The organism is Pseudoxanthomonas sp. PXM01 (genome assembly GCF_014851815.1).
In the GTDB taxonomy this organism is placed as follows: domain Bacteria; phylum Pseudomonadota; class Gammaproteobacteria; order Xanthomonadales; family Xanthomonadaceae; genus Pseudoxanthomonas_A.
In genome coordinates this window covers 839,991-1,294,782 of sequence record NZ_JACVAJ010000002.1, presented here as the reverse complement: position 1 = coordinate 1,294,782, position 454,792 = coordinate 839,991, and the positions used below count along the sequence as shown (strand labels likewise).

At 66.7% G+C, this 454,792-nt stretch carries 435 protein-coding genes, 1 tRNA gene, 1 other RNA gene and 3 pseudogenes (1 of these 440 running past the window's edge); 254 read left to right on the top strand and 186 right to left on the bottom strand.

The window, feature by feature from the left end:
• Positions 1-19: the start of a 2-dehydro-3-deoxy-6-phosphogalactonate aldolase gene (locus tag IB230_RS15515; RefSeq protein WP_192273686.1), read on the bottom strand. 605 nt of this gene lie to the left of the window's left edge; 19 of the gene's 624 nt are visible here — the first part of the coding sequence; its start codon is at positions 17-19; the stop codon falls past the left edge of the window.
• 4 nt (positions 20-23) lie between these two features.
• Positions 24-764: an SDR family oxidoreductase gene (locus tag IB230_RS15510; RefSeq protein WP_192273685.1), complete on the bottom strand. Its 741-nt coding sequence runs from the start codon at positions 762-764 to the stop codon at positions 24-26.
• A 291-nt stretch (positions 765-1,055) separates the two neighbouring features.
• On the opposite strand from IB230_RS15510, the gene IB230_RS15505 reads away from it, so the two are divergent.
• The 21 genes from IB230_RS15505 (at position 1,056) to IB230_RS15410 (ending at position 35,196) form a co-directional block, all read left to right on the top strand.
• Positions 1,056-2,057, top strand: coding sequence for a LysR substrate-binding domain-containing protein (locus IB230_RS15505; RefSeq protein WP_192273684.1), 1,002 nt, complete (start codon positions 1,056-1,058; stop codon positions 2,055-2,057).
• Between the two features lie 286 nt (positions 2,058-2,343).
• Complete coding sequence (locus IB230_RS15500; protein WP_225589535.1) at positions 2,344-5,301, top strand: TonB-dependent receptor; 2,958 nt, start codon at positions 2,344-2,346, stop codon at positions 5,299-5,301.
• A 100-nt stretch (positions 5,302-5,401) separates the two neighbouring features.
• Positions 5,402-7,600, top strand: a complete 2,199-nt coding sequence (locus IB230_RS19770) for a cellulase (RefSeq protein ID WP_343227334.1) — start codon at positions 5,402-5,404, stop codon at positions 7,598-7,600.
• A gap of 83 nt (positions 7,601-7,683) precedes the next feature.
• Positions 7,684-9,519 (top strand): sialate O-acetylesterase, encoded by a 1,836-nt coding sequence (locus IB230_RS19765; RefSeq protein WP_225589632.1) that lies wholly within the window; start codon positions 7,684-7,686, stop codon positions 9,517-9,519.
• Between the two features lie 16 nt (positions 9,520-9,535).
• The gene (locus IB230_RS15490; protein WP_192273682.1) at positions 9,536-11,212 is read left to right on the top strand and encodes a DUF5597 domain-containing protein; all 1,677 of its coding nucleotides are present in this window, start codon (positions 9,536-9,538) and stop codon (positions 11,210-11,212) included.
• A gap of 68 nt (positions 11,213-11,280) precedes the next feature.
• Positions 11,281-14,127: a TIM-barrel domain-containing protein gene (locus IB230_RS15485; RefSeq protein ID WP_225589534.1), complete on the top strand. Its 2,847-nt coding sequence runs from the start codon at positions 11,281-11,283 to the stop codon at positions 14,125-14,127.
• A gap of 64 nt (positions 14,128-14,191) precedes the next feature.
• On the top strand, positions 14,192-16,597 hold the full coding sequence (locus IB230_RS15480; protein WP_343227333.1) for a glycoside hydrolase family 95 protein: 2,406 nt from the start codon (positions 14,192-14,194) through the stop codon (positions 16,595-16,597).
• A gap of 16 nt (positions 16,598-16,613) precedes the next feature.
• On the top strand, positions 16,614-18,107 hold the full coding sequence (gene xylB / locus IB230_RS15475) for a xylulokinase (RefSeq protein WP_192273680.1): 1,494 nt from the start codon (positions 16,614-16,616) through the stop codon (positions 18,105-18,107).
• Between the two features lie 43 nt (positions 18,108-18,150).
• On the top strand, positions 18,151-19,485 hold the full coding sequence (gene xylA / locus IB230_RS15470) for a xylose isomerase (RefSeq protein WP_192273679.1): 1,335 nt from the start codon (positions 18,151-18,153) through the stop codon (positions 19,483-19,485).
• Between the two features lie 47 nt (positions 19,486-19,532).
• Positions 19,533-20,942, top strand: coding sequence for a sugar porter family MFS transporter (locus IB230_RS15465; protein ID WP_192273678.1), 1,410 nt, complete (start codon positions 19,533-19,535; stop codon positions 20,940-20,942).
• A gap of 5 nt (positions 20,943-20,947) precedes the next feature.
• Positions 20,948-23,503, top strand: coding sequence for an exo 1,3/1,4-beta-D-glucan glucohydrolase (locus tag IB230_RS15460; RefSeq protein ID WP_192273677.1), 2,556 nt, complete (start codon positions 20,948-20,950; stop codon positions 23,501-23,503).
• Positions 23,504-23,577: 74 nt separating this feature from the next.
• Positions 23,578-25,140, top strand: coding sequence for a sodium/sugar symporter (locus tag IB230_RS15455; RefSeq protein ID WP_192273676.1), 1,563 nt, complete (start codon positions 23,578-23,580; stop codon positions 25,138-25,140).
• Positions 25,141-25,293: 153 nt separating this feature from the next.
• Positions 25,294-27,528, top strand: a complete 2,235-nt coding sequence (locus tag IB230_RS15450) for a TonB-dependent siderophore receptor (RefSeq protein WP_343227332.1) — start codon at positions 25,294-25,296, stop codon at positions 27,526-27,528.
• A complete protein-coding gene (locus IB230_RS15445) occupies positions 27,525-28,499 on the top strand; it encodes an alpha/beta hydrolase-fold protein (RefSeq protein ID WP_343227331.1) in 975 nt (324 codons plus the stop codon). Before IB230_RS15450 ends, IB230_RS15445 begins: the two co-directional genes overlap by 4 nt.
• 10 nt (positions 28,500-28,509) lie before the next feature.
• Complete coding sequence (locus IB230_RS15440; RefSeq protein WP_192273675.1) at positions 28,510-28,794, top strand: hypothetical protein; 285 nt, start codon at positions 28,510-28,512, stop codon at positions 28,792-28,794.
• Complete coding sequence (locus IB230_RS15435; RefSeq protein ID WP_192273674.1) at positions 28,791-29,093, top strand: hypothetical protein; 303 nt, start codon at positions 28,791-28,793, stop codon at positions 29,091-29,093. Before IB230_RS15440 ends, IB230_RS15435 begins: the two co-directional genes overlap by 4 nt.
• Positions 29,094-29,096: 3 nt before the next feature.
• On the top strand, positions 29,097-30,665 hold the full coding sequence (locus IB230_RS15430) for a PepSY-associated TM helix domain-containing protein (protein WP_192273673.1): 1,569 nt from the start codon (positions 29,097-29,099) through the stop codon (positions 30,663-30,665).
• 145 nt (positions 30,666-30,810) lie between these two features.
• The gene (locus IB230_RS15425; RefSeq protein WP_343227330.1) at positions 30,811-33,096 is read left to right on the top strand and encodes a TonB-dependent receptor; all 2,286 of its coding nucleotides are present in this window, start codon (positions 30,811-30,813) and stop codon (positions 33,094-33,096) included.
• A gap of 27 nt (positions 33,097-33,123) precedes the next feature.
• Positions 33,124-33,405 carry a hypothetical protein gene (locus tag IB230_RS15420; RefSeq protein WP_192273672.1) on the top strand — a complete coding sequence of 94 codons (282 nt, stop codon included), beginning with the start codon at positions 33,124-33,126 and terminating at the stop codon, positions 33,403-33,405.
• Positions 33,395-33,670, top strand: coding sequence for a hypothetical protein (locus IB230_RS15415; protein ID WP_192273671.1), 276 nt, complete (start codon positions 33,395-33,397; stop codon positions 33,668-33,670). Before IB230_RS15420 ends, IB230_RS15415 begins: the two co-directional genes overlap by 11 nt.
• Entirely contained in the window at positions 33,667-35,196 is a 1,530-nt protein-coding gene (locus IB230_RS15410; RefSeq protein WP_192273670.1) for a PepSY-associated TM helix domain-containing protein, read from the top strand. Before IB230_RS15415 ends, IB230_RS15410 begins: the two co-directional genes overlap by 4 nt.
• 28 nt (positions 35,197-35,224) lie before the next feature.
• On the opposite strand, the gene IB230_RS15405 is transcribed toward IB230_RS15410, so the two are convergent.
• Genes IB230_RS15405 through nirK form a run of 5 tightly spaced genes read right to left on the bottom strand, consistent with a single transcriptional unit; the run spans position 35,225 to position 38,433 of the window.
• Complete coding sequence (locus IB230_RS15405; RefSeq protein ID WP_192273669.1) at positions 35,225-35,464, bottom strand: hypothetical protein; 240 nt, start codon at positions 35,462-35,464, stop codon at positions 35,225-35,227.
• 52 nt (positions 35,465-35,516) lie between these two features.
• Complete coding sequence (gene azu / locus IB230_RS15400; protein ID WP_192273668.1) at positions 35,517-35,972, bottom strand: azurin; 456 nt, start codon at positions 35,970-35,972, stop codon at positions 35,517-35,519.
• A 55-nt stretch (positions 35,973-36,027) separates the two neighbouring features.
• On the bottom strand, positions 36,028-36,594 hold the full coding sequence (locus tag IB230_RS15395) for an SCO family protein (protein ID WP_192273667.1): 567 nt from the start codon (positions 36,592-36,594) through the stop codon (positions 36,028-36,030).
• Positions 36,591-37,373 carry a formylglycine-generating enzyme family protein gene (locus tag IB230_RS15390; protein WP_192273666.1) on the bottom strand — a complete coding sequence of 261 codons (783 nt, stop codon included), beginning with the start codon at positions 37,371-37,373 and terminating at the stop codon, positions 36,591-36,593. The genes IB230_RS15395 and IB230_RS15390 overlap by 4 nt, the downstream gene beginning before the upstream one ends.
• Before the next feature lie 7 nt (positions 37,374-37,380).
• The gene (nirK, locus tag IB230_RS15385; protein WP_192273665.1) at positions 37,381-38,433 is read right to left on the bottom strand and encodes a copper-containing nitrite reductase; all 1,053 of its coding nucleotides are present in this window, start codon (positions 38,431-38,433) and stop codon (positions 37,381-37,383) included.
• 312 nt (positions 38,434-38,745) lie between these two features.
• Here nirK and IB230_RS15380 point away from each other — a divergent pair, with 312 nt between their 5' ends.
• Complete coding sequence (locus IB230_RS15380) at positions 38,746-40,710, top strand: TonB-dependent copper receptor (RefSeq protein ID WP_343227348.1); 1,965 nt, start codon at positions 38,746-38,748, stop codon at positions 40,708-40,710.
• A gap of 24 nt (positions 40,711-40,734) precedes the next feature.
• Here IB230_RS15380 and IB230_RS15375 read toward each other — a convergent pair whose 3' ends face one another.
• Genes IB230_RS15375 through IB230_RS15355 form a run of 5 tightly spaced genes read right to left on the bottom strand, consistent with a single transcriptional unit; the run spans position 40,735 to position 44,039 of the window.
• Positions 40,735-41,973 (bottom strand): hypothetical protein, encoded by a 1,239-nt coding sequence (locus tag IB230_RS15375; protein WP_192273663.1) that lies wholly within the window; start codon positions 41,971-41,973, stop codon positions 40,735-40,737.
• The gene (locus IB230_RS15370) at positions 41,970-42,236 is read right to left on the bottom strand and encodes a DUF2249 domain-containing protein (RefSeq protein WP_192273662.1); all 267 of its coding nucleotides are present in this window, start codon (positions 42,234-42,236) and stop codon (positions 41,970-41,972) included. The genes IB230_RS15375 and IB230_RS15370 overlap by 4 nt, the downstream gene beginning before the upstream one ends.
• Positions 42,221-42,370 (bottom strand): hypothetical protein, encoded by a 150-nt coding sequence (locus IB230_RS15365; protein WP_192273661.1) that lies wholly within the window; start codon positions 42,368-42,370, stop codon positions 42,221-42,223. Before IB230_RS15365 ends, IB230_RS15370 begins: the two co-directional genes overlap by 16 nt.
• A gap of 5 nt (positions 42,371-42,375) precedes the next feature.
• Positions 42,376-42,777, bottom strand: coding sequence for a SirB2 family protein (locus tag IB230_RS15360; protein WP_192273660.1), 402 nt, complete (start codon positions 42,775-42,777; stop codon positions 42,376-42,378).
• Between the two features lie 5 nt (positions 42,778-42,782).
• A complete protein-coding gene (locus IB230_RS15355; RefSeq protein ID WP_192273659.1) occupies positions 42,783-44,039 on the bottom strand; it encodes an NnrS family protein in 1,257 nt (418 codons plus the stop codon).
• Between the two features lie 169 nt (positions 44,040-44,208).
• On the opposite strand from IB230_RS15355, the gene IB230_RS15350 reads away from it, so the two are divergent.
• Positions 44,209-44,454 (top strand): hypothetical protein, encoded by a 246-nt coding sequence (locus IB230_RS15350; protein ID WP_192273658.1) that lies wholly within the window; start codon positions 44,209-44,211, stop codon positions 44,452-44,454.
• Here the strand turns inward: IB230_RS15350 and IB230_RS15345 are convergent, their stop codons facing one another.
• From IB230_RS15345 to hemN, 8 genes are all read right to left on the bottom strand, one after another.
• Positions 44,455-44,892 (bottom strand): hypothetical protein, encoded by a 438-nt coding sequence (locus IB230_RS15345; RefSeq protein ID WP_192273657.1) that lies wholly within the window; start codon positions 44,890-44,892, stop codon positions 44,455-44,457.
• 37 nt (positions 44,893-44,929) lie between these two features.
• Positions 44,930-45,367, bottom strand: coding sequence for a hypothetical protein (locus tag IB230_RS15340; RefSeq protein ID WP_192273656.1), 438 nt, complete (start codon positions 45,365-45,367; stop codon positions 44,930-44,932).
• A 51-nt stretch (positions 45,368-45,418) separates the two neighbouring features.
• Entirely contained in the window at positions 45,419-45,853 is a 435-nt protein-coding gene (locus IB230_RS15335; protein ID WP_192273655.1) for a hypothetical protein, read from the bottom strand.
• A gap of 88 nt (positions 45,854-45,941) precedes the next feature.
• Positions 45,942-46,205: a hypothetical protein gene (locus tag IB230_RS15330; RefSeq protein ID WP_225589533.1), complete on the bottom strand. Its 264-nt coding sequence runs from the start codon at positions 46,203-46,205 to the stop codon at positions 45,942-45,944.
• A 38-nt stretch (positions 46,206-46,243) separates the two neighbouring features.
• Positions 46,244-47,050, bottom strand: coding sequence for an AadA family aminoglycoside 3''-O-nucleotidyltransferase (locus tag IB230_RS15325; RefSeq protein WP_192273958.1), 807 nt, complete (start codon positions 47,048-47,050; stop codon positions 46,244-46,246).
• A gap of 562 nt (positions 47,051-47,612) precedes the next feature.
• Entirely contained in the window at positions 47,613-49,886 is a 2,274-nt protein-coding gene (locus IB230_RS15320; RefSeq protein WP_192273654.1) for a nitric-oxide reductase large subunit, read from the bottom strand.
• A 208-nt stretch (positions 49,887-50,094) separates the two neighbouring features.
• Complete coding sequence (locus tag IB230_RS15315) at positions 50,095-50,850, bottom strand: helix-turn-helix domain-containing protein (RefSeq protein WP_192273653.1); 756 nt, start codon at positions 50,848-50,850, stop codon at positions 50,095-50,097.
• Positions 50,851-50,869: 19 nt separating this feature from the next.
• Complete coding sequence (hemN, locus tag IB230_RS15310) at positions 50,870-52,267, bottom strand: oxygen-independent coproporphyrinogen III oxidase (RefSeq protein WP_192273652.1); 1,398 nt, start codon at positions 52,265-52,267, stop codon at positions 50,870-50,872.
• Between the two features lie 171 nt (positions 52,268-52,438).
• Between hemN and IB230_RS19950 the strand changes: the two genes are divergently transcribed.
• From IB230_RS19950 to IB230_RS15270, 8 genes are all read left to right on the top strand, one after another.
• The gene (locus IB230_RS19950; RefSeq protein WP_192273651.1) at positions 52,439-53,686 is read left to right on the top strand and encodes a molybdopterin molybdotransferase MoeA; all 1,248 of its coding nucleotides are present in this window, start codon (positions 52,439-52,441) and stop codon (positions 53,684-53,686) included.
• On the top strand, positions 53,683-54,231 hold the full coding sequence (locus IB230_RS15300) for a molybdenum cofactor guanylyltransferase (protein WP_192273650.1): 549 nt from the start codon (positions 53,683-53,685) through the stop codon (positions 54,229-54,231). The genes IB230_RS19950 and IB230_RS15300 overlap by 4 nt, the downstream gene beginning before the upstream one ends.
• Before the next feature lie 100 nt (positions 54,232-54,331).
• Entirely contained in the window at positions 54,332-54,502 is a 171-nt protein-coding gene (gene napE, locus IB230_RS15295) for a periplasmic nitrate reductase, NapE protein (protein WP_192273649.1), read from the top strand.
• A 3-nt stretch (positions 54,503-54,505) separates the two neighbouring features.
• Complete coding sequence (gene napF, locus IB230_RS15290) at positions 54,506-55,018, top strand: ferredoxin-type protein NapF (RefSeq protein WP_192273648.1); 513 nt, start codon at positions 54,506-54,508, stop codon at positions 55,016-55,018.
• Positions 55,015-55,344 (top strand): chaperone NapD, encoded by a 330-nt coding sequence (locus IB230_RS15285; protein WP_192273647.1) that lies wholly within the window; start codon positions 55,015-55,017, stop codon positions 55,342-55,344. The genes napF and IB230_RS15285 overlap by 4 nt, the downstream gene beginning before the upstream one ends.
• Entirely contained in the window at positions 55,328-57,820 is a 2,493-nt protein-coding gene (gene napA, locus IB230_RS15280; protein ID WP_225589532.1) for a periplasmic nitrate reductase subunit alpha, read from the top strand. The genes IB230_RS15285 and napA overlap by 17 nt, the downstream gene beginning before the upstream one ends.
• A gap of 10 nt (positions 57,821-57,830) precedes the next feature.
• Positions 57,831-58,388: a nitrate reductase cytochrome c-type subunit gene (locus IB230_RS15275; protein ID WP_192273645.1), complete on the top strand. Its 558-nt coding sequence runs from the start codon at positions 57,831-57,833 to the stop codon at positions 58,386-58,388.
• A 3-nt stretch (positions 58,389-58,391) separates the two neighbouring features.
• On the top strand, positions 58,392-58,991 hold the full coding sequence (locus tag IB230_RS15270) for a NapC/NirT family cytochrome c (RefSeq protein WP_305077869.1): 600 nt from the start codon (positions 58,392-58,394) through the stop codon (positions 58,989-58,991).
• Between the two features lie 7 nt (positions 58,992-58,998).
• Here IB230_RS15270 and IB230_RS15265 read toward each other — a convergent pair whose 3' ends face one another.
• On the bottom strand, positions 58,999-60,534 hold the full coding sequence (locus IB230_RS15265) for a TerC family protein (protein ID WP_192273644.1): 1,536 nt from the start codon (positions 60,532-60,534) through the stop codon (positions 58,999-59,001).
• Between the two features lie 257 nt (positions 60,535-60,791).
• Here IB230_RS15265 and IB230_RS15260 point away from each other — a divergent pair, with 257 nt between their 5' ends.
• Genes IB230_RS15260 through IB230_RS15250 form a run of 3 tightly spaced genes read left to right on the top strand, consistent with a single transcriptional unit; the run spans position 60,792 to position 64,571 of the window.
• Positions 60,792-61,904, top strand: coding sequence for a Fe(3+) ABC transporter substrate-binding protein (locus IB230_RS15260; RefSeq protein ID WP_225589531.1), 1,113 nt, complete (start codon positions 60,792-60,794; stop codon positions 61,902-61,904).
• A gap of 10 nt (positions 61,905-61,914) precedes the next feature.
• Positions 61,915-63,576 (top strand): iron ABC transporter permease, encoded by a 1,662-nt coding sequence (locus IB230_RS15255; RefSeq protein WP_192273643.1) that lies wholly within the window; start codon positions 61,915-61,917, stop codon positions 63,574-63,576.
• Positions 63,573-64,571: an ABC transporter ATP-binding protein gene (locus IB230_RS15250; RefSeq protein WP_192273642.1), complete on the top strand. Its 999-nt coding sequence runs from the start codon at positions 63,573-63,575 to the stop codon at positions 64,569-64,571. Before IB230_RS15255 ends, IB230_RS15250 begins: the two co-directional genes overlap by 4 nt.
• Positions 64,572-64,591: 20 nt before the next feature.
• Here the strand turns inward: IB230_RS15250 and IB230_RS15245 are convergent, their stop codons facing one another.
• Positions 64,592-65,335 (bottom strand): SDR family oxidoreductase, encoded by a 744-nt coding sequence (locus IB230_RS15245; protein WP_192273641.1) that lies wholly within the window; start codon positions 65,333-65,335, stop codon positions 64,592-64,594.
• Positions 65,336-65,439: 104 nt separating this feature from the next.
• Between IB230_RS15245 and IB230_RS15240 the strand changes: the two genes are divergently transcribed.
• Complete coding sequence (locus IB230_RS15240; protein WP_192273640.1) at positions 65,440-66,336, top strand: AraC family transcriptional regulator; 897 nt, start codon at positions 65,440-65,442, stop codon at positions 66,334-66,336.
• Here the strand turns inward: IB230_RS15240 and IB230_RS15235 are convergent.
• The 3 genes from IB230_RS15235 to IB230_RS15225 all read right to left on the bottom strand — a co-directional run bounded on the left by IB230_RS15235 (position 66,318) and on the right by IB230_RS15225 (position 67,624).
• Entirely contained in the window at positions 66,318-66,470 is a 153-nt protein-coding gene (locus IB230_RS15235; RefSeq protein ID WP_192273639.1) for a hypothetical protein, read from the bottom strand. The two genes, IB230_RS15240 and IB230_RS15235, sit on opposite strands and share 19 nt — an antisense overlap.
• Positions 66,471-66,568: 98 nt before the next feature.
• A complete protein-coding gene (wrbA, locus tag IB230_RS15230; RefSeq protein WP_192273638.1) occupies positions 66,569-67,168 on the bottom strand; it encodes an NAD(P)H:quinone oxidoreductase in 600 nt (199 codons plus the stop codon).
• Positions 67,169-67,180: 12 nt separating this feature from the next.
• Positions 67,181-67,624: a helix-turn-helix transcriptional regulator gene (locus IB230_RS15225; RefSeq protein WP_192273637.1), complete on the bottom strand. Its 444-nt coding sequence runs from the start codon at positions 67,622-67,624 to the stop codon at positions 67,181-67,183.
• A 324-nt stretch (positions 67,625-67,948) separates the two neighbouring features.
• Between IB230_RS15225 and IB230_RS15220 the strand changes: the two genes are divergently transcribed.
• Positions 67,949-68,554, top strand: a complete 606-nt coding sequence (locus IB230_RS15220) for a response regulator transcription factor (RefSeq protein WP_343227347.1) — start codon at positions 67,949-67,951, stop codon at positions 68,552-68,554.
• A 247-nt stretch (positions 68,555-68,801) separates the two neighbouring features.
• Positions 68,802-69,626, top strand: a complete 825-nt coding sequence (locus tag IB230_RS15215; RefSeq protein ID WP_192273955.1) for an alpha/beta hydrolase — start codon at positions 68,802-68,804, stop codon at positions 69,624-69,626.
• A gap of 20 nt (positions 69,627-69,646) precedes the next feature.
• Here IB230_RS15215 and IB230_RS15210 read toward each other — a convergent pair whose 3' ends face one another.
• Positions 69,647-69,916, bottom strand: coding sequence for a hypothetical protein (locus IB230_RS15210; protein ID WP_192273635.1), 270 nt, complete (start codon positions 69,914-69,916; stop codon positions 69,647-69,649).
• 79 nt (positions 69,917-69,995) lie between these two features.
• Positions 69,996-70,532 (bottom strand): carboxymuconolactone decarboxylase family protein, encoded by a 537-nt coding sequence (locus tag IB230_RS15205; protein WP_192273634.1) that lies wholly within the window; start codon positions 70,530-70,532, stop codon positions 69,996-69,998.
• Positions 70,533-70,624: 92 nt separating this feature from the next.
• Between IB230_RS15205 and IB230_RS15200 the strand changes: the two genes are divergently transcribed.
• The gene (locus IB230_RS15200; RefSeq protein ID WP_343227346.1) at positions 70,625-71,533 is read left to right on the top strand and encodes an AraC family transcriptional regulator; all 909 of its coding nucleotides are present in this window, start codon (positions 70,625-70,627) and stop codon (positions 71,531-71,533) included.
• Positions 71,534-71,541: 8 nt separating this feature from the next.
• Here IB230_RS15200 and IB230_RS15195 read toward each other — a convergent pair whose 3' ends face one another.
• The 3 genes from IB230_RS15195 to IB230_RS15185 are packed head-to-tail and all read right to left on the bottom strand — an operon-like array spanning position 71,542 to position 72,957.
• On the bottom strand, positions 71,542-72,255 hold the full coding sequence (locus IB230_RS15195; protein WP_192273633.1) for an MOSC domain-containing protein: 714 nt from the start codon (positions 72,253-72,255) through the stop codon (positions 71,542-71,544).
• Between the two features lie 5 nt (positions 72,256-72,260).
• A complete protein-coding gene (locus tag IB230_RS15190) occupies positions 72,261-72,497 on the bottom strand; it encodes a hexameric tyrosine-coordinated heme protein (RefSeq protein ID WP_192273632.1) in 237 nt (78 codons plus the stop codon).
• Positions 72,448-72,957, bottom strand: a complete 510-nt coding sequence (locus IB230_RS15185) for a TlpA disulfide reductase family protein (protein ID WP_192273631.1) — start codon at positions 72,955-72,957, stop codon at positions 72,448-72,450. The genes IB230_RS15190 and IB230_RS15185 overlap by 50 nt, the downstream gene beginning before the upstream one ends.
• A 556-nt stretch (positions 72,958-73,513) precedes the next feature.
• Here IB230_RS15185 and IB230_RS15180 point away from each other — a divergent pair.
• Together IB230_RS15180 and IB230_RS15175 are read left to right on the top strand one after the other, a co-directional pair.
• The gene (locus tag IB230_RS15180; protein WP_192273630.1) at positions 73,514-74,971 is read left to right on the top strand and encodes a catalase; all 1,458 of its coding nucleotides are present in this window, start codon (positions 73,514-73,516) and stop codon (positions 74,969-74,971) included.
• 166 nt (positions 74,972-75,137) lie between these two features.
• Complete coding sequence (locus IB230_RS15175) at positions 75,138-78,131, top strand: sensor histidine kinase (protein WP_192273629.1); 2,994 nt, start codon at positions 75,138-75,140, stop codon at positions 78,129-78,131.
• A gap of 343 nt (positions 78,132-78,474) precedes the next feature.
• Here the strand turns inward: IB230_RS15175 and IB230_RS15170 are convergent, their stop codons facing one another.
• Together IB230_RS15170 and IB230_RS15165 are read right to left on the bottom strand one after the other, a co-directional pair.
• Complete coding sequence (locus tag IB230_RS15170; protein WP_192273628.1) at positions 78,475-79,500, bottom strand: phospholipase D-like domain-containing protein; 1,026 nt, start codon at positions 79,498-79,500, stop codon at positions 78,475-78,477.
• Positions 79,501-79,563: 63 nt separating this feature from the next.
• The gene (locus IB230_RS15165; protein WP_192273627.1) at positions 79,564-80,364 is read right to left on the bottom strand and encodes a DUF3800 domain-containing protein; all 801 of its coding nucleotides are present in this window, start codon (positions 80,362-80,364) and stop codon (positions 79,564-79,566) included.
• 31 nt (positions 80,365-80,395) lie between these two features.
• On the opposite strand from IB230_RS15165, the gene IB230_RS15160 reads away from it, so the two are divergent.
• Positions 80,396-80,671 carry a hypothetical protein gene (locus tag IB230_RS15160; RefSeq protein ID WP_192273626.1) on the top strand — a complete coding sequence of 92 codons (276 nt, stop codon included), beginning with the start codon at positions 80,396-80,398 and terminating at the stop codon, positions 80,669-80,671.
• A 265-nt stretch (positions 80,672-80,936) separates the two neighbouring features.
• On the opposite strand, the gene IB230_RS15155 is transcribed toward IB230_RS15160, so the two are convergent.
• The 5 genes from IB230_RS15155 to IB230_RS15135 form a co-directional block, all read right to left on the bottom strand.
• Entirely contained in the window at positions 80,937-81,818 is an 882-nt protein-coding gene (locus IB230_RS15155) for a DUF4238 domain-containing protein (RefSeq protein WP_192273625.1), read from the bottom strand.
• A gap of 218 nt (positions 81,819-82,036) precedes the next feature.
• The gene (locus IB230_RS15150; RefSeq protein WP_192273624.1) at positions 82,037-83,662 is read right to left on the bottom strand and encodes an NERD domain-containing protein/DEAD/DEAH box helicase; all 1,626 of its coding nucleotides are present in this window, start codon (positions 83,660-83,662) and stop codon (positions 82,037-82,039) included.
• On the bottom strand, positions 83,662-85,491 hold the full coding sequence (locus IB230_RS15145) for a DUF1998 domain-containing protein (RefSeq protein WP_192273623.1): 1,830 nt from the start codon (positions 85,489-85,491) through the stop codon (positions 83,662-83,664). Before IB230_RS15145 ends, IB230_RS15150 begins: the two co-directional genes overlap by 1 nt.
• Positions 85,478-88,561 carry a helicase-related protein gene (locus tag IB230_RS15140; RefSeq protein ID WP_192273622.1) on the bottom strand — a complete coding sequence of 1,028 codons (3,084 nt, stop codon included), beginning with the start codon at positions 88,559-88,561 and terminating at the stop codon, positions 85,478-85,480. The genes IB230_RS15145 and IB230_RS15140 overlap by 14 nt, the downstream gene beginning before the upstream one ends.
• Positions 88,561-90,609 (bottom strand): UvrD-helicase domain-containing protein, encoded by a 2,049-nt coding sequence (locus tag IB230_RS15135; RefSeq protein WP_192273621.1) that lies wholly within the window; start codon positions 90,607-90,609, stop codon positions 88,561-88,563. Before IB230_RS15135 ends, IB230_RS15140 begins: the two co-directional genes overlap by 1 nt.
• A 148-nt stretch (positions 90,610-90,757) precedes the next feature.
• On the opposite strand from IB230_RS15135, the gene dcm reads away from it, so the two are divergent.
• The 7 genes from dcm (at position 90,758) to IB230_RS15105 (ending at position 96,664) form a co-directional block, all read left to right on the top strand.
• The gene (dcm, locus tag IB230_RS15130) at positions 90,758-92,038 is read left to right on the top strand and encodes a DNA (cytosine-5-)-methyltransferase (RefSeq protein WP_192273620.1); all 1,281 of its coding nucleotides are present in this window, start codon (positions 90,758-90,760) and stop codon (positions 92,036-92,038) included.
• Between the two features lie 5 nt (positions 92,039-92,043).
• The gene (locus IB230_RS15125; RefSeq protein ID WP_192273619.1) at positions 92,044-92,490 is read left to right on the top strand and encodes a very short patch repair endonuclease; all 447 of its coding nucleotides are present in this window, start codon (positions 92,044-92,046) and stop codon (positions 92,488-92,490) included.
• Positions 92,487-93,725, top strand: a complete 1,239-nt coding sequence (locus IB230_RS15120) for a type II restriction endonuclease (RefSeq protein WP_192273618.1) — start codon at positions 92,487-92,489, stop codon at positions 93,723-93,725. The genes IB230_RS15125 and IB230_RS15120 overlap by 4 nt, the downstream gene beginning before the upstream one ends.
• A 436-nt stretch (positions 93,726-94,161) precedes the next feature.
• A complete protein-coding gene (locus IB230_RS15115) occupies positions 94,162-94,641 on the top strand; it encodes an integrase core domain-containing protein (protein WP_255430495.1) in 480 nt (159 codons plus the stop codon).
• A gap of 355 nt (positions 94,642-94,996) precedes the next feature.
• Positions 94,997-95,119: a hypothetical protein gene (locus IB230_RS19850; protein WP_255430494.1), complete on the top strand. Its 123-nt coding sequence runs from the start codon at positions 94,997-94,999 to the stop codon at positions 95,117-95,119.
• An 82-nt stretch (positions 95,120-95,201) separates the two neighbouring features.
• On the top strand, positions 95,202-96,155 hold the full coding sequence (locus IB230_RS15110; RefSeq protein ID WP_192273617.1) for a DUF932 domain-containing protein: 954 nt from the start codon (positions 95,202-95,204) through the stop codon (positions 96,153-96,155).
• Between the two features lie 41 nt (positions 96,156-96,196).
• Positions 96,197-96,664 carry a JAB domain-containing protein gene (locus IB230_RS15105; RefSeq protein ID WP_225589621.1) on the top strand — a complete coding sequence of 156 codons (468 nt, stop codon included), beginning with the start codon at positions 96,197-96,199 and terminating at the stop codon, positions 96,662-96,664.
• Positions 96,665-96,754: 90 nt separating this feature from the next.
• On the opposite strand, the gene IB230_RS15100 is transcribed toward IB230_RS15105, so the two are convergent.
• The gene (locus IB230_RS15100; RefSeq protein ID WP_225589529.1) at positions 96,755-96,952 is read right to left on the bottom strand and encodes a helix-turn-helix transcriptional regulator; all 198 of its coding nucleotides are present in this window, start codon (positions 96,950-96,952) and stop codon (positions 96,755-96,757) included.
• A 153-nt stretch (positions 96,953-97,105) separates the two neighbouring features.
• On the opposite strand from IB230_RS15100, the gene IB230_RS15095 reads away from it, so the two are divergent.
• The 3 genes from IB230_RS15095 to IB230_RS15085 are packed head-to-tail and all read left to right on the top strand — an operon-like array spanning position 97,106 to position 98,558.
• Positions 97,106-97,507, top strand: a complete 402-nt coding sequence (locus IB230_RS15095) for a hypothetical protein (protein WP_192273614.1) — start codon at positions 97,106-97,108, stop codon at positions 97,505-97,507.
• A gap of 44 nt (positions 97,508-97,551) precedes the next feature.
• Positions 97,552-97,905 (top strand): hypothetical protein, encoded by a 354-nt coding sequence (locus IB230_RS15090; protein WP_192273613.1) that lies wholly within the window; start codon positions 97,552-97,554, stop codon positions 97,903-97,905.
• The gene (locus IB230_RS15085; RefSeq protein ID WP_192273612.1) at positions 97,902-98,558 is read left to right on the top strand and encodes a hypothetical protein; all 657 of its coding nucleotides are present in this window, start codon (positions 97,902-97,904) and stop codon (positions 98,556-98,558) included. The genes IB230_RS15090 and IB230_RS15085 overlap by 4 nt, the downstream gene beginning before the upstream one ends.
• A 743-nt stretch (positions 98,559-99,301) precedes the next feature.
• Here IB230_RS15085 and IB230_RS19845 read toward each other — a convergent pair.
• The 6 genes from IB230_RS19845 to IB230_RS15055 form a co-directional block, all read right to left on the bottom strand.
• A complete protein-coding gene (locus IB230_RS19845) occupies positions 99,302-99,559 on the bottom strand; it encodes a hypothetical protein (RefSeq protein ID WP_255430493.1) in 258 nt (85 codons plus the stop codon).
• 303 nt (positions 99,560-99,862) lie between these two features.
• Positions 99,863-101,299, bottom strand: coding sequence for a YfjI family protein (locus IB230_RS15075; protein ID WP_192273610.1), 1,437 nt, complete (start codon positions 101,297-101,299; stop codon positions 99,863-99,865).
• Positions 101,296-101,601 (bottom strand): hypothetical protein, encoded by a 306-nt coding sequence (locus IB230_RS15070; RefSeq protein WP_192273609.1) that lies wholly within the window; start codon positions 101,599-101,601, stop codon positions 101,296-101,298. Before IB230_RS15070 ends, IB230_RS15075 begins: the two co-directional genes overlap by 4 nt.
• 10 nt (positions 101,602-101,611) lie before the next feature.
• Positions 101,612-101,878: an AlpA family phage regulatory protein gene (locus tag IB230_RS15065; RefSeq protein WP_192273608.1), complete on the bottom strand. Its 267-nt coding sequence runs from the start codon at positions 101,876-101,878 to the stop codon at positions 101,612-101,614.
• 285 nt (positions 101,879-102,163) lie between these two features.
• Positions 102,164-103,018: a hypothetical protein gene (locus IB230_RS15060; protein WP_192273607.1), complete on the bottom strand. Its 855-nt coding sequence runs from the start codon at positions 103,016-103,018 to the stop codon at positions 102,164-102,166.
• A 345-nt stretch (positions 103,019-103,363) separates the two neighbouring features.
• Positions 103,364-106,099 (bottom strand): winged helix-turn-helix domain-containing protein, encoded by a 2,736-nt coding sequence (locus tag IB230_RS15055; RefSeq protein WP_192273606.1) that lies wholly within the window; start codon positions 106,097-106,099, stop codon positions 103,364-103,366.
• A 195-nt stretch (positions 106,100-106,294) separates the two neighbouring features.
• Here IB230_RS15055 and IB230_RS15050 point away from each other — a divergent pair, with 195 nt between their 5' ends.
• The 7 genes from IB230_RS15050 (at position 106,295) to IB230_RS15020 (ending at position 112,111) form a co-directional block, all read left to right on the top strand.
• Entirely contained in the window at positions 106,295-107,140 is an 846-nt protein-coding gene (locus IB230_RS15050; RefSeq protein ID WP_192273605.1) for an OmpA family protein, read from the top strand.
• Between the two features lie 55 nt (positions 107,141-107,195).
• Positions 107,196-108,149, top strand: a complete 954-nt coding sequence (locus tag IB230_RS15045; RefSeq protein ID WP_192273604.1) for a hypothetical protein — start codon at positions 107,196-107,198, stop codon at positions 108,147-108,149.
• 97 nt (positions 108,150-108,246) lie between these two features.
• Positions 108,247-108,945 (top strand): hypothetical protein, encoded by a 699-nt coding sequence (locus IB230_RS15040; RefSeq protein ID WP_192273603.1) that lies wholly within the window; start codon positions 108,247-108,249, stop codon positions 108,943-108,945.
• A 1-nt stretch (position 108,946) separates the two neighbouring features.
• Entirely contained in the window at positions 108,947-109,252 is a 306-nt protein-coding gene (locus IB230_RS15035; RefSeq protein ID WP_192273602.1) for a hypothetical protein, read from the top strand.
• A 65-nt stretch (positions 109,253-109,317) separates the two neighbouring features.
• Entirely contained in the window at positions 109,318-109,590 is a 273-nt protein-coding gene (locus IB230_RS15030) for a DUF4282 domain-containing protein (protein ID WP_192273601.1), read from the top strand.
• 167 nt (positions 109,591-109,757) lie between these two features.
• A complete protein-coding gene (locus IB230_RS15025; protein ID WP_192273600.1) occupies positions 109,758-110,768 on the top strand; it encodes a hypothetical protein in 1,011 nt (336 codons plus the stop codon).
• Between the two features lie 5 nt (positions 110,769-110,773).
• Positions 110,774-112,111, top strand: a complete 1,338-nt coding sequence (locus IB230_RS15020) for a hypothetical protein (protein ID WP_192273599.1) — start codon at positions 110,774-110,776, stop codon at positions 112,109-112,111.
• Between the two features lie 771 nt (positions 112,112-112,882).
• Here the strand turns inward: IB230_RS15020 and IB230_RS15015 are convergent.
• Positions 112,883-113,038, bottom strand: a complete 156-nt coding sequence (locus IB230_RS15015) for a hypothetical protein (protein ID WP_192273598.1) — start codon at positions 113,036-113,038, stop codon at positions 112,883-112,885.
• Between the two features lie 231 nt (positions 113,039-113,269).
• On the opposite strand from IB230_RS15015, the gene IB230_RS15010 reads away from it, so the two are divergent.
• The 3 genes from IB230_RS15010 to IB230_RS15000 all read left to right on the top strand — a co-directional run bounded on the left by IB230_RS15010 (position 113,270) and on the right by IB230_RS15000 (position 115,953).
• Positions 113,270-113,623, top strand: coding sequence for a hypothetical protein (locus IB230_RS15010; RefSeq protein ID WP_192273597.1), 354 nt, complete (start codon positions 113,270-113,272; stop codon positions 113,621-113,623).
• Between the two features lie 297 nt (positions 113,624-113,920).
• Positions 113,921-114,424, top strand: a complete 504-nt coding sequence (locus tag IB230_RS15005; RefSeq protein WP_192273596.1) for a hemerythrin domain-containing protein — start codon at positions 113,921-113,923, stop codon at positions 114,422-114,424.
• A gap of 278 nt (positions 114,425-114,702) precedes the next feature.
• A complete protein-coding gene (locus IB230_RS15000; RefSeq protein WP_192273595.1) occupies positions 114,703-115,953 on the top strand; it encodes a GAF domain-containing sensor histidine kinase in 1,251 nt (416 codons plus the stop codon).
• A gap of 147 nt (positions 115,954-116,100) precedes the next feature.
• On the opposite strand, the gene IB230_RS14995 is transcribed toward IB230_RS15000, so the two are convergent.
• Positions 116,101-116,883, bottom strand: coding sequence for a MipA/OmpV family protein (locus tag IB230_RS14995; protein WP_192273594.1), 783 nt, complete (start codon positions 116,881-116,883; stop codon positions 116,101-116,103).
• A 444-nt stretch (positions 116,884-117,327) separates the two neighbouring features.
• On the opposite strand from IB230_RS14995, the gene IB230_RS14990 reads away from it, so the two are divergent.
• A complete protein-coding gene (locus IB230_RS14990) occupies positions 117,328-117,951 on the top strand; it encodes a hypothetical protein (protein ID WP_192273593.1) in 624 nt (207 codons plus the stop codon).
• Between the two features lie 328 nt (positions 117,952-118,279).
• On the opposite strand, the gene IB230_RS14985 is transcribed toward IB230_RS14990, so the two are convergent.
• The 5 genes and pseudogenes from IB230_RS14985 to IB230_RS14965 all read right to left on the bottom strand — a co-directional run bounded on the left by IB230_RS14985 (position 118,280) and on the right by IB230_RS14965 (position 120,733).
• Positions 118,280-118,708 carry a hypothetical protein gene (locus tag IB230_RS14985; protein WP_192273592.1) on the bottom strand — a complete coding sequence of 143 codons (429 nt, stop codon included), beginning with the start codon at positions 118,706-118,708 and terminating at the stop codon, positions 118,280-118,282.
• A gap of 7 nt (positions 118,709-118,715) precedes the next feature.
• A complete protein-coding gene (locus IB230_RS14980; RefSeq protein ID WP_192273591.1) occupies positions 118,716-119,075 on the bottom strand; it encodes a hypothetical protein in 360 nt (119 codons plus the stop codon).
• A gap of 88 nt (positions 119,076-119,163) precedes the next feature.
• Complete coding sequence (locus IB230_RS14975) at positions 119,164-119,385, bottom strand: hypothetical protein (RefSeq protein WP_192273590.1); 222 nt, start codon at positions 119,383-119,385, stop codon at positions 119,164-119,166.
• A 434-nt stretch (positions 119,386-119,819) separates the two neighbouring features.
• Positions 119,820-120,419, bottom strand: a pseudogene (locus IB230_RS14970) (DNA-3-methyladenine glycosylase).
• An 8-nt stretch (positions 120,420-120,427) separates the two neighbouring features.
• Positions 120,428-120,733 (bottom strand): hypothetical protein, encoded by a 306-nt coding sequence (locus IB230_RS14965; RefSeq protein WP_192273589.1) that lies wholly within the window; start codon positions 120,731-120,733, stop codon positions 120,428-120,430.
• 244 nt (positions 120,734-120,977) lie between these two features.
• Here IB230_RS14965 and IB230_RS14960 point away from each other — a divergent pair, with 244 nt between their 5' ends.
• From IB230_RS14960 to IB230_RS14940, 4 genes are all read left to right on the top strand, one after another.
• A complete protein-coding gene (locus IB230_RS14960; RefSeq protein ID WP_192273588.1) occupies positions 120,978-121,457 on the top strand; it encodes a S24 family peptidase in 480 nt (159 codons plus the stop codon).
• Positions 121,441-122,688, top strand: a complete 1,248-nt coding sequence (locus tag IB230_RS14955; protein WP_192273587.1) for a Y-family DNA polymerase — start codon at positions 121,441-121,443, stop codon at positions 122,686-122,688. The genes IB230_RS14960 and IB230_RS14955 overlap by 17 nt, the downstream gene beginning before the upstream one ends.
• 6 nt (positions 122,689-122,694) lie before the next feature.
• Complete coding sequence (locus tag IB230_RS14950) at positions 122,695-123,540, top strand: endonuclease (RefSeq protein ID WP_192273586.1); 846 nt, start codon at positions 122,695-122,697, stop codon at positions 123,538-123,540.
• A gap of 502 nt (positions 123,541-124,042) precedes the next feature.
• Positions 124,043-126,232, top strand: coding sequence for a hypothetical protein (locus IB230_RS14940; RefSeq protein WP_192273584.1), 2,190 nt, complete (start codon positions 124,043-124,045; stop codon positions 126,230-126,232).
• Between the two features lie 272 nt (positions 126,233-126,504).
• Here the strand turns inward: IB230_RS14940 and IB230_RS14935 are convergent, their stop codons facing one another.
• Positions 126,505-126,888 (bottom strand): DUF6249 domain-containing protein, encoded by a 384-nt coding sequence (locus IB230_RS14935; protein WP_192273583.1) that lies wholly within the window; start codon positions 126,886-126,888, stop codon positions 126,505-126,507.
• Positions 126,889-127,043: 155 nt separating this feature from the next.
• On the opposite strand from IB230_RS14935, the gene IB230_RS14930 reads away from it, so the two are divergent.
• The 4 genes from IB230_RS14930 to IB230_RS14915 all read left to right on the top strand — a co-directional run bounded on the left by IB230_RS14930 (position 127,044) and on the right by IB230_RS14915 (position 130,337).
• Positions 127,044-127,574 carry a sigma-70 family RNA polymerase sigma factor gene (locus IB230_RS14930; RefSeq protein WP_192273582.1) on the top strand — a complete coding sequence of 177 codons (531 nt, stop codon included), beginning with the start codon at positions 127,044-127,046 and terminating at the stop codon, positions 127,572-127,574.
• Positions 127,571-127,948 (top strand): hypothetical protein, encoded by a 378-nt coding sequence (locus IB230_RS14925; RefSeq protein WP_192273581.1) that lies wholly within the window; start codon positions 127,571-127,573, stop codon positions 127,946-127,948. Before IB230_RS14930 ends, IB230_RS14925 begins: the two co-directional genes overlap by 4 nt.
• Before the next feature lie 164 nt (positions 127,949-128,112).
• Positions 128,113-129,624, top strand: a complete 1,512-nt coding sequence (locus IB230_RS14920) for a hypothetical protein (protein ID WP_192273580.1) — start codon at positions 128,113-128,115, stop codon at positions 129,622-129,624.
• Positions 129,621-130,337, top strand: coding sequence for a hypothetical protein (locus IB230_RS14915; protein WP_192273579.1), 717 nt, complete (start codon positions 129,621-129,623; stop codon positions 130,335-130,337). The genes IB230_RS14920 and IB230_RS14915 overlap by 4 nt, the downstream gene beginning before the upstream one ends.
• Positions 130,338-130,423: 86 nt before the next feature.
• On the opposite strand, the gene IB230_RS14910 is transcribed toward IB230_RS14915, so the two are convergent.
• Together IB230_RS14910 and IB230_RS14900 are read right to left on the bottom strand one after the other, a co-directional pair.
• The gene (locus IB230_RS14910) at positions 130,424-130,900 is read right to left on the bottom strand and encodes a cupin domain-containing protein (protein ID WP_192273578.1); all 477 of its coding nucleotides are present in this window, start codon (positions 130,898-130,900) and stop codon (positions 130,424-130,426) included.
• Positions 130,901-131,382: 482 nt separating this feature from the next.
• Positions 131,383-131,796: a rhodanese-like domain-containing protein gene (locus IB230_RS14900; protein WP_162339353.1), complete on the bottom strand. Its 414-nt coding sequence runs from the start codon at positions 131,794-131,796 to the stop codon at positions 131,383-131,385.
• A gap of 39 nt (positions 131,797-131,835) precedes the next feature.
• On the opposite strand from IB230_RS14900, the gene IB230_RS14895 reads away from it, so the two are divergent.
• The gene (locus tag IB230_RS14895; RefSeq protein WP_192273576.1) at positions 131,836-132,240 is read left to right on the top strand and encodes a nuclear transport factor 2 family protein; all 405 of its coding nucleotides are present in this window, start codon (positions 131,836-131,838) and stop codon (positions 132,238-132,240) included.
• Positions 132,241-132,242: 2 nt separating this feature from the next.
• Here IB230_RS14895 and IB230_RS14890 read toward each other — a convergent pair whose 3' ends face one another.
• The 3 genes from IB230_RS14890 to IB230_RS14880 form a co-directional block, all read right to left on the bottom strand.
• The gene (locus tag IB230_RS14890; RefSeq protein ID WP_225589528.1) at positions 132,243-133,046 is read right to left on the bottom strand and encodes an SDR family oxidoreductase; all 804 of its coding nucleotides are present in this window, start codon (positions 133,044-133,046) and stop codon (positions 132,243-132,245) included.
• Complete coding sequence (locus tag IB230_RS14885; RefSeq protein ID WP_192273575.1) at positions 133,006-133,605, bottom strand: 2-hydroxychromene-2-carboxylate isomerase; 600 nt, start codon at positions 133,603-133,605, stop codon at positions 133,006-133,008. The genes IB230_RS14890 and IB230_RS14885 overlap by 41 nt, the downstream gene beginning before the upstream one ends.
• 153 nt (positions 133,606-133,758) lie before the next feature.
• Positions 133,759-135,027 carry an MFS transporter gene (locus IB230_RS14880; protein WP_225589527.1) on the bottom strand — a complete coding sequence of 423 codons (1,269 nt, stop codon included), beginning with the start codon at positions 135,025-135,027 and terminating at the stop codon, positions 133,759-133,761.
• 98 nt (positions 135,028-135,125) lie between these two features.
• Between IB230_RS14880 and IB230_RS14875 the strand changes: the two genes are divergently transcribed.
• Positions 135,126-136,079: a LysR substrate-binding domain-containing protein gene (locus tag IB230_RS14875; protein ID WP_343227328.1), complete on the top strand. Its 954-nt coding sequence runs from the start codon at positions 135,126-135,128 to the stop codon at positions 136,077-136,079.
• Positions 136,066-136,536: a pyridoxamine 5'-phosphate oxidase family protein gene (locus IB230_RS14870; RefSeq protein ID WP_192273574.1), complete on the top strand. Its 471-nt coding sequence runs from the start codon at positions 136,066-136,068 to the stop codon at positions 136,534-136,536. The genes IB230_RS14875 and IB230_RS14870 overlap by 14 nt, the downstream gene beginning before the upstream one ends.
• 122 nt (positions 136,537-136,658) lie before the next feature.
• On the opposite strand, the gene IB230_RS14865 is transcribed toward IB230_RS14870, so the two are convergent.
• Positions 136,659-137,768 carry a LacI family DNA-binding transcriptional regulator gene (locus IB230_RS14865; protein ID WP_343227327.1) on the bottom strand — a complete coding sequence of 370 codons (1,110 nt, stop codon included), beginning with the start codon at positions 137,766-137,768 and terminating at the stop codon, positions 136,659-136,661.
• A 437-nt stretch (positions 137,769-138,205) separates the two neighbouring features.
• Here IB230_RS14865 and IB230_RS14860 point away from each other — a divergent pair, with 437 nt between their 5' ends.
• The 8 genes from IB230_RS14860 (at position 138,206) to IB230_RS14825 (ending at position 150,167) form a co-directional block, all read left to right on the top strand.
• Positions 138,206-141,352, top strand: a complete 3,147-nt coding sequence (locus tag IB230_RS14860; protein WP_192273572.1) for a TonB-dependent receptor — start codon at positions 138,206-138,208, stop codon at positions 141,350-141,352.
• A 159-nt stretch (positions 141,353-141,511) separates the two neighbouring features.
• Complete coding sequence (locus IB230_RS14855; protein WP_192273571.1) at positions 141,512-142,267, top strand: SapC family protein; 756 nt, start codon at positions 141,512-141,514, stop codon at positions 142,265-142,267.
• Positions 142,268-142,289: 22 nt separating this feature from the next.
• The gene (locus IB230_RS14850; RefSeq protein ID WP_225589526.1) at positions 142,290-143,291 is read left to right on the top strand and encodes a cupin-like domain-containing protein; all 1,002 of its coding nucleotides are present in this window, start codon (positions 142,290-142,292) and stop codon (positions 143,289-143,291) included.
• Positions 143,292-143,347: 56 nt separating this feature from the next.
• The gene (locus IB230_RS14845) at positions 143,348-144,838 is read left to right on the top strand and encodes a tryptophan halogenase family protein (protein WP_192273951.1); all 1,491 of its coding nucleotides are present in this window, start codon (positions 143,348-143,350) and stop codon (positions 144,836-144,838) included.
• A gap of 21 nt (positions 144,839-144,859) precedes the next feature.
• Positions 144,860-145,558, top strand: a complete 699-nt coding sequence (locus tag IB230_RS14840) for a DUF6445 family protein (RefSeq protein WP_192273569.1) — start codon at positions 144,860-144,862, stop codon at positions 145,556-145,558.
• Between the two features lie 228 nt (positions 145,559-145,786).
• Complete coding sequence (xylB, locus tag IB230_RS14835) at positions 145,787-147,280, top strand: xylulokinase (RefSeq protein WP_192273568.1); 1,494 nt, start codon at positions 145,787-145,789, stop codon at positions 147,278-147,280.
• Between the two features lie 44 nt (positions 147,281-147,324).
• Positions 147,325-148,659 (top strand): xylose isomerase, encoded by a 1,335-nt coding sequence (xylA, locus tag IB230_RS14830; RefSeq protein WP_192273567.1) that lies wholly within the window; start codon positions 147,325-147,327, stop codon positions 148,657-148,659.
• Positions 148,660-148,739: 80 nt separating this feature from the next.
• Positions 148,740-150,167, top strand: a complete 1,428-nt coding sequence (locus IB230_RS14825; RefSeq protein ID WP_192273566.1) for a sugar porter family MFS transporter — start codon at positions 148,740-148,742, stop codon at positions 150,165-150,167.
• Between the two features lie 50 nt (positions 150,168-150,217).
• Here IB230_RS14825 and IB230_RS14820 read toward each other — a convergent pair whose 3' ends face one another.
• On the bottom strand, positions 150,218-151,279 hold the full coding sequence (locus IB230_RS14820) for a LacI family DNA-binding transcriptional regulator (RefSeq protein ID WP_192273950.1): 1,062 nt from the start codon (positions 151,277-151,279) through the stop codon (positions 150,218-150,220).
• Between the two features lie 113 nt (positions 151,280-151,392).
• Between IB230_RS14820 and IB230_RS14815 the strand changes: the two genes are divergently transcribed.
• The 9 genes from IB230_RS14815 to IB230_RS14775 all read left to right on the top strand — a co-directional run bounded on the left by IB230_RS14815 (position 151,393) and on the right by IB230_RS14775 (position 165,455).
• Complete coding sequence (locus tag IB230_RS14815) at positions 151,393-153,576, top strand: alpha-glucuronidase family glycosyl hydrolase (protein WP_192273565.1); 2,184 nt, start codon at positions 151,393-151,395, stop codon at positions 153,574-153,576.
• Positions 153,573-155,555: a sialate O-acetylesterase gene (locus IB230_RS14810; protein WP_192273564.1), complete on the top strand. Its 1,983-nt coding sequence runs from the start codon at positions 153,573-153,575 to the stop codon at positions 155,553-155,555. The genes IB230_RS14815 and IB230_RS14810 overlap by 4 nt, the downstream gene beginning before the upstream one ends.
• 62 nt (positions 155,556-155,617) lie before the next feature.
• A complete protein-coding gene (locus tag IB230_RS14805; protein WP_225589616.1) occupies positions 155,618-157,282 on the top strand; it encodes a glycoside hydrolase family 43 protein in 1,665 nt (554 codons plus the stop codon).
• A gap of 56 nt (positions 157,283-157,338) precedes the next feature.
• Complete coding sequence (locus IB230_RS14800) at positions 157,339-159,981, top strand: glycoside hydrolase family 3 protein (protein ID WP_192273949.1); 2,643 nt, start codon at positions 157,339-157,341, stop codon at positions 159,979-159,981.
• Positions 159,982-160,044: 63 nt separating this feature from the next.
• On the top strand, positions 160,045-161,529 hold the full coding sequence (locus IB230_RS14795; protein WP_192273562.1) for a glycoside-pentoside-hexuronide (GPH):cation symporter: 1,485 nt from the start codon (positions 160,045-160,047) through the stop codon (positions 161,527-161,529).
• Positions 161,530-161,545: 16 nt separating this feature from the next.
• The gene (locus IB230_RS14790; protein WP_192273561.1) at positions 161,546-162,583 is read left to right on the top strand and encodes a glycoside hydrolase family 43 protein; all 1,038 of its coding nucleotides are present in this window, start codon (positions 161,546-161,548) and stop codon (positions 162,581-162,583) included.
• On the top strand, positions 162,573-163,448 hold the full coding sequence (locus IB230_RS14785; RefSeq protein WP_192273560.1) for an aldose epimerase: 876 nt from the start codon (positions 162,573-162,575) through the stop codon (positions 163,446-163,448). The genes IB230_RS14790 and IB230_RS14785 overlap by 11 nt, the downstream gene beginning before the upstream one ends.
• 37 nt (positions 163,449-163,485) lie before the next feature.
• Positions 163,486-164,442, top strand: coding sequence for an alpha/beta hydrolase (locus IB230_RS14780; RefSeq protein ID WP_192273559.1), 957 nt, complete (start codon positions 163,486-163,488; stop codon positions 164,440-164,442).
• A complete protein-coding gene (locus IB230_RS14775; protein WP_225589525.1) occupies positions 164,367-165,455 on the top strand; it encodes a glycoside hydrolase family 43 protein in 1,089 nt (362 codons plus the stop codon). The genes IB230_RS14780 and IB230_RS14775 overlap by 76 nt, the downstream gene beginning before the upstream one ends.
• 134 nt (positions 165,456-165,589) lie before the next feature.
• Here the strand turns inward: IB230_RS14775 and IB230_RS14770 are convergent, their stop codons facing one another.
• Positions 165,590-166,372, bottom strand: a complete 783-nt coding sequence (locus IB230_RS14770) for an outer membrane beta-barrel protein (RefSeq protein WP_192273558.1) — start codon at positions 166,370-166,372, stop codon at positions 165,590-165,592.
• Positions 166,373-166,630: 258 nt separating this feature from the next.
• Between IB230_RS14770 and IB230_RS14765 the strand changes: the two genes are divergently transcribed.
• Genes IB230_RS14765 through arsH form a run of 4 tightly spaced genes read left to right on the top strand, consistent with a single transcriptional unit; the run spans position 166,631 to position 168,832 of the window.
• A complete protein-coding gene (locus IB230_RS14765) occupies positions 166,631-166,951 on the top strand; it encodes a metalloregulator ArsR/SmtB family transcription factor (RefSeq protein ID WP_192273557.1) in 321 nt (106 codons plus the stop codon).
• A 21-nt stretch (positions 166,952-166,972) separates the two neighbouring features.
• A complete protein-coding gene (locus IB230_RS14760; RefSeq protein WP_192273556.1) occupies positions 166,973-167,476 on the top strand; it encodes an arsenate reductase ArsC in 504 nt (167 codons plus the stop codon).
• Entirely contained in the window at positions 167,473-168,120 is a 648-nt protein-coding gene (locus IB230_RS14755) for an MIP/aquaporin family protein (protein ID WP_192273555.1), read from the top strand. The genes IB230_RS14760 and IB230_RS14755 overlap by 4 nt, the downstream gene beginning before the upstream one ends.
• Positions 168,113-168,832 carry an arsenical resistance protein ArsH gene (gene arsH / locus IB230_RS14750; protein ID WP_192273554.1) on the top strand — a complete coding sequence of 240 codons (720 nt, stop codon included), beginning with the start codon at positions 168,113-168,115 and terminating at the stop codon, positions 168,830-168,832. The genes IB230_RS14755 and arsH overlap by 8 nt, the downstream gene beginning before the upstream one ends.
• A gap of 348 nt (positions 168,833-169,180) precedes the next feature.
• Here arsH and IB230_RS14745 read toward each other — a convergent pair whose 3' ends face one another.
• A complete protein-coding gene (locus IB230_RS14745) occupies positions 169,181-169,636 on the bottom strand; it encodes a carboxymuconolactone decarboxylase family protein (protein WP_192273548.1) in 456 nt (151 codons plus the stop codon).
• Between the two features lie 614 nt (positions 169,637-170,250).
• On the opposite strand from IB230_RS14745, the gene IB230_RS14740 reads away from it, so the two are divergent.
• On the top strand, positions 170,251-170,763 hold the full coding sequence (locus tag IB230_RS14740; RefSeq protein ID WP_192273546.1) for a nuclear transport factor 2 family protein: 513 nt from the start codon (positions 170,251-170,253) through the stop codon (positions 170,761-170,763).
• 214 nt (positions 170,764-170,977) lie between these two features.
• Here IB230_RS14740 and IB230_RS14735 read toward each other — a convergent pair whose 3' ends face one another.
• Together IB230_RS14735 and IB230_RS14730 are read right to left on the bottom strand one after the other, a co-directional pair.
• Positions 170,978-171,760: an autotransporter outer membrane beta-barrel domain-containing protein gene (locus IB230_RS14735; protein WP_192273544.1), complete on the bottom strand. Its 783-nt coding sequence runs from the start codon at positions 171,758-171,760 to the stop codon at positions 170,978-170,980.
• Positions 171,761-172,059: 299 nt separating this feature from the next.
• On the bottom strand, positions 172,060-172,431 hold the full coding sequence (locus IB230_RS14730; protein ID WP_192273542.1) for a hypothetical protein: 372 nt from the start codon (positions 172,429-172,431) through the stop codon (positions 172,060-172,062).
• Positions 172,432-172,618: 187 nt separating this feature from the next.
• Here IB230_RS14730 and IB230_RS19760 point away from each other — a divergent pair, with 187 nt between their 5' ends.
• The gene (locus IB230_RS19760) at positions 172,619-172,885 is read left to right on the top strand and encodes a hemerythrin domain-containing protein (protein ID WP_225589524.1); all 267 of its coding nucleotides are present in this window, start codon (positions 172,619-172,621) and stop codon (positions 172,883-172,885) included.
• Positions 172,886-173,140, top strand: coding sequence for a hypothetical protein (locus IB230_RS19755; protein WP_225589523.1), 255 nt, complete (start codon positions 172,886-172,888; stop codon positions 173,138-173,140). It begins immediately after the preceding gene.
• 69 nt (positions 173,141-173,209) lie between these two features.
• On the opposite strand, the gene IB230_RS14720 is transcribed toward IB230_RS19755, so the two are convergent.
• The 6 genes from IB230_RS14720 to IB230_RS14695 all read right to left on the bottom strand — a co-directional run bounded on the left by IB230_RS14720 (position 173,210) and on the right by IB230_RS14695 (position 183,916).
• Positions 173,210-173,836: a hypothetical protein gene (locus IB230_RS14720; RefSeq protein WP_192273540.1), complete on the bottom strand. Its 627-nt coding sequence runs from the start codon at positions 173,834-173,836 to the stop codon at positions 173,210-173,212.
• A gap of 122 nt (positions 173,837-173,958) precedes the next feature.
• Positions 173,959-174,180 (bottom strand): hypothetical protein, encoded by a 222-nt coding sequence (locus tag IB230_RS14715; protein WP_343227326.1) that lies wholly within the window; start codon positions 174,178-174,180, stop codon positions 173,959-173,961.
• 8 nt (positions 174,181-174,188) lie between these two features.
• Positions 174,189-182,891: a glycoside hydrolase family 94 protein gene (locus IB230_RS14710; RefSeq protein WP_192273538.1), complete on the bottom strand. Its 8,703-nt coding sequence runs from the start codon at positions 182,889-182,891 to the stop codon at positions 174,189-174,191.
• Between the two features lie 178 nt (positions 182,892-183,069).
• A complete protein-coding gene (locus tag IB230_RS14705) occupies positions 183,070-183,345 on the bottom strand; it encodes a hypothetical protein (protein ID WP_192273536.1) in 276 nt (91 codons plus the stop codon).
• A gap of 38 nt (positions 183,346-183,383) precedes the next feature.
• A complete protein-coding gene (locus IB230_RS14700) occupies positions 183,384-183,626 on the bottom strand; it encodes a hypothetical protein (protein ID WP_192273534.1) in 243 nt (80 codons plus the stop codon).
• Entirely contained in the window at positions 183,623-183,916 is a 294-nt protein-coding gene (locus tag IB230_RS14695) for a hypothetical protein (protein WP_192273530.1), read from the bottom strand. The genes IB230_RS14700 and IB230_RS14695 overlap by 4 nt, the downstream gene beginning before the upstream one ends.
• Before the next feature lie 316 nt (positions 183,917-184,232).
• Here IB230_RS14695 and IB230_RS19750 point away from each other — a divergent pair, with 316 nt between their 5' ends.
• Entirely contained in the window at positions 184,233-184,508 is a 276-nt protein-coding gene (locus tag IB230_RS19750; RefSeq protein WP_192273528.1) for a fasciclin domain-containing protein, read from the top strand.
• Between the two features lie 282 nt (positions 184,509-184,790).
• Here the strand turns inward: IB230_RS19750 and IB230_RS14680 are convergent, their stop codons facing one another.
• Both IB230_RS14680 and IB230_RS14675 read right to left on the bottom strand, forming a co-directional pair.
• Entirely contained in the window at positions 184,791-186,047 is a 1,257-nt protein-coding gene (locus IB230_RS14680; RefSeq protein ID WP_192273524.1) for an integrase arm-type DNA-binding domain-containing protein, read from the bottom strand.
• A gap of 176 nt (positions 186,048-186,223) precedes the next feature.
• Positions 186,224-186,300: transfer RNA gene (locus tag IB230_RS14675), tRNA-Met, on the bottom strand.
• A gap of 116 nt (positions 186,301-186,416) precedes the next feature.
• Between IB230_RS14675 and IB230_RS14670 the strand changes: the two genes are divergently transcribed.
• The 3 genes from IB230_RS14670 (at position 186,417) to bfr (ending at position 187,882) form a co-directional block, all read left to right on the top strand.
• Positions 186,417-187,013, top strand: a complete 597-nt coding sequence (locus IB230_RS14670) for an RNA pyrophosphohydrolase (RefSeq protein ID WP_192273522.1) — start codon at positions 186,417-186,419, stop codon at positions 187,011-187,013.
• 67 nt (positions 187,014-187,080) lie between these two features.
• A complete protein-coding gene (locus IB230_RS14665; RefSeq protein WP_192273520.1) occupies positions 187,081-187,293 on the top strand; it encodes a (2Fe-2S)-binding protein in 213 nt (70 codons plus the stop codon).
• A gap of 118 nt (positions 187,294-187,411) precedes the next feature.
• The gene (gene bfr, locus IB230_RS14660; RefSeq protein WP_192273518.1) at positions 187,412-187,882 is read left to right on the top strand and encodes a bacterioferritin; all 471 of its coding nucleotides are present in this window, start codon (positions 187,412-187,414) and stop codon (positions 187,880-187,882) included.
• On the opposite strand, the gene IB230_RS14655 is transcribed toward bfr, so the two are convergent.
• From IB230_RS14655 to IB230_RS14645, 3 genes are all read right to left on the bottom strand, one after another.
• Complete coding sequence (locus IB230_RS14655; protein WP_225589614.1) at positions 187,855-190,308, bottom strand: hybrid sensor histidine kinase/response regulator; 2,454 nt, start codon at positions 190,306-190,308, stop codon at positions 187,855-187,857. The genes bfr and IB230_RS14655 overlap by 28 nt on opposite strands.
• A 44-nt stretch (positions 190,309-190,352) precedes the next feature.
• Entirely contained in the window at positions 190,353-192,248 is a 1,896-nt protein-coding gene (locus IB230_RS14650; protein ID WP_192273516.1) for an EAL domain-containing protein, read from the bottom strand.
• A gap of 83 nt (positions 192,249-192,331) precedes the next feature.
• Positions 192,332-192,952 carry a DUF4126 domain-containing protein gene (locus IB230_RS14645; RefSeq protein ID WP_192273514.1) on the bottom strand — a complete coding sequence of 207 codons (621 nt, stop codon included), beginning with the start codon at positions 192,950-192,952 and terminating at the stop codon, positions 192,332-192,334.
• Between the two features lie 98 nt (positions 192,953-193,050).
• On the opposite strand from IB230_RS14645, the gene IB230_RS14640 reads away from it, so the two are divergent.
• The 6 genes and pseudogenes from IB230_RS14640 (at position 193,051) to IB230_RS14615 (ending at position 197,310) form a co-directional block, all read left to right on the top strand.
• On the top strand, positions 193,051-193,785 hold the full coding sequence (locus IB230_RS14640; RefSeq protein WP_192273512.1) for a DUF6776 family protein: 735 nt from the start codon (positions 193,051-193,053) through the stop codon (positions 193,783-193,785).
• 1 nt (position 193,786) lies between these two features.
• Positions 193,787-194,143, top strand: a pseudogene (locus tag IB230_RS14635) (polymer-forming cytoskeletal protein); the annotation flags it as partial.
• Between the two features lie 122 nt (positions 194,144-194,265).
• Positions 194,266-194,994, top strand: a complete 729-nt coding sequence (locus IB230_RS14630; protein WP_192273508.1) for a DUF6776 family protein — start codon at positions 194,266-194,268, stop codon at positions 194,992-194,994.
• Between the two features lie 37 nt (positions 194,995-195,031).
• Complete coding sequence (erpA, locus tag IB230_RS14625) at positions 195,032-195,418, top strand: iron-sulfur cluster insertion protein ErpA (RefSeq protein ID WP_055939707.1); 387 nt, start codon at positions 195,032-195,034, stop codon at positions 195,416-195,418.
• 20 nt (positions 195,419-195,438) lie between these two features.
• Entirely contained in the window at positions 195,439-196,386 is a 948-nt protein-coding gene (gene nudC, locus IB230_RS14620) for an NAD(+) diphosphatase (RefSeq protein ID WP_192273506.1), read from the top strand.
• Between the two features lie 39 nt (positions 196,387-196,425).
• Positions 196,426-197,310, top strand: coding sequence for a hypothetical protein (locus IB230_RS14615; RefSeq protein ID WP_192273504.1), 885 nt, complete (start codon positions 196,426-196,428; stop codon positions 197,308-197,310).
• 42 nt (positions 197,311-197,352) lie between these two features.
• Here IB230_RS14615 and IB230_RS14610 read toward each other — a convergent pair whose 3' ends face one another.
• The 3 genes from IB230_RS14610 to IB230_RS14600 form a co-directional block, all read right to left on the bottom strand.
• Positions 197,353-197,763: a DUF2752 domain-containing protein gene (locus tag IB230_RS14610; RefSeq protein ID WP_192273945.1), complete on the bottom strand. Its 411-nt coding sequence runs from the start codon at positions 197,761-197,763 to the stop codon at positions 197,353-197,355.
• The gene (locus tag IB230_RS14605) at positions 197,763-198,101 is read right to left on the bottom strand and encodes a CD225/dispanin family protein (protein ID WP_192273502.1); all 339 of its coding nucleotides are present in this window, start codon (positions 198,099-198,101) and stop codon (positions 197,763-197,765) included. Before IB230_RS14605 ends, IB230_RS14610 begins: the two co-directional genes overlap by 1 nt.
• A 162-nt stretch (positions 198,102-198,263) precedes the next feature.
• A complete protein-coding gene (locus tag IB230_RS14600; protein WP_192273500.1) occupies positions 198,264-200,159 on the bottom strand; it encodes an MFS transporter in 1,896 nt (631 codons plus the stop codon).
• A 146-nt stretch (positions 200,160-200,305) separates the two neighbouring features.
• Here IB230_RS14600 and IB230_RS14595 point away from each other — a divergent pair, with 146 nt between their 5' ends.
• Entirely contained in the window at positions 200,306-201,412 is a 1,107-nt protein-coding gene (locus IB230_RS14595; protein WP_192273498.1) for an NADH:flavin oxidoreductase/NADH oxidase, read from the top strand.
• 4 nt (positions 201,413-201,416) lie between these two features.
• Here the strand turns inward: IB230_RS14595 and purD are convergent, their stop codons facing one another.
• The 6 genes from purD to prmA all read right to left on the bottom strand — a co-directional run bounded on the left by purD (position 201,417) and on the right by prmA (position 207,179).
• Positions 201,417-202,709 (bottom strand): phosphoribosylamine--glycine ligase, encoded by a 1,293-nt coding sequence (purD, locus tag IB230_RS14590; RefSeq protein WP_192273496.1) that lies wholly within the window; start codon positions 202,707-202,709, stop codon positions 201,417-201,419.
• A gap of 10 nt (positions 202,710-202,719) precedes the next feature.
• The gene (locus IB230_RS14585) at positions 202,720-203,154 is read right to left on the bottom strand and encodes a hypothetical protein (protein WP_192273494.1); all 435 of its coding nucleotides are present in this window, start codon (positions 203,152-203,154) and stop codon (positions 202,720-202,722) included.
• Between the two features lie 49 nt (positions 203,155-203,203).
• Positions 203,204-204,790, bottom strand: coding sequence for a bifunctional phosphoribosylaminoimidazolecarboxamide formyltransferase/IMP cyclohydrolase (purH, locus tag IB230_RS14580; RefSeq protein ID WP_192273492.1), 1,587 nt, complete (start codon positions 204,788-204,790; stop codon positions 203,204-203,206).
• A 62-nt stretch (positions 204,791-204,852) separates the two neighbouring features.
• The gene (gene fis / locus IB230_RS14575; RefSeq protein WP_192273490.1) at positions 204,853-205,125 is read right to left on the bottom strand and encodes a DNA-binding transcriptional regulator Fis; all 273 of its coding nucleotides are present in this window, start codon (positions 205,123-205,125) and stop codon (positions 204,853-204,855) included.
• Between the two features lie 121 nt (positions 205,126-205,246).
• Entirely contained in the window at positions 205,247-206,212 is a 966-nt protein-coding gene (locus tag IB230_RS14570; protein WP_192273488.1) for a DUF3426 domain-containing protein, read from the bottom strand.
• Between the two features lie 52 nt (positions 206,213-206,264).
• Positions 206,265-207,179 (bottom strand): 50S ribosomal protein L11 methyltransferase, encoded by a 915-nt coding sequence (gene prmA / locus IB230_RS14565; RefSeq protein WP_192273486.1) that lies wholly within the window; start codon positions 207,177-207,179, stop codon positions 206,265-206,267.
• A gap of 146 nt (positions 207,180-207,325) precedes the next feature.
• On the opposite strand from prmA, the gene IB230_RS14560 reads away from it, so the two are divergent.
• Positions 207,326-208,261, top strand: coding sequence for a hypothetical protein (locus IB230_RS14560; protein WP_343227325.1), 936 nt, complete (start codon positions 207,326-207,328; stop codon positions 208,259-208,261).
• A complete protein-coding gene (locus IB230_RS14555) occupies positions 208,258-208,617 on the top strand; it encodes a hypothetical protein (protein ID WP_192273484.1) in 360 nt (119 codons plus the stop codon). The genes IB230_RS14560 and IB230_RS14555 overlap by 4 nt, the downstream gene beginning before the upstream one ends.
• 90 nt (positions 208,618-208,707) lie before the next feature.
• On the opposite strand, the gene accC is transcribed toward IB230_RS14555, so the two are convergent.
• Genes accC through aroQ form a run of 3 tightly spaced genes read right to left on the bottom strand, consistent with a single transcriptional unit; the run spans position 208,708 to position 211,058 of the window.
• On the bottom strand, positions 208,708-210,075 hold the full coding sequence (gene accC, locus IB230_RS14550) for an acetyl-CoA carboxylase biotin carboxylase subunit (RefSeq protein WP_192273482.1): 1,368 nt from the start codon (positions 210,073-210,075) through the stop codon (positions 208,708-208,710).
• 10 nt (positions 210,076-210,085) lie between these two features.
• Positions 210,086-210,568 carry an acetyl-CoA carboxylase biotin carboxyl carrier protein gene (gene accB / locus IB230_RS14545; protein WP_192273480.1) on the bottom strand — a complete coding sequence of 161 codons (483 nt, stop codon included), beginning with the start codon at positions 210,566-210,568 and terminating at the stop codon, positions 210,086-210,088.
• A 49-nt stretch (positions 210,569-210,617) separates the two neighbouring features.
• The gene (aroQ, locus tag IB230_RS14540) at positions 210,618-211,058 is read right to left on the bottom strand and encodes a type II 3-dehydroquinate dehydratase (protein WP_192273478.1); all 441 of its coding nucleotides are present in this window, start codon (positions 211,056-211,058) and stop codon (positions 210,618-210,620) included.
• 249 nt (positions 211,059-211,307) lie between these two features.
• Here aroQ and IB230_RS14535 point away from each other — a divergent pair, with 249 nt between their 5' ends.
• The 13 genes from IB230_RS14535 to IB230_RS14475 all read left to right on the top strand — a co-directional run bounded on the left by IB230_RS14535 (position 211,308) and on the right by IB230_RS14475 (position 228,344).
• Positions 211,308-211,760 carry a low molecular weight phosphotyrosine protein phosphatase gene (locus IB230_RS14535; RefSeq protein ID WP_192273476.1) on the top strand — a complete coding sequence of 151 codons (453 nt, stop codon included), beginning with the start codon at positions 211,308-211,310 and terminating at the stop codon, positions 211,758-211,760.
• Positions 211,761-211,952: 192 nt separating this feature from the next.
• Positions 211,953-214,310 (top strand): UDP-N-acetylglucosamine 2-epimerase, encoded by a 2,358-nt coding sequence (locus IB230_RS14530; RefSeq protein WP_192273474.1) that lies wholly within the window; start codon positions 211,953-211,955, stop codon positions 214,308-214,310.
• Between the two features lie 67 nt (positions 214,311-214,377).
• The gene (locus IB230_RS14525) at positions 214,378-216,636 is read left to right on the top strand and encodes a polysaccharide biosynthesis tyrosine autokinase (protein ID WP_225589522.1); all 2,259 of its coding nucleotides are present in this window, start codon (positions 214,378-214,380) and stop codon (positions 216,634-216,636) included.
• A gap of 13 nt (positions 216,637-216,649) precedes the next feature.
• A complete protein-coding gene (locus IB230_RS14520; protein WP_192273466.1) occupies positions 216,650-218,083 on the top strand; it encodes an asparagine synthase-related protein in 1,434 nt (477 codons plus the stop codon).
• Positions 218,083-219,132: a right-handed parallel beta-helix repeat-containing protein gene (locus IB230_RS14515; RefSeq protein WP_192273464.1), complete on the top strand. Its 1,050-nt coding sequence runs from the start codon at positions 218,083-218,085 to the stop codon at positions 219,130-219,132. Before IB230_RS14520 ends, IB230_RS14515 begins: the two co-directional genes overlap by 1 nt.
• Positions 219,133-219,431: 299 nt before the next feature.
• Positions 219,432-220,670, top strand: coding sequence for a right-handed parallel beta-helix repeat-containing protein (locus IB230_RS14510; protein WP_192273462.1), 1,239 nt, complete (start codon positions 219,432-219,434; stop codon positions 220,668-220,670).
• A gap of 152 nt (positions 220,671-220,822) precedes the next feature.
• A complete protein-coding gene (locus IB230_RS14505) occupies positions 220,823-221,977 on the top strand; it encodes a glycosyltransferase family 4 protein (protein ID WP_192273459.1) in 1,155 nt (384 codons plus the stop codon).
• On the top strand, positions 221,974-223,278 hold the full coding sequence (locus IB230_RS14500) for an oligosaccharide flippase family protein (protein WP_192273457.1): 1,305 nt from the start codon (positions 221,974-221,976) through the stop codon (positions 223,276-223,278). Before IB230_RS14505 ends, IB230_RS14500 begins: the two co-directional genes overlap by 4 nt.
• Positions 223,275-224,414: a polysaccharide pyruvyl transferase family protein gene (locus IB230_RS14495; protein WP_192273455.1), complete on the top strand. Its 1,140-nt coding sequence runs from the start codon at positions 223,275-223,277 to the stop codon at positions 224,412-224,414. Before IB230_RS14500 ends, IB230_RS14495 begins: the two co-directional genes overlap by 4 nt.
• Positions 224,411-225,250: a glycosyltransferase family 2 protein gene (locus IB230_RS14490; RefSeq protein WP_192273453.1), complete on the top strand. Its 840-nt coding sequence runs from the start codon at positions 224,411-224,413 to the stop codon at positions 225,248-225,250. The genes IB230_RS14495 and IB230_RS14490 overlap by 4 nt, the downstream gene beginning before the upstream one ends.
• A gap of 10 nt (positions 225,251-225,260) precedes the next feature.
• On the top strand, positions 225,261-226,331 hold the full coding sequence (locus IB230_RS14485; protein WP_192273451.1) for an EpsG family protein: 1,071 nt from the start codon (positions 225,261-225,263) through the stop codon (positions 226,329-226,331).
• Between the two features lie 7 nt (positions 226,332-226,338).
• The gene (locus tag IB230_RS14480) at positions 226,339-227,091 is read left to right on the top strand and encodes a YdcF family protein (RefSeq protein ID WP_192273449.1); all 753 of its coding nucleotides are present in this window, start codon (positions 226,339-226,341) and stop codon (positions 227,089-227,091) included.
• Between the two features lie 233 nt (positions 227,092-227,324).
• Positions 227,325-228,344 carry a polysaccharide biosynthesis/export family protein gene (locus tag IB230_RS14475; protein ID WP_225589521.1) on the top strand — a complete coding sequence of 340 codons (1,020 nt, stop codon included), beginning with the start codon at positions 227,325-227,327 and terminating at the stop codon, positions 228,342-228,344.
• 20 nt (positions 228,345-228,364) lie between these two features.
• On the opposite strand, the gene IB230_RS14470 is transcribed toward IB230_RS14475, so the two are convergent.
• Positions 228,365-228,727, bottom strand: a complete 363-nt coding sequence (locus IB230_RS14470) for a hypothetical protein (protein ID WP_192273445.1) — start codon at positions 228,725-228,727, stop codon at positions 228,365-228,367.
• Between the two features lie 360 nt (positions 228,728-229,087).
• On the opposite strand from IB230_RS14470, the gene IB230_RS14465 reads away from it, so the two are divergent.
• Positions 229,088-229,345, top strand: a complete 258-nt coding sequence (locus IB230_RS14465) for a KGG domain-containing protein (protein WP_192273443.1) — start codon at positions 229,088-229,090, stop codon at positions 229,343-229,345.
• Between the two features lie 24 nt (positions 229,346-229,369).
• Here the strand turns inward: IB230_RS14465 and IB230_RS14460 are convergent, their stop codons facing one another.
• From IB230_RS14460 to cutA, 3 genes are read right to left on the bottom strand one after another with little or no spacing between them, the layout of a single operon-like run.
• A complete protein-coding gene (locus IB230_RS14460) occupies positions 229,370-229,963 on the bottom strand; it encodes a TlpA disulfide reductase family protein (protein ID WP_192273441.1) in 594 nt (197 codons plus the stop codon).
• Positions 229,960-232,263, bottom strand: coding sequence for a protein-disulfide reductase DsbD (locus IB230_RS14455; RefSeq protein ID WP_192273439.1), 2,304 nt, complete (start codon positions 232,261-232,263; stop codon positions 229,960-229,962). Before IB230_RS14455 ends, IB230_RS14460 begins: the two co-directional genes overlap by 4 nt.
• A gap of 4 nt (positions 232,264-232,267) precedes the next feature.
• On the bottom strand, positions 232,268-232,591 hold the full coding sequence (cutA, locus tag IB230_RS14450) for a divalent-cation tolerance protein CutA (RefSeq protein ID WP_192273437.1): 324 nt from the start codon (positions 232,589-232,591) through the stop codon (positions 232,268-232,270).
• A 204-nt stretch (positions 232,592-232,795) separates the two neighbouring features.
• On the opposite strand from cutA, the gene IB230_RS14445 reads away from it, so the two are divergent.
• The 12 genes from IB230_RS14445 to rarD all read left to right on the top strand — a co-directional run bounded on the left by IB230_RS14445 (position 232,796) and on the right by rarD (position 247,849).
• The gene (locus IB230_RS14445; RefSeq protein WP_192273435.1) at positions 232,796-233,089 is read left to right on the top strand and encodes a co-chaperone GroES; all 294 of its coding nucleotides are present in this window, start codon (positions 232,796-232,798) and stop codon (positions 233,087-233,089) included.
• A gap of 104 nt (positions 233,090-233,193) precedes the next feature.
• Complete coding sequence (gene groL / locus IB230_RS14440) at positions 233,194-234,834, top strand: chaperonin GroEL (RefSeq protein ID WP_055939743.1); 1,641 nt, start codon at positions 233,194-233,196, stop codon at positions 234,832-234,834.
• A gap of 104 nt (positions 234,835-234,938) precedes the next feature.
• Positions 234,939-235,547, top strand: coding sequence for a DUF6445 family protein (locus IB230_RS14435; RefSeq protein WP_192273433.1), 609 nt, complete (start codon positions 234,939-234,941; stop codon positions 235,545-235,547).
• A gap of 222 nt (positions 235,548-235,769) precedes the next feature.
• Positions 235,770-236,849 (top strand): 3-deoxy-7-phosphoheptulonate synthase, encoded by a 1,080-nt coding sequence (locus IB230_RS14430; RefSeq protein WP_192273431.1) that lies wholly within the window; start codon positions 235,770-235,772, stop codon positions 236,847-236,849.
• Between the two features lie 101 nt (positions 236,850-236,950).
• On the top strand, positions 236,951-237,382 hold the full coding sequence (locus IB230_RS14425) for a DUF2141 domain-containing protein (RefSeq protein WP_192273429.1): 432 nt from the start codon (positions 236,951-236,953) through the stop codon (positions 237,380-237,382).
• Positions 237,383-237,393: 11 nt separating this feature from the next.
• Positions 237,394-238,917 (top strand): carotenoid oxygenase family protein, encoded by a 1,524-nt coding sequence (locus IB230_RS14420; protein WP_192273427.1) that lies wholly within the window; start codon positions 237,394-237,396, stop codon positions 238,915-238,917.
• Positions 238,918-238,984: 67 nt separating this feature from the next.
• Entirely contained in the window at positions 238,985-241,132 is a 2,148-nt protein-coding gene (locus IB230_RS14415) for a hypothetical protein (RefSeq protein WP_192273425.1), read from the top strand.
• A gap of 404 nt (positions 241,133-241,536) precedes the next feature.
• Positions 241,537-242,568, top strand: coding sequence for a lipoyl synthase (gene lipA, locus IB230_RS14410; RefSeq protein WP_192273423.1), 1,032 nt, complete (start codon positions 241,537-241,539; stop codon positions 242,566-242,568).
• A gap of 212 nt (positions 242,569-242,780) precedes the next feature.
• The gene (locus IB230_RS14405) at positions 242,781-244,961 is read left to right on the top strand and encodes a carboxy terminal-processing peptidase (RefSeq protein ID WP_192273420.1); all 2,181 of its coding nucleotides are present in this window, start codon (positions 242,781-242,783) and stop codon (positions 244,959-244,961) included.
• Between the two features lie 83 nt (positions 244,962-245,044).
• A complete protein-coding gene (locus tag IB230_RS14400) occupies positions 245,045-245,890 on the top strand; it encodes a methylated-DNA--[protein]-cysteine S-methyltransferase (RefSeq protein ID WP_192273419.1) in 846 nt (281 codons plus the stop codon).
• A gap of 133 nt (positions 245,891-246,023) precedes the next feature.
• Positions 246,024-246,932 carry a drug/metabolite exporter YedA gene (gene yedA, locus IB230_RS14395; RefSeq protein ID WP_192273417.1) on the top strand — a complete coding sequence of 303 codons (909 nt, stop codon included), beginning with the start codon at positions 246,024-246,026 and terminating at the stop codon, positions 246,930-246,932.
• Positions 246,929-247,849, top strand: coding sequence for an EamA family transporter RarD (gene rarD, locus IB230_RS14390; protein ID WP_192273415.1), 921 nt, complete (start codon positions 246,929-246,931; stop codon positions 247,847-247,849). Before yedA ends, rarD begins: the two co-directional genes overlap by 4 nt.
• Here the strand turns inward: rarD and IB230_RS14385 are convergent, their stop codons facing one another.
• The 3 genes from IB230_RS14385 to IB230_RS14375 all read right to left on the bottom strand — a co-directional run bounded on the left by IB230_RS14385 (position 247,850) and on the right by IB230_RS14375 (position 251,157).
• Positions 247,850-248,437: a hypothetical protein gene (locus tag IB230_RS14385; protein WP_192273413.1), complete on the bottom strand. Its 588-nt coding sequence runs from the start codon at positions 248,435-248,437 to the stop codon at positions 247,850-247,852.
• A gap of 8 nt (positions 248,438-248,445) precedes the next feature.
• Positions 248,446-250,638 carry a xanthine dehydrogenase family protein molybdopterin-binding subunit gene (locus IB230_RS14380; RefSeq protein ID WP_192273411.1) on the bottom strand — a complete coding sequence of 731 codons (2,193 nt, stop codon included), beginning with the start codon at positions 250,636-250,638 and terminating at the stop codon, positions 248,446-248,448.
• Between the two features lie 63 nt (positions 250,639-250,701).
• Entirely contained in the window at positions 250,702-251,157 is a 456-nt protein-coding gene (locus tag IB230_RS14375; RefSeq protein WP_192273409.1) for a (2Fe-2S)-binding protein, read from the bottom strand.
• Positions 251,158-251,328: 171 nt separating this feature from the next.
• Here IB230_RS14375 and IB230_RS14370 point away from each other — a divergent pair, with 171 nt between their 5' ends.
• Positions 251,329-252,285: an XdhC family protein gene (locus tag IB230_RS14370; protein WP_192273407.1), complete on the top strand. Its 957-nt coding sequence runs from the start codon at positions 251,329-251,331 to the stop codon at positions 252,283-252,285.
• Positions 252,282-252,887 carry a nucleotidyltransferase family protein gene (locus tag IB230_RS14365; protein ID WP_192273405.1) on the top strand — a complete coding sequence of 202 codons (606 nt, stop codon included), beginning with the start codon at positions 252,282-252,284 and terminating at the stop codon, positions 252,885-252,887. Before IB230_RS14370 ends, IB230_RS14365 begins: the two co-directional genes overlap by 4 nt.
• Before the next feature lie 39 nt (positions 252,888-252,926).
• On the opposite strand, the gene IB230_RS14360 is transcribed toward IB230_RS14365, so the two are convergent.
• The 4 genes from IB230_RS14360 to IB230_RS14345 all read right to left on the bottom strand — a co-directional run bounded on the left by IB230_RS14360 (position 252,927) and on the right by IB230_RS14345 (position 257,553).
• On the bottom strand, positions 252,927-254,237 hold the full coding sequence (locus IB230_RS14360; RefSeq protein ID WP_192273403.1) for an ABC transporter permease: 1,311 nt from the start codon (positions 254,235-254,237) through the stop codon (positions 252,927-252,929).
• Between the two features lie 13 nt (positions 254,238-254,250).
• Positions 254,251-255,411, bottom strand: a complete 1,161-nt coding sequence (locus tag IB230_RS14355) for an FtsX-like permease family protein (RefSeq protein WP_192273402.1) — start codon at positions 255,409-255,411, stop codon at positions 254,251-254,253.
• A 12-nt stretch (positions 255,412-255,423) separates the two neighbouring features.
• Positions 255,424-256,113: an ABC transporter ATP-binding protein gene (locus IB230_RS14350; RefSeq protein WP_192273399.1), complete on the bottom strand. Its 690-nt coding sequence runs from the start codon at positions 256,111-256,113 to the stop codon at positions 255,424-255,426.
• A gap of 195 nt (positions 256,114-256,308) precedes the next feature.
• Positions 256,309-257,553, bottom strand: a complete 1,245-nt coding sequence (locus IB230_RS14345) for an efflux RND transporter periplasmic adaptor subunit (RefSeq protein ID WP_192273397.1) — start codon at positions 257,551-257,553, stop codon at positions 256,309-256,311.
• A 233-nt stretch (positions 257,554-257,786) separates the two neighbouring features.
• Here IB230_RS14345 and IB230_RS14340 point away from each other — a divergent pair, with 233 nt between their 5' ends.
• The 5 genes from IB230_RS14340 (at position 257,787) to IB230_RS14320 (ending at position 263,310) form a co-directional block, all read left to right on the top strand.
• Positions 257,787-258,707, top strand: a complete 921-nt coding sequence (locus IB230_RS14340) for an ABC transporter ATP-binding protein (RefSeq protein WP_192273395.1) — start codon at positions 257,787-257,789, stop codon at positions 258,705-258,707.
• Positions 258,707-259,465, top strand: coding sequence for an ABC transporter permease (locus IB230_RS14335; protein WP_192273393.1), 759 nt, complete (start codon positions 258,707-258,709; stop codon positions 259,463-259,465). Before IB230_RS14340 ends, IB230_RS14335 begins: the two co-directional genes overlap by 1 nt.
• 24 nt (positions 259,466-259,489) lie before the next feature.
• Positions 259,490-260,695 carry a sensor histidine kinase gene (locus tag IB230_RS14330; protein WP_225589520.1) on the top strand — a complete coding sequence of 402 codons (1,206 nt, stop codon included), beginning with the start codon at positions 259,490-259,492 and terminating at the stop codon, positions 260,693-260,695.
• A gap of 192 nt (positions 260,696-260,887) precedes the next feature.
• Positions 260,888-261,490 carry a response regulator transcription factor gene (locus IB230_RS14325; protein WP_192273391.1) on the top strand — a complete coding sequence of 201 codons (603 nt, stop codon included), beginning with the start codon at positions 260,888-260,890 and terminating at the stop codon, positions 261,488-261,490.
• Between the two features lie 104 nt (positions 261,491-261,594).
• Positions 261,595-263,310, top strand: a complete 1,716-nt coding sequence (locus IB230_RS14320) for a diguanylate cyclase (RefSeq protein WP_192273389.1) — start codon at positions 261,595-261,597, stop codon at positions 263,308-263,310.
• Here the strand turns inward: IB230_RS14320 and IB230_RS14315 are convergent.
• The 7 genes from IB230_RS14315 to IB230_RS14285 form a co-directional block, all read right to left on the bottom strand.
• Positions 263,292-264,668 (bottom strand): leucyl aminopeptidase family protein, encoded by a 1,377-nt coding sequence (locus tag IB230_RS14315; protein WP_192273381.1) that lies wholly within the window; start codon positions 264,666-264,668, stop codon positions 263,292-263,294. The genes IB230_RS14320 and IB230_RS14315 overlap by 19 nt on opposite strands.
• Positions 264,665-265,405 carry an HAD-IA family hydrolase gene (locus IB230_RS14310; RefSeq protein WP_192273379.1) on the bottom strand — a complete coding sequence of 247 codons (741 nt, stop codon included), beginning with the start codon at positions 265,403-265,405 and terminating at the stop codon, positions 264,665-264,667. Before IB230_RS14310 ends, IB230_RS14315 begins: the two co-directional genes overlap by 4 nt.
• 812 nt (positions 265,406-266,217) lie before the next feature.
• On the bottom strand, positions 266,218-267,318 hold the full coding sequence (locus IB230_RS14305; RefSeq protein WP_192273377.1) for an AI-2E family transporter: 1,101 nt from the start codon (positions 267,316-267,318) through the stop codon (positions 266,218-266,220).
• Between the two features lie 191 nt (positions 267,319-267,509).
• The gene (locus tag IB230_RS14300) at positions 267,510-267,941 is read right to left on the bottom strand and encodes a protein sip-5 (protein ID WP_192273375.1); all 432 of its coding nucleotides are present in this window, start codon (positions 267,939-267,941) and stop codon (positions 267,510-267,512) included.
• Positions 267,941-268,414, bottom strand: coding sequence for a phage holin family protein (locus tag IB230_RS14295; RefSeq protein ID WP_192273373.1), 474 nt, complete (start codon positions 268,412-268,414; stop codon positions 267,941-267,943). The genes IB230_RS14300 and IB230_RS14295 overlap by 1 nt, the downstream gene beginning before the upstream one ends.
• A 9-nt stretch (positions 268,415-268,423) precedes the next feature.
• Positions 268,424-268,786: a hypothetical protein gene (locus tag IB230_RS14290; protein ID WP_062358552.1), complete on the bottom strand. Its 363-nt coding sequence runs from the start codon at positions 268,784-268,786 to the stop codon at positions 268,424-268,426.
• 90 nt (positions 268,787-268,876) lie between these two features.
• Positions 268,877-270,346: a Do family serine endopeptidase gene (locus IB230_RS14285; protein ID WP_192273941.1), complete on the bottom strand. Its 1,470-nt coding sequence runs from the start codon at positions 270,344-270,346 to the stop codon at positions 268,877-268,879.
• Between the two features lie 537 nt (positions 270,347-270,883).
• On the opposite strand from IB230_RS14285, the gene IB230_RS14280 reads away from it, so the two are divergent.
• The 11 genes from IB230_RS14280 (at position 270,884) to IB230_RS14230 (ending at position 282,606) form a co-directional block, all read left to right on the top strand.
• A complete protein-coding gene (locus IB230_RS14280; RefSeq protein WP_192273370.1) occupies positions 270,884-273,034 on the top strand; it encodes an adenosylcobalamin-dependent ribonucleoside-diphosphate reductase in 2,151 nt (716 codons plus the stop codon).
• Between the two features lie 424 nt (positions 273,035-273,458).
• Entirely contained in the window at positions 273,459-274,064 is a 606-nt protein-coding gene (locus IB230_RS14275; protein ID WP_192273362.1) for a hypothetical protein, read from the top strand.
• Between the two features lie 121 nt (positions 274,065-274,185).
• Positions 274,186-274,986, top strand: coding sequence for an NrdJb (locus IB230_RS14270; RefSeq protein ID WP_192273360.1), 801 nt, complete (start codon positions 274,186-274,188; stop codon positions 274,984-274,986).
• A 41-nt stretch (positions 274,987-275,027) separates the two neighbouring features.
• On the top strand, positions 275,028-276,740 hold the full coding sequence (locus IB230_RS14265) for a hypothetical protein (RefSeq protein ID WP_225589519.1): 1,713 nt from the start codon (positions 275,028-275,030) through the stop codon (positions 276,738-276,740).
• A gap of 506 nt (positions 276,741-277,246) precedes the next feature.
• Entirely contained in the window at positions 277,247-278,443 is a 1,197-nt protein-coding gene (locus tag IB230_RS14260) for a hypothetical protein (protein WP_192273358.1), read from the top strand.
• A gap of 128 nt (positions 278,444-278,571) precedes the next feature.
• Positions 278,572-279,702, top strand: a complete 1,131-nt coding sequence (locus tag IB230_RS14255) for a hypothetical protein (protein ID WP_192273356.1) — start codon at positions 278,572-278,574, stop codon at positions 279,700-279,702.
• Between the two features lie 106 nt (positions 279,703-279,808).
• Positions 279,809-280,495 (top strand): hypothetical protein, encoded by a 687-nt coding sequence (locus tag IB230_RS14250; protein ID WP_192273354.1) that lies wholly within the window; start codon positions 279,809-279,811, stop codon positions 280,493-280,495.
• 81 nt (positions 280,496-280,576) lie between these two features.
• On the top strand, positions 280,577-280,966 hold the full coding sequence (locus tag IB230_RS14245; protein ID WP_192273352.1) for a hypothetical protein: 390 nt from the start codon (positions 280,577-280,579) through the stop codon (positions 280,964-280,966).
• 102 nt (positions 280,967-281,068) lie between these two features.
• The gene (locus IB230_RS14240) at positions 281,069-281,377 is read left to right on the top strand and encodes a YrhB domain-containing protein (RefSeq protein ID WP_343227324.1); all 309 of its coding nucleotides are present in this window, start codon (positions 281,069-281,071) and stop codon (positions 281,375-281,377) included.
• Between the two features lie 169 nt (positions 281,378-281,546).
• Positions 281,547-282,200 (top strand): hypothetical protein, encoded by a 654-nt coding sequence (locus IB230_RS14235; protein ID WP_192273350.1) that lies wholly within the window; start codon positions 281,547-281,549, stop codon positions 282,198-282,200.
• 52 nt (positions 282,201-282,252) lie between these two features.
• Complete coding sequence (locus IB230_RS14230) at positions 282,253-282,606, top strand: FKBP-type peptidyl-prolyl cis-trans isomerase (RefSeq protein WP_192273348.1); 354 nt, start codon at positions 282,253-282,255, stop codon at positions 282,604-282,606.
• 134 nt (positions 282,607-282,740) lie between these two features.
• Here IB230_RS14230 and IB230_RS14225 read toward each other — a convergent pair whose 3' ends face one another.
• Together IB230_RS14225 and IB230_RS14220 are read right to left on the bottom strand one after the other, a co-directional pair.
• Positions 282,741-283,325: a pyridoxamine 5'-phosphate oxidase family protein gene (locus IB230_RS14225; RefSeq protein WP_192273346.1), complete on the bottom strand. Its 585-nt coding sequence runs from the start codon at positions 283,323-283,325 to the stop codon at positions 282,741-282,743.
• A 96-nt stretch (positions 283,326-283,421) separates the two neighbouring features.
• Complete coding sequence (locus IB230_RS14220; RefSeq protein ID WP_192273344.1) at positions 283,422-284,840, bottom strand: M20/M25/M40 family metallo-hydrolase; 1,419 nt, start codon at positions 284,838-284,840, stop codon at positions 283,422-283,424.
• A 220-nt stretch (positions 284,841-285,060) separates the two neighbouring features.
• Between IB230_RS14220 and IB230_RS14215 the strand changes: the two genes are divergently transcribed.
• The 14 genes from IB230_RS14215 to IB230_RS14150 all read left to right on the top strand — a co-directional run bounded on the left by IB230_RS14215 (position 285,061) and on the right by IB230_RS14150 (position 295,806).
• Complete coding sequence (locus tag IB230_RS14215; protein ID WP_192273342.1) at positions 285,061-285,993, top strand: DUF2059 domain-containing protein; 933 nt, start codon at positions 285,061-285,063, stop codon at positions 285,991-285,993.
• Between the two features lie 108 nt (positions 285,994-286,101).
• Positions 286,102-286,518 carry a barstar family protein gene (locus IB230_RS14210; RefSeq protein WP_192273340.1) on the top strand — a complete coding sequence of 139 codons (417 nt, stop codon included), beginning with the start codon at positions 286,102-286,104 and terminating at the stop codon, positions 286,516-286,518.
• A 44-nt stretch (positions 286,519-286,562) separates the two neighbouring features.
• The gene (locus tag IB230_RS14205) at positions 286,563-286,808 is read left to right on the top strand and encodes a DUF2789 domain-containing protein (RefSeq protein WP_192273338.1); all 246 of its coding nucleotides are present in this window, start codon (positions 286,563-286,565) and stop codon (positions 286,806-286,808) included.
• Between the two features lie 144 nt (positions 286,809-286,952).
• The gene (locus IB230_RS14200; RefSeq protein WP_192273336.1) at positions 286,953-287,663 is read left to right on the top strand and encodes a hypothetical protein; all 711 of its coding nucleotides are present in this window, start codon (positions 286,953-286,955) and stop codon (positions 287,661-287,663) included.
• A gap of 83 nt (positions 287,664-287,746) precedes the next feature.
• Positions 287,747-288,424 carry a hypothetical protein gene (locus tag IB230_RS14195; protein ID WP_192273334.1) on the top strand — a complete coding sequence of 226 codons (678 nt, stop codon included), beginning with the start codon at positions 287,747-287,749 and terminating at the stop codon, positions 288,422-288,424.
• Positions 288,421-288,840 carry a hypothetical protein gene (locus tag IB230_RS14190; RefSeq protein WP_192273332.1) on the top strand — a complete coding sequence of 140 codons (420 nt, stop codon included), beginning with the start codon at positions 288,421-288,423 and terminating at the stop codon, positions 288,838-288,840. Before IB230_RS14195 ends, IB230_RS14190 begins: the two co-directional genes overlap by 4 nt.
• A 205-nt stretch (positions 288,841-289,045) precedes the next feature.
• On the top strand, positions 289,046-289,537 hold the full coding sequence (locus IB230_RS14185) for a hypothetical protein (protein WP_192273330.1): 492 nt from the start codon (positions 289,046-289,048) through the stop codon (positions 289,535-289,537).
• Positions 289,538-289,704: 167 nt separating this feature from the next.
• On the top strand, positions 289,705-290,280 hold the full coding sequence (locus tag IB230_RS14180) for a hypothetical protein (protein ID WP_192273328.1): 576 nt from the start codon (positions 289,705-289,707) through the stop codon (positions 290,278-290,280).
• A 115-nt stretch (positions 290,281-290,395) separates the two neighbouring features.
• Positions 290,396-290,797 (top strand): hypothetical protein, encoded by a 402-nt coding sequence (locus IB230_RS14175; protein WP_192273326.1) that lies wholly within the window; start codon positions 290,396-290,398, stop codon positions 290,795-290,797.
• A 230-nt stretch (positions 290,798-291,027) separates the two neighbouring features.
• Positions 291,028-292,176 carry a M23 family metallopeptidase gene (locus IB230_RS14170; RefSeq protein WP_192273324.1) on the top strand — a complete coding sequence of 383 codons (1,149 nt, stop codon included), beginning with the start codon at positions 291,028-291,030 and terminating at the stop codon, positions 292,174-292,176.
• A gap of 228 nt (positions 292,177-292,404) precedes the next feature.
• On the top strand, positions 292,405-293,043 hold the full coding sequence (locus IB230_RS14165) for a hypothetical protein (RefSeq protein WP_192273322.1): 639 nt from the start codon (positions 292,405-292,407) through the stop codon (positions 293,041-293,043).
• 30 nt (positions 293,044-293,073) lie between these two features.
• Positions 293,074-294,078 (top strand): hypothetical protein, encoded by a 1,005-nt coding sequence (locus IB230_RS14160; protein ID WP_192273320.1) that lies wholly within the window; start codon positions 293,074-293,076, stop codon positions 294,076-294,078.
• 214 nt (positions 294,079-294,292) lie between these two features.
• Positions 294,293-294,646, top strand: a complete 354-nt coding sequence (locus IB230_RS19945) for a helix-turn-helix transcriptional regulator (protein WP_192273318.1) — start codon at positions 294,293-294,295, stop codon at positions 294,644-294,646.
• A 98-nt stretch (positions 294,647-294,744) separates the two neighbouring features.
• A complete protein-coding gene (locus IB230_RS14150; RefSeq protein ID WP_192273316.1) occupies positions 294,745-295,806 on the top strand; it encodes a DNA/RNA non-specific endonuclease in 1,062 nt (353 codons plus the stop codon).
• 86 nt (positions 295,807-295,892) lie between these two features.
• Here the strand turns inward: IB230_RS14150 and IB230_RS14145 are convergent, their stop codons facing one another.
• Positions 295,893-298,799, bottom strand: coding sequence for a LuxR C-terminal-related transcriptional regulator (locus tag IB230_RS14145; protein ID WP_192273314.1), 2,907 nt, complete (start codon positions 298,797-298,799; stop codon positions 295,893-295,895).
• Here IB230_RS14145 and IB230_RS14140 point away from each other — a divergent pair.
• Positions 298,786-300,390: a nucleotide sugar dehydrogenase gene (locus tag IB230_RS14140; protein WP_225589518.1), complete on the top strand. Its 1,605-nt coding sequence runs from the start codon at positions 298,786-298,788 to the stop codon at positions 300,388-300,390. The two genes, IB230_RS14145 and IB230_RS14140, sit on opposite strands and share 14 nt — an antisense overlap.
• On the opposite strand, the gene IB230_RS14135 is transcribed toward IB230_RS14140, so the two are convergent.
• Both IB230_RS14135 and IB230_RS14130 read right to left on the bottom strand, forming a co-directional pair.
• Positions 300,379-301,218 carry a hypothetical protein gene (locus IB230_RS14135; RefSeq protein ID WP_192273312.1) on the bottom strand — a complete coding sequence of 280 codons (840 nt, stop codon included), beginning with the start codon at positions 301,216-301,218 and terminating at the stop codon, positions 300,379-300,381. The two genes, IB230_RS14140 and IB230_RS14135, sit on opposite strands and share 12 nt — an antisense overlap.
• Positions 301,219-301,290: 72 nt before the next feature.
• Positions 301,291-304,164 carry a serine/threonine-protein kinase gene (locus IB230_RS14130; protein ID WP_192273310.1) on the bottom strand — a complete coding sequence of 958 codons (2,874 nt, stop codon included), beginning with the start codon at positions 304,162-304,164 and terminating at the stop codon, positions 301,291-301,293.
• Positions 304,165-304,420: 256 nt separating this feature from the next.
• Here IB230_RS14130 and IB230_RS14125 point away from each other — a divergent pair, with 256 nt between their 5' ends.
• Positions 304,421-304,621 (top strand): hypothetical protein, encoded by a 201-nt coding sequence (locus IB230_RS14125; protein WP_192273308.1) that lies wholly within the window; start codon positions 304,421-304,423, stop codon positions 304,619-304,621.
• A gap of 11 nt (positions 304,622-304,632) precedes the next feature.
• Here the strand turns inward: IB230_RS14125 and IB230_RS14120 are convergent, their stop codons facing one another.
• Positions 304,633-305,019, bottom strand: coding sequence for a DUF6165 family protein (locus tag IB230_RS14120; protein WP_192273307.1), 387 nt, complete (start codon positions 305,017-305,019; stop codon positions 304,633-304,635).
• Positions 305,020-305,100: 81 nt separating this feature from the next.
• On the opposite strand from IB230_RS14120, the gene IB230_RS14115 reads away from it, so the two are divergent.
• The 4 genes from IB230_RS14115 to IB230_RS14100 all read left to right on the top strand — a co-directional run bounded on the left by IB230_RS14115 (position 305,101) and on the right by IB230_RS14100 (position 310,640).
• On the top strand, positions 305,101-306,390 hold the full coding sequence (locus IB230_RS14115; protein WP_192273304.1) for a glycoside hydrolase family 2 TIM barrel-domain containing protein: 1,290 nt from the start codon (positions 305,101-305,103) through the stop codon (positions 306,388-306,390).
• A 99-nt stretch (positions 306,391-306,489) separates the two neighbouring features.
• A complete protein-coding gene (locus IB230_RS14110) occupies positions 306,490-307,005 on the top strand; it encodes a hypothetical protein (RefSeq protein WP_192273301.1) in 516 nt (171 codons plus the stop codon).
• Positions 307,006-307,082: 77 nt separating this feature from the next.
• Positions 307,083-308,324, top strand: a complete 1,242-nt coding sequence (locus IB230_RS14105) for an MFS transporter (protein ID WP_192273299.1) — start codon at positions 307,083-307,085, stop codon at positions 308,322-308,324.
• 189 nt (positions 308,325-308,513) lie between these two features.
• Positions 308,514-310,640 carry a methyl-accepting chemotaxis protein gene (locus IB230_RS14100; RefSeq protein WP_192273297.1) on the top strand — a complete coding sequence of 709 codons (2,127 nt, stop codon included), beginning with the start codon at positions 308,514-308,516 and terminating at the stop codon, positions 310,638-310,640.
• Between the two features lie 24 nt (positions 310,641-310,664).
• On the opposite strand, the gene IB230_RS14095 is transcribed toward IB230_RS14100, so the two are convergent.
• Together IB230_RS14095 and IB230_RS14090 are read right to left on the bottom strand one after the other, a co-directional pair.
• Complete coding sequence (locus tag IB230_RS14095; protein WP_192273295.1) at positions 310,665-311,243, bottom strand: mechanosensitive ion channel family protein; 579 nt, start codon at positions 311,241-311,243, stop codon at positions 310,665-310,667.
• A gap of 99 nt (positions 311,244-311,342) precedes the next feature.
• Positions 311,343-311,789, bottom strand: a complete 447-nt coding sequence (locus IB230_RS14090) for a hypothetical protein (RefSeq protein ID WP_192273293.1) — start codon at positions 311,787-311,789, stop codon at positions 311,343-311,345.
• Between the two features lie 168 nt (positions 311,790-311,957).
• Between IB230_RS14090 and IB230_RS14085 the strand changes: the two genes are divergently transcribed.
• Entirely contained in the window at positions 311,958-312,794 is an 837-nt protein-coding gene (locus tag IB230_RS14085; RefSeq protein ID WP_192273291.1) for a hypothetical protein, read from the top strand.
• A gap of 112 nt (positions 312,795-312,906) precedes the next feature.
• Here IB230_RS14085 and IB230_RS14080 read toward each other — a convergent pair whose 3' ends face one another.
• The 3 genes from IB230_RS14080 to IB230_RS14070 form a co-directional block, all read right to left on the bottom strand.
• Complete coding sequence (locus IB230_RS14080) at positions 312,907-313,329, bottom strand: hypothetical protein (RefSeq protein ID WP_192273289.1); 423 nt, start codon at positions 313,327-313,329, stop codon at positions 312,907-312,909.
• A 321-nt stretch (positions 313,330-313,650) separates the two neighbouring features.
• A complete protein-coding gene (locus IB230_RS14075) occupies positions 313,651-313,866 on the bottom strand; it encodes a hypothetical protein (RefSeq protein ID WP_192273286.1) in 216 nt (71 codons plus the stop codon).
• Between the two features lie 149 nt (positions 313,867-314,015).
• Positions 314,016-314,678 (bottom strand): ECF-type sigma factor, encoded by a 663-nt coding sequence (locus IB230_RS14070; protein WP_192273284.1) that lies wholly within the window; start codon positions 314,676-314,678, stop codon positions 314,016-314,018.
• A 333-nt stretch (positions 314,679-315,011) separates the two neighbouring features.
• Here IB230_RS14070 and IB230_RS14065 point away from each other — a divergent pair, with 333 nt between their 5' ends.
• Both IB230_RS14065 and IB230_RS14060 read left to right on the top strand, forming a co-directional pair.
• Positions 315,012-315,428, top strand: coding sequence for a transposase (locus IB230_RS14065; RefSeq protein WP_192273282.1), 417 nt, complete (start codon positions 315,012-315,014; stop codon positions 315,426-315,428).
• A gap of 344 nt (positions 315,429-315,772) precedes the next feature.
• Complete coding sequence (locus tag IB230_RS14060; protein WP_192273280.1) at positions 315,773-315,982, top strand: hypothetical protein; 210 nt, start codon at positions 315,773-315,775, stop codon at positions 315,980-315,982.
• A 33-nt stretch (positions 315,983-316,015) separates the two neighbouring features.
• Here the strand turns inward: IB230_RS14060 and IB230_RS14055 are convergent, their stop codons facing one another.
• Complete coding sequence (locus IB230_RS14055) at positions 316,016-316,534, bottom strand: adenine phosphoribosyltransferase (protein WP_192273278.1); 519 nt, start codon at positions 316,532-316,534, stop codon at positions 316,016-316,018.
• 165 nt (positions 316,535-316,699) lie between these two features.
• Between IB230_RS14055 and IB230_RS14050 the strand changes: the two genes are divergently transcribed.
• Positions 316,700-317,218, top strand: a complete 519-nt coding sequence (locus IB230_RS14050; protein WP_225589517.1) for a DUF1993 domain-containing protein — start codon at positions 316,700-316,702, stop codon at positions 317,216-317,218.
• A 16-nt stretch (positions 317,219-317,234) separates the two neighbouring features.
• Here the strand turns inward: IB230_RS14050 and IB230_RS14045 are convergent, their stop codons facing one another.
• The 3 genes from IB230_RS14045 to IB230_RS14035 form a co-directional block, all read right to left on the bottom strand.
• Complete coding sequence (locus IB230_RS14045; RefSeq protein ID WP_192273276.1) at positions 317,235-318,500, bottom strand: RNA polymerase sigma factor; 1,266 nt, start codon at positions 318,498-318,500, stop codon at positions 317,235-317,237.
• 91 nt (positions 318,501-318,591) lie between these two features.
• A complete protein-coding gene (locus IB230_RS14040; RefSeq protein ID WP_192273274.1) occupies positions 318,592-319,005 on the bottom strand; it encodes a VOC family protein in 414 nt (137 codons plus the stop codon).
• Positions 319,006-319,135: 130 nt separating this feature from the next.
• Entirely contained in the window at positions 319,136-319,522 is a 387-nt protein-coding gene (locus tag IB230_RS14035) for an MmcQ/YjbR family DNA-binding protein (protein ID WP_192273272.1), read from the bottom strand.
• A gap of 126 nt (positions 319,523-319,648) precedes the next feature.
• On the opposite strand from IB230_RS14035, the gene IB230_RS14030 reads away from it, so the two are divergent.
• From IB230_RS14030 to IB230_RS14020, 3 genes are all read left to right on the top strand, one after another.
• On the top strand, positions 319,649-319,996 hold the full coding sequence (locus IB230_RS14030) for a response regulator (protein ID WP_192273270.1): 348 nt from the start codon (positions 319,649-319,651) through the stop codon (positions 319,994-319,996).
• Positions 319,997-320,086: 90 nt separating this feature from the next.
• Positions 320,087-320,479, top strand: a complete 393-nt coding sequence (locus IB230_RS14025) for a low affinity iron permease family protein (protein WP_192273251.1) — start codon at positions 320,087-320,089, stop codon at positions 320,477-320,479.
• A 38-nt stretch (positions 320,480-320,517) separates the two neighbouring features.
• The gene (locus IB230_RS14020) at positions 320,518-321,420 is read left to right on the top strand and encodes an alpha/beta hydrolase (protein WP_192273249.1); all 903 of its coding nucleotides are present in this window, start codon (positions 320,518-320,520) and stop codon (positions 321,418-321,420) included.
• A 28-nt stretch (positions 321,421-321,448) separates the two neighbouring features.
• On the opposite strand, the gene IB230_RS14015 is transcribed toward IB230_RS14020, so the two are convergent.
• Positions 321,449-321,922, bottom strand: a complete 474-nt coding sequence (locus tag IB230_RS14015; RefSeq protein WP_192273247.1) for a GNAT family N-acetyltransferase — start codon at positions 321,920-321,922, stop codon at positions 321,449-321,451.
• A gap of 70 nt (positions 321,923-321,992) precedes the next feature.
• Positions 321,993-322,883 carry a TIGR01777 family oxidoreductase gene (locus IB230_RS14010; RefSeq protein ID WP_192273245.1) on the bottom strand — a complete coding sequence of 297 codons (891 nt, stop codon included), beginning with the start codon at positions 322,881-322,883 and terminating at the stop codon, positions 321,993-321,995.
• Positions 322,884-323,001: 118 nt separating this feature from the next.
• On the opposite strand from IB230_RS14010, the gene IB230_RS14005 reads away from it, so the two are divergent.
• The 7 genes from IB230_RS14005 to IB230_RS13975 all read left to right on the top strand — a co-directional run bounded on the left by IB230_RS14005 (position 323,002) and on the right by IB230_RS13975 (position 327,879).
• Positions 323,002-323,700: an alpha/beta fold hydrolase gene (locus IB230_RS14005; RefSeq protein ID WP_192273243.1), complete on the top strand. Its 699-nt coding sequence runs from the start codon at positions 323,002-323,004 to the stop codon at positions 323,698-323,700.
• Positions 323,701-323,799: 99 nt separating this feature from the next.
• Entirely contained in the window at positions 323,800-324,708 is a 909-nt protein-coding gene (gnd, locus tag IB230_RS14000; protein WP_192273241.1) for a phosphogluconate dehydrogenase (NAD(+)-dependent, decarboxylating), read from the top strand.
• Positions 324,709-324,766: 58 nt separating this feature from the next.
• Positions 324,767-325,444: a type 1 glutamine amidotransferase domain-containing protein gene (locus IB230_RS13995; protein WP_192273239.1), complete on the top strand. Its 678-nt coding sequence runs from the start codon at positions 324,767-324,769 to the stop codon at positions 325,442-325,444.
• A gap of 64 nt (positions 325,445-325,508) precedes the next feature.
• Entirely contained in the window at positions 325,509-325,796 is a 288-nt protein-coding gene (locus IB230_RS13990) for a DUF3247 family protein (RefSeq protein ID WP_192273237.1), read from the top strand.
• Positions 325,796-325,990 carry a CPXCG motif-containing cysteine-rich protein gene (locus IB230_RS13985; RefSeq protein ID WP_192273235.1) on the top strand — a complete coding sequence of 65 codons (195 nt, stop codon included), beginning with the start codon at positions 325,796-325,798 and terminating at the stop codon, positions 325,988-325,990. The genes IB230_RS13990 and IB230_RS13985 overlap by 1 nt, the downstream gene beginning before the upstream one ends.
• Before the next feature lie 94 nt (positions 325,991-326,084).
• Positions 326,085-327,374, top strand: a complete 1,290-nt coding sequence (locus tag IB230_RS13980; protein WP_343227345.1) for a sorbosone dehydrogenase family protein — start codon at positions 326,085-326,087, stop codon at positions 327,372-327,374.
• Between the two features lie 76 nt (positions 327,375-327,450).
• A complete protein-coding gene (locus IB230_RS13975; RefSeq protein WP_192273231.1) occupies positions 327,451-327,879 on the top strand; it encodes a hypothetical protein in 429 nt (142 codons plus the stop codon).
• Positions 327,880-327,951: 72 nt separating this feature from the next.
• Here the strand turns inward: IB230_RS13975 and IB230_RS13970 are convergent, their stop codons facing one another.
• Positions 327,952-329,799 carry an ABC transporter ATP-binding protein gene (locus IB230_RS13970; protein ID WP_192273229.1) on the bottom strand — a complete coding sequence of 616 codons (1,848 nt, stop codon included), beginning with the start codon at positions 329,797-329,799 and terminating at the stop codon, positions 327,952-327,954.
• Between the two features lie 50 nt (positions 329,800-329,849).
• Complete coding sequence (locus IB230_RS13965; protein WP_192273227.1) at positions 329,850-330,422, bottom strand: NAD(P)H-dependent oxidoreductase; 573 nt, start codon at positions 330,420-330,422, stop codon at positions 329,850-329,852.
• 67 nt (positions 330,423-330,489) lie between these two features.
• Here IB230_RS13965 and soxR point away from each other — a divergent pair, with 67 nt between their 5' ends.
• The 3 genes from soxR to IB230_RS13950 all read left to right on the top strand — a co-directional run bounded on the left by soxR (position 330,490) and on the right by IB230_RS13950 (position 332,217).
• Entirely contained in the window at positions 330,490-330,954 is a 465-nt protein-coding gene (gene soxR / locus IB230_RS13960; RefSeq protein ID WP_192273225.1) for a redox-sensitive transcriptional activator SoxR, read from the top strand.
• Between the two features lie 66 nt (positions 330,955-331,020).
• Positions 331,021-331,614, top strand: a complete 594-nt coding sequence (locus IB230_RS13955) for a DUF2059 domain-containing protein (protein ID WP_192273223.1) — start codon at positions 331,021-331,023, stop codon at positions 331,612-331,614.
• A gap of 12 nt (positions 331,615-331,626) precedes the next feature.
• Complete coding sequence (locus IB230_RS13950; RefSeq protein ID WP_192273221.1) at positions 331,627-332,217, top strand: HAD-IB family hydrolase; 591 nt, start codon at positions 331,627-331,629, stop codon at positions 332,215-332,217.
• A 154-nt stretch (positions 332,218-332,371) separates the two neighbouring features.
• On the opposite strand, the gene IB230_RS13945 is transcribed toward IB230_RS13950, so the two are convergent.
• Positions 332,372-333,412: an oxidoreductase gene (locus tag IB230_RS13945; protein WP_192273219.1), complete on the bottom strand. Its 1,041-nt coding sequence runs from the start codon at positions 333,410-333,412 to the stop codon at positions 332,372-332,374.
• 170 nt (positions 333,413-333,582) lie between these two features.
• Here IB230_RS13945 and IB230_RS13940 point away from each other — a divergent pair, with 170 nt between their 5' ends.
• Entirely contained in the window at positions 333,583-333,936 is a 354-nt protein-coding gene (locus IB230_RS13940) for a BON domain-containing protein (RefSeq protein WP_192273217.1), read from the top strand.
• A 112-nt stretch (positions 333,937-334,048) separates the two neighbouring features.
• A complete protein-coding gene (locus tag IB230_RS13935) occupies positions 334,049-334,597 on the top strand; it encodes a lipocalin family protein (protein ID WP_192273215.1) in 549 nt (182 codons plus the stop codon).
• A gap of 125 nt (positions 334,598-334,722) precedes the next feature.
• Here IB230_RS13935 and IB230_RS13930 read toward each other — a convergent pair whose 3' ends face one another.
• The 8 genes from IB230_RS13930 to IB230_RS13895 form a co-directional block, all read right to left on the bottom strand.
• Positions 334,723-335,304, bottom strand: a complete 582-nt coding sequence (locus IB230_RS13930; protein ID WP_192273213.1) for an acyloxyacyl hydrolase — start codon at positions 335,302-335,304, stop codon at positions 334,723-334,725.
• Positions 335,305-335,387: 83 nt separating this feature from the next.
• Positions 335,388-336,803, bottom strand: coding sequence for an efflux transporter outer membrane subunit (locus IB230_RS13925; RefSeq protein ID WP_192273211.1), 1,416 nt, complete (start codon positions 336,801-336,803; stop codon positions 335,388-335,390).
• Positions 336,797-337,546, bottom strand: a complete 750-nt coding sequence (locus IB230_RS13920; protein ID WP_192273209.1) for an SDR family oxidoreductase — start codon at positions 337,544-337,546, stop codon at positions 336,797-336,799. The genes IB230_RS13925 and IB230_RS13920 overlap by 7 nt, the downstream gene beginning before the upstream one ends.
• Before the next feature lie 31 nt (positions 337,547-337,577).
• A complete protein-coding gene (locus IB230_RS13915) occupies positions 337,578-340,748 on the bottom strand; it encodes a multidrug efflux RND transporter permease subunit (protein ID WP_192273206.1) in 3,171 nt (1,056 codons plus the stop codon).
• Positions 340,749-340,838: 90 nt separating this feature from the next.
• On the bottom strand, positions 340,839-342,047 hold the full coding sequence (locus tag IB230_RS13910; protein WP_192273204.1) for an efflux RND transporter periplasmic adaptor subunit: 1,209 nt from the start codon (positions 342,045-342,047) through the stop codon (positions 340,839-340,841).
• A gap of 128 nt (positions 342,048-342,175) precedes the next feature.
• The gene (locus IB230_RS13905; protein WP_192273202.1) at positions 342,176-342,982 is read right to left on the bottom strand and encodes an SDR family NAD(P)-dependent oxidoreductase; all 807 of its coding nucleotides are present in this window, start codon (positions 342,980-342,982) and stop codon (positions 342,176-342,178) included.
• Positions 342,979-343,446 carry a hypothetical protein gene (locus tag IB230_RS13900; protein ID WP_192273200.1) on the bottom strand — a complete coding sequence of 156 codons (468 nt, stop codon included), beginning with the start codon at positions 343,444-343,446 and terminating at the stop codon, positions 342,979-342,981. Before IB230_RS13900 ends, IB230_RS13905 begins: the two co-directional genes overlap by 4 nt.
• Complete coding sequence (locus IB230_RS13895; protein ID WP_192273198.1) at positions 343,443-343,670, bottom strand: hypothetical protein; 228 nt, start codon at positions 343,668-343,670, stop codon at positions 343,443-343,445. Before IB230_RS13895 ends, IB230_RS13900 begins: the two co-directional genes overlap by 4 nt.
• Before the next feature lie 130 nt (positions 343,671-343,800).
• Between IB230_RS13895 and IB230_RS13890 the strand changes: the two genes are divergently transcribed.
• Positions 343,801-344,829: a LysR family transcriptional regulator gene (locus IB230_RS13890; RefSeq protein ID WP_192273196.1), complete on the top strand. Its 1,029-nt coding sequence runs from the start codon at positions 343,801-343,803 to the stop codon at positions 344,827-344,829.
• 136 nt (positions 344,830-344,965) lie between these two features.
• Positions 344,966-345,511, top strand: a complete 546-nt coding sequence (locus IB230_RS13885; RefSeq protein WP_192273194.1) for a hypothetical protein — start codon at positions 344,966-344,968, stop codon at positions 345,509-345,511.
• A 70-nt stretch (positions 345,512-345,581) separates the two neighbouring features.
• Here IB230_RS13885 and IB230_RS19740 read toward each other — a convergent pair whose 3' ends face one another.
• On the bottom strand, positions 345,582-345,917 hold the full coding sequence (locus IB230_RS19740; RefSeq protein WP_225589603.1) for an OmpA family protein: 336 nt from the start codon (positions 345,915-345,917) through the stop codon (positions 345,582-345,584).
• Between the two features lie 60 nt (positions 345,918-345,977).
• A pseudogene (locus IB230_RS13880) lies at positions 345,978-348,005 on the bottom strand (sodium-translocating pyrophosphatase); the annotation flags it as partial.
• Between the two features lie 302 nt (positions 348,006-348,307).
• Between IB230_RS13880 and IB230_RS13875 the strand changes: the two are divergent.
• Positions 348,308-348,787 (top strand): hypothetical protein, encoded by a 480-nt coding sequence (locus IB230_RS13875; protein WP_225589602.1) that lies wholly within the window; start codon positions 348,308-348,310, stop codon positions 348,785-348,787.
• Between the two features lie 3 nt (positions 348,788-348,790).
• On the opposite strand, the gene IB230_RS13870 is transcribed toward IB230_RS13875, so the two are convergent.
• The 4 genes from IB230_RS13870 to IB230_RS13860 form a co-directional block, all read right to left on the bottom strand.
• The gene (locus IB230_RS13870; protein ID WP_192273188.1) at positions 348,791-349,159 is read right to left on the bottom strand and encodes a DUF4440 domain-containing protein; all 369 of its coding nucleotides are present in this window, start codon (positions 349,157-349,159) and stop codon (positions 348,791-348,793) included.
• Between the two features lie 32 nt (positions 349,160-349,191).
• Positions 349,192-349,326 (bottom strand): hypothetical protein, encoded by a 135-nt coding sequence (locus IB230_RS19840; protein ID WP_255430490.1) that lies wholly within the window; start codon positions 349,324-349,326, stop codon positions 349,192-349,194.
• Between the two features lie 69 nt (positions 349,327-349,395).
• Entirely contained in the window at positions 349,396-349,788 is a 393-nt protein-coding gene (locus IB230_RS13865) for a DUF488 family protein (protein WP_192273186.1), read from the bottom strand.
• 7 nt (positions 349,789-349,795) lie between these two features.
• Positions 349,796-351,052 (bottom strand): 6-phosphofructokinase, encoded by a 1,257-nt coding sequence (locus IB230_RS13860; protein WP_192273184.1) that lies wholly within the window; start codon positions 351,050-351,052, stop codon positions 349,796-349,798.
• 121 nt (positions 351,053-351,173) lie between these two features.
• Here IB230_RS13860 and IB230_RS13855 point away from each other — a divergent pair, with 121 nt between their 5' ends.
• The 3 genes from IB230_RS13855 to IB230_RS13845 all read left to right on the top strand — a co-directional run bounded on the left by IB230_RS13855 (position 351,174) and on the right by IB230_RS13845 (position 353,873).
• On the top strand, positions 351,174-351,752 hold the full coding sequence (locus tag IB230_RS13855) for an adenylate kinase (protein ID WP_192273182.1): 579 nt from the start codon (positions 351,174-351,176) through the stop codon (positions 351,750-351,752).
• A gap of 167 nt (positions 351,753-351,919) precedes the next feature.
• Entirely contained in the window at positions 351,920-353,287 is a 1,368-nt protein-coding gene (gene mpl / locus IB230_RS13850) for a UDP-N-acetylmuramate:L-alanyl-gamma-D-glutamyl-meso-diaminopimelate ligase (protein ID WP_343227344.1), read from the top strand.
• A gap of 10 nt (positions 353,288-353,297) precedes the next feature.
• Positions 353,298-353,873: an LON peptidase substrate-binding domain-containing protein gene (locus tag IB230_RS13845; RefSeq protein WP_192273180.1), complete on the top strand. Its 576-nt coding sequence runs from the start codon at positions 353,298-353,300 to the stop codon at positions 353,871-353,873.
• 106 nt (positions 353,874-353,979) lie between these two features.
• Here the strand turns inward: IB230_RS13845 and IB230_RS13840 are convergent, their stop codons facing one another.
• On the bottom strand, positions 353,980-355,989 hold the full coding sequence (locus tag IB230_RS13840; protein WP_192273170.1) for a bifunctional DedA family/phosphatase PAP2 family protein: 2,010 nt from the start codon (positions 355,987-355,989) through the stop codon (positions 353,980-353,982).
• A 129-nt stretch (positions 355,990-356,118) separates the two neighbouring features.
• Here IB230_RS13840 and IB230_RS13835 point away from each other — a divergent pair, with 129 nt between their 5' ends.
• The 7 genes from IB230_RS13835 (at position 356,119) to IB230_RS13805 (ending at position 360,857) form a co-directional block, all read left to right on the top strand.
• A complete protein-coding gene (locus IB230_RS13835; protein ID WP_255430503.1) occupies positions 356,119-356,715 on the top strand; it encodes a phosphotransferase in 597 nt (198 codons plus the stop codon).
• A 2-nt stretch (positions 356,716-356,717) separates the two neighbouring features.
• On the top strand, positions 356,718-357,266 hold the full coding sequence (locus IB230_RS13830) for a DUF2867 domain-containing protein (protein WP_343227323.1): 549 nt from the start codon (positions 356,718-356,720) through the stop codon (positions 357,264-357,266).
• Positions 357,263-358,084 carry an NAD(P)-dependent oxidoreductase gene (locus tag IB230_RS13825; protein ID WP_192273164.1) on the top strand — a complete coding sequence of 274 codons (822 nt, stop codon included), beginning with the start codon at positions 357,263-357,265 and terminating at the stop codon, positions 358,082-358,084. The genes IB230_RS13830 and IB230_RS13825 overlap by 4 nt, the downstream gene beginning before the upstream one ends.
• Positions 358,081-358,560, top strand: coding sequence for an HIT family protein (locus IB230_RS13820; RefSeq protein ID WP_192273162.1), 480 nt, complete (start codon positions 358,081-358,083; stop codon positions 358,558-358,560). Before IB230_RS13825 ends, IB230_RS13820 begins: the two co-directional genes overlap by 4 nt.
• The gene (locus IB230_RS13815) at positions 358,557-358,994 is read left to right on the top strand and encodes a VOC family protein (RefSeq protein ID WP_192273160.1); all 438 of its coding nucleotides are present in this window, start codon (positions 358,557-358,559) and stop codon (positions 358,992-358,994) included. The genes IB230_RS13820 and IB230_RS13815 overlap by 4 nt, the downstream gene beginning before the upstream one ends.
• Positions 358,995-359,019: 25 nt before the next feature.
• Entirely contained in the window at positions 359,020-359,550 is a 531-nt protein-coding gene (locus IB230_RS13810; protein ID WP_192273158.1) for a cysteine hydrolase family protein, read from the top strand.
• An 83-nt stretch (positions 359,551-359,633) separates the two neighbouring features.
• Positions 359,634-360,857 carry an acetylornithine transaminase gene (locus IB230_RS13805; protein WP_192273156.1) on the top strand — a complete coding sequence of 408 codons (1,224 nt, stop codon included), beginning with the start codon at positions 359,634-359,636 and terminating at the stop codon, positions 360,855-360,857.
• A gap of 12 nt (positions 360,858-360,869) precedes the next feature.
• Here IB230_RS13805 and IB230_RS13800 read toward each other — a convergent pair whose 3' ends face one another.
• The 6 genes from IB230_RS13800 to thiE form a co-directional block, all read right to left on the bottom strand.
• Positions 360,870-362,153: a HAMP domain-containing sensor histidine kinase gene (locus tag IB230_RS13800; protein ID WP_192273154.1), complete on the bottom strand. Its 1,284-nt coding sequence runs from the start codon at positions 362,151-362,153 to the stop codon at positions 360,870-360,872.
• The gene (locus IB230_RS13795; RefSeq protein ID WP_192273152.1) at positions 362,150-362,839 is read right to left on the bottom strand and encodes a response regulator transcription factor; all 690 of its coding nucleotides are present in this window, start codon (positions 362,837-362,839) and stop codon (positions 362,150-362,152) included. Before IB230_RS13795 ends, IB230_RS13800 begins: the two co-directional genes overlap by 4 nt.
• Positions 362,840-362,842: 3 nt before the next feature.
• Positions 362,843-363,958, bottom strand: coding sequence for a type 1 glutamine amidotransferase domain-containing protein (locus tag IB230_RS13790; protein ID WP_192273150.1), 1,116 nt, complete (start codon positions 363,956-363,958; stop codon positions 362,843-362,845).
• A 70-nt stretch (positions 363,959-364,028) separates the two neighbouring features.
• Positions 364,029-364,658, bottom strand: coding sequence for an HAD-IA family hydrolase (locus IB230_RS13785; protein ID WP_192273148.1), 630 nt, complete (start codon positions 364,656-364,658; stop codon positions 364,029-364,031).
• Positions 364,655-365,947 (bottom strand): glutamate-1-semialdehyde 2,1-aminomutase, encoded by a 1,293-nt coding sequence (gene hemL / locus IB230_RS13780; RefSeq protein WP_192273146.1) that lies wholly within the window; start codon positions 365,945-365,947, stop codon positions 364,655-364,657. The genes IB230_RS13785 and hemL overlap by 4 nt, the downstream gene beginning before the upstream one ends.
• 106 nt (positions 365,948-366,053) lie before the next feature.
• Positions 366,054-366,692 (bottom strand): thiamine phosphate synthase, encoded by a 639-nt coding sequence (gene thiE / locus IB230_RS13775; protein WP_192273144.1) that lies wholly within the window; start codon positions 366,690-366,692, stop codon positions 366,054-366,056.
• Between the two features lie 35 nt (positions 366,693-366,727).
• On the opposite strand from thiE, the gene IB230_RS13770 reads away from it, so the two are divergent.
• On the top strand, positions 366,728-366,949 hold the full coding sequence (locus IB230_RS13770) for a rubredoxin (RefSeq protein WP_192273142.1): 222 nt from the start codon (positions 366,728-366,730) through the stop codon (positions 366,947-366,949).
• 5 nt (positions 366,950-366,954) lie between these two features.
• Here IB230_RS13770 and IB230_RS13765 read toward each other — a convergent pair whose 3' ends face one another.
• From IB230_RS13765 to IB230_RS13750, 4 genes are all read right to left on the bottom strand, one after another.
• Entirely contained in the window at positions 366,955-367,617 is a 663-nt protein-coding gene (locus tag IB230_RS13765; RefSeq protein ID WP_192273140.1) for a hypothetical protein, read from the bottom strand.
• Positions 367,617-368,465 (bottom strand): SirB1 family protein, encoded by an 849-nt coding sequence (locus IB230_RS13760; protein ID WP_192273138.1) that lies wholly within the window; start codon positions 368,463-368,465, stop codon positions 367,617-367,619. Before IB230_RS13760 ends, IB230_RS13765 begins: the two co-directional genes overlap by 1 nt.
• A 38-nt stretch (positions 368,466-368,503) precedes the next feature.
• Positions 368,504-368,953, bottom strand: a complete 450-nt coding sequence (locus tag IB230_RS13755; RefSeq protein ID WP_192273136.1) for a DUF192 domain-containing protein — start codon at positions 368,951-368,953, stop codon at positions 368,504-368,506.
• 92 nt (positions 368,954-369,045) lie between these two features.
• Positions 369,046-369,837 (bottom strand): hypothetical protein, encoded by a 792-nt coding sequence (locus IB230_RS13750; protein ID WP_192273134.1) that lies wholly within the window; start codon positions 369,835-369,837, stop codon positions 369,046-369,048.
• Positions 369,838-369,984: 147 nt separating this feature from the next.
• Between IB230_RS13750 and IB230_RS13745 the strand changes: the two genes are divergently transcribed.
• Together IB230_RS13745 and IB230_RS13740 are read left to right on the top strand one after the other, a co-directional pair.
• Complete coding sequence (locus IB230_RS13745) at positions 369,985-370,263, top strand: YlcI/YnfO family protein (RefSeq protein WP_192273132.1); 279 nt, start codon at positions 369,985-369,987, stop codon at positions 370,261-370,263.
• Positions 370,260-370,565: a type II toxin-antitoxin system RelE/ParE family toxin gene (locus IB230_RS13740; RefSeq protein ID WP_192273935.1), complete on the top strand. Its 306-nt coding sequence runs from the start codon at positions 370,260-370,262 to the stop codon at positions 370,563-370,565. The genes IB230_RS13745 and IB230_RS13740 overlap by 4 nt, the downstream gene beginning before the upstream one ends.
• Here the strand turns inward: IB230_RS13740 and IB230_RS13735 are convergent.
• On the bottom strand, positions 370,556-370,999 hold the full coding sequence (locus IB230_RS13735) for a hypothetical protein (protein WP_192273130.1): 444 nt from the start codon (positions 370,997-370,999) through the stop codon (positions 370,556-370,558). The two genes, IB230_RS13740 and IB230_RS13735, sit on opposite strands and share 10 nt — an antisense overlap.
• 160 nt (positions 371,000-371,159) lie before the next feature.
• On the opposite strand from IB230_RS13735, the gene IB230_RS13730 reads away from it, so the two are divergent.
• Positions 371,160-371,549: a transcriptional regulator gene (locus IB230_RS13730; protein WP_192273128.1), complete on the top strand. Its 390-nt coding sequence runs from the start codon at positions 371,160-371,162 to the stop codon at positions 371,547-371,549.
• 25 nt (positions 371,550-371,574) lie between these two features.
• On the opposite strand, the gene IB230_RS13725 is transcribed toward IB230_RS13730, so the two are convergent.
• From IB230_RS13725 to IB230_RS13690, 8 genes are all read right to left on the bottom strand, one after another.
• Positions 371,575-372,162, bottom strand: coding sequence for an SH3 domain-containing protein (locus IB230_RS13725; RefSeq protein WP_192273126.1), 588 nt, complete (start codon positions 372,160-372,162; stop codon positions 371,575-371,577).
• Positions 372,163-372,247: 85 nt separating this feature from the next.
• A complete protein-coding gene (rpiA, locus tag IB230_RS13720) occupies positions 372,248-372,898 on the bottom strand; it encodes a ribose-5-phosphate isomerase RpiA (RefSeq protein WP_192273125.1) in 651 nt (216 codons plus the stop codon).
• Between the two features lie 33 nt (positions 372,899-372,931).
• A complete protein-coding gene (locus IB230_RS13715) occupies positions 372,932-373,399 on the bottom strand; it encodes an EVE domain-containing protein (RefSeq protein WP_192273123.1) in 468 nt (155 codons plus the stop codon).
• On the bottom strand, positions 373,396-373,998 hold the full coding sequence (locus IB230_RS13710) for a 5-formyltetrahydrofolate cyclo-ligase (RefSeq protein WP_192273115.1): 603 nt from the start codon (positions 373,996-373,998) through the stop codon (positions 373,396-373,398). Before IB230_RS13710 ends, IB230_RS13715 begins: the two co-directional genes overlap by 4 nt.
• 206 nt (positions 373,999-374,204) lie before the next feature.
• Positions 374,205-374,390: non-coding RNA, 6S RNA (gene ssrS, locus IB230_RS13705), on the bottom strand.
• A gap of 84 nt (positions 374,391-374,474) precedes the next feature.
• Positions 374,475-374,771, bottom strand: coding sequence for a cell division protein ZapA (locus IB230_RS13700; protein ID WP_192273113.1), 297 nt, complete (start codon positions 374,769-374,771; stop codon positions 374,475-374,477).
• Positions 374,768-374,989: a TIGR02449 family protein gene (locus IB230_RS13695; RefSeq protein ID WP_192273111.1), complete on the bottom strand. Its 222-nt coding sequence runs from the start codon at positions 374,987-374,989 to the stop codon at positions 374,768-374,770. The genes IB230_RS13700 and IB230_RS13695 overlap by 4 nt, the downstream gene beginning before the upstream one ends.
• Before the next feature lie 53 nt (positions 374,990-375,042).
• On the bottom strand, positions 375,043-377,238 hold the full coding sequence (locus IB230_RS13690; protein ID WP_192273109.1) for an EAL domain-containing protein: 2,196 nt from the start codon (positions 377,236-377,238) through the stop codon (positions 375,043-375,045).
• Positions 377,239-377,438: 200 nt separating this feature from the next.
• Here IB230_RS13690 and IB230_RS13685 point away from each other — a divergent pair, with 200 nt between their 5' ends.
• Both IB230_RS13685 and IB230_RS13680 read left to right on the top strand, forming a co-directional pair.
• Complete coding sequence (locus tag IB230_RS13685; protein ID WP_192273107.1) at positions 377,439-377,981, top strand: UPF0149 family protein; 543 nt, start codon at positions 377,439-377,441, stop codon at positions 377,979-377,981.
• Positions 377,981-379,303, top strand: coding sequence for an aminopeptidase P N-terminal domain-containing protein (locus IB230_RS13680; RefSeq protein WP_192273105.1), 1,323 nt, complete (start codon positions 377,981-377,983; stop codon positions 379,301-379,303). Before IB230_RS13685 ends, IB230_RS13680 begins: the two co-directional genes overlap by 1 nt.
• A 431-nt stretch (positions 379,304-379,734) precedes the next feature.
• Here the strand turns inward: IB230_RS13680 and IB230_RS13675 are convergent, their stop codons facing one another.
• The 13 genes from IB230_RS13675 to rph form a co-directional block, all read right to left on the bottom strand.
• A complete protein-coding gene (locus IB230_RS13675) occupies positions 379,735-380,172 on the bottom strand; it encodes a GFA family protein (protein WP_192273103.1) in 438 nt (145 codons plus the stop codon).
• Positions 380,173-380,179: 7 nt separating this feature from the next.
• A complete protein-coding gene (locus tag IB230_RS13670; RefSeq protein ID WP_192273101.1) occupies positions 380,180-380,575 on the bottom strand; it encodes a YciI family protein in 396 nt (131 codons plus the stop codon).
• A 55-nt stretch (positions 380,576-380,630) separates the two neighbouring features.
• Positions 380,631-380,993 carry a hypothetical protein gene (locus IB230_RS13665; RefSeq protein WP_192273099.1) on the bottom strand — a complete coding sequence of 121 codons (363 nt, stop codon included), beginning with the start codon at positions 380,991-380,993 and terminating at the stop codon, positions 380,631-380,633.
• On the bottom strand, positions 380,987-381,418 hold the full coding sequence (locus IB230_RS13660) for an MAPEG family protein (RefSeq protein WP_192273097.1): 432 nt from the start codon (positions 381,416-381,418) through the stop codon (positions 380,987-380,989). The genes IB230_RS13665 and IB230_RS13660 overlap by 7 nt, the downstream gene beginning before the upstream one ends.
• Positions 381,415-381,747 (bottom strand): hypothetical protein, encoded by a 333-nt coding sequence (locus IB230_RS13655; protein ID WP_343227322.1) that lies wholly within the window; start codon positions 381,745-381,747, stop codon positions 381,415-381,417. The genes IB230_RS13660 and IB230_RS13655 overlap by 4 nt, the downstream gene beginning before the upstream one ends.
• Positions 381,748-381,799: 52 nt before the next feature.
• Positions 381,800-383,968 (bottom strand): M48 family metallopeptidase, encoded by a 2,169-nt coding sequence (locus tag IB230_RS13650; protein WP_192273095.1) that lies wholly within the window; start codon positions 383,966-383,968, stop codon positions 381,800-381,802.
• Positions 383,969-384,155: 187 nt separating this feature from the next.
• Positions 384,156-385,496, bottom strand: a complete 1,341-nt coding sequence (gene pepQ / locus IB230_RS13645; protein WP_192273093.1) for a Xaa-Pro dipeptidase — start codon at positions 385,494-385,496, stop codon at positions 384,156-384,158.
• Positions 385,497-385,575: 79 nt separating this feature from the next.
• Positions 385,576-385,923, bottom strand: a complete 348-nt coding sequence (locus IB230_RS13640) for a PilZ domain-containing protein (RefSeq protein ID WP_192273091.1) — start codon at positions 385,921-385,923, stop codon at positions 385,576-385,578.
• On the bottom strand, positions 385,920-388,382 hold the full coding sequence (locus IB230_RS13635; RefSeq protein ID WP_192273089.1) for a DUF1631 domain-containing protein: 2,463 nt from the start codon (positions 388,380-388,382) through the stop codon (positions 385,920-385,922). The genes IB230_RS13640 and IB230_RS13635 overlap by 4 nt, the downstream gene beginning before the upstream one ends.
• Before the next feature lie 90 nt (positions 388,383-388,472).
• Positions 388,473-389,627, bottom strand: a complete 1,155-nt coding sequence (hemW, locus tag IB230_RS13630) for a radical SAM family heme chaperone HemW (RefSeq protein WP_192273087.1) — start codon at positions 389,625-389,627, stop codon at positions 388,473-388,475.
• A 3-nt stretch (positions 389,628-389,630) separates the two neighbouring features.
• Positions 389,631-390,224 carry an RdgB/HAM1 family non-canonical purine NTP pyrophosphatase gene (gene rdgB, locus IB230_RS13625; protein WP_192273085.1) on the bottom strand — a complete coding sequence of 198 codons (594 nt, stop codon included), beginning with the start codon at positions 390,222-390,224 and terminating at the stop codon, positions 389,631-389,633.
• Between the two features lie 6 nt (positions 390,225-390,230).
• A complete protein-coding gene (locus IB230_RS13620; RefSeq protein WP_343227343.1) occupies positions 390,231-390,623 on the bottom strand; it encodes a VOC family protein in 393 nt (130 codons plus the stop codon).
• Positions 390,623-391,348 carry a ribonuclease PH gene (gene rph, locus IB230_RS13615; RefSeq protein ID WP_192273082.1) on the bottom strand — a complete coding sequence of 242 codons (726 nt, stop codon included), beginning with the start codon at positions 391,346-391,348 and terminating at the stop codon, positions 390,623-390,625. The genes IB230_RS13620 and rph overlap by 1 nt, the downstream gene beginning before the upstream one ends.
• A gap of 110 nt (positions 391,349-391,458) precedes the next feature.
• On the opposite strand from rph, the gene IB230_RS13610 reads away from it, so the two are divergent.
• The 5 genes from IB230_RS13610 to IB230_RS13590 all read left to right on the top strand — a co-directional run bounded on the left by IB230_RS13610 (position 391,459) and on the right by IB230_RS13590 (position 396,224).
• The gene (locus IB230_RS13610) at positions 391,459-392,319 is read left to right on the top strand and encodes a YicC/YloC family endoribonuclease (protein ID WP_192273080.1); all 861 of its coding nucleotides are present in this window, start codon (positions 391,459-391,461) and stop codon (positions 392,317-392,319) included.
• Entirely contained in the window at positions 392,316-392,933 is a 618-nt protein-coding gene (gene gmk / locus IB230_RS13605; RefSeq protein WP_192273078.1) for a guanylate kinase, read from the top strand. The genes IB230_RS13610 and gmk overlap by 4 nt, the downstream gene beginning before the upstream one ends.
• Positions 392,934-393,087: 154 nt before the next feature.
• On the top strand, positions 393,088-393,387 hold the full coding sequence (gene rpoZ / locus IB230_RS13600) for a DNA-directed RNA polymerase subunit omega (RefSeq protein WP_056881700.1): 300 nt from the start codon (positions 393,088-393,090) through the stop codon (positions 393,385-393,387).
• 125 nt (positions 393,388-393,512) lie between these two features.
• On the top strand, positions 393,513-395,684 hold the full coding sequence (locus IB230_RS13595; RefSeq protein ID WP_192273076.1) for a bifunctional (p)ppGpp synthetase/guanosine-3',5'-bis(diphosphate) 3'-pyrophosphohydrolase: 2,172 nt from the start codon (positions 393,513-393,515) through the stop codon (positions 395,682-395,684).
• Between the two features lie 156 nt (positions 395,685-395,840).
• Positions 395,841-396,224 (top strand): RidA family protein, encoded by a 384-nt coding sequence (locus IB230_RS13590; protein WP_192273074.1) that lies wholly within the window; start codon positions 395,841-395,843, stop codon positions 396,222-396,224.
• A 92-nt stretch (positions 396,225-396,316) separates the two neighbouring features.
• Here IB230_RS13590 and IB230_RS13585 read toward each other — a convergent pair whose 3' ends face one another.
• Positions 396,317-397,354 (bottom strand): AraC family transcriptional regulator, encoded by a 1,038-nt coding sequence (locus IB230_RS13585; RefSeq protein WP_225589515.1) that lies wholly within the window; start codon positions 397,352-397,354, stop codon positions 396,317-396,319.
• 118 nt (positions 397,355-397,472) lie between these two features.
• Here IB230_RS13585 and IB230_RS13580 point away from each other — a divergent pair, with 118 nt between their 5' ends.
• The 7 genes from IB230_RS13580 (at position 397,473) to IB230_RS13550 (ending at position 407,491) form a co-directional block, all read left to right on the top strand.
• Entirely contained in the window at positions 397,473-398,708 is a 1,236-nt protein-coding gene (locus IB230_RS13580) for a parallel beta-helix domain-containing protein (RefSeq protein WP_192273072.1), read from the top strand.
• An 11-nt stretch (positions 398,709-398,719) separates the two neighbouring features.
• Complete coding sequence (locus tag IB230_RS13575; protein WP_192273070.1) at positions 398,720-399,892, top strand: SO2930 family diheme c-type cytochrome; 1,173 nt, start codon at positions 398,720-398,722, stop codon at positions 399,890-399,892.
• Positions 399,893-399,936: 44 nt separating this feature from the next.
• Entirely contained in the window at positions 399,937-402,408 is a 2,472-nt protein-coding gene (locus tag IB230_RS13570) for a TonB-dependent receptor (protein ID WP_192273068.1), read from the top strand.
• 86 nt (positions 402,409-402,494) lie between these two features.
• Positions 402,495-404,600 (top strand): ATP-dependent DNA helicase RecG, encoded by a 2,106-nt coding sequence (recG, locus tag IB230_RS13565; RefSeq protein ID WP_192273066.1) that lies wholly within the window; start codon positions 402,495-402,497, stop codon positions 404,598-404,600.
• A gap of 84 nt (positions 404,601-404,684) precedes the next feature.
• Complete coding sequence (locus IB230_RS13560) at positions 404,685-405,623, top strand: nucleoside hydrolase (RefSeq protein ID WP_192273064.1); 939 nt, start codon at positions 404,685-404,687, stop codon at positions 405,621-405,623.
• Positions 405,624-405,698: 75 nt separating this feature from the next.
• Positions 405,699-405,941, top strand: a complete 243-nt coding sequence (locus IB230_RS13555; protein WP_162336762.1) for a type B 50S ribosomal protein L31 — start codon at positions 405,699-405,701, stop codon at positions 405,939-405,941.
• 260 nt (positions 405,942-406,201) lie between these two features.
• Positions 406,202-407,491, top strand: coding sequence for a citrate synthase (locus IB230_RS13550; RefSeq protein ID WP_192273062.1), 1,290 nt, complete (start codon positions 406,202-406,204; stop codon positions 407,489-407,491).
• Between the two features lie 54 nt (positions 407,492-407,545).
• Here IB230_RS13550 and IB230_RS13545 read toward each other — a convergent pair whose 3' ends face one another.
• Positions 407,546-408,046, bottom strand: coding sequence for a cysteine hydrolase family protein (locus tag IB230_RS13545; protein ID WP_192273053.1), 501 nt, complete (start codon positions 408,044-408,046; stop codon positions 407,546-407,548).
• Positions 408,047-408,151: 105 nt separating this feature from the next.
• Between IB230_RS13545 and IB230_RS13540 the strand changes: the two genes are divergently transcribed.
• Positions 408,152-408,556, top strand: a complete 405-nt coding sequence (locus IB230_RS13540; protein ID WP_192273051.1) for an Lrp/AsnC family transcriptional regulator — start codon at positions 408,152-408,154, stop codon at positions 408,554-408,556.
• 9 nt (positions 408,557-408,565) lie between these two features.
• Here the strand turns inward: IB230_RS13540 and IB230_RS13535 are convergent, their stop codons facing one another.
• Both IB230_RS13535 and IB230_RS13530 read right to left on the bottom strand, forming a co-directional pair.
• The gene (locus IB230_RS13535) at positions 408,566-409,222 is read right to left on the bottom strand and encodes a hypothetical protein (RefSeq protein ID WP_192273049.1); all 657 of its coding nucleotides are present in this window, start codon (positions 409,220-409,222) and stop codon (positions 408,566-408,568) included.
• A gap of 104 nt (positions 409,223-409,326) precedes the next feature.
• Positions 409,327-411,750 carry a penicillin-binding protein 1A gene (locus IB230_RS13530; protein WP_192273047.1) on the bottom strand — a complete coding sequence of 808 codons (2,424 nt, stop codon included), beginning with the start codon at positions 411,748-411,750 and terminating at the stop codon, positions 409,327-409,329.
• Between the two features lie 216 nt (positions 411,751-411,966).
• On the opposite strand from IB230_RS13530, the gene IB230_RS13525 reads away from it, so the two are divergent.
• From IB230_RS13525 to IB230_RS13460, 14 genes are all read left to right on the top strand, one after another.
• Entirely contained in the window at positions 411,967-413,025 is a 1,059-nt protein-coding gene (locus IB230_RS13525) for a pilus assembly protein PilM (protein WP_162336766.1), read from the top strand.
• Positions 413,025-413,759, top strand: a complete 735-nt coding sequence (locus tag IB230_RS13520; RefSeq protein ID WP_192273045.1) for a PilN domain-containing protein — start codon at positions 413,025-413,027, stop codon at positions 413,757-413,759. Before IB230_RS13525 ends, IB230_RS13520 begins: the two co-directional genes overlap by 1 nt.
• Complete coding sequence (gene pilO / locus IB230_RS13515) at positions 413,756-414,445, top strand: type 4a pilus biogenesis protein PilO (protein WP_192273043.1); 690 nt, start codon at positions 413,756-413,758, stop codon at positions 414,443-414,445. Before IB230_RS13520 ends, pilO begins: the two co-directional genes overlap by 4 nt.
• The gene (locus tag IB230_RS13510; protein ID WP_192273041.1) at positions 414,445-414,969 is read left to right on the top strand and encodes a pilus assembly protein PilP; all 525 of its coding nucleotides are present in this window, start codon (positions 414,445-414,447) and stop codon (positions 414,967-414,969) included. Before pilO ends, IB230_RS13510 begins: the two co-directional genes overlap by 1 nt.
• 14 nt (positions 414,970-414,983) lie before the next feature.
• Positions 414,984-416,909, top strand: coding sequence for a type IV pilus secretin PilQ family protein (locus tag IB230_RS13505; RefSeq protein ID WP_192273039.1), 1,926 nt, complete (start codon positions 414,984-414,986; stop codon positions 416,907-416,909).
• Between the two features lie 168 nt (positions 416,910-417,077).
• Positions 417,078-418,067: a MoxR family ATPase gene (locus IB230_RS13500; RefSeq protein WP_192273036.1), complete on the top strand. Its 990-nt coding sequence runs from the start codon at positions 417,078-417,080 to the stop codon at positions 418,065-418,067.
• A gap of 18 nt (positions 418,068-418,085) precedes the next feature.
• The gene (locus IB230_RS13495) at positions 418,086-418,982 is read left to right on the top strand and encodes a DUF58 domain-containing protein (protein ID WP_192273034.1); all 897 of its coding nucleotides are present in this window, start codon (positions 418,086-418,088) and stop codon (positions 418,980-418,982) included.
• Position 418,983: 1 nt separating this feature from the next.
• Positions 418,984-419,436: a DUF4381 domain-containing protein gene (locus IB230_RS13490; protein WP_192273032.1), complete on the top strand. Its 453-nt coding sequence runs from the start codon at positions 418,984-418,986 to the stop codon at positions 419,434-419,436.
• Positions 419,437-419,438: 2 nt separating this feature from the next.
• Complete coding sequence (locus tag IB230_RS13485) at positions 419,439-420,455, top strand: VWA domain-containing protein (RefSeq protein ID WP_343227342.1); 1,017 nt, start codon at positions 419,439-419,441, stop codon at positions 420,453-420,455.
• Entirely contained in the window at positions 420,452-422,197 is a 1,746-nt protein-coding gene (locus IB230_RS13480) for a VWA domain-containing protein (protein WP_192273028.1), read from the top strand. The genes IB230_RS13485 and IB230_RS13480 overlap by 4 nt, the downstream gene beginning before the upstream one ends.
• A complete protein-coding gene (locus IB230_RS13475; RefSeq protein ID WP_192273026.1) occupies positions 422,194-423,867 on the top strand; it encodes a BatD family protein in 1,674 nt (557 codons plus the stop codon). Before IB230_RS13480 ends, IB230_RS13475 begins: the two co-directional genes overlap by 4 nt.
• Before the next feature lie 138 nt (positions 423,868-424,005).
• Positions 424,006-425,319 (top strand): dicarboxylate/amino acid:cation symporter, encoded by a 1,314-nt coding sequence (locus IB230_RS13470; RefSeq protein ID WP_192273024.1) that lies wholly within the window; start codon positions 424,006-424,008, stop codon positions 425,317-425,319.
• A 100-nt stretch (positions 425,320-425,419) separates the two neighbouring features.
• Entirely contained in the window at positions 425,420-427,417 is a 1,998-nt protein-coding gene (gene tkt / locus IB230_RS13465; RefSeq protein ID WP_192273022.1) for a transketolase, read from the top strand.
• Positions 427,418-427,530: 113 nt separating this feature from the next.
• A complete protein-coding gene (locus tag IB230_RS13460) occupies positions 427,531-428,004 on the top strand; it encodes a transposase (RefSeq protein WP_225589512.1) in 474 nt (157 codons plus the stop codon).
• A 77-nt stretch (positions 428,005-428,081) separates the two neighbouring features.
• On the opposite strand, the gene IB230_RS13455 is transcribed toward IB230_RS13460, so the two are convergent.
• The gene (locus IB230_RS13455) at positions 428,082-430,022 is read right to left on the bottom strand and encodes an acetyl-CoA hydrolase/transferase C-terminal domain-containing protein (RefSeq protein ID WP_192273020.1); all 1,941 of its coding nucleotides are present in this window, start codon (positions 430,020-430,022) and stop codon (positions 428,082-428,084) included.
• 109 nt (positions 430,023-430,131) lie between these two features.
• Between IB230_RS13455 and IB230_RS13450 the strand changes: the two genes are divergently transcribed.
• The 3 genes from IB230_RS13450 to IB230_RS13440 are packed head-to-tail and all read left to right on the top strand — an operon-like array spanning position 430,132 to position 432,675.
• The gene (locus IB230_RS13450) at positions 430,132-430,500 is read left to right on the top strand and encodes a BlaI/MecI/CopY family transcriptional regulator (protein WP_192273018.1); all 369 of its coding nucleotides are present in this window, start codon (positions 430,132-430,134) and stop codon (positions 430,498-430,500) included.
• Positions 430,490-432,154: a TonB family protein gene (locus tag IB230_RS13445; RefSeq protein WP_192273016.1), complete on the top strand. Its 1,665-nt coding sequence runs from the start codon at positions 430,490-430,492 to the stop codon at positions 432,152-432,154. The genes IB230_RS13450 and IB230_RS13445 overlap by 11 nt, the downstream gene beginning before the upstream one ends.
• An 11-nt stretch (positions 432,155-432,165) precedes the next feature.
• The gene (locus IB230_RS13440) at positions 432,166-432,675 is read left to right on the top strand and encodes a hypothetical protein (protein WP_192273014.1); all 510 of its coding nucleotides are present in this window, start codon (positions 432,166-432,168) and stop codon (positions 432,673-432,675) included.
• A gap of 13 nt (positions 432,676-432,688) precedes the next feature.
• Here IB230_RS13440 and IB230_RS13435 read toward each other — a convergent pair whose 3' ends face one another.
• The 7 genes from IB230_RS13435 to IB230_RS13405 form a co-directional block, all read right to left on the bottom strand.
• Positions 432,689-433,246, bottom strand: coding sequence for a flavin reductase family protein (locus tag IB230_RS13435; protein WP_192273012.1), 558 nt, complete (start codon positions 433,244-433,246; stop codon positions 432,689-432,691).
• A 38-nt stretch (positions 433,247-433,284) separates the two neighbouring features.
• Complete coding sequence (locus IB230_RS13430) at positions 433,285-433,902, bottom strand: ATP-binding cassette domain-containing protein (RefSeq protein ID WP_192273010.1); 618 nt, start codon at positions 433,900-433,902, stop codon at positions 433,285-433,287.
• Positions 433,902-434,603 carry a molybdate ABC transporter permease subunit gene (gene modB / locus IB230_RS13425; RefSeq protein WP_192273001.1) on the bottom strand — a complete coding sequence of 234 codons (702 nt, stop codon included), beginning with the start codon at positions 434,601-434,603 and terminating at the stop codon, positions 433,902-433,904. Before modB ends, IB230_RS13430 begins: the two co-directional genes overlap by 1 nt.
• A 7-nt stretch (positions 434,604-434,610) precedes the next feature.
• Entirely contained in the window at positions 434,611-435,399 is a 789-nt protein-coding gene (gene modA, locus IB230_RS13420) for a molybdate ABC transporter substrate-binding protein (protein WP_192272999.1), read from the bottom strand.
• 28 nt (positions 435,400-435,427) lie between these two features.
• A complete protein-coding gene (locus tag IB230_RS13415) occupies positions 435,428-435,922 on the bottom strand; it encodes a hypothetical protein (protein WP_192272997.1) in 495 nt (164 codons plus the stop codon).
• Positions 435,923-435,950: 28 nt separating this feature from the next.
• Positions 435,951-436,766: a S1/P1 nuclease gene (locus IB230_RS13410; protein ID WP_192272995.1), complete on the bottom strand. Its 816-nt coding sequence runs from the start codon at positions 436,764-436,766 to the stop codon at positions 435,951-435,953.
• Between the two features lie 64 nt (positions 436,767-436,830).
• Complete coding sequence (locus IB230_RS13405) at positions 436,831-437,451, bottom strand: OmpW family outer membrane protein (protein WP_192272993.1); 621 nt, start codon at positions 437,449-437,451, stop codon at positions 436,831-436,833.
• Positions 437,452-437,614: 163 nt separating this feature from the next.
• On the opposite strand from IB230_RS13405, the gene gap reads away from it, so the two are divergent.
• From gap to IB230_RS13380, 5 genes are all read left to right on the top strand, one after another.
• A complete protein-coding gene (gap, locus tag IB230_RS13400; protein WP_192272991.1) occupies positions 437,615-438,619 on the top strand; it encodes a type I glyceraldehyde-3-phosphate dehydrogenase in 1,005 nt (334 codons plus the stop codon).
• A 224-nt stretch (positions 438,620-438,843) separates the two neighbouring features.
• A complete protein-coding gene (locus IB230_RS13395; protein WP_192273930.1) occupies positions 438,844-441,573 on the top strand; it encodes a DUF2339 domain-containing protein in 2,730 nt (909 codons plus the stop codon).
• On the top strand, positions 441,570-442,928 hold the full coding sequence (locus IB230_RS13390) for a DUF3999 family protein (protein ID WP_192272984.1): 1,359 nt from the start codon (positions 441,570-441,572) through the stop codon (positions 442,926-442,928). Before IB230_RS13395 ends, IB230_RS13390 begins: the two co-directional genes overlap by 4 nt.
• Positions 442,929-442,999: 71 nt before the next feature.
• Entirely contained in the window at positions 443,000-444,175 is a 1,176-nt protein-coding gene (locus IB230_RS13385) for a phosphoglycerate kinase (protein WP_192272982.1), read from the top strand.
• On the top strand, positions 444,172-444,813 hold the full coding sequence (locus IB230_RS13380) for an HAD hydrolase-like protein (protein WP_192272980.1): 642 nt from the start codon (positions 444,172-444,174) through the stop codon (positions 444,811-444,813). The genes IB230_RS13385 and IB230_RS13380 overlap by 4 nt, the downstream gene beginning before the upstream one ends.
• 17 nt (positions 444,814-444,830) lie before the next feature.
• On the opposite strand, the gene IB230_RS13375 is transcribed toward IB230_RS13380, so the two are convergent.
• Positions 444,831-445,076: a hypothetical protein gene (locus tag IB230_RS13375; RefSeq protein WP_192272978.1), complete on the bottom strand. Its 246-nt coding sequence runs from the start codon at positions 445,074-445,076 to the stop codon at positions 444,831-444,833.
• A 14-nt stretch (positions 445,077-445,090) separates the two neighbouring features.
• Between IB230_RS13375 and pyk the strand changes: the two genes are divergently transcribed.
• The 7 genes from pyk to IB230_RS13340 all read left to right on the top strand — a co-directional run bounded on the left by pyk (position 445,091) and on the right by IB230_RS13340 (position 452,281).
• The gene (pyk, locus tag IB230_RS13370; RefSeq protein WP_192272976.1) at positions 445,091-446,560 is read left to right on the top strand and encodes a pyruvate kinase; all 1,470 of its coding nucleotides are present in this window, start codon (positions 445,091-445,093) and stop codon (positions 446,558-446,560) included.
• Positions 446,561-446,697: 137 nt separating this feature from the next.
• Entirely contained in the window at positions 446,698-447,702 is a 1,005-nt protein-coding gene (locus IB230_RS13365; protein WP_192272974.1) for a class I fructose-bisphosphate aldolase, read from the top strand.
• A gap of 225 nt (positions 447,703-447,927) precedes the next feature.
• The gene (locus tag IB230_RS13360; RefSeq protein ID WP_192272972.1) at positions 447,928-448,401 is read left to right on the top strand and encodes a MarR family transcriptional regulator; all 474 of its coding nucleotides are present in this window, start codon (positions 447,928-447,930) and stop codon (positions 448,399-448,401) included.
• Between the two features lie 8 nt (positions 448,402-448,409).
• Positions 448,410-449,501 (top strand): HlyD family secretion protein, encoded by a 1,092-nt coding sequence (locus IB230_RS13355; protein WP_192272970.1) that lies wholly within the window; start codon positions 448,410-448,412, stop codon positions 449,499-449,501.
• A gap of 140 nt (positions 449,502-449,641) precedes the next feature.
• On the top strand, positions 449,642-451,198 hold the full coding sequence (locus IB230_RS13350) for an MDR family MFS transporter (RefSeq protein ID WP_192272968.1): 1,557 nt from the start codon (positions 449,642-449,644) through the stop codon (positions 451,196-451,198).
• A gap of 1 nt (position 451,199) precedes the next feature.
• Entirely contained in the window at positions 451,200-451,586 is a 387-nt protein-coding gene (locus IB230_RS13345) for a VOC family protein (protein WP_192272966.1), read from the top strand.
• Between the two features lie 224 nt (positions 451,587-451,810).
• On the top strand, positions 451,811-452,281 hold the full coding sequence (locus IB230_RS13340; RefSeq protein WP_192272964.1) for a DUF6265 family protein: 471 nt from the start codon (positions 451,811-451,813) through the stop codon (positions 452,279-452,281).
• A gap of 4 nt (positions 452,282-452,285) precedes the next feature.
• On the opposite strand, the gene cysK is transcribed toward IB230_RS13340, so the two are convergent.
• Complete coding sequence (cysK, locus tag IB230_RS13335; protein WP_192272962.1) at positions 452,286-453,260, bottom strand: cysteine synthase A; 975 nt, start codon at positions 453,258-453,260, stop codon at positions 452,286-452,288.
• A gap of 23 nt (positions 453,261-453,283) precedes the next feature.
• Positions 453,284-454,738, bottom strand: coding sequence for a siroheme synthase CysG (gene cysG, locus IB230_RS13330; RefSeq protein WP_343227320.1), 1,455 nt, complete (start codon positions 454,736-454,738; stop codon positions 453,284-453,286).
• Between the last annotated feature and the right edge of the window lie 54 nt (positions 454,739-454,792).

The window sequence follows — 454,792 nt, the reverse complement described above, 5'->3', positions numbered from 1 at the left end:
GGAGGGCGGGCGTGTCCATGCGCTCAGTCGTGGTAGACCTGCGAGCGGCCGCCATCGATGGTGATGTCGGTGGCGTTGATGAAGCGCGCTTCGTCGCTGGCGAGGAACAGCGCCGTGTAGGCCACTTCCTCGGGGGTGCCGATGCGTTGCGGCGGCAGCAGCGCCGTCTGCTTTTCGCGGGTGCCGGGTTCGCGCTCGAACCACGCTTCGATGCGCGGCACCAGGATCAGGCCGGGCGAAATCGAATTCACCCGGATGCCGCGTGCAGCGTATTCGATGCCGAGCGAGCGGGTCAGCCCGATCAACCCGTGCTTGGCGACCGGATACGGAAAGCAGCCGGCGATGATCTTGTGCGCGTGCACCGACGCGATGTTGACGATCGAGCCGCCGCCCTGCGCCAGCATCGCCGGCAGCACCGCGCGGCACAGGTGCCACGCGCCCTTGAGATTCAGCGCCAGGCAGCGCTCCCACTCGTCGTCCGACAGCGACAGCGGATCGGAGAACACGTCGGCGCCGGCATTGTTGACCAGCACATCGATGCGTCCATGGCGCTCGCGTGCGGCATGGACGGCCGCGTCGACGGCGGCGGCATCGGTGATGTCGGCGAGATGGTGGCTCACGCCGTCATCGGCGGCGGGCGCGGGCTGGCGGTCGAGGCCGATGACCGTGGCACCTTCGCGTGCGAACAGGCGCGCGGTGGCGGCACCGATGCCGCTGGCGGCGCCGGTGACCAGCGCGACCTTGCCGGACAGGCGACGGGTCATGGGCGCCGGCTTCCGTGGGATGTGGACGCGGCGATGGCGGCGGCACGCGGGGTGCCGTCGGACTGCGGTGTCGCCATGGGACCCTCCTCCCGGCGGTGATCGGATGCGGGGACCTCCCGTGGCGGACCTGTGCCGGCCGTCCCCGGGCATCCCCTGCGCGGTCGGCCGGGCAGGGCCGACGGACCGCGTTCGAAGCGTGGCATAGCCTCGCGTGGGCATCTATGTACGACAAATGAAATTTTTGTCATAGGCTATTCCGCAGGCGAATACGTCATTCGCGCGGAGGCTTCCATGGTCCATCCCACCACCGGCTGGTTCGGCGCCACCCGCCTGAAGACCCGCCATCTGTCGCTGCTGTTGCACCTGTACGAACAGCGCTCGGTGCTGCGCGCCGCCGAGGCCGCCAACATGACCCAGCCGGCCGCCTCCAAGCTGCTGGCGGAAATGGAAAGCCTGCTCGGCGTGCCGCTGTTCGAGCGCCACGCGCGTGGCGTGGAGCCCACGTGGTACGGGCAGGTGCTGATCCGGCGCGCACGCTCGGCGCTGTCCGAGATCGGCCGCGCCCACGACGAGATCGCCGCGCTGCGCAGCGGCCGGATGGGGCAGGCCGCCATCGGCACGGTGGTGAACCCGGGCACAACGCTCGTACCGCAGGCGATCGCGGCGGTGAAGCGCGATTTCCCGGACATCCTGATCAAGGTCGAAATGGACTACAGCCGGCCGCTGGTGGCCAAGCTGCTGGATGGCCAGCTCGACATCGTGGTCGGCCGCATCATGGGCCCGGAAGGCGCGGGCGAACTGGATTTCGAGCCGCTGGCCGACGAGCCCCACGCCGTGATCGTGCGCGCCGGCCACCCGCTGACGCGGCGCCCGCGCATCACCCATGCCGACCTGGCCGACTACGGCTGGATCATGCCGCCGTCCGCCAGCGTGCTGCGCTCGCGGCTGGACGCCGTATTCCTGGAGCACGGCCAGCCGCCGCCGCAGAACATCGTGGAAACCGCGTCGCTGCCGGTGATCATCCACCTGTTGCGGCACAGCGACCTGCTGACCGCGCTGCCGGCGGAGTCGGTCGGTCCCTACCTGCAGACCGGGCAGATGTGCGTGCTGCCGATCGAGCTGGGCGTGCGCATGGAGTTCTTCGGCATCGTGCGCCGCCGCGACCAGTTGCTGTCGCCGGGGGCCGAGCGCGTGCTGGAGGCGTTGCGGGCCACCGCACGCCGGCTGTACGCCGAGCCCGATCCCTCCCGGGCCGGCGATGCGCCGCTGGTGGGCGAAGGGGCGGGCGACTGACGCGTGGCATGTATGCGTGTTCGATATAGCTGGCGATCAATATTTCATTGGTCCGGCATGTCAGCGCCGCCTATGCTCCCGCCGCAGTCTCACCACGGTGGTCCCACGGCCACCGGTTGATCGCCCGGAGCCGGCGCGACACCCGCCACGGAGGCGACCGCATCACCGACGACGACGGCCGGGGGCCGCCATCGCCGGGCGCTTCATCCGGTCACGCGATGCGCAGACATCCGCGGGCCGGGACCACAACTCAATCGCTTGTCATGTGTCCTGGGAGGGAACATCCATGTCAACGCTCCAGCGTCGCCCTGCGGCGGCCGTTCGTGCAGGCCGTTCCGACGGCCGCAAGCTGCAACCCACCGTGCTGGCGCTCGGCATCGCCCTGATGCTGGCGGCACCCGCCTATGCCCAGGACGCCGCCGCGCCGAAGCAGGAAGGCGAAAAAGCCACCGAACTCGACGCGGTCGTCGTCACCGGCATCCGCGGCTCCGTGTACAAGGCGCAGGACATCAAGCGCGACGCCGACACCTTCGTCGACTCGGTGACCGCGCTGGACATCGGTGCGCTGCCGGACCGCAGCGTGACGGAAACGCTGTCGCGCATCCCCGGCGTCACCATCGATCGCTTCCTGACCGTCGGCGATCCGGAGCACTTCTCGGCCGAGGGCGGTGGCGTGCAGGTGCGCGGCCTGACCCAGGTGCGATCGGAGCTCAACGGCCGCGACAGCTTCTCCGCCTCGGGCGGTCGTGCGCTCAGCTTCCAGGACGTGCCCGCCGAGCTGATGGCCGGCGTGGATGTCTACAAGAACCAGAAGGCCGACATGATCGAAGGCGGCCTGGGCGGCAGCGTCGACCTGCGCACCTTCATGCCGTTCGACATCGAGGGCAGCCGGTTCGGCATGTCGTTCAGCGCCAACCGTGGCGACTTCGCCGAGAAGGTGAAGCCCGCGGGCTCGGTGCTCTTCAGCAACCGCTGGGACACCGACGCGGGCGAGTTCGGCATCCTGGTCAACCTGGCCCACTCCGAACTGGCCACGCGTACCGACGGCATGTTCGTGCGGCCGTTCTTCAATACGGCCAATTCCGACCTCAACAACGACGGCACCAACGAGAACCTGTGGCTGCCGCGTGGCGCCGACTGGCGCACCCTCGAGTACGAACGCGAGCGGCAGGGCGCGTACGTCGCGCTGCAGTGGCGGCCGAACGACAACCTGGAGCTGTTCGCCACCGCGTTCCAGAGCCGCTACGACGAACTCTGGTACGAAGACGCGATCTTCGTGTCCAACGATCCGCTGCAGGTGCGCGTCGACGCCAGCCAGCCTTACGAACTGGACGGCAACGTCTTCGTTTCCGGCCGCCTGCGTTCGAACGGCGACATTCCCATGGGCACGGACATCCGCGCCTCGCACCGCAAGTCCGACACCACCGATTACTCGTTCGGTCTGAAGTGGCTGTTCAGCGACCGCACCGAGTTCTCGACCGATCTGCAGTACATCAAGGCGAACACCGAGGCGCTGGATTCCACCGTGTCGCTGGGCCTGAACGTGCCCTACATCGATATCGACCTGGGTCACGGCGTGCCGCGCATCGGCGTCGACAACCAGTTCACCGCGAACCCCGCGAACTACTACTGGGGGTTCACCATGGACCACCAGGACGACAACACCGCCGATGAGGTCGCGTGGCGTGCGGACCTGAAGCACAGCTTCGACAGCACCTTCTTCGAATCCTTCAAGGTCGGTGTCCGCGTGACCGACCGCGATGCGCACAGCATCGACACCGGTTACGACTGGCAGCCCGTGTTCCAGCCATGGATGCAGTGGTGGGCCGTCCCGGGCGGCGTGCCGCTGCCGGGCCTGGACCTCAACGGCACCGTCAATTCCAGCCTCACCAACCTGGTCACGTTCGACAACTTCTACCGCGGTGGCGCGTCCACGCCCGGCTCGTTCTACTCGCCCGTGCTGGCGACCGCGCTCGGCTTCCCGAACAGCTACCTCGACATCCACGGTGCGGCCATCCCGTACTACCTGCCCGGCGCACCATACGGCCAGATCACCCCGCGCAACCTCGCCGATCCGCAGTGGGGCAACGTGCAGAACGAAAAGACCTACGCCGCCTACGCGATGCTGAACTTCGCGATGGACGACGTGCGCATCGACGGCAACGTCGGCGTCCGCGTGGTGCGCACCGAGAACAGCGCCGAAGGCTACCTGGTCTATCCGAACAACGCGTTCGCGCCCTACCTGGGTACGGGCCAGTCCGAGCCGATTTCGGCGGAGAACTCGTACACCGACGTGCTGCCCAGCGCCAACGTGAAGTGGGAGCCGGCGGAGAACTGGATCGTGCGCTTCGCCGCGTCCAAGGCGGTCGCCCGTCCGGCCTTCAGCGACATGCAGGCCTATCAGGTGCTGAGCGTGGCCGTGCGCGACGGCGTCAATCCGCAACCGGGCGACGAGCTGGGTCCGGAAGACCTGGAGCTCACCGGCAACTCCACCGACAACCCGTACCTGACGCCGATGAAGGCCAACCAGTTCGACCTGTCGCTGGAGTGGTACTTCGCCCCCGACAGCGGCGGCATGGCCTGGGTGAACTTCTTCTACAAGGACATCAAGGACTACTTCCGCCAGCAGACCGAACTGCTCGCCTATCCGGGTGTCGACGGCAACGAGTACGACTACCGCGTGTCGCGGCTGGTCAACATCGGCAAGGCGAAGATCCAGGGCGCCGAGATCGGCTGGAACCAGTTCTTCGATTTCCTGCCGGCGCCGTTCGATGGCTTCGGCATGTCGGCCAACTACACCTACATCGACAGCACCACGAAGATCCCCGCGGCCTCGAACGCGGTGCCGGTCGATACGGACGGTTCGCTGTTCGACGACCTGCCGGCCGACGGCCTGTCGAAGAACTCCTACAACGTGGCGGCGTTCTACGAGAAGGGGCCGTGGCAGATCCGCCTGGCCTACAACTGGCGCAGCGAGTACCTGCTGTCGATCGGTCCGAACGGCTACAACGGCGGCGATGGCGGCATCCCGTGGAAGCTGCCGGTCTACAGCGACAGCTTCGGCCAGCTGGACGGGTCGATCTTCTACCGCTTCTCCGACAACGTGCAGCTCGGCCTCGAGATGAACAACCTCAACAACGCCGAGCAGCGCACGCTGATGGACCAGAACGGCGCGGGCAAGCGCACCACGTCGTGGTACGTCAACGACCGCCGCTACGCCGCGACGCTCCGCTTCACGTTCTGACGCTGCATCGAGCGGAACGGCCGGTGTTTCTCCGGCCGTTCCGTCGCAAGGGGGTGCGCATCCTGCCGGCGCACCGGCTGTTCCTCCGACAGGAGACATCGTGCTCACGCTTCGCCTGATCCTCGCGCTTTCCGTTTTCCTGCTGGTGCCCGGCGCGGCGGCGAAGGATGACGTTACCGGCTATCGCTGGCGCAGCGTCGCCGTCGGCGGTGGCGGTTTCGTCAGCGGCCTGGTGTTCCATCCGCACGAGAAAGGCCTGCTGTACGCGCGCACCGACATCGGCGGCGCCTACCGCTGGCTGCCGGGCGAGCATCGCTGGCAGCCGCTGATGGACTGGATGGGGCACGAGGACAGCGGACGTTTCGGCGTGGAGAGCCTGGCGCTGGATCCGTCCGATCCCGATCGTCTCTACCTTGCCGTCGGTACCTACCTGCATGAGCGCGGGGCGGATGGCGCGATCCTGCGCTCCGGCGACCGCGGTGCGACGTTCCAGCGGACCGCCTTGCCGTTCAAGTTCGGCGGCAACGAACAGGGACGCGGCAACGGTGAGCGTCTTGCCGTCGATCCCAACGATGGCCGCGTGGTGATGTTCGGCACGCGCGCCGACGGCCTGTGGCGCAGCGACGACGCCGGTGCGCAGTGGCGCGAGGTGAAGGGCTTCCCTGCCGTGGCGAAAGCGCGCTCGGCGTGGGCCGCCGGCTGGCGCGACCTGCGTCCGGTCGGCATCGCGTTCGTGGTGTTCGATCCCGCCAGTGGTGCACGCGGCACGCCGTCGAAGACGCTGTATGCCGGGGTGTCCACGAAGGAGACCAGCCTGTTCCGCTCCCACGATGGTGGCGCGAACTGGGAGGCGGTGCCGGGCCAACCGGTCGGCCTGCGCCCCAGCCACATGGTGCGTGATGCGCGCGGACGCTGGCTGCTGAGCTATGGCGACGAGCCGGGCCCGAACAACATGGCCGATGGCGCGGTATGGCGCTTCGATCCCGCCGGTGACCGCTGGGAGGACATCACGCCGGTGCGGCGCGCGAAGACCGACGCCGGCTTCGGCTGGGGGGCGGTCGCGGTGCAGGCCGACAACCCGGACGTGCTCATCGCCAGCACGTTCCGTCGCTACCAGCCGCACGACGACCTCTATCGCAGCCTCGATGGCGGGCGCACGTGGGCGGCACTGTTCCCGCGTTCGAGCTTCGACCATGCGTCCGCGCCGTGGACGGCGGACGCCAAGCCGCACTGGATGGCGGACATCGAGATCGATCCGTTCGACCCGGACCGCCTGCTGTTCGTCACCGGCTACGGCGTCTGGGCCTCGACCAATGCGCGCGCGTTCGATGGCGGCGCGACGATGCAATGGCGCTTCGAACAGGCCGGCTTCGAGGAGACGGTGCCGCTGGCGCTGGTCAGCCCGCCGCAAGGCGCGCACCTGGTCAGCGGGCTGGGCGATGTCGACGGCTTCGTGCACGACACGCTGGACGTCTCGCAGCAGCGCTTCGCCGGTGTCCGCTTCTCCAACACCGAAAGCCTGGCGTTCGCCGGGCGTGTGCCGCAGGTGATGGTGCGCACGGGCTACTTCCACAACCGGCCGGAGGGCGCGGTGCGAGGCGCCTGGTCCAACGACGGCGGCCGTACCTGGACCGCGTTCGCAAGCGAACCGCCCGACGGCGAGGGCGCCGGCCACATCACGCTCGCGGCCGACGGCAAGCGCGCGATCTGGCGCCCGCGCAACGGCGAGCACCACTGGATCACCGCCGACATGGGCGGGCGCTGGCAGCAGGTGAAAGGCTTGCCGAAGACGGCGGTGGTCGAGGCCGACCGCGTCGACGAGGGGATCTACTACGGCTTCGATGCCATCAGCGGCCGGCTTTACGTCAGCGGCAACGGCGGGGTCGCCTTCGAGGAAGTGCGCGCCCCGGTCGGCGAGATCGGCGACTGGTACCGCGCCGAGATCCGGCCGCATCCGGACAGATCGGGCGAAGCCTGGATCGCCGCCTCGTGGCGTGGGCTGCTACATCTGGCACCCGGCAAGCTGCAGCGCGTGCCTGGCGTGGACAACGTCATGTCGGTGGGCCTGGGCAGGCCGGCGAAGGACGGCGATGTGCCGGTGCTGTTCGTGTTCGGCGAAGTGCGGGGCCAGCGCGGCCTCTACCGGTCCGACGACGCGGGACGCCGCTGGCACCGGATCGACACCGATGCGCTGCGGTTTGGCGGCATCATCCGCCATGTGACAGGCGATCCCCGCCTGCACGGCCGCGTCTACTTCGGTACCGAAGGACGCGGCATCTGGCATGGAGATCCGCAGTGAATAGATTCACCACCGTCCTACTCGCTCTACTCGCCGTCCCCGCCGCGCAGGCGGTCGAACTACCGCGTCTGTTTTCCGACGGCATGGTCGTGCAGCGCGACCAGCCCGTACAGGTCTGGGGCCGCGCCGCGCCCGGCGCGCGCATCGCCGCGAGCTTCGCCGAGGGCGAAGCGATCATCGTCCAGGCCGACGAAGAGGGGCGCTGGTCGCTGGAACTGCCGGCGCAGACCGCCGGTGGTCCGTACGTGATGCGCATCGACGACGGCACGCAGCCGCGCGTGCTGCGCGACGTGCTGGTCGGTGACGTGTGGCTGGCCAGTGGCCAGTCGAACATGGAATGGCCGATCGCGCAGTCGGCGGATCCCGAGACGGAGGCCGCGCGCGCGACCGATCCGCAGATCCGCCATTTCAAGATTCCCAAGTCCTGGGCGGGCGAACCGCAGGCCGACCTCGCCGGCGGCGAGTGGGTGGCCTCGTCGCCGCAGGCCGCCGCCAGGTTCTCCGCGGTCGCGCACTTCTTCGCGCGCGAACTGCGCAAGGTGACCGGCGTGCCGATCGGCATCATCGACAGTACCTGGGGCGGCAGCCGCATCGAGGCGTGGATGGATGCGTCATCGCAGCGGCTGGACGAACAGGCGCTGGCGACGCAGGCGGAAAAGCTTCGCGCCGACGACGAGCGCGCGCTGGCGCAGACGCGACAGAACCTCGCGCGCTGGCCCGCGCTGCCCGTCGATGACGCCGGCTGGCAGGCGCCGAAACTGAAGCTGTCCGCGTGGACGCCGATCCGGGTGCCGTCGCTGTGGGAGGCCACCGGCTGGACGGGCATGGACGGCGTGGCCTGGTATCGCACCACGTTCACGCTGACGGCCGACGAAGCCGCGGCCGGCGTCACCCTCGGCGTCGGCCGCATCGACGACTCCGACATCACCTGGGTCAACGGCACGCAGGTCGGCGAGACGCGCATGCAGTACAACCAGCCGCGCCGCTACGTCGTACCGGCGTCCGCGCTGCGCAAGGGCGTCAACCATGTCGCCGTGCGGGTGTCGGACACCGGCGGGGGTGGTGGCATCCATGGCGAGGTCGCCGAGGTCTTCGTCCAGCCGCAGGGCGGCGCGCCGCGCGCGCTGGCGGACTGGTCGTTCCGGCCGAGCAACGTCACCGTCGCCCTGATCGACGACAAGAACCAGCACCCGACCCTGCTGTACAACGCGATGATCCATCCGTTGCAGCCCTATGCGCTGCGCGGCGTGATCTGGTACCAGGGCGAGTCGAACGCGAACACGGTCGCTGAGGCGCTGCGCTACCGCCGGCAGTTTCCCGCGCTGATCGACCAGTGGCGGACGCAATGGCGCACGCAGTGGGATGCGCCGAGCCTGCCGTTCCTGTGGGTCCAGCTGGCCAACTTCTCCTCCGGCGCAGACAAGGGCGACGAAAGCCCATGGGCGACGCTGCGCGAGGCGCAGTCGATGACGCTGTGGATGCCCGGTACCGCCCAGGTGGTGACGATCGACATCGGCAATCCGTCCGACATCCATCCGCTCAACAAGCAGGACGTCGGCAAGCGGCTCGCACTGGCGGCGCGCCACGTGGCGTACGGCGAAACGGTCGCGTTCCACGGACCGGTGCCGCAGTACACCCGCTTCGAGGGCAGCGCGGCGCACGTCGAGTTCGGCACCTCCGGCGGCACGCTGGCCGTGCGCGGCGGCGGCACGCGGGTGCATGGCTTCGCGCTGGCCGGCACCGACCAGGTGTTCCACCCGGCGGAGGCGGTGCTGCAGGACGGACGCGTGGTGGTGCGCAGTGCGGCGGTGCCGCGACCCGCAGCCGTGCGCTACGGCTGGTCCGACAACCCGGTCGATGCCGATCTGATCAACACCGACCAGCTGCCGGCCTCGCCGTTCCGCAGCGACAACTGGTGAACCTGGAGTCTTCCTGATGATGCCTCGCCTGTTCCGCTCGTTCGTGTCCTCCGGCCTCCTGGCCGCCTCGCTGCTGCTGGTCGCCTGCCAACCCGGCGGCGATGCGGCCAGCACGGGCGAAGCCGGCAGGGCGGCCGACGCGCGCGACGGCGGCGAGGCGCCGATCCCGCAGATCGTCAGCAAGGACGGCCGCCACGCCCTGATGGTCGATGGCGCGCCGTTCCTGATCCTCGGCGCGCAGGTCAACAACTCCAGCAACTGGCCGCAGGCACTGGACGACGTCTGGCCGGCGATCGACGTGGTCAAGCCGAACACGGTGATGGTGCCGGTGGCCTGGGAACAGGTCGAGGCGAAGGAAGGCACGTTCGACTTCTCCTTCGTCGACGTGCTGCTGAAGCAGGCGCGCGAGAAGGACGTGCGGCTGATCCTGCTGTGGTTCGCGACCTGGAAGAACAACGGCCCGAACTACGCGCCGGCCTGGGTGAAGCTCGACAACGCGCGCTTCCCGCGCGTCGTCACCGCCGACGGCCGCACGCTGAACTCGTTGTCGCCGCACGCGCAGGCCACGCTGGACGCCGACCGAAAGGCCTTCGTCGCGCTGATGACGCACCTCAAGGCGGCGGATCCGCAGCGCACCGTCATCATGGTGCAGCCGCAGAACGAGCCCGGCACCTACGGCAGCGTGCGCGACTTCTCGCCGCTGGCGCAGCAGGTGTTCGACGGGCCGGTGCCCTCGGCCCTGCTGAAGAAGCTGGGCAAGTCGCCGGGCACCTGGCATGCGGTGTTCGGCGCCGACGCGGACGAGTTCTTCCACGCCTGGCATATCGCGCACTACATCGACCAGGTCGCGGAAGCGGGCAAGGCCGTCTACCCGCTGCCGATGCTGGTCAACGCCGCATTGCGCGGACCGTTCAACCCGGGCCAGCCCGGCCAGTACGCCAGTGGCGGACCGACCGACAACGTGCTCGACGTCTACAAGGCCGCGGCGCCGCACATCGACCTGCTGGCGCCCGACATCTACATGCCGGAGTACACGCACTACACCACGGTGCTGGACCGTTACTCGCGCCCCGACAACCCGCTGTTCGTCGCCGAGACCGGCAACCGCGAGGAGTACCCGCGCTATTTCTTCTCCGCGCTGGGCGAGCAGGCGATCGGATGGTCGCCGTTCGGGATCGACTACTCGCGCTATTCCAACTGGCCGCTCGGCGCCAAGCACCTGGACGAGAAAGCGCTGGAGTCGTTCGCACTGAACTACGCCATCGTGCGGCCGGCGGCGCGCGTCATCGCGCAGGCCAGTTTCGAGGGCAAGGTGCGCGGCACTGCCGAGCAGCCCGGCCAGGCGGTGCAGACGGTGAAGATCGACGACCGCTGGAACATGGTGGTGACCTACGGCGTGCCGCAGTTCTGGTTCCAGGGCGAACCGCCGGGCAATCCCGAACCCATCGGCCGCGCGCTGGTGGTGCAGCTCGGGGCGGACGAATTCCTCGTCGCCGGCGCGCATGCGCGCATCAACATCGATGCGGCGGATCCGGCCGTCGCCGCGCGACAGATCTACGAGTACGTCGACGAGGGCACCTACGTCGACGGCAAATGGGTGTTCCGTCGCCGCTGGAACGGCGACCAGACCGATTACGGCCTCAATTTCTCCAGCGTCCCGCAACTGCTGCGGGTGAAGCTGGCGACGTATTGATCGATCCGCGGACCGGCCTCGCCGGTCCCAGAACCCGGGTGCCCACGCACCCGAACGAGGAGCAAGCGATGGGTTATCTGAAGACGTTGACGGTGCCGCTGCTGGCCCTGGCCGCGGCGGGCGCCAACGCGGCGGACAACGGCGTGGTCGAGAAGATCGCGCACGGCGTGATCGTGCGTCCGACCGACGCCACGGCCGCCGATGTGAAGGTGGAGGCTGTCGCCCCCGGGATCCTGCGCGTGATGGCCGATCCCGATGGGGACTTCGCGCGCACGCCCAGCCTGATGCGGGCGAAGACGGGCGCGCCGCCGGCCGTGAAGGTCGGCGAGGCGGGCGGGCAGGTGTCGGTATCCACCCAGGGCATCTCGGCGACGGTCGATGCGCGCACGGGCCGGGTCAGCTTCTTCGATGCCGCCGGCAAGCCGCTGCTCGCCGAGCATGCGCGCACGTTCACCCCGACGCAGGTCGAGGGCAAGGATTACTACAGCATCCGCCAGCGCTTCGAATCGCCGGCCGACGAGGCCTTCTACGGCACCGGCCTGCACCAGCAGGGCTGGATGAACCTGAAGGGCCGCGATGTCGAACTGCTCCAGCACAACATCGACAAGGCGATTCCCTATCTGGTCTCCACGCGCCACTACGGCATCCTGTGGGACAGCAACGCGATCACCCGTTACGGCGATCCGCGTGGCCTGCAGCCGCTGGGGGCGTCGCTCGACCTGTTCGACGCGCAGGGCAAGCCGGGCGCGCTGACCGCGCGCTACAGCGTCAACGGCAAGCAGGTGGTCGCGCGTCGCGAGAGCGAAGTGAACTACCAGTACATCAAGGACCTGGCGAACTTCCCGGAGAAGGGAAAGAACCTGGCCACCGGCGGCCGCAGCGAGGTGGTCTGGGAAGGCGAAATCGCCGCGCGCAGCGACGGCCGCCACACGTTCTCGCTGTACAACAGCGAGTACGCCAAGCTCTACATCGACGGCAAGCTGGTGCTCGACCGCTGGCGCCAGAACTGGAATCCGTGGCACCACGAGTTCGCGCTGGACATGAAGGCCGGCCAGCGGCACACGGTGAAGCTGGAGTGGGACCGCATTGAACCGGCTTACGTCGCGCTGCTGCATCGCGATCCGCTGCCGGCCGATGAGGCGAGGGACCTGTCGATCTGGTCCGAGGCCGCGCACGCCATCGACTACTACGTGGTCGCCGGCGACGACGCTGACCAGGTGCTGGCCGGCTACCGCACGCTGACCGGCAAGGCCGTGCTGCTGCCGAAGTGGTCGTACGGTTTCTGGCAGAGCCGCGAGCGCTACAAGACGCAGGCCGAGCTGACCGGCGCGCTGGACGAGTACCGCAAGCGCAAGCTGCCGATCGACGCCATCGTGCTCGACTGGTCGTACTGGCCGGAGGACGCCTGGGGCTCGCATGATTTCGACGCGAAGAACTTCCCGGATCCGGACGGCATGGTCGATCACGTCCACGACCAGCACGCGCAGATCATGATCTCGGTGTGGCCGAAGTTCTATCCGACCACCGCGAACTACAAGGAACTCGACGCCGCCGGCCACATGTACCACCGCAACGTCGAGGTGGGCGAGCTGGACTGGATCGGCAAGGGCTACCTCAACTCCTTCTACGATCCGTACTCGAAGGAAGCGCAGGACATCTTCTGGCGCCAGGTCGACGGCAAGCTCAACCGCAAGGGCTTCGATGCCTGGTGGCTGGATGCCAGCGAGCCCGACCTGCACAGCAACATCGACATCGGCGAGCGCAAGGCGCGCACCACGCCGACCGCGCTGGGCCCGTCGGTGGAGTTCTTCAACTCGTATCCGCTGGTGCACTCCGAAGGCGTCTACCGCGGCTCGCGCGAGCAGGATCCGGACAAGCGCGTCTTCATCCTGTCGCGCGCGTTCTTCGCCGGACAGCAGCGTGCCGGTGCGGCGTTCTGGAGCGGCGACATCGTGCCGCGCTGGGACGACCTGCGCGAGCAGATCTCCGGCCTGGTCAATGCCTCGATGGCCGGCGCGCCCAACGTCAGCTTCGACATCGGCGGCTTCTCGCCGGAGCGTCGCTACGAGACCAAGGATCCCGCGCACCTGGCCGAATGGCGCGAGCTGAGCCTGCGCTGGTTCCAGCACGGCGCCTTCGTGCCGATCTTCCGCCTGCACGGCCAGTTCCCGTACCGCGAGATCTGGGAGATCGCGCCGGAAGGCACGCCGCACTACGACAGCTTCGTGCACTACCTGAAGTTGCGCTACACGTTGCTGCCATACATCTACACGCTGGCAGGCGATACCTGGCAGAAGGACGGCACGATCCTGCGCACGCTGGCGATGGATTTTCCCGCCGATCCGCAGGTGCGCGACATCGCCGACCAGTACCTGTTCGGGCCCGCGTTCCTGGTTGCGCCGGTGACATCGTTCAAGGCGACCACGCGTCAGGTCTATCTGCCGGCCGGCACGAGCTGGATCGACTTCGAGACCGGCAAGCGCTACGCCGGTGGCCAGACCATCGACGCCGCCGCACCGCTGCAGCGCATGCCGCTGTTCGTCCGCGCCGGCGCCATCGTGCCGCGCACGGTCGTGCAGCAGTACGTGGACGAAAAGCCCGATGCGCCGCTGACGATCGAGGTCTACACCGGCGCCGACGGCACGTTCTCGCTGTACGAGGACAACGGCCGCAGCTACGGCTACGAGCGCGGCGAGTCCAGCCGCATCCCGCTGGCGTGGAACGACAAGGCGGGCGAGCTGCGCATCGGTGCACGCGAGGGGCGCTACCCGGGCATGGCGGCTTCGCGCGAGGTGCGGGTGCGCTTCATCGACGGTCCGCGCGCCGATGCCGGCACGCTGGAGCCGCAGGGCGACGTCACCGTGCGCTACGACGGCAAGGCGCAGGTCGTGCGGTTTCCCCGCACTGCACGATGACAGGCGCGTGGTCGGGCGGCACCATGGTAACCGGTAGACAAAAGCTGTCCGGGAGGGCCGGATGATGCAGTTCCCGCGCCCGGGCATGCCGCCGGACGCCATCGATGCCGCCGCACCGCGCGATCCTGCGCGCCGGTCGCTGTTCAAGGGCGTGGCGGCCGCCGCGGTGGTCGCGGGCCTGCCCTCGGGCGCAGGCGCGGCGCCGGCGGGCGCGATGTCCGCGCGGGACCTGCGGCTCTGGTATCGCCAGCCGGCGCGGGTCTGGGTGGAGGCGTTGCCGGTCGGCAACGGCCGCCTGGGTGCGATGGTCTTCGGCGGCGTGGCGCACGAGCGCCTGCAGCTCAACGAAGACACGCTGTACGCGGGCGGGCCGTACTTCGCGATCAATCCACGCGCGCGGGAGAACCTGCCGCGCGTGCGCGAAGCCGTGTTCGCCGGCCGCTACGCCGACGCCGAGGCGCTGGCCAATGCCACCCTGATGGCGGAGCCGCTGAAGCAGATGCCGTTCCAGCCGCTGGGCAACCTGTGGCTGCAGTTCGATCGTCTGGACGGGGTGTCCGACTACGTACGCGAGCTGGACCTCGACGCCGCCGTCGCGCGCACGTCGTTCCGCGTCGGTGCGGGCGTGCACCGGCGCGAGGTATTCGTGTCGCCGGTCGACCAGTGCCTGGTGATGCGCTGCGCCGTCGAGGGGGGCGACGCCATGATCGGTCGCATCCGGACCGCCAACGAACATGCCACGACGACCCGCATCGCCGACGGCGGTTGGCTGGTCGCGGGTCGCAACGTCGACAAGTTCGGCATCGAAGGACGGCTGCGGTTCGCATTCCGTGTGGACGTCCGCCACCAGGGAGGCTGGGTCCGCGTCGAGCAGGACCAGATCGTGTTCGACGGCGTGCGCGAGCTGGAGTTGCGACTGGTCGCCGCGACCAGCTACCTCCGCTACGACGATGTCGGCGGAGATCCGGAAGCGATCACGGCAAGGCAGTTGGAAAGCGTACGGGCGAAAGGGTTCGCCGCCTTGCAGGCCGACCACCTCGTCGAGCATCGCCGCCTGTTCCATCGCGTGCGGCTGGACCTCGGTCGTACCGCGGCCGCGGAACTGCCGACGGACGAGCGCATCGCGGGGTTCACGCATGGCGACGATCCCGCGCTGGTCTCGCTGTACCACGCCTATGGACGTTACCTGCTGATCTGCAGTTCGCGCCCGGGTACCCAGCCGGCCAACCTTCAGGGCATCTGGAACGACCTGATGGATCCGCCGTGGGAGAGCAAGTACACCATCAACGTCAACACCGAGATGAACTACTGGCCGGCGGAGGCCAATGCGCTGGCCGAGTGCGTCGAGCCGCTGGCGCGCATGATCGGCGACCTGGCCGAGACCGGCGCGCGCATGGCGCGCGAGATGTACGACGCGCCGGGTTGGGTGGCGCACCACAACACCGACCTGTGGCGCCAGACCGGACCGATCGACGGCGCGCAGTGGGGCCTGTGGCCGATGGGCGGCGCGTGGTTGCTGCAGCAGCTGTGGGATCGCTGGGACTACGGCCGCGATCCCGCCGACCTGCGCCGCCTGTGGCCCTGGCTGCGTGGCGCGGCCTCATTCTTCGCGGCGACGCTGCAACGCGATCCCGCCACCGGCGCGATGGTCACGGTGCCGTCGATCTCGCCGGAGAACGTGCATCCTTTCGGTGCCACCGTCTGCGCCGGTCCGACGATGGACGCGCAAATCCTGCGCGATCTGTTCGGCCAGTGCATCGAGGCCGCGCGCGTACTGGGCGTGGATGCCGATTTCGCCACGCAGCTCACGGCGCTGCGCGAGCAGTTGCCGCCGAACCGCATCGGCAAGGCGGGCCAGTTGCAGGAATGGCAGCAGGACTGGGATACGCAGGCGCCGGAGATCCACCACCGCCACATCTCGCACCTGTACGGCCTGCATCCCAGCGCGCAGATCAACCTGCGCGACACGCCGGAGCTCGCGCGCGCTGCACGCCGCACCCTGGAAATCCGCGGCGACGACGCCACCGGCTGGGGCATCGCATGGCGGCTGAACTTCTGGGCGCGCCTGTGGGATGGCGAGCGCAGCCTGAAGATCCTGCGCATGCTGCTGTCGCCGCAGCGCAGCTACCCGAACCTGTTCGATGCGCATCCGCCGTTCCAGATCGACGGCAACTTCGGCGGCACCGCCGGCATCGTCGAGATGCTGGTGCAGAGCTGGGGTGGCTCGATCTTCCTGCTGCCCGCACTGCCGGGCGTGTGGCGCGACGGCGAGCTGCAAGGCGTGCGCGTGCGCAACGCCGCGCACCTGGACCTGTCCTGGAAAGGCGGTCGCTTCGCGCAGGCGACGCTGCACTCGGACAAGGGCGGGCGCTACCAGTTGGTCCATGCGGACAGCACGCTCGATCTCGAACTCGCCGCCGGCGCTTCGGCGACGGTGAAGCTGCGCCAGGGCGCATTGGTGAAGGCATGACAGTGAAGGAATCCCGATGAGTCTGGTCGCCGGCATCGACGCGGGCACGCAGAGCCTGAAGGTGGTGGTCTACGATCCCGCCACGCGCGCCCTCGTCGCCAGCGCCAGCGTGCCGCTCGACCTGACGAGCGGTGACGATGGCAGTCGCGAGCAGCAGCCCGCCGATTGGGTGGCGGCGATGCACGGCTGCTTCGCCCGCATCGATCCTGACGTGCGCTCACGCATCGTGGCGCTGGCGGTGTCCGGACAACAGCACGGTTTCGTGCCCGTGGATGCTGACGGCAACGTACTGGCGCCCGCCAAGCTGTGGTGCGACACCAGCACGACCGCCGAGTGCGGGCAGATCATGAACGCGGTCGGCGGCGCGGCGGGCACCATCGAACTGGCCGGCAACCCGATTCTCGCCGGTTACACCGCGTCGAAGCTGCCGTGGACGAAGACGCACCGGTCCGACGCCTATGCGCGGCTGGCGACCATCCTGCTGCCGCACGACTACCTCAACTTCGTGCTGACCGGGCAGCGGTTCTGCGAATACGGCGATGCCTCCGGTACCGGATGGCTCGACGTGCGCACGCGTACCTGGTCGGCCGACCTGCTGCGCGCGACGGATCCGGAACGCGATCTCGCCGCCTGCCTGCCGCCGATCGCGGCGCCCGAGACGCTGTTCGACATCGACGCGGCGACCGCTGCGCGCCTGGGCCTGCCGCCGACGGTGAAGGTCGCCGTCGGTGGCGGCGACAACATGATGGCGGCCATCGGCACCGGCTGCGTGGAAGAGGGACGCCTGGCGATGAGCCTGGGTACCTCCGGGACGCTGTTCGCGTACTCGGACACGCCGGTGGTCGATCCGGCCGGCGCGTGGGCGGCGTTCTGTTCGTCCACCGGTGGCTGGCTGCCACTGATCTGCACGATGAACTGCACGGTGGCGACCGAGCAGGTCGCGAAGGCCTTCGGTTTCAGCACCCGTGACGGCGATGTCCACCTGCGCACGACGCCGCCCGGCGCGGACGGGCTGGTGATGTTGCCCTTCCTCAACGGCGAGCGCACGCCCGACCTGCCGTTGGGCAAGGGCGTATTGGCCGGACTGGATACGACGAACTTCTCGCCGGCGCATCTCTACCGCGCCGCGATGGAAGGCGCGACCTACAGCCTGAAGTACGGCTTCGATGCCTTCGTCCGTGCCGGCATGCGCTTCGAGCGCATCGTGCTGACCGGTGGCGGCAGCAACAGCGCCGCATGGCGGCAGTTGGTCGCCGATGTGTTCGACCTGCCGGTCGATGTGCCGGTGCAAGCCGAAGGCGCGGCTTTCGGTGCGGCGCTGCAAGCGCTCTGGGCGTGGGACAAGGCGCAGGGCAGCGAAAGGTCCATCGCCGAGGTCACGCGCACGCACGTGGCCGTCGATCCCGCCCTGTCCGCCACCCCCGACGCGTCCCGTGCCCCCGCCTATGCGGCGGCCTATCACCGCTTCCTCCAGTACCTCGACGCCGTCACCCCGCTGCAACGCGGCTGACGTTCCCCCGCGATATTCCGCACAACCACAGGATCACCGCACCATGAGCACGCAGCCCTTCATCGGCGCCAAGGAATACTTCCCCGGCATCGGCCGCATCCCGTTCGAGGGTCGCGGATCGGACAACCCGCTGGCCTTCAAGGTCTACGACGCGCAGAAGAAGATCGGCGGCAAGACCATGCAGGAGCACTTGCGCTATGCGGTCTGCTACTGGCATACGTTCTGCAATGCCGGCCACGATCCGTTCGGTCCCGGTACGCGCCACTTCCCGTGGGAGGCCGGATCGCCGATGGCCACGGCGGAAGCGAAAGTCGATGCGGCCTTCGAGTTCTTCACCAAGCTCGGTGTGCCGTACTGGTGCTTCCACGACATCGACCTGGCGCCGGACGCCGACGACATCGGCCAGTACCAGAAGAACCTCAAGCACATGGTTGCCCTGGCCAAGGCGCGCCAGGACGCCACCGGCATGAAGCTGCTGTGGGGCACGGCCAATCTGTTCTCGCACCCGCGCTACATGAACGGTGCGTCGACCAATCCCGACTTCGCCGTCGTCGCGCGCGCGGCGGTGCAGGTGAAGGCGGCACTGGACGCCACCGTCGAACTCGGCGGCGAGCATTACGTGTTCTGGGGTGGTCGCGAAGGCTACGCGTCGCTGGTCAATACGGACATGAAGCGCGAGCTCGCGCATTTCGCGCGCTTCCTGACGATGGCGCGCGATTACGGCCGCAGCATCGGGCTGAAGGGCAACTTCCTGATCGAGCCCAAGCCGATGGAGCCGATGAAGCACCAGTACGACTTCGACAGCGCGACCGTCGCCGGTTTCCTGAAGGAACACGGGCTGGAGAAGGACTTCAAGCTCAACATCGAAGCCAACCACGCCACGCTGTCCGGCCACACCTTCGAGCACGACCTGCAGGTCGCCTCCGACCACGGCCTGCTCGGCAGCATCGACGCCAACCGCGGCAACGCGCAGAACGGTTGGGATACCGACCAGTTCCCGACCGATCTCTACGACACCGTCGGCGCGATGCTGGTGGTGCTGCGCCAGGGCGGGCTGGAGGGCGGCCTGAACTTCGACGCCAAGGTGCGCCGAGAGTCGACCGACCTGGAAGACCTGTTCATCGCGCACATCGGCGGCATGGATGCGTTCGCGCGCGGCCTCGAAGTCGCGCACGCGCTGCTGACCGACTCGCCCTGGGAGCAATGGCGCCGCGATCGCTACGCCAGCTTCGACAGCGGCCAGGGCAAGGATTTCGAGAACGGCACGCTGGACCTGGCTGGCCTGGCTTCGCTCGCGGCGCAGCTGGGCGAGCCGAAGCAGACCAGCGGCAAGCAGGAGCGCTACGAGAACCTGCTCAACCAGTACCTGCTGCGCTGAGTGCGGCGGACGGCAACGACATCATCGGATCGAGGAAGGGGACGGCAATGAACCAGGCAATGACCGGGGGCGAGAACACCCGGCTGATCGTGCTGATCAGTGTGGTGGCGACGATCGGCGGATTCCTGTTCGGCTTCGACAGCGGCGTCATCAACGGCACGGTCGACGGCCTGCAGCAGGCGTTCGGTTCCACCAAGGCGGGGCTCGGCTTCGAGGTGGCGTCGATGCTGCTGGGTTGCGCGGTCGGTGCGTTCAGCGCCGGTCGGCTGGCCGACAGCCTCGGCCGCCGCAATGTGCTGATCATCTCGGCGGTGCTGTTCCTGCTGTCGGCGATCGGCGCCGGCGCGGCGACGTCGTCGGTGGTGTTCATCGCGGCGCGCGTGATCGGCGGTTTCGCCGTCGGTGCGGCCAGCGTGATTTCGCCGGCCTATATCGCCGAGGTCGCGCCGGCACGCTATCGCGGCCGGCTGGCGACGGTGCAGCAGATCGCCATCATCAGCGGCCTGACCGCAGCCTTCCTGTCCAACTACCTGCTGGCCGCCAAGGCCGGCGCCTCCACCGAAGCATTGTGGGGCGGGCATGCCGCGTGGCGCTGGATGTTCTGGATGCAGGCGGTGCCGTCGCTGGTCTTCCTCGCGCTGCTGCTGGTCATTCCCGAAAGCCCGCGCTACCTGGTGGTGAAGCGTCGCAAGGATGAAGCGCTGCGCGTGCTCACGCGCTTGTTCGGTGGCGCCGAAGCGCAGGCGAAGCTGGCGGAAATCGATGCCTCGCTGTCGCAGGACCATCACCGTCCGCGGCTGTCGGACCTGAAGAGCAGGACGACGGGCAGGTTGCGTCCCATCGTCTGGGTCGGCATCGGCCTGGCCACGTTCCAGCAGCTGGTCGGCATCAACGTGGTGTTCTATTACGGTGCGGTGCTGTGGCAGGCGGTCGGTTTCTCCGAGAACGACGCGCTGGCGATCAACGTGCTGTCCGGCGCGCTCAGCATCGGGGCCTGCATCGTCACCGTGCTGCTGATCGACCGCATCGGCCGCAAGCCGCTGCTGTGGATCGGCTCGGCCGGTATGGCGGTGTCGCTGGCGCTGGTGGTGGTGGCGTTCGCGAGCGGCTCGCTGGTCGACGGCCACCTGCAGCTGCCGGAGGGCATGGGCACGCTGGCGCTGGTGGCGGCCAACCTCTACGTGGTGTTCTTCAATATCTCGTGGGGTCCGGTGATGTGGGTCATGCTGGGGGAGATGTTCCCCAACCAGATCCGCGGCTCGGCCCTGGCGGTGGCCGGTGCGGCGCAATGGACGTCCAATTTCGCCATTACGGTGAGCTTCCCGATCCTGCTGGCGGCCATCGGGCTGGCGGCGACCTACAGCATCTATCTGGTTTCGGCGATCATCTCGGTCTTCTTCGTGTTGAAGTACGTGCACGAGACCAAGGGCAAGGAACTGGAGCAGATGGAAGGATGAAGACGATGACGAACCGGAACCCCATGCGCGTCCGCAGCGGCGTCCTGATCGCAGCACTCGTGGTGGCGCTCGGTGCCTGCAAGGGCGACGACAAGGCCGCCGCGCCCGCGGCGGCGGCCGACGCCAACCCGTGGCCGCAGGTCGCCTGGCCGCTGGCCGAGGATGCCGCGCTGGAAAAGCGCATCACCGATCTGATGGCCACGATGACGGTGGAGGAGAAGGTCGGCCAGCTGGTGCAGGGCGACATCGCCAGCATCACGCCGGACGACGTGCGCAAGTACCGGCTGGGCTCGATCCTGGCCGGCGGCAATTCGGATCCCGGCGGCCGCTACGACGCGTCGCCGGCCGAATGGCTGGCGCTGGCCGATGCGTTCTACGAGGCGTCGATGGATACCTCGCAGGGAGGCAAGGCCATCCCGATCATCTTCGGCATCGATGCCGTGCACGGGCAGAGCAACATCGTCGGCGCCACGCTGTTCCCGCACAACATCGGCCTGGGCGCGGCGCGCAATCCGGAGCTCGTGCGCCGGATCGGCGAGATCACCGCGCTGGAGACGCGCGCCACCGGCATGGAGTGGACGTTCGCGCCCACCGTGGCGGTGCCGCAGGACGACCGCTGGGGGCGCACCTACGAGGGCTATTCCGAATCGCCCGAGGTCGTGGCGAGCTACTCGGTGGCCGTGGTCGAAGGCCTGCAGGGCAAGGTCGGGTCGCCGGACTTCCTTGATGGTCGCCACGTGATCGCGTCGGTCAAGCATTTCCTCGGCGATGGCGGCACCACCAACGGCAAGGACCAGGGCGATACGAAGATCAGCGAGGCCGACCTGGTGCGCATCCACGCCGCGGGCTATCCGCCGGCGATCGCGGCCGGTGCGCAGACGGCGATGGCGTCGTTCAACAGCGTCAACGGCGAAAAGATGCACGGCCACAAGCCGTACCTGACCGATGCGCTGAAGGGACGCATGGCCTTCGGCGGCTTCGTCGTCGGCGACTGGAACGGCCATGGCCAGGTGAAGGGCTGCACGAATACCGACTGTCCGGCGACGATCAATGCCGGCCTCGACATGGCGATGGCCTCGGACAGCTGGAAGGGCTTCTACGAGACCACGCTGGCGGCGGTGAAGGCGGGCACGATCAGCCAGGAACGGCTGGACGACGCGGTGCGCCGGATCCTGCGGGTGAAGATCCGCCTGGGCCTGTTCGAAGCGGGCAAGCCGTCCTCGCGTGCGGTGGGCGGGCAGTTCGCCCTGCTCGGTTCGCCGGAGCATCGCGCCGTCGCGCGCCAGGCCGTGCGCGAATCGCTGGTGCTGCTGAAGAACCAGGGCGGCGTGCTGCCGTTGTCGCCGAAGCAGCGCATCCTGGTGGCCGGCGATGGCGCCAACGACGTCGGCAAGCAGGCCGGCGGCTGGACGCTCAACTGGCAGGGCACCGGCACCACGCGCAAGGACTTCCCCAACGCCGATTCGATCTACGAAGGCATCGCGCAGCAGGCGAAGGCGGCCGGCGGCGAAGCGGTCCTGTCCGTCGACGGCAAGTACACGCAGAAGCCGGACGTCGCGGTGGTCGTGTTCGGCGAGAACCCGTATGCCGAGTTCCAGGGCGACCTGCAGACGCTGCAGTACAAGCCGGGCGACGAGGCCGACCTGGAACTGCTCAAGCGCCTGAAGGCCGACGGCATTCCGGTGGTCGCGGTGTTCCTGAGCGGTCGTCCGCTGTGGATGAACCGCGAGATCAACGCGGCCGACGCGTTCGTGGCGGCGTGGTTGCCGGGTTCGGAGGGCGCGGGCATCGCCGATGTCCTGCTGCGCAAGGCCGATGGCAGCGTGCAGCACGACTTCACCGGCAAGCTCAGTTTCAGCTGGCCGCGCACCGCCGTGCAGTACGCCAACAACGTGGGCCAGGAAGGCTACGACCCGCTGTTCGCGTTCGGCTTCGGCCTGACCTATGCGGACAAGGGCGATCTGGCCGCGTTGCCGGAAGACTCCGGCGTGACCGGCGACGAAGGCGCGAGCGGGGTGTTCTTCGCGCGCGGCGATGCCGGTTCCGGCATTGCGCTGCGGCTTGAAACCGCCGACGGCCAGGGCGTGACGGTCACCAAGGTGCCCGAGGCACTGGAGGGAGATCTGCTGCGCGTCACCGGTGTGGACCACCAGGCGCAGGAAGACGGGCGTCGCCTGGCGTGGTCGGGCAAGGGCGAGGCGACCGTGGCACTGCAGTCGCATACCGGGCTTGACCTGCAGCGCGAGAGCAACGGCGACGTGATGCTGCTGACCACGCTGCGCGTGGATGCGGCCCCGGCCGGCGAGGCGTGGCTGTCGGTCGGTTGCGGCACGGGCTGCACCGCGCGCGTCGCGCTGTCGCCGACACTGGCCAAGCTGCCGGTGGGCCAGTGGACACGCGTCGGCGTGCCGCTGAAGTGCCTGGCCAAGGCGGGTGCGGACGTGGGCAAGCTCGACCGTCCGTGGTCGATCGGCACGGCGGGCGCGATGACGGTGTCGGTGTCGCGCGTCGCACTGGGCGCGTTGGACCAGGCGGAAGTCGCAGTCGACTGCGCGCGCTGAGCGCGGCGGATTCCCGGGCGCGCAGGCGCCCGGGAACGGCGACGACGCCGGTGGCATGGGGATAGGGGAACGGGATGACACTGTCGGGACTGGATATCGGCATCGTGGTGGCCTACCTGGCCGCCATCTTCGTGCTGGCGCAATGGGTGTCGCGCGAGAAGGCGGGCCACACCAAGGATGCGAAGGACTACTTTCTCGCCAGCAAGTCGCTGCCGTGGTGGGCGATCGGTGCGTCGCTGATCGCGGCCAACATCTCGGCCGAGCAGATCATCGGCATGTCCGGCTCCGGATACGCCATCGGCCTGGCGATCGCTTCCTACGAATGGATGGCGGCGGCCACGCTGCTGATCGTCGGCAAGTGGTTCCTGCCGGTGTTCCTGCGCAACGGCATCTACACGATGCCGCAGTTCCTCGAGCAGCGGTACGGCACGCGCATCCGCACGCTGATGGCGGTGTTCTGGCTGGGCCTGTACGTGTTCGTCAACGTCACCTCCATCCTGTGGTTGGGCGCCATCGCGGTGTCGCAGGTCACCGGCATGGAGCAGATGCTGGCGGTGGTGCTGATCGGCGTGTTCGCGCTGCTGTACCAGTTGTACGGCGGATTGAAGGCGGTCGCGCTGACCGACATCGTGCAGGTCTCGCTGCTGGTGCTGGGCGGCCTGCTGGTCGCAGGGTTGACGCTCAACCAGCTGGGTGAGGGCGCGGGCGTGGTCGCCGGCTTCCACCGGCTGTGGGAAGCGCAGCCGGGCCACTTCGAGATGATCCTCGACAAGGACAACCCGTTCTACAAGGACCTGCCGGGCATCAGCGTGCTGATCGGCGGCATGTGGATCATGAACATCAGCTACTGGGGCTTCAACCAGTACATCATCCAGCGCGCACTGGCGGCGAAGGACATCGGCGAAGCGCAGAAGGGTGTGCTGTTCGCCGCTTTCCTCAAGCTGCTGATGCCGGTGATCGTGGTGCTGCCGGGCATCGCGGCGGTGATGCTGGCGCCGGGCCTGGACAAGCCCGACCAGGCCTATCCCACGATGATGCGGCTGCTGCCCACCGGCATCCTCGGCCTGGTGTTCGCCGCGCTGGTGGCGGCGATCGTCGCGTCGCTCGCCTCGAAGATCAATTCGGTGGCGACCATCTTCACCCTCGATTTCTATGCGAAGGGCAAGCGCAAGCACAGCGAGGCGCAGCTCGTGCGCGTGGGCCGCATCGCCGCGGTGGTCACCGTGGTGCTTGGCATCCTGGCGGCGAAGCCGCTACTCGGCAGCTTCGACCAGGCCTTCCAGTACATCCAGGAGTACACCGGCTTCTTCACGCCGGGCATCGTGGTGATCTTCGTGCTGGGCCTGTTCTGGAAGCGCGCCAACGAGGCCGGCGCGCTGGCGGCGGCGATCGGTTCGTTCGCGCTGTCGATCGTGCTGAAGCTAGCCTGGCCGGCGCTGCCCTTCATCGATCGGGTGGGCCTGGTGTTCCTGCTGGCGCTGGCGCTGGCGGTCGTGGTGTCGCTGGTCACGCCGCATGCGCCGGAAAAGGACATCATCCAGACCCGCGACGTCGACTACCGCACCGGCATCCCGTTCAACATCGGCGCCATCGCGGTGCTGGCGATCCTGGCCGCGCTGTACACGCTGTTCTGGTGAGCGGGGCGAGGGGCGGCTGCAGGCGCATGCCGGGTCGCCCCGGCGCGCCTTGATCTGGATCAATTGCGAATTATTCGCATTTGGTAAACTACGCCGCAATAGCCGCTGCGCGCCTGCAGTCAGCCAACCTTCCGCACCCCACAGGTTGGCTCCGTGTCCCCCATCCGCATGCCGCGCGCCTTCGCGCGCACCCCGCTGTCCCTCTTCCTGTCCCTGCTGCTCACCCTGCCGCTGACCGCCGCCGCGCAGGACGCGACATCCGTACCCGACGGCGCGAAGGACGCCGACGTCACCACGCTCGACGCCGTGCGGGTCAACGCCTACCGCACCACGACGCACACCTCCGGCGCCACCAAGACCGACACCTCCATCGCCGAGACCGCGCAGTCGATCTCGGTGATCGCACGCGAAGAGCTCGATGCGCGCGGCGTGCAGACCCTCAATGAGGCGATGCGTTACGTGGCGGGCGTGGCGCTGGAAAGCAGCGGCATCGACAACCGCGTCGACGACTTCCGCATCCGCGGCTTCGATGCCGGCAGCTGGAGCAACAACGTCACCGTCGATGGCATGCGCGCGCCGCAAGGCAGCCAGTGGAACCGCACCATGGTCGACAGCTGGAACCTGGAGCGCGTCGAAGTGCTGAAGGGCCCGGCCGCGGTGATGTACGGCCAGGTCGCTCCCGGCGGCATGGTCAACCAGGTCAGCAAGACGCCGCAGCCGGACCAGGAGCAGATCCTGCGCGTCGGCATCGACGGACACGGACAGGCCAGCACGGCGTTCGACACGGGAACCGGCACGCAGGACAACCGCCACCTGTTCCGTCTCGTCGGTCTGTATCGCGATGGCGACACCCAGATCGACCACACCGAGCAACAGCACTGGTTCCTGGCGCCCAGCTACACGTTCCAGATCGCCGACAGGACGCGGCTGACGCTGCTCGGTCTGTACCAGCGCGACGACGGCGGCTCGACCTACCAGTTCCTGCCGATGGCGGGCACGCTGGTGGCCACGCCCTACGGTCGCATGGACAACACCACGTTCATCGGCGAGCCGGGCTGGAACACCTACGACCGCACCATCTGGACGGCGGGCTATCTGTTCGAGCACGGCTTCAACAAGCACTGGACGCTCAGCCAGAGCGCACGCCGCACCGATGTGGAATCGCTGTTCCGTACGGTGGTGACCAATGGCGGGCTGAATGCCGATGGCCGAACGCAGAACCGCCGCGCCACGTGGGGCGAGGGCGACTCCAAGGGCGAGACCGTCGACACCCGCCTGATCGGCAAGTTCGCCACCGGCGCGCTCCAGCACACGCTGCTGTTCGGCGTGGACTGGCAGAAGGCCGACTGGGAAGGCGCCCGCGGTGCGATGGCGAATCCGGTGCCGATCGACATCTTCAATCCGGTCTACTCGAACTATGTGCCGGTGACCACGAGCATCAGCTATTCCGGCGGCATCAACCGCCAGACCGGTCTCTACCTGCAGGACCAGGTCGCGCTGGACAAGTGGCGCTTCACGCTGGGTGGCCGCTATGACTGGACCAAGGACGACACCTGGACGCAGTCGTACAACGCGGTCAGCGGTGTCTACGGCGCGCGCGTGCCGACGCGGATCGGGAACGAGGCGTTCACCGCCAACGCCGGCGTGCTGTTCGTCGCCGACAATGGATTCACGCCCTACCTGAGCTACGCGGAGTCGTTCCAGCCATCGGGCAGCAATACCAACCTCAGCTTCGCGCGCACGCCGTTCGACCCGGTCACCGGCAAGCAGTGGGAAGCCGGCGTGAAGTACCAGCCGGCCAGCTTCGACGGCCTGCTGACATTGTCCGCATACGACCTGCGCCAGCAGAACATCCTGACCAACGATCCGGATCCCACCCACATGACCTGCGGTACCACCGGCACCAGCCAATGCCAGGTACAGGATGGCGAAGGCCGCGTGCGCGGTGTCGAACTGGAAGGTCGGGTGACACCATTGGAAGGCTTCAGCGTGATCGGTGCGGCGGCGTGGATGGAATCGGAAATCACCCGCAGCAACAACGGCTACCTGGGCAAGGAACTGGCGATGGTGCCCGACTGGACCGCCGCGCTGTGGGCCGACTACACGTTCCAGACAGGTGCACTCGAAGGCCTGAGCCTGGCCACCGGCGTGCGCTACAACGGCGAGAGCTATGGCGACAGCGCGAACCTCTACCTGATTCCGTCCTACTCGCTGTGGGATGCGGCGATCCGGTACGACGTCGGCCGCATCGGCGCGGTAGGCACGCAGTTCGCACTGAACGTCAGCAACCTGTCCGACAAGCAGTACGTGTCCACCTGCGGTGGCGTGTCGTCGTGCTACTACGGCACCGGCCGCACCGTCACCCTGACGGCGAGGTTCAGCTGGTGATCCGCGTACTGTGCGGCCTGCTGTTCGCGGCGGCGGCCACGTTCTGCGTCCCTGCGATGGCGCAACCCGACACCACGCGCAGGATCGGCGCGACGGTGGCCGATACGCAGGTGCCCGGCTATCGCTTCCATGCGCTCGTGGTGCAGGCGCCGGACACCGACCGTCGCTATCGCCTGCGTGTGGCGGTTCCCGAGCGCGCTGCGCCTGCGGCAGGCTATCCGGCGGTGTGGTTGCTGGACGGCCATGCCGCGCTGATGGACATCGACGCCGCGACGCTGCAGCGCGTGGCGCAGGCCGCGTCGCCGCCGGTGATCGTGTTCGTCGCGCACGACAACGACCTGCGCATCGACGGCGATGCCCGCGCCTACGACTACACGCCGCGCCGGCCGGGGGGCGAAGACGCGCAGCGCGATCCCCTGGGCACGCGTCGCAACGGAGGCGCGGATGCGTTCCTCGACCTGCTCACCGGCGAGGCGCGCAGGCAGGTCGCGGCCATCGCGCCCCTCGACGATGCCAGGCAGGCGCTCTGGGGGCATTCCTATGGCGGCGTGTTCGTACTGCACGCGCTGTTCGCCCGGCCGGATGCGTTCGCCCACTATGGCGCGGCCGATCCGTCGCTGTGGTGGGGCGAAGGCCGCATGCTGAAGGAAGAAGCGGATGCCATCCGCTGGAAAGGGGCGCCGCCGCATCTGTACCTGTGGACGGGCCAGTCCGCCAGTCCGCGTGGCGCCGCACCTGCCGTTGCATCGGCGCCGGTCGCGGCAGCCGCGCCACGCGATCCCGCCGCCGTCGATGCCATGCGCAGGGCACGCGCGAGCGTGCCGCCCGATGCGGCGGAGAAGATGGCGGAGCGACAGCGCGCACGCGGGTTGCACGTCGCATGGGAGCCGTTGCCCGGCCTGTCGCACGGCCAGACGCTGGGGGCTTCGTTGCCGCGTTTCCTGGATGCCATCGCCGGCACCGAACCGTGAGGTCACGCCGATGAATGCCTGGCTCGTGGTAGCGGCGGCACTGGCCGGCGTGACCGGCACGTGGCTGCTCTATCTCGCCTCGCCGCAGCAGCAGTGGCGTGCGCCCGGTCCATCGCCACGACAGCACCGTGCCTGGCCCGGCGCGCTGTGCCTGCTGCTGTCGCTGGTGCTGGCGTGGCCGACGATGGGGCCGGTCGAAGCCGTGTCGGCGTGGCTGGTGCTGGTGATGCTGGTCGCATCGCTGGCCCCATTCGTGGGCGCGTGGCGTGCGCGCCGGCGTGGAGACACGCGATGAGTGATGCGCCGGTTCGCCTGCAGAGCCGCCACTGGTTCGGCAAGGCCTGTGCGGGCGTCGTGCTCGGGTTCGGTCTGGCGTTGGCGACGTCGGGCCTGTTCGCCTGGCTGGGGCCCGATGGCATCGACGGAGGCGGCGGCAAGATCCAGTTCGTCATGTGGTGGATCGCGCCGGTCTGGTGCGCGGTGCTGGCGTTCGTCTTCCTATTCCGCAACAGCCTGCACGCATGGTTGTGGCTGGGCGCGGCCAACGCGGTCGCGTTCGGGCTGTTGGCGATCGTGCGCGAGGTCATGGGGTAAGGCATGCCGAAGATCCGCAGCGACATCGTCAAGGTCTACAAGGACGTGCACATCTGGGTGGGCATCGTCTCGGGGCTCATGCTGTTCATCGCGTTCTATGCCGGCGCGATCACCATGTTCGAGAAGCCGCTCGAACGCTGGGCCACGCCGCCCTCCGCACTGGCGCCGCCGCCGCCGGTGTCGCGCGCGCCCGAACTGGTGCGCGCGGTGCTGACGGAGCACCCCCGCGCAGCGAAGAACTATTCCGTCGTGATCGCGACCACGCCCGACGCGCCCGCACGCGTGATCTGGCGCGAGCGCGGCGAACGGCCACGGCAGTTCACCGAATTCGGCGCGAGCTTCGCACCGGACGGCACGCTGCAGGTCGAGCAGTTGCGCAAGGCCCCGGTCGCACAGCTGGTCGACACGCTGCACCAGATGGTCGGCCTGCCGTTCCCGGATGCGGTGGCGCGACCCATCATGGGCATCGTCGCGCTGCTGTACGCCGTGGCGCTGGTGTCCGGCGTGATCATCCTGCTGCCCACGCTGGCGAAGGACTTCTTCGCGTTGCGCATCGGAAAGAACATCAAGCGCCTGTGGCTGGACGTGCACAATGCGCTCGGTTTCGTCAGCCTGCCGTTCCATCTGGTGATGGCGCTGACCTGCGTGGTGTTCGCCTTCCACGATCCGTTCTACGATCTGCAGGGCAAGGTCGTGTATCCGGACGGCATCCAGTGGGGCGAGGAAGAGCACGCGCCGCCTCCGCGGCCGGGCACGCCGCTGTTGCCCGCCGACGAACTGCTGCGCCGCGTGCAAACGCAATTGCCCGGCTTCGAGATACAGAGCTTCACCTTCCAGCAGGGCGAGGACCGCGTGGAAGGTCGCGTAACCGGCCTGGACGTGCGCCACGGCACGCGTGCGCGCACCTATGCCAGCACGCACCTCGATCCGTACACCGGCGAGGTGGACCCGCACGATCTGCCGGGGCACATGGAGCGCTGGGATGGGGCGGTCAATGCGTTCTTCATGCTGCACTTCGGCAGCTACGGCGGAAACCCGGTGCGCTGGCTCTACCTGCTGCTGGGACTGGGCGGTGCACTGGTCTTCTACACCGGCAATCTGCTGTGGATCGAATCGCGGCGAAGGAAGCAACGCGATGCCGGCCTGCCCGAGCAGAAGCGCTCGACGCGCATCCTGGGTGCACTGACCGTGGGCGTGTCGTTGGGCAGCGTGGCGGGCATCTCCGCCACGCTGGCGGCGACCAAGTGGCTGCCTGCGCAGGTGGACAACGTCGCGGCCTGGCATGAAGGCATCTACTACGCGGTCTTCGTGCTGGCGGTGGCCTGGGCGTTCGCGCGGGGGAGCGCACGCGGCGCGTACGAACTGCTGTGGCTGGCGGCGCTTGCGACCGCGCTGGTGCCGCTGGGCAGCCTGGCCGGGCTGTGGGGCGTGGCGGGAACCTGGAACCACGGCGGCAGCGGCATCGCCGTCGATCTCACCGCAGTGGCGGTCGTGCCGGTCCTGCTGTGGGCGGCAGCGCGCACGCGCAGGCGCGCTCTCGGAGGGCATCGGGACAGCGTCTGGTCGACCTGACGCGGGACAGTCCGGGACAGGCGCGCGAGGACAATGCGCCCGATTGCCAACCGATTCGGCGGCCACTTATCATTTCCATGTCGGACGTCAGCCTGCCGCCGCGTCCCTGGTGACCTGCCCAAGGTCTCGTTCTGGGGAACTTCCCGTGTTGCACCCCCTGTCCCACGTTGCCGGTCAGCGCGTGTCCGTGCTGGCTGCGTGTCTGTTTGCCGCTGTCCACGCCCACGCCCAGACGCCGCCTTCCCCTGGTCCCGAACCCACCACGCTCGACGAGATCGTCGTGCGCGGCGAGAAGACCGAACGCTCGCTGCAGGACACCACCGCCAGCGTCGCGGTATCGACGTCGGTGAGGATGGAGCAGGAAACCCTGCTCAGCCTGTTCGACATCCTCAACCGCACGGCCAACGTGTCGCAGATGTACGGCGACCGCGGCTTCACCATCCGCGGCATCGCCAACGAGGCCGGCGCGCCCAATCCGCTGGCGACGATCTACGTCGACGGCGCACCGCTGCCCAGCCAGGTCAGCGATGCCGGCCCGACCGACCTGTGGGACATCGCGCAGGTGGAAGTGCTGCGCGGCCCGCAGTCGACCATCCAGGGCGAGAACGCGCTGGCCGGCGCCATCGTGCTGCGCACCGAAGACCCCACGATGGACTGGTCCGGACGCGCCCGCGTGCTGCTGTCCGACCCGTCCGACCGTCGCATCGGCTTCGCCGGCGGCGGTCCGCTGGTGGCCGACGAGCTGGCGTTCCGGGTGGCGGTGGAAGACCGCTCGTTCGACGGCTTCGTCTACAACCCGACGCGCGGCGTCGGCGAAGACGAGCGCGAGTCGACGATGGCGCGCGCCAAGCTGCTGTGGACGCCGAAGGGCATCGACGGGCTGACCGCGCGCCTGACCTACACGCGCGACGATCGCCAGGGGCCGTACATGTACGCCTACTCGCGCAACGACGTGCCCAACCACTACGACGACCGCATCAACCTGTCGGACTACCCGGGCGCCACCGACACGCTGGCCCAGATCGCCACGCTGGAAGTCGACTACCTCCTGTCCGACCGCTGGTCGCTGTCGGCGGTGACGGCCTGGTCGGACACCGACATGCAGCGCCAGTTCGACACGGACCTGACCGAACGCGCCGAGGCCTACGGCGATACCGACGAACAGTACGGCACGTTCTCGCAGGAGTTCCGCGTGCACTACCGCGGCGAGCGCCTGCGGGGCCTGGTCGGTCTGTACGCTTCGCAGCGCGAGACGGACAACGTCAGCATCAACCGGACCAACGTCGACACGCCGGTCTCCACCATCGCCGCCGTGCTGCAGGGCGCCGGGCTGGATGCGTTGACCGCGAACTACGTGGCTGGCCTGTACGCGCAGGCGGTGCCGGTGATCCCGGTGGACTACGCCAGCGATGGCCAGTCGCGTTCGCGCAACGTCGCGCTGTTCACGGATTTCGAAGTCGACCTGACGGCACGCCTCGCCCTGCTGGGCGGCTTCCGCTACGACCGCGAGGAATACCGCTTCGGCGCCGTCGCGACGGCGGACTTTGCCGGCACGCTGCCCGACCCCGCCGCGTTCGGCCCGCAACTGGCGCCTGCCATCGCCGGCATCAACCAGGCCGTGCTCGGCATGGTGCAGCAGGCCAACAGCCAGACGCCCGAATCCACCCGCGACTTCGACGCCTTCCTGCCCAAGCTGGGCGTGCGTTACGCATGGACGGACGATGTGTCCACCGCGTTCGTCGTGCAGCGCGGCTACCGCTCCGGTGGTTCGGCGTTCAACATCGCGCGCGGGCAGCACTACGCGTACGACCCGGAGTTCACCTGGAACGCCGAGCTGTCGCTGCGCTCGCAGTGGCTGGACGACCGGCTGACGCTCAACGCCAACCTGTACTACATCGACTGGGAAGACAAGCAGGTCACCGCGCTGTTCGGCATCAACGACTACGACTACCACACGGTCAACGCCGGCAAGGCGCACCTGTACGGATTCGAGGTCGAGGCCAGCCACCGCGTCGGCGCCGGCTTCGACTGGTACGCGTCGCTGGGTTATTCGCGCACGCGGTACGACGAGTTCAAGACCATCCTCGACGCGCAGATCAACGACTACACCGGCTCCGAGTTCGCCTACGCGCCGCGTTGGACGTTCGCGGTCGGCGCCAACCTGCGCTTCGGCGACCATTGGCTGGCCAACGTCAACGCCAACTACCGCAGCGACGTGACGCCGGATATCGGCAGCGATGCGCGCCGGCTGTCGTCGCGCACGCTGGTCAACGGCCGTTTCGGGTACGAGAACCCGGACTGGAGCGCCTACGTGTTCGCCAGCAACCTGTTCGACCGCGGCTATACGCAATACGCGTGGTCGGATGACAGCCCGAACATCATCGCCGGTGCGCCCCGCGTGGTCGGCATCGGGTTCGACTACCGCTGGTAAGCCTCGGCATCCGCCGCACGGAGTTCCATGAAGAGCGTCCTCTACCTGCTGCCCGCACTGGCTGCCTCGCTGGCGTTCTACCTGGCCTGCGCACACCAGCGCTTCGCGCCGGGGGCGATCGCGAAGAAGCGCCCGCTGCGCGTCTTCGCCTGGTCGTGCACGCTGCTGGCGGTCGTGCTGGCGGTGGTGCAACTTGGCGTGTGGGCCGGCGTGTTCGCCGCGCTCACTGCCGTGATGACCGCCCTGGTGGCGCTGCCGTACGCCGATGCGTGGTGGCATGCGCGACAGGAGAAACGCCATGTGGGGTAAGTCGCTGGCGGCGGCGCTGCTGGGCCTGCCGTTGACGGTGGGCATCGTCGGTCTGGTGGCGCTGCACTGGCCGGGCGAGCTCACGCGGGTGACATTGCCCTGGCTGCTGATGTCGTTCCCGATCTGGGTGGCGGTGATGTCGGGCGCGTTCCTGTTCAAGTCCGGCCTGCGCGCCTGGCTGTGGATGGGCGGCGCCACGCTGCTGTGCTTCGGCCTGATCCACCTGTCGAAGATCCTGGGCTGGGCCACGGAGTTGCCGGCATGAAGGCCGCCACGCTGCGTACCTATCTGTCGGTGCACACCTGGGTCGGGCTGGTGGCGGGCATGGGCCTGTTCATCGCGTTCTATGCCGGCTCCATCATCGTGTTCGTGCACGAGTTGCAGGGCTGGGAACGTCCTGCCGAAACGGCGCCCGCACGGGACGTCGGCTTCGCGCAGGCGCAGGCACTGGTGGAGCGGGTGCTGGCGAAGCATCCGGAAGCCGATCACGCCTTCTTCCTCACGCTGCCTGGCGAACACGGTCCGCGGCCGCAGCTGTACTGGTACGACGAGAAGACCGCCGAGCAGCACAAGTTCACCCTGGAGGGCGAGGGCCTGCAGCAGGCGCCGGCGCGCGCCGGCTTCGTCGAGTTCATCTACGACCTGCACTTCACCGCCGGGCTGCCGCGCACGGCTGGCATGTACCTGTTCGGCGTGTTCTGCATCCTCTACGGCCTGGCGCTGGTCAGTGGCGTGGTGATCTACGCCCCCGGCTTCCTGAAGGACCTGTTCGCGCTGCGGTTGGGCCGCAATATCAAGCGCATGTGGCAGGACGCGCACAACGTCATCGGCATGCTGTCGTTGCCGTTCCACGTGATCTTCGCGTGGAGTGGTGCGGTGCTGACGATCGGCTTCATCATGCTGGCGCCGTTCCAGTTCCTGGTCTACGAAAACAAGCTGCTCGGCATCCTGGAGAGCGATTTCGACGTGGCGCCGCATGTGGAGCCTGCCGGTGTCGTGAAACCGATGCTGCCGGTCGCCGAGCTGGTGCGCCGCGCGGAGCTGGCCTTGCCGGGACTCGCCGTGGAAAGCCTCAACTACCACGAGGCCGGCGATGCCAATGCGCAGGTCACGCTTTACGGCGAACTCCCGCAGCGCCAGTTGAACTCGATGGGCGGCGTCGCGCTGAACGCCGCCAGTGGCGAGCTGATCAAGGCGTTGCCGCCGAAGGACTATCCGCCCGGCATGGCCTTCCTGCGCGGCCTGCAGCACCTGCATTACGGCAACTTCGGCGACATGGCGGTGAAGTGGCTGTACTTCGTGTTGGGCATGGCGGGCGCCTTCCTGTTCTACAGCGGCAACCTGCTGTGGATCGAAGCGCGCCGCAAGCGCCGCGAAGTGGCGCAGCCGCGCCGCACGCGGGTGATGGCGGGGCTGACGCTCGGCGTCTGCCTGGGCTGCGTGGCCGGCGTGTCGGCGGTGTTCGTGGCGGCGGCGCTGCAGCCCTCGTGGGCGGCCTCGTCGGTGTACTACGCGGTGTTCTTCGCCAGCCTGGCGTGGGCGCTGCTGCGGCGTCCCGCGCATGCGGCCAACGAGCTGCTGTGGGCCTGCGTCGCGCTCACCGCCGCCATTCCGGTAGCCGGCGCGGTGGCCTCGGGCGAGCACCTGTTCGCCGCGTTCGCGCACGGCCAATGGCACCGCTTCTTCATCGATGCGACCGCGCTGCTGATGGCGGTGGCGTTCTGGCGCATGGCGGCCGCGGTGCGTCGGCGCGCCCATAGTGGCGATCCGCACAGCGTGTGGGCGATCTGAGATCCCGCAGCCGCGACGCGGACGTGCGTCAGCCGCTGCAACCGCCGCAGCAGACCGACGGCAGGCGTTCGATCGCGTCGGGCGCCACGCGGTAGCCGGCGTCGGCGAAGGCGTGCAGCAGTTCCACCGCCAGCGCGCTGGTCGAACAGCGCAGGACGCCTGTCGCGGCGTCGCGGTCGAGGATGACGGCCGGATCGAGGTCGAGCAGGTGCTGCTCGATGTCGGCCAGGTCGGCCGTCACATCGTCCAGGCGGATGACGTATTCCATGACCGGGCTCCGGAAAGCGCAGCGCCGCCCGGAGGCGGCGCTGCGTGGGTGCTTACTTGGTGACGACCAGCTTGCCCTTCATCAGGGTGGAGTGGCCGGGGAAGCTGCAGAAGAAGCTGTAGTCGCCGCCGGCGGTGAGCTTCTTGCCGGGGAAGGTGATCTTGGTCTTCTGGCCGCCGCCGACCAGCGAGGTGTGCGCGACCACGCGCGCGTCGCCGGCCTGCACGTAGGCACCGGCCGCACCGGCCTTCATGCCGTCGCGGGCGACGCCGGCCAGGTCGGCGGTCTTGGAGACGACGACGTTGTGGCCCATCGCGGTGACCGGCAGCTTGCCGCTGTGGGTCAGTTCGATGGTGATGGTCGGGCAGCTGGCGGAGACGGTGGCCTCCTTCAGGTCGAACTTCATGGCGTCGTCGCCCTTGAGGCTGACGGTGCAGTTGCCGGCCGCCTGCGCCATGCCGGCGGCGCTGAGCAGGGCGATGGTGGCGAAGGTGCGGGAGAGCTTCATGGTGGAACTCCTTGGGGAAATCGTCGGATGAGGGAGGGGTGTGGGTGCCATGTCATCACGGCCCGGCGAGCAGCGCCTTGATCTGGATCAGGAAGGCCGGATCGGCGGCCGCGCCGTTCACTTCGCTGCGGGCACGGATGCGGCCCTCGGCGTCCAGCAGCACCAGCACGCTGGTGTGGTTGATGCTGCCGTCGTCGCGGAAGCGGTAGCGCACGTCCAGCACGCTGGCGATGGCGCGCACGTCGTTGTCGGCGGGGGTCAGGAACCGCCAGCCGTCCGGCACGCGGTGGCGCTGCGCGACCTCGCGCATCGCGGCGGGGGTGTCGCGGGCCGGGTCCAGGCTGACCATGACCACGCCCAGGCGCCGGCGTTCGTCCGGCGTCAGCTGCTTCTGCACGCTCTTGGCGTTCTCCAGGATCAGCGGGCACATCAGGTGGCAGTGCGTGTAGAACATCGACACCACGCGTGCCTGGCCGCGCAGCGCCGACCAGGCGACGGGGTGGCCGTCGGCATCCTGCGTCGCCGCCGGCAGGTGGTAGACCGAATCGCCCGGCAGCGATTGCGCGTGCAGCGGCGCCGCCACGGCGAGCAGGGCGGAGAGGAACAGGGAAGGCATCTTCATGGTGTGCTCCTGGCACAGCGGAAACCGAGGTTGCCCAGCGTGGCCGCCGGCTGGAGCGCCGACAGCAAAACAAAGCGTTTGACCACGCCGTAGTCGCCGGGATCGTTGAAGCTCATGGCGGTGGCGCCGCAGTAGCGCAACGCCTCGCCGTCCTGCTGGCCACGGCGATCGCCGTCGCCGAGCAGCGAGGCCACGTCCTCGCTCCATTCCCAGTGCGCGCCATGCAGGCCGCGGATGCCGTAGGCGTTCGCCGGTGCGCCAGGTGCGGCATCGAGCGCATGCGGCGTGCCGTCGTTGACCTGGCGCATCCGCCACGCCGTATCGCTGCGCGCATCGCGTCGCGTCGCGTCCGCCGCGGCGGCGTACTCCCATTCGACGAAGCGCGGCAGGCGTGCCTGTTGGGCCCGGCAATAGGCGTCGGCGGCGTACCAGTTCACGTGTACGACCGGGGCGTCGGGATCGACGGTGTCGCCGGGCGTGTCGGCGCTGGCCCAATGGCCCAGATAGCCCGGGCTGGCGAACACCGTGGGAATGCGGTCGCGGCGCCATTGCGGCTGGCGGGCGAGGAAAGCGGAAAAATCGCGGTTGCTGACGGGTTTCTCCATCAGCCAGAACGGGGCCACCCGCACCACGCGGGTGGTCTCTTCGAAACGCACGGAAGAACGGAAGTCGCCGCCCTCGACCGGCCGATACCCGCTGCCGGCATCGCCGGCGGCCGCGAAGGCGGATGCCAGTGCGAGCGGAAGGAGCAGGGCGGTCGGGGGCAGCGTCCGTTTCATCCGTTCCTCACTTCCCGGCGGCCGGCTTGGCTTCCGGATACTCGATGTCGTGCTGCTGGCCCGTGTAGATGTCCGGGTTCTTCGCGCCCTCGACCTTGAGGATGCCCAGCGAGCCCTTGTGGAACGTGCGGAAGATGCTGTGGTCGACCAGCACGAAATTGCCGGGCACGTCCGCCTTGAACTCGACCATGGCCGAACCGCCGGCCGGGATCAGCGTGGTCTGCACGTTCTCCTGGTACTTGCTGCCGCCCTCGGTATAGACCTTGTCGAAGATCTCGCCGATCACGTGGAAGCTGGAGACCAGGTTCGGGCCGCCATTGCCAACGAACATGCGGATCGTCTCGCCCGCCTTGGCGGTCAGCGCCTTGTCGCCCTGCAGCGCATCGACCGAGCCGTTGAACACCACGTAGGTCGGATGCTCATCGATGGCCTTTTCCAGGCTGAAGGGCTGCAGGCCCGGCTCGCCGTACGCGCCTTCGGTGTAGAAGTCGCCCTGTACCACGTAGAACTCCTTGTCGACCGGCGGCAGGCCTTCTTCCGGTTCCACCAGGATCAGGCCGTACATGCCGTTGGCGATATGCATGCCGACCGGCGCCATCGCGCAGTGGTAGATGTACAGGCCGGGATTCAGCGCCTTGAACGAGAACTGCGTTTCCTTGCCCGGCAGGGTGAACGTGGCTTCCGCGCCGCCGCCCTGGCCGGTGACGGCATGCAGGTCGATGTTGTGCGACATGTGCGAGTCGTGGCGATTCTTCAATTTGAACTCCACCGTGTCGCCCTTGCGCACGCGGATGAAGCTGCCCGGCACGGTGCCGCCGAACGTCCAGAAGTTGTAGGTCACGCCATCTGCCATGCGCATGTCCTTCTCGATCATCTCCAGGTCGACGACGACGTGGGCGGGCGTCTTGCGCGTGATCGGCGGCGGCACCATCGGCGGCGCCGTCAGCACGGCGTGGATCGTCTCGCCGGCAGGCGTGATCTTGCCGCCCTCGGCGAAGGCGGGGCCGGCGAACAGCGCGGCGAGGGCGCAGGCGAGCAGGGACGGGTAGAGGCGTTTCATGGCGTTTCCTTCGATGGCTCTCGGTGGGTGTGTAGCCATGGTGGAAACGCGACGGAAGCACGACGTTGATCTCGATCAATCTGATGGGGTCATACGCCGGGATTCGCGCGCGGGCTTGACCAAAGTCAAGCGCCGCCCTGCCTGCGACAACACGTCGCATCTGCACTCCAGGGTGCGTCGCGAGAATGGCCGCATCACACGAGGAGAGGCGTCATGAACCGTCATCTGTTGACCGTCGCCCTGCTGGGCGCACTCGCGAACATGCCGCTGGCGCACGCGGAGGACGCGCACGCCGCCATGCATGCAGAAGCGATGACGACGACCACGCTGGACGGCATCGTCGTGGTCGGCGTTGCGCCCGCGATGGCCACCACCTTCATCACCGACCCCAAGCTGCCGCGCCAGCCGGTGCCGGCCAGCGACGGCGCGGACTACCTGAAGACCATCCCCGGTTTCGCCACGCTGCGTAGCGGAGGCACCAACGGTGATCCGGTGCTGCGCGGCATGTTCGGCTCGCGCATCAACCTGATGACCAACGACGGTGCGATGAGCGGTGCCTGCCCGTCGCGGATGGACAATGCGCTGTCCTACATCGCGCCGGAAACCTACGACCGGCTGGTCGTCATCAAGGGGCCGCAGACGGTGCTGTGGGGCGGCGGTGCGTCCGCCGGTACCGTGCGTTTCGAGCGCGAGATCCCGTACTTCGCCGAGCCCGGCGTACAGGCCTCCGGCAGTGCGCTGGTGGGCAGCGGCAACCGCAACGACCAGGTGCTCGACATCAGCGCCGGTACCCCGCGCGGGTATGCGCGCGTGTCGGCCAATCGTTCCGAGGCCGACGACTACGAGGACGGCAACGGCGACGTGGTGCCGTCGGCGTGGAAGAAGTGGAACGCCGACGCCGCACTCGGCTGGACGCCGGACGAGGACACGGTGCTGGAACTCAGCGCCGGCATCGGCGACGCGCAGGCGCGCTATGCCGGCCGCGGCATGGACGGCGCGCAGTTCAGGCGCGACAGCCTGGGCCTGCGCTTCGAGAAGAAGCACATCGGCGGCGTGCTCGATGCCGTGGTCGCCAACGTCTACCAGAATGACGTGGACCACGTGATGGACAACTACACGCTGCGCGATCCGGATTCGACCGGCAGCATGCCCATGCCGATGGCCAGCAACGTGGCGCACCGCACGCGCGGAGGCCGGGTGGCGGCCACGTGGCAGGTGGATCGCTGGGAATTGACGGCCGGCGCGGACCTGCGTGCGAGCCGGCACAGCCAGCGCAGCGCATCCGGACGCGGCGCCTACCGCGCGGTGCCGTGGACGGTCGATGCGAAGTTCCAGACCTGGGGCGTGTTCGCCGAGTCGCACTGGCACATCACCGACACGCATCACCTGATGAGCGGTCTGCGCTTCGATCGTGCAGAAGTGGAGGACCTGCGTGTCCGCACCGGCGGGATGATGCCGATGCCCAATCCCACCGCCGGCATGACGCACGAGGAAACGCTGCCCAGCGCGTTCGTGCGCTACGAGTACGACATGGGCGGCCGCTGGGGCGCGTATACCGGCCTCGGCCACACGCAGCGGATGCCGGACTACTGGGAGCTGTTCTCGCCGACGCGTGGCCCGGCCGGCGCGCCGAATGCCTTCGCCGGCGTGCAGCCCGAGCGCACCACGCAGCTCGATGTCGGCGTGCAGTACAAGGGCGCGAAAGTCGATGCCTGGGCGTCGCTGTACGCGGGACGCGTGCAGGACTTCATCCTGTTCGACTACGCCGCCGGCATGATGGGCAGCACGACGCGCGCGCACAACGTGGATGCCAACATCCGTGGCGGCGAAGCCGGCATCGACTGGCGGCCCGCCGACGGCTGGAAGCTGTCCGGCGCGCTGTCCTACGCCTGGGGCGAGGTGCGCGACACGGGCACCGCGCTGCCGCAGATGCCGCCGCTGGAGGCGCGCCTGTCCGCGAGCCGCGAGCAGGGCGCGTGGACGTGGGGTGCGTTGTGGCGCGTGGTCGCGGCGCAGGATCGCGTCAGCACGAGCCAGGGCAACATCGTCGGACGCGACCTCGGGCCGAGCGCCGGCTTCGCGGTGTTCTCGCTCAATGGCGGCTACCGGTTCAGCGATGCGGTGCAGCTCACGGCCGGCATCGACAACCTGTTCGACCGCGCCTACAGCGAGCATCTCAACCTGGGCGGCAACAGCGCCTTCGGCTATCCGGCCGATCCGGTGCGCATCGGCGAGCCCGGCCGCACCGCGTGGGTGAAGCTCAACCTGCGCTACTGACGCGCCGGTCTGCGGTTCCGGCCATCAGCCGGGACCGTCGGCCTGCCATGTCCACGCCTGCCGCCAGCACCGCCATTGCGCGTGCAAGCTCATCGCGTACGCCAGGGCCAGGGCAACGCCTGCGAGCCGCGAGAACGCGGGCGCGAGCGTCGCGACCACCACGAGTGCGCTGGCGATCGCATGCAGGAGGAAAGCACGCCGCTTGTCCGCGTCGTCGAACAGGCTGCCCACCCCCGGCACGCGGATGCCGCGCGGCACACGCTGGCGCAACGCGATCCAGGTGAGGAAGGCGGTGATTTCCAGCGCCATGCCGACCACCAGCAGCGGCACGCCGGCACCGAGGACCAGGGCGCCGACCCGCATCGGCGCTGGATCGGGCCATGCGATGACCACGCTCGCCGCGAGCAGGCAGGTGCAGCCCGCCTGCCAGAAGCGGCGCAGCACAGGATTGCGGCGATGCGGGGCACGCGCCTGCAGCAGGAACACGGCCAGGGCGAACATCGCCAGCGGCCACGCGCTCACGCGCACGACGGCATACGGCACCGCGCCCGCCTGCCACGCGACCATCAGCCCCAGCGTCGCCAGCAACGCCACTTGCCATGTACGCACGCCGGCGGGTGATGGCGCGCGTGTCCCGTGCAGCATCGGCAAGGTCACGCTGCCGACGGCGGCGAGCAGTCCGAGCATCCAACCGATGCCACCGATCACGGCATGCAGGTCGACCAGGCCGGGTGGCGCGGGCGTACGCCATCCGGTGCGCGCGGCGAGCAGCACCAGACCCAGGATCGTCGTGGCCGCCAGCGCGGTCAGCGCCAGGCCAATGCCGTCGCGGGCGACGCGCTCGCCGTTGCCGCGCGCCACGGCGATCAGCGCGAGCACGGCGAACACCGCCAGCGACCCGCCGAGCAGTCCGCCCGCAGGCCATGCCAGCGAGCGCACCTGCCACGCCAGCGTGGCCAGCAATGCCGCCAGCCCGCTGTTGAACGCACCATGCAGCCACGGTACGCATCGCGCGCACGGCCATGGACTTCCCGCGGCGACCGGCAGGAACTGCACCAGGCTGCCCAGCATCGCGTTGCCGAGCAGGCCCAACGCGAGCATGTGCACCAGCACCAGCGTGGCCGGGGTCCAGCGCGACAGCACGACGGCGTCGCCATGCCACGCCAGCCACAGGCCCGCCACGATGCCCCAGGCCAATGCCGTGCACAGGAAGCGTATCGGCAGCGCCGGCGACGGCGCCTGCGCGAAGGCGAGGCCGCTCATGCCGCGCGCGGCGGATGCAGGGCGTCCCGGTCCTCGGCGTGGCAGATCGCGATACAGGCGGTCCCGGTGGCCGCGGCATACACGTGGTAGGCGAAGCCGCCCTCATCGAGGATGGGCAGCAACGGCACCGGCGGACGGGGTGTCAGCGCCACCAGCCGTTCGCCGCGCCGCAGGGTACAGAGGCTGTCGAGGATGCGCTCCATCGGTTCCGGTGCAGGCAGGTCGCGCAGATCGAGGCGCAGCAGGGTCAGCGCGTGTGCCATGCGTCCATCTCCATCTCATCCGCCACCGGTCTGCAGTCGAGCGACACTCCGGCCGCATCCAGCGACTCGCGCACGCAGCACGCACACGCGCCGAACGCCTCGGGCAGCATCGCGGTATCGAATGCGTTGTCCATGTCCGTCAGCCGACCAGCCACAGCAACCAGCCCCAGGGATCGTGCGCCCGCGCGATGCCGTACACCTGCAGGAAACACAGCAGGGCGGCAGCCACCAGGCCCGCGCGTGCACCGACGCTCCACGAGGGACGGAACGCTGCGATACCGAGGCCGACGTAGGCGACCACGAACACGATCTTCGCCACCAGCCAGCCGTTGGCGAACAGCCCTGCCGGCAGGATCGTCAGCAGCATCATCGCGCCGGTCAGCAGCACGGTGTCGATGGCGTAGCTGGTGTAGCGCACCAGCGCCGCGCGTGGCCAGCGCATGCCGGCGAGCAGGCCGAGCGCGCGCAGCGCGAACAGCGTGCCGCTGGTCATCGCCGCCGCCACATGCACCAGCTTGATGTCGGGATAGAAGGTCATCATGGCGCTCATCCCGGCCGCCCGTCCGCACGCGGACTCAGGTAGATGCCGCCGATACGGCCCACCCATGGCGCCAGCGCCAGCAGCCAGCCGATCGCGGCGGCGGCCTGCCAGGCCATCGCATCCGGTGCGAGGTCGGCCACGATGCGCATCACCGCGACTACCTGGATCGCGACGAACGCAAACCACGCCACCTTCGTCATCACCAGCGGTCGCCCCGAGTGCCCCTGCGTCACCCGCGTGACCATCGCCACCAGCAGGCTGCCGAAGAAGCCGATGAACATCGCATGCATCGGCGCACGTCCGAGGATGAAGTCGTCCGTCGCCAGGAACGTCACGCTCTGCACGACGTACAGCAGGAAGGTGATCGGCAGCCAGGCCGTGCCGATGAACAGCACCGCCAGCAGGCCCGGCATGCGCCCGCGCGGCCACCAGCGATGCACCGCCCACGCGGTCAGCACCAGCAGCGGCACGTCGGCCAGCCACAGCCACGCGTAGGCATGAACCAGTTCCAGGCCCAGGTGCACCATGAGTAGCGCCCACACCGCGCCCAGCCACGACAGCGAGCGCCACGGCACGTAGCCCGGCACCACATTGCCGGCGAAGAACGGGAACATGCGGTGCGCCACCGTCACGTACACCGGCAGCAGCAGGCCGAAGCCGCCCAGCTTGATGCTGGCGAACGCCCACGTCGGCGATGCGCCCAGTGCGAAGGCGATGAACATCGCCAGTCCCAGCCAACCCAGCAGCAGACCGGTGAAGCACGAGCGCGCATGCCAGGTCTTCGCGGTGTCGTCGGCCAGCAGGCGGCCCAGCGTGAACAGCGCGGCGGTCCAGCCGGCCAGCGCCATCCACAGGCCGACGGTGAGCCCTGCCTGCCAGCCGGCGACGCCCAGCAGGATCGCCAGCTGCCCGCCCATCAGGCCGAGCCCCACCGGCACGTAGTGCCAGCGTTTCAGGTCGGCCATGCCCATCCAGCGCGGGAACACCGTCAGCAGGAAGCCGAAGAAGAAGCTCGGCAGCACCAGGTACTGCATCAGGAACGCATGCAGCCAGCCGGCGTAGATGGGCGTTTCCGGCATCGTCCACAGGCCCCAGCGCGTGGCGGCCAGCCACAGGGTCCACCACAGCATCGCCAGCAGCACGTTGCCGGCACCGATGAAGAACATCAGCCGGTGCGGCGCGTGCGCCAGCCACGCGGGCGAGGGGCCGGGCAGCGGTGGCGCGGCGCGTGAGCGGGGTGGGGCGACGATGTCGATCTTCATGCGGCCAGCTTGCGCGCGGGCGCGCGTCGTCGCCTTGACGTGGATCAGGCGGGCGGCGATTCGTTGCCTGCGGTGGCCTTGATCCGGGTCAAGGCTGGCCCGGCAGGGAGCGCCTACAGTCCCGTCACCCGCGCGACTGCGCCCACTTCATGAAGAGCCCGGAACACCCATGACCGATCACGCCCGCGCCTCGCCCGAGCAACGCCAACAGGCCATGACCGAGGCGCTGCGCGCCTGGGATCCGGAAGCCGAAGTCACCCTCGAAGCCGGCACCGGCCGCCTGATGGTGATGACCACGCTGCCCACCGAGCGCGTGATCGCCCTGTTGAAGGACCTGGGGGAACACGCCGAAGCCGGCGATGCCGAAGCGCGCGGCCACAAGGCCGGGCAGTGCTGCGGCGGATGTTCGCACTGATCAGCGCAGGATCGTGAAGCCTTCCGGCGCCGTATCCGGTGCTGGTGTGTGGCAGTGGTACAGGTCGAGGTACAGCGTGTGGTTCGTCTTTCCGCACTGCACGCCGTAGGCGTCGATCATGTGATGGTCGGTCGCGCCCTCGGCGAGAGGCGCGAAGCGATCGCCCAGCAGCCGCTGCATCATCTGCTCCTGCGGAAGATCCTTCGGCAGGTCGTTGCGCGGCCCCACGCTGCCCTGTCGCTCGAACTTCGGGTGCGACTGGTCCGGGCACACCAGGCGCGCCAGATACGCGCGTTGCCCATCGGGCTTGCAGACCTCGATGGCCTGCTGGCGTGTCTTGCCATAGCCGGCGTCGGTCGTTGTTTCCTGCGCCGCCAGTGCGGCACAGGCCGCCACCAGCGGCAGGGCGAGCAGGAGCTTCGGCAATGCAGTCTTCATGGCGCGTCCTGGGGTGTCGGGGAATTCGTCCGAGGGATCAGCGTCGCTTGAGCGTATAGAACTCGCGCACGCTACGCCATGCATCCCCGCCCTTGATGAAGGCAAGTTGGATAGCCTCCAGTTCGGGGATCGTCTCGGGAACCTCCCTGGCCATCATGATGGCGTCGGTCGTCCTGTCTTCGTGGACGACGGAGAGCCCATGCGCGGGTAGCAGGCTGCCACTGGTCTCCATCGAGACGCCGCGCTCCCGGACCACGATGACCTGGTGGAATCCATGTTCCCAGTCGAGGCCGCGGATCGCCTGCCGAACCGCATCGTCCGTCAGCTCGGCAACGTATACCGTTTCCTCCTCGCCGAAATAGGGAAAGACGTGGATACCGATTCGTTGATGGATGGCCGAGTCGGAGTTGTCGCTCACGAGCGGACGCGTCTCGTCGGGGAATGCCAAGCGGATCAGCGCTTCGAAGATGCCCATCGTGTCTCTCCCTTGCGGCATCGACTGCCTGGTAGGAATGGTCCCGGGTGATCAGGGCTCACAGCCCCGTTGTCCGAGGTCGAACAGCCCTGCGTAGGGAAAAACAAGCATGTTGAGGAATGCTGCCAGGAAGACGGCAAAAAGGAGCGAAATCATCGCGTAGGCGATGGCGTTCGTGCGCGCCCACCATCCCGTATGCACGCGCGTGCGGAAGAGTACCGGCGTGCCGGGCGCGGGGTACTGTCCGGACCGCCATATCCTGAAGGCGCTCCGACCGGACAGATAGGCGAAAGTCGCCAGCACCGTCGTAACCATCACGACGACGGTCCACATCCAGGGGAGCTGTTCGTGGAACGGCAAGTCGGCCGCGTGTCGATCGTAAAGACGCGCCGTCAGGAAGGTGGCGGCGCCGCCGAGCGGCGGAAGGAGCGCCTTGCCTAGTGCGAGCCGTCGCTCGCGTGGCGTCGGGGTGATGTAGATCTTCATGGCGTGGACGTCTGCCTTCGTGGCTCGGGAGCGCAAGGGGATATTCCAGACGGGCCAGGAGGGCGCCGCGCGCGGACGTGCACCCATCCTAAGCCCTGCGCACGGCCTTCGCGGCACGGCCCAGCAACCAGCCGAGCCGATACAGCAGACCGAGCGTCGGGACACCGACGAACAGGTAGCCTGCCGGCCATGACATGCCGGCCAGCACGGGGCCCAGTCCGAGCCCATCGAGCGCAGCGAGCTGCGGCGAAAGGGGAAGTTGCAGAAAGACGAACGCACCTTTCTGGTCGCCTGCTGCACCCGCATCCACGGATGCCCAGACGCACAGGCCGACGAGCGCAAGGTACGCCAAGCCTAACGCCAGTCCGGTACGGCTGAGCCGGGGACGCATCATCGCCGGGCCGCCAGGCAGGACATCGCTTCCTGTTTCACGAACTGCACGAACGCCTCCATCTGATCAGCCTGTGTCGTGAGGCGATCCTCCCTTTCACCGAGGTAGGCATCTCGGGCTTCGGATAGGAGGGGCCTGTGCTGCACGGGCAGGCGCTCGATCGCCCAGTCGGCCGCGCGTTCCTTCGACGCGATGCTGCCCGTCGACGCGGTGTACCAGATGCGGGCCAGGGCAAGCACCACGTTCCGTTCGTCGCCCTCCCAGTCGGCTGGCATGTTCCATTGCGCCAGCGTGTCGGTCAGCGCCCTGGACAGGTCGCTCTCCGGAACCGGATCGAAGCAAGCATCGGCGGATGGGCCGCGCAGGGCGATGCTGTGCAACCTGGCCTTGGTCAACAGGATAGCGAGATCGTGATCGTTCATCGCAGGCTCGAATACGCCTGCAAGGATGTCCGCGCGTTGCCATTCGCCGAACTGCAACTCGCGCCTGGCCGGATAGCGCCACGGGACGATGTCGTCGTGCACGACGACGGTGGCCTCCAGTGCGCGGAGCGTTTCGCTCTGGCCGGGAGGCGCAGATACCCGCAGAAGATCGGATAGCAGTGCCCGTCGTGTGGCGTCATCGATGCGTGCCAACGTCGTGACCAGCAGATCGATATCGCTGAGCGGCTTCAGGCCGCCGTCGAGCGCGGAGCCGTACAGATGGACTGACTGCAACGTCGACCCGAGATGGCGCTGGATGACCCTGAGCGCGTCCGTCAGTTGGGACGAAATTTCAGCGGGTCCTGTGGGGCAGGGAGAAAGCATGCGCCCTTCGCATCCGACTTCGCAGGCATCGACGGATGCCAGATGAACCTGTACCTCTGCGAGCGTGGCGAAGTATGGATTGGCTTCCAGATAAGAGATGTACGGCAGCGAGTGGATCAATGCGGGAAGGTCGGGGGCGGGCCTCAAGCCGTACGTGCCACTGCCGACGAAAATCCCTGTGCGATGGTTGGCAACGACGACCTGGGCCGAAAGGGCTGCGCCGTTGCCATCCCAGAACCGCCACATACCATCTTCGACATCGACGCCTTCGCAGTAAGCGATGGCCTCTCGCTCACTGCTGAAGATCATCAAGCCCTTCTCGTCGGTCGCAGCGGCAAAGATCATGTGTTTACCCTGTGCGGCGCTGTCGCCGCGAGGGAACGATGTTACTTGCTGGGCAGCCGGGAGCGCCGGTCAGGATGCTCGCCTAAGGAAGATCCCCACGCCCCGGCGACGCGGCCTCACAGCGACAACAAAAAAAAGAGAGCCGCTGTCGCGGCTCTCTTGCTGCAACCCGCAGCAGGTGGCCCGGCCTCCCCATCCGGAGAGGCCGGTTCCAGGGTCAGGCTTCGTTCGGTTGCGCGACGGGCAAGGGCTCGCGGCGCGGGGCCAGCCACAGGCTGACCACGAACCACACCAGCGCCAGCGCACCCACGCTGAAGAGCGTGTCGGCCGGGACGCGCATCCATACCAGCATGTCGACGATCGGCTGCTGCATGAACTCGGCCGAGCGCGCATACCAGTAGCCGTGCTCCAGCGCCGCGTTGAGCTGCAGGATGCCCAGCGGCAACAGCGTCAGCAGCGACATGCCGGCCAGGCCGATGTTGAGCGACCAGAACGATGTCTTCAGCAGCTTCTCGTTCCACACCACGTCCGGCTTCAGGCCGCGCAGGCAGAACAGCATCAGGCCGATGCCGAGCATGCCGTACACGCCGAACAGCGCCGTGTGGCCGTGGTTCGGGGTCAGGTTCAGGCCCTGCATGTAGTACAGCGGCAGCGGCGGGTTGATCAGGAAACCGAACAGGCCCGCGCCCACCAGGTTCCAGAACGCCACCGCGATGAAGAACATGATCGGCCACCGGTACCTCTGCATCCACGGCGTGGCCTTGCCCATCTTCCAGCTGTGGTATGCCTCGAAGCCCACGTAGGCCAGCGGCACCACTTCCAGTGCGGAGAAACTCGCGCCGATGGCGATCACCGCCGTCGGCGTGCCGGTGAAGTACAGGTGGTGCAGCGTGCCCAGCACGCCACCGGCCATGAACACGATGGTGGCGAACAGCACGGCGACGGTCGCGGTCTTCGTCTGCAGCAGGCCCAGGCGGGTGAACAGGAAGGCGATCACCGCCACCGCGAAGACTTCGAAGAAGCCTTCCACCCACAGGTGCACGACCCACCAGCGCCAGTATTCGACCATCGACAGGTGCGTGTGCTCGCCCCACATCAGGCCGGCGGCGTAGAACAGGCCGATGGCCACGGTGGACAGGAACAGCAGGCTGACGATGCTGCGCGACTCGCCGCCATGACGGATCGCCGGCCACAACGCACGGCCCACCAGCACCAGCCACACGGTCAGTCCGATGAACAGGAACCACTGCCAGAAGCGGCCGAGGTCGACGTACTCCCAGCCCTGGTGGCCGAACCAGAAGTTGTGCTCCAGCCCGAGCTTCTGCATCACCGCGAACCACTGGCCGGTGAATGCGCCGACCACGATGATCAGCAGGCACGTCCACAGGAAATTGACGCCCAGTCGCTGGAACTTCGGCTCATGTCCGGAGATCGCCGGGCCGATGTACAGGCCCATGCCCAGCCACGCGGTCGCGATCCACAGCACCGCCAGTTGCGTATGCCAGGTGCGCGTCAGCGAGTACGGCAGGATGTCGGCCAGGGCGAAGCCGTAGGCCTCCTGGCCTTCGACCTGGTAGTGCGCGGTGATCGCGCCCAGCAGGATCTGCACGACGAACAGCGCGATGACCACCCAGAAGTACTTGGCGGTGGCGCGCATCGACGGGGTGATCTTGATCTTCGCCAGCGGATCGGTCTTCGGCAGCACCGGCGCCATCTCGTCGCCGTGGTTGACCGCGTAGTGCCAGCCGAGCAGGGCGACGCCCAGGATCAGGAACAGCACGCTGAAGACCGTCCACAGGAACGCGCTCGGCGGCGGCGTGTTGCCGACCAGCTCGTCCGCCGGCCAGTTGGCCGTATAGCTGATCTCCGCGCCCGGACGCTCGGTCACCGACGACCACGCCGCCCACCAGTAGAACGCGGTCAGCTGGCGGCGGTGTTCGGCATCGGGCACCGTGTTGTTGCGCATGGCATAGGCTTCGCGCAGCTCGGCGGTGCCGGGTTCATCGCTGAACAGTGCGGTGTAGTGCGACGCCACCTGCGCGATCGCAAGGGCACGATCGTTGCTGACGTGCACGGTGCGGGTCGCTTCATCGTAGGTGTTGGGGCGCAGCAGCTCCTGTACCCGCTTGGCGTAGGCGGCCTGGGTGGCTTCGTCCAGCTGCTTGTAGCTGTCGACGCCGCCCTCGCGCTTGGCCCACAGGTCCAGCACGGCCTCGGCTTCGCGATGCAGCCAGTCGGCACCCCAGTCGGGCGCGACGTAGCCGCCGTGTCCCCAGATGGAGCCCAGCTGCTGGCCACCGATGGACTGCCAGACCTGGCGACCGGTTTCGATGTCCTTGCGGGTATAGACCACCGTGCCGTCGTCGGCGACGACCTGCTCCGGCATGGGTGGCGCCTGGCGGTGGACTTCGCTGCCGACCCAGAGCAGGACGGCGAACGACGCAATGAGCAGGGCCGCCAACCCCACCCACAACTTGCGTGTCGAATTCATGATGCGGCTCTCCTGGAGGAACGGCCGCATCATCGGCGCGCCGGCCGGGGGCCTCCATGACGCAGGTCAAGCCGGGGTGGAATCGCTGGAGTCGCTTTCCGTAGGAGCGACGTAAGTCGCGACCGGAGCCTTTCCGGTATTCGTGGGGCAGGTCGGCAGTCGGGCCGTGCGGTCGCGACTTACGTCGCTCCTACAGGGGGCATCACGCTCAATCCCGCAGCACGGTCAGCGCGAGGGCTTCCAGGCGGGGCAGGTCGAGGATCTCGACGTCGCGCTGCTTGATGTGCAGCAGGCCGTCCTTTTCGAAGCGGCGCAGCACGCGGCTGACGGTCTCCGGTGCCTGGCGCAGGTAGTTGGCGATGTCGGTGCGCGCCATGGTCAGCTGGAAGCGGCGCGGCGAGAAGCCGCGCGCGGCCAGCCGCCGCGACAGGCCGATCAGGAACGCCGCCATGCGTTCGTCGGCGGTGTTGTCGCGCGCGAACAGCGAGGCCACGCCGATGTCGTGGCTCATCAGCTTGAACAGGTGCTGCTGCAGGTTGGGCAGGCGCGTGGCGAGCATCGCGATCTTGGGGAACGAGAACCGGCACAGCATCACCGTATCCAGCGCGATGGCGTTGCACGGATAGCGGTCGCCGTGGATCGCGTTGAGGCCGATCACTTCGCCGGGCAGGTGGAAACCGAGTACCTGCTCGTGCCCGTTGCGATCGATCTGGTAGGTCTTCACCGTGCCGGCGCGTACCGCGGCGATGGCGCCGAACGGATCGCCCTCGCGGAACACGTGTTCGCCCGCCCGCAGCGGGCCGACGTGTTCGACCAGTACGTGCAGGTCCATCAGCGCGCGCTTGTCCATGCCCTCGGAGAGGCAGGCCTGCGAGAACGCGCAGGTGGAACAGAACGTCAGCGAATCGCCGTCGTCGGCGACGATGCTCGCGTCGGTGCGCGGAAAGACCAGCGGCGAGGTCATGCGGACACTCCCGGGAGGATCAGACCGTGCGCGAGAAGCGAGGCGTCGAGGCTGCGGTGATGGGCAGGTAGCGGTCGAAGCACATCGCGATGATACGCAACAGCAGTCGTCCCCGCGAGGTCGCCCGCAGGCCGTCGGCGGCCAGCTGCACCAGGCCGTCGTCCTGCAGCGGGCGCAGGCGTTGCAGCGCCTCGGCGAAGTACTTCGTGAAATCGATCACGTGGCGGCGGCCGAGATCGCGGTAATCCAGCGTGCCGTGGCACATCAGTTGCTGGATGACGTCGGCGCGGATCACGTCGTCTTCTTCCAGCCGCATGCCGCGCCAGACAGGCAGGCGGCCCTGGTCGATCGCCTGTTCCCAGCTGCCGAGGTCGCGCGGGTTCTGGCTGAAGCTGGGGCCGATGTGGCTGATCGCGCTGACGCCCAGGCCGACCAGATCGCTTTCGGCATGCGTCGTGTAGCCCATGAAGTTGCGATGCAGGCCGCCGCGCTGCTGCGCGATGGCCAGACTGTCGCCGGGCAGGGCGAAGTGGTCCATGCCGATGTAGACGTAGCCGGCCTCGCCCAGCTTGTCGATCGCGCACTGCAGCAGGCCCAGCTTGTCTTCCGGCGCCGGCAGATCGTCGGCGTTGATGCGCTGCTGCGGACGGAACATCGTCGGCATGTGCGCGTAGCTGTAGATCGCCAGCCGGTCCGGACGTGCCTGCAGCGTGATATCGAGCGTGCGCGAGAAACCGGCCAGGGTCTGCTTCGGCAGGCCGTAGATCAGGTCGACGTTGACCGACTGCAGGCCGTGCGTACGGCAGGCGTCGATGATCGCCAGCGTCTGCTCGACGCTCTGGATGCGGTTCACCGCGCGCTGCACCTCGGGATCGAAATCCTGCACGCCAAGACTGGCGCGATTGAAGCCGGCGGCGGCGAGTTCGCCGATGTCGTCCGGGGTGACGAAGCGCGGATCCAGTTCGATCGAGCAGTCCAGCCGTGACGCCGGCGCGAACGAGTAGTGCCGGCGCAACACGTCCATCGCCTCGGCGATCTGTGCCGGCGACAGGAAGTTCGGCGTGCCGCCGCCGAAATGCACCTGTTCCACGTCGCGATCGCGGTCGAACAGCGCCGAGCTCATCGCCACTTCGCGGTACAGACGGGTGAGGTAGGACGCGCCGCGTGCGGTGTCGCGGGTGATGATGCGGTTGCAGCCGCAGTAGAAGCACGGGCTGGTGCAGAACGGGATGTGCAGGTACAGCGACAGCGGTCGCGGGATCGGGTCGCCGTTGCTGACTACCGCCATCTCGCGCAGGTCGGCTTCCTGGAAACCGGGCGAGAACTGCGGTGCGGTGGGATACGAGGTGTAGCGCGGCCCCGGCGTGTCGTAGCGCCGCAGCAGGTCGGGGTCGAAGAGGGAGGACAGGCTGGCCATGGGAGCAGCCTAGGCAGGTCGCGCCGCGCTGTCCTTGACATGGGTCAATCTGGTGCGGCACGCCGCCGCAGGCTTCAGCGTCGTGAAGCGGCGCGGACGGCCAGGATTGGCAAGCGCCGGGCCCCGCACTAGGCTGGTCGTCGCCACGGAGCACGGGGACAGGGAGACGCAGTGATCGGTTACCACGAGGCGGTGGCGAGACTGACGGACGGCGCGGGTCGCCTGGCCGTGCAGCAGGTCGCGCTGGCCGATGCGGTCGGTCGCGTGCTCGCCGGCGATGCCGTGGCGACGCTCGCGCTGCCGCCGTTCGACAACGCGGCGATGGATGGCGTGGCACTGGCCTCGACGGGCCGGGCCGTGCGGGCCGGCAGCGAGTGGGAGATCGCCGCGCGCATCGGCGCCGGCGAGCCGCCACCGCAGGATGACGCATCCGCGTGGGACATCATGACGGGCGCGCCGCTGCCCGCGCGCGCCGACACCGTCGTGCCGGTGGAACGCATCGATCGGCTGTCGCCGCACGGACATGACCACGCACCACGCGTGCGCCTGCTGGCCGATGCGTTGCCGGGCGCGAACATCCGGCGACGCGGCGAGGACGTGCTGCCGGGCCAGCGGGTGCTGGAAGCCGGGACATTCATCGACACGGCGCAGCTGATGCTGCTCGCGGGCACCGGCATCGACCGCGTCGAGGTCGCGCGGCGTCCACGCGTGGCGCTGCTGGCGACCGGCCGTGAAGTCGTCGCGGCGGGCACGCCGTTGCCGGCGGGCGGCATCCATGATGCGACATCGCCGTACCTCGCCGCGGCGGTCGCCGCCGCAGGGGCGGAGATGATCCGGATCACGCACGTCGGTGACGACGTAGTGGGCTTCCAGGCCGCCATCGACGCGGCGCTGTCCTACGGCATCGACCTGGTGCTCAGCACGGGGGCAGTGTCGAAAGGCTGCTACGACTTCGTGCCCGATGCGCTCGGTGCGCGTGGCGCCGAACGGCTGTTCCATGGCGTGGCCATGCGACCCGGAAAACCGGTGCTGGCAGCGCGCCTGCGCGAAGGCGCGATGTTCGTCGGGTTGCCGGGCAACCCGCTGTCGACGGCGGTGGGTTTCCGCTTCCTGGTCGAATCGCTGCTGCGTGCATGGCTCGGCATGCCGCCCGAACCGGTGCGCTGCCTGCCGCTGGCCGCCGCCTGCGACAAGCGTGCCGGACTGTACGCCGCGTTCCACGGCACGCTGCGCTGCAGGGGTGAAGGCCGGTTGCAGGCCTGCGTCGCCGACGCGCAGGCGTCGTTCCGCCTGCTGCCGTTCTCGCAGTCGTCGGTGTGGATCACGTTGCCGGAAGACACCGCGCGCGTCGAAGCAGGAGCGCTCGTGCAGGTGCACGGCCTTGGCCATCTGCGGGCACCGTCATGGATGCCGGCATGACACGGGACTGGCGTGCGGTCTTGCTGGCGGGCGGCCGCTCCTCACGCATGGGCACCGACAAGGCGATGCTGCCGTGGGGTGACGGCACGCTGCTCACCCGCATGCACGACGTGCTGCGCGCAGCGGGGGCGGACCGCGTGATCGTCAGCGGGCACTGGCCCGGTATCGATGCCGTGCCGGATGTGTTCCCCGGCGCCGGTCCCATGGGCGCGCTGGCCCAGCTCGGGCCGCGGCTGGAGGACGGCACCTGGCTGATCGTGCCGGTGGACATGCCGCTGCTTTCATGCGGCCTGATCGACGCGTTGCTGGCGACGAGGTCCGTCTGCGCCTGCGTGGAAGACCACATGCTGCCGATGGTGCTGCGGATCGACGATCGGGTGCGCACGGTGATGGCCGATATCGGCGGTCGCTCGGGACGCGAGTGCTCGTTGCGCGCATTGCAGCAGTCGCTGCATGCGGAGCACCTGTCTGCTGCGCCCTGGCAACGCGCGCTGCGCAACTGCAACACACCGGAAGACTGGGCCGCATTGCAGGCGCTGGCCTGAAACCCCGCCCGCCGATGGCCGGGCATGACCTGCTGCATGAATGTGATAGCCTGCGGTCGCAGCATCGTCGCACCCAGTACCCACCCGCAAGGTAGGCATCATGGAGCAGAGCGAAGGAACGGTCGTTGCGAGCAAGAAGCAGGAGCGCACCGCGTTCCTGCTGCTGACGGCCGTCATCTTCCCGTTAATGGCGGTGCTGATCGTGGCGGGGTACGGCTTCCTCGTCTGGATGTGGCAACTGCTGTTCGCCGGTCCGCCGACACGGCCGTGAGCGATGGACAGCGCACGCTCCCTCTCACGTCGTGCCCTGCTGTTCGGCTACGCCGCGCCCGTCCCGCACGCCGTCGTCCTGCGACCGCCGTGGGCGAGGTCTGACCCCGATTTCTCCGCCGCCTGTACCCGCTGCGATGCCTGCGTGCGCGCCTGTCCGCCGCAGGTCCTCGTGCGCGACGCCGATGGTGTTCCGCGCTTCGATGCGCAGGCCGGCGAATGCACCTTCTGCGGCGACTGCGCGGCCGCATGCGGCAGCGACGCCTTCCTGCCGGCCCTCGATCCACCCTGGACGCTGTCCGCCCGGGTCGCGGACACCTGCCTCTCCGCTCACGGTGTGGTCTGCGCCAGCTGCCGCGATGTCTGTCCCGCTTCCGCGATCCGCGTACCGCCCGCGGCGCGCGGCGCCGCGGTGATCGATGTCGATGCCTGCACGGGCTGCGGCGCCTGCGTGGCCCCCTGTCCCGTCGACGCCCTTTCCCTGCATCACTCGCCGGCCATGGAGGCCATCGCATGACGCGCCAACGCCCCGATGCCGATGTCCACATCGCCAGCTTCGTCATCCAGCACCGCGACAGTGCGGCACGGGCACTTGCCGCGATGATCGATGCGCACGACGACCTCGATCTCGCACTGCGCGGTGAAACGCGCAGCGTGGTGATCTGCGAGTCCGCCGACCGCCATGCGGTGATGGAGCGCGTGGACCAGCTGCAGGCCGTACCCGGCGTGCTGAACGTGCTGCTGGTCTACCACCACGCCGAACCGGCGCATGCGCTCGACGAGCCGCTTCCTTCCCTGTCCATCGTGTCGGCGACCGGAGATGCCCATGAGCACACGCCGTGACTTCATCCGCCACAGCGCGCTGGCCACGGCGGCTGCGGCGGCCGGCCTGCCGTTGACCGGCAGCGGCAGCAACGTCGTCACCGAAGGCGACCTGACCGCGCTGAAGTGGGACAAGGCACCGTGCCGCTACTGCGGCACCGGCTGCGGCGTGAACGTCGCGGTCAAGGACGGGCGCGTGGTCGCCACCCACGGCGACGTGCATGCCGAGGTCAACCGCGGCATCAACTGCGTGAAGGGCTACTTCCTGTCGAAGATCCTGTACGGCGCCGACCGGCTGGCGAAACCGTTGCTGCGCAAGAAGAGCGGCGTGTATGCGAAGGACGGCGACTTCACCACGGTGGAGTGGGACGAGGCCTTCGACGTGATGGCCGCGCAGTTCAAGCGCGTGCTGAAGGACAAGGGCGGCGATGCCATCGGCATGTTCGGCTCCGGCCAGTGGACGATCTTCGAGGGCTACGCCGCCAACAAGCTGATGAAGGCGGGCTTCCGCAGCAACCACATCGATCCGAATGCCCGCCATTGCATGGCGTCGGCGGTGACCGGCTTCATGCGCACCTTCGGCATGGACGAACCGATGGGCTGCTACGACGACATCGAGGCCGCCGATGCGTTCGTGCTGTGGGGCTCGAACATGGCGGAGATGCATCCGATCCTGTGGACGCGGGTGACCGACCGCCGGCTGTCGCATCCGCACGTCAAGGTCGTGGTGATGTCGACGTTCGAGCACCGCAGCTTCGAGCTGGCCGATGTCCCGATCGTGTTCAAGCCGCAGACCGACCTGGTGATCCTCAACTACATCGCCAACCACATCATCCGCAGCGGCAAGGTGAACCAGGACTTCGTCGGCAAGCACACCACGTTCAAGCGCGGCAACGACGACATCGGCTATGGCCTTCGGCCGGAGCATCCGCTGGAGGTCAAGGCGAAGAACGCGAAGGATCCCAACGGCGGCCAACCGATCAGCTTCGAGGACTTCGCCGCGTTCGTCGCGCCGTACACGCTGGAGAAGGCCGTCGAGATGACCGGCGTGGAACGCGGCTGGCTGGAGCAACTGGCCGCGCTGTACGCCGATCCGAAGGTCAAGGTGATGTCGTTCTGGACCATGGGCTTCAACCAGCACACGCGCGGTACGTGGGCCAACAATATGGTCTACAACATCCACCTGCTGACCGGGAAGATCGCCACGCCGGGCAACAGCCCGTTCTCGCTGACCGGCCAGCCCTCGGCCTGCGGCACGGCGCGCGAGGTGGGCACGTTCAGCCATCGCCTGCCGGCCGACATGGTGGTGACCAATCCCGAACATCGGAAGCACGCCGAAGAGATCTGGAAGCTGCCGCCCGGCACCATCAATCCGAAGGTCGGTTACCACGCCGTCGAGCAGAACCGCGCGCTGAAGGACGGCAAGCTCAACGCGTACTGGGTGATGGTCAACAACAACATGCAGGCGGCGGCGAACCTGCGCGAGGAAACCTGGCCCGGCTACCGCAATCCCGACAACTTCATCGTCGTTTCCGACGCCTATCCCACGGTGACCGCACAGGCGGCCGACTTGATCCTGCCGGCGGCGATGTGGGTCGAGAAGGAGGGCGCCTACGGCAATGCCGAGCGTCGTACGCAGTTCTGGCACCAGCTGGTGAAGGCGCCGGGCGAGGCGCGCTCGGACCTGTGGCAGCTGATGGAATTCTCCAAGCGCTTCACCACCGACGAATGCTGGCCGGCCGAACTGCTGGCGGCCAACCCGCAGTACAAGGGCAAGACGCTGTTCGACGTGCTGTACCGGAACGGCAACGTGGACCGGTTTCCGACCACGGAGATCGAAGCCGGATACGCGAACGACGAATCCGCGGTGTTCGGGTTCTACGTGCAGAAGGGCCTGTTCGAGGAGTACGCGGCGTTCGGCCGCGGCCATGGCCACGACCTGGCCCCGTTCGACGACTACCACAAGGCGCGCGGACTGCGTTGGCCGGTCGTCGAGGGCAAGGAGACGCGCTGGCGTTACCGCGAAGGAACCGATCCCTACGTGAAAGCCGGCAAGGGGTTCGAGTTCTATGGCAACAAGGACGGCAGGGCGGTGATCTGGGCACTGCCGTATGAGCCGCCGGCCGAATCGCCGGATGAGGAGTTCGACCTGTGGCTGGTGACCGGACGCGTGCTGGAGCACTGGCATTCCGGCTCGATGACGATGCGCGTGCCGGAGCTGTACAAGGCGTTCCCGGCGGCCGTGGTGTTCATGAATCCCGACGATGCGAAGGCGCGCGGCTTCAAGCGCGGCGACGAGATCATCGTCGCGTCCCGGCGTGGCGAGATGCGCTCGCGCGTGGAAACGCGCGGGCGCAACCGCATGCCGAAGGGCGTGGTCTTCGTGCCGTGGTTCGACGCGGGACAGTTGATCAACAAGGTCACGCTGGATGCGACGGACCCGATCTCCAAGCAGACCGACTACAAGAAGTGCGCCGTCAAGGTCGTCGCCGCCTAGGAGGCTCGTCATGCGCAACAAGCATCTCTGGATCGCGGTGGGACTGACAGTGGCGCTGATGGCACTGGTGTTCGTGGCGGGCTGGATGGTGGGGCGACCGGCGAAACACGAGACGCCGGTGCCGGTGGCTTCCACGCCGGTGGACGCGCGCGCAGTGTTCGTGCCGGGCGCCGGTCAGATCGATGCGATACGCCGCGGCGTGCCGATCGACCAGGAAGGCCATCCGCCACCGATGGCGCACGTGGAGAACGCCGACCTGAAACGCGCGCGCGCCTATCCGATGCAGCCGCCGACCATCCCGCACGCCATCGACGGCTACCAGGTCGACAAGAACAGCAACCGGTGCATGCTGTGCCATGCGCGCGCGAACGCGGCGACGTTCCAGGCGCCGCCGGTCAGCGTGACGCACTACATGGACCGCGACGACCAGTTCCTGGCGACGATCTCGCCGCGCCGCTACTTCTGCAACCAGTGCCACGTGGTGCAGACCGACGCGCCGGTGCTGGTCGCCAACCAGTTCCGCGACATCGACAGCGTGCTGTCGACGCCGCCGACGGCGAAGGAGTAGCCCATGTGGTCACGGATGAAGCGGGAAGGGCTGGCGTTCTGGCGTACGTTGCGATTGCCCAGCCGGCATTACAGCCTGGGTTTCCTGACGGTGGCGGGGTTCCTGGCGGGCGTGATCTTCTGGGGCGGCTTCAACACGGCATTGGAAGCCACCAACACCGAGGCGTTCTGCACCAGCTGCCACGAGATGCAGGACAACGTGTTCGAGGAACTGAAAACCACCATCCACTACAGCAACCGCTCGGGCGTGCGTGCGACGTGCCCCGACTGCCACGTGCCCCACAACTGGACCGACAAGATCGCGCGCAAGATGCAGGCGTCCAAGGAAGTGTGGGGCAAGATCTTCGGCACGATCAACACGCGCGAGAAGTTCCTCGACGAGCGCCTGATCCTGGCCACGCACGAATGGAACCGGCTGAAGGCCAACGATTCGCTGGAGTGCCGCAACTGCCACGATTACGATTCGATGGACCTGACCCGGCAGGGGTCGCGCGCCGCGCAGGTCCACAAGCTGTGGCTCGGCACCGGCAAGAAGACCTGCATCGACTGCCACAAGGGCGTCGCCCATCATCTGCCGGACATGACGGGCGTGCCGCAGGGATGAGCCTCCGCTAGGCGGGCCCCGCCGGCAGCAGCTTCGCCTTGCCTACCCGGCGACGCTCCAGCGTCAGCACTTCCACGGTCCAGGCGCCCGTGCGAACGGTATCGCCGGCCGCCGGCAGGCGTTCCAGTGCGTGCAGCACCAGTCCCGACAGGCTGACATACGACGGATGCCGTTCCAGCGCGACGCCGGTCGTGCGCTCGATGTCCTCCATCGACATGGAGGCATCGACGATCCAGCCATCCTCCGCCTGCACGACGCCGTAGTCGGCATCGCGCGTATCGGCCAGGTCGCCCGCGATGGCGGCGAGCAGGTCGTTGGCGGTGACGATGCCTTCGATGCTGCCGTATTCGTCGACCACGACGGCCAGCGGGATCGCGTGTTCCTTGATCCGTTCCAGCGCCTTCAGTGCCGTCGTGCCCTCCGGCAGCGTCAGCGGTTCGCGCAGATGCTCCGACAGCACCATCGGCCGGCCCGCGAGCAGGCCGGCGAGCAGGTCACGGCTCTGCACCACGCCCTGCAGGTTGTCGAGTTCGCCATCGCCGACCAGCAGGCGCGTGTGCGGCGACTGCACCAGGCGTTCGGCCGCATGCTCAGCGCCCTTGCGCGCGTCGATCCACTGGATGTCGGTGCGCACGGTCATGACGCTGGCCACGGAGCGGTCGGCCAGCGTCAGCACGCTGCGGATCATGTCGTGCTCGACGGCTTCCAGGCCGGGCTCTTCCCTCGTCTCCTCGCCAGACGGTTCGCTGCCGGCGTCGGTCGACGGACGCGAGCCGAGCAGCGTGAGCACCGCATTGGCGGTGCGCTGGCGGAACGGCAGGCGCTTGGCGTGCTTCTCGCGGTTGAAGCGCGACCACTGGTTGAAGGCTTCGATCAGGATCGAGAACACGATGGCCGCGTACAGGTAGCCCTTCGGGATCTTGAAGCCCAGGCCTTCGGCCACGAGGCTGAAACCGATCATCAGCAGGAAGCCCAGGCACAGCACGACCACCGTGGGATGGCGGTTGACGAAGCTGGTCAACGGCTTGCTCGCGATCATCATCACGACCATCGCGATGATCACCGCCGCGAACATCACGCCGAGTTCGTCGACCATGCCGACGGCCGTGATCACCGAGTCGAGCGAGAACACCGCATCGAGGATGACGATCTGCGTGACCACCAGGCCGAAGCTCGCGTAGACCTTGTTGCCGCCGGCCTCGTGCGCACGGCCTTCCAGGCGCTCGTGCAGTTCCATGGTGGCCTTGAACAGCAGGAACAGGCCGCCGACCAGCAGGATGAGGTCGCGACCGGAGAAGGCGTGTTCGAAAACGGAGAACAGCGGCGCTGTCAGCCGCATGATCCATGAGAGTGTCGCCAGCAGGCCCAGCCGCATCAGCAGCGCCAGGCTCAAACCGATCAGGCGCGCCTTGTCCCGCTGATGGGGAGGGAGCTTGTCCGCCAGAATGGCGATGAAGACGAGGTTGTCGATGCCGAGGATGATCTCGAGCACCACCAGCGTAGCCAGACCCATCCAGATGGTCGGGTCGGAGAGCCATTCCATACAGTCATGCGGTAGCGGAGGAAGGTCGATCATCGCATGCGCGAAATTCTTCCCTCCGACGCGATGCTGCCAACCTGAATTCCCATTCAGTTTTTCGCGCTGGACGCACGATTTCTGCGCGTCGATGCGGCGGCATAGGACCAAAGAGCGAGGGAGGAAGGTGGCGGCATCGCCTGTTCACCCCGTAGTATCGCCTCGTCGCTCAAGCCCGCAGACGGCTACGCCAGAGCGCTCCACTCAATCACCTAGGAGAACCCATGCGTCCTGTTGCGCACCGTGTCCCTGCGTCCTTGATGGCGCGTACCTGCAAGCTCGCTGCCGCCGGCGGCCTGCTTGTCCTGCTCGCCGCCTGCAAGCCACAGGCCCCTGCCAGTGAACCCACTGCGGCCGCGCCGGCACCTGCCGCGGGCGGTGGCGAACTGAATCTCTACACCACGCGCGAGCCGGCGCTGGTACAACCGCTGCTCGATGCGTTCACCGCGCAGACCGGCACCAAGGTCAACACGGTGTTCGTGAAGGATGGCCTGCCCGAGCGCCTGCGCGCGGAGGGCGAGCGTTCGCCGGCCGACGTGCTGATGACGGTCGACAGCGGCAACCTGATCGAGCTGGTCGACGGCGGCCACACGCAGCCGGTCGAATCCGAGGCACTCAATGCCGCGATTCCGGCGCACCTGCGCGCAGCCGATGGCCAGTGGTTCGCGCTGTCGCTGCGCGACCGCGTGCTGTACGCGCGCAAGGACCTGTCGCTGGCCGGCTTCGCCTACGAAGACCTCGCCAAGCCGGAATGGAAGGGCAAGGTGTGCATCCGCTCCGGCCAGCATCCGTACAACGTCAGCCTGATCGCCGCGATGATCGCCCACAACGGCGAGCCCGCGACCGAGCAGTGGCTGCGCGGCGTGAAGGCCAACCTGGCGCGCAAGGCCGCCGGCGGCGACCGCGAAGTGGCGCGCGACATCCTCGGCGGCATCTGCGACATCGGCATCGCCAATGCGTACTACGTCGGCCGCATGAAGAACAGCGACGAAGGCTCCGAGCAGCGCCAGTGGGGCGATGCGATCCAGGTGGTGCGTCCGGTGTTCGCGTCGGCCAATCCGACCGGCACCCACGTCAACATCAGTGGCGCCTCGGTGGCGAAGTTCTCGCCGAACCGCGACAACGCGGTGAAGCTGCTGGAGTACCTGGTTTCGGACGAGGCGCAGAGCCTGTATGCGAAGGCCAACTACGAGTACCCGGTGAAGGCGGGCGTGGAACTGGATCCGGTCGTCGCCAGCTTCGGTGAACTGACCAGCGATCCGCTGCCGCTGCAGCAGGTCGTCGCGCAGCGCAAGAAGGCCAGCGAACTGGTCGATCGCGTGGGCTTCGACAACTGAGGCACGCCGCATGCGGCAGGTCCCCGGTCTGACCGCGGGATGGCGGATCACCGCGACCGGCATCGGGCTGGTCGCGGTCGCGCCCCTGTTGGCACTCGCATGGCAGGCCGCGGGCGGCAGTGTCGGCCAGTGGGCACACCTGGCCGAACACGTGCTGCCGCGCGCGGGCCTCAACACGCTGCTGGTGCTGGCGGGCGTGGGCCTGATCGTCGGCGTCGTGGGCACGGGCACCGCGTGGCTGGTCACCGCCTTCGAGTTCCCCGGCCGCCGTACCATGGCGTGGGCGCTGCTGCTGCCACTGGCGGTGCCCACCTACATCGTGGCGTACGTCTATCTCGACCTGCTGCATCCGCTGGGGCCGCTGCACGGCGCCCTGCGCGCGCTGCTCGGCATCGACGATCCGCGCGATCTCCGCCTGCCCGATGCGCGCTCGCTGGTGGGCTGCATCGTGCTGCTCGGGGCCGTGCTGTATCCGTACGTCTACCTCACTACGCGGGCGATGTTCATGACCCAGGCCGGCGCGCTGCTGGAGGCGGCGCGGTCGTTGGGCACGCCATCCGCGGCGCTGTTCCATCGCGTGGCACTGCCGCTGGCACGGCCGGCGATCGCGGTGGGCATGGTGCTGGCGCTACTCGAAGCGCTCAACGATATCGGGGCGTCGGAATTCCTCGGCGTGCAGACGCTGACCGTGTCGATCTACACCACGTGGATCTCGCGCAGCGACCTGGCCGGCGCCGCGCAGATCGCGCTCGGCATGCTGGTGATCGTGCTGGCGCTGATCGCACTGGAACGGTATGGCCGGCGTCGGCAACGTTATGCCGCGCAACGCCGGCCGCAACCGATGCGACCGGAGCGGCTGCACGGCGTGAAGGCACTGGCGGCGTTCGTCGCGACGCTGCTGCCGGTGCTGGTGGGCTTCATCCTGCCGTTCGGTCACTTGACCGCCAGCGCATGGGCGCGCTGGCGGCGCGAAGGCGTGTCGGCGCAGCTGATGGACAGCCTGTGGAACACGCTGACGGTGGCGGTGCTCGCGACGCTGGCGGCGCTGATCGCCGCGCTGGTCGTGGTGTGGGCGCTGCGGCTTGCGCGTGCACGGCGCAGGCCCGCGCTGGAGACCGCCAGTGTGCGTGCGGCCAGCCTCGGCTATGCGGTGCCGGGCACGGTGCTGGCGCTCGGGTTGCTGGTGCCGTTTGCGATGTTCGACGCCGGTCTTTCCCGTGTGCTGTCAACGTTCGGCATCGCGCCGCAACTCTGGCTGATGGGGTCGATGGCGGCCCTGGTCCTCGCATACACGCTGCGCTTCCTGACGATCGCCATCGGCAATCTCGAGGCTGGGTTCGAGCGCATTCCCACGTCGATGGACGATGCCGCACGCAGCCTGGGCAGGACTTCGTCGGCCACGCTGCGCCAGGTGCATCTGCCGCTGTTGCGGCCTGCGCTGGCCGCCGCGGCGCTGCTGGTGTTCATCGACGTCATGAAGGAACTGCCCGCCACGCTGCTGCTGCGGCCGCTGGGTTTCGATACGCTGGCGACGTGGCTGTACGCCGACGCCGCGCGCGGCACGTATGAGGAAGGCGCGATTGCGGCGCTATTGATCGTGCTGGCGGGCCTGCTGCCGGTGATCCTGCTGGCGCGCGCTGGCCATCGCATGGGGAGGCATCACGTCGCATGACGCAGAACGACTGGCTCGTAGCGGAGGATCTGGTGGTCGGTTATCCCGGCCCGGCCGGATGGCGTGCGGTGGTGCACGGTCTGTCGCTGCGCCTGCAGCGCGGCGAGATCGGCGCGCTGCTCGGTGAATCAGGGTGCGGCAAGACCACCACGTTGCGCGCGGTCGCCGGCTTCGAGCCGGTGCAGGCGGGTCGCATCGTGCTCGATGGGCGCGTGCTGGCATCGCCGGGCGATGCGGTGCCGCCCGAACGGCGGCGGATCGGCATGATGTTCCAGGACTACGCACTGTTCCCGCATCTGGATGTCGCGGGCAATGTCGGCTTCGGTCTGCGGGCGCTGGGTGCGGTCGAGCGCGATGCGCGCGTGCGCGAGATGCTGGAGCTGGTCGGCCTGCCGGACGCGGCGCGCACGTATCCGCATGAACTCTCCGGCGGGCAGCAGCAGCGCGTCGCGCTCGCGCGCGCCTTGGCCCCGCGACCGTCGCTGCTGCTGCTGGATGAGCCGTTCTCCAGCCTCGATGTGCAGACGCGAGGGCGCCTGGCCGCTGAGCTGCGCGGATTGCTCAAGGCCGCCGGCACGACCTCGCTGCTCGTCACCCACGATCAGGCAGAAGCGTTCGCGATGGCCGATCGTGTCGGCGTGATGGCACAGGGACGATTACTGCAATGGGATCGGCCCGAACAGCTCTATCGGCAGCCTGCTCACCGGGACGTCGCCAGCTTCATCGGGCGCGGCCTGCTGGTGCCGGCATCCGTGCTGGATGCCGGCGACGGTGAGGTGCTGCTGCGGCCCGGCGATCTGCGTCCGGATCCGGACGGGCAACTGCGCGGCGTGCTGACCGCGGTGAGCTTCCGCGGCCCGCATTTCGAAGGCCGCGTGCAATTGCCGGATGGCAGCGGCATCGACGTGGATCTCGGCGTAGCGCCACCGCCGACGCTCGGCAGTACGCTGGTGCTGGCGTGGCGCGACGCATCACCGATCCGCTTCCCGGCATAAATCGACCCTCGCACTGCGCGCTAGCGCCGCGCCGCCAGCGCGACCGCGTCCGCACCGGAGGGGAAATGCAGCTGTCCGTCGCTGTCGTGGACCGCACGCCACACGCCTTCGGCGACATCGGTTTCCATCGTCACCGCGGTGTTGCGGCCGAGCCCGGCGAAGACGCTGTGCGCGAACGGCTGGTAAGGCTCGGGGATGAGGCCCTGCATGCGCTGCTGGCCATTGGCGGTGAACCGCGTGGACGGACCGTAGCCGGGCTCCACCAGTGCGACGCGCACGTCGAAGGCATCGAGTTCATGGCGCAGCGAAGCGGTGAAACCCTCGACCGCCGTCTTGCTCGCGGTGTACGCGGCGACCAGCGGGAACGGCGCTAGCGTGGCACTGGAGGTGACGTTGACGATCACGCCGGCGCGGCGTTCGCGGAACTGCGGGATCACCGCCTGGCACATCGCCATCGTGCCGAAGGTGTTGGTCTCGAACACCTCGCGCACGGTCGCCATCGGCGTGGCTTCGAACGCGCCGAACAGGCCGATGCCGGCGTTGTTGACCAGCACGTCGATGGGGCCGGCGGCGGCCATCGCCTGCGCGATGCTGTCGGGACGGGTGACGTCCAGTGCCAGCAGGCGCAGACGGGGTGAGGCGGGCAGCAGGTCTTCGCGAGGCTGGCGCTGGGTGGCGATCACGTTCCAGCCCTGTGCGAGGAAGTGGCGGGCGGTTTCCAGGCCGTAGCCGGACGAGCAGCCGGTGATCAGGACGGTCTTCATGGTGTTTCGTTCTCCGGGGATGGGTTGACGCGGGAGGCACGATACGAGAGCCTCGCCGGATGATCGATGACAGATCGTCGTTATTCTTTTAGTGAGCGTCCGGAATGGGTGATCCGCTCTCCGATGTCGTCCAACTGCTGCGTCCGCGCTCGGTGTTCGCCAACGTCATCAGCGGCAAGGGCGCCTGGGCCGTGCGCTATGCCGACTACGGGCTGCCGGGGTTCTGCATCGTGCTGGAGGGCAGCGCGCTGCTGACGGTGGACGGGCATGCGGCCATCACCCTCGGCGCAGGCGACTTCGTGTTGCTGCCGACCACGCCACCGTTCACGCTCTCCGGGTTCGCGCCGGCGCCGCCGGTCTTTATCGATCCCGACCTCGTGCCGGGTGGGCGCGGCGAGTTGCGTCACGGTGAGCAGGACGGCCCCGCGGACATGCGCTCGCTCGGTGGCGCGTTCCTGTTCGACACGAAACAGGCGGGTCTGCTGGCTTCGCTGTTGCCGGCTGTCGTGCATGTGCGCGGATCGCAACGGCTGATGCAACTGGTGCAGATGGTCGGCGAGGAGTACGACGCGCAGCAGCCCGGCAGCGACTACCTGCTGTCGCGCCTGGTCGAAATGCTGCTGGTCGAAGCCATGCGCTGGACCAGTGTCGTCGACGCGCCGCCCGGCCTGCTGCGCGGGCTCGGCGACGAACGGGTAGCGAAGGCGCTGACGCGCCTTCATGCCGATATCGCGCATCCGTGGACGGTGGCGGCGTTGGCAGAGGCTGCCGCGCTGTCGCGCTCGACGTTCTTTGAACGATTCTCCCGCGCGGTCGGCGTGGCGCCGATGGAATACCTGCTCGCGTGGCGCATGGAGATCGCCAAGGACCTGTTGCGGCAGGGCGACATGACCGTGGCGGAAGTGGCCGAGCGCGTGGGCTACGGCTCGACCAGCACCTTCAGTGTCGCCTTCAGCCGCTGCGTCGGCCAACCGCCCAGCCGCTACGCGAGCGACCGCTGACGCGACTCAGCAATCGCGGCGACGTTGAGGAACCAGCTCTGGTAGTCGTAGTCGAGCTGGGTCAGGTCGCCGCTGAAGTCGGTGAAGTTGCAGCCCACGCCGACCTTGAAGTAGTTGCTGATCTGGCGGTCCACACCGAACAGTCAGCCGCTGCGGTCGCCGCCGTCGCGCACGCGCAGCCAGCGGTGTTCGGCCAGTCGTGCGCGGGATGAGGCGCGACGTCGTGAACGGCTCAGCCGTGCAGCTTGATGGCGGTCTCCGCGACGACACGGCCCTGGTAGCGCGCGCCCTTCAGTTCGTTCTCCGACGGCTGTCGTGAACCGTCGCCGCCGGCGATGGTGCTCGCGCCGTACGGCGAGCCGCCGGTGATCTCGTCCAGCGTCATCTGTCCTGCGTGGCCATAGTCCAGGCCGACGATGACCATGCCGAAATGCAACAGGTTGGTGATGATCGAGAACAGCGTGGTTTCCTGGCCGCCATGCTGGGTGGCGGTGGACGTGAAGGCGGCGCCGACCTTGCCATGCAGGGCGCCGCGCGCCCACAGGCCGCCGGCCTGGTCCAGGAAGTTCGCCATCTGCGAACTCATGCGGCCGAAGCGCGTACCCGTGCCGACGATGATGGCGTCGTAATCGGCCAGCTCGGCGATGGTGGCGACCGGTGCGGCCTGGTCCAGCTTGTAGTGCGAGGCGCGCGCCACGTCCTCCGGCACCAGTTCCGGTACGCGCTTGATGTCGACCTGCGCGCCCGCGCCGGTCGCACCTTCGGCGATCGCGTGCGCCATCGTTTCGATGTGCCCGTAGGCGGAGTAGTACAGCACCAGGATCCTGGCCATCGTCGTTGCTCCTCAGGGATGCGTGTGCGCCTGCGTAGCGTCAGGCAGGCGGAGTATGCGGATCGTGCCCGTGGCGCCGGCGTGACGGCACTGGTGCGAGAACGCCCGCGGCGACACGCCGGTGGCGCGCCGGAACGTGCGGGTGAAGTGGCTCTGGTCGTAGAAGCCCAGGGCCGCGGCGGTGTCGGCGATGCGCTGGTCGCCGCGTGCGAGCATTTCCTTCGCGCGCTCCAGTCGCAGCCGCATCACGTAGGCCATCGGACTGCAGCCCACGCGCTGGCGGAACTGGCGGGCGAAATGGAAACGGCTGATGCAGGCGGCGGAGGCGACGTCCGCGAGCGTGAAGTTCCTGCCGAGGTTGCGCAGGATGAAGGCGTCCGCGCGCAGGAAGGCGCGCTCGTTGAGGCCCGGCGCACTGCGTTGGACGGCAGGATGGGTGTCGTGGCAGGCGTGCATGGTCGTGCCTTGTTGGGCATGGAGGCGCAACGTGGCCCGTGCGCCGTGGGGTCCCCTGCCGCTCAAGGTGCACCGGTGTCGATGTGCCTTGATACCCCTGTCAGCGTAGGGGTGTCCTCACTCGATTGGGGTAGGCCGGTGCGCCGTTCGTCCGCTTCGCCCGCCAACGAAACGCAGACATCCTTCCGACGGGCGGTACAGGCTCAGGAATGCCTCGCGCCGAAGGAAGCCACGCGCTATCTTTGCCCGCACTCCGGCCTTCCTCCCTCGCCCGTGTCGCAGCCGCCGCCTGCCAGCCTGTCTCCCGCCGACGGCACGATCCGGGTGCTTGTCGTGGACGATCATCCCTTGCTGCGCGAGGGTATCGCCGCCGTGCTCGGCACCCAGCCGGACATGCGCGTGCAGGCCGAGGCCACCGAGGGTGCCGAGGCGGTGGAACTGTATGGCCGGTGGCGCCCGGACGTGGTGCTGATGGACCTGCAGATGCCCGGCATGGATGGCATCAGCGCCATCCGCGCCATCCGCGAGCGCGACCCTGCGGCACGGATCGTCGTGCTGACGACCTACCAGGGGGACGTGCAGGCACTGCGCGCGCTCCGTGCAGGCGCGCACGGCTACCTGCTCAAGAGCATGCTGCGCCGGGAACTGGTGGACACGATCCGCGTGGTGCACGCCGGTGGGCGTCGGGTGCCGCCGGAAATCGCCGATTCCCTGGCCGCACACCTGGGCGACGACGGGTTGAGCGCGCGCGAGGTCGAAGTGCTGCGCCAGGTCGCCGAGGGCAACGCGAACAAGCGCGTGGCGCGCACGCTGGGCATCTCGGAAGAGACGGTCAAAGCACATATGAAGAGCATCCTGTCGAAGCTCGGTGCCAACGACCGCACGCACGCCGTCACCATCGCGATCAAGCGCGGCATCATCCAGCTCTGATCGCCGCGCCACGTCGCGCACGGATGTGCAATCGCGACGCGCCGGCACGGGCGCACGCTGACGTGGTCTCCACGCCCACAGGCGCAACATCGCGATGCGCATTCCAGACGATCACCTGCCTGCCGACCCGCAACGACGTCGCGTGGTCATCGCCGGTGCGGCCGCTGCCGCGCTCGCCGCGCTTCCCGCGTTGCCGCTGTCGGCGGCGCGTACTCCTTCTTCCACCCTCCCTCACGAGGAACGACGCATGGCCACGTTCACCACCAAAGACGGCACGACGATCTGGTACAAGGACTGGGGCAAGGGCCCTGTAGTCTCCTTCAGCCACGGCTGGCCATTGAGCGCTGATGCATGGGATCCGCAGATCTTCCACCTGGCCAGCAACGGCTTCCGCTGCATCGCCCATGACCGGCGTGGCCATGGCCGTTCCAGCCAGCCGTGGAACGGCAACGAGATGGACACCTATGCCGACGATCTCGAACAGCTGTTCGAGCACCTGGGCGTCAAGGACGTGGTGATGATCGGCCACTCGACCGGTGGCGGCGAAGTGGCGCGCTACATCGGCCGCCATGGCACCCAGCGGGTGAAGAAGGCGGTGCTGATGGGCGCGGTGCCGCCGATCATGCTGAAGACCGATGCCAATCCCGGTGGCCTGCCTCTGTCGGTGTTCGATGGCTTCCGCCAGGCGTACCTGGCCGACCGCGCGCAGTTTTTCCTCGATGTCGCCACCGGCCCGTTCTTCGGTTACAACCGGCCGGGTGCGAAGGTATCGGAGGGCAACATCCGCGCATGGTGGACGCAGGGCATGCAGTCGGGCTTCAAGAACGCGTACGACTGCATAAAGGCGTTCTCGGAAACCGACTTCACCGAGGACCTGAGGAAGTTCGACGTGCCCACGCTGATCATCCACGGCGACGACGACCAGATCGTGCCGATCGACGCGTCGGCGAAACTGTCGGCCAAGCTGGTGCCCGGCGCGGAGCTGAAGATCTACAAGGGTGGCTCGCACTCGCTGGGCGACACCAGCCGCGAACAGCTCAACGCCGACCTGCTGGCGTTCGCTTCGGGCTGACCGCTTCGTTCCCTGGTGAGTCAGTGCGCGGGAAGTGCGCAGGCGTCGGTGAACGATGCCTGCGCCACGCCATCGACGCTGATGATGTGATCGAGCCGGACGACGCGGCCGTCATCCAGTCGCATGTATTCCATGCCGTCGTGCGCGTAGAGGTCGACGATGCGCGCGTGCACGGTCGCCGGCTGCCCGGCGGGATCGCGCAGGGAGAAGATCGCGGGACGGCGGCGAACGGCGGTCGCTTCCAGCACGTCGTGGAACTCGCAGTTGATCGGGACGTAGACCGTGGACATCGGGGTGCTCCGGTGGAGAGGGGCGCGCGATGCCGTCGTGCCGGCCGGCGCAGGGCCGGCTAGCGCGACGACGCGTGCTTCAGCGCAGCTTGACGCCGGGGAAGTCGACCGGCACGGCGAACGCCACGTTGATGTAGTTGGTGAACAGGTTCAGGGCGATGTGCGCGAGGATCTCGACGATCTCTTCGTCGTTGAAGCCGGCCGTGCGCAGCTGGGCCACGTCGGCGTCGTCGATCTGTCCACGGCCTTCGACCACGCGCAGGGCGAAGCGCAGGGCGGCCGCCGTCTTCGGGTCATCGGATTCGCCACCTTGCGCGGCGCTCATTTCCTGGCTGCTGGCACCGGCCTTGCGGCCCAGCGCGGTGTGCGCGGACAGGCAGTACTCGCAGGCGTTGCGGTTGGCGATGGCGACGGCGATCTGTTCGCCGAGTTTGGCGGGAATGACGCCGCCACCGAGTGCGCCGAACGACCCCCACATGCTCTTCAGTGCCGCCGTGGAATTGGCGACGGCACGGAACATGTTGGGCGTGGCCCCGAAGGCCGAATGGATCTGGCCCAGCAGGGCCTGGCGTTCGCCGGTGGTGTCTTTCGGATTGATGAGAGGGATGCGGGACATGATCGGGATTCCTGTTGAGGGACCGGCCGGAGTGGCCGGTTGATGGTCATAATAGGAATCGGATCGGGACGTTTGGTGGCTATGTGTCGCTAATAGATGGCAATTCGTCCAAGGTTGTGGCGGGCGTTCCGGAGGCTTCTGTTCCGGCGATCGACCGCCTGACGCCGGTGCTGGAGCGTTTCCGCGTGCAGGCATCGCTGTTCCATGCCGGTCCGCTGTGCGGCCACCAGGTCTTCGATGCGCAACCCGGTCGCGGCTTCCTGCATGTGCTGCGGCGGGGCGAGATGGACATGCTGCATCGTGACGGTTCGCGAATGGCCCGCCTGCACCTCTGCGAACCCACCCTGCTGCTTTTCCCGCGCGCCGTGCACCACGAGTTCATCAATCCGCCGGTCGATGGCTCGGACTTCACTTGCGCCACGCTGGATTTCGATGGCGGTGCGCGCAATCCCATCGTGCAGTCGCTGCCGGATGTCATTGCGCTGCCGCTCGAGAAGATCGATGGTCTGGGCGCAACACTCGACCTGCTGTTCGCCGAATCCGACCAGGTCCGCTGCGGTTCGCGACTGCTCGCCAACCGTCTGTTCGAAGTGGTGCTGATCCAGGTGCTGCGCTGGATCATCGATCATCCCGACGAGGCGCGCGTGTCGCAGGGCATGATGATGGGCCTGTCGGATCCGCGCCTGGCCAAGGCGCTGATCGCGGTGCACGAGGCGCCGGACGCGGACTGGACGCTGGAGCGCATGGCCACGCAGGCCGGCATGTCGCGCAGTGCCTTCGCGGCGGCCTTCAAGGCGGCTACCGGCACCACGCCCGCGGCATATTCGCTCGACTGGAAGCTCAATGTCGCCGCGTCGCTGCTGCGCGCGGGCCGATCGGTCAAGCAGGTGGCGCTGGACATGGGATTCGCGGACGCCCCTGCGCTGTCGCGTGCGTTCCGCCGGCGGAACGGCGCTTCGCCGCGCGAATGGTTGGCGCAGCATCAGCCCGGTGCGGGCTGACGCGCTGCCTAAGTTCCGTCCGGACCCTCGAGGCGCTTCTGCCACGACTCGACTTCGTTGCGTGCCAGCCGGTGTTCGATGAGCTTCTTCCATGACGGCGGCAGCGGCAGCGCGCTGGCGGAACGGAGCAGCGCCAGGTCCAGTGTGCGCTGGAACAGCATGTCCATGAGCAGGCTGAGCGGCCACTGGGGATACGGTCGTTCGAGGACGATCAGTCGGTCGCCCGCCGAGATCGCCCCTTCTTCCAGCACGCGGTAGTACCAGCCGGTGCGTCCGGTCGACTGGAGCCTGCGCGCCATGTCGGGCTGCCCGAAGCGGTCGTTGAGTTTCCAGCAGGGCTGCCGTCCCTGCGACACCTGCAGGACGGCACTTCCCGCCTGCACGATGTCGCCGAAATGGACGGACGCTTCCGTCCATCCCTGCGTGGAGAAGTTCTCGCCGAAGGCGCCCGCGCTGTCCAGCAGCGGATGCGCGATCTCCTGGCGCCACGCGGCGTAGTGGTCGAGCGGATAGTGGTGGATCGCCTTGTCGACGCCGCCATGGACGCGAAGGTCGGCCTGTTCGTCGCCAGCGAGTCCGAGCGTGGTGATGCGCAACCTTCCACCCACCGGCGACTTGGCGATGGCGCTGGTCGTGCCCGCCCGCGTATAGGGGCGCACCTTGCCCACGTGCAGGGTCAGCAGGGGCGTGCTCGGGTCGTGCTTTCCTGCGGGCTCCGGCATGGGCCTCAGCGTTTCCAGTAGTCGTTGGCGGCCGCAACGGTGGCGAACTCTACTGCCACCACGGGCGCGATGCCAATCAGCATCGCCGGGTCGTCGGCGTACTGTGCGCGCAGGCGATGGCGGACGTCGCCGTCCGGTTGCGTCGCCTTGACGGTCAGCCGGGCCAGCTTGATCGCCAGCGCACGCCCTTCTTCAGGCGTCGCGACGATCAGGCTGTTGCCGGGTACCAATGGCACGTCCATGCATGTCTCCGTTGGGTGGGGGTGGGGAAGGCCTCAGTACGCGTTCGAGTTCGTCGGCGATCAGCCTGCAGGTACCCGCGCCCACCGAACAATCACTCACCCGGCCTGTGTGCCGGAACCGCTCGTGCCCGGTCTGGTCCAGGATTAGCAGCGTGGGTGTCGCGGCGACGCCGAAGCTGTGCATCGTCTTGGGAATCGGCCAGTGCGTGCCTGGCCTGTCCATGCATACCGGGAACGAGAACGCATGCGCGGCCATGAAGGCCTGCACGTCGCGCGCCGATCGCCGTTCCTCGCGCGTGCAACTGGAGTGGACGGCGAGGAACCTCACCGGCAGCTCGCGATAGCGATGCCGCAGCCGTTCCAGTTGCGGCAGGCCGACCGCGAGCGACAGCGGGCAATTGATCCGGAAGAACAGGACGATGACGACGAAGCCCTGCGCATGCGCTTCGTGCAACGGCACGGGTTCGCCGAACCATTGGTCGACCTCGAACGCCGCGCTACCCGGTCCGGGTGCGTGGCGGACCGGCCGTCGCGCGAGGCGATGCGCGGAGCGTGGTGGCGCGGATGGCCTTGTCGTAGGGGAGGACGGCGTTCCGGCGGGCGCTGGGCTGGGCTCCCCTGCGGCAACGACAGGGAGGGAGAGACGGGTTGCCACAGGGGAGCGCACAGGGGGCGCGGCTACGGCGTCGGCCTGCCGGGCACACCGGGGTCGCCGGTGAGGGGTAGCGTCGTGGTCGTTGGTGTGCGAACCGGATTCATGGGAGGACCCTGCGGCGGGTGGCGGAACGGGAGCGACCTGACCAACCCTCGCAGGTTGCGTGTTCGTCAAGGACTCCACGTCCCCCGTCCGGGTAACGCACGGGTCGCTCCATCGGGCAGCCGCGTGCACGGCACGCGGCACGCGGTCCCCCAAATTGGGGGGCGCGGCGTCATTCGTCGGGGCGATGAAGGGCCCACAGTGCGGGTACAGGCTTGGATCGCCGCGCCGCATTTCGTCGGCGCATCCGGAGCGCGTCATGAGCAAGGAAATCTCGCATGCCAATGGCTGTCCCGTCGTCGACAACATCAACAGCCTCACCGCGGGGCCACGTGGCCCGGTGCTGCTGCAGGACGTGTGGTTGCTGGAGAAGCTGGCGCACTTCGACCGCGAAGTGATCCCGGAGCGTCGCATGCATGCCAAGGGCGCGGGTGCGTACGGCACGTTCGTCGTCACCCATGACATCAGTCGCTTCAGCCGCGCGAAGCTGTTCTCGCAGGTGGGCAAGGCGACACCGGTGTTCGTCCGCTTCTCCACGGTGGCGGGCGAGCGCGGCGCGGCCGATGCCGAGCGCGATATCCGCGGCTTCGCGGTCAAGTTCTATACCGAGGAAGGGAACTGGGACCTGGTGGGCAACAACACGCCGGTGTTCTTCTTCCGTGATCCGCTGCGCTTCCCTGACCTCAATCATGCGGTCAAGCGCGATCCGCGCACGGGCCTGCGCAACGCCACCAGCAACTGGGATTTCTGGACGCTGCTGCCGGAGGCGCTGCATCAGGTGACCATCGTCATGAGCGATCGCGGCATCCCGCGGACCTATCGCCACATGCACGGCTTCGGCAGCCACACCTTCAGTCTGGTCAACGATGTCGGTGAGCGGGTGTGGGTGAAGTTCCACCTGCGATGCCAGCAGGGCATCGAGAACTGGGACGACGCGCAGGCGGCGGCTGCGGTGGGCGGCGACCGCGAGACGCACCAGCGCGATCTGTTCGATGCGGTCGAGCGGGGCGAGCATCCGCGCTGGACGCTGTGCATCCAGGTGATGACGGACACGCAGGCACGCGCCCATCGCCACAATCCCTTCGACCTCACCAAGGTCTGGCCGAAGGCGGAGTATCCGTTGATGGAAGTCGGCGTGCTGACGCTCGACCGCAATCCGGAAAACTTCTTCGCCGAGGTCGAGCAGGCCGCCTTCTCGCCGGCCAACATCGTGCCCGGCATCGACTTCTCGCCTGACCGCATGCTGCAGGCGCGGCTGTTCTCCTATGGCGATGCGCAGCGGTACCGGCTGGGCGTCAACTTCAACCACATTCCGGTCAACGCGCCGAAGTGCCCGTTCGCCAGTTACCACCGCGACGGCGCGATGCGGACGGATGGAAATCTGGGGCGCACGCCGACCTACTATCCCAACAGCGTCGGGGTCTGGCACGACCATCCGGAACTGCAGCAGGCGCCGCTGCCGCTCGAAGGCGATGTCCGGCACTGGGACCATTACGTGGACGACGACCACTACGAGCAGCCGGGGGCGCTGTTCCGCCTGTTGTCGCCCGAGGCAAGGCAACGGCTGTTCGCGAACACCGCGCGTTCGATGGCGGGTGTGCCCGATGGCATCAAGCAGCGCCACATCCAGCACTGCTGGCGTGCCGATGCGGCTTACGGTGAAGGCGTGGCGCGCGCCATGGACCAGCCGTCACCGCACGCCGACGAACGGAGATGAGTCATGCCGGCGCGCTGCTCGGTTAAAGTAATCGCACGCATCGCATGCCTTGGGGGAGGGTCGGTGCGCAACAGCGGGTCGACGGTGTGCCGAAGGGGGCGGGTTGGCGAGTGCGTGCGCGAAGGCGGTCGGAAGCACCGGACACCTGCACAGGTGGCTCGCCGGCGTGTGCCTGCTGCTGCTCTGCCATGTCGCGCAGGCGCTCGATCCGCAGCGCCGGATCGCCCAGTTCCACCACACCGCATGGACCGTCAAGGAAGGTGCGCCGGGGCAGATCACCGCGTTGGCCCAGACCACGGATGGCTATCTCTGGCTCGCCACGCAGGTGGGGCTGTTCCGCTTCGATGGGGTGCACTTCGAGCGTTACGCGCCGGTGGAGGGCCAGTCGTTCCCGGCTACCAGCATTTCCACCCTCCATGCCACCGCGGATGGCGGGTTGTGGATCGGCTTCCGGTACGGCGCGGTCAGTTTCCTGCGCGATGACCGCCTGACGCATTTCGGGGAGGCGCAGGGCCTGCCCACGAGCACGGTGTTCCGTTTCGCGCATGGTCCGGACGGCCGCCTGTGGGCGGCCACCTTCAGTGGGCTGGTGTACCTCCGCGACGGCCGCTGGCATCGCGTCGAGCCGACGTGGCGCGTCCCCGGTTCGCAGGCGCGCACCGTATTCGCCGACCGGGACGGCACGCTGTGGCTGGCGACGGATACGGCGATCGCGCGTCTGCGGAAAGGCGCGCGGACCTTCGAGACGCTGGACCTGCCGACGGGCCGGATCAGCCAGATCGCACAGGCGCCCGATGGCGGCCTGTGGGTCGCCGAGAACGAGCGCGGCGTGCGTCAGCTGCCGATCGACGGGGCGGTATCCACGGACACGCTGACGGCGCCATCGGCGAGCCTGCTGTTCGACCGCGACGGGACGTTGTGGGCCACCACGATGGGCGAGGGCGTTCGTCGCCTCGCCCACCCCATGCGGCCCGTGCGTACGGGAGCCGGCGGCGATGCGTTCGAGCAGTTCCGGCAGGACGATGGCCTGAGCGCCGACTACCTGCTGCCGGTGCTGGAGGACCGCGAGGGCACGATCTGGGTGGGCAGCAGTCATGGGCTGGACCGCTTCCGCCACACCAACGTCATCCCGGCGCTGCTGCCCGACGGCGCACAGGATTTCGCCATCGTGGCTGCATCCGACGGCAGCGTGCTGGCGGGTAGTCGCAATCGCCCGCTGATGGAGCTCGACGGCAGCCGGGTGGAATACCTCGATCTGCCGCCACCGTTGACGGCCGCGCAGCGCGATCGCGACGGCACCGTGTGGCTGGGAGGTCCCGGTGGGCTCTGGACATGGCGCGACCGGAGGCTCACGCCGGTCACGCCGCTGCCAGTGTCGGGATACTCGGGTGTGCAGGCCATCGCGCACGATGCGAAAGGCGTGCTGTGGGTGTCGTTGAACACGCCCGGCATCCATCGATTGGCGGACGGCCGCTGGCAGCAGCTGCGCGGACGGAAGGGTCTGCCGGCGGGTTCGTCGCCGCTGGTGATGCTGGCGGCACGCGACGGCGCGATGTGGCTGGGGTATGCGCGCAGCCAGATCGCGGTGATGCGCGGCGACGCCATACAGCCCATCGGACACGCCGACGGCCTGTCCATCGGCAATGTCACCGCGTTGACGGAAGGACGGTCGGGCATCTGGATCGGCGGCGAGCGTGGGCTGGCGTACTACGCCAACGGCAGGATGCGCACGCTCCCGCTGCCGGCAGAAAGTCCGTTCCGTGGCATCACCGGCATCATCGAGTCGCGAGCCGGCAACCTGTGGTTGAACGGAGCACAGGGCGTCCTCCATCTGGTGGCGGAGGACGTGGCGCGCCTGCTGGCGGGTGACGCGCCGACGTACGAGCAGTTCGATTTCCTCGACGGCATGCCGGGCGTGCCGGCGCAGTTCCGGCCGATTCCCACCGCGGCGGAAGGACGCGACGGCCGGCTGTGGTTCGCGACGACCAGCGGCGTGGTCGCGATCGATCCCGCACTGATTCGTCGGAACACGCTTCCACCGCCCGTGGAAATCCTCTCGCTTATGGCGGACGATCGGTTGCACCGCGCGCGCGGCGGTGCGGTGCGTCTGCCGCCTGGCACGCGAAACCTGCAGATCGACTATACCGGGCTCAGCCTGTCCATTCCGGAACGCGTGCGCTTCCGGTACAGGCTCGACGGGCACGACGATGACTGGCAGGACGCGGGCACCCGGCGCACCGCCTTCTACAACGACCCCGGTCCCGGCACGTACACCTTCCGGGTGATCGCGGCCAACAACGACGGTGTGTGGAACGACACCGGCGCCTCGCTGTCCATCACCATCGCGCCGCGCTACTACCAGACGCCCTGGTTCCTGGTGCTCTGCGTCGTGCTGGGCGCATCGTTGCTGTGGATCGCCTACCTGCTGCGTCTGCGCCACCTGTCCGCGCAGATCCGCGAGCGCCTGCAGGAACGGCATCGCGAACGCGAGCGCATCGCGCGCGAGCTGCACGACACCCTGCTGCAGAGCGTGCAGGGGCTGATCCTGCGCTTCCATGCCGTGGCCGAATCGCTTGGCCGGGAAGCGCCTTCGCATGCCGCGATGGAGCGGGTGCTCCAGCGTGCCGACGACGTGATGGGAGAGGCGCGCAGCCGCGTGCTGGACCTGCGCCGGGCGCAGCCGTTGGGGCGCTTGCCGGACATGCTCGCGGAACTGGGGCAAGAGCTGGCAACGGACTACCCGGTCGAGTTCCGGTTGACCGCGGAAGGGACCGTCCGTGATCTGGACGTACTGGTGTGCGACGAGATCTACCGCATAGCCCGCGAAGCCGTGCTCAACGCATTCCAGCATGCGCGCGCCGGACGCGTTGAGGTCGAACTGGTCTATGCGACGGAAGATCTGCAGGTACGCGTGCGGGATGATGGCGTCGGCGTGCCGAATGAAGTGCTGCAGGCAGGCGGGCGCCACGGGCATTGGGGCCTGTCGGGCATGCGTGAGCGCGCGGAGCGTGTTGGCGCGACATTCCATGTGCGCTCGGCCAGCGGCGAAGGTACCGAGATGGCGCTGCGCGTCCCTGGCGACATGGCCTATCGCGGCGAACCGCCCCCCGTGCGTTGGCGTCGGCTGCGCGGGCTGTTCAAGGGATTCTGGCGCGGCTGATGCGACACCTGCATGTCGGGCAGGGGTGTTCGGCTTCTTAAGACAGTGCCGTGGCGGGCCGGCGGCGGATCCCGCTCCATCCCGATGGGCAGGCCGTGAGGATACCGGGCAACAAAAAACCCCACGGAAATCATGGGGTTTTTGCGGTTCCGCGGTGGTGGTATGGGTGCTCCCACAAAGATCCGTCAAGATGCTGAAATGTAAGAATTCAGCGGATCTGAAATTTCTTAGTTACCGTCCACGTTACCGTCAGGAAATTGGTGCTTGAGAATGGACCTGGTGAGGGAGCAATCCATCCCAAACTTCCGCTGAAGCGCTGGCGATCGAGCTCCAACTACACGCTTCACTGGAGAGGGGTAGGGCCGGTTATGCCGAGCGCCTTTCGCATCTGCGCGACGGTCAGCCAGCTCTCCGAGTACCTAAGCGCAAGGTCGGCCAACTTCTTGATCTCCTCCGGAGTCGCCACAAAGCCGAAGGCATTGGCGGGCTGTCGCTTCCCGAAAACAATCCTGGTACCGCGGAACTCCCCGGATGTGACGACCTTGGAGGGCCAGATCCTCGGCCTCTTGGCCACGATACAACTCACATCCAGGAATAGACCATCAAACACCTTGCCTTCTGGGCTATAGGTGGTCAGTGACCCTGTGCCACGGCCGAGTGATTTCTCAGCTCGGATCTCCTTTGCGGCAGTCTTCTCTTCCGGATCGAGGTCCCTCGTATAGGCGAAAGCCCAAAGCGGCGTCGCTTCGTCCGATATCAGCCATTGCGAGAGAGTTACATTTTTGGTGGTGCCCCTCTTGAAGGGGTTGGTGTTTGCTCCAGCAATCCGCTTCTGGTGCTCGATGGCGCCAACGGCCAGGGCTTTCTTCCTGTAATGCCTTAAGGCGGCATCGAAGCCACTCGCACCCGCGGCCAGTACGCCAACCTGTCTCCTAATTCGTTTCAGATCAGTTGTCACGGACGCAAACATGTCCGCGTCCGCGAACGTCCCCATAAGGTCCGTCTGTCCGCCGAGACCTCTCTTCGTGAAGTTGGAGCTTCCCAGGATCACGGTGCCGGGCGAGATTAACGTCAGCTTGTGGTGAATGCTGTCGGGCACCCGAAAGTCGACCACGAACTCGAAGTTCTTGAGTTCTGCCGCGAGCTTCGCGCCAGCCTCGATGAACTCGGGGCTAGTGAAGCAGTTTTGCGTGCCAACAATGAAGGTAAGCCTGCGGTTCTGTTCGGCCAGTGTCCTAAGAAGGAAAATCTCATCCGTAGACTTTCCGAAGGCCGATACGATCGTCAGCTGATGACCGCGCATCGAGAGGAGCGCATCCCGGTAGGTGGTGCCAGAGTAGGCAGTGAGGATCCTGTGTTTCGTGGTCATAAACTTGGAGGGTAAGGGCTTGAGTCGTTGTCAGGGTACGGCTGATCTGTGTGCCTGGACCGATCATCGCCTGTTCCGGCGAACCATAGGGCGGCAGGCGCGTTGCATTTGGTGGACCGCTCTCGACACCTCGGGCGGAGCTGTCACTGGGTTTGCAATCGTGACCAGGGTCAGTGGGGGAGAATTGTTCTCTGCTTGCACCATCAGGCTGCCGAGCAATTGTGAAATCTTCTCGTTTCTAGAGAATCCAGCGCGCAAGCAACGGCGGAGGCCGGATGCGAGAAGGTCCGCGATCTGCACGCCAAGATTCTGCTTCGAGTCAACGAAAGAGAAGTCCTCGCTCATAACAAGACGTACGTCGAATCCGCTCTCGACTTCGATGCCATATTCGTCCCGCAGGTAAGTGGGCGGACCGTCTTTGAAAGCGAAGCGTTCGAAATGCTGATAGTTCGCGCCACGCAGCATTGGTTGCGGGCTGTCGATGGAATAGCTCTGCATGAAGGACGGGGCGAGGGCTCGGAACGACTCATCGAACACGGAGCTTCCCCGATGCTTCTGGTCGATTCTCCATCTGAACCGGCTCAGCGTGGCGGGTACTCGCTGTACGTAGTACAGCAAAGACCGCGTTAGCAGGCTAAACACCAGGTTGTACTGGCATACGATCTGGAGATAGAGCTGAGGTGAAAGGCTGGCGAAACGATCGGCTGCATGTTGATGTCCCGCCCGACCATCTGGGTGTCTTATCCTGGGGATATGCTCATTGAGACAATCGACCTGCTGCTGGTGATGATACGAAACGTCTGCCACGGTCAGGGTTCCAATATCGACCGCGGCGCAGTAAAGCGTTCCGTCCAGCGAGCGCAACTGCTCTAGGAATGCCAGGTAAGAGACGTTCTTGGTAGGCGTTGCGGGTCTCTTTGATATCGCCGTTCTGCTGCCGAAGACCCCGTACTTTGATGGCGCCGATGGCGTGGCCAGTCTTGCCGTAGCGCTGCTGGTCGCCGCGGCGCTGTGGTTCGTGCCGATGGTTCGCGGTAGCGTTGACCTCTCGCTGGCCGACGAAACCATTCGCATCCTTCGGCCACCAGCGTTGCAGGATGGGGAAGCGGCTGCATCGCCGCCGGCGGCGGCGAAGACCGAGTCACCGCCGCCGGCTGATCCTAGGGCCTGATATGGCGCTGGCGTGTGTTCCGCTATCGGCCAGGCGGCTGTCCCGTCTCGTGAAGCCCTCTGCCCGGCGCCGATCATCAGGAAGGACCGGGACACAATGGACGGCGTCGCGGATGAATCCGATGCCACGCTCGTTTAGTGCCTGTACGATCTGGTCGCGTTGCAGCGGGCTGGGCGGCAATCGCAGCCCGCTCTGGTTGCCGCGCGCCATCTTGGTGAGCGGCTTTGGGGCGGCGCTTCTTCTTGGCCCGTTGGTGGCTTATCTCCTACTTACGGCCAGTGTCTTCAACCACCAGACGGTCAGTTGCCTTCCTTTGATTGAAAGAAGACGTCGCAAATCTAGGTTGTACTTCCTCCAGTTGCTCGGGGAGCCCAATGACGAACTGTCGAGCGCGCTCGACAGTAAAGTGATTGGTCAGAGTGACGATCTTAGAAGTTGTCTTGTCTGAGACAGTGAACCTCAGTTCCTTGCGAAGGCGGTCGGAAGGCGGTGTTGCGATCAGCATGAGTGAGGGTGCCAACGGGATTACCAGCATCTCCTGTCCAAGGCGGTGAACTGTCATATCGAACATCGGACGATCGCAGACGAGGAGCGACTCTGACGGGGCTGGAACTACCTGGTAGTCCCAGTTCGAAAATTGGTCCAATTTATGAGCGTAAGTCGATCTGAAATGATCTACCACGAGCCTTCCAATCTCGTCTTCCGCCAATGATGGATCGGCCGAAGTGAGGACATTCGCAAGGATCTCGTATTCGTAGGCACTTCGAAATCCAAGAAGAATTGCCGACTGGATGAAATCACCAACAACATTCCCATGACTTGGAAGTAGCTGCTTTTCAAGAAGGCGATCAGTGATTCGCGCGAGGGCGTTCTCGCCCTGAGAGAACCAGTCTTCAAGACTCTCATCCCGGTAAGGTTTTTTTCCGACGGTCTTTCGCACAGGAACGTAGCGGAACTCGCTTATTGCAAAGGAAGCCTCGGATCCGATATGAAATGCAATATGACCGGTCCGACAATCGAGAACCCAGTGCCCCTTCTTGCCGTTGTATTCAGTAATCCAGCGTTTCAGAAGGGCTTTTGGAACTGTGTGATTCCGGTGTTTGGCCGAATGACCTCTCAGGTTCTTAGTTACTTTGCTTAAGGCCACGACCAGTCCTTCGATTTATTTGCGACAATTTTAAGCTCACGGAAAACATGATCTGTGTGCCGACCTCGCAGGGAGCTAGCCGCTGCGAAGATGGTGTCGTCTTGTAAGGCAACCTTGGCCTGCATACTCGTGAAAACCATGCTTCTCCGGCTATGCGGCGCTTCTCGATGCCTCTGTCCATCAGCCTGATCCAAGAAAGAGCTAGCAATCCGGCGCGGCTACGCGCGCGGCGCGTCCGTCCTCAGCCAGTCCAGAACCTCGGCAGGTCCCACAGCCATCAGGTGCACCCGCGCTCGCGACAGCGCCACATACGCCAGCTCAGGCACGTCAGACAGATCGCGCGTGGCGAGCACGATCACGAAGCGGCGTTCAAGGCCCTTGAAGTTGACGATGGTCGAGAGTGTGAGGCCGGCATAGACTTGGTCGCGCAGGGGCGTAGCGAGCGCCGTCAGAGATGTACTTCCCGGGCTCAGCACGGCAATGTCCCCGGGCAGGACGTCCTCGGCGTTGATCAGCCGGCGCACTTGGTTGAGCGTAGTGCGCTCGATTTGTCCGTCGTCGCAGGGGAGCCACTGCACCTCGGCGCCCACGGGGCCATCTGCGATCAGCCCCGGGCCGCGATAGAAGCGCTGCGTGGCAGCGTGAATGTTCTGGGTGTTGCGGAGGTTCCGGCTCAGGCGGATCGGAAGGAGTGTGTAGGCGTCGAAGTGGCTGCGCAGCTCGCCGTAGAGCCGCTGATTGCTATCGAAGTAGGCGTGCAGGGTGGCCCCGTCGCTCCGGCTCGCCAATGCATCGATGGACACCCAGGTGCTCGGAGTGAAGTCCTGCGCCTCGTCCACCACCACTGCGTCGTAGGCGAGATCGGGCCGCGCGGCAAGGCTATCGAACACGACCTCAGGAAGCTGCTCGGAGCGCGGCGTGGTCGCGCCCGTCAGGATCCTAGCCTCGGTGCCAAGGTGCCTGGCCAGTTCCGAAAAGGTCGATACCTCGACGCCGCTATCGCGCAGCACTAACCTGATGTGCTCGGCGAGCTGCGCTGAGCCGCAGGTGAGGAGGGTGCGTTGCCCGGCTGCGGCGAGACGGCGGGCGTCCTCGCAGGCGAGCACGGTCTTGCCAGTGCCGGCGCCGCCCGAGATGGCGACGCGCCGCAGGTCCTCGAACGCGTTGAGGATATGGAACTGCTGCGGCGTGAGGTTCTCGATAGCCTCGTCATCATCCGCACTGGAATAGGCGAGGGGCGAATGGAGCTGGATGGGGCGGGCTAGGAGCTGTTCGAGCACGCGCGTGCCGTGCGGTCCGAGCGCGTCATCATTGCCGCCCGATAGGCGCTGGGCGACCCAGTCGGCGAGGTGTTCGAGTTCGGGGCGGGTTGCGAAGAGCTCACGCGGTTTGTCGGGGCCCATGTGCTGCGGCACAGCTTGGACGTCCGGAAAGATCACGCCGTGGCGGAAACGGAAGTGGCCGCGTGGCCACCCGCGTTCGGCCTGCGCCTTTCTTAGTAGCGCGTGCTTGCTTTTCGACGCCTGCTCGACAGGGTTCTTGATGGTGTGGTTGATGCCGTGGCGATCGCGGCTGGTCCAGCGATCCGTAGCGGGGTCGTAGCTGATCGCTCCACCCTTTACCTCGATGAAGAGCACGCCATGATCGGGGTGTGCGACGACGAAGTCAGACTCCCCATCGATCTCGGCGCCCGAAGCAGTCTCGCCGAGCCAGGGGCGCGAGTAGAACACCGTCCAGCCAAGCCCGAGCTGCGCCGCCAGCGCATCGAACACGCGGATCTCAGCCGCCCGGCGCGACTCGGCGCGGATTGCGGCAGGGAGCAGCCGTGGCCACATCGTCGCCATTAATGGTGTCCTTCCACAAGCGTATGAAAGAAGCCGAGCGAGGGATCGGCAGGGGAGCCGACCAGAAGCGCGCGGTCGAGGAACTGGTTGAAGTCCTCGCACGAGGTTTCAGGCGAGAGGACACAGGCATGGCAGGCAGCGAGGGACATACCGGTCTCGCCAGCGAGAAGATCCTCGATACAGAGAGGATCGGACGAGCACCACGCTTGGGCATGGATGGCCGCCTGGATCGTGCGCTCCATCCGCTCGGGCGTCCCTTCGCGCTGCAAACCGCCGAGCGTGCCGTCGTCATCGGTGGTCGCCGTATAGATAAGCAGGCCCGCCATTGGCGCGTCGCCGTGATCGACATAGAGCCGTTCGCGAAGCGCGGTCGATGAATAGCCGCAGTCGAGCGTGAGCTGGCGCATCAGTGCGTGGGCGAGGGTATGCACCAGAACGCGCCTCGGGGTGATCGGGCGAGGTGGCTTCTCGTCCCCAAAGCGCTGCTTCCAGTCTGCCTGATAGCGCTCATCCAGCGAACGAATGCGCTCGACGACGCCAGCCTGCGTTTCCCAGCGCGTCAAGGCGTCAGTTTTGAGTTCCAGGTAGATGCCTTCACCGCGCACTTCGATGGCGGGTAGCCATCCAAGGCCACGCACCGAAAGCTGCGCGTAGTTGGGCGAGTCAGGGTCGCCCGGCGGGTGGATGCGGGTGAAACCCTTCAAGGCGCTCACTTCACGAAGGCGCACGACGCGCACCAGGTGGGAAAACCAATGCGAGAGCGCAGCCGGCACGGCGTGGGGCCGCATCTCAAACTCACGATCCGGACCGTGGTCCGCAACGCCACTGGTGAACTGGCGGTGCTCCTCGCCCCGAAGATTCTCGACGTCAATCTGCTCATGCGACGCCATACGGCGATTTAGGAGATCAGCGAATTCCTCGGGCGTCAGCCCGAGCTCCGCCAGCACCGGTTTGAGCTCGTTCTTTGCGAGGATCTTCACCAGCAGGGCGCGCTCGTCGGGGTCCTCGACGTGCATGAACTGGTCCCACATCACACCCATTGCTTCCTGAATCTGATCGGACCATGGCGGGATGCTCAGTGCAGACTCAACCACAGGAAAGTAAAGATTGGATGCGCCGCGCTGGACAGCGCGTGCCTTGTGATCACAGGTCTCGTCCCCGCCCGCGAGCCAGGGCCTTCGACCACGGCAGTTGGGGAAGGTCTCCCAGGTCTCCTCGGAAAACACCCGATCCATTGAGCGGCGGGCATGGCAACTGGGGCAGCTGAGGATCAGGCCGGCAAGCCCGGCACGCTCGGAAACGAGACTTAGGAAGGTGCGCTTCTGGCAGCCTTCCTTGTGGCGCACCCAGGAGTGCCAAGGGAATTCATCAAGATGGCCTGCCTCGCAGGCCATCACGAAGCGAACCGGCACCACCCACACCTTGCGCCGCCCGGGCATACGCTGCGTGCACTGCGCGCAGTAGAGGCCGGGCTGGCCCGCTTCATCCGACCACGCGCGCGACTCGGCAAGGCGGCTGCACTGCGGGCATTGCAGCCAGTTTGGGAAGCGCACGGCCACAAGTGCCTTGCTATCGGGCCGATTGAACTCCTCGGCCGACACCGGAGGGAGACGAAAGCCCTGCACACCGAGCTTCTTTTGGAGCCGTGCTTCGAGCACGGTCTGCTCGTTTCGCATCCCGGCAGGCGGGAAGTTCCGGTCCCACTCTTCAAGGCCAGCCGCGACGGCCGAGATCGGCGCATCCCCCGCGCGGAAATCGATCACGGCGCCGGGTCCGAAGAGAGACGCTGCCGCGCTGCGGCGCAGATCGCCAAGTTTATTGCGCGACATCGTTGTTCCTCAGGCCGGGCACGAGACGGTAGGGCGTAGCGGGTTCCACACCGCGCATGGAGTTCGGGGTCGGCCACGCTTGGCCTACGACCCGGCCAGTGGCCCGGCGCGCCGCCGCCTCTTCGGCGCTCTGCATCAGCGGCGCGGCGCGCGAGCCCTTCTTCTTCCAGTAGATCTCGGGCGCCCGGCGGATCCATGCGTCGAGGCGGCGGTGCAGCTCATCGCGCACGCCCACTTCGTCGGCGTCGATCCTGCCCGCGCGTGCCACGACCAGATCAATCAGCTGGCGGGCGCGGGCTATGCTTTTGTCCGACCACGCAGGCTCTTCGAGCATCTCGGGGATCAGGTGGCGCACGAGTGCAACGAGGACGGCATGGAGCGCCCGGTCGCGCGCACGCGAGGCAAAGGGCGTTGCGCTCGTGGCCTCAACGAAGCGATACAGCATCGAGTGCCAGGTGCTAAATGTCTCGTAATGCGAGCGGTCGCGGGGCTTGGCATTGTTGAGGAGTGCAACTACGAGTCCCTCGACCTTGCCGCGGCCTACGCGGCTCGTGGCCTGGATGTATTCAGCCATCGTCTTCGGCTGGCCATTCACGAGCATTAGGCCGAGACGCGGGATGTCGACGCCCACGCTCACCATGTTGGTGGCGAGCACGACATCCACGGCGCCGGGCTGATCCACGCGCACGGCGAGCTTGTCGAGCATGTCGCGGATCTCTGCCTGCGTGCGGCGAGAGGTGAGCTCCTCGATCTCCGACAGCTGGCGCGGCTGCGTGCCTGCGCGCGTCGCGAGAAGGGCGATGGTGTCTGAAACGTCGTCTTGCATCAGCACGAGCGCGCCGCCCAGCTCGCGAAGCGAGTTGAAGTAGGCGAGGAGCGTCCAGTAAGGGTCGCGCTCCTCAGGGTTCAGTGCGTGCAGCGCGCCATGCATGAGCGAGGCAGAGACGGCTTGTAGCGTGAACTTGGCAGACCGGCCAGCCGTGGTAAGGCCGATGTAGCGCCTGCCCGCGAGCTCAGTGTCTTGCACGGCGAAGCCCGAATCCTGGGCATCTAGGCCTGGTGGGGGGAACTGGCAGGTATCGCGATCGAAGAGGGCGCGCACCTGCTCGCCCGCGCGGCGGATCGTGGCCGTCGAGCCCACGATCTTGGGTGGGCTGCCGTTGTCGGAGAGGATGATGTCGACGGCTGTCTCGTAAAGACCGGTGAGCGTGCCCAGCGGGCCTGCGATCAGGTGGAGCTCGTCTTGGAGGATGAGCTGCGGCTGCATGGGCGTGCCAATACCAAAGAGCGCGCGCGACGCCGGGTTTCGGACGATCTGCGCGAACTTGTCGACGGTTCCCAGCAGCATCGTCGGCCGCTGCTGATAGATGTCCTCGTCCACCGTGAACACCGGAAGCGGCGCCTTGGATAGCGCGCATGCAGCAGTGCGGCATTCGACGACGACCGGGTCAGTGTCGCGCCGCTGGACATAGTCGAGGTCGGCGTTGCAGCACGGGCATTTGGTGAGCTGGCGGGCCTGGGGCTTGAATGCATCACCTTTGTTATCAAACGCGATCTTTCGGGAGTTCGGTGTTGCGTCCCCTCCGACCCAGAGGCCGAGCGAGAAGGGTGCTTTTCCAAGCACCAGCTTCCGTCCAGAGTTGACTGTGCCCCTCCGGATCGCCTCGCATGCGCAGATCGTGGCCGCGGCGCGGATGAACTGCTGCGTGGTGAGGAGGCGCAGCGTGTAGCGCATAATGCAGGCGACGCCATCGCCGTCCTCGGGCCGCGCGCCAACAAGGCGGCGATGGAAAGCCACCATGGCCACGAGGCCCAGATAGGCCTCGGTCTTGCCGCCGCCGGTTGGGAACCAAAGGAGATCCATCACGCTCCGATCGGCGTGCTGGGGATCGAGGGTGGACTCCATCGAAAGGAGCAGGAATCCAAGCTGGAAGGGGCGCCAGACGAGCGACGAGCCGCCCCAGACCCGCTGCGTCTCCATCGCGAGGTTGGCAAGCCGAAACGCTTCCGCCATCGCGCCATCTGACAACAGCCGATCGACGCCGCGGCGCATCCGCCCAAGCACATGCGCGATCTCATCAAGATGCGCGTTGGCGGTTTCCACAAGAGGCGCTGGAATGTCTTTAAGAGTCGCGCGCTGATCGTCCAGCCACGTGGCGTAGGCGTCGCAGAGCGCGCCAAGATGGCCAACCAGTTCGCCATCCGTGCTCTGCGCAAGAGTGGCTGCTGCCAGCGAGCCGGACTTTGCTAGGCCTGCGAAGTGGCGCGAGCCATCGGGGCTGACAGCGGGGGAAGTGGCCTCGGGGATCCAAGCCGTCCGCACGGCGTCGATCTCGCGCCCTTCGGTGCCCGCGTCCCACTGCGCCGAGCAGGTGTGGCCGGTGGCGTATTCACGAGAGCGTCGGAAGAGGAGCGCGTTCGAGCGGTCATCGGCGTCGATGGCGGCCTTGCGGCTCGGGCGCGTGATAAGGCGGGAGCCACTCGTAGCGCGGATCGCGAGACTTGTCTGGAAGAGCGTTGAGGTCTCGATCGCCTCGCGGCTGCGATCAGGCGTCGAGCCGTTGACCAGCGTGATGGTGGCCAGCACGCCGGCCTCGAAAGGCAGAACCCGCACATTCAGGCGAACGCCTGCGACGTCGACCTCCGCCAAGAGAATGTCGTGATTGCCCGGGGTGAGTTCGATCTCGATCGGCGGGAGCGCGATGTCCACCCGGTTCCACTTGTCTTTCTCTTCCGGATGCGGCTGGTAGCGCCCGCAAGCGATCTCCACGAGCACGCGCGGCGCGGCGTCGTCGCCGGATGCGCAGGCGAAGGAAATTCCGGCGGTTGAAGGGCGTCGCATCTGCGCCGCGGGCGGCTGGGATGACTCGTCGCTCTCTTCGTTGCTATCGCCGTCCCCGCCTGCCACCGCAAGGCGCTCGTCCTGCTCGGGCGGGAGCACGAGGTTCTGCGGCCACAGGATGCCGGTGAGGTAGATGTCGGATGGCTTGGCGTCAACAGTTTCGTCAGGCGTAAACGGGCCAATCAGGTCAATGGCAAGGCGTTCAATGAGTGCGTCGCGGGCGGACATCAGCGGGACTTAGGTTTGGTGGGAGAGAACGAGGTCAGAAGCGGCGCATAGAGAAAGCCGCTCGACTTCCACGGTTCGAGCATGGTTTCGAGGTGAGGGCTGTCGGGGGCAACGACCATCGTGCGAAGACCGATCGAGCGGCCGTAGGCGAGCCAACTGATCGACTTGTTGAGATGCCAGGCAATCTTTCCCACGTCGGCGCGAAAGCGCTCGCTTAGCCCGCCCAGCCGCTGCTCTCCATCGTTGATGGTGAACTGCCAGCCCACGGTCGACTCCGCGCGCAACATTAAGCGAGGGCGGCGGGGCTGATTCGCCCATGCCGCCTGCGCGGTGAGGGCGTCTTCCTGCCGGGCAAAGAACGGGCGCCCCACAAGACCTGGCGGCTCGATATCGTGTGGACGCCCCACCTCGACCTGGATCGAGGTGCCAGTGCGGCGCCACACGCGGCCATTGACCTTTGTTCCGCTTGGCGCGCCTGTCGTGCCCACCACCAAGCGCTCGCGCGGGCGGGTAGCACCAACGAACATAACGCGCGACTCTTCGCCCGTCTCGTCAGCGTTCGCGGTTTCCTGCAAATAGAGATAGACAATGGGCGCTTCGCGACCCTTGCTGGCATGGATGGTGCCAAGGATCGGTCCAGCGGTGCCGAACTCGGGGGTGCAGAACTGCATCGGCGGGTTAGTGCGCGCCAGCACTCTTCTCAGCGCATGGAGATCAACGACATGAACGGAGTCTCCGGCCACTTCCACGCAGCGGCTCCACGCCTCAGCACTGTCGAACGGTGCCTGGATGTCGCGCTCGTGCCAGCGCTTCTCAAAATCGTCGCGGGTGATCCGCCGCTGGGTGTGGTCCCAGAACATCTGTGCGACCCAAGACCGCACGCAGATGGGCATTCCGGACAGCCGCAGGCGGTGCGGCAGAAGCCCGGCATGGCTCGACGCGATTAGGACGTCCATACGGTTGCGCATGAGAACGAGCGCATCATCTGGCAGCGTATCGAGTTTCAGATTTGCCACTTCGCCGGCATCCGCATGGGCCAGTCGCCGAATCTCGCTCTTGACGTGCTTTTCGATGTTGGCTTTGCGGCCAGACAGGAGGTCGCGGCGCAGCACAGTGAAGATAGCGAGGAGGTTCGGGTCCGCCGTGCGATGCACTTCGGTCAACTGCATCTGGCGAAAGCCACGCGCCGCCAGCGCGTCAAGCAAGTTCGTGCCCTTGGAGTCATCTTCGCCTTCGGCAAAAGCGTAGATCGCCTGGGCGCGGTCGGCGAAGACCGTGATCCCGCTGTCGGCGTTGAGACCGTCCACCATCGCCAAGACGAGATCGGCGCGGGGACCGACGATGTCCTGCGCCTCATCAACGATCAGGTGCTCGATGCGCGCCAGATCGTCGCGCACATCCTCATCCTCTCGTAGCAGTTTCAATGCGGCGTTGATGTTGTCTTCGTAGCTGCCGGTGAGGCGCGCTTCTTTCATGAAGCCCGAGTGGACGGCCCACGCGAATGCGTCGAGCGTGATGATGCGAACGCTCGCGGCGTCGCCTGGCTCTTCCAGTGCACGCGCAATGCGGTTTCGGATCTCGACGACGGCGGTGCGGGTGAAGCTCACCAGGCAGATGCGGGAGGCGGGGATGCCGCTACCGACCATCGCCGCTACGCGCGCGCAGGCCGCATGCGTCTTGCCGGTGCCAGGGCCGGCGTCAACGATGAGACGAGCATCCGGCGGCTCGGCGACCGGGTCATCCTGCCAGGTCGGCGCGTTCGCGCCAAGGTCCTCGGTCTCCGGTGGCAGCGGGGGCGGGGGCGGGGCGCGCACCCGAACCTCCCGCTCGAACACCTCCTCGGCCTCGGCAGGCGGCTGAGGCGGAGCTGGCGGCGGGACAGGCGTTGCAGCGGTCCCACCGATCTCGATGGAGTTGCCGTTCAGCAGCCAGAGCCGCTTGCGGAAGGTGATCGCCGGCTTCCCGTCGAGTTCCCGCAGTGGCCGCTGGATGGTGGCTATGACCCTGCCGTTCTCGCGAACGCGAACCTCTACTTCTTCCCCTGACACGCATCCCCTCCCTAGTCGCGCCAGTCGAGCGTAGCTGGTCGGAGACGATCCTCCCAGCACCCAATCTCAAGTCTGGCGACGAGTGGCTGTCATGGTCGCACTCCTCCACGAGACGCCGAATTGACCGGCGGGAATCCAGTCAGCCAAAATGTCCGAAATTCTTCCCAGAGACCTCGATACTATGGAATGCCGCGACACGCTTGAAGTGGCGATCGGCCGGTTTGGGATACGGGGACTCTCCCAGCAACTTGGGCGCAGCGAGCGTCAGATCGGACGCTGGCGCAGCGGCGAGACGCCGTTCCCGCCCATGCTCGACGCCCGCTTGCGCGAGCTGCTGGCGCCCAGGGTCTCTGATCCTGGGGCCGGAGATTTCACCTTCATCGATCTCTTCGCCGGGATTGGCGGTATCCGGCTGGGTTTCGAAAGGGCCGGCGGGCGATGTGTGTTCACGAGCGAGTGGAACGAGTTCTCCCAGCAGACCTACCAGAACCACTTCCGCGACGAGCATGCCATCACGGGAGATATCACCAAGGTCGACCCGGCCTCAGTTCCGGACCACGATGTCCTGCTTGCCGGGTTTCCCTGCCAGCCGTTTTCTATTGCCGGAGTGAGCAAAAAGAACGCATTAGGGCGACCTCACGGATTTGAGTGCACAACGCAAGGCACGCTGTTTTTCGACATCCAGCAGATCATTGCTGCCAAGAGGCCGAAGGCTTTTTTGCTCGAAAACGTGAAGAACCTGGTGAGCCATGATGGCGGGAACACGTTCCGCGTGATCAAGCATGTTCTCGAAGTTGAACTCGGCTACAAGATCTTTCATCAAGTCATCGACGGTAAGCGCTTCGTGCCACAGCATCGCGAGCGCATCATCATCGTGGGCTTCCGCGAGGACACTGATTTCACGTTCAAGGATCTGCGTCTACCGGAAGTCGGTCCTGACATTGCCAGCATCCTCCACCCGGAGGATGGCAGTGAGGAGTGTGAGCGGCACTACACTACTGGCGAGAAGGCGCAGGTGAGTAAGAAATACACGCTCACACCTAAGCTCTGGGAGTATTTGCAAGCTTATGCGGCCAAGCACCAAGCTGCCGGGAATGGCTTTGGATTTGGACTGGTTCGGCCAGGCATTGACCACTCCACGCGCACCCTGTCTGCGCGCTATTACAAGGATGGGAGCGAAATCCTCATTCATCGGGGCAAGGGTAAGCGACCGCGCCGTCTGACGCCTCGCGAATGCGCAAGGCTCATGGGCTTTCCGGATGATTTTGAGATTCCTGTGAGCGACACGCAGGCTTACCGCCAGTTTGGCAACTCCGTTGTGGTTCCTGTGATCGAGGCAGTGGCCAAGATCATGGCGCCACGGATCATGGAGCTTAAAGAGCGGGAAGCGGGTGGCGTGATCCAGCCGAGATTGGGGATCGCGGCCTAAGCGACGTGGCGGACATCGTCTCCCCAGATGTCCGCAGTCGCATGATGTCCGGCATTCGTGCGCGCAATACCAAGCCGGAAATGCTCCTTCGCCGTGCGCTGCATGCGCGAGGCTTACGCTTTCGCCTGCACCGCAAAGAACTGCCTGGCAAGCCTGATCTCGTCTTTCCGAAATGGCGCGCGGTGGTGTTTGTTCATGGATGCTTCTGGCATGGCCATGACTGCCCTCTTTATCGGGAGCCCGGCACGCGGACCGAATTCTGGCGTGCCAAGATTGAGACGAACCGACGTAATGACGTCCGTGCCGAAGCACTTTTGCGAGAAGCGGGCTGGCGCGTAGCGACAGTTTGGGAGTGCGCCATGCGTGGCAAGCCCGGAGCCCCTGAGCATATCGCCGCTCGCGTGGGGGATTGGTTGGACAGTCAGCAGGACGCTATGGAGGTCAGGGGATGAAACGGGGCTATCTCAGCGAATACTTCGATGGCGTGGCAATCAAGCGACTGTCAGCAGTCGAAGCCAATGACACGCGCTCCAACCAGCATGAGTACAACGCGATACGCGCAATGCTGGATTTCATGGGCAAGCCACCGGAACGCACCCGCCTGGACACTCGTTTCATCTACCTGTGTGATGACGACCCCGAGCCCGTGCTTGAAGACGCTTTCCTGACCCTCTACAACGCGCGCGCCAATCAAACGCATCGTACCGCCGAGTATCGGTTCTATTTTCCAACGACGGCGGTGTCGCAGCTGGCAAGCGAAGGCGATCTTCTCGTAATTGCCCGGCAGCGAAATGGCTCTTTGCTCGTGATCATTGCCGAGAACGGCTCAAGCGCTGCGAGCCAGGTTGAATGGCTATTTGGCTTTTCTGGCGAGGATCACCCGCGATTCTCCGTTCGCGCCGAGCTAGAGAATGAGCAGGACAGGATCGGATTTGCGGCCACCTACATTCTGGAAAGCATCGGTATCGAAGTTGCTCCACCAAGCGACAGCTTCCTCGACATGATGATTGGGCGCTTCGGTCGCGTTTTCCCGAAGACGGCAGAATTCTCTGCATTCGCTCGCGGAACTCTCGATGACATCGATTGCCGGGAGGCTCCCGACGTGGCGCTTCTTGCATGGATGGAGCGCGAGGAGATCCTGTTTCGGACGCTCGAACGTCATCTGATTGGCGATCGACTCGCGGAAGGATTTGAGCGCGACGACATCGACAGCTTTATTCAGTTCTCGCTGTCTGTGCAAAATCGAAGGAAGAGCCGGGTTGGTCAAGCGTTCGAGCACCATGTGCAAGAGATTTTCGTTGCTCATGAAATTCGCTTCGCACGTGCCGCTATTACAGAGAACCGTGCCAAGCCGGATTTCCTCTTCCCAGGAGAAGGCGAGTATCACAACCCCGCATTCAGTCCACTCGATCTGACAATGCTGGGGGTGAAGAGCACCTGCAAGGACCGGTGGAGGCAGGTGCTATCAGAGGCCGATCGCATCGAAGAGAAGCACCTGCTTACCCTTGAAACAGCGATCAGCCCAAATCAAACGCGCGAAATGCAGCAGAAGCGGCTGCAACTGGTGCTGCCGAGGGGCTTGCACGAAACATATAGCGCGGACCAGAAGAGCTGGTTGATGGACGTCAGCGGCTTCCTTGGGCTGGTAAAGAGGCGGCAGAAGCGTGTAGTGAGCTCGCTTTTCTAGGTATCTGCAACCCGGCAAAGCTAGTGGACCGTACTAAAGCTGAAGCGTCGCCTCCCTGAAATCCTACAGGGAACGCCCATTGCTGGTGGCCCAATCCTCAATCAGGTCGACGCCGGGCGTCCGGTGAAGGATCTGTGTCGCTAGGCCGGCATCTCGCGTCGCCACGTACTACCAGTAACAGCCTGGTCATAGCCCATGCCGCTCGACGAGAGCGGCCTCCAACCTTGTACGCATTCCAGCATCTCGCAAGTCTCGCTCGCAATGCACGAGCTGCGACCGCATAGCTGTTGGCCAACCCGAATCATCGTCATCAAGGGCTAGCCAGCGTAAGCTCCCCCACCCGATAGACACCCGATAAAAGCGGCGTTTACCCAAGCGCGAGCGCGTGGCGCTCTAAGTGCCAAGTCTGCCTGATACGGTTTGGTTGGTCGATTTCATGTCCGATGCGCTGGCCTGCGGTCGGCGGCGCTTCCGCACCTTCAACGTGGTCGACGACTTCAACCGCGAGGCGCTGCACATCGAGGTGGACACCTCACTCACCTCGACGCGTCTGGTTCGCATCTTCGAGCAGCTCAAGCGCGATAACGGACTGCCACAGGTCCTGCGCTCGGATAACGGCCCGGAGTTCCTGGGCGAGCCTTTCACGCAATGGACCAAAGCTGATGGCGTGGCCATCCAGTACCTCCACCCCGGCAAGCCGAACCAGAACGCCTACATCGAACGCTTCAACCGCACCTTCCGCGAGGAAGTGCTGGACCAACACCTGTTCGCACGCCTTGAAGACGTTCGCGAGGCCGCGCACAGGTGGATGATCGACTGCAACGAGGCCAGACCCCATGACTCGCTCGGTGGCCTTACGCCCGCCGAGTACCGAGTCACTCGCGCCGGAAGTCCTACTTTTGCGGTGTCTGCTTGACGGGGGAGCTTACGGTAGAGCGGCGCATTCGTAATGCTTGGGGCGAAGATCCTAGTTTGCTGTCACAGGCGGAGCCAAATCAGTCGCGGATCTCTCCTCAGAAGTGTCAAGCGGAGTTTCGCTGGTTCATGCGCGAGATTTCTCGCATGGTTCACCAGGATGCGGCCGAACAACTCGTTCAGATCGCCTCACGTCGGCTCTGCCCGCACCAAGCATTGCCGAACCGGGAGCAGATGGCATCCGCTTCGACCGCAGTGAAAAACTTCTCAAACCTATACTACCTCCGTGATTCCAGTACCGGCTGGTTTTGCGTTCGGCGCTCCGCTGTGCAGCGTCCATCAGGGTATGGGTAATGATGAAAAACAAGGTCGAGTTGGTCTACTGCATCATGGTGGTCGCCACCGCCGTTCTGGCTGGCATCGTCAAATGCACGGCTACGGCTACCTGCGGCAACTGCGGTGACTTCTTCGATCGCTGATCCGTCCTCCAACGCATATCTCACAAGGCCCGGCTCGTCCGGGCCTTGTGCGTTTATGCCGACCACTAACAAGGAAACGACAATGCACTTGGTTGAAACCATGGCCTACGCCGGCCACAAGCCCTGGCATGGCCTGGGCAACAAGCTCCCCCGTCAGCAGCCCATGGAGGTCTGGAAGCAGCAAGCCGGCATGGACTGGCAGATCGAAGAAGCCGAGGTCCGATATGTCACCGGCAGCCACAACATCGGGGCCATCAATGCGTTCCCCCAGAACAAGGTCTTGTATCGCTCCGACACCAAGAAGCCGCTGGCTGTGGTCTCCACGCGGTTCCAAGTCGTACAGCCGGGCGAGATCCTGGAGTTCTACCGGGACCTGACCGCCACCAACGGCTTCGAGCTGGAAACCGCCGGGGTTCTGCGGGAAGGCCGAAAGTTCTGGGCACTGGCCCGGACCGGGCAGAGCGTCACGCTTCGTGGCCGGGACCGGGTGAATGGCTACCTGCTATTGGCCACCGCCTGCGACGGAACGCTGGCCACCACCGCCCAGTTCACCTCCGTCCGCGTGGTCTGCAACAACACACTGGCGATTGCCGTGGGCCAAGGGGAGGGTGCCATCAAGGTCCCGCACCGCAGCCAGTTCGATCCGGAGCGGGTCAAGCGCCAGCTCGGGATCACCGTCTCGGTCTGGGACGGCTTCGTTGAGCAGATGAAGGCACTATGCGAACGGCCTGTAGATCCGGATTCGGCCGAGGCCCTGCTTCGTCGCATCCTGACCTATGCCGTTCCCAATGCCGTCCCCGTGGTCAACGAGCATGCGGTAGCCAACGTGCGCGCGCTGATCGAGGGAGGAGGCCAGGGATCCCAACTGTCTTCAAGCCGGCGTACGGCGTGGGGGTTGCTCAACGGCATCACCGAGTACGTCGACCATCATCGGCGGGCGCGGAGCGATGATCATCGCCGGGACGCGGCCTGGTTCGGGGAGGGCGCTCGCATCAAGCAGCGCGCGTGGGAGGAGGTGACGAGGTGGGCGGCATGACGTTGGCCAGAGCGGGAACAAGCTCACTCACCGATTCCGGAATGATCCCGTCAGAGGAAGCCAGTCGAAGGCGAGAGGACCAGGCGATAGCGCGTGCGTTGCGGATTCTCGAACGACGGGCTGGCAGCCCCGGCCAGTCGTTCGGGGAAGTATCCGCGTGCGAATCGTTCTTCCGGTTGCGGCTGGGTGGCGAGATGCGGGAGCACTTCGAGGTAGCGTTCCTCGATAGCCGCCACCGCCTCATCGCCGTGGAGCGCATGTTCTCCGGCTCGGTGGACGGGGCACAGGTGTATCCGCGCGTGGTGGTCCAGCGCGCGCTGGCGCTGAATGCGGCGGCCGTCATGGTGGCCCACAACCACCCCAGCGGTTATGCCGAACCTTCAGCGGCAGATCGGGCGGTCACAGCCCAACTCAAGAATGCCTTGGGGCTGGTGGAGGTTCGGTTGCTGGACCACTTCGTGGTGACTGCTGATAGAGCGGTCTCGATGGCTGCTCGGGGGTGGGTCTAGCGATCTCGTCTGTGTGGCAAGTATGGGCAGCACCTGGCCAGCGGGCCGGGTGCTGCCGGTGGCGTGTACGCCGCGCAAGTGCTGCGCTACTCAATCAAGAAGGGATCCGGGACGAACCTTGAGCGCCAAAGCAATGCGTTCAATGTTGTAGATCGTCACGTTCTTTTCGCCACGCTCGATCATGCCAACGTAGGTTCTATGTACGCCTGCCGCTTCGGCCAATTCCTCTTGGGATAGCCCGCGCTCTTTCCTCAATCGCCGGACATTACCGGCGAAAACGGTGACCAATCGTGTTTCGTGAGCTGCCCGAGCCATCGAGAGATGGTCTCGGTTTGAATACTAGTATTCGACATACTACGATTAGCACAACTCGGGCGCCAATGCCAGCGCAAGCAGTCCTAGGTCGGTCCGGTTGCTGCTCCAAACAGACAGGAAAATCAAATGCAAAAAAAGACATCCGCCAGCGCGTTGCTGATATCCGTCCTCTTGGCCGGATGTGCAGGGGGCACGCCAGACTGCGGTGACGCGGACACGCTTTCCATCCTCGATCAAGCCATCGAGGCAGAAGTGGAGAAGTACGCCTCTCAAACCCAGCGGGGAACGCCTGAGGAGTTCATGGGGATCCTGGATACCTACGAGATCTCCAACATCCGCACGTTGGACTACGACGAGGCCATCGACAGCTATCAATGCGATGCCCGCGTCACCTACACCTACCACGATCGCGAGCGTTCCGTGGACTTCACTTATCGGGTCGACACCGATCAGGCCGGTGGCGAGGTTCTGGTTGAGTATCAGAACAAGATGCTCACCCCAATCCTCGGCTACGCCATGGGCTTCTGACACGCCCCCCTTCAACTTTCATACTTCAAAGGAGTAGCAACTACATGGGCGTCTTCATCTACACCCTTGCACTAGTCTTCTTCATCATCCCCGTAAGCCTGCGGGCCTACCTGAGCCTCAAGAACGGGCACTTCCCGCTCCCGTACTTCCAGAACAACGTGGTGGTCAACCGGATCAAGCTGCGCAAGGCTATTGGAGTGCTGTCGCCGATCCTGTTCTGGGGGCTGCATGTCTTCCTCTTCTTCTGGACGATCGCCATTGAGGCGTGGCTGTCGGCATTAGTCGTTCTGGTGTACATGGTGCTCAGCCCCCTGCTGTCCGGTCAGATCAAGGCCCGTCAGGTCACGGTAGTGCAGGAGAAAGTGGTTCCCGGCTTGCCGGGCGGAGATCAGGGATGACGTGGAAGGGCGTTCGTAGCTTTCTGGGTGTGATATGCGTCACCGCAGTACTGCTGGCTTTGCTCACAGGATGTGACCAGCTTGGAGCCAGTCTGGGGATGCCGGTCGAACGCAAGCAGGAGAGTGCACCTGCCAGCCAAACGACCATCATCAGCGAGCCGGTATCAGCCAATGACGTATCCGTCGCTCCGGAGGAAGGGCCGGGTGGAATCGCTGAGTGGTCAGGAGCGCCTCCGGAGGCGGCGGACGAACCCGTAGTCGTGGCGTCTACCGACCTCCCGCCAGACGGGCCTGAGTACCAAGCCGATCTGCTGGAGGTTCAGGCTGCAGCGCGCACCGGCAATCAAGGCCGCCTCGTGGGCGTTCCAACACAGGTAAGCGCGAATGGATATCCGGTCTACCCGGCGAACTGCAGTTTCTATCCTGATCATGCCGAGTGCGCGCTGGCTAGCGGGGAGGTGGTAGACGAGGCCTACCTGCAGGCCCACACCACGGTGATCCGCAATCTTCATGTCCTGCATGGAGGTATGACCTGCGGCATCGTGTGTGTGGACGATGATGGCAACGTGCTCGGGCACGTGTCACAAGCCATGCAGGCTTGGCGGGAAGCAAACTGTCGTTGGGAACAATACGGCATGGCCCGCTGCCGTTGAGTCGTTAGGTAAGGAAGGGGAGCCGCTGGCTCCCCTTCCTTCATGTGCGATCCAATTTCCCTTTTTTTGTTTCCAGAGCATATCGGCATCATCCAACGCCGGCTCCGAGTACATGCTCCGCCCAGGCGCCCTTGTCGTTACTGCAGCCTCGCCGCGGAATGATCCCAGACCGGTCGTGTAAATCTTTACGTCATCAGTCCTACCTATATGAGACAGGCATGTTGAGTGTTGGTAGATCAGCTGAAGGAAGCGGAAGCTGGTAGTGGGTATCAGTAGGGGGGGGCAAAGCCCCACGCGCACTTACCGTTTCTTCGCATCAGCATAGATTGCCGCTTAACGATCCTGTTCAAACACGCCGATGAGAGAAGCCTCGTCGGCATTCTTTTGTCTGGACCGGAAAGGGTAGTGCACAGATGGCGAGCTTTAGCTTTCAGATTAAGAGTGGCGGCAAGGGATGTGCGCTGAGCCACTCCAGATATGTGGCGCGGCAGGGATACCACGCCGCCAGAGGGGACTTGGTCCTTTCAGGACACGGCAACCTTCCAGCTTGGACGGGTGGGAACCCGGAAGTGTTCTGGCGGGCGGCTGATGAGCATGAGCGCGCCAATGGCGCGACGTACCGTGAGCTGATCATCGCGCTCCCGAACGAGTTGACGGGACCTCCATTGCTTCCACTGGTGTCGGACCTGGTCCACCAGCTTGTCGGGTCACGACCCTATCAGTACGCGGTGCACTCGCCGCGGTCATCTCTGGAGGGCGAGCAGAATCTGCACATCCACCTCATGTACTCCGACCGAATGTCGGATGGGTACGAGCGCTCGCCCGAGCAGACATTCGCGCGCTTCAACGCCGTCTACCCATGGCAAGGTGGTTGCAGGAAGATGAGCGGAGGTCGCACGCGGATGCAGGTGCGTGACAACTTGATCGCCATGCGCAAGCTGGCGGCCGACATCCAGAATGCACATCTTGCGCGGCAAGGCTATGTCGTACGCGTCGATCACAGGAGTCTGCGGGAGCAAGGCGCGCTCCGTGCGCCTGAGCGTCACTTGGGGCCGGGTCGGGTCCGTAGGATGTCAGGCACAGAAAGAGCTGAGTACACAGCTGCCCGTGGTTCGGGCTGGCCTAAGCCGCGGGTAGACTCGCCCAGCGAGGGGCATTCTCGTTCTCGCGAACCGGATGGCCAAGTCTGGGGAGAATGAGTAAGCATGATGAGGATGGCGTGCTCAGTGCTTCATTTGTAGCAACGTGCAGGCCTGCACGTGATCCTGGCAACGAAAAAAGGCCGCCCAAAGGGCGGCCAGGGGTCACACGATGTGGTCATGAGCAAAGGCTGCGGGGTTGAGATGTAGGAGCCGCTTGCCTCTAGCGAGATGCTCGATATGGATCACCCCTGCGCTCTGGAGCTCCAATACAGTCCTCTCAAAGCGGGCCTGATCTCGGACCGGATTGCACTTCCGGACTTCGTTCCATGGGGCTGTGGCTCGACCCTGACACCAGTACCGACGATGCAGGAACTCGCCCACCCGTTGCTTGTCCTGCTCCAGCAGCGGAACCTCGTGCCGTTCACCGAACACGCGCCGAAACTCCCACAGATGCCATTGAACCACGTCCAGCGCGCGCTGAAGTGTCTCCTGGCTTATCTTTCCTTCAAGGGAATTGAAGAAATGAAAGATCGCAGCGACACGGCCGGTGATCTCCAGCATCTTGGCCGCAGACTTCCGGATGCTGAAGAACTCACCGCCAGGGCGAAGTTGTGGTTCCAGCTTGTTGTGTACGTTCAGCCAAAGTTCTTTGGCCTCAGCGCTGAACTCGAGGAGGATGCGAGGGCGACCATTGGCTTGGCGCGCATCAGCCTCATCGAGAAGCTCGCTGATGCGTTGATGGAACGCTGGAAGATGCGCCCAGATATGGTCCTCCGTCATCATGCGCCTGAAGCCCACGTTGGATGTAGGCCAGGCAACCAGATAGCGGGCGAGATGACCTGAGCCGTCGGCGACGGCGCCGCGCTTCTTCCAGAACTGATCGAAGACCTCTTCTTGGACCATAATGCTAACGGTAATCCGGGGATTCGTCGGGCGCAGATGAAGGTCCTTACGCGCTCTGGGCATGGTGCTTTCACCATCCCATGCCTTGTTTAGAATTCCCATCTTGTCCATTGCGCCACCTCTGAGAACGAGCTCACCCTCGTCACTCACGATTGCAATCGACTTTCCATCGCCGTCCAAGGCTTCGAATAGGGCGCTCTCGGTAATGCTCTGGTGTAGCAAGTACTGTGGTACTGGCTTGCGAGGCTCGCTTAGCGCGACTGACATCAACTCGCTATGATACTGCTGCGGGTTCGCATGGCTTTTCAGTGCTTCTTTAAGCTTTGCATCCAAGGATCTTTCGGCAGTTCGCCATATGCGCATGTCGGCCTCGTAGCGAGCCAGTGCTTGCCTGCAATCTTCAGCGCGCTTCTGGTCGTGCGCGCGGAGCGGAGCTCCGACCCTCGCATCCACCGTAGTTTTGCCGATGCTAGAGTCCCCCAGCACCAGCATGTACAGGCACGTCGGGCGGATGAGCCCGGTGGGCAACAGAACGTCTGCATTGGCTTGGCTGGCTACTGCCATCGAAGCCAGCATGGAGCAGCCTACGAGAGCGGGGGGCGCTTGAGTGTGGTTGATAACCTCCTTGGCGGCGTCGCGTACGAGGGCATACATGGCTTCAACGGGATAGGGAGGAGGGTAAGTCATCATGTTCATGCCTTGCTCTTCTCAGTCGGATCACTTGCCTCGTTGTTCGCGCTCGCGGCGTGAGCAGCCATCAGTGCCTTGAAGCGACTTGGATGCAGCTTCAGTCCTTGGGTCTGGAGCATGTCCAGAATGGCCTTCTGGCTGACGTGCTTGCTCAGCAGTTCGACGATGGTGGGGTACAGCAGAGTAAAGAGCTGAGTTTTCTGGTGCTGGGCCTTAGGCTTGAGGGTGAGCAGAGCATCGGTGTATCGGCGGGCCCGCGCCTCGATGTCCTCGTTGGCTTCGCGCGTGACAGTGTCATTGTTCTTCATATGGCCCTCCTCAGCGCTTGACCTGGGCGTCAGCGCATGCAGCGACATAGGCCATCACGGCCGACCGCCACCACACCGATGGAGAGCGTTCTGAGGCGCCGAGCTTGAACGGCTTGGGGGCCCGAGGGTCATACGAAGGGGAGTTGGCGTTGATCCGAGCGTACCAAGTGCTCTTGCTGACACCAACAATCGACAGCAGTTCGGGTAAGCGAATGGCATGGTCAACGTTTGGGGCTTGCTGGATGGCGCGATAGATCGCCTCCAGGCGCTCCAGCATGGCCGGATGGGGGCGATCACCCGCGCTAGGATCGAGGCGGGAACTGTCTATCGCAAGAGACAGCCGGTTGCGATGAGGCGAGGGAAGGGGGAGTTGCGTGCTGGATGGAGCTTGGCGAGACATGGATTCCTCCGGTTGATGCGGCTAGTGCGCCGCGGTGTGGAGGAGTCTTGCCAAGTCCAGGCTATTGCCAAAATTGCGGCTAGCTGCTGGATTTACTTTAGCGCCTTTTTCTGCTAGCGGACATCTCTTCCATCTTCCGGCATATGCCGTTGTACACGTCCGCTAGCTCTTCGTACGGAGGCGTTTTTTTTGAACCCAAGAACGTAATTTTTGGGCCAAATGATCAGACGCGTTCCATTGTGCGGACGTGTCATTGGGGTTCAGGTTGCCGAGCGCTTCTAGTAGTCCGGAGTACGCCGGATTTATCGAGATCAGATGCGCAGTTTTGCCTAGCAGGAAGTCGGGGCCTTGCAAAGACCTGTCGACTTTAATTTCTCGCATGACTTCCAAAGCTGCCGCGGCGATCGCGTCCCGTATCGCCTTCCCAGATTGCCTGCCTGCCTTACTTTTTGCTTCGGACTCGGTTCTTGGTGAATGTACGATCCCAAGAAAGAAATGAGCTTCAATTAGGCAATGTAAGGCGCGCAACGTGTCGTTGCTCAGGTAAGCATTTTGACCTTCAATCCAGTAAGCGATCGCTATTTCAAGTGCGATACTGAGAGGTAAGCTCACTGCAGTGACCGTTTTGTCGCGCTCAACTTGCGCTTGAGTTACTGCATCGTGGGCCGTAACTCGGCGCTCGGTATCGGTGACCCCAATGTGCATTTCGTGTTCTGTGCGGATCATCTTCTCCCATGCTTTTGCTAGCTCCTCCTGAGCTATTTTGTATCTCCTTTTCCTTCGAATAGACGCGTCTTGTCGCCATTTCGCGTAGGCAGATGCATTTCTCTTCTCCTTGAGATTGTCACAGACACTGCTCCAGAAATGATCGAACTTAGGGCTGAATTTCCTTGTGTCGTGGATGTGTTGGATCTGGTTGAGTGTCCTATCAAACAGCGCTTCGATATCAGGGAGCCGTTCGCTGCTGTCATATCTTCCAGTGTCGCGGGAGCGCGTGGGCGCGTACGTTGTCGACACCAGCTTCTGGGACGAGGATTTTAGGGGAAGGTAGAAGGGCCTTGCGGGGGTCCGTTTGCCACGTTCGCTCAAAGTTTTGCTCCATAGTAGGAAAACTCGTACTTTCTACCGTTGCATCACGCTACAAAATCGCGATACATCAAAGGAGCGAAGCAAGTGCATAGCGTCCGGGATCGCGGCATGGCGCACGGTCAGAGGAGTGTAAGGCACAGGGACGAGCCCTGAGGAGCTAGCCAAGCTAGCCACCCACACACCATCTAGGTCTGAAACCGCCCTAAGTCCCCTGCATAGAATTCCATGCCTGCTAGCGGCCGTGCGCTTCTTGAATAGGACGTTCCTGGGTATCTACGGGGATCCAAGCAACGCCTGCCATGTCTTGAGCTGTTTCTCATCGGCGACTTCTAGCTGTGCCAATGAAGTGATCGCGGAAGTCAGAAGGGGGCGGCCCTCTACCTCGCGTCCGGACTGCATGAGGATCTGGCCACGCAGTGCTTGCAGGCGATGCTCCCAACCTGGCGTGGAGTCCCCGGCCGTCAGTGCCGGCACGCTCAACCCTTCGACCATCTCCAGCGCCTCGCCATATCGCCCCTGTTCGGCCAAGTTGCCTGCCAAGGCATATCGGAAGCTGTGGGCAGCGACGTTGTCTTGGCCGAAGTGCTTGCGAAGCCCGCTTTCGGCCAGGTGCAGGTAGTTCAAGCCTGCGTCGCGATCACCGCAGTCGTACTCCTTGAATCCTAGATTGCCCGTTTCGATCAGCGTGGCCTGGCGCTCCTCGCCATACCGCTTGGCCATGCGCTGGCGAACCGTGCGCGCGATCGGCAGCGCCTTGGCGCAATCGCCGGCATAGTCATGGATGCTCGCCACCAGCGACATCTGGACCAAGGTGGTGTAGTCGTCGGGGCCGAGGATGCGCTCGGTCGTTGTCGCAGCCGCCTCGGCGATGGGCAGGGCCTCGGCGTAACGCCCCAGATTGCGCAGTGCGCGTGCCAGCATCACGCGATAGCCCGCAACCGTGGACTCGCCAATGCGCTCGGGGCGAAGCAGGGGATCGGCCAGCAGGCTCTGGAGCAACGGAATGGCCTCCTCAGCCTTGTCGGACCTGAGCAGGCCATCGGCGATGTTGGAGCGGATCAACGCCGCCATCGAGGCGTCGTCGGGTCGCAGCGCCCGCTGCAGGACATCGGCCCGCCGGTGCGCCACCAGTGAGGGCTCTATCTGCAACTGCTGGAAGTGAAGCTGTCCACGTGCGATGGCCGCATAGAGGGCTACCTCGTTCTCCCCCTCCAGCCGTCGCCCACCTGCCAGCCTGTCTGCTTCCTCCAGCTGGCGTTCCGCCTCGGCGAACGATTCCGGTGTCCCGGCATAGGCCAACGTACGCACCAGTCCGTAACGCGTGATCAGCGTCTGCGCGTCGTCCACACCAAAGGCGCGGCCATAGTCCTGTACGGCCTGGCGCAGATGGCGGGCAGCGCGCTCGCGATCTCCCAGCGTCCGCCAGGCATCGCCCAGCGCGGCATGGATGCCGCCGCGCACCGCAGGGTCCCGGTCGAATCGCTGTGCCAAGGGCTTGCCCGCCTGCTCGAGCATCTGCCGTACCGTGGGGTCGCGCTCGAAGCCTGATCCGCCCGGGCTAAGGGCGCCGATCAGGTCATCGCTCAGAAAGCGCGTCACGGCTTCCGCGCGCGCGGCCTGCATCTGCGCGGTGCGGCGTTGCTGCTCGCTTCGCCACCAGAGTGCCGAGCTGGCCAGCAGGCCCATGCTCAACACGGCGATCGTGGCGATCACCCACGGCCTCCGGGCTCGCGTATGTTCCAGTGCCCGCTGCACCTGCTCGGCGGCGGCCGCCGCCGCTGCATGGTCCTCTGCCAGCGCTTGGCGTTGCTCCAACGAAGACAGCCGCTCGACCAATTCCGCCACGCTGCCCATGCGCTGCGCAGGGTCACCATCGGTGGCGCGGCGGATGTCCTCCACCAGAAGCGGATCCGCGATGTCGCGCTCCCAGCCTGGCGCCATCGGGCGTCGCAGATCGCCGGCCAGCCATTGGTACAACAGCACACCCAGTGCATATACGTCGCTACGCACGGTGGCAGATTGTCCGGCAATGAGTTCCGGCGCCAGGTACAACGGCGTACCGGAACTGTCGCCGCTATGGGCCGTCGTGACCGTCATGCCCATCCCGGTGATGCCCAACTCGGCCAGGCGCTCGGGCTGGAGCAGGCGGCTGTTGCCGAAGTCCGTCAGGCACGGCAGGAAGGCATCGTCACCCCGCGTGCGAACCAGTACGTTCGCCGGCTTGATGTCCTTGTGCAGCACGCCCACGCTGTGTGCGGCATCGACCGCGGCCGCGATACGCAAGAAAAACGCCAGCTTGCGCCCGCGGCTCCAGCCCAGCAGTGCTCCGTGCTCCTCGGCCCATTCCGGCAAGGCCTGTCCGCCGTACTCGCACTCCAGGAAGAACGGCTCGTTCTCGAAATTCCAGTCCAGCACGCGGACGAAGTCGTCCCGATCACCCAGTGTGTCCCGCAGCACGCGCATCAGCGTGGCTTCGCGCTTGATGGCACCCAGCCGCTCGCCGCCCATGCTGAACTTGAAGACGCGGCTGTCCCGCGTGCGTGGCTGGCGCGCTAGCCAGACTTCGCTGCCCAACGTGCGACCCAAGGGCCGCTCCAGAAGGAAGTGTTCCCTGCCGGGTACTGGTTGCCCGGGGGTGAAGGTCAGCGCAGCCTCCCTCCGTTGGCCCTGGGCCACGCGCTCGACAGGACCTTCCAACCGGTAACCCACGCGCGGGACGGTGGTGATCCGGTCCTCGCCAGCGGCATCCAGTGCCTTGCGCAACTTGCCCACGGCCGTGGCCAGCACGTGGTCCACGGTGATCCGACCGGTCCAGACCTGGTCGAAAAGCTCCTCCTTGGTCACCACCTCGCCCACGTGGCGCAACAGCACAGAGAGCACCTGCAGCGGCTTGTGCTCGATGTCGACGGCCAGTCCCGCCACACGCAGTTCATGGCGTGCCTCGTCGAACTCGACGCTGCCAAAGCGCCACCGGTAGAGCCGGGCATCAGACAATGGGGAGGCTGACATGGGGCCGATGATAACGCCGGTTACAAAGTCTTTATGCCGTCCACGGGGCTAGCCTGGCGTCCTTGAAGGTTCCTTGAAACCTTCATGAGGACGCGCGGCGGGCGGCGCCGCCAGTCTCCCCCAATGCCCGGCGTCGGCCGGGGACAGGGGATGGACGTGAAGGCCAAGGGGCGAGCGGGAAGGCGGGGTTTACGGATGCTGGTGGCGGCGCTGGCGTGGGGGTTGGCGGCCACGGCGGCCGCGCAGCCGGCGCCGCCCACCCGCAGCGTGCTGGGCCCCTGGGTGGGCACCTATGTCTGCGCCCAGGGGCTGACCGGCCTGACGCTCAGCATCACCGAGGCCACGCCCACCCGCGCCAGCGCGCTGTTCCACTTCTATGCCGACCCGCGCAATCCGCGCGTGCCGACCGGCTGCTTCACGATGGACGGCACCTACGACCCCGCCAGCGGCCGACTGCAGCTCAAAGGCAAGGAGTGGCTGCTCAAGGCGAGCGGTTACCGGGTGGTGCATTTCGATGGACATGTCGACGCCGAAGGCCGGTCGTTCACCGGCCAGGTCAGCGGCGCGCCCTCGTGCAAGCGGTTCGCCCTGGGCCGCACCGCACCGCCGGCGACCCCGCCGCCGGCGTGCGCCGCCGCCATGCCCGTGGCCCCGGCCGGCCTGCACGATGCCGGGCGCATCGTCGAGGCGCTCAGCGCCGACGGACGCATCGACCTCGACATCCTGTTCGACTTCGCGCGCGCCACGCTGCAGCCGGAGAGCCTGCCCCAGCTGGACGAGCTGGGTCGCGTACTGCAGACCCCCGCGCTTGCCGCGCGCCGCATCGGTATCCACGGGCATACCGATGCAGTCGGCGAGGCCGACGCCAACCTGCGCCTGTCGCGGCAGCGCGCGGCTGCCGTGGCCGAGTACCTGGGCCGCACGTTCGGCATCGCCGCCTCGCGCCTGGACGTGCAGGGCTTCGGCGAAAGCCGGCTGAAACGGCCCGATGCGCCCGACGCGGACGCCAACCGCCGCGTCGCGATCGTGTTGCTGGACTGAACCGCCGTGCCCTGCACCGCGGTGGTGCAGGGTGTGGTCCACCTGGAGAGGAGCGATGCCGAAGAAGACCCCGATTGCGATGCTGGCGCTGTCAGTGCTGTTGTTGTCCGCCTGTGGCGGCGGTAACGAGCTGGCCGACGGCCAAGAAGAAGCCGGCGTGCCGCTGGACGAACTGGAGGAAGCCGCCATGGCAGGGCCCGACGGGCCCGCGCCGCTGCGCTGTCCGGCCAAGGTGCGCAAGACGCTGACCGGTCCCGACATCATCGGGCTGCGCCTCGGCATGACGCTGGAGGAGGCGATGGCCACCACGCGCTGCAGCCTGGGCGAAGACGCGGTGGTCACCGAAGAGAAGCGCTGGCTCGATCGCCTGGACACGCACGGCGTGGCGCTGGGCACGCAGTTCTTCTCGGTCGAGAAGGGCAGCTACCGGCCCTGCAATTTCGCCAGCGAGTGGCAGGAGTGCCGCGGCAAGTTCAAGTGGGAACACACCGACGAAATCGTGAGGGTCGCCACGCCGGGTGTGCCGGGCAAGGAGACCGCGATGGTTGTCTGGCGCACCCAGAAATTCCGTGACGACCAGATGCCCTCGGTGGACGCCACGCTGGAAGCCCTGACCGCCAAGTACGGACAGCCGCAGGTCCGTGAGAACAGTGATTCGCCACGCGGCTACTCGGCAGGTACGCGCGACCTACAGTGGGTCTACGACCGCTCAGGCAATCCATTGTCCGAAGCCAACCCCCTGTTCGGTCGCTGCCGCAATGGCGTCTATGCCGGGGGTGAGAACACAGGGGCCAGCTGGACGGACGGATGCGGACTCAACATCAGTGCACGGGTCGTACTGAGCGGGAACAACCCCGGGCTGGTGATGGAACTGCATACGGCGATGATCCAGCAAAGCACTACCTATGCCTACATCGAAGGCATGCAGGTCGAGCTGCAGCGCATCGGCAATGCAAGGCGCGAGGCGGAAGTAAAGGAGGCCGGCGATGCCAGCGACGTGCGCCTCTAAACAGTGCGCCTACCGCATCGTGTGTCTGGCCCTCCTGTGTGCCTCGATGCTTTCCGCCTGTGAGAGCGAAGCGCCAGCGCGCGATGTGGGAAAGACGATGCCGCAGCAAGAAGCTGCCGATTCATCATCGCCTGCGGACACCACTCGGCCCGCATCGCCTGCCGGTAGTGCCGCCGACGCTACGCCACCGGCGGTTCGATTCGGCGATCGCCAGTTGGATCATCCGGACGATCTGCAGATTCTCATGCTTGCCTACAGGCTGGAGGGTCGTACACCACCGATCGACGAATGGGCGTCATCGCAGTATCGCGTGAAGTATGCGGACGAGTTCAAGCGTCCGAGCCTGCTGAAAGAGGAGCAGGAGCGCCTACAGGGCATCTATGACGGCACAGCCGAAGTTGGCCGCCTGCGACTCAACGTCAACGCGCAGTTCGGCGAATACGACGCCGGCCGGGGAGGGTACTACCTGGATGCGTTCATGCCGGGCAGCGCCTTCAGTTTCGACGCGCAGCCATCGCCGGAGATCCAGAGACAGCGGATCACTCTTCAGGTCGACAATCCGGAGGAGCTCAACTTTTGGCAACTGGATGCTGCTCGGGCACAGGACGTACTGACGCGCAACAGCGGTCTGCGCAGCGTGGTGCTGGACAGCCGGTTCATGATCACCGGCGCAAGTCGCCGTAGCGAGGGTCTGGTCATCAAGGCCCGGCTGCTGGGATACACGATCGGCAGCGATCACTACAACCGCCCCGCGACGTTTGGCGAGGTCAACTTCGATGGTCAAGGGGAGCGCTGAGATGAAATGGCGAGCCAAGGGGTCGTTGGTCGGCCTCACACTGCTGCTATCGGCGTGTGGCGGCGGATTGGCGGGCACCTACGAAGACTCGATGGGCCTGACCCAGCTGCGCTTCGAGCGTGGCGGGGTGGTGGTGCAGTCATCGGATCTGGCCGGGGTCGAGCGGCAGATGCGCTACGAGATGGACGGAGACCGCATACGCATGCGGCATCCCGACGTGGAAGGTGCAGCCTTGGTGCTCACCCGTGTCGACGAGAACACGCTGTCTGGACCGATGGGCGTGACCTACCGACGCGTGAGCGAGTGAGGCATAGCCCCATCTTCATCGGTGAGCTGCGCGAACAACCATGAATCTCAAAGAGGAGAACTGACATGCGGGACTGGCTCTACTTCGACACGATGGTGACGCCCAAGATCATCACCTTCATCTACTGGATCCTGTTGGCCGGTGCCGTGGTGTCTGGCCTGGTGCTGATGGTCAAGGGTTTCGGCCTGATGCGCTACTCCGGGTTTGCGGGCTTCGGCATGATCGTGGCCGCCCCGATCCTGGCCGTGCTTTCCGCGCTGCTGGCGCGCATCTACTGCGAAATCATGATCGTTCTGTTCAAGATCAATGAAGCGCTCCAGGAGATCCGCCGCAAGTAGGACGTGCTCGTCGATTCCGCTGCCGCCATTTCAACCACAGGGGGAACCGCGCCATGGCAACACGTATGCTTCATCGGAGTAATGAATCATTGCTGCCTGCACGATGCATGATGAAGACCAGGCTGACGACTTGGCGTGTACGCTGCCTTCGGGCAACGGCGCTGCTGATGATGTTACCTCTGCATGGCCTGGCGGTGGACCGCGGCAGGCAGGTCGTGGTGACCAAACCCGACGATGCCGCCGGGTTGATGGATGCGGTGGAGAATGCGATCTGGGCGGCCGACGGCAAGCCAGCGTCAAAGGCGGTCTATGTGGTCTACAGCACCGACTGCGCCTGGAGCAAGCGCCTGTTCGACGAAACGCGCGCGTTGGCAGGCAACGTGCAGTTGCGCTGGATTCCCGTGGCGGGCACAACGGCCGCGTCCGTGGTGGCGGGACGCGATAGTACGAGCGTCGGCAATGCGTTCGCCGGCCGGGTTTCACGCGCTGCCGACGCCAAGGCCCAGCGCGGCGTGGCCTACAACCAGGGCGTGATGGACAGCATCACGTACCAGCTGCGGCCCTATGATCGGTCGAAGACGTTCGCATTCCCGACGCTGGTGTATCGCAGCGGCAAGAGCGTCAAGGTCATCGCCGGCAATCCCCGCAACCTCGCCACCCTTGCGGCCGAGGTGGCGAGCGAGCCGCGCGCGGCATCCCTGGTGCCGGCCGGCATCGCGCTTACTGCACAGGCACCCACGCTTCTTCGCAGTCGCAACCTGCCCAAATGGGCGCACCTCAACGACACACCGATGATCTTCCGCGCCGTGCCATCGCCGCAGGCACCCCCCATCGACGATCTGGCGAAGGATTTCCTGGTGCCGGTGAGTGGCATTGTGGGAACGACGGGCTGGATCGAAGTGGCCCCGTGGGGCTTGGACAAGCGCAAGGCTTACGTGCACGACCCGCTGATGGCGCGCATGGCCTTGCTGGACTACCGGGTCAGGCCGCAGGGCGGACAGTGGCAGGCGCCGGCGGTGGTGCAGGTCAGGGAATTCCCTGATAGCGACGCCCATGTGCTGGAAACATTGAAGCCCGGCGAGCGCTATCGGCGCAGCGGCGTGGTCGAGCACGGCGGGCATGTCTGGGACCAGATCGTGCTGTATGCCGACGGTGCAGTGGGCTATGTGAGGCGGTGACCCCAATGGCGAACGTTCTCCGCCGCGACGTACGCAGGTACGTACCGGGCGTTCTGGTCGCGATTCTGGCGGCCGGTCAGGTAGAGGCTGCAGGGCCGGACGAAGGGAGCCTGCGGTATTACCCGACGGTGGAGCAGGTGAGGAAGGATGTCGAAGCGGAGCGTCGTGATGATCGGCCGGGCGAAGTCGACGGGCGCATTTCCGGCCAGTACCTGCTGCTGGCCGAAGTACTCGAGAGTTCCTGGGGGGGGCGACACGGGCCGGCATCGTTCGATGTCCAGGCGCCCGAGAAGGCCAAGCTACTGCGCGACCTGTATCTGGATGCCAGCGCCGAAAGCGGTACGCACCGGTTTCCTGCGCTCCAGCCCGAGTGTTCGGGTCGCACGGTCGAGGAGCAGAAAGCCAAGGGCATCTGCGCCCGCGTGAACTACATGGCCGCCCAGAGCAGCCAGCGCTTCCAGCCCGACGAAGTTCTGCTGGTGGCCCAGCGATATTTCCCTTCGCAGTATCGCGACGCCTTCATCCGGCACTCGCCTGCGCAGGAGTTGGACGAGTACGCATCCAAGATCGCGCAAGAGCGCCAGGCTAGACAGCGGAAGGCCGACCTTGAGAGCAAGTACGCACGGCATGAGGTCATGCGGCGCCGCGTGCTCGCGGGAGCGGTGTTGGCGATGCTTTCGGTTCCGATGGCGGCGCTGGCTCTGCTGATGCGTCGCGCAAGGCGTCAACGGGCGCGTGCCACGTCGCTGACCAGGATCATTTCGGCGGATGACCTCTATCTGTTCTCGAGATCCGGCAATGCGGTGGACGTTCAGCGTCATAGCAAGACGCACGTCACGACGACGACCGAAACACCGTACGTCCATCCTGACAGCTGGCAGTCGCGAGCGCCGACGACAACCACCACCATCACAACCACGGATCACCTGACCCTCTTCATCAAGGGCGATCACGGGAGCGAATGGCAGGAAAGCTTCGTCGATCTTGGGGTCTCCGTCCGGCCGGGCAATCGCGTCGCTGTGGTGTATGGCGGTGACAGATGGACCCGCATGGGCGTAGCGGTCGCGGTGGTCAACATTGATACGCGAGAGGTTGCCGTCGATGAAGTCCAGGCAAGACGCATCGCGTCGCGGTTCTCCCTGCTCAGGGCCACCTTCTGGGGTCTCATGGTAGCGGCCTTGGGTGCCGCGACGGATACGGCCCTTGGCGTTTTCGCGTTCACGCTGGCCGCATCGGCGCTGGGGTTTGTGGCGGCGCTGACTCTGGCTTTCGCTTGGCAATGGTCGCTGTGGGCGAACATCCGGGCGAGAATCCGAGTCTATGCCGATGGCTTGGCTCGGTAGACTTAAGTAAGGCCGTCGGCAGAAGTGCCTTGTCCGCTTTCGACCCGAAGCGGACATCGACACTTGAGGTTGGGCGGCACTCCGAACAAGGGCTTCAGTCAGGCTGAGGCGCTAGCTCACCCAAAGTGAGTAGCTCGGGCGCCTTGTCGTCAAACCTAGCGTCCAACACTGCCAAACCCTCAATAATGCTGAGCTCCATGTCTGCGGGCACGTCACACAGCAGCTGGCTTCGTAGCTTCCGTAGAAACTCGCGAGGATTCCCGACCTGACCATCTCGTAGCCGAGCCGAGCTTTCCTGCAACAGAGAGCGAATCTCCGATGGCGTTCTCATATCCAGCTCACTCTAGGTTCGGCCGGCACGCATTTGACGCATCTTTGCGTACTTCCCCATCCTTGGGGAGCGGCTATGGTCACCCGACTTCATGAAGTTGACGGGCGTATTTAAGGACCGTTTTTTCGTCCTGGGTGGCTTGCTTGGTAGATTCGAGCCAGCGCACCGCCGCCCCATGATTCTCTATCAGCTTCCCGAGCTCGCTCGTCAAGCAGTAGGCGCAAGGTTGTCCGCCAGGACTTGGCCTGGAACAGCAGGAGCAAGGCGACATAGTGGTGCTGGCTGAAGGCCTCAGTTGGTAGCAGATCTTCTTCATGAGCGCGCCAGCCACGCTTGCAGGGTCTACGGTCATGAGCGCGCCTCGCCGAATGCTGAATCCGGCGCTGGACGTTTACGAGAACGACGGCCAGCGCCAATGCGATTTCGAGTCGCTTTCCCGCTCAGGATCGCTTGCTGGGATTGCGCTGCTCGCCCTTCCCTGGCGAGTTCGCGGGCTTCATATCTTTACCCGTTACGGTCTTTTCTGGTCGTTCGCCAGCGACTGTGGCGGGCGTCTTTCGCTGTGGTTGGTCGGGCCTGTTCTTGGTGCTGCTCATGATGCATCTCCACCGACAAGGTTGTCGGTAACTCACCATGCGCCGAATCACATGACGACCGTGTGCAGCCTTAGGGCTATACGGCAGTCAACGGTTCGTTCGCGGACCGACGGACGGTAGTCTTTCGTCAGTTGTTGCCCGAGTTGCCCCTCAACGGGAAATGTTGTCGGTCGTCAACGCGGCATCCTCACGGTAGCGCAACGGCAACGGCGTAGTGTGGTTTGTCCCATCGTGGATATCCTGCACATGCCTAGCATCCGTGAGCTCTCGCTGGAGTATGAATGGCGGCAGGAGGGAGATCAGCACATCCTGCATCTGGGCGAACACGCTCTCCTACAAATTGACCCTGATCGCGACGTTTGGGTGCTCCGATCATTGCTTAAAGCCCCTGGTCTTACGCCGCTTCGGTTCGCTGTGCGAACCGTCGAGATTGGAAAATCGAAGGCGGAGGGCTGGACGATGGAGCGGCAGCACATCATCGCCCATGCGTGCGGACGAGACGATCTAGTGCCGCTGCTGCCGTACAGAATTCCGCGCTTGTCCTATGCCGAGGAGCTGGCTGACTGGACGCCACGCAGAACATGACGCCTCTTTGGTCCAATGAGGCATGGGAATCATTCAAGACTGAAGCTCGCGCAATGCATGGAGCCGGACTTCATGACGAGGCGCTGCGTGCACGCTTGGAAAGTGCCATGAAGCCCCTGCTTGCCTCTGGTGATCGAGAACGTCAGATGCGGATCCGGGAGGATGCTACGCGCTACCTGGTTGCGTGCGGCTTTCTTCCCGTCTCGACATCTCTCTAGGATTCACTACTCCGAACTCGTCACCCCGCGCTCACCCGATAGGCGCATGCTGCTTACCCATCAACAGGAAACTAGCCAGATGCGCGACATCCTCAAAACGTTGAAGAGCGAGCACGATGAACTTCGCCAGCTATTCGCTGATATGGAAAAGACCACTGATCGGGCGAAGAAGTCACGCGGCCACATTCTTAACGAGATCGAGAGCGGTTTGATCCCACATGCCAAGTGGGAAGAGCTCGTGTTCTACCCGGCATTCAAAGCGCGAGCAGATAGGGAAGGTCTCAAGTCGCACGCGGAAGCATTGCAGGAGCATCGTGCGGTTGAACTTGCGGTGCTGCCGGATCTGAAGACGAAAGACACCGGCTCGGTCGAGTTCGCGGGGTCCGCCAAGGTGCTGGGCGAGTTTGTTGATCACCATGCCAAGGAAGAGGAAGTCACGATGTTCAAGATGGCCAGGAAGCTGTTTTCCAAGGAAGAGTTGGCCGTCATGGACGAGGAGTATGATCAATGGAAGGGTTCGCCGGATGCGGCTGCCGCGCTTGCAAATGCATTGAAACAGCCGAGCCCCGAACCTGTAGCGTGAGGGAGCCGGCTTGCAAGCCGATGCACGTAGAGCAGCAAGGAGGGTCTTCGCCATTCATATGTCTCTCTCTGTCAAGCTGCGGCGCCAGTCGAGCGTCGATAAGTCCGAGTGAATAGGCCACGGCTTCGATTCGCCTTTCTGATCTTTTGGAAGGCCCGGATCGAGTCAGACGCGCCCTCTTTGTTGCGCACAAAGCTCAATGATTCAGTTTCGCTTGGCCTGTGATTGGACAGTGATCCTTAAGTAGCGCACCTTCCTCGTAGTCCAAGGGGAAGAGCATGCATAGCGAGGCAGTGGTTGACGGGTCTGTCGTGACTTCCTCTACGGGAAGTCGCGACATCCTGGAGCTTGTTGCAGTCATTACCGGGATGCGGTGCGCGGTGGCCGCTCGCGTCACACGCGAAAGCTGGATCGCGCTCGACGCTATTGATCAAGCCGGTTACGGCATCCGGAAGGGGACCCGACTCGATGCCGGACTTACTTTATGCAAGAAGGTAAAAGATACGCGCACTCCCATCTGCATTTCCGATGCGGAGAAAGGCGCAAGTCTGGATCATGACTACATTCCCGCGACTATGGGCTTTCGGAGTTATGTGGCCGTGCCTTTGGTCACTCGCGATGGCACGCTATTCGGAACGCTATGCGCCTTCGATCCGGATCCTCGCCTCATCTCTTTGAAAGAGGTGGAATCCATGCAGAGGCTTGCCAACCTGTACAGCTTGCATGTCGACAGTGAGGATGATCGGACACGCGCGAGTTCGGAGGCAACGTCACGCGAGATGTCGCTCGCGCAGTCAAGACTAGATCTCGACGAGTCGGAAAACAGCCTATTGCTTGCCAACGGGGTAGCAAAACTCCGCGAAGAGTTCATTGCTGTCCTGGCTCATGATCTCCGCAACCCATTGCAGTCAATAACCATGGCGGCCGAGATCATCGGGACAAGCAAGCTGGACAAGAAGCAGCTCAAGCTTGTTGGTCATGTCAAGCAAAGTGCGGCGCGCATACACGAGCTCATTGAAGTCACCATGGACTTTGCGCGCGGGCGTCTAGGCGGGGGAATGCTCGTGCGCAAGGAAGTGAACGAAGATCTCGCACGTAGCCTGGATGCGGTAATCGACGAGATCAGGCAGGCACATCCTGAGCGCACATTCACCTCATCGACTGACATTACGGAGAGGGTCTTGTGCGATCAGTATCGAATTTCCCAGCTGTTGAGCAACTTGCTTATCAATGCGGTGATCCATGGGAGCCCGGAGTCAGTCATACAAGTCATCAGTAGCACGGAAGACGGCGTGCTCCGTCTCAGTGTCGCCAATCGCGGGGCGATTCCGCCAACCAAGATTGGACGCATATTCGAACCATTCGATCGCCAGGGGGCCGCTCGACCCGAAGAGGGTTTGGGTCTTGGCTTGTACATCGCATCCCAGATCGCCATCGCGCACGACGGCACCTTACATGTCACGTCCGCTGAAGACAGCGGCACGATCTTCGAATTTCAGATGCCTCTCGAGCCTCTGATTCAGAGATAGATCATCGCTGAATGAATGAACGTATTAGGCGCCAGGCGGCATGTCCGCTTCTGGCCGGTAGCGGACACCGATGACGACAGCCTGGTCCTGGTTGCTGACGTCAGGCCTTGGCAGCGGGCACGTTGCTGCGCCCGCCGTCGAACGTTCTCAGAAGTCCCAGCGGCCCATTATGGAAATCGGCACTGAGATGCGGCTACCAGTGTCGTTGATGGCAGCCAAGCCGAGCCCGGCGATCGCTGAGTCGTCGTCCGAAAGATCGTCGATGTAGTTCACCCCTGCGGTGAGCTTCATACTGAAGCGCTCGGTAAACGAGATCTGCGCGCCGGCCTCAAGACCACCACTCAGTGCCCAGTCCTTCTCGTAGAACGGCGCATTCGGGATCGTGATCGCGGCATCGGGAATCTCGAAGATGGCCCTGATGACATCGGTTTCGGTCGCACCCAGTCGCGCCGCGACGAATGGTCTGACCCGGCTGCCGTCGCGGAAGAAGTGCCGGTACCCAGCCTCCCACGCGTACGCGTCATAGCCCGAGAACCTTCCGAAGACGTCGAGCTCGGTGTCGAGCGCCGGCACGTACGCGGCACCGACTCGCGCGCGACCATCATCGGCGCTGGTCTCCCTCGCCTGGAGGAACACTTCGCTCCGGTCGCTCAGTCCGTAGCCCAGTTCCAGGCCCCATGAATTGGCGGTGCCGTAGATCTGCTCATGGCTACCGGAACGAATGCGCAACTCCGCGCTGACGCCCGCCAGCGCGGGGTTCAAGGGACCGAGATCCGGCACCGGTGCCACCGCGCCGGTGTGGACGTCCCCGCTGACCGGCCTGTCGACGCCGCCGAACACCGACATCGAGAATCTTCCCTGTTCGGGACCTGCCGCAAACGCGGGCCCTACCGCCATCAGCAAGGCGGCGCCAAGAAGTTTGATCTGCATGTGCCTCTCCCATCAGTACGGATAGCGCCTACCTACTGTAGGCACGTGCTCTACGCACGCGTGATGGAGGTGGATTCAAACAGGACGAAGTATGTAAGCGGCCTTTCACTGCTACTCACGCCGCGTGCACGCGCCCAGTAGATCTGCAGATGGCCCTGCCAATGGGCGAGGTTGTCATTGGCATAGATCGTGGGCGCCTAGACCCAATCAAAGCAGGAACGCAGTTTGAGAAATTGGACAGCGACTTTCAACGCGGCCGCCCCAAACCTCCGCCACCCACGAGGTCGAGCAGATCGACCTTGTCTAGGGTCACAAGGGTGATCATGGCGCTAGCAGGAACGCACCCGGGTGTGCTTTGTGAAGGCGTCACCGACGCCGCTGTCACATCGGCTTCTCGCGTGGCGGCGTAATTAGAGGCTTAAACCCAGCATAGGATTCACCCGCATGGCCCGTTCCTCAAAAGTAAAGACCGAACAAGTTCACGAACTCCTGCTCCAGGCACTCGAGACTGAGCGCGGCGGCATCCAGATCTACACGGCCGCGGTAAAGGCAGCCGTCAACGAGGACCTCAAGAAGGAATGGGGCGAGTATCTGGAAGAGACCCGCACCCATGAGCAGGTATTGACCCGAGTGTTCGAGCAGTTGGAGATGGACACGGAGGAACAATCACCCGGACGAAAAGTTGTTGCGCATCTAGGCTCCTCCTTGGTCAAGGCCATTGAGATGGCGATGAAGAACGACGCTCCCGAAGCGGCCGAACTGGTGGCTGCTGAATGTGTGGTACTGGCCGAAACCAAAGATCACCAAAACTGGGAGCTAATCGGCAAAGTTGTCGAGCAGGGAGGCGCTCTGGCGAAGGTGCTGGAACCAGCCTACAAAGCTGTCGAAAGTGACGAGGATCACCACCTCTATCACACGATGGGCTGGTGTCGGGAACTGTGGATTCAGTCGCTTGGCATGCCTGCCGTCTTGCCCCCGCCTGAGGAGGTCAAGAAAGTTGAAACGGCCATCGGAGCATCGCGAGCGGAACAAAGCCGCGATGAGATGCTGGGTCGCCAAAAGCATTGAGTAAGGGGTAAGCGACGCCTGACAGTCAGCTCATTCGCCCCTTCCGATCGGATTCTTGTACGTCGTACCCAATCGTCCAAACGTCATCTGCCGGACGCGGCCTGTCTGATGATTGGATTCCTTTGGGCGTGGGGTGCGGACTTTGATGGCAGATTATGGTTGGCATGCAGAAGGTGCCCAGCACCTGCTCAAACGGACGCCTGTGATTCTCGGCGTGCGGCAAGTCGCTTCATGGCTTGGCCGCCCCTCGATCGGAATCAGCGCAAGAATACCTATATGCGAGTCGAGAGGGGAGTGTCCGTTGAGGCAGGAGGCAGCCCGTCAGAGATTAAGGCTCGAAGTCGCCCAGTGTCGCCAACCCACGCTTGTTCAATTCGGCTTGGACAGCGGCTTCGATCTCGGCACTACACTCTTCGGTACATCCCTCGAGCAGTGGAGCCTTCACATCTTCCACGGCACGCCAGAAGGCGGAGTCATCTTGCGTTGCGTCGGGAAGGTCTTCAAGCGCGGCCAGGAACATGTCCCACCGCGGACTGCCCAACCTTTCCTGCGCCAGCGAGCCGCTGCGGATCCCCAGCAATCCGGTCAATTCCAAGAGTCGATCATGGACTTCAATCCGCAGGTCAGGCGGTGTCTGCCCCTGCACCTGTGCCCATAAAGTTTCGATGAACTCGTGCGGGTTGCTGCCTACCTGGCCATCGCGAATGGCATTCTCGGCTTCATCTAGGCGGGCGGCAATTTCTTCGCGCGTGAGCATGGAGCGACTATAGGCTGGCGGAGTTCTCGGGCCGTGACGGCCCACTAAGCATGCTCGCCATGTCGATCTGATCGGCAATCTGCGCCTGCCGACAAGCGGCGATGACGGCCGTTTGGCGGGGCCGGATCCAGTTCTCAACGAAGATCTTGCCCCTGGGCACGCTGGACACTGCCACGGGTCGACCGGGCGTGTCCAACAGTGATGAGCTGAATCGCGCGATCAGACCGCGACCTGATGGCTCAATGCGGGCGATCGGCAGATCTTCGTAGAAGTAGGTATATGCCTTTCGATGTGGATTGATGTGGAACAGATCAGCTTGATGGGGGCTTTCTCGCCAATGAAAGCCGTCTTGAGTGGCGAATGACATGACTGCGTCCTACGAGTAATGGGCCCGCAGGTGGTGCGGGCGAACAACGGCAACAAGAATGAGGGGTAGCCTTGACGACTTGGTGACGCTAGGGGGCCATCGATGTCGGGAGATAGCCGCAGGCGACGAGATGACGCATCGCGTCCTCATAGACCTGTGCTTGGTCCATCGGCTCCGCCGAGGTATAAAGCTCGGTCATCGCCTGATCGAGTCGTTTCCAGAGCGCATCGCCGCGCAGACCGTAGGCATGGAGCGAGCGTGCCTCGTACTTGAAGGCAGCCCAGGCATCGTCCGACCAAACCGTTGTCATCAGCCGGCCTTGGCCCAGCTAGGCAACTGCCAGCGGTAGGTACGTCGTATGGGACCATGGACGATCGGAGGCGCCAGATCGGGGCGGTGGCAGGCGTTTGCGACCAGCCGCAAGCGCTGCCGTACCCATCGGTGAGCCCAACCGCGACCGTACTCCACCCCACGAATCGCGACCTGCTGGCGATTCAGACCGGACGCCTCGAGAAGCGTCTCTACAATCCACCCGTTGCCGACCGGGCGAATACGCGCTACCGCGTGAGCATCCAAGTACAGCGTCGGATGGCCATCGTCTTCTCGCCAGAGGAAGTCAAGCGGGAGCTTAGAGCTGAAAGGCATCGCATCGGACCTCCGTGTAGTGGCTGGGAGAACGTAAGTTACGCATCGGCCGTCGATGCCACGTCAATGATGACGGGTGTCCTGCTTGCCCTTCATGAACTATTTAGCCGCTTGCTGCCGGACTCGAGACACGTAGGCATTTCCATGCACGTGCCAGCGCCATGGATGCTCGCGCGCTTTTGAAATGCCGATGCGTGGCGTTGCGACGGGTGTTGCCGGCGGGGGAACCCCATCATCGACAATGGTGATTCCAAGCTCGTTATTGACCAAATCTGCGCCGTTCAACGCTCAGGTGATGCCCAGGGCTTGCGCCAGCTTGCCCGGACCATTCCCTATGTCTGCCTCCCGGCGTGGCTCTCCCCGCGCGGTACGGATAACGTCCAGGCGCTGGACGGGCTCGATCGCGCGCAGTAGAACCCCTACGCCTTCGCCCACTTCGCCGCACACCGTATTGGCGCACCAGTGGATGCCATAGCTAAAGTAGACATACAGATGCCCAGCCTCGCCAAACATGGTGGCATTGCGCTGCGTGCGCCCTCGGTAGGTGTGGGCCGCCGGATCATCTGCGCCGCAGTACGCCTCGACCTCCACGATTCTGCCCGCCCGTCCGTCGGCAACCACGATCAGCTTGTTTAGTAGATCCGGGGCGACAAGCCGGGGGTCTCGACGGTAGAAGCCCCTAGGGAGCGTCGACTTCATGGTCCGCCCTAGTGCAGCGCCGGAACCTCGGCGGTGTCCGCCTGCGCAAGGCGCTGCGTCACCGCGCGCATGAGCTTCGGTCTGCGACACTGGGCCCATCGGGTCAGCCACGCCTTGCCATGATGCAGGGAGGGCACCGAGATCCTTGAGGGTGGCTCCCCTGCGGGTTCGATCTGATGCACCAGCGTCCGCACGACCCAGCCGCTGCCGGTGGGCTCCACATGCGCCAGCGGGACCTCGGCCAGAGACAACGTGTGACGATGTCCGTCGTCCCGCCAACTGAATTCTTCGGGCAAGCGCTCGTAGCCGGCCATGGGGCACCTCCTGACATGCGTGAGCACGCTAGGAAGCGCGGTGTGGACGTTGTGTAAATCTGCTGTCTGCGCGTGAAACGGCATGTCCAAGTGTGAGAAATCGTTCCACGCGCAAGATCGTAGAACCTTGATCAATGGGTTGGGCGCGTTCAGCGAAATACTAATAGCGAGAGCGGCGGCCGCAGGTCTAGGCTTCTTCGCCCGGTCTCGCACCGTGCGACGGGGGCGCTAGAGGATGCCGACCATGCTGAACCCCGCTCACGAAACCTTTACCCATCTGATTGGCCCTGCGGCTATTGATCCTCCCCAGCTGGCCCTTCCGCTGGGCGCCGCGGCCGCACGCGCCGGCTTTCCATCTCCCGCCGAAGACTTTCAGGACGACTCGATCGACCTGAACGACATGCTGGTGCGGAATCCGCTGGCCACGTTCCTCTACCGCGCGGAGGGATGGTCCATGCTCCATGCGGGTATTTGCGATGGGGACCTGCTGGTCGTTGATCGCTCGGTGACCCCGATCGACGGCGATCTGGTGATTGCGACGTGGGAGGGCAACCAGCCCGCCTGCAAGGTGCTCAAGGTTTGCAGCGACCACATCGAACTGCACAGCCGCAATCCACATTTCCCCCCCATCATTCTGGCGCCTTGTACGGAGGCCGAGGTCTTCGCCGTGGTGAGCGTGGCCCGTCAGATTAATCGAGGGCGAAACCGTGTTCGCTCTGGTTGATGGCAACAATTTCTACGCAAGCTGTGAGCGTGTATTCGACCCGTCCATTCGCCACAAGCCGGTGGTGGTGCTGAGCAATAACGATGGCTGCGCCATCGCCCGCAGTGCAGAGGCCAAGGCCTTAGGGATTCGTATGGGCCACCCCATTCACTTGGTGGAGCCTGCGATGCGCCGTCAGCTGGTCGTGCGCTCGGCCAACTTCACGCTATATGGCGACATGAGTGCGCGCGTGGTCTCGATCCTGCGCGATGCCTCGCCGCGGGTCGAGGTTTACTCGATTGATGAGTCCTTTCTGGACATGTCGGGGATCCGGGATCGCGAAGGCTTCTGCCGCGACCTACGCGAGCGTATCCATCGTTGGACGGGTATCCCCAATTGCATTGGCATCGCGCCTACCAAGACGTTGGCTAAACTTGCCAACAAGCTGGCCAAGAGCGGTCAGGGCGTGGTCACCCTCGCGTCCAGGCAACAACAGGAAATAGCACTGCAGAACTTTCCTGTCGGTGACGTGTGGGGCGTGGGCAAGCGCTGGTCAGAGAAGCTGGCGAGCCTAGGGATCTTCTCGGCAGCGCAGCTGCGGGATGCGCCCACCGATCTAATCTTGCAGCGCTTCGGCATCGTAATGACGCGTACTCAACGGGAGCTGCAAGGTCAGACTTGCATGGATTTGGAAGAGGTGGAGCCCGATCGACAGCAGATCCTGGTCAGCCGCTCCTTCGCCGAGCGTGTGGAGGACCACGACGCGGTAGCTCAAGCCGTGGCGACGTTCGCCGTGCGAGCGTGCGAGAAGCTCAGGCGCCGCGGTCTGGTCGCCTCGGCGGTCGGGGTGTTTGCCCACACGGACGCGTTCCGTCCCGAACTCAAGCAGCACAGCCCCACTCGCATGATCAGCCTGCCTGCAGCCACCTCTGACTCCCGCGTGGTTCTGGGCACCGTTCGTAGATTGATGACGGGTCTGCTCCGCCCGGACTATGGCTACAAGAAAGCCGGTGTCACTCTGACTGACCTGGCCAGGCCGTCAGAACTGCAGGGCGACCTGTTCTCGCCTGCCGCGGTGGGGGACGACCGCCTCATGGCCACCCTCGATCAGATCAATCGCAAGTTTGGACGCGGAGTGGCAGGCCTCGGCGCCAGTGGTTGGAAGCCCAAACCCGCGTGGGGCATGCGGCAACAGATGCTGTCTCCTTGCTACACGACTTCCGTGCGTGACCTGCCTCGCGCTACTTGCTAGCCCGCCATGTTGTTCAGATCGCAAGAACGCCCGCGCTTTCCCTACGAGTATCCGGCTCATTTGCAGTCGCAGACTGAAGATCTCCCTCGGGCCGCCGGCGTCTATTACTTCCATGGGGAAGGGCAGTCCGTGCCTCTCTACATTGGCAAGAGCGTCAATATCCGCACGCGTGTGTTGAACCATCTGCGCACTCCAGAAGAGGCACGGATGCTGATGCAGACCAGAACGATCACCCATGTGCGAACGGCGGGGGACATCGGGGCGCAGCTGCTTGAAGCGCAGCAGATCAAAGCGCTTCAACCTTTGTACAACAAGAAGCTGCGTCGACTGCAGCGACTCTGTTCGATCGCCCTCGACCTAGCTGGCGTTAGATTCGTCTACTCGAATGAACCAGACTTTCGAGTACGCGAAAGCCTGTACGGGTTGTTCGGAAGCAAGGTGCGAGCAGTCGAGGCGCTGCGCACGTTGGCCGACGAACACGGCCTGTGTTATGCGCGCATTGGGATCGAGCGAACCGTACGCGGAAGGCCCTGCTTCCGGCATGCGACCGGCCGCTGCGCGGGTGTTTGCTGCGGCAAGGAGGACGGACTGGCCCACGACCTGCGTCTTAGGGGAGCACTTGCCTCCATCGAAGTAGCAAAGTGGCCATACCCCGGACGAGTCGCAATTGAAGAGCGCGATGACGGCGGGCGACAGCTCCACGTGATCGATCACTGGCGCTACTGCGGCAGCGCTGGATCGCTTAGGGAAGCGCGGAAGCTGAAAATCGCAGATTGCGAGTTCGACAGAGACGACTACTACATCCTTGCAAAGCCAATCCTACAAAGCGACTTCAAGCTTTGGGAGCTCTAGCGCTACTTTCCGATGACAAAAAGGGCGCTCCGGCCTCCCGTTACTGAGCCACTGAAGAGAATCTCAGGCTGGGGCGATGTCTGCTTCTGGCCGATAGCCAGATACACATATCGGCGAGCTCCTCCCAGCTTGAACCTTCCAGCCTTCGTCTCCGACCGTGCGCCTCTCGCCACCAAACGACAACGCTGGTCAAACTCAGTATGCGAATGATGACTCCGCTTGCGCTGACGAATAGTTTCATGGGTAGGCCCCACACTGAACCGAAATGCAGGGTAATGATCCAGTCCGAGAGCCATGGTCCGAGGCGCGGGTCGGACGCAGCCTCGCGAACCAAGCCCTTTACTGAGCGGAGACAGGGGTTTCGGGCGGGGAGGTTACGTATCCACTAGCGGCGTCCACATGCCCATCCCCGTCGCCTGCACCGCAAAGAGGGGTGATCGCCGTGCGAACGCCCTTTTGCAGGCCATCCTCACGGCGGCTCGGCAATACTTGGCGCATGTCCATGGAATCCTTCAACTCGTGGTGCGCCAGCCACCGCCGTCCGTTGCGCCGCGCTGGCTTTGTGCTTCTGATGCTGTACCTGTTGTACCTGCTGGCCGCCAATGTGTTCCTCAACACGTCCATTGGCGAGCAGGTCATCAACCGCAAGCCGGATCGATTCCAGGCACGCTGGGACTGGGCACTTAGTGCCTACCCGGGACACATCCATGCCCACGGCGTGGTCCTGGGCGGCCATGCACGTACCAACCGCTGGTTTGTCGCCAGTCCCCGTGCCGACGGACGGATTAAGCTGGTACCGCTGCTGTGGCGCGAAGTGGGTTTCGGCACTATCCGTGCCGCGGACGTCTCGGTGCACGTGCAGCGCGTGGCCGAGGATAAACCCACCATCAAACGTCCGGGCAAGCCGCCGTGGGAGCTGAGTTTCGACGCGATCACCACCCCCAGCCTGCTGCGCATGGATTTCTACGATGCCCGCGTACGCGGGCATGGGCAGGCGCGCTTTGTCTTCCGCAAGCGGCTGCAGGGCGGGGCGATGGAAGTGGGCCCGTCTACCCTGCATATGCCCGATGCGATCCTGGAGGTGGGCGAGGTCGAGCTGATGCGCGACGGGCGGCTGGACTTGGAGATCTCGCTGCCCCTGCACACGCGCGAGCGCGCGCAGGGGGCCGAGAAAGTGGGACTCATGCACGCACGCATGCGGGTGGACGGCCCGGCGCCGGGCATCGACCTGGTCGCCCACCACGGCCAGGCATTACCGCTGGGTGCCCGCGCCTCCGCTGGCCGTTTGCGAGCCGACCTGACCCTGAGTCGCGGCGCGCTGATGCCGGACAGCTGGCTGGACTGGTCGGCGCCGGTCTTCTCGCGCGGCCTCGACGGGGAGGCAGTGCGGCATCCGCTGGGCGTGGCCCTGCGCACTCGGCGCGAAGCGATCACGTTGGCGGCACGGATACCGCCCACCTCCGAGGGCGCGCCTTGGCTGGCGGCCGACCTGCGCGTGGACGATCGGCGCCTTGGCCCAGACGACTGGCTGCGGCCGCTGCGCGCGTTGGGTGGCACCGTGCGCACCCGCTGGCCGGCGATGCCGCTGCGCTGGATCGACGTGTTCCTGGACGACATCCCGTGGCTGGAGCTCAACGGCCGCGCCAACCTGGATGCCGACGTGTCTCTGGACGCCGGCGCAATGCAGGCGAGCAGCCGCGTCGACGTGGAGGATGCGCAGCTGCAGGCGCGCGTCCTCGACAACCGGTTCAGTGGGCAGGCCCGGGCACGCCTGCGCATGCGTGGCGAGGACGACGCCTCACGGCACACCACCATCGCGATTGTGATGCAGCAATTCACCTTAGCTCCCATCGTGGCTCCGGAGAGCATCGACCTGCGCGGCCGTGACCTGCGCTTGGATCTGGTGTCCACCGGTCCGCTGGCCCAGTTCCACGAGAACCTGGATGCACACCTGCATTTCGACGACGCGCAGGTGCCGGACCTGCGCAGCTACAACCGCTACCTGCCCACCCAGAGCGCGCAACTGCTCGGTGGCAGCGCCAGCGCCAGCGCCGACATCCACCTGGACCATGCCGGCGAGATGCTCGGTGGACGCATGCAAATGCGCGGCCAGGACGTGCGCTTTGTGCTGGGTCCGTCGCGCTTGGGCGGCAACCTAGTCTTGGACAGCCGTCTGTCGCGGGTTGCGAAGGGCGGGCGTCGCTATGCCCTCGACGAAATGGCGGTGCGCCTGGACGGCGTGCGGTTGGAATCGTCCGGCGCCGATGCCGGCTGGTGGGCGCGCATGCGGCTAACGCAAGGGGAGATCGACTGGCAGGAACCGTTCAAAGTTGCCGGCTGCGGCCAAGTGGAGATGCGCGACGCCAGCGTGCTGCTGGGCCTGTTCGCAGAGCGCGACGCTTTCCCCGGATGGGTAGGCAACCTGGTCGATGCTGGCCAAGCACGGGCCACTGGCGATCTGCGCATCCGCGGCGGCGAGATCGTGCTGGACCGCGTCGAAGCCAGCAACAAACGCTTCGACCTGAAGGCGCGCATGCGCATTGCCGCCGGCGCGTCAGCGGGCGACCTCTACGCACGCTGGGGCTTGCTCGGGATGGGCATGGAGCTGCATGACGGACAGCGAAAGATGCACATCGTCGGTGCGCGCGACTGGTACGACGCTCGCCCGGCCCTGCTGACGGAGAGCGAGTAGTCGGTCGCGCGGCGCAGCGGGTGCAGGGACTCGCCCTGCTGCCAGCGATCCCACATCAGCGCCTTCTGGGTATTGGTGTAGTAGATCCTCTTCCTGTGCTTCATCTGCAACACTCCCACTGCCTATGCAGCTCTCCGTGTGTTGCATCGATCATATGAATCCGCGGCCGACAGCGGACATGGCTTGTGGCGATAGATCATCCATTGGAGCGCCGGCCTGCGGTCGGTCTGGATGGGAGGGCTCCACACCCACCTGCAGGCCGGCAAAAGACATCAATCGGTCCGCGGACGGGGGCGCATGACGACCTCGGATAGCAGCAGCAAGGCTGCGCCCACCAAGCAAGGGATCAGACCCACGAGGAAGGTGGCAGTCCCCGGCGTCGCCCAGTAGAAGAAGATCGCCATCGCCAGGCCGACGGCAAGGACGATGAGGCCGGCGGTCCGCGCCTTCGTCCGGCTCCTGCCGGCGTCGATCCGTTCGATCTCCCGCACGTAGGCGAGTAGGGGCTCCGGGTCTTTCGCCTCTGCGATGCGGTGCGCCATCTCGTTGCGATAATGCGCTTCCCGTTCCTTGCGGCGGTTTTCGAGCCAGATGACGACTGAAACGAACGCTAGGCTGGCCGTGACAATGATTGCGATCATCCAGAGTGCCGCCATGAGAATCCTCCGTTCCTGGGATTGCCGAATGTGTGGTCCGTCAGACGGCGGTCCGGCCCGGCCGGTTGCATTTTCTTGACTCGGCCCGGCAGCGAAGAAAACGCAACCGCCGATCCGCTCCCTCCGTCCAAGAGGTGAGAGGAGCAGGGATGAGCATGAGTGGAGAAGACGAGGCGACCGTTGACCGGGTGCTGGCAGGCGACACCGCCGCCTTCGCCGTGCTCGTTGCGCGTTGGCAAGGACCGATGGTGAACCTGGCGTACCGCTTCTGCCGCGATCATGCGCGCGCCGAGGACATGGCGCAGGAGGCGTTCCTGCGCGTCTTCCGTCGACTGAGTACATGGCGGCGCGACGCCACCTTCTCGACCTGGTTATTCGCCCTGGCAACCAATGTCTATCGCGATGAACTACGCCGGGCCTCGCCCGAGACCGTGCCTATCGACGTCGAGGCAGCCGCAGCAGGATCGGTTGAGGAGGGCGCCGTCGATACCGACCGCCGTGCGCTGGTAAAGCGTGCCGTGCAGTCCCTGCCGCCGAAGTACCGCGAACCCATGGTTCTGTTCTACTTCCATGAGCAGGATGTCGCCGCAACGGCCCACAGCCTCGGGTTGCCCGAAGGCACGGTGAAGGCTCGACTCTCGCGTGGCCGCGATCTGCTGGCATCGAAACTGAGGAACCGGATATGAGTCCCGACGATATCGACCGCATTCTGGCCAGCGAGATCGGGATCGCACCCTCGCCGGCGTTCACCGCATCGGTCATGTGGGCCATCGAGCGGGAGACGCGGACCCTGCCGCCACTCGCTTTTCCTTGGAGGCAGGCATTGCCGGGATGGGTGGCGCTGGTCGCCTGCCTGGTTGCCGGCAGCGTCGGCATCGCAGGGGACGGCCCGGTGCAGGCGCTTCAGACATGGCTGGCCGGCCTATCCGCGAAGGCATCGACCCTTCAGCTCCACTGGGTCGCGCTGTCGATACTGGTGACGGCGTTCTCTCTCATGACCGCCAGCACCTTCGTGCGTCGACGGGCCCACTCGTGGGAGGGTGGTACCGCGGGGCGGTGACGCTGGGTTTCAATCGACGACTGCTTCCGACCCAAAGGAGACATGCCCAGATATCGGGCCGGGATCGCCCCGGAGAGACGCCTTTGCGTCGACCTACCTGAGCGCTATCGATGCTCATCGCGCAGTTGCTAAGCTTCGCGGGTTGGGATGCTCTGGGGAGAGCCATGTCGTTAGCGAAGAAGGCGGTCCGGCCCTGGCTGGCCGCTGTGCTGTGGATCGTGGCCATCGCGCAGGGCGCGGCGGCGGAGGCACCGGCCAATCCGGCGGCGTGGGGCGTGTATGCCGAGGTCGCGGGCAAGACTTGGAAAGGGGAACAGGGCGCCGTCGCGTGGGCTTGGGAGGCCGACGGCACGCTGAGGCAGTCGGACGCCGGCTCGACCAGCGTCATACGGCTGGGCGAACAGCCGGGCCAACTGGTCCAGGAAAGCGGCGCGTTGTACACCTACGACGGGTATGTCGCCGCGGACGGCTCGGTGCTGTGGCTGCGGCGCGGCCCGTTCAAGACGCCGATGCGGCTGTCGCTGAGAGACGGCCGAGTGGTGGCGGAGTCGGTCAAGATCGATGACGCCCGCCAGGTGGTGAAGGTCACCGGCACGCGGACCTACGGGCCACTCGCGCAGACGGCATCGGCGCCGGTCTCCACGGAGCGCTCGGTGGTCGTGCCGCCACCGGCCGCGTCGTTACCCGCCGATGTCATGACAGCGGGCACGGTCGCCGCACGATCACCCACCGCGACGCCGGCTCCACCGTCCGCTTCCCCGCCACCGGCGCCAAAGTCGGGCCCGCGCACCCTGTCCGAGGCCGACTTGGCGAGGCTGCGCGAGCGCATGCAGAGCGACAAGGCGCGGCGTGCGCAGGCGTTGAGCCAGGAGCAGGCGGCGGCCGAACAGCTGCGCCAGCAGATGGAGCAGATGGCCACCGTCGAGGAGGAAGCCTGGGAGGACGAGGAGCCGTCCGCACCCGCACCGAACCTGGCCGAGGTGTTCCTGACCACGCTCGGCAACGAGATGGCCAAAAACCAGGCCGAGCGCGAAGCGCAGGATGCCTTCATTCAAGACATCCAGCGCCAGCAGGCGGCCGCCGCCCAACGCCGCGAGCGCGAAGAACAACGCCGGCGCGCGGAAGCCGAGCGCGCGCGCCAGACGCAGTACGCGCAGGCCCCGTCACCGGCCGCGCCCGCGGTGCCCGACGCGGCCGCGCAGGCGCGGCAGGCCCAGGCCGCGGCACGCGACCGCGAACTCGCCGCGCAGGCAGCGGCCGAACGGCAACGCCTGCAGCAGGTGCGCGCGCAGCAGCAGACGACCGCGCCCACGACGGGGTCGTCGGGCACCGCGTCCGCCACCGCAGCGGTCAAGCCGCTGCGGTTCATCCTGACCATCGGCCTGCTCAACAAGCCGGGCGATACCGTCAATCCCACCTGCTACTCCAACGTCATCACCCGGCCGGGACCGCCAGGATGGGGTGCGCCAGGTTTCCTCCCGCAGGGATCGGGCGAGCAGGCGCGTGCGGCGGTCTACGCGTTGAAGGACGCCTTTATCGCCCGCTGCCGCGCCAGTGGCCGTGAGATCACAAGCGATGGCAACTTCAACTACGTCTGGAACCAGACCAGTAGCGACGAGCAGACCTTGCAGGGCGTGCGACCTCGCTTCCGTGAAGACGTGTCGGTGTCGCTGTGACGCCGCGCGCCGACTTCTCTTCCCCATCGAGACGATCCATGATCAGAGCCGCCCTCGTGCTTGGCTTGGCGCTTTCCACTGTGTCGCTGTCGATATCGCCGGTCGCCCTGGCCCAGTCCGCGCAGACGGCTGAGGGGGCGCAGGCGTTTCTCGCGGCCATGGCCAAGCAAGGCTTCGCCCGCGCCACGTTCGTCGATGCGCTGGGCCGCCCCAACCACGTCACCGGCACCCACACGGTGGAGATCAGCCGCATCAAGCTTTCGATCAAGGAAGAGAAGAGCACCGACACGGTGGAGAAATCGCTGGGCGAGTTCCCGGTGCCCGACCTATCCTACGGCGACGCCCAGGGCGCCGCCGATGTCTGCACGACCCGCATCGACGGCGTGCAGATGCCGGCGAGCGCCTTCGAACACAACAGCACGTCATGGGAGGAGCCCGGGTTCCTGACCTCGGTGACGGTGCTGAAGAATGAGTCGTGGAACTACACGGAAGACTTCAAGAAATTCGCCGGCCCCCACTTCATCGACTGGCGGCAGGCGCAGGTCGTACGGAGCAACGACGGCAGTCGCATCGACGTGCGGGCAAAGGGTCAGGCCTTTCCAACGAACATTCTTTCCTTCGTACCGGGCGATTCCGAACTGGCCGACCGCGTCGAGTACGCCGCGAAGTTCCTGCGAATGAGCTGCGACGAAGCGGCTGCCACTGGGTTCTGAATTCGGCAATGGTGTTGCTCTCGAGGAGATGATGTCCGCTTCTGGCCGATAGCGGACATCGGCTTCGAGCAATCGCCGGTAGCGGCTCAGTAGGGCTCGCCATTCTTGCGCGTGAAATGCCAGCTTCCACCATGAGAACGCGCTTCAAGGTCGTCATCAGGGTACAGCACGTGGTCTCTTTTAGATCGGTCCCCGATTTCGAGATAGACGACAGGACGATTGGTGCGATTCACTAAATGATGCGCATCGCTATGACCAGCCTTGAAGCCTGCAAACATGCCGGGCTCCAACAGGTGATTCCCTCGATCGTTGACGAGCGTGGGTGTCCCCTCCAGTACATAGACGAACTCATCTTGCTTGGTATGGGCGTGTCTCAGTGCCGATATCGCGCCTGGTTCAAGACGAGTCAAGTTCACGCCGAAGTTGCTCAGGCCGAAGGCGTCGCCAAGCCTGCGCTTGCTCCTTCCTGCCACGCGGCCCGAGTAGGGCTTCGGGTAGTTCGTTCCCGAATTTGGCGCTACATCATCCGAATTAAGGGCGGTTGGCCATACTTCTCTTGGCATCTCACACTCCCATGGCTGCTCTTCAGAGGGGGTCGCGATCGAGCGAAAGCTTTAGACGGATGCGCTCCTGACACACAGCACCCCTGGACTCGTAGAAACCGAGAGCGCTCGTGTTCTCGGTGGGCGTAAGCCACTCCATTCGCGTGCACTGCTTGGAGCAAGCGAAGTCACGCATTGCGCCTAGCAGGTCAGAACCAAGACCGACACCGCGGTAGGCTTCTTCGATGAAAAGGGCATCCATCAAGAAGTAGGTCGAAGCGCTCCACGTGCAATAAGTTAGTGATCCAGAGCCATATCCGACCATCTCGTCGTTGACGAACGCTATCCACGCATAAAGTCGAGGGAAAGGTCCCCATAACGCCGCCTGCAGCGCATCTGGGGACGGTGGCCCCGGAAGCGTGGCGCCCTCGTAGGCTGCGTGCGCAACGCACAGCGGAACCATCGCTGCCGCGTCGGCGGGAAGGGCGCGGCGAACGTGCACCTTATACGCTCGCCGAAACTGTGGTCGCCAGATCGAATCCCTCGTCCTGCCAGCCCGTAATGCCGCCGACCATGACTTTGACCGGCCGTCCCAACTCGGCAAGACGACGGGCCGCTCTGTCCGCGCCATTGCAGTGTGGCCCTGCGCAGTAGGTCACAAACAGCGTGCCATCCGGATAGTGGCGCATCGAGGCTTCGGTGATCTTCCGATGGGGAAGGCTTGTCGCGCCTGGAACATGACCTGCGCCATAGAGCTCGTGCGAACGCGCGTCCAGCAGCACGAAGCCTGGATTTCCACGTTCGATAGCCTCGTGCACGTCCCAACAATCGGTTTCAAACTGGAATTTACGCGCGAAGTGCAACTGCGCCTCGTCGGACGTCGCTGCGGCCACTTGCGTTACGGCATTCTTGGGCATAAAAATTTCCTCGTTATCTGGCACAGCATGAGGTTCAACATGCGATCACTCGGCAAGGACGAAGCGCGACAGTTCGCGTTGTCCTGGCTCCCTGCGTGGACCGGCAACGATCCTGAGCGTCTGGTGAGCTTCTACGCGGACGATGCGTACTATCTGGACCCCGGCGTGCCTGATGGCATCAACGGAAAGCCTGCGCTGCTCGCCTACTTTTCCCGGCTGCTGGCTTACAACCCGCACTGGGTCTGGACGCAGGTAGAGGGCATCCCCATGGAAGACGGGTTCTTGAACAAATGGCACGCCACAATTCCTGTCGGAGACAAGATCTTGTCGATCACCGGCGTCTGTCTCGTGCAGTTGGATGCGCAAGGAAAGATCCGGCGCAACGAGGTCTACTTCGACCGGTCGAACTTGCTGGCGGAGATCGCCAGTCAGCGCAAGCGCTGAAGCTATAGTCCTCCTGCGACATTGAGCACGCAGCCCGTGGCGTAGGAAGCGTCTGCGGAGACGAGCCAGGCGACAGCACCGGCGATCTCCTCCGGCCTCCCTGGACGCTTCATGGGTATCCTCTCGGCCACGCGCTGCGCACGATCCGGCTGGCCGGCGCGCGCATGGATCGTGGTGTCGATGGTCCCCGGCGATACGGCGCTGACGTGGATGTTGCGTGGCGCGAGTTCTTTGGCCAAGCCGATCGTGAGTGTTTCCACCGCCGCCTTCGTCGCTGCGTAGCCGACGTACTCGTTCGGCGAGCCCGTGCGCGCGGCCACGGAGGAGATATTCACGATGGACGAGCGCTCTGTCCTGGCGGACCAGCGACGGGCTGCCTCCCGGCAGAGCCGGATCGTGGCCGTCAGATTGACGGCGATCACGCGGTCCAGGTCGTCGTCGCTCAGGTCTACCAAGGGTCCGAGCTTTCCCGTGACCCCGGCATTGTTCACCAAGCCGATAACATGGCCGAGCGCCACCGCGGCGTCGAAGATGCGCTGGGCAGCATCCGGCTCGGCGATATCGATCCGGACGCCACGGCAGGGCCTTTCGGGCGAGTGCAGCCCCCGTTCCAGCGATGCCGCATCCTGGACCGAGGAGGAGTGCGTGAACAGGATGCCGTAGCCATCCGTGTGGAGGCGCTCCACGATGCACCTGCCTATGCCGCGCGTGCCGCCGGTAACGATGATGATGGAGCTTGATGGAGATGGTGTTGTCATTCGGTCCTCAGCATGTTGCCCATTCAAGGGCGTCTTCCAGGCGATCATCGCCCCAGAACATTTCTTGTCCGACGAAGATCATGGGCGCTCCGAACACCCCTCGCACCATGGCCTGCTCCGTGCGCCGTCGCAGCAGCGCCTTGTTCGTCTCAGACTCGGCGTCTGCCATCAGTCCCGCGCTCGGGAGTGCCAGGTGATCAAGAATGCCTCGCATGGCCTCGTAAGTGTCTATGTCGCGATTGGCGCCGAAATGGGCCAGCATCGACAGCCTGCAGAATTCGCCGATCCAGGATGACTCGCTGGCCAGTGTGGCGATCCTCATCGGCAGCAAGGTTCGCCGTGGAAAGACGCTGGGCTGCACGAAGGGCAGGCCGAAGCGCTCTGCGCGCCGGCACATGTCCCGCCATACATAACGGGATTTCGCTTCATGCAGGAAAAGCGGCGACGACGACCACCCGATTGCCTTGAAGATGGGGCCGAGCAGGAAGGGTCTCCATTGCACGGCAATGCCGTGCAATGCCGCCAGCGATTCGACCCGCATGATGGTGGGATAACAATAGTTGCTGCTGAAGTCGAACCAGAGTTCGATCGTCCGATGTGGCTTCATGACCTGGTGATCCTTGTCATGTGCACAAGCCCGTCAGCCAGGCGCCGAGCCACAGACTGGGATCGGCCGGCTCAAGCCAAGCCCTGAATACGCACGCGGCCAAGCCGAAGCCCAGTAAACCGAGTGCTGTCCGTGACAGCAGCCGGGGCACGCTCATGGCGCCGCCCCCGCCACCAGTGGCCGGTGCCGTTGTCGGTCATCGATCGGCCAGTGAAGTGCGGCGGCGATCAGCCCCAGGGCCATCGCGACGAGCCAGATCGGTTGATAAGAACCCATCTCGTCGAAGACATAACCGCCCAGCCAGACGCCCAGGAACGATCCCAGTTGGTGGCCGAAGAAGACGAAGCCGAACAGGGTGGCCAGATAGCGCACGCCGAACACACGCGTCAGCACACCGTTGGTGAGCGGGACGGTGCCCAGCCAGAGGAATCCCATGACCGCCGCGAACCCATAGACCGTCCACAGGCTCAGCGGCAGCAGAATGAATAGCCCGATGGCGACGGTGCGCGCCAGATATAGGGTGGCCAACAGGTTCTTCTGCCGCCATTTGCCGCCCAGCATGCCGCATACGTAGATGCCGACAATGTTGGTCAGCGCGATCGTCGCCAAAGCGCCGACGCCGGCCATCGGTCCCAGGCCCTGATCGATCAGATAGGCAGGTAGGTGGGTGGCGATGAAAGCCAACTGGAACCCGCATGCCAGAAAGCCCAGGTTGAGGAGCCAGAAGCCGCTGTGCGAGATCGCTTCCCGGACCGCATGGACAACGCCCCGGTCGCCATCCTCATGTTCGGTGATGGCATACGCAGTGCGATCCTTCAGGGGCAGCGCCAGCGGCGCCAACGCCGCCATGGCAATGGCCAGGATCCACAAGCTCGCTTTCCAGTCGAGGGACGCAATGAGCTCCTGCACGAGCGGCACCATGACGAACTGGCCCAGTCCACCTATTGCCCCGGTCACCGCAATGGCCCAGGGGCGCTGACCAGGCGCCACGAGTCGGCTAACTGCGGCGTAGATGACGCCGAATGCGGTACACGACAGCGCCACGCCCAACGCCACGCCGCAGGCCGCCACGAACATCGCCGGACTGCTTGCTTGCGTCATGGCCGCCAGTCCCAATGCATACAGCACGACACCGAAGACGACCACGCGTCTTGCTCCATAGCGATCCGCCAACATGCCGGTGAACGGCTGTGCGATGCCCCAGGTCAGGTTCTGCACCGCCAGAGCGAAGCCGAACAGCTCGCGCGACCAACCCTGTTCACCCGTGACGGGAAGCAGGAACAAGCCCTGGACATGGCGCACGCCCAAGGCTAGGCCCATCACCAGACCGGCCGCGATCACCACGCCCCAAAGGCGACGCGGGCCGTGGTCGATCGTCCGAATGCATGCATCCTTGGAATTCGTTTCCTGCGGGTGCGACATGCTGGCGCTCGCTGCGACAGTGGGATAGTGTCGCTATTAGGGGCGATGCGCTTTGCCGCTTCAACCTACTTTTCGGAACGTTCGCATTCCTCGGGCGCATGCCAATGGATTTCGCAAGAATGCCCTCGTTGGACCTAGTTCGCGGCTTCGTCGCGGTGGGGCGGCGCATGAGCATCACGCTCGCGGCGAAGGATCTGCACCTGACCCAGTCGGCCGTCAGTCGCCAGATCCACGCGCTGGAAGAACAGTTGGGGGTGAAGCTTCTGGTCCGCGGTCATCGCACCATCGAATTTACCCCCGAAGGTGAGCGGCTATATCGAAGCGCGGACGGGGCGCTCCAGCAATTACAGGACGTGTTGGGTGAGCTGCAGGCCCGCACTAGGAACAGGCCCGTGACCATCAGCGCGACGATCGGCTTTACCGGACTGTGGTTGCTTCCGCGCTTGGGAAAACTGCAAGCCCTGTATCCCGACATCGATGTCCGCGTGGCGGCGCACAATCGACTGGTCGACCTGCGCAACGATGGCATCGACTTGGCCATCCGCTATACGTCTACCGATCGTGCCCCATCAGGTGCGAAGCTGCTTTTTGCAGAAACCGTCGTGCCCGTGGCCAGCCCGTCGTTTGGTGCCGCGAGCTTGCGCTCGGCGGGAGCTGTATCCGCGTTGACTCTTCTGGAGTTCGATGACGAGCGCTACCCATGGCTGCAATGGCGCCCTTGGCTGGATGCCCACGTGGGCGAAAAGGTCAAGCCACGGACGCTTCTGCACTTCAACCAATACGACCTGGTGATCCAGGCGGCATTGGCGGGACAGGGCGTCGCGCTGGGGCGCTACGAACTGATCCGACCCATGATTGAAGAAGGTCGGCTTGTAGTCATCGAGTCTGCCAAGGTGACGCCTACTAGCCACCACGGGTTCTGGCTCATAGAGGCCGAGCCTCGGCCACGACAGCAGGTGCAACAGGTTGCGGATTGGATTAAGAGCGAGGCGATCAGACTGTCGGCACCGACGCCAAGTGAACCCGAGGGAGAGGTCCATGTTGACCGATAAGGTCCGAACGTCGATGGAAGCCAGCGTACTCTGCTGGCTGGCCACGGCGGACGCGAATGGTCAGCCCAACGTGTCCCCCAAGGAGGTTTTCCGAGCCTTCGATGATCGACATGTGGTCATCGCGAACATCGCGTCTCCTGTCAGTGCGAAGAACATCGAAGAGAATCCGCGCGTATGCGTGAGCCTGGTGGACATCCTCGTACAGAAGGGCCACAAGATGATGGGCTCAGCCATCAACGTCAGGCGGCATACGGAAGACTATCGAAAATGGGTGACGCCTCTGCTTCCGATCGTAGGAGATCGGTTCCCGGTCCGGAGTGTCTTTGTGATCCAAGTGGAAAGGACGGTCGAGATTGTAGCGCCAAGCTACCTGCTTTTCGGAGAGAGCACATCGGAGTCATCGCAGATCGAGGCGGCGGAAGCGACTTATGGGGTTAGGCGACTGCCGGGCGCTTAGCTGGCGCTCTGGAGATTGTCTGCTTCCGACCCAAAGCGGACGTGACTCAAAGCCTCGAATCACTCAAGTCGTACGGTGGTCTAAAGTTGCAATGCCCGTTCACGAAGTCGTGGCAGTAGCGTTCACTTATGACTGCTCGTCGTCCTGGAGCATGGACGTACTCCACTCGCCCCCGCAAGAATCTCGGCGTTGGCGACAGAATCACGCTTTACGAGTTGATGCGGAACCACGTGATTGACCACCACACGCGTTGATCGAGGCGCGTTTCGCAGCTGGCGAAGCAGAATATCAATGGCCGCGTCTGCCATTGCGGCGATAGGTTGATGGATCGTAGTCAGCTCTGGCCACACCATTGTTGCGGCCGAAGTGTCGTCAAACCCGACCACCGAAAGATCTCGGGGCACGTCGAGGCCTCGCCGGTGCGCGACCGATACCACCGCCGATGCCATGTCGTCATTGCTCGCGAAAATAGCGGTTGGAGGATTCCGCAACGCTAAGAGTCGCTCAGCTGCCTCCAGTCCCGATCGATAGGTGAAATGTCCGGGCTGGACCAGCTTGTCGTCATAAGTGATGCCCGCTTCAGTCAACGCGTCCCTGTAACCCTGCCACCGGTGCGCGCTGGCGGTCTGGTTTGGATCGCCCTTGATATACCCAATTCTCGAGTGCCCGTGCGCGATCAGGTGGGCGACCATGTCATGACTCGCTCGATGGTCGTCGATACGCACGCAGGAGATGGTGCTGCTGAATTCGCCCGATGCGATCGCGACTACGGGCACTCCGGCTTTCGCGAACTCGGAAACGATCACTTTTGACTCGCACAAGGGCGGAGGCAGTATCACGCCAGAAACGCTGTTTGCCAGCTGGCGTGCGGCATCGCGACGGCCCCGCGGATCTAGTCCATCCCACGCGGCGATCGTCAGCTGTGCAGCGGCACGTGCGGAACCCCGCAATGCGCCGACGAGGAGCTCACGCAGGTAGTTCGAACTTGGGTTCGTGTAGATGAGCGCGATAGAGGTGCTCTGCGCCGCGGCAAGCGCGCTCGCCGCAGCATTGGGGCGGTAGCCGAGCTCCTTCACACTACGTCGCACGCGCTCGCGATTGGCTTCGCGCACGCCCGTGTGACCATTGATGACTCGCGAGACCGTCATGGGGGACACGCGGGCGTGCTGTGCGACCTCGTCGATGGTGACAGCCCGCCCTTTGCGGCGAACGGCTTTCGATGTCTTGTTCACTCTCGGTGCTCTCGATGGGTCCTGCCGGGCTGAAATTGCGGTTACTTGCGCACGCCCGGAGCTGAAACCGTTTTCTCGGGCTGCCGGGTGGTCGGTAAGACCGCCCTCACGCATTGATCTGCTGGGACTTTGCTGCGCTGCATGGTGACAACCGGGAATGTGCGTGATTAGTCTGCGCTCCAACGCGATGGTAGCGCTACCATTATTCCAGAGCTAACCGGATTTCTGGGAACGCTAGCCCGCCGCGTCGTCGTCTGAATACGTGAGAAGTCCGGCATAGGTGGCGAGCCCAGTTAGGTCTTGCAGTGTCGGGGCTGGAAGGCGGGCCATGCCCGTGGGCGCCCCGGGGGGGGCGGTACATCCAACTGATCGTAGCGAGAGGGGACATCCATGAGTGCGTGCAGTTTCCGTAGAACTCCAGACCTGAGGGCAAGTTCATGAGCCGGAAGTTGGCGAAATTCAAATCGAAGGCCATGTTCACCTTCGTCGGGGGCGTGCTGGTCATCAACCCCGCGTTTGGCCAGGAAACGCAAACCCAGGCGCAAGCCCAGGCTCCCCAACAAGAGCAGGCGCAGGCGGCGCGCGATGCCACGACACTGGATTCGGTGGTCGTGACCGGCATCCGCGGTAGCCTCAGCCAAGCGATGGACATCAAGCGCGACTCGGCCGGCGTCGTCGACGCCATCAGTGCCGAGGACATCGGCAAGTTCCCCGATACGAACCTCGCCGAGTCGCTCCAGCGTATCACCGGCATCTCGATCGAGCGCCGGGACGGCGAAGGTGCGCAGGTAACGGCGCGTGGTTTCGGTCCGCAGTTCAACATGGTGACCCTCAACGGGCGCCAGATGCCTGGTGCCGATGCATTCGGCGCGTCCGGTCAGGTCGCGATCGGCGGCGTGGATGGTGGCACGCGTGCGTTCAACTTTGCGCAGCTCGCGGCAGAGGCGATCAACGGCATCGAAGTCTATAAGACCGCCCAGGCACAGGTGCCAAGCGGAGGCATCGGTGCGACCATCAACATCCTCACAGCACGGCCCTTCAACTATGAAGGTGTCGTCGCGAACGCGGGCATGAAAGCCGTCTCGGACCAGAGCGAGCCGTTCGACAACAGCATCACACCGGAGTTGTCGGGCATCTTCAGCTACACCAATCCGGACAAGACGTTCGGTGTCAGCCTGAGTGCGAGTCAGCAGAAGCGCAAGGGCGGCTCGGTGCAGGCGACCGAGAACTACTGGAACGTGCAGCCCTGGACCGGAACCATGCCGGGCAATCCCAACGTGGTCAATGCGCCTGCGGTCGGTGACCTGTATGCGCGCCCGAACGATCTCCGCTATGCGTTCTCGGAATTCGAACGCGAGCGCGTAAACGGCCAGGCCGTGGTGCAATTCGCGCCGACCGACAGCCTGACCCTGACGCTGGACTACACCTATTCGACAAACGAGATCACCGAGAACCGCGGTGAGCAGGCGATGTGGCTGCAGAACAGCAACTACACCGATATCGAGTTCGATACCAGCGGCGCGGTCGCTGTGCCGGTGTACATCCGCGAAATCGCCGGCACCAAGGATTTCGGCCTGGAACAGCAGCGCAGCATGCAGAAGTACAAGCTGGGTTCGCTGGGCCTCAACGCGGCCTGGGACGTGAACGACAACTTCCGCCTCACCTTCGACGCCCACAATTCGAAGAATGAGAGCCGGCCGAACGATCCGCTGACCGGCGGTGGCTCGATCTTCATGAGCATCGCCGGCACCAACAACTGCACGACCGGACCGCACTGCGGCGGCACCTGGGTGCAGGAGCTGGCGTTCAATAATGGCCTGCCGGTCGGTACGCAGACCTGGTACCCCACCGATGGCGATGCGATCGCGGGGACCAACGGCGTGGTCAACCCCGGATTCGTGGAAGGCGAGATCGGCTCCCAAGTGCTTCGCATCAATGCGCAGACACAGGTCAGCGAGATCAAACAGGCCCGCATCGACGGTGAGTGGAGTTTCGACCAGGGTCGCTTCCAGTTCGGCGTGGACACCAACAAGTCCACTACCCATCGCATCCAAGCGGCAGAAGCGTATTCCACGCTTGGCGACTGGGGCGTGGCCAACGTCGATTCGGACACGGCGGCCGGTCTGGTGGATCTGCTGCGTCCTGTGAACATCGTCGGTATGTTCGACGACTACAGCGCGGTCAGCTGGCCGGCTTGGCGTGGCAATGCTGCCGAACTCGCCCAGTGGGCCGCGGGCCAATATGGCGTGGGGCTGGGTGTCAGCCCGCAGCGTGCGGCCGACAACCGCGTGGAGGAGAAGACCAACTCGGCCTACTTCCAGATCGAACTCGATGGCGAGTTGGGCGGCATGCGTACCAACACCCGGCTGGGCGTCAGGTACGAGACGACGGATGTCGTGTCTACCTCCGTGATTGCGATCCCCGAAGCCATCGAGTGGCAGGCCAACAACGACTTCCGCATCGTGCTGTCGGACGAGCAGCAGCCCTTCAGCGAGAAGGCCAGCTATAGCTACATCCTGCCCAACCTCGACTTCAGCATCGATTTCACCGATGAGCTGAAGGGTCGTGCGTCGTTCGGCAAGACTATCGCCCGCGCCCCGTATGGCAACCTCTATGCCGGCCCGGGCGCTCAGCAGCCCTTCGGTTCCGTCCTGCTCGACCCGTCCGTGCGTGCGAGTGGCAACGCGCAGAACCCCAGCCTGAAGCCGCTGGAATCGGACAATCTGGACCTCGCGCTTGAGTGGTACTTCGCCGATGCGAGCTATGTGTCATTGACGTACTGGAACAAGTCGGTCGACAACTTCATCGGCAACACGGTGGGCCAGGAGTCCCTGTACGGTCTGCGGGATCCCACGTCCGGACCGGATGCCCAGACGGCATTGGCGTTCCTGACCAGCGCAGCGTGCGTCGCCCAGGTCGGTGCGGCCAACGCGGCGGCCTGTTCGGCGAACGACACCTCGCTGTTCACGGCACTGGCGTTGCTGCGCAACGATCCGGCCGGCCTGGCGGCGTTCAACGGCACCGGCGCGCAGATACTGGCGACTGAGGCGGCGTACAACCTCTATGGTGAAGCCGACGATCCGCTGTATCAATTCAACGTCAACCGGCCGATCAACCAGAACCAGTCCAAGCTGCACGGGTGGGAACTGGGTGGGCAGTACTTCTTCGGTGACACGGGCTTCGGCATCCTGGCCAACTACACCGTCGTGCGCGGCGACGTGGGCTACGACGATGGCGGTGATCCGGCCATCGACCAGTTCGCGCTGACGGGCCTGAGCGATACGGCCAACGCCATGCTCATGTACGAAAAATACGGGTGGTCGGTGCGCCTGGCGTGGAACTGGCGCGATGAATACCTGATCCTCGCCAACCAGGGCGCGAGCCGCAATCCCTACTACGTGGAGGAGTACGAGCAGTGGGACCTCAGCGTCAACTACACGCTCGATGACCACTGGTCCTTCGGCCTCGAAGCGATCAACCTGACGGGCGAGGATGTCCGTTGGCGCGCGCGCACCGACCAGATGATCGTGAAGCTGGCCGACCAGGATCCGAGGTTCATGCTCGGCATGCGCTACAAGTTCTGAGTTAGGCGATAACCACCCTCTCTGGATGTCGCCGAGCGGGACCGCTGCGCGAGCAGCGGTCCTTTTTCACGAGACCAACGCATGCGGCGGACTGGCGCGGATGTCAGCGGCCGGCGTTAGTATTGCCTGACGACTCACGACTCCCGATACAGGCAGACGATGGCCCGTTACGAACTTCTCAATAATGTGTCGCACAAAGACCTCCGTATCGCCACCGGCTTCGGGCCCGAGTTCGGAGACGATGTCGGGATGGTGCCGGCGTTTCCCAGCGAATTCGCCGAGTTGCAGCGGGAGTACCCGATCTTCCTTCGCAAGGACCCCGCCGACGGGACGTGGCAGTCGGTCGCGTTGCTGGGCTTCGAGCAGCGTGAAAATCTCTTCCTGCGCGACGGCCACTGGAATGCGAGCTATCTCCCCGGCGCCGCCGCGAAGGGTCCCTTCCTGATCGGTTTCCAGGAGCAGCGGATCGACGGCGAGCTTCGGCAGGAAGCGGTGATGCATGTGGATGTGGAGCATCCGCGGGTGAACTTCGTCGTCGGGGAGCCGATGTTCCTGCCGCAGGGCGGCAATACGCCGTATCTCGATCACATGGTGGACGTGCTGCGGGGCATCCGCGACGGCAGCGCGTTCGGTAGCGAGATGTTCGCGGCCCTGGATGCTGCCGGTCTAATCCAGCCGGTCAGCCTCGACGTTCAACTGGATGGCCAGCACCGGGTTGCGGTCAATGGCCTGCACGGCATCGACCGGGAGCGGCTGGGTGCGCTCGACGCGTCGACGCTGCATGCGCTCCACCGGGCCGGCTACCTCGAAGGCGCCTACCTGATGCTCGCTTCGCTGCACAACGTGCGTCGCCTGATGGCCGAGAAGCAGCGTCGCTTGCGCGCCCAGGAATCTCCGACATCCGGCGGGCATTGACGCGATGGTGGACGGCCAGGCAATGCGTGTGCTGCACGATATCAGTGTCGATGCGCTGCCGCTGGACGCGCTGCTAGACGCCGGCCAACCCGTCGTACTGAAGGGGATCGCGCGCGACTGGGGCCTGGTCCAGGCAGGCCTGCGCTCCGTCGACAATGCTATGGCATACCTACGTGGCCTGGATGCGGGCGCCCCGGTCCAGTACTCATTCGGTGACGCGGACATCCAGGGGCGTCCGTTTTACAACAAAGACTTCACACAGTTGAATTTCGACGTGCGGCGGGGGCGCTTCGCCGAGGTGCTGGAGGGCATCGCGGCCCACCTCGACGATCCGCATCCGCCGACGTACTACGTGGCCTCACTGTTGATCGAGCGTTCGTTGCCGGGGTTCACGGCGGTGAACGGACTGCCGCTGGCACGCTACGGCATCGACGCGCCGCCGAGCATCTGGATCGGCAACCGCGTCGTCGCCTCCTGCCATTTCGACGCCCCGAACAACCTCGCATGCTGCGCCGTCGGCCGGCGCCACTTCACCCTGTTCCCGCCGGATCAGATCGGCAACCTGTATCCCGGTCCGCTCGAGCCGACGCCGGGCGGACAGGTGGTCAGCGTGGTCGATTTCGACCGGCCGGACTTCGAGCGCCATCCCCGGTTCCGCGATGCGCTTGCCACGGCGCAGACCGCGACGCTGGAACCGGGCGATGCGATCTTCATCCCCAGCATGTGGTGGCACCACGTGCGCAGCCTCGAGCCGTTCAACGTGCTGGTGAACTACTGGTGGCGCCGGTCCCCCGCATTCCTGTCGTCGCCGCTGCCGGCGCTGCACCACGCGTTGTGGACGTTGCGCGATCTGCCCGAACGCGAAAAGCGCGCATGGGCGGAGATCTTCGACTATTACGTGTTCGGCCCAGCCGCGCGCGCGGGCGAGCATCTGCCGGAGCCTGGCCGCGACCTGCTGGGCCCCATCGACGAGACACGAGCCAGGCGCATCCGCGCCATGCTCATCAACCGCCTCAACCGCTGATCACGGGAGTGACCGCAGTGGATTCTCCAGACGGGCCAGAAGGACATATCCGCAACGTGGTGATCGCCGGCGGCGGCACCGCCGGTTGGCTAGCGGCCTGCGCGCTGTCTCACCAGTTCCGTGACAGGCTGCGGATCACGCTAGTGGAGTCGGAACAGATCGGCACCGTGGGTGTCGGCGAATCGACGGTACCGCCGATCCGCACGTTCCATCGTTTCCTCCAGATCGACGAGCAGGAATTCCTGCGGGCGGTGGCGGGCACGTTCAAGCTCTCCATCTCGTTCGAGAACTGGCGGCGGCCGGGCGAGCGTTACATCCACCCGTTCGGGATCACCGGGCAGGGCACCTGGGCAGCGGCCTTCCATCACTTCTGGCTGGACAGCCTGCGCCGCGGCACGCCTTCGGAACTCGGCGATTTCTGCCTGGAGACGGTCGCCTCGCGCGGCGACCAGTTCTCCCTGCAGACGCAACCGCAGGTCAACTACGCGTACCACTTCGACGCGGGGCTGTACGCGAGGCTCCTCCGCCGCATCGCCGAGGGCTATGGATTGCGGCGCGTGGAAGGCAAGATCCGCGAAGTCACGCAGGATGCGCACGACGGGTCGGTCGCCTCGCTCGTGCTCGAGGACGGCCAGATCATCGAAGGCGATCTGTTCATTGACTGTACCGGCTTCCGCGGCTTGCTGATCGAGCAGACGCTGCGGACAGGCTATGAGGACTGGAACGAGTGGCTGCCCAGCGACCGTGCCGTGGCGGTACAGACCGAATCCGTCGGGCCGCCGGTGCCGTACACGCGCGCGATCGCGCACGAGGCCGGCTGGCGCTGGCACATCCCGCTGCAGCACCGCGTGGGTTGCGGGCTGGTGTTCTCCAGCCGCCACATGTCCGATGACGAAGCGCGCGCCAAGCTGTTGCGGGATGTCGGTGCGCCCGCGATCCGCGAGCCGTGGCTGGTGCCCTTCCGCACCGGGCGCCGGCTAAAGGCCTGGAACAAGAACGTGGTGGCGCTGGGACTGGCCAGCGGATTCATCGAACCCCTGGAGTCGACCAGCATCCATCTGGCCATCAGCGCCGTGGTGCGCCTGGTGCAGCTGTTCCCGTTCGACGGCATCGCGTCGTCGCTGGTCGAGCTGTACAACGAGGTCAGCCGCGCCGAGATGGAGCATGTGCGCGACTTCATCATCCTGCACTACCACGCCACGCAACGGGACGAGCCCATGTGGAAGGCGTGCCGCGAAATGGCGCTGCCCGAATCGCTGGAGATACGCTTGCGCGCGTGGCGCGAGCGCGCCCATGCCTGGCAGGACCCGAACGAGCTTTTCCGGGTCGATTCCTGGACGCACGTGCTGCTGGGCCAGGGTATCCAGCCCGGGCCGCCCCATCCTTTGGCGCGCGCGTTGGCCGACGACGACCTGCGTACGCTCTTGGCTTCCATCCGCCGCCCCATCGAGAGCGCGGTCGCGACAATGCCGTCGCAACAAGCGTTCATCGATCGCTATTGCAAGGCTGGACCCGAAGTTTGGGGAAACCGTCCTGTGCCGCGGTGACCCGGTGGACGGGATCGCCCCATGCTGATGCACAAACATCCAGATATCCGGATCGCGCGGCAGGCGATCGGACGCGAGGGTGCGCCGCTGCTAGTCATCGACAATCTGCTGGCGGATCCGGAGCGCATGGTGCGCAAGGCCGCGACGCGGCAGTACGTCAAAATGGCCACGATGTTCCCCGGTATTCGCGCACCGGCGCCCGCTTCCTATGAAGCTTTCCTGCAGGCGACGCTCGCTCCCCTGCTGCGCGAGTGCTTCGATATGGAGCCAGGCCGCTTCGTGTTCCCGATGTGCCACTTCTCGCTGGTCACGCAGCCCGCGGCGCGTCTTCATTTCCTGCAGCGCATTCCGCATATCGATTCGGTCAGCAGGAACGGACTGGCGACCGTGCATTACCTTTTCCGCGGCGGATGGGGCGGTACGGATTTCTACCGCCATCGGCGCAGCGGATTTGAGTACGTCGATGAGCAACGTCATGGCACGTACTTCGAGTGCCTCGCGCAGGAGCGTCGTCTCGAAGAAGAAACGCACGCGGGGTACATCGATGGCGATACGTCTATGTTCGAGCGCGTGGCGAGCGTCGAAGGCGTGTTCAATCGGCTGATCGTGTACCGCCGGAACTCGCTGCATTCGGGGCGTATCAAAAACGAGCGGGCGCTCTCGGCCGACCCCGCCACCGGTCGTTTGTCCATCAACGCCTTTATCGACGTCACGTACTGAAGGGCGATGTGGCAGCCCGCAGGAACACGGGTTGCGGATGATTAGCAAGTGACTGTTTTTAATGGGATTCTGCGGTGCAGCACGCTTTTTTCTTTGGTGCTGGTTAGAGTGTCGTGGCATCGGATCGGGGCACCCTGATCGTGTCGGTGGAGAGGCGATTCAGGGGTTCGCCTTTTTTTACCTGGAGAAATGGTAGCGCTAACTTTTTGTGTGGGAGGCAACCGGTCAATGGCTTTTACCGCTGGCATAGACGCAGGCACGCAGAGCCTGAAAGTGGTGGTCTACGACCCGGCCACGCGCGCTCTCGTGGCCACGGCCAGTGCGCCGCTCGACCTGATCAGCGGTGACGACGGCCGTCGCGAGCAACACGCCGCCGACTGGGTCGCCGCGATGCAGGCGTGCTTCGATCGCATCGACCGGGTCGTGCGCTCGCGCATCGCGGCGCTGGCGGTGTCCGGGCAGCAGCACGGTTTCGTACCGGTCGATGCCGCCGGCGAGGTGCTGGCTCCGGCCAAGCTGTGGTGCGACACCAGCACGACCGCCGAGTGCGGGCAGATCATGGACGTCGTGGGCGGCGCGGCGCGCACCATCGCGCTGGCCGGCAATCCCATCCTCGCCGGCTACACCGCCTCGAAGCTGCCGTGGACGAAGACGCATCGCCCGGAGGCCTACGCGCAGCTGGCGACGATCCTGCTGCCGCACGACTACCTCAACTTCGTGCTGACCGGCCAACGCTTCTGCGAGTGGGGCGATGCCTCCGGCACCGGCTGGCTCGATGTGCGCACCCGGACCTGGTCGGCCGCGCTGTTGCGTGCGACCGATGCGGAGCGCGACCTGGCCGCGTGCCTGCCGCCGATCGCGGCGCCCGACGCGCTGTTCGACATCGATCCGGCCGCGGCGGCACGACTGGGTGTGCCGGCCACGGCGAAGGTCGCCGTCGGCGGCGGCGACAACATGATGGCGGCCATCGGCACCGGCTGCGTAGAGGAGGGCCGTCTGGCGATGAGCCTGGGCACCTCCGGCACGCTGTTCGCGTACTCGGATACGCCGGTGGTCGATCCGGCCGGCGCGTGGGCTGCGTTCTGTTCGTCGACCGGCGGCTGGCTGCCGCTGATCTGCACGATGAACTGCACGGTGGCGACCGAGCAGGTGGCCAAGGCCTTCGGCTTCAGCACGCGCGATGGCGATGCGCACCTGCAGGCGACGCCGCCCGGCGCTGACGGCCTGGTGATGCTGCCCTTCCTCAACGGCGAGCGCACGCCGGACCTGCCGCTGGGCAAGGGCGTGCTGGCCGGGCTGGACGCGACGAACTTCTCGCCGGCGCATCTGTATCGCGCGGCGATGGAAGGCGCGACCTACAGCCTGAAGTACGGCTTCGATGCCTTCGTCCGCGCCGGCATGCGCTTCGAGCGCATCGTGCTGACCGGTGGCGGCAGCAACAGTGCGGCGTGGCGGCAATTGGTCGCCGATGTGTTCGGCCTGCCGGTCGATGTGCCGGCGCAGTCCGAAGGTGCGGCTTTCGGTGCGGCGTTGCAGGCGCTGTGGGCATGGGACAAGGCGCGCGGCCGCAACGCGTCCATCGCCGAGGTCGCCCGCGCGCACGTCGCGGTCGATCCCGCGTTGTCCGCCATGCCCGATGCGTCCCGCGCGCCGGCCTACGCGACGGCCTATCGCCGCTTCCTCCAGTACCTCGATGCCGTCACCCCGCTGCAACGCGGCTGACGTCCCCCACGCGACACCTCGCACAACCACAGGAACACCGCACCATGAGCACGCAACCCTTCATCGGCGCCAAGGAATACTTCCCCGGCATCGGCCGCATCCCGTTCGAGGGCCGCGGCTCGGACAATCCGTTGGCGTTCAAGGTCTACGACGCGCAGAAGACGATCGGCGGCAAGACCATGCAGGAGCACCTGCGCTTCGCGGTCTGCTACTGGCACACCTTCTGCAACGCCGGCCACGATCCGTTCGGTCCGGGCACCCGCCACTTCCCGTGGGAGGCCGGCGCGCCGATGGCCACGGCCGAGGCTAAGGTCGACGCGGCATTCGAGTTCTTCACCAAGCTCGGCGTGTCGTACTGGTGCTTCCACGACATCGACCTGGCCCCGGACGCCGACGACATCGGCCAGTACGAGAAGAACCTCACGCACATGGTCGGCCTGGCCAAGGCGCGCCAGGACGCCACCGGCATCAAGCTGCTGTGGGGCACGGCCAACCTGTTCTCGCATCCGCGCTACATGAATGGTGCGTCGACCAATCCCGATTTCGCCGTCGTCGCCCGTGCGGCCGTGCAGGTGAAGGCCGCGCTGGACGCCACCGTCGAACTCGGCGGCGAGCACTACGTGTTCTGGGGCGGCCGTGAAGGCTACGCCTCGCTGGTCAACACCGACATGAAGCGCGAGGTCGCGCACTTCGCCCGCTTCCTGACGATGGCGCGCGACTACGGCCGCAGCATCGGGCTGACCGGCAACTTCCTGATCGAGCCCAAGCCGATGGAGCCGATGAAGCACCAGTACGATTTCGACAGCGCCACCGTGGCCGGCTTCCTGAAGGAGCACGGGCTGGAGAAGGACTTCAAGCTCAACATCGAAGCCAATCACGCCACGCTCTCCGGCCACACGTTCGAGCACGACCTGCAGGTCGCCTCCGACCACGGCCTGCTCGGCAGCATCGATGCCAACCGTGGCAACGCGCAGAACGGCTGGGATACCGACCAGTTCCCCACCGACCTGTACGACACCGTCGGCGCGATGCTGGTGGTGCTGCGGCAGGGCGGGCTGGAGGGGGGGCTGAACTTCGATGCCAAGGTGCGTCGCGAATCCACCGACCTGGAAGACCTGTTCATCGCCCACATCGGCGGTATGGACGCGTTCGCGCGCGGCCTGGAAGTCGCGCACGCGCTGCTGACCGACTCGCCGTGGGAACAGTGGCGCCGCGAGCGCTACGCCAGCTTCGACAGCGGCCAGGGCAAGGATTTCGAGAACGGCGCGCTGGACCTGGCCGGCCTGGCCGGTCTGGCCACGCGGCTCGGCGAGCCGAAACAGGTCAGCGGCAAGCAGGAGCGTTACGAGAACCTGCTCAACCAGTACCTGCTGCGCTGAGCGCGCGAGAACGGCTTCCGCCCGCGATGGCGGGCGGGAGCAGGCAGCAGGTCGATTCGGAGCCTGGAGGGGCGCAACGAATGAACAGCACCACGCTTGAAGGCGGCGGCATCGCCCGTGGCGAGAACACCCGTTTCATCATCCTGATCAGCTGCGTGGCCACCATCGGCGGCTTCCTGTTCGGCTTCGACAGCGGCGTGATCAACGGCACGATCGACGGTCTGAAGCAGACCTTCCAGTCCAGTTCCGCAGGCATCGGCTTCGAAGTCGCTTCCATGCTGCTGGGATGCGCGCTCGGCGCCTTCATCGCCGGGCGCCTGGCCGACCAGTGGGGACGTCGCACCGTGCTGATCATCTCGGCGGTACTGTTCCTGTTGTCCGCCCTCGGTGCGGGCGCCGCCCATACGTCGCTGCTGTTCATCGCTGCGCGCGTGCTGGGTGGATTCGCGGTCGGTGCCGCCAGCGTGATCTCGCCGGCCTACATCGCCGAGGTCGCGCCGGCGCGCTATCGCGGTCGCCTCGCCACGGTCCAGCAGATCGCCATCATCAGTGGCTTGTTCGCGGCTTTCCTGAGCAATTACCTGCTGGCCAAGGCCGCAGGCGCTTCCACGGAAGCGTTATGGGGCGGATACGCGGCCTGGCGCTGGATGTTCTGGATGCAGGCCGTCCCGTCGTTGCTGTTCCTGGTGCTGCTGCTGGTCATCCCTGAAAGCCCGCGCTACCTGGTCGTCAAGCGGCGCAAGGATGAAGCGCTGCGCGTGCTCCAGCGTCTTTTCGGCGGCGCCGAGGCCCAGGCCAAGCTCGCGGAGATCGACGCATCGCTGTCGCAGGATCACCATCGCCCACAACTGTCCGACCTGAAGGACAAGGCGACCGGCAGGATCCGCCGCATCGTCTGGGTGGGCATCGGCCTGGCGACGTTCCAGCAGCTGGTCGGCATCAACGTGGTGTTCTACTACGGCGCGGTGCTGTGGCAGGCGGTCGGGTTCTCCGAGAGCGATGCGCTGTTGATCAACGTGCTCTCGGGTGCACTCAGCATTGGCGCATGCCTCGTCACGGTGCTGCTGATCGATCGCATCGGCCGCAAACCGCTGCTGTGGATCGGCTCGGCCGGCATGGCGGTATCGCTGGCGCTGGTGGTGTGGGCGTTCGCCAGCGGTTCGCTGGTCGACGGCCACCTGCAGCTGCCCGAAGGCATGGGCACGCTGGCGCTGGTGGCCGCGAACCTCTACGTCATCTTCTTCAACATGTCGTGGGGCCCAGTGATGTGGGTGATGCTGGGCGAGATGTTCCCGAACCAGATCCGGGGCTCGGCGCTGGCCGTGGCAGGCGCAGCGCAGTGGACATCGAACTTCGCCATCACGGTGACCTTCCCGATCCTGCTGGGCAGCATCGGTCTGGCCGGCGCCTATGGTTTCTACACGCTGGCCGCGATCATTTCGGTCTTCTTCGTGCTGAGGTTCGTCCACGAGACGCGCGGCAAGGAACTGGAGCAGATGGAAGGGTGAGCGCGATGACCGGCACCCGCCCCGTCCTTATGGCGAACCCGCACGCGGCGCTAGCGCCGTTTGGACGGGGTGGCCACGGAGTCGCGGATGACCAGCCGGTGCGGGACCACATGGTCCATCAGCACGCGCGTGCCGTCGGTCTTGCGGCGGATGCCGCGCAGCAGGATGTCGATGGCGGCGTCGGCCATCGATGCGATGGGCTGGTGGATGGTGGTCAGTTCGGGCCACACGGTGGTCGCGGCCGAGGTGTCGTCGAAGCCGACCACCGACAGATCGCGCGGCACGTCGAGTCCCCGGCGATGCGCGACCGAGATCGCGGCCGCGCCCATGTCGTCGTTGCTCGCAAAGATCGCGGTGGGCGGCTTGCGCAGCGCCAGCAGCTTCTCCGCGGCCTCCAGTCCGGAGCGGTAGGTGTAGTCGCCCTGCTGCACGAGTTCGCTCTCCGCGCGAAGGCCGGCTTCATGCAGTGCGGTGACGAAGCCGTCGTAGCGTCGGGCGCTGGCGCTGAGATCCTTACGGCCGCGGATGAATCCGATCCGGGTATGGCCTTGCTGGATAAGGTGCTCGGCCATTTCTTTGCCAGCGCGAAAGTCGTCGATACGGACGCAGGAGATATCGTCACTGAATCGCCCGGATGCGATGGCGACCACCGGGATGCCGGCCTTGATCAGTTCGGTCACCGCCGCCCGGGATTCGCACAGGGGGGGCGGCAGGATCACACCGTCCACCCGACTGCCGAGGGCGCGTGCGGCTTTTCGCTCGGCCTCGGCATCCAGGTCTTCCCAGTAGTCAATGACCAACTGCACCGCGGTACGCGAGGCCACCCGCAGCAGTCCCACCAGCAGCTCACGCAAGTACGCGCCGCTCGGATTCGTGTAAATCAGGGCAATGCGCGTGTGCTGCGCCGCCGCCAGCGAACTGGCCGCCAGATTAGGGGTGTAGTCCAGCTCGCGTACCGCGCGCATGACCCGTTCACGGGTGACATCGCGGACCTTGCCCTGGTTGTTGATCACCCGCGAAACCGTCATGGGCGACACACCGGCCAGAGCAGCTACCTCATCGATCGTCACGCCACTGGTCTTGCGTCGAAGCGATTTTCTTGGCTTGTCCAACACGCGTTCTCTTCGTCCTCTGTGGCGACACCGCAAGGCGGCCATCCGACGCGACACGGGGACGAGGGCTGGTGATGCGACTCCTTGGGGCCCCGTGTCGGCCGGGCGAGACGATGTTAACGCTAACCCGGCGTCGAGGCGACGTTGGGCGGGTGTTCCTGGCAGGCATCCTGGCGCTGCTCTGCTGTATCTCCCCGGCCAGGGCTGAGGACGGACACGACCTCTGGTTGCGCTATGCGCCGGTCGGCCCTTCGAAGGTCGAGGGTTATCGTTCGGCGCTGGGCAATGTCGTCGCACCCGACCGCACGCCCACCCAACGCGTTGCCCGTGAAGAACTGCGGCGGGGCGTGGCAGGTCTGCTAGGAAGCGAGCCGAGGTTTCGCGCTTCGCCTGCCGGTGATGCGGCATTGGTTCTCGGTACGCCGACGTCAGCGCCGTGGCTTGCGCCGCTAGTGCACGAGCTCGAGGGCTTGGGCGACGAGGGCTATCTCCTCCGTCGGACGCGCCTTGATGGGCGGGACGCGCTGGTAGTCGCCGCCCGTCGCGACATCGGCGTGCTGTACGGCGTGTTCCACCTGCTGCGCCTGGTGCAGGCCGGCGCCTCGCTCGATGGACTCGACGTCAGTGAGGTGCCGCGCGTCAAGCTGAGGTTGCTCAATCACTGGGACAACCTGGACGGCTACGTCGAGCGCGGATACGCAGGCGCGTCGCTGTGGGACTGGCATACGCTGCCGGGCTGGGAGGATCCCCGGTATACGGATTACGCGCGCGCGAATGCTTCCATCGGCATCAACGGCACCGTCCTGAACAACGTCAACGCCGACGCGCTCAGCCTCTCGCCCGCGTACCTGCGCAAGGCGGCGGCGCTGGCGGACGTCTTCCGGCCGTACGGAATCCGCGTCTACCTGAGCGCGCGCTTCAGCGCGCCGATGGAACTGGGCGGACTGGACACCGCGGATCCGCTGAATCCCGACGTCAGGCAGTGGTGGCGCACCAAGGCCGAAGAGATCTACGCGCTGATCCCGGATTTCGGCGGCTTCCTGGTGAAGGCGAACTCGGAGGGACAACCCGGTCCTCAGGACTACGGCCGCACGCACGCCGACGGCGCGAACCTGCTTGCCGACGCATTGGCGCCTCACGGTGGCGTGGTGATGTGGCGGGCCTTCGTGTATGCGCACGACGTGCCGGAGGACCGGGCCAAGCAGGCCTACAACGAGTTCGTGGGGCTGGATGGCGCCTTCCGCGACAACGTCGTAGTCCAGGTCAAGAATGGACCGATCGACTTCCAGCCGCGCGAGCCCTTCCATCCGCTGTTCGGCGCGATGCCGCGCACGCCGCTGATGATGGAGTTCCAGATCACGAAGGAGTACCTGGGTTTCGCGACCCATCTGGTCTACCTCGGGCCGCTGTACGAAGAGGTCCTGCGCGCGGACACGCACGCGCGCGGCCCCGGCTCCACGGTGGCGCGCGTAGTCGACGGCTCGCTGGAATCCCACGCGCTCAGCGGCATCGCCGGCGTGGCGAACATCGGCGACGACCGCACGTGGAGCGGCTCCCATTTCGATCAGGCCAACTGGTACGCGTTCGGCCGCCTGGCCTGGAACCCGAACCAGTCCGCTCGCGACATCGCCGTCGACTGGGTGGCGATGACGTTCTCCCCTGCGCCCGACGTGGTGGCGCCCATCGTCGCGATGATGATGGGCTCGCGCGAGGCCGCGGTGGACTACATGACACCCCTCGGATTGCATCACCTGATGGCGCGCGGCCACCACTACGGGCCCGGGCCCTGGGTCGTCGGCGGACCCCGCGCGGACTGGACCTCGGTCTACTACCACCGGGCCGACCGCGATGGCATCGGCTTCGACCGCGGCACGCGCGGCAGCGATGCGGTGTCCCAATACGCGCCCGCGGTAGCCCGCACGCTCGATGACCTCGCACAGGTGCCGGACACGTTGCTGCTCTGGTTCCACCACGTGCCGTGGCAACACCGCCTGCATTCCGGCCGTCCGCTGTGGGGCGAACTGGTGCACCGTTACACCCGTGGCGTGGCCTACGTGGAGCGCATGCAGGCGACGTGGGAAGGACTGCGCGGGAAGATCGACGCACCACGCCACGCACACGTCGCGGCGTTTCTGCGCATCCAGCGCGACGAGGCGCATTGGTGGCGCGATGCGAGCGTGGCGTACTTCCAGTCGATCAACGGCCTGCCGCTGCCGGCGGGCGAAGCACCGCCGCCACATCCGCTGGCGTACTACCAATCGCTGCAGTTTCCGTACGCGCCGGGGGACGGTCGATGAGAACACCGATCACGCGTTGGGCGGGCGTTGCGCTGTGGCTGCTCGTCGCAGGCAGGGCGCAGGCGCAGGAAGCCACGCAGGCACCCCTGCTGCATCCGTTGTTCCAGGACCACGCGGTGTTGCAGCGCGGCGCGCCCATTCGGCTATGGGGTCAGGCGCTGCCGGGCAGCCCTGTGTCGGTGACGTTCGCAGACAAGACCGCCAACGCGCGCGCCGGTACGGATGGGCGGTGGGAGATCGTCCTGCCTGCGAGGCCCGCCGGTGGTCCGCATACGCTGGTGGTGGAGGCCGGCCACGCCACCCAGGTGGTGCAGGATGTACAGGTGGGCGACGTGTGGCTGTGCTCCGGACAGTCCAACATGGAACTGCCCGTCTGGCGTGCGCTCGATGCCAGCAACGAGATCGCCTCCGCCGCGGATCCGGCCATCCGCCTGTTCGTCGTTCCGCAAGCCAGCGCGGTGACACCGCAACCGCGCTTCGCCGGGGAGGTGCGCTGGCAGACTGCCTCGCCCGATAGCGCGCGCGATTTCTCGGCGGCGTGCCTGTACTTCGCGCGCGAACTGCGCAAGACCGTGGACGTGCCGATGGGACTGATCCAGGCGGCGTGGGGTGGTTCACGCATCGAGGCGTGGACGAGCGCCGCCGCGCTGCGGTCCGGCGGCGACCTGGATGAAGCCCTCGACGTGCTGTCGCTCCACGCCACCGATACGTCAGCATCCGTCGCGCGCTGGGGACGCCATTGGGAGCAGTGGTGGGCGCGCCGCCCCGGCGCCGTCCCTGACGACAGGCCGTGGCGCGCCGATGCGCCTGGCGCCGGGTGGCGCGCAGCGCCACCCGCGCTGGGCGCGTGGGAGCGTTGGGGCGTACCGGACCTGGCCGACTACAACGGCATGATGTGGTACCGCACCGAGGTGACGCTGACGGCGGCGCAGGCCGTGCGCGCCGCCACGCTGGAGCTCGGCGCGGCCGACGAGATGGACATGACCTGGGTGAACGGGACGGTCGTGGGCAGCGGATACGGTGCGGGCGAAGGGCGGCGCTACGCGCTGCCGGCCGGACTGCTCAAGGCCGGCGCCAACACTGTGGTGGTCAACGTAATCGATACCTATCGCGATGGTGGCCTGGCCGGGCCCGTCGACGCACAGGCGCTGCGTTTCGACGACGGAACACGCGTGATGCTGGACGCTGCATGGCAGTACCGTCCTGCGCGCGACGCCGGCGAACCGCCCCGCGCGCCCTGGCAGGCAGCCACCGGTCTGTCGACGCTCTACAACGGCATGATCGCGCCGCTGGGCCGCTATGGCCTGCGCGGCATGCTGTGGTACCAGGGCGAATCCAACACGGGTGAGGGCGAGGCCTATGTCGCGCGCCTGCGCGCGTTGCGCAGCGACTGGCGCGAGCGCTTCGGACGCGATCTGCCGATGCTGGTGGTCCAGTTGGCGGGCTATGGCATGCCGCCCACGGCCCCTGTCGAAAGCGGCTGGGCGACGCTGCGCGAGGCCCAGCGGCGCGTGGTAGGGGAAGATGCGCGCTCCGGTCTCGTGGTCGCCATCGACATCGGCGATGCCTACGACATCCATCCGCCCAACAAACAGGAACTCGGCCGCCGCCTGGCGCGTGCCGCGCGCCATGTCGTCTATGGCGAGCGGACATTGTCGCCGTCCGGCCCGGTCGCGCGTACCGCATCGCGCGCGTCGGAGGGCGTGAAGGTCGTCTTCGACGACGTCACCGGCGCGCTGGTGACCACCGGAGCGAACGGTCCGATCGGCTTCGAACTTTGCGACACCGAGCGTCACTGCATGTATGCCGATGCCGTCATCGATGGACACGCCGTCGTCCTGCGTGGCGACCACGACGGTCGCGCCGACCGGGTGCGCTACTGCTGGGCTGATGGCCCGGTGTGCACGCTGCGCGATACCGCGGGACTGCCCGCCGGTCCCTTCGAACTCCTTCTCACCCCTGCCGAGGTGCCCCGATGAATCCGTTGCTGCAACGTCTCCATGCCTGTCGCCGCAAAGCGCTCGCCGGCATCGCGGGCACTATGCTGGCGGCCGCGCTGCTGCCGGCCGCCGCCGCGCCCGCCGCGCCGCCGGTCTATTTCGACTGGTTCCAATACAGCGGTCGCGATGCCGCCTTCGAGACGCCGCTGCCCGCCGGGCATTACCGCAACCCGGTGCTCGCCGGCTTCCACGCCGACCCCAGCATCGTCGCGGCGAACGGCAAGTTCTATCTGGTCAACTCCAGCTTCACCTATTTCCCGGGCATTCCCGTGTTCGAAAGCACGGACCTGGTGCACTGGAAGCAGATCGGCAACGTCATCGACCGGCCCACGCAACTGGACTTCGACGGCCTGAGCGTATCGCGCGGCATCTTCGCGCCGACCATCGAGTTCCACGATGGCACCTTCTACCTGGTGACCACCGCGACCGACAGTGGCGGCAACTTCATCAGCACGGCCCGCGATCCGGCCGGGCCGTGGTCCGATCCGCACTGGCTGCCGACCATCGGCGGCATCGATCCTTCGCTGTTCTTCGACGACGACGGCAAGGTCTACCTGCTCAACAACGACGAGCCGCCGGGACCGGCCCGCTACGACGGCCACCGCGCCATCTGGATGCAGGAGATCGACCTGGCCCGCTTCCAGCCGGTCGGTCCGCGCAAGGTGCTGATCGACGGCGGCGTGGAACCGGAGAAGAACCCGATCTGGATCGAAGGCCCGCACATCTACAAGCGCGAGGGTTGGTACTACCTCTCCGATGCGGAGGGCGGCACCGGGCCCCAGCATTCGCAGGTGGTGTTGCGCAGCCGCGAGGTCTGGGGTCCGTACGTGCCATACGCGGGCAATCCCATCCTGACCCAGCGCGACCTGCCGGCGGACCGGCCGCTGCCGATCACCAATGCCGGCCACGCCGACCTGGTGGAGGGGCCGGACGGCACGTGGTGGGCGGTGTTCCTCGCCAGCCGCAACTACCAGCTGCGGCATTACAACACCGGGCGCGAAACCTACCTGCTGCCGGTGCAGTGGCGCGACGGCTGGCCCGAGATCCTGCCGGCGGGAAAGACCATCCCCTACGTCGTGAAGGCGCCATCGTGGATGCGTGGCGAGGCCGCACAGGCACCGTCCACCGGCAACTTCGTGCATCGCGACGAGTTCGACGGAGCGGCGCTGGCGTTGGAATGGCTGCGCGTGCGTGTGCCCAAGACTGCATGGGCCGACCTGGCCACGCGGCCCGGGGCGCTGGCGGTGCATCCGCTCGCCGAAGGCCTGGAGACCTTGCGCAACCCGGCGTTCCTCGGCCGCCGCCAGCAGCATCTGCGCTTCGAAGCCAGCACGTCGATGACCCTGCCTGCGTCCGGCGTGGCGGCGGGATTGGCTGCGTTTCAGAGCGAAGCCTACTGGTACTTCCTCGGCGTGCGGCGCATCGATGATGGCCGGATGGCGGTCTTCCTCGAAGCCCGCGACGGCAGCGGATCCACGCGGACGCTGGCCACGCGCGAGCTCGCTGCCGCCGACACGCTGCGTCTGAAGGTCGATGGCGACGAGGGGGAGTATGGATTCTCCATCGACGTCGGCGACGGCCGCGGCTGGCAGAGCGTGGCCAGCAAGGTCGATGGCACCGTGCTGAGCACCGATCGTGCGGGCGGTTTCGTCGGTGCGCTGCTCGGCCCCTTCGCGCGCGATGAACGTAGTTCCAGGAGCGAGTGATGAAGATCCCGATGCCTTCCGTTTCGATCAACCGTCGTTGGGTTCCGAGCGTGCGCATGCTGGCCGGCGCCCTGGCGCTCTCGGCAATCGCCACCGTCGCGCACGCGGCCGATGAGAAGCCGTGGCTCGACACGTCGCGCAGCTTCGAGGCGCGCGCCGCTTCGCTCGTCGCGGAGATGACGCTGGAGGAGAAGGCGGCGCAGATGCAGAGCGCCGCCCCTGCCATCGCGCGGCTGGGCGTGCCGGCCTATGACTGGTGGAACGAGGCGCTGCACGGCGTGGCCCGCGCGGGGCAGGCGACGGTGTTCCCGCAGGCGATCGGCCTGGCGGCGACCTTCGATGTGCCGTTGATGGGCGAGGTGGCCACCACGATCAGCGACGAGGCGCGCGCCAAGCACCATCAGTTCGTCCGCGATGGCCAGCACGGCCGCTACCAGGGCCTGACGTTCTGGTCGCCGAACATCAACATCTTCCGCGATCCGCGCTGGGGCCGCGGCCAGGAAACCTATGGCGAGGATCCGTACCTCACAGCCCGCATGGGCGTGGCCTTCGTGCGCGGCCTGCAGGGCGACGACCCGGTGTACCGCAAGCTGGATGCCACCGCCAAGCACTTGGCCGTGCACAGCGGCCCCGAAGCCGACCGCCACCACTTCGATGCGAAGCCAAGCAAGCGCGACCTGTACGACACCTACCTGCCCGCATTCGAGGCGCTGGTGAAGGAAGGCGACGTGGACGCGGTGATGGGTGCCTACAACCGCGTGTACGGCGAATCGGCCAGTGCCAGCAAGTTCCTGCTGCGCGACGTGCTGCGTCGCGATTGGGGCTTCAAGGGCTACGTGGTTTCCGACTGCTGGGCCATCGTCGACATCTGGAAGAACCACAAGATCGTCGCCACCCGTGAAGAGGCGGCCGCGCTGGCGGTGAAGAACGGCACCGAACTGGAATGCGGCGAGGAGTATTCCACGCTGCCTGCGGCCGTGCGCCAGGGCCTGATCAGCGAAGCCGAGATCGACGATGCCGTCACCCGCCTGTTCGCCGCACGCATGCGGCTGGGCATGTTCGATCCGCCCGAGCGCGTGCGCTGGGCGCGCATTCCGTACACGGTCAACCAGGCGCCGGCGCACGATGCGCTGGCACTGAAGGCCGCGCGTTCGTCGCTGGTGCTGCTGAAGAACGACGGCCTCCTGCCGCTATCGCGCGAGCTGAAGCGCATCGCGGTGATCGGTCCCACCGCCGACGACACCATGGCGCTGCTGGGCAATTACTACGGCACGCCGGCGGCACCGTTGACCATCCTCCAGGGCATCCGCGATGCCGCCAAGGGCGTCGAGGTCGCTTACGCCCGCGGCGTGGACCTGGTGGAAGGCCGCGACGATCCCGCGGCGACGCCGCTGATCGAAGCCGCCTACCTGCGGCCGTCGGCCGACTCGCCCGAGCGCGGCCTGCGCGGCGAGTACTTCCGCACGCAGGATCTGTCCGGATCGCCCGCGCTGGTACGCACCGATGCGCAGATCGGGTTCCGCTGGGACCGCGGTTCGCCGACCGACAACCTGCAGGCGCGCGGCGAGGCAGGGCCCGGACAAGGCGTGCCGAATGACGGCTTCAGCATCCGCTGGAGCGGACAGCTGCTGCCGCCCGTCTCCGGCCGCTACCGGATCGAAGCGGCCGCGGACGATGGCTTCCGCCTGTACGTGGACGGCAAGCGCGTGCTCGACCACTGGACCGGCAGCGACCGCCTGCGCAGCGATGGCGTGGAGCTCGACCTGCAGGCCGGGCGCGCCTACGACCTGCGCCTGGAGTACTACGATGCCCAGCGCGATGCGGCGGTCCGTCTGGCCTGGCGCATGCCCGGTGCGAAGCCACCGTTCGAGGAAGCGCTGGAGATCGCGCGCAACGCCGATGCAGTGGTTTTCGTCGGCGGCCTGACCGGCGATGTCGAAGGCGAGGAGATGACGGTCAACTACCCGGGTTTTGCCGGTGGCGACCGCACCGACCTGCGCCTGCCCGCCACGCAGCGCGCCCTGCTCGAAGCGCTGCACGCCACCGGCAAGCCGGTGGTGCTGGTGTTGACCGGCGGCTCCGCGCTGGCGGTGGACTGGGCCGATGCGAACCTGCCCGCCATCCTGATGAGCTGGTACCCAGGGCAGCGCGGTGGCACGGCGGTGGGTGAAGCCTTGTTCGGCGACACCAACCCGGCCGGCCGCCTGCCGGTGACGTTCTACAAGGCCGATCAGGCGATGCCGGCCTTCGACGACTACACGATGGAAGGCCGTACCTACCGGTACTTCCACGGCACGCCGCTGTATCCGTTCGGGCATGGTCTTTCGTATACGCGCTTCGACTATCGCGGATTGCGCGCCGATACGCGCAAGGTTGCCGCCAACGGCCGCCTGCGCGTCGAGGTGGAAGTGGCCAACACCGGCCGGCGTGCGGGCGAGGAGGTGGTGCAGCTCTACGTGCGTCCATTGCAGGCCGACGCAGGCGATGCGCAGCAGGACTTGCGTGGCTTCCAGCGCGTTCATCTCGCGCCCGGCGAACGGCGCACCCTGTCGTTCGACCTTGCGCCGGCCAGCGCCCTTCGCCGCTATGACGAGGCATCCGGTGGCTATGGGGTGAAGCCCGGGCGTTACGAACTGCGCGTCGGGGCTTCGAGCGCCGACGTGCGTGCCCGCGCCACCTTCGAGGTGGAAGCGCCGTGAGTGAGTCCCGGCACCTCCGTAAGCTTGATCCGTCATCTTCTCCAACCCCGGGAACACCGCCGCATGGCCAGCGCTGACCACCGCCTCTCGATCCGCGAAAAGCTGGGCTACAGCCTGGGCGACCTCGCCGCGAACCTGATCTTCCAGACGCTGATCACCTACCTGGCGTTCTTCTACACGGACGTTTACCGACTGCCGCCGGCGACGGCGGCGACGATCATCTTCGTGGTGGGGCTGCTGGGGGCGTTCGTCTTCACGCCGTTGATCGGCATCGTGGCCGATCGCACCGCGACGCGCTGGGGCAAGTTCCGGCCGTGGATCCTGTGGACGGCGATTCCGTTCGGCGTGCTGTCGCTGCTGGCGTTCAGCACGCCGGACTTCGGTGAACGCGGCAAGATCGCCTACGCGCTGGCGACCTACAGCCTGCTGGTGCTGGTGTACGCGGCCAACAACCTGCCGTACTCCGCGCTGAGCGGCGTGCTCACCGGCAGCATGGCCCAGCGCAACAGCCTGTCGGCGTACCGGTTCGTCGCGGTGATGATCGCGCAGTTCATCATCCAGGTGCTGCTGATGCCGCTGGTGCTCATCCTGGGCGATGGCGACCGCGTCGTGGGTTTCGAACGGGTCATGACGGTGTTTGCGATCGTCGGCACGGTGTTCTTCCTCATCACCTTCCTGATGACGCGCGAGCGCGTGGTGCCTACGAAGGAGCAGTCCTCCGGCGTCCTGCAGGACCTCGCCGACCTGATGCGCAACCGGCCCTGGCAGGTGATGCTGGTGTTGACGGTGCTGGTTTTCGTGAACCTCGCCCTGAAGGGCGGTACGTACATCTACTATTTCCAGTACTACATGAGCGAGGCGGCGCTGGCGTCGTTCCTGCAGGCGTCGGGATTCAACGCGTTCATCGCCGGCCTTAACGCCGCGCTGACCGGCGCAGGCCTGGCGGGGTTCCAGTGGCCGGAGGATCCGGCCACCTCGGCCTTCAGCCTGTTCAACGGCAGCGGCATCGTCTGCATGATCCTCGGGATCGGCGTGTCGCGCCGGCTGGCGGACCGTTTCGGCAAGCGCGATGTGTTCGGCGGCGCGCTGTTCGTCTCCACGCTGTTCCTGCTGGCGTTCTACGTGTTCCCGCCGACCGCGGTGCCGATGGTGTTCGGCGCCTTCATGCTGCACGGGTTCTGCTACGGCATCACCATCCCCCTGCTGTGGGCGATGATCGCCGACGTGGCGGATTACTCGGAATGGAAGAACAACCGCCGTGCCACCGCCATCATTTTCTCCGCCATGCTGTGCGGCCTGAAGATCGGCCTGAGCGTCGGCGGCGCACTGGTCGCCGGCATCCTGGCGCATTACGGCTACCAGGCCGGCGCCGATCAGCAGCCGGCGGCCGTCGTCGACGGCATCCGCATGACGGTGAGCCTCTATTGCTCCATCCCGTTCCTGGTGGCCGTGGCCCTGCTTTTCATCTACGAAATCGACAAGCGCATGGAAACGCGCATCGAACACGAACTCGACCAGCGCCGCCGCACCTCCGGCGCGGCAGCGTGATTCCGGACGCCCCTTCATGACCGACCCGCTCATCCACGACGACGCGTCCTCCCAGGACGCCCACCTGGATCACCTTGCTGCGCGCGCCATCTCCAAGCCGCTGGTGACCCACATCTACACCGCCGATCCCTCCGCGCACGTGTTCGAAGGGCGGCTCTACATCTATCCCTCGCACGACATCGATGCCGGCACGCCGTTCGACGATGACGGCGGGCATTTCGGCATGGAGGACTACCACGTGCTGCGGATGGACACGCCCGACGGCGAGGCCACCGACTGCGGCATGGCGCTGCACGTGCGCGACGTGCCGTGGGCCGACCGCCAGATGTGGGCGCCGGACGCGGCCTCGCGCGACGGCCGCTATTACCTGTATTTCCCCGCCAAGGACGGCGGCGGACTGTTCCGCATCGGTGTGGCCGTCGGCGACCGTCCGGAAGGTCCGTTCACGGCCGAGCCCGAGCCGATCGCCGGCGCTTATTCGATCGATCCGGCCGTGTTCGGAGACGACGACGGCGAGCACTACCTGTACTTCGGCGGCATCTGGGGCGGGCAGTTGCAGAAGTATCGCGACAACCGCTACCACGCCTCGCACGAGGAACCGACCGGCGACGCCCCCGCGCTCGGCCCGCGCGTGGCGCGGCTGGATGCCGGCATGACCACGCTGGCCGAACCTGCGCGCGAAGTGGTGATCTTCGACGAGCAGGGGCAGCCGCTCCGCGCCGACGACCATGCGCGACGGTTCTTCGAGGGGCCGTGGCTGCACAAGTACGCTGGCCGCTATTACCTGTCCTATTCCACCGGCAACACGCACCTGCTGTGCTATGCGGTGAGCGACAGTCCTTACGGACCGTTCACGTATGGCGGCGTGATCCTGAAGCCGGTGGTCGGCTGGACCACCCATCATTCGATCTGCGCGTTCGACGGTCAGTGGTATCTCTTCTACCACGATGCCCTGCATTCCGGCGGCGTCACGCATCTGCGCACCATCAAGTGCACGGTGCTGCACCATGAGGCGGACGGACGCATCCGTACGATCGATCCCTATGGCGGCTGATGCGCTTCGCGCCGCCTGGAACGATGCGCTGGCGCCGATGCCCGCTGGCGCGCTTCACTGGTTGCGTGCGGGACGGCTGGAGGTCGCGCTGGCGCCGGAGGCCGGTGGGCGCATCGCACAGATCCGTTACGACGACATGGACTGGCTGGTGGGGCCCGACGACGTCCCTCCCGCCACCATCGCCTGGGGCTGCTATCCGATGGTGCCCTGGGCAGGACGCGTGCGCGGCGGACGTTTCGGTCTGGAGGGGCGTGCGTATGCCTTGCCGGTGAACTTCGGTGGGCACGCCATCCATGGCATCGGCTTCTCGCGGCCCTGGCGGATCGACGCGCTGGAGGCCGACAGCGCCGCCCTCTCGCTGGCGCTTCCGCACGACGACTACTGGCCGTTCGGTGGCACCACGACGCAATCGGTGCGGCTGCTGGAAGATCGCCTGCAGCTCGAGCTGGACGTGCAGGCCGGCGACCGCGCGATGCCGGTGGTGCTGGGCTGGCATCCGTGGTTCCGCAAGCCCGACTGCCTGACCTTCTCGCCCGCGGCGATGTATCCGCGGGATGCGGAAGGCATCGCCACGCTGCCGCGCGTGTCGCCGGTGCCCGGTCCCTGGGACGACTGTTTCGTCGCGGGGGGCGAGATCGCACTCGCACGCGCTGGTCAGCGTGTCCGCTTGCAGGCCGATACCGATCATTGGGTGGTGTACGACGCCGCTGCCCATGCGACCTGCGTCGAACCGCAGACCGGTCCACCCGACGCGTTCACGCTTGCGCCGCGCGTGTTGCAGCCGGGGCAGCGCCTCCGCCTCGCCTTCGAATTGGCATGGTCCTCGGACGACGAGTCGCAGGAAGACGACCACGCTGTTTCCTGATTGCTGGAGAAGCACGATGCGCCCCGGTCGCACCCGCATGACTTCCCTTCAACGCATCGCCCTGGTGGCCCTGTCGGTGATGTGTGTTGCACCGGTCCACGCGCAGGACGATGCGATGACCGCCATCGCCACGCCGGATCAGCCGACGGCGATCGTGCTGCACAGCGGGTCCGTGCCGACGGCATCGCCAGCCGAAGCCTGGCATCGCCAGTACGGGAGCGTGTTCGCACGCAACGTCAGCGTGGCCACGCTGACCCCATTCCTGCCGGATCCGGCCAAGGCCACTGGCACGGCCGTGATCGTCGCACCCGGCGGAGGCTTCCGTTCGCTCTCGATGCAGAACGAGGGCTGGGATGTGGCGCGTGCGCTGGCCGACCGCGGCGTGGCCGCCTTTGTGCTGAAGTACCGGTTGGAACCGACGCCTGCCGACCTGGACGATTTCGCCCGCTCCATGCGCGGAATGCTTTCCGTCCCGGTCCCCGCGCATCGTCTTGATCCGGCTGCCTCGGTCGCGCAGCTTGGCCCGCAGATCGCCGATGCGCGCGCCGCGTTCGCGCTGGTGCGCCGCCGCGCGACGGAATGGGGCGTGGACCCGCAGCGCATTGGCATGGTCGGCTTCTCTGCGGGGGCCATGTTGACGCTGGCCACCGTGCTCGCCGGCGAAGACGCCAGGCCGGCCTTCGTCGGGAATATCTATGGACCCTTGGCGCGGCTCGATGTGCCGGCCGACGCGCCACCGCTGTTCGTCGCGATCGCCGCCGACGATGGCCTGTTCGCCGATGGCGGATTCGGCTTGATCGAACGCTGGCGTGCGGCGCGCCGGCCTGTCGAATTCCATCTGTACGAGCAGGGCGGGCACGGTTTCGGCATGTACGCCAAGCCGACCACGAGCACGGGCTGGTTCGATGCCTTCGTTGCATGGATGAAGATGCACGGCTGGCTGGAACAGAGCGGGAAGGGGAACCGCACCCCCACGAAGGAGCAGGCACCATGACACCGTACCGCGTCGTGTTCGCCGCATGCTTTGCCGCCCTGCTCACGCTGCCATGGGCACGCGAGGTGAAAGCACAGGAACCGTCGCCCCCCGCACCGCGGTCGAACCCGCTGATCCGCGACAAGTTCACCGCCGATCCGGCGCCGCTGGTGGTGGGTGACCGGCTGTATCTGTACGTGGGGCACGACCAGGCGCAGCGCGACGAGATGTTCAACATGCGCGAGTGGCTGGTGTATTCGACCACCGACATGGCGACCTGGGTCGACCACGGCCCGATCATGAAGGTCGCCGACTTCGCCTGGGCGAAAGCCGATGCCTGGGCCTCGCAGGCGATCGAGAAGGACGGCCGGTTCTGGTTCTATGCCGCCGTGGAGCACAACAGCACGCAGCCCGGCAAGGCGATCGCCGTCGCCGTAGCGGACAGCCCGACCGGCCCGTTCCGTGATGCCAAGGGGTCGGCCCTCATCACCAACGCGATGACACCCAAGGGCACGCACAGCTGGGAGGACATCGACCCCACGGTATTCACCGACGACGATGGCACCACGTGGATCGCGTGGGGCAATCGCCAGTGCTATATCGCCCGGCTCAAGCCCAACATGATCGAGATCGACGGGCCGATCACCGAAATCACGCCGCCGCATTTCGAGGAAGGGCCGTGGCTGCACAAACGTGGGGATATCTACTACCTCACCTACGCGTCGCTCGACCGCGCCAGCCACCGCGATGAGAAGGTATCGTATGCAACTGCGCCCTCCCTAGAGGGCCCATGGACGTATCGCGGCGAACTGACGGGTTCGGGAAAATACAGTTTCACCATCCATCCCGGCATCGTCGAGTTCAAGGGCGCCTGGTATCTATTCCTGCACAACGCCGCCCTCGCCATCGGCGACCAGAATGGCGCCATCGGCCGCCGCGCGGTGACCGTTGAGCATCTCCGCTACAACGTCGATGGAAGTTTGAAGCCTGTCGCGCAGACTGATGCTGGCATATCTGTTCCCCCCCTCGAGTAAAAGCGGGATGCCCCTTCAAATGGGGGGATGTCCGTTTCTGGCCGGTAGCGGACACCGATGGCGATAGCCTGATCTCGGCTGCTGACGTCGGGCCTGGGCGGCGGGCACGTTGCCGCGCCCGCCGTCGAACGCTCTCAGAAGTCCCAGCGGCCGGTGATGGATAGCGGCACCGAGACGCGGCGACCGGTGTCGTTGATGGCAGCCAGGCCGAGTCCGGCGATCGCGGAATCGTCGTCCGAGAGATCGTCGATGTAGTTCACCCCTGCGGTGAGCCTCATACTGAAGCGGTCGGTGAACGAGATCTGCGCACCGGCCTCAAGACCGCCACTCAGTGCCCAGTCCTTCTCGTAGAACGGCGCATTAGGGATCGTGATCGCGGCATCGGGAATATCGAAGGTGGCCCGTATGACATCGGTTTCGGTCGCACCCAGTCGCGCCGCGACGAATGGCCTGACCCTGCTGCCGTCGCGGAAGAAGTGCCGGTACCCAGCCTCCCACGCGTACGCGTCATAGCCCGAGAACCTCCCGAATACGTCGAGCTCGGTGTCGAGCGTCGGCACGTAGGCGGCACCGACTCGCACGCGACCATCATCGGCGCTGGTCTCCCTCGCCTGGAGGAACACTTCGCTCCGGTCGCTCAGTCCATAGCCCACTTCCAGGCCCCATGACTTGGCAGTGCCGTAGATCTGCTCATGGCTACGGGAACGAATGCGCAACTCCGCGCTGACGCCCGCCAGCGCGGGGTTCAAGGGACCGAGATCCGGCACCGGTGCCACGGCGCCGGTGTGGACGTCGCCGCTAACCGGCCTGTCGACGCCACCGAATACCGACATCGAGAATTTTCCCTGCTCGGGACCTGCCGCGAACGCGGGCCCTGCCGCCATCAGCAAGGCGGCGCCAAGAAGTTTGATCTGCATGTGCCTCTCCCATCAGTACGGATAGCGCCTACCCACTGTAGGCACGGGGTCTACGCAACCGTGATGGAGGTGGATTCAAACAGGACGACGTATGTAAGCAGCCTTTCACAGTTACTCACGCTGCGTCGACGTCGCTGTACGCGCTTGCCGTTTGTCGGCACTGCTTGGGACTAGTTCGGCGTGCGCTTCCGACCCGAAGCGGTCATCCAGCTGCAACGATGGGTTGCAATACTTCTAATATTCCGGAAATATAGAAGCATGGATACGCCCCAGACCGTTCAAGCACTTCGTGCGCTCGCGCACGACCACCGGCTTGCTGCCTACCGCGCGCTCGTACAGGCCGGCCCAGACGGAATGGCCGTGGGCGAGCTGCGGGATCAGCTCGATTTGCCGCCCGCCACGCTGACAGCGCACTTGAATCAATTGCGTGCCGCGGGGCTTGTCACTGACGAGCGGGAAGGACGGGTCATCCGGATACGTGCCGACTACGACCGCATGAACGGTCTGATCGGCTTCCTGACGGAGAACTGCTGCGGGGGGAAGTCCTGCACGCCGGCAGTCAAGAAGAAGCTCCGTTGATCCGCATTCCAGAGATACGACATGACCGACAAGAGCTACAACGTACTGTTCCTGTGCACCGGCAACTCCGCGCGCAGCATCATGGCCGAGGCGATCCTCAACGTGCTGGGCCACGGCCGGTTCAAGGCCTATAGCGCTGGCAGTCACCCCAGCGGCCACGTCCAGCCGATGGCGCGGGAGCTTGCCGAGGCCATCGGCTATGACGCCGGGCAGGTGCGCAGCAAGAACTGGGACGAGTTCGCCGTGGAAGGCGCACCTGAGATGGATATCGTCATCACGGTCTGCGACAACGCTGCAGGAGAGGCGTGCCCCGTATGGCTGGGCCATCCTGCACTCGCGCACTGGGGTGTGCCCGACCCGGTAGCCGCCACGGGCGATGAAGAAGACCGTCGTCGAGCCTATACCGCAGCGTTCGCCACACTGCGCCGCCGTATCGAGCTATTGCTATCCCTGCCGCTGCAAAGCCTCGACCGTCTGGCCGCACAGGCAAAGCTGGGCGAAATCGGACGCGTCGGCGCTGAATGATCCGCCAGCGCCTCTTTGCCGAGTTCTTGGCCACGGGCCTGCTTCTGGTGACGGTGGTGGGCTCGGGCATCATGGCCGAGCGTCTTGCGGGCGGAAACGACGTCGTCGCCTTGCTAGCAAATACCCTCGCGACCGTTGGCGGACTCTACGTTCTCATTGAGGTGTTTGGCCCGATCAGTGGTGCGCACATGAATCCCGCAGTCAGCGCCGTGATGGCTGCGCGTGGCGAACTGCCCAAGGCCCTGTTGCCGGCATACATCCTGGTCCAGCTCACGGGCGCGGTGAGCGGTGCTCTCTTAGCGAACGCCATGTTCGATCTTCCGATGCTGGAGTTCTCCGCGAAGGTGCGGACCGGCGCAGGTCAATGGCTGGGCGAGATCGTTGCGACAGCGGGTTTGCTGCTGGTGGTGCTGCGGGCACCCGCATCCCGTGTAGCCATGATGGTGGCTGCGTATATCGGTGCGGCCTACTGGTTCACTTCGTCGACTTCTTTCGCGAATCCTGCTGCAGCCTTCGGTCGCATGTTCAGTGACAGCTTCGCCGGCATTTCGCCTGGCGACGTGCCTGCCTTCGTTGTGGCGCAGGCCATTGGGGCTGCTCTGGGCGCCATGATCCACAAGCTACTTGGAAAGCCTCATGTCTAATCCTGGCGATCTGCCCAACATCTCGGCCGAACTGTTCCATTTGCCCGAGGTTGACCGACTATCCTCGACCCCGCGCGCTATGCACGCCCCGCGTTTCCTTCTGCTCTACGGATCGCTGAGGAAGAGGTCATACAGCAAGTTGCTCGCGCTGGAGGCGGCTCGACTACTTCAGGCGATGGGGGCCGAGACCCGGCTCTTCGATCCGACAGGCCTGCCGCTTCCAGATGGAGAGCCCGATACCCATCCAAAGGTCCAAGAACTGCGGCAACTGGTGCAATGGTCGGAGGGCATGGTCTGGAGCTCACCCGAGCGACACGGTTCCATGAGCGGCATCATGAAAGCGCAGATCGATTGGATTCCGTTGTCTCAAGGCTCCGTACGACCAACCCAAGGCAAGACGCTGGCCGTCATGCAGGTCTCCGGCGGTTCGCAGTCCTTCAATGCGGTGAACCAGCTCCGTGTGCTTGGGCGTTGGATGCGCATGATCACGATCCCCAACCAGTCCTCTGTCGCAAAGGCGTTCAACGAGTTCGACGAAGACGGGCGCATGAAGCCCTCCGCTTTCTATGACCGCGTCGTGGACGTCATGGAAGAGCTCATGAAATTCACGCTATTGACCCGGGATGTCTCGCCCTACCTCGTCGATCGCTATAGCGAACGGAAGGAGAGCGCGGAAGAGCTCGCCAAGCGGGTCAGCCTCCGCGCGATCTAGGTACGGAAGTGGCCTGCCGATCTCTCTGGTCGGCGCCCATGTCCGCTTCTGGCCGGAAGCGGTCGCGAGGCAGGTTGGGATGGGGGCGGTCCTCGCCGGCATCCCGGCTCCGGCGAAGGACCGACGCATTCGTAAAGCCTCCAGCGCAGTTCCGAAGCGATGTTTACAAGCAAGACCGAACAAGGCCCGCTAACGCGGGCCTTTTCAGCTGTTTCCACTGGATGCGGACGAGAACCGTCCGGACGTGAAATCGACGCTTCTGGTGTAAGTCGGCTTAGTTCCGGCTTCGGGATGATGCAAGTCGACGGCAGCGGCTTCAGTTTGTTGCTGCCAGTTGCGTCCGTCGCCTTATGCGTCTGCTTTGGCGCGGGGCTTCAGTCGGAAACTGACCCCCAGGCGATTGATCGCGTTCATTGCGGCGATAGTCAATGTAAGATCGACTAGATCCTTTTCAGAGAACACGGCTGCTGCTGCAGCGTATGCCTCATCGGAGGCATGCGTTTCACTGACACGTGTTACTTCTTCCGCCCATGCTAGTGCTGCTCGCTCCTGCTCCGTAAAAAGGTACTCAGCTTCGTGCCAGACTGGAACAAGAACTACGGTATCCACCGACATACCCTCTTTCATCACGTCGCGCGTATGGATGTCGATGCAGTGGGCACACCCGTTGATCTGAGAGACCCGCAAGAAGACCAGATGGATCAGCTTGGCGGGAAGCGCCGTGTCCTTCGTGACGAAGTGGTGCATGGCTCCGATTGCCTTTGCCCCTTCGGGGGAAACCGTAAACCAGTTTGCTCGTTTCATTTGTGTCGAATTCCTTGCAATTGAAGTTGGTAAGCTGGCACGTTGCTAGCCCATCCCTATCTTGGACGGCCTAGCGGGTCAATCTGTGACAGCCCAGTGGACCGCGTCTGCCTGCGCCTTGCGCGATCCGCTCCGCCCTGATTGCAGCGCCCACGCGATGCTCTAGACATCCCGACTGCCGGACTTGCTGGGTACGGAATGGTCAAGTTGGCTCACCGCGTACGCCCTGTTCTCAGGGGCAGGGTGACTATCTCCCCCTGAGGTAGACACAGATTGCAATTGTTTGCGGGCGAAACACCATGGAGGTTCCGCTCTGCACGAGGACGGCAGCATGTGCGCCGGATTTGCATGTCTGGCCGCGGGGGACTTCGCTAGTGCGTGAGCTGGCCATAGCGCGCGCTCTGCACCCTGCTGGGTCCGGTGATGCCTCGGCTTGTTAGCCGGCCCCAGCCACCCTAAGATCGAGTCGCACCAAGGGGGAGAGCCCACTACATGGTGCGCTGAGGACAAGTCGTATAACCGGCCCCAAGGATCGGGCTGTTAGATAGTTGGGCGGGCTGACTGTCCAACCAGTTCCCGGTTCAGCTTTTCTCAACATCAAAGGGAGAGAGACTATGTTTAGAGCACTGGCCATCGCTACGCTTATAGCCTTAGCGTTTCCTTTGTCTCCCCACGTGTTCGGCCAAGTGGCCGACCAACAATCGAGCGACACGACCACCGCCAAATACATACAGGCTCTTGCCAACGAACTTGCAAGCGCCATTGTCAGGCGAGACGTCGCCGCGATGGAGCAGCTACTGGCCGACGACTACATGGACGTAAATCCAGATGGCGTAGTCAGTTCCAGAGCACAATTCATCGCTGAGTATAATAACCCCCCAGCTGCGACCAATGAGTTCGAAGCTGCTGAGTTCGGAGAAAGCGGCTTGAAGGTGCGTGTCTACGGCGACGTGGCAGTGCTGACAGGGCGAAGCATTTGGCGTGGACACACGGCAGAGGGATATGCCTTTACCGGCACACTGGTGTCAAGCATGGTGGCTGTGAAAGAGAATGGGCAATGGAAAATTGCAACAACTCACTCAAGTTCAGTTCCACCGTCACAGGCAGCGACTAATCCACCAGAGTAGGGTGCGGTGTGACCATGCCTGCCTAGCAGTTCATTAAAGCCGACGCCGCTTCGCGGAGCGGCTTAGTTCAGACGTTGGTCGATGTCCGCTTCTGGCCGATAGCGGACATAAATCTATTTGAGTGGAGGCGCCAGCTTAGTGGGCCTCCATTGCGTCAGTGGTTGACGTCGAGCGAGGGCGACGGGCACGTTGCCGTGCCCGCCGTTGGACGTTCTCAGAAGTCCCAGCGGCCGGTGATGGACAGCGGTATTGAGACGCGACTTCCGGTGTCGTTGATGGCCGCCAGACCGAGCCCGGCGATCGCGGAATCATCGTCGGAAAGATCGTCGATGTAGTTCACCCCTGCAGCGAGTGTCATGCTGAAGTGCTCGGTGAACGAGATCTGTGCGCCGGCCTCAAGCCCGGCGCTCAGCGCCCAGCCCTTCTCGTAGAACCGCGCATTCGGGATCGAGATCGAAGCGTCGGGGATCTCGAAGGTGGCCCGGATGATATCGGTTTCGGTCGCACCCAGGCGTGCCGCAAAGAACGGCCTGACCCGGCCACCGTCGCGAAAGAAGCGCCGGTAACCCGCCTCCCACGTGTACGCGTCATAGCTCGAGAACCTTCCGAAGATGTCGAGCTCGGCATCGAGCGCCGGCACGTATGCCGCACCGACGCGCACGCGGCCTTCGTCGGCGCTGGTCTCCCTAGCCTGAAGGAATACTTCGCTCCGATCACTCAGTCCATAGCCCAGTTCCAAGCCCAACGACCTGGCCGTGCCGTAGATCTGCTCGTGGCTACGGGAGCGAATGCGCAACTCCGCACTGACACCTGCAAGTGCGGGATTCAACGGAGCGAGATCCGGCACCTGCGCCACGGCGCCGGAGTGGACGTCGCCGCTGACCGGCATGTCAACGCCGCCCGAAACCGACATGGAGAACTTGCCTTCTTCTGGACCTGCCGCGTAGCCGGGGCCGGCCACCACCAACATCAATGCGCCAAGAATCTTGGTATTCATGTGCCACTCCCAGGGGTTGAGTCAGCTGCTTACTGTCTGTAAGCCAATCCGCTACGCGCTGACCGAGGGAGAAGATTCAAGGGAGAGGGCGAATGTAAGCGGGGTTTCAAAAGACCTCACGCGTTATGCACGTTGCTGTATCGGCCGGCGCCGCTGGTCGGCACAAGTGGCAACGTGCTTTGCAGTCGCATAGCCGACACAGACTTCGCAAGCGCAACACCAAACCTCTCACGCATCGTTTGACGAGGGGGGGGGCTGCTCTGAAAGACTAGTTGCCGTGGAGTACGAGCTGTTCGGTGTCAGTTAGGCATGTGTGCAGCGCTTCGTGCTGTACAGGTGACCGGCACACTGTCGTCTCGCCACGGCGCGCAAGTTGATTTCACCTCGGCATTCAGTCGAGTTGGAGAATTCCGATGGGCAACAACACTACCCAGACACCGCGCGATCCCGAAGACGAACATCAGGGCCAAGGCGGTAAGGGCCAGAATCCGAATCAGGGTGGCCAGGATGCTCAGCGGCGAGATGACCAGCGACAAGGTCAGGATGGACAGGATGAGGATCAGGAAGATCAAGGCCCGTCGCCTGACGAAGAAGATGAACAAGAAGGTGACGGCGACGAGACCGGGACTGGCCGAGGCGAGCAATAGCGGGACGGGCACGCGACTGCCCACGCAGCTCGGGTCCCGCTACTGCACTCAAAGAGCTCCCCCGGGAGCTCTTTGTTTTCGAGCGAAACACCAGCCAGTGCGAGCGTAAAGCAATCAGAGCAAAACTCAGCGGCCTGTGACAGGGCCAATCTAGGGTCTGCGCCGTTCCGGTACATGCCCAAAACACCCACCTATTAAGGCAGGCAATCACATGGCACGCGATATCTTAAAAACGCTGAAATCAGAACACGACGATTTGAGGGGCCTTTTCGAGGAGCTAAAGGGCACCACAGACCGAGGCGTAAAGAAACGAGAGGAGCTTCTAGGAAAGATCGAGGCGGCGCTAGTTCCTCACGCAAAGTGGGAAGAAAAAGTCTTCTATCCTGCATTCAAGGAAAGGGCGGATAGAGATGGCCTGCAGACTCATGCGGAGGCCTTGGCGGAGCATCACGCGGTAGAAAACTCTGTAATTCCATAGGTGCATGCCGCAGCGATCGGAACGCCTGAGTTCGCAGGCCGTACCAAAGTGTTCGGTGAACTCATCGATCACCACGCGAAGGAAGAAGAAAACACAATGTTCAAGATGGCTCGGAAGCTCTTCACTACCGAAGAGCGCTCTCTGTTGGATGAAGACTACGAGGCTTGGAAGAGCTCGGACGCGGCTAAGGACGCGCTGGCTGCCGAGAAAGCTAAAGCTAACGTCAAGGCGGTTGTGAAGGCTAGTAAGAATTGATTGATTGCGGGAGCGCCCGCGCGACGGGTGCTGCCGCAACTTCCAGCAAAGGACAGCTACTCGGCCGAGCTACTTGCCTGAGCAAATTTCTTTCGGACTCCAGTCAGACTCCAAACTCATCCAAGGGGTGTCATCAGGTATGACCAGCAATACCAGGCTTCGCCGCCCTTTGGGTGAGGCCTGCAGGTGCGGCCCTCCATCCAGAATGTAGTGCTCACCTGCGGCCACCAGGGCAATGCCATCGCGCGTTTCCACGCACTGTTCTCCTTCCAGAACATAGAAGACTTCTGGTCTCGGATGGGAGTGAGCTCGCGTCGTCATACCCGGCGGAAACCAGGACTCAAGCAAGCGTACACGGCCCTTCGCCGGTGCACGGATGGGTCCGATTGACTCCCTGATAGTGGCGCCATGGATGAGGCCGGGCCTGGTATCACCCATCACGTGAAGCCATGCCTTTCCATGGGCTTCTGCAGCCACGGCCTGCCCAGCGTGCGTCGCGGCGACGCGGGCATCAATGAGCGTCGAAAGAGAGTAGATGTGCCAGTAGAGCTCGCCGCTGGGAGCCTCGATATCAACCTCTGCGGACAAGTAGCAACCGGGCTCTCCCACGTGCTCGCTGGCCGGCGCGGTGCACTGACCAGGCACGGTGTTGCCGGCAGCCTGTGTTGCGAGCAGTACTGCGAGTAGAAGCGACATGCGCTGGCTCCTTGGTCCGTACACTTTCCAACGGCACGACTAGGGGCGTTAGGACATCACGTGTTGCCGCTTCCGACCCAAAGCGTACATGGAAGCAATGTCCTAACAGGCGGACGGCCAGCCTAAAGTCGATGGTGGCTGATTCCGGATAATCTGCATGCATGTGTCCTGAGCATGAAATCCAGGCGGCCCTTCACATGCTGGATATCTTCGTCGCCAGCCTGATCCAGGATCTCTTTCGCAAGCGCATTGAACTGAGGCCAGAACTGGGCTTCATGCCGGAGATGCTGCAGCCAGGGCGGCAACATGATGGCCAGTCTGTCCAGTTCCGCATCCAGCTGCACGCGAGGTTTCATATCGGAGCGCGCGGCCAGCTTGCTTTCACCCGATGCACGTTGCCGTCGTCCACGAGTGGGAAGCGCAATCCTGCCTGGCCAACGCCATCCAGTTGCAGGGTGGCCGCATGGGCGTCCCGTTGCGTGATGGAGATGACGTAGAGGCTGGACCCGAAGCGGTAGCGCAGCTCGTATTCCGTCCATTCACGCGGCAGGCAGGGGTCCAGTGCCAGCTCGTCCCCGATGCGCTGCAGGCCCAGCAGCGACTCGGTCAGCAGACGGTACATCCAGCCGGCGGAACCGGTGTACCAGGTCCAGCCGCCCCGGCCGACATGCGGCGCCACGCCATAGACATCGGCGGCGAGCACGTAGGGCTCCACCTTGTAGACTGCGGTGGCATCCGGATCCTGCGCGTGATGGATCGGATTGATCATGCGTGCCAGCTCCCACGCCCGCTCCGTGTCGCCCTGATGCGCGAATGCCATTGCGGCCCATACCGCGGCATGCGTGTACTGGCCACCGTTTTCGCGCACGCCCGGTACGTAACCCCGGATGTAGCCGGGATCCTTCGGGGTCTTGTCGAAGGGAGGCTCGAGCAACTGGATCAGTCCTGCCTCTCGCTTCACGAGATACCGATCCAGTGACGCCATCGCCTGGCGTGCGCGCACGGGATCCGCGGCCCCCGACAACACCGACCAGCTCTGCGAGATCGAATCGATCCGGCATTCATCGCTCTGGCTGGAGCCCAGCGGGGCACCGTCGTCGAACCAGGCCCGCCGGTACCACTGGCCATCCCATGCATGGGCTTCGAGGTTCTCGCGCAAGCGCTCGGCGTGCTCTATGCATTCGTCGGCGAATGCATCGTCGCCACGCATGCGCGCCACGTCGATAAAGCGTTGCAGCGTGTCGTAGAGGAAGAAGCCGAGCCACACGCTTTCCCCCCGACCGGCCTCGCCAACGCGGTTCATGCCGTCGTTCCAGTCGCCCGTCCCGATCAGGGGGAGTCCACGTTCGCCCAGAAGACTGCAGCCACGGCGAAGGGCCAGTACGCAATGCTGGTAGAAGGACTGCCGCAGGTACGACGTTGCGGGCATGTCGTAGTACGACTCTTCGTCGAAACCGACCGGGCGGCCGTCGACGAAGCCGACTTGCTCGTCCAGCACGCTGGCATCACCCGTTACCCGCAGATAGCGGGATGCCGCCAACGGCAGCCAGAGGTAATCGTCCGAGCAGCGCGTGCGTACACCGCGCCCCTGCGGTGGGTGCCACCAATGCAGCACGTCCCCTTGCGGGAACTGGTGAGCCGCAGACAGCAGCAGGTGCGCGCGCGTCAACGCTGGCTTGACGTGCAGCGTCGCCATGGTGTCCTGCAACTGGTCGCGGAAGCCGAAGGCACCCCCGGACTGGTAGTAGCCACTACGTGCCACGTAGCGGCACGCGAGGGTCTGGTACATCAGCCAGCCGTTCACCAACGCATCGACGGAGGGCTCCGGCGTACTGACCTGCACGGACGTCAGCAGTCCACGCCAGTGGATGCGGACGGCGTCCAGTGCGTCGTGCGCCCGCTGCGCGCCCTGCACGCGACGGGCCAGATACAGGGCGTCCTCATAGTCCTTGCCCATGCCGAGCCGGAACACCGTCTCGGATGCCTCGCCATCGAGCAGCGACAACGGCACTTGGATGGCGGCGCACGGATCGAGACCTACGCCCAGGCGACCGGACAAACGCTCGCGCTGCAGAGCCGCCGGATCGGCCATGCTGCCATTGCGGCCGAGAAATTCGGTGCGGTCGCCCGTGAAGCTGCAGCCACTGGCATCGGTATCGAAGAACGCAACCCGGCCGTTGAACTCGGTGTTGTAGGGATTGCGTGCCGTCAAGACGCCGCTGGCAGCATCCTGCTCGGTGATGATGTGCATCTGCGATTTGACCCGCAGGTCACCCAGCACCCATTCCACGTAACCGGTGGCAGAGAGTCGGCGTGCACGTCCGGACAGATTCCGGAGCTTCAGTACCGAGTACTTGACCGCATCCTCGACCGCCACATACACCCACAATTCGCTGGCGATGCCATCTTCGATGTGCTCGTACACGCTGTAGCCGAAGCCATGGCGCGTCCGGTACGCCCCACGGCCCCGGCGTGGCAGTGGAAGCGGCGACCACACGTGTCCGGTGTCCTCGTCGCGCAGATAGAACGCTTCGCCACCACTGTCAGCGACCGGGTCGTTGTGCCAGGGCGTGAGGCGGAACTCATGCGCGTTCTCGAACCAGGTGTAACCCGCCATGCTTTCGCTGACTACCGTGCCCAGCCTTTCGTTGGCCAGCACGTTGGACCAAGGCGCCGGTGTCGGGCTGCCTTCGCGGGTGGTGATCACATACTCGCGGCCATCAGCCGAGAAAGCGCCGGTGCCGTTGTCGTGAACGAAGGTGCCGGACACGGCCTCGAAAGGCCAACTGTCGTCTTCCTCATCTACCTCCATCGGTGGTGGCAGCCCGGTCGATTCGTCGAGCGCGGGAAGCTCCACAGGATCCTCGCGTGGCCCCTCCGCCAACAGCGTCGGCATGATCCGTTCGGCGGGCTCGCGGCGACCGATCTGTGCGGCCAGCGATCCCTGCTGGTCGCTGATGATCACCCGCGCCACCGACTGCAACAGGATTCGGTCCTCCTGCGACATCTGCTGGCCCGGGCGCACGAAGATGCCGCCCGGACGATCCAGCACATTCGCCTCCGGGTCTGCCGAGATCATGCCCAGGATCAGGTCCTGCAGCTGCTGCCGGTAGCCGGCCTGGCTTTCGTTCCAGATCACCAGGTCCGCGCGCAGTCCTTTGAGGCGCCAGTAGGCGTGTGCCTGCACCATCTGGCGGACCAGCTCGATGTTGTCGGCATCGGAGATCTGCAGGAGGGCGATGGGCAGGTCGCCCGAGATCGCGTGACCCCAGAGACCGGACTGGCCGCGCTGGTTCTGCAACAGGACATCGGCGTCCGCGCGCAGCAGTGGGTGCGCATAGACAATCAGCCCGGCCAGCCGTTCATAGAGTTGCGCATCCGCCTGCGATGCGTTGATCTGGCGGCGGACGACCTGGCTGTGGGTCCAGGCCAGGTCGAAGACGCGGTCGGCGAGCCGGCGATCGCGGTACTTGTCGATCAGTCCGGCGCAGGCTTCGCGGTCCACGCCCACGCCGTGCACCATGTCGATCATCGCGGTCTGGCCCGGCGCCAGCTCGATCCGGCAACGGATGGCCACGATCGGGTCCAGTACCGAGCCTTCGCTGTCGGACAGCGCGTCCTGCTCGGCCAACGCCACCGGCGTGCGCGGCGTGTTGCCGCGACCGAGGAAGCGTGCGCGATCGGTCTCGTACGAGATCGCGCTGATGTCGGCGTCATGCACTGCCACCAGATGGAACATCCATGGCGGTACCTCGTCGTGCGCGCGCGGTCGGCGCGTGCACAGCAATGCCTGCTTCTCGCGCACGATCTCGGATTGCACGAACAGATTGCTGAAGGCCGGGTGTAACTCGTCCGCGATGGCGGGCGCCAGCACCACCTCGGCATAGGTCGTGATCTCGATCGTGCGTGTAAGCCGGCTGCGGTTGCTCAGGCGCAGTCGGCGCAGCTCGATGTCGTCCTCGGCGGAGATGGCGATCTCCAGATGGCTCTCGTAGCCGCGCTTGCGTCCGCGGAACTCCGCCTTCGCATCGGAGAAGATCGCCTCGTAGTGGTCCACCGGCACGCACGCCGGCTGCAGCGAGGGGGACCAGAACTCACCGCTTTCCACGTCACGCAGGTAGCAGAAGTTGCCCCAGTGGTCGCGCGTCCCGTCCTCGCGCCAGCGCGTGACCGCCAGGTCACGGTGGCGGCTGTAGCCACCGCCGGCGCTGGTAACCAGGCCGTGGTAACGCCCATTGGAGAGCAGTTGCACTGCTGGACGCGACGTCCCGGCATTGCGGAAGATGCGCAGCTGGGTCTCGGTTTCGGTGGGCGCGGCGCGCGAACCCAGCGTTTCGGCTTCGTGCGGGTGGAATACGCCGGTATGCGGGATGCGCTCCTGAAGCAGCAGCAGCGTCGCCTGGAACTCGGCATCGGCCACGAAGCGTCGCTGCATGGGCTGCTGCCGCAGCAAGTGAACGAGCGAGAGGAATCCCATGCCCTGGTGATGGGCCATGAAGGAGCGCACCACCACGTGGTCCTGGCCTGGCGGGACGCGAGCCGGTGTGTAATCGATCGCTTCGTACAGCCCGAAGTGGCCACCGAAGCCAAGGGCTTCCTGTCTTTGCAGATTCTGGCAGGCCGCCTCCGGCGCCACCATCAACGCCATCATCGTGGCGTAGGGCGCGATGACCAGGTCCTGGCCCAGCCCGCGCTTGAGGCCCAGCCCGGGTACGCCGAAGGCGCGGTACTGGTAGTTCATGCGTGCGTCGACGGTGTTGTAGCCCGACTCGGAGATGCCCCAGGGCACGTCATGATGCTCACCGTGCAGGATCTGCGCTTCCACCGCATGCCGGGACGTCTGGTCGAGCAGGGTGTCCGGATAGCTGGGCATGACCAGCTGCGGCATCAGGTACTCGAACATGGAGCCACTCCATGAGAGCAGCGTCGCATCGCCGTTGACCTCGGTCAGCAGGCGGCCCAGCGCAAACCAGCTTTCCTGCGGCAACTGTCCCTGCGCGATCGCCACGAAGCTGCAGAGGCGTGCTTCCGACGCCAGCAGGTCGTAGAGCCCGTTGTCCAAGCGGTGTTCGTCAACGTTGTAGCCGATCACCAACAGGTGGCGTGCGCGGTCATAGAGGAACTCGTATTCCATCAGCGAGAACTGCCCGGCGATGTGCGCCAGGCGTTCGAGTTGATGTATCCGTTCCCGTGCGCGTCGGGTCGCCAGCGTGCCTGCGGGACCCTCCTGCAGTTCGCGCAGCGTAGGCAGGCGGTCACCGGCCCATGCGTCGGCATCGGGTAGCAGGAACTGAAGCTCCGCATGCGCCGACCTGCAGCCCTCGACAAGCGCGGTCGGCCAGTGATGCGGATGGGTCTGGTCTGGATCGATGGTGGGCCAGGTCGCGACGATGCCCTCCGCGTGCACGACCAGGCGCGCCAGCATGCGTTCCGCATCGGTAACGGTCGCTGGCGGCTCGCGCTGTGCCTGCGTCAGGACGGTGCGGAACTCGAACACCGCCAACGACGATGCGTCGCCGTCGGTCTGCGTGTCCTCGAGTGCGTCTTCCAGCACGGCCAGGGTGTCAGCCAGCCCGGAGAACGTAGCGGGTGCCAGGACAGGGGCATCGGCCAGTGCCAGCAGGCCCTGTCGCAGGGTCAGCAGGTGCCCGGAAAGGTTGCCGCTGTCCACCGTGGAAACATAGGCCGGCGGCAGCGGCTGCAAGGTTTCGGTGTCGTACCAGTTGTAGAAGTGCCCGCGATGGCGGGGCAGCATCTCCAGCGTGTCGAACGCGAGGCGGGTGCGCTCCATCACGCCGCCCGCCTGCAGGTAGCCGAAATCGTAGGCCGCCAGGTTGGCCAGGAGCGACAAGCCGATGTTGGTCGGCGAGGTGCGTCGCGCCACCACCAGCGCCGGATGCTCTTGCACGTTGTCGGGTGGCAGCCAGTGATCCTCTGCGCGCACATAGGTTTCGAAGAAGGCCCACGTCCGTCGCGACAGCTTGCCGAGGAACGCCAACTGCAGTGCGGACAGCTTGTCCGTCCGCCGGTCCGGCGGGCGGCCAAGCCAAGCCATCAGCACCGGCGACAGCAGCCAGAGCAGCAGCAAGGGCGTGGCCACCCACAGTGCGGCCGGCTGTTTCATCACCAGCAGTGCGGCGACGGCGGCCGAGATCAGCGGTGCCGGCGCCATGCTGTAGAGCTCCGCGCTCACACCGCTGCCCAGACTGCGTTCGACTTCGCTGGACGGGTTCCACTGCAATAGGTGCCGTCGTGTGACCACGAGGCGCCAGAGCGTGCGCAGGATCGCGCCTAGGCTGAAAAAAGCCTCGTAGGGCAGGCAGGCCACATTGACGACCGCGCGCCAGAGTTGCTTCAGACAGGATTTCCCCACCTGCACCAGATGGGTTTCCAGCGGCATGTCCACCGGCAGGGCGACCACATCCCGCAGCGCCGGAAGCAGCACGGGCAGGGCCCATAGGCTCAGCAGCCACGCGGTCCAGGCGAGCGGGTCCGGCGAGAACAGCCAGCCCAGCACCAGCAGGGCGAAGGTGGCCGTCGGCACCAGGCTGCGTCGCAGGTTGTCGAGCAGCTTGCCGCGCGAGAGCCAGGACAGCGGATTGCGCTCAAGCCCGCTGCCGCGGCGCGGTACCCACGGCAACAACCACGGCAGCAGCTGCCAGTCGCCGCGGATCCACCGATAGCGCCGCTTCACGTCAGCCGCGTAGCGCGACGGATAGTCTTCGAACAGACGCACGTCGCTGACCAGGCCGGCACGTGTGTAGCACCCCTCCAGCAGGTCATGGCTGAGGATACGGTTGTCGGGAAAGCGGTCCGCGAGCGCATGCTCGAATGCATCCACATCGTAGATGCCCTTGCCGACGAAGGACCCCTCGCCGAACAGGTCCTGGTAGACGTCCGATACGGTGCGTGTGTAGGGATCGATGCCGGGCTCACTGCCGAACATGCGCGCATAGCGCGAACTCGGCCGCCCGCTGAGGCTGGTGCCTACGCTGGGCTGCAGGATGCCGTAGCCGCGGACCACGCGCCGTCGCCGCGGGTCGAACACGGCCTGGTTGAGCGGGTGCGCCAGCGTGCCGGCGAACTCGCGCGCGGCGTCTCGCGGCAATTTGGTGTCCGTGTCCAGCGTGATCACGTAGCGCACCTGCGCCAGCACGCCGATGTTGCCGGTCACCTGCAGGAAGTCTTCTCCCAGTCCGCCACGCAGCAGCCGGTTCAATGCCGCCAGCTTGCCTCGTTTGCGTTCGTAGCCCATCCAGCGCCGTTCGCGCGGATTCCACAGGCGCGGTCGATGGAACAGGAAAAACAGGTCGCCACCGCCTTCGTCAGCCCGTTCGGGTGCGTACCGGCGATTGAGCTGTTCGACCCGGTGTACGGCATGGGCCAACAGCGCGGCATCGCCTGGCAGCGAAGCCTCGTTCGCATCCAGGAAGTCGGTGAGCAGGGCGAAGTGCAGGTGACCGTCGCGGTTCGCCAGGAAGCGTACTTCCAATGCTTCGACCAGACTGTCCACCCCCTCCGCGCTGCTCAGCATGCTGGGGACCACTACCAGCGTGCGCGCCGTGGCCGGGATGCCATTGGAGAAATCCATCCGGGGCAGGGGGCGGGGCGGTACCAGCAGGGTTGCCATCCAATTGACGAGCGCTATGCCCAGTTCGCTGAAGGCGAGGAGCGCGAGCATTGCCAGCAGCCACGTCGGCACCGCCTGTGTCGCTGACCCCGCCGTCAGCAGGCCGTGAGTGAACAGGCCGATGATGATCGCGATCGGGATCAGATAGATCGCCAGCGGAATACGGCGCGGCCGAAGGCGAACCGGCCGCGCGCCGGGCAACGAGGCGGTCACCGCTGCCTGCGTTCGGCCGACGCCATCGTCCACCAGATAGAAGCCGACGTGCGCCTGGTGATGGCCCGGCGCGGCAGTGGCGGCGGCCTGCGCCAACTGCAGCGCGATCTCCGCCACCGCGTTCTCACCGACATTCGCGAGCCGTGCGATCTTTTCCACCACGTGCCGGTAACTGTCGCGGGTGCTGAAATCCATCAGCGCGTACGTGCGCGCCGGGTCGGCACGGAGCGTGCGCTCGACCACGCTCATGTCTTCGACGAATTCCCGCCAGTCCATGTTGGCCAGGAAACGCAGGCTACCGATGCTGTTGCTGATCGACACCTGGTCCGCGGCCTGCTGCTGGCTTTCCAGATGCACCAGTTCCTCGATGCGCAGCCCGCCATCCGCCGCCCATTGCTCCAGCCAGGTGATCGGCATGGAGAAAACGCCGCCCCGTCCCTGCAGGCCACGCGTCAGCTCGGAAACGAATGCGCCGCTCAGCGGCGGATCCGAGCGGGCCATGTCGGCGATGACCAGCACCACGTCCTTTGGATTCTCCGCCGCCGTCCGGTTGAGCTGGGCGGCCCACTCGCTGGCCAAGCGGTGATCGTCGCCGTCGCGCATCACGCGCACTGCCATACGTCGCAGGTTATCGATAAGCGCCAGTCGCAACATGATCGGGATGGCCCACAACTCACCGAGTTTCAGTGGCGTGATGGACTGATAGGCGGCGAAGAAGCGGCGCAGCGTTTCGGCGTCGATGCGGCCATCGCCGTGCGCGATGGCCTCCAGGGACAGGTCGTACACGCGCGGAAGGCCGCTCGAGGGTCCTTGGCTGAGGGACGGGAGCTGGCGGCTGTAACCTTTCGGCAGATGCCGCCGTGCGGTGACGATCTGCTCTTCCACCAGGTAGTAGTTGTCCAGCAACCATTCGCCGGCTGGCGTGATGCGCATGTCGTCCTGGACCATCCGCGTCAGCAGCGCGCAGACATCATCCAGCAGGCCTTCGTTCTCGGCCAGGCGGTCCAGCAGGCGTTCCGGTCCAGCCTGTGGAAGTATCCGATGAGCACGCGCCAGTGCGCGGCCGTGCAGTTCCATCTGCTCCACATTGAACAATTGCGCGCGCAGCGGTGCTTCCGCGCGCAACGGCTTCTGGATCGCGGCGCGGCGCCAGCGCCACAGACGCCGACGCAGGCGTAACCAGCGGCTGAAAATCCTCCAGACCTGGGGCATCGGAAATCCTGTGGGGAGCGGCTGACCGACGTGGAACCCATCCTTGCACGCATATCAGGAGGTGGGTGTGAAGGATGCGGCGCAGTCGCGAGGGCATCACGGCCGAAACCACGAGACGCGTTCGCGCCGTTGCGACGGCTCGCCGGGTACGCGCCACGTCGCGTGAATGAGAGAGTTCCTAAGTGAGCATCGGCGTCAGCGTGAAAAGAAAGCCGCGCGCATCCAGCATCGCACGCAGGCGCTCCTCGGCGGCAATGCGATTGAAGGTGCGCCGCACCCAGAGGCCGTAGCAGGGGCGCCTGCCTTCCGCGCTGCTGCCCTGCTGGACGCGACGGCTCACGCGGACGTCCATGGATTCGCACGCGGTCGCCCAGATGACGCGCAGATCGTCAGGGCCGATGGATTGGCGGGCACCCAAGTGCAGCAGGAAGACCTGCCTCTGTTCGCGTTGCATGCGTGGCACCTCCGGCCAATCCGCTCGACTGAGCCTTGCTAGTGTGTAAAGCCTGGCCAGTCAGGGTGCCGGGATGTCTCATACCATTGCTGTGCACGCGCCATTGCTTCCGGCTTGGAAAGATCGGCTTTGGCGAAGAAGAACCAGCGAACGTCACTGCCTCGCCCTTGCTGCTCATGGACCAGACGATAAGCGTTGACGCGCGTATCCCGCTCCGGATCCAGCAGTGCATCGATGGACTCGACGCCAAGCGTCGAAATGACCAGTGAGATGCTGCTCATGGCATTGTTCCCAGAGCCGCCAGCGGAATGGTAGGACGAACCTTGATGCGGCGGTTCGAGTCCCTTCTTCCCGACCAGAAATGCCATTCTTTCCTGACGTGCTGGCGAAGCAGCACCACCACGCGTTGAAGGACGCCGGAGCGCGCGATCGCGCGGGGCGTATCGTCAGCATCCGCCTGGATGGGCCAGCCTTCGTTCTCCGCGCATTCCACGGCGCGATCATTCAACAGGTGGGCCATACGCTGAAACGCGTGGACACCCCGCACGACGCGATGTCGTTTGGTGTTCATAGCGGCTCCCGATCTTGTGCGAGCCGGCACACTGCGGGCGCGGAAGTTAGCCAGCTTCGGAATCCCGCGTGAATCCACGGTAGCACGCTGAGGGGCGACGTCATGTGTATTTCTGCGCATAAGGCGTCACGCCGCAGTAACGGCCGACAGCGCATGATGATGAAGTTATGGTGCAGGACCGTATCGGCTGCTCAGCCGCGCATTGCCCCTCCCATTCTCCGCATTGAGTTCGAGCCTGGCGCCGCGCCAGGTTACGGCGGTGTCTGCGGCCGCCCACACGACGCCAATCCCGGGCCCGCCTCGCAGGAAATTCTCCATGGAGATGCTACAGAAAGAGGGCTTCTTGCAAGAGAACCTTCTTGGCATGCTCAGAAGCAAGCGTTCGTTCCGCACCTTCATTTATGCGATTGACAAGGCCGGACTGACGGAATCATTCAACGGTGCCGATCAGTACACGTTGTTCGCGCCCACGGATGAAGCGTTCCGGCAACTGCCGCACGGCACGTGGTTCTCGGCCGCAAGACAATCATGGACGTCGGAGGATGGGAAGCAGCGCCCACGCTGCAAGGGCAGGCTGCATCCATCGCGATAGTGGGTAGTCAGCTAAGCATCGACGGGGCGCAGATCACGCGTCCCGACATCATGCCCAGGAATGGCGTGATCCATGGCATCGACAAAGTCAACATTCCCGAACCCCCGCCTCGCTGAGGTGAGGCAGCAAAGGAATGCAAGCGGCAGGGGCAATCCCTGCCGTTTTCTTTTCCATGTTCCCGAAGCATGGCGCTTGGCGCGCCCGATGCATATTGCGTGCATCAATACCTTTTTCCTGCGTTTGTCCGCTTCTGGCCGCTTGCGGACTTGCCAACGCAGACAATCAGGCCGCTTTGGAAGCGAATTGCCCGTCAGTTCCCATTGCCTTGCATGCGTCCAGATAGTCCGCCCAAGCCTGCATCATCTTCCTGCGCTCGGGGAGATGCTTTGCAAGGTTATAGATCGCTCGCACCCCCTGTCCCTTGTGGGCGAGTTGGCGCTCGATCGCGTCCGGGTTGAAGCCGAGCTCATTGAGTAGTGTGGAGGCCATGTGGCGGAAGCCGTGGCCGACAATGGTGTCGCCATCGTAGCCAAGGTTTCTCAAGGCCGCGTTCACAGTGTTTTCTGACATGCAGCGCTTGGGGTCGCGGACCCCAGGAAACACGTACTCCCTGTGACCTGTTAGTGGCTGTAGGTCTCGGAGGATGGCTACAGCCTGCTCCGCAAGTGGGACCACGTGCGGCTCGGCATTCGGATTCTCTTTTTCAGCCTTAGGCAGTTTCCTGCGGCCGGGAGGGATGACCCAGCGCGCGCCATCGGGATGGTCCAGGTCGAACTCAGCCCAGCGGGCGCCGCGCAATTCGCCCGGACGCACAAAGGTCATCGGTGCCAACTTCAGTGCTGCCGCCGTTACGGCCTCACCGCGATATCCGTCCATGGCTCGCAGAAGTCGCCCCACGAGCTTCGGGTCGGTGATGGTTGGAAAGCTGCGCTTCCTGCGTGACGGTAGGGCAGCACCCAAGTCCGCAGCCGGATTGCGTTCGGCGCGCTCGGTAGCCACTGCGTATTTGAATACGCTGCTTATGGCCGCCATGACCCGGTGAGCTTGTTCATGATGACTGCGCTCAACCATACGACCGAGTAGGGGGCGAAGATCGGACACCCCCACTTCCGCGATCGGTTTCTTGCCGATCCAGGGAAAGACATGGCCTTCAAGACGCATCTGCTGCTTGGCATGGTGGCTGTTGGTCCAGCCATGAGCTTTTACTGCCAGCCATTCGCGTGCGATGACCTCAAAGCTGTTTGCCGCTCGCTCGATCCCGGCGGACTGCTCAGCCTTCCGGTGTTCCCCAGGATCGATGCCTTTGGCAAGTTGCTTACGAGCCAGATCCCGCTCAGTGCGCGCCTCCGCGAGGCTTGTATCGGGATAGGTCCCCAGGCTGAGCGTATTTCGCTTCCCGGAGACCGGACGGCGGTAGTCCAGCCGCCACCAGCGCGCGCCATCGGGCCTGAGAATCAGGTAGAGACCGCCGCCATCGCGCAATTTAAGCGGCTTCTGTTCAGGTTTTGTTTTGCGAATCGCGGTGTCGGTCAGAGGCATGCGAAAACGGCCTTGGCGGTAACAGTTTTGGCGGTAGGTCGCTTACCGTCAAAGTTACCGCCCCTTACCGCCGGCTTGCAATGGATTCCCTCGGACTACATCGGGCGCAAAAAAGGCCGGAAGCCTTGATTTTACTGGGCTTTCCGGCCTTAGTTGGACTTGCTTGTACTACCGCGTGGTGGCTATGGGTGGACTCGAACCACCGACCCCAGCATTATGAGTGCTGTGCTCTAACCGGCTGAGCTACATAGCCGCGGGAACCGCGTATTCTTCATTTCCACCCCATCCCTGTCAAGCTTGGGAAGCGTGCTTGTCGCCTGCGACAACGCGTGGCAGAGTCGGGGGCAGTAGATTTCAGGAGTCCGCATCGTGATCGATCCGGACGGCTACCGACCCAATGTCGGTATCGTGTTGATGCGGCCGGATGGCCGGGTGTTCTGGGCGCGACGCGTGCGCCGGGATGGCTGGCAGTTCCCGCAAGGCGGCATGAACACGGACGAGACGCCGGTCGAGGCCATGTACCGCGAGTTGCGCGAAGAAACCGGCCTGTTGCCCGAACATGTGGAAGTGTTGGGTGTCACGCCCGGCTGGCTGCGCTATCGCCTGCCTCCTCGTGCAATCCGGCGCACCGAACGGCAGGTCTGCATCGGGCAGAAGCAGGTGTGGTTTCTGCTTCGCCTGATCGGCGACGAGGCGCACTTGCGCCTGGATCTGACCGAGAGCCCGGAATTCGACCATTGGCGCTGGGTGGACTTCTGGTACCCGCTGGAGCACGTGGTGATCTTCAAGCGCCGCGTTTACGCCAGCGCGCTGGGGCATCTGGCTGCGTTTGCCCGGAGCGTCGCCGGGCCGCAGGCGATCCCGGCCCAGCTGCCCGATCCCAGGGCGCCCGAGGCGCCGCGCCGACGCAACCGCGACCGGCCGGCCCGTAAACGGGGCGGAGCCGGCGAGCCTGTTAAGAATTGACAATCATTCTCATTCGAGGTGGAATGGTCGCGGGCCGTTCCGTGCCCGTCGCGCCGCCGCTACCACCGTGTACGTCTGCATCTGCAATGGCATAACCGACCACCAGATCCGCGAGGCCGCCGCCGCCGGGTGCTCCACTGTGGCCGAATTGACCATGCGGACCGGTGCCGGCGCCAATTGCGGCAGCTGCCTCGACATGGCGATGGATGTGCTTCAGTCCGCCCAGCCTGCCGCCCGGGAGCCGCTGTTCCCCATCCTCGCGCTGTCGCACGCTGCCTGACAGGGTGCATGCCGCCCGTCGGCGGCGTTGCGTGCTCCCCCAATGAACACGATTCGCGTTCCGTCACTGTACGTGCGCACGGGCTAACCTCTGCCGTCCCCGCCCACGGAGCATGGCCATGAAAGGCGACGCCAAGGTCATCGAGTACCTCAACAAGGCGCTCTACAACGAGCTGACCGCGATCAACCAGTACTTCCTGCACGCCAAGATGCTCAAGAACTGGGGTTTCAAGGAACTGGCCGAGCACGAGTACAAGGAATCCATCGACGAAATGAAGCATGCCGACAAGCTGTCGGAGCGCATCCTGTTCCTCGATGGTCTGCCGAACTTCCAGGCTCTGGGCAAGCTGCGCATCGGCGAGACGCCACGCGAAATCCTTGAATGCGACCTGACGTTGGAACAGGAAGCGCTGCCGGTGCTCCGCGATGCGATCGCGTACTGCGAATCGGTGGCCGACTACGTCAGCCGGCAATTGTTCGCCACCATCCTCGATTCCGAGGAAGAACATATCGACTGGCTGGAAACGCAGCTGTCGGTGATCGACCGGATCGGCGAACCGAATTACCTGTTGACCAAGCTCGAGGACTGAGCTGCCGCAGTCTGCTGCGGCGGGAGCAGCGGCCGACCCAGCTGCTGTGCGGCGTAGCCCTGCAGGGCCATGCGCGCACGCGCGTACTCCGCAATGACCAGGGCGACGGCCACGGCCGGGCGCTCCAGCTTGCGCGCGCGGGCGCCCAGTTCCACGCGCTTGGCGGCGGCGGACAACGCCATGGCGCCGACATTCGCACTGGAAGACTTGAGTGTGTGAGCCGCGTCGCGCATGGCGTCCAGATCGGGAACGGCGGCAGCCTTTTCCAGCGTGCCGATCAGGCGTGGCGCGTCTTCGAGGAAGATGGTGATGATGCGCGTGGTCTCGTCGCCTGCGATCTCGCGCAGTTCCTCCAGCATCGTCTGATCGAGCACCGGGAAGCTCGGCGCGGGCGCACGGGCTGTGGCCACGGCAGGCGGGGGTGGTGCGGGTTCCGCCGGAGGGACGAGTGCGGCGTTGCGTAGCACGAAGTTCATGCGGTCGGGCAGCCAGCGGTGCAGACAGCTTTCCAGCTGTTCGCGCGACACTGGCTTGGCCAGGTAGTCGTCCATGCCGGCATCCAGGCAACGTTGGCGGTCTCCCGCCATGGCGTTGGCGGTCATCGCCACGATCGGCAAGCGGCCCCCGTCGGCGCGCTGCACTTCCAGTTCGCGCCAGCGCCGTGTGGCGGCGTAACCATCCAGCACGGGCATCTGGCAGTCCATCAGGATCAGGTCGAAATGCTCAAGCTGCATGCGCTTCAGCGCGATGTCGCCGTTGGCGGCGGTCTCGCAGCAGAAGCCGAGCGCGGATAGCAGTTTCTGCGCCACCAACAGATTGACCGGGTTGTCCTCCACCAGCAGCAGGCGCGGCTCGGTACGCATCGCGCTGACCACGGCAGGCTCCGGCTCCGTGGCTGGCGTCTCCTCCGTCTGTGCGATGGGGGGCGCTGGCGCGTCGGGGCCCGCGTCGCTCGACGCGGGGGCTGCTTCGTCGCCGGCGAGGGTCAGGGCGACCGTGGATTCGGGAAAGATCTCTTCCATCGTGTCGACCGCGGCCGCTTCCTGCTCCGGCGCGGCGCCGGTCAGCGCGGCGCGCAGGTCCGCGTCGGGTGACTGTCGCGACAGCAGCGTACTGCGCGGATGCAGTTCCGCCGGTACCGTGTCGTCGCCATAGAGCCACACCAGGCGCAAGGGATCCGGCGCGGGGCGTCGCGTGATCGCCCGATGCAGCGCCAGCGCCGTACTGCGGATACCACTGATGTCGGCCAGTACGGCCAGATAGTCCTGCTGTCCCTGTTCGCCGATCAGGCGCAGGCGGTCCAGTGCTTCCTGTGTCGTCTCGACGGCGACCGGGTGCATGCCCCAGTTGGTGGCGAGCATCGTGAGGCGCTGGCGCAGGCGGGCGTCGGGGGAGACGACCAGCACCCGGCCGTGGTCGAGCGCGCCGTTGTCGCGCTGGCGTAGGTCGCCGATGACCTTCATCAGCGGCACTTCGAACCAGAACGTGGACCCGCGGCCCACCTCCGACACGACGTCGATGCGCCCGCCCATCAGGTCGACGATGCGCCGGCAGATGGCCAACCCCAGCCCGGTGCCGCCGTACAACCGCGTCGTGGATGCGTCGGCCTGGCTGAAGGAATGGAACAGTCGGTGGCGTGCATCCTCTTCGATGCCGATGCCGGTATCGCGGACTTCGAACCTCAACAGGTGCTGGGCAGCAGTTTCGCCCAGCCGGCGCACCACCAGCGTGATCGAACCGCGCTCGGTGAACTTGATCGCGTTGCCGACCAGATTCGTCAGCACCTGCCGCAGGCGGACCGGATCGCCGCGCACCGGCAGCCGGACCGCGGGATCGAGCTGCAGGCTCAGGCGCAGGCCCTTGTTCTCCGCCGGGCGATACATCAGCTGCAGCACGCTGTCGAGCAACTCGCGCAGATTGAAGCCGGTGATCTCGAGGTCGAGCTTGTTGGCCTCGAGCTTGGAGTAGTCGAGGATGTCGTCGACGATCCGCAGCAATTGATGGGATGACGCGGTCGCCGTCGTCAGCATCTCGCGCTGGTCGGGCGCCAGCGGCGCACGCGACAGCATTTCCAGCATCGGCACGATGCCGTTGAGCGGGGTGCGGATCTCATGGCTCATGGTGGCGAGGAACTCGCCCTTGGCCATCGCGGCGGATTCGGCGGCCTGCTTCGCGCGCACCAGTTCCTGCTCCAGGCGATCATGCCGTTGCAGGTCGCGCTGCAAACCGTCGCGTTCGGACTCGGCCATCGCCGCGCGGGCCTGCACGCCGGTATGGCGACGCGCTTCGCTGCGCGCGTGCCAGGCGGAGGCGAAAGCGGCCAGCAGGCTGGCGCCTCCGCCGGCGGTCGCCACCGGCAACCACGGCCCGGTCGTCCCCGCCCAGTGCAGACCCAGCGACACCACCGAGACGGCGGCGCAGGCCATCGTCACCCAGGGCATCACCGGCGTCCGTCCGGCGCTGGGCATCGTTACAGCACCGCGTTGTGGAAGTCGAAGCCGAGCTCGCTGCCGACGGCCTGCACCAGGTTGCCCTGGATGAAGTCGACGCCGCCCATCCACATGGCGGCCGCGGCCTGCGGATCTTCGATCTGCTGGCCGATCACCTGCAGTCCTTGGCGATGGGCGCTGTCGATGATGCCGCGCAACTGGTCGCGCAACACCGGATCGGCGTGCGCGGTGGCGTACTTGCTGGACACACGCACGAAGCCCAGCGGCAGCTGCGTCAGCAGGGCGTCGGCTTCCGTGCCGGGCTCGAACTGGCTCAGGCAGAACTGCACCCCGGCCGGCATCAGCTGCTGGCAGAACTGCCGCAGCGTGACCGTGTGGATCAGCGCGTCGGCAAGACGCAGGTCGATGACCAGCGATGTACCTTCGATGCCACGCGCGCGCAGCGCATCCAGCAGCCATTGCGCATGCGATTCGCGCGCCAGCGACCGGGGAGATTGCGAAACGAACAGCCGCAGCGATGGGCCCGCAGCCTGCCGCTCGGCGAGCACGTACAGAGCGTGCTCCAGCACCCAGTGGTCGATCTGCGCGATGCCGCCGGCCAGTTCCGCGGCCGGAATGACCTGCGAGGCCGGCAGCAACGAGCCGTCGGGCTGGCGCATCCGCAGCAACACCTGGTACTGCGCCTGGTCGCTGCCGGCCACCGCGACGATCGGCTGGTAGGCCAGCTCGAACTGGCCATCCTCCAGCGAGATGCGCGGCGCATCGTCGTCGACTTCCGCCGGAACGTACTCGGCCAGGCTGTCGGCCTTCAGGCGGGCCTGCAGCACGGCGCGTTCGATGGCCTCCAGCGCGCTGCCGGCGTCGGCGAAGCCGAGCGACAGGGCGGTGTAGCCGACCGAGCCGCGCAGCTTGAGGACTTCGTTGGGACGGGTCTGGAAGTCATGGCTGGCCAGTCCGTCCCGCAACTGCTGCGCGAGCGCGGCGAGTGTCGTCTCGTCGACGCTGTCGGCCAGCATCAGGAAGCTGTTGTCGTTCAGGCGCGCCACCGGATGCGGCGAGGCCGCGGCGGCGAGCTGCCGGCCTGCCTGGTTCATGAGGTGCTCGAACACCGCGTAGCCGTAGCGCTCCCGCAGGCTCAGTGCGCTGTTGACCTCGACGAAGAACACGCCGCCACGCGACTGCCGCTGCAGCGACTCGGCCAACTGCTGGAGCACGAAGGTGCGCGTCGGCAGTCCGGTGTCGGTGTTGACCGATGGGCGCGGCGCCTGCAGGGCCTGGTTGCGCTGGCGCGCGCGCTGGATGCGGTTGGAGACCGCGGCGATCAGGTGACGCGGGCGGATCGGCTTGTTGAGGAAGTCGTCGGCGCCGCTCTCCAGCACCTCGAACTGCCGCTCCGGGTCGGGATCGCCGGTCAGGAACACGATCGGCAGGTGCAGGTACTCCGGCTGCTGCCGCAGCAGCATGGTCAGCGACATGCCGTCCTTGCCCGGCATGTGCAGGTCCATCAGCACCAGGTCGGGACGGAAGCGGCGCATCGTGTCGAGCAGGCCATCGGACTGCATCTGCACTTCCGCCTGCATGCCGGCGCCGTGCAGCACGCTCTGGGCGAACAGGGCCTGGCCGCGGTCGTCCTCGACGATCAGGACGCGGTAGGGAGACTCCGGATCGACCGGTTCCGGCGGCGCGACCGTCGTGGCGGTGGCGGGCGGCTCGGTCATCGGGGCGATCGGGGGCGATGGCGTGGGGGTCTGTGGGGTCATGTCGACGGGCTCTCCGGCTCCGGGGGCATCCGCCGCGTCCTCGGGGGCAGCATCGTCCACCCAGCGGCGCCAATGGTTGGCCGGTGGTGTTTCGGCGCGCAGGCGCGAGCGTGAGGGCTCATCCTGCGGGCGGGATGTGGGATCGATGGCGGACATCAGGCTTCCCCAAGCTGAGCCCCATTATGCGATGAAGTTCACGGCCGAGGCGGGACTCATGATCCCCGATGCGTCGGCCCCTGTCACGGGCCGGAGGTAGGGGGTGGCGCATCCGCGAACGGTGCGGCCTGCAGCAACCGCTTCAGGCCACGCGACACCTTGCGCCACACCCACCACACCGCGACCGCGATCAGCACCGATGCGCCAATCACCAGGAACAACGCAATCCAGGGGTGCGCAAAGGCCAATGCCAGGCCGCCCACCACCACGGCATCCTCGGTGACCGAGGCGGCCCAGTTGCTCACAGGCTCGGGCGACGTGTTCATCAGGGCGCGGGACCCGCTCTTCAGCACATGGCTGGTCAGTGCGACACCCGCGCCGGCGGCCAACACGCCGCCACTCAATTGTCCGTCGGGCGAGAGGGTGGCCGCTGCCAGGAAGGCGCCGGCCGGCACGCGTGCCAGTGTCTGGAGCAGGTCCCAACCGGAGTCCACGCCCGGAATCTTGTCGGCGAAGAACTCGGTCAGCGCCAGCGCACCGGAGGTGCCCAGTACCCACCAGGATTCGGTGGCCTGCAAGGCCGGCGGCAGGTCGAGCCAGCCCAGCGCGCCCGCCAGGCCCACGCCGAAGACCGTGAGGTAGACGCGGATCCCGGCCATCCATGCCAACAGGATCCCAATTACGAAAAGATGCGCTTCGGACATCCCGGCCACTCCCGTTAGACTCAAGGGCTCGCGCCACTGCGGCGAGTATAGGGGTCCCGTCTGGCTGCCGGCTGAGCGCCGCCTGCCGCTTGTCCGTCATGTCTGCGCCTGCTCCTTCCCGCTTCCGCATCGTGCCGCGTGACGCGGCCGTACGTCGCCGCGGCACCTCGCTGCTGTTCGCGCTGGTCTTGACCGTTGGTGTGGGCGCGACATGGTGGGCGGCCAGTCATACGGCTGCCCCCCGGCTGGCGAAGGCCGATGCGGCGCGTGCGAACGCCGAGCGTGAAGTCAGGGCGTTGCGGTCCGAACTGAGCGGCCTGCGCCAGCGTGAATCCACGCTCTCGCGGTCGGACCAGATCAGTCGCGCCGCCAATGCCGAAGTCCAGGAGGCCCTGGCCGAGCGCGACGAGGAAATTGCGGCATTGCGGGCCGATATCGCGTTCTTCGAGCGGCTGGTGGGATCAACCAGCCAGCGCAAGGGACTGACGGTCCATGTCGCCGAATTCGTGCCCGAAGCCGGTGGCACCTGGCGCTACCAGATCATGCTGACGCAGACGGTGAACCGGGGCGCCATCAGCCAGGGCCAGATGCGCTTCACCGTCGAAGGTGTGCGCGCGGGCAAGCTGGCCGCGGTGCAATGGGATGAACTGCACCAGCAGCGCAGCGCGCCGGCGCAGGCGTACTCCTTCCGATATTTCCAGCAGCTGGACGGCAACGTGATGCTGCCGCCCGACTTCACCCCGCAGCGCGTCAAGGTGTCGCTGCACGGCGAGGACGCCGCGGTGGAGCAGGCCCTCGACTGGAAGACCGCAACTGCCGCAGGAGGCAAGTGAGATGTTCAAGACCAAGCCCATCCGCCCCGACGTGGGTGCCATCGACACCCTGATCGGCCCGCAGGTGACCATCCGTGGCGATGTCGTCTTCAGCGGCGGCCTGTACGTGGAAGGCCATATCCAGGGCAAGGTGATCGCCGAAGCCGGTGAGCGCGCCGTGCTGACGGTGGCCGAGCAGGGCAGCATCGAAGGCGAGGTGCAGGCGCCGGTGGTGGTGATCAACGGACGCATGGTCGGCGATGTGCACGCCATCGAGCGCATCGAACTGGCGACGAAGGCGCGTGTGCAGGGCAACGTGCATTACAAGGTCGTCGAGATGAGTGCGGGCGCGCAGCTGACCGGTCGCCTGGTGCATGCGGACGCCGTTCCGGCCGGTAACGGCGCGCATGACGGCGCAGCCCTGCCGGACGCCTGGGCGACCGCCGACGCCTGACCGGGCCATTCAGAGCCCGCTGGGAACGGCCGCGCTATCCTGCGGCCATGAACGCCAGGCCCCTCCCGCCGACCGTGCCGCCCCCCCGCTTCAGGAAGGGGCCGGTCACTGCCATCGTCGCCTCGGTCGCGGTGCTCGCCATTGGCGGTTGGCTGCTGTGGCGTTCCCTGGCGGGCAATGCGGGCGACGGTCCGACCCCTGCGCAACTGCGCGATCAGCAACAACGTATCGAAGCGTTGGAACAGCAGGTCGCCACGCTGTCGCGCTCCGACCAGATCAGTCGCGACGCCAACCGCGACCTGCAAGCGACCCTCTCCGAGCGCGACGAGGAAATTGCCGGCCTGCGTGCCGATGTCGCCTTTTACGAGCGCTTCGTCGGTGCTACCGCGCAGCGCCGCGGCCTGTCCGTGCATGAGCTGACCCTGCAGCCGCAGGACGAGCAGGCGTGGCATTTCACGGCCACGCTCACCCAGAACCTCAACCGGGGCGCGGTGAATGCCGGCCGCCTGCTGGTGTCGGTGGAAGGCACCGAGGCCGGCAAGCTGCGCCGCCTGGGGTGGGCCGACCTGCGGCAGCAGCCGAATGCGCCCGGGGTGCCTTATTCGTTCAAGTATTTCCAGCAGGTCGAAGGCGATCTGCTGTTGCCGCCGGGCTTCAAGCCGGTCCGGGTGATCGCCCGCGTCGTGCCGCAGAGTGGTGCCGCCGTGGAACAGTCCTTCCCGTGGACGCAGGCGGCCGCGAAGGAAGGCGCGGGTGCCGGTGCCGGCACGCCTTGACCTTGAACTACCCTCCACCAGCCCTCATCCTTCCCGCATGACCACCGTCGTTTCCCTGCCCACTGCGGCGGCCGCGCCCGACTACCAGTCGATCGACCGCCCGTTGAACTTCACGCCGGCCGCGGCGGCGAAGGTGCGCGAGCTGATCCAGGAAGAAGGCAGCGACGCGCTGGCCCTGCGCGTCTATATCCAGGGCGGTGGCTGTTCGGGATTCCAGTACGGCTTCGAGTTCGACGAGAACCGTGCCGACGACGACGTCGCGGTCGACACCGATGGCGTGTCGCTGCTGGTCGATCCCCTGAGCCTGCAGTACCTGATGGGGGCGGAAGTCGACTACAGCGAAAGCCTGCAAGGCGCGCAGTTCGTCATCCGCAATCCCAACGCCAAGACCACCTGCGGCTGCGGCAGCAGTTTCAGCATGTGAATCCCGGCCTGCCGCGTTCCGTGACAGGTCACGTTCCTCTTACTGGTCCTCTTTCCGGCTTCGCCTTCGCGGGCGATACGCTGGATCGCGCCGATGCGCTGCGCGACGACGCGGAGGCGCTGGCGCGCCTGTGGCCGTCCGCGCGCGTCATGGTCCTCGACGAAGAGGGGCGTGCGCTCGCGCAGGCGGATGGCGCGTTGTCGACGTTCGAAGGCGCCGCACTCGGTGGTGGTCCGGGTGCCAGTCTTTTCCTGGGGCTTCGCGACGGCATGGCCTGGTTCGCTGCGCATGCCCGCCATCATGCCGTGCAGGCGCCCGCGTGGCTCGATCTGCGGCGTGCCGCGGCGGCGTGGCCCTCGTTCGAGTCGGGCGTGTTCGCGATGGCGCGCGCACTGTTGCACTGGCAGTCGTCCACCCGCTTCTGCAGTGCCTGCGGGGGCGACATCACGTTCCGCCGTGCGGGCTACACCGCGCATTGCACGCAGTGCGGCAAGGACCACTATCCGCGAGTGGATCCCGCCGTGATCGTCGCCGTCAGCGATGGCGAGCGCCTGTTGCTGGGACGCCAGGCATCGTGGCCGCCACGGCGTTACTCGGTCGTCGCCGGGTTCGTCGAGCCTGGCGAGACCCTGGAGCAGACCGTCGTACGCGAAGTGCTGGAAGAGACGCAGGTCCGCGTGCGCGGCTGCCGCTATCTGGGCGCGCAGCCGTGGCCGTTCCCGGGCGCGCTGATGCTGGGCTTCTGCGCGGATGCCGAGCCGGATGTTCCGCAGGTCGATGGCGAACTGGAGGACGCCCGCTGGTTCACCTTCGCCGAGATCGACGAGGCGCTCGCGCGGGAGGGCGACGATGACGGCGAACGCCTGCTGCTTTCGCCCTCGATCTCGATCGCGCGCGCATTGATCGAGCACTGGCATGCCGGCATGCGCGCGCGCGGCACGGCCGGGTCGGCGGAGACCGGGCTTTAACGCGCGTCCGCGCTAGAATCCGGTACCCGGAGGAGCCGCATGTCGATCACGCTCGTTGCCGTCGTGCTTGCGCTGGTGCTCGGCCATGTCGCGCCTTCGCTGGTTGCGTCGTTCCGCCAGTACGGCTGGTACGACGCCTGGATGCACTGGTTGGGCGAATCGGCGCGCGATGGCGGTTTCTGGAAGGAGCGCTACGGCATCGCATTGGCGCTGGTGCCGGTACTGCTGGTCGTGGCGCTGCTGCAATGGTCGCTCGACGGTCCGGTGTACGGCCTGGTGGGCCTGCTGTTCGACATCGCGGTACTGGTCTATGCCTGGGGGCCACGCGACCTCGATGTGGATGTCGAAGCCGTCATCGATGCGCACGATGCGACGACACGTCGTGCCGCCATCGTGCGGCTCGGACTCACCGGTGAAACCGCGGCGCTGGACGGTCCTGCCCTGGTCGAGGCGGTTTTCACCCATGCCTTGCGGCGATGGTTCGGTGTGCTGTTCTGGTTCCTGCTGCTGGGGCCTGTCGGCGCGATCCTCTATCGGCTGGTTGCACACAGCGCCTCGGCGACGGATCTGCCGGAGCGCAACCGCGCGGGCGCATGCGCGTTGAGAACCGCCCTGGAATGGCCGGTTGCGCAACTGATGACGCTGGCGATGGCGCTGGTCGGCAACTTCGACACGGTGTTCTCCACCTGGCGCAATGCGGGCGGCGCGCGTTTCCAGCTGGATACGGGATTCCTGGCCCAGGCGGCGCGCGCCAGCGTGCGTTTCGAACTGGCGGAGGAGGCCGAGGAATACGCCGAAGAAGGCATGGTGCAGGCGATGCGGGAGCTGCCCGAGCTTCGCGATGCGATGAGCCTGGTCTGGCGCATCCTGCTGCTGTGGCTCGCCGTGCTGGCGCTGTTCGTGATCGGGGGATGGGTCAGTTGATCCGGCACCGGCGAAAGGCCGGCGCCGTCGTAGCGCCAGGGATCAGGGCGGCGCCAGCAGCGTGAAGGGGAACCACGGCAGGTTCCGCGCGATCCAGTAGGCCGGCAGCAGGACCAGCCAGAACTTCGGCGCCAGCAGTACGCGCATGAGGGGTTCCAGCACGCGCGGCTGCCAGCCCTGGCTGTGGGCGATCAACATCGGGATCACGGGCAGCAACAGCACGCCCAGGGGATTCATCGCGAACGCACGCGGCAGGTCGCCATGGACGAGTGCGTGCAGTGCGCGGGTCAGGCCGCATCCCACACAGAAATAGCCGGTCAGGGCGCGGAACATGCAGCCGGGAAACGGGCTGTTCGCCGCATTCGGATCGAATTCGAGGAGCAGCCAGACGCCAGCGGCGGCCACCAGGGCCGCCGCCGTCAGTGCAACGTAGTGCAGTGGGCGTAACGCGATCACTGCGCCTGCTGGATCTGCTCCATCATCGTCATGTACTGCTCCATGCCGCCAGAGGCGAGGACATAGATGTTGAGCAGCAGACCGATGATGGCGAACGCAGTGGCCACCCAGCACCAGGTCTTGGCGTTGGCGGAGGAGCGCCGCGCGCCCTCCAGGTCGCCCTGGTTGAGCTTGGTGTTCACCTGCGCCGAGAACACGATCGCGACGATGCCGATCAGGCCGATCGGGCAGCACAGGCAGGTCGCCAGCACCGTGGACACGATGGCCCAGGCGAGATGGTTGGGGACGCTGCCGGGTGCGGCGGATGACGGAGGCATGGGAGGTACGGCGCTCATGCAGGCTTTCCTTGTACAGGGATGGAGGGGCGTGCGAGTCGGCGTGCATGCCGCTCAGGCCGCCCAATAGTGCCAGACCTGTGCGAAAAATGAACCACGGCGAGAACGTTCGCCGCATGCCCGCGCGCGCCTACTCGGCTGCGCTTGCCGCGCACGGTCATGTCACGCGGCATCGCCTCGCAGTGACCGAACACGGGCTTCCAGCTGATCCGCATCCACGGTGGCACCGTCCATCGGCTCGCCTGCCACGACCTCGATGTGGGCGCGGAAGCGTCGTGGTACCCGCATGCGGCCGAGGCGCGTGTCGCGGCGGCTCCACATGCTGGCCCACATGCCTTTCAATGCCATCGGCACGACCGGAACGGGGCGTCGTTCCAGGATCTTCTCGACGCCAGACTTGAAGGCCGCGATCTCGCCGTCCTTCGTCAACGCGCCTTCCGGGAAGATGCCGACGATCTCGCCCGCCGCCAGCGCCGCATCGATCTCTTCGAACGCGCGCCGCATCAGCTCCGGATCCTCTTTGGCGCCGGCGATGGGGATCGCCTTGGCGGTGCGGAAGATCCAGCTCATCACCGGAATCTGGAAGATCCTGTAGTACATGACGAAGCGCACGGGCCGCGGAATCGTTGCCGACAGGATCAGCGCGTCCATGTAGCTGGCGTGGTTGCAGACGATCAGCGCCGGACCTTCGTCGGGCACGTGTTTCTCCACGCCGTGCAGGCGCAGCCGGTACAGCGCGCGTACCAGCAGCCAGCTGAGGAAGCGCATCAGGAACTCGGGCACGATCGTGAAGATCCAGATCGCCACCACGGCATTGGCGATGGCCAGCGCGAGGAAGATCTGCGGCCCGCTCCATCCGAGCGCATGCAGCGCCAGGCCGACCAGCGCGGCCAGCACGATGAAGCCGGAGTTCTGGATGTTGAGCGCGGCGAACACGCGCGCCATCTGCGAGTTGAGGGTGCGGCTCTGGATGAGCGCGAACAGTGGCACCACGAAGATGCCGGCGAACATGCCGATACCGACCAGGTCGATCATGATGCGCACGCTGCCGGCCTGGCGGACGAACTCGCCCACGCCCAGTCCGGTGGCCGGCGCGATGCCGGGCCTGGCGAAGTACAGGTCCAGCAGGAACGCCGTCATGCCGAACGCGCCGACGGGCACAAGACCGATCTCAACGGTCCGCCCGGAGAGCTTTTCGCACAGCAGGGATCCGATGCCCGTGCCGATGGAGAACAGCGCCAGCGCGAAGACGTACAGCGTCGACGAGCCCTCCGCCGCGCCAAGGTGCAGCTTGGCGTAGGCGGGCAGTTGCGAGGTCAGCAGCGTGCCGAAGAACCAGAACCACGACACCCCGAGGATCGCGTTGCGCACGGCCAGCTGCTGCTTGGCCATGCGCAGCACGGCGATCGATTCCGGGATCGGGTTCCAGCGGATCACCAGGTCCGGTGCGCCGGCATCCATGCGCGGGATCAGCCGCGACATGACGTTGCCCAGCACTGCGAGCAGTACGATGGCGACGGCCGCCGCCTGCGGCCCGTGCGCGCCGGCCACCTGGAAGATCATGCCGCCGGCGATCATGCCGCACAGGATCGAAATCGACGTGCCCATCTCGACCAGGCCGTTGCCGCCGGTCAGCTCCTCCGGCTTGAGGATCGACGGCAGTACCGAATACTTCACCGGCCCGAACAGCGTGGACTGCACACCGGTACAGAACAGTGCCGCCAGCAGGAGCGGCATGTTCTGCAGCAGGAAGCCGACCGCGGCCAGCGACATGATCACGATCTCCATCGTCGTCGTGATCACGATCAGCCGGTGCTTCTCCAGCTTCTCGGCGAACTGGCCAGCGATGGCGGAAAACAGGAAGTAGGGCAGGATGAAGATCGCCGGCGCCAGCGTGGCGTACAGCGAAAGCTGGTCGTCGCTGGCGCCGAGGAAGAACAGCAGCGCGATGATCGCCTGCCGGTAGACGTTGTCGTTGAAGGCGCCCAGCGCCTGGACGGTGAAGTACGGCAGGAACCGCCGTTGTGTCAGCAGCGAAAACTGGCTGTGGCTGGACATGCGCCCTCCGTGGGTTGCGCGCAGCCTAGCAAATCGCGATGGCGCTGCCAGCGGGTGCGCCCGACAGTGTTCCGCCTGCGGCATTGATGGGTGGCCGGCGCAGGGGGATAGTGGCGCTCCCCACGTCGTACGGTTCCTGCTCCTTCATGAGTCGCCTGTTCTCGCCCCTCGCGCTGGGGCCGTTGTCGTTGTCCAACCGCATCGTCATCGCACCGATGTGCCAGTACTCCGCCGAGGAGGGTCGTGCGACCGACTGGCACGCGTTCCATTGGCCCAATCTCGCGCAATCCGGCGCCGGACTGGCGATCATCGAAGCGACTGCGGTGACGCCGCACGGCCGCATCAGCTGGGCGGACCTCGGCCTGTGGGACGACACCACCGAAGCCGCGTTCGCCAGAGCGCTGGCGGCGACGCGCCGTTACTCCTCCATGCCGATCGGCGTGCAGCTGGCGCACGCAGGACGCAAGGCCTCCACGCACCGCCCCTGGGACGACCACGGCGCGCAGGTCGAACCGGACGCGCCGCGCGGCTGGCAGACCGTATCCGCATCCGCGCTGCCCTACAGCGAAGGCCAGCATGCGCCGCTGGCGCTGGACCAGGCAGGCATTGATTCGGTCGTCGCAGCGTTCGCCGACAGTGCCCGCCGCGCCGTGCGACTCGGGCTGGACCTGATCGAGATCCATGCCGCGCATGGCTATCTGCTGCACCAGTTTCTGTCGCCGCTCAGCAACCGGCGTGACGATGCGTACGGCGGGTCGCTGGAGAACCGCATGCGGCTGGTGCTGCAGGTGTTCGATGCGGTCAAGGCCGTGACGCCGGACTCGATGGCGGTGGGTATCCGCATCTCGGCGACCGATTGGGTCGAGGGCGGCTGGGATCTGGCGCAGAGCATTGCGCTGGCGAAGGCGCTCGATGCGCGCGGCTGCCATTTCATCGACGTGTCGAGCGGCGGTCTGCACCCCGCACAGAAGATCGCGCTGGGTCCGGGCTACCAGGTGCCGTTTGCGGAGGCGATCAAGCGCGAGGTGGCGATGCCGGTGATCGCTGTGGGCCTGATCACCGAGGCCCGGCAGGCCGAAGACATCCTGCTCCAGGAGCAGGCCGATGCCATCGCCATCGCGCGCGGCATTCTCTACGACCCGCGCTGGCCCTGGCATGCCGCGGCGGCACTGGGTGCGCAGATCGGAATCGCGCCGCAGTACCTGCGCAGCGCGCCGCGCGAACACGCGGCGAGCTTCAGGCCGGCGTCGTAGTCGATCAGGCGTCCGCGCGCTCGCGCGCGATCGCGCGCCAACCGATGTCGGTGCGGTGGAACTCGCTCGCCCAGCGCACCTTGTCCACGCCGGCATAGGCGTGCCGTTGCGCATCGGAGACCGATTCGCCCAGCGCGGCCACGCACAGTACGCGCCCGCCCGCGCTGACCACGCGGCCCTCCGCGTCCAGCGTGGTGCCGGCATGGAACACCTTCGCCGTCGCAGGTACCTCGTCCAGGCCGGCAATGGCGTCGCCGGTGACCGGCGTTTCCGGATACGGCTTCGCCGCCATCACCACGCCGAGGGATGGGCGTGGATCCCACTGCGCCTCGGTGCTGGCGAGCCGGCCGTCGATGGCCGCCTCGACCAGGTCCACCAGGTCGGATTGGAGACGCAGCATCACCGGCTGCGTTTCCGGGTCGCCGAAACGCACGTTGAACTCGATGACCTTCGGTGCGCCGTCGGCATCGATCATCAGGCCGGCGTAGAGGAAGCCGGTGAACGGCACGCCATCGGCGATCATGCCCTGCACGGTCGGATCGACGACCTCGCGCATGACGCGCGCATGCACGTCGGGCGTCACCACCGGTGCGGGCGAATAGGCGCCCATCCCGCCGGTGTTGGGGCCGGTATCGCCGTCGCCGACGCGCTTGTGGTCCTGGCTTGTCGCCATCGGCAGTGCGGTGGTGCCGTCGACCATCGAGATGAAGCTGGCTTCCTCGCCCTCGAGGAATTCCTCGATCACCACGCGCGCGCCGGCATCGCCGAACGCGTTGCCCGACAGCATGTCGCGCACGGCATCTTCCGCTTCCTGCAGGGTCATCGCCACGATCACCCCCTTGCCGGCCGCCAGGCCATCGGCCTTGACCACGACCGGCGCGCCCTTCTCGCGGATGTACGCAAGCGCGGCATCCACCTCGGTGTGGACGGCGTAGAACGCAGTGGGAATGCCATGTCGCGCGAGGAAGTCCTTCGCGAACGCCTTGCTGCCTTCCAACTGCGCAGCGGCGGCGGTGGGCCCGAAGATGCGCTGGCCGGCCAGGCGGAAGCGATCCACCACGCCGGCCACCAGCGGCACCTCGGGGCCGACCACGGTCAGGCCGACGCCTTCGGACTGCACCAGCGCCAGCAGGCCCTCGATGTCGGTGACCTTGATGGCGACGTTGCGGCACTTCGCCTCCGTCGCAGTGCCGGCATTGCCCGGCGCCACGATCACCTCATCGACGCGCGGCGACTGCGCCAGCTTCCATGCGAGGGCGTGCTCGCGACCGCCGGAACCGATGACCAGGACTTTCAAGGGGCTTTCCTCATGGCTGGACCGGCGGCTCGGCCGGAGGAGTCGAACACTTGCGTGCGGGGAGTTCGATTTCGAAGAACAGGACGTCGTTGCGGTCGACGAAGCGGCGCACCAGGATCGCATCGCTGTCGACCAGCTGCGCGATCTCCGGCAACGCGCACAGGTCGTACAGCGCGCGCTGTTCGCTCTGCTTCAGCGCATCGAAGCCCGTGGCCTCGCGCGTCCTGGCGGCGTCGCCGGCCGGGCTGCGGATGCTCAGTACCAGGCGGTTGCCGTCGACATCCACGGCTTCCGTCACCAGGTCTTCGAAATACGGGGCCGGCAACGTGGCCGCGATCTCGGTCCTGGCATGCTGCAACCGTGCCTGGGTATCGACACAGCCACCCAGCATCATCAGGGCGATCGCCACGGCCAGCGTGAGCGAGAGCGTGCGGAGGATCTTCATGACGGCCCATGCTCCGTGGAGTGTGATGAAACAGGATGGCCGCAGGCCATCAGTGGCGGAAGTGCCGTACTCCGGTGAACACCATCGCGATGCCGTGTTCGTCCGCGGCCGCGATGACTTCGTTGTCGCGCATCGAGCCGCCCGGCTGGATCACCGCCTTGATGCCGGCGGCCGCGGCGGCGTCGATGCCGTCGCGGAACGGGAAGAACGCGTCGCTGGCCATCACCGATCCCTCGACCACCAGATTGGCATCGGCGGCCTTGATGCCGGCGATGCGCGCCGAGTACACGCGGCTCATCTGGCCGGCCCCGACGCCAATCGTGCGGTGATCCTTCGCGTAGACGATGGCGTTGGATTTCACGAACTTCGCGACCTTCCATGCGAACAGCAGATCGGTGAACTGCGCCTCGGTCGGTGCGAGCTTCGTGACCACCTTCAACTCGTCGCGGGTGACCACGCGGTCGTCGGCGGTCTGCATCAGCAGACCCGAGCCGATGCGCTTGGTATCGATGAATCCGCGCGATGCGGGTGCCAGCGGAATGCGCAGCACGCGAACGTTGGCCTTCTTCGTCGCGTAATCCAGCGCGCCCGGATCGTAGTCCGGTGCGATCAGCACTTCGACGAACTGGCGATCGAGAATGACCTTCGCCGTGGCCGCGTCCAGCGTGCGGTTGAACGCGATGATGCCGCCGAACGCACTGGTCGTATCGGTGGCGTACGCCAGCTCGTAGGCATCGCCGCAGGCCACGCCGACGGCCACGCCGCAGGGATTGGCGTGCTTGACGATCACGCAGGCCGGCGCGTCGAACTGGCGCACGCATTCCCACGCCGCGTCGCTGTCGGCGATGTTGTTGTAGCTGAGTTCCTTGCCCTGAAGCTGCTCGAACGTCGCCAGCGAACCCGGGGCGGGGTACAGGTCACGGTAGAACGCAGCCTGCTGGTGCGGGTTCTCGCCGTAGCGCAGGTCCATGACCTTGACGAAGCTGCCGTTCGCCTGCGCGGCGAACGCGCTGCGCATCGGCACGTCGGAGGATGTGTCGGTGACGGCGGACAGGTAGTTGCTGATCGCGGCGTCGTATTGCGCCACGCGGTTGAACGCGGCGACCGACAGCGCGAAGCGCGTCTTCGCCGACAGTGCGCCGTCGTTCGATGCCAGCTCGGCCACCAGTCCGGCGTACTGCGATGGATCGGTCGCGACCGCGACGCGGGCGAAGTTCTTCGCCGCCGAGCGCAGCATCGCAGGGCCGCCGATATCGATGTTCTCCACGGCGTCGGCCAGCGTGCAGTCGGCTTTCGCCGTCACGGCCTCGAACGGATACAGGTTGAGTACCAGCAGGTCGATCGCGCCGATGCCGTGCTCGGCCATCACCGCGTCGTCGGTGCCGGCGCGGCCCAGCAGGCCGCCGTGCACCGTCGGGTGCAGCGTCTTGACGCGTCCGTCCATCATTTCCGGAAAGCCGGTGACGTCGGCGACGTCGCGCACGGCCAGGCCCGCGTCACGCAATGTCTTCGCGGTGCCGCCGGTGGACAGCAGCTCGACATCGCGGGCGGCGAGTGCACGGGCAAGCTCGAGCAGGCCGGTCTTGTCTGAAACGGACAGCAGCGCCCGGCGCACGGGCTGGAAATCGACGGTCATGGGGGATGCGTGGCGAAGCGGGGCGCGAATTATAGCGCGGCGCAGCAACGCAGCCGCCGGCCTCAGGCCAGCCCGTAATCCTTGAGCTTCTTGCGCAGCGTGGCGCGATGGATACCGAGCAGGGCCGCCGCGCGGCTCTGGTTGCCTTCGCAATGATTCAGCACTTCCACGAACAGCGGGATTTCCATCTCGCGCAGGACGATCTCGTAGACATCGTCGGCGTCGCTCCCGTCCAGGTCCCGCAGGTAACGCCGCACCGACTGTGCGACGTGCTCGCGCAGCGGCGGGCGCGACGCGGTGCGTGGCGTGTCCGGGCGTGTCGTGGCAGCGTTCAATCGGATCCCCTGGGTGCTACGGCGTCAGAAGTCCGCCTTGTGCTTGTGGGTATCCGGCGGGGGGACGAGTCTAGCGCCTGATCGTGGCGTGCGCATCCGCTTTTTGACGAAACCGCGGGGCTTAACGAAAGTCGAAGGAAAACGCGACGACGCTGGCGCTCGGTTCGCGGATGCGGACGGCCATCTGTGCGCTCTGTCCGGGTTCGATGGTGGTGAGCAGCTGGTCGTCAGGCAGGTAGTCGACCGGCTCGAGCGCCCGCGCGCCCAGGGTTCGGCCGTCGGCATCCTTCAGTGTCAGGAGGATCACCGGCCAGGCCTGTGGCCAGCGGGCTTCATTGCGGAATGTGGCCTGCGCCTGCAGGGTGCCGGGCGCATCGAGCAGCGGGCGAACGTCGCGACTGAGCATGGTGAAGGCGTCGGGCTCGCGCCATGTCGGCACCTCGCAACCGAAGGTGCCGCACAAGGCCATCACCAGGGGGCGCCAGCCCGCCTGTGTCGCAAGCCGTGCACGATCCGCGATAACGATCTGGATGCACAGCAACAAGGACATCGCCGCCACGGCCGCCCACTGCAGGCGTGCACGGCGCGCGTGCACCGGAGTGGTGCGCGCACGTCGCAGGAATCGGGGCCCGGGCGCTTTGCGCACACGAGGCGGCGCTGCGAGAAGCGCGTCGACGGGAGGCGCTGGCGCATCGGTAGTGGAAGGCCCTTCGATCGCTGTCGTGGCGTCGTGTGCGGTCGTGCCGGAAGGTCCGTCGACAACGTCTTTGGCATCGCCATCGGTATCGGTATCGGCGTGCGTCGCGACGTCGCCGGCCTGTGCGACAGGCAGTAGCGTGTCCGCGGGTGCGGAGGATGGCGTTTCCGTCGCCCCGTCGGCGATGGGCGGCACATGCACCGGATCCGTTTCGGCGACGGCCGGCAGGGGATGCAGCAGAGTGGCCAGGCTGGGAGCAGGCACCGGTGCGTCGCTGACGGTCGCCAGCGGCTTGCCGCACCGTGGACAGTCCGCAGGCGATGCATCCGAGTGCGGATCGCGGGCGACCAGGAACTGGCAATGCGGGCAGGCAGTGAACATGGCGGTCATTCAACCATGCTCGCCTGCGGGCGTGTTGTGACCGGGCGCGACGGGCGCGATGTCAGCGCCGAACGCCATCGATGCGCATCCAGTCGCCGTCCTGCGTGGCCGAGAGGTGGTCGAACCACGTCGCGTAGCGGGCAAGCAGATCGTCTTCCTGTCCCTTGAGGATGCCGGACAGCGCGATGCGGCCGCCCGGCGCCACGCGCGCCGCGAGGGTTTCGGCAAGCGCAGCCAGCGCGGAGGCGAGGATGTTCGCCACCACCACCGGATACGTCGCCACCGGTTCGTCATCGGGCAGGTAGACGCTGAAGTGCGCATCGACCTCGTTGCGTTGTGCGTTGTCCGCACTGGCCACCAGGGCCTGGGGATCGTTGTCGACACCGATGGCCTGGGCGGCGCCCAGCTTCAGTGCAGCCAGTGCGAGGATGCCCGACCCGCAGCCGAAGTCGAGCACGCGCTGTCCCCTGAGCAGCCCCTCGCCCGCGAGCGCGTCGAGCCAGCGCAGGCACAGGGCGGTGGTGGGGTGCGTGCCCGAACCGAACGCCAGTCCGGGGTCGAGCCGCACGATCGCCGCATCCTGCCCGGCCTCATCGGGCACCTCATGGTTCCACGGCACGATGAACGTGCGGGCGCCGAACCGCATCGGCTTGAACTGGTCCAGCCACGCGCGTTCCCAGTCCTCGTCCTCGACCTTGCGGAAGCCGACCTGGGTCCAGTCCAGTCCGGGGTCGAAGGCCTCCAGCGCCGCCAGCAGTGTCAGCGCATCGGCATCCGCATCGAACAGTGCGGTCAGCACCAGCGCTTTCCACAGTGGCGTCTCACCGACGCCGGGCTCCAGGATGGCGCGCTCGTTGCCCGTGTCGGCATCGGCATCGAGCAGGGTGACCGACAGTGCGCCCACGTCGTCCAGTGCGTTCTCGTAGCGCGGCTGCTCGGCTTCGGTGCAGCGCAGGGAGAGTTCCAGATAAGGCATGGCGGGCCGGTGAAGATGAACGGGCAGGGATTGTCTCACGCGTCCCGAGGACGGGGATCGCAACCGGGCGACGAAAGGACGTGGCGGCGGCGTGAGCGCGCAGTACTTCCGTTGAAAGGTGTCGGATGCGCCGGGATAATGCTGGTGTGCCCCGGAAGCTGCTGATACCGATGATGCTGGTGGGCCTGCTGGGGGCGCTGGCGTGGATGCCGCTGCGCCAGGCGGGTTGGCTGCCGCATGCGCCGCCGCCGACCGCGGGCGCGGTCGGCGAGCCGGCCGCACCGTTCCTGCCCGCGTCAGCCGCGCGACCGGTGTTGCGCCCGATGGCGGTGCGGACGGTACCTGCCCTGTCGCCGCTGCGGCGTGGATTCGAAGACAGCACCGACCTGTTCGCCTACTCGCGCGAACTGATGGCACTCGCCGCCGCCGGCGATGCCGATGCGATGTGGCTGTTGAGCCTGGTGCAGGACCAGTGCGCGGGTTTCGCCGCCGATCCGGCCGGCTATGCCCAGGACACCCGCGTCATCGCGGGCCTGGGCCTGTCCAGCGGCAACGCCATGCTGTCCGCGCGCCAGCGCGTACAGCAGCGCTGCGCACGGTTCGTACCGCAGGACGGGTTCTCTCTGCCGGCCCTCATCGTCCAGCGCACGCAGGCGGCACGCGCCGGCAGTCTGGCGGCGGAGGCTTCGCTGCTGGCGATGGACCAGCCGCTGCGCGATGGCGACGACTACCGGCGCGATCTGGTGCAGCGCGTCCTCGATTCGGGCGATCCCTTCGCGTATCTCGCCATCGCGCCCGCGATGGGCACGATCGGGAGCGGGCGACGGGACACGCTGGGTGAGGTGTCGGGCAGCGACCTGAGCGAGATCGCCTGGCGCATCGCGTCCTGCCAGTTGGGCATGGACTGCAGCCCCAACGGTTCGATGATGACGAGCTACTGCGTGAACGGCGGCATCTGCTCGCAGGACGAATCGCAGGATTTCACCACCTTCGCGCGGGACGCTGGCGTCCCGCGACAGGGGGCGGACAACGTGGACGAGATGGTGGGCACCTTGCTGGCCCGCCCGGGAGTGGACGGATGAAATACAAGCGCACGCGGCCCGGAGTGAATCTCCTGGTCTGGGGACTGGTGGTGGTGGCGTATGCCGCCGCGGCCGCCACGATCGTCATCGAGACCCGCGACCCCGGCTTCCGGGACCTGTCGCGGATCGGGCACATGACCATCCATGCGCCGGACGATGTCCGCCGCCTTGGCGCTTCGCAGGTGGCCGCGCTCTACCGCGCACGCAGCGGCACGCCCTTCTCGACGCTGTCCCCCGGAAGCACGATCAAGGTCATCTGGCCCGATGGCTCGTCCGAAGTGGTAAGGGTCGTCGATCCCTCCTCGCCGATGGGCACCATGCCGGTGCCGGGCACGCAGCAGGCGCCGGACCGATAACGCGCCGCGCGATCGCATCGCGCCGGCAAACAGGAAGGGCCAGGATGTCGCCATCCTGGCCCTTTCTTTATTTCGCGTCGCGGATCCGGTTCAGACCAGCGAGATCGCCTTGTTCTTGCGTTCGGCCAGGCGCTTTTCCAGGTAGTGGATGTTCTGGCCGCCTGCCTGGAAGCCCTGGTCGCGCATGATGCGCTGCTGCAACGGGATGTTGGTCTTGATGCCGTCGATGACCATCTCGCTCAGCGCCACGCGCATGCGGGCGATGGCGGTCTCGCGGTCCGGCCCGTGCACGATGAGCTTGGCGATCATCGAGTCGTAGTTCGGCGGCACGCGATAGCCTTCGTAGATGTGCGTGTCGACGCGCACGCCCGGGCCGCCCGGAGGGTGGAAGTGCTGGATCAGGCCCGGATGCGGCATGAAGGTGTCCGGGTCTTCCGCGTTGATGCGGCATTCGATGGCGTGGCCGCGCAGCACGATGTCGGACTGCTTGATGGTCAGCTTCTGCCCGGCGGCGATGCGCAGCTGCTCGCAGACCAGGTCGATGCCGGTGATGCGCTCAGTCACCGGATGCTCCACCTGGATACGGGTGTTCATCTCGATGAAGTAGAAGCGGCCGTCCTCGAACAGGAATTCGAAGGTGCCCGCGCCGCGGTAGCCGATGCGGATGCAGGCTTCCACGCAGACCCTGCCGATCTCGTTGCGCAGTTCGTCGGTGATGCCCGGCGCCGGCGCTTCCTCGACGACCTTCTGGTGGCGACGCTGCATCGAGCAGTCGCGCTCGCCCAGGTGGATCGCGCCGCCCTGGCCGTCGGCAAGCACCTGGATCTCCACGTGGCGTGGGTTTTCCAGGAACTTCTCCATGTAGACCTCGCCGTTGCCGAACGCGGCCTTGGCTTCGGACTTGGTCATTTCGATGGCGGCCTTCAGTGCGCCCTCGACATGCACCACGCGCATGCCGCGACCGCCGCCGCCGCCCGCGGCCTTGATGATCACGGGGTAACCGATCTCGCGCGCGATCTTGGTGTTGGCGACGATGTCGTCGCCCAGCGGGCCGCCGCTGCCCGGGACGCACGGTACGCCGGCGGCCTGCATGGCGCGGATGGCTTCCACCTTGTCGCCCATCATGCGGATGGTGTCCGCCTTCGGGCCGATGAAGATGAAGCCGGACTGCTCCACGCGCTCGGCGAAGTCGGCGTTCTCCGACAGGAAGCCGTAGCCGGGATGGATGGCCTGCGCGTCGGTGACCTCGGCCGCGGCGATGATCGCCGGGACGTTGAGGTAGCTGTCCTTGGACGCGGCCGGGCCGATGCAGACCGACTCGTCGGCCATGGCGACGTGCTTGAGGTTGCGGTCGACGGTGGAGTGCACCGCGACCGTACGGATGCCGAGGGTGTGGCAGGCGCGCAGGATACGCAGCGCGATCTCACCCCGGTTGGCGATGACGACTTTGTCCAGCATGGCGCGGACCTCAGCCGATCACGAACAGCGGCTGGTCGAATTCGATCGGCTGGCCGCTTTCGGCCAGGATCGACAGCACGGTGCCGGACACGTCGGCTTCGATGGGGTTGAACATCTTCATGGCTTCGATGATCGCCAGCGTCTCGCCGGCCTTCACCGACTGGCCGACGCTGACGAACGCCGGCTTGTCCGGCGACGGCGAGGCATAGAACGTGCCGACCATCGGTGCGCGCACAACATGGCCGTCGGGCAGGGCGTTGCCGGCCTTGGCGGTGCCGCCGGTGGAGGCCTCGGTGGGCGAGCTCATCGGCATCGGGGCGGCCGCGCGGGGTTCGGCGGCGTAGGCAACCGGTGCGGGTGCTGCGGGAACGGCGTAACCGCCCTTCGGCGTGCGCGCCAGGCGCACGGATTCTTCGCCTTCCTTGATCTCGATTTCGGCCAGGTTCGACTCTTCCAGCAGGTCGATCAGTTTCTTGATTTTGCGGAGATCCATGGGAGCCTCGTGGTTGAACGCTGTTCCCCGTGGGGAACAAAAAGGAATGTCAGGCCGGCAGCCGCTGCAGGGCGGCGTCCAGCGCATAGCGGTAGCTGTCGGCACCGAAACCGCAGACCACGCCGACCGCCTTGTCGCTGAGGTAGCTGGTATGGCGGAAGGGTTCGCGGCTGTGCGGGTTGGACAGGTGGACTTCGATGAAGGGCAGGGCCACCGCCGTCAGCGCGTCGCGGATCGCGACCGAGGTGTGGGTGAAGGCGGCCGGATTGATCAGGATGAAGGCGGTGCCGTCGGTGCGGGCGGCCTGGATGCGGTCCACCAGCGCGTGCTCGGCGTTGGATTGGAAGGCGTCCAGCTGGTGGCCGGCGGCCTGGGCCTGCGCGGTCAGCGCCAGGTCGATGTCCGCCAGTGTCGCGCGCCCGTAGACCTCCGGCTCGCGGGTGCCGAGCAGGTTGAGGTTGGGGCCATGCAGGACCAGCAGCTTCGCCATTCGGCTCTCCAGCGGAAGGGCGGCAGTCTGCGCGAAGCGGGCGATGCTGTCCAGTTCGCCGAAGTTTCCCTTGATTTAAGCGATTGTTTGAATCCGGCGCCGGGTCACGTGGCAGGGCGCCGGTGCCGAGTGCCTATATAAGAGGTATGGGCAGCGCCGGTGCGGATACCCATGGTCACCTCACGTTCGCCCAGGCCGCGGCGGGGTGCCCTAGGCTGGCGGTCCCGCCGGATCGCCGATGATCCCTGCATGTTCACGTTACACGTCGTCTGCATGGGCAACCTGTGCCGCAGCCCGATGGCCGCGGCGCTGTTCCGTGCGCGGCTGCCGGCAGACCGCTGCCGGGTGGTGTCTGCGGGGCTGGCAGTGCCGGCCGGCCGGCCGGTCGCCCCGCTGACGGTGGCCACGCTGCACGCGAACGGCCTGCCGGTGCCTGAGGCGTCGCCCCGCCAGTTCGACCCGGTGACGGTCGGGAACGACGACCTGGTGCTTGCCATGCAGCACCGCCATGTCCGCGCGCTGCGGGCACTGGCACCGCACGCGCGTCCGCGCATCCAGTTGCTCGGCCGCTGGATGCCGCAGCGGGAGATCGACGATCCGATGGGCGGCGGCATGGAGGACTTCGCGCGTGCCTTCGCGCACATCGCTGCGTGCGTCGAGCAATGGTGCGCACGCGACGCGCGACTCTCGACGCGGATGTGAAGCGCGTGAAGAGCGTTAACGCGCGCGATGCATTTTCCTGACTGATCCGTTACGCGCGCGCCTCCATTTCATGCGCTCGTCAAATTGCTGTCCGTAGTTTCGGCAGTGCACCAATCCCGCCCTCCACGACACGGAGACTTCGAACGGATCGAAGCCTCGAGGAGGGCCTTGTCCACAGCAATCAGGTGAAAGATGGAGAATGCACGGGTCGTTGCCGCCAGCGCCATCGCCTTGGCCGCGACGTTGTTCGCCATATTCTCGATGCGGCCCTGGGCACGGCGCGTAGGTCTGGTCGACCGTCCCGCCGGGCGGAAGCAGCACGTCGGCCGCGTGCCGGTGATCGGCGGCATCTGCTTCTTCGTCGGTACGCTGGTGGGCCTGGGCTACCTGGGCTACGTGGACCGGTTCGTCATGAGCCTGATGATGGGCAGCGCGCTGATCGTCGCGATCGGCGTGGCCGACGACATCAGTCATCTCAGCGTGCGCACACGACTGCTGGTGGAAGCGGCCATCGTCGGCCTGGTGATCCTGAGCACCGGCTACTACCTCGACCACGTGGGCGGACTGATTCCGTGGCTGGACCTGCGCCTGGGCCTGCTCGGCATTCCGGTGACCATCGTCGCCGTGATCGGGCTGATGAACGCCTTCAACATGCTCGATGGCATCGACGGGCTGGCCGCGTCCACGGCGATGGTCTGCATTGCGGCCATCCTGCTGTATTCGCATTCGGGCGTTCCCGGCGTCGGCGCCATGCTGATGCTGCAGATCCTGTTCGCCTCGCTGATCCCCTATGTCTTCGTCAATCTCGGCTGGCCTGACGGGCGCAAGATCTTCATGGGGGATGCCGGCAGCACCACCATCGGTTTCCTGGTCGGCTGGAGCCTGATCTACCTCAGCCATCAGAGCGTGAACCGGGTGGTGCCGGTGGAAGTGCTGTGGTGCGTGGCGCTGCCGCTGATGGATACCGCGGCGGTGATGTACCGCCGCATGCGCCGCGGGCGCTCGCCGTTCGCGGCCGATCGCCAGCACCTGCACCACCTGCTGCTGGACCGGGGCCTGTCGGCGCAGACGACGCTGTGGACCATCGTGTCGATGGGCGCGCTGCTGGCGCTGCTGGGCTACGCGCTGCGCGGCGTGCCGCAACCGCTGAGTTTCCTGGTGTTCGCCGTCGTCGTCGTGGGCTACGTCACCGGGTTCTCGCGATTGCTCGACATGACGGCGCGCCGGATATCGGGATCGCCCGTGCATCCGGGTGCGCGCAGGACGCGTGGCGACATCCCCGACGACGCCGAACTGAACCATGCGCCGGTATCCGTACGCCCGCTCGGCCAGCGTCCGCACGAAGCCGCCAGCATGCGCATCGCACTCGCCGACGGTCCGCGCGACCACGATGCGCCGCTGCACGCGTTGTGCCTGGTCAATGCCTCGTGCGAGGGCGCGGGCGTGGCACCGATCGCGCGGCGGCTGGCCGACGACGACCGCTTCCATGCGACGGTCTGCACGACCGAAGGGCATGGGGGCGATGCAGGCCATCTCCTGCAGATGTTCGGACTGGAGGCGCAGGCCAGCTTGTCCAGCGAGGGCGGCGTGGACGCGCGCGGCGAGCAGCAGGCGGCGATGCAGCAGCTGCTGGGCGAGACGAATCCGGATGTGGTGGTCGTGCCTGGCGACGCGCCACTGACATTCGCGATGAGCCTGGCCGCGCACGCCTGCGACGTCCCGCTGGTCTGCGTGGACGCCGATGCGCCGGCGTCCGGCACCCAGCATTGGCCCAGCGATGCGAGCCGCCGCATCGTGCAGTCGCTTGCGGCCCTGCACGTGGCACCGAGCGAAGCGACGGGCCGCCGGTTGAGCGGCGAGGGCGTGCCGCGCGAGAGCATCCTCGTGCACGCCGACGCAGCCGACGATGCGCTGCGCACGGCGCTGCGCCAGATCCGCCGCGACGCCGACCTGTCCCGCTCGCTGGCCGAAGGTTTCGGCTTCCTGCGCAGCAATGCGCCGCTGCTGCTCGCGGTCAGTGCGCGCCGGGACACGACCGAGCAGGGCGCGTTTTCCGACGCACTGGCGCTGGTCGCCCGCCGCCGGCCCGACGTGGACATCGTCTGGATAGGGGGCGTGGGCGTATCGCCCGGCGAGGGCGGCGATCCGCTGCACACCTTCGCGAACGTGCATCCGCTGGAGGTCGACGACTTCCTTGCCTGGGCCTACCTGCTGGAGCGCGCCTACCTGGTGCTGGTGGGCACGGGCGCGCCGCCGCCGCGCCGCCTGCTGGGCAAGCCGGTGCTGATCGTGCGCGAAGAACTGGCCGGCGCCGAGGGCGGTGCCATCGCCATCGGCACCACGCCGGTGGCGATCGCCGGCCGTGCGCTCACGTTGCTGAGCGACGAGGCGGTCTACCTGTCGTTGTGCGCCGCGCCCGATCTCAACGTGCCCTCCGCCGACGGTTGCGCGCCGGTGCTGGATGCGCTGGCAGGACTGCGCGCGCCGCCCCCCGCGACCCACGCGTCCACGATGGGCGATGCGCTCGGCGCACGCGCGGCCGCGTCCTGACGGTGATCGTCCCGCTCGTCCTGTGCGGAGGCGGTCGTATTCCCATGACATGCAATCGAGGTGAACCATGGCCAGGCAACTGATCACGCGACGAGGTTCGGAACGTCCGCCCCTGATGGCGGCGTCCGGACGCAACGACGACGTCGACATCCCCGCGCTGGTCTCCACGCTCAGTGCGAAGAAGCGGCTGATCCTGCTCGGCACGGCGGCCTTCGTGCTCGCCAGTGTCGCCTACCTGGCGGTGGTGACGCCCAAGTACGAGGCCAATGCCGTGGTCCAGGTGGAGAGCCGGCCGGCCATTCCGCCCGGCCTCAGCCAGAGCGCAGCGACGCAGGCACCCCCGGTGCTGCCGACGCCGGGCACCACTGAAGTGCAGCTGCTGACGTCGCGCCGGGTGATCGGCGAAGCCATGCAGCGGCTGGACCTGGACGTCGACGTGAAGCCGTCGCACGTGCCGGTGGTAGGCGATTTCATCGCCCGGCGTTACCAGCAGTCCAACCCGGGCACCCTGGCGAAGCCCTGGTTCGGCCTGTCGAAGTACGGCTGGGGCGGTGACGTCCTCGACATCGCACGCCTGGAGGTGCCCGACCACCTTCAGGGCGTGCCGATGGAACTGACCGCCGCAGGCGGTGGGCGCTACGTGCTGTCGGCGCAGGGCCAGGTGCTCGTGCGCGGTCGCGTCGGCGAACCGGTCAACGCCGAGGGCGTCGCGATGCAGGTGCAGCGCCTGACCGCCAACCCCGGCATGCGCTTCCAGGTGACGCGCTACGATCCCGCCGCCGCGCTGGCCGCACTGAAGGACAACATCACCGCCACCGAGATGGGCCGAAATTCGGGCGTCATCGGCTTGGTCTACGCGCATGCCGACCCCGAGCGTGCGCGGCGGGTACTGGATGAAGTGGCCCAGGCCTATGTGCGCCAGAACGTGGCGCGCACCTCGGCCGAAGCGGCCAGCCGGCTGAAGTTCGTGTCCGAGCAACTGCCGAAGGTGCGCGACGAACTGGCCAAGGCGCAGGCGGCGCTGACCGCCTACCAGACGCGGTCGCAGACGCTGGACGTGGAAAGCCAGAACCGCGCGCTGCTGGACCAGACCATCGCCCTCGATTCGGCGGTCCAGCAGTTGCGCATCAAGATGACCGAGGTCGAGAACCGCTACACCTCGGCGCATCCGACGTATCGCGCGCTGCAGGACCAGATCAACCGCTTCACCGGCGAACGCAACAGCCTGCAGGGCCGCATCCGCGACCTGCCGGATGCGCAGCAGGCGCTGTTCCGCCTGAACCGCGATGTCGAGGTGACCAACCAGACCTACGCCACCCTGATGGACCAGGCGCAGCAGCTGGAGATCGCCAAGGCGAGCGCGGTCGGCAATGCGCGGATCATCGATCCGGCGGCGGTCAACCTCAACAGTCCGGCCTGGCCGAAGCCGTTGCCGGTGCTGCTGGCCGGTACGTTGATCGGTCTGGGCGTGATGGTGGCCTTCGTGCTGGCGCAGCAGATGTTCCGCCGTGGCGTCGAGGATCCCATCGACATCGAACTGCTCGGCCTGCCGGTGTACGCCTCCATCCCGCACAGCCGCAAAGGCCAAGACCTCGCGCGCCGCCGCATCGGCCAGCGCCGCGACGGCCGCCACCGCCTGCTGGCGCTGGCCGCGCCGACCGACCTGGCGATGGAAGCGCTGCGTTCGCTGCGCACCAGCCTGCACTTCGCCCGCATGCGCACGCGCAACAACCTGCTGATGATCTCGGCGCCCAGCCCGGGTGTCGGCAAGACCTTCATCTGCGCCAACCTGGCGGTGACCATCGCGCAGACCGGGCAGCGCGTGCTGCTGATCGACGCCGACATGCGGCGCGGCACGTTGCACGATGCGGTGGGTGTGCGCTGGGAAGGCGGCCTGTCCGACGTCATCGCCGGCCGCGTGCCGCTGGACGAGGCCATCCGCAAGGTTGCCGGCGCGGAGAACCTGTCGTTCATCTCGCGCGGCGCGATCCCGTCGAACCCGTCCGAACTGCTGATGCACGAGAACTTCAGCGCGCTGCTGAAGCGGGTCTCCGGCGAGTACGACATCGTGCTGATCGATACGCCGCCGGTGCTGGCAGTCACCGACGCCGCGGTGATCGGTCACCACGCGGGCACCTGCCTGATGGTGGTGCGCTGGGGCCTCAACCAGCAGCGCGAGATCGCGCTGGCCAAGCAGCGCCTGGAGCAGACCGGCGTGGAAGTGAAGGGCGCCATCTTCAACGGCGTGGAGAAGCGGGGTGCGGGCGAGTATGCCTACAGCTACTACGAGTACCTGCCGGCGCCGCGCGCCAGCCATGGCCGTTGAAGGAGCGTCGCCGATGCAGATCACCATGTCGCCCTACTACGGCACGCCGGACTTCACCGTGCTGGACCGCCATCCCGAGTACCACCGGGTCGATCCGGTCTCGGTTGCCGACCTGCTGCGCAATGCCTTCGTCTATCCGCCGCACTCCATCTACGAGGGCGTCAAGCTGGTGACGTTCGGATTTTCGGCGCACCAGGACATGCGCGGCACGCCCGACTTCCACTTCAAGTTCCGCAACGCGGGCGAAGTTCCCGAAGTGGAGGAGCGGCCGCAGGACTGGATCGCGGTCTACCACCGCATGCTGTGCGATGCGATCACCCGCACCTGCGCGGACATGCGCTCGCCGTGGTTGCTGCAGAGCGGCGGCAAGGATTCCACCACGCTGGCGATCGCCCTGGCGGATGCGCGGCCGGACGCGACCTGCATCACCTATCTTGGCGGTCGCGAGGAGAACGAACTCGACTCCGCGCGTCATGTCGCCACCCGTCTCGGCCTGCGGCACGAGGCGCTGGTCTGCGATCCGGGGCGCGCCTACGACCGCTATCTCGCACTGGCGGCACGCATGCCGCTGCTGACGGCGGACTTCGCCCTGCTGTCCTATGCGGACCTCGCCACCGAGGTGGCGGCACGCGGTGGCGACGGGCTGATCGACGGCCTGGGCGCCGACAGCTATTTCGGAACACCGGTCGACCGGCAGCAGCAGCTGACCGTCCGCCTCGCGCGCGGACTGCGGCTTCCGTTCGATGCCACCGGCCTGCCGGGCGTGGCGGGCAGCTTTCCGCTGTGCTTCGCGCTCGGCACGCTGCAGATGACGCCGATCGAACGCGTGTTCCCGGGCTCGCGCTTCAGCGACGCGGAAGTGGATGGCCTGTTCGGCCGCGACATCGCCCGCCAGTCGCGCGAGCGGCTGTCGCTGTTCAAGGCCGAGATCGCCTCCGCCACCAGCGCCTGGGAATGGCGCGACATGTCGATGTCCATCGCCGGTTCCGCCGGGGCGTTCGCCAAGGGCCTGTACACCGCGCACGCGGCAGGCCTGGGCGTGGCGTATCCGTTCTGCGACCGCGCGTTGCGGGAATGGATCCATCACGAAGTGCCGCGGCGCCAGAAGGTGGATCCGGAGACCGGACTCAACAAGGTGCTCATCCGCCGCCATATCGCCGCGCACTTCGGCGAGTTGCCCTACGTGCAGCGCAAGGGCAGCTTCCGTTTCGACGTCTGTGGGCTGGCGACGCAGCGTTTCGAGCAGGTCCATGCATTCGCAGGACAGGCGCGCGACGCGCTGCCCGGTGCCGTCGCGTGGCTGGAGCGCAATCGTGGCCGCCTCGACAACAAGTACCACGCATCGAAGTTCTACCTGCTGGCGGTGGTCCTGCCCTGGCTGGCGGCGCATGCGGCGGACACCGCAGCGGCCGCGCCGGACCCGCGCCGGGAATCGATGGCGGCCTGATGCGGCTGTCGCGACGACGACTGATCGGCGCGGGCGCGGGGTTGGCCCTCGCGTCGTTGCTTCCGCCCGCACGGGCGGCGACCCTCGACCCGCGTGATTTCGGTGTACGCGGCGACGGTCGCCACGACGACACGCGCGCCCTGCAGGCGGCCATCGATGCGTTGCCGGCCGGTGGCACGCTGGCGCTGGGGCCGGGCAACTACGTCATCGACCCGGAGCGCAGCCTCCGGCTGCGTACGCGCACGCGCCTGTCGATGGATCCCGAGACGCGCCTGATCGCAAAGGCGAATGCCGCGCCCCGGGCGTACGTCCTGCTGATCGAAGGCGTGCACGACGTGGAGGTGAGCGGCGGACGCATCGTCGGCGATCGCGATCATCATCTTTCGACCGCGGGCGAGTGGGGCCACGGCATCATGGTGCGCGGCGCGGAGTCCGTCCTGCTGCGCGACCTGCACATCGCGCGGTGCTGGGGCGACGGCATCTCCGTCGGCGGCATCAGTGGCGCCCGCGTGCTGCCCAGCCGTGACATCCGCATCGAGGACGTCGTCTGCGGCGGCAATCGCCGGCAGGGCCTGACGATCGGACGGTCGCGCAATGTCCGTGTACTGCGTTCGAACTTCCTCGCCACCCGCGGCACGTTGCCCGGTTGCGGCATCGACATCGAGCCGGACCCCGGCGACAGCGCCGAGGACATCACCATCGAGGCGTGCACGCTGCGTGGAAACCACGGCGCGGGCTTGCAGGTGTACGAGCGTGGCCGTCGCATCACCGTGCGTCGTTGCATCATCCGCGGGAATCGCGGCGACGGCGTACTGATCCGCGGCGGAGAGCAGTGCATGCTGGAAGACAATGACATCGCGGACAACGGCCTGCGCGGGATCGCCGTGCGCGCAGGTGGACGCGACATCACCGTGGCCGGCAACCGGTTCTCGGGTAACGCGGCGGGACTGCGGCGGCAACGTCCGCAGGACGTGAAGGGCTGGATGCACGTGGACGTGGCGAAGGCTGCAAAGGGCGTGCGCGTGGACCGGAACAACCGGTTCGAGTAGGGTGGCGCGCCCGCGCAACGCGGACGCATCCGTCGTCACAAGCGGACCCAACCGCACCCGACAAGCGACCTCATCCGCGCTGGCGAAGCGGACTCAGCCGTGTCGACACGCGTGAATATGCGTGACGGTGATCGCGCGAACGACACGCGCACAGGTCAAGTGTTTGAAAGCGCTCACAAATATGCGGTGGCGTTAATTGATGGTTGCGTCCGCGTCGCTATAGTCGCCGCCGTCGCTGTTTCACGCGACGCTCACATGGCTATTTTCCGACGGGCATTCGCCTGCAAGGGGTTGGGTTCGTGAAGAAGAATGTTCTCGCGCATGACGTGCGCGGGGCCGGGATGCCTCGGCGTGATTTCCTGCGCAAGTCGATGCTCGTCGCCGTGCCTGCCATCGGCGTAGCCAGTGGCATCCCGCGCGCGCTCGGTGCGGTGATGGCCGGCAACATGCCTGCGCTGGCCGCTTCGGCGACGGCGGTCTACGAACCGCCGGTCCGCGCACGCGGCGGCGCCACGGTCAACGTCCGCACCTGGGGAGCCGCGGGCGACGGCGCACGCGACGACACCACCTCGTTCCAGTCCGCCATCGATGCGCTGCCTGCGGCCGGTGGCACGGTGCACGTGCCGGCGGGCGATTACGTCATCGACCCGACCCGAAACGTGCGCCTGCGCAGCAACATGCACCTGGAACTCGCGGAAGGCGCCATCCTGCGCGCCAAGCGCAACGACCAGGAGCGCGCCTACGTGCTGATGGTCTACAAGGTCAGCAACGTGGAGATCTCCGGCGGCCGCATCATCGGCGACCGCGACAACCACCTCGGCACCACCGGCGAATGGGGGCACGGCATCATGGTGCGCGGCTCCACCGCCGTGACCATCCGCGACCTGCACGTATCCAAGTGCTGGGGCGATGGCATCTCCATCGGCGGCGCCATGGTGACCAATGCACCGACCATCCCGTGCAACGACGTGGTCATCGCCAACATCGTGAGCACCGGCAACCGCCGGCAGGGCATGACGATCGGGTGCGCCACCAACGTCAAGGTGTACGACAGCGAATTCAGCGCCACGCGCGGTATCGCGCCGGAGTGCGGCATCGACGTGGAGCCGGACGCCAACGACGCCCGAATCACCTCGACGGTCCATATCGAGAACTGCCTCATCCGCGGCAACGCCGGCAACGGGCTGCTGCTGTACAAGCGCGTCAAGGGCGTGACGGTGAAGCGCTGCATCGTCGAGCACAACGGCGGGCACGGCATCCTGACCATCGGTCCGGAGGGCGGCTACATCGCGCTCAACACGATCCGCCACAACCATCTCGTGGGCCTGATGCTGGGCGCCAACACCTACAACTACCAGGTGAGCGGCAATACGTTCCGCAACAACAACACGCGACTGCACGGGGTCAACACGACCGTCGTCAATCCGCTGGTGTCGATGACCGGGATAGTGGAGGGCAACAAGGGTAACGGCGCGCACGTGGCGAAGGTGTCCACGGCGACCGACATCCGGGTGACGACGAACCACTTCGCGAAGTAATCCGCCAGGGTGAAGAGTGCGTCAAGAGGCGGCCGTAAGGCCGCCTCTTCTTTTGCGCGTTCATCCGTGCCTGCGCCTTGTGGTGAGTGCGTCAATGGATTCCGGCGGGTCATTTCCTAGAATCCAGGGCATCGCTTTGTGCGGAGCCCGCCTTGAAGTTCATCCTGTTCGCCAACACCGACTGGTACCTCTACAACTTCCGCCTGTCCACCGCGCGGGAACTGCAGGCGCGCGGCGTCGACGTGGTCATGGTGTCGCCGCCCGGCGAGTTCGGTCAGCGTTTCGCCCAGCACGGCGTGCGATGGATACCGCTGCGCATGCAGCGGGCAAGCCTCAATCCCCTGCGCGAGGCGGGAACGCTCGCTAACCTGGTGTCGCTGCTGCGCGACGAGCGCCCGGACCTGCTGCACAGCTTCACCCTGAAATGCGCGGTGTACGGTGCGCTGGCGGCACGCGCGGCGAAGGTTCCCGCGTACGTCAATGCGGTGACCGGGCTGGGCTACGTGTTCGCCAGCCAGCGCGCCAAGGCGCGCGCGTTGCGCCCGGTGGTGTCCACGCTGATGCGCCTCGCGCTCGGAAGCGAGCGCTCGCGCGTGATCCTGCAGAATCCCGACGACGCGCAGGCGTTCCACTCGCTGCGCCTCGCACCGCCGCAACACATCCGCATGATCCGCAGCTCGGGCGTCGACATCGCCCGCTTCAATGCCGACGGTCGCGGCTCGCGTGGCGAGGGCGCATTGCGCGTCTTGCTGGCTGCGCGCCTGTTGAAGGAGAAGGGCGTGCAGGAGTTCGTCGATGCATCGGCGCAACTGCGTGCCGAGGGTCGCGACATCCACTTCCTGCTCGCCGGCATGCCGGACGAGGGCAACCCGAGCTCGGTGACGCGCAGCGACGTCGAGGCCTGGCAGGCGCAGGGCCTGGTGCGCTGGCTGGGCCACGTGGACGACATGCCGGCATTGCTGCGCGACGTGGATGTGATGGCGCTGCCCAGCTACTACCGCGAGGGCGTGCCGAAGAGCCTGATCGAGGCGGCCGCCTGCAGCATCGCACTGGTGACGACCGATCTGCCCGGGTGCAGGGAGGTGGTGACGCGCGATGGGCACGATGGCCTGCACGTCGAGCCGCGCAGCGCCGCCTCGCTGGCGCGGGTGCTGGCGCGCCTCGATGATGATCGCGCGCTCCTGCAGTCGCTGGGCGAGCGCGCGCGGCAGAAGGCGCTGGCCGACTTCGACGAGCGCGTGGTGATCCGGCGCACCTGCGAGGTGTACGACGAACTGCTGCCCCGGCCGCTCGCGGAGGCGGCATGAGCCAGGCCCTGCCCATGCCGTGGCGCCCGGCGATCGCCGCGCTGTCCGTGTTGTCGCTGGCGACGGCCGCGGGCGCGGCGATGGTGTTCCTCACCCAGGTGTTGCTCGCGCGCCATTTCGGCCCGGCGCAGTACGGCCTGTTCGCGTCGTCGCTGGCGACGGTCAGCCTGGTCGCACCGCTGGCGGGCTTCGGCCTGTCCCAGTTCCGCTTGAAGGCGCACGGCGCCGAAGGGTGGGCCGCCGAACGGTGGCAGCCGGCAGCGTCGCGTTTCATCGCCGTCACCAGCGTGCTCGCGGTCGGCGGCGTGATGCTGTGGGCGCTGGTCGGTCCGCCGGTGGATGCCGACACGCGCACCATGTTGCTCGTGTTGGCGCCCTTCATCCTCGGCCTGCTGGCGGTGGAGCAGATCGGCAGCAAGCTGCGCCTGGAAGAGCGGCATGCGGCGCTGGCGGGGTGGCAACTGGTGCTGCCGGCGGGGCGGTTGGCGATCGCGCTGCTCGCGGTGGCCGGGCTGTCGCTGTCGATCGATGCCGTGGCATGGGGACATGCTGCGTTGGCGGCGCTGGTACTGGCGTTGGCCGTGCCGCAGTGGCGAGCCATGCGGCGTGGCGACTGGACATTGAAAGGCCATGGACCACGCAGCGCCACGGGTATCCGCGACATCGTGCAGCCGGACGCGCGCGCCCTGTTCCGGCACGCATGGCCGTACGGTGTCGCTGCCGTGCTGTATCCGGTGTTCTTCCAGATCGGCACCGTGCTGTTGAAGTACCTGCGCGGCGATGCGGAGGCCGGCCTGTTCGGCATCGCGCTGGCGGTGATGACGGCGATCTACCTGTTCCCCACCACGGTGTACCAGAAGTTCCTGCTCGCGCGGCTGCATCGCTGGGCGGTGCATGACCGCGCGCGCTTCCGCCAGGTGTACCGGCTGGGCTGCGTCGGCATGCTGCTCAGCGGACTCGCGGTCGGCGGCATGCTGGCCTTGCTGGCCGGCCATGCCGTGCGGCTGTTCGGCAGTCCGTACGACGGCGTCACCCCCTTGCTGATGTGGCTGGCGCTGTGCGTGCCGATCCGCTTCCTGTCCACCGCAGTGGGATCGGTGCTGTTGACGGAAGGACAGATGCTGTACCGCGTCGGCGCGATGCTGGCAGCGGCCGCGGCTGCCGTGGTCCTCAACCTGGCGCTGATTCCCCACTACGGTGCATCGGGCGCCGCCTTCGCGACGATCCTTGCAGAGGCGCTGTTGCTGGTCGCCCTGTATGCCGGTGCCCGTCGCGCGCCGGCGCTGCGGGGTGCGCCATGACGGCCCTGCGGACCGCGTTCACCGGCTACTACGGCATGCGCAACTTCGGCGACGACCTGTTCGGCGTGCTGTGCGCGATGGCGGCGCAGTCGTACTGGCGTGCGCAACCCAGCGTGGTGGGACCGCCGCTGCAGGATGCCCCGGCGCGCAGCACCGTGCCGCGGCGCTATCCACCGCGCTGGTACGGCAGTACCGGCGTGGTCGGCAAGGCCAGCCGCTGGCTCAGCTTCGCGCGCGGCCTCCATGATTGCGACGTGCTGGTGATGGGTGGCGGCTCGGTGATCACCGCGCGCGAGTCGTTCCGCAAACCGATGATGCTGTCGGCGGCCGGGCGCGGGGTGAAGCTGGCGGCGGTGGGCGTATCGATCGGTCCGTTCCATGACGAGCGCTCGCGGGCGTCGGTGGCGGAGTTCCTGCAACGCTTCAGCTACCTCTCGGTACGCGACGCGCGCTCGCATCGCGAGGCGCAGGCGCTGGGCGTAGGGTCGATCACCCACGCCGGCTGCGACCTCGCCGCGCTGCTGCCCTGGCTGACGCCGCGCGAGCCGCGTCCCGCGCCGGCACCCGGCGCACCCGTCCGCATCGGCATCGCACCCTGCCACTACCGCGAGGACGGCGACTATGCCGCGGCTCCGCCTAAGCGGCGCTGGGAGGAGCAGCTCATCGCATCGCTCGCCCGCCTGCGCAGCACGCGTCCGGTCATCGTCGATGTCTTCAGCCTCAACGAACACGAACGCCACGGCGACCGCGCGTTGGCACGATCGCTGGTGGAGCGGCTGCGGACCGAAGGCCTCGACGCGCACTGGCAGGGCTATGCGCGACAGGACCCGCTGCGCACGGTCGACGCACTGGCGGCCTGCGACGCGGTGGTCAGCGCGCGCCTGCACGGCGCGATCGTGTCGTATCTGCACGGCGTGCCGTTCATGATCGTCGACTACCACCCGAAGTGCCGCGACTTCGCCGACGACATCGGGCTGGATGCGTCGCTGCGCGTCACTGCGCAGGACACCGACAACCCGTTCGGCGCGGCGCTGCCTGCCCTGCTGGCCGGTGAACTGGCACCGCGCGTTCCGCCCCATGCTTACGCGCAGCGGGCACCGGACGTTTTCCAGCGCGCACCCTGGGCCACGCCATGAACGAGCAACGAGTGGACACCGCCACCGCCACGACCGCACCCGTCAGCGTGGTGGTGCCCTGCTACCGCTGCGCGGACACGATCGCCGAGTCCGTCGCGTCCATCCATGCACAACAGCGCCGGCCGGCCGAGGTCCTGCTCGTCGACGACGCCAGCGGCGACGGCACACTGGATGCGCTGCACCGCATGGCGGCGGCGTATCCGTCGGGTTGGGTGAAGGTGGTGACGTCGCCTGCGAACGGCGGGCCGTCGCAGGCCCGCAACCTGGGATGGAAGGACGCGACGCAGCCTTACATCGCCTTCCTGGATGCCGACGACACCTGGTTGCCGGAGAAGATCGCACTGCAGATGCGCGAACTCGAGCGCGATCCGCAGATCGCGCTGATCGCGCACAGGATGGCGATCCTGCCACGCGGTTCGACGCCGGATCCGGTGCGTGCGCCGGCGCGGCTCCAGACCATCGGCCGTCGCCGCTTTCTGCTCAACAACCCGTTTCCGACCGCGTCGGTGATCCTGCGCCGCGATCTTCCGTTCCGCTTCGACGAGCGGTTCCGTCGCGTGGAGGATTTCCTGCTGTGGGCGCAGATCGGCTTTTCCGGCTATCGCTGCGTCAAGCTCAACCAGGTCCTCGCGTACTGGCACAAGCCGACCTTCGGTGCCTCCGGCCTGAGCGGCGATCTCGACGCGATGCATCGCGCGGGCAAGGAAGTGCGACAGGAACTGCTGCGCACGGGCATGGTCACCCGCGGCGAGCACTGGCTGGCGCGCGGCTTCGGCATGATCCGGCGCGGCCGTCGTCGCGTGCTGTTGATGATGCGCACGGCGGGCGCGGGTTGAGGCGTCGGCGATGAAGGCCTACAGCGTGAAAACCTACGATGCGGCGCCGTACGCGCCGCCACGGGCCGCGCCGCACGCGGCGGCGACCCGCGGGTTGGGGGTGCTGGTGCTGTTGGCCGTGGCCGCGTTCGCCTGCTGGGTGGTCGGTGGCCGGCCGCTGCACATCGGCGAGGACACCGAGACGTATGCGGCGTTCTTCGACGCGTTGGGCGCCGGCCTGCCGGAGACCCGGCTGGAGATCGGCTTCGTCTATCTCAGCTATGCGTTGCGCCGGTTGGGCCTGGGATTGCAGGGCTACCAGACCGCGCTGTTCGCACTGATGCTGCTGGCCGTCGCCGTGGCGGTGAGGATCAACCACCGGCGTTTTCCGCCGACTGTGGCCTATCCGACCCTGCTGTGCGCGTCGTTGACGCTGTTGTTCATCTCGCCGATGTTCGTCAACGCATCGATCAACGCGGTCCGGCAGGGACTGGCGGCGCCGCTGGTGCTCGCGGCGCTGCTGTGCTTCCAGCAGCGGCGCTGGGTGGGCTTCGCGATGCTGGGCGCCGTCGCCGCGAGCCTGCATACGTCCTCGCTGCTATACCTGCTGTGCGCGCCGGCCCTCCTGCTGAAGCCGAATCTGTTGCGAGCCGTCGCCTTGCTGGCGTGCCTGGCGTACGTGGCGGGACTGACGATGAAGGTGGTCTCCATCGGGCTGCCGTCGCTGTACACGACGGTGATGGAGTACACCGCCAACGACAACTACCGGGCCGGCGTGCGCATCGACTTCGCCGTATTCACGCTGTTCTGGTACCTGCTGATGCTCGGCGTCGCGCCGTGGGTGCGGGCCGAGGCGCGGCGTGCGCTGGCGGATGCGGCCTCGGTCTATCTGGTGATGGCGCTGCCGTTCTTCATGATCGGCTGGGGCTACTTCTCCAACCGCTACCTGCTGCCGGCGTGGATGGCGATGTCGTTGATCCTGGCGGCCGCCTGCTGCTACAGCCGGATCGCGCCGCTGCGCCACCCGCTGGTGCTTGGCGCCGGCCTGCTGGCATCGTGCGGCGTGCTGTACGTGTTCGTCTCGCGCGGCATCGTGATCTAGCGTGGCCATGGAAGCGCTCGCGTCCATCGTCGTGTCGTTGAGCTACCCGCCCGCGCTGTCCGCGTGCGTGCTGGCGGTCGCGGCGTTGCTGTGGTGGCTGCGGCGGCGGCATGTCGCCGTCGCGCTGGCGGTCGCCGGCATTGCGTGGTCGATGCTGTGGTCGATCCCGTCCGCATCGAATGCATTGCGCGGCGTGCTCGAGCAACGGTATGCGGTCCGCGACGCCTCGGCCCTGCCGCGCGCCGACGCCATCGTCGTCCTCGGGGGCGGCAGCAACTATGCCTGGCTCGATCACCCCGACGTGGATCCCGACCGGCTGCACAGCAGCCGTCTGGCGGCGGGCGCACGCGCGTGGCATGCCGGAAAGGCCTCGAAGATCATCCTCAGCGGCGGCGCGGTCGGTGGCACGACCGAAGCACGACGCATGGCGGCGGCCATCCAGCGGCTCGGCGTGCCGGACGAGGCGCTGGTGCTGGAGGAGCGCAGCCGCGATACGCGCGACAACGCGCGCTACAGCATGGCGCTGACCGGCGCACAGGGCGGGCGCAAGGTGTTGCTGGTGACATCGGCGCTGCACATGCCGCGCGCGGCGCTGCAGTTCTGCCGCGCGGGCGCCGACGTCACCGCCGTGCCGGTGCCCGAAGGCAGGCCCTCGACGGGCCTGCGCGCGCAATACCTGCCGTCGCGGCGTGCGCTGTGGCGCAGCGGTCGTGCGTTCAAGGAATTCGCGGCGCTGGTCGCCGCGTGGATCGGTGCCTGAGTCCTGCTATCCCGCATTAATGCGGGGTTGTGCTGCTGCCGCCGTTCTCTTCACGCCGCCGTTGCCACGATGAAAAACATGCTGATGCAGCGTGCCGGGCGGTTTCGATGCCCGCATGCCGACATCGGTTCCCCCGTGTTCCAGCGAGGTGCCTGGTGAAGATGCAAACCCCTATGCGGATCCTATTGGCGGCCGCGGTCGCTACCGCACTGACGTCGTGCGCAGGCCAGCGCATGACGAAGCAGCCGACCGTGCCCAGTGGCGACGGCCAGGCGCAGAGCGACGTGCGGATGGTGCCGATCACCCAGGCGCTGGTGGCGGCGCCGCGCGAAACGGTGACCGTGCCGGCATCGCTGGCGCAGTACAAGCCGGAGATCTACCGCATCCAGCCCGGCGACACCTTGCTCGTCACCGTCTGGGACCATCCCGAACTGACATCGCCTGCCGGCAGCCAGCAGCAGGCCGTGACCAATGGTCGCCTGGTGCAACCGGATGGCAGCTTCTTCTTTCCCTATGCGGGCAAGCTGGACGTCAACAACAAGACCATCGAGGAAGTGCGCAGCACGCTGGTCGGCAAGTTGAGCCAGTACCTGAAGTCGCCGCAGGTCGACGTCAATGTGGTCGGCCACGGCGCCAAGGTCACGCTGCAAGGCGCGTTCGAGGACACGGCGCCGCAATCGTTCACTACGGTGCCGCTGACGCTGTCGCAGGCGGTGGGGCAGGCGCGCATCAACGTCGAGGAAGCCGATCTGGCGGGCTTCGTGCTGACCCGCGACGGCCAGGACTATCCGCTCGACCTGGATGCATTGAACCGCAACGGCAAGATCGCCGGCGATGTCTATCTGAAGCCGGGCGACCGCCTGTACCTGCCGTTCAACGATCGCAAGCAGGTGTACGTCATCGGGGAAGTGCTGCGACCGCAGGCGTTGACCTTCAAGACCACCGACATGAGCCTGACCCAGGCGCTGGGACAGACGGGCGGACTGAATCCGGTCACCGCGAAGGGCGACGCCGTCTACGTCATCCGCGGCATGGACGACAACTCGCACGAGCAGGCGACGGTGTACCACCTCGAGGCGGGATCGCCGGTCGCCTTCACGCTGGCGGACCGCTTCCCGCTGCGGCCCGGCGATGTCGTGTGGGTCGGCCCCGCGGGCGTTACCCGCTGGAACCGCTTCCTGACCCAGTTGCTGCCGTTGTCCGGCATCATCAGCAACGCGGCGTCGGCCCAGTACAACTTCGATCGCAACTGATGATCGCGGGCCGATGCGCGTCACGCATCCAGCGGTTCTTCCTCGCGTGTGTACGCCACGGGCCGCGAGGTCAGCGACAGCGCGGGTGACGGGAGCGTCTCGACGACGGGTTGGCGCGAAGCATGGCGACGTGCCGCCAGTACGCGCAGCCGATCGGTACGGGACAGTGCCCATCGCGCCGACCATCGCATGCCCGCCGGCACCGAGCGCACGGCGACATTGGCCTGCGGTTGTCGGGGGTCGTCCATCAGGACGACGACCAGCCAGCCACCGCGGCATGCACTCACTTCCAGTACCGGATGTCCGTCGAGATCCAGGCGCGCACCGCTCCAGTCGTCATCGGGCGCGGCTTCGATCCACTGGAAGTCGTCGGGAAGTTTCATGGGAACAGCCTTGGTCATGGGAGCAGCCTTCTCGTTTTCACGGGGGGAGGAGTGATCGCAAGGCGCGATCGGGCCCGTCATCGACGACGGACGCAACGTGGTTGAGCGAGGGAAACGCGGACGTTCTTCGTTGTGATTTCTTGTCGCCCGATCATAAAGACTGCGAAGGCGTCACGACGGTTTCTGCTGAGTCCGCTTCAGCAACAAGCCGGTGTTGTGGACGTGCGAGCACTGCGTCACATCGAGTCATGTGTGTGAACGATGTTCACGCGCTCATCGCATTGCGTGCGCGTGACGATGCTGCGTCGATGACAGTTTTCTTTCGATGCGTCGGGCGCGGCGCGCGCACAGGGAAAGCGCATGGATGAGCGCAAGCGGAAAGGAGGATTCGCACTGCTGACGCCGGAGCAGCGCAAGGAGATCGCGCGGAAAGGTGGGCGTGCGGCGCAGAAGCGCGGTCGCGCGCATCAGTTCGGCAGCGAGGAGGCGCGCGAGGCAGGCAAGAAAGGCGGCGCGAAGGTCAGCCAGGATCGCGCCTACATGGCGCGCATCGGGGCGAAAGGCGGTCGCGTGAGGCCCAGCGACCGGAAGGCATCGCGTGATGGCGAGGAAGAGTAGGGTCCGCGATGCGCAGGTGCGGGATCAGTCGACCCAGCCGCTGATCTCGCCATGCGTGAAAGGGCCGATCTTCTGCCGCGCGATGCGGCCATCGGCATCCACCAGCACGGTGTACGGCAGCACGCCCTTGGCATTGCCCAGCCACACGCTGGCATCGGCGGGGCCCGGCGTATCCAGCACGATCGGATAGCGCACCGGGATCTTCGCAATGAAGTCATGCACGCCTTCCGGCGTGTCCAACGCCAGACCGATCACCTGCACGCCATCCTCGCCTTGCGCCATGGCGAAACGGTCGAGCTCGGGCATCTCCTCGATGCACGGCCCGCACCAGCTGGCCCAGACGTTGATCAGCAATCGCTTGCCCGCGTAGCGCGTGCGCAGGTCGACGACGGCGCCATCGAGTCCGGGCAGCGCGATCGCGGGCATCGGGTCGCCGATGGCGGCGGGCGTGACGCCGGCCGGCGGTGCCGGTGCGGTCGCGTTCGTGGCCGCATGCAGGGCGCGTTCGCCGACCTGCGTGCGCCACATCGGATTGCCGTTGAACCAGACACTGGCCGCAAGGCCGAGGCCGCCTGCGACGACCGCGACGGCGATGACGCGCGGCGTGGTGACCTTCATCGCGCGGCCCGTTCGAAGGCCTGGCGCATGCCGTCCTGCGTGAGCACCGTCGGCAGCACTTCACCGGCGCCACCGCCACGGGGATACATGACGTACAGCGGCACACCGACCGCGCCATGTTCTTCGAGGAAGGCGGTGATGGCAGGGTCCACGTTCGTCCAGTCGCCCGTCATCATCACCGCCTCGTGCGTGGCGAGCAGATCGCGGAACGCGGCGGTGTTCAGCACGGCCTTCTCGTTGGCCTTGCAGGTGACGCACCAGTCGGCGGTCATGTCGACGAAGACGATGCGGCCCTCGGCACGCAACGAAGCGAGGCGTTCGGCGGAGTAAGGCACGTGGCCGTCCGCCGTCGGTGCAGCAGCGGACGCCACCGGCAGGCGGTGCACCATCAGCAAGGGCAGCAGCGCGGTGGCGGCGAGCGTCAGCGCGAGCACGCGGGGCAGCGGCGACGCGGCAAAGCGCGCGCGCTGGAACCACCACAGCCCCAGCGCCAACAGCACGAGTCCGACCAGCGCCAGGCCGACCGCGTCGATGCCGCGCTGTTTGCCGAGCACCCACAGCAGCCACACGGCGGTCAGGTACATCGGGAAGGCGAGCACCTGCTTCAGCGTCTCCATCCATGCGCCGGGTCGCGGCAGGCGGTTCGCCAGCGCCGGCACGAAGCCGATCAGCAGGAAGGGCAACGCCAGTCCCAGGCCGAGCACGGCGAACACCAGCAACGCGAGCGGGGTGGGCGCGGTGAAGGCGTACGCGAGCGCCACGCCCATGAAGGGCGCCGTGCACGGACTGGCCACGACCACTGCCAGCACACCGGTGAAGAAATCGCCTGCCGGGCCGCGTCGCGAGGCCAGGCCATGTCCGGCACCGGCCAGTCGATGGCCGATGGCGAACACGCCGGACAGGCTCAGACCCACGGCGAACATCACGTAGGCCAGCAGGCCGACCAGCCATGGCTGCTGCAACTGGAAGCCCCAGCCCAGCGCCTGACCTGCGGCGCGCAACGCGATGGCCAGCGCACCGACGGCGACAAAGCTGACCAGCACACCGGCGGTGTACCAGAGTGCACGCCGACGGGCGTCGCCTTCGTTCTGTCCGCTTTCGGCCAACGACAGCGCCTTCAGTGAAAGGATCGGCAGCACGCACGGCATCAGGTTCAGGATCAGGCCGCCGGCCAGTGCCAGCGCGAGGGCGACGAGCAGCGACGTGGCGCCGCCCTGATTGCGCGCAAGTACGTCTTCCGGAGGGCGCGTGCGTTCGACCTCGGCTGCGGCGGGCGTGGTCGCTGCGGTTGCGTCCGGCGCAGCGACCGGCGTGCTGGCGGGGGGCGCCGTGCTCGTCGGCAGTGGCGCGGCGGCAGTGGGTGCCGGCACGTCGGGCGTGCTGGCCGGCGTTATCGTGCCGGCAGGAATCGACAGCTTCACGCGCCGCGTCATCGGCGGATAGCAGATGCCGTCGGTCTGGCAGCCCTGGAAGGTGACGCGCAGCGTGGCCTGCGTAGCGTCCGCCTTTTCGCGCCGCAGCGGCACCGGCACTTCGGCCTGGTCGAAATAGACGGTGACGTCGCCGAAGTGTTCGTCGCGATGCGCCTTGCCCTTCGGCCAGCGCGGTGCCTGCAGTGATACGCCCTGCGCGCCTTCGAGCGCCATCGACGTGCGGTCGCGGTAGACGTAGTAGCCGCGTGCCGGCGTGAAGCGCAGCAGCAGTTCGTTGCCATTGAACGCGATCGCCTCGAACGCGAACGCCTGTTCCGCCGGCAGCGGCAGTGCGTCTATGCCGGCCTGCGGTTTCTGGCCCAGCAGACCGCTGGTGAGCGCGCCGGATCCCAGGGGTACGAAAGCCGCGTCGGTGGCCTCGGCCGGCGGCAGGGCCACCTTCAGCGTGCGCGTCTGTGGCGGATAGCAGATGCCGGCGTCGGCGCAGCCCTGGTACTTGATCTTCAGACTGACGCTGTCGGCGGACGCAGCCGGCTGGCCGGGCAGGGTGGCCACCAGTTCGCCGCGGTAGGTTTCGACGTCGCCGAAGAATTCGTCGCGGTAGGCCTTGCCCTTGGGTAACTGCAGCGGCTGTGCGGCGAAGCCCGCATCGGCCTCCACGCCGGTCCGGTGCCGGTACAGGTAGTAGCCGTCGGTGATCTTCCAGCGCACTTCGATCCGGTCGCGCGTCGCCGCGGTGGCCGTCAGCACGAAGGCCTCGTCCACCGGCAGCAGGTCGTCCTGGGTGATCGCGGCGGACGCGGCCGGGGCGACCAACGAGGCCAGGGGGAGCAGCAGGCAGGCGAGCAGGGAACGGATCAGCGTCATCGGGTCACTCGGGGGCGCGGGTTTCGGCAGCCACCCAGTCCAGATAGGCGGGCAGGCCGACGGCGGTTTCGACCGCCAGGATCTCCGGCAGTTCATAGGGATGCAGCTCCGCCAGCCGCGCCATCAGGGCGTCGCGGCGGTCGGCGGTGGTCTTGGCCAGCAGCTGCACTTCGGTGGCCTGTTCCACCTGGCCCTGCCAGCGATAGGTCGAGACCACCCCGGGCAGCAGGTTCACGCAGGCGGCCAGCCGTTCTTCCACCAGCGTCCGCGCCAGCCGCTGGGCGGTGTCGGCGTCCGGGCAGGTGGACAGGATCAGGAAGACGGGCATGGGCCGGCGATTATTGCAGACCCGCCCGGCCGGCCCCCTGCGACAAAGATGCGCGCCGGCCCTTGAAAGCCGTCCGGGGCACCCAATATCCCCTGCATCCCGGCCTGGCCGGGTTTTTGTACCTGCGGCGTTGGCAGTCCCTCGAGGTGAGTGCTAACATCGCTGCCCCTTTCCTAGTCCAATCAATCACTTAAGAGGATTGAAATGAGCAATATCAAGCCGCTGTACGACCGCCTGGTGGTCAAGCCGATCGAAGCCGAAGAAACCTCGCTCGGCGGCATCATCATTCCCGACGCCGCCAAGGAAAAGCCCACCAAGGGTGAAGTCATCGCCGTCGGCGAAGGCAAGTTCGTCGAAGCCACCGGTGGCGTGCGCGCCCCGAAGGTCAAGGTCGGCGACAAGGTGATCTACGGTCAGTACTCCGGTTCGGCCTACAAGCAGGACGGCGTCGAGTACAAGATCATCAAGGAAGACGACGTCCTCGCGATCCTCGGCTGATCGCGCGCGGCGGCTGCACGCCGCCGCCCACGTCACCGCAATCCTCTTGATGGCGGGCCCCGCGCCCGCCGCACGAACCACTCTCAAAATTCCTGGAGTTGCACATGGCAGCCAAAGATATCCGTTTCGGTGAAGACGCCCGTACGCGCATGGTGCGCGGCGTGAACATCCTCGCCAATGCCGTCAAGGCCACCCTCGGCCCGAAGGGCCGCAACGTCGTGCTCGAGAAGAGCTTCGGCGCCCCGACCATCACCAAGGACGGCGTCTCCGTCGCCAAGGAAATCGAACTGGCCGACAAGTTCGAGAACATGGGCGCGCAGATGGTCAAGGAAGTCGCTTCCAAGACCTCCGACAACGCCGGTGACGGCACCACCACCGCCACCGTGCTGGCGCAGGCGTTCATCCGCGAAGGCTCCAAGGCCGTCGCCGCCGGCATGAACCCGATGGACCTGAAGCGCGGCATCGACCAGGCCGTGAAGGCCGCCGTCGAAGAGCTGAAGAAGCTCTCCAAGCCGACCGCCGACGACAAGGCGATCGCCCAGGTCGGCACCATCTCCGCCAACTCCGACAGCAACATCGGCGACATCATCGCCGAGGCCATGAAGAAGGTCGGCAAGGAAGGCGTGATCACCGTTGAAGAAGGCTCGGGCCTGGAGAACGAACTCGACGTCGTCGAGGGCATGCAGTTCGACCGCGGCTACCTGTCGCCGTACTTCATCAACAACCAGCAGTCGCAGCAGGTCGAATTCGACGACCCCTTCATCCTGATCCACGACAAGAAGGTCTCCAACGTCCGCGAACTGCTGCCGGTGCTGGAAGGCGTCGCCAAGGCCGGTAAGCCGCTGCTGATCGTGGCCGAGGAAGTGGAAGGCGAAGCCCTCGCCACGCTGGTGGTCAACACCATCCGCGGCATCGTCAAGGTCGCCGCCGTCAAGGCGCCGGGCTTCGGTGACCGCCGCAAGGCCATCCTGGAAGACATCGCCACGCTGACCAACGGCACGGTGATCTCCGAGGAAGTCGGCCTGCAGCTGGAGAAGGCGACGATCAACGACCTGGGTCGTGCGAAGAAGGTCGTGATCTCCAAGGAGAACACCACCATCATCGACGGCGCCGGCGATGCCGAGCGCATCCAGTCGCGCATCAAGCAGATCAAGGCCCAGATCGAAGAGACCTCTTCGGACTACGACCGCGAAAAGCTGCAGGAACGCGTGGCCAAGCTGGCCGGCGGCGTGGCCGTGATCAAGGTCGGTGCCTCGACCGAAATCGAAATGAAGGAAAAGAAGGCCCGCGTCGAAGACGCCCTGCACGCCACGCGTGCGGCGGTGGAAGAAGGCGTGGTCCCGGGTGGTGGCGTGGCGCTGATCCGTGCGCTGCAGACCATCGGCACCCTGAAGGGCGCCAACGAAGACCAGAACCACGGCATCCAGATCGCCCTGCGCGCGATGGAAGCCCCGCTGCGCGAGATCGTCACCAATGCCGGCGAAGAGCCGTCGGTGATCGTCAACCGCGTCAAGGACGGTTCGGGCAACTTCGGCTACAACGCCGCCAACGGCGAGTTCGGCGACATGATCGAGTTCGGCATCCTGGACCCGACCAAGGTCACGCGCTCCGCGCTGCAGAACGCCGCCTCGATCGCGGGCCTGATGATCACCACCGAAGCGATGGTGGCCGAGGCGCCGAAGAAGGACGAGCCGGCGATGCCGGCCGGCGGTGGCATGGGCGGCATGGGCGGCATGGACTTCTAAGAAGCCCGCGCTTCCACGCTGTACCGCGACACACCAGACCCCGCCGCAAGGCGGGGTTTGTTTTTGCCTTGTCGTCGTGGCGGGGGGGCGTTAGCCTGCGCGCCATGCATACCTCCTTCATCGTCGTCGACGATTTCCTCGGCCAGCAGGACGCCTGGTCCCTGCGCGATGCGGCCCTGAAGCTGACCTATCCCGACCTGCGTGGCCCCTTTCCAGGACGCAACTCGCTGGAGCGCATCGAGATGGAGGGGTTGCCCGAGATCGCTTCGCACCTGACCGGCGAACGGCTCAAGCCGATCAATCCGCTGCATTCGCATGGCAAGTTCCGCATCACGCTCGCGAGCGACGTCGGCACCGCGAAGGTGCACATCGACCAGGCGTACTGGTCCGGCATCCTCTATCTCAGCAAGCCGGAGGATTGCCGTGGCGGCACCGAGTTCTTCCGGCATCGGCCTTCGAACCGCGATCGCGCACCGCTCAACGACGCCGAACTGGCCGAGATGGGATTCACCTCGCACGCGCAGATGCACCAGGAGATCATCGAGAAGCACAGCAACGACGACAGCGTGTGGGAGCCCACCATGCAGGTGCCGATGCGCTTCAACCGGCTGGTGCTGCTGCGTCCCTGGATGTGGCACACGGCGGGGCCCGCGTTCGGCAGCACGATGGAGGACGGGCGGCTGGTCTATCTGATGTTCTTCACCGGCGCGTGAGCGGCGGTTTTCCGTTGCCGATGAAACATTCGACAAGCGCCGGAAGGCATGGCCCAATGCCTCGCATGAACACGCTCCGCGCCCGCTATTGGTTTTGGTACGAAGGCTTTCCGATGCCGACGGCGGAAGCGAGGACGCGTTCATTCTAGGTAAGACACCAGAAGAATCCCCTTGAAGCCGCCAGCGAAACTGGCGGCTTTTTTGTTGACCCGGAGAAACCCGATGGCCCCCCATACCGACGACCTGCGCATCCGCAAACTCGATGAGCTGGTCACGCCTGCCGCCGTGATCGGCGAGCTGCCCTGCGATGACGTGGTGTCGCAGACCGTGTCCGACGCGCGCGGCGCGCTTCACGACATCCTGCACGGCCGCGACGCCCGCCTCGTCGTGGTGATCGGGCCGTGCTCGATCCACGATCCCGCGTCGGCCATCGAGTACGCCAGGCGCCTGAAGCCGCTGCGCGATGCGCTGGCTGATGATCTGGAAATCGTGATGCGCGTGTACTTCGAGAAGCCGCGTACTACCGTGGGCTGGAAGGGCCTGATCAACGATCCGGCGCTGGACGGCAGCTTCGACATCAACCGCGGCCTGCGCCTGGCCCGCGGCCTGTTGCGCGACATCAACGCGCTCGGCCTGCCGGCGGGCTGCGAATACCTCGACACCATCTCGCCGCAGTACATCAGCGACCTGGTGGCGTGGGGGGCGATCGGCGCGCGCACCACCGAGAGCCAGGTGCACCGCGAGATGGCCAGCGGGCTGTCGTGCCCTGTCGGCTTCAAGAACGGCACCGACGGCAACGTCAAGATCGCGGTGGACGCGGTGGGCGCGGCGTCGCATCCGCACCATTTTCTGGCGGTGACGAAGGAGGGTCGTTCGGCCATCGCGGCGACCGCGGGCAATCCTGATTGCCATGTGATCCTGCGCGGCGGCAAGGCGCCCAACTACGACGCGGCCAGCATCGAGGCGGCCAGCCAGGTGCTGGCGAAGTCGGGATTGCCGGCGCGCCTGATGGTCGATGCCAGCCACGCCAACAGCGGCAAGAACCCGGACAACCAGCCGGCCGTGATCGACGATATCGCCACGCAGCTGGAAGCGGGCGAACGCCGCATCGTTGGTGTGATGGTGGAGAGCCATCTGGTCGGCGGGCGGCAGGACCTGGTCGATGGCCAGCCGCTGACGTACGGGCAGAGCATCACCGATGGATGCCTCGGGTGGGAGGCGTCGGTGCAGGTGCTCGAACGCCTGGCGGATGCGGTGCGGGTGCGACGCCAGCGTTCGGACGCGGTGGTGCAGGCGGCCTGAGCGGGAAGTGACTTCCGGCAGGTCGAAGAGATGACGGCTGGCAACTGACCGTTGGCGGATGGCGGACGAGACTGGCCCCACACCCGCCACCGGAGTCCGCCATGTCCCGTCCCAAACACTACGCATTGCCGCTCGCCCTTGTGCTGGCCTGCTTCGGCGCCTTCCAGGTCCAGGCCGCCGATCTCACCGTCACCCTGCACGACGTGCGCGCGCAGACCGGCCTGCTGAAACTGGCGGTTGTCGATTCGCAGGCCGCCTGGGACGGACAGGCAAAGCCCGTACAGGCCGAGGGTGCTCCGCCGCAGGGCAACGTGGCGACGTTCGTGTTCAAGGATCTGGCGCCGGGCGCCTACGCCGTGCTGGTGACCCATGACGAGAACGGCAACGGCAAGCTCGACAGCAACATGATCGGCATGCCGATCGAAGCCTACGGCTTCAGCAACAACCCCAACGTGATGCGCAAGCCGACGTGGGACGAAGCGCGCTTCGAGGTCGGCGTGCAGGATGCCGCCATCGACATCACCCTGCGTTGAGGAGCCTGGCCATGGATCGCCGCCGCTTCCTGCGCACCCTGTTGTCCGGCGCCACCGCGCTGGCCGTCGCGCCTGCGCTGCTGCGCAGCGAGCACGCCTTCGCCGGTGATCCTGCCCGCTTCGCGGCCGGCCTGCGCGAACAGCCGTGGCTCGCCGGGTGGAAATCCGTGCAGTCCGACACCCTGGGGCCGGCCACCGTCCAACTCGAGGGACGGTTGCCGACAGGCTTCGCCGGCACGCTGTACCGCAATGGGCCGGCGTGGACCGAGCGCGCCGGCTTCCGCTACGAGCATTGGTTCGACGGCGACGGCATGGTGCACGGCTGGCGCTTCAACGGCGACGGCACGCTGAGCCACCACGCGCGCATGGTCGCCACGCCCAAGTTCACCCGCGAGCAGAAGGCCGGGCGCTTCATGTATCCGACGGCAGGCACGTCCATTCCCGACATGCAGCCGATCCGCAACAACGATGACGCGAATACCGCCAATACGTCCGTCACGATGATCAACGGTCGCCTGTTCGCGCTGTCCGAAGCCGGCTCCGCGTTCGAGCTGGATCCGGACGATCTGACGACGCTGGGCCCGGTGACCTGGCGCCCCGACCTGGCGGCCATTCCGTTCTCCGCGCATCCGCTGGTGGACCGCGATGGCTCCTCGTGGAATTTCGGCTCCATCGCGATGATGGGCGGCAACGGCCTGGTCGTGTGGCATATCGGCCGCGATGGCACGCTGGCGTCGGCCGACGTGCTGGAGACGCCGGTCCCCGGCTACCTGCACAGCTTCGCGATGACCGACCGGCATCTGGTCTTCGTGCTGATTCCGTTCCGCTACATCGAGGGCAAAGGAGCGTTCTTCGAGCGCCTGCGGTTCCGGCAGGACCAGCCGCTGCGTGTGGCCGTGGTCGACAAGGCGGCGCCGTCGAAGGCGCAGTGGTTCGAGGCGGATTTCGCGGCGATCTACCACTTCGGCGACGCGCACGAGCGCGACGGCCGCATCACCGTCCGCGCGGTGCAGCACCTGGACCTGGAGGAAGCGCGCTCGCCGATGCGCGCCGCGATGAACGGCGACGTCCATGGCGATGCGCATGGCGGCAAGGGACCGCTGCGTGAGCTGGTGCTGGACCTGCGCAGCGGCAAGGCGCACTGGGAAGACACCGGGATCGCCGGCATCGAGTTCCCGGTGTTCGATGCCCGTACGCCATCCCGCAGCCCGGCGCGTCTGTACGCACCGATCCACCAGGATGGCTCGATCGCACCGTACTTCAGCGCCGTCGGTGCGTTCGACCTCGCACGCGGCCGCCGGCAGGTGCACGACTACGGACGCGACGTGCTGGTGGAAGAACACCTGTTCGTGCCGCGCCCGGGCAGCACGCGTCCGGATGACGGCTGGCTGGTCGGCACGCTGCTCGATGCGGCGAAGGGCCGCAGCGGCATCGCCGTGCTGGATGCCCGGCGCGTCGATGACGGTCCACTGGCGCAGGCCTGGCTGCCGTATACGGTGCCGCTGGGTTTCCACGGGCACTTCGCCGCGCGTTGACGTCCTCCGGCGGCACCGGATGCGGCATCCTGTGCAAATGGAACGGACATCCTTTCGCACGAAATACTTGCGCTGGCTGGCATGGGCACTGATTGCCCTGGTCGCGACGTATGCGCTCTACCTGGTCGCTGGCAACGTGTTCCTCAATACGTCACTGGGCGAGAGGACCGTGAACCGGAAGCCGGAACGTTTCCAGATGCATTGGTCTTCCGGCCACACCTTGTGGCCTGGACGCGTCAGCCTGCGCGAGGTGGCGCTGCAGGGCCAGTCGCGTCGCATCGCCTGGGAGGCGCAGGCGGCGCACGTGGAAGGACGCATTGCGCTGTGGCCCCTGCTGTCGCGACGATTGCACGTGCCCGAGGTGCATGTGCACGACGTGCATGGCGGTGTCCGGCGCGTTGCGAAGGAACGGGTGCCGCCGCCGCCGCGAGAGGGTGGCTGGGAGCTGCAGTTCGACCGCATCGCCAGCGATTCAATCCGGCGCGGCTTCTTCGACGGGTTCGAACTGCTTGGCACGGGCCGCGGCGAGGTCGGCTTCTACAAGCAGCTGCGCGGTGGGCCGATGGAACTGATGCCCTCGACCGCCGGGTTCGCCGGTGCGCGCCTGCTCCGCGATGGCCAGGAAGTATTGCGCGAGGCGACGCTGGATGTTCGCTTCGCGATCGACCGGCATCGGCGCGAGGACGCGGCCGGCCTCGACAAACTTTCGAAGACGCGGCTGGGCGTGAAGCTGGGCGGTCGCACTGCCGGCCTGAACGTGGCCGTCGGTCCACGTGGCGACGTCGCGGTGAAACTGGTGCCCGGAGAAGGACGCGCCGACATCGACTTGGGCTTCGAGCGTGGCCAACTCACGCCCGGCGGTCGCGCGCAGTGGACGATGGCCGTGGCCGGCAACGACATCGCCGGCGCGGTGCGCAACGACATCCTCGGCATCGACGTGGCGGTGGACGAGGACATCGTGCTGAAGGCGACCGTACCGCCGCAGGCCGACGGCAGGCTGGCGATCGAAGCCGACCTGCGCCTGCGGGGACGGAGTGTGCCCCTGCGCGATTTCGCCGGTCTGCTGCCGCGCGCGTCCGGCCATGTGGTGGGGGCCTGGCATTTCGACTCCCTGCGCTGGCTGTCGGGGCTGTTCCCTCAGGCGCCCTGGTTGAAACTCGATGGTGCGGGCTCGGTCAGTGCCGACGTGCAGGTGGCGGATGGACAGCTGGCGGCAGGCAGCCGCATCGCCGTGCCGGAGGTCGACGCGGTGGCCGAGGTGATGGGCAACCGCATCCGTGGTCGCGCCCGCGCCGACATCCGGCTGGATGCGGGCAAGGGGGGCGCCCTGGTGCCGCGACTGCAGGCGACGATGGACCGCTTCGACGTGGCGTCGCTGAAGACGCCCGGAGCGCCCTACGTGCAGGGGAGGCATCTGGCCCTGTCGATCAATGCCGATGGGCCGTTGGCGCAGCTGCGCGACGCATTGCAGGCGAGGGTGGTGTTCAAGGACGCCCGCGTGCCGGACCTGCGTGTCTATAACCCGTTCCTGCCGCGCCGGCACATGCGTTTCGACGCGGGTGCCGGCGTGCTCAGCGGCGATCTGTCACTGGATGCGGCGGGCGAGGTGGGGCACGGCACGGTCCGCATCGCCGGGCGCGGCACCCGCATGCATCTGGCGGGCGTGCAGCTGCGTGGCGATATCGACCTGGACCTGAAGCTGCGCCGCGCCGACCTGAAGCGGCGGCTGTTCGTCGCGGACGGCAGCACCGTGCAGGTGCGCAATGTCGGCTTCACCGAGCCCGGCGGGGAATCGCGGCGTGGCTGGTGGGCGCGGGTGACGCTGGACCGGGCACGGCTGGACGTCGATCGGCCGATCAGCGCCGGCGGCGGAGCCGACGTGACGATGAAGGATGTCGGCTTCCTGCTGGCCTTGTTCTCGCGACAGAAGGAGTACCCGGCCTGGGTCTACAAACTGGTCGATGCCGGCCAGGCGCAGGTCAGGGGCCGCCTGCAATGGCGCGATGACCTGTTGGTGCTCGACCGGATGCACGCGCGCAACGACCGCTACGACATGCTGGCGCGGCTGCGCCTGCAGGGCGGACAGCGGCAGGGCGATCTGTATGCCCGCTGGCGCGCGCTGAGCGTCGGCATGGAAGTGCAGGGGACCCAGCGCAAGCTCCACCTTGTCCGCGCCCGGGACTGGTACGACGGACGTCCCCACTACCTGAAATAGGCAGGAAGCGCGCAGTTGCGCCAGGACGGTGCGGTTGCCCTGTTCAGGTAAATGCGTTGAGGAACGTAATCGAGATTCTGAGGAACGGCCCGGCAATTGGTCTGATATCGGTAACACGCAGCAGTGGCGCGGGTTTTGCTCGCATTCATATTCGTGACATCACAACAGTGGCGAGTGAACCGCCCGGTTCTGTTTTGCAGTGCAGCGTGCAACACCTGTAACCCACCCTTCACGATGGCCCCGCATCCCGACGTGGGGGAGGGAGCAAGCCCGCAATAGCCTAGCTGTTGCGGGCTTTTTTATTGCCCGCGTCCACGGTCGCGCCATGGGGCGGGACGCTGGATTCCGGACGCGGGACGCCACGTCTGCGCCGATGCGGAAGGGTCGGGGAGTAGAATTGCCGCATGACCGATTCCGCCCGCCCGGCCAGCGCCCGGGAAATCCCCCTGCAGATCGTTTCCACCGTCGCCGCGGCCCCGCTCGAAACGGGCGCCAAGCAGCTGGGTGGCGACAAGATCGCGCGCTCGCCCGTCCAGTTCGCCGACGCCCCGGTGCTGCGCAAACCCTCGTGGATCCGCGTGCGCATCCCGTCCGACGGCTCGGTCGCCAAGCTCAAGGCCAAGCTGCGCGAGAACCGCCTGGTCACGGTCTGCGAAGAGGCCAGCTGCCCGAACATCCACGAGTGCTTCGGTCATGGCACGGCCACCTTCATGATCCTGGGCGAGGTCTGCACGCGCCGCTGCTCGTTCTGCGACGTCGCCCACGGCCGGCCGAAGCCGCCGGATCCGTCCGAACCGCTGAGCCTGGCGAACACCGTGGCCGACATGGGCCTGAAGTACGTCGTGGTGACCAGCGTGGACCGCGACGACCTGCGCGATGGCGGTGCCCAGCACTTCGTCGACTGCATCACGGCCATCCGCGAGCATTCGCCGGCCACGCGCATCGAGATCCTCACCCCGGATTTCCGCGGCAAGGGCCGCATGGACCGCGCGCTGGAGATCCTGGCGGTCAACCCGCCGGACGTGTTCAACCACAACATCGAAACGGTGCCGGAGCTGTACACGAACGTCCGTCCCGGCGCCGACTACCAGTGGTCGCTGACCCTGCTGCAGCGCTTCAAGCAGCAGCATCCGCACCTGCCCACCAAGTCCGGGATCATGCTCGGCCTGGGCGAGACCATGGAGCAGGTTCAGGGCACGCTGCGCGACCTGCGTGCGCACGACGTCGACATGGTCACCATCGGTCAGTACCTGCAGCCCACGCCACATCACCACCCGGTGCTGCGCTACTGGACCCCGGACGAGTTCAAGGCACTGGAGGACTACGGCATGGCGCTGGGCTTCAGCCATGTCGCTTCCGGTCCGCTGGTGCGTTCGTCGTACCACGCCGACCAGCAGGCCGCGCAGGCCGCCTTCACCGCCCGCCACGCGGGCTGAACCGCCTGCACGACGTGTGACGTCGGGCCATGCCCGGCGGGTTTCCCGCGCCCGCTGTCCGGGTCGTGGCAGTGCCGCGGTTCACCTTTCCCTACATCGTGGCCCTTAGGCTGCCGATAGGCAGATGACAACGCGCGCAACTTTGTGCACTGTCCTTCTGTCGAATCCGCAATCCGTTCCAGCCTGACGGGCCCCCGGGCCACGAGTACGCAATGACACTGAAGAAAGCCCCCCTCCTGCTGCTGGCCCTGGCCCTGTCGACCCCGCTGGCGCTGCTCGCGCGCGGCGATGGCGATGCGATCACGGTGGCCCCCACCGCCGACCAGGCCAACACGTCCAAGCTCGTGTACGGCCTGCTGTCCGACAGCCGCTACGCGTACCGGCCGCGCCCGCTGGATGACACGCTGTCGCAGGAAGTGTTCAAGCGGTACTTCGAGGCGCTCGATGGCGGCAAGCAGTTCTTCACCGCGGCGGACGTGGCGCGCTTCGCGCCGTACAAGACCAAGATGGACGACGCCATCCGCTCGGGCGACCTGGCGCCGGCGTACGAGATCTTCACCGTCTACAAGCAGCGCGTCGGCCAGCGCGTGGCATTCGCGCGCGCGCTGCTGAAGCAGGACTTCGACTTCACCGGCGACGAACGCTGGGAGTACGACCGCGAGGACGCGCCGTGGGCCGCAGACGGCAAGGCGCTGGACGCGATCTGGCGGAAGTCGGTGATGAACGACTGGCTGCGCCTGAAGCTGGCCGGCAAGAAGCCCGACGACATCCGCAAGACGCTGGACAAGCGTTATGCGAACCTGCAGCGGAGCATCAACGAACTGAAAACCGAGGATGTCTTCCAGACCTTCCTCAACGCCTACACCAGCGCGATCGATCCGCACACGGATTACTTCACCCCGCGCACCGCCGAGAACTTCAACCAGTCGATGTCGCTGTCGCTGGAAGGCATCGGCGCGGTGCTGCAACGGCAGGACGACCTGGTGGCGATCCGCGAGATCGTGCCGGGCGGACCGGCGGATCTCAGCGGCAAGCTGAAGATCGGCGACCGCATCGTCGCCGTCGGCCAGGGCAAGTCCGGTCCGATGACCGACGTGATCGGCTGGCGCATCGACGATGTGGTGGCCCAGATCCGCGGCAAGAAGGACACCCAGGTCCGCATCGAGTACATCCCGGTCGAGGCGGGCATCGACGGCAAGCACGCGCAGGTCACCATCACCCGGCAGAAGGTCAAGCTGGAGGAGCAGGCGGCCAAGGCCGAGACCATCACACTGCCGGCCAGCGGTGACGAACCGGCGCGACGCATTGGCGTGATCAAGCTGCCCGCGTTCTACCAGGACTTCGAAGGCCGTCGCCGCAACCCGAACGACTTCAATTCCGCGACCCGCGACATCGCCAAGCTGCTCGCCCAGTTCAAATCGCAGGGTGTCGACGGCGTGGTGATGGACCTGCGCAACAACGGCGGCGGTTCGCTGGACGAGGCGGTGGAGCTCACCGGCCTGTTCATCGACAAGGGGCCGGTGGTGCAGGTGCGCGAATCCGGTGGCCGGGTGACCGTCAACAGCGACCGCAAGACCGGCGTGGCATGGGACGGCCCGCTGGCCGTGCTGATCAACCGCGGGTCCGCGTCGGCATCGGAGATCTTCGCCGGCGCCATCCAGGACTACGGACGCGGCTTGGTGATCGGCGAGACCAGCTTCGGCAAGGGCACCGTGCAGAACATGGTCGACCTGGACCGCTGGCCTGCGAACGAGGCACCGCGTTTCGGTTCGGTCAAGCTGACCATCGCCCAGTTCTTCCGCGTGGCCGGTGGCAGTACGCAGCACAAGGGCGTGGTGCCGGACATCGCGTTCCCGGTCAGCGTCGACGCCAGCGAGTACGGCGAGAGCACGTACGACAATGCGCTGCCGTGGACGCGGATCGCCGCGGTCCCGCACACGCAGTACGGCAACTTCGCGCCGCTGCTGCCGAAGCTGGAGGCGCTGCATGCGGCGCGCTCGGCCAAGGACAAGGAGTTCCAGTGGTGGTCCGAGGACGTGGCGCAGTTCCGTGCTGAAGCCGCCAAGAAGTACGTCTCGCTCAACGAGGCCGAGCGTCGTGCCGAACGCGATCGCCAGGACACCCAGCGCAAGCAGCGGCAGGCCGAACGCAAGACGCTGGGACTGGCGCTGGATCCGCTCGCCGAAGATCTGGCCGATGACGGTCTGGGCGCCTCCGAGCGCGACATCGTGAAGGATGCGCAGCGCGAGAAGCTCGCCGACAAGCGCCCCGATCCGCTGTTGCGCGAATCGGCCACGATCCTGTCCGACGCCATCGGCATCCTGGGACAGGACCGCAAGCTGTCGGCGCAGGTGCTGCCCGATTCGCCGGGTCCGGGCCGTTGGGCCCAGTGACGATCAGCGCAGGGATCCGTTCCCTGCGCAAGATCCGGATAGCCCGACCGCGGCGCGCGCCCTAGTCTGGGCGCATGGACACCATGCCGCGCCGATCACTCCCCCCTCCATCCGCCAGTTCCAGCGATCCGCTGGAGCTGGCGCGCCGCCTGCTCGACGAAGGCGAACCCTCGCTGTCGGACCTGGCCTCGCGCACCGGCCTCAGCGCTTCGCACCTGCAGCGCCGCTTCCGTGCCCGCTTCGGACTGAGTCCGGCGGAGTACCTGGCGAGGAAGAAGCTGGGCACCTTGAAGAGCGCCCTGCGGGAAGGCCGTGACGTCACCACCGCGTTGTACGACGCGGGCTACGGCTCGCCCTCGCGGTTGTACGAACAGGGCGCCGCCAAGCTGGGCATGACGCCGGCCACCTACCGCGCGGGCGGACACGGCGTGGCCATCCGCTGGACGCTGGTCGACACGGTGCTGGGCCGCACGCTGGTGGCGGCCACCGAGCGTGGCATCTGCGCGGTGGAACTGGGCGACGACGATGCCGTGCTTGAGCAGCGGCTACGGGAGGAGTTTCCGCTGGCGCAACTGGAGCGCGTCGAGGCTGGTCGCGACGATTTCCTCGCGCCGCGGCTGCGCGCAGTGGCGGAACGGTTGGCGGGTGGCGACGCCGAGGTGCCGGTGGACCTGCTCGGCACCGGCTTCCAGCAGCGCGTCTGGGATGCGCTGATGAAGATCCCGCTGGGCGAGACGGTCAGCTACGCGGGCCTGGCGCAGTCGCTGGGTGCGCCGCGCGCCGCACGCGCGGTGGCCAGTGCCTGCGCGCACAACCGCATCGCCGTGGTCGTGCCCTGTCACCGCGTGATCCGCGGCGACGGTTCACTCGGTGGCTATCGATGGGGACTGCCGCGCAAGCAGCAGCTGCTCGCACGCGAGCAGGCCTGAACCCGTCCGCGTCCGGCTTGAGCTGGATTCAAGGCGGGCGGGAAAGGTTTCAAGCGCGGCGCGGCCACGCTGTCATCCCGCATGCGGACCGCTGGCCTAGAATGCGTGCACGTCGTCCTTCCCCCGAAACTCCATGACCTCGCCCGTTTCCGCCGCCGCGCCCGCGCGTGGCGGTCTTGCCGTCGCTGCCGCCCTCGCCATCGTCTACGTGGTGTGGGGCTCGACCTATCTCGGCATCCGCTTCGCCCTCGAAGGCGGCTTTCCACCCCTGCTGATGGTGTCGGGCAGCCGCTTCGTCGTGGCGGGCCTGGTGATGTTCCTGTTCCTGCTGTGGCGCGGCGTCGCGCCGCCGACGCGCGCGCAGTGGAAGAATCTGCTGGTGATGGGAGCGCTGCTGTTGCTGATGGGCAATGGGATGGTGGTGCTCGCCGAGCAGACCGTGTCGTCCGGGCTGGCCGCGGTCGCCGTGGCGTCGATGCCGTTGTGGATGGGCCTGTTCGGCGCGATGCGCGGCCAGCATCCGACGAAGGGCGAGTGGCTGGGCATCATCGTCGGCTTCGCGGGTGTGGTCTGGCTCAACGCCGGAAGCTCGCTGACCGGCTCTCCCGTCGGCCTGGTGCTGCTGCTGATCGCGCCGATCGCCTGGGCCTACGGCTCGGTGTGGTCGCGCGGACGCGATCTGCCGTCGCCGTTCATGACGGCAGCGGCGCAGATGCTGGCGGCCGGTGTGATGCTGGTGGTCGCCGGGCTGCTGCATGGCGAGCGCTTCAACACGGCGGACTGGACGTTGAACGGCGGGCTTGCGGTCGCTTATCTGGCGGTGTTCGGTTCGATCATCGCGTTCACCGCCTACGTCTGGCTGCTGCACCATGCACGCCCGGTGCTGGTGGGCAGCTATGCCTACGTCAATCCGGTGATCGCGGTGGCCCTCGGTGCCTTCATCGCCGGCGAGACGTTCACCTCGCATGATCTCGGCGCGATGGCGGTGATCCTCGCTGGCGTCGTGGTCATCACGCTGGCGCGTGCGCGGCAATCGAAATGAGCGCTGCTCCCATCGACCGCAAGGGACTGGCGATCACCGCCGGCACGTTCCTGATCTGGGGCGTGGTGCCGCTGTACTGGCATCTGCTGAAAGCGGTGCCGTCGTTCCACATCATTGCGCACCGCATCGTCTGGAGTGCGGTGCTGGTCATCGGCTGGCTGTTGATCAAGAACGGGCGCGGCTGGTGGCGGCAGGTGCGTGCCCAGCCGCGCGCGGTGCCGCTGCTGGGCGTCAGCAGCCTGCTGATCGCGTTCAACTGGGGCCTGTACATCTGGGCGGTGAACGCGGGGCATGTGGTGGAAACCAGCCTCGGCTACTTCATCAATCCGCTGATCAACGTGGTGCTGGGCGTGCTGGTGCTGCGCGAGCGCCTGACGCCCGCGCAGTGGATCGCGGTGGGCTTCGCGCTGGCCGGTGTGGCGTGGCTGACGCTGCAGGCGGGCTCACCGCCGTGGATCGCACTGGGCCTGGCGTTCTCGTTCGGCCTGTACGGGCTGGTGCGCAAGCTGGTCGCGGTGGACCCGGTGGCCGGCCTGGGCGTCGAGAGCCTCTATCTGTTCCTGCCCGCACTGGCCTATGTGGTCTGGGGCGAGTTCGGCCACGGGGGCGGTTTCGTCAGCGGCTACGGCTGGAAGAACGACCTGCTGCTGATCTTCGGTGGCGTGGTGACGGCGGTGCCGCTGATCGGCTTCGCCTACGGCGTGCGGCGGATTCCGCTGTCGGTGGTCGGGCTGCTGCAGTACATCGCGCCCAGCATCCAGCTGCTGATCGGCGTGCTGGTGTTCCGCGAGGCTTTCGGCATCGAGCGCGCGATCGGTTTCGCCGCCATCTGGACCGGCCTGGTGATCTTTGCCAGCGATGGCCTGTGGCGCGCCCGCCGCCGCGATGCGGTCGTGGCGACCGCACCGGGACGCTAATCAGCCGGATGTCCTCGCCGCCGGCGTGGGACAGGGGCCGCCAGCGTCCTTCCAGGTCTTGAAGGCGGCGACGAACTGGTCGTGCGGCACCGGCACCGGCGCGCGTTCGCCACCGGGATTCCAGCCCCACAGCACCAGCTTGTCCTCGGCCACGTGCTTGAGCAGCGCGTCGAAGTCGCGGTCGCCGTTGCGCTTCTTGTCCTGGATCATCTCGCACAGCTGGTCGGCCGGCAGGCCGATCCACGCCATCTTGTGATCCGGCGGCGGCAGCTGCCAGTGCGGCGCGCCGGGTGGCGCATGCGGGCCGTAACTTGCCGGCGCGTTCTGTTCGGCGTGGCAGGTGGAACAGGGCAGGCCAGGCGCGCCCTTGCCCTCGGGGCCACGCGTGACGTTCATCGCGTGCGGCGTCTGCGCATCGAACTGCAATGGCGCGTCGCCGGGAATGTGGCAGTTGCTGCAGCGCGGATGCTGGAACACCTGCTCCACCGTCGCGAACGCGGTCAGCGCCTGCGCTCTTTGCTCTTCGCTGATGCGGGGCTTGCAAGCCACCAGCAGGAGGACGATCAACGACATCATCAGGATGCGCATGGCGGGCCTCAGGCAGTCGGGGTGGAGGAGGCAGGCGTCGGCAGGCGCAACGGCAGTTCACGCAGGCGCTGTCCGGTCAGCTTGAACACCGCATTCGCCACCGCCGGTGCGATCGGCGGTGTGCCGGGCTCGCCGACGCCGCCCATCTTCTCGGTGCTCGGCACGATGTGCACCTCGACCCTGGGCATCTCGTGCAGGCGCAGCACGCGGTAGTCGTGGTAGTTCGACTCCTGCACCTGGCCCTCCTTCAGCGTCAGCGCGCCATGCAGGGCCGCACCGAGGCCGAACACGATGCCGGATTCCATCTGCGCTTCGACGGCGCCCGGATTCACCGCCACGCCGCAGTCGATCGCGCAGACCACGCGGTGCACGCGGATCTGCCCATCCTCGACCGAGACCTCGGCCACCTGCGCGACGTAGCTGCCGAACGATTCGTGCACGGCGACGCCGCGCGCACGGCCCTGCGCGGCGGGTGTGGTCCAGCCTGACTTTTCCGCGACGAGGTTCAAGGCCGCGAGGTGGCGCGGGTGATCCTTCAGCAGCGTGCGGCGGTACTCCACCGGATCCTTGCCGGCGGCATGCGCCAGTTCGTCCACCAGGCTTTCCATCACGAAGCCGTTGACGCTGTGCCCCACCGAGCGCCACCACAGTACCGGAATGCCGGTCTTGGGCGAATGCAGGTCCACGCGATGCGCGGGCGTGCCGAGCACGTAGGGCGAATCGGCGACGCCCTCGGTCGAGGTGGCATCGATGCCGTTCTTCACCATCATCGCTTCCATGAAGGTGCCGGCCATGATCGACTGGCCCACCATCACCTGATGCCAGGCGACCGGCAGGCCGTCTTCGCCCAGGCCGACCTTGGCTTTTTCCACGAAGGCGGAGCGGTAGTAGCCGCCGCGCGTATCGTCCTCGCGCGTCCACACGGTCTTGACCGGTGCTTTCGCCGCCCTGGCCACCTCCACCGCCTCCGACACCACGTCCGAGGTGGGTGTGGCGCGACGACCGAAACCGCCGCCGAGGAACGGGGTGTGGATGCGGATCTTCTCTGGCGGGATGCCAAGGATCTTCGCGGTGCTGTTCTGGTCCAGCGTCGGGAACTGCGTGCCGCACCAGATATCGCACTCGCCGTCCGCGATCTTGACGGTGCAGTTCAGCGGTTCCATCGCGGCATGCGCGAGATAGGGCACGGCGTACTCGGCATCGACGGTCTTCGCGGCCTTGCTCAGGGCGGCGATGACGTCGCCCGCGCGGGCGGCCGTCGGGCCCTCCTCGGTCGCCAGCTGCGAGAACTGTTGCCGCAACGCCACGCTGTCGAGCTTGGCGCCGTCACCGGCCTCCCAGACCACCTGCAGTGCATCGCGGCCGAGCTTGGCGGCCCAGAAGTGCTCCGCCACCACGGCCACGCCGCTGGGCACCTGCACCACATCGCGCACGCCGGGCACCGCGCGCGCTGCGGTGGCATCGAACGATTTGACCTTGCCGCCGAACACCGGCGAGCGCAGCACCACCGCCGTCAGCAGGCCCTCGAACTGAATGTCCATGCCGAACTTCGCCTTGCCGGTGATCTTCTCCGGCGTGTCCAGCCGCTTGGTCGCCTTGCCGATCAGCTTCCAGTCCTTGGGATCACGCAACGTCAATGCGTCCAGTGCCGGTGGCGTCTGCTTGCCGGCCTCATCGGCCAGTTCGCCGTAGCGCAGGCGCGTACTGCCGGACACGACGGCGCCGTTCTCGGTGTGGAGCTGGTCGACGGGCACGTTGAGCCGCGCGGCGGCGGCCTGCAGCAGCATCGCGCGCGCGGTCGCGCCGGCCTGCCGGTAGCGGTCGAACTCGGACCACGTGGTCGTCGAGCCGCCCGTGCCCTGCATGCCGAACACCGGACTGGTGTAGGCCTTGTCCGCGGGGCCGTGTTCGACGCGGATCTTCGACCAGTCGGCGTCGAGTTCCTCGGCGATCAGCATCGGCAGCGTGGTCCAGATGCCCTGGCCCATTTCGGCGTGCGCGAGCAGCACGGTGATCGAATCGTCGGCTGCGATGCGCAGGAAGGCATTGGGTACGAACGCGGGCGCCGCGGCGGCTTGCGCTTCCTGTGCCCAGGCGAAGCGGCGGGCACCGGGCACGGCGATGGCGACCACGAGTCCGCCGCCGACGATGGCGGTGGAGCGCAGGAAACCGCGGCGCGAGGATTTCAGTTCAAGGTTCACGGAAACACCCTCCGTCGAACATCGGATCGGAGCCGCGGCAACGCATGCCGCGGCGGCGTGGGATCAGGCTTTGCCGAGCTCGGCTGCGCGATGCACCGCGGCCCGGATGCGCTGGTAGGTGCCGCAGCGGCAGAGGTTGCCGGACAGTGCGTGGTCGATGTCGCTGTCGGTCGGTGTCGGCACCACCGCCAGCAGCGCCACGGCCGACATGATCTGGCCGGACTGGCAGTAGCCGCATTGCACGACGTCCAGTTCGGCCCATGCCTTCTGCACGGGATGCGAACCGTCGGCCGACAGGCCTTCGATGGTGGTGATCTTCTTGCCGGCAACGGCGGACGCGGGCGTCACGCAGGCGCGCAGCGGCGAGCCATCGACATGCACGGTGCAGGCACCGCATTGGGCGATGCCGCAGCCGAACTTGGTTCCGGTGAGGCCCATCAGGTCGCGCAGGACCCAAAGCAGCGGCATGTCGTCGGGCGCATCGATTTCGCGCTCGGACCCATTGACGTTCAACTTCATGGTGTCTCCCTGGCGGCGGCGTGGGACCGGTCGACGATACTCCGGCCCCCCGTGGCCTGCCAGTGAAAACGTGCGTCGTCGCTTGCACGATCCTCCGGCATGCTTGCCCGATGCGCCCGGGCACCCGTAGACCGTTGCCATCGGGCCCGCGCTTGCGCCATCGTGGTGCGCATGTCGGTCGCCCGCCATCCGCTGGAAGTCTCCGCGCGCGCCAACGAAGCGCGCGATGGCAGCGCGCTGGTCGTGGTTGTCTCGACCGAAGGGTCGACCTACGTGCGGCAGGGCGCGATGGCGGTGTTCGCTGCCGATGACACGCAGACCGGCTGGTTGAGCGGCGGCTGCCTGGAACCCGAGATCGCGCGCCGCGCGCGGCAGGCAGTGGCCGACGGCCATCTCGACGCGATGGAGATCGATACGCGCGACGACGAGGACCTGCTGGCCGGCTCTGCTGTCGGCTGTCGAGGACGACTGCATCTGACATTGCTGCCGCTGGATCGGCTGCCGGGCTGGCCGCAGGTCGTGCAGGCGTGGTGGCGGGGCGAAGGTCCGCTGGCGCTGCGCGTGTATGCGGATGGCGCGGTGCAGGCGGCGGCGGGCGAGATACGGCGGCAATGGACGCTGCCGCTGGCCGCCACGGACGCCGCCGTGATTGGCGAAGTGACGATCGCACCGCCGCCGCGCGTGGCGCTCTTCGGTGCCGGGCCGGAAACGCGGATCCTGGTCGCGTCGCTGCGGCAGCTCGGCTGGCATGTCACCGTGATCGAGCGGCGCACGCGCTGGATTCCCGCGGATGATGTCGCCGATGCCTGGCTGATGCTGTCGCCCGGCGATGCGCTGCAGGGTCTTCATCCCGCCCCGGATGCCGCGCTGGTGATGCACCACCATTTCGAACACGACCGCGACGCGCTGGAGGCGCTCGCGCGCACGACGATCCCCTTTGTCGGCCTGCTGGGTCCGGTGCGACGGCGCGAAGATCTGCTGTGCGTGATTCCCGCCCCGTTGCACGCCACGCTGTCATCGCGCCTGCGTTCGCCGATCGGCATGAGGCTTGGGGGGCAGGGGCCCGAAGCGATTGCGCTCAGCATCACGGCGCAGTTGCAGGCGTGGCATCACGGCGAATCGGCATGACCGCGACACATGCCGCCGTCGTGCTGGCGGCGGGTGGAAGTACGCGACTGGGACGCCCCAAGCAGTTGCTGACGCGGGATGGCGAGACGCTTGTGCATCGGGCTGCGCGTCTCGCACTGGCGTCGGGTGCGACACGCGTGCTGGTCATCGTCGGAGCGTATGCGGACGACGTCGACGCCGCAGTGAGCGACCTGGCCGTGGAGTGCCTGTTCAACGCGCAATGGAACGCGGGGCTGGCAGGAAGCGTGCGCGTCGCCGCGGCGGAACTCGCTGCGCATGATCGCGCGACGTTGCTGGTGACCTGCGACCAGCCGGCCTTGGAGGTCGTACATCTGCAGGCACTACTCGAAGCAGCGCATCACGCGCCGTCGGGTTCCGCCGCGACGCGGCTCGGCGATCGCGTCGGCATCCCTGCGGTCGTCGCACCGACGCTGCTGCGTGCCGCGATGGCTGCGCAGGGAGACCGCGGATTGCGCGATGCGCTGAATGCCGCGGGTGCGGACGTCATCGCCTGCGATGCCCCGGATCTCGCTTTCGATGTCGACATGCCGGCGGACGTCGCTTCGGCAGTGTCGCGAGGCTGGCTCGATCCGCTGAAGTGAAGAGGGTGCCGGTTGTGCCGGCGCCCTCCGGGTCGTGCCTCAGATCGCGCGCAGTGCCTGCGTGATCGGCAGGCGTGCGGCCCGCAGTGCCGGGAACAGGCCGCCCACCAGGCCGATGCCGAGCGCCCACTTCAGCCCGCTCCACAGCAGCTCCGGCGTGACCTTGAACTGGAACACCACCTGGCTGAAATTGCTGCCCAGCGTGGCGACGCTGTAGCCGTTGAACACCACCCACGCGATCAGGCCGCCCAGCAGGCCGCCCAGCAGCGCCAGCAGCATCGTCTCCAGCATCACCGCCATCACCACCGGCAGGCCACGGAAGCCGATCGCCCGCATCGTGGCGATTTCGCGCGCACGGCCGGCGACGGCGGCGTACATCGTGTTGAGCGCACCGAACACCGCACCGATCGCCATGATGGTGCCGATCACCGTGCCGAGCACCTTGATCAGCGTGTTCAGGCCGGTCGACTGCTTGGTGTAGTAGTCACGCGTGGTCAGCACGTCCAGCTTCAGGCGCGGATCGTTCTCCATCGCTTTCTTGAACTGGTCGAATCCCGCCTTGCCTTCGGTGCGCACGGTGACCGACTGGTAGGCGCGGCGGTCGTAGGCCGACGACAGCGTGTCGATGTCGGTCCACAGTTCCGAGTCGTGCGCATCGCCGGAGGCGAACACGCCGACCACCGTCCACTCCTGGTTGCCGAGTTTCAATGTCTTGCCGACGTCGAGGCCGCGGTACTGGCCCTTGGCGCCCTGGCCGACCACGATCTCGCGCACGCCGACGTTGAACTTGCGGCCTTCGGTCAGCTTCACCTGCGGACGGATCGCCCACGCTGCCTCACTGACGCCACGGAATTGCGCGTTGGCGTCCTCGCCGGTGCTGGCGGTCGGCAGGTTGACGATCTGCGACAGTTCCGGCGACAGCAGCGCACGCCCGTCCTTGCCCTTGGCCACGCCGGCCAGCGTGGAGATCAGCGGCACCTGGTCGCGGCTGATGACCGAGTTGGTCTCCGCCTGCGAACCGCCACGGAGCACGATGGCGGTGTCGTCGCCGCCGGTTTGCTTGAGCGTGGCCGAAAAGCCTTCGCCCATCGCCAGCATCGCCACCAGCACGCCGACCACGCCGGCGATGCCGACCACGATCACCGAGGAGGCGCCCCAGCGCTGCGGCAGGCTGGCGATGCCGATCTTCGCCGCTTCCAGCGACAGCCGTCCGCTGCGGGTGAGGAACAGCCAGAGCACCAGCAGCACGGCGATGCCGAGCACTGCAAACCACGGCAGCACGATCCACACGCCCAGGCCGACGATCAGCGCCACGATGGAGACGAGGTTGCCCAACCATTGCTTCTTCATGTCATGTCTCCTGTCAGCGACCGGCCAGTGCGTCGACGATTTTCAGGCGCATCGCGCGCGTCGCCGGCAGTGCGCCGACGATCAGGCCGATCGCCACCATCAGCCCAAGACCCACACCCCACGTCTGTGCCGGGATGGTGGGCAGCGCGATCATGCCGTTGCTGGCGCCGCTGAGCACCGGAATGATGGCCGAGGCGATCAGCATGCCCAGCACGCCGCCCAGCACGATCAGCAGCACCGATTCCACCAGTACCAGCACCAGCACGGTGCCGTTGGTGAAGCCGAGCGTCTTCAATACCGCGAGTTCCGGGATGCGTTCGCGCACGGCCTGCGCCATGGTGTTGCCGGTCAGCAGCAGCAGGGTGAAGAACACCGCCGCCATGATCGCGGTGACGATCAGGCCGATGTCGGCGAACTGCTTGGCGAAGGACTGGTTGAAGGCCTGCTCGGTCTGCGTCTTGGTCTCGTGCGCGGAGTTGGCCGAAATCGCGTCGATGGCATTGGCCACGCGGGTGGCGTGGTTCACGTTGTCCAGCTTCACCATGTACCAGCCGATCTGGCCGTTGACGTACTGGTTGGCCTCGTCGAAGTACTTCCAGTGGAACAGCAGCTGGTTCTCCTCACCCTTGCGCTTGCTGTCGGACAGCTTGAAGGTGCCGCGCAGCGTCAGCGGCCAGGCGTTGCTGCCGTCCTTCTGCGGGAAGATCGTCGCCTGCAGCGGGATGGTGTCGCCGACCTTCCATCCGAAACGCTTCGCCAGGTTCTCGCCGACGATGGCGCCGGTGCGGTCGGCTTCCCACGCCTTCAGCTGGGCGGGATCGATGATGTATTCCGGATACATGTCCATGTAGCCGGGGCCGACCGAGAAGTTCGGGAAGAAGTTCTTCGGGTCCTTGTAGATGCCGCCGAACCACGCGGCATAGGCGCTCTTCTTCACGCCCGGCGTCGCGTCGATGCGGGCCGCCAGGCTGTACGGGAGCATCTGCGTGATCGACAGCCGCGACGCCACGACCAGACGGTCCGCGCCAGCGACGCTGCCGCCGGAGTTGAACGCCACGCGCACCGAGTCCAGCAGGCCGAACAGCAGAAAGGCCGCGACCACCGACAGCAACGTCAACGACGTCCGCGTCTTGCTCCGGAACAGCGCCGACCATATCAGCGAGAAATATTTCATGTCCGCCTCCGATCAGTGCGCGGCCGGCGTGTCGGCCAGTTCGCCCTTGTCCAGGTGGATGGTGTGGGTGGCGTATTCCGCCGCCTTCGGATCGTGCGTGACCATGATGATGGTCTTGCCGTGCTCGCGGTTGAGCATCTGCAGCAGGTTGAGGATGTCCTCGGCGGACTGGCGGTCGAGGTCGCCGGTCGGTTCGTCGCAGATCAGGAAGGTCGGGTCGGACACGATGGCGCGGGCGATCGCCACGCGCTGCTGCTGGCCGCCCGACAGTTCGTTGGGGCGGTGCGACTTGCGGTCGGCCAGGCCGACCAGCTGCAACGCGATCTCCGCATTGCGCTTGCGCTGCGCGCCACCGAGCTTGGTCAGCAGCAGCGGCAGTTCGACGTTGCGCTGCGCGGTGAGCGTGGGCATCAGGTTGTAGAACTGGAACACGAAGCCGACGTGCGAGCTGCGCCAGTGCGCGAGCTGGCCATCGTTCATCCGGTCGATGCGCTGGCCTTCGATCTCGATCTCGCCGCCGCTGGGCGTGTCCAGGCCGCCGATCAGGTTGAGCAGGGTGGTCTTGCCGGAGCCGGACGGGCCCATCAGCGCGACGAAGTCCCCGTGCGGGATGTCCAGGTCGATGCCGTGCAGCACCTGCACCTTCTCGGGGCCGCGCTGGTAGGTCTTGGTGAGGTTGCGGATGGAAACCAGGGAAGACATCGGCAAGGTCCTTGTTGGAGGCGGGAAGGCGAACGGCGATGCTGCGGTTCAAACAGGGCGGAATCCGTCCTCGATGGACGTGACCCGCCCGTCATGCGACGAAGGACGCCGCACGGGATCGACAGGCGCCGGTGGGGCGGCGCGGGTGTTTCCGGTGATTCGCCGCACGAGGCAGAACCTCACGCGGCGAGCGCCTTACTCGGTGTCTTCGGCCAGCACGACCTTGGCGCCGTCCTTCAGTTCGGCGGGCGGGTCCAGCACGACGGTTTCGCCGGCCTGCAGTCCGTCGGTGACGTGCACATCATCGCCGAGCTTGCCGGCCACCTTCAGGCCGCGCTGCTGCACCGTGTCGTCGTCGCCGACCACGAAGGCCACCTGCGTGCCTTCACGCTCGACCACGGCGCCGCCGGGCGCACGCACGCCCTTGGGTTGCTCGGCCTGCTGCGGCTTGGCGGCTTCCAGGAAGCTCACGCGCACGCCCATGTCCGGCACGATGCGCGGATCCTTCACGCTCAGCGCGACGCGTACCTTGACGGTGGCCTTGCTGCGGTCGGCGGTCGGGATGATCGCGATGACTTCGCCGGGGATCTGCCAGTCGGGATAGGCGTTCAGCGTGGCCTGGATCGGCATCTTCGGCTGCACGCGGCCGATGAAGGACTCGTTGACCTCCACTTCCACTTCCAGCGACTCCATGTCGACGATGGTGCCGATACCGGTGCGGGTGAAGCCGCCGCCGGCCGACAGCGGCGAGACGATTTCGCCCGGCTGCGCGGCCTTGGCGATCACGACGCCGGCGAACGGGGCGCGCACGATGGTGTTGTCCAGGCCGATGTCGGCGATCTTCAGGCGGTCGGCGGCGGTACGCTCGTTGCGCTGCGCGGTCTGCAGCTGCGCGCGCAGCAGGTCGCGCTGGGCGACGGCCTGGTCGTACTGCGCTTTCGACACCAGTTGCTGCGCGACCAGCGACGACAGCCGGCGCGCATTGGCTTCGGCTTCCACCAGTTGCGCCTGCACGCCCGTCGTCTGGCTGCGCGCAGCCTGCAACTGGCTCTGCGACAGGGCGCGGTCGGCGTCGGCATCGATCGGTTCCAGCCGCGCCAGCACCTGGCCGGCCTCGACCCGCATGCCTTCCTCGATCAGCACTTCCTGCACCTTGCCGGTGACCTTGGCCGAGACCGTTGCCATGCGCCGCGCGACCACGTACCCGGAAGCATCCAGCACCGAAGCGGCCGCACCGCCACCGCCCAGCGCGACCGTGGGCGCGGTGCGGACTTCCAGCGGCTTCTCGCGGCCGAGCACGGCCCAGGCCGCCGCGGCGAGCACCAACAGCACGACGACCACGCCCAGCGTGATCCACAGGCCACGACGCGACGGTGGGGCCGGGGGCGGCGCCTTGCGGTCGATGCGGAGTTCCTTCAGCAGATCGGCAGACGTATTCATGCGTATCCAGACGGTGAATGCGGGGAAGTGTGACCAGCAAGGGTAACGGAAGCCTAGTTGCCGGAAGTCACTTCATGCGGGGAGGGCCGTTCCGGGCGCTCCACGGGGCGCATCCTGGGCCAGCGGCTGTCCGCATCCCAGTGACAAGTGTCAGGTGATTCGCCTGAGGGGCCGCACTCATCACGGGGTGGTTGGATCGGCACGATGGCCACACCCTCCGGCGAGACCGTCGCATGAACGTCGCAAGCCTCACTACCGCACCGCTGGCCCGCCTGCGCGGCGTGCGCCACCACTATGGCAAGACCCTGGCGCTGGACGGCCTGGACCTGGCGCTGCCTGCCGGCGAGGTACTGGCCCTGCTCGGACCGAACGGTGCCGGCAAGACCACCGCGATCAGCCTGCTGCTGGGCCTGCAGCGCGCCGATGCCGGCACCGCCGACCTGTTCGGCCTGCCGCCGCAGTCGCTGGACGCGCGCCGCCGCGCCGGCGTGATGCTGCAGAGCGCCGCCGTGCCCGACACGCTGAAGGTGCGCGAGCTGATCGATCTGACGCGCACCTACTACCCGCAGCCGCGCAGCGTGGCCGACCTGGTCGCGCTGGCCGCCCTCGATGGCTTGATGGAGCGCCGCTACGGCCAGCTCTCCGGTGGCCAGCAGCGGCGCGTGCAGTTCGCGCTGGCGGTGTGCGGCCGGCCGGAACTGCTGTTCCTCGACGAACCCACCACCGGCCTCGACATCGACGCGCGCCAGACGCTGTGGAAGGCGATCCGCGAGTTGCGCGCGCAGGGCTGTGCGGTGTTGCTGACCACGCATTACCTGGAAGAAGCCGAAGCGCTGGCCGACCGCGTCGTGGTGGTCAACCACGGTCGCGTCGTCGCCGAAGGTACGGTCGCGCAGATCCGCGCGCGCGTCGCGCAGCGCCGCATCCGCTGCACCAGCGCATTGCCGGCCGCGCTGGTACAGGGCTGGCCGGGCGTGCAGCTCGCGCAGCGCGACGGCGCACGGCTGGAGGTCATTGTAGAAGCCGCCGAGGCCGTCGTCCGTCGCCTGCTGGCCGAGGACGCCGCGCTGTCCGATCTGGAAGTGCAGCGCGCCGGCCTGGCCGACGCCTTCCTCGCCCTCACCCGTGATGCCGCCACCCAGGAAGCCGCCTGATGGACATGACCGCCGCCGTTCCGTTCTCCTCCACGCGCGCCTATGTGCTCGAAGCGCGCTACGAATTCCTGCGCCTGCTGCGCACGCCGTCGTTCTCGCTGCCGTGCCTGCTGTTCCCGCCGGTGTTCTACCTGCTGTTCGGCGTGCTGCTGGGCGGCAAGGGCGGGCCCGCCGCCGCGCAGTACATGCTGGCGGGCTACAGCGTGTTCGGCGTGATGGGCGTGGCGCTGTTCGGTTTCGGCGTCACCGTGGCGATGGATCGCGAACAGGGCCTGCTGACATTGAAGCGCGCGCAGCCGATGCCGCCGGGCGCCTACCTGGTCGCGAAGATGGCGATGGCGGTGCTGTTCGCCGCGATCATCCTGCTGCTGCTCGCGGTGCTGGCCGTGGGCGTGGCCGGCGTGCGCCTGTCGGCGCTGCAATGGCTGGCGCTGGTGGCGACCTGCCTGGTCGGCGTGCTGCCTTTCAGCGCGCTCGGCCTGTGGCTGGGCACGCTGGTGAGCGGACGCGGTGCGCCGGCGCTGATCAACCTGGTCTACCTGCCGATGGCGTTCCTGTCGGGCCTGTGGGTGCCGCTGACGATGTTGCCCGGCTTCCTGCAGACCGCTGCGCCCGCATGGCCGGCGTATCATCTGGCGCAGATCGCGCAGAAGGTGGTCGGCGTGGATGCGGGACGTCCGCTGCTGCTGCATGTCGCCGTGCTGGTCGCGATCACCGTGGTGTTCTTCGTGCTGGCGCACCGCCGCCTGGCGCGTTGAGCCGGCCGGCACAAGGAGTCGTCGATGAACCTGCTTGCCTCTCCGCTGCTGCGCTCGCTCACCCGCGCGCGGGATCGCCTGGTACCCGAGGCGTTGGGTCTCGGCTGGATGCCCATCTTCCTGCTGGGTTACCTCGTGTTCCTGTTCGTGCCGCTGCTGGTGCAGTCCAATGCCAACTGGGGCCAGAGCGTGCGCTGGTACCTGTGGCCCACGCTGCTGTCCGTCGCGGTGTTCCTGCCGATGTACTTCCTCGCGTACCGCGGCAGTGCGATGACGCGCGTGCTGTGCACGCTGGGCATCGCCGCGCTGGGCTACGGCCTGATGTCGTTCAATGCGTTTTCCAACACCTACGTGATCTATGCGGCGGCCTTCGTGGCGCTGCTACCCGGCAGGCTGTGGACACGCGTGGGCGCATTGTTCGCACTGCTGGGCGGCTATTGTGGGATGGCGGCATGGCTGGGTTTCCCCGCTTTCGTGCCGGCGGTGACGGCGATCATCTCGGTGGCGGTGTTCACCGGCAACTACTTCCAGTCCGAAACCGTGCGCAAGCGCGCCGAGCTGAAGCTGTCGCACGATGAAGTCCGCCGCCTGGCCGCGTTGGCGGAGCGCGAGCGCATCGGCCGCGACCTGCACGACCTGCTCGGCCACACGTTGTCGCTGGTGGCGCTGAAGTCCGATCTCGCCGGGCGCCTGGTCGAGCGCGATCCGCAGGCCGCGCGCAACGAGATCAACGAGGTCAGCCGCGTGGCCCGCGATGCGCTGGCGCAGGTGCGGCGTGCGGTGACCGGCATCCGTGCGGCCGGGCTGGCCGCCGAACTGGCGTCGGCGAAACTGCTGCTGGAATCGGATGGCGTCACCCTGCGCTACGAGGCGCAGGAAGCGGTGGTGCCGCCGGATCTGGAAACCGTGCTCGCGCTGGCGCTGCGCGAAGCGGTCACCAACATCCAGCGCCATGCGCGGGCCACGCTCGCCGAGGTGTCGTTGACATCGACCGACGCGCAGGTGCGCCTGCGCATCCGGGACAATGGCGTCGGCAGTGCCGCGGTGCCAGGGAACGGCTTAGCCGGCATGCGCGAACGGGTCGAATCGCGGGGTGGGCAGTTACGCATCGATTCCACCTTGCGGCAGGGTACGAGTGTGGAGATCGTGCTGCCGCTGCCGTCGCGGGATACCGCGATGTCCGTCGAGCGGCAGCCAGCGAGCGCGGAAGCCGGTGTGGGAGCGACGTAAGTCGCGATGGCAACATCCCGGATGGTTCAGAGGTGTGGAAACGTGGCGAGGCGCCCGGGCGCGGATTCCAAGCGATCGCGACTTACGTCGCTCCCACCTCTGAATTCCCCGCTTCGCCACAGGGTGAGATGGCTCCCAAGACCCTGCACGATTTGCTAGCGTGTCGCGCAACCTTCCCGCCCTGACGTTCCGATGATCCGCGTCCTGCTCGCCGAAGACCAAGCCATGGTGCGTGGCGCGCTGACCGCGCTGCTGGGCATGGAGACCGACATCGAGGTGGTCGGCAGTGCGGCGGATGGCGAGACGGCGTGGCGCGAGCTGCAGCGGCTGAAACCCGACTTGCTGGTCACCGACATCGAGATGCCGGGACTGAGCGGGCTGGAACTGGCGCAGCGCATACAGCGCCACGAGATGGCGTGCAAGGTCGTCATCGTCACCACGTTCGCGCGCGGCGGTTTCCTGCGACGTGCGCTCGATGCCGGCGTGTCCGGCTACCTGCTGAAGGATGCGCCCGCCGAAGACCTGGCCGAGGCGTTGCGCAAGGTGCATCGCGGTGGCCGCGCCATCGATCCCCAACTCGCGCTGGAAGCGTGGTCCGATGCCGACCCGCTCAACGACCGCGAGCGTCAGGTGCTGCGGCTGGCGGGCGAGGGCCAGTCGGCCGGCGACATCGCGAAGCAGTTGAACCTTTCGCAGGGCACTGTGCGCAACTACCTGTCCGAGGCGATCGGCAAGCTGGGCGTGGCCAACCGCATCGAGGCCTACCGGATGGCGCGCCAGCGCGGTTGGCTGTAGCCCCTGCAAGATGTGCCGTGGTTGGCACTTCGGATGTGCGCCGGGTTGTCTCGCCGGACAGTGCGACCTAGTCTGCACCTGACCGTTGCTGCCCCCACTCTGCAATGCCCCTGCGCCATCGCCACGCCAACCGCATCGGCCTGCTCGTCGCAGCCGCGATCTTCGTCCTGATCGGGGTGGGGGTCCTGTTGGGTGCGCAGCGTTTCATCGGCGATGCCAACCGGGTTTCGCACACCAATGAAGTCATCGCGCTGGTCGGTGCCATCGAAGCGCACCTGCGCGACGGCGAGTCGGCCCAGCGCGGTTACCTGCTGACCGCGGACGTCGACTACCTGGCCGATTACCAGCGCAGCCGCAGTGATCTGCCGGAGATGATCGCCGCGCTGCAGTCGCTGGTGCGCGACAATCCGGAGCAGACGCGGCGCGCACTGGCATGGAAGATCGAGATCGAGCGCCGGCTGGGCCAGATGGACGCCACGCTGGGCAATTACGCGACGGGCGGCCTGCCTTCCGCGCAACGCTCGATCGGGCAGGAGGTGCGGCGCACGTCGGCGGCGCTGCGCGCACAGGCCCGGCAACTGGTGGCCACCGAGCGGCAGTTGCTCGTGCAGCGCGCCGCGTCCAGCCGGAACAGCGCCACCCTGCTGCGCGCGCTCGCGATCCTCGGCATCCCGCTGGGCCTGATCATCATCGCCGTGGTCTACAGCCTGCTGGTTGGCGAGATCCGCCGTCGCGCGCGTGCCGAGGACGCCGGCGACCAGGCGCGGGCCGAGCTGCTGGACAACATCGACGCGCTGGAGCGCCAGGGCACCGATCTCAATGAACTGAGCCGTTACGGCGGCATGTTGCAGAGCTGCGTCAGCGTGGAAGAAGCCGTCGGCCTGGCCACGCAGTATTTCTCGCGCCTGCTGCCGGATGCCGGCGGTACGCTGTACCGCGTACGCGCCTCGCAGGACTACGCCGAAGAGGTCGCCCACTGGGGCGAGCACGCGCTCAATGGGCCGGCGATGTTGCCGCTGTCGGACTGCTGGGCGCTGCGGCGCGGCCAGCCGCATGTGCACCGCGCCCATCACGAACTGCTGCCGTGCGCGCATGTGGCCACGCCGACGCTCGGGGCCACGCCCACCTACGTCTGCGTGCCGCTGATTGCGCAGGGCAGCCAGCTGGGCCTGCTGTACCTGTCGGGGCACGATGACGCCTTCCTCGCCCGCATGGACCTGGTGAAGACCGCCGCCGAGCAGTTGTCGATGGCGCTGTCGAGCCTGGAGCTGCAGTCGCGCCTGCGCGTGCAGTCGATCCGCGAACCGCTGACCGGCCTGTTCAACCGGCGCTACCTGGAAGAGTCGCTGGCGCGCGAACTGGCGCGCTGCGAGCGGCGCGGCATGCCGCTGGGCCTGATGATGCTGGACCTGGACCACTTCAAACGCTTCAACGACGTGCACGGGCATGCCGGTGGCGACGCCCTGTTGGCCGAGTTCGGCCGTCTGCTGCAGGCGCTCTCGCGCGACGAGGACATCGCCTGCCGTTACGGCGGTGAGGAGTTCACCCTGATCCTGCCCGAAGCCGATCCGATCACCGTGCAGGCGCGCGCCGAAGCGATCCGCGCCGGCGTGGAAGGCATGCGCGTGGTCCACCTGGGCCAGGAGCTGCCGCACGTCACCGTGTCGATCGGCGTGGCGATGTTTCCGCAGCATGGCGGACTGGGCGACACGCTGCTGCGGCAGGCGGACGTGGCGCTGTACCGCGCCAAGCACGCCGGCCGCAACCGGGTCGAGATCGCGGCGACCGACGTCGCCGTGGTTCAGGCCGTGGCGCCGTAACGCGCCTTCAGCATCGCGTACGCGCTGCGCAGCGCGAGCGCTTCACCGCCGGCGGGGCGTCCCGCGCGATCACTGTCGTTCCACGCGTAGACGTCGAGGTGCGCCCACTTCATGCCCTCGGGCACGAAGCGCTCCAGGTAAAGCGCCGCAGTGACGGCGCCGGCCATGCGCGAGCCGGCATTGGCCAGGTCGGCGATGCCGCTGGTCAGGTAGCGCAGGTACGGCCGCCACAGCGGCATGCGCCACACCGGGTCGCGCATGCGCTCGCCGGCCGCGATCCAGTCGTGGGCGACGGTGTCGTCGTTGGCGAACAGCGCCGGCAGGTCCGGGCCCAGCGCGATGCGCGCGGCGCCGGTCAGCGTGGCGAAGTCGAGCAGCAGGTCGGGCGACTGTTCGCCGGCATAGGCCAGCGCATCGCACAGGATGATGCGGCCCTCGGCATCGGTGTTGTCGATTTCGACGCTGACGCCCTTGCGGGTGGCGATCACTTCGCCGGGACGGAACGCATTGGGGCCGATGCTGTTCTCCACCGCCGGCACCAGCAGCGTCAGCCGCACCGGCAGTTGCCGCGCCATCACGAGGCGCGCCAGCGCGATGGCGTGCGCGGCGCCGCCCATGTCCTTCTTCATGTGGCGCATGCCATCGGCCGGCTTGATGTCCAGGCCACCGGTATCGAAGCACACGCCCTTGCCGACCAGCGCCACGTGCGGTCGCGAGGCATCGCCCCAGCGCAGCGCGATCAGGCGCGGCGCGCGGTGCGAGGCGCGGCCGACGGCGTGGATGGCGGGGAAATTCTGCGCCAGCAGCGCATCGCCGGCGATCACGTCCACCTCCGCGCCATGCGTGGCAGCGAGGTCGCGCACCGCGGCTTCCAGTTCGTCCGGGCCCATGTGCTCGGTCGGCGTGTTGACCAGGTCGCGCACCTGCAGGCTGGCGGCCAGCAGGTCCAGCGCCTCGGCATCGGCCTGCGGCAGCAGCAGGCGCGCGGGCTTGCGCGGCGGTTGCTTGTAGCGGTCGAACTTGTAGCTGCCCAGGCCCCAGCCGAGCTGCAGCGCGACGTGCGCGTCGTCGGACAGGTCGCCCGTCACCTCCCAGTCGCCCGCCGGCAGGCCGAAGGGCGCGTGGGCGTAGGCATACGGATCGAGGGGGTCGCCGATGCCGATCACCGCGCCGGCCAGTCCCTCCTCGCCGGGCAGCAGCAGCAGCGAACCGGGCGAGGCGGTGAAGTTCTGCGCGTCGATCCAGGCGTTGACCGCCGGCGACTGCGTCGCGCGCCAGGCGGCCAGATGCGTGCGTTCGAGCACGTGAAGCGGACGCGCGTGGGAGGAAGAGTCGGTGTAGGCGAGGGCAGCGCTCATGCGGCGGCGTGTTCCGTGGCGAAGTCGGGGTGGGCGTCCAGCCAGTCGGCCAGCGCGGTCAGGGTGGCGAATTCCAGATCGGGGCGCAGCGCGTCGTGCGGCCACCGTTGCGGCTGCCCGTCGTGGTCTTCCGGACGGTTGATCCAGCAGCTGCGCAGGCCGGCGTTCAGTGCGCCGACGACATCCATCTCGATATGGTCGCCGACGTGCAGCACCTCGGCCGGCGGCACATCGAGCAGGCCGCAGGCGGCATGGAAGATGCTGGCATCGGGTTTGGCCGCGCCGTGTTCGCGCGAGTGGATCTGGTGCTTGAACAGGTGGGTCAGCCCGATCCGCTGCAGGTCGGCGTTGCCGTTGGTGACCGCGGCGACCGGCAGACGGGCGGCGATGCGTTCCAGCGCGACGAGGGCATCGGGGTAGTACTCGACCTGGTTGCGCGCGGCGTAGAAGGTTTCGTAGGCCGGTTCGAGCAGGGCCATGTCGGCGCCGCTCTCGCGCAGGGCGTGTTCCAGGGTCATCCGGCGCAGCCGGCTGAGGTCGTGCTTGTACTGCGGGTGGGCGAGGAAGATGTCCTCGCGCACGGCGCGCATGCGGTCGATGGGGAACATGTCGGCCGTCGCGGGGCTGTGTTCGCGCAGCCAGTCGTCGAGCACGCGTTCGATCCGGGCGCCGATGGGGGCGAACGGCCAGAGGGTGTCGTCGAGGTCGAGGGTGATGGCGCGGACAGGGAAGCTCATCGGGGCGATTTTACACCCGGGCGGGCAGCGGTCCTTTCACCGGGCTGTGGTTCAGCCCCTCTCCCAGCGGGAGAGGGGGTGGGGAGAGGGCCAACGAAGTCCGTTGGCTGTCCGAGCTATTGGCCTGTCCAGGCCGTCGCGTTGGATTGTCGGGCCTGTCGGGATGTTTCTTCAGCAGCCAGGCATGGCGCCGCTCGCCGCGGGGGCCTTCTTTCTTTGCTTGTGCAAAGAGAGAAGCAAAGAAACACACCCCAGGCGGCACGCCCTCCGCTGCGCTCCGAGTCCGCGAGTGGCCCGGGAATTTTCGTATGGCACGTCCCTGTGCCATACGAAAACGCCGTCATCCATGACGGCGCCCTGCGGGTTTTACCCGGCCCACTCGCCGTGCCTCATGGGGACCCGAGAGCAAGACCAACAGCACAGGCGCGCCTTGATTTCTCCGCTGTGGCTTTTGGGCCCCCTGAGGTCCGGCAGTCCCGGCGGGTAAAACCCTGCAAGGGCGCCGCACAAGGATGTGCGGCGTTTTCGGCCGGGGCAGGATGCCCCGTCCGAAAATTCCCGCCGGGACTGCGCACCCGCCGCCTGCGGCGGGCGGACCGTCGGGGTGTGCTTTCTTTGCCTACTTTCTTTGCACAAGCAAAGAAAGTAGGGCCTCCGCGGCGAGCGGCGCCATGCGTCCACGAAGAGGATCCGTCACGCAAGGCTCATGGAACCCACGGTATCGCGGACGTGGTTCCAAACTGAGATCGGGCAAGACAGGGTCTCCGTTGCCCCTCACCCCAACCCCTCTCCCGATGGGAGACGGGCATCAATCACTCCAGCAGACGGGCCCACCCTTCCATCCCTTCCACCCGTGCCAACACCAGCTTCACGCACACCAGCAGCGGCACCGCCAGCAACAGGCCGATGATTCCCCACAGCCATCCGAACAGCATCAGCGCCAGGATCAGCACCAGTGGCGACAGCGCCATCCGCTTGCCCAGGATGATCGGGGTGATGATCTGGCCCTCGATCGTGTGCAGCACCAGATAGGCGATCGCCGGCAGCATCGACTGCAACGGCTGCTCGAAGCTGATGAAACCCACCAGCAGCATCGCCACCATCCCGATCAGCGGCCCCACGTAGGGCGCGAAGTTCAGCAGCGCCGCCATCGTGCCCCACAGCAGCGCCTCGGCCAGCGGCAGGCCCAGAAGGTACAGCACGCCGGCGAACACGAAGCCCACCACCGTGTTGATGATGCTGATGGTCAGCACGTAGCGCGATACCTCGCGCTCGATCGAATGCAGGATCTCCACGGTGAACTTCTTCTGCTGCCGCCCGGGCAGCAGCGCGATCGCGTTGCGCTGCAGGTTCTCGCCGTAGACCATGAAGAAGAACGTCAGCAGCACCACCGCCAGCAGCGAGGCCAGCACGCGCGGCGTGGCCAGCAGCTTGCGGTACGGATCGTCGACCGCGGCCTGCACCACCTGCGGCTGGCGATTCGAGGTCTGGCTGCCGGCCGCGGCGCGGGCGAAGTTCTCGGCGGCCTTGTTGGCGTCCTGCACCGGCTTGGTCAGTTCGCGCAGCTTGGGGGCCAGCTGGCGCATCTCGCGCGGCGCCTGCTGCGCCCATTCCATCGCCGACGGCAGCATCTTCTGGGCGAGCAGGCCGGTGAAGGCCATGCCGCCGACCAGCACGATCAACGCGCCGAGGAAACGCGGCACGTAGATCCGCCGCAGCGTGCGGATGATCGGGTTGCCGACCAGCGCGAAGAACATCGCCAGCAGCACCGGCAGCAGCACTTCCTGCGCAGCCCACAGCGTGTAGCCGACGGCGAGCGTCGCCAGCACCAGCAGCGGCGTCGACGCCCGCGGGCGCGAGGGCGGAGGGGCGACCGGGGCAGGCGGTGTGTCGGGTGGAGCGGGAGTGCTCATGGGCGGGTCGCGGCTGTCAGGGAGGCGCGATTGTGCGGCCTACCCTGTAGGAGCGACGTGAGTCGCGACCGGATGAGGTGGCGGTCAGGGCAGCCTCGGACGGGCCGATGCCTTTCCAGCCGCGGTTGGTGCAAAGGGGCTTGATTCGTGCGGTCGCGACTCACGTCGCTCCTACAGGAAGCCGCCCGCGGTCAGCGCTCTGACAGTTCCGTGGCCGCTTCGGCCGGCCGTGGCGCGGTGACGACGATGTCGTCCTCATCGAAGGCCTCGTCCACCAGCGGCTCGTCGTCGGCCTGCATGCCTGCGGCCTGCTCCTGTACGTCCTGTGCGGTGTCCGCGGCGTCTTCCGCGGTTTCCGCCGCGGCCGCCGCCTGTGCGGTCGCGACGAAGCTGGAGACGGCGGTAAACATCTGCATCCAGCGCGCCCCGGTCATGGCGCGCAACGGGTCGCTGCGACCGGCCAGGAAGCCGCTGACCAGGCCGGCGATGACGATGCGGCCCGGTGTCCAGCCGTCCTTCCAGGTCTGCTTGAGGATGGTCCAGTACAGCGAGGTCTGCGCGCCACGCAGCTCCACCCGCTTCTCCGCGCGCTCCACGTGCTGCTGCAGTTGCTCGAAGCGCATCAGGTCCCTCCGTTGCCGGCGGGCGGTGGCACGGGCGGTTCTTCCTCGTCCACGCGGTCCTCGTCGAACAGACCGAGCTTGGACAGCTGCCGGCGCGTCGCATGCATGCCGGTGTAGTCGAAGTAGCGTCCCACCTTCCAGATCGCCAGCGCGGTGACGCCGAGGCTGAGCAGCGCCGCGAACGAGAGCGATTGCAGCCACGAAAACCCGAAGCGCTGCATCAGCGCGATCAGCGCGCCGGTGACCAGCAGCCAGGCCGACGCGCCGAACACGATCGCCACGCCGGCCCAGGCGAGCGCGCGGCCGAAGGCACTGCGCGCCAGCGCGAAATCCGCCGACACCAGCGCGCGCATCGCGCGGCCGGTGTCCTTGGCCGAGCCGAGCGCGGCACGGCCGGCCTCACCGACTTCCTTCAGGCTGTCGATGAGGTCGGGCGGTGGGGGCGCGTCGGTGTCGCGGGGCGCGTCGCTCACGCGATGGACTTACTTGTTGCCGCCGCTGCGCGCCAGCTTGGCGATGATCCAGCCGGCCGCGAACGCGACGCCGAACGACGCGATCGGGCGCTCGCGGATCAGGTCGGCGGCGCTGTCGATCAGGTCGCGGCCCTTGTCCATCAGCGCGTCGACCTGCTCGCTGGCGGCACCGCCACCGGCTTCGGCCGCGGCCAGGCCGGACAGCGCGCTGTCGGCAAGTTCGGATTTGATGTTCGCCTTGCCCAGGCGCAACTCGTCGCCGGCGGCGCTGGCGGCGCCCTTGATGGCTTCGCCGGCGGCGGCAGCGGCCGAGGCGAGGTGCGATCCGGCTTCGCCGAGGTTGGCCTTCAGCGCATCGGTGTGGGTGGGCATGGTCATCGTCGGCTCCTGCTGCAGGCGGGGGATGGGGTCACTCTAATGCACGACGGTGAACGGGCTGTTATGCCGTCCACCGTGTGTGCGTCATTGCATCAGCAGGCGGCCGGTGCCGCGTCCGCGCAGGATGTTCAACACCAGCTGCGCCGGCTTGCGCTCGAAACTGGCACGGAAGCCGGGCAGATCGCCGAACTCGCCGCTGCTGCTGCCCACGATGATGTCGCCCGGGCGCAGGCCGCTGTTCCACGCACGGCTGTCGCGCGCCACGTTGCCGACCTGCACGCCGCCCTGCGCGCCGCGGATCAGGCCGCGCAGCTGCTGCCGGGCGGATTCGTCCAGTTCCTTCAGCGTGGCGCCGGTCAGGCGCGGGTCGAGGGTCGCGCCCTCCGCGTTGCGGACGCCTTCCTTCAGCGCCACATCCAGCTGCACCGGCTTGCCGTCGCGGCGCACGTCCAGCTTCACCTGCGTGCCCACCGGCTGCAGGCCTTCGAAGTTGTGCAGGGCGGCGCGGTTGTCGACGCGCTGGCCGTTGGCCGACAGCACCACGTCGCCCGGTTGCAGGCCCGCGGCGGCCGCAGCCGAGCCCGGGTACACGCGCGTGATCAGCGCGCCGCGCGCGACGTCCAGGCCCAGGCCGCGCGCGGTGCGCTCGTCCACGTCCTGCGATTCCACGCCGAAGGTGCCGCGTCGGACCACGCCGTTGTTAGCGATCAGCTGGTCCATGATGCCGCGCGCCATGTTGATCGGGATCGCGAAGCCCAGGCCGATGTTGCCGGCCATGCTGCCGCGCGGGTTGAAGCTGGCGGTATTGATGCCGACCAGCCGGCCCTGCAGGTCGACCAGTGCGCCACCGGAATTACCGGGATTGATCGACGCGTCGGTCTGGATGAAGTTCTGGTAGCCGGCCACCGGAATGCCGCTGCGGCCCACCGCCGAGACGATGCCCGAGGTCACCGTCTGGCCCAGGCCGTACGGGTTGCCCATCGCGACCACGAAGTCGCCGACTTCCAGCTGGTCGCTGTTGGCCATCGGCACCGCGGTCAGGCCCTGGGTGGGGATGCGGATCAGCGCCACGTCGGTGTCGGGGTCCGAGCCGATGAACTCGGCTTCCACCTGGCGACCGTCGCTCAGCGTCACCGACACGCCATCGGCGTTCTCCACCACGTGATGGTTGGTCAGCACGTAGCCGCGCGTCGCGTCGACGATCACGCCCGAGCCCAGCGCGCGCTCCACGCGCTCGCGCGGCATGTCGGGAATGCCCAGGATGCGGCGGAACACCGGGTCGTCGCCGAACGGCCCCAGCGGGCTGGCCACGCGCACGGTCTGCCGGCTGTACACGCTGACCACCGCCGGGGTGACCCGCTTGAGCATGGGCGCCAGCGACGGCAGCACCTGGCCGTCCACGGCGGTGGGCAGGGCGGCGACGGTCGGGACCGCGGTGGCGGCGCTGGGCGCGGCCTGGGCGGGTTTCTGGAAGAGGTCGTTGAGGCCGGTGGCGGCGAACCCGCCGAACGCGGCGGCGGCAGTCAGGGCGATCAGGGTGGGGAACGGGCGCAGCGCTTTCTTCATGGTGGGTCGGCAGCTCGTTGCGTCGGAGGGAGCGGGCGGCCGGTGGCCTTCCGCGAACCTGAATGAGTCTGCTGACGGACCCCTAAACCTGCAATGAAGTTCACCGGCCGTGCCCGCCGGGCACCCCCGCCGCGTGATGACGGACGGTGGGGGTGATGCCATGCAATTGTCATGTCAATCCGGTTGACAGGGGGGACCCCCGGGCGTAGTTTTGCCACTTCGTGCTGACACAAGATGTTGCGGTCCAGCACGAAGCGGACCCAAGTGCTGGTGTTTTTTCGGGCAACACGCCTTGGGAATTCGGGCGCCTTCGGGGATTGGCGCATGAGGTCGAGGGAAGCCGTGGGCACCACCGTATTCGCAGGGCCCACCTCCACAATCCGGCAACCGGCGCGGCGCATTTCGTGCGGCCGCCCGCGGTGCCGTCCCTGTCCGCCGGGGCCGCGATGAATCACCGGGGTGGGCTACGGCCCGCCCGCCACCACAGTCATTGAAGTTCCAGTCGTTCAGGAGAACAAAACAACCATGAGTACGGTGCGCCTCGAGGCGATCAAGACGGAACAGCCCACCCTGGTCCCCATGCAGCCCGCGTCCCAGGACATCTGGGACAAGAAGTACCGGCTGAAGACCAAGCAGGGCGAGGCCCTCGACGCCGACATCGACGGTACCTACCAGCGCGTGGCCCGTGCCCTGGCCGACGCCGAAGGCACCCCCGAGAAGCGTGCCTACTGGTACGAACGCTTTGTGTGGGCGCTGCGCCGTGGCGCCATCCCGGCCGGTCGCATCACCTCCAACGCCGGCGCCCAGCAGCACAAGCCGGCCACCAGCACCATCAACTGCACCGTCTCCGGCACCATCGAGGACTCGATGGACGGCATCCTGGAGAAGGTCCACGAAGCCGGTCTCACCCTGAAGGCGGGTTGCGGCATCGGTTACGAGTTCAGCACGCTGCGCCCGAAGGGCGCGTTCGTCGCCGGCGCCGGTGCGTACACCTCCGGCCCGATGTCCTTCATGGATATCTACGACAAGATGTGCTTCACCGTGTCCTCCGCCGGCGGCCGCCGCGGCGCGCAGATGGGCACGTTCGAAATCTCCCACCCGGACGTCAAGGACTTCATCCGCGCCAAGCGCGAAGACGGCCGCCTGCGCCAGTTCAACCTGTCGCTGCTGATCACCGACGGCTTCATGGAAGCGGTCGACACCGACGCCGACTGGCCGCTGGTGTTCCCGGTGAACATCAAGGAGAAGGGCGACATCGACGTCGAGGACGCCGCCCAGGTCGTCTGGCGCGAGTGGCCCACCCACAAGAACTACATCGTCCGCGACGACGGTCTGGTGGCCTGCAAGATCTACGGCCACATCCGTGCCCGTCATCTGTGGGACATGATCATGGTCTCGACGTACGACTACGCCGAGCCGGGCTTCATCCTGATCGACCGCGTCAACGAGATGAACAACAACTGGTGGTGCGAGACGATCCGCGCCACCAACCCGTGCGGCGAGCAGCCGCTGCCGCCGTACGGCGCCTGCCTGCTGGGCTCGGTCAACCTGACCACCTTCGTGCGCGACCCCTTCACCGACCAGGCGCGGTTCGACTGGGAGGAATACAAGGAAGTCGTACGCGTGTTCACCCGCATGCTCGACAACGTGGTCGAAGTGAACGGCCTGCCGCTGGAACAGCAGCGCCAGGAGATCCTGCGCAAGCGTCGCCACGGCATGGGCTTCCTGGGCCTGGGCAGCACGCTGACCATGCTCAAGCACAAGTACGGCAGCGCCGAGTCCTGCGAGTTCACCGAGGCGATCGCCCGCGAGATGGCCGTGGCCGGCTGGGAAATGGGCCTGGCGCTGGCCAAGGAGAAGGGCGCCGCCCCGATCATGGAAGAGCGCTTCACCGTCACCGCCGCCATGCTGCGCCAGCGCCCGGAAATGGCGACCGACGGCTGGAAGGTCGGCCAGGAGATCCCCGGCAAGGTGCTGCACGCCAAGTACAGCCGCTACATGCAGCGCGTGGCCACGGTGGCGCCGGAGCTGGTCGATGAACTGGCCGAAGTCGGCAGCCGCTTCACCCACCACAGCTCCATCGCCCCGACCGGCACCATCAGCCTGTCGCTGGCCAACAACGCCTCCAACGGCATCGAGCCCTCGTTCGCGCACCACTACAGCCGCAACGTGATCCGCGAAGGCAAGAAGTCCAAGGAGAAGGTGGACGTCTACTCCTACGAGCTGCTGGCCTACCGCGAGCTGGTCAACGGCAAGGCGATGCCGTTCTCCGATGACGCCGACGCCAAGCTGCCGGAGTACTTCATCGCCGCCGACGACATCTCCCCCAAGGAGCACGTCGACGTGCAGGCCGCGGCGCAGAAGTGGGTGGACAGCTCCATCTCCAAGACCGCCAACGTGCCCACGGACTACCCGTACGAGCAGTTCAAGGACATCTACCGCTACGCCCACCAGCAGGGGCTGAAGGGCTGCACCACGTTCCGCTTCAATCCGGCCGCCTTCCAGGGCGTGCTGGTGAAGGAAGCCGACCTGGAGAACACCACCTACCGCTTCGAGCTGGAAGACGGCAACGTCATCGAGGTCAAGGGCAACGAGCAGATCGAGTACGACGGCGAGATGCACACCGCCGCCAACCTGTTCGATGCGCTGAAGGAAGGCTATTACGGCAAGTTCTGAGGCGCCTGCCTCAGCGATGCCGCGTTACCCCTCTCCCCGCCTGCGGGGAGAGGATGCCCGGAGGGCAGGTGAGGGGGAGCGAGCGCAGCGAGTTGCTTCTGGCTTCTCGCGAAGAGCGGCCCCTCATCCGGCCTCCGGCCACCTTCTCCCCGCTCGCGGGGAGAAGGGAAAGAAAGAGGACTGGCTTTACGCCTCTCCCCGCCTGCGGGGAGAGGATGCCCGAAGGGCAGGTGAGGGGGAGCGAGCGCAGCGAGTTGCTGTTGCTCTTCGCGAAAAGCGGCCCCTCATCCGCCTTCGGCACCTTCTCCCCGCTCGCGGGGAGAAGGGAAAAGCAACGAACGATTCATCCGCTTCACCGTTCCACCCCGCGCCATCGGGTATAGCATCGGCAGCGTCAACCAACCTCGCCCGCAAGGAGGGCAACATGAGCAACGGTAATGGTGTCACGGCGACGCTTTCCGGCGCAGCCGAAAGCGTGAAGGAAACAGTGGCGGGGATCGGCGAAGCGGTGGCGACCACCGCCAGCGAAACCGTCGCCAAGGCCAAGAAGGCCGCCAAGAAAGCGAAGAAGACGGTGACCGCCGACATCGCCAAGGCGAAGAAGGCCGTGGCCAAGCGCACCGACAAGGCCACCAAGGCGGTGAAGAAGACCGTCGCCAAGGCCAAGAAGAAGCTGGCCGCCGCCAGCAGCGCCGCCAAGGCCGAAGCCGCCAGCCTGCAGAAGAAGGTCACCGGCAAGAAGGCCGCCAAGAAGACGGCGAAGAAGGCAGCGAAGAAGACCACCAAGAAGGCAGCGACCAAGAAGACCGCCGCCAAGAAGGCGGTCAAGAAGGTCGCCCGCAAGGCCGCCGCCAAGAAGGCGACGGTGAAGAAGGCGGCCAAGAAGGCAGTGAAGAAGGTCGCCCGCAAGGCGCCCGTGAAGAAGGCGGCGAAGAAAGCCGCTCCGAAGAAAGCGGCCAAGAAGGCCGTGCGCAAGGCAGCCCCGAAGAAAGCCGCAAAGAAAGCCACCAAAAAAGCGGCCCGTAAGTAAGACCTGATGCTTTACCCCTCCTCCCCCGGGTCCGGGGGAGGATTGGGGTGGGGGCCGGCCCGGAAGGCCAGGCGTCCACCCATCGACGACAACTTTCAGATACGAACAGGATTCCACCGTCATGGCCGTCAAGATCGACAAGAAAATCAAGGGCTACAGCGTGCTCACCCCGGAAGACAAGGCGCGCGAAGCCGCGGCCGCGATTCCGGTGGCGTCGGTGCCGCGCGAGACGGTGGAAAAGGAAACCCCGCAGGACAACATCATCCAGATGCACGAGCGCATCGAGCGCCCGGAAGTCCTGATCGGCAGCACCTACAAGATCAAGTCGCCGCTGGTGGAGCACGCCATGTACGTGACCATCAACGACATCGTGTTGAACGCGGGCACGGAGCACGAGCTGCGCCGTCCGTTCGAGATCTTCGTCAACAGCAAGTCCATGGAGCATTTCCAGTGGATCGTGGCGCTGACGCGCATCATGTCGGCGGTGTTCCGCAAGGGCGGCGACGTGACGTTCCTGGTGGACGAGATGAAGGCGGTGTTCGATCCGCGCGGTGGTTACTTCAAGGCCGGCGGCGTGTACATGCCGTCGCTGGTGGCCGAGCTGGGCGCCATCGTCGAAGAGCACATGAAGTCGATCGGCCTGATCCACGACCCGGAAATGAGCGCGCACCAGCGCGCCATCCTGGCCGAGAAGCGCAAGCAGTACGAAGACCGCGCAAAAAAAAACTCTGACGTAACCGAAACCGTGACCGCTGCACCGGCCGCGCCCGCGCAGGGCGCCGCCGAGGACATCGCCGTGACCGGCGATGGCGCCAGCTTCCCGCCCTCCGCCACGCTCTGCCACAAGTGCAGCACCAAGGCGCTCGTCATCATGGATGGGTGCGCGACGTGCTTGAACTGTGGGTACAGTAAGTGTGGCTAATTAAGCGTTGCCAAGGACAGTACTGAGCAAGGAGAGCTTTCGTGCAAAACCAACCGTTGACTCGTGATCGAATCAGGCGGTGCATCAAGAAGCTATCGGACAACATCCGGGCTGAAAATATCTCTTATCCGAGCTACTTGGAGCTTTACTCCGGTGCTGAGAATCTTGAGAACATCGACAACAAGAACAACACCGTAATCTACGGTCGTCGCGGCTCAGGTAAGACGCATCTTTTGAGGGCGCTTCAGGAGAAGATTAATGGTCGATCTGAGGAGGATCGACATCTTGCTGTCTACTTGGATCTCCGCAGAGTCATTCCGCTATTGCCATCTGATGCGTCGGATCCCGAGCTTGACGCTCTCCTCATTTTCAAGCATGTACTTCAAGAGGTAGCCCTGCAGATTGCGGCCGATACCCCGGCTCTGCTTGGACTGAATGAGTTCGATCCAGTCAATACGCTCGCCATTAGGGTAAGGCGTGAACGACTTGAGCAACTGCTGCAATCGCTTTATTTGGAGTATGACGGCCGTAGCTACTCTAAGCCATCACGGCTGGAAGTTACGGAAGAGGAGCGGCGTAGCCTGTCGGCGGATGCGAGGCTCTCCGCGCAGCCCTCCGTGGGGATAACGGGTGCGCGAGAAGTTGCTTCAAGAAAAAGCGAGCAGCAGCAGCGCTATGTTTCTGTGCTCGAAGTTTCAGGAATTCTTGAGCAGATCATTTCCACTGCAGAATTGGGTCGGCTATTTGTTCTGCTGGATGAATGGTCAGAGGTTAGCCTGGAGACTCAGCTTTTACTTGCTGAGCTAATGAAGAAGAACTTCTCCGCTATTGCTGTCTCGGTCAAGATCGCCGCCATTCCGAACAGAACCAATCTAGGAATTAAGACCGACAAGAAGTTTATTGGCCTTGAGGATGGGGGCGACATTCTTAGTTATCCTCTGGACCTTCGCTACGTTTTCGAAGTGAACAAGCTGCAGACAAGAGGATTCTTCAATGATCTCCTGCGGCGACACCTGAGGGCGATCGATGGGCAGGCCGTAGATGACCTTTTGGCCGCAGATAAAAGGGGGGAGGACAATCTAATAAATTGCTTCTTCGCCAACGTGGCGCTCGGCGAAGTGCTGATCGCGTGCGCAGGGGTGCCTCGCGACTTTATGAATCTCACTATTAACGCCTATGACAAGCTTCTTCTGACGGGAAATGGCGCGAGAATCAGTGTCAAGCATCTGCGTTCCGCAAATCATGAGTGGTATGAGTCTGACAAGAAAGAGCAGGTAGACAAGCATCCAGTAGAGCGGCAACTTCTTGGCGCTATCGTGCAAGAAGTGATTGGAAGGAAGAAATCAATACATTTTCTCGTGCCGGAAAAGTATTCCCAGAACAAGCACATTCTCAATCTGATTGACTTTCGAGTGATGCACCTTCGGAGATCCGGGTATTCCCATAAGGATCACTCCGGTGAGGGTTACAACGTTTACTCGATAGACTATGGCTGTTACAACTCTTTGAATATCAGCAAGAATAAGCTTGAGTCTTTAAGCTTCGACAGTTTGGCGGGTAAGGATCTTCGTGATGTGCGCAGGATCTCTCTGGAGGAGCCATTCTTCGCGCAGTTTTTCATGAGCGTGGGCGAAGCGTTCCCCTGTCCGCATTGCCGTCGACCTGTAGACACTTCTCACCTCGCGTACAAGAAACAGAGGTTGTGTAATAACTGCTTCGAAAGCATTGCTGTTGGAGGTGGTGTTGGTGCGTAGGTCGATGTGAGCCCGAGAGCCCGAACATCAGCGCGTAGGATGGGTTGAGCGAAGCGATACCCATCAATCGGGACGACAAGGCAAGGGGATGCCATGGAGTGTCAGGAGCCCAGGTTCGACAAGGAAACGCGGGACGTGGAGTTCCGTCCGCGCACCCATCGCTGCCACCCCCCCCCCTCCCGAGACAGCGGCAGCTTCGCTTGGAAGATCGGCGTGCCTGTCGGCATCCCAAGCGGGGGCAGAATGCGTTCTGGCTGCTTACGACGCGCTGAGATTTTCCAGGACCTCTGCTCCACATAAGTCGGGCGACAGCGCATTTATTCTCGATCAGTGAGGGCCGCATGGACGGTGAGAGCTCAAGGAAGTATCTAGCGCTGATTGAGCGCGCGTGCGATGCGCCAGATGGGAGCATTGATCGGGAGTCTCGCGTCGTTATCGATGCGGTCCCGCTAGATGATGTGCGGTCGCGATTAGGAGGTTCAGCTAGGCCTGAAGATCCAATTGGCGTGCTCGCGCTTACCTCGGAAGTTCCGTTTTCTGGACAGGAGGAAGAGCCTCGCTGGGTTGAGATTGAGGTGTCGAGTTCCGAAATGCCAGACGGAAATGCTGTTCAGACAAATTCAGCGTTCCGTGGCGAAGAAGGAGATGCACCTCTGTTTGTGCGTGTGAGTAACGAGTCGCCGAATTTGGGTTTAGTCGAGGTGCTCGACGAGATTGCCCGGATGCCTGACATTCCAGATGCCCCGGAAGATGCTATTTCCTCAGTTCTTCGCCGAACCACGCGTGGACGTGTAGCTGCAGTTGCCGTTTACGATGTTGGGCAAGCCAGCATGGCTGCGCTTGTCGATAAGAATGAGCATCCACTCGCGTTCTTCGATCTCGGGTGGCCAGTACAGTTCAACAGCAAGTCCTATCCAGTAAATGGCAGATTTTCGCCTTTAATTCCGTTCGGGGCTTATCCAGCTCCAGTGGTGCTGTCTCATCTAGACTGGGATCACTGGGGTTACGCCATCAAGAGTGGCTCAGCGAAGAAGGACAAAACTTCGGGTGCGTGGCTAACGCAGCCCGTGTACAAGCCGGATGCGCTACATCGAGCGTGGCTGATGAGAAGGCCGCAAGTGGCGAAACATAAGTTAGGACCAAGCCATGTGCACTTCGTCCAGACGCTTGCGGCAACCTCCAAGTGCGCAGGGGATTGCGCGTTGCTATTTTGGCCTGAGCCGCTGAGCGCTATCACCGTCGACTCCGTGTCGATCATAAGAAATGATCCGGGAGGCTATAAAGCTACGCCAGCGTTTCTTCGCAACAACGAGTCTCTTTCATTGCGTGTGAAGGGCGCTGGAGCATCCGTGCTGCTGTGCGGAGACGCTGACTATCCATCTATACCGGCACGCTTTCTCAGACGGCTGACGGGCGTGGTTGCACCGCATCATGGTGGAAAGACAACGAGTGGGGCGATGCCAGAGCCGATTGGGCACGGACGAATGATCGCTTCAACATTCAAAGGTTGCTACCCATCAATACCTAGCCCGGCCGTTCTGTCAGAGGCGACAAGCAAGGGGTGGCGCGTCTCTTATACGGACGATAGGGGTTCTTGCTCGCGGTGCAGCGAAAATCACGGAAATCGATTGATCAAGCTTCGGGAGGTTCCTGTCTGTGGTTGCGGTGGTGTTGAGGAGGGTGGGCTTTGCGTGTCGAGATAGCGATAGCGCATGTCCATAGGTAGGGGGTGAGCCTGCGAACCCCAACATCAGCCAGCCATGTGACCCGAGACTCCCATGATTGGCATGTACGTTTGTAGCGCTCGCTATTCAGCATTCCGGAGACCGTCTTGAAGTCCATCGGCACCCACCTGTTCGCTGTCAACGCGGGTAAGCAAGCGACACCCAAGCTGCGCTTCGAGCGCGTCCTCGCACGTGATCTCGGCTTGCAAGAAACCTGGTTCCGCGACGCCATCTTCGAGAACCCGGAACTGGTCATCGCGCCTTGTCGCCAAGCCGGCCGCGTCACGGCCGATGAGGTATGGCTGCCTTGGCGAACCGAGACCAGTTTCGGTGCCGGACCCATCGACGTGCTGCTGGTGTCCTCGTACGGCCGCATTGGCATCGTGGAAACCAAGCTGTCCTACAACCCCCAGAAGCGCCGCGAGGTCGTGGCCCAGGTGCTGGACTACGCCCTCTCGCTGCAGGACACCGACCGCGAGGACCTTCCAGAGCTGCCCGCGTCCCAGCACGCACCGGACGAGTCCGACCTGGCGGACGCACTGCAGTCGGGCAAATTCCTGCTGGTCATCGCCGGCGACGCCCTGGACCCCCGCGCGATGCGACTGTCGCAAGCCCTGCTGGCGCGCCACCTGACCAACGAATGGGACCTCGCGATGATCGACCTGAATGTCTATCGCGAGATAGACGCAGGCAGCCTCCTTGTGGTGCCCGAACTTCTGGGCACCGTGCAGTCGGATGTGCGACAGGTCGTGCGCGTGAAGATCGAAGGACAGAATCCGAAGGCTCGGGTAGAAGTCGAACACGTCACCGAGACCACGACGGATCGGCGAACCTCGAACCTGGCGTCAGCGACGGACTTCATGGACGAAGTCCAGCGCAGGGCTCCGTCCGCCGTGGAGCCGGTCAGGCGGATCGTCGCCCTGTTCGAGGCGGAAGCGATGCACGAAAGCATCCGGATGGGTTTCCGTAAGAGCACCGCCAACCTCTATTGGGTAGCGCCCACCGGCAGCGAACGCCGTTTCCTCAGCGTCAGTCACGAGGGACGTGTGCGCGTCCCGTTCGATTACCTCGAAGGTGTTGGACGCAGCGACCTGGCCACGCAACTGGAGGCGCTTTCGCTTTCGCTGTTCAATCCGCGCGGCAGCGGACAGTCGGCCGAAAGGAAAGTGGATGGGGCGAATGTCGAAGAATTGCTTTCGTTTGTTCGCGATGCATGCGTTCTGATGCGCGCCGCCTGATCGCAGAATTGCTGGGTGGGGTGGATAATCCAGGCTAGGGTGCATTCTTAGAGTAAATGACAGGCGAAGCGAGGCTGTTCCGTTTTTCTTAGGGCAAGGAGGATCTATGGGGCACGGTTGGGACAAGCCGAAGCCGGCTGCTATTGAACGACTAGAGCGGATATCTCACGGAACTCGCCTGCTGCGCCAATCGCTTGATGATCTTTGGGACGAGTTGCCCGATCCTAGTAGTAGACGGCTTGTCGCCGTCCGTGGCTTCGCAAACATTGTCTGGCAGCATGCCGCAGCACAATGGGTGCTGATACAGAGCGAGCTGGATGTGTCAGCGACGGCGCTGGTCCGACCGACTTACGAAGCGCTTCTACGTACCATGTGGACATTTCGCGGCGCCGACGACTCGTGGATTGATGGATTCTTGAGCCCAAACTCCGAAGCACTGAACTCCGACGCCGAGACTCGCAAGGGGCCTGATGTCACTGCAATGCTGCATACGCTTGCGAAGCACCACCCGGCGGACATCTGTGAACCCTTGGTTGCACTGAGGGATGCTACGTGGCGTGCGATGCATTCCTACGTGCACGGCGGTATACGCGCGGTCGCACAAAGCTCCATGCCATTTCCGCACCACGAAGCGGGCTCCGTCCTCATCAATGCCAATGGCATGCTAATCCTCACCACCAACGTTGTACGTATGGCGCATGGTTTGTCATCGCCGACCTTGCCTCTGCTGCAACAGCAGTACGCCGACTGCCTGCCCAATGCTCCTGCTGGTGGCATACAGGATCGCAGGTAGGGGGGGCGCTTTCGAATTTCGGCCTCATGCTGTCGGACCAGTGAAGCAACTCCACCGCAGGACAACGATCACGGAGCGAACATGTCCACCTACTTCGATGCCGACGCCGCCAGACAGCAGTACCGCGAGTACGAGTCCGACCGCCTGATGCGCATCGCGCTGGCGACGACGGACGAATACGGCGAGGAAGCGATCGACCTCGCGCGGCAGGAACTCATCGGGCGCGGCGTCCAGGATGCGCGCTTCGACACCCCGCCGGGACGCTCACCCCCGCCCATCCCCGGCGCCAAACCCGTCGACACCCTGCCGCTCGTGCTCAAGGTGCTGTGCGTCCTGCTGCCTGGCATCGTCATCTTCCTGGCCGCCGGCTACCTGATGGCCGACCGGAAGAAAGCTGCCGGCGAAGCCCTGTTCTTCATGATGATCGGCTGGTTCTTCTGGCTGCTGCTGTTCAAGGCGCTGGGCAACTAGCGCCATGCCACGGGGTGAGTGCGCCACCCAAGCCACCCAGGGTCGCGCCGCCGCGTCCTCCGCAGCTACCATGCGCTTCCACCGCACGGACAAGGCAAGCGCGTGATCACCAGGGAAGAAGCCAGGGCCCGTGTGGAACAGGAACTGTCGGCGTCACACGACGGGTTGACCGACGACACGCGGATCATCCTCGATGACGCCACTATCGAGAAGCCGTGGGGCTGGGTGTTCTTCTACACCTCACGGCGCTACCACGAGACCGGCGATTTCCGTTACGCCCTCGCCGGCAACGCGCCCTACCTCGTCGAACGCGCGACGGGCCGGCTGATGGACACCGGCACCGCCTACCCGACGGCCGACTACATCGCGAACTACGAGCGCACCGGCGACCCGCACGACGCATCGCAGTAGGGCGGGGTACGCTGCTGTCGCCGCCCCGAATCCTAACCGGCGGTGTAAGCGTCAGGCAGTGAAAGAAAAAGGCGAGCTTCGGCTCGCCTTTTTTCTGGAGCGGGTTCTCCCGCGACCCGCAGCAGTCTTTGTGTAGCATGCAGGCTCACCCGAATCGTTCGGAGGCACCATGCCGGTGTTCGCAAGAGTCCTGATGCTGTGCCTGGCGATGGCCATCGCGTCTGCCGCCAAGGCAACAGCACAAGCGTCCGATTGGTTGATCGTCGAGGGCAAGAAGTTCGCGCTCAACACCAATCCTCTGGACACCGAGCTCCGGAAGAAGCAGTGGGAGCGACCCGAAAATGCGGTGATATCGTCGGGCAACTGGCGAGGCTATATCGCGACATGGGAGATCAAGGGCGGCGAACTGTTCCTGAAGGACGTCACCATCGCAATCCGCGATCCCAAGAACGATCGCGGTTACACCCGCAAGAGCATTACCCAAGAGCTCTACCCTGGCGCGACGCAGGTCCGTGCCGACTGGTACACGGGGGCACTGATCGTCCCTGACGGCAAAATGACGCGCTACGTACACATGGGGTATGGCTCCTCCTTCGACCACTACCAGGTGGTCCGCGTGCGCGCTGGCAAGGTCGTCGAGCATCTCTCGATGACCGGTGCCGAGTTCGATGCCTACAAGGAAACGAAATTCGCTGCCTTCCGCAAGACCGACGCCTACGCGAAGGCGTACGACGATTTTCGCAAGGAAGCCCCCGAGCTCGGCGAGGCAGGCGCCGAGGACTTCATCAAGTCGTACTTCGCCGAAACCTATCTGTCGCAGTAGTACTCGCGCGATAAACTACGCGCCACGACATCCCAATCCCAAAGGACACCCCATGGCCTTCACCACCACCCCCTCCGGTCTGCAGTTCGAAGACACCGTCGTCGGCAGCGGCATCGAGGCCAAGCCCGGCAGCAACGTCACCGTGCACTACACCGGCTGGCTGTACGAGAACGGCGAACAGGGCGCCAAGTTCGATTCCAGCAAGGACCGCGACGAACCCTTCATCTTTCCCCTCGGCGGCGGCATGGTCATCAAGGGCTGGGACGAAGGCGTGCAGGGCATGAAGGTCGGCGGCCAGCGCACCCTCATCATCCCCGCCAATCTCGGCTACGGCGCCCGCGGCGCCGGCGGTGTCATCCCGCCCAACGCCACCCTGAAGTTCGACGTGGAACTGCTGGGCACCTGAGCGAGTAGGACATGGGTTGGGGTGAGCGTGCGAACCCCAACATCCGACATACGTAGGGCGGGTTCGAGCCCGCCATCGCACGCCATCCGTCTACGTCCCAAGGCGGGCCAATCCCCGCCTTGCGGACTGCGCAGTTACTTCTCCTGCCGAAGCAACCGCGTCACCTGCGCTTCCAGTTCCCTGATGCGGTGATCGCGCTCGTCGATGGCGCGCTGCACGTCCTCGGCTTCGAAGCGCATCGGGATGTACTTCGGGCAGTTCCAGTCGAACGCTTCCACGTGGATCGTCATCGTGCGCTCGGTGCGCGGCGTTCCCGGCGACTCCTCGACGGTTAGGCGTCCCAGCAGCTTCAGACGCTGCCGGTGCGCGTAGTCGACCAGGATCATGGCCACGCGATCATCCTTGGCCAGGTTGCCCACGCTGATGAACTGCCGGTTGCCCGGCAGTTCCGCGAACGACAGCGTCTTCGCATCGACGACGCGCAGGAAGCCCGGCGTTCCGCCGCGATGCTGCACGTAGGGCCAGCCGGTTTCCGACACCGTCGCCATGTAGAAACTGCGCTGCGCGTGGATGAAGGCGGCTTCGTCCGGTCCGAGTTCGGCATTGCGGACCTCGTCCCCCGACTCGAACGCACGGGCGTACTGCGCACGGCTGCCGTCGCGGGCCTGCACGTCGCGGACGGCAGGGGTGAAAGCGATGTTCGCGAACGCGTGTCTCATCCCGGTCTCCAAAGCTCGTTGCCGTAGGGCGGGCTCAAGCCCGCCATCGCACGCCAGCCGCCATCCCGAATGGTGGGCCAAGGCCCACCCTACGATTCACTCCCTCACCAACACCTGCGCCGGCCCGCCCGTGACCCTCCCGCGCGTCTTGGCCGTCTCGCCCAGGTAGGCCAGCGCGAACTGGGTGAACTTGACGCTGTGCTGCGCCGACTCGCCCATCGTCGCCAGCGTGTCGTACTGCGTATGGATGTAGGGGAAGCTGCCGTTCGGGCTGCCGCCTTCGAACATCATCGCCGCGGGGTAGCCGGCGTTGGTCCACGACGCGTGGTCCGAGCAGGCGTACCCGCACGCGCTGTTGCTGCGCGTCAGGCCCATCGGTGCCAGGTAGGTGTCGAACAGGGTGACGAAGAAGTTCTTCAGGTCGGTGTTGGAGTAGTCGCTGATCAGCTTCATGTCGCTGGTCGCGCCGGCCTTGTAGTTGGTCATGTCCACCTGCAGCACGCTGACCACGTTGACGCCGCTGGCGCGGAACGACTGCGCGATGGCGTGGGAACCACGCAGGCCGACTTCTTCCGCCGCATAGCCCATGAACTTCACCGTCCGCCGCGGCTGCCAGCCGTCGGCCAGCGCGATGCGCAGCGTCTCGGTGAGCGTGGCGATGCCCGAGGCATCGTCGTCGGCGCCGGGCGCATGGTGGTTGGGATCGGTGTAGGTGCTGGCGTTGATCGAATCCAGGTGCGCGCCCAGCACCACCACGTCGTCCGGCAGGTCCGAGCCACGGATGGTCAGGATGACCGACGGCTGCGTACTGCAGTTGGTGCAGGCGGTGAACAGCTCGGTGGTGACGTCGTCGCGGCCCGCGGCCAGCGATTGCCAGTGCGTGCGGATCCATTCGGCCGACGTCTTGCCGTGCGTGCTGGCGAAGTAGCGGTTGCGGTAGCTGGAGAGGTGGTTGATGGTGTCGTAGAGGCGCCGTTCCTGCACCTGCGGCAGCCAGCGGTTCACCGTGGCCTGGTTGTCGAGCGCGTAGCCGGCCAGCATCGACTTCGTCATCGCCTGCTTCGCGCGACCTTCGCGCACGAACGCCTCGGCCTGCGCGCGGCTGGGGAACGCGAAGTAACCGCCGCAGCGGCGCTCGTGGGTGTGCACGTAACGGCTGATCTCGCCCAGGCGGTCGGCGCGGGTTTCGGAAATCAGCACCGGTGCACCGGTGCTGTCGTGCTGCTCGGCCAGCTTGGTCGCCACGCCGCGGATGCCTTGCCAGGTCGCGCGCGAGGTGACGATATAGACCGGGGCGAACGGATCGGTCTGCGGCGCAATGGTCGTCGCCATGGACGGCGTGCCACGAAGGGCAGGGGGCTGTGCGACCGCGACGCCCGGCGTGTTCCCGCGCGCCACGGGGGCGCCGGCCTGCGCGCGCACCGCGGGTGCCTGCAGCCAGACGGTGTCTGATCGCACCAGCACCACGCCGGTCAGCAGGGAGAGCAGCATCAGCACCAGCAGGAACGGTTTCATCGTGGCCTCCCGGAGGTCAGCCTGCAGCAGGGCGGCTGCCACGCTACCACTTCCCGCGCCGTTCCTCGCGTGTGGAGAGGCCGCCAGACGGACCGGATTGCCCGCCCTGCTGAGCCTGACGCGGCATCTTCGGCATGGCATAGTCATCCGCGCGCGTGAACACGACAACGATGCAACGGCCGTCCGTGGCCAGCACGTGCGACGTTAACAGAGGGGATGCATGTTCAAGCAAGGAATGACGCGCGGATGCGCGATAGCGGCATGTCTGGCGGCGGCTGCCGTGGTGCCCGCGCAGGCCGCCGGGCCATCGCACGGTCTTCGCCTCGCCGACGCCATGGGCTTCGATCAGGCCTTCCAGGACAACGTGATGGTCTGCCACGAATTGGCGGCGAAGTACGACGCCGACGCAGCATTGAAGAACAGCCCGGACACCCTCGGCGGCATCAAGCGAGGTGACCCTGAGTTCGCCGAAGCCGAAGCGGCATATGCCGAGATGATCGCAGCCAGTTGCGATTACGACCAAGGTGCGGTCAAGGAGGCCTTCGTACGGACACTGGACGAAAATCTTTCCGTCGCGGACGCCGATGCCGTGGTGGCCTTTTACGCCACCGACCTGGGCCAACGGTTCCTCAGAGCCTCGCTGCTGTCCAACATCGTTTCGAGCCGCGCGCTCAAGACCAAGCTGGATACGGAGCAGTCCGGCGCCATCTTCGGCGAGAAGATCGCCGCACTGGTGTCCCGCAGGCCGCCCCCTGCCAGCGACGAGCGCGTCGCCGGGACGGCGAAGACCTTGCCATCGGCGGATGCCGCCGTCGCACTGTCTGATCGCATCATGCAGCACATCGTGGCGGGCACGGCTACCGAGGGCTTTGATCTTGCACTTCCCTACGCTCTGGCAACGAAGGCACAGATGGGTGCTTTCATCGAGCAGTTGAGTACCCACCAGAGTACCTGGGGAAAACGCTTCGGAAAGAGCACCGGCTACGAGTTGCTACGCAACGATACGGTCGGTGATTCCATGCTGCGGTCGGTCTTCCTCCATCGCTTCGATGAACACGCCATTGTGTGGTACTTCATCTGGTATCGCGGTACGAAGGGCTGGGTGATGAGCCGCTTCGTCTTCCTGGAGGATTCCGCTACGCTGTTTCACTGACGTGTCCCACGCGCCAGTGCGCATCCGCGTTGGCGGCTCTCTTGTTCCCCTGTCGCTCTTGTCTCGTATCTCGCAGGCGATGTTGAAAGATCCGTCCCGATCACTCCGATGAGGCTCACCCTCGACGGCACCCGCATCCACGACATCCCGTCGTTCTACGACGAGATCAACCGCGTCTTCATGCAGGACGTCGACTGGACGCTGGGTCCCAGCCTGGACGCGCTCGACGACCTGCTCTACGGCGGCTACGGCGCGCTCGATGGCGATGCCCCGGTGACCCTGGTCTGGACGCACTTCGCCGCCAGCCGCGACGCGCTCGGGGTGGAGGCCACACGGCAGTACCTGCTCGCGAAACTCGCCCAGCCCGAACGCTTCAACGCTGCGCACTTCCAGCGCGAACTCGATGCGCTGGAGGCGGGCACCGGGCAGACCTACTTCGACATCGTGCTGGAGATCATCGCGGCGCATCCGAACATCACGCTGGTGTCGGACGAGCCGTCGGTTGAACGCTACCCGCCGGCTTAACACGCGCGGCGATAGGCTGGGGCTCTTCCCCACGAGGCGCCGCCATGGAACCGACCGTCCACCCGTTCTCCGACCTGTTCGCCCAGCTCGGCCTGCCGAACGACAACGCCAGCATCCAGCAGTTCATCGCCACCCATTCGCCGCTGCCCGATGACGTGCGCCTGGAAGAGGCGCCGTTCTGGACGCCCGCGCAGGCGCAGCTGCTGCGCGAAGAGCGCCTCGACGATGCGGACTGGGCGATGGTGGTGGACCGCCTGAACGTGGCGCTGCACGACACGCCCACGACGTAGGGCGGGCTCAAGCCCGCCGCCGCAGACAGGCTCACGCCAGCGCAGGAGGCATCGGCGGCATCCGGCGGCGACGGCAATGGCAGGCTAGACTACGGCCCTCTCGCCGGCAGGGGTTCCGGTCGAGCGATCGAAACCGGGGGCATCATGCGCAGGTTGACGACGGTAGTGGCGGCCGCCTTGCTCGCGTGCGTGTCCGGCATCGCCTGGGCGGCGCCCGTCCAGGTCGGCCGCAAGACGATCGAGGTTCCCGTACCGCAGGGGTATGGCCGCGTCGGCGCCGACATGACGGGCGTCCTCGCGCTGGTGGAGACCGTGCTGCCACCGAGCAACCGGCTGCTGGCGCTGTATCTGGCGGAAGACGATCTTGCGATCGCCCGCGAGGGCAGGACGCCGGCGATGGCGCGCAGGTTCGAGATCCAGATTCCGGTACTGATGATCGACAGTCCGTACTCGGTGGCGGACTTCGAGGCGCTCAAGACGATGGCGCGCACGGAGGCCGAGCGACAGTTGGCGAGCCTGGGGCCGCAGATCGACGAGCACATGGCGCGCGTCAGCGACGCCCTGTCCGAGAAGCGGGGCAGCGACGTCCGGATGACGATCGATGGCGTGAGGTCGCTTCCCGTCCACGACGAGACCGCCGATTCGCTGACCATGTCGCTGGTGGCGCGCCATACCGTGGCGCTCGAACAGGGCGGAACGAGCACCGAGGTCAGCACGGCCACGATGAGCTTCGTCCGGGTGGACGATACGGTGTTCGTGCTGTGGGTCCACGGCGGCAGCGACGATCTGGCGTGGACGCGCGAGCAGTCGAAGGCGTGGGTGCAGGCCATCACGACAGCCAAGGGTGTTCCATAGAGCCCCCGGCCCGCCGTACAGCTAGGCATTACATATACCGACAGGCGGAAAGATTCCTCCTCCGGACCGACAAGGAGTCGACCATGGCATCGAACGACACGTTGAGCTTTGCGGAACTGGATCGTCGCCTGCGTGCGGTGCCGCAAGGCCCGTCCGGGATACTCGACACGCCGCCGCTCTATCGCATCGCGAATCTCGTCGGCAGCGCCGGCTTCCTGCTTGCGTTGGTGCCGCAGATCCTCGTGCGCATGCTGACTGCTGCGCCGTGGATGCTGACCATGGTGCAGATCGGCTTCGCGATCATGGTGATGGGATGGTTACCGATCTTGGTCAGGCAGGTCTGGGTGATGGGCATGACGATGTGGCGCTGGCGGCAGGAACAAGTGGAGCAACTGGACCATGACCGCCCCCAGTTCGAAGCGCTCCTTGCGTGGTTATGCCGACAACCCGCGGACGCGTTGCACGAATGCCGGCGGATGGTGGGGGTGACGCATCGCCAACTGACGGCGAAGATCGGCCTGCTGGCCGGGGGCCTTGATCGACTGGGGATCTTGCCGGCCATCGCGGCGACCTATCTCTTCGTGCGGAATGCCGGCGACATTCTGGACATGCCGACGTGGGAGCTGCTGGCGGCTGCCTTCCTGATCCTGCTATGGCTGATCGTTACCCTGGCGACACTGATGCGCATCAGGCTGCAACTCTACGAAGCCCTGCTCACCGAAGCGCTTGCGATGAAGTCACCGGAAGAGCGCCCGTCATGACCGCGACCGACAACCCTTACCAGCCGCCGACGGCCGGACTTGCGACATCCGATGCGCGTGGCGTTCCCGTGCTGCTCTACGTGGCCGTGGCGCTCTACGGGGGATCGCTGCTGATGCGCTTCGCACAGTCGCTGGTGCTGGAGATCGGCATCACCCGCTACGCGGCATTGACCTGGATGGGCGTGGCGCTGGTGAACCTGCTGGTCGGCATCGCGCTGGTGCGGGGCAAGGGGTGGGCGCGCGCTTGGCTCGTCTTCTTCACGATCCTGCCGGTGGTCTCGCTGCTGCAGCTCCGGCACCTGCCCATCCTGCCGGCGGATCTGTTGCACTGCGCGGCGGACATCACCCGCATCGTGGCCGCCGCCATGCTGCTCCTGCCGTCGGTGCGGCACTGGTTCACGACACGCCGGGCGTGATGCCCCGCAAGGAGACGCGAACGCACCCTCTTGCGTGACCGGCGTCCAGGACGGCGGCGCCGTGCCCACCCGGCGACAGCGCGATCCCGTTGTCGCGGAGACATGCCCGATGCTGTCTGGTCCCGGCCGGTTTGCGCGTTGGCTGCACGGAGCGGCGCGACATCCGCTGCGATGCCGTTCTCCCGCCACTTCCAACAGGTGCGCCATGACCGTGAACTGGACCGTCGTCTCCACGCTGATCGAACTCGTCGGTGCGCTGGTCGTCGTGGTATCCCTCTGGTACGTCGGCCGGCAGATCCGGCAGAACACGCAGGCGGCGTTGGCCAGCTCGCGCCAGGGGCTGCTGGCGGCCGATCTCGGCCTGATCTCCGACTACATCACCCATGGCATCGATCCGCACCTGATCGGCGACGACGTTGCGCTGTCCGCGCTTGATGAGCGAAGGTTCACCTGGATCGTGATCAAGGCGATCTGGATCCGCGAGTTCGCCTGGCACCAGTTGCAATGCGGCAGCCTGGATGAAGCATCGTGGGAGTCCTACATGGCCCCGGTGCCGGGCATCTTCTCCACCGCGCGTGCGAAGAAGATCCTCGACTTCTACACCGGCAACCCGGCGTTCATGGAGATCCTGCGCGCACGCGCGGCGCAGGCGGCCGCGAACGAACCGCCGCCGCCCATTGCCCCGGCAGCGGGCTGACGACCGCGTCCCGCCCTCGCAACGTCCTCCACGTCGATCAGGTCCGGCGGCTTTCCGTCGAATCTGCCGATCTTCCGCCTCATCTGCGATGGCGTTGCATTGCGCATCGCGGCCATCCGTCACCGCTTCGCGCGCGTATCATCGCCGGCACACGGCAAGGGGATGCCATGCAGCCTGATGCGTCCGGTCCCGAACCGAAGGACCTGCAGTTCCGCTCGCGCGACCGCCTCGCCGCCGACCTTGGGGGCGGCGCGGGCGATGACGACGTGCGCCGGATCGCCCACGTCCGCCGGCGATGGTGGTGGCTCGCCTGCGCCCAGGTGCTCGCGATCGCGTCCGTCACCGGCTGGGTCCTGTTCACGCAGCACCACCCGGGCCTGACCATCGAGGTGCCCACCTACATGATGTGCCTGATGGCGATGGCGGCCGGCGGCATCAGTGTCGGCGTCACCGCCTTCAGGGATATCGACGACGACCTGCACCCGCACGGCGGTACCGTGGTGCGAGCGGAACACCTGCAGTTCGCGCCGGTCGCCGGGCTGGTCGGCTGGGCGGTGGGGATGGGCCTGTTCTGGCGTTACCTGCATGGCTGGGATCCCGGCAAGGCGGCCTTCTTCGTCACCAATCCGTTCGGCATGTATTTCCTGACGCTGGGCACCAGCCTGCTGGCGATGCCGTTGATCGTGTCGCCGCTGGTGGAGACGATCGCCAGCCTGCGCGGTGACCACACGCCGGGTCCCTGAAGCGCGGATGCGCGCGATCACGTGGAATGCGGCTGCTACCATCGCCGCCGGGACGCGCAGGCTTCGCGGTCTGCCTCTGCCGCGCCAGCATGACGTCACTCCGGGAGCACGCTGCATGAAACACCTGATCCTCTGCCTGCTGCTCGCTGCCGCGTGGCTCCCGTTGCGCGCCGAAGCGTGCTCCTGCGCGCGTCCCGGCACGCCGGTCGAGGAGAAGGACCAGCACACGCGCGTGTTCCTGGGGCGCGTGCAGGCCATCGAGGAAGACCTGCGCGGCGAGCCTCGCCGGCGTGTGCGCTTCATCGTGAGCGAAACCTTCAAGGGCACGCCCGTGCGCCGGCTCACCGTGGACACCGGCATCGGCGGCGGCGATTGCGGTTACGCCTTCCGCACCGGGCAGGAGTACGTGGTGTACGCCTGGGGCAAGGACGACGCACTGGCGACGGGCATCTGTTCGCTGACCGGCCCGGCGACGCATCCGCGCAGCGGGCTGGACGTCCTGCGCGGGGACAAGTGACGCCCATCGCGTGAACGTCCAGCGGCCTTCGGGGAGCTGGACGGCGTTCCACGCAAATACGTGCAGGTCGCGCGCGCCATCGCGCATGTCCATACCGCGGTGAGCACGGGCCGCATACGCGGGCGGCACGCGTCGATGCGCCGTGCCGTGGCAAACGCGCGCCGGATCGATCCAGCGCCGCGCGATGCCACGCCTACGATGACGGGATCCCGTACCGACCAGGAATTCCCGTGAAGCCACGTCTCCGCCGCTGGATCCTGAGCGCCTGTGCGGCTTGCCTGCCGCTGCTGTCCGTCAACGCGGGGCCGGCACTGCAGGAGTCGTTCGACCTCAGCGTGCCGATGCCGCCGACGCCGGTGGCCGTCGACGGGCACGCGCGGCTGTTCTACGAACTGCACCTGGCCAACTTCTCGCGGCGCGCACTGGATCCGGTGCGCGTCGACGTGCTGGATGCCCACGCCGGCGTGCCATTGGCCTCGTTCGCGGGCGAGGCCCTCGAACGGCAACTGGATCGCTCCGGACTGCAATGGCAGGCGAAGGCCGGCGCGCCGATCGAGCCGGGGCGCCGCGGCATCGTGTTCTTCGAACTGGCGCTGCCGGCGGGCGCGCAACCGCCGCGCACGCTGCGGCACCGCGTGGCGTTCCGCGCCGCCGATGGCGCGGTGGTGCAGGTGGAAGGCGCAGCCGTTTCCGTCGCGCGCGAACCGGCGGTCGTGCTGGGTCCGCCCCTGCGCGGCGGACCGTGGATCGCGATCCATGATCCGTCATGGGAACGCGGTCATCGCCGCGTCGCCTACGCCATCGATGGCAAGGCGCGCACGCCCGGACGTGTCGCGGTCGACTGGGTGAAGCTGGATGCGCAGGGACGCAAGACGGACCGCGCGGACGGACAGGTCGCCGACGCCTACAGCCATGGCGAAGACGTGCTGGCGGTCGCCGACGGCACGGTGGTGGGCGTGCGCGACGACCTGCCGGAGCGGCGCCGGCTGGATGAGGCGTCGGACCATGGGCTCGAGACCGGTGGCGGCAACACGCTCGTGCTCGATCTCGGCGGTGGCCGCTTCGCGTTCTACGGCCACCTGCGCCCGGGCAGTGTGCAGGTCGCCGTCGGACAGCGCGTGCGCAAGGGGCAGACGATCGCCGAGGTGGGGTTCACCGGTAGCGCGTCCGATCCGCAGTTGCATTTCAACCTGGCCGATGGCCCCAGCGCGCTGGGCAGCGAAGGCCTGCCGTTCGCCATCGACGGGTTCCGCGCGCTCGGTGCGTATGCGCGCATCGACGACGTCGGCCGCACGCGCTGGACGCCGCGGCCCGGCGGCGAGGGGATGCGTGCGCGCGAACTGCCGGCCGGCAACAGCGTGGTGTGGTTCGCGGACTGACCGGAGTGCAGCACCGGTTCTCGCACGCGGGCTGGACCACGCGCGTCGCCTTGCGGGCGGAGCCGGCACCGGTCTGATCGTCGCGACCCATGCGCACCCGTGGCGGGGGCTGGCCGCGGTGCCGGCCGCCTGTATACAGTGCACGGCACGACGTCGCCGCGTCGGACCGGCCGGGAGCATGGGGATGTTCCGGCCTGCGCGCGACGCATCACCAGGAAGGGTAATCCGATGGGAAACGTCGTCAAGATCCTGCTCGGCATGCTGGTCGTGCTGGCGATCGTCGCGGGCATCACCCTGCTGCGAAGCAAAGCACCGGCCGAAGCGCCGTACGATGGCCTGATGCCTAAAGGCGAGGTGAGCGCGGAACAGCTGCAGGCGTCGGTGGACAGCATGCGCGCCAAGGCCGAAGCGTCCAACCCCGACATGGCGAAGACGGATGCGCTGAAGGCGTACGTCGCCACCGAGTCGGCCAAGCAGTTCGACGACATGGGCGCGCGGGAACGGGCGTTCTCGGCGGCCAGCATGTTCTGGGGCTTCGATTACATGAACGTGCGTGCCCGCGCCGATTACTGCCGGCAGCGCGGTGTGGACCTGACGCCGTTCGTCACGGCCTTCCTGGCGACCCATCGCCTCGAACGCGAGCGGAGCCGGGCCGTGGCCGCCGCGGAGGGGGTCGACCTGGACCAGCAGGAAGCCAAGGTGCGCGAGGTGATCATGGGCCAGGTGGAGCAGGACATGAAGGACGTGGCGCTGGGTGCGCAGATTCCCGTCGAGAAGACCTGCGACCTGTTCAACGAGAACGCCGAGCAGCTGGCGGCCTTCATCCAGTTGCCGCCGCACGTGAAGACCGCGCTGATGGCGCAGTAGCCACTACGGCGCCGCACGCGCAGGGACGCCATGCTCAAGCACCTGACCCGCCTGTTCTCCCGTCCGCAGGCCGCGCCGGCGACCGAGCGTCCGCGCGTCGCGGTGGACATGGCCTGGTTCGCCGATACGCGGTTGCCGATCGTGGATTGGGAACGCCTGGACGCACAGGCCGGCGACCGGACCGGCGAGGCGGCGCACGCGTTCTGGGACTCGGCCGCGCAGGAGTGGCTGGAGGCCCTGCGTGACGCACTGGGCGCGCACTACCGCATCACCGGATCGCAGGACTTCCTGTTGCTGTCCACGCTGGAGGCGCGTCCGGCGCAGGTCTTCCTGGCGACCTGCCAGCGCATGCGTGCGCGCATCGTGCGCAATCTCGGGCCGCTGGCCGACCAGAGTGGTTGGGGGCGGCACGTGGTGATGGTGTTCGACGATCCCGACGACTATTACGACTACGTCGGCCATTACTACCCCGAAGGCGGCGAGTACGCGATGTCGTCGGGCATGTTCATCCAGGCCGGCTACGGGCATTTCGTGATGCCGCTGGAGCAGATCGACGCGATGGAACCGGTGATCGCGCACGAGCTGACCCATTGCCTGCTGACCCATCTGCCCATCCCGGCGTGGCTCAACGAAGGGCTGGCGGTGAACACCGAACACACGATGTTCCCGCAACTGGCCGCCCCGCAGGCGCAGCTCTATTTCCCGCACGAGGTCGCGGCGCAGCATGCCGCCTACTGGAACGCCGACAGCATCCAGGCGTTCTGGTCGGGCAGGTCGTTCCTCGCCACCGACGACGGCAACCGTCTGTCGTACGACCTGGCGAAGAAGATCACCGCGCTCGCGGCGCACGACGAGGCCGCCTTTCGCGCGTTCGTCGCCGACGCGCACCTGCAGGACGGCGGGATGGCCGCCGAGCATCACCTCGGCTTTCCCATCGCGCACCTGGTGGAGGCCGTGCTGGGCGAGGGCCCTTGGCAACCGCAACCGGAGCGCTGGCGCGACGGCATCGAGCGCGGACAGTTCCGCTCCTCCTGACATGCGACATCGCCGGCTGCGAACACGGCAGGCAACGACTGCGTGATGACGCTTGCGGTCCGGTATGACTCAGCGTCGTGAAGACCGCTGGTCGACACATCGGTGGATTTTTCGCCGTGGTTAACCCATGTGCACGGCACCTCACGCGGCTGTCACCGGAGGGGGTCGAGGGTATTGGCCTTTCATCGTAGAGTGGATCGTCATGTGGGCTACGATGGCCATCAGGATCCGTCGCGCACGCCTGGGCGCCTCGCTGACGCAGGCGCAGCTGGCGCGGCATACGGGTGTGAACCGCAGCGCGGTGGCCCAGTGGGAACGCGCCGAAGGTGCCACCACGCCGAGTGTCGCCAATCTCGCCAATATTGCGGTGGCCACCAAAGTCGCTTTCGAGTGGCTGGCGACCGGACGCGGCACCCGTCCCGCGCTTGATCTGGAGACACCCGCCGTGTCCAGGGCCTTCGCGATGGATGAACTCGAGGCGCATTGCCTGGACAGCCTGCGACGCCTGACCCGGACCAGCCGGCGGCTGGTCTGCGAACTGCTGGAGGAGCTGGCCAGCAAGCGCTGAGGCGCAGGCATGGCCGACGCGCGCGGAAGGATGCGTGTCAGAGGTAGGGCGTTGCGATGGCGCGACGCCGTCCGCTCCGCGGAGGCCGGAGGTTCCCGATGATCGCGCGACCGACCTGTCATCCCTGGCGCCGCGCAGGCCTGTTGCTCGCGCTGGCCATGGTCGTGGTCGGTTGCAGTACGCGTGGACCGGTGCGTGCCGGTCCGGACGCCGGCAGGGAGGTGAAGCAGATCCCGAGCCGTGTACCGCACGATGCCGCCGCCCGTCCGCACTTCAGCGACGAGACCGCAGCGCCGGCCATGACCGGCGACGCTATGGACGCCCCTGCGATGGCGGGCGCCGTCGCGCCGCCTCCCCCGACCGCGGATGCGCGGATGGCAACGGCGACGGCGGTCGCGGCCACGACGCTGTGTCCGTTCGGCGACCCGGTACCGCGGCGCGGGCTGGACTTCGGCGGCACCGAGCGCGTCGTACGCGCGGGCTATGCCCTGTTGCACAGCGCCGACCTGAAGACGCCCTACTGGGTATGCGAGACCTATACGACGGCCTCGCTGCGCAACAACGTCGAACGCGGGTCGCGGTCCTTCAAGACCGATCCGCAGCTGCGTCTGGCGCGCGCGGTGCCGGGTGATTACCGCGGTTCGTCCGAACATCGCACGCGCGCCGGCCCGTTCCCGATCGACATCGGCCACATGGCGCCGGCCGAGGCGCATTCGAGCAGCGAGTCGCGCATCGTCGACACGTTCTACCTCTCCAACGCCGTGCCGCAGCACCGGTCGATGAACCGCGGGCAGTGGGCACGGCTGGAAGCCTGCGCGCGCACCACCGGGCCGGTGCGCGGCGCCAAGTGGGTGATCAGCGGGCCGATGGTCTATACCGAACGCGATGTCGCGTTCGTCACCGTCGACACCATCGGCGATGGCGTAGTGATCCCGACGCACACGTGGAAGATCCTGGTCTACCGCGCGCCGGGCGACGAACTGCGCGCATGGGCCGCGGTGATGCCGAACGAGGTATTGCCGGAGAATTCGCAGCTCGACGATTTCGCCGCCAGCATCGATGCCATCGAGGACGCTACCGGCTTCGACTTCCTGCCCCAGCTCGGCGCCGCCGAACAACGGCGCCTGGAGGCATCGGTGCATCCGATCGCATGCCAGTGATGGCATGTGCGCCCGCATGCCATCGCGGCGTCACGCATGTCGGGCGCGGTAGGAGGCGAAGCCTCGTGGGCGGATCCGGCCGCCCGCTAGTCGACGAGATGGAGCAGGTGCGCGGATGCGGCGGCCTGGGTGCGATTCTCGACGTGCAGCTTGCTGAGAATGTTGGCCACATGCCAGCGCACGGTGTTGACCGAGATGAACAGTGATGCGCCGATCTGCGTGTTGGACGCGCCTTCGCTCAACAGGCGCAGGACGCGAAGCTCCTTCTCGGTGAGGGACTCGATGACGCCGTCAACGGGGACATGGGTTGCCGCGCTGGGCGAGGACGGCGTCGCGGACGCGGCAGCGGGCAGTGCGGTGGTGGCTGCGGCGCAGATGCGCGCAAGGTAGTCGGCCTCTGCCGACGACAGTTGCGCGGTGCCGTCCTTGTTGCGTGCGAAGGCCAGGAAGGTGGCGCCGGCAACGTCGCCCTGGTCGAGGATGCTGCGGATGAAGCCCTCCGCTGCCCCAAGTGCGAGGATGTCTTTGGCCGTCGCGAACGCGGCAGCTTGCTGGCCGGCGCGAGCGTAGGCGACCAGCAGCAGCGACAGGAGCTGGATCTCGCGCGTGACGCGGCCCGCATGCCTCGCTAGTCGGACAAGTGCCTGCAGGTCAGGGATAGCGGCGTCGGCGCGGCCCTCGGCCACCAGAAGGCGGCAGCGACTGATGGCGCAATGCACGGGCACGCGCGACCATGCATCGGGCAACGGAATCCTATGGTCGATGCCTGCATGGCGTGCAAAACGCTGGGCACCTGCGAGATCCCCCGCCGCCAGTTTCAACCGGATGGATTCACTGTTGACCACGGCATTGGTGCGCTCGAATGTCGTTTTGATATTGGACGTGATGGCCTGCTCGAGGTGGGCGAGGGCCGCGGGGACGTCCCCGCGCGCACCGAGGATCCCGGCCATGGCCAGGAAACTGCTGGTGCGGACGGCCTCCACGTAACCGCACTCGGCCACGCGCGGCAGCTCCCGTTCCAGTACAGCGTGTGCAGCGTCGAGGTCGTTGGTCTCGTAGTCGACCACGGCCAGGAGCATGCGCGGCATGGCAGCGTTGAAAGAATGCTCGCCCGTGCACTGCACGGCATCGCGTATCGCGCGGGCGAACGCCTCTCTCGCCATCAGGAGCCTTCCCTGCGCGAGATGTACCAGCCCCGCGAGGCACTGGGCGTAGCAGACCCCATACAGGTTCTCGATCTCACGGTTGAGGGGCTCGGCCTTCACGGCACATGCCATCGCCTGGCTGAAGTCGCCTCGCGCGAGTGCGGCCAATCCAGCGACGTTCCAGAGGTTGGCCGACAGGAATTGGTAGGCGGGTGTCTCCGGGAAGCGGACCGATGCCATGGCCGACGCCCGCTCGATGTCATCGGATACCAGGGCGCCCATCGTGCGCAGTATGTGGATCTCCGCCTGCAACAGGTGGCGGGCGTCGTCCGAACCCTGGACCAGCGCTTCCGCATTGCCCCCGACCTGCTGCAGCAGGCGCTCGGCGGTGTCGACATGACCCATGGCGGTCATCGCCCAGCACCGGTACAGCAGCAAGCGAGGGTTCTTGCGGGTGACCTCTTCCGGGAAACGTTGCATCCAGCGCGCAACCTGCGGGACATCGCCACGGGTGATCATGCGGATGGCGAGGCGCTCGACCAGCTGCGCGGCATGGTCGAAATCGCCGCCATCCAATGTCAGGTTGGCGGCCTCCTCGTCCAATCCTGCGTTCTCGAACCACTGACTGGCGATCCGGTATAGATCGAGAGGCGCGCCGGCATGCTGGCGACCGAGCTGCACGCGCAGGAAGTCGCGGAACAGATGGTGGTAGCGGTACCACTTGCGCTTGAGGTCCAGCGGAAACAGGAACAGGCCCTGGGCCTCGATCCGCTCGATCATCGCTTGCGCGTCGTCGCGGCCTGTCAGGGCATTGCAGACATCCGCGTTCATGCGTTCCAGGATCGAGGTGTACAGCAGGAACTGCTGGACCTCCTCCGGTTGGCGACGCACGACCTCCGAAGCCAGGTAGTCGGCGATGTCGCGTGTATCGCCGGACAGCGCTTGCAGCGCTTCCGCGTGGTCAGGACTTTCCTTGAGGAACAAGCTCGCCAACTGCAGGCCCGCCCCCCAACCCTCGGTATGGCCGAGCAGCACGCCCAGCTGATGCCGCGACAGGCGCAAGTCGTGCACCTGTCGTAGGAAGGAGTCCGCCTCCGCCGTATTGAAGGCCAGGTCGTGTGCGTTCAGTTCGTGCAACGCGTCGCTGGCCCTATAGCGTGCGATGGGCAGCGCAGGCGTGACGCGGCTGGCGATGACGAGGTGGAGTCGCGCAGACGTCCGTTCGATAAGAAGCTGTACCAGCTCGTTGAGTTCAGGGGTCTCGGCGAGGTGGTAGTCGTCCAGGAAAAGAACGCGATCGTCGTCGAGACGATCGAGATCGTTGGCGATCCGGATGGTCACCTCGTCCACGTCCAGCGATGCCACGCGGCCTTCCACGAAACTCTCCGTCGAGGAGGAGACGACCGGATGCTGGCGATTGAAGCCGGCGATCAGATGGCTGACGAAAACGAATGTGTTTCGGTCGGCGCGATCGAGCGATAGCCATACCGCCCGTTCGCCGAGGTGCCGATGACATTGCGCGACCAGCGTGGTCTTGCCGAAGCCCGCGGCCGCCGTCACCAGCACGACCTTGGGCAGATTGCACGCCAGGCGCGTCGTCAGACGGGGGCGGTCTATCGCCTCGGCGAGCAGCGCGGGCGGCCGGAGTTTCGTGGACAGGATTTGCGATGTACGAGGCGACATGGCGTTTCCTCTCGGGGCATTCGCGGTCCAACACGGAGCGGGCAGCTTGCTATCAGATCGCGGCATCGTCGTCGCGGTTGTCCGCTTCGACTGCATCGCGAGGAATGTGACACCTCCGACGTTTCGCCTCTGAAGGAATCTACTCCTTCGAATGTCCGCACGCATTTGTGACAGCGACGGCGTAGCCGGACGGGTCGTGCTGCTGCAAGACCATCCTTTCAGACGGCGACAGTGCGCTGCGTCGCGCGCAGAGTGCCAATCACGACTCAACCCAACGCGAATGGAGGTCACCATGCAAGGCTTCGAGACAAACACGTTGTGTGCGGCTGCGACCGATGACAGGACGGTCGGCAGGCAGGGCTTCGCCCCCGTCGCGGAAAGATCCGACGACGAGGGTGCGCGTATCGATGATCCCCTCCCATCCGAAACGCTCGCGTGCGCCACGCATGTATGGGATTGGCCGGAAGGTCAGCTGGGCCGCATATCGGCGGCCGTGATCGGGCTGGGGCATGCCGGTCTCCCGATGGCGGTGGCGATGGCACGGATGTTCCCCACCATCGGATTCGATATCGACGAGATCCGCATCTGGATGCTGCGAAGGGGCGTCGACTGCACCGGTGAGGTGTCGGAGAGCGACCTCGCGAGAACGCGGTTGGACCTGCATGACGACAGGGAATCTCTCGCAGGCTGCAACTTCTTCATCGTCGCCGTCCCCACGCCGCTGACGGCGGGAGGGAAGCCCGACCTCTCGCTGCTGGAAGCTGCATGCGCATTGATTGGTGGAGTGATGCGGCCGGGCGCCATCGTCGTATTCGAGTCCACGGTGTTTCCCGGTGCCACCGAGGAGGTCTGTGGTCCAGCACTGGAGAGGGCGAGCGGCCTGGCGTGCGGCATCGATTTCAAGCTGGCTTACAGCCCCGAGCGCGTGAATCCGGGCGACCCGGAGCACACGCTGGAGAGCGTGATCAAGGTGGTGTCGGCCCAGGACGCGAAATCACTGGCCGTCGTCGCGTCCGTGTACGAAGCGATCATTGGTGCGGGAGTCCATCGGGCCGCTTCAATCAAGGTCGCGGAGGCGGCGAAAGTGCTCGAGACGACACAACGCGACGTCAACATCGCGCTGATGAACGAGATGGCGAAGATCTGCGCGCTGGTCGGCATCCGCACCGCCGATGTGCTGAAGACGGCATCGACGAAGTGGAACTTCCTTCCCTTCACTCCCGGGCTGGTGGGCGGCGGCCATCACATCGGTGTGGAGCCGCTCTACCTCAATGCGCGGGCGGAGCAACTGGGCTACCACCCGGAGATCATCCTGGCAGGGCGCCGGGTCAACGACAGCATGCCGGCCTACGTGGCCAGCCGCATCGTGCTGGCGCTCGCGGCGAAGGAGAAGAAAGTGCGTGGTGCTCGCGTGGGCGTACTCGGCCTCGCCTTCAAGGAGGGCATCGGAGACCTGCGCGACTCAAAGGCGTTCGAACTGGCTGAAGCCCTGGGCATCTACGGGATCAAGGCGCGCGTCGCCGACACCCGGGCCGACTTCTACGAGGCGCGGCGCGAGTACGGCATCGACCTGGAGGACGCGACGGGCTGGACCAGCCTCGACGTACTCGTGCTCGCCGTGCCGCACCCGGAGTACGTCGACGGCATCCATACCCTGATCGACCACGCGCTGCGCCCGGGCGGCTTGCTGGTCGACATCAAGTCGGTCATCGAACCGTCCAGCCTGCGCGAGGACGTGGTGCTGCTATCGCTGTAGCTGCGTGCTTGGGTCCACGGTGTCGCGTGGGTGCTGCAGCGCCCATTCGACGGCGCTCCGCAGGTCGCGAGCGCCCTCGTTGCCATCGTCGGGGCGCTGGACCAGCACGGCGTGGAAAAGCTGCAGCGCGGCGTCGTCGAGGTCGCCACGCAGCACGACCGCCAGCAACGTGCCGCTGCGCCAGCGTTCGAGCAGGGGAAGCACGAAGCCGATGCCGCGATGGGCGATCACCGATCGCACCGCGCGTCGCTGCAGCCACAGGTCGATCGCGCTGAACGGGGATGCGGCACCGGGCGAGGACAGGGCCAGCACGACCAGACGTTCGTCGTCCGGCGCATCGCGATGCAGGACATCCAGTGCCGCGGAGAGCCGCGGCATGCGCTCGTGCAGCATCGTGTTGTTCCAGGCGGCCTGGTGTCCTGGCGGCGCCCGGAGCCAGCCGGCGAGGTAGTCGTCGAGTTCACTGCGCGCAGCGTCCAGCGGCAACCGCGCGGGCAGGAGGTCTTCGTCGCGCAGCCAAGCCCATGGCGCGGGCAGATCGAGCGATGCGAGCCAGCGGTCGAGCCGCGCGTGCAGGGCAGGCGATAGCGTGTTGCGCAACGACGCGGGCTCTCCGTGCAGAAGACGCGCGGACGAGTCACGGCACAGTGCGATGATCGCCAGCATGAGGTCGTCCCCGCCGGCCGCCGTCCTCAGGACGTGGCGCCACTCCTCGGCTTCCTGCAGGTGGACAGGGAGCAGCAACGGATCGCAGGGCGGTCCCCCGCCGGTTGCCGCCATCGCCAGGCATTCGGCCAACGCGGCGCGCTCCGTGCAATGACCACACATGACAGGACTCCGCGGATGAGGGGGCCTCCTCCCTTTCGCGTCCCGGCGCGTTCACCGGACGCTGGCGCCGCGTCATTCGGTGGGAGAGATCGTGCCGGTCCGGTCGAACGTTGCCAGCAGGGCGCGCAAGGCCAGCGTTTCCGCATGCGTCTGGCCATATGCCGCCTGCGCGTAGGCGACGGCATTCACCAGCGTGGTGCGCGCCGCCCGGGGGTCCTTGTCGCGGCGCAGCTCGAGCTCGGCACGCATTACCCGTACGCGCGCCTGCCACGCCGGCCGCTGGTTGGAGGCCGGTTGCTGCGGCAGCGTCGCTTCAAGCGACGACACCAGCGTGTCCGCAAGGACGAGGTCGCCGGTGCGCAGGGCCAACCGCGCCTGCAGCAGGCGGTTGAGCGAGCCCCAGATGAAGTCCGGCGCGTACGCCTTGAGCAGGTCCGCGTTCTCATCCAGCAGGTCCCGGGCCTGCGCGATGTCGCCGGGCGCGTCGCGTTCGATCAGGCCTTCGACCAGGCTGATGCGGTGCAGCGGTGCCAACGGCAGGCGGTTGTGACGGCTGGCGGTCAGGGTGGCTTCCAGGATGCCGATGGCCTCGTTCACCTGCTGGCGACGGACAACGGGCGTCGGTGCGCGGAGGGTGAGCAGGCGAAGGGCCAGCATCGACTGGACCCGTTGCACGTCATCATGGTCGGCAGGATAGGCCGCACGCAGGATCGTATCGGCCCGGCGTAGCAGGGCGATGCCGTCGATGCGGCTATCGGGATCGAACAGCGAGGTCAGCGCGCGCACGCGCAGCACGTCGGCGTACTCCGGGTGCTGCTCGCCGTAGTGACGGCGCACGATCGCGTCGGCGCGGTCCAGCCCGTCCTGGCACGCACGCAACGCACCGAGCGCGCAGTCGGCGTGGGCCAGCAGGCGCCAGGCACGGCCGACCAGCGGATGCGACTCGCCCAGTCGCCGGCGATAGTCCGTCAGCACCTGCATGGCCAGGCCGCGTCCGTCCTCCATGCGCCCCAGCGCCATGAGATTCTGGGCGACGAGGAAGCGGGCGCCATCGGCCACCAGCGGTGCGCGGTCGCGCGACAGGACGATCGCCGCCTGGAGGTCGGCATCGGCATCGGCGAAACGGATCTGCCGCAGCGCCCATTGGCCGCGCAGCGCCAGCAGTTCCGCCTGCGCGATCGCGTCGCCGTTCTTCCTGGCAAGTGCCAGTGCGAGCGTGAGGGTGCGCTCCGCGTCGGCCCGCTGCAGCTGATGCCATTGGCTGCGTGCCTGCTCGGTCAACAGCTGCACCCGCACGGCGGCAGGGGCATCGTCGCCGGCCGCAGCGAGCGCGTCGTCCGCGACCTGGCGGGCCTCGGCGGGCTTGCCCTGCAGGTTCAACAGCGCGGCCAGGGTGGCGGCGTTGCTGGCGGATTCGTCGGGCTGCAGCGCACTCGCCTCCTGGGCCAGCACCGTTGCGCGGGCGTAGTCGCCGATCGCCATGTAGTTGCGTGCCAGTACGCCGAGGCCGCGCGCCTGCACGCCGGGATACGCGCGCAGGTCCATCGCGCGCATGCGGACTTCGGCGTCCGCCAGCAACTGGTGCGAGGACATCGGCGTGGCGCCGAGCCCCGACAGCGTGGCGGTACCCAGCGTCTGCTCGAATACGTGCGCCAGGGCCTGCGTATCGGCGGCCTCGCGCGCGAGGCGCTGGCTGTGCCAGGCGGCCAGGCCGCCCCCCAATGCCAATGCGAACACGCAGATGGCCACCGCCACGCTGGCTGCACGATGGCGCATCACCGTGCGGCCCATGCGGTACAGGACACTGCCGTTGCGCGCCTGGACCGGCCGCCGTTGCAGCCATGCCTGCAGGTCGGCGCGTAATGCGACGACGGAGGCATAGCGGGCATCCGGCCGGGCGGCGGTGGCGCGCGTTGCGATGGCATCCAGGTCCCCGGCCAGTTGTCGCGCCAGTGCGGTCGCCGAGCGGACACCGCGTGCGCGCGTCGCCTCGGGTGGCAGGCTGGCGGCCAGCCGTGACATCAGCGCATCCGGTGCTTCGACGGCTGGCGCCGGGCGTGGCGCCAGCTGCAGCGGCGAACGGGTGGGCGGCAGTGCGCCGCCCAGCAGCGAGTACATCAACCGGCCCATCGACCACACGTCGGCGGTGACATGCGTCGCGATGTCCGACAGCGCTTCCGGCGCGGTGTAGCCCTGCGACATCGCCAACCGCGGCACGCTGCCGGGTGCGGTCAGCGAGGCGGTCAGGCCGAAGTCGAGCAACTGCACCTGGCCGTCGTGGGTCACCATCAGGTTGGACGGTTTGATGTCCTGGTGCAGGACATGATGGTCGTGCGCGTAGGCGAGTGCATCGCAGGCCTGCACGAGCAGCACCACGCGCTGCCGCAGGGTCGCCTGGCGCCGGTCGCACCAGACATCGATCTGGTCGCCCTGCACGTAGCGCAGGGCGAACCACGGATTGCCATGGCGGTCCACGCCGCCGTCGATCAATCCGGCGATCCCGGGGTGGTCCAGCGCCGCCAACGTCTCACGCTCGCGCAGGAAACTGGCGACGAGGGGCGGCGACGACAGTTCGCGGTGGATGCATTTCAGCGCCACCCGCTGCCGGTACTGGCCGTCATCGCGCTGCGCTTCGTAGACGGTGCCCATGCCACCGGCACCAAGGATCCGCTCGATGCGCCAAGGACCCAGCCGCTGGCCGAGCAAGGGATCGCGTGCGGATGCGGTCGGCCTCGCCGGGATGGCGAGCGTGCCGGTCACCTGGTCAAGAAGGTCGGTCTGCCGGCCAGCGTCCAGCGCCATGTCCGACGACAGCAGGCGCTGCAGCATGCGGTGGGTGTCGGGATCTTCGGATGCCAGGGCGGCCAGCGCTGCGGCACGGTCCCCGAGCGGCAGCGCAAGGTACTCGTCGAACAGCGCCAAGGCGCGGAGGACGGGTGCGCTCATGCGCGCCGGCCCGGAGGATGGCGCACGTTCCGGGCGGTCGCGCGCATTCCGGCGGAGTGATGGCAGGGGCACCTCATGGGACGATCCTCCCGGCGGGTAGTGTCATGTGAGGTGACATCGGCAAGACGCACGCCGACAGGACGCAGCAGCGGGCGCCACTGAGGGGGGCAGGAGCGCCCGGACACATGTACCACGACGATGACGCGGCAAACACACGCGCCGGTCCAGACTCCTGGCATCGCACAGGAGAACACGTATGACGACCCCGACCCGAGAAGACGTCATCCTGCAGCTGGATCGCGTGGATACCGCGCTGGAAGCGCCCGACGCCGACAAGGCGGCGCTGATGCGGCAGGCCGTTGACTGGCTGGCGGAGAACCCGCCGAAGGTCGCGGCAGATGCGCTGTACTACCGCGAGCGTCTGCAGGTGATCCGCGAGCGCCACGGCGTGGCGTAGCGCACTGCCGCTTACGCCTGGTACTGCTTCTCTTCGATGAAGCGGGAACCCGCCAGGCGGTTGATCGTGTTCTTCACCGCAATGCGCTCGCCGTTGCGCTGAGCGACCGCGCGCGCCAGCGTGACGAATTCCTCGTCGAAGGCCTGCGCGGCTTCCTTGGCGCGCAGTGCGTCCTGCACGTCCCACATGCGCTCGTTGATCGCACGCAGGTCGCGCTTCAGCGGGGCGAGTTCGTCCTGCGCGCCTTCCAGCGGCATCCACAGCGCACGCAGGCCCTCCAGTTCGACCTGCACGTGCTGGCGCTTGCCGGCGTCTTCGATGCGTTCGGCCTTGATCTCGAGGATGGTCAGCTTGTCGGCCAGTTCGCCGATGGAGACGGGGATGAGAATGGTGTTCATGCGCCCATTCTAGCGCTGGTGGGGGCGATGACGGCGTGCATGGCATGATGCGCCGTCCCTTGATGGTCGGAGAGTGCCCGCATGCTGCAGCGCCTGTTCGTGTCGATCTTCCTGTTGGCCGTATCGCCTCTGGTGCTCGCGGCGCCGTCGCAGGTCCGCATCGTCCAGCAGGAGGGGGCGTACGTATTGCTGGTGGATGGTGCGCCGTTCCGCGTGAAGGGTGCCGGCATGGGCGGGGAAGGGCAGGAGGCCTTGGCCGCGCGAGGCGGCAATTCCTTCCGGACCTGGAGCACCGGCCTGGACGAGGCCAGGGTGCGCGTGATGCTGGACCGCGCGCAACGCAACGGCCTGAAAGTGGCGATGGGCATCGAGGTCGGCAACGAGCGCCACGGGTTCGACTACGACGATGCCAACGCGGTGAAGAAGCAGCGCGAGCGCATCCGTCGCGAAGTCGCGCTCTACAAGGATCATCCCGCCGTGCTGATGTGGGTGGTGGGCAACGAACTGAACCTGCATTACAGCAATCCGAAAGTCTGGGATGCGGTGGGCGGCATCGCCGACGCGATCCACAAGGAAGATCCGAACCACCCTGTGATGACCACGTTGGCCGGCTTCGACAAGAAGCTCATCGACCTGCTGAAGGCGCGTGCGCCATCGCTGGACCTGATCGGCATCCAGCTGTACGGCGACATCGGCGCATTGCCGGAGAAGCTGCAAAGCAGTGGATGGACCGGTCCGTACGTCGTCACCGAATGGGGCCCGACCGGCCATTGGGAAAGTCCGTTGACCACGTGGAAGGCGCCGATCGAGGACGATGCGTCGCGCAAGGCAGCCCTGTTGCAGCAGCGCTACGAACAGGTGATCGCGTCGGACACCAAGCAGGGATTGGGCTCGTACGTGTTCCTGTGGGGCAACAAGCAGGAACGCACGCCGACGTGGTACGGCCTGTTCCTGCCCAGCGGCGAAAGCACGCCGGCGGTGGACGCGATGCAGTACGTCTGGACCGGCGCGTGGCCTGCGAACCGTGCGCCGTCGATCCAGCCATTGCGGCTGGACGGCCGTGTCGCCCTCGACAGCATCACGCTGGCGCCGGGCAAGACGTACACCGCGCAGGCCAAGGCGCACGATGCTGAGGGCGATCCGCTGCGTTATCGCTGGACCGTGCTGCACGAAAGCACCGCCACCAGCATCGGTGGCGATCGCGAGGATGTGCCGCCTGCGGTCGCGCTGGCCGTACAGGAAGACGGCAAAGGTGGCATGACCTTCACCGCACCGGAGACGGCGGGCATGTACCGGCTGTTCGTCGAAGTCCACGACGGCCAGGGGCATGCGGCCTACGCCAACCTGCCGTTCCGGGTGGAAGCGCGCTGACGGTTCCGTACACGGTGGCTATCAAGTCCCGGTCGCGGCTGTCGCGTCGACCGGCGTGTGACGAGCATCGGAGCTCCTTCCCGAAACCGGAGCATCCGCATGACCATGACCCAAACCCGCGCGCTGCACGCGCGGTGGCTGTTGCGCCTTTCCGCCGCTGCCGCGTTGATGCTGCTGGCATCGACCGCGCTGGCGCAGACGCGCCAGATCTTCATCTACCACGAGACCGACACCTTCAAGGTGGAACTGCGTGGTCAGGCGCAGATCTGGGCCGCCGACATCCCGTACAAGAAGCGCGTCCGCGTGCTGACCAACCTGGTCGCGTTTCGGGAGAAGTTCGACCCCGTTGCCGAGCGTGACATCGTGATCCAGTTCTACGACCACCTTGCGCGGAAGCATCCGGAGGTGCTGGAGAAGATGCGCAATCACGGCCGCGCCGCGAACACCTGGATCCAGAGTCCCGATTCGCAGGCGTACTACAGCCGTACCGAACACGGCAGCTTCACCTACGACGTGGTGCGGATCGACGACTTCAGCTACTCGCCGCGCAAGAATCCGCAGGCAAAGACGCCCGGTTACATCAAGGCGATGGAGATCCTGGGCATCAAGCCCTGAGGGCGGCTCCGGCGGTCGACCCCAGCGTTCCACGCATGGGGTCGACCTTCGCTGCTGCGGCGCAGCATAATAGTGGCATGGATGTCGCATCGCCCCCCGTTTCCTTCCCCTCCGTCGCCGAAACCCTGACTGCACGTCAGGTCGGCCTGATCCTGTTCGCGCTGACGCTGGGTGGCTTCGCCATCGGCACCAGCGAGTTCGCCAGCATGGGGCTGATGCCCAACATGGTGGCCTCGCTCGGCGTGACCGAGCCGCAGGTCGGCCATCTGATCAGCGCCTACGCGCTGGGTGTGGTGGTCGGTGCGCCGCTGCTGGCGATCCTCGGGGCGGGCTGGAAGCGCAAGACCCTGTTGCTCGCACTGATGGGGTTCTATGCGCTTGGCAACCTCGCCAGTGCGCTTGGGCCGACCTATGAAAGTCTCCTTGTCTTCCGATTCATCGCAGGCCTGCCGCATGGCGCGTACTTCGGCGTCGCCGCGCTGACGGCGGTTGCGATCAGTCCGCCGAACAAGCGCGGCCGCGCGATCAGCCTGGTCATGCTGGGCCTGACGCTGGCCATCCTGATCGGCAATCCGCTGGCCACCTGGCTGGGCCAGATCATCGACTGGCGCTGGGTGTTCGCCGCGGTGGCGATGGTGGCGCTGAGCACGGCGCTGCTGCTGGCGGTCTGGCTGCCGGCCGGTATCGACGGCGCGAAGGCGCATCCCCTGGACGAACTGCGCGCCTTCAACCGCCTGCCGGTGTGGCAGGCGCTGGCGATCGGTGCGATCGGCTTCGCCGGCATGTTCTCGGTCTTCAGTTACCTGGCACCGACGATGCTGGAGGTGACGCGTGTGTCGCCGGCATGGATTCCGCTGGGCCTGGCCGGGTTCGGCGTGGGCGGTGTGATCGGCAATTTCGTGGGCGGCTGGCTGTCGGACCGTTTCCAGTTGCGCGGCGCGTGGATGGTGCTGGCCTGGGCGATGGTGGCGCTGCTGATGTTCCCGCTGTTGGCGAAGGGATTGCCGACGATCCTGTTGGCCACGGTAACCATTGGATTGATGGGCGCACTGGGTCCGATTCTGCAATCCCACCTGATGGACGTGGCTGGCGATGCGCAGACGCTCGCTGCCGCCTCCCACCATGCCGCCTTCAACACCGCCAACGCACTGGGACCTTGGCTGGGCGGCATGGCGATCACGGCCGGTTACGGCTGGACATCGACGGGTTACGTCGGTGCGGCAATGGCGGTCGCAGGCCTGCTGATCTATGTGTGGGCACAGCGGACCTTGCGCGGTGCGAGCACGCCGGCCAACGTTGCCTGCGACACCGCCTCCTGAGTGCTGTCATCCCTGTGTCATGAAGTAACGCATTGAGTTGGGCCAGGATTTTCGGGTAGCACGCGATTGCTGTGCAGGCGTGTCACGAAACTGCAATAAAAAACATCGCCGTGCGGGCGTCAGTGCGGCTTAACTCCGTGCATTCGACGCCGTTAAGAAGAGCGTCCCTTCCTCTTCGCGTCGTGCCGCATGTCGTCTTCCGTCCCCCGTTCCTACAGCCTGCAGGCCAAGCTGCTGGGCTCCCTGACGCTCGGTCTCGTCGTCATCCTGCTGTGCGCGCTCGTGGGTCTGGGCTCCGCATGGCTGAGCCTGTCGACGGAGGTGCCGCCGCAGGTGGCGCAGGCCGCCGAGGGCGAACGCCTGAGCCGCGACTTCCGCGTGCAGGTGCAGGAGTGGAAGAACATCCTGATCCGCGGTCACGACGAAGAACAGCGCACCAGGTACGTCGCGGCGTTCGACGAGAAGGGGCGCGAGGTGGCGGCGCTCGCCGGCTCACTGTCGACCACGCTGGCCGATGCCGAAGCGCAGCAACTGGCCCGGGATTTCCAGGCACAGCACACCACGCTGGAAAGCAACTACCACGCGGCGCTGGAGCAGTTCGCCGCCGCCGGTTACGACACGCAGCAAGGCGATGCCCTGGTCAAGGGCATGGATCGCGAACTGGGTAAGACGCTGGAAGCCCTGATCGCGCGTACCAAGGTGCTTGCCGACGCGGCCGTGGTGGCGCGTTCGCAGGAAGCGCGCCGCACGCTGGTGCTGTGCGCGGTGCTGTCGGTGCTGGCCGCGCTGGTGTTGGTCGCGGTGCTGGGCTGGTGGATCCGCCGGTCGGTCATCCGCCCGGTCGTCGATGCGGCGAACGTCGCGCGCGCCGTGGCCGCGGGCAGCCTGGATCCGCGCATCCACGTGCGCAGCGGCGATGAGATCGGCCAGCTGGGTACCGCGATGCTGGCGATGACGTCCACACTGAAGGGCGTGATCGCCGCACAGAGCGACATGGCCACGCGTCATGACGAAGGCCAGATCAGCTATCGCATGGACGACGGTGCGTTCCCGGGCGAGTACGGCCGCATGGTCCGCGGCGCCAACACGCTCGTCGCCTCGCACATCGCGGTGAAGATGCGCCTGGTAGAGATCATGCAGCGCTATGCCATCGGTGATCTTTCCGTCGACATGGACCGCCTGCCCGGCGAGAAGGCGGTGCTGACCGATGCGATGGATGCCACCAAGGCCAACCTGTCGGCCATCAACGGCGAGATCAAGCGGCTGGCGCAGTCGGCCGCGACGGGCGACTTCTCGCTGCGCGGCGATGTGCGCAAGTACCAGCACGATTTCCGCGACATGGTCGCCGGCCTGAATCGCCTGATGGAGACCACCGACGCCAACCTGGCCGAGGTGTCCCTGCTGCTGCAGGCGATCGCCCGCGGTGACCTGACCGCACGCATGGAGGGCGACTTCCACGGTGTGTTCGCGCGCATGCGCGACGACGCCAACGCCACGGTCGTGCAGCTGCGCGACATCGTGCGGCACATCCAGGGTGCTTCAGCGTCGATCGATGCGGCGGCAGGCGAAATCGCGGCCGGCAACACCGACCTGTCGCGCCGCACCGAACAGCAGGCGGCCAATCTGGAGGAAACCGCGGCGTCGATGGAGGAGCTGACCTCCACCGTGCGCCAGAACGCGGATTCCGCCCGTCAGGCGAACCAGCTGGCGATCGGTGCTGCGTCCATCGCGTCGGAAGGCGGAGCAACCGTGTCACGCGTTGTCACCACAATGGCCGACATCGAACAATCCTCGAAGAAGATCGCCGAGATCATCTCCGTCATCGACGGCATCGCGTTCCAGACCAACATCCTGGCGCTCAACGCCGCGGTGGAAGCCGCCCGTGCCGGTGAGCAGGGCCGCGGCTTTGCTGTCGTGGCGAGCGAAGTGCGTACCCTCGCCCAGCGCTCGGCCAATGCGGCCAAGGAGATCAAGGGCCTGATCGAGACGTCCGTGGACAAGGTCGCCGACGGTTCGGCGCTGGTGAACCAGGCCGGCGCGACGATGGCCGAGATCGTGGCCAGCGTGCAGCGCGTGACCGACATCATGGCCGAGATCTCCGCTGCCTCGCAGGAGCAGAGCGCCGGCATCGAACAGGTCAACCAGGCCATCGTGCAGATGGACGAGACCACCCAGCAGAACGCCGCCCTGGTGGAAGAAGCCACCGCCGCCGCCCGGTCGATGGAAGAGCAGGCGCAGCAGTTGATCCAGGCGGTGGATGTGTTTGTCCTGGATGCACGGCCTGCCTCGGCGTCCCGCGTCCTGGCCGCCGCCTGACCCGTCGGCGACGGGCGGCCGCGCTCACTCCGGCGCGGACGCCGCCGGTGGCGAGCCCGAGCGCCAGCGCCGCGTGGTGCGCTGGAAGAACTGGCTGTTGGGAATCTGCAGTACGGTGTCGCCGCGCAGGGTGTCCTCTTCCAGCAGCGTGGTGTAGAGCAGGTTGATGTCGATCACGCGGCCGCGCAAGCCCGGCTTGTCGCCGTTCTCCAGCACCTCGATGTGGTCGTGCACGCGGAACGGCCGTGTGGTCAGGATCAGCACGCTGCAGAAGATGTTCGACAGCACGCTCCAGGCGGCGAAGAACGCGACGGCAGCCACCGCGGTGAAGCCCGTCAGCGCCGTCCACAGCACACTGCCGGAAACGCCCAGTCGACCCAGCGCCAGCATGGCCGCGGACATGTAGACCAGCGCCCCAAGCAGCCGGCGCGCGCTGACCGCCACCTGCGCCGGCAGGTGGTAGCTGTCGCAGATGCGGCGCACGACGATGCGCAGCACCCGCAGCAGCAGCCACGCACCCAGCAGGATCGCGAGCGCCTGCGCGATCGGAATGACGACGGCGGCGCCCTCCTGCAGCCAACCGTTGAATTCGGGCCACGACATCAGCAGGCCTCCATGGGGGCTGGATGGAGGCGTTCGAGGGAGGAGGGGGCGTGCGTTGTCATGCAGGAAGGGTGACGGCGCCGGTGCGCATGGTCAACCTCAGGGTTCGAACGGATGCGCCTTGCCGCAGGCGAGCACGTGGTTGTAGTCGCTGGACATGCACTGGTAGAAGTCGCGCCGCGGCCCGCTGGCGGATTCGCAGTCCTGCACGCTCAGTACGCCGAGAAGCGAGCGCAGGGCGGGTGCCATCGCGTCGTACGCGGACGGCGTCAAGTAGCCGTCGCGCAGGTTCTTCTCACCGACTTCCAGCATCGTTTCCACGCCGTAGCGCGCATTGTCGACGGCCTTGCTGCAGGCGAGCGCGGTTTCGGTGTCGCTTACCTGCGCCAACTGTTCGGCGATCGCCTCGACATCGGCCTGCACGTCCGCCGGCAAGGCACGGGATGGCGCGACATCGCCTGCGGATGCGCCGGCGGCGAAGGACAGCAGGGCCGCGATGGCGGCGATGCGGAGTGAAAGCCGGCGCGGACGTGACGTGTGTTGCATGGTCGTGGATTTGACATCTGTTTGAAGGAGGACCGCGATTCTAGAGCGCGGGGCGCTTGTGATGTGTTGCCCGACCTTGCAAGAATGCGGTGGGGACGGATCCTTCGCAGTCGGAAGCATGGTGCGTGGTGTCCGGGATGCCCGCTACTTCCACTATGTGAGGACCACATGACCAACAAGCTACTTGCTGCCATCGCGTTCGCCCTGGCGAGCGTGGCGCCCGAGGCGATCGCGGGTGAGTGCGAGGACAACTTCAGCAAGTCCGGCAGCATCTTCTCGGGCGCCGATTTCTCCAGCCGCATCACCGTGCCGGACCAGTCGGTCAAGGATGCGATGGCGCAGATGCGCGGCATCATGATCGGCGAGAAGATGGACGTGATCACCGAGGACGTCGAGACCGGGGCGATGCTGGTCGAGCAACGCTCCACCGGTGCCACGCGCGCGATCCCCACGCTGATCAACATCAGCCAGGAAGGCGGCGCGGCGGTGGTGCAGATGACCGTGAAGACGGAGAAGGGCCAGCTGGCCAAGCAGGATGCGATGCGGCCCTACATGTGCGAAATCCTCGCCAAGTTGAAGGGCGGCAAGGAAGGTCGCGCTGCCGCCACGCAAGGCGCGAAGACGCAGAACAACGCCGACGTGACGGTGAAGGACGTCTACGCGTTCTCGCGCGAGATCGCACGTGAAGCCAAGGGCAATGCGGTCGCCGTCACCGCGCGCCACAAGGGCCGCCACTATGCGCTGCGTGGCCGCGTGGACTACGTGCAGGAGGACGGCGAGGACTACAACGTCTCGTTTGAGATCCCGCAGCCGGGCACGGGCCTGCTGCAGGTGCCCGGCGACAACGAGCCGCGCGTGGGTGTCGCGTGCCTGTTCAAACCGAACCAGCTGGCCAACGTACTGACGTTCCGCAAGGGCGACCGCGTGGTGTTCAAGGGCCAGTTCCTGCGCTACGACGACTTCAAGCGCGTGCTGTGGCTGCAGAACTGCGTGCAGACGCGCTGAAGCCGGATTGCCGCGGACGATCTTCGTCCGGTTGTCCGAAAACAGAAAGGGCGCCCTCCGGGCGCCCTTTCTGTGTCGGCGGGCTCGATGGCCGCCGGGCCGGCGGATGACGTCAGCTGTCCTGGCGCCGGAATACGCCCACGTTGGTGTAGCTGCGGCCGTCGCTCAGATGGCCGCGCATGCGGATGACCAGCGTGTCGGCATCCACCAGTTCGCGTTCCGACCATTGCACTTCCCGGCCGTCGTGCCAGGTGGTCGAGTGGAGTTGCGTGGGGGATACCGATTCGAAACTGAGCGCATCCGCATGTGGGGTGCCGCGATAGGGGTAGGGCGTGCCATCGGCCCTGCCATCGAAGGCGGCGCGGTGGCGCTTGCCGTTCCTGCCCAGCCATTCCGATGCGATCGACAACGCGCCGTCGTCCGCGCACGCCAGCCGGTAGTGTCCGGCGCGCGGCGCACGCCCGAGCTGGTAATCGCACTGCTCCGGGAGCAGGTGCCAGGTGCCGGCGAATGCGGCGGCGGCATGGATCGTCATCTGCACTCCTTGTGCGGTAAGGACGGGTTTCGACGGGAGGGGTCCATGCTAGCGAGCCCCCCCGGTGGGGCGGCTGCCAACGCTGTCTCAATTCCACACCCGCGCCTCGCGCCGAGGGCGGGAGAGTGACCGGATGCCGTGACAAATGTGATGCGAAGTGCGACGCAGGCCACAGCGGAGCGCCCGACGGGTGCATCAGGGGGCGGGTACGGCATCGGGAGATCCCGACGGCATCTTCGAGCCGGATCAAGGGCAGCAGGCGTCCAGCCAGCAAGGCCTGTCAGCGACGCGCTGTACGCGCCCCGGTGTGCGGCCGGCCGGCTAATCCGTCTGCGGACTGGTCGACGCGTTCAGGCAGAGCCAGGGCGGCACGTCGAGCGCATGGGCCAGCGCATCTGCGACCAGCAACTGGACCAAGGCATCATGGACCGTGGGGTCGACGGTCCTCAGCACCGCCAGGGCATTGGCCTGATCGTCGTCGGCCATTTCACAGTACGCGCTGAACAGACCCATCGCGAGGGCCTTGGCCTGCTTCATGCCTGTGCCGTTCCGACGATCCACGCGATGCCCAGCGCAGCCGAGGGCGCAACGCGGTGGGCGGAAGAGGCGGAAAGGGGATGATGAAGCACGTCTGTAGGATTCGCTGCCGGACGGCATTTCCGGACGTACGTCCGCAGCGCGGTACCTCAGACGGGGTCGGGCAGCTCGCCTTCGCCGAGATGGCTGAACAGGAAGGCGCGCGCCTTCCGCCAGTCGCGGCGCACGGTGCGCTCGGTCACTTTCAGCACGCCCGCGATTTCCAGTTCGCTGAGCCCGCCGAAATAGCGCATCTCCACGACCTGTGCCAGCCGGGCGTCCAGCTTGGCCAGGTCGTTCAGCGCCTGATCGAGGATCAGCAACTGCTCCAGCCGTGAGCTCTGGCCCGGCTCGGTGGTCTCGTCCAGCGGCAGCAGGTCCATGCCTTCGCCACGCTTCTCCGCCAGGGTGCGGCGGACCTCGTCCAGCAGGACGAAGCGCATGGCGCGCGCGACCAGCGCCACCAGGTGGGCGCGGTTCTCGACGCTGAAGTCGGCGCTGGCCAGTTTCAGCCAGGTCTCGCTGATCAAGGACGTGGGAGAGCGCACGTGGCCACGGCGCTGCTGGCGGATCTGCGACCGGGCGATCTGGTGCAGGTCGCGGTACAGCAGCGCGTAGATGCGGTTCCAGGCACCGGCCTGGCCCTTCTCGACCTCCCCCAGCAGCTGGGTGACGGAATCCGGGTCCGGGGGAGGTATCGCGGTCACGTCGAGCGAGCCCGGCATCTCCCCAGTGCCGGCCTCCGTTCCGCCGATGTCCCATCGCCCTGTCATGTCCGGAATGTGCCTGCCATCACGATCTCGTTCCTTGCATATAAGACCCCTCCCGGGGCCATCAAGCAAGCCTTGGCACGCCTTCTGTGGGCTGAGGCCCAAGGGGCGGCGCGAGCGGCAAGCGGTGAATGAGTGAGACAGGTGTATCGAGACGGCGGGATCCACGAGAGGACGGCATGCGTAGTTTGAGGAAGGTATGTGCGGCAGGGCCATTGGCGATGAAGCCGATGGCGAGGGAAAACACCATCGCGGCGGAGAGGGGGACGGGCCATGGTGCATGAGGGCGCGGCGGATCCCGCGCGGAAGGAAGGCGACGCGAGGGGAGAGCAGGAGATGGCCGTCGCGCTGCCCGCGCACTGGACGCTGCCGCAGGGCGTGGGTCCTCGCGCGATCAGCCAATGGCCCATCACGGAGCGCCTGACGGCAGAAGAATGGAAGCGCCTGATGCACGCGTTGCCTGGCCGCGTCGGCGCACGGGCGCGTCACGGTGGCAATGCGCGCCGGTTCATCGAGGCGGTGCTGTGGGTCGCACAGACCGGCGCCTACTGGTCGGACCTGCCGCGGGACTTCGGTTCATGGCACGGCATCTACGTCCGCTTCATCCGTTGGGCACAGGATGGCAACTGGACCCAGGTGCTGGCGCATTTCGACCCGCAGGACCAGCGCGCTCTCGATCTGAATGCCTTGATCGAGCGCTACCTGCATCGCAACAACACCAAGTACCTCAGCCGGGCCATGCGCGCTTCCTGAGCATGTCCTGTGACGTGCAAGGCAACGCGAATAGGTAGGGCAAGTCCTTGCAGAACCGCGGGCTGGCGTGACGGGGGTGAGGTGTCCCCCCACGCTCATCCGCAGACCGCTATCCGCGGGCGTACCCCCGCCCGTGGCTAGGTGGGACCACTCCAATCCCCAGGGAGTGTGTCCATCGCCGTCCGTGCCCGACACATGGGCGGCGTCGCGCTCAGGCGCCGAGGGGAGGCGCAATGCCTCCCCTCGTTTTTTACGGCATCCACGGATCGATGACATTCCGCTTCGGTGCGCTTAACGTGCGATGGCCTATCGTCGTGGCCCCATCCCTGCAAGCAGGAGGCCACATGACCACGCATGTTTTCACTGCCGAGGATTCCGCGGGCCGTCGCTGCCGCATCCAGGTGACCCGGCGCGACGAAGCCGATGCGTCCCGCGGAGACGGCCCCCAGGCGCCCGCCTACGTGCTGGAGGACGGCAGCCATGTGCGCCGGATCGACAACGACACCTTCCAGATCATCGGCACCGGTGCCTACGTTACCCGCGTGCCCGACTGACCCGACAGGTTGCGGGCCATCGCCCGTGACCGGTCAGTAGATCGCGGCCGCATGCAGCGGGGCGGCATGGTCCCAGGTGGCGCGTGCAGCGAGGAAGCCCAGCTCCACCAGTACGCCGGTGCCGATCACGATGGCACCCTGCTGTTCGACCAGCTGCACAGCCGCTTTCAGCGTGCCACCGGTCGCCAGCACGTCGTCGATCACGATGACGCGCGCGCCGGTGGGCAGGGCATCGGCGTGGATTTCCAGACGGTCGCGCCCGTACTCCAGGCCGTAATCGAGCGACAGGGTATGTGCGGGAAGTTTGCCCGGCTTGCGTACCGGTACGAACCCCACGCCCAGTTCGCGCGCCAGCGCGGCACCGAGAATAAAGCCGCGTGCTTCCACGCCCACCACCGCATCGAGCGATGCATCCCTCCACGGCGCGGCCATCGCGGCAACCGCGTGGGCGAAGCCGTTGGCGTCCGCCAGGACCGGCGTGATGTCCTTGAACAGGATACCGGGCTTGGGAAAGTCGGCGATGTCGCGCAGCAGGTCAGTCCAGGCGGGCATGGTGGCGCTCGGCAGCAGAGGGGGCGCCGATCCTACCCCAGACCCGCTGTCGCGTCGTGGCGGACGACCGGGCACGTGGCGGTGGGATGCACTCTCCCGGGATGACCCGCTAATCACGGTCCGCGGTGGCGACTATTCTCACGCTACCTGTTTGCGGACACTCCCATGAGCGCACCTTTGTCGATGTACCAGGCCTCCGTTCCCGTGTTCCTGCGCGCGCTGCGCAACCTCCGTCATGTGCTGGAAAAGGGAGAGGCGCATGCCCGTGGCCGTGGTGAGGATCCGGCTGCGCTGCTGCAGGCCCGTCTGTACGAGGACATGCTGCCGTTGCTGCGGCAGGTGCAGATCGCGACCGACACGGCGAAGTTCGGTGCGGCGCGATTGGCCGGTGTGGAATCGCCGCGCTTCGAGGACGTGGAAACGACGTTCGACGAACTGTACGCACGCCTGGATGCCATCGCCGGCTACCTGCGCACGTTCGACGAGACCGCGCTGCAGGGCAGCGAAACGCGCGCGGTCACCCTGTCCACGCGCACGCGCGGCGACCTGCACTTCGACGGGCGTGGCTATCTGCTCGGCCACGCGCTGCCGAACCTGTTCTTCCACGTCACCACCGCGTACGCCATCCTGCGCCACCACGGCGTGCCGTTGGGCAAGCTGGACTACCTCGGGCCCGCCGCCTGATCGCGTATTGCGGGTGTCATCCCGCGACGCACGCCTGCGCGCGCGCCAGCAGCAGGGCCTGTTCGCGTTCGTTGCGCGTCATGCCCGCCGCGCGCTCGAACTCCGCGCGCGCTTCATCGCGACGGTCCAGTTTGAACAGCAGGTCACCGCGCACACTGGGGAGCAGGTGGTAGTGCTTCATCGCAGGTTCGTCGAGCAGCCGGTCGACCAGCGGTAGCGCGCTGGCCGGGCCGGTGGCCATCGACACCGCCACCGCACGGTTGAGTTCGACCACGGGCGACGGATTCACCTGCGCCAGTGCGGCATACAGCGTCGCAATGCGCGTCCAGTCGGTGGCCTCGGCGATGTGCGCACGCGCGTGGCAGGCGGCGATGGCGGCCTGCAACGCATACGGGCCGAATGCACCGCCCAGTCGCTCGGCGCGCGACAGCGCCTCCAGGCCGCGCTGGATCAGCAGGCGGTCCCAGCGGCCACGGTCCTGGTCGAGCAACAGCACCGGCGCACCGTCCTTGCCGACGCGCGCGGGCAGGCGCGAGGCCTGGATTTCCATCAGCGCGATCAGGCCGTGCACGTCGGGCTCGTGCGGCGCCAGCGCCGCCAGCATGCGGCCCAGGCGCAACGCCTCTTCGCACAATGCAGGGCGCATCCAGCCGTCACCGCTGGTGGCCGAATAGCCCTCGTTGAAGACCAGGTAGACCACGCCCAGCACCGAGGCCAGGCGTTCCTGCAGTTCGTCGCCGCGTGGAACTTCGAAGGCCACGTCGGCATCGGCCAGCGTGCGTTTCGCCCGCACGATGCGTTGCGCCACGGTCGGCTCGGAGGTCAGGAACGCACGTGCGATCTCGTCCGTGGTCAACCCGCACAGCAGGCGCAGCGTCAGCGCCACGCGAGCCTCCATCGACAGCACCGGATGGCACGACACGAACACCAGCCGCAGCAGGTCGTCGTCGATATCGTGGTCAAGCGCGTCTTCGTCGCGCGCACGGCGCTCCTCGTGCGCGTCGTCCAGTTCGCGCGCGAGTTCCTCGTGCTTGCGGTCCAGCAACTGCAGCCGGCGCAGGCGGTCGATCGCGCGGCGCTTGGCGGTGGTCATCAGCCACGCCCCTGGATTGTCCGGCACGCCGTCACGGGGCCAGGTCTCCAGCGCGATCACCAGCGCGTCCTGCGCCAGCTCTTCGGCCAGGTCCAGGTCGCGCAGCATGCGCGCCAGCCCGGCAATCACGCGCGCAGATTCGATGCGCCAGACGGCGTCGATCGCGCGATGGGTGGGGGAGCTCGACATGCCGCGCATCAGACCACGGCACTGCGGCGGGTGAAAGCCGCAGTGCAGCGGGCAGGGGTGTCAGCGTGCACACGACATCCCCACGCGGGCATCACGCATCCTTCTCGCAGTTGATCATCCACGGCACGCCGAACTTGTCGACCAGCATGCCGAAGCGGACCGCCCAGAACGTCTGCGCCAGCGGCATGGTCACCTGGCCGCCGGCCGACAGCGCGCCGAAGATGCGTTCCGCATCGGCGATGCTGTCCACCGACAGCGACACCGAGCAGCCCTTCACGCCCTCGTAGGGATAGTTGGGATGATTGTCCGACCCCATCAGCACGGTCTGCCCGAACATCACGTGCGTGTGCATGATCTTCTGCTTGTACTCGGACGGCATGTCCTCGCAGCCCTCGGTGCCGTCGAAACGCATCAGCGGCCCCAGTTCGCCGCCGGTGGCCTGCGCATAGAAAGTAAACGCGGCTTCGCAGTCGCCATTGAGGATCAGGTAGGGATTGACGTTCATGTCGTGCTCCTTGGGTGGGTGATGACAGGGCGCCAGGGCACGGCGCCGGGGTGGTCTTCCTGCAGTCGACGAACCGGCAGTCCCGGATTCGACAGATGGCAGGCCGGGATTCGTTCGACGGATCGGTCCTTCAGCGGATGGGGTCGCCGGCCTCGGGTGCATCGGCCAGGATCGCCGCGCGCTGACGCCGGGTCAGCCGGTCCCAGGCATAGCCATAGGACCAGCCCACCAGCGCCTTCAGCTCGGTGGTCGGCACAGAGGCCACGTCCACCACGGTGATCCAGCGGTGGATGCCCAGCCAGCGCGCCGGCTTGATGCCGGGCTGGTCGGTCAGTTCCAGGAGCCGCTCCGGCGCCACCTTGAAGCTGAAGCGCCAGCGCTCCGGCTCGCTGGTCTTGAAGTACGCGAAGCGCTTGCCGCCCACCGCATACGTCAGGATGTTGGCGGGCTCGGCGTACAGCTGTTCGACGCTGCCCGGCAGCGAACGGCAATGGCGTTTTAGCGCGGCGACATCCATGCGGGCATGCTACGCCGGGATCGGGGTCGCATGACGTGACCGCGACGCGCTTGCGGTCAGCGACTGCCCTCGATGTCCGATGCGATTTCACGCCGGGTTCGCACCGTCCTGCCGCAAAGTCGGTCCATGACCGAACTCACCATCCTCTACATCGATGACGACGACAGGCACCGCACCATGGTGGCCGAAGCCCTCGAACTGGCCGGCCATCGCGTCACCCAGGCCTCCAGCGGCACTACGGCGCAGGCGTTCCTGCAGCAGCAGCGCTACGACTGCGTGGTGACCGACTACGACATGCCCGGCGTTACGGGAGCAGCGGTGGTATCGGAAGCCCGGCGCCTGCAGCCCGGCGTCACCGTGTGCGTCGTGTCGGGCCACGCGCGCGAGCACATGAGCGACCTGCCGACCGGCACGCTGCTGATGACCAAGCCCTTCAGCGTACCGTTGCTGCTGGACGTGCTGTCGCCGCGGTAATTGGCGGCATCGTGGATCGGTGCAAGAAGACCGTCACCCCGTTCCGGGCGGATCGGCGACACTGCAGGAACACCCGCCACGGAGCGCGCCATGGCCACCCAGTCCGCCTTCACCCGCCTCGCCAAAAAGGCGTCCACCTTCACCGGCCGGCCAGCGTGCTTCGCACTCGCGCTCGGCACCATCGTCGTGTGGGCGATCAGCGGACCCCTATTCGGCTTCAGCGATACCTGGCAGCTGGTCATCAACACCGGCACGACGATCATCACGTTCCTCATGGTCTTCCTGATCCAGAGCACCCAGAACCGGGACACGGAAGCCATGCAGATCAAGCTGGACGAGCTGATCCGCGTCTCGCGCAGCGCCAACAACGCGCTGCTGGACCTGGAGGAACTGGAAGAGAAGGAGCTCGACGACCTGCGTGCACACTACGAAGACATGGCGCGAAAGGCGCGCGAGATGCAGCAGGTGCGGAAAGTGCGATGATCGCGGCACGTGGCGATAGCCAGGGATGGAGACACGATATGAGCCTGGTGGCGCGCGTGGTACTGGCGATGATTCTGTGGCCCGCAATGGCTTTGGCGCAGTCGGTGCCGAGTGTGGGAACGTTCCGTTTCCCCGAGGGCGGTGAGGCGACCTACCACGAGGTCGTGCGTGGCGATACATCCACCCTGGACACCCTGGTGTTTACATACGGCGGGTCCGGCTGCGCGGACCTGGGTCGTTACTGGCTGCCCACGCTTGCCGATGGGCTGGGTATTGATGCGCGGTACGTGGCGCTCAACAAGCGCCACGTAGAAGAGGGCGCGATCGGCGATGGTGGGGGCGCGACGTGTTCGGCCGCGTTCAACCGGCACAACACACCGCGTCAGTGGACGGCGGATTACATGACGTTCATCTCGCAGACGCTGGAGGAGCAGCCGCAGCGTTGGAAGAAGATCGTACTGGTAGGTGGGTCCGAAGGCGGCGCAATCGCGGCCCGCGTGGCGCGGGCACGTACCGACGTGACCCATCTGGTGGTCATTGGCGACGGTGGATGGAGCATGCGCGAGAACCTGTCCTCGCTCATGGGTGCCGATGCGGTGGAGGCCGCGTGGAAGCAGATCGCGCGCCATCCTGACAGCGCCGACATGACGTGGCTGGGCCACCCGTACCGGTACTGGTTTGACACCTTCGACCACGTGCCGCTGATCGACTATCTGGCATTGGAAATTCCGGTGCTGATCGCCATGGGAGAGCGCGACCGCAGCGTCCCGGTGGCGTCCGGCCACGAAGTCGTGCGTGCGGCACACGCGGCGGGCAAGAAGAACATTGGTCTGGTCGTATATCCCGGCGCCGACCACAGCCTGCGTGCCGAAGGCCGTGACTACCTGCCAGAGTTCCTGCGCGGTGCGGGGCAGGGCATCGCCGGAGGACAGGAGGAATGAGCGTCAGGTTGCGGCATGAGTCGCCGCGTCACCATCGCTTCTCCATTCGGTAGTTGTGGATCGCCACGCCATCCAGCACTAGGTCGTTGCGGCCCAGAACAACGAAACCGCGCCGTTCGAACAACGGGCGTGCCAGCTCGCTGGCCTCGACGAAGATCCTCGACAACCCCAGTCTCAATGCATGGTCTTCCAGCGCGGTGTAAAGCAGCGAACCGACGCGCAGGCCCTCGGCTTCCGGCGCCACGTAGAGGAAATCCAGGTGGCCGTCCGCTTCCAGGTCGCCGAAGCCCAGCACTCCGCCGGCATCGTCCTGGGCAACCAGCACGTAGCGTCCGTCGGCACACCGTGTTGCGGTCCGTTCGACGGTCGCCAGCGTCGCCCACGCTGCGACCTGTTCCGCGCTGTAGGCGCGTGGCCCGTAGTGCACGACCGAACGTGCATAAAGATCCGTCAGGACGGGCGCGTCGTGGGAACGATAAGGGCGTAGCGTGGGCGAGGGCATACAGGGCGAAGAGGTGGGCACGGCGCCAGTATGACGTCGCCGCAGGTGGCGATGTCGACGAGGTTGCCGGTCAGCCGGGCAGCAGGTCGCGAAGCGCGTCTTCGAGTACGGGGAAGCGGAACGTGAACCCCTCGGCCAGCGCATGCGCCGGCAGCACGCGCTGGCCCGTCAGCAGCAGGTGCGCCATCTCGCCGAAACCCGCCTTCAGCGCGAAAGCAGGGGTCGGCAGCACGGCGGGACGATGCAATACCTTGCCCAGCGTGCGGGCGAAGACGCGGTTGGTCACCGGTTCGGGCGCGGTCCCGTTGTAGGCGCCGCCGGCGCGGTCGCTGTCGAGCAGCCACGCGATCATCCGCACCAGGTCGTCGCGGTGGATCCAGCTCATCCACTGGCGGCCGTCGCCCATCGGTCCACCTGCGCCCAGCCGGAACGGCGGCAGCATCTTGGCCAGCGCGCCGCCGTCGGCGGCGAGCACGATGCCGGTGCGCAGCCGGCACGTGCGCACGTCCAGGCCTTCGGCCTGCATCGCTTCGGTTTCCCAGTCGCGGCACAGCTGCGCGGCGAAGTCGTCGCCGGGGGCGGCGGATTCGTCCAGCGCCTCGTCGTCGCGCGGGCCGTAGTAGCCGATGGCCGAGCCCGACACCAGCACGCGCGGACGCACCGACTGCCGCGCCATCCACGTCATCAGCGCCTGCGTGGTGCCCAGCCGCGAGCGGCGGAACTCGGCCTTGCGCTCGGCATTCCAGCGGCCGGCCATCAGCGGCTCGCCGGCCAGGTTCACCACCGCCTCAACATCGCGCGCGTCGTCCAGGCTGACCAGGGCGCGTGCGGATGCTGGCACCTGCGTGCGAGCGCGGATGGGATCGCGGGTCAGCACGCTCAGCGCGTGCCCCGCCCGCAGCAGATGCCCGCAGAGTGCGTGGCCGATGAAGCCGGTGCCGCCGGTCAGCAGGACGTGCATGCAGGAGGTCGAGGACGGAGGAGTGTGCAGCGTACGGCGTGATGCGTGTTGCGGACGTGGAACGGACCGTCGGTGCCGACCGCCGGTCAGCTGCGGTTGCGCCCACTACACTACGCACATGCCGCCACATCCCCTGCTTCTGTTGCCCGGCCTGCTCTGCGACGCGCGCCTGTGGCGCGATCCCGCCGAGGCGCTGGCCGACGTCGCCGACATTCACCACGGCGATCTGACGCGCGACGACAGCGTCGCCGGCATGGCCGCGCGCGTGCTGGCCGCGGCGCCGCCGGTGTTCGCGCTGGCGGCGTTGTCGATGGGCGGCTACGTCGCATTCGAGATCCTGCGCCAGGCGCCACAGCGGGTGGCGAAGCTGGCGCTGCTGGACACGAGTGCGCGGCTCGACCCGCCGAAGCGGCTGGCCGTGCGGCGGGCCGGACTGACGATGGCCGAATCGGGCCGTTTCGCCGGGGTCACCCGCAAGCTGCTGCCGCAACTGGTGCACGAGAGTCGCGTGGACGGCACGGTAGGCGAAGAGGTCATGGCGATGGCGCAACGCGTCGGGCGCGATGCCTTCCTGCGCCAGCAGCGCGCCATCATCGACCGGCCCGATTCGCTGCCGCTGTTGCCTGCCATCACCGTGCCCGCCCTGCTGGGTGTGGGCGAGGACGACCGCATGACGCTACCTGAGGAGACCCGGCTGATGCACGAGCGCATCCCCGGCGCGCGGCTGCACGTGTTCGCCCGCTGCGGCCACCTGCCGCCGATGGAAGTACCACAGGAAACCGCAGCCGTACTGCGCGACTGGCTGACCGCGGTGTGACGCGCCGCCGGCATCGCGCACGCGCCTGCACGCGTGCCGACGGCCGATGGCGGACAATGGCGACCTCTTTCATTTTCGATTGAACCCACGGGAGTACACATGGAACTGGCGATGATCGGACTGGGGCGCATGGGCGCCAACATGGCCGAACGGTTGGTGCGCGGCGGCCACACGGTCCGCGGTTACGATCCGGGCGAGGCGGCGCGCCAGCAGGCCGAAACCCGCGGCATCGTCCCGCACGCCAGCCTGCAGAACGCCGTGTCTGCGTTGCCGTCGCCGCGCGTGGTGTGGTTGATGGTGCCGGCCGGTCAGGTGGTGGACGACACGCTGGCGCAGCTGCGTCCCCTGCTCACCGCCGGGGATATCGTCATCGATGGCGGCAACTCCAACTACAAGGACAGCCAGCGTCGCGCGCAGGACCTCGGCGACGCCGGCATCCGCTATGTGGACTGCGGCACCAGCGGTGGTGTGTGGGGCCTGGCCGAAGGCTACAGCCTGATGATCGGCGGCGACGCCGAGGCGGTGAAGACGCTGACGCCGGTGTTCGCCACGCTGGCGCCGACGCCGTCGACCGGCTGGGGCCATGTGGGGCCGAGCGGCGCAGGCCACTTCGCCAAGATGATCCACAACGGCATCGAGTACGGAATGATGCAGGCCTTCGCCGAGGGTTTCGCCATCCTGAAGAAGAAGGAGGCGATGGACTTCGACCTCGGCGCGCTCGCCGAGATCTGGCGCCACGGCAGCGTGGTGCGCTCGTGGTTGCTGGACCTGACCGCCAATGCGCTGCAGAAGAATCCGGACATGGCCGGGATCGCACCGTTCGTGTCCGACTCCGGCGAAGGCCGCTGGACGGTGGCCGAGGCGATCGACCTGGACGTGTCGGCACCGGTGATCACGATGTCGCTGCTGGAACGCCTGCGTTCGCGCGAGCACGATTCCTACGCCGACAAACTGCTGTCGGCGATGCGCAACGAGTTCGGCGGGCACGCGGTCAAGAAGCAGGGTTAATCACCCGGCCTTATCGCAGGCACGATTAGGGTGGCGGCTCCGACCGGAGGAGCCGCCGATGAAGATCCTGATGGTGCTGACCTCGCACGACCGCCTCGGCGACACCGGGCGAAAGACCGGGTTCTGGCTGGAGGAGCTGGCCGCGCCTTACTACGTGTTCAAGGACGCCGGCGCGGAGATCGTGCTGGCCTCGCCGAAAGGCGGGCAGCCGCCGCTGGACCCGAAGAGCGATGCGCCCGATGCGCAGACCGCGGCCACCGTGCGTTTCAACGAGGATGCCGATGCGCTGGCCACACTGGCCGCCACGCAGAAGCTGAAGGACGTGGTGGACGACGAGTTCGATGCCGTCTTCTATCCCGGTGGACACGGGCCGCTGTGGGACCTGGCCGAAGACCAGGATTCGCTGCGCCTGATCGAGCAGACGTTCTCCGCCGGCAAGCCGCTGGCCGCGGTGTGCCACGGTCCTGCGGTACTGCGCCACGCGCGCGGCGCGCTGGCCGAGCCGCTGGTGAAGGACAAGCGCGTCACCGGCTTCTCCAATGAGGAGGAAGCCGCAGTGGGCCTGGCCGGGGTGGTGCCGTTCTCGCTGGAGGACGAACTGAAGAAGAATGGCGCGCGCTACGAGCGCGGTGCGCCGTGGCAGTCGTACGTGGTGACCGATGGCCGGCTGGTGACGGGGCAGAATCCGGCGTCGTCCGCCGAAGCGGCCGAGGACGTGCTGCGTCTGTTGCGCTGACGCATTCACGCACTGTTACCCGCGCGGGGGTAGCGTGGTCGCCAGGCAAGCACGGAGGTGGGTCATGACCGAGGCGCCCCCGCATCTGTATACGCAGCAGGCCGACATCGCCCGTCTGGAGGCCATGATCCTGCAGCTCCCGGACGAAGCCGTCGTACGGCTGGACCTCAACGATGGCGGCAGCATCACCGGCACCGTCGCCGTACGGCCTGCCGTGCAGGTGTTCCGCGACACCGACGGCCACGAGGGCTTCAATGCCGTGGTGCGCATCGATGACCGCCATCGCCCACAGGTGGCGCACTACCTGTGGCTGGACCGCATCGTCACGGTGACGGCCCTGGGTACGTTCTGATGCCTCATCTCCCTTCTGCCGACATCGCGTGCCCTTACTGCGGAGAAACCATCACGCTGGTGGTGGACGACTCCGCGGGCGACCAGCAGTACGTCGAGGACTGCCACGTCTGCTGCAAGCCGATCGAAGTGCGGGTGAGCGTGGACGAAGAAGGTAGCGTGGACGTGGTGGCGTGGAGGCAGGACGAGGCCTAGCCGTGCGCGCGGGTTGACGCCGCGTTCGCGCCATCGTGCCTAGGCTCGCCGCATGCCATCCGGAGTGCACGCGATGAACCCGATCCGCTGCCTGATGCCGCTGCTGCTGTTGGGCTGCCTGTCGTGTTCCGGACATGCGCAGTCGCCGGCCGAGACCGGCCCACAACCGACCTTGCCGGCCCCGCAGAAACGCTGGGTTCCGACGGTCAATGTGGCGCCCGCGGTCGGCTGGCCGGAAGGAACGGCGCCGACGCCCGCGCAAGGCTTGGCCGTCACCGCTTTCGCGCGCGGGCTGGACCATCCGCGCTGGCTGTACGTGCTGCCGAACGGCGACGTACTGGTCGCCGAGACCAACGCGCCGCCCAAACCGGCGGAGAAGAAGGGCCTGCGCACCTGGTTCATGAAGCGCACGATGAAGAAGGCCGGCGCCGCCACCCCAAGTGCCAACCGCATCACCCTGCTGCGCGACGCCAACCACGACGGCATAGCCGAAGTGCGCGAGGTCTTCCTCTCCAACCTGATGTCGCCGTTCGGCATGGCGCTGGTGAATGGCCGGCTGTACATCGCCAACGCCGATGCCATCGTCAGCGTGCCGTACCGCGACGGGCAGACGCGCAGCACTGACAGGCCGATGAAACTCGTCGACCTGCCGGGCGGGCCGCTCAATCACCACTGGACCAAAAGCCTGCTGGCCAGCACGGATGGTAAGCACCTGTATGTCGGCGTGGGATCCAACAGCAATGTTGGCGAGAACGGCATGGAGATGGAAACCGACCGCGCCGCGGTGCTGCAGGTGGACATCGCCACCGGCGCGCGCCGCGTGTTCGCCGGTGGCCTGCGCAATCCGGTGGGACTGGCGTGGGAGCCGGCCAGCGGCACGCTGTGGGCCGTGGTCAACGAACGCGACGAACTCGGCGACGCGTTGGTGCCGGATTACCTGACGTCCGTGCGCGAGGGCGCGTTCTACGGCTGGCCGTACAGCTACTACGGCCAGCACGTGGACACCCGCATCGAGCCGCAACGGCCGGACCTGGTCGCGTCCGCCATCGCGCCCGACTACGCGCTGGGTGCGCATGTCGCCGCGCTCGGCCTGGCTTTCCATGACGGTGTGGGCTGGCCGGCGGCGCTGCAGGGCGGCGCCTTCATCGGCGAGCACGGCTCGTGGAACCGGCGCGAACCGTCCGGCTACAAGCTGGCGTTCGTCCGTTTCGTCGACGGCCGCCCGCAGGGCGCGCCGGTGGACGTGTTGACCGGCTTCCTGGACGCCGATGGCAACGCGCGCGGACGCCCGGTCGGCGTGGTGGTGGACGCACGCAACGGGGTGTTGATGGCGGATGACGTCGGCAACGTGATCTGGCGCGTGGCGCCGGCCGGCGGACCGTAACGGGCGTATCGCGGCGCGGGGGTCTATGCTCCGTCCCGGTCCCACAATGACCCTGGGGAGGGGAGAGATGACGACCATGACAGGTACGAAGCGTTCGGTGGGCTACTGGATCGTCGCGGTGTTCGCGCTGGTCTGGAATCTGATCGGCGTGGCGATGTGGTACATCCAGGTGAACATGAGCAGCGAGCAGTTGGCGCTGATGACCGAGCCGCAGCGGCAGGTGTATGAGAACACGCCCGGCTGGCTCAACATCGCGTTCGCGGTAGCGGTGTTCGCCGGCGTACTGGGTGGCATCGGCCTGCTGATGAGGAAGCGCTGGGCGGCGACGATGTTCGTGCTGTCGCTGGTGGCCCTGCTGGTGCAGATGATCGGTGCGTTCACGGTGACGCCTGCCTGGGCGGCCTATGGCGCGGCCGGACTGGTCATGCCAGCGGTGCTGGTGGTGATCGCGCTGTTCCTGCTGTGGTACGCCAACAAGGCGAAGGCACGGGGCTGGTTGTCCTGAGTTTCGTCTCAGCGCAAAGAAAAGCCGCCGGTTTCCCGGCGGCTTTTTTTGTCCCTGCGCAGTCGGTCCGGCTTACGCGTCCACGTCTTCCAGATCCACGCCGATGAAGCCGCCGGACTGGCGGCGCCACAGGGCGGCATACAGGCCATCCTGCTGAAGCAGTTCCTCGTGGCTGCCACTTTCGATCACGCGGCCGCCGTCCATCACGATCAGGCGGTCGAGCACGGCGATGGTCGACAGGCGGTGCGCGATGGCGATGACGGTCTTGCCTTCCATCAGTGCGTACAGCTGCTCCTGGATGGCGGCCTCGACCTCCGAATCCAGCGCGGATGTCGCCTCGTCCAGCACCAGGATCGGCGCATCCTTCAGCAGCACGCGGGCGATGGCCACGCGCTGGCGCTGGCCGCCGGAGAGCTTCACGCCGCGCTCGCCCACTTGGGTGTCGTAGCCGCTGCGGCCCTTGGCATCGGTCAGCCCTTGGATGAACTCGTCCGCATGCGCGCGCTGCGAGGCTTCCAGCAGCTCCGCTTCGGTCGCGTCGGGGCGGCCGTAGCGGATGTTGTCGCGGATCGAACGGTGCAGCAGCGAGGTGTCCTGGGTGACCATGCCGATGTTCCGGCGCAGCGACTCCTGGGTGACGTGCGAAACCTCCTGCCCGTCGATCAGGATGCGACCGCCTTCCACGTCGTAGAAGCGCAGCAGCAGGTTGACCAGCGTCGACTTGCCCGCACCCGAGCGGCCGACGATGCCGACCTTCTCGCCGGGCTTGATCACCAGCGACAGGTCGTCGATCACCTTGGCCTCGCGCCCGTAGTGGAACTGGACGTGGTCGAAACGGATCTCGCCCTGGCTGACGTCCAGGTCCTTCGCATCCTTGGCATCGGCGATCGCCAGCGGCTGCGCCAGCGTGCCCATGCCGTCCTCGACCGTGCCGATGTTCTCGAACAGGCCGGCCACTTCCCACAGGATCCAGTCCGACATCGAGCGGATGCGCATCACCAGTGCGATGGCCACGGCGATCGCGCCCATCGAGATCGACGACTGCAGCCACGCCCAGATCGCCACGCCGGCCACGCTGGCCAGCAGGAAGGCATTGAGCGTGTGCAGGGCGACCGTCAGCTGGGTGACCAGGCGCATCTGCGCATGCACGGTGACCATGAACTCGTCCATGGCGCCGCGGGCGTAGTCCTGTTCGCGCATGGTATGGGCGAACAGCTTGATGGTCTGGATGTTGGTGTAGCTGTCGACGATGCGGCCGGTCATCTGCGCGCGCGCATCGGACTGCGCCATCGATACTTTCTGCAGGCGCGGCACGAAATGGAACACCAGCACCAGATAGCTGACCAGCCAGACCACCAGCGGCAGCACCAGCCACACGTCGGCCTGCGCCACCAGCACCACGGTGCCGACGAAGTAGACGACGACGTAGACGAACACGTCCATCAGCTTCATCACCGTCTCGCGGATCGACAGCGCGGTCTGCATGACCTTCTGCGAGATGCGGCCGGCGAATTCGTCCTGGAAGAAGCCCACGCTCTGCCGCAGCAGATAGCGGTGCGACAGCCAGCGGGCGATCATCGGATAGTTGCCGAAGATGGTCTGGTGGATGACCAGCGACTGCACCAGGATCAGCAGCGGGTACGCCACCACCACCAGCACGCCCATCAGGAGCAGCTTCTCGCCGTGCACCGACAGGAAGCTGTCGCGGCCGGTGCTGCCCATCCAGTCGACCAGCTGGCCCATGTAATCGAAGAAAGTGATCTCCAGCGCGGAGATCACGCCGGTCAGCACCGACATCACGATCAGCCACGGCAGCAGCGGCCGCGAGTAGTGCAGCAGGAACGGCAGCAGCTTGCGTGGCGGGGTGGTCGGCTCGCCCTTCGGATAGGGGTTGATGCGGGTTTCGAAGAATCGGAACATCGGTCGGTCCATCGTGGCGCGGTCGTTCCGCGCAAGAAAATTTGCCGGCGTCAGCCGGCGGGATAAGGCCAGGCGGCGCGCGCCTGTCGTAGCGCGTGCCCATACCAGGCCAGTTGGTCCAGCATGCGCCGGGCGGCGCGTTCGCTGGCATCGGCGTCGTGCGGTCTGCCGCGTGGATCGAAGCGGTCCCACGCCTGGGTGAAGTACACGCCGTCGCGGACCGGCACGGCATGCAGGCCGGAGAACACCTGGCGCAGCTGCTCCGCTGCGCGGACACCTCCGCTGTGGCCCCCATAGGCGACGAACGCGACCGGTTTGGCCTGCCAGTGTGCCTGGACCGAATCGATCACGAACTTCAGCGCCGCCGGATAGCCGTGATTGTACTCCGGCACCACCACCACGAAGGCATCCGCGCGCCAGATGCGTTGTTGCAGGTTCACCAGGTCGGCGCTGGGCACCCCGCCATGGCGATGCGGCAGGTCGAGCAGGGCGGGATCGATCGCATCGACCGTGTAGTCGTGGCGCCGTTCCAGTTGCGTGCGCAGCCAGTCGGCGACGGTGGCACAGAAGCGGCCTTCGCGCGTACTGCCGTACAACAGCGCCAGGTGCAGGGGATCGGACATTGCAAAGCGGCTTGCGGGAACAGGAAGGGCAGGGTAGAACCTCAACCATTCTTGAGGTCAATGCGCCATGCCGGGAAAACAGCATCCCCCCATCGAAACGGAGCTCACCGTCGGCCAGGTGGCCGCGCGCGCGGGCGTGGCGGTGTCCACGCTGCACTTCTACGAGGCCAAGGGACTGATCCACAGTTGGCGTAATGCGGGCAACCAGCGTCGCTATCCGCGAGAAGTGCTGCGCCGGGTCGCGGTGATCAAGGTGGCGCAGCGTACCGGCATTCCGCTGGCCGAGATCCAGGCCGCACTGTCGGCGTTGCCAGAAAACCGCACACCCACGGCGGCGGACTGGAAGAAGCTCTCCGTGCGCTGGCGTGAGGCGCTCGACGCACGCATCGCCAGCCTTACCCGGCTGCGCGACCAGATGGATGGCTGCATCGGCTGCGGATGCCTGTCGTTGAAGGTCTGCCCGTTGCGCAATCCCTGGGACGAACTGGGCGATGACGGTCCGGGTGCCCGCCTGCTGGAAGCGGTGGACTGAGCCGTCGCGGCAGCGTTGCTTCGTGGCTAGAATCGCGGTGGCCGGCAGGGACCGGTCGCGCAGGGCATGGGCATCCGCATGCGGAGATCCTGCGTAGTACGCGAGCATGCGGATCGTTTGCTGTTCCAGGGCACCGTCAAGGAGAGCGACATGAAGACATGGATACTGGCCGCATTGCTTGGTTTTCCCGGGATTGCGGTCGCGTCGGATCCGCAACCCGCCACCGAGGCGTCGATCCGCGAGCTGCTGTTGGCGACCGAGGCGGACAAGCTGGTAGACCAGGTATACACGCAGATGATGTCGTTGTACGACCAGGCGCCGGAGGGCGAAGGTAGCGCACCCACGGCGGATGACGTGCAGGCGCGACATCGCCACGCCCGACTGTCGGCGTTTCTCAGGTCGGAGATGAGCTGGGAGGCGATGGCGCCCGCCTTGATCGAGGTCTACCGGAAGATCTACACCGAGCAGGAAGTACGGGACATGCTGGCGTTCTATCGCACGCCGACGGGCCGTTCGCTGATCAGGAAGCAGCCGCTGGTGATTCAGCACTCGATGGAAGCCATGCAGGTGCGCATGAAGACGCTCGAGCCTGCTATTCACAAGCTGATCGAGGAAATCACACCCGCCTCACGCGGCAGGATGCGCGTCGAACGACACTGACCATCGGCGCCCATGGATCTCGCCCTGTTCGATTTTGACGGCACGCTGACCACGCGCGAGACGTTCCCGGATTTCATGCGCTATGCGGTGGCGCGCCCCCGGTTGCTGGCCGGTGGCGTGCTGCTGGCGCCGGTGGTGTTCGGCTATCGACGCGGCTGGGTGGCGGGCAATCCGACGCGGGCCAGCATCGTGCAGGTGGGCTTGCGCGGCGTGGACGCAGCGTGCCTGCGAGGGAAGGGCGAGACCTTCGCACGCGATGTGCTTCCCGCTGTGCTGCGAACGGATGCGATGGCGCGGTTGCAATGGCACCGCGAGCGCGGGGATCGCATCGTCATCGTGTCGGGTGGGCTGGATGTCTATCTGGCACCCTGGTGCGCGACGCAAGGTGTCGAGCTCGCCTGCTCGGTGCTGGCCGAGCGCGGCGGACGCATTACCGGCTATGCCGGCGCGCAATGCGTCGGCGAGGAGAAGGTGCGTCGCGTGCGCGCGCTGTGCGATCCGCAGGCCTACGCCGCCGTGCACGCCTATGGCGATACGCACGAAGACCTGGCGATGCTGGCGATGGCCCATCACCGGACGTATCGCGGGCGCGTGATGGCGTGAGGGCCAAGGGATAGTGGGTGTAGGAGCGACGTAAGTCGCGATGCTTTCTGATCCATGCAAAGGGAATCTGTCGAAAGGCAGGCCATGGGCCGCCGCGATCGTCCATCGCGACTTACGTCGCTCCCACGCCGGAAATCGCGGACGCGCGGAGGCTTCAGTCCGACGCGATCTCCCGGCGTTCCTCACTGCTGCGGGTCCCCATTTCGATCAGCCGCATGACCTCCAGCGCCTGCTGCGATGTCACCGGTACCGGGCCGCCCTGCAGGATCGCGTCGCGCATGCCGGCGTAGTACGCCCGGTAATCGCCGTGCTCGGCGCGGGCGATGTCCGTCACGAGGCGCCCGTCGCGTTCCTGCACGACTTCGCCCGACCGGGCGTCGATACCCCAGCCGGGCGTGCCGGGCACCATGCCCGCCCGTAGCTGGTCTTCCTGCACGTCCAGCCCATGCTTGAGATAACTGCCCTGCGTGCCATGCACCGCGAAGCGCAGGCCGTTGCCGGCGACCAGCGTGGACGCGTGCAGGATGGCGCGATGGCTCGGGTAGCGCAGCGTGACGTCGAAGTAATCCGCCGCCTGCGCACCGTCGCGCAGGCGCGCGATGTCGGCGGTGATCGCTTCCGGCAGCCCGAACAGCTGCACCACCTGGTCGAGCAGGTGCGGGCCGAGGTCGTACCAGAGACCGCCACCGGGTTCGTCGCGCTCGCGCCAACGGTCCTGCACGACGGGACGGAACCGGTCGAAGTGCGAATGGAACTCCGCCACGCGGCCCAGTTCGCCATCGGCGATTAGCCGCCGTACGGTGAGGAAGTCCGCATCCCAGCGCCGGTTCTGGAACACGCTGACCAGGCGGTCCGCCGCGTCCGCCGCGGCGATCACGTCATGCGCCTCGCGCAGCGTGACGGTGAATGGCTTGTCCACCACCACGTGCTTGCCCTGGCGCAGCGCCGCGATCGCGAGCGGCGCGTGCGTGTCGTTCGGCGACGCGATCACCACCAGGTCCACGTGCGGATCGGCGAACGCTGCGTGCGCATCCCGGACGACCTGCACCGCCGGCCAGTCGGTCTTCACCTTGGCGGCATCGCGCGACACCACGGTGTGGAGCCGCAGGCCGGGCGTCGCCTGGATCAGCGGTGCATGGAACACCTTGCCGACGAAGCCATAACCGACCAGCGCAACGTTGAGGGAGGTGGCCATGCGCGGCGGATCCGGGAGGAAGGCACCCATGGTACGGGAAGCGGCGCGTTGATCCGGTGTGCACGTGCATGAATCCCGCGCAACACCGGCCTGAACGACACGCTCTTTTTCACGCATGTTGTACGAGGCCGCGCCGACACTCGGACTGCAACACGACCAGGAGAAAGATCATGAAAGCTCTGCATACCCGTTCGCTGCTTGCCGCCGCCCTGTCGACGGCGCTGCTGTTCTCCGCCTCGCACGTCATGGCGGCCAATCCGCCGAACGAACCGGAAGAGAATGCGCAGAACGATTCGACCCAGCCGGTGACCGATACCTGGATCACCACCAAGGTGAAGGCCGATCTGCTCGCCACCGAGAACGTGTCCGGCCTCGACATCAAGGTCGAAACCGTCGACGGCGTGGTGACGCTGTCCGGCGCGGTCGCCAACCAGTCGCAGAAGGACAAGGCGGTCACCGTCGCCAAGCAGATCAAGGGCGTGAAGTCGGTCGAGGCCAGTGGCCTGACCCTCGCCGCGCGCTAAGCACCCGTCCAAGCGTGTGTGGCACGAAGCGGATGCACTCCAGCGCAGGGTGCATCCGCTTCTCTGTCTGGAACGTATGTCGTCCGTCGATTCAATCGCCAGGGAGTGACCGATGCGCCGCCGATGCCTGCCCCGACTGTCCGTGATCGCACTGATGGCCTCCGCGACGCTGTCCGCGCATGCGGCCGAACCGGTCACCTCCGTGCCGCAACTGGACATCTCCCGCTATGCCGGCCAGTGGCATGAGATCGCGCACCTGCCGATGTTCTTCCAGCGCCAGTGCGTGGGCGACATCACCGCGCGCTACTCGCTGGACGCACCCGGCAAGATCGGCGTGCTCAACGCGTGCAAGACCAAGGACGGCAGCATGGACCAGTCCCGGGGCGTCGCCCGTCCGGTCGAGGGATATCCGGGCCGCCTGGAAGTGCGGTTCGCACCGGACTGGCTGTCGTGGGTGCCGATGGTATGGGCCGACTACTGGGTGATCGCGCTGGACCCGGACTACCAGTGGGCGATGGTGGGCGAGCCGGACCGCGAGTACCTGTGGATCCTGTCGCGCGAGCCGACCATGGAGCGCGCGCAGTTCGAGCAGCTGAAGGCGAAGGCCGAGACGATGGGCTACGACCTGAAGCCGTTGATCATGGCGGCGCCGCTGCGGTAGCGCGGACGCGACTGTAGGAGCGACGTAAGTCGCGACCGCATGAATGAACCGCTTGGATGCGCCATGAGGCGCGATCTGCACAGGGTGGCTTCACCTGTGTGTCGCTCCTACAGAAACCAATAGCGTCAGAGCCGGTGCGTATAGCGGAACTGCAGGAAGTTCTCGCCCGGGTTCGGCCGCTTGATGCGGGCGTTGGAGAAGTGCTGGAAGCGCAGCGACCATTCGTGCTGGTCGCTGGCGCCGAAGCGCTTGCCCAGCGCGATGTGGTCGCCGAAGTTGAAGGTGGTGCTGAATTCCTTCTTCTTCGTGTCGTACTTCGGGAAGATCACGTTGACGCCGATGCCGCCCTCGACGAACCAGCCGTCGCTCCATCCGTTCGGGCGCCAGCGCAGCGCGGGCGACAAGCCGACCTGGGTGCTGTTCTCGCTGTCGCTGTGCCAGCGGCCCACCTCGCCCTGCCATTGGCCGCTGATATGGCCATAGCGGTACTGCTTCTCCCAACGCCAGTCGCGGCTCATGCCGACGGTCAGCGATTGCGCGTCTTCGGCCACGCCGCCCTGCACGTACCAGGCGGTGCGCGGTTCGGCGGCCAGGGCCTGCGTGCTGGCGACGGCCAACAGCGCGGAGAGCGCCAGGCGGGAAGCGGCGCGCGGAAGCGGGTAGGAGAGGGAGGAGGCGACGGGGGAAAGAGGATGTACAGCGGGCACGGACGACACTCGATCAGGGGTGGGCTGCGCCCGTGGGCGCAGCATGCAATGCAGCAACGGAAAGACGGCGTGACGGTGGTGGTTCAGGGCAGCGCCGCGAGCGCGGGAGCCACGTCCTGTTCGCCCCAGCCGCCCAGCGACTTGTAGATCGTCACCACGCCGACGTTGACGCCGGCCTCGGCCTGCGCCAACGCATCGTCCGCCGCGAGCTGCGTGCGTTGTGCGTCCAGCAGGGTGAGGAAGTCCGACGAGCCGGCACGATACCGGACTTCGGCCAGCTCTGCTGCGCGGCGGGCGGCAACGGATTGTTCCAGCCGGAGTTTCAGCTGGGCCTGCTGCTTGGCATAGGAAAGCAGTGCGTTTTCGGTTTCCTCCAGCGCGCCGAGCACGGCCTTCTCGTACTGCGCGGCCACGCCGTCGGCCTGTGCTTCGCTCGCACGCAGGCGCGCGCGGACGCTGCCCATGTCGAACGCGGCCCAGCTGATCGAGGGCGTGACCTGCCAGGCGCGGTTGTCGCCGTTGACCAGGTTGCCCCAGCCGCCGGACAGGAAGCCGATGAAGCCGCGCAGGCTGACCCGCGGGAACAGGTCCGCCGTTGCCACGCCGACGCGTGCCGTGGCCGCCGCCAGGCGACGCTCGGCCGCGCGCACGTCCGGCCGCTGGCGCAGCAGTTCGGTGGTGTCGCCGATCGGCAACGCCTTGGCGAACGCCGGGGCTTCGCGCGGGACGAGCAGAGCGTCGAGCTCACCGGGACGCTGGCCGACCAGCACCGCCAGCCGGTGGCGCGACTGGCCTTCGGCCGCTTCGAGCATCGGCACCTCGGCTTCGACCGCGCGCACGCGGGCCAGGCTGCTCTGCACCTCCAGCTGGCTGCCGGCGCCGAGGTCGAAGCGCGACTCGGTCAGGCGCTGGGTTTCGCCCAGTGTCTGCAGGATGCGCCGCGACACGTCCAGCCGCTTCTGCGTGCCGCGCAGCTCGAAGTAGTTGCGCGCCACTTCCGCCGCGACGGTCACCTGCATCGCCTGCAGGTCGTTGCGCTGCGCCTGCAGGTCCGCATGTGCGGCTTCGGCACTGCGGCGTACGCGGCCGAACAGATCCAGTTCCCACGCGGCATCGAAGCCGGCGGAGTAGCTGTCCGTCTCCACGCGGCCTTGGCCTTCGACCGGCTGTTTGGAGCGGGTGCCTTCGACACCCATCGTGACGTGCGGCGCCAGGTCCAGACGCCGTTCGGAGAACACCGCCCGGGCCTCGTTGACGCGCGACACCGCGATGCGCACATCGAGGTTGGCCAGCAGCGCCTCGCGGACCAGCTGGTCCAGCACCGGGTCGTCGAACTGGCTCCACCACGCGGCGACCGGATGGTCGCCCACGTAGTCGACGGCACCGGCCTGCTGCAGCGTGGCCGGTGCGGTCTGCGGGGCCGCGTAATCGGGCCCCACGGTCACGCAGCCCGCCAGCAGCACGGCGGCGACGCTGAGGACGAGCGGACGGATCACCATGGCAGCACCTGGTCGAAGTAGTAGTAGCCGCCGGTCGGGCCATCGTTGTCGATCAGCGCCAGCTGCACGCTGGTGCGCGCGCCTTCCGGCACGGACAGCTCGCCGTTCTGCTGGTCGCCGGCCTTGTTCATCTCGGTCTGCACGTAGCCCGGATGGATCGTGTTGACCTTGATGCCGGTGTCCTTCAGCTCGTGGGCCAGGTGGATGGTCCATGCGTTCACCGCGCTCTTGGAGACGTTGTACGCCGGCACGCCCTTGAACTCGTAGATGAAGGACGCCGGGTTCTGGTGCTCCGACAGCGAGCCGAGCAGGCTGGACACGTTGACGATGCGGCCGGCACTGGACTTGCGCAGCAGCGGCAGGAACGCCTGGGTGGTTTCGATCACGCCGAACAGGTTGGTGTCGAACGTGGTGCGCCAGGTGTCGAGCGACTGGCCGGACACGCCCTTGGTCGCGTCATCGACCAGGATGCCGGCATTGTTGACCAGGATGTCGAGCCGCCCGTGGCGCTGTTCGACCTCCTTGACGGCGGCGGCGATGCTGGCCGGATCGGTGACGTCGAGCGCGATGGCCTCGACCGGCAGGCCCTGGGCCTGCAGGTCCAGCACGGCTTCGACCGCCTTGTCGCGGTTGCGGCCGGCCAGCAGGGTGTGCACGCCGGCTTCGGCCAGCTGGCGGACGGTTTCGCGACCGATGCCGCGGGTGGCGCCGGTGACGAGGGCGATCTTGGAAGAAACGTTCATGGCATGACCTCGTTTGGTAGTGGGAATTGGATCAGGCGTGTGTCGTCGCCGTGTCGGCGGCGGGGGCATGGGAGACCAGCGGCTTGTTGGCCAGCTTGCGCAGGGCCACGTAGAACACCGGCGTCAGGAACAGGCCGAACAGGGTGACGCCCAGCATGCCGGCGAACACCGTGATGCCGGTGACGGAGCGCACCTCGGCGCCGGCACCGCTGGACAGCACCAGCGGCACGGTACCGGCGATGAACGCCACCGATGTCATGATGATCGGACGCAGGCGCAGGCGACAGGATTCCAGTGCTGATTCGATGATGCCCTTGCCCTGCAGCTCCAGCTCGCGGGCGAACTCGACGATCAGGATGGCGTTCTTGCACGCCAGACCCATCAGTACCACCAGGCCCACCTGCACGAACACGTTGTTGTCGCCGCCGACCAGCCACACGCCGGCCAGGGCCGACAGCAGCGTCATCGGCACGATCAGGATCACCGCCAGCGGCAGGGTCCAGCTTTCGTACAGCGCGGCCAGCACCAGGAAGGCCAGCAGCACCGCCAGCGGGAACACCACCAGCGCGGCCTTGCCCTGGGTGGCCTGCTGGTAGCTCAGGTCGCTCCAGCCGATGCCCATGCCGGTCGGCAGCACCTGCTGCGCCAGTTCGGTGACCTTGGCCATCGCTTCGCCCGAGGACAGCACGCGCGGGTCGGCGTCGCCCAGCAGGTCGGCGGCCGGATAGCCGTTGAAGCGGATCACCGGGTCGGGGCCGTAGGTCTGCTTGATGTTCACCATGCTGCCGATCGGCACCATCTCGCCGTTGGCGTTGCGGGTGCGCAGGTTGGCGATGTCCTCGACGTCGTCGCGGAACGGCCCGTCGGCCTGCGCGATGACCTGCCAGGTACGGCCGAACATGTTGAAGTCGTTGACGTAGGCCGAGCCCAGGTAGGTCTGCAGCGTGTCGAACAGCTCGGTCAGCGGCACGCCCTGCGCCTTGGCCTTGACGCGGTCGACCTCGGCGTCCAGCTGCGGCACGTTGGCCTGGTAGCTGCTGATCGGGAAGCCAAGGCCGGGCGTCTGCGACGCCGCGCCCTGGAACGCCTGCACCGCGTTCTGCAACTCGCCGTAGCCCAGGCGCGTACGGTCCTCGATGAAGAGCGACCAGCCGGAGCCGTTGCCCAGACCCTGGATCGGGGGCGGCATGAAGGCGAAGGTGAAGCCTTCCTCGATGCCGGCGAACTTCTGGTTCAGTTCGGCGGTGATCTCCTCGGCACTGCGCGAGCGTTCGTTGAACGGCTTCAGGGTGAAGAACACCACGCCGTTGTTGGGCGTGTTGGTGAACTGCAGCGGGTTCAGGCCGGGGAAAGCGACCTCGTGTTCCACGCCCTCGACCTTCATCGCGATGGCGGCCATCTTCTTCAGGGTGGCGTCCGTGCGCTCGATCGAGGCGCCCTCCGGCATCTTCACGCCGGCGATGAGGTACTGCTTGTCCTGCACCGGGATGAAGCCTGCTGGTACCGCGCGGAACATCAGGCCCGCACCCACCAGCAGCACCGCATACACCAGGAAGACGGCGCCGCGACGGCCCAGCGTGCGGCCCACCGCGCCTTCATAGCGCTCGGAATTGCGCTTGAAGAAGCGGTTGAACGGACGGAACAGCCAGCCGAACAGGCCATCGATCACGCGCGACAGGCGATCCTTCGGTGCGTCATGCGGCTGCAGCAGCTTGGCGGCCAGTGCCGGCGACAGGGTCAGCGAGTTGATCGCCGAGATCACCGTGGAGATGGCGATGGTCACCGCGAACTGCTTGTAGAACTGGCCGGTGACGCCGGTCAGGAAGGCCATCGGCACGAACACCGCACACAGCACCAGCGCGATCGCGATGATCGGACCGGAGACTTCCTTCATCGCCAGGTGCGCCGCTTCGAGCGGTGTCGCGCCGTGCTCGATGTGGCGCTCGACGTTCTCCACCACCACGATGGCGTCGTCCACCACGATGCCGATCGCCAGCACCAGGCCGAACAGGGTCAGCGTGTTGATCGAGTAGCCCAGCAGGTGCAGGACAGCGAACGTACCGACCACCGACACCGGCACCGCCAGCAGCGGGATGATCGAGGCGCGCCAGGTCTGCAGGAACAGGATCACCACCAGCACCACCAGCAGGGTGGCTTCCAGCAGCGTGGAGATCACCGACTTGATCGAGTCCCGCACGAATACCGTGGTGTCGTAGATCGACTGGATCTCGACGCCCGGCGGCAGGGTCGGGCGCAGCTCGTCCATCTTGGCGACGACGGCGTCGCGGATGTCCAGCGCGTTGGCGCCCGGTGCCTGGAAGATGCCGATGGCGGAAGCGTTCTTGCCGTCCAGGCGCGCACGCAGCGTGTAGTCGCCGGCGGCCAGTTCGATGCGGGCCACGTCGGCCAGGCGCACGATCTCGCCGTCGCCGCCGCTCTTCAGCACGATGTTGCCGAATTCCTCGACGGTCTCCAGGCGGCCCTTGGCGTTGATCGGCAACAGGAAGTCGCTGCCGTTCGGCATCGGCTCGGCGCCCAGCTGGCCGGCCGACACCTGCACGTTCTGCTCGCGCACGGCGCGCAGTACGTCGCTGGCGGTCATGCCGCGCGCGGCCACCTTGTCCGGGTCCAGCCACAGGCGCATGGCGTAGTCGCCACCGCCGAACTGCTGCGCATCGCCGACGCCGGGGATGCGCGCCAGTTCGTCCTTCACGTGCAGGCGCATGTAGTTGCGCAGGTACAGCGAGTCGTATTTGCCGTCGCTCGAGGTCAGGTGCACGACCATCAGGAAGACCGGCGACTGCTTCTGCGTGGTCACGCCCTGGCGGCGCACGTCCTCGGGCAGGCGCGCCTGCGCCTGCGCCACGCGGTTCTGTACGCGCACCGCGGCCTCGTCCGGGTCGGTGCCCGGCTTGAAGGTCACGGTCAGCGACAGCACGCCATCGGAACCGGCGACGGACTTGATGTACATCATGTCCTCGACGCCGTTGATGGCCTCTTCCAGTGGCGTGGCGACGGTCTCGGCGATGACCTTGGGGTTGGCGCCCGGGTACACGGTGCGCACGACCACCGAGGGCGGTACCACTTCGGGGTATTCGCCGATCGGCAGCAGCGGGATCGAGATCAGGCCGGCGGCGAAGATCACGATCGACAGCACTGCCGCAAAGATCGGCCGGTCGATGAAGAAACGGGAGAAGTCCATGGGTGGATTTCCTGGAAAGAAGAAAGAGCGTCCCCGTCACCGGCCGCCTGGGCGACCGATGTGGGTTCCATCGTTACGAGGGTGGGTGCGTCAGTTCTTGGCGACGGCCTGGGTCGGCGGCGCATCGGCCGCACCCATCGCCACGGCCTTGGCTTGGACCGGCATACCGGGGAAGAAGACCTTCTGCACGCCGCTGACGATGACCTTGTCGCCGGCGGCCAGGCCCTGTTCGACGATGCGCAGGCCATCGGCCATGCGGCCCACCTTCACGTCGCGTCGCTGGGCCTTGCCGTCCTTGTCGACCACGTAGACGTACTTGCGGTCCTGGTCGGTCAGCACGGCCTTGTCGTCGACCAGCGCGGCCTTGAACTCGCCGCTGCCGAGCAGGCGCACGCGCGCGTACAGGCCGGGCGTGAACGTGCGGTCGGCGTTGTCGAGCACGGCGCGGGCGCGGATGGTGCCCGTGCTGCGGTCGACCTGGTTGTCGAGGAAGTCGACCGTGCCCGCGTGCGGGAAGTCGGCCTCGTCGGCCAGCGCGACCTGCACCGGCACCTTGCCGTCGCGTTCGCTCGGGCGCTCGCCCTTGCGCGCCATTTCGGCGTAGCGCAGGAACGCGCGCTCGTCGGCGTCGAAGTGCACGTGCACCTTGTCCAGCGAGACGACCGTGGTCAGTACGCTGGCGGCATCGCCGGCGCTGACCAGGTTGCCGGCGGTGACCAGTGCACGGCCGGCACGGCCGTCGATCGGCGCGCGCACCTGGGTCCATTCCAGGTTGAGGCGTGCGGTTTCCACGGCGGCCTGCGCGGCGGCGACATTGGCCTGTGCCTGGTCGGCGTTGGCGCGTCGCTGCTCGTACTCTTCGGTCGACAGCGCCTGCAGGTCGGCCAGGCGTTTGGCGCGCGAGGCTTCGCTGCGGCCCAACTCGGCCTGGGTACGTGCACGCGCCAGTTCGGCCTGGGCACGCGCCAGTTCGGCGCGGTAGCTGCGCGCGTCGATGGTGAAGAGCACGTCGCCCTTCTTCACTTCCTGGCCTTCGGTGTAGACGACGCGGTCGATGTAGCCGGACACGCGCGGACGCAGGTCGACATGCTCGATGGCCTCGACGCGGCCACTGAATTCGTCCCACTGGCTGATCGACTTGACCGGCACGGCCGCGACGCTGACCTGCGGCGGCGGGGGCGCGCCGTTCTCGGCGGCCTGACCGCTGCAGCCGGCCAGCACGGCGAGGGCGAGGACACTGAACGCACCGAGCGCCAGCAGGCGCTGCGAACGTGGGGAAACGGAAAGAGGCGTGTTCATGGGTGGTGGTCTCTTGGGGGAGAGGAGGAAACGGGGGGAAGGGTGCGACCTGAAGTCTGGTTGAGGTCAAGCGGTGATGTATTGGAAGGCTGTGCAGAGGACGATCAGCGATGTTCCGCCGTGACAGTTCAGGCCGAGGCGCGGCCATTGCGGTTGGCGCCCGCCACCGCCCACAGCGCATCCTCGAAGTCGCGTGCGAGCGTCTGCTCCGGTGGTTTGGCGTCGTGCGCGGACCAGGTGACGATCGATTGCGCCGCGCGACCGTTGCGCGACAGCAGCGACACCGCACTGCGACCGACCGCCAGCGCATTCGGCCATTCGGCGCAGGCGTTGACGGCGTTCTCCGGCGTGCACACCGGCTTGTCGACCGACAGCAGCTGCACGCGCACGCCCATCGTCTGCGCTTCCTCGTGCAGTACCTGGGTGAGCATGCGCATCGCTGCACCGGTCACCGAGGCGTGGCCGTAGCCCGACCAGCCGCGTTCCGCGTATGGCCCGCCGATCAGCACGTAGTTGGCGGCGGTCTGGCTTTCCGACAGCAGCGGCAACAGATGGCGGGCAGCGGCGAGATGCGGGATCAGGTCCGCTTCCAGCTTCTCCAGCAGGAACGACGCCGGACGGTCCAGCAGGCGACCCGCCTGCAGCGGCGTGCCCATGCTGGCGAACACCGCGCGCAGCGGACGGCCGCGTTCGCGTACCTCGTCGGCCAGCCGCGCCGCGCCGCGATCATCGTGGATGCACGGCGAGTGCAGCAGCTGCAGGCCGGGCTCATCCTCGAAGTGCTCGGCCAGCGCGCTCATGCGCGGCCCTTCGCGACCGACGGCAAGCACCGGGCAGCCAGCCTCCAGCAGCGCGCCGACCACGCCGAAACCGACGGTGCCGCTCGCGCCCAGCACCAGCGCGCCGGGCGTCAGGGCGTCTTTCGTCGTGGTCACGGCAGCCTCCGCCCGGCGACGGGCAGGATGCGCGTGCTGACGCCGGCCGACTTCACCCGCAGACGCAGCGCACCGCCATCGGCGAGGTGCCGCGGCAGGGTGAACTCGCGGAAGCCGGTGGCCTTGCGCACGAACGGCAGGCGCATGGCGGACCGACCCGTCGCGGGGGAGGATGGCGACGGGTCGGTCGGCCTGCGGAAGCGTTCGGCCAGCGTGCGTGCAACGGCACGCAGCCAGCGCAGGGCGGCAGTCGGAAGGGAAACGGGCATGGCGTGCAGTCTGGCGACCCGCACGGTGGCGGCGATATCCGGATCCTGCTGTGCGATTGCCTGATCCTGCGCGCCGTCGATCACCGGCGCGACAAACGCCTGGCAGCGGCCGAGGCGCAGCTGCACGCCGTTGGCGCAGTCTTGGGTCGAGGCCGTGCCGTTCGTCGGAATACGGCGGGCGAGTGTCCCGCTCATGGGATGAATCCTCCCGTGACCGGGATAATCCCAGAACCCGACATCAGGCTGCCCAGGCGGCGACCGCCCCCGAGCACGCCACCGCGCTGCGAGCGCGGCGCAGCCACATGACCGGAAAGATCATGTAACAACAGGCTCTTGCTGCGACGGAAAGCCCGCTCGGACGGCACTTCACGGGAGTCTTCGGGGTGTTCCAGCGACTGGAAGAGGCGGGCGAACAGCATGGGGGCGGTACCCGGTGGAGGACGATGGGCGCCACGTTACGCCCCCAATGAGGACTTGATTAGTCCTGATTTAGGGGAATAATCATCCCGTCAGCGGGCCAATGCCCCTTCGCCTACCGGAGTCCCCACGATGAGCCACGATCTCAACGACACCCTGATCTTCGTCAAGGTGGTGGAACAGGGCAGCTTCATCGCCGCCGCCAACGTACTGCGTTTGCCGAAGACCACGGTCAGTCGCAAGGTGCAGGAACTGGAGACGCGCCTCGGTGCGCAACTGCTCCATCGCACCACGCGCAAGCTCGGCCTCACCGAAGCCGGCAACGTCTATTACGAACACTGCCAGCGCATCGCGCGCGAGTTGAACGAAGCCGCGAGCGCGGTCAGCCAGCTGCATGCCGGTCCGCGCGGCTGGTTGCGTTTCACTGCGCCGTACTCGATCGGCATCGACAAGATCGCGCCGCTGCTTGGCGAGTTCCACGCGCAGTACCCCGAGATCCGCGTGGAGATGCTGCTCGCCAACGACACGCTCGACCTGATCTCCGGCGAGATCGACGTGGCATTGCGGATCGGCAACCTGCCGGATTCCAACCTGGTGGCGCGTCGCCTCAGCACGCTGCGCACGCAGGTGTACGCGAGCCCGAAGTATCTGGCGCGCTACGGTGAACCGCTGCATCCCAACGACCTGCAGCACCACCGCGTGCTGGCGATGCCGAAGAACCGGCGCGGCAACGGCTTCGCACTGACGCTGCGCGACGCCAACGGCGAACAGGACTATCCGATCAATCCGATCCTGGTGGCGAACGATCCCGCCGCGCTGAAGGGCGCGTTGTTGTGCGGCGAAGGCCTGATGGTCGGCGCCGACGTGATGGTCAAGCCGTATCTGGAGCAGGGCCACCTGCAGCGCGTACTTGCCGGCTGGGCCGGGCCGGAGTTCGAATTCAACGCCGTGTTCCCGCGCGGCCACGTGCAGTCGCCGAAGGTGCGCGCGTTCGTCGACTTCCTGGTCGAGCGGATGAAGTTCGACGTCGACTACATGATGGAGCACTGCCCGGTGTACCTGAAGCAGCAGGCCGAGGCGCGAGCGGCCGCCGAAGCGACGCCGGAAGTGGAAGCGGCTGCGGCGGTCGGTCGCAAGGTGCTGGCCGACGTGCTGAGCTGATTCGACACGCCCGCCTAACGATTCCCGAACGCAATCGCACGCGGGGCTGGCTAGGATGGAGGCGCATCGCCGGAGTTGGGTTGTCGCCACGGATGGCCTGTCGCACTGCGTTTCCACCTGACCAGGAATCCGCTCGATGAAAACACCGATCGCCGCGTTCGCGGCGCTGTGGCTGGCGGCGTGCACGCCGGCCACGCCCGATCCCGCACCACCGTCCGCCGATGCAACGCCGCCCGCGGCGTCTGCGGATGCGGCGGCCGCCTCGCGTGCCACCGCACCTTACGTGGCCGAGGTCGTCGACGATCCGCTCGCCGTCAACCAGGCCATCGACGAGGTGCTGGGCGACCACGTCCGCTACGAGGCGGTGATCCGCCAGCTCCAGCAGGCGGTGACGGCGAACGACGAAGCCGCCGTGGCCGCGCTGGTCGAGTATCCGTTCTCTACCGTGCGCGATGGCCAGCCGCTGAAGGTGGCCGATGCGGATGCCTTCGTGCGCGAGTACGACCGGATCATGACCCCCGCCATCGCCGAGGCGATCAAGCGGCAGAAGTATTCGCAGCTGATGGTCAACTACAAGGGCGTGATGTTCGGCAACGGCGAAGCGTGGGTGAACGGCATCTGCAAGGACGACGCGTGCAAGGACGTGGACGTGCGTGTCGTGGCGTTGCAGCCCACCTCCTGATCCGCATCGGGATCGCAATGAAAAAGGGCGGCCGGTGGCCGCCCTTTTTCCTGTTGCGTCGTACGTGCGCCTACTCCACCAGGACATCCACGCGGCGCGCCTCGTCGGCATCCCCGCTGCCGGTGGTCTGCGCCGGCTTGTCCAGCGTGATGCGCTCGGCCGCCACGCCGTTGACGACCAGCCACTGCTGGATGGCTTCCGCGCGCTGTTTCGCCAGGGCTTCGTTCGCCGCCGCATCGCCGCTGGCGTCGTGGAAGCCGGAGACGCGGGCGCGCGTCGCCGGATCGGTACCCAGCGTGCCCAGCACACCGGCGAGGCGCGCACTGGTATCCGACGGAACGACCGCCGAGCCACTGTCGAACAGGATGCGCGCGCTGCGTCCGTCCACCACCTCGCTGCCCGTCATCGGGGCCGCATGGGCAGCCACCTCCGACGATGTGGCGCTGCCCAGCCAGCCATTGACGGGCAGCACCGGCACCAGCAGCAGGGCGACGATGTTGATGATCTTGATCAGCGGATTGATCGCCGGGCCGGCCGTGTCCTTGTAGGGATCGCCGACGGTGTCGCCGGTGACCGCGGCCTTGTGCGCTTCGCTGCCCTTGCCACCATGGTGGCCGTCCTCGATGTACTTCTTGGCGTTGTCCCACGCGCCACCGCCGGTCGTCATCGAGATGGCGACGAACAGGCCGGTCACGATGGTGCCGATCAGCAGGCCGCCCAGCGCCTGCGGGCCGAGCAGCAAGCCGACGATGATCGGCACGATCACCGGCAACAGCGACGGCACGATCATTTCCTTGATCGCCGACTTGGTCAGCATGTCGACCGCCTTGCTGTAATCCGGCTTGGCCGTGCCCGCCATGATCCCGGGGATCTCGCGGAACTGCCGGCGCACCTCTTCCACCACACTGCCTGCCGCACGGCCGACGGCTTCCATCGCCATCGCACCGAACAGGTACGGAATCAGGCCGCCGATCAGCAGGCCGACGATCACCAGGTGGTTCGACAGGTCGAAGGTGAAGATCGTGCCGGGGTGTGCCGTCTGCAGGTTGTGCGTGTAGTCGGCGAACAGCACCAGCGCCGCCAGCGCGGCCGAGCCGATCGCGTAGCCCTTGGTCACCGCCTTGGTGGTGTTGCCCACCGCGTCCAGCGGATCGGTGATGTTGCGGATCTCCGGCGGCAGTTCCGCCATTTCCGCGATGCCACCGGCGTTGTCGGTGATCGGGCCGTACGCATCCAGTGCCACGATCATGCCCGCCATCGACAGCATCGCCGTCGCGGCGATGGCGATGCCGTACAGGCCGCCCAGCGCGTACGCGCCGAGGATCGCGATGCACACCGCCACCACCGGCCACGCCGTCGACCGCATCGACACGCCGAGGCCGGCGATGATGTTGGTGCCGTGTCCGGTGGTCGATGCCGCGGCGACATGCTTGACCGGTGCGTACTGCGTGCCGGTGTAGTACTCGGTGATCCACACGATCACGCCGGTCAGCACCAGGCCGACCAGGGCGCAGAAATACAGGTTCATGGCGCCGTAGGCCGAATCCGCCATCAGCTGCGTGGTGATGGGATAGAACGCGATGGCCGCCAGCACGCCCGACACGATGACGCCCTTGTACAGCGCCCCCATGATCGATCCGCCTGCCTTCACCTTGACGAACATCGCGCCGATGATCGAGGCGATGATCGACACGCCGCCCAGGACCAGCGGGTAGAGCACCGCATGTTCGCCCGCCTGCGCGATCATCAGGCTGCCGAGCAGCATGGTCGCGATGATGGTGACCGCATAGGTCTCGAACAGGTCGGCCGCCATGCCGGCGCAGTCGCCGACGTTGTCGCCCACGTTGTCGGCGATCACCGCCGGGTTGCGCGGATCGTCCTCGGGAATGCCGGCTTCCACCTTGCCCACCAGGTCCGCGCCGACGTCGGCGCCCTTGGTGAAGATGCCGCCGCCCAGGCGCGCGAAGATCGAGATCAGCGAGGAGCCGAACGCCAGGCCGACCAACGCATGCAACGCTTCGGCCTGCGTGTAGCCCATGTGCAGGTGGAGCACGGCGTAGTAGCCGACCACGCCCAGCAGGCCCAGGCCGACGACCAGCATGCCGGTGATGGCGCCGCCCTTGAAGGCCACGTCCATCGCCGCGCTCATGCCCTTGGTGGCGGCTTCCGCGGTACGCACGTTGGCGCGGACCGAGACGTTCATGCCGATGTAGCCGGCGGCGCCGGACAGCACCGCGCCGATCAGGAAGCCGATGGCGCTGGGCCAGGAAACGAAGAAGCCGATCAGCACGAGCAGGACGGCGCCGGCGATGCCGATGGTGGTGTACTGCCGGTTGAGGTAGGCGCTGGCGCCTTCCTGCACGGCCGCCGCGATTTCCTGCATGCGGGAATTGCCCGCGGGCTGTTTCAGGATCCAGCGCGCAGCCACCACGCCGTAGATGATCGCCACGCCGGCGCAGATCAGCGCCAGCGTCAAACCGTGTTGTTCCAGCATGACCCCTCCCAAGGTAGATGGATGTCGTCCAGCAGAAAGCATGAACACGCAACCCAATCCCGGTGGAGCCTGTTGAACGATTGAGCGCACTCGACCGCTGCGATGGACTGCAGCACGAAACCCTTGTTCAGACATCCCTGGAGCTGGCCCGAGTATGACCGGATGCGTTGCGGGCCGCCAGCGGTGACGGGCTGGTTCAGGCTTTCCGTGCCAGCCTTGCGACCCTGCTCGTGTTTTCGTATCCGTTTCAAGGAGTTGCCATGCGTCAGACCGTCGCACTTCCCCTGTTTGTCGCGTGTTTGATGGCGGCCTCGCCGCTGCGCGCGGCCGATCCCGCGCCGGAGATCCAGCGCCCGGCGGGCACGCCGCAAGCCGTTGGCACCGTGCACACGCTGCGGCAGATTCCCGAGGCCTGCGCGCGTCTTGAAGGCGTCTTCACCGGCGATGCCGCGCAGCCTTATCGCTACGCGCCCGTGCGCACCAGTCCGCAATGCCAGCCGCGCGCGCGCTTCATCGATGTCGACAAGGCGAAGCCATCGGTCGCCACGGGCTGGAAACTCAACGACGTGATCCGCGTGCCGAACGCGGCCTGTCCTTCGCAGCAGGCGGTCGTGCGCGTGTGGCGCAAGCCGGGCAGCGCCACGCCGCCGCCGCTCGACGGGCAGGGGCAGTCGCGCATCTACCTGCAGGATGCGAAGCAGCAGGCGGGTACCGCCGCGCAGGCGCCGTCGCTGACGCTGTTTGCGGCGAAGCTGGAAATCGAAGGCAAGGCCTGCCGCTGAGGGCTACAGGGCGGCAGGCGTGCCCTGGTGGTACGACAACTGCCAGCCCACGTCCGTGCGGCGCCACACGGACATGCGCAGCGCGGCGTGCAAGGCCGAGCCGTCGGCGGTGACTTCGTGCGATCGGAAATGCAGCAACGCGATGTCGGCAGTCAGTGATTCGACGCGATGCTCTTCGGCGATGACGCGGGGTACCTGCCCGCGCGTGGCGAGGAAGTCGATGACGACCTGCCGCGTGTAGCGCGCGCCTGACCGGCCGACCTCATGGAAGTCCGGATGCAGCAGGCGCTCCAGCCGCTCGCGCGTGCACGGTGCACCGGGGTGGTGGAGTTCGGTTTCTAGGGCCGTCAGTTCGGCGAGCAACGCATCCATCGCGCAAGCTTAGCGCGTGCCCCGGGGTGGACTCAGGCGCTTGCGCGCGCCACCGGCGTCCCGGTCGTGTCCTTCTGCGCCAGGTATTGCCCGAAGCGGTAGCCGGCGCCGGCGACGGCCAGCCCGATGGCGACGGCGAGCATGCCGATGAGCACTTTGCGGAACATGTGAGCCTCCTGCGACGTGGTGACGTAACCACGCTAGCACCGCGATGCAGGCTGCGACGGTGCCTGAAGTCACCCTGCCTTGAGGGCGGCGCCGCGGTCGGCAAGCAGGGTGCGCAGCACGGAACGGTGGCAGCGCGCTTCATCCTCGCAGTAGCAGCCGACCGAGAAGTCGCTGCCGTGCGACAGCGCCGCCAGCAGGTCCAGCGTCCGGGCATTGTCGGGTGTGGCCATTTCAGCCCGGTACTGCTTCACGAAAACGGCCCAGGCCTTGGGCGTGTCCGCGTCCTGTGCTTGCTTCACCAGCGCCGCACTGGGTGCGAGGTTCGGATACCAGACGTCGTACCAGTCCTGCGAGGCGAACTCCGATTTCGGCACGCCACGCGGTGGCCGGCGCACCGTGCCGATGCGCAGGCCTTCGTCTTTCGTGCGCGGACTGCCGAGACGGACGACGCTTACGGACATCCGTCCGTCAGCCTTCCCACGCAGGCAGCTTCTTCTTCACCGCCACGTTCTTCAGCGCGACGTACTTGGGCAAGCCATCGGTACCGTAGGGCGGATAGGCTTCGCCGCGGATCAGCGGCTGCAGATAAGTGCGTGCCTTGTCGGTGATGCCGTAACCGTCCTTGCGGATGAAGGCGGGCGGAAACTTCTTCTCGTGATTGGCGACCTTCGACAGCGGCGCGGCCTCGATCTTCCAGCGGAACGGCGCGTCGGACGTGCGCACGATCACCGGCATCACCGCGTTCTGGCCCTTCAGCGCGTACTGCACGGCCGCCTTGCCGACGGCCTGTGCCTGCTCCCAGTCGGTCTTCGAGGCGATGTGGCGGGCCGAGCGCTGCAGGTAGTCGGGCAGGGTCCAGTGCACCTTCATGCCGAGCTGGTCCTTCACCCGGCCGGCGAGGTATGAAGCCACGCCACCGAGCTGCGTATGGCCGAAGGAGTCCTTGCCGCCGCCCGCGTCGGCGACGAAGCGGCCGTCGGCATACTGGATGCCTTCGCTGGCCACCACCACGCACCAGCCCACGCGCTCCACCGTCTTCTTCACCTGGGCGAGGAAGTCGGCCTCGTCGTAAGGCCGCTCGGGGAACAGGATCAGGTGCGGCGCGTCGTCGCGCGTCTGTCCGGCCAGGCCGGCGGCGGCGGCCAGCCAGCCGGCGTGCCGGCCCATGGCCTCGTAGACGAACACCTTGGTGGAGGTTTCCGCCATCGCCGCGACGTCCAGCGCGGCTTCGCGCACGGAAACGGCGGTGTACTTGGCGGCCGAGCCGAAGCCCGGGCAGGTATCGGTGACGGCCAGATCGTTGTCGACCGTCTTCGGTACGCCGATACAGGTCAGCGGATAGTCGAACGCCTGCGCCAGCTGCGAGACCTTCCAGGCCGTGTCGGCCGAATCGTTGCCGCCGTTGTAGAGGAAGTAGCGTACGTCGTGCGCCTTCAGCACCGCGAGCAGACGCTCGTACTTGGCGCGGTCGGCCTCCAGCGACTTCAGTTTTACGCGGCAGCTGCCAAAGGCGCCGCCGGGGGTGTGGGCGAGGGCGCGGATCGTGGCAGCCGACTCCTTGCTGGTGTCGATCAACTCCTCGCGCAGGGCGCCGAGGATGCCGTTGCGTGCGGCCAAGACCTTGATTTTCCGGGCCCGCGCTTCGGTGATGACGGCCGACGCGGAGGCGTTGATGACGGCGGTGACGCCGCCGGACTGCGCATAAAGTAGGGTGCCAGACGCCATGTGGGGTTCGTTCCGGGGTGCAGGGATGCGGTAAGCTTCACACAGATGACGCGGTGCAGCGCGGCGCCCGGCGCCCGGCGCGGTCCACCGCCCGCAGGATTCTATTCGGGAGAGTTACAGCATGCGATTGGTTCTACTGGGCCCACCCGGGTCGGGCAAGGGCACTCAGGCAGCGCGCCTCAAGGACTACCTGCAGGTACCGCACATCTCCACCGGCGACCTGCTGCGCGCCGAAGTCGCCGCCGGCAGCCCGCTGGGCCTGCAGGCCAAGGAAGTGATGGCGCGCGGCGAGCTGGTCAGCGACGACATCCTGCTCGGCATGCTGGAAGACCGTTTCTCCCGCGACGACACCCGGGCCGGCTTCATCCTCGACGGCTACCCACGCAACCTGGTGCAGGCCGCCGCGCTGGGCCAGCTGCTGGCCAAGCTGGGGCAGAAGTTCGATTTCGCCGTGCAGCTGGACGTGCCGACCGAACTGCTGGTCGAGCGCATCGCCGGCCGTGCCAAGGCCGAAGGCCGTGCCGACGACAATCCGGAATCCGTGCGCAAGCGCCTGCAGGTCTACACGGACCAGACCGCGCCGGTGATCGACTTCTACCGCCAGCAGGGCGAACTGACCGTTGTTGATGGCGTCGGCTCGCTGGACGAGGTGTTCACGCGCATCACCGAGGCGCTGGCGCCGGCCAAGGAAGTGGGCTGACACCCGCTCCGCCCACGGCCTGACCTCCGGAAGCCCCGCCTGTGCGGGGCTTCTGCATTTCGCGCGCTCGATGGCGTCTATCGCCGATCCGGATGTGGTGCCGTGAAAGTCGCCGTCCGTGTGCCGAAGCCGGCGTGCTCGGCTAAAGTTCGCGGACCCACTCCGGAATCGCAGTCTTGAAGATCCACATCCTCGGCATCGCCGGTACGTTCATGGGCGGCGTCGCCGCGCTCGCGCGCGAACTCGGCCACACGGTCGAAGGCAGCGACCAGGCCATCTATCCGCCCATGTCGACCCAGCTGGAGACACTCGGCATCGCACTGGCACAGGGCTACCAGCCGCAGAACATCGCGCCGGACTGCGACGAGATCGTCATCGGCAACGCACTGTCGCGCGGCAACCCCGCCGTGGAGGCCGTGCTCGACCAGGGGCGCCGCTACATCTCCGGCGCGCAGTGGTTGTCCGAACGCGTGCTGCCCGGCCGCGACACGCTGGCCGTCGCCGGCACCCATGGCAAGACCACCACGACCACCATCCTGACCTACCTGCTGGATGCGGCAGGCCGTTCGCCCGGCTTCCTGATCGGTGGTGTGGCCGAGGATTTCGGTGCGTCCGCGCGCATCGGCGGCGGCCGCGAGTTCGTCGTCGAGGCGGACGAGTACGACACCGCGTTCTTCGACAAGCGCAGCAAGTTCGTCCACTACCGCCCGCTGGTCGCCATCCTCAACAACCTGGAGTACGACCACGCCGATATCTTCCCGGACGTGGCCGCGATCCAGCGCCAGTTCCACCATCTCGTGCGCACCGTGCCGCGTCGCGGCCGCCTGATTGTCAACGGCGAGGATGCGCGGCTTGCGGAAGTGCTGGCGATGGGCTGCTGGACGCCGGTGGAGCGCTTCGGCTTCGATGCCGGGTTGGAGTGGAGCGCGCGCCTGATCCGCGAGGACGGCAGTGCGTTCGCGGTGCGCCACAACGGCGTCGAGATCGGCGAGGTGAACTGGCCGATGCTGGGTCGCCATAACGTGCTCAACGGCCTGGCGGCGCTGGCCGCCTGCCATGCGGTCGGCGTCGATGTCGCCACCGTGCTGCCGGCCTTGGCGGCGTTCCGCAGCGTGAAACGGCGGCTGGAAGTGATCGGCCAGCACGACGGCATCACCATCTACGACGACTTCGCCCACCATCCCACCGCCATCCACACCACGCTGGAAGGCCTGCGCGCGCGCGTCGGCACGGCGCGCATCCTGGTGGCGATGGAGCCGCGCAGCAATTCGATGCGGTCCGGCGCACACGCCGAAGCACTCGCGCCTTCCCTCGACATCGCCGACGGCGTGGTGTTCCTGCATCGTCCTGAACTCGCGTGGGACGCCGGCAAGGTCGTCGCCGCGATCCGCGGCGATGCGCGCACCGTGCCCGACGCCGATGCGCTGATCGCCGCGCTGAAGGCACAGGCGCGCCCGGGCGACCACGTCGTCTTCATGTCCAACGGCGGCTTCGACGGCGCACCGCGTCGCTTCCTGGCGGCCCTGCAGGGCTGAGTCGGCGGGCATGGCGCACGAATCGATGCCGTTGTTCCCATTGCACCAGGTGCTGTTGCCGGGTGCCGCGATGGATCTGCGCGTGTTCGAGCGCCGCTATCTGGACCTGGTCCGCGACTGCGGACGGTCCGGCGGCGGCTTCGGTATCTGCCTGATCCTGGAAGGCAACGAAGCCGGTGCACCCGCGACACCGGCGGCCTACGGCACCGAGGCGCGGATCGAGGACTTCGACACCGGCAACGACGGCCTGCTGACGCTGCGCGTGCGTGGCCATCGACGCTTCCATGCCATCCGTACGCGCGTGCGCGACAACGGCTTGGTCATGGCGGATGTGGAGTGGCTGCGCGCGGATGGGGAAGACGTGCTGCGTCCGGAGCACGCGTTGCTCGGCACCCTGCTGCAGACCATGATGGAAAAGACCGGCACCGATCTGAACGGGCTGCCGGCACGCATCTTCGAGCAGGCCGGCTGGGTCGGCTGGCGGCTGGCGCAGATACTGCCCATCACGCCCGAACAGCGCGTATCGATCCTGCAGGAGGACGATGTGCACGCACGCCTGCAACGCCTGCTGGAGTGGATCGACTGACGCCACGGGCGTAGAGCCGAGCTTGCTCGGCTCCGTAACCTTCGCACTCGCGGATCGCGTGCAAGGCAAGCGGAGCAAGCTCCGCTCTACACTGGCTTCGGAAGGTTCATCGGGGCGGGGTCTGCTCGCCGCCCGTCCGCAGTCGCAGGACCGGCAATCCGGAGTCCGGATGTGGTGCGATCGCGTGGTCGAGGTCCGACGTGGCCTTCGTCACCGCATCCAGCGCGGTGCGCGCTTCGCGCAGTGGCCGCCACAGGCGCACCAGGTTGAACGCGCGTTGTTGCTGGAGCACCTGCGCACTGCCGATCCACAACGGCACCCCGCCCGGTTGCAGGCGCGTGTCGGCCGGCCACAGGCGCAACACGTAGACCTCGCCGGGCTGGTCGCCCTGGCGCAGCATCAGCAGGCTCTCCGCGCGCGTGTCCAGCGTGGCCGGCAGCACCGGCTGTTCGTCATCGGACAGGTCGCTGTCCAGCATGTTCAGCGCGTCTTCCCAACCCGCCTGCGGCTGCTCGCGCCAGCCGGCCGCCGACAGCGTCGCCTTCAGCGGCGCCAGCGGACCGGCGACCTGCACGTCCAGCGGCCAGCGCTGCTCGTCGTCGAATTCGTTGCGACGCGCAGGCAACGACTGCCAGCCCTCGTTCCACCAGTCCTGCAGGGCGACGCGCCCCTCGATCACCGGCGCCTGGAACTGCGCCAGCATGTGTTCGACGTTGCGCGGCGCATGCCACAGGCCCGCCACTACGAACGCACCGTAGAACAGCCACGCGATCGGCTTGATCCAGAACGAGCGCACCATGCGCCGGCGGTAGGCGATGCCGAGCACCAGCAGCCACACCAGACCGAACAACATGCCGCCGATGATGTCGCTGAGCCAGTGCGCGCCGAGATAGATCCGCGCGAAGCCGATCAGCGCCACCACCAGGCCCGATACCAGGTAGGGCCACACCCGCGTGCGGCCCGGCAGTTCGCGCGCGATCAGCACGGCGAAGAAGCCGAAGGTGATGGTCGACATCGTCACCGCGATGGACGGGAAGCCGAAGCCGCTGCTGACGCTCGGCGGTTTAGGAATATCGACCGATGCGCCTAGCCACGCCGTCAGCGCCAGGCCGAAGGCCAGGGCCGCCAGCCAGTGACCGGCCGCCATCCAGCGCTTGCGCCAGCACAGGTAGCCCAGCACCAGCAGCGAGGCCGGCGCGAGCACCTGCTCGTCGCCGAGCGAGGCGATCGCGGCCAGTGGGTAGTCCGCCAGGGGATTGCGCAGGGCGCGCATCAGGTCATAGACCCACAGGTCCGCCGCCAGCGGTTCGCCATGGCCGATCACGATGACGAGGAAGGCGAACCACACCCAGACGATGGCCAACAGCAGGATGGCGAGCAGCGCCAGCGGCACCGACTCGCGTCGAGCCGGTTCGAACACGGCCGCGGTGTAGCGGCCCAGCACCGGATGCGCATGCGACCATGCCAGCGCACGCGCCAGCAGGGCGTCCGCATGCGTGGCGAACCAGCGGTAGGTGTACAGCACCAGCGCCCATGCGAGCGCCAGCACCACCACCAGCAGGCCGAGCACCAGCGCCAGCCGGCCAGCCACCGCCGCAACGGCGTCGTAGGCGTGGCCCAACACCCAGCCCGGCAGCAGGAACGCCGCTGCCCACGCGACGCAGGCGGCACCGCTGGCCACGACGTAGCGCCGCAGCGGCATACGCGAGATGCCGGCGACCGCGGGTACGAAGGGGCGGATGGGGCCGACGAAGCGGGCGATGAAGATGCTCTTCCACGCATTGCGGCGGAACAGCAGTTCGCCGCGGTCCAGCAGCTGCGGATACTTGCGGAACGGCCACACCGTGCGCAGCTGCTGCCCCCAGCGGTGGCCGACCCAGTAGCTGGTGGCATCGCCGATCAGCGCGCCCAGCGTGGCGCAGATCACCGCATAGGGGCCGGAGATTTCACCCAGTCCGATCAGCACGCCCACCGCGAACAGCAGCGGCAGTGCCGGCACGATGGCCCCCAGGATGATCACCGCATCGCAGAATGCGATGGCGAAGATCACCAGGCCTGCGGCGATGGGATGCGCGCTGATCCAGGCCAGCAGGTTGTCGAACCAGGAAGCTTCCATCGCCGGATTATAGGCGGCGCCACCTGACCGGCGTCTGCGACCTATGGACGGTAGAATGACGTGGTGGACTTGCGCTCTCCTTCCGAAATCGCTGCACTCAAGGCCGACAGCTTCGGCCGTATCTCGTTGATGCAGGGGGCGGAAGGCCCCTTCGTGCGGCGTGACCTCGCGCACGTTCCGTTGTGGCTGCGGCTGCCGGCCTGGTGGCTGGCGCGGCGCGAGGCGCTGGCGTTGCGCCAGGTCGCCGGCATGGCCGACGTTCCCCAGTTGCTGGACTGGACCGGCCGCCGGCTGGACCGCAGCTACATGGAGGGAGCGGCGATGTACCAGCGCCCGCCGCGCGGCGACCTGGCCTATTTCCGACGTGCGCGCCGGCTGTTGCAGCAGTTGCACCGCCGCGGCATCGCGCACAACGACCTCGCCAAGGAAGCCAACTGGCTGGTACTGGCCGACGGCAGGCCAGCGATCATCGATTTCCAGCTTGCCACCCGCGGCGATCCGCGCTCGCGCTGGATGCGGTTGCTGGCGCGGCAGGACCTGCGGCACCTGCTCAAGCACAAGCGCATGTATTGCGCCGCCTCCATCACGCCCGTCGAGAGGCGCGTGCTGAAGCGCACGTCGTGGCTGCGCGACCTGTGGTTCCGCACCGGCAAGCCGGTGTACCGCTTCATCACCCGGCGCCTGCTGAAATGGGAAGACAACGAAGGGCAGGGGCCGAAGCCGTGACTGTGCAACCGCGCGCCGCGTCCTGCCCCATTCCGGCGGACAGTGCGCTGTATCCGGCGATCGGGAGCGCCTACTTCACGCACTGCGCCAGCATCGATCTGCCGCGTGCGCCTGCGTCCGCCCTCGAGGCCTACCGCGACATCGCCGCGCTGGTGCCGGGATGGTTCGAGGGGCTGATGACGGTGCGCAATCGCGCGATGCGTCTGCTGGGCATGAAAGACCTTGGTCATATCCGCGCCGTCGGCACGGCGGACGACGTCCAGGTCGGCGAGCGGGCCGGCATCTTCACCGTGTTCGGCCACGTCCGCGACGAGCTCGTGCTGGGCGACGAAGACCGGCATCTGCGGGTGTCGCTGTCGCTGCAGCTCAAGCGCGGGCCAGCGCCCGCGAAGCTCTACTGCGCTACCGTGGTGGAGCGGCCCAATCGACTGGGGCGGCTCTACATGCTGCCGGTCGATCCCATCCACCGGCTGATCGTGCCGTGCCTGCTGCAGCGTTACGCACGCCGTTTGCGCGACACTTCCGATCCGCTTCCCGAGGACATGCGATGACATCGTTGGCCGGCAAGACCCTCTTCATTACCGGCGCCTCCCGTGGCATCGGCCTGGCCATCGCCCTGCGCGCGGCCCGCGACGGCGCCAACGTGGCCATCGCCGCCAAATCGTCGGTCCCCAACCCCAAGTTGCCCGGCACCATCCACACTGCCGCGCAGGCGGTGAACGAGGCCGGCGGCCGCGGACTGGCGCTGAAGTGCGATATCCGCGAGGAGGACGAGGTGAAGGCCGCGATGGCGGCGACGGCCGACGCGTTCGGCGGCATCGACATCCTGGTCAACAACGCCAGCGCCATCTGGCTGGCCGGTGTGCTGGATACGCCGATGAAGCGTTTCGACCTGATGCAGCAGGTCAATGCGCGCGGCAGTTTCCTGTGCGCACAGGCCGCGCTTCCCTATCTCAAGCAGGCCGCGAACCCGCATGTCCTGACGCTGGCGCCGCCACCGTCGCTGGATCCGAAATGGTGGGCGCCGCACACCGGCTACACGCTGGCGAAGATGGGCATGAGCTTCGTGACGCTGGGGCTGGCCGGCGAATTCGGTCCGCAGGGCATCGCCGTGAACGCGCTGTGGCCCCGCACCATCATCGCCACCGATGCCCTGAACATGATTCCCGGCGTGGAGATTCCGCGCTGCCGCACCCCGCAGATCGTCGCCGATGCCGCGCATGCCGTGCTGGTCCGCGAGGCGGCCGGTTTCCACGGCCGGTTCCTGATCGATGAGGAGGTCCTGCGCGAGGACGGTATGACGGATTTCTCCACCTACGCGGTCGACGCCTCGCAGGCGCTGCTGCCGGATCTCTTCCTCGATCCATGAGCGGCGGCTGTCCCTTCTGCGAGATTGTCCAAGGCCAGGCGCCCGCAAGCCGGGTGGCGGAAGGCGCCCACGTGGTTGCCTTCATGGATTTGCGCCAGGCGGTGCCGGGCCACGTACTGGTCGTGCCGCGTGCGCATATCGAGACGATTTACGACCTGCCTCCCGATACCGCCGCGGAGATGATGCAGCTGGCCGTGCGTATCGCGCGGGCGCTGCGCGCAGTGGACGATCCGCCCGGATTGAACCTCTGGCAGTCCAACGGCGACGCCGGTGGGCAGGAGGTGCCGCACGTGCACCTGCATGTGCAACCGAGGCGACACGCTGACGGCCTGCTCGGCCTGTACCCGCATGGTCCGCCGGTACCGTCGTCACGCGATGCATTGGACGCAATGGCGGACAACGTGCGCCGCCAACTGGCGGGCTCATCGCCTGATGCCATTCCTTCTTCTCCTTCTTCTACGACGAGCCTGTCATGAAATACCTTCACGCGATGATCCGGGTCCACGACCTGGATGCCACCGGCCGCTTCCTCACCGAAGGCCTGGGCCTGACCGAAACCCGCCGCATGGAAAGTCCGCAGGGTCGCTTCACGCTGGTGTACTTCGGTGCGCCGGCCAATCCGGAAGCCGAAGTCGAGCTGACCTGGAACTGGCCGCCGGAAGATGGATCGCCGGTCGAGGACTACGGCAGCGCCCGCAACTTCGGGCACCTCGCCTTCGAGGTCGACGACATCTATGCGCTGTGCGCGCACCTGCAGTCGCAGGGCATCACCATCAACCGCCCGCCGCGCGATGGGCGCATGGCGTTCGTGCGCACGCCGGACCTGATCTCCATCGAACTGTTGCAGAAGGGCGCATCGCTGCCGCCGCAGGAGCCTTGGCTTTCGATGCCGAATACGGGAAGCTGGTAAGGCAGACGAACGAGGAGTCCGCTAGATGAATCTCGCCCTGGTCGTGATCGATGTGCAACGTGGCCTGTTCGAACCGCAGCCGGCCGACGCCGATGGGGTGATCGAGCGGATCAATGCACTGGCCGACAAGGCGCGCGAAGCCGCCGCGCCGGTGGTGTTCGTGCAGCACGAGCGGGCCGGCGACCTCGAGGCCGAGTCGCCCGGCTGGGCGCTGCATCCGGGTCTGCGGGTGATCGAGGGCGACCACCGCATCCGCAAGACCACGCCGGACTCGTTCCTGCGCACCGGGCTGGACGAAGTGCTGTCGTTCTGCGGGGTGGAAGGCGTGGTGCTGTGCGGTTATGCGACCGAATTCTGCGTGGATACCACGACGCGGAGCGCCGCCGCGCACGGCTACCACGTGGTGCTGGCGTCGGATGCGCACACCACGCACGACAAACCGCATGCCGATGCGCAGCAGATCCGCGCCCACCACAACGCCACGCTGCCGGCGATCCGCAGCTTCGGCGTCGGCATCCGCGCGCTACCGGCGGCGGAGATCGCGTTCGCCGGCTGACGGCGGCATGCTGCACCGCCCGCTGGTGCGGGCGGCGCGATGAGCGACAATACGCGGCCCCCTACCGCCGCCGAGCCGTCGCCATGAGCGCCACGACCCCCGACCTGCTGTCGAACGGACAGCGCTATTACCTCCCGGTCTACCGTCCGCGCGAGGTGATCCTGGAGCGTGGCCAGGGCGCGCGCGTCTGGGACAGCGAGGGCCGCGAGTATCTGGACCTGTCGGCGGGCATCGCCGTCTGCGGCCTCGGCCACAACGATCCTGACCTGGTCGCCGCGCTCACCGAGCAGGCGGGTAAGCTGTGGCATACCAGCAACGTCTTCTACAGCGAGCCGCCGCTGCGGCTGGCCGAGGAACTGGTGACCGCCTCGCGCTTCGCCGAGCGCGTGTTCCTGTGCAATTCCGGCGCGGAAGCCAACGAGGCCGCGATCAAGCTGGTGCGCAAGTGGGCGAGCGCCCAGGGTCGTGCGCCGGATCAACGCGTCATCGTGACCTTCCGCGGCAGCTTCCATGGCCGTACGCTGGCGGCGGTCACCGCGACCGCGCAACCCAAGTACCAGGAAGGCTACGAGCCGCTGCCGGCCGGCTTCCGCTACGTCGACTTCAACGACCTGACCCAGCTGGAAATCGCCATGTCCTGCGGCGACGTGGCCGCGGTGATGCTGGAGCCGGTGCAGGGCGAGGGTGGCGTGATGCCGGCCGCCCCCGGGTTCCTGAGCGCCGTGCGTGCGCTGTGCGACCACCATGGCGCGCTGCTGGTGCTGGACGAGATCCAGGCCGGCATGGGCCGCACCGGTACGCTGTTCGCGCACTGGCAGGACGGCGTGGTGCCGGACATCGTCACGCTGGCCAAGGCGCTGGGCGGCGGCTTCCCGATCGGCGCGATGCTGGCCGGGCCGAAGGTGGCCGAGGTGATGCAGTTCGGCGCGCACGGCACCACGTTCGGCGGCAATCCGTTGGCGGCCGCGGTCGCGCGCGTGGCGCTGCGCAAGCTGGCGTCGCCGCAGATCGCCAACAACGTGGCGCGCCAGGCGGCTGCGCTGCGCAAGGGCCTGGAGACGATCAATGCCGAGCTCGGCCTGTTCTCGCAGGTGCGCGGCCGTGGCCTGATGCTCGGTGCGGTGCTGAATGCCAAGTACGCGGGGCGCGCTGGCGAAGTGCTGGACCTGGCGGCGGCGCAAGGCCTGCTGATGCTGCAGGCCGGCCCCGACGTACTGCGCTTCGTACCGTCGCTCAACATCACCGATGCGGAAGTGGCCGACGGCCTGAAGCGGCTGCACGCCGCGTTGCGGGCATTCGCAGGCTGACCAGGTTCTGGGTCAGCTCGCCGGCAGCGTAAGTCGCGCGACCGTCCGTCCGGACAGGGTGTCGATGCGCACGGCGATGCCGTGTCGTTCGCAGAGGCGCCGCACGATGGCCAGGCCCAGGCCAGATCCGCCGCTGTCACCGCCTTTCACGAACGGCGCGAAGTCGCGTTCCTGCACGTCGCCGCCGGGATTGCTGACGCGAAGCGCGCCACCGTCCATGTCGACCACGATGCGGCCCTCGCGGGTGTGCGCGAAGGCGTTGCCGACCAGGTTGGACAGCAGGATGTTCAGTACCGCCACCGGCAGCGCGGTGAAGACACCGCTGCCGACATCGACCTGCACCTCGACCGGCTTGTGTTCCAGCAACGGCGACTGCTCGACGATCACGCGTTCGAGCACCGGCAGTACGGGTATCGCAAGCGCCGCCTCGGTCGAGGTCTGCTCCCGCGCCAGCGACAGCAGCAGGACGACCGTCTGCTCCAGTTGACGTGCCGACTGCGCGATGTGGTCGAGGTGGCGCCGTGCGCCGTCCGACAGGCCGGGTTCCGTGCCCAGCCGCTCGGTCGCGGTGCGGATCACGGTCAGCGGTGTGCGCAGTTCGTGGCTGGCATCGCGGGTGAACTCGCGTTCGCGCTCGACGAACTCCCCGACGCGCGCGATCAGGTCGTCGAGCCGGCGCGCGACCACGCCCACTTCATCGTCCGCGAAGCCGGCGGCGAAACCGGGCGGGAGCCGTTCCGGCGTCGCGTCGGCGACAGCATCCGCCAGCCGCGATAGCGGGGCGGTGGTGCGCCGCGCCAGCCAACCGCCCAGCAGCAGCGCGAGCGCGACCATGGCGACACCCGACCACATGAGCAGCTGCAGGATCTGCCCGCGCATGGGCCGGACGACGAGCAGCGCGCTGACTTCGGCGACCAGCCACGCAGGCGCCTCGTCCGCATTGCGCGGCTGCAGCAATCGCAGGTGGTAATGGCGGCCTTCGCTGCCGGCGAACTCGCGCCGTCGCGGCTCCTCGTGCAGCACGCCGGCGATGCCGTCAGGCAGGTCCGAAGCCGTCGGCACGATCGACATGAAGCCGTCGCGGGGCGTCGTCCAGCGCTGGTGTTCGTCGTGATACGCCTGCTGCGCCGCGACTTCGCGGTCCAGCATCGTCTCGAACAGCTGGTCTTCCACCGTGTAGACGAACAGCAGGACGTACAGGGCGAACAGCACGGTGACCAGCCCGGTGAAGCCGGCGAACGCCAGCATCAGGCGATTACGCAGGCGTCGGCGCGGAAGTGTGGAAAGCGGCGTCATGCATCGGCCTCCAGCCGGAAGCCGACACCATGCACCGTCTTCAGCATGGACGTGGCGAACGGCTTGTCCAATGCCTGCCGCAGCAGGTACAGGTGCGTGCGCAGCGGGTCGGACTCCGGCGGCGCGTCGCCCCACAGCTGCTGGATCAGCTCGCTACGCGTCAGCGTGCGCGGCCAGGCCTCGGCCAGCGCCAGCAGGATCTGGTAGCTGGTGGCGTGCAGGTCGAGATCGCGACCGTCCCGCTGCGCACGGGCATGGCGGCGATCGACCTGCAGCGTGCCGATCCGCAGCACGTGCGTCTGACCGGCGCGATGGCGTTGCGAGAGCGCGATGCAGCGGGCCAGCAGTTCCGCGCCGGCGAACGGCTTGACCAGGTAATCGTCGGCACCCGCGCGAAAACCCTGCAGCTTGTCGTCCAGCGTGTCGCGTGCGGTCAGCATCAGCACAGGCACGTGCCGGTCGGCCTCCGCACGCAGGCGTTCGCACAGGCGCAGGCCGTCCAGGCCAGGAAGGCCGAGGTCGAGGACCAGCACGTCCGGCGGCGAGTCCAGCGCCATCTGCAGTCCGCTCAGGCCGTCGCCGGCGAAGTCGACGTCGATGCCTTCCGCCGCCAGCAGCCCTTCGAGCTGCGCACGCAGCAGCGGGTTGTCCTCGATCACCAGAAGGCGCAGGCGAGAAGCCGTCATCGTTCAACCGTCGATGCGTTGCAGGAGGGCCTTAGCTTCTGCCATGTCGGGCGTGGCCGCCAGCACGCGCTGCACCAATACCTTCGCCTGATCCCGTTCGCCGAGCCGCAGGTGCGCTTCCGCTGCGCCGAGTTTCAGTTGCGGCGCTGCCATGTAAGGCATCGCCAGCTGCATCAGCTGCAGGGCATGCCGCACATCGTCGTCGCCGGTCGCCGCCTGCGCCTGGTAGTAGCCCAGCAGGCCGAGCAGGTCGACGTGGTAGCGCGCCGTGTCCGTGGCGAGCGCATGCGCAACCTGCTGCACATGACCGTCGCGTGCCTGCGCCGCCAGCCCCATCGTCAGTTCGTCGCGCCATGGCGTGCGCGCGACCGGCGTGCGTCCCGTGGCGCGGACGATGGCGTCGGCCACGCCGGGCGTGGAATACGGGTTCTGACCGGTGACCAGGCGTCCATCGACGACCACCTTCGACATCATCAGCGGCGCTTCCTGCCAGTGCGCGCCGTGTCCGCGCAGCTTGTCTTCAAGCAGCCACGGGAATTCCTTCGCCCAGCGCTTGCCGAACAGGGCTTCCTCTTCGTTGGTGAAACCGGTCGTCGCCTTGCCCTGAACGAGTGGCGTGCCGTCGCGCAGGCGCACGTCCGCGAGTGCGGCGGGACCGTGGCAGACCGCACCGATCACGGCGCCATGGTCGTACGCGTCGGCGAGCAGTGTCCGCAGCGCCTGATCGCGAGGCAGGTCGAACATCGCGCCCTTGCCGCCGACCACGTAGATGGCGGCGTAGTCGGTGGCGGCGACGTCCGCGGTCTTCCGCGTGTCGGCCAGCATGCGCATCGCGTCTTCATCGGCGAGCAGGGCGGCATTGAACGGCTCCTGCGCGTTGTACTTGTCGGCCTCCACCGCACCGCCCTGCGGGCTGGCGACGTCGACGGCGAAGCCGTTCGCCTTGAAGATCAGCCACGCCTGCGAGAGTTCGTCGAACTCGTAGCCGGGACGCGTCTTGCCCTGGTCGCGGCCTTCGCCGCTGACGACGATCAGGATCCGGCCGGTCCCATCGGCGTGGAGCGGCGCGGTGACGGCGAGCAGCAGGCTGGCCAGCAGGATGCGTGCAAGGAAGGACATGGCGACAGGTCTCCGGTGAATGGACACCAGTGTCCCGTCGCGGCGTCAACCAAGTTTCAAACGGCGCGGTTCACCAGCCGGTCTGGGGGCCGAACACGTAGCGCTTCAGCGCCTTGCCGAAGCTGCGCCCGTCGGTGACGGTCTCCGCGTGCAAGCCGGCCTCGCGCGCACCCTGCACGTTGGTGAAAAGGTCGTCGACGAACAAGGTGCTCGCGGCGTCCCAACCCAGCAGGTCGAGCGCATGGGTGAAGGTCGATGGCAGGGGCTTGCGTCGCTGCAGGCCGCCGCTGGTCAGCACGCGGCCCTCGATGCGGGCGGCCACCGGCGTGACGATGCGCGGGATCGCCTGCGTCATCAGCGCGCCGTTGTTGGTCAGTACACCCATCGTCACGTCCGCGTGCATGGCGGCGATCCGGCTCAGCACGTCGTCGATGGCGGTGCTGCCGGCCATGCGCGAGGCGATCCACGTCTCTTCGTCGATCGCCGCATCGATGGCGTCGCCCAGCCGGCGCAGGTAGGTCGTGGTATCGATGGCGCCGCTGTCGTATTCGGATTCCAAGCCGGATGCGAACAGGACGCTGCGCACATGCTCGTGCTCGCAGCCGGCATGCGCCGCGAGATGCGCGATGCGCACCTCGTGGCGGTAGTGGGCCAGGACGCCGTCGAAATCGAACAGCACCTGGTGGATCCGCGGCTTCATCCGGCCGCGACCGCCTTGAAGGACTCCCGCGCGGCGGCGATCGTCGCCTCGATCACGTCCGGCGTGTGCGCGCTGGACATGAAGCCGGCTTCGAACGCGGACGGCGCCAGGTACACGCCGCGCTCAAGCATGGCGTGGAAGAAGCGGTTGAAGGCGGCGGTGTCGCAGGCCACGGCCTGGGCGTAGGTATCGACCTGCTGGTCGGTGAAGAACAGGCCGAACATCGCGCCGACGCGCGTGGTGGTCAGCGGCACGCCGGCCTCGTGGGCGGCGGCCTCCATGCCTTCGCACAGTGCGGTCGTGGCGGCGGCGAGCCCGTCGTGGAAACCCGGCGCCTGGATCAACTCCAGCATCGCCAGGCCGGCGGCCATCGCCACCGGATTGCCGCTCAGCGTGCCGGCCTGGTAGATCGGGCCGGCCGGCGCGATCTGCTGCATCAGTTCGCGGCGACCGCCGTACGCGCCCACCGGCATGCCGCCGCCGATGATCTTGCCGAAGGTGGTCAGGTCCGGCGTGATGCCGTAGTGCGCCTGCGCGCCGCCGAGGGCGACGCGGAAGCCGGTCATCACCTCATCGAAGATCAGCAGCGCGCCGTGCTGCGTGCAAAGGGTGCGCAGGTGCTGCAGGTAGCCTTCGCGCGGCGGCAGGCAGTTGGCGTTGCCGACGACGGGCTCGATGATCAGGCAGGCGATCTCGCTGCCGTACTGCTCGAACAGCGCGGTCGCGCCATCGAAGTCGTTGTAGCTCAGCGTCAGCGTCAGTTCGCTGAGGCCTGCGGGCACACCGGGCGAGGTCGGCACGCCCAGCGTCAGCATGCCGCTGCCGGCCTTCACCAGGAACGAGTCGCCGTGACCGTGGTAGCAGCCTTCGAACTTGACGATGCGGTTGCGGCCGGTCGCGCCGCGCGCCAGGCGGATCGCCGACAGTGTGGCCTCGGTACCGGAGTTGACCATGCGCACCATCTCGCACGACGGCACCAGGCGCGTGATCGTTTCCGCCATCGTCACTTCAGCCGGGCAGGGCGCGCCGTACGACAGGCCGTTCTGGATAGCGGCCTGTACGGCGTCGCGCACGGCCGGATGGTTGTGGCCGACGATCATCGGGCCCCACGAGCCGACATAGTCGATGTAGCGGTTGCCATCGACGTCGTGCAGGTAGGCGCCATCGGCACGCTGTACGAAGAACGGTTCACCGCCCACCGACTTGAACGCGCGCACCGGCGAGTTGACGCCGCCGGGCAGCAGCTGCTGGGCGCGGGCGAAGAGGGCGTGGGACTGGTCGTGGTTCATGGGAGGGTCCAGAAGAAGGGAAATCGTCCTGTGGGAGCGACGCAAGTCGCGATGAACCACCATCGGCCCATCATCGCGACTGACGTCGCTCCCACAACATGGGGGGTCAGCGGCCTTCGAAGCCCTGCCGGTAGGCGATCGACGCCACCACCGGATCGGGGGCTTCGAACACGCCGCCGATCACGGCGACCAGGTCGGCGCCGGCGACCACCAGCGGGCCCATATTGTCCGGCGTTACGCCGCCTATCGCCACCCGCGGGACGCCCAGTGCCGCGGCGCCGGTCAGCAATGCCGGTGTGGCGCGTCGCGTGGTGATCTTGCTGGTCGTGGGGAAGAAGGCGCCGAAGGCCACATAGCTGGCACCGGCCGCGACGGCGCGCTCGGCGAGGATCGCATCGTCGTAGCACGAGGCGCCGACGATGGCGTGTGCGCCGAGGCGTGCGCGCACGGCGGCGATATCGCCATCGTCCTCGCCCAGATGCACGCCGGCGGCGCCGACGGCCTCGGCGAGCGCGACATCGTCGTTGATGATCAGCGGCACGCCGGCCTGCGCGCACAAGGCCTGCAGGGCCGTTGCCTGCGCGTGGCGGCGCGCGCGGTCCGCATCCTTCTGCCGGTACTGCAGCCACGTCGCCTGCGGCAGCACGGCCGCCACGCGCGCCAGCAGGTGCGCGGTATCGGGCTCTTCCGGCGTGATCAGGTACAGCCCGCGGGCAACGCGGACGGACGGCGGCAGGGGGCTCATCGGCGAACTTCCGGTACGTGGGCGGCGATGGGACAATGGCCGCTCCCCACAGCCGGCATTATCCGATGACCGACGCCACCGACACCATGTTCCGCACCTGGATGTGCGTGGTCTGCGGTTTCATCTACGACGAGGCCGATGGCTTGCCGGAAGAGGGCATCGCGCCGGGCACGCGCTGGGAGGACATCCCGGCCGATTGGACCTGCCCCGATTGCGGGGTGGGCAAGGATGATTTCGAGATGGTGGAGCTTGACTGAGGCTGTCAACGTCCTTCGAAGACGTTCTCTACCACCTGCATGATCTCGGCCGCGACCTGGGCCTGCGGTTCGCTGCGCTGGTCCGGGTTCGACCACGCATAAGCGCGATAACCTTCGGCGTTCGCCACCTCCACCACCATCGAAGTGCCGTCCGTCACGAGGCTTTCGGTGGGCATCGCCGACTCGTCAGGCAGCGTTTCGATGCCCAGCTGCCGGAGTCGGGCATGGATCGCGCCCCAGTCGGTAGGCGTCGACAACGGCGCATCGCAGACGACCATACCCATGTCGCGGCGCGGCGCATCGCATTGCCTCAGCAAGGCCGCGACGTACTCGTCGTCGTCATCGTCGTCGAAATGGATCAGGGCGCTGCCTTTCACATGCCCGCCCGGGCTGGTCGAAAGGATCAGGACTTGCTGATCGATCCGCAGGCCGAAGCCTATCCAGACCCGAATCTCCGTAGCGCCAGGGGCGAGTTCGGCATCCTCGAGCCGCGACAGCCCCGCTACCGTGGCAGGCTCGCGGGTGAAACGCAGCAGGAAGGGCTGCTTGGCGACCGTTCCGGAGTCTGGTGCAGCGGCGTCGGAGGGTGAGGCCGACGGCGATGGGGCAGGTCCACAGGCACTCAACGGCATCGCGAGGAGCGCCAGTGCGATCCACGCGGCGCGCATCAATGCATCCGCGACGTACGCACCGCGTTGAGTTCCACCAGATGTTCGCGCAGATCGGGCGCGTCCTTGGCCTCCGGCGACAGGTGCAGATAGCGGGCCAGGTCGCGCTGCGCGCCGGCTTTGTAGTCCATCTTCAGATAGGCCAGGCCGCGGTCGCGTAGCGCTTCAGGCTGGTCGGGCGTCAGTTTGAGTACGCGGTCGGCGCTGCGCGCGGCGCGGTCCCATTCCTCGCGCTCGGCGTAGACGCCATGCAGGTTGCGCAGCGTGCGCACCAGGATCGCGCGCGGCGAGGCGGGATTGAGGATATGCAGCAGCGCGGCATCGTCCGGCATGTCGCCGCCGAGATGCGGCTTGGCGCGTTCGCGCAGTTCGTCCACGCCCAGCGGACGGCCGCCATTGAACGGATCCATCACCAGCAGGCCGTCATCGACCGGTAGGCGCACCAGGAAATGGCCGGGGAACGATACGCCATCGAGCGGCACGCCGAGCCGGTGCGCGACTTCCATCTGCACCATCGCCAGCGACACGGGATTGCCCAGCCGGCGCTCGAACACCTGGTTGAGGTAGCTGTTGCGCGGGTCGTAGTACTCGTCGTGGTTGCCGGTGTAACCGAGTTCGTCGAACAGGTAGCGGTTGATGGCGGCCATCTTCAGCGGCCACGGCTCGATCGTAGAGATCTCATGGCGCAGGTGTTCCGCGTGGCTCTGCACCAGCGTGTCGTACAGGTCGGCGTCGAGATCGGGGTACTCGTCGCGCGCGATCAGCAGCGCGGTTTCCAGCAGCGGCACGGTGTCATCCGCCTGGCTGGCCAACGCATTCCATTCCGGCAATGTCAGTCGATCCCCCATGGCCACAGACTGCGGCCAATCGCCCCCACAATCAAGCCTCAGCGGACGGGCGGGATGCCCTTGCCGAAGCCCAGCTCGGCGCCGTCCTGCAGCTTCAACCGTTCGGCCTCGCCCGCGTTGAGCTCCAGCACATAGCGGGCCGGCTTGTCGCTGGGGTAGGACGGGCAGCTGTTGCCGCCGGAGCAGGGCGGTACGTTGCGCTGCTGGGTGACCAGTTTGCGGTCGTTGTCGAAGTACAGGATGTCGAGCGGAATACGGGTGTTCTTCATCCAGTACGCCTGCGGCTGCTCGGCCTCATGGATGAAGAGCATGCCGGTGCCGGTCGCCAGCTCATCGCGGAACATCAGCCCGCGCGCCCGCTCGGCGTCGTCGTCGGCGATCTCGACCTTGAATCGCTCGCCGCCCACTTCGACCCAGGGGCCACCGTTGGCGCAGGCACTGAGGAGGAGCAGGGTCGAGGCGAATGGCAGGCGCGCGGTGGGACGCATGGGGTGTTCCTTGCTTCGAGGTGCGTCCAGTTTAGCGCCAAGCGGGAACACGCCGGATGATGATCGGCACGCGACGCGCCGGGCGGCCCGGGTTACGCCAGTTGGGCGTCTATGTCCTGCCATTGGCGGTTGCGTACCATCACGAACCGGCATGCACCTTCACTGAGTTCCGCCCACAGGGCACCGATGTCGCGGTCGTCCTGTGCATCCGTCCAGCCTTGTGCGCCCTTGTACTCGACGACGAGGATCGTGCCGTCGTTCCGTACGCAGACGAAGTCCGGGTAGAACCGGCCGCTGGCTTTCTGCAGGAAGAACGAACCGCCGCCGCGGTTGACCAGGTTACGCACCCAGTACCGGATCCGTCCCGCCTGCGCCAGCATGTCCAACTGCACGGCGCATTCGAATTCTTCCTTGCTGTCGAAGTCGCCGATGCGCCCGTGGAAGTGCTTGCGGAAGTCCCAGTGGCCGTACTCACTCCTGCGCGGGTCGTAGTCACGGCTGGGTGCATAGCCCTGCGGATCGAACTCGAACAGGAAGTCGCCGCCCACCATCACCCGGGTCTCGCGACCTTCACCGAACAGGACGTCCTGGTAAGCACGATTCACCGCTTCGCGGCGCAGGCGTCGGATGTTTTCGTCCAGCAGCTTGCGCAGCGTGAACTTCAAATGGTTGGCGCGCGCCAGCGTGAAGCCCTCGGTGTCCAGCAGCGCACGCAACCAGGCGGAGACGAAGGCCTGCTTGCTGGCATGGGTCAACGAACGTTCCAGCAGGTTGCGACACCGCCATGCGGCAAGCCGGGTTTCGTCCCAATGCTCGGGGGTGTAGCTCAGGCCCAGGTCGCGACGGAGCGCATGGACGCCCGGGACCGAATCGCTGTATCGCAAGCTCTCCGACCCGCACCGCAAGGCGGTTCGCGACCTCATCCAGGCGCTTGCCGTGGACGCAGGCCAGACGTGACGGGCCGTGGAGGGCTTGCGGTAGCCGCCGGAAGCGCGCATGCTGCGTTGCAATTGCAACGCAAAGAGTTGGTGATGAAAACATCCACCTTTCCCTCGCTTCGTGTTGACCCTGCTCTCCGCAAGGCGGCGGAAGACGTACTGCGAGAGGGAGAGTCGCTGTCTGGCTTCGTCGAGCAGTCGATCCGTGCCCAGATCGACCTCCGCCAACAACAGGAAGCCTTCGTTGCGCGAGGGCTTCTATCCCGCGACGCCGCGCGGCGAACCGGTGTCTATTACGCCGCCGCAGACGTCGTCGGTGAACTTCGGACCGCCATGCGCCACGCCAAAGCGGACACAAAAGGAAGGCGCTGATGTTCCAGGTACGCTTCACGGAAGAAGCGCGCGAAGATCTGGTGCGGCTGTACACGTTCGTGCTACAGCAGGAGCAGGACAGTCCCGGAATCGCCGACTCTTCGTTGCGGGCCATCGAGCATGGCCTGGTGCTTCTGGAAACCTCGCCTTTTGCCTGCAGGCCAGCGGTCGGCAACCCTTTCATGCGAGAACTGGTGATCGGTTTTGGTGCGACCGGATACGTCGCGCTGTTCGAGGTGGAGGACGCCGCCACGGTGACCGTGCTGGCGCTGCGGCACCAGCGTGAGCAGGACTATCGCTGAGTGGGCCGCTCTGCGGCCAGCCGCGCAGCGATGCGCTCCGCTACCTGCCGGTTGTCGCGGTAGTACGCTGCGTTGTCGGCGAGGGACTGCCAGCGTTGCTGGTCTTCCACATGGTGGCGCAACTGGTGGATGGCGTCGCGCATCAGGCGACGCGCGCTGACGCGCTCCGCGCCCTGTGCGAGCTGCAGCAGGTCCAGCAACAGCAGGATCCCGTCGTGGTTGCGCTCGGCCTGGTGTCGTGCGGCGAGGAACAGGCGATCCAGGCAGCTCTCCGTCAACCGGGCGAGCCCGGGATCCGCCAGGCTGTGGCCTGGATCGACCTGGAGCAGGTGCAGCGCATCATCGAGAGGCATGACGCGATGTGCGTTGTCCCGCATCTCGCGGGCGTCGGTGAGCAGGGGCGCGTCGTGCGCAGTCGTCTGGTCGAGGTGCATCGACAATCTCCTTCTGTCGGCGGGAATCCGGCGCGAACCGGTGTCACAGCACCAGGCTTGGGCGTGCCGTGGCGCGGGTCGACTCTATTAACCCAATAAGTTCCAGTCAATTAACTTAAATGGTGAATATGTGTGAGTTGTCGTCGCTAACGTTGTCGACATGGGCAACGAGCATGAAAAATTCTCGCACCGACTCGCGCAAGCCATGCAGCAGGCAGGCTACGAGCCACGCCCTTCCGTCCTGTTCCGCTTGTTCAATGCCCACTACCGCGGCCGTTCGGTGAGCGTCCAGACCACGTCACGCTGGCTCAGCGGGCAGGCGATCCCGGCGCAGGACAAACTGCAGGTGATCGCGGACCTGCTTGGCGTGGAGCCGCACGCACTGCGCTTTGGCGCCTCGGCACGCTCGCGGGTGGCTGAGTCGCGCGCGGTGTGGCCTGTCGGCGTCGGCAGCCGGGAGCGCAACGTGATCGATAGCTACCTCCAGCTGCCTCCCAAGAAGCGGGACCTGGTCGGCGAGCTGGTCAAGGCGCTGTCGGATAACGGCTGACGAACTCGCGAATCCCGCATCGTCGTCAATCGCCGGCGACGAAGTACTGGAATTTCCATTGCCCCGCGCCCTCGTCGATGATCGAGAAGCGATAGTCGATCGGGCTGCGCACCAGGTGAGTGGCGATGAAGCCCTCCCGCCCCGATGCCAGCCGTACGCGCATCCAGTCTCCCGGTTCCGCGCCGTCATCCACCCGGGTCACGACGGCATGACTGATGCGCGCGAGAACGGGGGATTGGCCATCCGGCCGCTCCCGTAACGCGACGTCGCGTCCCAACACGACCTGCGCATCGAACACGTCGATGTCGGCGGCATGCGGCAGGCAGAACACATAGGGGGCGCAGTAGGCGTCGCGTCCCTCTTCTTCTTGCGCAACGCCAGGAAGGGCGAGGATGGCCTCGAGCTCCTGCCACAGCCGCTGCGTCGCAGCGGGATCGCTTGCCCAGAGCGCATCGAAGCCGCCCGGCCCGGTGTCGCCACCGAAACTCAGGGTGGTGTCGTCGCGCACATGTGCGCGCAAGGCCCGCAGGTCGCGCGCGGAGACGATGCGCTGCAGGTCGGCACGTATCGCCTGCAGCGCGGGCGGCAATGTCTCCGCCGGCGGCACGAGCACGGGATTGTCCGTGGCGACCGCCGTGCCGACTGCCATCAGGGCGATGGCGAGGAAAGCGCGGGGAGCGATCACGGGCAGCGACCGGTCAGCGCAACACGATCGGTGGTTCGCCACCGATGATGACGATGTCCGCAGGGCGCCGGGCGAACAGACCCACGCTGACCACGCCGGGAATCTGGTTGATCTCGCGCTCCATCGCCATCGGGTCGGTGATCGACAGGTTGTGGATGTCCAGCACCACATTGCCGTTGTCCGTCGTCACGCCATCGCGCCACACCGGCTGTCCGCCGGTCAGCGCCAGGATCTCGCGCGCTACCAGGCTGCGCGCCATCGGGATGACTTCCACCGGCAGCGGGAACCTGCCGAGCACCGGCACCTGCTTGCTCGGGTCGACGATGCAGACGAACTGCTTGCTGGCTTCGGCGATGATCTTCTCGCGCGTCAGCGCCGCGCCACCGCCCTTGATCAGGCGCTTGTGCGGGTCGCACTCGTCGGCGCCGTCCACGTACAGCGACAGCGTGCCGGTGTGGTTGAGGTCGAGCACTTCGATGCCGTGCTGCTTCAGTCGCGCGGTGCTCTGCTCGGAGCTGGACACGGCGCCCTTGATGCGGTCCTTGATGCCGGCCAGGGCATCGATGAAATAGGCCACGGTGGAGCCGGTACCGACGCCGACGATCATGCCGTCCTCGACGAACTCGATGGCCTTCTCGCCGGCCAGGCGCTTTGCTTCGCTCATGGGGATCGCTGTATCAGGAAAGGAAAGGAGGGGCTATTCCAGCGCCAGCAGGAACTTCCATTGCGCCGCGGTGACCGGCAGCACGGACAGGCGGTTGCCGCGCTGGATCAGCGCGAAGCCCTCGCCCAGGTCGTCCGCGTGCTGCTTGATCTCGTCCAGCGTGATGGTGCGCTTGAGCTTGCGTTCGAACGTCACGTCCACCAGCGACCAGCGCGGTTCTTCGCGCGTGCTTTTGGGGTCGTAGTAGTCGGACTTCGGATTGAACTGGGTGTCGTCCGGATACGCGGTCGCCGACACGGTGGCGGTGCCGACGATGCCCGGCTCCTTGCAGTTGGAGTGGTAGAACAGTACGCCGTCGCCGACCTGCATGGCGCGCATGAAGTTGCGTGCCTGGTAGTTGCGCACGCCGTTCCACGGCTCGGTGCCGACCTTCTTCAGGTTGTCGATGGAGAAGGCGTCCGGTTCGGACTTCATCAGCCAGTAGTGCTTGCGGGCGGTCATTGCGGGGCGTCTACCAGGGAAGGTGAAGGAAGCAGGGTGTCGCGTTCGGTGCAGATCGCGTCCAGCGGCACATCCCAGGGCTGTGCGCCGAGTGCCTCGATGCGCTGCGCCTCGAAGCCTACGCCGACCAGCCAGGGGGGCGCGGGGCGCTGCAGACGCGGCGCCAGCGTGCGGTCATACCAGCCGCCCCCCATGCCGAGGCGGTGCCCGGCGGGATCGAAGCCCACCAGCGGCACCACGATCAGGGCCATGTCGGCGGCGGGCAGGCCAGAGCGTGGATCCACATCCGGCTCCGGGATGCCGTAACGGTTGGTCACCAGTGCGTCGCCCGGCCGCCAGGGCGCGAAGCGCAGCGTCTCGTCGTCCGACAGCACCGGCAGGCAATAGACGAGGCCCTTCGGCAAGCGCAGCTGCCAGCTGTGCAGGCCGATCTCGCCATCCATCGCCCAGTAGCCGGCGACATAGCCGGCGTCAGGAAAAAACGGCAGTGCGAACAGGCGTGCGGCCAGGGCATCGGCGCCGGCGATGCGCTCTGCGGCGGGCAGGGCGCGACGACGTGCACGCAGGTCGCGCCGCAGCGCATCGCGCTCGACGGTCATGGAGAACAGGGAGAAGGGAAAGGCATGCGCGAATTTTACGGCATGCGCACCGACGTTGCCGGTGTGGGACCGCGGGAGCGGCGTCAGTCACGGCCCTGTGCGTCGGATCCCTAGTGCAATCGGCTTCGTTTCGAAGTCATCCCGCTCAAGGGCGGGTGCAACAGGACCGGCCGGGTCGCGGCTGATGCCGCTGCCGCGGGAAAAATACGTCCTCCGCCATGCACGATGTTCGCGAAACGACCTTGAACCCGGGGTTCAAGTGGGAAGGTTGGGCAACCATCGGGCTTTCCGCTGCGAGGCAGACCTGCACTCCCGGTTACGTCACCATCCCGTGGTCGTCATTAAGGGACAAGGCGAATGTTTGCGCTCACTGTCGAGTACAGCAGAGGACGCAGGGCCAGTATAGCGAGTGAGGATTTTTTGCCTAGCCCGTTCGTCGGCGGATTCAGTGCGCAGTCGGCGAAGTGCGAAGGCCGTTACGGTGCGCCGAGTGCGGCATCGAGTTTGCGGTGCAGATCCTGCAGCGTGCGCTCGACCTCGCGGTTGCGCGCGTGCTGCTCATCGCGCAGCTGCTGCAATTCGTGTGCCAGATTGAGCGCAGCCAGTACGGCGACGCGATCGACGGCGGCCATGCGGTTGCTGCCGCGCACTTCACGCATGCGGCTGTCGAGCAGTTTGGCGGCGGCCATCAGGCTGGAGCGTTCGTCGGGTGCTACGCCGACGGTGTATTCGCGGTCCAGGATGTGGACGCTGACCGGTTCGTTGGCACTCACGTGTGCTGCTCCAGCGACTTGAGGCGGCTGATCATCGCTTCCACCCGTGAACGCGCCTGCTCGTTCTTGGCCAGCAACTGCGAGCGCTCACCGACCAGCTGCTCCTGCTGCTGGCGCAGGCTGCGGTTCTCGTCCGTCAGGCGCTGGCAACGGTCGGCCAGGTCCTGGATGCGCGTGCTGAGCGCGCGGAGCTGGTCGAGGAGGTCGGCGGTGTCCATGGTGCCCACGATAGGCAGGTGGTTGGCGGCCGGTCAAGGGCGGCCGGGGGCATTCAGGACGCGACGCGCATGCCCGAACCGGGGTAGTAGTCGCGGATGAAACGCAGGCACTGGTCGGCGCCCAGCGCCTGCGAGACCCAGTGGCCCTGCACCTCGTCGCACCCGTGGTTGCGCAGGAACTCGTACTGGTCCCAGGTCTCGACGCCTTCGGCCACCACCTTCAACGCCAGCGACTGGCCCATCGTGATGATGGTGCTGGTGATCGCCTCGTCGTCGGTATCGTGGGTCAGGTCGCTGATGAACTCGCGGTCGATCTTCAGCGTGGTCAGCGGCAGGCGCTTCAGATAGGCCAGCGACGAGTAGCCGGTGCCGAAATCGTCGATCGCCAGCGAGATGCCCAATCGCCGGCACGCCCTCAGGGTGTCGGCGTTCTGCTCGGGACTCGCCATCACCACGCTTTCGGTCAGTTCCAGCTCCAGCCGGTTGGCCGGCACGCCGGTTTCCTGCAGCGTGCGTGCGACCACGTTCTGCAGGTCGCCGCGCTGCAACTGGGTGGCCGACACGTTCACCGCCACGCTCAGTTCTTCCAGGCCGGCGTCGTGCCACTCGCGCATGGTCATGCAGGCGTGGCGCAGTGCCCAGGCGCCCAGTTCGAGGATCATTCCGGACTCTTCGGCCAGCGGGATGAACTGCGCCGGCGAGACGGAACCGAACTCCTTGCTGTCCCAGCGCAGGAGCGCTTCCACGCCGGTGATCCGCTGGCGCGAGATCGACAGGCGTGGCTGGAACACCAGCGACAGCTCGTTGCGGTCGATCGCGCGGCGCAGCGCGCTGGCGAGGATGGCGCGATGGCGGTTCTTCTCGTCCATCGACTCCGAATACACCTGGTAGGTGTGCCGGCCCATCGCCTTGGCCTGGTACATGGCGGTGTCGGCGTGCTTCAGCAGTTCGGTCGGCACCTGCGCGTGTTCGGGATACAGGCTGATGCCGATCGACGGCGAGACCGCCAGTTCCAGCCGCTCGCCGAAGTTCAGCGGGGCGCGGAAGGCCTGGATGATGCGCTGGGCCACATCCTCGGCATCAGGCATGCCGTTGATGTCCTCCAGTACTACCGTGAATTCGTCGCCGCTGAGGCGCGCCACGGTGTGCTGCGTGCCCACCGTCTGCTGCACGCGTGCGGCGGCCGAGCGCAGGATACGGTCGCCGGTGGCATGGCCGAGCGAGTCGTTGATGTCCTTGAAGCGGTCCAGATCGATGAACAGCACCGCGACGTGCCCATGCTCGCGCCGCGCACGTACGATGGCGCGCGAGAGGCGTTCGGACAGCAGCGAGCGGTTGGGCAGGCTGGTCAGGGTGTCGTAGTTGGCCAGGTAGCGCAGTTCCTGCTCGGCGCGCTTCTGCTCGGTGATGTCGGTGAGCACCTGCACGTACAACGGGCGTTCGCCGCTGGCATCCGGCACCACGTTGGTCTCGATGCGGCAGAGGATCTCCTCGCCGTCCTTGCGCACTTTCCAGATCTCGCCGGACCACCGCCCGGTCAGGCGCAGTTCGCGGTTCATGCGCTCGAAGAACGCATCCTCGTGCTGGTCACTGTCCAGCATGGTCATCGGCTGGCCGATGATTTCCTCTTCGGCATAGCCGGTGATGCGCGTGAAGGCCGGGTTGATGGTGATGAACTGGTGTGCCCAGTCCAGCACCGCGACGGCTTCGTTCATGCTGCGCATCACCTCGCCGGCGATGCGGTGCTCGTACTCGGCGTTGCGGCTGGCGGTGATGTCGCGCGCGGTGCCGGCGATGCGGATCGGCTGGCCTTCCGCGTCGCGCTCGACCACGCGGCCGCGGGCGCGTACCCAGACCCAGGTGCCGTTGCCGAGCATGTCCATGCGGTGTTCGGACATGAAGAGCGGCGCCTTGCCCTGCAGGTGCAGGCGCAGCCGCTCCTGTACCAGCGGCATGTCTTCCTCGTGGATGGTCGGCACTTCACCCTGCCGGGTAAGTACGGTGATGTCGGCGGTCTGCACCGCGGTTTCGTCCGCGCGCATCCGGTAGAGCCGGCGCTGCACCAGGTCGTAGTCCCAGAACTGTTCGCCGGAGGCCCAGAGCGCCAGTTTCAGGCGTTCGTCGCGGTTGCGCAGGGATTCGCTGCGCAGCGGTTCGGGCGGTGCCTGGCGGCTTTCCAGCCAGGCCTGCCACCAGCGCCGCGTGCCGATCACGATCACCCCCAGCAGCACCACACCCGCGAGTCCCATGGCCAGCCGGGACGACAGCGGGGACGCCGTTGCCAGGATTGCAGCGACAGAAGAGGCGTGCATGGAGGGAGGACGGGCGCCCGGAGCGGAGGCAATACGCGAGTGTAGGCATGCGTACACATGCACAACAAGGAGGGGAACGGCTTTTCGTTGCTACACTTGCAAGGTTGTCCGAAACTCCTGACGGATTGCGTTCTTCTATGCCCGACCTTCCCGATATCGCCGACGTGGCGGCCGCTTCCCGCCAGCTGGGCCTGGCCATGGACGCCTCGGAACTGCATGGTGCGCTGTGCGGCTGGCTGGCCGGCGGCGGCACCGCCGACGACACCTGGCTGGCCCGTGCGCTGGCCGACGACCAACTCCCTGCCCCTGCGGCAGGCAGTGCGCTCGATCAGCTGCGCCAGTGCGCTGTCGCCCAGTTGGAGGACCGCAGTTTCTCCTTCGACCTGTTGTTGCCGACGGCGGACCGCCCGCTGGACGAGCGTGCCGAAGCGTTGTTCGGCTGGTGTCAGGGCTTCCTCGGCGCGTTCGGCCTGGCCGCGGGCGCTTCGCCGCCGTTGTCCGAGGAAGGACAGGAGGCGTTGCAGGACCTGGCACGACTGGCCCAGGCCTCGGCCGAGAGCAGCGACGACGAGGAAGACGAAGACGCCTTGGCCGAACTGGAAGAGTTCGTCCGCGTCGCGGTCCTGCTGCTGCATGGCGATTGCGTGCTCGGGCCCCGGCACCGCCGGAGCCTGAACTGATGAAGGCTGTCGCCGGCATCGGCGCGGCGGAGTTCGCCCGCCGCCGCAAGCAGCTGATGCGGCTGGCCGGCAACGACGCGATCCTAGTGCTCCCCGCCGCCGCCGAGCGCGTGCGCAGCCACGACACGCACTACCCGTACCGGCAGGATTCGGACTTCTGGTACCTCAGCGGCTTTCCCGAGCCGGAGGCGGTGCTGGTGCTGGTGCCGGGCCGCAAGCACGGCGAGACCATCCTGTTCTGCCGCGAGCGCGACCCCGAGCGCGAGGGTTGGGACGGTCCGCGCGCCGGCCAGGACGGCGCGGTCAACGACTACGGCATGGACGATGCCTATCCCATCGACGATCTCGACGAGATCCTGCCTGGCCTGCTGGAAGGGCGTTCGCGCGTCTACTACCACTTCGGTCGCGATGCCGACTTCGACCTCAAGCTGATCGGCTGGGTGCGCCATGTGCGGGCGCACGTGAAGCAGGGCGCGCAGCCACCGCACGAGTTCCTCGAACTGGGCCACCTGCTGCACGACCTGCGGCTGTTCAAGTCGAAGGACGAGATCAAGCTGATGCAGCGCGCCGCCGACATCAGCGTCGAGGCACACCGTGCCGCGATGCGTGCCGCGCGCCCCGGCATCCGCGAATACGAACTGCAGGCCGACCTCGAACGCGTGTTCCGTGCCAACGATGCCTGGCCGGCCTACAACAGCATCGTCGGCGCCGGCCGCAACGCCTGCGTGTTGCATTACCGCGCCAATACCGCGCAGGCGCGCGATGGCGAACTGGTGTTGATCGACGCCGGTGCCGAGTACCGCGGTTATGCGGCAGACATCACCCGAACGTTCCCGGTCAACGGCCGCTTCACGCCCGCGCAGCGCGCACTGCACGACCTCGTCGGCGAGGCGCAGAAAGCCGCGCTGGTCTGCGCGCGCATCGGCGTGCCGTACGAAGCCGGTCATGTGGCCGCGGTCGAGACGCTGACCGAGGGCCTGCTGAAACTCGGTCTGCTGAAGGGCAAGCTGGAAAAGAACCTCGCCGAAGGCACCTACCGCCGCTTCTACCGCCACAAGACCGGTCATTGGTTGGGCCTGGACGTGCACGACGTGGGCGACTACCGCATCGATGGCCAATCGCGCCTGCTGGAAGCCGGCATGGTGTTCACCATCGAGCCCGGCCTCTACGTCGGGCACGACGATGAAACGGTGGACGCGAAGTGGCGCGGCATCGGCATCCGCACCGAGGACGACGTGCTGGTCACCGCCGGCGAACCGGTCGTGCTGACCGACGCGCTGGCGCGCAGCGCAGACGAGATCGAAGCCGCGATGGCGAAGTGACGCGGCGAGGAAGTTTTCCTCGCTTCCGGACCTCCGGATCACGCTGCTGCACCCGGTTGGTTCGTCGTCACCCGATGGCACCTCGCGGCCGAACCGCAGGTCCTTGGCAGCAAGGATGTTTTCTTCGACACCTCCAACCAGAAAGGCGCGATGCCAAGGCGGATGGCCTTGTCGCCGACCCCGGGAGGTTCGCAATCAAACAACCATTCCTCGTCGGCTCACGGAAATACCTTGCGATGCGAGGAAAGTTTCCTTGTCATCTCACTTCAGTGCACCGCGCCCGCACCTTTCTGGTTCGCTGCCGGGTCTTTGCAGGTTGCGGGTGAAGCTGCGAACCCCGGCCTGCCGGATCGACGAGGAGCCGTGGGGCTTCGACGGATGACGATGTTGGCTTTTTGCTTCGCTCACCCGCCTGATGCCGCAACGACGGTCTACGCGATCTCCACGCGCACGTCGTGGATCCACAGTTGACGCCATCGTGCGACTTTCTCGGCCGGCGCCAGCGCCTGGGGTGACGCGGCGACGGCCGGCGCAAAGGCGTCGCGTGCGTCCAGGCATCCCGCGTTGACGGCGGCATGGCGTTGCTCGCCTTCTTCGAACACCACGGCCACCAGCACGCCGCAGTCGCTGCAGAGCAGGAACTGTGCGGCTTCCGATCCCTGGCGGTAGCGGCGGAGAACATCCGGACGAAGCACGTGGACGACCAGTTGTCCCGCAGGGTCCGATATCCACGCGGCGCCATGCGCGCGGCAGAAGCTGCAATCGCAGGCGCGCGGTGCCGTGTCGGCGGGGACGAGGGACGTGGCGAAGTCCACGGTGATCGCGCCGCAGTGACAGCCGCCGTGCAGTCGCGATGATGTCGCCGCCATGGCGAGGTCAGCCTTCTTGCGAACGCCAGGTGGCCGGCGTTTCGTTGGTGGCGACGTCCGCGCGTGCCCGTGCGGCTTCCAGTGGACGGATCTCAAGCGTCAGACCGAACGCGAGGCAGGGATTCTGCGCGGCGATCTGTGCGGCGTGATCGAGCGAGTCGGCGACGATGAACCAGTAGCCGCCGACCAGTTCCTTCGCCTCGGCGAACGGACCGTCCGTAATGCCACTGCGTGATACCTGACGGCCGCGATTCTCCAACCGGCTGCCTGGCTTCAGCACACCGTCGGCCAAACCCTTCTCGTACCAGACGTAGAAGCGGTCGATGGCATCCTGCACGTCCTCTTTCGAGGCGGATTCTTCCCACCGGCCGCGGGAGATGAGGAGGTAGTCGGAGGACGACATCGTGAGGAATCTCCGGGGTGACGGTCAGGGTGGGCTCGATATTGCGACGGCAGCATCAGGCCTGGGGTCGCCAAGCGCCGTATGTGGACAACATGTGCGCTTCGAACTCGGGTGGACCGGAGACCTCCCAGAAAGTCGAGTCGAAGGCGCTGAGTTTGATCACCTTCTGGCCGCTCGATAACCCGATGAATTCACCGTCGATGGTTTGGTGGATGCCGCGATACAGATCGCGGAAAGCGTGATCGGTCAGAACCAGACCAGAGGCGCTGCGCTCTTCGATCTCCAGTGCGTTCTCGCCAGTACACCAGAGGACTTTGATATCCCAGCTGTCGACACTGAAAAACCTGTCGATATCCGCCAGGAAGCGAGCCATATCGAACAGCGCTTGATCATCGCCGTGTTGTCGGATCGTCACCATGACGCGTGCTCAAGCGCGACCTGCAACAGCAGGCTCCACAGACCAAGCACGGCGAGGAAGTTCACGGTGAACACCAAGCCACGCAGGCGCACGTTCGTCGTGAATACCTGGATGCCACTGTGCAATACGCGGCCACCGACGAAGACCCAGGCCAGCACCATGGCCGTCGTGCCGGTGCCTAGCACCATCAGCAGCATGCAAGCGACGTGGAAGAACAGCGGCCACTCGAACTGGTTGGACAGGTTGGCGCTGATGCGCGGTTCTACCGTCGCCCACGGGTTGCTGCCGTCCGCGCGACGGCCGATGCCCCAGATGGCGGGCGCACGCGCGATGGTCAGTAGCACGTAGAGCAACGCCGCGAGCGCGACATGCGCCGTCATCGGCAACAGCAGGGCGGTATCCAGGGGCGCGATGGGGGACGTCATGGCAGCGGCCCGTTCGCCACGTAAGCCGCACCGAGCGCCGCGAATAGGCCGAGCAGGAGGACGAAGCCGTAGCGCAGGCGGAACGGGATCGCTGGCTTGCCGTAGCGTCGCTCGGCCTCCCGTCGATCCAGCCGCCAGCCGTGGTTGCATTCCGGACAAGCCAATTGATAGCGCCTGCCGTAGACGAACCCGAACAGCAGGTCGAACTCGCCGTACTTGTAGGCGAGCTGCGGCTGGAAGTCGCGCTCCTGGTCGCAGCGCGGGCAATGCTGCGGCTCGGGTTCGCCCACCGGTACCACGCGTTCGCCCTGGCCGATCATGAACATCATGCGTGCAGTCCCATGCCTGATCCGTGGCGGCAGTGTGGCGCCGCGTCATCCCTCATGCGAGTGCCGCGTTCGTCCGCGGGCGCGGTGCAAGAAGCCGGATCGGGCGTATGCCGTGCCGCTGTTCCGCCGATTGGGCGATCTCCACCAGTTCGGCAAGCTGCAGCCGGTAGATATGCAGGAACGCATCTTCCAGCGGCGAGGTGACATGGATGAACTGGAGGTTGTCGCTGCCAGCGCTGGAAAGCCGGCCGCAGCGCCGCCGGAGATGTTGGCCCACCGGTTCGCCGTCTGGAAGTGTGATGGCGTCCAGAGTGGTAAGGAGCGTCCCGAGCTGTTCGCGATAGCGGTCGGCGAGTCGACCGACATGGTGACGCAGCACCGGGTCGTCTGCCCGCATGCCGCCATGCAGCCGCAGGCAGACTTGTCCCTCGTCGAGCACGCGTTGCAGGCGCGGCCATGCGTCATGCAGGTGTTGCAGTAGCCCTAGGCGTGCCTTGGCGTCATCCCGCGACGGGCCATCGAGCGACGCGGCCGCGTGTTGCAAGCGGCGCGCGAACACCGCCAGGATGCGCGAAGCCAGCGTGCAGTCCTGCGTGTCGCCCGATTGGCAGGCAGCGTGCTCTTCCCGCAGCCGGGCCCCGTCGGGTGGCGATCCGTCCGGCATGGCGAAGTCGACCTGCAGGTCGATCAGCGCGACCCACAGTGCCAAGTAGGCGGCCTTCTCGCGTCGCCTGTCGAGGCGCTGCCAGAGGCCGCTGGCGTCCGGTCCCCGTCGACGCAGCTCATCCACACAGCCTTGCCAGTCGAAGGCAGACACCGGCAGGTGCGTTCCCGCCGATGGATCCAGCAGCGGCACGTTGCCGATCATGCCGTTGGTGTAGCGATCCCACGATTGCGCCAGTGCCTCCGGGAGACGGTCAACGCCGAGCAGTTGCGCACCGTCCACGAGGTTGCGCGGATCGAACTCCAGTCCCATGGCCAGGTAGAAGTGCTCCGTCACGCGTCGACTCAACGCTGGGAAGTCGGCGAAAAGCGCAGCGGCTGGGCGCTCGTCGCGGAACAGCCCCGCTGCTGAGAGCGCCTGCGCGCTTGCGATGCGCGCTTGGTCGGCGGGATGCGAATCCCAGTAGCGCGTCTCGTCGTCAGCATCGAGCTGCAGCGTGACAGCGCGCCACTCTTCTTCGCCCCACTGCGCCAGTCGCAGGCTCACCGCCGCAGGCAGGTCGCCAACCAGCTTGCCCTCCCGCCACACCTTGCGGTTGAGATGATCGACCTCATGCAGCGACCGTGCGAGGGCACGCAGCCGCAGTGCAGTGTCGGCAAATCCGTCGCTGCCCGCCAAGAGGGCCTCGTAGCGGTCGGCATCGAACTCCATTTCCTGCGAGAGCCGCTGGCTCATGCGGAAGCTGAGGTGGAACAGGCCGCGCATCAGCAGGCGCGTCAACCACAGGCACCACAGGGTGAAGGCGCAGATCAGCTGTACCCAACCACCATTGCCTTCGTCTTCGGTCCAGCGGCGCAGGCGGTCGTCCCACGCATCGGGATGGTAGGCGCGCGATTCGAGCCAGCGGTTGACCCCGTGGATGAGTTCGGCGGCGCGCATGCCGCCACGTTGTGCGAAGTGCCCGAACTCATGGGCCAGTACGCCGACCAGCTGGCGTGCGCTCATGCCGGCAACCAGTGGCAGGCCGATGGTCAGCGTCTTCTGCCCGCCCAGCAGCCCTGCGAACCCAGGACTGAACTGCACCCAGGCATTTGCCTGGTGGCTGAGACGGATCTCGCTCGGTGGCCGGATGCCGATGGCGCGACTGAGCGCATGGACCGCAGCGGTGAACTGCGCGTCGTCCTGCGGCGACAGCACCACGGCGTCGGGCTCCGGCGTGCGGGGCGCGAACAGGGGTTTGAGCAGGAACAGGATCATCACGCCGATCGTGAATCCCGGCGTGATCCAGGCCAGCAGCACCAGCAGGTTGAAGTGCCCGCGGGGTGCCCAGTCGGCGTAGTAGTGATAGCCCAGCGATGCCAGGCCGATCACCAGCCCCAGATACAGTACGGGCATCAGGCACGAGAGCAGCGCGACCAGCCACAGCGCGACGGTGTACAGCGGCTTGATGGCGGGGTTCGGAATCGAGCCAGGGGGCAGCGCCTGCAGGAGATGGGCCGGCGAGTCGTCTGGCGATGAAGAGGCGGCAACGGTTGACGCGGACGCAGCAGGCGGCATCGACTCGACTTCCATGGCAAGTGAGAACGGCAGGACGGATACGCCATGTCCGGTGTGCGCTCCCCGCGCTCCGGACACCCCTGCCGCTCCTGCAGGCGGCACCGCCGGAGCATATCAGTCCATCAGCGCGAGCAGTCGATGGATCTGCGTTGCGACGCCACGTGCTGGTCGATCACTCGGACTGCGGTCATCCGGCTTCCGCGAACGCCGGCCGCGTCAGGTTGTCGGCATCGCCGTCGGTGCACAGCACTTCGTCTTCGATGCGGATGCCGCCGTACGGGCGGAACGCATCGACGCGCGCCCAGTCGATGCTGGCGGCGTGGCCGTTCTTCTTCACTTCGTCCAGCAGCATGTCGATGAAGTACAGGCCGGGTTCGATGGTGACGACCATGCCCGGCTCCAGCACGCGGGTCATGCGCAGGTAGGGATGGCCGGCGGGGCGCTCGATGCGGCCGCCGCGGTCGCTGGCGGCGAAGCCGGCCACGTCGTGCACCTGCAGGCCGATCGGATGGCCCAGGCCGTGCGGGAAGAACGCCGCGCTGACGCCGGTGGCGACCGCCGCTTCCGGCGACACCGTGATCACGCCGAAGTCCTTCAGGATGCCCATCAGGGTGTGGTGCGCGTCCACGTGCAGCTGCTTGTAGTCCACGTTGGCGCGCACGCCGGCGCACATGCGCTGCTGTGCGGCGTCGACCGCGTCGATCAGTGCCTGGAACTCGCTGCCGGTGTCGTAGGCGTAGGTGCGGGTGATGTCGCTGGCGTAGCCATGGAAGCTGGCGCCGGCATCGATCAGGAAGCTGCGCAGCGGATCGGGCGCGACGCGCTGCAGTTCCATGTAGTGCAGGATCGCCGCGTGCTCGTTGAGGCCGATGATGTTGCCGTAGGGCAGCTCGTTGGCGTCCTGGCCGACCGCGGTGCAGTAGGCCATGTGGATGCCGAACTCGCTGTGGCCCGCGCGGAACGCGGCTTCGGCGGCGCGGTGGCCGCGCACGGCCAGGCGCTGCGCCTGCCGCATCAGGGCGATTTCATACGGCGTCTTGTACGAGCGCTGGTACTCCAGGTACTGGATCACCGGTTCGGGATTGTTCGGTGTGTAGTCGCCCAGCGCGCTCTGCGGTTCGCCGAGGATCGCGCTGCGCGCGGCAGGCGGCAGCAGGGCGGCGGCTTCGTCGGGCTGGCGGATGATGTGGACATCGACGTGGTCCACCCACCAGCCGCTGGGGGCATCCGGCACGACATGCCAGTAGTCGAACGGCTGGTAGAAGATCACCTTCGGCCGCTGTCCGGGCGTGTACACCAGCCAGCTGTAGGGCAGGCGCGTGAGCGGCAGCCAGGCCTTGAACTGCGGGTTCACCGCGTACGGGTAGTCGCGGTCGTCGAAGACCTGCCAGTGCTGCGTGCCGCTGGGGACGACCAGATGGTCGAAGCCGCCGCGTGCGAGCGCTTCGTCCGCACGCCGCTTCATCGTCGCCAGGTGGTCGGCGTACAGCGGGACGAGGTCGGTATCGAAGGAGGCAGGTGCGTTCATGGCGGCGGCTCGTGCGGGAGAACCGCCATTTTGCCGCAATCGTCACGGGCGGGCGTTGCGCAGCCTGGCGCCTTGCGCGTTATTCGGCCTCGGGGCCGGCGTTCACCCAGTTGCGCAGGCGTTCCAGCGGCTCGCGGTCGATGGTCAGGAAACGCAGGCCGGCGAAGGCCTGTCCGGGCGTGTTCGCTGCCGCGGACCAGACCAGGTGTGCGCCGACGTCGATCGGCAGGTCCTGGCCGCGCGCGTCCTGCAGATGGAAGCGCAACTGGTACAGCGCGTCATCCACCACCGGTTCGGTCGCGACCAGCAGCATGCCCGACTCGGAGAGATTGCCCAGTCGGCCGATGACCTGTTCGGTCATCAGGTCGAACACCGGGACCGGCTTGGGCACGGCGCGCCGGCGGGCGCGGCGGAACTCGCGCATCATGCGGCGTCTCCTGCGGGTTCGCCGCTGCGGCCGGTCAGGCTGCGCAGCGCGTTGAGGGTGGCGTTCCAGGCGCGGTCGATCAGGCGACCGCGGTCCTCGGTGACGACCTGCGCCTGGCCCTTGGCCATCAGGTGCGCCAGCGTGTCCAGCGAATGCTCGCCCACGCGCTGGCCGCGCTGGTTGACGAACAGCGCATTGCCGGTGACCGGACTGAACCACGACAGGCGCTGGCGTTGCACGTCGCCCTGCTGGTTGCGGGTGAACTCGAACCACGTGCCGAACGGCAGTCCGCGCAGGTAGTCGTAGCACTCCTGCTCCTGCGGTGTCCGAGGTTGGGCGATCTTCTTCTTGACCTCACCCTGGCCACCGAGGCGCGCGCGCGCCTTCAGGCGTGCGGTCAGCTCGGTGCGCGAGGTGGTCTCGTCTTCCTCGGCGCTGGACAGGCGGCGCGAGATCGCGGCGGCTTCGTCCTCGTGGTAGCCCACCTGCACCAGCGACTTCTCGATCTTGCCGGCCAGCTCCGGGCTGGCGGACTGCGAGGAGGTCGTGGCGGCGATGATTTCCAGCGTGGTCTGCAGCTGGTCGGCCCATTCGGTGGACGACTCGCCGTTGCGCAGCTGGGTAAGCGTGAGCACGTCGGCCCACGCCTGGCTGAGCAGCGCCTGCACGAATTTCTGCGGCTTGGCCTCGGCCATCGCCGATTCGATGGTATCGGCGGCCTTCTGTTTGGCGATCTCCAGCCGGTCCTTGCCGCGCGCGGCCTCGATCTGCCGGCGTTCGGCCAGTTCGGCCTTGCGCGCCGCCGCCTGCAGGTGTTGCTGCACGTCGCGGTTGGCGTCCTCGAAGACGGCCTCGTCGCCCTCGTAGGTCTCGACGACGGTTTCGACCGCCTTGTGCAGGCGCTGGACGAGATGCGGATCCACATCGTCATCGCCCAGCCAGGTCGCGCCGGATTCGGCGACCGTGTTGAGCAGGTCGCGCGCCGGATGCTGCGCACGCAGGAAGAAGTTGCGGTCGCGCAACGCGGCCTGCACGACCGGCACCTGCAACCGCACCAGCATGTCGGCGGCCGGCGCATCGTGCTGCACTTCGCGCTCGATCTCGTTGTACAGCAGGTCGAGCAGTTCGAACGTGTCCGAATCCGCGCTGGCCAGCGCCGCGCCCGGGCCGTGTTTGGCGCGCACCTCGGACAGCATGAGCTGTTGCAGGTCGGCGACGGTGCGGCGTGGCTGATCCGGCGTGCGCACGGGTAGCGGTGCCGCCTGCAGGGCCTGCAGTGTGGAGAGGACATCGGGCGTGGGCAACAGACGACGGGCGTGGCCGCCGGCTTGCGGACCAGCGCCACCGGCGTGGTCGCCCGCCGCGCCCGCGGGCGTGCCCGCGGCAGCGCCATCGCGGGAGCCCGTCCCGGTATCCGCGGCAATCGAGTCGATCTCGCCCGCCCGGGCGAGCGCATCGGCCTGCAGGCCGCCGCGCCGGATGGACAGCAGTTTCTGCAGGACCTCGAACGAGCCGGCCGCGTCCTGTGTCGCGGCCGCTGCGGTCGTTCCGGTTTCCGGCGTGGCGGCGGGGGCGCCCGCCGCGGTCGGGCCGGTGCCCGCCGGCGTGCCGGTCAAGGCACCCGCGACCGCCTGCAACTGCTCGGGGGTCAGCGTCGCCCAGTGCGCGCCGGCCTGGCTTTGCCAGCCGGTCATCGGGCGCGGTCCCGGACCCGCTTCGTCGCGCGGCGGGCGCACGACCTCGAGATTGCGCACGCGCCGCGGCATGTAGGCCAGACCCGGCAGGATGCCTTCGCGGGCGAGGAACTGGTTCACCGTGTTCGCCCACTCGGTGTAATTCAACATCACCTTGTGGTCGAAGCTGCGGTACAGCAGCAGCTGCGCGTCGATGGACAGTTCAAGGCACGCGGCCGCATCTTTCAGCAGGTGACTGAGGCGGTTGGGTCCCAGCGGCAGTGCCTCGGCCTCGTACGCCGGTTTGCAGGCAAGGACGCCGAACCGCTGGCCCAGCATCAGGATCTGCGCGTTGCCGCGCTGCTCGTGCCGGCGCGCGACTTCGCGCAGCACGATCTCCTGGTCCATCGCTGCGTCCTCGACCAGCGTGAGCGTCTGGTAGTCCAGCCGCACCTCTGGCTGTTCGCCGCTGGACCGCGCACTGCGGATCGCGGCCAGCTCCGCTTCCAGCGCGAACATGTACTGCGGGACCAGTTCCAGCCGGTTCTTCTGCAGCGTGCGCAGGTCCACGAAGACCTGCGTCTGCGCGTGGTTGCTGCGGGCCTGTTCGGCCTGCTTGAACAGTTGCTGTTCGAACTCCACCAGCATGCCGTTCAACGCGGCGACGAAATCGGTGGCGATGTGGTCGAACAGGCTCTGCAGCACGCGCCGCACGCGCGGCGGCAACGCCGACGAAGCGATCGTGGTCGGCGCGGCAGCGGACGTTGGCGGTCGTGTCGCGGTCATCGGTACGGCAGGCTCCCCTCTTGCCCCATCATTATCACACCCCGCATCGCCTGCGCATCCGTCCGTCGCCGTGCCGCAGGGCGACGGGTGTCAGGTATCCAGGAACAGTTCGATCACGTCGTTGGTGAACCGGCGGCCCAGCGCGGTGGGCCGCGCATGGGTGTCGGACACCTCCAGCCATCCCGCCTGCAAGGCCTGTTCCAGCGCCGGTGCGATGCTCGCCAGCGCCAGTCCCGTGGTGGCGGTGAAATCGGCCAGCGCGAAGCCTTCCTGCAGCCGCAAGGCATTGAGCATGAACTCGAACGGACGGCGTTCCGCCGTGATGTCGTCATCGCCGCCGATGGCCTGCGGCGTGCCCGCCGAGGCCAGATAGCTCGCCGGATGCTTGACCTTCCAGCGGCGCAGGATCTGTTGCGTCGCACCCACGGTGATCTTGCCGTGCGCGCCCGCGCCAATGCCGATGTAATCGCCATAACGCCAGTAGTTGAGGTTGTGCGCGCAGCGGCGACCCGGGCGCGCATAGGCGCTGACTTCGTAGTGTCCATAGCCGGCGTCGGCCAGCATTGCCTGGCAATGGTCCTGCATGTCCCAGGCGTGGTCGTCGTCGGGGATGCCCTGCGGCGGCCGGGCGAAGAACACCGTGTTCGGCTCCAGCGTGAGCTGGTAGTGCGAGATGTGCGCCGGCTGCAGGGCGAACGCGCGCTGCAGGTCGTGTTCGGCCATCGCCAGCGTCTGCCCGGGCAGGGCGTACATCAGGTCCAGGTTGAAATTGTCGAAGCCGGCATCCTGCGCCAGCTTCACCGCAAGCTCGGCTTCCTGGCTGTCGTGGATGCGGCCGAGTTTCTTCAGGCTCTCGTCGTCGAAGCTCTGGATGCCGAAGCTGATGCGGTTGACCCCGGCGGCAAGATAGCTCTCGAAGCGGCCATGTTCGGCGGTACCCGGGTTGGTCTCCAGCGTGATCTCCAGCCCCGGCGCGAAGCGCAGCCGGCTGCTGGCGCCCTGCAGGAAGCGGTCGATCGCCTCCGGCGGGAACAGGCTGGGCGTACCGCCACCGAAGAACACACTGTGCACGGTGCGTCCCCAGATCAGCGGCAGGTCGTGGTCGAGGTCGCGCAGCAGCGCGTCCACGTAGTCGTCGAACGGCAACTCACCCTTGCCCTGGTGCGAGTTGAAATCACAGTACGGACATTTGCGCACGCACCACGGCATGTGCACGTAGAGCGACAGGGGCGGGGGGATGAGCATGGGTCAGGGCAGGTCGATCAGCCGCTGCTTGAGCCCGGCCAGCGCTTTGCCGCGGTGGCTGATGCGGTTCTTCTCCGCCAGCGGCATCTCCGCTGCGGTCTGCCCGTGTTGCGGATCGAAGAACACCGGGTCGTAGCCGTGGCCACCGCTGCCGCGACGCTCGTGCAGGATGCGGCCGCGCCATTCGCCTTCGACGATCAGCGGCTGCGGGTCGTGCGCGTGGCGCAGCAGCACCAGCACGCAGTAGAAGTGCGCACCGCGCTGTTCGCCGGCGATGTCCTTCAGCGCGTCGAGCAGCTTGTCGATGTTGCGGTCGGCATGGCCGTGCTCGCCGGCATAGCGCGCCGAGTACAGGCCGGGCGCGCCGTTGAGCGCGTCCACGCAGATGCCGGAGTCGTCGGCGAGTGCGGGCAGGCCGGTCTGCAGGCTGGCGTGGCGCGCCTTGATCAGGGCGTTCTCGACGAAGGTCGTGCCGGTCTCGTCGGCATCCTCCACGCCAAGGTCGGACTGCGCGATCAGCTCGATGCCAGTGTCGGCCAGCAGGCCGCGGAGTTCCTCCAGCTTGCCCTGGTTGGAGGAGGCGAGGACGAGTTTCATCGTGGATCAGCCCTTGGGTTGCAGCAGGTCCCAGCGGTTGCCGTAGGCATCGCGGAACACGGCGACGGTGGCGTAGACCTCTTCGCGCGGCGTCTCCAGGAATTCGACGCCGGCGGCCGTCATGCGTGCGTGGTCGCGCCAGAAGTCGTCCGTCTGCAGGAAGAAGCCGACACGCCCACCGGTCTGGTCGCCGATGCGCGCGCGCTGCTCGTCCGTCGTCGCGACCGCCAGCAGCAGGTCGGTGCTGCCATCGCCCTTCGGCGCCACACGCACCCAGCGCTTGCCGCCGCCGAGGTCGGTGTCCTCGCGCAACTCGAAGCCGAGCGCATCGCGGTAGTGCGCGATGGCGCGGTCGTAGTCGTCGACCAGCAGGGTGACCAGGCTCAGCAGTGCCATGATCAGCCCGCCAGCGCGGCGCGTTGCGCTGCGAACAGCTCGCCGATGCCCTTCTCGCCCAGGGCGAGCAGTGCATCCAGCTCGTCGCGGCGGAACGCATGGCCTTCGGCCGTGCCCTGCAGCTCGATGAAGCCGCCGCCGTCGTTCATCACCAGGTTCATGTCGGTATCGCAGTCGCTGTCTTCCGGATAGTCCAGGTCCAGCACCGGCACACCGCGGTAGATGCCCACCGAGACCGCCGCGACGGCGCCGTGCACGACGTCGCGCTTGATCTCGTTGCGGCCCTTCAGCCAGTTCACCGCGTCCACCAGCGCCACGTAGGCCCCGGTGATGGCGGCCGTCCGGGTACCGCCGTCGGCCTGCAGCACGTCGCAGTCCAGGGTGATGGTGCGTTCGCCCAGCGCCACGCGGTCCACGCACGCGCGCAGGGTGCGGCCGATCAGGCGCTGGATCTCCAGCGTGCGCCCGCCCTGCTTGCCGCGCGAGGCTTCGCGGTCGCTGCGGGTATGCGTGGAGCGCGGCAGCATGCCGTACTCGGCGGTCACCCAGCCCTCGCCCTTGCCGCGCAGGAAACCCGGCACCTTGTTCTCCACCGTCGCCGTGCACAGCACGCGGGTGTGGCCGAAGCTGACCAGTACCGAGCCTTCCGCATGGCGGGTGTAGTTGCGCAGGATGCCGACGTCGCGCATCTGGTCGGGCTGGCGGCCGCTGGGGCGGGAAAAGGACATGGGGGCATCCGCAATGAGGGGGGCGAAGTTTACCAGTCCGCCCCGCCGGGCCCGGCCCGCGCCGCACGGGCTGCTAAGATGCGCCGCTCACTGGTCCGATAGGCACCTGCATGATCCGCAGCATGACGGCGTTCGCTACCGCCGAACGCGCCACCGACGGCGGCACGCTGGGGGCCGAACTGCGCGCGGTCAACCACCGTTTCCTGGAGCTGGGCGTCCGCCTGCCGGACGAACTGCGCGTGCTGGAACCGGCGCTTCGCGAGCGCGTCGCCTCGCGGGTGTCGCGCGGCAAGCTGGACCTGACCCTGCGCCTGCGCGCGCCCGAGAGCGGCGGCGCGCTGCAGCTCAATGCCCGCGTGGTGTCGCAGTTGTCCGAACTCGCAGCGGACCTGTCGCTGCGCGTCCCCAACCTGCGCACCGAGCTGACCGACCTGCTGCAGTTCCCCGGCGTGCTGCAGACCAAGGGCGTGGACATGGAAGCGCTGCAGGCCGAGGCGCTGGCGCTGCTGGATACGGTCCTCGACCAGTTCGTCGCCGCCCGCGAGCGCGAGGGCGGCAAGCTGGTGGCGGCGATCCTGGAGCGTGTGGACGGCATCGCCGCACTGGCGGCCGAAGTGCGCACCCTGATCCCGCAGATCCGCGCCGGCCAGCGGCAGAAGCTGGAGGCGCGCCTGGCCGACGTGGCGCAGAACATGGAGCAGGGCCGGTTGGAGCAGGAACTGGTGCTGTGGCTGCAGAAGCTCGACGTGGACGAGGAACTCGACCGCCTCGACAGCCACGTCAAGGAGATCCGCCGCGTCTTCACCCAGAAGGAGCCGCAGGGTCGCCGGCTGGACTTCCTGCTGCAGGAGTTCAACCGCGAGGCTAATACGCTGGGCTCCAAGTCCGTCGACATCCGCACCACCAACATCGCGGTGGAGTTGAAGGTGCTGATCGACCAGATCCGCGAACAGGCGCAGAACATCGAATGAAGCGCGGAACCCTCTACATCGTCGCGGCGCCATCGGGCGCGGGCAAGAGCAGCATCGTCAATGCCGTGCTGGCGCGCGACAACGACATCGCGCTGTCCATCTCGTTCACCTCGCGCGCCGCGCGCCCGGGCGAACGCCATGCGCAGCACTACCACTTCATCAGCGCCGACGAGTTCAAGGCGATGATCCGCGCCGGCGACTTCTTCGAGTACGCCGAGGTGCATGGCGACTGGAAGGGCACCGCTCGCCAGTCGGTCGAGCCGCAGCTCGATGCCGGCAAGGACGTGCTGCTGGAGATCGACTGGCAGGGCGCGCGGCAGGTCCGCGAAAAGGTGCCGGACGCGGTCAGCGTGTTCATCCTGCCGCCCTCGCGCGCTGCGCTGGAACAGCGCATGCGCAACCGCGGACAGGACAGCGAGGAGGTCATCCAGCGCCGTCTGGCCGCCGCCCGCGAAGAGATGTCGCACTACGACGAGTTCGACTACGTCATCGTCAACGACGTATTCGACGAGGCGGTGGCGCAGATGCACACCATCTTCACCGCCAGCCGCCTGCGCCGGGAGGCGCAGGACGTGCGCCACGCCGACCTGATCGCCGCGCTGCTGGCCGAATGACCTGCGGCAGAGGCCCGGGCGCCGCCGGTTGGCTCCCCGGAGCGCCTTAACCGATTGATTTTCAAGGAAAGGCTTGCATTGCCGGGGCCGGCTGCCTACAATTCCGGCCCCTTTCCGTATTCACTGGGCGGCCAGCCGGTCGCCGGGAGCCCGCATGGCCCGCATCACCGTCGAAGATTGCCTGGAAGTCGTCAACAACCGTTTCGATCTGGTCACGATGGCCGCCAAGCGTGCCCGTCAGCTCGCCAACGGCGTGGACGCGCAGATCGACAACACCGAAGCCCAGGACAAGCCCACCGTGCTGGCGTTGCGCGAGATCGCTGCGCGCAAGATCGACAACGAGCTGATCGACCGCGTCGAGAAGGCCGAGCGTGAGCGAGCCGAGCGCGAAGCGCTGGAGTGGGCTGCCGCGGAAGTGGTTGCCGACGACGACCTGTCGAAGGGCGACGACTGATCCCGTTCGTCTAACGTTCCCATCGGAACGGACGATCGACGAAAGGCCCGCGCAAGCGGGCTTTTCGCGTTCCAGGGCCGTCGATCCGCGTTGCCGTGGCGACGTGACTGGCATAGTCTGGCGGCATGAATTCAGGCCGTACCGCCAAGGCGCTCCGCAACCCTGCTTCGTCGCGAGACGAGGGGGTGCCGGAGTACGTCAGCCAGTTCGAGCGGCTGGTGACGTACCTGCCGAAGGAGCAGCTGCCGCTGCTGCGGCGCGCCTGGGAAGTCGGTGCCGCCGCGCACGCGGGCCAGACCCGCAAGTCCGGCGAACCCTACATCACCCATCCAGTGGCCGTGGCCGGCGTGCTGGCCGAACTGGGCATGGATGCGGAGACGCTGATCGCGGCGATCCTGCACGACACCATCGAGGATACGCCGCTGACCGGAGCGGATATCGCCGCCGAGTTCGGTGAGTCGGTCGCGGAGCTGGTGGAAGGCGTCACCAAGCTGGACAAGCTGAAGTTCCGCGATCGCCAGGAAGCCGCCGCCGAGAGCTTCCGCAAGATGCTGCTGGCGATGTCGCGCGACCTGCGCGTGATCATGATCAAGCTCGCCGACCGCCTGCACAACATGCGCACGCTGGGCGCGCAGAGCGCAGAAGCGCGCGGGCGCATCGCCCGCGAGACGCTGGAGATCTACGCGCCCATCGCGCAGCGGCTGGGCATGAACCTGGTCAAGTCGGAGCTGCAGGATCTCGGCTTCCGCGCGCTGCATCCGTGGCGCCACGCGGTGGTCGACAAGCACATCCGCAGCCAGCCGGTGATGCGCCGCGAGTCGATGGCGCAGATCGAGGCCCACCTCTCTCAACGGCTGGCGAAGGAAGGCATCGAGCACCGCCTGGTCAGCCGGGTGAAGACGCCTTGGAGCATCTACAACAAGATGCGCGGGGAAGGGAAAAGCTTCGACCGGGTGATGGACGTGTTCGGCTTCCGCGTCGTCGTCGACTCGGTGCCGGCCTGCTACCACGCGCTCGGCGCCGTGCATGCGCAGTACAAGCCGCTGGACGGGCGCTTCCGCGATTTCATCGCCATCCCCAAGGCCAACGGCTACCAGTCGCTGCACACCGTGCTGTTCGGTCCCTACGGGTCGCCGATCGAAGTGCAGATACGCACCACCGAGATGGACCTGGTCGCTGAGCGCGGCATCGCGGCGCACTGGACCTACAAGTACGGCACCGATGCGCCGAACAGTGCGCAGAACCGCGCGCATGCCTGGATCGTGGAGCTGATCGACAACCAGCGCGCCGCGGGCTCGTCGCTGGAGTTCCTCGACAACGTCAAGGTCGACCTGTTCCCGGACGAGGTCTATCTGTTCACGCCGAAGGGCAAGATCCTGTCGCTGCCACGCAACGCCACCGCGCTGGATTTCGCCTATGCGGTGCACACCGACGTCGGCAACCAGGCGGTGGCCTCGCGCGTGGACAAGAAGCTGGTACCGCTGCGCACGAAGCTGGTCAGCGGGCAGAGCGTGGAGATCATCACCGCCAAGTCCGCGGCGCCCAAGCCGCAGTGGCTCGAGTTCGTCGTCACCAGCAAGGCGCGCACCGCCATCCGCCACCAGCTGAAGCAGCTGGAGCACGAGGACGCCGTGCAGCTCGGCCACCGCATGCTCGACCGTGCGCTGGAGGACCTGGACAGCTCGCTGGAGCGGCTGCCGCAGCAGCGTCTCGAGGCCTTCCTCACCGAGCACAAGTACCCGCGCCTGGAGGCCTTCCTGGCCGACGTGGCGCTGGGCAACTGGATGCCGGCGCAGGCCGCACAGGCGCTGACCGCGTTCGCGGAACTACGTGCCGGCGGGCACTCGAAGCATTCGCAGGAGAAGATCCTGATCACCGGCGGCGAACGCGGCGTGGTCAGTTTTGCGCAATGCTGCCAGCCGATCCCGGGTGACGAGATCATGGGTTACCACACTGCCGGCAAGGGCATCGTGGTGCACCGGCTGGATTGCCCGAACGTCACCGAGTTCCGCAAGTCGCCCGAGCGCTGGGTGCCGATCGCGTGGGATGCGAAGGTCACCGGCGACTACGACGCCGCACTGCTGATCGACGTGGAGAACCGCCCGGGCGTGCTGGCGCAGGTCGCCGCTGCGGTCGCCAAGAGCCAGTCCAACATCGAACGCGTCGAGTACCTCGAGCGCGACATCAACGTCGCCGTGCTGCGTTTCTCGATCCAGGTCCGCGACCGCAACCACCTGGCGGAAGTGATGCGCCGGCTGCGTCGCCTCAACGTCGTGCACGGCGTCCGTCGCCAGTGACGCAGGGCGGGCCCTGGCCCGCCGTCCGGGTGCCCGCTGCGATGGTGATTCACGTGCACGGCCTGTTCCTGCAAATGCCATCGTGATCGGAGCGATCGCGATGGCGGGCCTGGGCCCGCCCTACGTAGAATCCGGACATCCACACAGGAGTTGCGCATGACCAGGCAGATCATCCATACCGAGCAGGCACCCGCCGCCATCGGACCCTATTCGCAGGCCGTGCGGGCCGGCAACACGGTGTACTTCTCCGGGCAGATCCCGCTCGATCCGGCCACCGGCAACCTGGTGGATGGCGACATCACTGCGCAGGCGCGCCGCGCCTTCGACAACCTCAAGGCAGTGGCGGAAGCGGCGGGTGGCTCGCTCGACCGCATCGTGCGTCTCGGCCTGTACCTGACCGACCTGTCGCAGTTCGCGGCGGTCAATGCGGTGATGCAGGACTACTTCGTCGCCCCGTACCCCGCACGCTCGACGATCGAGGTCTCCGGCCTGCCGAAGGGCGCCGCTTTCGAAGTCGATGCGGTGATGGTGCTGGACTGATCGTGGAGAACCCGTAGTGCCGAGCTTGCTCGGCACCGTACGCCGTCCGATACGTTGGCGCCGGAACGAAGAGCAGCGGAGCAAGCTCCGCTCTACGATGGCGTGCGTCGGGTTTCGCTCGGCGTATGGCCGGTCCAGCGCTTGAACGCACGGCGGAACTCGCGCACGTCGTTGAAGCCGATCTGGCTGCCGACGCTGGCGATGGTCATTTCCGCGTCCTGCAGGAGTTCGAGCGCACGCTCGGTGCGTACGCGATCGTGCACGGCACTGAAGCTGGTGCCTTCCTCGGCGAGCTGGCGACGCAGCGTGCGTTCGCTCAGGTGCAGTGCCATGGCGACATCCGTCATCTGCGGGTTGTCGCGCAGGCGCGGCCGCAGCTGGCGCTCGACCGCCGCGGTGGTCTCACCGCGCAGCGACATCGCCGTGAGTTGCGCGCGGCACAGGGCCAGCGCCTGTCGCGAGGTCACCGGGTTGTAGCTGGCGAACGGCAGCTCAAGCCAGCGCCGGTCCACCACCATCGCATGCTGCGGCTGGTCGAAACGCACCTCGCAGCCGAACAGGTCGGCGTAGCGCGCGGCGTAGCGCGGCGCCGGATAGCCCAGCTCGAGGCGCACCGGATGGAACTCCGGACCTGCCAGTTCGCGCGCCAGCATCAGCGTGCTGGCGAACATCTCCTCGCACAGGAACGGCAGCAGGTCGGCGGCTTCTTCCGGTGCCGTGGCGACCACCGCCAGGCTGCCGTCGTCGCGGTCCTGCATGTCGAGGTCCATCAGTGGACCGAGGTTGCGCTGGTACTCCAGGCCGATCTGCACGGCGTCGCCGAACGTGGGCGCGGTCTTCATCGCCAGGCCCAGCAGGCCGAAATTGCCGCCGTTCTGCTTCTCCCCCATGGCCAGGCCCACGCCGTCGATCGGCAGGGTCGGCAGGGCGCGGCGGATGATCTCGCTGGCCTGGCGGTAGGAGACGCGTGCCAGAGGATCGTGGATCTCCTGCACGTTCATGCGCATGCCGGCGAACCAGCCTTCGGCGTTCACGCCGAATTCGCCGGCCAACAGCACCAGGCCGCACAGCATGTTGGTGGGCAGGTTGGCGATCGAAAGGCGATTGCCCAGTCCGGTTTTCCAACGCATCGGGGGCCTCCAGCTTGTCCGCTTTGCCCCCCGTAGTATGCCGCTCCCGCCCTCCGTGTCACATGGGCCGGCGCACCAGACTGCGGGGCACTACGCAGGCGTATGGGAGGGGAGACTCATGCAGCGCACCATTTCCGTGGCAGTGGTAGGCGCCCTGGCGCTCGTGGCGGCCGCATGCCAGCCCAAGGCGCCCGAAACCGCCAGCGCGCCGGCGGCCGACGCCGGCTTCGCCGCCAGCCTGCAGGAGCGCCTGCTGGACGCCAAGCCGGGTGACGTCATCGACATCCCGGCCGGCCGCCACAGCTTCGACCGCAGCCTCAGCCTGCGCGCGGACGGCGTGACGATCCGCGGGGCCGGCATGGACAAGAGCGTGCTGAGCTTCAAGGGGCAGAAGGCCGGCGCCGAAGGTCTGCTGGTCAACGGCGACGACTTCACCATCGAGAACCTCACCATCGAGGACTCCAAGGGCGATGGCCTGAAGATCAGCGAGTCGTCGAACATCACGATCCGTGGCGTGAAGGTCCAATGGACCGGCGGGCCGAGCACGAAGAACGGCGCCTATGGCATCTACCCGGTGCTCACCAAGAACGTGCTGATCGAGGACACCGTGTCGATCGGCGCGTCCGATGCCGGCATCTACGTGGGCCAGTCGGACGGCGTGATCGTGCGCCGCAGCCGCGCCGAACAGAATGTGGCCGGCATCGAGATCGAGAACACCATCAATGCCGATGTCTACGAGAACGTGGCGACCGGCAACACCGGCGGCATCCTCGTCTTCAACATGCCGGGCCTGTCGCAGCAGGGCGGCAACATCCGCGTGTACGCCAACAAGGTGATCGCCAACAACCACGAGAACTTCGGCGCCAAGGGCACGCCGGTGGCCAGCGTGCCGGCGGGGTCGGGCATCGTGATCAACTCCAACGACGACATCGAAGTGTTCGGCAATGAGATCCGCGACAACGCGACCGCCAACATCATCGTCTCCAGTGTCTACTCAACCGGCTACAAGGACAGCAGCGCGTCGCCGAACTTCGATCCGTACCCGGAGCGCATCCACATCCACGGCAACACCCTGTCCGGTGGCGGCGACTCGCCGGACGGCTTCGACCTGAAGGCGCTGAAGGTGGCCACCTACGGGCTGCGCGGCAACTTCCCCGACGTGCTGTGGGACGGCTACTTCAACAAGGACCGCGTGGCGGACGGGAAGAAGGTGGGGCCGCAGATCTGCCTGCGCGACGTCAACGGGGTGGTCAACGCCGACGGCCCGGGCGGCTACAAGAATCCGAACAAGGACGCGAAGATCCATGACTGCGAACTGCCGCGCCTGCCGGCGGTCGACCTGAAGCGCGGTTGAGGCCGTCGCGCATGCGGTATCGCGTGGTGATGTGGCTTGCCGCCCTGGTGGCGTGCATGGCGCTGCCCGCGTGCACGCAGGCGCCGAAGGTGCATTTCTTCGCCGAGGGCCAGCCGGCGACACTGGACGAGTGGGGCGTGCTGCGGATCGACGACGGGCGTCTGCACCTCAATGAAGGCGTGGTGCCGTACGATCTCAACACGCCGCTGTTCAGCGACTACGCGCACAAGTTGCGCACCGTGTGGATGCCGGCGGGCACATCGGCGACGTACAAGGCGGAGCGGAGCTTCGATTTCCCGGTCGGCACCATCTTCAGCAAGACGTTCTATTACCCGCTGCCGGCCGGGCAGGTCCGGGACAGCAAATCCGTCGCACGCACGCCGCCTTCGCAACCGCCGTTGGAAGGCGAGGCGCTGGACCTGGCGAAGGTGCGGCTGATCGAAACGCGCCTGCTCGTGCATCGGGCCGACGGGTGGGTGGCGCTGCCGTACGTGTGGAACGACGCGCAGACAGCGGCGACGTTGAAGCGTACCGGTGAACTGGTCCCGCTCGAACTCGTCGATGCCCAGGGCGAACGCGAGGCGGCCGACTACCAGGTGCCCGACCAGAACCAGTGCGGCGGCTGCCACATCACCGACAACAAGTCGCGCAAGCTGCTGCCGATCGGACCGAAGGCGCGGCACCTGAATCGCGACTTCGACTATGCGGACGGCAGGGAGAACCAGCTGGCGCATCTGGTGCGTATCGGTTACCTGGCCGGCGTGCCCGCGTCGCCGCCACGGCTGGCCGACGCCATGGACGCCCAGGCGCCGCTCGACGCGCGCGCGCGCGCCTATCTGGACGTCAACTGCGGCCATTGCCACAGCGCCACGGGTCCGGCGATCACCTCGGGCCTGTGGCTGGACGCGCACACGCAGGACCGGCTGAAGCTGGGCTTCTGCAAGCAACCGATCGCGGCAGGCAAGGGCACGGGCAACCGGCGCTACGACATCGTGCCGGGGCATGCGGCCGATTCCATCTTCGATTACCGGTTGGACAGCGACGACCCCGCGATCATGATGCCGGAGCTGGGGCGCTCGGTCGTCCATCGGGAAGGGGTCGCGCTGATCCGGGCATGGATCGATGCGCAGGACGGCAGTTGCGATACGGCAGGCACAGGCAGTGAACCACCGCCGGCCACCTGAGGCCGGTTTCCGCACAACGCTTCCGGGAGGGCGTGATGAGAGTGATGCAACGGAATCTGGTCGTGGGGCTTCGGCGCGCGCTGTTCGGCAGTTGCGTGGTGTTGGGCGCGAGCGGAACGGCGTGGGCGCAGGCGACGCCCGAGGGCGAGCAGCAGGCCACCAACCTCGACACCATCACCGTCACCGCGCAGAGCCGCCAGCAGGAACTGCAGGACGTGCCGATCGCGCTGCAGGTCGTCGACCAGCAGCTACTCGATGACGTCGCGGCGGAGAACCTGGGCGACATCGATGCCTTCGTGCCGGGTCTGGTGGTGGATGCCGCCCAGCCGACCCAGCCGTCGTTCCGGTTGCGTGGCGTGGAAACCAACGACTTCGGCATCGGTACCGATCCGGCGGTCGGCATCTTCGTCGACGGCGTGTACGGGGGCCGTGGCGGCGGCGTGTTGCTGCCGTTCCTCGACGTCGAGCGCATCGAGGTGCTGAAGGGGCCGCAGGGCACGCTGTTCGGCCGCAACACCGCGGCGGGCGCGATCTCGCTGGTGACGCGGCGCCCGCAGGACGAGACCGAGGCGAGGCTGCGCCTGCGGCTCGGCAACTACGGCAAACAGTATGTCGATGCGATGTGGAACATCCCGGTCAGCGACGTCTCCGCCTTCCGCATCAATGCGCTGTTCAACCACAGCGACGGCTGGTTCCAGGACGGCGCCACCGGCAAGGACCTGGGCGGCGAGAACGTGTGGGCGGCGCGCGCGGCATGGCAGTTGCGCATCGGCGACAACACCACCGCGCTGCTGAGCTGGGACCATGAAAGTCTGGACCAGAACGGTCGCGTCACCACCGGCATCGTGCCGTTGCCGGCTTATCCGCAGCGGCCGCCGGTGCCGGTCGATCCGGACGACTACCTGGATCCGCGCAAGACGCCAACCTACAGCGATGCGAACAATGCGGAGTGGCGCACGTTCGACGGCGTTAACCTGATCGTCGATCACGCCTTCACCTGGGGCAACCTGACCTCGACCTCGTCGTGGCGCGAGTACGACTCGAAGAACCAGACCGAGGAAGACGGCACCAACCGCGCCGACCTCTACATCGACTCCGTCAACACCGAAAGCAACGAGACCTTCTACCAGGAGTTCAAGTTCGCCGGCAGCACCGCGCGGCTGGACTGGGTGGCAGGCGCCAGCTATTTCAAGGAGGACGCCGAGCAGACCAGTGAGGTGAACACCAATACGACCGCGCTCGGAAGCATCCTGGCGAATCAAGGGTTCGCGGCACCGGCGGGCTTTCCGTTCGCGCCCGAAGGTACGCCCTTGCTGTTCGTCATGTCGCAGATCGGGCAGGCAAACGGTTTGCCGTCGTTGCTTGGTTATGGTTGGAACGAAGTCTTCAACAACACCCTTGAAACCACGGCCTATGCGGCCTTCGGCGATGTCATCTGGCGCGCGACCGACAAGCTGAACCTTACCTTCGGCCTGCGCTACACCCGCGACGAGAAGAGCTTCAGCTGGTTCAACGGGCCGCGCAACGCAGCCACGTTCGATGCGGTGCTGAATGCGTACCTCGGTGCTGGCATCCCGCAGATGTTTCTGGCAGATCTTCCGCCGGAAGCTGCAGCCCAGATCATGTACGCCCTCACTACCTCGGTGGCCTTCGTCGACCCGCCGGCGGTCGTCAACAAGGGAATCACCAATCGTGACAAGAGGAGCTGGAGCGACTTCAGTCCGCGCTTCGTGGTGGACTACCACCTCGATGACAAGACGATGGTGTTCGGCTCGCTGGCAAAAGGGTACAAGGCGGGCGGCTTCAATGCGCTGCAGATCGGTCCAGCGTTCGAGAACGAGGATGTCTGGAACCTGGAAGCCGGCATCAAGCAATCGCTCGGCCGCTTCGCCTGGAACGCCTCGGTGTTCCACTACCGCTACGACAACCGCCAGTCGGTGCGGCTGATCGACCCCGATCCCAACAACCCCGTCGACATCCCGCGCTTCGTGTTCGACACCGGCGATCTGGAAGCCACCGGCATCGACGTCGACCTGCGCTGGAGGGTGACCGATGCGTTCACGCTGGACGCGCAGGCCGAATGGATCGATTCCAAGTACAAGGACTACGTCACGCCGGAAGGCGTGGACCTGGATGGCGAGCCGACCGGCGAGCCGCGCTTCACGGCCTCGATGGGAGCGGCCTACAAGGTCGACCTGGCAGGACATGGCGAGCTGCGCTTCTCGGCACGCCACGCCTATCGTGGTCGTAGCCGCTGCAATGCGGGCTCGGACCTGCAGGGCGACTGCGGCGTCAATGCGCTGCTCGACATCGGCGAAGCCCGCGACCGTACCGACATGCGCATCGGCTGGACCGCGCCGCAGGGGCACTGGAGCTGGGCGATCTACGGCAACAACGTGTTCGACAACCAATATGTGAAAGGCCTGAACACCTACGGGCGTGGCCCGCTCGGCGTGGTCGGCGCCACCATCACCGAGCCGCGTACCTACGGCATGGAAGTGGCCGTGAAGTTCTGATCCGCACGGCGACGTGACGGACGTGGGCCCCGGCATCGCGAGATGCCGGGGTTTTTGTTTGGCGGCGTTCCCGGCATCCTTGTGCGATGCCCGTACGTCGCGACACGCCGTCCATCGACCTTTCCGCCGAACCCCTGAGTCGCCTGCCCGGCGTGGGTCCGCGCGTGGCGGAGAAGCTCGCTGCGCGTGGCCTGTCGACGATGCAGGACCTGTGGCTGCATCTGCCGCTGCGTTACGAAGACCGCACCGCGATCACACCGATCCGCCTGCTGCAGCCTGGCGTGCCGGCCCAGATCGAGGGGCGCGTGGAAGCGGTCGAGCGCGGCTTCCGTTACCGACCCGTATTGCGGGTGGCGGTAGCCGACGATTCCCGCGGCTCGCTGGTGCTGCGTTTTTTCCATTTCCGCGCGGCGCAGGTCGCGCAGTTCGCGGTCGGCACGCGTATCCGCTGCTATGGCATGCCCAAGCCTGGACAGCACGGGCTGGAGATCGTCCACCCCAGCTACCGCGTGCTGGACGATGACGCTGAAGCCGCACTGGGCGAGGCGCTGGATCCCGTCTACCCGGCCATCGAAGGATTGGGCCCGGCGAGCATCCGCAAACTGGTCGGTCTGGCGCTGGATCGGCTGCCCGGCGATGACCGCCTGGAACTGCTGCCTGCCGGATTGCTGGAAGGACTGGGGCTGCCCCCGCTGCGACAAGCACTGCTGACCATGCACCGGCCACCGCGTGATGCGGACGTCGCGTCGCTCGCACTGGGCACACATCCCGCACAACGCAGGCTGGCGATCGAGGAGCTCCTGGCCCACCACCTGAGCCTGCGTCGGCAGCGCCTCGCGCTGCAGCAGCATCGGGCGCCGGCGCTGAAAGGCAAGGGGGCGCTGGTGAAGGCCTTGGTCAAGGCACTGCCCTTCAAGCTGACGGGCGCGCAACAGCGCGTGTTCACGCAGATCCGCGAGGACATTGCCAAGCCGTCGCCGATGCTACGGCTGGTACAGGGCGACGTGGGCAGCGGCAAGACCGTGGTGGCGGCGCTCGCCGGCATGCTGGCGGTGGAGGCGGGCAAGCAGGTGGCGCTGGCGGCGCCGACCGAACTGTTGGCCGAGCAGCACCTGGCCAACCTGCGCGCCTGGCTGGAGCCATTGGGCGTGCGCGTGGCGTGGCTGGCAGGGAAGGTCACCGGCAAGGCGCGCGCGACCGTGCTGGCGCAGGTGGCGTCGGGCGAGGCGCAGGTCGTGGTGGGCACGCACGCACTGATGCAGGAGGCGGTGGTCTTCCACGACCTGGGCCTGGCCATCGTCGACGAACAGCACCGTTTCGGCGTGCATCAGCGGTTGGCGCTGCGCGACAAGGGAGCGGGCAGGGATCGTGTTCCCCACCAGTTGGTCATGACCGCCACCCCCATCCCCCGCACGCTGGCGATGGCTGCTTATGCGGACCTGGATGTATCGGCCATCGACGAGCTTCCGCCAGGGCGCACGCCGGTGCAGACCGTCGCCTTGAGTGCGGAGCGTCGACCGGAACTGGTCGAGCGCATCCGCACGGCCTGTGCGGAAGGACGGCAGGCGTACTGGGTCTGTACCCTGATCGATGACAGTGATGAAGTGGTAGCGCAGGCCGCGCAGACCACGTTCGAAACGCTCTCCGCCTCCCTGTCTGCATTGCGCGTAGCGCTGGTGCATGGACGCATGAAGCCGGCCGACAAGCAGGCCACGATGCGCCGCTTCAAGCACGGCGACATCGACCTGCTGGTGGCGACCACGGTGATCGAGGTCGGCGTGGATGTGCCCAACGCCTCGCTGATGATCATCGAGAACGCCGAGCGGCTGGGTCTGGCGCAGCTGCACCAGCTGCGTGGCCGGGTCGGCCGCGGCGCCGCCGCGTCGACCTGCGTGCTGATGTACCAGCCGCCGTTGTCGATGATGGCCAAACATCGGCTGGCGACGATGCGCGAGACCAACGATGGCTTCGTCATCGCAGAGAAGGACCTGGAGTTGCGTGGCCCCGGCGAACTGCTGGGCACGCGGCAGACCGGCTTGGCGGCGTTCCGGGTCGCCGACCTGGCGCGCGACGCCGGTCTTCTACCGCAAGTGCATGCATTGGCGGAACGGTTGCTCGCCGACGATCCCGCGGCGGTGGATCGCGTGATCCATCGCTGGGTGGGCGGCGCAGCGCGATACGCGTCTGCATGACGCTGTCTGCCCTGGAGCGCCCTGCGCTTCCATGGGGCCGCCAGCGGTGCGAGACTCGGCGGCCGAGAAGACGAAGAGAAGAAGATGACGGACAGGATTCCCCTGCTGATCGACACCGATCCGGGCGTCGATGATGCGCTCGCGCTGTTGATGGCGTTCAACGATGCGCGCCACGATATCGTCGGCCTCACCATCGCGGCCGGCAACGTCGGCCTGCAGCACACCGTGCGTAACGCGCTGAAGCTGTGCGAGGTGGCAGGCCGCGACGACGTTCCCGTGTTCGCTGGCGCACCGGCGCCGCTGCTGCATCCCTCGCCGGACGCGGGTTACGTGCACGGCCAGGATGGCTTCGGTGACGTCGGCTTTCCGCCGGCCGCGCGTCAGGCGGACGCGGAGCACGCGGCGCTGGCGATCCTGCGGCTGTCGCACGCGCATGCCGGCCGGCTGGTGCTGGTCGCGCTCGGGCCGCTGACCAATGTCGCGCTCGCGCTCAAGCTGGACCCGACGCTGCCGCAGCGGATTGCGCGCCTGGTGGTGATGGGCGGCGCGGTGACCTGCCACGGCAACATCACGCCGGCCGCCGAGTTCAATTTCTACTTCGACCCGGAGGCGGCGCACCTGGTGCTCGAGGCCTTCGACCGCTACGACCTGGCGGATTGGGAAGCCACCATCGCCCACGGCCTGCATCACGAGCGCGTGGCCGCCTGGTTGCGGGCAGATTCCGACCGCGCCCGCTTCTACGATCAGATCTCCGAGAAGACCCGGTCGTGGTCCGCCGACCGCCGCGGCGACCACTGGTTCGCCGCCGATGCCCTGGCCATGGCCTTCGTGCTGGCGCCGGAGGGCGCACTGGAGCTGGCCGAACGCCCCCTGGCCATCGAGCTGCAGGGCGCCCACGCCCGGGGCGCCTCGATCGTGGACTGGCGCCGGGAAGGGGGGCGGCCCGACAAGGCCAACATCCTGCTGCGCTACGACCAGGCCCGCTTCGAGGCCCTGATCGAGGCGGCGCTGGCCGCCGGTTGAGGGGCGGGTTGCGCGGGACGGGCAGGGCGGTCTACAATGCCGCTCTTCCATTCCCCGCTACACGGTGTTCCCGCCATGAAGGCCGACATCCACCCGAATTACCGCGAAGTCGTCTTCCACGACGTGACCTCCGATTTCAAGTTCCTGACGCGCTCCACGCTGGGCAGCAAGGAAACGACGAAGTGGGAAGACGGCAACGAGTACCCACTGATCAAGGTCGAAATCTCCTCGGCCTCGCACCCGTTCTACACGGGCAAGCACAAGGTCATCGATACCAGCGGCCGTATCGACAAGTTCCAGAAGCGCTACGCGCGCTGATCGAACCGTCGTTCGTCTGATCCGCCTGCGGCCGCGCCTTGTGCGCGGCCGTTCGCGTTTGTGCGCATCCGATCGTGCGCTTGCCGGAACGCACGGTTGCGGTCCCGGCCTTAGTCTTTGGTCTGACGTTGGTACGGTATCGAGCGACGGCTCCAAATGCCGTGTGCGATAATTCGACGCATCCAAGGGTTATTCCCTGGACTCCCGTCACGCGCCGTCCGGACCTCTGGCCGGTGTTACCCCACGAAGGAGCGCACACTGTGTCCGAACTTGACCAGGTCACGCTGAATGCGGGCGACAAATCCGTCGTCCTGCCAGTCCTGAAACCCACGCTTGGCAACGATTGCGTCGATATTTCGAAGCTGACCAAGGAAACGGGTCTCTTCACCTACGACTCCGGTTTCACCGCCACGGCCAGCTGCAAGTCGGCCATCACCTACATCGATGGCGACAACGGCGTCCTGCTGTATCGCGGCTACCCGATCGAACAGCTGGCCCAGCACTCGAACTTCCTGGAAGTCTCGTACCTGCTGATGAACGGCGAACTGCCGACCCCGGCCGAGTTCGCCAAGTTCGAGCACGAGGTCACGCATCACACGATGATGCATGAGTCGCTGAAGAACTTCCTGCACGGCTTCCACTACGACGCCCATCCGATGGCCATGCTGGCCGGCACGGTCGCCTCGCTGTCGGCGTTCTACCACGACACGCTGGACCTGGAAGATCCCGAGCAGCGTCGCCTGGCGGCCATCCGCCTGCTGGCGAAGATGCCGACGCTGGCCGCCGCCGCGTACCGCTACTCGATCGGTTGGCCGATCCGCTATCCGCGCAACAACCTCGACTACGTCGACCGCTTCCTGCACATGATGTTCGAGGTGCCGAGCGAGCCGCTGGAGCTGAATCCGGTCGTCGCCAAGGCGCTGGACCTGCTGTTCATCCTGCACGCCGACCACGAGCAGAACGCGTCGACCTCGACGGTGCGCCTGGTCGGTTCGACCGGCGCCAACCCGTATGCGTCCGTCGCCGCCGGCATCACCGCGCTGTGGGGCCCCGCGCACGGTGGCGCCAACGAAGCCGTGTTGAAGATGCTGGAAGAGATCGGCGATGCGAAGAATGTCGCGTCGGCCGTCGCCAAGGCCAAGGACAAGGAATCGGGCTTCCGCCTGATGGGCTTCGGCCATCGCGTCTACAAGAACTTCGACCCGCGCGCCAAGATCATCCGCGAGATGACCCACAAGGTGCTGGGCGAACTGGGCGTCGACGATCCGCTGCTGGAAGTGGCGATGCGGCTGGAAGAGGCGGCGCTGAAGGACGAGTACTTCATCCAGCGCAAGCTCTACCCGAACGTCGATTTCTACAGCGGCATCATCTACAAGGCGCTGAAGATCCCGACCGAGATGTTCACCGTCATGTTCGCGATCGGCCGCACTGCCGGCTGGGTCTCGCACTGGCTGGAGCAGCAGGTCGACCCGGAAGCCAAGATCGGCCGTCCGCGCCAGATCTACACCGGTTACGCGCCGCGCGACTACGCGCCGAACGACAAGCGCTGATATCGCAAGCAGCAAGAAGAAAAGGCCCCGCAAGGGGCCTTTTCCGTTGTGGCGTCAGGCGTCAGGCTGCACGTCGACGCGTGTCGTCAGGGCATGCAGGGCGAAACCGTGGATCGTGCCATCGGTGGTGGTCGTGCAGTCCGACAGGACGCTCACCTGGTAGCGGTCCGCGGCTGGCGAGAGCGCGGTGAACACCACGCAGTTCTGCGTCATCATGCCGGCGATCCGCAGGCGGTTGACGCCGAGGTCGGACAGCAGATCGGTCAGCCCGGTCTGGTGGAAGCTGTCGGCGTACCGTTTCACGATGACCGGGGCGCCGGGTGCCGCTTCGTGGATGCGCGGATGGATCTCGACGCCGTGGGTTCCGGTGCGGAACAGGCTGCTGTCCGCCGACGCCGCCACGTGCTGGACCAGGATGACGGGCTCGCCACGCGAGCGGGCTCGCCCGATGGCGGCGACGATGGCGTCGAGGGTGGCGTCGACGTTCCAGAGCGGAAGTGCGCCGTTCGGGAAGTAGTCGTTCTGTACGTCGATGACGAGCAGGGCGGTGGTCATGGGATACCTTGCAGCGGATGGATTGCCTCATCGTAGTGAGGGGGTGCACCGGCGATAATTGCAGGCTGCAAGAAGCCGCGCCGTTTTCCTTGAGGATCGAAAGACATGTCCCTGGACAAGATGGATCGGAGCATCCTGGCCTGCCTGGCGCGGGATGCGCGCATCACCTGGCAGGCCCTGGGCCGCCAAGTGCACCTCACCGGGCAGGCTGTGGCCACGCGGGTGCAGCAGATGGTCGACGACGGCACGATCCGTGGCTTCACGGTGCTGCGTGGCGATCTGCGCCGCTACTTCATCACGGTGTTCATGGATACGCCGCAGTTCGATGCCTTCGAAGCGTTCCTGCAGTCGCAGGCGGACGTGGAAAGCGCTAGCAAGATCGCCGGCGAGGGTTGCTACCAGGTGGTGCTGGCCTGCGAGGGCGATGCGGGACTGGACGCCTTCACGCAGGCCCTGCTGCGATACGGCCGCTACAAGGTCGCAAGCGAGATCCGGCGCGTGAAGGCGTAAGGCGCTGCTTCAGCGGCGCGCGGCGTCCAGCTCGTAGCCTGCGATGTCTTCCTCGGCAAGCAACTGACGGAGCTGGGGGGCGGAGGCCCGCTTCATCGGCTTCTCGTCGATGCTGGAGAGCGGTGCCTGGCGCAGGGCGTCGTGCGGCAACACGGTCAGGTCGAAGCTCAGTTCTTCGGCACTGAACACCCAGACCGGCAGGTCGGCCACGCGCTCGCGGTCGATGCGGAGCCGGCGCTCGCGCGACTCGGCCGGGACATGGTGGTCTTCCAGCCACCGGGTGACCGCGTCCGGATCGTCGCTGTGGACATGCAGGTGAACCGGCGTGTTGGCGTCGGCTGTACCCTCCAGCACGGGACCGACGAGCCGTGGCGAGAACGCCGACAGGAACTCCATCGCACGCAGTGCGGCCTCGCGCCGCTGCCGCAGGCCGGTCGTGTGCGCCTCGCCGGCGAACAGGCGCTGGTACTCGCGCAGCGCATCCTCGATCTCGCGGTTGCGCGGAAGGGACGCGTCGTCGTGGATGCCCAGCCGGCTGGCGGCCTTGAGCTTGGCCTGGTGGAAATCGCGGATGCCGCCTTCGGCCATCAGCCGCGCGGCTTCGTGAGCCAGCCGCTGGCGGCGTTCGCGGGTGCGCGTTTCGGCATGTTGGCGGGCGTGGTGCATGGCAGGCCTCCGCGTCGAAACTGACCGCGAATGTACACCATGCCATCGACGTGTCCATGACGGCGCCGGGGCACCGTCACGGGAGCTTCATCGCGTGACCGCGATCAGAAGATGTCGAACGCTTCCTCGTCGGGCACCGCGTCCTCGGGTCCGTAGAGGTCGTAGTCCTGGATGCGCTCCATGTCCTCGACCTTGACCCATTCGGTCACACCGTTGAGCGTGGCCTGCACCATGCCTTCGGGCGGATCGTTCTGCGCGACCGGCGTGTCCTTCAGTGCGGCGCGCATGTAGTCGATCCAGATCGGCAGGGCCGCCTTGCCGCCGTACTCGCGGTAGCCCAGCGACTGGAAGTTGTCGCGACCGACCCACACGACCGTGGCGTAGGTGCCGCCGAATCCGCCGAACCAGGCATCGCGGTGGTCGTTGGTCGAGCCGGTCTTGCCGCCGACATCCTCGCGGCCCAGCACCTTGGCGGCCGTACCCGTGCCGCGCTGGACCACATCGCGCATCATCGACACCATCTGGTAAGCGGTGCGCTCGTCGATGGCGCGCGGTGCCGTCACGGCATTCGGATCGGCCGGCTTCTCTTCGGCCTTGGCCTTCGGCGCCGAGGCGGTCGCCGGCTTGGCGGCTTCGGCGGGGCCGAAGTTGAATCCGTCCACCACCTGCGAGGCCGGCGTGCCGGTACCGTGCTGCCCCGCGCCGCAGCCGCGGCAGGCGACGGCAGGGTTCTCCTTGAACACCACGTTGCCTTCGCGGTCCTTCACCTGGTCGATGAACCAGGGCGTCACGCGCGAACCGCCGTTGGCGAACACGGCGTAGCCGCGGGCGACCGACAGTGGCGTCAGCGAGGCCGTACCCAGCGACATCGACAGGTTGGGCGGCAGTTCCGCCTCCTCGAAGCCGAACTGGCTGATGTAGGTGCGCGCGAACGGGACGCCGATACCGTCGAGCAGGCGTACCGACACGAGGTTGCGCGACTGCACCAGCGCTTCGCGCAGGCGCATCGGGCCGCGGAAGCCGCCGCCGTCGTTCTGCGGACGCCACATGTGGCCGCGACGGTCGCGGAACACGACAGGCGCATCCAGCACGATCGACGCCGGGTTGAACCCCTTCTCGAACGAGGCGGCGTACAGGAACGGCTTGAAGCTGGAGCCGGGTTGGCGGCGTGCCTGCGTGGCGCGATTGAACTTGTTGCCGGCGAAGCTGTAGCCGCCGACCAGTGCTCGCACCGCGCCGTTGTTCGCGTCGAGCGAGACCAGCGCCGCCTGCGCGCGCGGAATCTGGTCGATCACGTAGCTGCCTTCTTCCTTGCCTGCCTTGATACGGGTCAGGTCGCCGCGCTTGAGCAGCTTGGCCGGCGAGCGTCCGGTCCACTTGCTCGCGCTGACCGGCAGAACGACCTCCTTGCCGTCGGCCAGCACCACCGTCGCACTACCGTCGTCCGCGACACGTGCCACGATGACCGGCAGCAGGCCGTTCTGTGCGGGAATCGCCCGCAGGTGGACGGCCAATGCCTTGGCATCCGCGTCGGCCGCGACGTCGAAATGCTGCTCGACCCCGTTCCAGCCGTGGCGGTGGTCATACAGTCCCAGGCCATCGCGAACGGCGTCGTTGGCGGCGCCCTGCGCCACCGCGTCCAGCGTGGTGGTGACGTGGTAGCCCTTGGTCAGCGCCTCCGGCCCGAAGCGCGCGATCATCTCCTGGCGCACCATTTCGGCCACGTAGGGGGCGTAGACCTCGATCGGCCGCTCGTGCGGCTTGGCGTGCATCGGCTCGGCCTTGGCCTGCGCGGCCTCGGCGGCGGTGACGTAGCCGTCCTCGCGCATCCGCTCCACGACATAGGCGCTGCGTTGCTGGTTGCGGCCGGGGTTGCTGATCGGGTTGCCGCTGGAGGGGAACTTGAGTGCGCTGACCAGCGTGGCGGTCTCCGCCAGGGTCAGCTGGTCCAGCGTCTTGCCGTAGTAGTACTCGGCCGCGGCGGCCACGCCGTAGGACCGGTTCCCGAAGAAGCTCTTGTTGAGGTACAGCTCCAGGATCTCGTCCTTGGTCAGCATGTTCTCGATGCGCATCGCCAGCATCATCTCGACCAGCTTGCGCGTGTAGCTGTACTCGGAGCTGAGGAACCACTGCCGGGCGACCTGCTGGGTGATCGTGCTGCCGCCGGCCACGCGACCTTCCTTGCGGCTGACGATCTGCCAGACGGCGCGGGCGATGCCGGTGGGATCGATGCCGTTGTGCTCGTAGAACTTGCTGTCCTCGGCCGCCACGAAGGCCTGCTTGACCCGGGCCGGGACCTTGTCGATCTGCACCGGATAGCGGCGGATCTCGCCGTACAGGCCCATCAGGCGGCCGTCGCTGGCGTAGATATAGAGGGGTTCCTGCAGTTCGACGTTCCGCAGGGACTGGACGTCCGGGACCTTGGCCGAGACCGTGTAGTACAGAACCCCCAGGCCGACAGCGCCGGCCAGGGCAAGTATCAGGAACGTGATGAGGGTCCAACGGAGAAGACGACGGAACCGGGACATCCAGTGCTTTCCGATTGCAGAATTCGTAGCGGCAGAGTATAGATGACCGCCGGGATCGCCACAGGTGATTCCAAGGGGAACAGGGACTTGGGGCACAACCCTCGTGAAACGTGACAAGCCGCACAGCCACGTCATCGGCGGTTGCCAAGCGTAAAAAGTTGGTTATTAATGTCGGCGCACGTTGTGCGTCCAGTGCCCGTCGGAAGGGGAAAGACCGTGGGGCTAATCCCAAAAAGCCAGTCGCCGCTGATCGGCGTCGACATCAGTTCGACTGCGGTGAAACTGCTGCAGCTGTCGCGCGTGGGCAACCGTTACCGGGTTGAACACTACGCTGTCGAGCCGCTGCCGCCGAATGCCGTGGTCGAGAAGAACATCGTCGAGGTCGAGGCCGTCGGCGAGGCCATCCGCCGCGCGGTCAACCGGGCGGGCAGCAAGGCGAAGCACGCCGCTGCCGCCGTGGCCGGTTCGGCGGTGATCACCAAGATCATCCCGATGCCTGCCGACCTCGACGAAAGCGACCTGGAAGCCCAGGTCGAGCTCGAGGCCGTCAACTACATCCCGTATCCCATCGAGGAAGTGAACATCGACTTCGAGGTGCTGGGCCCCATGCCCAACAACCCGGAGATGGTGCAGGTACTCCTCGCTGCGTCGCGCTCGGAGAACGTGGAGCTGCGCCAGTCCGCGCTGGAGCTCGGCGGACTGACCGCCAAGGTCATGGACGTGGAAGCGTTCGCCGTCGAGAACGCCTTCGCCCTGATGGCCACCGATCTGCCGATTCCGCAGGATGGCGTGGTCGCGCTGGTCGACATCGGCGCCACCATGACCACGCTCAATGTCCTGCGCCGGGGCCGCAGCCTCTACAGCCGCGAACAGGTGTTCGGCGGCAAGCAGCTCACCGACGAGGTGATGCGCCGTTACGGGCTGACCTATGAGGAAGCCGGACTGGCCAAGCGCCAGGGCGGCCTGCCCGAAAGCTACGAAATCGAAGTGCTGGAGCCGTTCAAGGAAGCCACGGTCCAGCAGATCAGTCGCTTGCTGCAGTTCTTCTATGCTGGCAGCGAGTTCAACCGCGTCGACCAGATCGTGCTCGCTGGTGGCTGTGCCGCGTTGCCCGGCCTGCCCGAAATGGTGGAAGAGCAGCTCGGCGTGCCCACCGTGGTCGCCAACCCCCTCGCGCAGATGACCCTCGGCCCCCGCGTGCAGGCGCACGCGCTGGCGCAGGATGCCCCCGCGCTGATGATCGCCACCGGCCTGGCTTTGAGGAGCTTCGACTGATGGCAAGAATCAACCTACTCCCATGGCGTACCGAACGCCGTGCGCAACGCCAGCGTGAGTTCTACGTCATGCTGGGCGCGGCGGCGATCGCCGGCCTGCTGCTGTCCTTCCTGCTCTGGTTCCACTACGACCGCCAGGTCGCTGGCCAGACCGAGCGCAACGATTTCCTCAAGGACGAGATTGCCAAGGTCCAGGCGCAGAACAAGGAAATCGAAAAGCTGGACGAGCAGAAGCGTCGCCTGCTGGCGCGCAAGGACGTCATCGAGAAGCTGCAGGCCAACCGCTCGCAGATGGTCCACCTGTTCGACTCGCTGGTCCGCACCATCCCCGATGGCGTGATGCTGGCCAACATCAAGCAGGAAGGCGAAGTGCTGACGTTGCAGGGTCGCGCGCAGTCCAACGCCCGCGTCAGTGCCTACATGCGCAATCTCGAGACGTCGGGCTGGATGACCAAGCCCGAGCTGTCGATCATCGAAGCCAAGCCGGAAGAGGTCAAAACGCTGACCAATACCGGTGCGGGTAGTGCGCTGCCGTACGTGTTCACGCTGCAGGTCAGGCTGGCGAACCCGACCGCGGAACAGGAGGCCGAAACGGCCGCCGGTACCGCGCCCGCCGATCCGAGCGCACCGCCGGCGGCACCGCTGGAGGGCCAGCCCGCTGCCCCGGCACCTGCGGCACCCGCCCCCGCGACGCCACCCAGCAGCCCCAATCCGGCCTCCGGGAGCAACTCATGAGCCAGAAGACATCGCTCAAGAACCTGGACATCAACAACATCGGCGCGTGGCCGCAGAACGCCAAGGCAGGCTTTTGCGTAGTGCTGGCGATCTTCATCCTGGCGCTGTCGTACTTCCTTGTCGTCAGGGGGAAGACGCAGACCCTGGATTCGCTGGAGCAGGAGGAAGTCCGCCTGCGCCAGGACTTCGAGAAAGAGCAGGCCAAGGCCGCGAACCTCGAACCCCTGAAGCAGCAGCTCGCACAGATGGAGCAGGTGTTGCAGCAGATGCTGCGGCAGCTGCCGAGCAAGACCGAGATGCCGGATCTGATCATCGATATCTCGCAGACGGCGCTGTCGAGCGGCCTGACCAACGAGTTGTTCCAGCCGCAGCCGGAAACGCTGAAGGAGTTCTACGCCGAGAAGCCGATCCAGCTGCGCATGGTGGGCAACTACCACCAGTTCGGGGCCTTCGTCAGTGGTGTTGCCTCCTTGCCGCGCGTGGTCATCCTGACCATGCACGACATCTCGTTGCAGCCGAAGGAAGGCAAGGGCGGCGTCAACCGTGGCGCGCTCGAGCTGTCGGGCACGGTCAAGACCTACCGCTACCTCGATGAGACCGAGGTGGCCGAGCAGGAGGCCGCTGCGGCCGAGGCGGCCAAGGCGGCCCGCAATCAGAATGCCCCCGCATCGGGAGGAGCCCCGTGATGCGCAGCAACTGGCATTGGATGATCCTCGCCGCCGTGGTCGCGACATCGGGCTGCGCGCGAGGGATCAGCAGCACCCCGGGCGACGCGCCCAATCTCGAGAAGTGGGTGGAGGACGTGCGTGCGCGCCCCGCGCCGCCACTCGAGCCGTTGCCGGTGATGCAGCAGTTCGAGACCTTCGAGTACGCCGCACAGACGCTGCGCGACCCCTTCAGCAACGCCTGGAGCAACGCCGATACGGGTGGGCTGCGGCCCGATCCGAACCGGCGCAAGGAAACACTGGAGCAGTACCCGCTGGACAGCCTGGACATGGTCGGTACGATCGGAAAGGGGGCAGGTCTGGTGGCACTGGTGATGGGACCCGACAAGGTCACCTACCGGGTACGTCCGGGGAACTACCTGGGCCAGAGCGACGGCCGGGTGACTTCGGTCCGCGAAGATGGCGTCGAACTTGTCGAACTAGTGCCGGATGGCGCGGGTGGCTGGCTGGAAAGGCCGGCGTCGCTCTCGCTTGAAGATCAATGATTGGGGGATACACGATGACCGCAACGAATGCCTACCGCCCGCGGCCGTCCCGGCGCCTGGCCACCTTCCGGGTCTGCTCTCTGGGGCTGGCCATCGGCCTGCTCGCCGCGGCAAGCGCCGCGGGCGCCACGTCACCCGCGCCGCAGGCCGCATCCCCTGCCGCCGCCGTTCAGTCGGCGGCGTCGGCGGTGTCGGTGTCGAACATCGATTTCCGTCGGGGTGAAGACGGTTCCGGCCGCCTGGTCATCAAGTTCGATGGTCAGGGCGCGGCGCCGGACCTGCGCAACCAGGGCGACAGCGTCGTGGTGAACGTAGGCAACGCCACGCTGCCGGCCTCGTTGCAGCGTCCGCTCAACGTCATCGACTTCGCGACCCCGGTCCAGCGTGTCGACGCCCAGAGCAAGGGCGGCGGCACCGAACTGGTGATCAGTACGCGCGGCGACTTCGAATCGCTGGCTTACCAGTCCGGCAACGAATACGTCGTCGAGATCGTGCCGAGCGCCGGCAAGAAGGCGATGGGCGCCGCGAATGCGACATCCGGCACCAGCGCTTCGGCCGTCGTGGCCGCCGCGCAGAAGGTGGCCTCCGAAGCGCGCCGCTACAGCGGCCGCCCGGTGACGTTCAACTTCCAGGACGTGCCGGTGCGCACCGTGCTGCAGCTGATCGCCGAAGAATCCAACCTCAACATCGTCGCGTCCGACACCGTGCAGGGCAACGTCACCCTGCGTCTGGTCAACGTGCCGTGGGACCAGGCGCTCGACATCGTGTTGCGTGCCAAAGGCCTGGACAAGCGTCGTGACGGCGCGGTCGTCTGGGTCGCCCCCCAGCCCGAACTGGCCAAGTTCGAGCAGGACAAGGAAGACGCCCGCATCGCGATCGAGAATCGCGAGGACATGATCACCGACTACGTCCAGATCAACTATCACAGCGCTGCCGCGATCTTCAAGGCGCTGACGGAAGCCAAGGGCATCGGCAACCAGGGCAGTGGCGGTGGCGGTGGTGGCAACCGCGACAACGAGAACGGCTTTCTCTCTTCGCGAGGCCGCATTGTTGCCGACGAACGCACCAACATGCTGATGATCAGCGACATCCCGAAGAAGGTCGCGCAGATGCGCGAGCTCATCTCGATGATCGACCGACCTGTCGACCAGGTGCTGATCGAAGGCCGCATCGTCATCGCCAGCGATACCTTCGCCCGTGACCTGGGTGCGAAGTTCGGTATCCAGGGACGCCGCTTCGGTGATCGCAGCCAGGGCATTGGTGGCTCGCTGGGTGGGAACGCGGGCAATGTCTCCAATCCCTCCCGCCCCATTACGCCGGGCGCGTTGAACGTCAATCTGCCGGCAGCCGGTTTCACGGACTCGCCCGCGGGTGCGCTGGCCTACACGTTGCTGGGCCGCAACTTCTCCATCGACCTCGAACTGTCGGCGATGCAGGAGGAGGGACGCGGTGAAGTGATTTCGAATCCGCGTATCGTGACGGCGAACCAGCGCGAAGGCGTGATCCGCCAGGGCAAGGAGATCGGTTACGTCACGATCACCTCGGCCGGCCAGGGTGGTGTTTCCACACCGAATGTCCAGTTCAAGGAAGCCTTGCTCGAGTTGAAGGTGATGCCGACCATCACCAACGACGATCGCGTGTTCCTGAACCTCAACGTCAAGAAGGACGAAGTGGCCGAGTTGATCACGCTGGAGGGCTACGGCACCGTGCCGACCATCGACAAGCGCGAGATCAATACGGCCGTGCTGGTCGAAGACGGTCAGACGGTCGTGATCGGCGGCGTGTACGAGTTCGCCGATCGCAGCAGCGTGGCCAAGGTGCCGTTCCTGGGCGACATCCCCTTCCTGGGCAACCTGTTCAAGAAGAAGGGTCGCAGCAAGGAAAAGGCGGAGCTGCTGATCTTCATCACCCCGAAGGTGCTGTCGGTCGCCAAGCGCTGAGACGAACCGGATCGAGTTGCATGGGACGGGCCGCTTCTGCGGCCCGTCTTAATTTGGGGGCGGCCTGTCGAAAACTTCCGCTGAACCCCTGCCGTTCCTCACAGGGCTCCCGGGAACCCGCGTGGCACACTGGCGGTCCCACGCGCACCCCGCACTTCCCGGAAGCCCATGGACCGCATCTCCCCGGATGTCCGCCTGTTCGATCGATTCGCCACGCTCCGTGAAGACCTGTCGCAAACCATCGTGGGGCAGGCGGCGCTGGTCGAACGCCTGTTGATCGCGCTGCTGGCCGATGGCCACCTTTTGGTGGAGGGCGCGCCGGGACTGGCGAAGACGACCGCCATCCGCGCGCTGGCGTCCCGATTGCAGGCCGAGTTCGCACGTGTGCAGTTCACGCCGGATCTGCTGCCGGCTGACCTCACGGGCACCGAGGTGTGGCGGCCCCAGGAGGGGCGTTTTGAGTTCCAGGCTGGGCCGATCTTCCATCCGCTGTTGCTGGCCGACGAGATCAACCGCGCACCCGCCAAGGTGCAGTCTGCATTGCTGGAGGCGATGGGCGAGCGGCAGGTGACCGTGGGCCGGCATACGTATCCGCTGCCGACGCTGTTCCTGGTGATGGCGACGCAGAATCCGATCGAGCAGGAGGGTACGTTTCCGTTGCCGGAAGCGCAGCTCGACCGGTTCCTGATGCACGTGAAGATCGGCTATCCCGAAGCCGCTGCCGAAGCCGACATCCTGCGCCTGGCGCGTGATCGCGCCCGCGAGCAGATGCAGCCGGTGCATGCCGCGGTCGCGCGCATGCCGCTGGAGGACGTCTTCGAGGCGCGCGCGCAAGTACTGGACCTGCATCTGGCGCCTGCGCTGGAGCGCTATCTGATCGAGCTGGTGCTCGCCTCGCGCGACGCCTCGCGATATGACGCCTCGCTCGCCAGACGCATTGCCTGGGGCGCCAGTCCGCGTGGCTCCATTGCGCTGGAACGCTGTGCGCGTGCGCGCGCCTGGCTGGCGGGGCGCGACTACGTCACGCCCGACGATATCCGTGCCATCGCGCCCGACGTGCTGCGCCACCGTGTCCTGCCCAGCTACGAGGCGACGGCGGAAGGCTGGGACGGCGATCGCCTGGTGAAGGCGTTGCTCGACGTGGTTCCGCTGCCCTGATCCCGGTTGCACCGGTCCATGAGCGAAGGCATCACTCCCACATTGGCCGAACTGATCGCGCTGCGTGCCAGCGCGCAGCGGCGACCGCCCGCGCGCCGGGGCCGGCACTCGGTCACCGGTCCATCCGCATCGCCGCTACGTGGGCGCGGCATGGAGTACGCGGAATCACGCGAGTATGTCGCCGGTGACGATGTCCGCCACATCGACTGGCGCCTGACGGCGCGCAGCGGTCGCACGCATACCAAGTTGTTCCAGGCCGAACGCGAACGGCTGACGCTCCTTGTCGCCGATACGTCGCCCCTGCTGTACTTCGGCACGCGTACACGATTCAAGTCGGTGCAGGCCGCGCGTGCAGGCGCCGTCGCGGCATGGCAGGCGGTCCGCGAAGGCGATCGGCTCGCCATCCTGCGCGGCAGCATGATGGAAGCGCCGATTCCTCCTGCTTCCGGTACCCGGGGTGCTTTGCGCGTGCTCGACGCCTTGGCGCGCTGGTACACGTCACCGCCATCGGACGATCTCGGCTTGGCGTTTGCGCTCGATCACGCCGCGCGCCTGCTGCGGCCGGGATCACGACTGCTGGTGCTCGCCGATCCCCATAGCCTGGCCGCTGTTCCCGAGTCGCGCTGGCCGGCACTCGCAGCACATCATGATGTCGTCGTGCTGTTGTTGACCGATCCGCTGGAGACGGCGCCGCCGCCGCAACGCCTGCCGTTCGTCGTAGGCAGCCAGCGCATCGAGCTCGACCTTGCCAGCGACGTGCAGCGCGACGCGTGGCGCACCGAGTTCCAGCAGCCGCTCGATCGCGCGCTGGACCGATTGCCTGCACGCGGCGTGCAGGTGCGCACGTTGTCGACGGATGCGCCCAGCGATGCGTGGCTCGTCGCGCTGGGTCGTGCGCAGCCCCAGGTGGCCTGAGGTGGGCATGGCGACACTCGTCCTGCGCGATGTGCATGTGCCGGCGTCGCCGTCGTGGTGGCCGCCTGCGCCGGGCTGGTGGCTGGCGTTCGCCGTCGTGCTGCTGCTGATCGCGGGAGTCGCCGCGTGGCGCATCGTCGTCCGTCGCAGGCGGCAGGGATGGCAGCGCTGGTTCGATGCGGCGGAAGGCGCGCCTTCGCCGGCGGAGCAGGTCGCCTTGATGTCGGAACGCCTGCGTCGCGCCGCGCGCCGTCTCGATCGATCGGCAGATCGGCTGGAAGGCGAGGCCTGGCTGCGCTTCCTCGATGGCAAACACGGCCATGCGTTCTCGCAAGGCCCCGGTCGCCTGCTGCTCGATGGCGGCTATCGCCGCGATGTGCCGCCGGAGGAGCTCGCCGCCGCCGCTGTGGTCGCACGTGCCCGCTTCCTCGACCTGATGGCGGGTGTGCGGTGAGTGTGTCGCTACCCACGTTGCAGTGGCTGCAGGACGGCTATGCGGGATTCGCGTGGCCATGGTTCTGGCTGGCGTTCCCGCTGCCGTGGCTGGTGCGCTGGCTGCTGCCTGCACGCCGCTCCGATGCCGACGCCCTCAAGGTCCCCTACGGTCCAGCCGTGCACGCCATCGCGCAACGGGGCGGGCGCGGGTTGCCGCGTCGCGCCGCCGCCCTCGCGTGGCTGGCGTGGTTCCTGCTGTGCGCCGCGGCGGCACGCCCGCAGCAGTTCGGCGATGCGGTGACGCCTCCGGTGAGCGGACGCGACCTGATGCTGGCCGTGGACCTGTCGGGCAGCATGACCGAGCCCGACATGGAGCTTGGTGGTGCGGTGGTCGATCGCCTGACCGCGGCGAAGGCGGTGCTCGCGGATTTCCTCGATCGCCGCGACGGCGACCGCGTCGGGCTGCTGGTGTTCGGGCAGCGTGCCTATGCGATGACGCCGCTGACGCGCGACCTGCACACGGTGCGTGAGCAGCTGCGCGATGCCGTGGCCGGACTGGCGGGGCGCGAGACCGCCATCGGCGACGCCATCGCGCTCGCGGTGCGTCGTCTGCGCACGCAGGAAGACGGGCAGCGCGTGCTGATCCTGCTGACCGACGGCGTCAATTCGGCGGGCGTGCTGACGCCGCAAAAGGCGGCCGAACTGGCGAAGGAGGAGCGCGTGCGCATCCATACCATCGCCTTCGGCGGCGATGGCGGCATCAGCGTGTTCGGTATCCCGTTGCCGATGCCGGCCAGTGCGCCCGAGGCCATCGACGAAGCGACGCTGCGCGCTGTGGCGGAACAGACGGGCGGGCGCTTCTACCGGGCGCGGGATACCCGCGAACTCGTGGGCATCTATGCCGAACTGGATCGGCTGGAGCCCGTCGAGCAGCCCGGCAAGGCGGTGCGCCCGCGCATCGAGCGCTATGCGTGGCCGCTCGCTGCCGCGCTGGCGATATCGCTGATCGCGTTCGTGCTGCCGCGGAGACGGACATGAGCGTCGACTGGATGGCACTGCATTTCCTGCGTCCTCACTGGCTGTGGGCGTTGCTGGCATTGCCCGTGCTGGCATGGGCATGGCGCGTGCAACGGCAGCGCCGCAATGCATGGCGGGGACATGTCGACGCGCACTTGCTGCCGCATGTGCTGGTGCGCGGCGGCGCCGGCGCGCGCAGCGGCCTGATTGCCGCCATCGCGGCATTCACGCTGGCCGTGCTCGCGCTGGCCGGACCGAGCTGGCGCCAGGCCGAGCAGCCGCTGTGGCAGGTGAAGCGGCCGCTGGTGATCGTGCTGGACCTCTCCAGCCGCACCACGACCAGCGACCTGCCACCGTCTCGCCTGCTGCAGGCGCGCGCGAAGCTGGTGCAGGTGCTGGAGGCCCGCGCCGGCAGCCCGGTCGCGCTGGTCGCGTACGCCGACGACGCTTTCACCGTCACGCCATTGACCGACGATACCGCGAACATCCGCCTGTTCCTCGATGACCTGGCGCCCGACATCATGCCGGTGGACGGACAGCGCACGGATCACGGTATCGCGTGGGCGGCGCGCCTGCTTACGCAGGCAGAGGCGCGCAGCGGCGACATCCTGGTGCTGACCGACCGTGCCGATGCCGCGGCAACCACGGCGGCTGCAGCCGCGCGTACCGGAGGCTACACCGTTTCCGCGCTTGGCCTCGGTACCGCGGCGGGAGCGGCCTACCGTGGCGGCGATGGGGCCATCGGGCACGCCGCACTCGATGCCTCCTCCCTGCGCAGCCTCGCGTCGGCCGGCGGCGGTCGCTACCACGCGTTGACGGCCGGCGAAGACGACCTCGCGGCGCTGGGACTGCGGACACCCGGCACCACCGGCGAGGCCGCCACGACCGGCGGTGGCAAGGCGTGGCGCGACGAAGGCTACTGGCTGCTGATTCCCCTGATGGCGATCGCCTTGCTCGGCTTCCGCCGGGGCGCGGCGCTGGTGCTGGTCGGTGCCCTGTGGCTGCCGATGGCGCAACCGGCAGCCGCGACCGGCATCGACTGGTGGCAGCGGCCGGACCAGACCGAACACGCACGCGTCGTGCGAGGCGCCGACGCTTACCGGCAGGGCGATTACGCTGCCGCGGAACAGGCCTTCACCGGTATCGACACCGCCGAGGGCTGGTACAACCTGGGCAATGCGCTGGCGAAACAGCAGCGCTACGACGCCGCCATCGCTGCTTACGACCGCGCCCTGCGCGCGCGTCCCGGCATGCCCGATGCGGTGGCGAACCGCGCCGCCGTCGATGCCGCGCGGAAGCGCCCGCCGTCGTCGGGCGAGGGTCAGGGCAAGTCCGGTCCGCAAGGAGACGGGAAACAGGGATCCGCAGGCTCGCAGGGTGATGCCAAGTCGCAACCCGGCGAACAGAAAGATGCTTCAACCTCGCAGGCGAAGAGCGAGCCATCCTCGCAGGGCCAGGGAAAGACACCGCCTGCGACGACGCCTGCCCGTACCCCTTCTTCGTCACCGGCGGATGCGGCAGCGCAGTCGGCTGCCGACGCCGCGCAACGCGAACGCATGCGCGAGGCGGTAGCGAAGGCGGCCGCGCAGCGCGCGGAGCAGAAAAAGCAGGGCGAGCCGGCCGTGCAGGCCGAGTCCGCAGAACAGCGCGAGCGCCGTCAGGCGGTGGATGCGTGGCTGAAACGCGTGCCTGACGAGCCGGGCGCGCTGCTGAAGGCGAAGTTCCGCCTCGAACAGGAACGGCGGCAGAGGGAAGGACGATGAAACACCGTGCATGGCTGTTGCTGTGTCTGCTTCTGGCGTGGCCACTGTCGTCGCTGGCGGCGACCCGCGCGTGGCTCGAGCAGAGCCAGGTCTCGCTCGGCCAGGCGGTGACATTGAACGTCGAAACCGATGCGGTATCCGCCACCCCCGACCTGACGCCGCTGATGCGCGACTTCGAGGTGGAAGGGCAGTCCGACAGTCGCAGCGTGCAGCTGGTGAACGGGCGCATGAGCAGCCGCACGACGTTCGCGCTGACGCTGCGCCCCCGTCGCGCGGGAACACTGACGATTCCCGCCCTGCAGGTGGGCAATGAGCGTTCCGTGCCGCTGGTACTGGAGGTCACCGCAACGGCTACGGCGAGCGCTGCGTCCAATGGTCTGGTGTTCGTGGAAACCGAGGTCGACGATGCCCGCCCCTACGTGCAGCAATCGGTGGGCGTCACGGTGCGGCTGTTCTATGCGACACCGCTGGTGTCCGGCCAACTGGATCTGGATCCACCCGATGGCGCGCTGCTGCAACGGGTCGGCGAGATCGTGCAGTCGAGCCGCGAGATCGACGGACGCCGCTACAACACCGCCGAGCGCCGCTTCCTGCTGGTGCCCGAACGCAGCGGCCCGCTGACGTTGCCGGGCGCACGTTTCAGCGGACGCGGGGCGGGCGGCTGGATGGACGATCTGCTGGGCGGCAACAGTCGCGAGGTCAACATCACCGGTACGCCACGCGTCCTGCAGGTGCGTCCGCAACCGGCGGATGCCGGCCAGCCGTGGCTGCCCGTGCGCGACCTGCGCCTGCGCTACACCGCCGTGCCCGAGCAGATGCGCACGGGCGAAGCCGCCACCTTCGCGATCGAGACGACGGTCGTCGGCGCGACGCAGGCGCAGTTGCCGGAGTTGCCCGCACCGGCGGTGCCGGGAGCGCAGGTGTTCGCGGAACCGCCGCAGTACGACGAGACCTTCGTCGGCGGCACGCCGCAGGTGAAGCTCACGCGCCGCTATTCGATCGTGCCGTCCACGACCGGCACGCTCGCGGTGCCGGGCGTGGCAATGGCGTGGTGGGACGTCCGTGCCGGCGCGAACAAGCGCGCGACGCTGCCGGACCTGACGATTCCGGTCGTCGCAGGCAGTGGACAGGCCCCGCGACCACCGGTGCGGGACGGCGCGGCGCCCGCCTCGCTGTCGCCTCCGGGCGATGGCGTCATCGCACTGGCCGGCGAACGGCGCATACCCGCCCATCTGTGGCCCTGGCTGGCGGCCGGGTTCGCGCTGCTCTGGCTGGCCACCCTCGTGTGGGGCCTGTCGCGTGGGCAGCGCGGCACGGCGGTGTCGCGTGACCGGGCAGCCGCGGCCGGATCCGAAGCGTCGGTGTCGTTCGCGACGCATACGGCCGCCGACCTCAAGCGCGTGCTCGACGCCGGTGACCTCGATGACATCGAAGTCGTGCTCTGCGGCATGGCGCGCCCCGTCGCCATCGATCTCGACGACCTGGAACGTCGTCTCGCCGCGCCCTCGCAACGCGCAGCGGTGGACCTGCTGCGCCGTGCCCGCTGGGCTGACGGCGATCCCGCACAGGCCCGCCTCGCCCTGCGCGAGGCCTTCCGTGGCGGTCCCCAGTGGCAAGCCAGGGACGCCGGCGTGGCGGACGAACCGTTGCCGCCGCTCTACCCGCGATAAGGGAAACCGGGTCGACGTTCGTCATTCCCTGGGTGCGCGGACGATGCCCGCACGTGGCCCGGGCCGGCCTGTCGTGCAAGGACGGGACGTCATGCCGGGTTTGCTAAGCTCCCGATCTTGTCTCCGCAGGACCCGCCGATGACCGACGCCACGCCCGCCACCCGCACCAAACTGCCGCTGCACTGGAAGATGGCCATCGGCTTCGGCATCGGCCTGCTCGTCGGCCTGCTGGTGCACGCGACGGGGCAGGGCGACGCGGGCTGGGTGCAGGACGTCACCAAGTACGTCACCACGCCGTTCAGCAAGGTCTTCCTCAACCTGATCTTCATGCTGATCGTGCCGCTGCTGTTCTCGGCGCTGGTCTGCGGCATCGCCGAGATGGGCGACATCCGCGCACTGGGCCGGATCGGCTGGAAGACGCTGGCCTACACCATCGTGCTGTCGGCGGTCGCCGTGTTGATCGGCCTGGTGCTGGTCAACGTGCTGAAGCCGGGCGTCGGCGTCGATCCGGCGCTGGCGCAGCAGCTGATCGCCGAGAACGCCGAGCGCACCAAGGAAATCGTCGCCAGCGTCGGTACGCAGGCGACCGGCATGGACATGCTGCTGTCGATCGTGCCGGACAACGTGATCAGTGCGGCCTCCAGCAACGCCGCCATCCTGTCGCTGATGTTCTTCGCGGTGATGTTCGGTATCGGCCTGGTGCTGACGCCGTCGGAGAACACCGGCATCCTCAAGCGCGGTATCGAAGGCGTGTTCGAGATCTCGATGACGCTGATCGGCCTGGTCATCCGCCTGGCGCCGTACGCGGTGGCCTGCTTCATGTTCAACCTGGCCGCGATCTTCGGCTTCGACCTGCTGGTGCGGTTGGGCCAGTACGTGTTCGTGGTGGTGCTGGCGCTGGCGCTGCACCAGTTCGTCAGCTATTCGATCGCGCTGAAGCTGGCCGGCTATTCGCCGCTGACGTTCTTCCGCGGCGCGCAGGAAGCGATGGTGATGGCGTTCTCCACCGCGTCCAGCAACGCCACGCTGCCGACCGCGCTGCGCGTGGCGGACGAGAAGCTGGGCCTGCCGCGCACGGTCTCGCGCTTCGTGCTGACCGTGGGCGCCACCGCCAACCAGAACGGCACCGCGCTGTTCGAGGGCGTGACGGTGATCTTCCTGGCGCAGTTCTTCGGCGTGGACCTGTCGCTGGGTCAGCAGTTCATGGTGATGCTGGTGTGCATCCTGGGCGGCATCGGCACGGCCGGCGTGCCGTCGGGCTCGCTGCCGGTGGTAGCACTGATCTGCGCGATGGTCGGCGTGAACCCGATCGGCATCGGCCTGATCCTGGGCGTGAACCACTTCCTCGACATGTGCCGCACCACGCTCAATGTCACCGGCGACCTGACCCTGGCCTCGCTGGTGGCCAAGGGCGAAAAGGGCGACGTGAAGCTGCCCGGAAACCCCGGCTAACACCCCGGGCGGGGACCCGCAACCGCGACAGGGCGAGCGGGGGGTGGGACAATGGGCGGCCCGCAGCCCGCCGGGCGCCGCCCCCTCTGTCCCGACCCCCATGACGACGCCCACCCGCCGCCAGCTCGCCAACGCCATCCGTTTCCTCGCCGCCGACGCGGTGCAGGCCGCCAATTCCGGCCATCCCGGCATGCCCATGGGCATGGCCGATATCGCCGAAGTGCTGTGGAACGACTACTACCGCCACAGCCCGTCGAACCCGCACTGGTTCAACCGCGACCGCTTCATCCTGTCCAACGGCCACGGTTCGATGCTGCAGTACGCGCTGCTGCACCTGGCCGGCTACGACCTGCCACTGCAGGAGCTGAAGAACTTCCGCCAGCTGCACAGCAAGACCGCCGGCCACCCGGAACGCCACGAGACGCCGGGCGTCGAAACGACCACCGGTCCGCTCGGCCAGGGTTTCGCCAACGCCGTCGGCTTCGCGCTGGCTGAGAAGCTGCTGGCGCAGCGCTTCAACCGCGAAGGCCACGCCATCGTCGACCACCGCACCTTCGTGTTCATGGGCGACGGCTGCCTGATGGAAGGCGTCTCGCATGAAGCCGCCTCGCTCGCCGGCACCTGGGGCCTGGGCAAGCTGGTCTGCTTCTGGGACGACAACAAGATTTCCATCGACGGCAACACCGACGGCTGGTTCACCGACGACACGCCGGCCCGCTTCGAGGCCTACGGCTGGCAGGTGGTGCGCAACGTCAACGGCCATGACCCGATCGAGATCAAGACCGCCATCGATACCGCGCTGAAGGCCACCGACAAGCCGACGCTGATCTGCTGCCGCACGACGATCGGCTTCGGTTCGCCGAACAAGGCCGGCAAGGAGTCCAGCCACGGCGCCCCGCTGGGCAAGGACGAACTGGAGGCCACGCGCGCCGCGCTGGAATGGCCGTACGGTCCGTTCGAGGTCCCCGCCGAGATTTACGCCGGCTGGAACAAGGTCGACGCCGGCAAGGCGCTGGAAGCCGACTGGAATACGCTGCTCGACGCCTACACCGCGCAGTTCCCGGAACAGGCCACCGAGCTGAAGCGTCGTGCTTCCGGCGAGCTGCCGGCCGACTTCGCCGCGCAGGCTGATGCGTACATCGCCAAGGTGCAGGCCGAAGGCCCGGTCATCGCCTCGCGCAAGGCCTCGCAGAACGCCATCGAAGCGTTCGCGCCGCTGTTGCCGGAACTGGTCGGCGGTTCCGCCGACCTGGCGCACTCCAACCTGACGCTGTGGAAGGCCAGCAAGTCGGTCTCCACCACCGATCCGAACGCCAACTACGTGTACTACGGCGTGCGCGAGTTCGGCATGACCGCGATCGCGAACGGCCTGGCGCTGCACGGCGGCTTCGTACCGTTCGACGCCACCTTCCTGGTGTTCAGCGACTACGCGCGCAACGGTGTGCGCATGAGCGCGCTGATTCCGGCGCACGCGATCCACGTGTATACGCACGACTCCATCGGCCTGGGCGAAGACGGTCCGACCCACCAGCCGGTCGAGCATCTCGCGTCGCTGCGCTACATTCCGAACAATGACGTGTGGCGTCCGTGCGATGCGGTGGAATCCGCGGTGGCATGGAAGCAGGCCATCGTCCGCCAGGACGGCCCGAGCTGCCTGGTGTTCTCGCGCCAGAACCTGCCGCATCAGCCGCGTACCGACGCACAGGTCGGCGAGATCGCGCGCGGCGGCTACGTGCTGGCCGATGCCGACGGCACGCCGGACGTGATCCTGATCGCGACCGGCTCGGAAGTCGGTCTCGCCACGCAGGCGAAGGCCACGCTCGATGGACAGGGCATCAAGACGCGCGTGGTGTCGATGCCGTCGACCGACGTGTTCGACCGCCAGGACGCCGCCTACCGCGAAGCGGTGCTGCCGAAGGCCGTGCGCAAGCGCGTCGCGATCGAAGCCGCCATCGCCGACTTCTGGGGCAAGTACGTCGGCCTGGACGGCGCGGTCATCGGCATGACGACCTTCGGCGCCTCCGCGCCGGCCGACGCGCTGTACAAGCATTTCGGCATCACCGCCGACGCGGTGGTCGAGGCGGCGAAGTCGCTCTGAGGCGGTCCATCTCGTTGTAGGAGGGGCTTCAGCCTGATCGCGTCGGAGTTCCCCTCGCTCAAAGAGAGGGGTTCACCGATAGCTACGAAAGCCATGGCGCATGACCTTGCGCCATGGCTTTTTCGTATCCCGGCTCCGGTCACCAAGCATTGCGAAGAGGTCGCAGGTCCGAGTCGGGTCGCATCTATCTGGTGACCACGACGACGCATCGACGGGAACCGCACTTCAGCCGATGGGAAGCCGCCAGCAGGCTATCGGCAGTGCTCGCGACTCGCAGCGCCTGGTCGCCACATGCAGAACTACTCTGCTGGGTGCTGATGCCGGACCATTGGCATGGACTAGTGCGATTGACCGGCGGAGCGACGCTTGCGCATGTCGTGGGCGCAGCGAAAGGGCGGTCGGCGCATGCGGTGCGCGGCGTAATGGCCGGAAGGCCAGTATGGGCGGACGGATTCCATGATCGCGCATTGCGACAGGACGATGATGTGTTGGTCGCTGCCCGCTACATCATCACCAATCCTGTCAGGGCGGGTCTGGTCAGTCGACTTCGCGACTATCCGTACTGGAATGCGGTCTGGCTTGACTGAAGAATCGCGGAGCGGTCGGGGCTGAAGCCCCTCCTACAGAGAGACAACCATGTAGGAGGGGCTTCAGCCCCGATGCTTTACTTCGTCACGCGCAATCCCAGCGCCAACAGCTTTGCTTCCAGACGTTCGCCTGGCGTGCCTGGCGCCGCCAGCCCCATGCGTGCCATGGCCTCGGTGTCGTCCGATCGCGCACTCAATGCCCGCAACACCGTGCCGATCTTCTGCCCCGTCGTGGCGGTATTCGCCTTCAGCCAGCCCAGCGCCTTGACGATGCGCTGCTCCACCTCGGTGAAGTCGCTGCCCAGTGGATAGTCCGGCAGGGTGCCGTCGTGGCGGAACGCACGCAGCCGCGCCGAGAGATGCACTGGCGTGTTGTCGATCCAATGGCCGGGCGGATGGAAGCCGGCGCGCAACTTGCCTGCCTGCTGCGCCTGTTCCATCAATCCCTGCTGGAAGCGCGCATCGGTGATGCCGCCCATGGCGATGATGCAGTCCTCGTCGTTCTTGCCGCGGACATCGGCGATGCCGTACTCGTTGACGTACAGGTCGCGCAGGTGGCGCGGGATGGTCGCGTGACCGTAGTTCCAGCGCACGTTCGATCCGGCGGCCCCGGCATCCTCGCGTACCGCGCGGAACATCAGCACGCTGCGCGCGCCGTCCAGCGCATTCGACATGTCGACGAAGTTGTACTGCCCGCCGACGCCGGACACCACGCGACCATCTTCCAGACCGTCGGACACCGCGGCACCCAGCACGGTCGCCATCATGCAGGAGTTGAAGAAACGCGCGTCGTGGCGTTGCAGGCGCGCCAGCGATTCCCGTCCACGCTCCAGTTCGTTGATCAGGCTGATGCGGCGCATGCCGATCGCGCGGCGCTGGTCATCCGGCAACGCGCGCAGCCAGTCGTAGAACGCCGGCGAGCCAAGGTAGAACGCACCATGCAGGTATTCGCCATCGCGCTCCAGCCTTGCCTGGTCGCCAAGGTTGGCGGTGCCATCGGCGAGGCGCTGCATCAGCGCTTCGTCGTCCACCACCTTGCGGCGGATCACGCCGGTCTCGACCAGTCGCTTGAAACCTTCGTTGACCATCTCGCTGCAGCCGTACAGGCCGACGGCGAAGACATCCAGGCCGCCGCTGGCGATCACGGCAGGGTGCCGTTCCAGTTCCGGATCCAGCGCCGCCAGCACGCGGCGGTAGGTCGCGTTGTCGGTGTGGCGCAGCACCAGCGCGTGACACAGCGCATCGGCCAGCGCACCGATGCCGATCTGCAGTGTGCCGCCGTCGCGCACCAGCGCACTGGCGTACAGGCCGATGGCGTAGTCGACGTCCGACACCGGCTGGCGCGGTAGTCCGAACAGGCGGGGATAAGGGCCCGACGGCGAGACGACCAGGTCGAAGTAGTCCTCCTCGACCGCGGCGGTACCGCCGATCCAAGGCAGATCGGGATCGACTTCGGCCACCAGCATAGGCCGCGGAAGTCCTCGCGCGACGATGGCATCCACGGCATCCTGGGTAAGGTCGTTGTTGCATGAAAACGACAGCCGGGTGCCGTTCGGCTCGCGTGCGACTTTCTGCACGATGACGTTGAGTTCGCGATCGGCCAGCGCACGGGCGACGTGGGTGTAGTTGAGGCTGGCGTAATGGCGTTGCGCCGTGGTCGAGCGCAGCAACGCACCGCCCTGCATGTAGAACTCTTCCACCTCGATGTTCGCCGGCAGCGCGTCGCGCTTGATCGCCTGCACGTAGGCGAGTCGCGGGAAGTCCTCGCCGAAGTGTCGTGCGGCGAACGGCTTCACGAAGCGTGCTTCGAGGCCCTTGCCGCCGCCGGGCGGATCCAGCGACAGCGCCGTGTACAGCGTCCACGGGCGCGACGGATCCGCGGCGATGCGCGCGTACAGCGCGTTGAGCAGCCGGTGTGGCTTGCCGATCCCCAGCGGTGCGCCCATGCGCAGCGGCCCATAGGTGTGGGACAGGATGAGGTCGACGGCTTCTTCGAGGTCGTTGAGGTGCTTGGCCATGCGCAGAGCTTAGGCGAGTCCGCGTTAGGGACCGACGATTGGTCGCACCGCAGGGTTGACATCGAATCCGATTACGGGCGTAATCAATAAAAATTACAGGCGTAAACGCATGTCGATCAGTGAAGCCGAAGCGGTGGTGATGGACGTTCTCTGGCGCCGACATCCCGCCACGGCGGAAGACGTCGTCGCGGCGCTCGCCGGTCGGGCCGAGTGGGCCGAGCCCACGGTCAAGACCCTGTTGAACCGGCTGCTCAACAAGGGTGCGATCCGTGCGGACAAGGAGGGAAGGCGTTATCTCTATTCCCCCGTACTGGCGCGTGATGCCTGGCTGGCGGAGCAGAGCACGAGCCTCGTCGACCGGCTTTTCGGCGGGCGGGTGGCGCCGCTGGTGGCGCACTTCAGCGAGCAGCGCAAGCTGTCGCCCGCCGATATCGCCGAACTGAAGCGCCTGATCGCGGAGCTCGACGATGACCGGTGAGCTGACGATGGCGCTGGTCGAGTCCACCGTGGCGACCACACTGGCGATCCTGCTGGTGGTGGCGCTACGCGCGCCAACACGACGTCACCTGGGCGCCGTCGCCGCGCATGCCTTGTGGGCCTGCGTGCCGTTGGCCTGTGCGGCCGTCCTGCTGCCGGCACGCACGACAGAGATCCAATGGGCGGAGCCGCTGGTGACCGTACTCCCCGTCTCCGTGCAGGCGACACCCGCACTGTCGATGCCCTGGCCGGTGGCCTGGTGGTTGGTGGTCTGGGGCGCGGGTGTGGCGATGACGATGATGGCTCTGCTGACGCAGCAGCGCCGCTTCACGCGCGGGCTGGGGCGGATGTCGGAGGCATCGCCAGGCGTGCTGTCCGCCACGGCGGACCAGGGCCTGCCCGCTGCGCTCGGGGTGCTGCGGCCGAGGATCGTGGTGCCTGCGGACTTCCGCAGCCGCTACACCGAAGAAGAACAGGTGTTGGTGCTCTGCCATGAGCGCCTGCATATCCGGCGCGGCGACCTGGTCGCCAACCTGCTCGCGTCGGTGATGCGCTGCCTGTTCTGGTTCAACCCGCTGGTCCACGTGGCCGCACGGCTGCATCGGCTGGACCAGGAATTCGCCTGCGATGCCATGGTCATGGCCCGGCACCCGGCCGCGCGCCGCGCCTACGGCGAGGCGATGCTGAAAGCCCAGCTTGCCGGCGCGCCATTGCCGGTCGGCTGTCATTGGTCGAATCACCATCCGCTCAAGGAAAGGATTGCCATGCTCAGACAACCTCTGCCCACCCGCATGCGTCGAGTCGTCGCCAGCGCGTTCGTCCTCGTGTCCGTTGCGGCCTCCGCGATGGCCGCATGGGCGGCACAGCCTGCCACCGCACTGCCCGGCGGTGAGGATTTCCATTACCGCATCGCCGCCATGCTCGATGTCGATGGTGAAAAGCAGTCGCTCTCCCTTCGCGATGGTCCTGGTCGTCCGGTGGGCATCGTGACCAGTACGAAGGCCGGGCGCGAATGGCGCCTCCAGATGGTCGTCACGCCAAAGGCGGGCGACCAGGTGAAGATCGAGGGCGCTCTGCATGTCGATGGCGCCATGGTGTCGTCGCCTGTGTTGATCGCCGCACTCGACCGGGAAGCGGCCATCCAGGTGACCTCCGCCGATGGCAGTTCCACCTTTGCGTTGGCGATGACGGTCAGCCGCCAGCCGGGGCCACCGCGTCCGGATGCGGCCGCCGTGTCCAGGCAGCCGGCGCCCGACTATCCGGACGATGCGAAGGCACGCCAGCAGAGCGGCCAGGTGATGCTGAAGCTCCGCGTGGGGCCCGACGGTCGGGTCCGCGAAGCGATCGTGGAGAAATCTGTACCGGCAGGGGTGTTCGATGAAGCATCGCTGGCGGCGGCCAAGCGGTGGACCTTCGATCCGCCCCTGGAGAACGGTGTTGCCGTCGAGGGGTGGGTGCGCGTGCCGATCCGCTTCGACGTCCACGGCGATGGCCGCGATGAGAACGACGCCGCCACCGATCCTCCGCTGGCATGGACGAGGGTCGACATGGCGCAGCCCGCGGCACCGAACGAGCTGGCGTGCGACGCCACGCGACAGAAGGACCCGCGTGAGCCCGTGGTGGATTGCGGCATGCGGCTGGCGCAAACGCGTTGAGGCGCGCCACGATGAGCGCACTGGTCATGGCACTGGCCAGTGGATGCGCGCACCGCATCGACAGCATTGACCAGCGGATGCTGTTGCCTGCTTCCGCCGCGCGTTACGACATGGCCGCCCACCAGGCGTTCGTGTACCCGGTGCCGAAGGACAACGCGGCACCGGTGTTTCCCGCGGAGGGCATGCCGCGGGAACTCGCACCGGTGACGCTGTGCGTCGCCTTCGTGGTAGACGAAGAGGGTCGGGCGACCGAGGTGGGGCCGCTCGCGCAGGAAGGATGCAGCGATCCGGTATTGCAGCCGGCGCTGCGGGACATCGCGCTTGCGACGGTCTCCTCTTGGCGATTCGATCCTGCGCTGTTCTGCGACTATCCCGATGCGGCCACGCGCGACCGCGACTGGAACGGATATGGCTGTGCAGGCGCCGCCGTGCAGTCACGGGTGGTGCCGGTCTCGCTGGCCTACGCCTTCACGTTCGAGATCCGCGAAGGCAGGCAGCGCGTCGCTGCGGCGAAACGGTAATGCTTCCCGGGGTTCACTGTTCGAGCATGTCTGGTCGGAACAGGCGACGGCGGGAGACCTCACGGCCCGACACCATGAAGCGGCCATCGCCCCGGTAATGCACGGTGCGCGGCAGGCGAGGCGAGGTGGCGACATGCGCGTGGACGATGCGCCACACGAAGAGTGGGTAGTCGGCGGTGATGCGGGTCTCGTGCAGGCGGCATTCGAAGCGCGCATGGCACTCCGCGATGCCTGGTGCTCCCACTGCGCGCGAGGGCAGCGCGGTCAGGCCGAAGCGCTCGAACTTGTCCTGCTCGGTGCTGCTGCAGTTGCCGATCCGCACCACCGTGTCCAGCAGGTCCTCCGTCGGCAGGTTGATCACGCACTCGCGGCTGGCGCGGGCCAGGGCGTGGCTGCGGTTCGCCTGCCAGAGATACGTGCCGACCAGGTCGTAGCCCAGCATCATGTGCCAGCCCAGCGTCATGATCGCACGCTCGTCCCGGTGCGCCGTGCTGAGCAGCACGACAGGGCCGGGCTCGAGGTAGCGCCGTGCCTGGTCGGGCGGAAGGGTCTTCCAGCGCTGTTTGCTCATGCGGCGGCTCCGGTGTCCGGCAGCAGCCTACGCGCAGCTCAGTCGAGAGCGTGTATGGAGTCGGCGACGCGGCGGACTTCGTCAGGGTGGTGGCTGACGTAGACGATGGGCAGGCGGATCTCGTCGCGCACGCGCTGCAGATAGGGGATCAATTCCTCGCGACGCGCCTGGTCCAGTGCAGACAGTGGCTCGTCGAACAGCAGCAGCGAGGGCTGCGACAGCAACGCGCGGCCGATCGCCACACGCTGTGCTTCGCCGCCGGAGAGATTGCGCGTGCGGCGCCCCAACAAGGGCGCGATGCCCAGCAGTTCCACCACGGCATCGAAGCCGAACCGCGGCGTGCCGCGCCCGCCATGGCGCCCGTACTGCAGGTTGCGGCGCACATCGAGATGCGGGAACAGGCGCGCATCCTGGAACACGTAACCCACGCGGCGGCGATGCACGGGTTCGTCGATGCGCGATGCGCTGTCGAACAGGCAATGCCCATCCACTTCGATGCGCCCCGCGACCGGCGTTACCAGGCCGGCGATGGCATTGAGCACCGAGGTCTTGCCGGCGCCCGAGGGTCCGACCAGCGCGATCACGCGGGCGTCGTCGTCGATGCGGACATGACGATGGAAGTGGCCGCGGCGGAGTTCGATGTCGAGCTTCAACATCAGCTGTCTTCCCCCTGGCGCGTGTAGTGGCGTCGCACCAACCACTCCGAGAACAGCAGCGCCGCCAGCGAGATCACCACCGCGACCGCCGCGAGTCGCCAGATGCCGGCTTCGCCGCCCGGGACCTGCATCAGTCCGTAGATGGCGGACGACAGCGTCTGCGTTTCACCGGGGATGTTCGATACGAAGGTGATGGTCGCGCCGAATTCGCCCAGCGCCTTCGCAAACGCCAGTACGCTGCCGGCGACCAGACCGGGCCACGCCAGCGGCAGGGTGATGGTGAAGAACACGCGCCACGGACCTGCGCCGAGCGTGGAGGCCGCCTGCTCCAGTCGCCGGTCTGTCGCTTCCAGCGACAGGCGGATCGATCGCACCATCAGCGGAAACCCCATCACCGCGCAGGCCAGCGCGGCGCCGGTCCAGCGGAACGCGAACACGATGCCGAAGTGTTCCTGCAGGAACGCGCCGACCGTACCCTGCGTGCCCAGCGTCACCAGCAGCGCGTAACCCATCACCACCGGCGGCAGCACCAGCGGCAGGTGCACGACCGCATCGAGCAATGCCTTGCCGGGGAACCGCGTGCGCGCCAGCAACCAGCCCACCAGCACCCCGAACGGCAGGCTGGCGAGCGCCGCCACCAGCGCCACCTTCAGGCTGAGGCGGATGGCGGTGAGTTCCTCCGGCGAGAACGCGTCGAGCATGTGCCGGTCAGTTCTTCACTGCGAAGCCGCGCCGCTGGAAGATCGCATCGGCGGCAGGCGAGGCCAGCCACTGCACGAAGGCCGTGGCCTGTGCGGAACGCGTGCCGCGCAAGGCCGCTACCGGGTAGACGATGGCGGGATGCGAGTCCTCGGGGAACGTCGCGATCACGCGCACGGCCGGTTCGGCCTTCGCATCGGAGGCGTACACGATGCCCAGCGGCGTCTCGCCACGCGCCACCAGCATCAGCGCCGCGCGCACGCTTTCGGATTCGGCCAGGCGTGCCTTGACGCCGTTCCACAGCGACAGCGATTCCAGCGACGCCTTGGCGTACTTGCCGGCCGGCACGGTCTGCGTCTGTCCTACCGCCAGCCGGCCATCGCCGAGCGCGGCGAGGAAAGTCGCAGGCCGCTTCAGGTCCACTCGCGCCTTGCTCGCCTTCGGTGCGACCAGCACCAGCTGGTTGCCCAGCAGGCTGCGGCGCGTGGCGGTCTCCAGCTTGTTGCGCTCCTGCAGGTAGTCCATCCATTCCAGGTCGGCGGAGAAGAACACGTCGGCCGGCGCGCCCTGTTCGATCTGCCGTGCCAGTGCCGAACTGGCGGCATACGACACGCGCACCGGCGTGCCGGTCTGCTTCTGGTAGGCGGCGGCGGCCTCGTCCAGCGATTCCTTCAGGCTGGCGGCGGCGAAAACCGTGAGGCCCGTGTCGTCCTGCGCGCGCACGGCGGTCGGGGCGAAGGCGGCGGCGAGCAGGAAGACAGCGGCGACGGTGGGACGGAGCAACGCGGACAGGTTCATGCGAACGACTCCTGTGGGGAAGAGAGGACTACTCGATGACGAAGGTCTGGATCTGGCGCGCGCTGCGGGCAGGGCGTGAGTCGCCGGGAATCAGCAGCCGGGCCGGACCGGCCTCGGCCGGCAGCGGCCTGCCATCGCATTCGTCGGCCACATAGACGCGCTCCTTGCCGAGGGTCGGATCCAGTTCGCCCAGCGAGAACACGACCGTGTAGCCATCACGCGCGCGCACTTCCACGCGGCGGGCGAGGTGCGCGCCGCGCAACGGATCGGTGGGCATCGCGCCGGCGCGCCGCAGCACGTCGACGAGATCCACGCCACTGCACTGCAGCGGCGTACCGTGCACGTCCATGCTGACCGCGTGACGTGGCAGGCCCTGCAGCAGGTCCGCGTGCCATGGCAGCTCCACGGGGCCGGGCGATGGTGTGGAGGGCGCGTGAGCGGCATGCGACTGCGCGCGGACGGACAGTGCCGGAGCAACCAGGCAGATCGCGATCAGGAGCGGGAGACAGGGGCGGAGCGTCATGTGCGATCTCGCGATGTCGAGGGGAAGGTCAGTGCCGGTCCAGCGCCTTGTTCAACACAGCCGCCAGTGCCACGCCACCGGCACGCAGCTGGCGCTCGGCGATGGGCAGGTGCCTGTCGACATACGTTTGTTCGAGCTTGGCGCGACGCGGATAGAAATCCGGTTGGGTCACCACACGGCACGACTGCTCGGCCCAGGCTGCCGCGGGCGGCGGCAGGGCGATCGCGTCCAGCGACGGCCGCGGCAATGCGCGCAGGTGACGCAGGTAGTCGGCTTCGCTGCGGCCGGTCGTCACCAGCATGCGGCTGTCCCACAGTGTGTGCAGGTTGGTGCCGCGGCCATTCCAGTTGACCTGCACGTCGTTGCCGCCCTTGTCGCGGCCGTAACCCGCATGCAGCGGCTGGTGCACGTCGCCGACGAAATGCACCACGAATTTCAGTGCCTGCAGGCGTTCGGCACGCGTGCGTTTCGTATCCGCCAGGATGGACGTCTGCGTCCGGATCGCTTCGACCACGCAGTTGCCGCCCGGGCAATCGCGCGAAGGCTGGTAGTCGCAGTCGTGCTCGCCGATGTTGACGAAGTGCCAGCGCGCCGTCTTGCGGCCGAGCACGGGGTCGCTCTCGCGCAGGTCGTCCGCCCAACTCGCGATCCCGGCCAGCGTGGGATCGGGTTCGCCTTTCAGCAGCGTCTCGATCTGGCGGCGTGCGTGCGGGGTCAGGTCGTCCCACGCCAGCAGCGCGACCAGGCGATGGCCGAGCGGGCCCCACGCGTACGCGGGCACGGGCGCAAGCGCCATGGCAAGGGAGACAACGAGGGCGAGCGAGAAAAGAAGGGAACGGACCATGCCGGTACTGTAACCGACACGGGCCGTTCCCCAATTTACCGCAGGCGCTGGATCGACGGCCTGCTCAGAACTTCAGGACATAAGCCACGCCGTACACCAGCGGGTCGATGTTGGCGGTGCCCAGCTTGGCGCCTTCGACTTCGACCTTGGTGTCGATGTCGGCCCAGCGCACGTCCACGCGCACCGCGCTGCGTTCGCTGACCTTGAAATCCAGGCCGGCGTGGGCGGCGAGGCCCCACGAGTCGTCCAGCTTCAGCTTGGCGCCTTCGAGCGCGCCGGTGGTGTCTTCGCTGAAGAACGTCGTGTAGTTCAGGCCCACGCCGAGCAGCGGCGAAACCTTGCCCTTGCTGTTGAAGTGGTACTGCAGCGAGACGGTCGGCGGCAGATGCTTGGTTTCGCCCACCTTGCCCACGCCCTTCACCGAGATGTCGTGCTTGAACGGCAGCGCGGCCAGCACTTCCAGGCCCAGGTTGTCGCGCAGGAAATACTCGAAGGTCACGGTCGGCTTGACGTCGCTGTCGATTTCCAGCGGCAGCGTGCCGGCCGCGATGGTGCCGTTGTCCGACTTCGGATTGACCTGGTGCACGCCGACGCCCAGCGTCCAGTCGCCCTTGGACTGGGCGAAGGCGGGAACGGCGGCGCCCAGGGCGAGGGCGATGGCAATCGGGATCAGGGTCTTCTTCATGGTGGTGACGCTCGTTGGAATGTGGCGCCAGTCTCTGCCCCGGTTTCCCGCCATGCCTTGATCCTGATCAATGCCCACGGGGCTTCGCGGCGGGGGCGGCCTGTTAGAATGACGGCCCCCGTCAACCCCGCCGCGCCGCGCGCGGCCGCAGGAGTCCTGAGCAATGTCGATCAAGGTGGGTATCAACGGCTTCGGCCGCATCGGACGCAACGTGCTGCGTTCCGCCGTGCAGAATTTCGGCAACGACATCGAGATCGTCGCCATCAACGATCTGCTGGAGCCGGACTACCTGGCCTACATGCTGCAGTACGACTCCGTGCACGGCCGCTTCGACGGCGACGTGAAGGTCGAGGGCGGTGCGCTGTTCGTCAACGGCAAGAAGATCCGCCTGACCCAGGAACGCGACCCCGCCAACCTGAAGTGGGACGAAGTCGGCGCCGACTTCGTCATCGAATCCACCGGCCTGTTCCTCGACAAGGCCACCGCGCAGAAGCATCTCGATGCCGGCGCGAAGAAGGTCGTCCTGTCGGCGCCGTCGAAGGACGACACGCCGATGTTCGTCTACGGCGTGAACCACGAGACCTACAACGGCGAGGCCATCATCTCCAACGCCTCGTGCACGACCAACTGCCTGGCCCCGATCGCGAAGGTGCTGCACGACAAGTGGGGCATCAAGCGCGGCCTGATGACCACCGTGCATGCGGCCACCGCCACGCAGAAGACCGTCGACGGCCCGAGCAACAAGGACTGGCGCGGCGGCCGCGGCATCCTCGAAAATATCATCCCGTCGTCCACCGGCGCGGCCAAGGCCGTCGGCGTGGTGATCCCGTCGTTGAACAAGAAGCTCACCGGCATGTCGTTCCGCGTGCCGACCAGCGACGTGTCGGTGGTCGACCTGACCGCGGAACTGGAGAACCCGGCGACGTACGACGAGATCAAGGCCGAGATGAAGGCGCAGAGCCAGGGCGCGCTGAAGGGCATCCTGGGCTATACCGAGGACAAGGTGGTGGCCACCGATTTCCGCGGCGACACCCGCACGTCCATCTTCGACGCTGAGGCCGGCATCGCGCTGGACCCGACGTTCGTGAAGATCGTCAGCTGGTACGACAACGAGTGGGGCTATTCCAACAAGTGCCTGGAAATGGTCCGCGTGGTCGCCGGCAAGTAAGACGCACCGTTTCCGCTGTGCTGCACGGGCGCCCTTGGGCGCCCGTGTCGTTTTCGGGTATCGCCATGTGATACGAGCCGGGCCGGATCCCGCCACCGGCGGCTCGGATTCTTGCAAATCCCGGCGCGTTGCCCGAGGCTGCGGCGAGGCTGAATGGACGGCCCGGGGGACGGAATGCCCCTTCTTGCACCGAATACGCAGTGACGGGGTAGGCGATGGATGATCTGGCGGGAATCCTGGTGTTGCTTGGCCTGGCCGTGCTGGCGGTGCCGGTACTGCTGATCGTGGCGTTGGTCGCGATCAGTGGACTGAAGCGCCGGGTCACGGAGCTAGAGCGGCAGGTGGACAACCTGCACAGCGCCTACGTCGCACCTGCGGTGTCGCCGGCGCGGTCCGACACGGCCACTGCCCCCTCGGATCCCACACTGGCGGAGCTGGTGCGGACGGTGCCTCCACCGGTGTCGCGCGCCGAGGGTCCGCGACCGCCACAGGCCTCAGCGCCACCGCCCATCCCGCCACAGCGGCCCACGCCCACGCCTCCTCCTGTGGCTCCCGCGGCGCCCGCTCTTCCGTTGCCGCCGCGTCCGCCGCGCGCCGAGACGCCGTCCCGTCCCGCGACGCCTGACGTGTTCACCCTCGCGATTCGCGCGGTGCAACGCTGGTTCACCGTGGGCAACGTGCCGGTGAAGATCGGTGTGCTGGTGCTGTTCGCCGGCGTGGCCGCGTTGCTGAAGTACGGCGCCGACCAGGGCTGGTTCTCGCTGCCGCCGGAGCTGCGCTTGGCAGGCATCGCCGCCGCGGCGCTGGGCGCGCTGGTGTTCGCGTGGCGCAAGCGCGAAAGCAACCGCACCTTCGCGCTGAGCCTGCAGGGCGGCGCCATCGGCGTGCTGCTGCTGGTGGTGTTCGGCGCGTTCAAGATCTTCGGCGTGATGCCGGCGGGGGCGGCGTTTGCACTGAGTATCGTGCTGGTCGCCGGTGCAGGCATGCTGGCCGTACTGCAGGATGCGAAGTCGCTGGCCGTGTTCGCGCTTCTCGCCGGCTTCCTCGCGCCGATCTGGTTGTCGACCGGCAGCGGCAATCACGTGGCTTTGTTCTCGTACTACGCGGTGTTGAACGCGGCCATCGTCGGCATCGCCTGGTACAAGTCGTGGCGCGTACTGAACCTGCTCGGTTTCGTCTTCACGTTCGGCATCGGCACGGCGTGGGGCCTGTTCGACTATGACCCGCAGAAGTACGCCAGCACGCAGCCGTTCCTTGCGCTGTTCTTCGTGTTCTACCTGCTGATCCCGCTGTTGTTCGCGCGACGCCAGCCGGCCAGTCGTCGCGACTTCATCGATGGCTGCCTGGTGTTCGGTATGCCATTGGTGGCGTTCTCGCTGCAAGCGGGCCTGATGCAGGGTGGCAGCTTCGAGGACAGCCGCCTGCCGCTGGCGTTCTGTGCGCTGGGCCTGGGTGTGCTGTATGCGGGGCTGTCGTGGGCGTTGCGCCGTCGCGCGAACTACGACGTGCTCGCGCAGTCGTACGCGCTGCTGGCGGTCGGCTTCGCCACGCTGTCGGTGCCGCTGGCGCTGTCGGCGCAGGCCACGGCGTGTGTGTTCGCGCTGGAAGGCGCGGCGCTGGCCTGGTTGGGCCTGCGGCAGTCGCGCCTGCTGCCGCAGCTGACCGGCGCGGGCCTGCAGCTCGCCGCGGCGGTGGCGTTCTTCATCGCGCGCGTCGACGTGATGTCGTGGCATGAGGTCACGGCCGTTGCGCCGATGTTCGCCAACGCGGCGTTCATGAGCGCGTTGCTGATCGCGGTGGCGGGTTTCGCCAGCGCCTGGGCTTACCGCGCACGCAGCCATGGCGTTGCACTGGTGTATTGCCTGTGGGCACTCGCCTGGTGGCTGGGCAACGGCATGGTCGAGATCGTCGAGTATCTCGCACGTCGTGACGAGCCCGACGCCATGCTGGTGTTCATCGCGCTCACCGGCTGGCTCGCCGCGGAAGTCCATCGCCGGCGTCCCGCCACCGCGCTGGCGTGGACCACGCTGGCCGGGTTGGCGTCCGCCGGGCTGTTCGCGCTGTGGCAATCCGACGTGCACCAGCAACCCTTCGCCGGATACGGTGCCTGGGCCTGGCTGGCCTATGCGGTGATGGGCGTACGCAGCCTGATGTGCCTGCGCGACAGCGAACACCGTCTCGCCGGCGCCGCGCAGTTCGTGTGGTGGCTGGTGTGGCCGCTGGTGGCCAGTCTGCTGCTGGCCTGGTTGCCGGATCATGTGGAAGGCATGGGCGATGGCTGGCAGGCGGGCCTGATCGCGCTGCCGTGGCTGGTGGTCGTCGCGCTCGCCTTGTTCCGCTGGACGTGGCTGGCCGCGCCGCTCGGCGAGCGTTTTGGCGGATGGCGTACACCGCTGCTGGGCGTGCTGTTCGCCGCACTCGGCCTGTGGTGGCTGGTGTCGCTGTTCCTCGCTGGCGATGCCACGCCGTTGCCCTGGATTCCGGTGTTGAATCCGCTGGAGCTGGCACAGCTCGGCACGCTGGTGCTGCTGTTGTGCTGGTGGATGCCGGAGGAACGCGCGTTGCCGCCGGCGCGCATCGTCCTCCTGTCGTCGCTGGCCTTCGTGTGGATCACCTCGGTGGTGCTGCATGCCGTCCACCATTGGGGCGGTGTGCCGTGGAACGACAGTCTGGTGTCCGGCAGCCTGGCGCAGACCAGTCTAACGGTCACCTGGAGCGTGCTGGGCGTGCTGGGCTGGGTGATCGGCTCGCGTCGTGGCCAGCGCATGCTGTGGCTGGGCGGTGCGGTGCTGATGGGCGTGGTGCTGGCGAAGCTGGTGTTCGTCGATCGGCAACATCTTGGCAACCTGCTCGGCATTGGTTCGTTCATTGCCTACGGCCTGCTCTGCACGGTGGTGGGGTATCTGGCGCCGGCACCGCCGCGTCGCGTCGAGAACGAGGAGTCGGCTGCATGAAGAAGGTCCTGATCGTCCTGGGGCTGCTGCCCGCGATCGCCGCTGCGCAGGCGCCCGAACCGGCGCCCTATGCGAAGCGCTGGCCGCTGGCGTTGTCGACCGAACAGGCGGGCGCCTACCGTGCGGTGCTGGATCGTGATGTCTACACGACGACTGCGTGGCCCGACCTGCGCGACATCGACGTGCTGGATGCGAACGGAAAGCCGGTCGCCGCAGCGCTGTTCGGACCGGAACAACCCACGGCGTTGCCGGCACGACGCATCGTGGTGCCGTGGTTCCCGCTGCCGGCCTCGCCGCAGGATGACGATGCTCCTTCGCGCGTATCGGCGCAGTTCGGCGAGAACGGGCGCATCGTCCGCATCGAAGCCGATGGCGGCGGCAGCAGCGCGGCGGGTCCCGCGCGTGCGTTCCTCGTAGATCTCAGCGGCATCCGTTACAACGCCGAGGCGCTGGAATTCACCTGGGACCCGGGAACGCCGCGCGAAGCCCGCTACCGCGTGGAAGGCAGCCAGGATCTCCAGACGTGGGACGTGGTGGACGAGCGTGTGACGCTGGTGGAACTGCAGCGCGGCTCGCAACGCCTGCTGCGCGACGAAGCGCCGATCCGTGGCGGGCTCCGCTACATCCGCTTCGTGCCGCTCGACGCCTCGCCGGCCTTGCCGATCCGCGAAGTGCGCGTGCGCCTCGACGAAGTGCACCCGCAGCAGTCCGTGCTGTGGTCGGAACTGCGGGGCCGCCGTGTTTCCGAGCAGGGCGTGGACGGTTTTGCCTACGAAAGCGATGGACGCTACCCGGTCGCGCTCGCCGACCTGGCGGTCGACGACTACGCCGTCGGCGAATGGACGCTGGAAAGCCGCGATGCGCTGGATGCGCCGTGGCGCCTGCGCGCGGGTCCCTGGGTGGCCTACCGGGTGGCCGGCCAGCAGCCCAGCAGTTCGGCCGCACAGCCGCTGTCGAGCGGGCCCGCGCGCGATCGATACTGGCGGCTGCGAAACAGGGGCGCGTTGCCGGACCAGGTACCGACGCTGCGGCTGGGCTACCGGCCGGAGGTCATGGTGTTCCTCGCGCAAGGTGCGCCGCCCTACGCACTGGTCGCGGGCAGCGCGCGGGCGAGTCGCGCGACCGTGCCGATGCCGGCCCTCGTGGATGCGCTGCGCCGCGACCGGGGTGAAGACTGGCAGCCTGCGCCGGCGTACCTGTCGCCGGCCTCGGCACTCGCCGGGGATGCCGCGCTGATTCCACCGCCTACGCCGCGCGACTGGAAGACCTGGCTGCTGTGGGGGCTTCTGGTGCTGGGTGCGGCGCTGGTGGCGGCGTTCGCCTTCAGCCTGTTGCGCAATCGCCCACCGGCGTAGTCCGTCCTTCGTTTGCGGCTTGCGGGGGCAGGCGGGACAATAGCGGTCTTTCCCGCTGCCCAGGACCTCCCATGCCCATCGTCCGCATGACCGACCTCGACCTCGCCGGCAAGCGCGTGCTGATCCGCCAGGATCTGAACGTGCCGATCGACGCGGGCCGCATCACCTCCGAGCAGCGCATCACCGCGTCCCTGCCGACGCTGAAGCTGGCACTGCAGAAGGGCGCGGCGGTGATGGTCACGTCGCACCTGGGGCGTCCGAAGGAAGGCGCGTGGAGCGACGCGGATTCGCTGGCGCCGGTCGCCGCGCGCCTGTCCGAGTTGCTGGGCGTCGACGTGCCGCTGGTGAAGGACTGGGTCGATGGTGTCGATGTGGCGCCGGGCCAGATCGTCCTGCTCGAGAACTGCCGCATGAATGTCGGCGAGGGCAAGGATGACGAGGGGCTCTCGAAGAAGTACGCGGCGCTGTGCGACGTATTCGTCATGGATGCGTTCGGCACCGCGCACCGCGCGCAGGCCTCGACGCACGGCGTGATCCGCTTCGCGCCGGTCGCCGCGGGCGGCCCGCTGCTGATGGCCGAACTGGATGCCCTGGACAAGGCGCTGGCCAACCCGGCGCGTCCGCTGTTGGCCATCGTGGCGGGCAGCAAGGTGTCCACCAAGCTGGAGCTGCTGACCAGCCTGGTCGGCAAGGTCGACCAGCTGATCGTCGGCGGCGGCATCGCCAACACCTTCATCGCCGCGGAAGGCCATGCGGTCGGCAAGTCGCTGTACGAAGCCGACCTGATCGACACGGCGAAGAAGATCGATGCCGACGCCAAGGCACGCGGCGCCGAAATCCCGCTGCCGACCGACGTCGTGGTCGCGACGGCGTTCGCCGCCGACGCGCCCGCGACCGTGAAGAACGTCGATGCCGTCGCTGCCGACGACCTGGTCCTCGACATCGGCCCGCAGACCGCGCGGCGCTACGCCGAGCTGATCAAGTCCGCCGGCACGGTGGTGTGGAACGGCCCGGTGGGCGTGTTCGAGTTCGATGCCTTCGGCAAGGGCACCGAGACGCTGGCGCACGCCATCGCACAGTCGAAGGCGTTCTCGATCGCCGGTGGCGGCGACACGCTGGCGGCGGTGGACAAGTACGGCATCGCCGATGACGTCAGCTACATCTCCACCGGCGGCGGTGCGTTCCTGGAGTTCCTGGAAGGCAAGACGCTGCCGGCCGTGGCCGCGCTGGAAGCGCGGGCCAAGTGAGCCGCGACGCGCTGTTCTTCGACCTCGACGGCACGCTGATCGATTCGGCGGTCGGCATCACCCGTTGCATCAGGCATGCGCTGACGCAACTGGAGCACCCGGTGCCGACGGAGGCCGAGCTGCGGGGCTGGATCGGTCCTTCGTTGCGGACCAGCTTCATGCCGTTGCTCGGCGATCCGGCGAAGGTCGAAGCGGCGGTCGAGCTCTATCTCGAGCGTTTCGAATCGCACGGCTGGCTCGAGCACCAGGTCTACGCCGGTATCGGCGATGCCGTCGAGGCGTTGCATGCGGATGGGCACCGCTTGGCCGTGGTCACGGCGAAGAACGAGCCGCATGCGCGCAAGATCCTCGCGCACCTGCCGTTCGGGCATTGCTTCGAGGACATCGTCGGGGCGACCGCCGATGGCCGCCTGAGCCACAAGAAGGACCTGATCGGCGAAGCCTTGCGGCGACTGTCGTTGGCGCCGGACGCGTGCTGGATGATCGGTGACCGCCATATGGACATCGATGGCGCGCGTCACCACGGCATGCGCAATGTCGGCGTGCTGTGGGGATTCGGTGGTGAACAGGAGTTGCGTGATGCAGGCGCAACCCATCTCGCTGCGACACCGGACCAATTGCGGCCACTGTTCGCCTGAGCGTAAAACGCGCGCAGTCAAACGCGCGTTTCATCGCCGCCGTTTTTGCGCAGTCGGGTGTGCGCACGCAGCATTCGACGTGCGCGCAGAGACCAAAAAAATACCAGTCCATCGAAGTCGCGCATGCGTTCGAAAGTGCTTGAAAACAGCGCTTTCACAAGGTCGCGCCAACAGGCATCGCTGCTGTCCCGGGACAGCTTGATGACATGGGGATTGTCGGTCGCAACGGTCCCGTTTCGCTGTGGTAGCGTTTGCGCGATCACAGGGAATCCGCACCATGACCGAACGCCAGCGCCGCACCAAGATCCTCGCCACCCTCGGACCGGCGACCGACCCGCCTGGCGTGCTGGAGGACCTGTTCCGCGCCGGCGTCAACGTGGTGCGCCTGAACTTCTCGCACGGCGATCCTTCCGGCCAGGCCAAGCGTGCGGCGGCGGTGCGTCTCGCCGCGCAGCGCGTGGGTGCGGAAGTCGGCATCCTCGCCGACCTGCCGGGCCCGAAGATCCGCGTCGAGCGCTTTGCCGAAGGCAAGGTGGTACTGAAGACCGGTGACCGCTTCGACCTGGTGGCCAATCCCGCTGCCCCCCCGGGCGATGCGTCGCAGGTGGGCGTCAGCTACCTCGGTCTGCCGGGCGACGTGGAAGCCGGCGACGTCCTGCTGCTCGACGACGGCCTGATGCAGCTGAAGGTGGTGTCGGTCGAAGGCGAACGCATCGTCTGCACCGTGCTCAACGACGGCGTGCTGTCCGACCGCAAGGGCCTGAACAAGCAGGGCGGCGGCCTGTCGCTGGGCGCGCTGACCGAGCGCGACCGCGAACTGATCGCGTATGTGGCGGAGAACATCGGCGTCGACTTCATCGCCGTGTCGTTCTGCCGCAATGCCGACGACATGAACGAGGCGCGCCGCATCGCGCGCGAACATGGCTGCGACGCCGCGCTCGTCTCCAAGATCGAACGCACCGAGGCGATCGAGAACCTCGCCGAGATCGTCGATGCCAGCGACGTGGTGATGGTGGCGCGCGGCGACCTGGGCGTAGAGATCGGCGATGCCGAACTGCCTGGCCTGCAGAAGAAGATCATCAAGGAGTCGCTGGCGCGCAACAAGGTCGTCATCACCGCCACCCAGATGCTGCAGTCGATGGTGGACAGCCCGATCCCCACGCGCGCCGAAGTGCTCGACGTGGCCAATGCCGTCATCGACGGTACCGATGCGGTGATGCTGTCGGCGGAAACCGCGGCGGGCAGTTATCCCGTGCGTGCCGTGGAAGCGATGGCGCGCATCTGCCTCGGCGCAGAGAAGCAGTTCGAGATGGACACCGATTTCGAGAAGGCACCCCGCAACCTCGAGTTCGTCGACCAGGCGATCGCCATGGCCACGATGTTCCTGTCCGAGCACATCGGGGTGCGCGCGATCGTCGCGATGACCGAATCCGGCGGCACCGCGCGCTTCCTGTCGCGCTTCCGCTCCAGCGCACCGATCTACGCGTTCTCGCGCCACGATGGCGCGCGCCGCAAGATGGCGATGATCCGCGACGTGTTCCCGATCGCGTTCGACAGCCGCGGCCTGGCGCCGCGCGAGGCCGCCCGCGATGCGATGCGCGTGCTGCATGACCGCGAACTGCTGGCCGAAGGCGACCGCGTGATCTTCACCAGCGGCGACCACATGGAGAAGCACGGCGCTACCAACACCTTGCGCCTGCTGCAGATGGGCGAGCGCGGCAAGGCCGAGGGACTGGGCGAGCTGTAAGCGGTTTCTCGGCCCTGCGCCATAGCCAGCAGCTCCCGGATCCGGGCGCGCTGCGACGCGCGCTTCACCGCGATTGCCCGCTGCCGGCGGGGCGCGGTCTATAATTGGTCTCTTTTTCGCCCCGCCACAGGAACCCCATGAGCATCGAACAGCTTGCCGAAACCGCCCAGGCCATGGTGGCCGCGGGCAAGGGCATCATCGCGATCGACGAGTCCACCACCACCATCGCCAAGCGGTTCCAGGGCGTGGGCATCGAGAACACGGAAGAGAACCGTCGCGCCTACCGCGAGCTGCTGCTCACCACGCCGAAGCTGTCGGACTACATCTCCGGCGCCATCCTGTTCGACGAAACCCTGCGCCAGTCCACCAAGGACGGCGTGCCGTTCGCCAAGTACATGGCCGACCACGGCATCATCCCCGGCATCAAGGTCGACAAGGGCACGCACGCGCTGGCCGGCTGCCCGGGTGAAGTGGTCACCGAGGGCCTGGACGGCCTGCGCGACCGCCTGAAGGAGTACTACAAGCTGGGCGCCCGCTTCGCCAAGTGGCGTGCGGTCATCACCATCGGCGAAGACATCCCCTCCGGCACCTGCATCGAAGCCAATGCGCACGCGCTGGCCCGCTACGCCGCGCTGTGCCAGGAATGCGGCCTGGTGCCGATGGTGGAGCCGGAAGTGCTGATGGACGGCGACCACAACATCGAAGTCTGCTACGAAGTGACTGAAGCCGTGCTGCGCTCGCTGTTCGGCGCGCTGTACGAGCAGAACGTGCTGCTGGAAGGCACCATCCTGAAGGCCTCGATGGTCATCGCCGGCAAGGACTGTGAAGAGCAGGCCGACGTCGACGAAGTGGCCGAGTCCACCGTGATGTGCCTGAAGAGCACCGTGCCGGCGATCCTGCCGGGCGTGGTGTTCCTGTCCGGTGGCCAGACCGACGAGCAGTCCACCGCCCATCTCAACGCGATGAACCAGCTGGGCAGCCTGCCGTGGCCGCTCAGCTTCTCCTACGGCCGCGCCATGCAGCAGGCCGCGCTGAAGCTCTGGTCGCAGGACCTGAAGGGCAACTTCGCCAAGGCCCAGGCCGTGGTGTACGAGCGCGCCAAGGAAAACGGCCTGGCCGCGCTGGGCAAGTGGGAGGGGTAAGCCTCCTCGCCCCCGCGAAGTGACTTCGACGCCGGCCTCGTGCCGGCGTCGTCGTTTCCGGCGGTCCTGAGCCACGCGGTTCGCCGTTCCGCGATCCCGGCGGGGCGGCGCTGTTCAGGATGCGCGAAGAATTCCCTTGAATAACAAGATCTTGGGCATTCCCAAGACTGAACGGGATTTCTCGCCATGAACATTATTGCTTAAGCAGCTATATCATAGGCATCCATGAAGACACCTGCCGGCCAGAGCACCATCGGTTACCTGATCGCGGACCTGAGCCGGTTGTTCGGCCGGGTCTTCGACCGCCGCGCCGCCCATCTGGGCCTGACCCGCGTGCAGTGGCGTGCGCTCAAGCGCATCCACACGAGTGAGGGCATCACCCAGTCCGAGTTGGCCGATCTGATGGACATGGAACCGATCGCCGTCGGCCGCGTTGTCGACCGCCTGCAGAAAGCAGGCTTCGTCGAGCGCCGCAGCGATCCGGACGACCGCCGCGTGTGGCGCCTGCATCTGCTGCCGCAGTCCGATGCGGTGATGCACGACATCGAGGCCGTAGCCACCTCCGTCCGCGAGGATTGCCTGGCCGGTATCGATCCCGACGAACTCGCCACGGCGCTGAAGGTGCTCGGCCAGATCCGCGAAAACCTCTCCCTGCTCGACCGCGCCAGCCGCGGCGACTCCTCTCTCCGCAAGAGCTGATACCCACCATGACCAGCAAGATCAACGAGGCCGCCGAGAACGCGGCCAAGACTCCCGCTCCCAAGCGTCGCCGTGTGCCGGTGTGGCTGTGGGTTGCCGGCCCGCTCGCCGTCGCCGGCTTCTTCGGCTGGGAATACGTCGCCTCTGGCCGCGAGGTCAGCACCGACAACGCCTACATCAAGGCCGAGCGCATCCTGATCGCGCCGCAGGTCGGCGGCCGTGTGGTCGAAGTCGCCGTGCAGCAGAACCAGCCGGTGAAGAAAGGCGACCTGCTGTTCCGCATCGACGCCGATCCGCTGACCATCGCGGTGACGCAGAACGAAGCCCTGGTTGCGCGCATGGCCAACAGCGCCAGCGCCAGCCGCGCCAAGGTCGTCGGCACGGGTACCTCGATCCAGGCTGCGCGCGAGACGTTGGCGTGGGCGCAGCGCGACTTCCAGCGCATGCAGCAGCTCGCCGGCCAGCAGCTGGTCTCGCGCAAGATGCTGGACGACGCGCGCCATGCCGTCGCCGAAGCGCGCACTGACCTGGCCGACGCCATCGCCTCGCAGTCGGAAGCTACCGCCTCGTTGAGCGGCAGCCCGGGTACGCCGACGCAGGACCTGCCGGAGTACCGCGCCGCGATGGCGATGCTGGCCAAGGCCAAGCTCGACCTGGCGCACGCGGAGGTCCGCGCGCCGGTCGACGGCATCGTCGGTCTGCACGACCTGCAGGTGGGCGAATACATCAACGTCGGCCAGACCGCGATGCCGCTGGTCGCGACCTCGCCGATCTGGGTGGAAGCGAACTTCAAGGAAACCGAGCTGACCAAGATGCAGGTCGGCCAGGCCGCGACCATCGAAGTCGATTCCTATCCCGGCGTGAAGTGGAAGGCGCACGTGGCTTCGATCGCGCCCGCCTCCGGCGCCGAGTTCAGCGTGCTGCCGCCGCAGAACGCCACCGGCAACTGGGTGAAGATCGTGCAGCGCATCCCCGTGCGCCTCGAGATCGACAGCGCGGCTGCCGACGCGCCGCAGCTGCGCGCCGGCATGAGCGCCGACGTGCACGTCGAGCTGCGCGATGGCGGTACCGCCTCCAGCCGCGCCACCGCCGCGCGCTGAGGTCCTGTTTCCATGTCATCCCGGGCGTGTGCGGACGCGGGCGAGGGCACTGTGGTGGGGCCCGGCCCCGCTGACGCCGCGCCCCGGGTGACCTCTGGATCGTCGTGCATCGCGCACGGCGGTCCCTTCCGGAATTCCCCATGAGCACAACCACCGCTCCCGCTGCCCCCGCGCAGGAAGACACCGGCAAGCGCACGCTGCTGGTCGGCTCGGTGATGCTGGCCACGCTGATGCAGGCGCTGGATACCACCATCGCCAACGTCGCGCTGCCGGACATGCAGGGCTCGCTGTCGGCCACCCAGGACCAGGTGTCGTGGGTGCTGACCAGTTACATCGTCGCCGCGGCGATCCTGACGCCGGTCACCGGCTGGCTTGCCGGCCGCCTCGGCCGTCGCCGCCTGCTGATCATCGCGGTCAGCGGCTTCACCGTCGCCTCGCTGCTGTGCGGCATCGCCAGCGGCATCGGCGAGATGGTCGCGTTCCGCATCCTGCAGGGTGTGTTCGGCGCCTCGCTGGTGCCGATCTCGCAGTCGCTGCTGCTCGACGCCTTCCCGAAAGAGAAGCATGGCGCCGCGATGGCGATGTGGGGCATGGGCATCATGGTCGGCCCCATCCTCGGGCCGCCGCTGGGCGGCTTCCTGACCCAGAACTACAGCTGGCACTGGGTGTTCCTGATCAACCTGCCGATCGGCATCCTCGCGCTGCTCGGCATCATGGCCAGCGTCAAGAAGGACGTGCCGCACGAACGCCCGCTCGACGGCATCGGTCTGGGCCTGCTGGCGCTGGGCATCGGTGCGCTGCAGCTGTTCCTTGATCGCGGACAGAGCGAGGACTGGTTCGGCAGCGTCGAGATCCAGATCGAAGCCGCACTCGCCTTCCTCGCGCTGTACATGTATGGCCTGTGGTGGTGGCGCAAGCGCGACCACGCGCTGCTCGACCTGGGCCTGCTGAAGAATGCGAACTTCGCTGTTGGCTGTGCGCTGATCTTCGTCGTCGGCATCGTGCTGTTCGCCACGCTGGCGCTGCTGCCGCCGTACCTCAGCACGCTGATGAATTACCCGGTGCTGACGATCGGCCTGGTGCTGGCGCCGCGCGGCGTGGGCACGATGTTCAGCATGATGATCGTCGGCCGCCTGCTGGGCCGTATCGACGCGCGCTGGCCGATCCTGGTCGGCATGGCCTTGATGGTGGTGTCGCTGCACGGCATGACCCAGTTCGGGCCGAACGCGTCGATGGAATCCATCGTCTGGCTCGGTATCGTGCAGGGCATGGGCCTGGGTCTGGTGTTCGTGCCGATCTCCACCGTCGCCTATGCGACGCTGGAACCGCACCAGCGTACCGAGGCCGCCGGCCTCTTCAGCCTGGTGCGCAACATCGGCTCGTCCGTCGGTATCTCGGTGGTGATGACGATGCTGTCGCGCGCCATGCAGGTGAATCACGCCGAGATCGGCGCGCGCATCCCGGCGTTCGGCGCGGAGACCACGCTGCTGCCTGCCGCGATGGATCCATCCACCGCCACCGGTCTGGCCCTGCTCAACGCCGAGGTCAACCGGCAGGCCGCGGCGATCGGCTACCTCAACGACTTCAAGCTGATGATGCTGCTGACGCTGGTGTCGATGCCGCTGGTGTTGCTGATGCGCGGCGGCAGGGCGCCGTCGGGGGGCAACGCAGGCGCGGATGCCGCGGCGGCGCACTGACATGCAACTCGCCGGCCTGCACCATGTCGCGATCATCGCCTCCGACTATACGAGGTCGAAGCGCTTCTACACCGAGGTGCTTGGCCTGCGCGTGGTCGGGGAGCATTACCGAGATGAGCGCGACTCCTGGAAGCTTGATCTCGCGTTGCCCGACGGCACGCAGGTCGAGCTGTTCTCGTTTCCGTCGCCGCCCCCGCGCGTGTCGCGACCGGAAGCCTGCGGTCTGCGTCATCTGGCGCTGCGGGTGACCGATCTCGACGAGGCCGTCGCCCATCTGAACGCCCATGGCGTTGTCACCGAGCCGGTCCGCGTGGACGAGTACACCGGTCGCCGCTTCACCTTCTTCGCCGATCCGGATGATCTGCCGCTGGAGCTCTACGAGCAATAGGGGGCTCGTTGTGGGAGCGACGTAAGTCGCGATCGCACGCCGTCGGTGGTGGTGATCCATGGTCGACTCCTGCGCGGACAGGTGCCGGGCTTGCTGCAAGACCTCCGGCGCTAATGGTTCATGATCGCGACTTACGTCGCTCCCACACCGACATTCGGAGCGCTCGTCTTGCCCGGCGCCTGCTAAGGTCGCGCGACGCGTGATCCACTGCAGCGAGCGACCCCATGAAGCTGGCCAAGTCTTCCCTGTTCCTGTCCACCGCCCTGATGGCCGCCCCTGCACTCGCCAGCGATAATGACCTCGACTGGCTCGCCGGCCACTGGTGCGGCCAGCAGGGTAAGACCTTCAGCGAGGAAACCTGGATGGCGCCTCGCGCCGGCCTGATGGTCGGCATGCACCGCGATACGCGCGATGGCAAGGCGATCGGGTTTGAGTTCATGCGCATCGCGCAACAGGACGGACGCTGGGTGTTGATGGCGCAACCCGGCGGGGCGGCGGTCACTGCATTTCCCGCCGAGCGCGTGGAGGTAGGACGCGTCGTGTTCGCGAATCCCGCGCACGATTTCCCGAAGCGGGTGATCTATTCGCGGCCTGATGCCGACACGCTGCACGCGCGCGTCGACGATGGCGTGGACGGCGGCCAGGCGATGGAATGGACGTGGCGGCGCGACTGCGTTGCGCCGCCGTCCACCTAGTCGGTTACGGCAGTGCGGCGTCGCCGAGCGAGGCCAGCCATTCGTCGTCGGAGCCTTCGTTGACGCCTTCGAACAGCGGCGTGGAGAAGTAGCGCTCACCGGTATCCGGCAGCACCGCCAGCAGCACGTCGCCGGGCTTGGCCTTCTGCGCGACCTGCAATGCGGCGGCGACGGTGGCGCCGGCGGAGATGCCGACGAAGATGCCTTCCTCCGCCGCCAGCCGGCGCGACGTGGCGATGGCGTCGACGTCGGTGATCGACAGGACCTCGTCAGCCACCTCGCGGTTCAGCACGTCCGGCACGAAGTCCGGCGTCCAGCCCTGGATCTTGTGCGGCTGCCATTCCTTGCCCTGCAGCAGCGAGGCGCCGGCCGGTTCGGAGGCGGTGATGCGCACTTCCGGACGCGCGACCTTCAGTACTTCGCCCACGCCGGTCAGCGTGCCGCCCGTGCCCCAGCCGGTGACGAAATGGTCGAGTCGGCGGCCGGCGAAATCACGCAAGATTTCCGCCGCCGTCGTCTGGCGGTGGTACGCGGGGTTGGCGGGATTGGCGAACTGGCGGGCGAGGAACCAGCCGTGCTGCTTCGCCAGTTCCTCGGCGCGACGCACCATGCCGCTGCCACGCTCGGCGGCGGGGGTCAGGATGACCTTGGCGCCGTAGGCGCGCATCAGCTTGCGGCGCTCGATCGAGAAGGTTTCCACCATCGTGGCGACGAACTTGTAGCCGCGTGCCGCAGCCACCATCGCCAGCGCCACGCCGGTGTTGCCGGAGGTCGCCTCGACGATGGTGTCGCCGGGCTTCAGCAGGCCCTTGGCCTCGGCGTCGAGGATGATCGCCAGCGCCAGGCGGTCCTTCACCGAGCCGCCCGGATTGAACGATTCGACCTTGGCATACAGCGTGACGTGCTCGGGCGCGACGCGGTGCAGCTTGACGACCGGGGTGCGGCCGATGGTGTCGAGGATGCTGTCGTAAACGGCCATGGGATCTCCGTGGGGGCGTGGGCTCAGGCGGCCTGCAGTGTGGGCGCCGGAAGGTTGCGGGAATGTGTTGGGTGCGGGGCGCCGACCGGCGGCGCGCCGAACCAGTGCAGCGTGCCGGCGAGGGCGGTCACCTCGCCGAGGATCAGCAGCGCGGGCGAGCGCACCTGGTGGAAACGCGCGGTTTCGGGAAGATCGGCCAGCGTGCCGGTCACCACGCGCTGGTCGCGACGCGAGCCGTTCTCCACCAGCGCGAACGGCGTGGAGGCGGCGCGGCCGTGGGCGACCAGCCGGTCGCGCAGGCCTTCCAGTCCCGCCACGCCCATGTAGACCGCCAGCGTCTGCCGCTCCTGCGCCAGCGCCTGCCAGTCGAGCGTATCGAACGAATCCTTGCAGTGCGCCGTCACCAGCCGCACCGCCTGGGCGTGGTCGCGATGGGTCAACGGGATGCCGGCATAGGCGGCGCAGGCGACCGCGGCGGTGATGCCGGGAACCACTTCATAGGGAACGCCATGCGCGCGCAGGAACTCGAGTTCTTCGCCGCCGCGGCCGAACACGAACGGATCGCCGCCCTTCAGGCGCACGACGCGCTTGCCGGCGCGTGCGTGTTCAAGCATCAGGGCGTGGATGTCTTCCTGCCGCGTGCTGTGGCCGGTGGCCGACTTGCCGACTTCGATGTAGGTCGCATCGCGACGACCGAGGCGCAGCACGTCCTCGCTGACCAGGCGGTCGTGCAGGACCACGTCGGCTTCGTTCATCGCGCGCAGCGCGTTGAGGGTCAGCAGGCCGGCGTCGCCCGGACCCGCGCCGACCACCGCGACACTGCCGCTGCGCGTCGTCGCGGCATGCTCGTCCAGCATCGCCGTGAAATGCTGTTCGGCCTGCGCATGCAGCCGCTGCCGGTACAGGCGCGGTAGCGGTCCCGCCAACAGCCTCTCGAAAAAGCGGCGTCGTTCCGCGGGCTGCGGGAAGCGCTGGCGGATGCGCCGGCGCTGGCGGGTGAACAGGTCCGCCAGCGAGGCCCACGAATCGTCCAGCAGGGTTTCGAGCTGGCGTCGCAGGTGGCGGGCCAGCATCGGCGCGCCACCGCCGCTGGAGATGGCGACCTGCAACGGGCCGCGCTCGACGATGGCGGGGACCTGGAAGGAGGAGAGTTCGCCATCGTCGACGACGTTGGCGAAGACATGGCGCGCTTCGGCCGCGGCCGCCACCGCGCGGTTGACGCTGGCGTCGTCGGTCGCGGCAACCGCCAGCCAGGCGCCCGACAACCAGTGGGCGTCGAAACGCCCGGCGATCCATTCGATGCGGCCTTCCTCATGCCAGGCCTGCAGGCGCGGCGTGAGGTCGGGCGCGCCGACGCGGGGGAGGGCGCCGGCATGCAGCAGGGCCTGCGTCTTCCGCTCCGCCACCGGACCGCCACCGACGACCAGGACCCGGCGGCCTTGCAGGTCGGCGAACAGGGGAAACAGCGGAGCGCTCACGGGCGTCTGGGGTTGGCGGCTGGGCTGTCGACCGTACCGGCCCCTCATGGTGGT

Coding starts and splice junctions, on each gene's coding strand:
- IB230_RS15420 (WP_192273672.1), top strand. CDS start 33,124: ATGAAGAGCGTCCTCTACCTGCTGCCCGCACTGGCTGCCTCGCTGGCG.
- IB230_RS15380 (WP_343227348.1), top strand. CDS start 38,746: ATGACGACGACCACGCTGGACGGCATCGTCGTGGTCGGCGTTGCGCCC.
- IB230_RS14035 (WP_192273272.1), bottom strand. CDS start 319,522: ATGGATGTCGCCGCGCTAAAACGCCATTGCCGTTCGCTGCCGGGCAGC.
- IB230_RS13635 (WP_192273089.1), bottom strand. CDS start 388,382: ATGACCGCGACACGACCGCCAACGTCCGCTGCCGCGCCGACCACGATC.
- rph (WP_192273082.1), bottom strand. CDS start 391,348: ATGTCCTTTTCCCGCCCCAGCGGCCGCCAGCCCGACCAGATGCGCGAC.
- IB230_RS13790 (WP_192273150.1), bottom strand. CDS start 363,958: ATGTCCTTCCTTGCACGCATCCTGCTGGCCAGCCTGCTGCTCGCCGTC.
- IB230_RS14400 (WP_192273419.1), top strand. CDS start 245,045: ATGCCGCGCCGATCACTCCCCCCTCCATCCGCCAGTTCCAGCGATCCG.
- IB230_RS14920 (WP_192273580.1), top strand. CDS start 128,113: ATGTCGTTAGCGAAGAAGGCGGTCCGGCCCTGGCTGGCCGCTGTGCTG.
- IB230_RS14200 (WP_192273336.1), top strand. CDS start 286,953: ATGCGCAGGTTGACGACGGTAGTGGCGGCCGCCTTGCTCGCGTGCGTG.
- IB230_RS15195 (WP_192273633.1), bottom strand. CDS start 72,255: ATGCCGGAGCCCGCAGGAAAGCACGACCCGAGCACGCCCCTGCTGACC.
- IB230_RS14435 (WP_192273433.1), top strand. CDS start 234,939: ATGCATACCTCCTTCATCGTCGTCGACGATTTCCTCGGCCAGCAGGAC.
- IB230_RS14880 (WP_225589527.1), bottom strand. CDS start 135,027: ATGTCGCACCCGCAGGAAACGAATTCCAAGGATGCATGCATTCGGACG.
- IB230_RS19840 (WP_255430490.1), bottom strand. CDS start 349,326: ATGTTCCGCAAAGTGCTCATCGGCATGCTCGCCGTCGCCATCGGGCTG.
- IB230_RS13815 (WP_192273160.1), top strand. CDS start 358,557: ATGAAATACCTTCACGCGATGATCCGGGTCCACGACCTGGATGCCACC.
- IB230_RS13580 (WP_192273072.1), top strand. CDS start 397,473: ATGCAGCGCACCATTTCCGTGGCAGTGGTAGGCGCCCTGGCGCTCGTG.
- IB230_RS14050 (WP_225589517.1), top strand. CDS start 316,700: ATGAGCGCACCTTTGTCGATGTACCAGGCCTCCGTTCCCGTGTTCCTG.
- IB230_RS14355 (WP_192273402.1), bottom strand. CDS start 255,411: ATGAAATATTTCTCGCTGATATGGTCGGCGCTGTTCCGGAGCAAGACG.
- IB230_RS14135 (WP_192273312.1), bottom strand. CDS start 301,218: ATGTGTGGTCATTGCACGGAGCGCGCCGCGTTGGCCGAATGCCTGGCG.
- IB230_RS14160 (WP_192273320.1), top strand. CDS start 293,074: ATGCTCAAGCACCTGACCCGCCTGTTCTCCCGTCCGCAGGCCGCGCCG.
- IB230_RS15405 (WP_192273669.1), bottom strand. CDS start 35,464: ATGGAATACGTCATCCGCCTGGACGATGTGACGGCCGACCTGGCCGAC.
- IB230_RS14855 (WP_192273571.1), top strand. CDS start 141,512: ATGGCCCGTTACGAACTTCTCAATAATGTGTCGCACAAAGACCTCCGT.
- IB230_RS13530 (WP_192273047.1), bottom strand. CDS start 411,750: ATGTCCCGGTTCCGTCGTCTTCTCCGTTGGACCCTCATCACGTTCCTG.
- IB230_RS13445 (WP_192273016.1), top strand. CDS start 430,490: ATGACCGGTGAGCTGACGATGGCGCTGGTCGAGTCCACCGTGGCGACC.
- IB230_RS15140 (WP_192273622.1), bottom strand. CDS start 88,561: ATGTCCGCCCGCGACGCACTCATTGAACGCCTTGCCATTGACCTGATT.
- napF (WP_192273648.1), top strand. CDS start 54,506: ATGGACAGCGCACGCTCCCTCTCACGTCGTGCCCTGCTGTTCGGCTAC.
- IB230_RS15440 (WP_192273675.1), top strand. CDS start 28,510: ATGAATGCCTGGCTCGTGGTAGCGGCGGCACTGGCCGGCGTGACCGGC.
- IB230_RS13870 (WP_192273188.1), bottom strand. CDS start 349,159: ATGGATGCGTTGCTCGCCGAACTGACGGCCCTAGAAACCGAACTCCAC.
- IB230_RS15285 (WP_192273647.1), top strand. CDS start 55,015: ATGACGCGCCAACGCCCCGATGCCGATGTCCACATCGCCAGCTTCGTC.
- IB230_RS15245 (WP_192273641.1), bottom strand. CDS start 65,335: ATGAAGACCGTCCTGATCACCGGCTGCTCGTCCGGCTACGGCCTGGAA.
- IB230_RS13430 (WP_192273010.1), bottom strand. CDS start 433,902: ATGTTGAAGCTCGACATCGAACTCCGCCGCGGCCACTTCCATCGTCAT.
- IB230_RS15355 (WP_192273659.1), bottom strand. CDS start 44,039: ATGAAGATCGACATCGTCGCCCCACCCCGCTCACGCGCCGCGCCACCG.
- xylA (WP_192273679.1), top strand. CDS start 18,151: ATGAGCACGCAGCCCTTCATCGGCGCCAAGGAATACTTCCCCGGCATC.
- IB230_RS14940 (WP_192273584.1), top strand. CDS start 124,043: ATGGAATCCTTCAACTCGTGGTGCGCCAGCCACCGCCGTCCGTTGCGC.
- IB230_RS13680 (WP_192273105.1), top strand. CDS start 377,981: ATGAAGGCTGTCGCCGGCATCGGCGCGGCGGAGTTCGCCCGCCGCCGC.
- IB230_RS14365 (WP_192273405.1), top strand. CDS start 252,282: ATGACCGCGACACATGCCGCCGTCGTGCTGGCGGCGGGTGGAAGTACG.
- IB230_RS13470 (WP_192273024.1), top strand. CDS start 424,006: ATGACCGACGCCACGCCCGCCACCCGCACCAAACTGCCGCTGCACTGG.
- IB230_RS14025 (WP_192273251.1), top strand. CDS start 320,087: ATGGCCACCCAGTCCGCCTTCACCCGCCTCGCCAAAAAGGCGTCCACC.
- IB230_RS14595 (WP_192273498.1), top strand. CDS start 200,306: ATGAGTCGCCTGTTCTCGCCCCTCGCGCTGGGGCCGTTGTCGTTGTCC.
- xylB (WP_192273680.1), top strand. CDS start 16,614: ATGAGTCTGGTCGCCGGCATCGACGCGGGCACGCAGAGCCTGAAGGTG.
- wrbA (WP_192273638.1), bottom strand. CDS start 67,168: ATGGCCAGGATCCTGGTGCTGTACTACTCCGCCTACGGGCACATCGAA.
- IB230_RS14995 (WP_192273594.1), bottom strand. CDS start 116,883: ATGCAGATCAAACTTCTTGGCGCCGCCTTGCTGATGGCGGTAGGGCCC.
- IB230_RS13505 (WP_192273039.1), top strand. CDS start 414,984: ATGACCGCAACGAATGCCTACCGCCCGCGGCCGTCCCGGCGCCTGGCC.
- IB230_RS15465 (WP_192273678.1), top strand. CDS start 19,533: ATGAACCAGGCAATGACCGGGGGCGAGAACACCCGGCTGATCGTGCTG.
- IB230_RS14935 (WP_192273583.1), bottom strand. CDS start 126,888: ATGGCGGCACTCTGGATGATCGCAATCATTGTCACGGCCAGCCTAGCG.
- IB230_RS14125 (WP_192273308.1), top strand. CDS start 304,421: ATGACGACCCCGACCCGAGAAGACGTCATCCTGCAGCTGGATCGCGTG.
- IB230_RS14485 (WP_192273451.1), top strand. CDS start 225,261: ATGAAGGCCTACAGCGTGAAAACCTACGATGCGGCGCCGTACGCGCCG.
- IB230_RS14245 (WP_192273352.1), top strand. CDS start 280,577: ATGTCCACCTACTTCGATGCCGACGCCGCCAGACAGCAGTACCGCGAG.
- IB230_RS14770 (WP_192273558.1), bottom strand. CDS start 166,372: ATGCAGATCAAACTTCTTGGCGCCGCCTTGCTGATGGCGGCAGGGCCC.
- IB230_RS13980 (WP_343227345.1), top strand. CDS start 326,085: ATGCCGCTGCTGCTGTTGGGCTGCCTGTCGTGTTCCGGACATGCGCAG.
- IB230_RS15300 (WP_192273650.1), top strand. CDS start 53,683: ATGACACGGGACTGGCGTGCGGTCTTGCTGGCGGGCGGCCGCTCCTCA.
- IB230_RS13920 (WP_192273209.1), bottom strand. CDS start 337,546: ATGAACGTTTCTTCCAAGATCGCCCTCGTCACCGGCGCCACCCGCGGC.
- IB230_RS14630 (WP_192273508.1), top strand. CDS start 194,266: ATGAACGCCAGGCCCCTCCCGCCGACCGTGCCGCCCCCCCGCTTCAGG.
- IB230_RS14250 (WP_192273354.1), top strand. CDS start 279,809: ATGGGGCACGGTTGGGACAAGCCGAAGCCGGCTGCTATTGAACGACTA.
- IB230_RS14815 (WP_192273565.1), top strand. CDS start 151,393: ATGTTAACGCTAACCCGGCGTCGAGGCGACGTTGGGCGGGTGTTCCTG.
- IB230_RS13770 (WP_192273142.1), top strand. CDS start 366,728: ATGGCCGCTCCCCACAGCCGGCATTATCCGATGACCGACGCCACCGAC.
- IB230_RS14785 (WP_192273560.1), top strand. CDS start 162,573: ATGGCGGCTGATGCGCTTCGCGCCGCCTGGAACGATGCGCTGGCGCCG.
- IB230_RS15055 (WP_192273606.1), bottom strand. CDS start 106,099: ATGTCAGCCTCCCCATTGTCTGATGCCCGGCTCTACCGGTGGCGCTTT.
- IB230_RS13500 (WP_192273036.1), top strand. CDS start 417,078: ATGGACCGCATCTCCCCGGATGTCCGCCTGTTCGATCGATTCGCCACG.
- IB230_RS15275 (WP_192273645.1), top strand. CDS start 57,831: ATGCGCAACAAGCATCTCTGGATCGCGGTGGGACTGACAGTGGCGCTG.
- thiE (WP_192273144.1), bottom strand. CDS start 366,692: ATGAGCCCCCTGCCGCCGTCCGTCCGCGTTGCCCGCGGGCTGTACCTG.
- IB230_RS15435 (WP_192273674.1), top strand. CDS start 28,791: ATGAGTGATGCGCCGGTTCGCCTGCAGAGCCGCCACTGGTTCGGCAAG.
- IB230_RS14925 (WP_192273581.1), top strand. CDS start 127,571: ATGAGTCCCGACGATATCGACCGCATTCTGGCCAGCGAGATCGGGATC.
- IB230_RS15270 (WP_305077869.1), top strand. CDS start 58,392: ATGTGGTCACGGATGAAGCGGGAAGGGCTGGCGTTCTGGCGTACGTTG.
- IB230_RS14115 (WP_192273304.1), top strand. CDS start 305,101: ATGCTGCAGCGCCTGTTCGTGTCGATCTTCCTGTTGGCCGTATCGCCT.
- IB230_RS13715 (WP_192273123.1), bottom strand. CDS start 373,399: ATGACCGCCCGCAAGCACTACTGGCTGATGAAGTCCGAACCGGACGCC.
- bfr (WP_192273518.1), top strand. CDS start 187,412: ATGAAAGGCGACGCCAAGGTCATCGAGTACCTCAACAAGGCGCTCTAC.
- IB230_RS15360 (WP_192273660.1), bottom strand. CDS start 42,777: ATGATGACCTTCTATCCCGACATCAAGCTGGTGCATGTGGCGGCGGCG.
- IB230_RS14210 (WP_192273340.1), top strand. CDS start 286,102: ATGAGGCTCACCCTCGACGGCACCCGCATCCACGACATCCCGTCGTTC.
- rpiA (WP_192273125.1), bottom strand. CDS start 372,898: ATGAGCGAAGCAAAGCGCCTGGCCGGCGAGAAGGCCATCGAGTTCGTC.
- IB230_RS14045 (WP_192273276.1), bottom strand. CDS start 318,500: ATGTCGAGCTCCCCCACCCATCGCGCGATCGACGCCGTCTGGCGCATC.
- IB230_RS14735 (WP_192273544.1), bottom strand. CDS start 171,760: ATGAATACCAAGATTCTTGGCGCATTGATGTTGGTGGTGGCCGGCCCC.
- IB230_RS14530 (WP_192273474.1), top strand. CDS start 211,953: ATGGAGAATGCACGGGTCGTTGCCGCCAGCGCCATCGCCTTGGCCGCG.
- IB230_RS13795 (WP_192273152.1), bottom strand. CDS start 362,839: ATGACGGCTTCTCGCCTGCGCCTTCTGGTGATCGAGGACAACCCGCTG.
- IB230_RS14520 (WP_192273466.1), top strand. CDS start 216,650: ATGCAGATCACCATGTCGCCCTACTACGGCACGCCGGACTTCACCGTG.
- IB230_RS14490 (WP_192273453.1), top strand. CDS start 224,411: ATGAACGAGCAACGAGTGGACACCGCCACCGCCACGACCGCACCCGTC.
- IB230_RS14005 (WP_192273243.1), top strand. CDS start 323,002: ATGCCGCCACATCCCCTGCTTCTGTTGCCCGGCCTGCTCTGCGACGCG.
- IB230_RS13410 (WP_192272995.1), bottom strand. CDS start 436,766: ATGGTCCGTTCCCTTCTTTTCTCGCTCGCCCTCGTTGTCTCCCTTGCC.
- gap (WP_192272991.1), top strand. CDS start 437,615: ATGTCGATCAAGGTGGGTATCAACGGCTTCGGCCGCATCGGACGCAAC.
- IB230_RS15240 (WP_192273640.1), top strand. CDS start 65,440: ATGGGTGATCCGCTCTCCGATGTCGTCCAACTGCTGCGTCCGCGCTCG.
- IB230_RS14805 (WP_225589616.1), top strand. CDS start 155,618: ATGCTGGCGGCCGCGCTGCTGCCGGCCGCCGCCGCGCCCGCCGCGCCG.
- IB230_RS13610 (WP_192273080.1), top strand. CDS start 391,459: ATGATCCGCAGCATGACGGCGTTCGCTACCGCCGAACGCGCCACCGAC.
- IB230_RS14290 (WP_062358552.1), bottom strand. CDS start 268,786: ATGCCCACCCACACCGATGCGCTGAAGGCCAACCTCGGCGAAGCCGGA.
- IB230_RS14110 (WP_192273301.1), top strand. CDS start 306,490: ATGACCATGACCCAAACCCGCGCGCTGCACGCGCGGTGGCTGTTGCGC.
- IB230_RS13540 (WP_192273051.1), top strand. CDS start 408,152: ATGTCCCTGGACAAGATGGATCGGAGCATCCTGGCCTGCCTGGCGCGG.
- IB230_RS14535 (WP_192273476.1), top strand. CDS start 211,308: ATGTTCACGTTACACGTCGTCTGCATGGGCAACCTGTGCCGCAGCCCG.
- soxR (WP_192273225.1), top strand. CDS start 330,490: ATGCCGGGAAAACAGCATCCCCCCATCGAAACGGAGCTCACCGTCGGC.
- IB230_RS14325 (WP_192273391.1), top strand. CDS start 260,888: ATGATCCGCGTCCTGCTCGCCGAAGACCAAGCCATGGTGCGTGGCGCG.
- IB230_RS15510 (WP_192273685.1), bottom strand. CDS start 764: ATGACCCGTCGCCTGTCCGGCAAGGTCGCGCTGGTCACCGGCGCCGCC.
- IB230_RS13855 (WP_192273182.1), top strand. CDS start 351,174: ATGCGATTGGTTCTACTGGGCCCACCCGGGTCGGGCAAGGGCACTCAG.
- IB230_RS15340 (WP_192273656.1), bottom strand. CDS start 45,367: ATGGGCATCTTCGAAGCGCTGATCCGCTTGGCATTCCCCGACGAGACG.
- IB230_RS13950 (WP_192273221.1), top strand. CDS start 331,627: ATGGATCTCGCCCTGTTCGATTTTGACGGCACGCTGACCACGCGCGAG.
- IB230_RS14030 (WP_192273270.1), top strand. CDS start 319,649: ATGACCGAACTCACCATCCTCTACATCGATGACGACGACAGGCACCGC.
- IB230_RS14140 (WP_225589518.1), top strand. CDS start 298,786: ATGTCCGCACGCATTTGTGACAGCGACGGCGTAGCCGGACGGGTCGTG.
- IB230_RS13940 (WP_192273217.1), top strand. CDS start 333,583: ATGAAAGCTCTGCATACCCGTTCGCTGCTTGCCGCCGCCCTGTCGACG.
- IB230_RS13450 (WP_192273018.1), top strand. CDS start 430,132: ATGTCGATCAGTGAAGCCGAAGCGGTGGTGATGGACGTTCTCTGGCGC.
- IB230_RS15225 (WP_192273637.1), bottom strand. CDS start 67,624: ATGCACGCCTGCCACGACACCCATCCTGCCGTCCAACGCAGTGCGCCG.
- IB230_RS15350 (WP_192273658.1), top strand. CDS start 44,209: ATGACCGATCACGCCCGCGCCTCGCCCGAGCAACGCCAACAGGCCATG.
- IB230_RS14215 (WP_192273342.1), top strand. CDS start 285,061: ATGTTCAAGCAAGGAATGACGCGCGGATGCGCGATAGCGGCATGTCTG.
- rpoZ (WP_056881700.1), top strand. CDS start 393,088: ATGGCCCGCATCACCGTCGAAGATTGCCTGGAAGTCGTCAACAACCGT.
- IB230_RS15455 (WP_192273676.1), top strand. CDS start 23,578: ATGACACTGTCGGGACTGGATATCGGCATCGTGGTGGCCTACCTGGCC.
- IB230_RS14310 (WP_192273379.1), bottom strand. CDS start 265,405: ATGAGCTTCCCTGTCCGCGCCATCACCCTCGACCTCGACGACACCCTC.
- IB230_RS13460 (WP_225589512.1), top strand. CDS start 427,531: ATGGCTTTTTCGTATCCCGGCTCCGGTCACCAAGCATTGCGAAGAGGT.
- IB230_RS13660 (WP_192273097.1), bottom strand. CDS start 381,418: ATGACGTCCCCCATCGCGCCCCTGGATACCGCCCTGCTGTTGCCGATG.
- IB230_RS13755 (WP_192273136.1), bottom strand. CDS start 368,953: ATGCGTCCCACCGCGCGCCTGCCATTCGCCTCGACCCTGCTCCTCCTC.
- IB230_RS13650 (WP_192273095.1), bottom strand. CDS start 383,968: ATGCCGCCTGCTGCGTCCGCGTCAACCGTTGCCGCCTCTTCATCGCCA.
- recG (WP_192273066.1), top strand. CDS start 402,495: ATGCCCGTACGTCGCGACACGCCGTCCATCGACCTTTCCGCCGAACCC.
- IB230_RS13595 (WP_192273076.1), top strand. CDS start 393,513: ATGAATTCAGGCCGTACCGCCAAGGCGCTCCGCAACCCTGCTTCGTCG.
- IB230_RS14305 (WP_192273377.1), bottom strand. CDS start 267,318: ATGAGCACTCCCGCTCCACCCGACACACCGCCTGCCCCGGTCGCCCCT.
- IB230_RS13670 (WP_192273101.1), bottom strand. CDS start 380,575: ATGTCGTCCTCCGACTACCTCCTCATCTCCCGCGGCCGGTGGGAAGAA.
- IB230_RS14780 (WP_192273559.1), top strand. CDS start 163,486: ATGACTTCCCTTCAACGCATCGCCCTGGTGGCCCTGTCGGTGATGTGT.
- IB230_RS13510 (WP_192273041.1), top strand. CDS start 414,445: ATGCGCAGCAACTGGCATTGGATGATCCTCGCCGCCGTGGTCGCGACA.
- IB230_RS14640 (WP_192273512.1), top strand. CDS start 193,051: ATGTCTGCGCCTGCTCCTTCCCGCTTCCGCATCGTGCCGCGTGACGCG.
- IB230_RS15365 (WP_192273661.1), bottom strand. CDS start 42,370: ATGGACAACGCATTCGATACCGCGATGCTGCCCGAGGCGTTCGGCGCG.
- IB230_RS14375 (WP_192273409.1), bottom strand. CDS start 251,157: ATGAAGTTGAACGTCAATGGGTCCGAGCGCGAAATCGATGCGCCCGAC.
- IB230_RS14720 (WP_192273540.1), bottom strand. CDS start 173,836: ATGTCGCTTCTACTCGCAGTACTGCTCGCAACACAGGCTGCCGGCAAC.
- IB230_RS15345 (WP_192273657.1), bottom strand. CDS start 44,892: ATGAAGACTGCATTGCCGAAGCTCCTGCTCGCCCTGCCGCTGGTGGCG.
- IB230_RS14525 (WP_225589522.1), top strand. CDS start 214,378: ATGGCCAGGCAACTGATCACGCGACGAGGTTCGGAACGTCCGCCCCTG.
- IB230_RS15395 (WP_192273667.1), bottom strand. CDS start 36,594: ATGAAGATGCCTTCCCTGTTCCTCTCCGCCCTGCTCGCCGTGGCGGCG.
- IB230_RS13475 (WP_192273026.1), top strand. CDS start 422,194: ATGAAACACCGTGCATGGCTGTTGCTGTGTCTGCTTCTGGCGTGGCCA.
- IB230_RS14230 (WP_192273348.1), top strand. CDS start 282,253: ATGGCCTTCACCACCACCCCCTCCGGTCTGCAGTTCGAAGACACCGTC.
- IB230_RS14795 (WP_192273562.1), top strand. CDS start 160,045: ATGGCCAGCGCTGACCACCGCCTCTCGATCCGCGAAAAGCTGGGCTAC.
- xylA (WP_192273567.1), top strand. CDS start 147,325: ATGAGCACGCAACCCTTCATCGGCGCCAAGGAATACTTCCCCGGCATC.
- hemL (WP_192273146.1), bottom strand. CDS start 365,947: ATGAACCACGACCAGTCCCACGCCCTCTTCGCCCGCGCCCAGCAGCTG.
- IB230_RS14315 (WP_192273381.1), bottom strand. CDS start 264,668: ATGAGCGCTGCCCTCGCCTACACCGACTCTTCCTCCCACGCGCGTCCG.
- IB230_RS13955 (WP_192273223.1), top strand. CDS start 331,021: ATGGGCATCCGCATGCGGAGATCCTGCGTAGTACGCGAGCATGCGGAT.
- IB230_RS15255 (WP_192273643.1), top strand. CDS start 61,915: ATGCGGCAGGTCCCCGGTCTGACCGCGGGATGGCGGATCACCGCGACC.
- azu (WP_192273668.1), bottom strand. CDS start 35,972: ATGAAGCTCTCCCGCACCTTCGCCACCATCGCCCTGCTCAGCGCCGCC.
- IB230_RS14810 (WP_192273564.1), top strand. CDS start 153,573: ATGAGAACACCGATCACGCGTTGGGCGGGCGTTGCGCTGTGGCTGCTC.
- IB230_RS14680 (WP_192273524.1), bottom strand. CDS start 186,047: ATGCCTCTGACCGACACCGCGATTCGCAAAACAAAACCTGAACAGAAG.
- IB230_RS14570 (WP_192273488.1), bottom strand. CDS start 206,212: ATGACCGCCATGTTCACTGCCTGCCCGCATTGCCAGTTCCTGGTCGCC.
- IB230_RS14965 (WP_192273589.1), bottom strand. CDS start 120,733: ATGGCCGGCTACGAGCGCTTGCCCGAAGAATTCAGTTGGCGGGACGAC.
- IB230_RS14600 (WP_192273500.1), bottom strand. CDS start 200,159: ATGTCCAGCCACAGCCAGTTTTCGCTGCTGACACAACGGCGGTTCCTG.
- IB230_RS13435 (WP_192273012.1), bottom strand. CDS start 433,246: ATGAGCAAACAGCGCTGGAAGACCCTTCCGCCCGACCAGGCACGGCGC.
- IB230_RS13415 (WP_192272997.1), bottom strand. CDS start 435,922: ATGACGCTCCGCCCCTGTCTCCCGCTCCTGATCGCGATCTGCCTGGTT.
- IB230_RS13545 (WP_192273053.1), bottom strand. CDS start 408,046: ATGACCACCGCCCTGCTCGTCATCGACGTACAGAACGACTACTTCCCG.
- IB230_RS14875 (WP_343227328.1), top strand. CDS start 135,126: ATGCCAATGGATTTCGCAAGAATGCCCTCGTTGGACCTAGTTCGCGGC.
- IB230_RS15180 (WP_192273630.1), top strand. CDS start 73,514: ATGAGCAAGGAAATCTCGCATGCCAATGGCTGTCCCGTCGTCGACAAC.
- IB230_RS14430 (WP_192273431.1), top strand. CDS start 235,770: ATGGCCCCCCATACCGACGACCTGCGCATCCGCAAACTCGATGAGCTG.
- IB230_RS14080 (WP_192273289.1), bottom strand. CDS start 313,329: ATGACGATCCATGCCGCCGCCGCATTCGCCGGCACCTGGCACCTGCTC.
- IB230_RS15210 (WP_192273635.1), bottom strand. CDS start 69,916: ATGTCCACGGTCTACGTCCCGATCAACTGCGAGTTCCACGACGTGCTG.
- IB230_RS15325 (WP_192273958.1), bottom strand. CDS start 47,050: ATGCTTTCTCCCTGCCCCACAGGACCCGCTGAAATTTCGTCCCAACTG.
- IB230_RS13735 (WP_192273130.1), bottom strand. CDS start 370,999: ATGCACCTCGACCAGACGACTGCGCACGACGCGCCCCTGCTCACCGAC.
- IB230_RS14150 (WP_192273316.1), top strand. CDS start 294,745: ATGATCGCGCGACCGACCTGTCATCCCTGGCGCCGCGCAGGCCTGTTG.
- lipA (WP_192273423.1), top strand. CDS start 241,537: ATGACCGATTCCGCCCGCCCGGCCAGCGCCCGGGAAATCCCCCTGCAG.
- dcm (WP_192273620.1), top strand. CDS start 90,758: ATGTCCGAAATTCTTCCCAGAGACCTCGATACTATGGAATGCCGCGAC.
- IB230_RS15480 (WP_343227333.1), top strand. CDS start 14,192: ATGCAGTTCCCGCGCCCGGGCATGCCGCCGGACGCCATCGATGCCGCC.
- IB230_RS14205 (WP_192273338.1), top strand. CDS start 286,563: ATGGAACCGACCGTCCACCCGTTCTCCGACCTGTTCGCCCAGCTCGGC.
- IB230_RS13345 (WP_192272966.1), top strand. CDS start 451,200: ATGCAACTCGCCGGCCTGCACCATGTCGCGATCATCGCCTCCGACTAT.
- IB230_RS15315 (WP_192273653.1), bottom strand. CDS start 50,850: ATGACCTCGCCGCTGGTCTTTCCGCGCACCGACGCGAGCATCGTCGCC.
- hemN (WP_192273652.1), bottom strand. CDS start 52,267: ATGGCCAGCCTGTCCTCCCTCTTCGACCCCGACCTGCTGCGGCGCTAC.
- IB230_RS14330 (WP_225589520.1), top strand. CDS start 259,490: ATGAACCTGCTTGCCTCTCCGCTGCTGCGCTCGCTCACCCGCGCGCGG.
- IB230_RS14120 (WP_192273307.1), bottom strand. CDS start 305,019: ATGAACACCATTCTCATCCCCGTCTCCATCGGCGAACTGGCCGACAAG.
- IB230_RS13975 (WP_192273231.1), top strand. CDS start 327,451: ATGACAGGTACGAAGCGTTCGGTGGGCTACTGGATCGTCGCGGTGTTC.
- IB230_RS15120 (WP_192273618.1), top strand. CDS start 92,487: ATGAAACGGGGCTATCTCAGCGAATACTTCGATGGCGTGGCAATCAAG.
- IB230_RS13800 (WP_192273154.1), bottom strand. CDS start 362,153: ATGACGCCGCTTTCCACACTTCCGCGCCGACGCCTGCGTAATCGCCTG.
- IB230_RS15335 (WP_192273655.1), bottom strand. CDS start 45,853: ATGAAGATCTACATCACCCCGACGCCACGCGAGCGACGGCTCGCACTA.
- IB230_RS14975 (WP_192273590.1), bottom strand. CDS start 119,385: ATGACAACGGTTTGGTCGGACGATGCCTGGGCTGCCTTCAAGTACGAG.
- IB230_RS14360 (WP_192273403.1), bottom strand. CDS start 254,237: ATGAAGAAGCAATGGTTGGGCAACCTCGTCTCCATCGTGGCGCTGATC.
- IB230_RS14180 (WP_192273328.1), top strand. CDS start 289,705: ATGCAGCCTGATGCGTCCGGTCCCGAACCGAAGGACCTGCAGTTCCGC.
- IB230_RS14235 (WP_192273350.1), top strand. CDS start 281,547: ATGCCGGTGTTCGCAAGAGTCCTGATGCTGTGCCTGGCGATGGCCATC.
- prmA (WP_192273486.1), bottom strand. CDS start 207,179: ATGCCTTATCTGGAACTCTCCCTGCGCTGCACCGAAGCCGAGCAGCCG.
- IB230_RS14455 (WP_192273439.1), bottom strand. CDS start 232,263: ATGACGCTGATCCGTTCCCTGCTCGCCTGCCTGCTGCTCCCCCTGGCC.
- IB230_RS15410 (WP_192273670.1), top strand. CDS start 33,667: ATGAAGGCCGCCACGCTGCGTACCTATCTGTCGGTGCACACCTGGGTC.
- gmk (WP_192273078.1), top strand. CDS start 392,316: ATGAAGCGCGGAACCCTCTACATCGTCGCGGCGCCATCGGGCGCGGGC.
- IB230_RS14055 (WP_192273278.1), bottom strand. CDS start 316,534: ATGCCCGCCTGGACTGACCTGCTGCGCGACATCGCCGACTTTCCCAAG.
- rdgB (WP_192273085.1), bottom strand. CDS start 390,224: ATGAAACTCGTCCTCGCCTCCTCCAACCAGGGCAAGCTGGAGGAACTC.
- IB230_RS13745 (WP_192273132.1), top strand. CDS start 369,985: ATGAAAACATCCACCTTTCCCTCGCTTCGTGTTGACCCTGCTCTCCGC.
- IB230_RS14950 (WP_192273586.1), top strand. CDS start 122,695: ATGTTGTTCAGATCGCAAGAACGCCCGCGCTTTCCCTACGAGTATCCG.
- IB230_RS14760 (WP_192273556.1), top strand. CDS start 166,973: ATGACCGACAAGAGCTACAACGTACTGTTCCTGTGCACCGGCAACTCC.
- IB230_RS19740 (WP_225589603.1), bottom strand. CDS start 345,917: ATGACGGGCAGCGAGGTGGTGGACGGACGCAGCGCGCGCATCCTGTTC.
- IB230_RS14335 (WP_192273393.1), top strand. CDS start 258,707: ATGGACATGACCGCCGCCGTTCCGTTCTCCTCCACGCGCGCCTATGTG.
- IB230_RS14555 (WP_192273484.1), top strand. CDS start 208,258: ATGAAATACAAGCGCACGCGGCCCGGAGTGAATCTCCTGGTCTGGGGA.
- IB230_RS15110 (WP_192273617.1), top strand. CDS start 95,202: ATGCACTTGGTTGAAACCATGGCCTACGCCGGCCACAAGCCCTGGCAT.
- IB230_RS14020 (WP_192273249.1), top strand. CDS start 320,518: ATGAGCCTGGTGGCGCGCGTGGTACTGGCGATGATTCTGTGGCCCGCA.
- IB230_RS14220 (WP_192273344.1), bottom strand. CDS start 284,840: ATGAAACCGTTCCTGCTGGTGCTGATGCTGCTCTCCCTGCTGACCGGC.
- IB230_RS14460 (WP_192273441.1), bottom strand. CDS start 229,963: ATGAAGGTCACCACGCCGCGCGTCATCGCCGTCGCGGTCGTCGCAGGC.
- IB230_RS15095 (WP_192273614.1), top strand. CDS start 97,106: ATGCAAAAAAAGACATCCGCCAGCGCGTTGCTGATATCCGTCCTCTTG.
- IB230_RS13575 (WP_192273070.1), top strand. CDS start 398,720: ATGCGGTATCGCGTGGTGATGTGGCTTGCCGCCCTGGTGGCGTGCATG.
- IB230_RS15415 (WP_192273671.1), top strand. CDS start 33,395: ATGTGGGGTAAGTCGCTGGCGGCGGCGCTGCTGGGCCTGCCGTTGACG.
- IB230_RS13655 (WP_343227322.1), bottom strand. CDS start 381,747: ATGATGTTCATGATCGGCCAGGGCGAACGCGTGGTACCGGTGGGCGAA.
- IB230_RS13865 (WP_192273186.1), bottom strand. CDS start 349,788: ATGTCCGTAAGCGTCGTCCGTCTCGGCAGTCCGCGCACGAAAGACGAA.
- IB230_RS14070 (WP_192273284.1), bottom strand. CDS start 314,678: ATGACAGGGCGATGGGACATCGGCGGAACGGAGGCCGGCACTGGGGAG.
- IB230_RS14765 (WP_192273557.1), top strand. CDS start 166,631: ATGGATACGCCCCAGACCGTTCAAGCACTTCGTGCGCTCGCGCACGAC.
- IB230_RS15050 (WP_192273605.1), top strand. CDS start 106,295: ATGCTGGTGGCGGCGCTGGCGTGGGGGTTGGCGGCCACGGCGGCCGCG.
- IB230_RS15025 (WP_192273600.1), top strand. CDS start 109,758: ATGATGTTACCTCTGCATGGCCTGGCGGTGGACCGCGGCAGGCAGGTC.
- IB230_RS14740 (WP_192273546.1), top strand. CDS start 170,251: ATGTTTAGAGCACTGGCCATCGCTACGCTTATAGCCTTAGCGTTTCCT.
- IB230_RS14695 (WP_192273530.1), bottom strand. CDS start 183,916: ATGAACACCAAACGACATCGCGTCGTGCGGGGTGTCCACGCGTTTCAG.
- IB230_RS14100 (WP_192273297.1), top strand. CDS start 308,514: ATGTCGTCTTCCGTCCCCCGTTCCTACAGCCTGCAGGCCAAGCTGCTG.
- IB230_RS15320 (WP_192273654.1), bottom strand. CDS start 49,886: ATGAATTCGACACGCAAGTTGTGGGTGGGGTTGGCGGCCCTGCTCATT.
- IB230_RS14270 (WP_192273360.1), top strand. CDS start 274,186: ATGGCCGTCAAGATCGACAAGAAAATCAAGGGCTACAGCGTGCTCACC.
- IB230_RS14130 (WP_192273310.1), bottom strand. CDS start 304,164: ATGAGCGCACCCGTCCTCCGCGCCTTGGCGCTGTTCGACGAGTACCTT.
- IB230_RS13990 (WP_192273237.1), top strand. CDS start 325,509: ATGACCGAGGCGCCCCCGCATCTGTATACGCAGCAGGCCGACATCGCC.
- IB230_RS15215 (WP_192273955.1), top strand. CDS start 68,802: ATGGCCACGTTCACCACCAAAGACGGCACGACGATCTGGTACAAGGAC.
- IB230_RS13355 (WP_192272970.1), top strand. CDS start 448,410: ATGACCAGCAAGATCAACGAGGCCGCCGAGAACGCGGCCAAGACTCCC.
- arsH (WP_192273554.1), top strand. CDS start 168,113: ATGTCTAATCCTGGCGATCTGCCCAACATCTCGGCCGAACTGTTCCAT.
- IB230_RS15020 (WP_192273599.1), top strand. CDS start 110,774: ATGGCGAACGTTCTCCGCCGCGACGTACGCAGGTACGTACCGGGCGTT.
- IB230_RS14175 (WP_192273326.1), top strand. CDS start 290,396: ATGAAACACCTGATCCTCTGCCTGCTGCTCGCTGCCGCGTGGCTCCCG.
- nirK (WP_192273665.1), bottom strand. CDS start 38,433: ATGAAACGCCTCTACCCGTCCCTGCTCGCCTGCGCCCTCGCCGCGCTG.
- IB230_RS13875 (WP_225589602.1), top strand. CDS start 348,308: ATGGCGGCCTCGCCGCTGCGCGCGGCCGATCCCGCGCCGGAGATCCAG.
- IB230_RS14095 (WP_192273295.1), bottom strand. CDS start 311,243: ATGTCGTGGCCCGAATTCAACGGTTGGCTGCAGGAGGGCGCCGCCGTC.
- IB230_RS14790 (WP_192273561.1), top strand. CDS start 161,546: ATGACCGACCCGCTCATCCACGACGACGCGTCCTCCCAGGACGCCCAC.
- IB230_RS14320 (WP_192273389.1), top strand. CDS start 261,595: ATGCCCCTGCGCCATCGCCACGCCAACCGCATCGGCCTGCTCGTCGCA.
- IB230_RS19760 (WP_225589524.1), top strand. CDS start 172,619: ATGGCACGCGATATCTTAAAAACGCTGAAATCAGAACACGACGATTTG.
- IB230_RS14275 (WP_192273362.1), top strand. CDS start 273,459: ATGAGCAACGGTAATGGTGTCACGGCGACGCTTTCCGGCGCAGCCGAA.
- IB230_RS14980 (WP_192273591.1), bottom strand. CDS start 119,075: ATGTCATTCGCCACTCAAGACGGCTTTCATTGGCGAGAAAGCCCCCAT.
- IB230_RS14350 (WP_192273399.1), bottom strand. CDS start 256,113: ATGTCTTCCCTGGTTTCCATCCGCAACCTCACCAAGACCTACCAGCGC.
- IB230_RS14605 (WP_192273502.1), bottom strand. CDS start 198,101: ATGAGCGCCGTACCTCCCATGCCTCCGTCATCCGCCGCACCCGGCAGC.
- IB230_RS14185 (WP_192273330.1), top strand. CDS start 289,046: ATGACCGTGAACTGGACCGTCGTCTCCACGCTGATCGAACTCGTCGGT.
- IB230_RS13685 (WP_192273107.1), top strand. CDS start 377,439: ATGCCCGACCTTCCCGATATCGCCGACGTGGCGGCCGCTTCCCGCCAG.
- IB230_RS14225 (WP_192273346.1), bottom strand. CDS start 283,325: ATGAGACACGCGTTCGCGAACATCGCTTTCACCCCTGCCGTCCGCGAC.
- IB230_RS14065 (WP_192273282.1), top strand. CDS start 315,012: ATGGCCGTCGCGCTGCCCGCGCACTGGACGCTGCCGCAGGGCGTGGGT.
- IB230_RS14910 (WP_192273578.1), bottom strand. CDS start 130,900: ATGCCAAGAGAAGTATGGCCAACCGCCCTTAATTCGGATGATGTAGCG.
- IB230_RS14515 (WP_192273464.1), top strand. CDS start 218,083: ATGCGGCTGTCGCGACGACGACTGATCGGCGCGGGCGCGGGGTTGGCC.
- IB230_RS15460 (WP_192273677.1), top strand. CDS start 20,948: ATGACGAACCGGAACCCCATGCGCGTCCGCAGCGGCGTCCTGATCGCA.
- IB230_RS13945 (WP_192273219.1), bottom strand. CDS start 333,412: ATGGCCACCTCCCTCAACGTTGCGCTGGTCGGTTATGGCTTCGTCGGC.
- IB230_RS15150 (WP_192273624.1), bottom strand. CDS start 83,662: ATGGCGACGATGTGGCCACGGCTGCTCCCTGCCGCAATCCGCGCCGAG.
- IB230_RS15145 (WP_192273623.1), bottom strand. CDS start 85,491: ATGTCGCGCAATAAACTTGGCGATCTGCGCCGCAGCGCGGCAGCGTCT.
- IB230_RS14370 (WP_192273407.1), top strand. CDS start 251,329: ATGTCGGTCGCCCGCCATCCGCTGGAAGTCTCCGCGCGCGCCAACGAA.
- IB230_RS15490 (WP_192273682.1), top strand. CDS start 9,536: ATGATGCCTCGCCTGTTCCGCTCGTTCGTGTCCTCCGGCCTCCTGGCC.
- IB230_RS13820 (WP_192273162.1), top strand. CDS start 358,081: ATGAGCGGCGGCTGTCCCTTCTGCGAGATTGTCCAAGGCCAGGCGCCC.
- IB230_RS13360 (WP_192272972.1), top strand. CDS start 447,928: ATGAAGACACCTGCCGGCCAGAGCACCATCGGTTACCTGATCGCGGAC.
- modA (WP_192272999.1), bottom strand. CDS start 435,399: ATGAACCTGTCCGCGTTGCTCCGTCCCACCGTCGCCGCTGTCTTCCTG.
- IB230_RS15500 (WP_225589535.1), top strand. CDS start 2,344: ATGTCAACGCTCCAGCGTCGCCCTGCGGCGGCCGTTCGTGCAGGCCGT.
- IB230_RS13885 (WP_192273194.1), top strand. CDS start 344,966: ATGAAAACACCGATCGCCGCGTTCGCGGCGCTGTGGCTGGCGGCGTGC.
- pilO (WP_192273043.1), top strand. CDS start 413,756: ATGAGCCAGAAGACATCGCTCAAGAACCTGGACATCAACAACATCGGC.
- IB230_RS15005 (WP_192273596.1), top strand. CDS start 113,921: ATGCGCGACATCCTCAAAACGTTGAAGAGCGAGCACGATGAACTTCGC.
- IB230_RS13585 (WP_225589515.1), bottom strand. CDS start 397,354: ATGCGTTGGAAAACCGGACTGGGCAATCGCCTTTCGATCGCCAACCTG.
- IB230_RS13925 (WP_192273211.1), bottom strand. CDS start 336,803: ATGGTGATCCGTCCGCTCGTCCTCAGCGTCGCCGCCGTGCTGCTGGCG.
- IB230_RS13835 (WP_255430503.1), top strand. CDS start 356,119: ATGCAGGGGGCGGAAGGCCCCTTCGTGCGGCGTGACCTCGCGCACGTT.
- IB230_RS14060 (WP_192273280.1), top strand. CDS start 315,773: ATGACCACGCATGTTTTCACTGCCGAGGATTCCGCGGGCCGTCGCTGC.
- IB230_RS14165 (WP_192273322.1), top strand. CDS start 292,405: ATGGGAAACGTCGTCAAGATCCTGCTCGGCATGCTGGTCGTGCTGGCG.
- pepQ (WP_192273093.1), bottom strand. CDS start 385,496: ATGAACGCACCTGCCTCCTTCGATACCGACCTCGTCCCGCTGTACGCC.
- IB230_RS15370 (WP_192273662.1), bottom strand. CDS start 42,236: ATGGCACACGCGCTGACCCTGCTGCGCCTCGATCTGCGCGACCTGCCT.
- IB230_RS13495 (WP_192273034.1), top strand. CDS start 418,086: ATGAGCGAAGGCATCACTCCCACATTGGCCGAACTGATCGCGCTGCGT.
- IB230_RS14930 (WP_192273582.1), top strand. CDS start 127,044: ATGAGTGGAGAAGACGAGGCGACCGTTGACCGGGTGCTGGCAGGCGAC.
- IB230_RS13340 (WP_192272964.1), top strand. CDS start 451,811: ATGAAGCTGGCCAAGTCTTCCCTGTTCCTGTCCACCGCCCTGATGGCC.
- IB230_RS14085 (WP_192273291.1), top strand. CDS start 311,958: ATGACCAACAAGCTACTTGCTGCCATCGCGTTCGCCCTGGCGAGCGTG.
- IB230_RS13805 (WP_192273156.1), top strand. CDS start 359,634: ATGAGCGCCACGACCCCCGACCTGCTGTCGAACGGACAGCGCTATTAC.
- IB230_RS14195 (WP_192273334.1), top strand. CDS start 287,747: ATGGCATCGAACGACACGTTGAGCTTTGCGGAACTGGATCGTCGCCTG.
- IB230_RS15045 (WP_192273604.1), top strand. CDS start 107,196: ATGCCGAAGAAGACCCCGATTGCGATGCTGGCGCTGTCAGTGCTGTTG.
- IB230_RS13590 (WP_192273074.1), top strand. CDS start 395,841: ATGACCAGGCAGATCATCCATACCGAGCAGGCACCCGCCGCCATCGGA.
- IB230_RS14825 (WP_192273566.1), top strand. CDS start 148,740: ATGAACAGCACCACGCTTGAAGGCGGCGGCATCGCCCGTGGCGAGAAC.
- IB230_RS13350 (WP_192272968.1), top strand. CDS start 449,642: ATGAGCACAACCACCGCTCCCGCTGCCCCCGCGCAGGAAGACACCGGC.
- IB230_RS15065 (WP_192273608.1), bottom strand. CDS start 101,878: ATGCTGGAGCGCCTGGAGGCGATCTATCGCGCCATCCAGCAAGCCCCA.
- IB230_RS14300 (WP_192273375.1), bottom strand. CDS start 267,941: ATGCGCTTCGAGCAACTGCAGCAGCACGTGGAGCGCGCGGAGAAGCGG.
- IB230_RS14775 (WP_225589525.1), top strand. CDS start 164,367: ATGGATGAAGATGCACGGCTGGCTGGAACAGAGCGGGAAGGGGAACCG.
- IB230_RS13890 (WP_192273196.1), top strand. CDS start 343,801: ATGAGCCACGATCTCAACGACACCCTGATCTTCGTCAAGGTGGTGGAA.
- IB230_RS13695 (WP_192273111.1), bottom strand. CDS start 374,989: ATGGACACCGCCGACCTCCTCGACCAGCTCCGCGCGCTCAGCACGCGC.
- IB230_RS14495 (WP_192273455.1), top strand. CDS start 223,275: ATGACGGCCCTGCGGACCGCGTTCACCGGCTACTACGGCATGCGCAAC.
- IB230_RS15085 (WP_192273612.1), top strand. CDS start 97,902: ATGACGTGGAAGGGCGTTCGTAGCTTTCTGGGTGTGATATGCGTCACC.
- IB230_RS13825 (WP_192273164.1), top strand. CDS start 357,263: ATGACATCGTTGGCCGGCAAGACCCTCTTCATTACCGGCGCCTCCCGT.
- IB230_RS14420 (WP_192273427.1), top strand. CDS start 237,394: ATGGATCGCCGCCGCTTCCTGCGCACCCTGTTGTCCGGCGCCACCGCG.
- IB230_RS14465 (WP_192273443.1), top strand. CDS start 229,088: ATGGATGAGCGCAAGCGGAAAGGAGGATTCGCACTGCTGACGCCGGAG.
- rarD (WP_192273415.1), top strand. CDS start 246,929: ATGAGCGCTGCTCCCATCGACCGCAAGGGACTGGCGATCACCGCCGGC.
- IB230_RS14870 (WP_192273574.1), top strand. CDS start 136,066: ATGTTGACCGATAAGGTCCGAACGTCGATGGAAGCCAGCGTACTCTGC.
- IB230_RS15115 (WP_255430495.1), top strand. CDS start 94,162: ATGTCCGATGCGCTGGCCTGCGGTCGGCGGCGCTTCCGCACCTTCAAC.
- IB230_RS13935 (WP_192273215.1), top strand. CDS start 334,049: ATGCGCCGCCGATGCCTGCCCCGACTGTCCGTGATCGCACTGATGGCC.
- aroQ (WP_192273478.1), bottom strand. CDS start 211,058: ATGGCGAAGCTGCTGGTCCTGCATGGCCCCAACCTCAACCTGCTCGGC.
- IB230_RS13710 (WP_192273115.1), bottom strand. CDS start 373,998: ATGACCGTCGAGCGCGATGCGCTGCGGCGCGACCTGCGTGCACGTCGT.
- IB230_RS13560 (WP_192273064.1), top strand. CDS start 404,685: ATGACGGACAGGATTCCCCTGCTGATCGACACCGATCCGGGCGTCGAT.
- IB230_RS13995 (WP_192273239.1), top strand. CDS start 324,767: ATGAAGATCCTGATGGTGCTGACCTCGCACGACCGCCTCGGCGACACC.
- IB230_RS14850 (WP_225589526.1), top strand. CDS start 142,290: ATGCGTGTGCTGCACGATATCAGTGTCGATGCGCTGCCGCTGGACGCG.
- IB230_RS14745 (WP_192273548.1), bottom strand. CDS start 169,636: ATGAAACGAGCAAACTGGTTTACGGTTTCCCCCGAAGGGGCAAAGGCA.
- IB230_RS13405 (WP_192272993.1), bottom strand. CDS start 437,451: ATGAAGAAGACCCTGATCCCGATTGCCATCGCCCTCGCCCTGGGCGCC.
- IB230_RS14615 (WP_192273504.1), top strand. CDS start 196,426: ATGTCGATCACGCTCGTTGCCGTCGTGCTTGCGCTGGTGCTCGGCCAT.
- groL (WP_055939743.1), top strand. CDS start 233,194: ATGGCAGCCAAAGATATCCGTTTCGGTGAAGACGCCCGTACGCGCATG.
- cutA (WP_192273437.1), bottom strand. CDS start 232,591: ATGCCCGTCTTCCTGATCCTGTCCACCTGCCCGGACGCCGACACCGCC.
- IB230_RS13915 (WP_192273206.1), bottom strand. CDS start 340,748: ATGGACTTCTCCCGTTTCTTCATCGACCGGCCGATCTTTGCGGCAGTG.
- hemW (WP_192273087.1), bottom strand. CDS start 389,627: ATGCTCATCCCCCCGCCCCTGTCGCTCTACGTGCACATGCCGTGGTGC.
- IB230_RS15090 (WP_192273613.1), top strand. CDS start 97,552: ATGGGCGTCTTCATCTACACCCTTGCACTAGTCTTCTTCATCATCCCC.
- IB230_RS13730 (WP_192273128.1), top strand. CDS start 371,160: ATGGGCAACGAGCATGAAAAATTCTCGCACCGACTCGCGCAAGCCATG.
- IB230_RS14655 (WP_225589614.1), bottom strand. CDS start 190,308: ATGGCCTGCGCCGCCGTCTCGGTGGTGTCGCTGGGTCTGCACTGGGCG.
- IB230_RS13965 (WP_192273227.1), bottom strand. CDS start 330,422: ATGTCCGATCCCCTGCACCTGGCGCTGTTGTACGGCAGTACGCGCGAA.
- IB230_RS13555 (WP_162336762.1), top strand. CDS start 405,699: ATGAAGGCCGACATCCACCCGAATTACCGCGAAGTCGTCTTCCACGAC.
- IB230_RS13570 (WP_192273068.1), top strand. CDS start 399,937: ATGCAACGGAATCTGGTCGTGGGGCTTCGGCGCGCGCTGTTCGGCAGT.
- IB230_RS13895 (WP_192273198.1), bottom strand. CDS start 343,670: ATGCTGTTCGCCCGCCTCTTCCAGTCGCTGGAACACCCCGAAGACTCC.
- napA (WP_225589532.1), top strand. CDS start 55,328: ATGAGCACACGCCGTGACTTCATCCGCCACAGCGCGCTGGCCACGGCG.
- IB230_RS14190 (WP_192273332.1), top strand. CDS start 288,421: ATGACCGCGACCGACAACCCTTACCAGCCGCCGACGGCCGGACTTGCG.
- IB230_RS15170 (WP_192273628.1), bottom strand. CDS start 79,500: ATGACCACGAAACACAGGATCCTCACTGCCTACTCTGGCACCACCTAC.
- IB230_RS14860 (WP_192273572.1), top strand. CDS start 138,206: ATGAGCCGGAAGTTGGCGAAATTCAAATCGAAGGCCATGTTCACCTTC.
- IB230_RS15390 (WP_192273666.1), bottom strand. CDS start 37,373: ATGAAACGGACGCTGCCCCCGACCGCCCTGCTCCTTCCGCTCGCACTG.
- IB230_RS14405 (WP_192273420.1), top strand. CDS start 242,781: ATGACACTGAAGAAAGCCCCCCTCCTGCTGCTGGCCCTGGCCCTGTCG.
- IB230_RS13985 (WP_192273235.1), top strand. CDS start 325,796: ATGCCTCATCTCCCTTCTGCCGACATCGCGTGCCCTTACTGCGGAGAA.
- IB230_RS14990 (WP_192273593.1), top strand. CDS start 117,328: ATGGCCCGTTCCTCAAAAGTAAAGACCGAACAAGTTCACGAACTCCTG.
- IB230_RS15375 (WP_192273663.1), bottom strand. CDS start 41,973: ATGAGCGGCCTCGCCTTCGCGCAGGCGCCGTCGCCGGCGCTGCCGATA.
- yedA (WP_192273417.1), top strand. CDS start 246,024: ATGACCTCGCCCGTTTCCGCCGCCGCGCCCGCGCGTGGCGGTCTTGCC.
- IB230_RS14890 (WP_225589528.1), bottom strand. CDS start 133,046: ATGATCGCCTGGAAGACGCCCTTGAATGGGCAACATGCTGAGGACCGA.
- purH (WP_192273492.1), bottom strand. CDS start 204,790: ATGACCGTCGATTTCCAGCCCGTGCGCCGGGCGCTGCTGTCCGTTTCA.
- cysK (WP_192272962.1), bottom strand. CDS start 453,260: ATGGCCGTTTACGACAGCATCCTCGACACCATCGGCCGCACCCCGGTC.
- IB230_RS14885 (WP_192273575.1), bottom strand. CDS start 133,605: ATGAAGCCACATCGGACGATCGAACTCTGGTTCGACTTCAGCAGCAAC.
- IB230_RS15505 (WP_192273684.1), top strand. CDS start 1,056: ATGGTCCATCCCACCACCGGCTGGTTCGGCGCCACCCGCCTGAAGACC.
- IB230_RS14475 (WP_225589521.1), top strand. CDS start 227,325: ATGACGAAGCAGCCGACCGTGCCCAGTGGCGACGGCCAGGCGCAGAGC.
- IB230_RS13365 (WP_192272974.1), top strand. CDS start 446,698: ATGAGCATCGAACAGCTTGCCGAAACCGCCCAGGCCATGGTGGCCGCG.
- IB230_RS15015 (WP_192273598.1), bottom strand. CDS start 113,038: ATGAGCAGCACCAAGAACAGGCCCGACCAACCACAGCGAAAGACGCCC.
- IB230_RS14650 (WP_192273516.1), bottom strand. CDS start 192,248: ATGTCCGCCATCGATCCCACATCCCGCCCGCAGGATGAGCCCTCACGC.
- napE (WP_192273649.1), top strand. CDS start 54,332: ATGGAGCAGAGCGAAGGAACGGTCGTTGCGAGCAAGAAGCAGGAGCGC.
- modB (WP_192273001.1), bottom strand. CDS start 434,603: ATGCTCGACGCGTTCTCGCCGGAGGAACTCACCGCCATCCGCCTCAGC.
- IB230_RS14755 (WP_192273555.1), top strand. CDS start 167,473: ATGATCCGCCAGCGCCTCTTTGCCGAGTTCTTGGCCACGGGCCTGCTT.
- IB230_RS14705 (WP_192273536.1), bottom strand. CDS start 183,345: ATGCAACGCGAACAGAGGCAGGTCTTCCTGCTGCACTTGGGTGCCCGC.
- IB230_RS14645 (WP_192273514.1), bottom strand. CDS start 192,952: ATGTCCGAAGCGCATCTTTTCGTAATTGGGATCCTGTTGGCATGGATG.
- IB230_RS13390 (WP_192272984.1), top strand. CDS start 441,570: ATGAAGAAGGTCCTGATCGTCCTGGGGCTGCTGCCCGCGATCGCCGCT.
- IB230_RS13520 (WP_192273045.1), top strand. CDS start 413,025: ATGGCAAGAATCAACCTACTCCCATGGCGTACCGAACGCCGTGCGCAA.
- IB230_RS14425 (WP_192273429.1), top strand. CDS start 236,951: ATGTCCCGTCCCAAACACTACGCATTGCCGCTCGCCCTTGTGCTGGCC.
- IB230_RS13665 (WP_192273099.1), bottom strand. CDS start 380,993: ATGGTGACGATCCGACAACACGGCGATGATCAAGCGCTGTTCGATATG.
- pyk (WP_192272976.1), top strand. CDS start 445,091: ATGACCGAACGCCAGCGCCGCACCAAGATCCTCGCCACCCTCGGACCG.
- IB230_RS14985 (WP_192273592.1), bottom strand. CDS start 118,708: ATGCTCACGCGCGAAGAAATTGCCGCCCGCCTAGATGAAGCCGAGAAT.
- IB230_RS14710 (WP_192273538.1), bottom strand. CDS start 182,891: ATGCCCCAGGTCTGGAGGATTTTCAGCCGCTGGTTACGCCTGCGTCGG.
- IB230_RS15105 (WP_225589621.1), top strand. CDS start 96,197: ATGATCCCGTCAGAGGAAGCCAGTCGAAGGCGAGAGGACCAGGCGATA.
- IB230_RS15265 (WP_192273644.1), bottom strand. CDS start 60,534: ATGGAATGGCTCTCCGACCCGACCATCTGGATGGGTCTGGCTACGCTG.
- IB230_RS13675 (WP_192273103.1), bottom strand. CDS start 380,172: ATGGCGGCGACATCATCGCGACTGCACGGCGGCTGTCACTGCGGCGCG.
- IB230_RS13860 (WP_192273184.1), bottom strand. CDS start 351,052: ATGGCGTCTGGCACCCTACTTTATGCGCAGTCCGGCGGCGTCACCGCC.
- IB230_RS15040 (WP_192273603.1), top strand. CDS start 108,247: ATGCCGCAGCAAGAAGCTGCCGATTCATCATCGCCTGCGGACACCACT.
- IB230_RS15260 (WP_225589531.1), top strand. CDS start 60,792: ATGCGTCCTGTTGCGCACCGTGTCCCTGCGTCCTTGATGGCGCGTACC.
- IB230_RS14340 (WP_192273395.1), top strand. CDS start 257,787: ATGAACGTCGCAAGCCTCACTACCGCACCGCTGGCCCGCCTGCGCGGC.
- IB230_RS14075 (WP_192273286.1), bottom strand. CDS start 313,866: ATGAAGCAGGCCAAGGCCCTCGCGATGGGTCTGTTCAGCGCGTACTGT.
- IB230_RS13910 (WP_192273204.1), bottom strand. CDS start 342,047: ATGAACACGCCTCTTTCCGTTTCCCCACGTTCGCAGCGCCTGCTGGCG.
- IB230_RS19945 (WP_192273318.1), top strand. CDS start 294,293: ATGGCCATCAGGATCCGTCGCGCACGCCTGGGCGCCTCGCTGACGCAG.
- IB230_RS14385 (WP_192273413.1), bottom strand. CDS start 248,437: ATGCGCATCCTGATGATGTCGTTGATCGTCCTCCTGCTGGTGGCTTGC.
- IB230_RS14470 (WP_192273445.1), bottom strand. CDS start 228,727: ATGAAACTTCCCGACGACTTCCAGTGGATCGAAGCCGCGCCCGATGAC.
- IB230_RS13480 (WP_192273028.1), top strand. CDS start 420,452: ATGAGCGTCGACTGGATGGCACTGCATTTCCTGCGTCCTCACTGGCTG.
- IB230_RS14445 (WP_192273435.1), top strand. CDS start 232,796: ATGAGCAATATCAAGCCGCTGTACGACCGCCTGGTGGTCAAGCCGATC.
- IB230_RS19850 (WP_255430494.1), top strand. CDS start 94,997: ATGAAAAACAAGGTCGAGTTGGTCTACTGCATCATGGTGGTCGCCACC.
- IB230_RS14840 (WP_192273569.1), top strand. CDS start 144,860: ATGCTGATGCACAAACATCCAGATATCCGGATCGCGCGGCAGGCGATC.
- tkt (WP_192273022.1), top strand. CDS start 425,420: ATGACGACGCCCACCCGCCGCCAGCTCGCCAACGCCATCCGTTTCCTC.
- IB230_RS13690 (WP_192273109.1), bottom strand. CDS start 377,238: ATGGGACTCGCGGGTGTGGTGCTGCTGGGGGTGATCGTGATCGGCACG.
- gnd (WP_192273241.1), top strand. CDS start 323,800: ATGGAACTGGCGATGATCGGACTGGGGCGCATGGGCGCCAACATGGCC.
- IB230_RS14800 (WP_192273949.1), top strand. CDS start 157,339: ATGCTGGCCGGCGCCCTGGCGCTCTCGGCAATCGCCACCGTCGCGCAC.
- IB230_RS15485 (WP_225589534.1), top strand. CDS start 11,281: ATGGGTTATCTGAAGACGTTGACGGTGCCGCTGCTGGCCCTGGCCGCG.
- IB230_RS13385 (WP_192272982.1), top strand. CDS start 443,000: ATGCCCATCGTCCGCATGACCGACCTCGACCTCGCCGGCAAGCGCGTG.
- IB230_RS14090 (WP_192273293.1), bottom strand. CDS start 311,789: ATGCAACACACGTCACGTCCGCGCCGGCTTTCACTCCGCATCGCCGCC.
- erpA (WP_055939707.1), top strand. CDS start 195,032: ATGACCACCGTCGTTTCCCTGCCCACTGCGGCGGCCGCGCCCGACTAC.
- IB230_RS19765 (WP_225589632.1), top strand. CDS start 7,684: ATGGTCGTGCAGCGCGACCAGCCCGTACAGGTCTGGGGCCGCGCCGCG.
- IB230_RS15000 (WP_192273595.1), top strand. CDS start 114,703: ATGCATAGCGAGGCAGTGGTTGACGGGTCTGTCGTGACTTCCTCTACG.
- IB230_RS13810 (WP_192273158.1), top strand. CDS start 359,020: ATGAATCTCGCCCTGGTCGTGATCGATGTGCAACGTGGCCTGTTCGAA.
- IB230_RS14895 (WP_192273576.1), top strand. CDS start 131,836: ATGCGATCACTCGGCAAGGACGAAGCGCGACAGTTCGCGTTGTCCTGG.
- IB230_RS13455 (WP_192273020.1), bottom strand. CDS start 430,022: ATGGCCAAGCACCTCAACGACCTCGAAGAAGCCGTCGACCTCATCCTG.
- IB230_RS15035 (WP_192273602.1), top strand. CDS start 108,947: ATGAAATGGCGAGCCAAGGGGTCGTTGGTCGGCCTCACACTGCTGCTA.
- IB230_RS14900 (WP_162339353.1), bottom strand. CDS start 131,796: ATGCCCAAGAATGCCGTAACGCAAGTGGCCGCAGCGACGTCCGACGAG.
- IB230_RS14500 (WP_192273457.1), top strand. CDS start 221,974: ATGAGCCAGGCCCTGCCCATGCCGTGGCGCCCGGCGATCGCCGCGCTG.
- IB230_RS13900 (WP_192273200.1), bottom strand. CDS start 343,446: ATGAGCGGGACACTCGCCCGCCGTATTCCGACGAACGGCACGGCCTCG.
- IB230_RS13765 (WP_192273140.1), bottom strand. CDS start 367,617: ATGCGCGCCGCGTGGATCGCACTGGCGCTCCTCGCGATGCCGTTGAGT.
- accB (WP_192273480.1), bottom strand. CDS start 210,568: ATGGATCTCCGCAAAATCAAGAAACTGATCGACCTGCTGGAAGAGTCG.
- IB230_RS14960 (WP_192273588.1), top strand. CDS start 120,978: ATGCTGAACCCCGCTCACGAAACCTTTACCCATCTGATTGGCCCTGCG.
- IB230_RS13845 (WP_192273180.1), top strand. CDS start 353,298: ATGGCGCACGAATCGATGCCGTTGTTCCCATTGCACCAGGTGCTGTTG.
- IB230_RS14585 (WP_192273494.1), bottom strand. CDS start 203,154: ATGAAGATCCTCCGCACGCTCTCGCTCACGCTGGCCGTGGCGATCGCC.
- accC (WP_192273482.1), bottom strand. CDS start 210,075: ATGCTGGACAAAGTCGTCATCGCCAACCGGGGTGAGATCGCGCTGCGT.
- IB230_RS15430 (WP_192273673.1), top strand. CDS start 29,097: ATGCCGAAGATCCGCAGCGACATCGTCAAGGTCTACAAGGACGTGCAC.
- xylB (WP_192273568.1), top strand. CDS start 145,787: ATGGCTTTTACCGCTGGCATAGACGCAGGCACGCAGAGCCTGAAAGTG.
- IB230_RS14015 (WP_192273247.1), bottom strand. CDS start 321,922: ATGCCCTCGCCCACGCTACGCCCTTATCGTTCCCACGACGCGCCCGTC.
- IB230_RS15070 (WP_192273609.1), bottom strand. CDS start 101,601: ATGAAGAACAATGACACTGTCACGCGCGAAGCCAACGAGGACATCGAG.
- IB230_RS14345 (WP_192273397.1), bottom strand. CDS start 257,553: ATGAATACGTCTGCCGATCTGCTGAAGGAACTCCGCATCGACCGCAAG.
- IB230_RS19750 (WP_192273528.1), top strand. CDS start 184,233: ATGGAGATGCTACAGAAAGAGGGCTTCTTGCAAGAGAACCTTCTTGGC.
- IB230_RS15250 (WP_192273642.1), top strand. CDS start 63,573: ATGACGCAGAACGACTGGCTCGTAGCGGAGGATCTGGTGGTCGGTTAT.
- IB230_RS15190 (WP_192273632.1), bottom strand. CDS start 72,497: ATGGACGTGCCATTGGTACCCGGCAACAGCCTGATCGTCGCGACGCCT.
- IB230_RS14010 (WP_192273245.1), bottom strand. CDS start 322,883: ATGCACGTCCTGCTGACCGGCGGCACCGGCTTCATCGGCCACGCACTC.
- IB230_RS13840 (WP_192273170.1), bottom strand. CDS start 355,989: ATGGAAGCTTCCTGGTTCGACAACCTGCTGGCCTGGATCAGCGCGCAT.
- IB230_RS15075 (WP_192273610.1), bottom strand. CDS start 101,299: ATGAACATGATGACTTACCCTCCTCCCTATCCCGTTGAAGCCATGTAT.
- IB230_RS13970 (WP_192273229.1), bottom strand. CDS start 329,799: ATGTTCCGATTCTTCGAAACCCGCATCAACCCCTATCCGAAGGGCGAG.
- IB230_RS14700 (WP_192273534.1), bottom strand. CDS start 183,626: ATGAGCAGCATCTCACTGGTCATTTCGACGCTTGGCGTCGAGTCCATC.
- IB230_RS13640 (WP_192273091.1), bottom strand. CDS start 385,923: ATGATGCGCGAGTTCCGCCGCGCCCGCCGGCGCGCCGTGCCCAAGCCG.
- IB230_RS14105 (WP_192273299.1), top strand. CDS start 307,083: ATGGATGTCGCATCGCCCCCCGTTTCCTTCCCCTCCGTCGCCGAAACC.
- IB230_RS14280 (WP_192273370.1), top strand. CDS start 270,884: ATGAGTACGGTGCGCCTCGAGGCGATCAAGACGGAACAGCCCACCCTG.
- IB230_RS15205 (WP_192273634.1), bottom strand. CDS start 70,532: ATGTCCCGCATCCCTCTCATCAATCCGAAAGACACCACCGGCGAACGC.
- IB230_RS14040 (WP_192273274.1), bottom strand. CDS start 319,005: ATGAACGTCAATCCCTACCTGATCCTCAATGGCGACTGCGAAGCCGCG.
- IB230_RS13440 (WP_192273014.1), top strand. CDS start 432,166: ATGAGCGCACTGGTCATGGCACTGGCCAGTGGATGCGCGCACCGCATC.
- IB230_RS13535 (WP_192273049.1), bottom strand. CDS start 409,222: ATGCACCACGCCCGCCAACATGCCGAAACGCGCACCCGCGAACGCCGC.
- IB230_RS14480 (WP_192273449.1), top strand. CDS start 226,339: ATGGAAGCGCTCGCGTCCATCGTCGTGTCGTTGAGCTACCCGCCCGCG.
- IB230_RS15030 (WP_192273601.1), top strand. CDS start 109,318: ATGCGGGACTGGCTCTACTTCGACACGATGGTGACGCCCAAGATCATC.
- IB230_RS13785 (WP_192273148.1), bottom strand. CDS start 364,658: ATGAAGCCGCGGATCCACCAGGTGCTGTTCGATTTCGACGGCGTCCTG.
- IB230_RS13760 (WP_192273138.1), bottom strand. CDS start 368,465: ATGGGGGATCGACTGACATTGCCGGAATGGAATGCGTTGGCCAGCCAG.
- IB230_RS14145 (WP_192273314.1), bottom strand. CDS start 298,799: ATGCGTGCGGACATTCGAAGGAGTAGATTCCTTCAGAGGCGAAACGTC.